The following is a 363,585-nucleotide window of genomic DNA, read 5'->3' as shown; positions in this document are numbered from 1 at the left end:
ACTGCTGCCATGGAATTGGCGCTCTGCCATCCGGAACGTTGATCAAGCCGCCTGAGCCGAAAATGACCCGCGCGCGGTCTTCGCCGGATGCTTACCAAGATACTGTGAAGGCAACACTTCTTGTCGGTTCAATGAAACAGCGCGCAAATAGCTACGGTAACTAGCTACAAAGCCAGGGGGCTGGGCTAGTTCTGTCGTTACGGATGTCGCCTCGGCGGCGCTCATCTCGCGGGCCTGACTCCCAATAACACCAATTATCGTAAGTCGGGTCGCTGGGTTGGCCAGTGGCTCGGCGACAACCGGCAGACGCCAAGTCGCGCCGTTTCTATCATCCCGTACTTCCACGCATCTGCTCTTCAACTTAAGGCTTTGGGGCGCGGCTTCGCGGGCGGTCACAGCCGCACGGGATATCTTCCATGGCTGGTAAGCATTCGCTGGAGCAGGCTCTGCTCGTCGTCCGCGACGAGCATGCAGCCGTTTATGGCGCCGAGCACGAGCCGACTGTCTGTTGTCTCCAAAAGATCGCGCCAGAGCTCGGTGCACCGGGTTGGGTTACGATCCCGCGACGAGCACCGGCAAGCTTACCCTAAGAAGTGCGACCTCAATCGCGGCGACCAAGCTAAGCGTCTTGAGCTGATAGCGTTCGGAGATCGGCGCGCTCAGCACGATCCCCAAATTGGCCTTTTGCATTCCTACGACATGAATCGTGCGGCGCTCGTTTTTGATCTGATGAAGTCGCTAAGGCCAAATTGGAAATCACGCCATTTAGAACCTCGAGCGCAACCAGACGTTTGAGGCGGCAATAATCTCCTATTTTTCCCTAGGTCGGATTGGTTTACCCGCCCGCACCGGCGTCAACTTCCTATAGTTTTCTTCGATCAGCTTGATGAATGTCTCTGTTGGATAAGCGCCCGGTATTGCGATCCCAGACAGCTTGCCGCCGGCGGCGCGGCCCAAAACGAAAGTGGGGGTGCCGGTCACGTTAATTGACGCAGCGTTCGCCATATCAGCCGCAATTTCTTTGTCAAAATTGGCCTCAGAAAAGCATTTCCGAAATTGGGCTTGGTCGATCGAGGCGTCTTTCGCTATTTGATCTAGCGCCTCTTCTCGGGAACGAGCTCGTCGAAATGGCTGAAGATATAGCGCAGCACTGACCTTCGCGAACGCCGATTGAGCATCACCGCATCGTGCCGCACGAGCCATTGGCAAGGCATCGGGGTGGTACTCTAGAGGTAGATCGCGTGCCACGAAGCGCAACATGCCTTTGTCAATAAAGCGAGCCTTGAGTTCCGGAAGCGTTTTCTCGTAAAACCCGGCGCAATATGGGCATTGATAATCGGTGAACTCCAAGAGAACGAGCGGAGCATTGGACTTTCCAAACGATCGGTTCCCATCTCCTGTGGACACCTCCACGACATCACCAATCTCAAGTACGTGTTTTGACGGCGGTTCTATTTGGTTCGTTGTTGGGGAGGCGCTCTCCTCGGCTAACAAATCTTTTGCGTAGACTTGGAGGGAAAGCAGAATAATCGAGAAAGTCGCCAGCTTTCGAAATGGTAACATCATGCTCCTCCTTTGATTAATTTTGCCCATCGAGATAGCGGGGGCGGAGGCGTAAGCAAAAACTCGCAAAGCTTGCTTTCGAGAGCGACCCCAACGGATCCTCGCGAGTTTGCGGTATCGAGAACAAAGCGATGCGCGGCTTGGGTGAAAACTTCACCTACCAGACTCTCGTCCGCCCACGGCGTGGACTGACCTGCCTTCAAAAACATGAAGACGGTATAGCCATTTTGTTCAAGCGCCTTTTTAACCTTCGCGGCAACCGCCAAGTCCATCTTGGTGAATGCGATAAAGATCCGACTGTTAGGGTCAGCATTCAGCCAGCCATTAACAAACGCGCAAGCGTCAACGTCAATATTTCCCGCGAGATCACAGTCTGCCTTCTTGTCCATTAATTTCGATGACTTGAACGCAACGAGAGCGCCAAACATTCCTTGCTGGAAACCGAGAGCCCACGAGCTAGGAAGGATCTCGTCCCAATTTCTCTTCTCCGCGTGGTACCCCTTCAAAGGGGCGAGCCGGGGTCGCCCAGATATTCCGAACTTCAGCGCGCTCCCGAGAACTGTGTCGACGCCATTCTGTAGAAGTGACGGAGCAAGCTGGCGCAAGATATCGGCGTCAGCCCCGCTTGCGTCTTGATCAAAAATCGTGGCTTTGGAGGAAACGGCAATTACCAAAAGACACGCACAAACAAAGAGCGCGGCCCATCGCTTCACCATGAGCAAATTCCTAATTCAGCTAAGAATTAAGGCTGCATCCGTAGCGAGTATTTGACTATATATACTCTCCAGATGGCATGGCGTCTAGCCGGAAAGCCGGCGACCGATGGAGCGAGCAAATGGCAGACAAGGTAATTTTCGTGGCCTTTGCGATCGAGGACGCAAAGATCCGCGACATGATTAAAGGTCAATCGTTGAACACGAAGACGCCCTTCGAATACACCGACATGTCGGTGAAGGAAGCTTACGACGAGGAATGGAAGAAAAAAGTCCGCACCCGTATCCTGCGGTCCGATGGAGTGCTCGTCATTGTTAGTAAGAACTCGTTGAGCTCCACTGGGCAGAAGTGGGAGATTCAGTGTGCCAAGGATGAAAAGAAAAAGCTGAAGGGTATCTGGGCATACAAAGAAGATCGGACCAATCTTAACGGCGTCAGCACCATGGTCTGGACGTGGGAAAACCTCGCCAACTGGATTAATACGTTATAGGCGGAAAGTTATGCGCAAAGCTCTGATCGTCGGCATTGACCACTACCAGCACATCAATCCCCTCAAGGGGGCGGTGAATGACGCGTACGAAGTAAAGGGCATGCTGGAACGGCACGCCGACTCTTCGGTAAATTTCGGCTGCAAGCTGATGGTCGGCACCGGACCGAGCGATGTCATCACGCGCGTCGAACTAAAGGACGCCGTGAAGGCGCTTTTTGAAGACGACACTGAAATCAGCTTGTTTTATTTTGCCGGTCACGGCTACATCGAGCCAAACGGCGGCTACTTATGTGCCGGCGACTGCAAAACCGGAGACGATGGTGTACCATTGTCGGACGTGATGTCGGCCGCTATCAACAGCCCGGCAAGCAATAAGATCATCATCCTCGATAGCTGCCACAGTGGCGCCCTTGGACAAAACTATCTGAACAATCAGGTATCTGAAATCGGCGAGGGGATGACGATCCTGACTGCGTCGACCAAAAGCCAATACGCGATGGAAAAGAACGGCGGTGGCCTGTTCACTGGTCTCCTTGTCGATGCGCTAGGGGGGGCTGCTTCCAATCTGGTCGGTGAGGTCACGCCGGGCAGCGTTTATGCGCACATCGATCAATCGCTCGGCAGTTGGAGCCAGCGCCCGGTTTTCAAAACGAACGTAAACAGGTTCGTTTCGTTGCGGAAGATCCAGCCGCCATTGCCGCCCGAAGACTTGCGGCGCATCAAGGAGTTTTTCCCCACAGCCGGCCACGAGTTCCAACTTGACCCGGGATATGAGCCTGAGCATCCAAACGCAGACTCGAAGAAGACCCCTATCTTCGAAATCTTGCAGAAGTATAATCGCGTTAACCTGGCCGTGCCGGTAGGCACGAAACACCCCTATCACGCGGCGATCGAAAGCAAAACGATGAGGCTGACTGCCTTGGGTGAACATTATCGACGTTTGGTCGAGGACGGCCTGTTGTGACGGCGGACGAAGCCGCGAAGTTCCTGGAGGGGCTTTTGGAGCGGCTTGCTTATATCGAGCACGACCGGTGGGCGCACTGGCAGCGCTACATGCACGCCAAAGCCCAGAAGCTTCCAAACGGGGCGCTCGTGGTACCACCCGAACTTGTCGCGCAATGGGAGCGGCAACTTATGACACCATACGATCAGCTTTCCGAGAAGGAAAAGGAGAGCGATCGGGAACAGGTCAGGAAATATCTACCCGTTATCGCCGAAGCCCTTTCCAAAAAGGTAGGCTCAGCAGGCTCGGATTTTCGTATAGGTGGCCTATAGCCGGTCTGCGCTCCCCGCGGGACGGCTGTAAACGGTCTGATTTCTCCTCTCCTCGTATCGTTGCGGTACGGCAACGTGCGAAGCTGCGCGTAGTCGAATCGCAATTGCCGCGAGCCTAACCAGCAGCGACTTTGGCACGAGGCGGAGGCGTCGGCGTGCTCTCGGCCATCACGGTTGTGACGAACCTGTGTCCGTAGTTCGCGGCCGCTTGCCGAACCGCGAAGAACTGCGCGATCATCGCAATCGCATACAGGAGCGCTGCTTCGGCGGAACTCAACTCAACGAATGCCGCGATGCCGAAGCCAATCGTGGCCAATACCACGAAGCAGGCGTAGTCGCGCATGAGCAAGAAGTCTCTCTGCACGTGCTCGATTGATGGTTGCTTCTCGAGCGGCTTGTACAGGCCGTACCAGACCTTGTTCTGCTCATCGGGGGAGTCCGGCAGCTTGTTGCCGCACGCCTTCTTCAAGCGGTCCATGTCGATGAGCGGGTCATTTGGCGCGAGATCAGAGAATGCCCGGTGTCCCGGTAAAGCGTGTCGCCAGCGCAAGAACACGATGCGCGCCTTTGCGTCCGAGCTCAGCAGGCCATTGACGACCGTGACGACGACGATCGCGAGCCACAGCTGCCAACGGTTCTGATCCTTAAGCGACTTCGCTTTTGCCATCGCCTTAACCCGGGTTATGATTTACGAACCAGCGCCAGATGCCGCTATCCTCGATCTCAAGCTTGATGTTGCCGTGGTAGGCTTGATGGCAGGCCGCAAGCCACGCTCGCGGCGTAAATCTACGGTTGATCTGTGCCGAGGCGACCGTTGCAAACACCGTAGCTATTATTCCGAGGCGTAAGAAAAAGTGAGTTAGATCAACGCGGTTGACAAGACACCCCTTCCGCCAGTCAAGGCCAAAAAGCTGATAATCTCAGCATTTGGCAGTTTTGACTCACCAATCGCGACTAACCACCGGTTTAGCCTCTGCATTCGGCTGCGAGACTAAGATCTATTCGACAAGTCCGGATATGGGTTCCAGACTCGTGCAACCGTTGGTATATTCAACGAATCATCCACACGTTTCATTGGGACTTCCGATGGCAGATCGTTGGCTAGGCGTCGTCGTGTCTGGCGACAAAGTAATACTCGTAGACGCCGAGGTGGACGGCGACAAACCACTTGTCCTGCAAAGCGATCAAACGTGGTCCCTTCAAACAGGTGACCGGAGTGAGGCCTACTCTACAATCTCCCAGCAAATCGCCGATTACGTCCGCGAAAATCTGATCAAAAAAGTGGTGATGAAAGAGAGCGCAGTTAGTGGTGGCGCCGCAACCAAAGCGCTTCTTCAGTCGGCGGAGTTGCGCGGTGCCGTTATGGGCGCTCTGGGCGGCATCGTTCCAATCGACTGCAAATCCAAGGCATCAATCAGTCGGACGTTTGGCGAGCGAAACGTTGATGAATACGTCAAAGATAGTGACTTCTGGAAAAAAGAGGTCGTAGGAGTTGACCTACGAATTGGCAGCCGTGAGGCGGCCATGATCATGCTCGCTGCCAGGAAAGATAAGTGACCCTTATTTCAAATTTGCAAACCGGTGCGGAGATTGGCAGCGGTTATTTCGGAAAAGTGCACGAAGGGACTGACGACGTGCATGGGAAAGTTGCAGTCAAAATTTTCACGAGGAAACCTAGTGAAGCTGACGCAGACTGGCAGGAGCGAAAACAGGGGCTGTTGGCCGAGGGGCAACGTCTGAGCCGCGCTGAGCATACAAACGTTCTCAAGGTTCATGGGTTGCTTGAAAGCCAAACGAGCGACGCTGTTCATCTCGTGATGGATTACTGTCCGGGTGGTTGCCTGCAAAAAAAGTTCGAAGTCGGCCCCATGCCGTTAGCTGATGCTAGGCGATACGCAACGCACGTCACGATGGGATTGGCTGCTTTGCATGCCCGCGGCATGATTCATCGCGATATCAAGCCGGGCAACATTCTCCTCAACAAGCATGGCGCAGCGCAACTCGGCGACTTTGGCCTTGTAACTGATAACATCATCGTCGGTTATGCCTCTGGGCAAGGATATAGCGATCACCTTGCACCCGAAGTGCTCAATGGTGGTGGCACAAGCGTGAAGAGCGACGTATGGGCGCTTGGCATGACGATCTATCGGTTACTTCATGGTGCCGAATGGTATTCTAGGCTTCCGAAGCCGCGTCACGTCGCAGGTAAGGGTGGTTTCGCGAAGCACCTTCCCTTCTTGCCACATATTCCAAAAGCCTGGCGCACTTTGCTCCGGACAATGATGAACGATGACACTAACGCCCGTTACCAGAGCGCCAATGCCGCGTTAGCCGCTTACTCAAAGCTCGATACCACGCCCCGGTGGGACTGTGTGGTCACATCCGATAAAGTCAGCTGGACCTGCCTGCACAAGAACCGAAAGTACTTCGTCGAGTGGGAAATGGTTGGCACCGATCTATACAACTGGTCCGCGTGGAGCGAGCCCACGGGGAGAGGCAACAGACGGAGCTTCGGTTCGTCAAACGGCGTCAGTTACGACACGGCCGACCGGGAGCTCGCGGCTACATTTGCAAAGATCGGATAGCGTTATCGTCCCCTACGGCGCAACAGAACATATGGTTCCTGCAAGTCCTCAGCCGTAAGAGGCCGAAGAGAAAACGCTTCCCTAGCGATCTTTCGCCGGTCTCCGCGACATCGGTAACAATATGCCTGAGTTGCGACCACGCCCGGCCGTGGCTTCCATAGGCGCTGGCAGTGCCTACATCTCGGAAGTTGGAGCATAGAATCTCGTCCTTATTCCGATATTTTCAAAGCGAACATAACAGGAACGATTGAGTCGGGCAACCTACCCTTAATGAAAACCACAGGTTTAGTTAACGAATGGCTGCAAGCTTCCACAGCCTCCCTGCAGTCAACTCCCCGAGAGCAGCGACCCACGACGAAAGGCCGCACCGGCACCCCAAGAGCAGTAGTACTCGCCGTCCGACGCAGTGCCTCGCTTCCGACCCAAAAAGCAATGGCCCCTGAGTTGGCGAGCTATTGGGTGAAGTCGACATTCATCACAAGGTTCGTCGTGAGTGATTTCCGGTGTTTAGGTGGAGAAGGTGGCGGATGACGTTTCCGCCGCTCGTCCGCTTCAGCGCGCTTTCCAGACATTGCCGCGCCACGCGCGAAAGTCGGCCACGGGCACATGAGCAGACTCATGTCCCAACCGCACAAGGCCAGGATGGTTTCGAAGGTTAGTCAAGAACGGATCGCAAGCAGGAATTTCGACGGTGGCGAACAACTGATCAAAACCAACTCGGCCCATTACAATTCTGTCCTTTGCATTCCAAAACTAAATATCTCCCACCCTGAGGAGTATTGGGTGGATCGCACTTCGCTTTATACTTATCCCAAGTGGCTGGATCGCTCTTCACGAACGACACAAAAAAGTTTGCATGCGCCCAATTACCACCTGCACCTAGGGCTCCCGGAGTAGGCACGACGGCATACCACGCCAAGCCACTGAAGTCGGGCCTTCGCCAGACCGCGACGTTAAGTGTTGACGGTCCGGTAATTGACGCTTCTCCATCCCTTTTTGCAGAACAGATTTGGTACCCTGCTGGCGAAGCAAGCATACCTCTATGCTCTTGACCGGCGGCGGTGTCTTGAAGCTGTCCCTTCCAGAACTGTTCTGTAGATAGGTTTACTACTTCAGGGGGGACGCCATAGTAGGATGCAACAGCCTTGGTGATGGCCACGCCTTCCGGCGACGTGCGCTGTTTTGCAAACCACTCAATGAAGTTGGGCCCCCGCTGGTCATAGGTGATATCGATGTACGTCGAAACAATGTCGGGAGACTCGGCGAAGCATGGCTGTGCGACCGCCGCCAATATGGCAGCAAACAAAAATTTCCGCATAGGTTTACTCCATCATGTGTAAGATCAATGCCGATCGTGCCGACGATCGAGCAGGGCAGGCATGACGGCGCGCGGCCACGTAGGCGACGAAAAGAAAAATGCGAAGGCCCGGCTGTGCGCGGTGTCAAAGCGGAAAGCCGCGCGTGCGTTGGGGGTATCTGCGGTGCCGGCTCGCGCGCACTACACGTTCGTTAACACGGTGTTAAAAAGCGCTCCGCCGTCTGCAGTCGCTCCTTCAGCTTATCCCCTAAACTGCACATAGTTGCCATAGTACGTGGGATCGTCCCCGCCGCCACCCCCAGAACAACTCTGGTGCAAACTGGCGATTAAATTGTCCCACTGGCCCAGACCATAATCGATCTGTTGTTTACCATCCGCTATCCGGCATTCTGCCAAAGCCACTCTTGCATCGCTGAGTGCTTTCACAGCCGCGTTACCGGGTTGCTGCCTGCCTGCCCAGTTCAGCGGGGGCACTCCTTGGCCGTTGTGGCAACCCTGGCTCATTGACGCCATAGTACTTTGGAGCTGAGGAGTTGCTTCGTCGAGGATCTGTTTAATAATGTCCTTCGCGTCGGCGGCGAACGCAACGTTGGCGACCGGAGTTAAAAAGAAAACCCCAAAAATGACTGAGGCAGTTCTAGACCGGAGCGAGCGAGCCACTGATTTTTGGGTGTGAGAGATCATCGAAGTGCCCTCCTTGGCAATGATTTCCTCATAAGCTCGCCAGCCGTGGCTAGAGCTTCGGAACGGAATTTTCTTATTGAAAATTAAAGACAGGCTGGCGGCGGCAATTGCCGAAGGAGAACAATATCATGAACACTACCTTGAGTGACATACTACCTTGAGTAGATATTTAACCTTTGTAGGTACTCCGAAGGAGCCAACCCCCGTCCACATCTGAACTGCCGACCAAGGCCACCGCGACGAACGATATGGGTCATGAGCGCCGGTCGAGAGCCGAGCGGCTAGTGTCCGGTCTACCGCATACAGCGGACCTATGTGGCCGCGTGGCGAGATGAAATCTCGCCGCAGTTTCCATGCCTGCCGCCTGCCTGCGGATGCGTAGGTCAGCGTGCCGCGTCCGTAATACGCGTTGAGGCTGTCGAGGGAATTCATCAGGGATTTGGAGCGCCAGTTCGGCGAGGCGGGCCTTTTCGGCAGTGCAACGCACGGAAAGCGGGCTGCTGCGGTCCTTTGGGGAGGCGCTCATGGCTGCGGCCCTCCGAAGTCGATTTTTGCGTGTTTAGGCTGGCGGCTCCTGTCTGTTAGGGTGTCGAAGAGATTCTCTAGATCTGGGTTCGAACTGTCAGATGGTGGCGGATTAGAGTTCGAACTTTCCCACCCCTTCCGCTATCCGTCTGTCGGTTGGGCTTTCCCCCGGGCAGGTGATCGGTGAATCAGACGTTCAATCCGGCCGCGCTCGACAAGCTGAAGCTTCGCATTCAGGCATTGCGCGCCAAGACGATCGCCAACGGCTGCACCGAGGACGAGGCGCTGTCGGCCGCCGCCAAGGTCGCCGAGCTGCTGGATCGCCACGATTTGTCGCTCTCCGACGTCGAGCTGCGCGCCTCGCCGTGCGAACGGAGGGTCTTCGAGACCCATCGCAAGAAGCGAATTCCTCTGGACGACTGCATCGGCGCGATCGCTCATTTCTGCGATTGTCGGGTCTGGCGCGAGAAGAACGCGGCCGGCGAGAGCAGCTATGTGTTCTTCGGTCTCGGCGCGGATGTCGAGGTCGCGCATTATCTGGCCGAGTTGATCGACGGCGCCGTGCGCACCGAGCTTGGCCGCTTCAAGACCTCGGTCGACTACAGCAGGTTCCGGCACCAGCAGCGGCATCTGGCCAATGCCTCCTTCGCGCTCGGGATGGTGGCGTCGATCGCGAACCGGCTGGTGGCGATCAAGGCCGGTCGCGATCAGGTCAACGAAAGCACCGGCCGCGGGCTGGTCGTTCTCAAGACCTCGGTGGTCGATGTAGAGTTCGACAAGCTCGACCTCAAGCTCCGGACCCAGCGCAGCGGCGGCCGGATGGTGTCGATGACGGCCTATGAAGCCGGCGGCGCTGCGGGAGCGTCGCTGGCTATCAACCCCGGCCTTGGCGGGGCGCAGTCAGGGACCGCATCCAAGGGAAGCTGATGGCATCGGGGAGGGGCGCGGCTTCAGCCGGGAGCTGAGAGCATGGCGATGTTATTCCGTTAATCAGCTGTCTTCTGTCGTCTATGCTGCCAGTGCTAGTAAAGTGCAGCGTCACCGTAATTACGTAATCGAGTCTTCCGCAGTTACGCTGCGCGACGAGTTGTTATAGGGGCCTCCCTCGTGGATGATTGGTCTGCAGCGTTCCACGACAGCGCCTAACTCTGGTATCGAAACAAAAACCCGCGGCGGATTTCTCCCCGCGGGTTCGAACCTTCTTAGGAAGGCGCCTTACAAGCCCCCGTGCGGCTTGGCGGGCGGCCCGCTCTTACTTCCCGGCAAGCCCGCAATCTCTGCCGTGTCCTGATTCTTGATGGCCGGGTTCGCCTGGTCCTTCGCCGCAGTGGAACCAACTGTCATCCCTCGATGCACAGCGGGACCATTCTTGTTTCCAGCAAAGCCTGGGATCCCGGCGCCCGAGTTCTGCGCACTCGGAACCGAAACCGAGAGGTCCAGCCGGCCGGTTTGTGGCGCCGCCATCGCAGACGACGTTGCGAGCGCGATGACGATTGCGCTTGCTATGAGCTTCATGTCTGTCTCCAGTAGCTGCGCCCCACAACGGTCGAACGTCAGCCGCCAGCTGCGGTTTCTGCATTGACGGAATTTAAGATATCACACGTGCTGCGTGAATCGATCTATGGGGCGTTGGAACACGGCCAGGCAGGGAGCGGCATGATGGCAGTTGAAGAGAGGGACCTCAATAACAGGGGGCACTAAGCTCGGGGCAAACTCGGCGTGTTGCAGAAGTCGCACGAGATCATCAAGTACGTTCTTATCACGCAGAAAGGACGGCACTGGCACCGGTCCGCCAACGTTTCGCGGCGCCGATGTTCGGCCCGACTTCGAGCGCGACAACAGCAGCTTGCATCAAGGCTATCGAAAGAGGAGGCGACCGAAGGATTTGAGCAGCTTTACTCCAACTCGATTGTGTCGACCCTGAAGCACGGCAGGCATCTGAAAGCATGTACTGCTGGCAGGTTTGCAATCTGTGGCAGTGTCGCAAGATAATCCATCGGCCGCCTGCACTTATTGCAGATGAGGATAGGTGGAATGTGCCTCGTTCGGCCGTCGTCCATCACCCAACGCTCACGCTTACAAGCGTGGCAGCATAGTTTTGGATGATGCTGATCACAGCCCCGGTGAACTACTGAGGATTATCGGAATTTGGCAAAGGCCCCGCCAGCGCGAACCGGCCGCCCAGCCTTTACCGCCTCAGCCGTCGGCGGTGCGTCATCCAGCCGTTGCGGGGCGCCCTTCTGTACAATTGGTGCGGGGGTACGCCTCAGTCGTCCCAGAGGCGCTTACCGCACGGGCATTCGAACATGTGAGTGATGTCTCCACTGTCAGAGTCCACCACCGTTCGTACAAGCTTCATTTTCTGGCCGCAGATTCGGCAGGGTTTGCTTGAGTTGTCCTCGACAACGCAAATCTTCTCGGCGCGAAATATTTCCATGAGTCTCGCCCCCATCCGAGGTGACCTAGTGGAGATTACAAACCTACTGAAGCGGGGAAATTGGAAGAAGTCGGTACGAAGCCGCGACGCATTTACGCCTGTACACGGACCAAATCAAGACGCGCCAGCTATCCTGACGACCTTTTTGGGTACCTCATTAGATGGGCCCAACAGTGGGACGGAGCGATGTTCATCCTTTTACAAGCTTGGGCTGATGTAGTCCCTGTGCAAAACGGTAGGTCGTTTGGCACCATCGAACAGAATGGTGATGCCGGTCGTCCGAGAGCTTGTGGCGACAACGATGCCAGCCTTGCCAGCCAATTCCGGGCAACGAATTGTTCCGAGGTCGCTGAGCTTGAAACGCGCGCCGACCGCAATCTCTGTTCTCAAATCCATGGTTGCGCCTCCAAAAAGAGACAGATCGCAATGAAATGGGATACCCCGAGTAGCAAACTTCTTCAGAAATACCGCTAATCATACGCGGCAATTGTTTCAGGACCGTTTCATGGTCCGAGATTTGCGTTGCGTGGGAGACGGGTTCGCCTGCGTTTCGCGGAGGACGCTCCGAACGTGGAAGAGTTGCCCTGGGCTCGGCTCATCTCGCGCCCGGCCTTGACGTACCCTCGTTGCCGCTTCCCGTGCCACGCATCGAAAGCGTCCTTGATCTCCGCGCCTCGGGCGACCAATTCTGCTGATGCTGTATCACCAGACGGACAAGCGATTTTTTGATTTCGGAATATTCGCATATTGTCACTGTTTTGCCCGACGCGTCAAATGGTTTTTGCGGGAATGCCAGGGGTCGGCGCGCAAGTCCTTGATCCAACAGGCATGGGCTACTGTGCATGGGGTTGTTTTCGATCTTTCGGCATGTCCGGCCGGCGCGCCACACGGAACTTTTTCCTCACCGTCGCGTTATCTTGGCATGACAGAAGATCTTTCCTTCCGACGCAAACCCCTGACCCCTGAGCAGCGCCAGGCGCGCGATGCGGCGCGCCGCGTCGAGGCAGAGAAGGCCATGCGCGACCACGAGGCCGCGCAGAAGGCGTTTTATGAGAATCGGGAACGGCTGAAGGCCGAGCGGCTGGCCCGAGAGGCGGCCGCGGCCAAGGTCTGACGGCCAACGGGACCGATCGGCCGGATTTCTCCAACCTGTTTCGCCCGAGCTAACCATGACCACGTTCGACAAGCGAGAGCAGGGCTTCGAGGCCAAATTCGCCCACGACGAGGAGCTGATGTTCAAGGCCGCGGCCCGGTCCAACAAGCTGCTCGGGCTTTGGGCCGCTGGTCAGCTCGGACTCAGCGCCGATGCGGCAGCAGCTTACGCGACGGCGCTGGTCACGGACAATCTGGCCAACCAGACGATGACCCTGAGCAAGGTATCGAGCGATCTCGCGCCGAAGGGGATTTCGCGCGAGCAGGTTGCGCAGAAGCTTCAGGAATGCCTGCACCAGGCGCTGGCGCAGGTCGCAGCCGCAGCGAGCAAAGCCGGCGATTGATCACTTCACTCGGCCTGCCTGCACTCGGCCTGCCTGAACGCGGTGGCGTCGCTGAACTTGTCGACGAAGACGATGCCGATGGCAGAGACTACGAAGGTTAAGTGGATTAGCCGAAGGCCAGGGCGACGAGGCTCGAGCAGAGCAGGACCAGACCGCCTGCGGTCAGTGCCAGAAAGCCGTCGGATACCAGGTCATGTTTGCGCATGGGACACCTGCCGCTCTCGTCTTTGATGCTCGATCGGATTGATTAAGATTGTCCGAACCTGCCGCCATGAAGAGGTGATGCAATGTCGCCCGCGCGTGCCGTCAGGCCCTCGTGCGGTAGCCTTCAAACGCGTGGGCCAAAAAGATCCCCGCGCTTACCAGACCCATCAGTGCCGAAACCGTCTCGATCATCGTTAAATTCCAATCCCGCCCCTGCAGCTGAGAAAACGCGGGCGGCCTTGCACAGTCAAAAGAATTCCAGTGAAGCCGGCGACAATGGGGGTGGAGTGAGCTTTTGGCGCAACAGCATGTGCGGGTCTGGCACAAAGGAGGCGGTGCCGAAGCCCTCGCGCTCCGTAGATCAGCGGAGAATGCCAAACGTCCTGTTTACCATCCCGGCGCGAACGCTGTGGGCTCCCCATTTCCGCCGTGTTCGAGTTGCGTTATCGTTACCGCCTCTGAGACGGTGGTGGGCCGCCTCGGAGCTTGAGGTCCGGAAGGCACTCCCTGCAGGCAAGCGGGTTGGGGCCGGCTCCGGCGAAATGGTATTTGGGGCGAATGGGAATCCGACGGTCAGATTCGGTGGTGCGGGCGGCGCGTAGCGTCGCGGCGGTCGCCACCTGCCTGGCGCTTGCCAATTGCGCCTCGTCCAACAAGTTCGCCAGCCGGGTCGATCCCAAATACGGCGTGTCCTCCAGCCCGCGAGTCGTGGCCTGGGGCGATCCCGTCCCCAAGGGCGGCGGCACCTATCGCGTCGGCAAGCCCTATATGGTTGCAGGCCGGACCTACGTGCCGGAGGAGGACGTCAACTACCGCGCCGAGGGCCTGGCGTCCTGGTACGGTGACGATTTCCATGGCCGCCAGACCGCTAATGGCGAAGTGTTCGACATGGGCTCGCTGACGGCGGCACATCCGACCCTGCCGATGCCGTCCTATGCGCGGGTCACCAACCTGTCGAACGGCAAGTCGCTGGTCGTCCGCGTCAATGACCGCGGGCCCTATCACGGCAACCGCCTCATCGACGTCTCGAACAAGGCCGCTGAACTGCTTGAATTCAAAGGCAATGGCGTTGCCAGGGTCCGCGTCGAATATGTCGGCCGGGCGCCGCTCGAAGGCTCCGACGACCGCCAGCTGATGGCGACCTTGCGCACCGGTGTTCCCGCGCCGTCGCCCTCGATGGTCCGGGTCGCCTCGGCGCGGCCGTTCGTGCCGGAACTGTCGTCGAGCCGCGGCGCCATCCGGGGCGATGTCCCGATGCCGGAGGGGCGGCCGTATTCGCTCGGCAACACCTCGGCCGACGTCGCCTCGATCAATGCGACCTCGGAGATGTCGGCCTCGAGCCGCAGCCGGGGCCGCGCGTTCCAGAATGCTCGCCAAGTGTCCTATGACGAGGACGGCCGCTATGCCGCCGGGAGCGATCCTGCGGCTTCCGGTGACGGCGCCGCCGAAGCCCGCAGCATCCTGACCGGCCGCGGCCTCTACTGATCCTGGAATACGAGGCGCTCCGCTAGCGCGACGCCGCGTCGCGCAGGAAGCTCACGAGCGCGGCGTTGACCTCGTTCGGCCGCTCCTGCTGCACCCAATGGCCGGCGCCCTCGATGATCAGTTTTCGCGTCAGGTTAGGCAGCACGCGCTCCAGCTCGTTGACGCGCTTGGCGCCGATCAGGCCGGTGATGACGGCGTCCTGCGCACCTGCGATGAAAAGCGAGGGCTGCTGGATCTGCGCGTCCTGCCAGGGCGCGGTCAGCTCCCAATTGCGATCGAGGTTGCGATACCAGTTCAGCCCGCCGCGGAATCCCGACTTGCGGAAGGCTTCGGTGAAATAGGCGAGATCGGCCTCGCTCAGCCACGCCGGCAGCGGCTCCTCGGTGCTGGCTTGGCCGAGAAAGCCCTTGCCCTCCTGCACGAACATCGCCGCGTTCGGATCGGCAAGTCCACGCCCGCCGAGCACGGTGCGCATGGTGCGGGCAACGTCATGCTCGAACTCGGTCTCGGCGACGCCGGGCGCCTGAAAGTACTGCCAGTAGAAATTGGTGATGCCGCCCTGGCGCAGCAGCTCGAGCGGCTTGCCGCGTCCGCGGAATGGCGGCGGCACGCTCAGGCCGGCAACGGCCGTAAAGATATCGGGGCGGAACAGCGCCGCATGCCAGGCGACCGGCGCACCCCAGTCGTGGCCGACCACCATCGCCTTGGTCGCGCCGAGCGCCTGGACCAGGCCGACGACGTCGCCGACCAGGTCGAAGATCGAATAGGCGGTCACGTCAGGCGGCGCCGCACTCTGGCCGTAGCCGCGCATGTCGGGGGCCACGACATGAAAGCCTGCAGCCGCGAGCGCGGCGATCTGGTGCCGCCAGGAATAGGATAGTTCCGGCCAGCCATGGCACAGCACCACCAGCGGCCCCTGGCCGGCCTCGCGGATGAAGAGATCGATTCCGTTGGCCTTGATCACGCGCGTGGTGCACATCGCTTTTCCGCCTTGTTTCAGGGGTTTGGTCGAGAAACATGAGATGTCACGATAGGGACGCGAGGAGAATCGTGCAATCTCGCAGGCAAGCACCGATCCTCATGTTGTTCGCACCGGTGCCAACTGTTAGAACGCCGCTCTCAGGGCTTCGCCATGGCATTTCGTCTCATCTCGCCCGGTCATACCGGATTGTCGGCCGGAGCACTGGCGCGCGGGCTGGTCGCGGCGGCGATTGCGGTGAGCCTTAGCTGGGGCGGGGTGGTCTACGCCGCCAACCAGAGCGTCCAGGGCGCCAAGAAAACCGAAGATGCAGGCTTTGACGGCGACGCCCCCACCGCGATCCTGATCGAGGCCTCCAGCGGCAGCGTGCTGTTCGAGAAGAACGCCGACGAGCTGCGCGCGCCCTCCAGCATGATGAAGCTCGTGACCGCGGAGGTCGTGTTCAACGCGATCAAGAAGGGCGACGTCAAGCTGACCGACGAATACCGGATCAGCGAGAACGCCTGGCGCAAAGGCGGCGCGCCCTCCGGTGGCTCGACCATGTTTGCGGCCATCAACAGCAAGGTTTCGGTCGATGACCTCCTGCACGGCGCGATCATCCAGAGCGGCAACGATGCCTGCATCGCGCTCGCCGAAGGCATCGCCGGCAACGAGCGGATCTTTGCATCCGACTTCATGACCAAGCGCGCTCGCGAGCTCGGCATAACCAAATCGACTTTCGCCAACTCCAACGGCTTGCCCGACCCCGGCAACAAGATGACGGTGCGCGAGCTAGGCATGCTCGCCCGCCACATCATCCTGGACTTCCCCGAATTCTACAAACTGTTCGGCGAGAAGGAGTTCACCTGGAACAAGATCCGCCAGCCCAACCGCAATCCGCTGCTCAATTCGATGGAAGGCGCTGACGGCCTGAAGACTGGCTACACCAAGGAAGGCGGCTACGGCATGGTCGGCTCGGCCGTGCAGAATGGCACGCGACTGATCGTCGTCGTCAACGGGCTTGAGGACAGCGAGGATCGCGCCACCGAAGCCAAGAAGATGCTGGAATGGGGCTTTCGCAATTTCGAGACCCGCACGCTGATCGCGGCCGACCAGCTGGTCGGCTATGCCAAGGTGTTTGGCGGCGAGAGCCGTTCGGTGAAGCTCGTTGCGAAAGAGCCGGTGAAGGTGATGGTGCACAAGAGCGGCGGCGACAAGCTGATCGCGCGCATCATCTATAGCGGTCCGGTCCGCGCGCCGGTTCAGGAGGGGCAGCGGGTAGGCGTGGTCAGGGTCTGGCGCGGCGGCAATATCGCGGTGGAGACGCCGGTCTATGCGGCCGAGGCAATCGGCACCGGGTCGACCGTGCGGCGCGCGATCGACGGGGCCAGCGAGCTCGTGATCGGCATGTTCCGCACAGGCGCCGAGAAGCTCTGATCATGAGTGAGAGCACGGGACAGCGGCCGTCCGGACGCGGACGCTTTATCACCTTTGAAGGAGGCGAGGGGACCGGCAAGTCGACCCAGATCAAGAAGCTCGCCGACCGGCTCAAAGCGGCCAAGTTGCGCACGCTCGTCACGCGCGAGCCGGGCGGCTCGCCCGGCGCCGAGATCATGCGCCATCTGGTGCTGTCGGGGATGGGCAAGCTGCTCGGGCCCGAAGCCGAGACGCTGCTGTTTGCCGCCGCACGCGACGACCATGTCCGCACATTGATCGAGCCCGCGCTCAAGCAGGGCATTTGGGTGCTGTGCGATCGTTTCGCAGACTCAACGCGGGCCTATCAGGGCAGCCTCGGCAGCGTGCCCGCCGGTTTGATCAACGCCATGCAGCGGGTCACGATCGGCGATCTCAAGCCGGACCTCACCTTCATCCTGGACCTGCCGGTCGAGATCGGCCTGGCACGCGCGGCGGCGCGGCGCGGCAGCGGCACGCCTGACAGGTTCGAGGGCGAGAAGCTCGCCTTCCACCAAGGCCTGCGCGAGGCCTACCGCAAGATCGCCGCGGATGATCCCGCACGCTGCGTGCTGATCGACTCCAATTCCGATCCTGATACGGTTGCCGAACGCGTCTGGACCGCGCTGCGCGACCGCCTCCTGCCGACGCCCGCATCGGTGATCTCGGCATGAGCCCGCGTCAGGTCGAGCGTGAATCCGCCATTCCGCATCCGCGCGAGACAAGCCTTCTGTTCGGCCATCGCGAGGCCGAGACCGCGCTGCTCACGGCCTACCGCAGCGGGCGCATTCCGCACGCCTGGCTGATCGGCGGGCCGCAGGGCATAGGCAAGGCGACGCTGGCCTATCGTATGGCGCGCTTCGTGCTAGCGCGCGGCCAGCCGCTGGCGCCCGCCGTGCAGGGCGCCGAGGATCTCGCGATCGATCCTGATGACGCCGTGGCGCGGCAGGTTGCGGCGAGCTCGCATGGCGGTCTCTTGACGCTGGAGCGCACCGCCAACGACCGTGGCGTGATGCGGACGGTCATCACCGTCGACGAGACGCGCGAGACCATCGCGTTCTTCGGCTCGACTGCGGCCGCGGAAGGCTGGCGCGTCTGCATCGTCGACACCGTTGACGAGCTCAATCCCAATGCGGCGAACGCGCTGCTGAAAATCCTCGAGGAACCACCCCAGCAATCGCTGTTCCTGCTGGTCAGCCACGCGCCCGCACGCGTGCTCGCCACGATCCAGTCGCGTTGCCGCAAGCTGCGCTTGCGCTCGCTCACGACCGACGAGGTGATTGCCGCAGCCGCGACGGCCGCCGACCTCGCTCCGACCGATCTCGCGTTGCGCGAGGCGGCGGAGGCCTCCGAAGGCAGCGTTGCACGGGCACTGACCCTCCTTGGCGGTGATGCGCTAAAACTCCAACAGCGGACGGCGGCACTGCTGGCACGTCTGCCGCAAGTGGATCCGCGCGAATTGCACACGCTCGGCGAATCCCTTGGCACCAGCGACCGCGTCGCCCTTGCGGCCTTCATCGACGGCATCGATCGCTGGATCGCCGAACGCCTCCATTCCGACGATGCCAATGCCAACCAAAACCTGCCGCGCCTTGCGCGCCTAGCTGAGGTATGGGAAAAGATCGTCCGCGCCGCGCGCGACACCGAAACCTACAATCTGGAGCGAAAGCCCTTGGTTTTCTCGGTGTTTGGCTGGCTCGCGGACGCAACGCGCTAGGCGCAGGTACGTTTCCAAATTTTGAGAAGCTGGTAAAGGAATTCGTGGTGGCAGCGCGAGCTAAGAAAATCGCCAAGGGCAAGAGCAGCAAGAAAAACGCTGCCAAGAAGGCCGCGGAGGCGCTCGCGCGCAAAGCGGCCAAGAAGGTCAAGACGACCAGGAAGGCTACCACCAAGAAGGGCACTGCGAAGACGGCCAAGAAGGCCGGCAAGAAAGCTGCGAAGAAGCAGGTCGTCGCCAAGAAAGCCGCGACAAAGAAAGCCGCGACAAAGAAGGCCGCCAAAAAACCCGCCAAGGCTCCGGCGAAGAAGGCGGCAAAGAGGGCGAGGGCGACCGCGCCCGCCGTGATCGCCGCGCCGACTCCAGTCGCCACCCCCCCGAAGGCCGTGAAGCCCAAAGCGACGAAACCAAAGGCGCCGCCTGCACCGAAGCCGGTGGCCGCCCCGAAGCCGGCAGCGCCGGTTGCCGCGCCCGTGCGCGACAACGTCTTCTACATCTCAACCGCGATCGCCTATCCGAACGGTAACCCGCATATCGGTCACGCCTATGAGGCGATCTCGGCCGACGTGCTGGCGCGCTTTGCGCGGCTCGACGGCAAGGACGTGTTCTTCCTGACCGGCACGGACGAGCACGGCCAGAAGATGGTTCAGACCGCGCAGAACGAGGGACTCACCCCGTCTGCGCTCGCAACCCGTAACGCCGACCGCTTCAGGGAGATGGACCAGCGCCTGAACGTGTCGTTCGACCGCTTCATCCGCACGACTGAAGAACAGCACCACCGCTCCAGCCAGGAGATCTGGCGGCGCATGGAAGCGAACGGCGACATTTATCTCGACAGCTATTCCGGCTGGTACTCGGTGCGCGATGAAGCCTATTACGCCGAGGACGAGACACGCCTGAACGACGACGGCATGCGCCTTGGCCCGCAAGGCACGCCGGTCGAATGGGTCGAGGAGGAGAGCTACTTCTTTCGTCTGTCGGCCTATCAGGACAAGCTGCTCAAGCTCTATGAGGAGCACCGGGAGTTCATCGGCCCGGACGCGCGCCGGAACGAGGTCGTCAGCTTCGTCAAGGGCGGCCTGCGGGATCTCTCGATCTCACGCACCACCTTCGACTGGGGCGTGAAAGTGCCCGGTGCCGAAGATCATGTGATGTATGTGTGGGTCGACGCGTTGACCAACTACATCACCGGTGTCGGCTTCCCCGACGAAAGCGACACGAACTGGCGCTACTGGCCGGCGGACGTGCATATCATTGGCAAGGACATCATCCGCTTCCACGCGGTGTACTGGCCGGCATTCCTGATGTCGGCTGGCATCTCGCTGCCGAAGCGGGTCTATGCCCACGGCTTCCTGTTCAGCAGGGGCGAGAAGATGTCGAAGTCGGTCGGCAATGTCGTCGATCCCTTCAACCTCGCCGACCAGTATGGCGTCGACCAGATGCGCTATTTTTTCCTGCGCGAGGTCTCTTACGGCCAGGACGGCAACTACAACCATGAAGCCATCGTCGCGCGCATCAATGCCGATCTCGCCAACGATCTCGGCAACCTTGCGCAACGCTCGCTGTCGATGATCGCCAAGCAATTCGACGGCGTGCTGCCGGAACCGGGCGAGTTCAGCGACAGCGACAAGGCGATTTTGGCGATGGCCGACGGCATGATCGCCGCGTCGCGTGAGGCGATGGCGACGCAGCAGATCCATCACTGGCTCAATGCCGTGTGGGCCGTGGTCGCCGAGGCCAACCGCTATTTCGCGGGCGAGGCGCCGTGGGCGCTGGCCAAGACCGATCCGGCGCGACAGAAGACGGTGCTCTACGTCACCGCCGAAGTCGTGCGCCAGATCGCGATCCTGGTCCAGCCGGCGATGCCGACCGCATCGGGCTTGCTGCTCGACAGCCTCGGCATCCCCGCGGGCGAGCGCGATTTTGCGATGCTCGGCGGTGACAAGCGGATCGCTGCTGGATCGACGCTGCCAGCGCCGACGCCGGCGTTCCCGCGCTACATCGAGCCGGCGGCCTGAGGCGTTCGAACGATGCTGGTCGACAGTCACTGCCATCTGGATTTTCCTGACTTTGCGGAGGATCTCGACGGGATCGTGTCGCGTGCCCGCGCGGCCGGGATCAGCCGCATGGTCACGATCTCGACGCGGGTGCGGAAGCTCGATCAGCTTCTCGCCATCGCCGGGCGTTACGACGACGTCTATTGCTCGGTCGGCACTCATCCGCACAATGCGGACGAGGAAGACGGCATTGCGCCGGACGAGTTGATCGCGCTGACGCGGCATCCGAAAGTGGTCGCGCTCGGCGAAGCCGGGCTCGACTATTTCTACGACGACGGCTCGCCGGAGGCGCAGGCGAGGGGCTTTCGTGCCCACATCGCGGCGGCCCGCGCCACCGGCCTGCCGCTGGTGATCCACACCCGCGAGGCGGATGAGGATTGTGCGCGCATCCTGGAAGAGGAGGCGGCACGCGGACCGTTTCGCGCCGTGCTGCATTGTTACACCGGCGGGCGCGAGCTGGCTCTGAAGGCGGTGTCGCTCGGGCTCTACATCGGCTTCACGGGCATTCTGACCTTCAAGAAGTCGGATGCCTTGCGCGCGCTCGCGGCCGAACTGCCGGCTGACCGTATTCTGGTTGAAACAGATTCGCCCTACCTTGCGCCGGGAAAGTTCCGGGGCAAGCGCAACGAGCCGGCCTATGTGGTCGAGGTCGCAAAAGTGCTCGCCGAGACGCGCGGCGTGTCGCTCGAAGAGATATCACGCCAGACCAGCGAAAACTTCTTCCGCTTGTTCTCCAAGGTGAAAGCTTGAGGTTCTGATCCGCATGACGCTGACGCTGACGATCCTGGGGTGCGGCTCTTCCGCCGGCGTACCGCGCCCGGCCCTCGGCTGGGGCGCCTGCGATCCCAACAATCCCAAGAACCGCCGCCGCCGCTGCTCGCTGCTGGTCGAACAGACCTCGAACCACGGCACCACACGCGTCGTGATCGACACCTCGCCGGACCTGCGCGAGCAGTTGATCTCGACCGATGTCGACCACATCGACGCAGTATTCCTGACGCACGAGCATGCCGACCAGACCCATGGCATGGACGATCTGCGCTCGGTTGTGATCCATATGCGCAGGCGCATCCCGGTCTATTTCAATCAATCGACCGCGAAAGATATCATGGCGCGGTTCTCCTATTGCTTCATCTCGCCAGAGGGCAGCGACTATCCGCCGATCCTGACGCGGCATTCGATCGAGGCAGGCGGGAGCCAGATCATCATTGGCAAGGGCGGGAACGTTACAATGACCGCCTTCCTGGTCCAGCACGGCAACATTCCCGCGCTCGGCTATCGCATCGGCAATGCCGCCTACACGCCCGACCTCAACGACATCCCGCCCGAGAGCTTTGGCGCCCTGGAAAATCTCGATCTCTGGATCGTCGATGGCCTGCGCTACACCCCGCATGTCAGCCATTTCAGCATCAACGACGCGCTGTCCTGGATCGAGCGCTTCAAGCCGAAGCGTGCCATCATCACCAACATGACCGCCGACGTCGATTACGAGGTGATCCGGCAATCGCTGCCATCAGGCGTAGTGCCGGCCTATGACGGGCTGCGGCTGGAGACTCACTGAGCCCATCCAGCGGAAATTTTTCCGCAGGCCGGCATGCTCCTTGCTTTCGCGAGCCCTGTCGTGTTGGTCTAACGTCTCAAAGACAGGCGTCGGATGGAGGCGATAATCAAGCGAGGCTGGCGATATCGCCGAGCTTGATTGAGCCGCAATATGAGGATGGGGGCCGGGTTGGCAGAGCACGGCGACGACGTAACAGCTGTTGGACCTGTCCGACGTATTCTGGATCTGCTCTACCTCGGTGCGGGTTACGCTGCCGGCGTCTTCCTGTTCGCGATCTTCGCCATCATGATGGTCATGTCGATCGGGCGGCAGTTTGCGCTTAACATCCCGGCCGGCGATGATTTTGCATCGTGGTGCATGGCCGCGATGGCGTTTCTGGGCCTCGCCCACACCTTCAAGCGCGGCGAGATGATCCGGGTCGGCCTGCTGCTCGAGCGCTTGCACGGGCGAAGCAAGCAGGTGGCGGAGATCGTGGCGCTCGGCATTGCAACGGCCTTCGTTCTCTACTTCACCCGACATGCCGTGCAGATGACTTACGATTCCTGGCGCTTCAACGACGTGGCGCAGGGCGTCGTTGCGCTTCCTCTCTGGATTCCCCAGCTCGGCTTTGCCGGCGGTCTTGCGATCCTGTCGATCGCGTTGATCGACGAAATGGTCAGTGTCGTCGGCGGCAACCGTCCAAGCTACGAGAAGAGTTCCCCGGACGAGACGCCGGACGAATTCATCGAACGTATCTCGCAAGGCGGCGGCGGTTGACCATGGCCAATCTTGGCATGATCGAGCTGTCGTTCATCCTCCTCGGGGTCATGATCCTGCTGCTGGGAAGCGGCATCTGGATCGCCGTTTCGCTTGGGCTCGTCGGCTTCGTGGCGATGGCGCTGACCACGAGCCTGCCGCTAGGGTCGGTGCTTGCGACCACCACCTGGAGCGCAAGCGCGTCCTGGACGCTGGCGGCATTGCCGCTGTTCATCTGGATGGGCGAGATATTATTCCGAACAAAACTGTCGGAGGAGATGTTCCGCGGACTTTCGCCCTGGGTTCAGTGGCTGCCGGGGCGCCTGACCCATGTCAATGTCATCGGCTGCGGCATCTTTGCAGCTGTGTCGGGCTCCTCTGCCGCGACCTGCGCAACCATTGGCAAGATCGCACTGCCGGAGCTCGACAAGCGCGGCTACGACAAGGGGCTCAGCCTTGGGTCGCTGGCCGGCTCCGGCACGCTCGGCTTGCTGATCCCGCCGTCGATCCCGATGGTCGTCTACGCGGTGACGGCGAACGTGTCCGTGCTTCAGGTGTTCCTTGGCGGCTTCCTGCCGGGCGTGCTCGTGATGGTGCTCTATTCCGGCTACATCATCATCTGGTCGCTACTCAATCCAAAAAAGATTCCGCCGCGCGACCCGCCGATGCCGTTTCGCCGGAAGCTGCAAGAGTCCGCCAAGCTCGTCCCGTGCCTGCTTCTGATCCTGGCCGTCTTCCTCTCGCTCGTGCTGGGTTTTGCGACCGCGACCGAATGTGCCGCCTGGGGCGTTACCGGCGCGCTGCTGCTGGCGTGGTGGAGCGGCACGCTCACGCGCAAGACCTTCTTCGAAAGCATCATGAGCGCGACGCGCCTGACCTGCATGATTATGCTGATCCTGGCAGGCGCTGCCTATACGACGGCCGCGATGGCCTATACCGGTATCCCGGCGGCGCTTGCCACCTGGGTCCAGGGACAGCAGCTCACGCCCGGCATGCTCGCGCTGTATCTGAGCATCATGTACATCATTCTCGGATGCCTGATTGACGGCATCTCGATGATCGTGCTGACCGCGGTCATCGTGCTGCCGATGGTCAAGCAGGCCGGACTCGATCTGGTCTGGTTCGGCGTCTACCTCATCATTCACGTGGAGATGGCGCAAATCACGCCGCCGGTCGGCTTCAACCTGTTCGTGCTCCAGAACATGAGCGGCCGCGATACGTTCACTGTGGCGCGTGCGGCGTTCCCCTTCTTCGTCCTGCTGCTGGCCGCCGTATTCATCATCACCGAATATCCGCAGATTGTGCTGTTCCTGCCCAAGCTCGCCTTTCCCGATTGATCGCACCCGGCTTTCGAAATTGACCGTGAGGAGAAGTACGATGACGCTTCATTTGCTCCGCGCAGGCCTGATTGCAGGCGCCGTGTTGGCCGCTGGGCCGGCCTTTTCCCAGACGAAATGGAATCTGCCGGCAGCATACCCGTCGGACAATCCGCACTCGGAAAATCTGGTTGCCTTCGCCAAGGACGTCGAAGCAGCCACGTCGGGAAAGCTCCTGATCACCGTTCATCCGAACGCTTCGCTGTTCAAGGCGCCCGACATCAAGCGCGCGGTCGTGACCGGGCAGGCGCAAATGGGTGAGCTGCTGCTATCAATCCACGAAAACGAGGATCCAGTCTTCGGGATCGACGTCGTGCCGTTTCTCGCGACCAGTTTCGCGGAGTCGATGAAGCTGTATCAGGCCTCGAAGCCGGCAATCGCGAAGAAACTCGATGCGCAGGGCATCAAGCTGCTCTTCGCCGTGCCGTGGGCGCCGCAAGGCGTCTATGTCAACAAGCCGCTCGCCACGATCGAGGATATGAAGGGACTGAAATGGCGCGCCTACAATGTCGGAACGGCGCGCATCGGCGAGCTGGTCGGCGCGCAGTCGGTCACGATCCAGGCGGCCGAGCTTCCACAAGCGCTTGCGACCGGCGTGGTGAATTCCTTCATGTCGTCTGGCGGCACGGGTTACGATTCCAAAGCCTGGGAATCCCTTAAGTATTTCTATGATGTGCAGGCCTGGATTCCGAAGGACTACACTTTCGTCAACAAGGCTGCGTTCGAGACGCTCGACAAGCCGACGCAGGACGCCATCTTCAAGGCCGCCGCCGCTGCGGAAACACGCGGCTGGAAGGCCTGGGAGGACAAGGCCAATTGGTACATCGATCAGCTCAAAGCCAAGGGTATGATCGTTGAGCCGCCCAGCCCGGCGTTGAAGGCCGGCTTCCAGAAAATCGGCGAGCAGCTCACCGCCGACTGGCTCAAGAAAACAGGCGCTGACGGCCAGGCATTGATCGACGCCTACAGGAAGATGTGAGGACGGGGAGGACTTTCGTCCGCCGCGTGCGAGCGGGCGGAAGTCTCCTGCACGTTCGCTTCCATCGACAAAATGGCGAGATCACCAAGTGTAACGCAGGACAGCCTTGCCGGTACAGGAGCGTACAAGGCTCGATAGCTCGCTGTCGACAGTTGCTGCGGCCGACCATCCGTTGAGCGCTCGCAGCTCGAGCGATACGCCCGTCAGCGCCGAGTTCGGCGCAATCGCGGTGCTGCCGATGACGAAGCCTTGAGGGGATACGGCCTGGAGCACCGCCGGCATCGATTGCGTCGCGCTGAAATCATGTGCCCAGGCAAGACGTCCACGCAAGTCGAGGAGGCCCCCAGCCAGCAGGAACGACGTGCCGGCGCGCAGGCCGAGCTCGCTGCGGCTGTCGGTGAAGCTGTTGCTGCCGGAGGTCGTCGCGGATGGGTCGGCCGCGTAGGCCGGCTGGCCGGGGTTGGTGGCCAGGCGAAACATGGTGATCTGGCCGGCCGCGTAAGGCGTGATGCCGAGCCATGGCGTCGCAATCCGGTAGCCGCTTTCGATACGACCGGAATAGGCATTGGCGTTGACGGCCGGGGAGAGCTGGTCGCCGCCGGCCGGCGTCACCTGATGATCGCTGGTGATGGCCTGCCAGCCATAGGCCAGCGCGGTCGCGACATAGGCCGCGCCGATCGTGTGCCTGACGAAGGTGCCGGCCTGGAACAGGTCGGAGCGGCCGCTGGACAAATTGCTGGCAAAGCCGGTGCCGCCGCCGGCGAGCGCAAAACCCACCCGCGTCTGCGGCGAGAGCGAGTAGTCGGCGCCAACCGCCGTGGCAAAGCTCCGGCTGACCGAGCCGTTGCCGCCAGTCGTCATCTGCGAGCCACCGATACCTGAGGCCCAGATGCTCCAGTGCGGAGCCGCGAGCGATGGTTTGCCGTAGATGGCCTCATAGGCTTCGCGCCCGATGCCGCCATGCGTGCGGTCGTTACCGGGATCGGCATAGGCCGAAAGCTCCGAGTCGAATTCGGGTCGGCCGATGCCGCGCCCGTCGATGGCTGGATCCAGCAGGGCCTGCGTGAATTGCGTCATCGCCAGGAACGTGGATTGCGCCGTCTCGGTCTGCGACGAAGCAGCAGCGGAGCCACCGCCAAACGCCCGCCGCATGCCAAACCTGCCTGCGGCGGCGAAACCTGGAGGCTCGGCGTTCCAGCCATAGTTCGGCTGCATCCCGGCGCCGCCACCATTTCCATTGCCGTGGGGCACGCCGCCAAGAGCCGAGGCCTGCGGCGGGGGGCCGAGCATCGGGCCACCCATGCCAACAAAATTATTGCCGCCGCCGAAATTGCCAAAGCCGCCGCCAGATGCGTTCGGACCGGGATAGCCAAAATTCTCGGAGCCTGCGAAAGCGCCGTACTCACGCAAGACTTGGGCATGTGCCGCGCGCGGCAGCAGCAATCCGGCCGTCAATAGCAGCAGCGCCAGACGCGCACGCACGTCTGTGCTCACGACACCAACCGCATGAAACGCCCCAACCGCGCCGGTCGCCGGCCGCGCTGCCTGCGCGGCGAATCAGGTGGAAACAGCGAATCCGACGGGAGAGAAACGTAAATGCGTCTCTAATGTTTTCCAATCTTTTCCTGTGATGTCCTGATGTCGTCGAACAGTCACAATCGTTTCGGGACGACGCGCGATCGTTGCGGCCCGTGTTTCTACATGTGTCTGAAACCGGAACGCACTCAGGCTGTAATCGCCTTGGCCGAGCCGACCTCGTTGCGCAGCAGGAATTTCTGGATCTTGCCCGTCGACGTCTTCGGGATCGGTCCGAACACGACGGCCTTCGGCGTCTTGAAGCCGCTCATATGCGAACGGCAGAAGGCGATGATGTCGGCCTCGCTCGCGCTCGCACCGTCCTTCAATTCGACGAAGGCGCAGGGCACTTCACCCCATTTCGGATCGGGCTTTGCGACCACGGCGGCGAACAGCACGGCCGGGTGCTTGTAGAGGATGTCCTCGACCTCGACCGACGAGATGTTCTCGCCGCCGGAGATGATGATGTCCTTGGAGCGGTCCTTGATGATGACGTAGCCGTGCTCGTCGAGCACGCCAAGATCGCCGGTATGAAACCAGCCGCCCTCGAAGGCTTCCTTCGTCGCCTTCTCGTTCTTGAGGTAGCCCTTCATCACGATATTGCCGCGGAACATGACCTCGCCGATTGTCTCGCCGTCACGCGGCACCTCCTGCATGGTCTGCGGATTGATGACCGTGACGCCTTCCTCGAGCGGGTAGGGCACACCCTGCCGCCGCTTCATGCGCGCCCGTTCGGGCGCTGGAAGCTCATCCCAGCCGGGCTGCTCGGCGCAGACGGAGGCGGGGCCGTAGACCTCGGTCAGGCCATAGACGTGCGTGAGCTTGATGCCGATGTTTTCCGCACCCTCCAGCACCGCGACTGGCGGCGCGGCGCCTGCGATCAGGCCGACGACGCGGCGGGCCGCGTTGGCTTTGGGTGCGTCGGGCGCATTGATCAGCGTGTTGTAGACGATCGGCGCGCCGCACATGTGGGTGACGCCGTGGGCCTTGATCAGCTCGAAGATTTTTGTCGGCTCGACCTTGCGCAGGCAGACATTGATGCCGGCAGCTGCCGCGATGGTCCACGGAAAGCACCAGCCGTTGCAGTGGAACATCGGCAGGGTCCAGAGATAGACCGGATGCTGGCCGAGTTGGCCCGCGAGGATGTTGCTGATGGCGTTCAGATAGGCGCCGCGATGATGGGTGACGACGCCCTTTGGATTACCTGTCGTGCCGGAGGTATAGCTCAGCGCGATCGCGTCCCATTCGTCCTCGGGCGGAATCGCCGTGAAGCCGGGATCGCCTTGCGCAACCGCCGCTTCATATTCGATCTCGCCGATGCGCTTGCCGCCCTTGAAGACGGCATCGTCGACGTCGATCACGAATGGCTTTGGCCCGCTCATCTGCGCCAGCGCATCGGTGATCACGCTCGAAAACTCGGGATCGACCAGAATGATCTTGGCGCCGCCATGGTCGAGCTGAAACGCGATCGAGGGCGCGTCGAGACGGATGTTGAGCGCATTGAGCACGGCGCCCGTCATGGGCACCGCGAAATGCGCCTCGTTCATCGCCGGGATGTTCGGCAGCATCGCCGCGACGGTGTCGCCAACGCCAATGCCCTTGCCGGCAAGATAAGAGGCAAAGCGCTTGCAGCGCTCGTAAGTCTGGGCCCACGTGAAGCTGCGGCCTTCGTAGACGGTGCTGACGTGATCGGGATAGACGGCGGCGCTGCGCGCGAGGAAGCTCAGCGGGCTCAGCGGCACATAGTTGGCAGGGGTCTTGTCCAGGCCGATATTGTACTGGCTCTCACGCATCGACACCCTCCTTCACACCGCCTTACAGGAATCCGATCGAAATCCACGGGAAGACCGCGACGATGATCAATCCCACCAGCAGCGCCAGCAGATAACCCCAGATCGGCCTGATGCCCTCGGCCGGATCGACGCGTCCGATGGCGCAGGCGGCATAATAGCCGACGCCGAAGGGCGGGGCGAATAATCCGATGCCCATGGCGAGAATGATCACCATCGCGTAGTGGACCTCGTGCACCCCGACGGCACGCGCAATCGGAAACAACAGCGGCCCGAACAGCACGATCGCCGGGATTCCCTCCAGCACGCTGCCGAGGATGGTGAAGGCCAGGATCGAGACGGCGATGAAGGCCGCCGGTCCCCCGGGCAATCCCGTCATGGCTGATGCCAGCGAGCGCGAGAACCCGGACTGGGTCAGACCCCAGGCCATGCCGGTGGCCGTGCCGATGATCAGGAGGATCGCACCCGACAGCGCCGCGGTCTCGACCAGCATCGGAAACAGCCGCCGCCAGTCGAAGCGGCGGTAGACGAGGAGGCCGACGAGGGCGCCATAGACGATGCCGATGGTGGAGACTTCGGTGGCGGTGGCGATGCCTTCGACCACGGCGTAGCGGATCACGAAGGGCAGTGCGAGCGCGGGCAGGGCGATGACGAAGGTCTTGCCGATCTCGCTGCCCGTGGCGCGGCGGACATGACTCATATCCTCGTGACGGTAGCGCCACCACACCAGCATGCAGAGCGTGACCGCAAGCACCACGCCGGGCAGGAGGCCGCCGGTGAACAGCGCCGCGATGGAGACGCCGGTGACCGAGCCGATCGTGATCAGCACGAGGCTCGGTGGGATGGTCTCGGTTTGGGCGCCAGTTGCCGCAAGGAGCGCTACGAGATCGCCGGGCTTGGCGCCGCGCTGCTTCATCTCCGGGAACAGCACGGGCGCGACCGCGGCCATGTCGGCGGCCTTGGCGCCGGAAATGCCTGAGACCAGATACATGGCGCCTACCAGCACGTAGTGCAGCCCGCCGCGGACATGGCCGAGCAGGCTCGCCAGGAACGCCACCATGGCCCGCGCCATGCCGGTCATCTCAATCAGGAGGCCCAGGAACACGAACAGCGGCACCGAGAGCAGGATGAGGTGGCTCATGCCCTCGTCCATCCGCCCGACCAGCACCATGACCGGCGTACGCGTGGTCAGCGCCAGATAGCCGAAGATCGCCAGCCCAAAGCCGAACGCAATGGGAACGCCGGCAAAGACGCAGAAGCCGGCGACGCCGACGAAAAAGATGACGAGGTTGAGATTGCCCAGCGGTCGCAACGACGGCTCCGCCAGCCAGAACAAACCGATCACGACGGCGACCGACAGCACGGCGGCCACGACCGTCCGGTAGTCCGCCGCGCGCAGCAGCCGCAGCAAGGCAAACGCCGCCATCAGGCAGATCCCGACCGGGAGCGCAGCGGCGCGCCACATGTTCGAGATCTGGAGCGCCGGCGTGGTGATGTAGCTCTCTTCGTAGGCGTAGTCGTAGGACGGCCAGACGATCAGCGCCAGGAACGCAAGCGCGGCACAGGTCGCGACGAGGTCGAGATAGGCCCGCATCGCCGGCCTGGCGCTCGCGACGATCGCTGTCATGCGCATGTGCTCGGAGCGGCGGAACGCCACCGCCGCGCCCAGCATAGCCAGCCACAGGAACAGGATCGAGGCGAGCTCGTCGGACCAGATCAGCGGCCGGTGGAGACCGTAGCGCGCCACCACGCCGGCAAACAGGATCACGATCTCGGCGACCACCAGGATGGCTGCCGGGATTTCGACGATGAGGCCGAGGATGCGCTCCAGCGAAGCCAGCAACGAAGGTCGGCGAGGGGACTGCACAGCCACCTCGCCCACCACTTCGGTCACCTCAACCTCGATATGAGCCATGACGGCCTGGATGGGTTACGATAGCTTGCCGACGGCCTTTTCCAGGAGCTCCCAGGGCTGCTCGCCGTATTTGCCTTTCCACTCGGCATAGAAGCCGGCGGCGCGCAGCTTGTCGCGGAACGGCGCGACCGTGGGCTGGTTGAAGGTCAGGCCCTTAGCCGCGAGCTCCTGCTGGAGATTGGCGTTCAGCTTGGCCGTGTCCACACGCTCGTTGACGGCGGCGGCATTGATGTTCTTGGCGACGACGGTGCGCACGTCCGCCGGCAGCTTTTCCCACGCGCGGCGGTTGGCCAGGAACCAGAAGCCGTCCCACATATGGTTGGTCAGCGAGCAGAACTTCTGCACCTCATAGAGCTTTGCGGTCGAGATGATGGCCAGCGGGTTCTCCTGGCCCTCGACGATCTTGGTCTGGAGCGCCGAATAGACCTCGCTGAAATTGATCGAGGCGGGCGCGGCATCGAACGCCTTGAACATCGAGGTCCATAGCGGCGACACCGGCACGCGAATCTTGAAGCCCTTGAGATCGTCCGGGCCCGTGATCGGCTTGCTCGACGACGTTGTCTGGCGGAAGCCGTTGTCCCAGATCTTGTCCATGACCTCGAGGCCGGCTTTCTTGATCTCGCCGCGGACATAGCCGCCGAGGTCGCCGTCCATGGCCTTCCAAACCGTGTCGTAGTCCGGGAATGCGAAGCCGATGCCGTTGATCGATGCCGCCGGCACCAGCGTTGCCAGGATCAGGCCCGACAACGTGAAGAACTCGACGCCGCCGGAACGGATCTGGCTCAGCATGTCGGTGTCGGACCCGAGCTGGTTGTTCGGAAAGATCTGGAGGTCGAACTTGCCATTGGTCTCACTCTTGATCGCGGCCGCCATCTCCTTGGCGCGCACGTTCAGCGGATGGGTGTCCGGCAGGTTATTGGCATATTTGTAGGAGAACTCGGCGGCCTGGGCACGGGCCACATAAGGCGCGCTGACGCCGCCGAAGACGGCGGTCGCGGCGGAGGCCTTGAGAAGCGTGCGGCGGGAAAAACGCGTTGAAAAGACCATGGGTCTGCTTCCTCGGAAGTTTGTTCTTGTTGTGAGACGCAAACCTATACAGACGTCTGGTCGGCAGTCATCTGCGATCTCGCGAAGCTCGCTTATTGCAGCCGGACAAGGTCGCGGCAATATCGGCTTTGGGCAGATGGGCTGGATTCAAAAACCGCAAAACAACCCCATGCACAGTAGCCGCCAAGAGCCGGGACGATGGTTGGTGGTCGACCGGAGAATCGACTGGAAGCGAAGGCGTGGTGGCAGGAACTCCACCTAAATAACTGATCTAATTGAATATAAATATATTCCATAATATACCTTATGCGAATTACGGGATAACCAAACCAAGCTGCCTGTAAATGCCCAAGTGGATGTCAAGTGAAGTCGCGCCCGCCCCGGCAAAACGCTGCACCTTCAGGCACCGGGCTGACTTGAACCGCAAAACGGCGCGCCGCGCAGCGGCTCACTGCAGTTTCATGACCTGCTCAAGGGCGACCCGGTGCTTCAGCACGGCAAATCTCTCCCGCGCGCTGAGGCTGGCTACGACCTCTTCGAAACTGTCGCTCTGCTCAATCTTGGCGCGGGCAATCGCAAGGTCCACGTCGATCCATCGCGATTTGCGCGGCGGCGGCTCCAGTGACTCCATATGCGCTCTCAACAGCCCACGGTTTTGCCAGAGCGCCAACAGGGCTCCGGGAATCTCGATCCGGGGCAAGCAGGCAAGCTCGCTCGCCCGCTTCAGCACTGTCGGCGAGAGATTATCCTCCGGCGTCGCAAACAGGCGCGCCATTCTCATTGGTGCCGACGTGACGAGTCCGATCGGAATGGCAAGAGCGAGGCCAATGATCACCGGCGACATCCAGAGCAGCAGCGGCAGCGAAACGGCGTAGGCACTTGCCGCCATCGCCATTCCGCACAAACTCGGGACGGCGAATTTGCGATAGACCTCCTCGCGCCTGATCCCGCCGTCGCCTCGCCGTTGCACCTGCCAGCCGGCATCACGCCCGAGCAGGATCTCCGCCACGGCAGTCGATTGAAAGATCATCATGGACGGAGCGATCAGGGCTGCAAGCAGGCTCTCGGCGATGACCGCTGCCAGGACACGAAATCCGCCACCAAAGGCCTGCCGTTCCGCACGCTTCGTGAGCAGAACAAGATATGCCAATAGCTTCGGCAGAATGAGGAGCCCCATGGTCGCGGCAAAGACCCAGGCGGCAAGCACGGGATCTTGTGCGGGCCACGTCGGAAACAACGCAAAACCTTTGGGAAAGTATTCTGGCTTGACGAAATAGGCCTGCAGAGAGATGAGAATTCCGAGCAATAGAAACAGCAGCCACAGCGGAGCGGTCAGGTAAGAGCCGATCCCGGTCAACAGGTGAAGCCTGGATATCCAGTGTAAACCGCGGGCCGGCAGAACGGCGAGATGCTGGAGATTGCCCTGACACCAGCGGCGGTCTCTTGCGGCAAAATCCAGCAATGACGGCGGCACCTCCTCGAAGCTGCCGCCCAGAGCGGGGGCCATGAAGATCCCCCACCCGGCCCGTCGCATCAGTGCCGCTTCGACAAAATCGTGACTAAGGATGTGCCCACCGAACGGCTTCCTCCCGCGCAGTTCGGGTAAGCCTGCCTCCTGCGCGAAAGCCTTCGTCCGGATGATGGCATTGTGTCCCCAATAGTTACCCTCGGAGACGTGCCACCAGGCGTTTCCGGCAGCGATCAACGGGCCGTACAGACGGCTGGAGAACTGCTGAAGCCGGCTAAACAGGGTGCGCGCATTTACGACGATGGGAAGCGTCTGAATCAGTGCGGCTTGTGGGTTTGCCTCCATCGCGTGCACCAGCCGAACGATGGTATCTCCGCTCATCAGGCTGTCCGCGTCGAGAATGATCATGCAGTCGTAAGCGCCGCCGAAGCGCCTCACCCATTCGGCGATGTTGCCGGACTTCCGAGCGGTGTTGTCGGACCGGTGCCGATAGTAGAGACGGCCGGAACCACAGCTCCGCTGCAGTTCCACAAATGCAAGCTCCTCACTGATCCAGATGTCCGGGTCCGTCGTGTCACTGAGAAGAAACCAATCGAACAACGCGGCATGTCCGGTCTCGCCGATCGACTCGTGCATGGCGCGGAGCCGGGCCGTGAGATGATGGGGATCCTCGTTATAAGTCGGCAACAGCATGGCCGTTCGGCCGGTGATCGCCGGCAGCGGACCGTGGCTGTCGATTGGCAGCACATCCTGTCGACGTCGCAGCAGCACAAAGAAGCCCGCCAGTGAAGACATGAATGAAAACGCGATCCAGGCGAGCAACACGAGGAATAGCGCAAGCACAATCCCTTCGAGTACCGTGACGCCGCCAACTTTGAGAACATCGTACATCTCAAAGGCGCCCCCAGCGGTAATCGCGATCGTTCCGAAAAAAATGAACAGGCGCCGCGCTGCAACCGCTCCGCTGGCCCGCTGTCGCGTCAGCTTTGCATCGGTGCTCCCGTCCAATCGACATGGCGGCATCGGGAGAGGCGTTTCATCCGGGAGATACCGAACGCTCAGGTCAGACCCGAGCGCAGGCGAAGTCGTCAGGGCGCCCATCGATAAATCCATACTTCGGATATTGGTTGATCGCCCTGCATCAAGACCGCCCTCAACTCGATCGGTGCATTCTTGACGATGCACTGAAAACTCAGGCGCCAGCCGCCGGTTTCTGGATTTGGCTGTGTGACGACATTGCTGATCTCGGATTTGTCCGCGCTGACGGCGCCCTTCACCCTGTCAGGATCGACCTCTTTCAGCCTGTCGCCGGCAAGTTCGAGCACGAACAGCTTGCTGCCCTCGCCCCGCGTGCCAACGCCGGTGCGGGTAAATCGGGCCAGCGAATTCGGTTTCGGCGTATCGGGACCCCAGTGCAGCCGATAGGTGTAATTGTTCTCGCTTTTGGCGGGAATGGCCGCTTTCGGACGCCAGAACGCAGCGATGTTGTCGTGAATTTCCTCCTTGGTCGGGATCTCGAAAAGGACCACGCTGCCCTCGCCCCAATCTCCTATCGGTTCGACCCAGAGGCTTGGCCGACGCTCAAAGCGCGATTCGATGTCCTCGTAAGCAAAAAAGTTCTTCTCTCGCTGCATCAGGCCAAAGCCGCGCGGGTTGAGATCATTGAACGTGCCGGTCTGCAGATCGCGAGGATTGTTGAGTGGACGCCAGAGCTGCTCGCCCTTTCCGTTGAATATCGCAAGGCCATCGGAGTCATGCACCGCGGGGCGGAAGTCATCGACATTCTGCCGATCGTTCGGACCGAAAAAGAACATGCTCGTCGTCGGCGCAAGTCCAGCATGTTGCAGTTCGACCCGCGGATAAAGCGCCATCTCGACGTCAAAGACCGTGCTTGCACCAGGCCTGATCGTGAATCGGTAGCTTGCGGTTGCGCTCTTGCTGTCGAGCAGCGCGTGAACCACGATGGATGTGGCACCCGATGCGGGCTTCTCCAGCCAGAAGGCCTTGAAGAAGGGAAACTCCTCTCCCTTGGCTTCGCCGGTGTCGATCGCAAGACCGCGCGCGGACAGCCCGTAGGTCTCGCCTTTGGCAACGGCGCGGAAGTAGCTGGCGCCGAGAAAAACGCAAACCTCATCATGGTAGTCGGCCCGGTTGATCGGGGCGTGAATGCGAAAGCCGGCAAATCCGAGATCGACATCCGGCACCGGGCCGATCTTGTCGCCGAACGCAAAATCGTCGCGCCGGTACCGGATCGGCGCGGCTCGTCCACCAGAGACCTCGTAAAAGTCGACCTTGTTCTTGTAGAAAAAACCGCGGTGGAAAAACTGGATCTCGAAGGGCAGTTTCTCGCTGCGCCAAAGCGCCCGCTCCGGCAGGAAGCGAATTGACCGATACTGATCGTAGTCGAGATCCTTGATCCCGTCCGGGAGCTTTTCCTCCGGTGCCTCAAACGGCTTACTCGCCATATTGCGGGCTAGGTCGCGCACATAGGAGGTCCCGAACGGGACCTCCTCCGCCAATGCCGCAGGGAATGCACCCGGTAGAGATGTCGCCAATGGCATCAATGCCGAGGCTTCCAAGAAGTGGCGGCGGTTCAATTGTTCTTCCCGTTCGGTTCCGGACCGCCAAGGCAACCGTCTCGACGTGTTCAAGTTCCACCGACACCGCCGAATCGGCGCGCGGGCGGCGATCAAGGTCCAGATGTCGCCTGGGTGCACGTTCGCCGGTCCAAAGCCGGAATGCGTTGGGATCTCGCCAGGCCGGCTGAATTCACGATGCCCAAACCCTTGCCTTCGACCTACAATCAATATCTCGTAGGGAGAACAGGCCGTTCAAACCGGCCGACAACGAGAAACGGAGGTTCGTCATGCAGGAGAACGTCGCCCGCGCCGGCAGCTCGCGCGCCATTCCATTCGATGCCGCCAAGCTCGATCGTCTCATGGAGGCCGCAGGGCTCGACGTCCTGATCGCGACCTCCAAGCACAATGTGCAGTACCTGCTTGGCGCCGAGCGCGCGATCTTCTTCGACTATATGGATGCCATGGGCGTCAGCCGCTATCTGCCGGTGCTGGTTTATCCCAAGGGCGCACCTGACAAGGCTGTCTATATCGGCCACCGGCTGGAGACCCATCAGCGCGCCGTCGCGCCGCCCTGGGTGCCGCAGGTCCGCACGGAGTCCAACGGCTCGGTCGACGCGATCACGCGCGCCGTGGCGCTGATCCGGGATGCCGGCGTGCCGCTGAAGCGGGTCGGCGTCGAGATGGCGTTCCTGCCGATGGACGCAGGGAAGGCGCTGGCCGACGCCCTGCCCGGCGCCGAGCTCAAGGACGCGCTGCTGGTGCTGGAGCGGCTGCGGGCGGTGAAGTCGGCGGATGAGCTGAGGCAGCTCAAGACAGCCTCGGAGCTCGTGATCGCATCGATGCTGGAGGTGATTGGCAAGCACGGCCCGGGCACCACCAAGCAGCAATTGTCGGACGCGTTGCGCGTCGCCGAAGCCAACCGCGGGCTGACCTTCGAGTACTGCCTGCTCGCCTGCGGCAGCAGCCACAACCGGGCGCCGTCGTCGCAGCGCTGGGAGCAGGGCGATGTGCTGTCGCTCGACTCCGGCGGCAATTATCACGGCTATATCGGCGATCTCGCGCGCATGGCCGTGCTCGGTGAGCCCGACACGGAGCTGAAGGACTATCTCGCCGAGATCGAGGCGGTGCAGCGCGCGGCCTTCGCCGCGGTCCAGCCGGGCACCATGGGCGGCGATATCTACGTCGCGGCCGAGCGGCAGCTCGCCCGAATCAGCCAGCGCGGCTGCACCGATTTCCTGGCCCACGGCATGGGCCTCGTCAGCCACGAGGCCCCTCACCTGACAGCCACGGGTCCGGTGCCCTACGACGACACCGATGCCCGGCTGCCGCTCGAGCCCGGCATGGTGGTGTCGATCGAGACCACCATGAAGCATCCGAAGCGCGGCTTCATCAAGCTCGAGGACACGGTCGTGGTGACGCCGACGGGGCACGAGATTTTCGGCGAGGGTGGCCGCGGGTGGAATCTCGGCGGCAGCCTAACGCGCTGACGGATTTCTCAGCCCGACTTCTTGTGAAGTGTCGCGAGCGACCCGAAGATTTGGAGCCACGCTTCAGGCGAGAAACCTGCGTAGCGTTCCCGCAGCATCCATTGCGGCGCACCAACCGAACACGATCGCCGGGCCGATCATTGTGCCAGGTCCCGGGTAAGTGCCGCGGAAGATCGAGGATGAATCAGTCCCGACCGCGTAAAGGCCGGACAGTATCTTTCCGTCGCGAGACAAGACCCGCCCGCACAAATCCGTGCGCACACCCGCACTGCTGGCAAGGTCTGACGGCCAGACGGCCACCGCATAGTACGGTCCTGGCCCGATCCGCCGCAGACAAGGATTCGGTTTGCCCCTGGGATCGCCATTGAACCGGTTCAGTTCGCTGGAGCCTCGGCCGAAGTCTTCGTCGATCCCGGTTTCTGCAAAGCCGTTGTATCGCTCGACCGTCTGCACAAGGTGGTCGGTATCCACGCCGATCTTGCGGGCCAACGCCTCGATGGTTTCGCCTTCCATCAGATATCCGGCATCGAGGAAGCCACTCAAATTCCTGGTCCCGGGATGAACCAGCCCGATACCAAAATCCCTGATGAAGCTGCGGTCGCAAATCAGGAAGGCCGGCGTAGCTGACGCTTCCGACGCATTCGAGCGCAGCATCGCTGCGACGAAGTCGTGGTAGGAATCGGCTTCATTCACGAAGCGGCGGCCGGATTTGTTCACGGCTAGCAGCCCCGGCTTGGCCCGATCCAGCATGATGTGCGGGAAGACCGAGACATGGCCATCGGCCTGCGCCATCACCGAGCTCGGCATCCACAAGGCCGGGCTTTCGAGGTCGCGCTCGATCACGGCGTTGACACGCTCGGCCGCGAGGATGCCGTCTCCGGTGTTGGATGATGGCGCAAGCGAAAAGCGCCGTGCGGTGTCCGGGAACAACCGCTCACGAAGGTCACGGCTCCAGCCGACACCGCCTGTCGCCAGCACCACGCCTTTGCGGGCACGTATAGCCACCTCTCCGCCCGGAGACGACAAGGCGGCACCGACGATGGCGTCGCCTTCGCAGATGATCTCGTGAAGTGCTGTCTCAAATCGCAAGCCGACGCCGGCGCGACGGACGCTGTCAAATAGTCTGGCAACAAGCGCATTGCCCATGAGCAGTCGCGTTCCGCGCCTGTGGTGGATTCGATCCAGCGCATGGCGCGTGAGAAGGCCGACGACGTGTCGAAAATTCGTCCAGTTGCGGAAGGGTGCCAGCAAAGGCGAAATGTCCGCCTTCCCGATCATCATGCCGCCGAGAGCCATGAACTCCCGGCGGGGCGGCCCGATGCGGGCAAAGTCGCTGCCGAGCTTGCGACCATCGAACGGCACCGCACCGAGCGCTCGACCGCCGATCGCGGCGCCCGGCAGGTTCTTGTAATCGGGATGGACCGGCGGTGCGGCGAACTGCACGCTCGTCTTCTGCTCGAGATAGTCGAGAACGATCGGGCCAACTTTCAGGAATGTGTCCAGGCGTTCGTCTGTCGCGTGCGCGCCGAGCATCGCGGCGAGATAGGTGCGCGCAGCCTCGATCGTGTCAGGGGTGCCTGCGCGTTGTCCCTGCCGATTGCCCGGGATCCAGACGGTACCGGCGGAAGTCGCGGTCGTGCCGCCCACCATGTCCGACTTTTCGCAAAGAATGACATCGAGCCCTTCGAGGGCACCGACCAACGCGGCCGTCATGCCGGCGGCACCGGCGCCTATGACCAGCAGATCGGTCTCAACGGCAAAGCAGCGATCGCCTTGCGGCATCCGGAGCACCCTTCCTTCAGGAATTCGCGCGCGCCCTCTCGACCACGGACTTGCCCGCCGCGAGCGCCCGGCGCGCTCGCGTTTCGGCATCAACGGTCTTCGCCAGTTGAACGGTCGGGACTTCAATGCTGATTGTGAGGTCGTCCGGCATCGCCTTCGTCAGTCCAATAAGATCGATGGCACCCTCGCCCGGAAACATGCGCTCCTCACGCGCGGCATGGATGAGCTGCTCCGTCGTGGCCGGACGTTCGGCCGGGCCGTCGCAGAGTTGCCAATAGTGAAGCCGACGCGCCGGGATGGTGCGGAGATCGACAAGGGAGCTCTGCGATCGATCGAAATGCAGCGCATCGACCAGAATGCCGGCAGCGGGATGATCGACATCGCCGACGATCCGCATCGCGGCCTTGAGGTCGGGAACACTGGTCCAGGGCATGAATTCGAGATCGGACGTCAGTCCATACGTTGCGGCCGCTTCGCAAAACTGCCGGTAGCGATCCGAAAACCGTGCCAGATCCGGATCGTAGGCGGCAACGAGGATATGCTTGGCGCCGAGGCGCGCACCCGCCTCGAAGAAGGGTGTGAAGGACGCAACGTCCGTCTCCGGCCGGAACGCAACGACTTCGAGATCGGCGACGGTCACGCCCGTCGACTGCAGCCGCGCCAGCGTCTCCCGCAGCAGCGGTGCATCGTCCATCAGGCGATAAGCAATTCCGCCCGGCGTTGCTGGCAGCAGCCTCAGCCCGACTGTCTCGTAGCCGCAGCGCGCCGCCAGCTCGATCATCTCGGGCGGCGCAAGCTCGAGCACGGTCAGGGCAGCGAGCGAGAAACTTGCCATCAGCCGAAATCCGCGATGCGGGCGTCGAGCGCGAACATGCCTTGATAGACCTCCGGCTCGCTCGCCCGGCCGAGAACGTCAGGCGCAATCGTGCGCGCCTGCTGCAAGGTGGCCTGCAGCGAGGTCAGGTCGAGCGCCTCGATCAACAGAAGGCCTGAGAAGAACCCCTCCTCCTTGCGCATGCCCTTCTCAGTGGTCGGCACCGATGTCCGTGCCTCGTCGCTCGCGCCGATCTGCACGGCCGCGACCCCGTCGCATGCAACGAGCGCCTCGGCCAACTTTTGCGGATTCCCGGGCAGCTTCTCGATCCGTAGCGCAGTGATCGTAGCCCCCTCGCCGCGCCCGGCCCGCGCCACCATGGTGCCGCCGCCCCGCATGAAATTGCCGAGCTTGGGCATGATGCGCTGCGACCACGGCGTCGGTGCGTTGAGGCGCGCCAGATAGGCGTCACCATCGAGGACCTCGGGCGTTTCCAGCTCGTACAGGATGAAGAAGCGATTGACGTCGTCCCGCATCGCGCGGAAGACGCGCGATGCCAGGAAACCCCTGGTCGTGACGCGCTCCGTGGTGTGCTCGCGCGTCAGCCAGTGCCGGTAATCGGTGAGGTCCTGCGCCGCGACGTCGCTCCAGATGGCGAGAAATCCCGATCCGCGCATTGCGTTCTCCTGGCTTACGCCTGACCCGCAGCCGCAAGCCCGTGCAGAGCCGGCGGGATTGTTGCAGGCAATTGTCCGAGCTTTTGGACGGCCGCGAGCATCGCGGCGAGATAGCCGTATGGGCCCAGCCCGCAAATGACGGCCGCGCAGGCGCCCGATGTGATCGAATGGCGGTGAAGCTCGTCGCGCGCGTGGATGTTGGAGATATGCAACTCGATCTTCACGCCCTCGAAAATCTTCAGCGCATCGATCAGCGCGATCGAGGTGAAGGAATAGCCGGCCGGGTTGATGATGATCGCATCCGCCTTGCCATGAGCGGACTGGATCAGGCCGACCAGCTCGCCCTCCATGTTGGACTGATGGAACGAGATCGAGGCGCCGAGCAGGTCGGCCAGCGCCTGGCAGCTCGCCTCGATCTCCTGCAGCGTCGTCCGGCCGTAGATATGCGGCTCCCGGATGCCGAGGAAATTGAGATTGGGCCCATTGAGGATCATGATTTTCGCGGCCATTGCCCTGCTCCGTTCCGTTATGTCCGATACACTAGCCGCCGAACCACTTGGCCGGGATCGTCACCAGCCCGGGGAATAAGACCATCGCGAACAGGACGATCAGTTGCGCGATCATGAAGGGCCAGACACCCTTGATGATGTCCTCCATGCTGATCCTGGAAACACCGCAAACGACGTTCAGCACCACACCGACCGGCGGCGTGATGAGGCCAATCGCATTGTTGATGATGAAGAGCACGCCGAAATAGACGGGATCGATATGCGCCGCCTTGATGATCGGCATCAGGATCGGCGTCAGGATCAGGATCGTCGGCGTCATGTCGAGCGCGGTGCCGACGATCACCACCACGACCATGATCGCGAGCATCAGCAATGTGTTATTGCCCATGAATGGCTTCAGGAGATCGACAACCTGTGCGGAAATCTCCGATACGGTGATGAGCCAGGAGGACACCAGCGCGGCCGCGACCAGGAACATCACGATGCTCGTCGTCACCGCGGAGGAAACGAACACGTCATAAAGCTGCGACAGCTTCAATTCACGATAGATGCAGGTCGCCACGAACAGCGCATAGACCGCGACGACGACCGCAGCTTCCGTGGGCGTGAAGATACCGAAACGCAGACCGACCACGATGATGACGGGCAGCATCAGCGCCCAGAATCCGTCGATGATGGCCTTCATCATCTCGGACAAGGAGGCCCGCGGAGGTGGCGTCAGGTTCTCCTGCCGCACCACCCAGGCCCAGGCGAGGCAAAGCCCTGCTCCGAGCAGCAACCCGGGCACGATGCCCGCCAGAAACAGTTTTGAGATCGAGACGCCGGCGGCGACGCCGAAAATGACGAATCCGATGCTGGGCGGAATCACGGGGGCGATGATGCCGCCGGCTGCCACAAGGCCCGCCGCATAGGACTTCTTGTGTCCAGCCGCCACCATCATCGGCACCAGAAGGGCCGCAAGCGCCGCGGCGTCGGCCGCGGCCGAGCCCGACAGCGAGGCGAGAATGCAGGACGCCAGGATCGTGACGTAACCCAGTCCGCCGCGAAAATGCCCGACTGCAACGAGAGCGACATTGACGATGCGCTTGGCCAGGCCACCCTTGTTCATGACCTCGCCTGCGAGCATGAAGAAGGGAATGGCCATCAGCGGAAAGCTGTCCGCGCCATTGATGACGTTCTGCGCCACGATCTGGGCGTCGAACATGTCGATCGTGCTCATCAGGGCTACGCCGCAAACGATCAGCGCAAAGGCGATCGGCATGCCGAGCGCCATGGCGCCAAGCAGCGAGAAGGTGAAGACGGCAATCGTCATGGCATGGTCCTGGTGGTTTGCAGGATGCGCGTGCCAAACGGCAAGATTCGGTGCGGCAACATCAGTGCTCTTCCGATTCCTTGATGGCCACCATGTCGGCTTCGCTGGCCTGCCCAGCGAGGACACGGAAGAGGTCGTAGAGAAGGATCACCGCTGCCGACGCGCCGAAGATCACGCCAACGGCGTAAAAGATACCGAGCGACAGGCCGGTCGCCGGCGCCCGGTCGTCGATGTTGATGATGGTCTGCCGCCAGCTGCCCGAGAGCAGCAGCCAATCGGCAAACAGCATCAGGCAGTAGTTGGCGACGAAGCAGATGCGCTTGCCGGAGGCTGGCAACATCCGGACCAGACTATCGACGCCCAGATGGGCGTGCTCGCGCAGCGCGACGATGGCGCCGAGGAAGGTCAGCCAGACCAAGAGCCAGCGCGACAGCTCCTCGGAAATCGCGATGCCGGAGTTGAAGCCGTAACGCAGAACGACGTTGCCGAACACCAGCACGACCATGACCGCAAGACACGCGGCAATGACGGCCTTCAGGAAGCTGCAATAGAGGTCAAGAGCTCGCGCCATGCGTGACGTCCGGGCAAATGAGGGGTGAGCAGGCCATTGGCCGGCTCCGCCGCCCGCGTGATGAAAGAAGTCGGCTACTTCACGTCCTTGCGGATGCGCTCGACTTCGTCGTTGAAGAGCTTCACCGTCTCGGGACGAAGACTGGCAGCAATCTTGTCCGCGACCGGCTGCGACGTCTTGCGCATGCGCTCGGTCTCCTCGGGAGCGATTGCGTTGTACTGCATGCCCTTGGCCTGCAACTCCGCCAGCGCTTTTTCGGTCTGAAGGCGCGTCTGTTCCTTCTGATAGCCGCGGCTCTCTTCATAGGCCTCCCGCATCAGGCGCTGCTCGGTCGGCGACAGCTTGTCCCAGAAGATCTTGCTCACCAGAATGATGTTCAGCGTGAAGGTGTGATTGGTGGCGGAGACGAATTTCTGCACTTCGTAGAATTTGTTGGAGAGAATGACCGTGTAGGGATTCTCCTCGCCGTCGACGGTGCGGGTCTCCAACGCCGAATAGAGCTCGCCGAAGGCCATCGGGACCGGATTGGCCTTAAAGGCGCCGAAGGTCTCGAGATAGACCGGGTTCGGAATCACGCGAAGCTTGAGGCCGCTGAAATCCTCGAGCTTGGTGATCGGGCGAGTGCTGTTGGTGACGTTGCGGAAGCCGAGGCCCCAATAGCCGAGGCCGATCAGCCCCTTCGACGGCAAGGTATCGAGCATTGCCGTGCCGAACTTGCCGGTCGCGAGCGCATCGGCCTGCTCGGTCGTGTTGAACAGGAATGGGAAATCGATAAGACCAAATTCCGGAATGACCGTCGCGAGCGATGTCGTCGAGGCCGACAGCATCTCCTGAGTGCCGCCGCGCAGCGCGGATTGCTGCTGCAACTCGTTTCCGAGCTGTGAGGCCGCGAACTCGCGGACCTTCATCTTGCCCCCGCTCTTCGCCAGCAGGATCTCGGCGAATTTCCGTACGCCAAAGCTGACGGGGTGGTCGGTGTTGTTCAGGTGCCCCCACCTGATCGTCCGCTCCTGGATGTCATCCGCGGCGGATGCGCCGACCGTCAGCGCCACGCAGATCGCCGTCGCCGACAGCGCCCGTACCAACAAGCTCATCGTTTCCTCCCTGTTCCCTCGGGCACGAACGGCGGCTTAAGCGCTCATTTTTCCGTACCCTCAGCTTATTCAGACATCATAGATATATTTTCATGTCAAACGACATTATCAATTTCATATGAGATTTCTATAGACGTTAGATGTTTTGAGTCTGCTATAGTGCTGGCAACATTGACGGTTCGCCTGCAGCAAGGGCGAACGGCGGTCCGGACAATCGGGATCAGAAGGCATGACGGCACTCGAGGAACGGCCTTTGTCGGCGGGCGACAGCGGCTATCAGCGCATCCGCTCCGACATCATTTTCGGCGTGCTGACGCCCTCCGGGCGTCTCAGGCTCGATGCGATGAAGGAAGACTACGGCGTCAGCATCTCGACGCTGCGTGAGATCCTCAATCGCCTCACGTCCGAGGGGTTCGTGGTGGCCGAAGGCCAGCGCGGATTCGAGGTGGCGCCGATCTCGATCCAGAACCTGCGTGAGCTCGCCGATCTGCGCATCCTGCTGGAGCACCATGCCATGGCCGAGTCGTTCCGCGCCGGCGATGTCGAGTGGGAAGGCCGCGTGGTCTCGGCGCATCACAAGTTGGCTGCGACCGAGCGCACCGTTCTGAGGGAGGGCGACGATCCCGAGCTGCGCAAGCGCTACGACGGTGAATTTCACCAGGCGCTGATTTCGAGCTGCGGCTCGCGCGAGTTGATGCATACCCACGCGGTCGTGTTCGACAAATACTTCCGCTATGCGCTGCGCTATCGCGGCACGGAGACGATCAACCAGCACAAGGCGCTGCTGGAATGCGCGTTGAAGCGCGACATCAAGAGCGCCCGGGCCGTGCTGAGCGAGCACATCGATGGCTGCGTCGCGCATGCCCTGTCCTCCTGGAAGGACGCCTGATCGCCCTCGCCTGCCCGCAAGATCAAATCGTCGACATGACCATGAATTCGATTTCCTCCGGCAAGGTCGAGACCGCAATCGCCAACACGGATATCCTTGGCGAGACGCCATTGTGGTGCGACCGTTCCCGCAAGCTGTGGTGGATCGACATCGACGGCAGGCTGCATCAGTCCTTCGACCCGGCGACGGGCGCCCATCACGTGACCTCCTACGATTGCCAATTCCTCGGCAGCCAGGCCCTGGCGGCAGACGGTTCGCATCTGCTCGCGCAGGATTTGACCCTCCGCCATCGGCAGACCGTCATCGACGTCGAACGCGGCCTCGACAACCGCCTCAATGACGGCCGCGTCGACGCCCGTGGCCGGCTGTGGATCGGCACCATGGACAACCAGCTGCATCGCCCGAATGGCGCGCTCTATCGCGTGACCGGAGACGGACAGGTGGCACGCATCTTCGGCGATGTCATCGTCACCAACGGGATTGCGTTCTCGCCTGATAATCGCACGCTCTATTTCACGGACACCCGGCGATACCGCACATGGGCGTTCGACTTCGATCTCGATGACGGCGTGATCCGCAACAGACGCCTGTTTGCGGATTACAGCGCCTCGCACGAGCGACCCGACGGCGCCTGCGTCGACGTTGCCGGCGGGCTCTGGACGGCATTCTTTTCGGGCGGCCGGGTGGCGCGCTATCGGCCGGACGGGACGATCGACACGGTCATTGCGCTGCCGGTCACCAATCCGACCTGCCTTTGCTTCGGAGGCAGCGACCTCAAAACGCTGTTTGTGACGACGGCGCGGAAATTCCTGGATCAGCGGCAGCTCAGCGTCGAGCCTCAGGCGGGCCATGTCCTTGCCATTCACGGCGTCGCGCAGGGTCTGCCGGAACACCGTTTCCTGGCCGGTTAGCGCAGCGGCAGCAGCTCGAGCTGGCTCTGCGCCTTCTTGACGGCCGCGGCGTACCAGCTCTGGCTCGGCGCCTCCCTGGCGAAGCATTTGGTGTAGGCATCCATCGCCTGGTCTTCCCTAGCCATGGAATCCTGAGGGACCTTTTTTGCCATCATCTGCTTCCAGACCTTCTCGCAGGCCGGGATCTCGGCCGTTTTCACGGCCTCGGTTGCGGCGAGGAAGAACACCTTCTCGCCCTGGATCGCGACGACGTCGATCTCGTGCGGCGGCCCTTTCAGGTCGCCATTGCCGCGCACGCCGAGCACGGCGACTGCGGCGCTCGCGGATGTGGGTTTGGTGATCGGCAGCTCGGCATATTTGGCGAAGGCAGAGTCCTGGATCGCTTGATAGTAGAAGCGATCCGACTTGAACGCCGCATCGATCTCCTGCGGCATGCCGTCCTCGCGGTGCTCGCGCAGCCAGCGCTTAAGCAAAGTGGTCGTGGTCACCACGGCCTGAAGCTTGTCGCCCTCTGAGGCGAAACCGAGCCCGTCGAGATGGCCGAAGCCCGAGTCTCCCTTGAACAGCGTGTCGGCGTTCGATTTGCCCTCTGCCGGCAGCCCCTTGATCGTGACGGGACCGACCAGGCCGCGCAGCACACCGGTCAGCTCGTCAAGCGCCGCGTCGTGCTGCTTGAAGGTCTCGTCACTCTCCTTGGCTTTGGAGAATTTTGCGATGTAGCGGTCGCGCAGATCGAGATAGTGCTGCTCGGGCGTGGCCGCATGTGCGGGCGCGGCGAAGGCGAGCAGGCAGAGCAAGGCAAGCGATCTCATTGCAAATTCCGGAAGGCTGGGAGCGATCTCCAGTCTTTGTGACCGTGCAGGGTCGGAAGGTTCATCCTGCTCGGCCCGAGAACGAATCCTTCACCATGCCTGCCGGGTTCGATTGAGCGCAGGGAACCCGAGAGGTAAAATCGGCTGCAGATTCTTCAGCAAGTGCCGGGCATCCGGGAGCGACGTCCATGAGCGAATTGCGCGCTGCGACCAGGCAATCCACGGCGAGGACCGGGATCATCGAATTTGACGGCGCCAGGGGCACCGTGAGCATTCCCTGCACCATCGCTGATGTCTCCGGCACCGGCGCACGGCTGAAGCTCGACTGGTCGCTGGCGTTCCCGAAAGAGGCCACGCTGGTCTTTGCCGACGGCTTGCGAAAGACCTGCCGCGTGGCCTGGCAGAAGCGCCGCCTGCTCGGCGTCGCGTTCGCCGATGGCGTCGCCAGCGCGGATGAGCAGGCGCTAATGATGACAGAGGAAGAGCAGGCCTTGCACAGGCAGCATATTGGCGCTCAGGTCAAAGGCGCGCGCGAGGCGCGTGGCTATACCGAGGCCCAGATTGCGAACCTCGTCGGCGTCTCGCCCGAGTTCGTCTCACGTGCCGAGAGCGGTGAGATCAGCATCCCTCTGCACCAGCTTACCCACATGGCCGATCTGCTGCTGGTCGATCTCGACAGTCTCGTGGCAGGCCCGGCGTCGATCGCAATGCCGCCGGCCGGGCTGGGCGCCAGCGACAAATTCGAGCCCCTCCTCCGCTAGCCCTTGTGGCAGCACGAGGCGCCGTCCGCGTTCTGCGGATCACCGGCCAGCACGCTGCGGCTGTTGCGCTCCGGCGGGATGTCGCCGGCGGCGTTGGCGGCGAAGAAGCCGGTCGGCTTCAGCGTGAAGCCGGCATACTCGACCGGCATGATCGGAAAATCCTCGGGCTTGCAGATATGGGTGTGACCGAAGGAGTGCCACACCACGATATCGGTGTTCTCGATGTTGCGGTTCTGCGCAGCGTAGCGCGGTAAGCCATCGCCGCCGGCATGGTTGTTGGGATAATCGCCGCTGGCGTATTTTTCGTCCCGATCGAACGCGGTGACCCAGACATGCCTGGTCGCGAAGCCGCCGCGCTTGCGCACGTAGCTGCCCTCCTGGGCCAGCATCAGCGGGCTCGGATTGACGACGAGCTTGTAGGCGGGCGCATTGCCGACCGAATTGGTCTCGTTGGGATTGCTGATCTTCCAGAACCGACCGGTCTCGCCATTGGCGATGGCCGCGGCATCGCGCTCGCGTGACAGCACGCGCGTCGTGGTGTCGAACGCGTTGCCGTGCGGATTATCATGGCCCCAGGGTCGGGGCACGAAATCGTGCTCGCTGACGGTGTTGCCGCCGCCGTCGAGGTCCATGTGCAGGCGCACGTTGAAGAAGTGCTGGTGCGTCGGCCCGCCGAGATTGTCGTCGACCATGCCGCCCCATTTGTACTTTTCGCCCGGCTGCACGGCGGCGGTCTGGATGATGCCGGTGAGTTTTGTCTCCAGCTGGATCGTGCCGTCCTGGTAGAGGTACCAGTAGAAGCCGTAATCGTAATTGCCGACGGTGGCGAAGAACGAGATCACGAGCCGGCGGGATCTGCGGACCTCGAACAGGCCGTTGCGGAATTCGTAGTGTTTCCAGGCAATTCCGTAGTCTTCTTCATGCATGCAAATGGCGTTCTGCATGACGAAGGGTTTTCCATTGTTGTCGGCGGCCGGCACGTCGAAATAATGGATGTTGCCGAGGCAGTCGCAGCCGAGCTCGAGCGCATTGGCGAGCGTGCCGAGCCCGTATTCGCCGGCATCGAACGCCGACTTCCAGAAATGGTTCGCGGTCGGATCGGCGTAAGGCACCACCATCTCGGTGACGCTGGCGCGATGGATCAGCGACCGCTTGCGCATCCCGTCCTGATAGCCGAGCTGATGCAGCACCAGCCCCTCGCGCGGCGTGAAGCCGACGCGAAAGCTCCATTTCTGCCAGTCCACCTTCCAGCCATCGACGCGAAAGCTCGCGCCCTCGGGCTGCTCGATATGCAGCGGCTTGATATCGGTGCGCGGATTGGTGGCTTCATGCGGGCCATAATTCCGCTTCTTGCGCGGGATCGGCACGATCGGGTCCGCATCGGTGAGATCGATGACCTTGCCGCCGATCAGGTCGACGACGGCGACCACGCCCTCGATCGGATGGGCGTATCCGTTGTCCTGGAGCTGCTCGCGGAAAAAACTGACGGCGCGAACGATGCGCGCGCCGCGCTCATACGCGAAATCGAAGAAGCCCGACGAGAACGGATCGACCTGGACCAGCTCGATATCCTTGTCGGTGAGGCCACGCCGAACCATCGCCTTGCGCCAGCCCGGATCGGCCTTGACCACGGCCTCGCACTTGAAGAATTCCTCGAGCATCACCGACGGCTGCCCATAGGGCGCCTCGCGGTTCGGAACGACCTTCCGCACGACGATCTCGCTGTGTACGAGATCGACGATATGCTCGATCGCCTCGCCCGTCACCACGTCGAGCGTCAGCGCGAAGGCGCGGCGCGGCGTCCCGCCTGCGGCCAGCTCCTGCTTGGTCGGCTCCTCCAGCCGAACCGTCGGAAAGCGGCAGTTTTCCGGCGAGGTCGCCGCGGCACGCACCAGCGTGCAGGCGGCGGTGATCTCGTCTGCCGTTAGCGGATCGAGTGGATGCGGTGCGGCGGTTTGCATCGACGATTTTTCTTTGACGGTATCGAGCATGTGATGTCCTGACGTCAGCGCGGAGCTAGATGTGTCGTGATGGCGCGGAAGGCCGCGAACCAGCGTTGGTCGATCGGGACGTCCATTGCCTTGGGCTGCGTCGCGAGCTTGACGATGACGATGTCCGAATCGAGATCGACATAGAGGTGCTGGCCGTGAATGCCGATCCCGGTCAGCGCGTTGCGCTGCGGATCGATCGTGAACCATTTGCTGCGATAGCGCGCGCCCGGGAAGAACTCGGCGAGGTCACCATCGGCCCACGCCTTGGTGTCGCCGTTCTCGCGGATGTCGTCGATCCACCAGCCCGGTACGATCTGCCGCCCCTCCACCACGCCGCGATTGCGCATCATCTCGCCGAAGCGCAGCAGGTCGCGCGCGGTGACGGAGATACCGCCGGCGAGGCGGCCCATGCCGTGGCTGTCCAGCGTCAGCGAGCCGTCCTCCTCGGCGCCCAAGGGCTGCCAGAGATACTCGGAGAGGATGCGATGGTAGGGCATGCCGCAGGCGCGCTCATAGACCCAGCCGAGCACCTCGGTGTTGGTGGAGACGTAGTGGAACACCTTGCCATGCGGCTTGCCGGTGCCGCGGAGCGTGGCGAGATAGGTCCGCTGATGGCCAGGCTCGACGCCGGGCGGTGGCACGTCCCAGCCTGACGAGAAGCGGTAGCGCGCGACGTCGCCGGCCGGGTCCTCGTAGTCTTCTTCGAATTGGATCGCGACCGTCATGTCGAGGAGATTGCGGACCGTGCAGGTGCCGTAGACCGAGGTCTCGAGCTCCGGCACATAGCGCACTACCCTCGCCTCCGGATCGACCAGGCCGCGCGCGGCCAGCACGCCGCCGAGCGTGCCGGCGACCGCCTTGCTGATCGAGCAGATCAGATGCGGCGTGGTCACGCTCATGCCGTCGCCGTACCATTCGTGGATCAGCGTGCCTCGGTGCATGACGAGTAGCGTATCGGCAAACGTCTCGCGCAACGTGGCTTCGATGGTGGTCGCCTTGCCGTCGGGCGCGGTGTAGCCGAGTTTTGCCAATTCGCGCGGCGCGCTCGCGATAGGCGTCGGATGTGCCGACCGGCGGATTTCGGCGGTCGGCAGCACTTCGCGGGTGTGGGTAAAGCCCCAGCGGATGGCTGGAGAGCTGCGCCAATTGGCGCGGGTCACCTGGGCTTCGGGCGCGGGCGGGCTGCCGCGCATGATCTCGGTCGGTCGCATCTCGATCCCTCCGCAGAACGCGATCCCGGCCCCGATGCCGGGAATGGCAATGGGAAGACTGCACGCCGGCCCCATCGGGCGTTATCGAGATCCGGCAATATTTTGCTGGACAGGCGCGATAGCCATGCCAGTCTGGCGTGGTTCTTGCTGGCTGCTCGGTTACCGGATTCCGACGTATTGTCATGGCCTTAAGCGCAACTCTTCCGATTCAAGACTCGGCTGCCAGCCTGTTTCAGGCGAGTAGCAACGATGTGGACGAGCATTGCGCGGCGCTCGGCCGCTGGCGGCTGAGCTACGACCAGATCAGTGCCGGCGCGTTCATGGGAAGCTTTACCCAGCTCTCCCTGCCGCGCGTCGAGGTGTTTCGCGAGATCACCAGCCAGCAGGTCCGCCAATACGGTCAGCTCGGTGCCGACAGCTTTGGCATCGGGCTGCGCTGGCACGGCGACGGCGAGATCAATTGCAACGGCGCCAGCGTCGCAGGCACCCAGGTGATCGCCTGCATCGACGCCGAGGTCGACATGTGCACGCCGAAAGCGTTCGAGTTTCGCGGCGTCGTCACCAGCGCGGCGCTGATCGAGGAGCTGGCTGCCAACCTCGACGTCGAGCTGCCACGCGCGGTCTGGCACCAGCTGCGGGCGATGGAGATGGCCGATGCGCCGGTCGCGCGGCTGCGCCAGCTTCTCACGGCGATCCAGGAGACCATCACAAAGGCGCCCGGGCGTTTCGACGATCCGGCCGCCCGGCAGGCGCTGGAAGATGCCCTCCTCGTCGAGATCATGGACATGCTGCCGACGGCGCGCTCTGCCGATCCCGGCCGCAGCGCTGCAGCGCGCAAGCGCACCGTCGACCGCGCCCGCGCGCTGATGCATGGCAGCGGCGACCGCTCCCTCTCCCTGCTTGAGGTCTGCAAGGCCGTCGGCGCCAGCCCACGCAAGCTCGGCTATTGCTTCCAGGAAGTTCTGGGCACGAGCCCGATGCATTATTGGCGCGCGATGCGGCTGAACCGCGTCCGTCGCGACCTCACGCGCGGCGCCGGGACGTCAGTCTATGACGTCGCCGTGCAGCATGGCTTCTGGCACTTCAGCCAGTTCTCGCTCGACTACAAGCGCCACTTCTCCGAGCTTCCCTCGGAGACGCTGCGGCGCGCGAAGCTTACCGCCTGACTCCTGTCAGCGGTGCCGCAGCCGGCGGTTGACCCGGCGCGCCAGATAATCGCCCGCGCTCTGAACCAGCTGCACCAGTGCGATCAGCACGACCACGACGGCCAGCATCATCTCCGGCATGAAGCGCTGGTAGCCGTAGCGGATGCCGAGATCGCCAAGCCCGCCGCCACCGACGGCGCCGACCATGGCGGAATAGCCGAGCAGGCTGACGACTGCGAGCGTCAGCGCCAGCAGCAGGCCGGGCAGCGCCTCGGGGATCAGCACCTTGAACACGATCTGGATCGGCGAGGCCCCGAACGAGGACGCAGTCTCGATCAGGCCGCCATCGACCTCGCGGATCGCGGCTTCCACAAGCCGCGCGATGAACGGCGCCGACGCAATGGTCAGCGGCACGATCGCCGCGGTCGAGCCGATCGAGGTGCCGGCAATCAGCCGCGTAAACGGGATGATGGCGACCACCAGGATGATGAAGGGCGTGGAGCGCGTCGCATTGACGACGATGCCGAGCACGCGATTGACGGCGGGAGCTGCGAACAGCTCGCCCTTCCGGCTGGTCGCAAGAAACACGCCGAGCGGCAGGCCGAAGGCGGTGCCGAGCAGCGCCGCGATGCCGACCATGTACAGGCTCTCTCCCGTGGCCTGGATAATCAGATTGATGAGTTCAGGCGACATAGCCGAGACGCTCCGCCGAGAATTGGTATTGAGACAGCCAGGCCAGCGTGCGCGTTGCTGCGCCCTCGCCGCCAGAAATGCCAATGGGTATGCCGAGCACCAGCGAGCCCACATGCTGCCCGCCGATCTCGTCGATGCGCGCCGACAGCAGCGAGACGTCGAGGCCGAGCTCGCGGGCGAGCCGCGCGATCAGCGTATCGCCCGCCCCTGCCCCGCGCACCTGGACGCGGATCACGGCGTGGCTGCCCGGCTCCTGCACGATCCGGCTGGCCAGCGAGACCGGCAGGCTGTCGCCGGTCACCTCGGCCAGGAAGGACTGCGTGATCGGATGCTTCGGGTGGGTGAAGATATCGGCGACGTGGCCGCTCTCGACGACATGGCCGGCATCGAGCACGACGACTTCCTTGGCGAGTTGGCGCACGACGGACATTTCATGGGTGATCAGCACGATCGTCACCCCGAGCTCGCGGTTGATGTTGGCGAGCAGGTCGAGGATGGCGCGCGTGGTCTGCGGATCGAGCGCCGAGGTCGCCTCGTCCGACAGCAGCACGCTCGGCCGCGTCGCCAGCGCCCGGGCAATGCCGACGCGCTGCTTCTGGCCGCCGGACAGTTCTGAGGGGTAGCGGTCGTGCTTGTCGGCGATGTCGACGAGGTCGAGCAACTCGGCCACGCGCGCGCGGATGTCGGCTTTTGACCAGCCGGCGATCTCCAGCGGCAGCGCAATGTTGTTGGCGGCGGTGCGCGACGACAGCAGGTTGAAATGCTGGAAGATCATGCCGATCGACCGCTGCGCCAGCCGCAACTCGCGGCCAGCGAGCACCGAGATGTCTCTGTTATCGACAACCACGCGTCCCGTGGTCGGCTTCTCCAGGCCGTTGATCAGCCGAACCAGGCTTGACTTGCCGGCGCCGGAGCGGCCGATCACGCCTGTGATGGAACCGCGCGCGATCTCGAAGTCGATGCCTTGCAGCGCGTTGACGCCGGGCTTGCCGCGATAGGCCGGATAGGTCTTCGAAATATTCTCGAACCGGACCATCGCCTCCGGCTGAGCCGCGGCGTCTTGGATCTCGACCGGCTCTCCGATCACCAGCGATGGGTGCGCATTCATGGAAGCGGCTTTCATGCACGATATTTAGCTCGGTCGCCCGGAAGGCGCACGAAAACAAGGTCTCTCGCTGTCCAAGCGACGGAGGGTGGAACAAGGCAGTCGCCCAACGGCGCCGCTGCGCTGCAACACACCATCGCCTTTTCCGGTCTTTCTTGCAATTTCAGATATTTGCGGGGAGTTGGGCGAAGTTTTCCCAATCCCCCGACTGGAAAGAAAATTCATCTGCCGGGGGTATCCGCCTGCGGCGGGCTTACCGGACCATTGCGAGCCAGGGCAGCACGATCAGCAGCAGCCCTGCGAAATAGAGCCCCCCGAAGATCAGGCCAAAACCCCAGAACTGGCCCTTCCCGATATAGCCGCTGCCGTAATACATCGGCGCCGGCCCGGTGGCGTAAGGCGAGATCACGCCCATCAGGCCGAGCGAATACATGCAGAGCGCGGCGAGTGTCGGGACCGGCAGATCGGGGATGCCGGAGCCGACAGCGAGCACCACCGGCAGCACGGCCGCCGCATGCGAGGTGATGCTCGAGAAGAAATAGTGGATCCAGAAGAACAGCGCGACCAAGAGGATCATCGCGGTCGATGGCGTGAGCCCTGTGAGCGGTTTGGCGAATTCATTGGCGAACCATTTGATGAAGCCGATCTCGTTCAGTCCCGAAGCCAGCGTCAACAGCGAGGTGAAATAGAAGAACACCTCCCAGGCGCTCTTCTCGCTGACGATGTCGGCGAACTCGATCACGCCGGTGACCAGCATCAGCGAGATAACGATGAAGACGACGGTCGTGGCATTGACGAAGTTCGAGCCGAGCAAGGGTACGTGGATGTCCGGGCTCGAGCCCGCGATCCACAGGAACATCGCGAGGATAATCAGCACCAGCATGATCCACTCGTTGCGCGACATCGGCCCCATCTCCGCGAGCTCCTTCGCCGCCCATTCGGAAATCTCGGGGCTGCGCTTCACCTCCGGCCGGCAGATCGCGTAGCTGAGCAGCGGCACGAGGATCATCAGGAGGATGCCGAGCGGCGCGAAGCCGATGAACCACTGGCCCCAACTGACATCGACGCCGACCGTCTTCTTGGCGATCGCGAGTGCTGCTGCGTTCGGTGCCAGCGCAGTGAAGAACAGCGAGCTCGTGATCGCGGTCGCCGCGAAGGCGGTCCACATCACGTAAGTGCCGATCTTGCCGGCGGTCGGTCCCGGTTCGGAGCCGTAGATGCGCGGGATGTTGCTGATGATGGGATAGACGATGCCGCCGCTGCGCGCGGTGTTGGACGGCGTTGCGGGTGCAAGCAGGAAGTCCGACATCGCGACCGCATAGCCGAGGCCGAGCGTGTTGGTGCCGAGGCGCCGCACCAGCACCAGCGCGATGCGCCGGCCAAGCTGGCTCTTGCGATAGCCGATCGAGAACACGAAGGCGCCGACGATCAGCCACACCGTGCTCTCGGCAAAGCCGGCGAGCATCCAGCGCAGCGATTTGCCGGGATCGGCATCGATATAGCCGCCGACGCCGGCGACCGTCAGCCCGATCAGGCCGACCGCGCCGACCGGCATCGATTCCAGGATCAGCCCGGTGATGACGGCCGCGAACACGGCAAAATAGTGCCACTGATTGACGTTGAGACCTGCCGGCACTGGCCACAGATAAATCGCCAGCCATACCACCAGCGGCGCGATCAGCTTCCAGCGATGCATTCTCGGTCCCTCCCGCGGCGCGCGCGGGATCGCTGACCGAGCCGCTGCCGCCAAAGCCTGTTACGGCACAGATCGGCGGGCGTTTCAATGCCTGCACGAAGCCGCCTAGCCCTCTGTACCCGTCTTGGCGAGCGGCGCCGGCGGTGCCATGAGAGAGCGGCGGTCGGATTCGACGACTCGGTTACGGCCCTGCCCCTTGGCCTGATACAGCGCAGCGTCGGCAGCCGCTACCAGCATGTCGCCCTTCGGCACATGGAGTGGCGTCACGGCCAGGCCGATCGACGCCGTGATGTGGCGCAGCGGCGCGCCGTTGGGGATTTCGACATGCATCGCCCTGACAGCATCGAGCACGGCATTGGCGCGCGCGAGCGCGGCATCGATATCGGCGCCCGGCATCAGCACCAAAAATTCCTCGCCGCCGAAGCGGCCGACGATATCGGTCTTGCGGATCGTCTTCTCGAGCACAGTGCCGAGCTCACGCAGCACCGCGTCGCCGGACTCGTGGCCAAAGGTGTCGTTGATCTTCTTGAAATGGTCGACGTCGATGATCAGCAGCGCCATCGTCTCGCCGGTGCGCATCGCACGGCCGGATTCACGCGCCAGCGCGTCCTCGAGGAAACGGCGGTTGTAGAGCCCGGTAAGCTGGTCGCGGATGGCCTGGCTGCGCAACTGCTCGCGAAGCTGCAGGTTGGCGAGCGCCAGCGAAATCTGCTCGGCCAGCATCGTTGCGAGCTGATCGGTATCGTCGGCAAACGACGTGCCGGCGGCCTCGCGATAGAGCACGCCGAGCAGCGTGTTCTGCGCGATCAGCGGCTGGCAGAGGTAAGTGCCGATTCCGGCCTCGCAGCAGGCGTGGCCGCATACGAGGCCCTGGCTCGCCTCCGAGACCGGGAACTTGGTGCCGCGGCGCAACGCCCAGCAATCGTCGAGAGCGAATGCCTGCGCGGTCGAGGTCACCTCGCCCCAGCGCGGCCCGCGGGTCACGCCGTCGCGGGCATCGTTCATCAGGTACAGCGCACCGGCCTCGTCGGGAAACAGGAAGCCGGCATAGGTTTCCACAGCCGCAAAGATCTCGTCCGGCTTCTGGCAGGACTGGAGCACGCCGGAGAGTTCGGTCAAAAGCGCGATTTCCTTGGTGCGGATCTCGGATGCCTTCAGCGATGACGTCAGCCGCGCGTTGGTGTCCTGCAATTGCCTGGCATGCTCGGCGCGTTCGGCTTCCGCCAGCATCACGTCGGTCTTGTCCTGGACGATCCAGAGGATCTCGCCCTCGCCGCCGCGCCCCGAGGGCAGCGGCTTGCCATGGGCGTCGATCAGGACCGTGGAGCCGTCCTTGCGGCGCAGGTGAAGCTGCGCGGCGCTCGCCATCGCGCTGTCGCGGATCTTGGTCAGCGTCGCGCCGAAGACCTGACTGTCGGCGTCGGATGCGAGCAGCGATTCCACCGTTTCGTTCTGGAGCTCGTCGGACGATCGTCCGCACAACTCGGCGACGCGCCGGTTGCTGCGCAGGATCTTGTGCCCGCGGGTGAACAGGATGCCGGCCAGGGGATTGTCGACCAGTGCGCGCTGCTCGGCGTCGAGCGCCATGAGGTTCCCAAACAGCCGGCGCGAGCGGAGGCCAATGCCCGCAATCAACGCGATCAGCAGCGTGATCACGGCTCCGCTGGCGAGCACCAGATCAGGCACGACATGGTCGACCGCATAGATCGATCCCGGCCGGGCATTGAACACGAGGCGCCAGACCCGCTCGCCGACGACCAGCGAACGATCGGCCGCGACGCCGCCGGGCTCGGCGACTTGCGAGACCAGGCTGACGTTCGGCTCGGTGCTGTTGTACATCAGCGTCGAGGCCGCGGTCGGGTCCTCCGCCTCGCCGCTGATGGTGCCGTCCCTGGCCTGCTTGGCATAGCCGCGATCGACGATCTGCACCTGCATCTGCTGCAGCGAGCGCGGATCGAGCACGCCGCGCATCAGATCGTTCATGCGATAGACCGAGGCGACGAAACCGCGCAATGCGGCAACACGCTGCGACGGGGTCTGGGCCGGCTCGCCCGCGCGATAGATCGGTGCGCGCAGGATGAAGCCGAGGCCGCCCGAGCGATCCTGCACCAGCTTGACCGGCGGTGTCGCGACGATGCGGCCCGTCTCGGCCGTACGCCGCAGGGAATCGAGTTGCGCCGGATTGGCTGCGGCGTCGAAGCCGAGCGCATCCTCATTGCCGCGTATCGGCTCGACGAATTCGACGATGTCGTAGACCGCGCGCTTGCCGGGCGGCTTCAGCGCGAAATCGGGCTGGCCTGCGGAATCCACGCTGCCGTCGGCGCGCACTTCGGCAAGGAATGCGTCGAGACCGTCTGGTGTGACATGACGGAGCGCTTGCAGCGCCTGGAAACCGGGATAGCGGCGGCCGAGGTCGAGCACGTCGATGTAGCGGCGGAACTGCGCCCGGTCGACGGTTCCGCCGATCGAGGCATAGAGCCCCTGCATGCTGACCAGCACCTCGGCATGGGTGCGCAGGCGTTCACCGACGGCTGCGGAGATATCGGCGGCGTCGGCGCTGAAGCGGCGCTGCATTTCGGCGGCAAGCATCCTTTCGGACAGCACGCGCGCCGCGAAGGTCAGCGAAAGCCCAACAACGAGAATGGCACCGGTCGCGGCGATGGTTCGCGTCCGCGCCGATCCCAACATGCCCCGCAATGCCATGGCTGCAATCCCTTAACCACAAGCGCCCACCCCTGGGCAGAAACATGCGGGGTGGATATCGCAGGCGGCATTGAGAATGGGTTTGCGGCGCGTCTCTCCTGTGCAAAGCGGTAAAGAAAGGGTTGGCTACCTTCCTCTAAACTTAGGTTTGCGCCGCGTCAGGAACGCTTCGACGCCCTCCTTGTGGTCTTCGCTGAGGCTCGCCAGCGCGAACTGGTCGATATCCATGTGGCTGGCGAGATCGTCGAGCGCATGCGCGAGCCGGTTGACGGTCAGCTTCGTCATCGCGACCGAGAGCGGCGGCTGTGCGGCGACCTTCCACGCGAGCTCCATCGCCGCGTCGAACGCCTTGCCGGGATCGACGACCTGCTCCACCAGGCCCCATTGATAGGCCTCGTCAGCCGAGATGCGCTCGTCGGCCAGGATCACCGCCTGCTTGGTGCGGGCCGGCCCCATCAGATGCAGCATGCGCGGGATGCTCTGCCAGCTCATGTTCATGCCGAGCCCGATCTCGGGCACGCGCAGATGCGCATCGCTGCCCATCACGCGAAAGTCGAGCGCGACCGCAAGCGCCACACCGCCGCCGACGCAAAAGCCTTCGATCGCAGCGATGGTGATCTGCTCCATCTCCTGCCAGGCATGGGTGAGCCGCGGTCCGAGCTTGAGATGCCGCCGCAGCGCACCAAGATCCATCTCCTTGCGCGAGCGCCCTTCGGCGTCCTTCAGGTCGAAGCCGGCGCTGAATGCGCCCGCATTGCCCGTCAACACCACGGCGGTCGTCGCCGCATCATCCTCGAAGCTGCGCGCCGCCGCCGTGAGCTGGCGCATCGCCTCCGGCGACAAGGCGTTGATGCCATCATGGCGGTCGAACCGCACCACCGCGATCCGCCCCTCGGGACCGAGGCCCTTCTCGATCTTGACGAAGTCTTTCATGGCGCTTCTCCGAAGCTGATTTTTGCCTGATCGTAGCGCACAAACGCCGTCACGAATACGTGGCTGGATTGCGCTGCAACGAACCCTCGACAGGCAGGGAAGGTTTCGCTTAATCTTTCGCCATGAGCCACGATCACGACCACCATCATCAGCACGACCACGATCATTCGGAACTGTCGGAGACCGAGCTGCGCGTGCGCGCGCTCGAGACGATTCTGACCGAAAAAGGCTATGTCGAGCCGGCCGCGCTCGACGCCATCATCCAAGCCTACGAGACCAAGATCGGTCCGCATAACGGCGCGCGCGTCGTCGCCAAGGCCTGGAGCGATCCGGCGTTCAAGAAGGCGCTGCTGGAGGACGGCAGCAAGGCGATCGGAACGCTCGGCCACGTCAGCCGCGTCGGCGACCATCTCGTCGTGGTCGAGAATACGCCCGAGCGTCACAACATGGTCGTGTGCACGCTGTGCTCCTGCTACCCCTGGGAAATGCTCGGGCTGCCGCCGGTCTGGTACAAGGCCTCGCCCTACCGCTCGCGCGCGGTTAGGGACCCGCGCGGCGTGCTCGCCGATTTCGACGTGACGCTGCCGAAGGACATGGAGATTCGGGTCTGGGATTCTACCGCGGAGACGCGCTTCCTGGTGCTGCCGATGCGCCCCGCGGGCACCGAAGGCTGGAGCGAGGAGCAACTCGCCGATCTCGTTACGCGAGACTCGATGATCGGTACGGGATTCCCCAGGACGCCCGGAGCCCCGTCGTGAACGGCGTCCACGACATGGGCGGCATGGACGGTTTTGGCAAGGTCGAGCCCGAGCCGAACGAGCCGATGTTTCACGAGGCGTGGGAGTCCCGCGTGCTGGCGATGGTGCGCGCGATGGGCGCGGCCGGCGCGTTCAACATCGACACCTCGCGCTTCTATCGCGAGACACTGCCGCCGCATGTCTACCTCTCCAGCTCCTACTACAAGAAGTGGTTTCTCGGTCTCGAGGAGATGCTGATCGAGAAGGGTTACCTCACCCGCGAGGAAGTCGCCGCCGGCCATGCGATGCAGCCCGGCAAGGCGCTCAAGCACGGCAAGTTCGACCTCGCCAATGTCGAGCGCATCATGGTGCGCGGCAAGTTTGCCCGCCCTGCGCCTGCGCCGGCCAGGTTCAACATCGGCGATCGCGTCCGTGCGAAAAACATCCATCCGACCACGCACACGCGGCTGCCGCGCTATGTGCGCGGGCATGTCGGCGTGGTCGAGCTGAACCACGGCTGCCACGTGTTTCCGGATTCGGCGGCGATGGAGCTCGGCGAGAACCCGCAATGGCTCTACACGGTCGTATTCGAAGGCCGCGATCTCTGGGGCGCGGATGGCGATCCGACGCTGAAAGTCTCGATCGACGCGTTCGAGCCCTATCTGGATCCGGCGTGATGAGCAGCAAGGCTGCTGCCGCCGCGACGGCGGCCATTCCGAGCATTCCGCGCGATGACGACGGCCCGGTGTTCCGCGCACCCTGGGAAGCGCATGCCTTTGCGATGGCACTGACGCTGCACGACCGCGGCGTGTTCACCTGGCCGGAATGGGCCGCAGCATTGGCCTCCGAAATCAAGCGCGCGCAGGCCGCCGGCGACCCCGACACCGGCGAGACCTACTATCTGCACTGGCTCGCGACGCTGGAAGGGCTGGTGGCGCGCAAAGGCGTCGCATCGACGGAAACCCTGCATCGTTACCGCGACGCCTGGGACCACGCGGCGGATCGCACGCCGCACGGCAAGCCGATCGAGCTGCGGGACGAGGATTTTCGGTAGGCCTCCGTCATTGCGAGCGGAGCGAAGCAATCCAGAATCTCTCCGTAGAGGCAGTCTAGATTGCTTCGTCGCAAGGGCTCCTCGCAATGACGGCGGAATTACCTTCCCACCACAAACTCCCGCCACCCCTTCGCCCGCAAGCTGCACGCCGGACACTCCCCGCAGCCATACCCCCACTCGTGCTGCGCGCCGCGTTCGCCGAGATAGCAGGTGTGAGACTGTTCCCGGATGAGATCGACGAGTCCCGCGCCGCCGAGGTCATGCGCCAGCTTCCACGTCGCCGCCTTGTCGATCCACATCAGCGGCGTATGAAGCTCGAACTTGCGGGCCATGCCGAGCGAGAGCGCAGCCTGCATCGCGCGAATGGTGTCGTCGCGGCAATCGGGGTAGCCGGAATAGTCGGTCTCGCACATGCCGCCGACGATGTGGACGATGCCGCGCCGGTAGGCCAACGCCGCGGCGAAGGTCAGGAACACGAGATTACGGCCGGGCACGAAGGTGTTGGGCAACCCATCGGCGCCCATCGCGATCGCGACATCGCGCGTCAGCGCGGTCTCGGAGACAGCCGCCAGCGTCGGGATCGACAGCGTATGGCTCTCGCCAAGCTTTGCGGCCCAATCCGCGCGAAGACCCTTGATGCCCTCGAGCAACTGGTCGCGGCAATCGAGCTCGACAGCGTGGCGTTGCCCGTAGGCGAACCCCAGCGTTTCCACGCGCGCAAATCGGCTCAGCGCCCAGGCGAGGCAGGTGGTGGAATCCTGGCCGCCGGAGAACAGCACCAGCGCGGTTTGTGATGAAAATGCGTCACTCATGGCCCGCGCTTTAGCACTGCGGAAGCGGCCCGCCAATCGGTGGAAATCGGCCTGTTCCGCATGCCGGTGCTGGGATCGGCGGCCCGCTTTTGGCATAAGGTTCTGGACCCAGGAGACTGCCCCGCAATGACCCCTTCCCGCGACATTTCCCGCCTGATCGAGATCATGGCCGCGCTGCGCACGCCGGTGACCGGCTGCCCCTGGGACCTCGAGCAGAATTTCGCGACCATCGCGCCCTACACGATCGAGGAAGCGCATGAGGTGGTGGACGCCATCGACCGCGGCGATCTCGACGATCTCAGGGAGGAGCTCGGCGACCTCCTGCTGCAGGTGGTGTTCCACGCCCAGATGGCCTCTGAGCAGAACGCGTTTGCGTTCGGCGATGTCGTCGAAGCCATCACCCGCAAGATGATCCGCCGTCATCCCCACGTCTTTGCCGACAAGGACGGCAATCTCGCCGCCTCCCACGTCAAGGAAGTCTGGGACCGCATCAAGTCCGAAGAAAAGGCCGAGCGCGCCGCGCGCCGGCCGCCGGAGGCGTCGCCGCCACACAACTCGCTGCTGTCGGGCGTCAAGGCCGGCCAGCCCGCGCTGACGCGCGCGATGGAGCTGCAGCGCAAGGCCTCGACCGTCGGCTTCGACTGGAACGATCCGCGCGCAGTGCTGCAAAAAATCCGCGAGGAAGCCGACGAGATCGAGGCGGCGCTGGATCGCAACGACAAGCAGGAGATCGCGGAAGAAACCGGCGACCTGATGTTCGCCCTCGTCAACCTCGCCCGCCATGTCGACGCCGATCCGGAAGCCGCGCTGCGCGCGACCAACGCGAAGTTCGAGCGGCGCTTTGCGTTCATCGAACGGGCGCTGGAGGCGCAGGGCCGGACATTGGAGCAGGCATCGCTGGCGGAGATGGATGCGCTGTGGAACGAGGCGAAGGGTGACGAGCAGAACGCTCCTGCTGCCCAGAGCAGCAATGGAGCGCGCGGCTAATTCCGCTGTTGTCGCGGCGAAGGCCGGGATCCATTACCCCGACCGTACATGTTGAAGCAGGCTGGAGCCACCAGCGTGCCAATTCCAGCCGTCCATGGTCATGGGTCCCGGATCTGCGCTTACGCTTGTCCGGGACGACGTGGGGAGAGATCACGCCACGCGCGGCACGGCGTCGAACCTGTTCACCACGATATCCCGCTTGGTCTCGTCCACCCGCACGGTCATGTCGAAGCGGCCGTCGTGCAGCTCCTTGGCCAGCACCTCGGAATTGCGGTGCAGCCAGGAGATGCCGGCGCCGTCGGCGGCGTCGATGGAGAGGTCGAGCGTGGTGCGCGTGGCCGCCAGCCGTTCCTCGATCGTGGCGAGCAGTGCGTCGATCCCCTCGCCTGATACAGCCGAGACCAGCATGGCCGGATGATCCTCCGGTCGGCGTGCGGCGATGTTGAGCAGCTCTTCGCGTTGCTCGGCATCGTAACGGTCGATCTTGTTCCAGACCTCGATGATGCGACCGGAATCGTCGGGGTTGATACCGAGCTGGCGCAGCACCGCGTCGACGTCGCTCTGCTGCGCTTCGGCATCCTCGTGCGAGATGTCGCGCACATGCAGGATGACGTCGGCCTCCAGCACCTCTTCCAGCGTGGCGCGGAAGGCGGCGACGAGCTGGGTCGGCAAATTGGAGATGAAGCCGACGGTGTCCGACAGCATCGCCTTGCCGCCATGCGGCAGCGTCAGCGCGCGTAAGGTGGGATCGAGGGTTGCAAACAGCATGTCGGCGGCCTGCACGTCGGCACGGGTCAGGCGGTTGAACAGCGTCGACTTGCCGGCATTGGTGTAACCGACCAGCGCGACGACGCGATACGGCACGCGCTGACGGCCGGCGCGATGCAGCCGCCGCGTCGCCTGCACCTTCTTCAGCTCGCCCTCGAGCTTGGAGATGCGCTCCTGGATCAGGCGGCGGTCGGCCTCGATCTGCGTCTCGCCGGGACCGCCCATGAAGCCGAAACCGCCGCGCTGGCGCTCGAGATGGGTCCACGATCGCACCAGGCGCGAGCGCTGGTAATTGAGATGCGCAAGCTCGACCTGGAGCGAGCCCTCCTTGGTCTTGGCGCGGCGGCCGAAGATTTCCAGAATGAGCCCGGTGCGGTCGAGCACCTTGGCGTGCAGCTCCTTCTCGAGATTACGCTGCTGGATCGGCGCCAGCGCGCAATCCATCACCACGAGCTCGGCGTCGAGGCTCTTGGCCAGCGCGGCGATCTCCTCGACCTTGCCCTTGCCGATATAGGTCGCGGGCCGGATCTGGCTGATCGGCGCGATGATGGCGTCGGCAACGACGAGATCAATGGCGCGCGCGAGGCCGGCGGCTTCGTCGAGCCGGGCCTCGGCGTCGCGCTGGATGTGACTCTCCGATTGCGCGTCGGCACCGCCTGCGCGCACTCGCAAATAGGGGCCGATGACAAGCACCCGCCCCGTCTGCTTAGCCCCTGCCGACCGCGGACGGTCGGCATCCCCGTCGAAATTCCGGGGTTCCAATCAGATCACTCTCAAGCCGGCTGATCCTCGCCGCCTTCGAACAGCTGGATCGGAGCGCCCGGCATGATGGTCGAGATCGCATGCTTGTAGACGAGCTGCGAATGACCGTCGCGCCGAAGCAGCAAACAGAAATTGTCGAACCAGGTCACGATGCCCTGGAGCTTCACTCCGTTGACCAGAAAGATCGTCAGTGGCGTTTTGGTTTTGCGAACGTGATTGAGGAAAGTGTCCTGTAGGTTTTGTGCGCGGTCTGCCGCCATTGTTTTTTTCTCGCTTTGAGTTTCTTTTTATTGCGCCGGTCGTGACCCTGTTTTCAAAAAAGAGGCCTTCTTCCGGTTGCCGTCCCTCATGAGATCCCCCTCGGAGGAACGGCACGTCAATTAGAGGACAGGTCGGCTTGTTAGGCAAGCCGCTTGACGCGGCAGGGCCTGCTCGATTGCCCCGAAAAACTACGGAAATCGATGATTTTTCTCGCTTATCCCTGCGGTCTGACCGGGGCGCCGGGGCCTCAGCCGACGCCCAGCGCCTTCAACTTCCGATGCAGCGCCGAACGTTCCATGCCAACAAACTCGGCCGTGCGAGAAATATTTCCTGAAAAACGGCTGATCTGGGCAATCAAATAGTCGCGCTCGAACACTTCGCGAGCCTCGCGCAACGGCAGGCCCATGATGTGCTCGCCATTGTTGCTGGTCGGCATCGCCGGCACCATCGAGCCGACATCCTGCGGCAGCATATCGGCGGTGATAATCACCTCCGGTCCGCCCGCGGCCAGAATCATGACTCTCTCAACGTTGTTGCGGAGCTGGCGCACATTGCCCGGCCAGACATGCGATTGCAGCACCGCCATCGCGTCCTGCCCGATCTGCCGCTTGGGCAGGCCGCTGCCGGCCGAGATCTGCTCCATGAAATAGTCGATCAGCTCCGGAATGTCCTCGCGCCGCTCCGAGAGCGCGGGCACGCGGATCGGCACCACCGAAAGCCGATGATAGAGATCCTCGCGGAAACGGCCGACCGCGATCTCCTCCTCGAGGTTGCGCGCGGTCGAGGAGATGATTCGGACGTCGACCTGAACCTTGCCGGTGCCGCCGACGCGCTGGAACGACTGCTCGACCAGCACGCGCAGGATCTTGTTCTGGGTCTCGCGCGGCATGTCCGCAATCTCGTCGATGAACAGCGTGCCGCCATGGGCTTCCTCGAGTGCACCCGCCTTGCGCGGCTGCTCGCCGTTGGACTGCTCGACGCCGAACAGCTCGTGCTCCATCCGCTCCGGCGTGATCGCGGCGGCATTGATGACGACGAAGGGGCCGTCGGCGCGGCCCGAGGCCGTGTGCAGCGTACGGGCGGCCAATTCCTTGCCCGCGCCGGCGGGGCCGACGATCAGGATACGGCTGTTGGCCTTGGCCGCGCGCTCGATGGTCTGGCGCAGCTGGTTCACGCTCGGGGAACGGCCGACGAGCTGGCTGGCGCTCGGCGCGAGCTGTTTCAGCTCCTTGACCTCGCGCTTGAGCCGCGAGTTTTCCAGCGCGCGGGTGGCGACCAGGATCAGCCGGTCCGCCTTGAACGGCTTCTCGATGAAGTCATAGGCCCCGCGCTTGATCGCGGCGACCGCGGTCTCGATGTTGCCGTGGCCGGAGATCATCACGACAGGCAGATCGGCATTGTCCTTCTTGACCTGCTCGAGCAGCTGCAAGCCGTCGAGCTTGGAGCCCTGCAGCCAGATGTCGAGGAACACCAGATGCGGCCGGCGATTGGCGATTTCGGCCAAGGCCGAGTCGCTGTCGCGTGCGGTTCGGGTGACGAAACCCTCGTCCTCGAGGATGCCCGCAACGAGATCCCGAATATCGGCCTCATCATCGACAATCAGAATTTCACTTGCCATGGGGTCGCGCCTATCTTGTCAGATGCCTGATGAGGCTTCGATTTTCGTTGAATCATTGGTCTTTTCAGCGGGCTCTTTGGTTTCGCCCGCCGGCTCTTTTGTTTCCTGCGCCTGCTCGGCTCCCTCGGCCTTCTTGGCCTCGCCGGAGATCGCAAAGCGCATCCGCATCCAGGCGCCGCGCTGGCCTTCGCGGAAGTCGGAGGCGTCCTTCAGCTCGATGCGGCCGCCATGGTCTTCCAGCACGCGGCCGACGATAGCGAGGCCAAGGCCGGTGCCCTTGGCGCGCGTCGTCACATAGGGCTCGAGCAGCCGCGAACGCGCGACCTTGGGCAGGCCGATGCCGTTGTCGACGACGTCGATCAGCACGTCCTCGTCCTCGCGCGACACCACGACGTCGATACGGCCTTTGCCGAGCTCCTCCGCCGGGACCTGCTCGATCGCCTCGGTGGCGTTCTTGATGATGTTGGTGACCGCCTGCGAGATCAGCCGCCGGTCGAACTGGGCGCGCAGCGGATCGTCCCTGAACTCGGCCTCAATCTCGATCTCGGGATGGGCAACCTTCATCAGGAACACCGCCTGCCGCACGGTGTCGGCGACGTCCTCGCCTTCCATCACGGGCTTCGGCATCCGCGCAAAGCGCGAGAACTCGTCGACCATGCGCCTGATATCGTCGACCTGGCGCACGATGGTGTCGGTGCACTGCTCGAAGATCTGCTTGTCCTTGGCCTCGGTAATGTCCTTGCCAAATTTGCGGCGGATGCGCTCGGCGGAGAGCTGGATCGGCGTCAGCGGGTTCTTGATCTCGTGGGCGATGCGGCGCGCGACATCGCCCCAGGCCGAGGTGCGCTGCGCCGACACCAGCTCGGTGATGTCATCGAGCGTGATGATGTAGCTGTCGTGCGGCTGGTTCTTCTCGGCGCTGACGCGCACTGAAAGATTTCGCTCGGTGCCGTCGCGCGTGATCGTGATCTGGCCCTGCACCAGGCGCTGGGTCCCTTCCCGCGACGTCTTCATCATCTCGTCGAGCTCGGGCAGCACGTCGGAGAGCGGATGGCCGAGCGTCTCGGCCTCGGAATGCCCGATCAGCTTCTCGGCGGAGCGGTTGAGGATGCCGACGCTGCCCGAGGTGTCGACGCCGATAATGCCGGCGCTTGCAGAGGACAGCACGGCCTCGATGAAGCGGCGGCGGCTGTCGATGAGGTCGCTGGCGTTGACGAGCTCGTCGCGCTGGCTGCGCAATTCCTGCGTCATCTTGTTGAAGGTCTCGCCGAGCTGGGCGAGATCGCCTTCCGATTGATGCACGGGCACCTTCACATGGAGGTCGCCGGTCGAGACGGTGTGGGCCGCGTTCATCAGCCGCCGGATCGGCGCCACCAACGAGTTGGCGAAGTTCAGGCCGATCAGCACAGAGGCCATCAGGATGGTCAGCGCGATCACCGCAAACATCAGCGCAAACGCCACCTGAATGCCGAGCCGGCGCGACTCGATCTGGGCGTATTCGGCGACGCTGATCTCGGTCTGCTTGAGCTGACTGACGACCTTCGGATCGAGTGGCCGTGCCACGTACAGGAAGGTGTCGCTGAAGGCGCGCAGGCGGATCACTGCCGCGACGTAGCTCGCATCAGGCAGCACCGCGATCTCGGGCTCGGATTCGTTGACGTTGCTGAGGAAGTCCGGCGCCGGGGGCGAATAGGCCAGTCGCATGCCGGTGTCAGCGGACTCCAGGATATTGGTGTTCTTGTCGATGATCATCGCGCCCGGCAGATTGCGGGAGCCGGCGCTGGCGGTCAGCAGCTCGCGGAACGACCGGCGATCCTGGTCGTAGAGTGGCCTTGCATGGGCGATGTCATTGGCCATGCCAATGATGTCGCCGCGGATCAATTGCGCATGGTCCTGCATGTAGGCCCGTGCGATATCCAGCGAGTTCTGGATGACTTCCTTGGTCGGCCCCGAGAACAGCCGGTCGAGACCGCGTTCGAGCGTGACGTTGGCGACGACGGAAACAAGCACCGCCGGCAGCACCGCGACGATCGAGAACAGGCTGACGATCTGGACATGCAGGCGCGCCGCCGCCCTGCCCCGCCGCCGCGCCAGGATCAGCTGCCAGAGCTCGCGCACGATGATGCCGACCAGCAGCAGGATCGTGCCCGCATTGATCAGGTAGAACGAGCGGACCACCTCCGGCGTCGGATCGATCCTGGTGAGGCCGGTGAGGACCAGGAAGGTCAGGAGGCCCGACAACAGCGCCAGCGCCACCGCAAACGGCACCAGCCAGCGCCGCACCGACCAACGCCGGGGCTCTTCCGCTGGGGCCGTGTCAAAGGATGCGGCCGAGGTGTCTGCGCTGGTCATTCCGGCAATGGGGTGCTGAAAACGGGTCCGCGATGGGCGGGTACTGATGTATTCGTACCACATTGTTGCCGAATTGTGACAATTCCACGGCGTCCGCGCCGCGACGGACGAGCGCATCCACAGGGGTGGCGGCCGGAACAGAATCAGGCCATCCCGGCTTGACCCGGCATGGACAGGATTTTTCTCGTGATCACGGTGACGGCGATGCTGCTGCTGATCGTGGCCACTGACCTCTTGGTCAATGGCCCCAGCAGGCAGGACCAGACGGCGGAGATGCCAATACGCAGCCGGTCGTGGCGCGCCTGGTCAGATCCGGCGGAACATTTCAGCCCGATGATGCGGACAGGCTCAGCTCACCTTTGGCAGGGGGAGCTGAGCCGCCGTTCCGAAATTAGCCCCCGCTCCGATACACCTGGATATCGAGATCCCGGATCTTCTTCCGCAGCGTGTTGCGGTTGAGGCCGAGCAGATCGGCGGCGCGGATCTGGTTGCCGCGGGTGGCGGCCAGCGCGGCAGTGAGCAGCGGCACCTCGATCTCCTTGAGGATGCGGTGATAGAGGCCCGGCGGCGGCACGCCGTTCGGGAAGCCCTGGAAGTGCGACGAGAGATAGGCCTCCACCGCACCGCCAAGATTGTCGACGCCCTGCTGGACCGCAGCACCTGGGCTGACCGAGGGCGGCGCGAGCTCGCCGTCGATGACGGAGGCCGTGATCACGTCCTGCGGATAGAGGGCAGCGAGGCGCCGGGCGAGGTTTTCGAGCTCGCGCACGTTGCCGGGCCAGCGATGCTGCTTCAGCCGCTCCAGCGCCAGCGAATCGAGCTTCTTCGGCGGCAGGCCGTCCTTCTCGGCCAGCGCGAAGAAGTGACGGATCAGATCGGGCAGGTCCTCGATACGTTCGCGCAAGGGCGGCAGCCGCAGCGGCACGACGTTGAGGCGGAAGAAAAGATCCTCGCGGAACAGACCCTGCTGGATCAGGACGCGCAGATCCTTGTTGGAGGCCGCGACGATGCGCACGTCCGTCTTGATCGGCGTACGGCCGCCGACCGTGGTGTATTCGCCCTGCTGCAGCACGCGCAGCAGGCGGGTCTGCGCCTCCATCGGCATGTCGCCGATTTCGTCGAGGAACAGCGTGCCGCCCTCGGCCTGCTCGAAGCGGCCCGACGCTCTGGTGTTGGCGCCGGTGAAGGCGCCGCGCTCATGGCCGAACAATTCGGACTCGATGAGGTCGCGCGGGATAGCCGCCATGTTGACCGCAACGAACGGGCCGTTGCGGCGCTTGCCGTAATCGTGCAGCGCGCGCGCCACCAGCTCCTTGCCGGTGCCGGACTCGCCCGTGATCATCACGGTGAGGTCGGTCTGCATGAGCCGCGCGAGCACGCGGTAGATTTCCTGCATCGCCGGCGAGCGGCCGACCAGCGGGATCGCCTCCATCTCGGCGTCGTCGTCAGGCGTCGCGACCCGCTCCTTCGGCTCGGCTAGTGCACGGCCGACGATGGCGATCAGCTCCTTCAGGTCGAAGGGCTTTGGCAGATATTCATAGGCGCCGCGCTCGGAGGCGCGAATCGCCGTCATGAAGGTGTTTTGCGCGCTCATGACGATGACCGGCAAATTTGGCCGCATCTTCTTGATCCGTGGCAGCAGGTCGAAGGCGTTTTCGTCCGGCATCACCACGTCGGTGATGACGAGATCGCCCTCCCCCTGGCTGACCCAGCGCCACAGCGTCGCGGCATTGCCGGTCAGCCTGACTTCATACCCGGCCCGGGAAAGCGCCTGGTTGAGAACCGTGCGGATGGCGGTGTCGTCATCAGCTACGAGAATGCTACCTGCGGGCATCGTTAATCCTCATTTTGCCCCCTGTGATGCAGACGACGACTTCCCGGCAGAGCCGTCGCGACTGCTGTGATCGGGATGTTTCACCGATGTGGAATACATCGGCATCAGGACGCGAAAGGTGGTCTTGCGCGGCTGAGACTCGCATTCGATGATGCCCCCGTGATCGCCAATGATCTTGGCGACCAGCGCGAGACCGAGGCCAGAGCCGGTCTGCTTGGTGGTCACGAAGGGATCGAACAGATTGGGCAGAAGATCGTCCGGCACGCCTGGTCCATTGTCCCTCACGCAGAATTCAAGCGGCAGGGATACCCGGGATTTTTGACCGGGGACCGACAGGCGCACGCCGGGCCGGAACGCGGTGGTGAGCTGGATCTCGGCGTCGGGGACGTCGATCAGCGCTTCGGCGGCATTTTTCACCAGATTGAGGAACACCTGGATCAGCTGGTCCTGGTTGGCCAGCACCGGCGGTAGCGACGGATCGTAATCCTCGATGAAGCGGATGTTGCGAGCAAAGCCCGACTGCGCCAGCCGCTTCACGTGGTCGAGCACCGAATGGATGTTGACGGGGCCGCGCACCACGGGCCGCTCGTCGCCAAATACCTCCATGCGGTCGACCAGCGTCACGATGCGGTCGGCTTCGTCGCAAATCAGGCGGGTCAGCATGCGGTCTTCGGACGAGGCCTGCTGCTCCAGCAGCTGTGCCGCGCCGCGGATGCCGGAGAGCGGGTTCTTGATCTCGTGTGCCAGCATGGCGGCCAGCGCAATCACCGAACGGGCGGCGCTGCGATGGGTGAGCTGCCGGTCCATCTTGTCGGCGATGGAGCGCTCCTGAAGCATCACCACGATGTGGCCGGGCCGTTCGGTGAGCGGCGCGACATGCAGATCGACCTGGCGGTCGCCGCCCATGCGCGGTGTGCCAAGATCGACCTTGTATTCATTGACCGGCGAGTTCGACGAGCGCACCTGGTCGATCAGCGCCAGCAAGGGACTGCCGAACGGCACCAGCTCTTTCAGCGACTGCCGCTTCAAGAACTGCGTCGAGATATCGAAGAACGCTTCGGTCGCAATATTGGCTGCGACGATCTTGCCGTCCGGTCCGATCATCAGCACGGGATTGGGCAAGGCATCCAGGATCGCGTCGCTCTCGGACAGAAGCGGCCGGCGATGGTCAGCAGCTGAGCTCATGCAGCGGCGCTCCATGCGAAATCGTCGAAGGCATCCTGAAGTGAGCGGTGGACGAGGCCCGGATCCTCAGACGTGAGGATGTTCCGGCGCCAGGCCTTCAGCGTCTCGACCGGCGCGCCGCTCGCACCGGCCGCGACATCAAGCGCCCAGCCGAGATGTTTTCGCGCGTGCTTCAGGCCCACGCGCAGGCCATAGAGCGCGCAGACGCCCTCATAGAGCGTGCGGACATAATGCAGCTGCGTTGCGAGCGACGGCGTCGCTTCCGCCGCCCCGCCGTTCAGGCGCCGGCCGATCTCGCCGGGCAGCCAGGGCTGGCCCTGTGCGCCGCGGCCGATCATCACGGCATCGGCGCCGGAAGCTTCGAGCGCCGCGAGCGCCTTCTCGAACGTGGTGATGTCGCCGTTGACGACGAGCGGAATGGAAATGGCGTCTCGCACCGCGCGGATCGCATCCCAATCGGCCTCGCCCTTGTAGAACTGGCAGCGGGTGCGGCCATGCACGGTGACGAGCTTGATGCCGGCGGCCTCCGCGCGACGCGCGAGCTCCGGCGCGTTGCGGGTGCGGTCGTCCCAGCCGAGCCGCATCTTCAGTGTCACCGGAACCTTCACAGCGGCAATTGTGGCCTCGATCAGGCTGACGGCATGATCGAGGTCGCGCATCAGGGCCGAGCCTGACTGGCCGCCGGTGACGTGGCGGGCGGGACAGCCCATGTTGATGTCGATGATGTCGGCGCCCTCGGCCTCGGCGATCCGGGCGCCTTCCGCCATCCAATGCGCCTCGCAGCCGGCGAGCTGGACCACATGCGGCCCGATCCCGGTCGCTTCGCAGCGCAACCGCGACATGCGGTGACCGTTGGCGAGCTCATCGCTGGCCGTCATTTCGGAGATGACCAGACCCGCCCCAAGCTCGGCGGCCAGCCGGCGGACGGGTGAATCCGTCACTCCCGACATCGGTGCCAGGAAGACCGGGGTAGCGATTTCAATATCGCCTATTTTCAACGGCTTAGAGCCTGATCTTGCCGGGCCGGTCACAGCGGTCTCATTGAGTGGACAGGGGCCTCATCGCGCCTGCCATGGCCTATCTTGCGCACAATTCTTGTGCAGTCAAGCGCCATGCCTACAGTTTAGACAGTTCTGCAAATCTTTCAAGTGCAGTGCAGCAAAATGCTGAATCCCACAATCCGGGGAAACCCTCTTTTTTTGCGGACCTGCCGTGCTAGAGGCATGCCGGCAATCACCCCATGCCGGGCGCCTCTCCTTAAACAGTCGAATATTTGAGTCCTATGGCGAAATCACAGCGCACCGCAGTCGTTCTTGTCGCGGCCGGTCGTGGCCTGCGCGCAGGCGCGGGCGGCCCGAAGCAATATCGTGAGATCGGCGGCGTGCCCGTGATCTACCGCGCCATGGAAGCCTTCAGCACCCACGCCGACGTGTTCGCCGTGCAACCGGTGGTGAACCCCGACGACAGCGCCATGTTCACGGCAACGGTCGCAGGGCTGCAGCACGAGGCGCCGACCAATGGTGGCGCGACGCGTCAGGCCTCGGTGCTCGCCGGTCTCGAAGCGCTCGCCAGGCACAAGCCCGACATCGTCCTGATCCACGACGCCGCGCGTCCCTTCGTCTCGGCGGGCGTTATCTCGCGGGCGATCGAAGCGGCAAGCCGGACGGGCGCGGCGATCCCCGTCGTTCCCGTCACCGACACCATCAAGATCACCAGCGCGGACGGCAATGTCGAGGACACGCCCGATCGGGCAAGTCTACGAATCGCGCAGACGCCGCAATCCTTTCGTTTCGACGTCATCCTCGAGGCGCATCGTCGCGCGGCAAAGGACGGACGAGGCGATTTCACCGATGATGCCGCGATCGCCGAATGGGCGGGATTGACGGTTGCGACCTTTGAAGGCGATGTTGCCAACATGAAGCTCACCACTCCCGAGGATTTCGTGCGCGAGGAAGCGCGCCTGGCCAGCCTGCTCGGCGACATCAGGACCGGCACGGGCTATGACGTGCACGCCTTCGGCGACGGCGACCATCTCATGCTCTGCGGCGTGCGCGTGCCGCACACCAAGGGTTTCCTCGCCCATTCCGACGGCGATGTCGGCCTGCATGCGCTGGTCGATGCGATCCTCGGTGCATTGGCCGACGGCGACATCGGCTCGCACTTCCCGCCGAGCGATGCCAAGTGGAAGGGCGCCTCCTCCGACCGGTTTCTGAAATACGCCATCGAGCGCGTCACGGCGCGCGGCGGCCGCGTCGCCAATCTCGAAGTCACCATGATCTGCGAGCGGCCGAAGATCGGTCCCTTACGCGACACCATGCGCGCGCGCATCGCCGAGATCTCCGGCGTCGACATCTCCCGCGTCGCGGTGAAGGCGACGACCAGCGAGCGGCTCGGCTTCACCGGCCGCGAGGAAGGCATCGCGGCCACCGCGAGCGCCACCATTCGCCTGCCGTTTAACGAGAAGATTTGGAGCGTCTAGGCCATGGGCGGCAGCGACGCACGCGCCCTCTCCCGCTCGCTGCTCGATTTGTGCCGGATGCGCAAGCTGACGATCGCGACCGCCGAGTCCTGCACCGGCGGTCTTGTTGCCGGCGCCCTGACCGACATCCCCGGCTCGTCTGACGTCATCGATCGCGGCTTCGTCACCTATTCCAACGACGCCAAGCGCGCGATGCTCGGGGTCGAGGCCAGCACGCTCACCAATTTCGGTGCCGTCAGCAAGGAGACCGCGACCGCGATGGCGGTCGGCGCGCTGGAGCGTGCTGGCGTCGATCTTGCGGTGGCCATCACCGGCATTGCCGGCCCCGGGGGGGCCACGCCCGGCAAGCCGGTCGGCCTCGTCCATTTTGCCGCTGCTGCGCGCGACGGCCGCATCATCCATCGCGAGCAGCGTTTTGGCGCGATCGGCCGCACCGCAGTCCGCCAGCGCTCCGTGGTCGAGGCGCTACGCATGCTGATGGAACTCGCCCGCGGCCCGCAGGCCGCGGCCAAGCCGCGCCGCACGGCCGCCGCAACGAGACTGCGTCCCCGCGTCACCCGCTCGCCACGCCGGCATGTGGTGAAGCGCCGGCCACCGCGGTCGCCGCGGGGCTGATGCACGCTACGCCGCCGCCAGCAGCGCGCTGGCGTGGTCCAGCACACGCTGCTTGACCGCATCGGTATCCGACGGCTTCACCGTCGCACTCACCGTCAATTCCACGACAGGCGCGGCCGGATCGGCGGCGATCACCTTGGACACGTTGACGGACGGCTCGGTCCGCGCATCAACGCGGGGATCGTCGCGCAACTCCTTCAAGATCTGGTCGGCGAGCGTATTGGCTGAACCTGCCCGGACCGGAAACGTCACCTTGACCTCGCCCGTACCGGGATAGGCGCTGTGATTGATGATCGCCGCGCCCCACACCTGCCCGTTCGGCAACAGAATCTGCGTGTTGTCGGCCGCGACCAGCTCGGTCATGAACAGCGACAGCGATCTCACCTTGCCGGCCTTGCCGCCGACCTCGACGTCATCGCCGATGTGGAAGGGCCGGAATAGCAGCAGCATCACGCCGGCCGCGAGATTGGACAGGGTGCCTTGTAGCGCCAGACCGATTGCGAGGGACGTCGCGCCCAACACCGCAACGAGGCTTGCGGTCTGGATGCCAAACAACTGGAGCACGGCGATGCCGACCACCGCCAGCACGCCGTAGCGCGTAACACTGGACACGAACAGAGTGACGAGCGGATCGACGCGATGGCCGACGGCGAGCATGCGCGTGACGACGCGCTGCATGGCGCCGGACAGGTACCAGCCTATTGCAAGCAGCAGGATCGCGTAGATCGCGTTGAGCCCATACAGGACAAGCGAGGCTTTCAGCGTGTCGAAATTGATGGTCATGATATCTCCAACCGGAACATTCGGTTGAGAACTCGCAGTTGCGTAGAACGATCCCTTTCGAGCCCGACCGACCGTCAGACGCCCGTTGCTGGATCGCATAGGTGAGGTCGACCTGAATTCCCCGGTATCTATCGGCGGGAATTCGACATTCAAGGCAGGTCCGATCCTTGCGAGGTTCGCTCGATCCGATGGATGACGGGAAGGTTTTGCTCGATCGCCTTCGCGAGCACAGTTCCCGTGGTCCGACCGAGCTCCTTCGCGATCATCGTGATTGGCTTGGTCCCTGCAAGTTTCCTGAGCCGATTGAGGTCGTCGTCGCTCCACGATTGCTTCCAGCGCGCCATGTCTCCTGGGTCCCGCTACACAAGCCCTGCGCCCGACTCAGACTGTAATTGTCCTCCTCACGAAAAGCAGCCGGTCCAGATGTGCCGCCCACGGCAAGGGGTGTTCCGTCACTCCCCAGCGTTTTGGCACAAACTGCACTTGTCACCGTCGCTCATCGAGGCGTGAGTGGCCTATTACGCCTCGCAGCCGCCGGATGTGGTGAAGGCGGTGGATTGATCAGGACGACGCCAGCTTCGGCCGGCCGTAGATCGCATCGGCCCGCTTCTCGAACGCGGCCGAGAAGCGCGCAAACGCAGCGTCGAACATCGAGCCCATCAGCATGGCCAGCATGCGGCTCTTGAATTCATAGGCGAGGAAGAAGCCTACATCGCAAACGTCATGGCCCTCCTGCTGGCTTTTGGGCTCGAACGTCCAGCGGTTCTCGAGATTGCTGAACGGACCTTGCAGATATTCGACCAGGATTTTCAGATTGGCGCGATCGAGCGTCACGCGGCTGGTGAAGGATTCCTTGACCAGCTTGAACGACACCGTCATGTCGGCGACGAGCACCTCGGTGCCGTCGGGTTTCGCCATGCGCTGACGGATCTTCAGCGCGCTGCACAACGGCACGAATTCCGGGTAGCGCTCGACGTCGGCGACCAGATCAAACATCTTGGATGCGCTGTGATTGACACGGCGCTTGCTCGAAAATTTGGGCATAGCGGTTCAGCGGGCCGTTGCGGCCCGCGCAGCCTTCAGTCTCGCAAAGTCCTCGCCGGCATGATGCGACGAACGGGTAAGCGGGCTCGCCGACACCATAAGGAAGCCCTTGGTGTAAGCCACCTTTTCGTAAGAATTGAACTCGTCCGGCGGCACGTAGCGCATCACGGCGTGATGCTTGCGCGTCGGCTGGAGGTACTGCCCGATGGTGAGGAAGTCGACGTCGGCGGAGCGCAGGTCGTCCATCACCTGCTGCACCTCGTGGCGCTCCTCGCCGAGGCCCACCATGATGCCGGACTTGGTGAAGATCGCGGGATCGAGCTCCTTGACCCGCTGCAACAACCGGATCGAATGGAAATAGCGCGCACCGGGCCGCACGGTGAGATAGCGCGACGGCACGGTCTCGAGATTGTGGTTGAAGACGTCGGGCTTGGCCGCGACGACGATGTCAAGCGCGCCTTCCTTGCGAAGAAAATCGGGCGTCAGTATCTCGATCGTGGTCGAGGGGCACGCGGCCCGGATCGCACGGATGGTCTGTGCAAAATGCTCGGCACCGCCATCGACGAGATCGTCGCGGTCGACCGAGGTGATGACGACGTGGGCGAGTCCCAGCTTGGCGACGGCCTCGGCGACGTTCTGCGGCTCGGCCGCATCCAGCGCATTTGGCATGCCGGTCTTGACGTTGCAGAAGGCGCAGGCACGGGTGCAGGTGTCACCCATGATCATGAAGGTCGCGTGCTTCTTGTCCCAGCACTCGCCGATATTCGGGCAGCCCGCCTCCTCGCACACCGTGTGCAGGCCATTGGCGCGCACGATGTTGCGCGTGTCGGCATAGCCGCGGGTATTAGGGGCGCGCACGCGGATCCAGTCCGGCTTCGGCGGCGAAGCGGAATCGGGGCGGTTCACCTTTTCGGGGTGGCGCGGGCGCAACGGGTTCGTGATGGTATCGACAATAACGACCATGGGGTGTCCGGTCTGTTCAGGTCCTACCTAGTCGGTCTGGTTGCCTGCTGCAACCCGGCTCGCCCTGCTTCAGGGAACATGGCAGATATGGGCAATATCCTGCTCTGTTCTCTGGCGATTCTCACGTCGAATGGCTCCAACCTCGAAGACTTCCACACCGCGGCTCGGCAAAGCCCTGAAGCGCGGCTTTTTCGACCGCAATGTCCGCGAGGTCGCGCCCGATTTGATCGGTGCGACCATGCTGGTCGATGGCGTCGGCGGGATCATCGTCGAGGTCGAGGCCTATCATCATACCGAGCCGGCGGCGCACTCCTACAACGGCCCGACGCCGCGGAACCGGATCATGTTCGGCCCGCCCGGCTTTGCCTATATCTACCGTTCCTACGGCATCCACTGGTGCGTCAACTTCGTCTGCGAGGCGGAAGGCTCGGCCGCCGCCGTGCTGATCCGCGCGCTGGAGCCGACGCATGGCCTCGCCGCGATGCGCCGCCGCCGCCACCTCCAGGATCTGCACGCGCTGTGCTCGGGCCCGGGCAAGCTCACCGAAGCGCTTGGGATCACCATCGCGCACAACACACTGCCGCTGGACCGGCCGCCGATCGCGCTGCATGCGCGGACAGAGGACGTCGAGGTCGCGACCGGCATCCGCATCGGCATCACCAAGGCCGTCGAGCTGCCCTGGCGCTATGGCGTCAGGGGCTCGAAATTCCTCAGCAAGCCGTTTCCGAAATAAGCTTACGACGCCTGCTTCAGCCGCTCGAGCGCTTCGAGCAGCTTGGCCTTGCGGGCCAGCGCCGCCTCGCGCTTTTCGCGCTCCTCCTCGACGACCTCTTCGGCCGCGTTGGCGACGAATTTCTCGTTCGCGAGCTTCGACTCGGCGCGCTTGATGTCGGCGTCGGCCTTGCCGATCTCCTTGTCGAGACGCGTGCTCTCGGCGGCGACGTCGATCACGCCCTTCAGCGGCAACGCGGCCACCTCGCCCCGGACGAGGAGCTGAACTGCACCATCGGGCGCGCGGTCGGCAAAGGAGATGTCGGAGAGCCGCGCCATGCGCTTGATGACGTCGATCCAGCGCGGTGCACGTTCCCTGGTCTCGGTTGAGGCACCCACGAGCACGAGCGCCGTCAGCGTCGCCGGCGGGATGTTCATCTCGGCGCGCACCGAGCGGATCTGCGTGACGAGGTCGATCACCCAACCGATTTCGGCTTCAGCCTTCGGATCGGCGAAGTCGGCATGGTCGAAGATCGGCATCACCAATGCCGGCGAGATCAGCGGATCGGTCGGACCGGCCGCAGCCGCAAGCATCGCAAGCTGCTCCGGCGTCGGACCGGACGGCTTCAGCGGCCATGGCGCCAGCGCGAGCAGGCCGTCGCGCTTGGCCGTCACCTCCCAAAGCTCTTCGGTGATGAAGGGCATGAAGGGATGCAGCAGCTTCAAGATCTCGTCGCGCGCCCAGGCAACCATGGCGCGGGTCTCGACCCTCAGCGGGCCGTCGGCGCCGAGCAGCGCAGGCTTTGCGAGCTCGACATACCAGTCGCAATAGACATTCAAGACGAACCGGTACATTGCACTCGCAGCTTCGTTGAAGCTATGAGCTTCAAGCGCCTCTGTAACCTCGCGAGTGGCCTGTGCAGTCTCGTGTGCGATCCAGCGATTCAGCGGTTCATTCGCCTTCGCCGGCTCAAAGCCTTCCGGCAAGACGCAATCGTTCATCTCCGCGAAGCGACATGCGTTCCAGAGCTTGGTCGCAAAATTGCGATTGATTTCGACAAGCTGCGACGAAAGCTTGATGTCATGCGTGTGGGCCGCCTCTCGCGCCAACGCAAAGCGGAGAGCATCGGCGCCGTACTCGTCGATGAGGTTGAGCGGGTCGATGACGTTGCCTTTCGACTTCGACATCTTCGCGCCCTTCTCGTCGCGAACGAGGCGATGAATATAGACGGTCGAGAACGGCGCCTCCTTCATAAAGTGAAGGCCCATCATCATCATGCGCGCGACCCAGAAGAAGATGATGTCCCAGCCCGTGACCAGCACGTTGGTCGGGTAGTAGCGCTTCACCTCGGGCGCGTCTTCGGGCCAGCCGAGCGTCGAGAACGGCCACAGCGCCGAGGAGAACCAGGTGTCGAGCACGTCCTCGTCGCGGGTGATGAAGCCTTCGCGCTTGTTGCGGTCGAGCGCCATCTCGCGGCCCTGCTCGGCCGTGATGACTTCCTGCTCGACGTAATAGCCGAGCGCGTGGCTGACGGCCTCCTCCTCGGTCTGGGCGACGAAGACCCTGCCGTCCGGCCCGTACCAGGCCGGGATCTGATGGCCCCACCAAAGCTGGCGCGAGATGCACCAGGGCTGGATGTTCTCCATCCACTCGAAATAGGTCTTTTCCCAGTTCTTCGGCACGAACGACGTCTCGCCCGAACGCACCGCCGCGATCGCGGGTTTTGCGAGTGTCTTGGCGTCGACATACCACTGATCGGTGAGATACGGCTCGATCACGCTGTTAGAGCGGTCGCCATGCGGCACCATGTGGGTGTGCGGCTCGATCCGTTCGACGAAGCCGAACGATTCCAGCCGCTCGACGATGCGCCTGCGCGCAGCGAAGCGGTCGACCTTGTTGAACTCCTCGGCGAATTGCGAGGCGCCTTCAGGCAGGCCCTTCAGATAATCCTCGTTGTCGAGGAGATCGAGGCAGCCTTCCTTGTCGAGCACGCTGATGCGGCGCAGGCCGTGGCGATTGCCGACCTCGAAATCGTTGAAGTCGTGCGCCGGCGTCACCTTGACCGCGCCCGAGCCCTTTTCCGGATCGGAATATTCGTCGGCGACGATCTTAATCTTGCGGCCGACCAGCGGCAGGATGACGTTCTTGCCAACCAGCTTCTGGTAGCGCTCATCCTCCGGATGCACAGCCACGCCGGTATCGCCGAGCATGGTCTCCGGGCGCGTCGTGGCGACCACGATAAAGGTCGTGGGATCCTCGGGATTGAAGGTTTTGCCTTCGATCGGATAGCGCAGATACCAGAGGTTGCCCCTGACCTCGGTCTGTTGCACTTCGAGGTCGGAGATCGCGGTCAAGAGCTTGGTGTCCCAGTTCACCAGCCGCTTGTCCTTGTAGATCAGGCCGTCGCGGTGCAGTTCGACGAACACCTTGACGACCGCCTTCGACAGGCCCTCGTCCATGGTGAAGCGCTCGCGCGACCAGTCGCAGGAGGCGCCGAGGCGCTTGAGCTGGTTGATGATGGTGTCGCCGCTCTCGGCTTTCCATTGCCAGACCCGCTCCAGAAACTTCTCGCGGCCCATCTCGCGACGGCCGGGCTGCTGGCGCTCCATCAGCTGGCGCTCCACCACCATCTGGGTGGCGATACCGGCATGGTCGGTACCGGGCTGCCACAGCACGTCGCGGCCCCGCATCCGCTCGAACCGGCACAGGATATCCTGCAGCGTGTTGTTGAGGGCGTGGCCCATGTGCAGCGAGCCCGTCACGTTCGGCGGCGGGATCACGATGGTAAAGGGCACGGCGTCGCGGCGGTCGGGGCGACCGGCCTTGAAGGCAAGGCTGTCCTCCCACACGACGGACATGCGGGCTTCAATATCGGCGGGTTGGTAGTTTTTCTCGATCATGGGGCGCTAGAAAGCCGCGCGCGGGGTTCAAGTCAACGGAAAGCTCAGCGGCAAAAGGGCTTTCCGGCCCGACCGGCAGGTCGATTATGACACAGGAGCAGGGTTTTATCGGGGTCGAGCGGCCTACTTCAGCGGCCGCCGCGAGAGACCCGCTCGATTTCGGCCTTCACGATGCGTTCGACGAGGCCCGGCAGATTGTCGTCGAGCCAGGATTTCAGCATCGGACGCAGCATCTCCTTGACCAGATCCTCCAGCGTCCGCGCATTGCTGCTGAGCACCGTGTGGGCCAGGGAATTGAAGGCGGATTCGACCGCCGAGACGGTCGACTGGGCCAGGATCGGCTGCTGCGGCGGCAGTGGCGGCGCATCGAAGTCGACCGATGCATAGGATGGCGGCGGCGATGTCGGACGGGGCGGCGGCGCTTCGGCGAATTCGAGATCGTCGCGCGGCTCGACCCTGTGGAAGCTCGGCGGCGGTGGCGCGGGCGTCGGCTCCGGGTCCATCGCCATCTCGTCGGTCAGCTCGAGCACGTCGGGTTCGGGCTCAGGCTCGGGTTCGGGGACCCGCACTTCTGGCGCAGGCGTAGCTTCGTCGAGGCCCGCCAGCAGCGCGTCGATGTCGTCCTGGTTGTTGGGGCCGACATCCGCTGCTGGCGCAGGGGGCGGCGCCGGCGCGGGCTTCGCGGCCGGCGGTGGCGCGGGCTTTTCAGCGGCAGGTTTTGCAGGCGCGACCTTGGATGGTGGAATGTCGGCCATCGCCTGGGGCTTTGGTGCGGGCGTGGCGGGTGCCGGCGCGGGCTTTGCAGCCTCTGCGGGCGGCGGCTTGGCCTCATCATCGGCAATGATGCGCCGGATCGAGGCCAGAATCTCCTCCATGGAGGGTTCTGTGACCTTTGCAGGCTGCGTCATCTCCGACTCCACATCATCAACGCCCTCGCATGCGTTGTTTTACACCAAGCACGACAGGATTGGCCGGTTCCGGATGTGCGCCCCGACATTTTCGTCGCGACAGCCAGACTTGTCCCCAGATCACGGCTCAACGTGAGGCGGCGCGCCCCAGCCCCGTCACTCAAGCATTACGCATGCAACATTGGATGCGGGGCGAATCGACCCGCAGCTTCTTGGCAAGGCTATGTCAGGGATTTTGGTGATTGCAAGCAAAGCACCGGTCGGCCATGGCAGTTTGCGAGGCCGACCGGAGGACTACGGGTCTTAGCGTCCGTCGGGCGTACGCACGCCGACCCAGCTATCGCGGACCTGCTGGTAGTGCACGCTCGGATCGTAGACCGTGGTGTTGAGTCCGAGCACCTGCGGTGCAAGGCGGCCAACCGCGTTGAGCACCGAATAGGACGCCACCACGCGGTCATGCTGGGCCGTGACGAGTGCAACGCGTGCGTTCACCAGGGCCTGCTGTGCATTGAGCACGTCGAGCGTGGTGCGCTGGCCGGCCTTGGCCTCTTCGCGGACGCCGTTCAGCGCGATCTCGGAAGCCGTGACCTGCGCCTGCGCGGACTGCACTTGCGCCTTGCCGGCTTCCAACTGGCCCCAGGCCTGCACGACGTTCGCGCGGGTCTGGTCGCGGGTGGTTTCAAGATTCAGGCGCTGCTGCGCCAAGTTCTCTTTCGATTGGCGGATCAGCGCATATTCAGCGCCGCCTTGAAAGATCGGCACCGAAGCAGTCGCGATGGCGGACGCGGTATTCGTTCGGAAAACCTGGAGGGTCTGCTGGTAGGCCGTACTCACGCCAGCTTGAACCGTGACCGTCGGCAGCAGTGCGCCTTCGTTGATCTTAACCTGAAGATAGTTGACGTCGATGCCGTACATCGACGCCGTGACGTTGGGATTCTCCACCAGGCTGAGACTGACCGCAGAGGCGATCGTCCCGGGCAGGAAGCGATCGACCGGCGAGCCGGGGGCAAGGTTGGTCGGCTCGTTTCCGATGATCCGGCGGAAAGTCGCGCGCGTCGTCGTGAGATTCGATTCGGCGGTCAGCGCTTGAGTCTTGCCGGCAGCCAGCTGCGCTTCGGATTGCGCCACGTCTGTGCGCGTGACCTCGCCGACGTTGAAGCGATCTCGCGTTTGCTTGAGCGTCTGCTCGAGCACGCGCACGTTGCTGCGCTGAACTTCGAGAGTTGCCGCGTCACGCAGGTAGTCCATGTAGCTCGTGGCAGCCTGCAGCAGGACCGTCTGCTCGAGCACACGCAACGCCTCGCGGGACCCCGAGACCTGGCTCTCCGCCGCGCGCGTCCTGTTGGCAGTCTGATTGCCGTTGTAGAGCGTCTGATTAACGGTCAGGCTCGCACTGTTGGACTGGAGGACGCCATTGAATGTCGCTCCCTTCTGCGCTTGCTGGGTATCCTGATATTGATACCCGGTGCCGAGGGTCACATTGACCTTGGGGCGATAGCCCGACAAGGCCTGCGGCACACCTTCGTCGGTCGAGCGCACCTGAGCGCGCTGTGCGTTGAGCTGCGGATTGTTCTGATAGGCGCGCACCAGCGCGGCCTCGATCGTATCCGCCAATGCAGGCGTCGGCCCGGCGAGCGCCGTCAGGAGGACCGAAACCGCTGCTCCGGTGAAGAACTTCACCCCATGCATCCTTGAAAATCCGTTCATTCTCACGTCAGGCTCGTGCCCGCGAGCCTGGTTACCGTATCCAAGTGGAGTCGTTGCCCCGGTGCAACATAGGACGCGACTGAGCGCAACGGAACTACCTCCGGGTAGTTCTCGGTGGAAACTCTTCACGTGCAGCATCCCGGCCACACTTCTGATTCAGAACGGGATTTTAACGGGGTTTCGGCCGTCAGAAGACGAAGGCGGCGGCCCGTTCCAGCCCCGGAAGCACCGGGGCGGCGGCGTCGAACAGCGACCGATGGCCGAATTCGCCGTGGGTACGGGTCACGATCATGGCCCGTGATGGCCGGGATTCGGCCGAGACCCCCACCAGGCGTCCCCCTTCCCTGAGCTGGCCGAACAGCCCGTCCGGCGTCACTTCGGTCGCGCCGTTGAGGATGATCACGTCATAGGGCGCGGCAGCCGGATCGCCCTCGGCACAGGCGGCGACCTTGGAGGTCACGTTGGTGAGCCCGAGCCCGGCGAAGGCGTCCTTGGCTTTCGCAGCCAGAGCCGAATCGCTCTCCGTTGCCGTGACCTGGCGCGCAAGCTTGGCGGCCAGCGCGGCGAGGTAGCCGGTGGCGCAGCCGACGACCAGCACGTTGTCGCTTTCGCCGATCTCGGCGGCCTGGAGCAGCTTGCCGATCAGCTGCGGCTTGATCAGGAAGCGCTTGGCGCCGCCCTCGCTCACATCGAGATCGAGGTCGAGATAGGCCAGCGCCTGCCGGTTCGCCGGCACAAAGGCCTCGCGGGGAACCGTGAGCATGGCATCGAGAATGCCGCGATCGGTGACGTCATTGGTGCGCACCTGGCCATCGACCATTTTTAGGCGCGCGGTCGAGAAACCGGACATTTGCGGACCCTGCAAGGCGGACAATAGCCGCGGACGAAACTTGGCGGCATATTTGGAGCAGGCTCCGCGAAAACGCAACACGTCCGTTGGCCGGTGAACCAACGGCGACGCCACGCAGGCATCGGAGGCGAGATGGCCTATTCGATCGCGACGGCAAGGCGGCCGATCAGGGCCGCCACTTCGTCCAGCCGCGCCGAATCGGGGGTCTCGACCGCGCGGGCCAGACAAGCCAGGCATTCATCGTCGCTCAGCTCGGGAATATCGGCCGGCAGAATCGAGGGGGCCAGGTGGGCGCGGTCGATCTGGATGTCGGGCATGGGAATCAGCTCCGTAAGAGTCCGGCCTCACCAAGCTCGATTCGAATTAAGTCGATTTGGTGCCGTCTGCGTAGTGGGGATGCCGCCGTCCCACACATCCGCTTGAGCGCGATTCTGCTGGACGCAAGCGTAACGACGCGGAGAAACTGATCGTGCGACATCGCGCGCCGCATCAGCGAACGCCAACAAATAATTGAAAACGAAGCGGAATTTGGCTCCCCGGGCTGGATTCGAACCAGCGACCATCCGATTAACAGTCGGATGCTCTACCGCTGAGCTACCGAGGAAAAGGCGAACCAGTCGTTCGCGCGCGGCTGCGTATAACAAAGCCGGTTGCGCTTGCAAAGGACGAATTCGTCATCCTTCGCAAAGCATTGAGGAAGGGCCCGCCGGGTCCCTCTTCGGGCCTGGGTCAAGTCAAGATTACTCAGCGGTGAAGGACGTGGTCTTGGTGCCGGGATCGTAGCGCAGCCGAAGCGCGGTCATCTTGCAGAGATTGACGTTCTTCCAGAGCACCGACTCGTCATAGTTCTGCCAGTCGACGCGGATGTTCCAGACGCAGCCCTCGTCGTCCTCGTCGAACTCGACATAGGTCGAGGCCTGGTTCTGCAAAACCTTGTCCAGCTCGTTGTCCCATTCGTCCAGGCCATCGTCCGGCGCGTTGAAGCCGAGGAATTTGATGGCATAACCGGTCTCGTTGACGACGGTGACGTTGCGGGCATCGGCGGCGAACGACGACGGAGTGGCTGCAATCGCAAGTCCGATCGCGATCAGTCCAGACAGAAAAAACTTCATGTGAAATTCTCCGGATCGTTGCGCGACGCGAGACGCGCAACGAGCCAGTTCATATCGTTTCGAATTCTCCGCAGCAATGAACCGGCATTCATAGATCGGCGGTGTTTGTCTTCTCCGGCCCAGGTACGGCCGGCGACGTTACCGCGGCACCATTGGCCTTGCCGGTAACAGCGCCGACCAGCGCCTTCACGGGATCATCGCCCGGCGCAAAGCCGCTCTGGCGCAGGATCTCGTCGATCATGGGGCGCAGCGCGTGGACCTTGAGGAGCTCGCCGGCGAGCCCCTCACCGAAGCCGACATTGCCACCACCGATGCCACTGCCGCCGAACGCGCCGCCGGTGTGCAGGATCCGAACATCCTTGAGGTTTCCGATCGGCCTGACCATCTCGGCCAGCGCCGACGGCATCGTCTCAATCCGCTTCTTGGCGAGCTCGAAGTCGATCACGTTGGCGCCGAGCTTGTTCTGCGCCTCGTTCTTGAGCGTGATGATTGCAGCCTCGGCCTCGCCGATGTTCCTGACACCGACCGCCTTGATCTTGTTCGACTCGGCTTCAGCCGTGGCCAGCGTCTTGACAGCCTCGGCGCGGTCCAGCGACGCCTTCTTCTCGGCTTCGGCCGCCACGATCAGCTCGGTCGATTTGCGCTCGGCCTCGGTGCGCGCGGCGAGCACCTGGGTCAGGCGGGAACGGTCGGCGACCTCGACGGCGCGCGCGGTCACGACCTTTTCCTCTGCCGAGACGGCGAGCGCTTCAGCGGCCTTGGCCTCTGCGACGGCTTCCGAGGTCTGCTTGCTCTTGGATGCGATCTGGATCTCGTTCTCCTGCGTTGCGATCTGGATTTCGCGCTGCGCGTCGGTTTTGCGCTTGTTGATCGCCAGATCGGACTCGATGACCGCGGTTTCCTTGACCTGCTTGGCGCCAGCCTCCTTCTCCGCGACCGCACGGTCGGTGTCGATGCGTGCGTTCTCCTCGGTCAGGCGCGCGGTCTGCGTCGCGGTTGCGACTTCAGCCCTCGTGCTCGCGGTCTTGTTGGCGATGTCGCGCTCCTGCGACAGCTCGGCCTCCTTCTTGGTCCGCTCGATCGTCAGCGTCTGCTGCCGCGCCTCGAGGTCCTTTTGCGCGATTGCTACTTCGTTGTCGCGCACGATCGAGTTACGGTCGCGCCTGCGCGTCTCGGTGACGGTTTTCAGCTGGGTCAGGCCTTCGGCGTCGAAAAAGTTTTCCGGATTGAAGAACTTCACATCGGTCTGGTCGAGCTTGGTCAGCGAAACCGACTCCAGCTCGAGACCGTTGGATTTCACGTCGGACTCCACGGTCGCCTGCACGTGCTTGACGAAATCGCTGCGCTTTTCCTGCAGCTCCAGGATGGTCATGGTGGCCGCCACCGAACGCAGGCCGTCGACAAATTTTGCCTCGACCTGGTTACGCAGGGCTTCGGCGTCATTCGTCAGCGCGCCCAGCGTCTGGCTCGCGAGCGCAATACTCTCATCGTCGGGCCGGACGCGGACGTAGAATTCGGCGACGATGTCGACGCGGAGGCGGTCCTTGGTGATCAGGGATTCCCGCTCCTTGCGCTCGACGGTCAGCCGCAGCGTCTTCAGATTGACGCTGGCGTAGGAGTGGAAGATCGGCAGGATCATGGCGCCGCCATCGAGCACGACCTTCTTGCCGCCGAGGCCGGTGCGCACGAAGGCCTCGTCGCGGGTGGCGCGCTTGTAGAGGATGGTGAAGACGATCCCGAGGACGACGATCAGCGCGACGCCGATCGTGGCCGGGACTGCGATGTCAAACATGACTTTCTCCAATAATGACTTGCTGGCTGCTTAGATTGATTAGAGTGGACTTGTTAGAGTGGGCCTGGACGGATTGAGTTCATCGTCGGCCTTGACCGCCACGAAGCGGGTGCCGGTGCGATCGACCAGAAGGACCAGGGTTCCCTGCGGCAATGGGCCCGATGCGGGCGCTGCAACCGCCCAGACGAAATGCCTGTTGCCGTGGATGTCGGCGACGCTGACGCGGCCGGGCGGCCCCTGATCGAGCGGGCCGATGACGACCTCGCCGACGCGGCCGACGAGATCGCCGAGGCCAACCACATAGCTTTCATCCCTGGGAATGATCCGCGCGATGGCCCCACTTGCGGCGCGGACCAGCGGCACCGACACCGCCACCGCCCCGACTGACGCGAGTGTCGCCGGCAAGGGACCGGCGATCATCCGCGCAATGTCCTGGATCAGGAAGCCGGTGATGGAAAAGGCGCCGAGCGCCAGCAGCAGGAAGATCAAGAGCGGCACGCCGCCGACATTGATCCAGGAGATGGCGTTGATCACCCCATTGTCGCTGGGATGACCGAAATCGATGTTGGTGCCGAGCATCTCGCTCAGCGACGCCCCGACCAGCATCGAGACGACCTCAATAGAGCCAACGATGAGGATCATGGCCGCCGCGATCGCGAACGGCCTGACCTCCGGCGAAATCACGTGCTCGAGCAGAGCGCTCATGACACATTACTCAAGAGCGCGATTTCAACCGCGCCAGCCTCGCTGCAATCTCCTTGTCGCGATGCAACGTGCTGAGCTCGTCGATGTCGCTCGAATACGGAATGCCTTGCGGCACGCCGGTGGCGCGCGCCACAGCCTTGCCCGCACGCAGTGCTTTCGCCGCGGCCGAGGCGCCGCCGTGCTTTTGGGGTGATGTCGAGGCCTGGTGGCTTGCGAGAGCCTCGCTCTTCTGGAGATCGGCGCGGCGCTGCTCGGCATCCTGGAGCGCCGACAGCACGGCACGCAGCGAGGTGACACTATTCTCGATCTTCTCATTGTTCTCGTCGATGGCGCGGGAGAGCACCTCAAACTGCGCCTCCAGATCCATCTGCCGCGCGATGCCGGCGCGGGCGAGATCGTCGCGGCTATCCGCGATCGCGCCCTCGATCTTTGCGGCGAGATCTGTCATCTCGCGCTCGATCTCGGTGCGCCGAGCATTGAGCCGGTATTCCTCGGCACGCGCGGCCGCGAGCGCATCGCGCGCTTCGCTCTCCGCGCGCTCGATCTCGCGGATGGCCTGTCCGACCACCCCAAGCTTGTTCTTGCCTTCCGCCTGCTCGATCGCGTCATAGGCGATGCCGGCGATCAGACGTCCGACCCGGGACAGGAAATTTTCGGGAGCGGCAGCGATGGTATCCATAGCGTTCTCCTCCTCTGGCAGACTGTTCGGCGTGACGCCGTAGTGAACCTCGAAACCGTCGTCGGTGCGGATCAGGTGCGCGGGCACGCTCTGCCCCCAGCCCTCCGCGTAGCCGACGTAGTCGAAGGGCACGCTGAAGCGGCCCTGCACGGTTGAAATCGAAATGGTCGCCGGGCCCTTGATCTTGGCGAGCTTGTCGTCGAGCGGCAGGCGGCGGCCTTGCGCTGCGCGATAGTCGGCGCGGTCGCGCAGGCCCAGCGTCACCAGCCGCGACGGCAGCGCGGTCTGCTTGCGGATCGGCTCATAGGCATGGGCATGCAGCAGGACGACGTTGGAGCCCACATTATGGGTCCGCGCGACCTCGTCGAGGATCTCCATCATGCGGTCATAAGCCCTAAACGTCGCCTCCATCGCGGCCCTGGCGGCCGGGTCAGGGGCTAGCCTGTAACGCAGCGCCGAGGGCGCATGTCGGGGCGACGGGCTCATGGAAAGCACTAAAGCACCATTTTAGTGCTTTACAAGAGGGAAGGTCGATCACGTTCCGCTGATCCTGATGCACTCTGAGGGTTAGTCGCTGTCACCCCGGGCCGCGTTCAAGGCGGGCCATCACCTCTAGATCACCGCCAATCAAAGACTTCTTGCACGCACGGGTTGCAATTTAAGCAAAGGCGCGAGCTGCGTCCGCGGCATGAGACCGAGGTTGAGACGCATGTCCTCTCAGCTCCGTCATTGCGCGGAGCCCGCGACAAAATTGCGAAGCAATTTTGCGCTGGTGCGACGAGGCAATCCAGAGTCTTTCCGCGGTGGGATTCTGGATTGCTTCGCTGCGCTCGCAAAAACGGAGCTGGATGCAACACCTCGCGCCACCAACTCGCACTGCAACCCGAATTCGGTAAAGTGGAATATTTCTGTGGAGGCGGGGTGACCGAGCCCCTGGCGTGTTTTGCCCGTCGGGCAGCACAAAGGCTTGTAGGTGGGTTAGCCGAAGGCGTAACCCACTCTGCGTAGCTTTCGAATTATTTAGTGAAGCGCTTTGACAGAGATATGACGCTCGAAAGACGCATCTGCTTTGAGGGTCCGCGGTACCGTCACGGCCTTCCACAGCCTGTCCGCAGCATATCCACAGGGCGACTATGCCGGATTCGTGAGCCCGCACGAGCCACTTGCTGCGCACAAATCCACAGGCCGCGCTCAGCCGCCGGCCTGGTCGAACATGGTGCGGCAAGCCTCGCTCAAGCTTGACCGGTTACGGCGCAGGCACGCCGTGATGGCGCGGACGTTGGGGATTTCGCCGGCGCAGAGCCGGTAGACGTCGGGGGTGCAGGCCCGGCGCTGCTCCGGCGTGCCCTGCTGCGCCTGGGCGGCGCTGGCAAACAGCGTCAGGAACAGCCCGACCGTCGAGGCACGACGCGCCCGGCTTCTCACACCCGCAAACCGCAAGAACCTCGCCTTCATGACCGGTCTCCTGTCTGCCCTGCTCGCGCCGGCCCGCGTTGGCCGGCATGTGCAAAGAGGTAGGAGGAATAAATCGCGCCGGATGTGATCTCTTTCACACTGGCGGGGCGGCGGAGGAACCTAGTGTCTCCGCGGGGATTTTCAGGAATCGCTAACCAAACCGATCTCGATCGCCCGATCGTTAAAATGCGAGCGATCGGGTCAATCGGGAAACAAGCCGGCTTTGCGACAGTGCGCCATCCGCGTTCGGGAGGGTGTGATGAGCGAAGCCGAATTCAACTTGCTGCTGGATACCGTCCGCGACGCCATGATCAACGAAGATTTCGCGCCCGCGCCGGAGCAGGAATTCGTGCCCCGCTCGTGGAGCTTTCACCCGACGCCCAAGAAAAATCCAATGGCCAGAACTCCAATGGCCGCGAATGATAATGAGGGTGCCTGGCCCCTCGTCCCCTTTCCAGACGGCTGGTACGCCGCCTGCTGAGGCGTTGTCGCTAAGACCGACGTCGTGCGACGGCCGCGGGGTTGCCTAAACCGCTGATCCCCTATATTGCTCCGCCCTCGTTGAGGCCACGTGGCGGAGTGGTTACGCAACGGTCTGCAAAACCGTGTACACCAGTTCAATTCTGGTCGTGGCCTCCATCACAACTCCCTGATATCCGAGCATAAAACCGCCCCCAAGCGCCGGTCGTGCCGCGCCTGCGGGCATCGCCCTCACCGGGTTTGCCCGGGGTGGTTGGAAACCCCGGATTCAGGTCGCTTGGCATAAAGTTCGCATCACCTGGGTGATGCAGTCCCAACAAGCGAGCGCTGGAGAGCACGTGGGCGAGATCGTCCGACTTATCCCGAAGTCCGAGCTGGAGCGAGCTCGCCTCATTCGTGAGGCGCGCGCGATCTATGACAGCATCTTCCCGCCTTCCGCGCCCGACCAAGGGACGCAGGACGACGAGGAGAGCGTCGAGAACTAGCAGGCTGAAGTCAGGACCGTTTGCCGCGGCGGAAATCGCGTCGCCGGCCTTTCGGCGCCGGCTTTGGCGCCAGTTCCGGCATCTCGGCCTGAACCTCGCGGTAGCGCGTCAACAGCCGTTCAAAGCTCGCGTTCAGCGTCTCGGCGATGTCGGGGCGCCGCTCGAGACCGGCCAGCAGCGTTGCGGCTGCCTCGATGGTCGACAGGCCGTCCTTGCGCGGCTCCCGGCGCAGCCGCCCGTAGCGCGAGGGCTGCGCGGGATTGAGGATCACGCGCTGGCATTTCAGCATCCAGGGATTGCGCCACCACAGCGCCTTGGCCTGGCTCCAGGTGCCGTCGAGCAGCACCACACCCTCGAGCTTGCCGAGGATGGCGCGCTGGCTCTCCGCGACCTCGCCCTTGCGGTTGAGTGCAACGATCTCACCCTCCACTTCGAGGTCGGCCGCGCGGGCCGAGCCGAGATAGAGCACGGCCCAGTGCGAGGCGTTTTCAACGGGGTGACCGAGCGCCTTGGACAGGCTCGGCCAGGACAGGCCGACCCGCAGCGTCGCCTTGGGGAAATGCTTCGCAGTCAGCCGCGCAGTGCCGAGCGCCCTGTCCTGCTCCTGCGGATGCTGGAGGATCAGGAGTCCGAGGCGGCTCTCGATCGGCGTGACACTGTCGCAGATGCAGAGCGGCATCGGCTTCTGGCAGTGCGGGCATTCGGGAACAGGCTCCGGCGCTGCGGCCGTGGTTTCAGCTGGGTTCGACATGCCGCCGCTATACGCTTGAAGCGGTGCTGCAACAACCTATTCCGCCGGCGCCGCGAGTGGCTGCGGCTCGGACCGCCGGCGCAGGCGGTCGATCAAGAGGTAAATCACGGGTGTCGTGTACAGCGTCAGAATCTGCGAGACGAACAGGCCGCCGATGATGGTGATGCCAAGCGGGCGGCGCAGCTCCGTGCCGGGACCGGTCGCGACCACCAGCGGAATGCCGGCGAACAGCGCCGCCATGGTCGTCATCAGGATCGGACGGAAGCGCGCCTGGCAGGCCTCGAAGATGGCTTCCGCCGATGACAGGCCGCGCTGGCGCTCGGCATCGAGCGCGAAGTCGACCATCATGATGCCGTTCTTCTTGACGATGCCGATCAAGAGGATGATGCCGACGAAGGCGATCACCGTCAGCGGCGTGTTGGTGATCTGGAGCGCGAGCAGCGCGCCGAGGCCGGCCGAGGGCAGCGTCGAGATGATCGTGAGCGGATGGGCGAGGCTCTCATAGAGCACGCCGAGCACGATATACATCGCGACCAGCGCGCCGAGGATCAAGAGTGGTTGACGCCCGCTGGTCTTGGCGAAATCGCCGGCATTGCCGTCAAAGCTGCCGCGAATGCCCTCGGGCATGTGCAGCTCGTCGACCGCACGCTGGATGTTTTGCGTAGCGGCCTGGAGCTCCACGTCCGGCAAGGTGTTGAACGACACCGTGGTCGAGGGCACCGACTGCGAATGATAGACCGCAAGCGCAGCGAGCCCGCGCGTCGCGTGCACCACGGCGGACAGCGGCACCTGCACGCCGCCAGCGCCGGCGACATAGATGCGATCGAGGTTGGACGGATCGACCTGGAATTTCGGATCGATCTCCAGCACGGTCATGTACTGGTTGCGCTGGGTGTAGATGATCGAGATCTGGCGCTGCGAGAAGGCGTTGTTCAGGGCATTGTCGATGTCCTGAACCTTGACGCCAAGCGCTGCTGCCTTCTGGCGGTCGATGTTCAATGTCAGCTGAAGCCCGCCGGGATCGCGGTCGCTGGAAATGTCGGTGATGCCCTCGACCGTCTCCATCCGCTTGGCCACGATCGGCGCCCACTTCTGGAGCAGGTCGAGGTCGGTGCTTGAGAGCGTGTATTGAAAGTTGGAATCGCTCTGCCGGCCGCCGGCGCGGACATCCTGGGCAGCAAACATGAAGAGACGGATGCCGGGCACGGCGAACAGTGCCTTCCGCAACCGGTCGATCACGACCTGCGTCGAGATGTGGTCGCGCTCCTCGGGCGGCTTCAGGCTGATGAACATGGTGCCGCGGTTGGAGGTCGCCGCGCCCGGCCCCCCGCCTCCGCTGCCCACGGTCGAGCCGATGCCGGCCACGGCCGGATCCTGCATCACGATGTCGGCGAGGCGCTGCTGCAGCGTCAGCATGGACTGAAACGAGATGTCGGCCGAGGCGCGCGTCGCGCCGATGACGAAGCCGGAATCATCCGTCGGGAAATAGCCCTTGGGCACCTTGACGTAGAGCATCACCGTCAGGCCGATGGTGGCGAAGAACACCAGCAGCGTCAGCAGCGGGAACTCCAGCACCGCGCGCAGGGTGCGGGTGTAGAACGAGACGATGCGCGACAGCGAGCCTTCGATCAGGCGGTCGAACAGCGTGGCGGACCCCGAAGTGGTCTGCCGGATGTAGTGGGCGCAGATCATCGGCGTGACCGTCAGCGACACCAGGGTCGAGACCACAATCGCGAAGGTCAGCGTTAGCGAGAATTCGCGCAGCAGGCGGCCGACGATGCCGTCCATGAAGATCAGCGGCGTGAACGCGGCGATCAGCGACAGGCTGATCGAGACCACGGTGAAGCCGATTTGCTTGGCACCCTCCAGCGCCGCCTGCATCGGCCGCATGCCGTGCTCGAGATTGCGGAACATGTTCTCGATCATGACGATGGCGTCGTCGACCACGAAGCCGACCGAGATCGCCAGCGCCATCAGCGACAGATTGTCGATCGAGAAGCCGGCGACCCACATCCCGGCGCAGGTGCCGGCCAGCGCCAGCGGCACCGAGATGCCGGCCGCGATCGTCGGCGTCACCCGGCGCAGGAACACAAACACCACGACCATGACCAGGATCGCGGTCGCCAGCAGCGTCCATTGCATGTCCATCACGCTGGCGCGGATCGTTGAGGTGCGGTCGACCAGGGTGGAGACGTCGACGCCGGCCGGGATCCATTGCTTCAGCGCGGGGATCAGCGCCTTGACCCGGTCGACCGTGTCGATGACGTTGGCGTCGCCCTGCTTGGTGATCTGGATCAACACCGCCGGCTGCTTGTTGAACCAGGCGATCGAGCGCGCGTTGCGGACGGAATCCTCGATGTCGGCGACGTCGGAGAGCCGGACGAAATTTCCGTTCGAGCTCTTGATGACGATGTCGCGGAATTCCTTGGCCGTGCGCATCTGCCTGTTCAGCGACAGCGTCTCGCTCTGGCGCTCGCCGTTGAAGATGCCGACGGGACCGAGGGGATTGGCGTTGATGATGGCGGTCCGGACGTTGTCGGTCGCGATCCCCGCATTCGACAGCGCGACCGGGTTGAGCTGGATCCGCACCGCCGGCTGGTCGGCGCCGCTCACGGTCACGTCGCCCACGCCCGGCACCTGCGAGATGCGCTGCGCCAGCACCGTGTCGGCGACGTCGTAGATGGCGCTGGCGGACAGCGTCTTGGAGGTCAGCGCGAGCACGAAGACGGGCGCGCCGGCCGTGTTCGCCTTGCGGAAGCGCGGCAGCGCCGGCAGATCGCTCGGCAGGTCGACCAGCGCGGCGTTGATGGCGGCCTGAACGTCGCGCGCGGCCTTGTCGATGTTGCGGCCGATGTCGAACTGGAGCTGGATGTTCGCCGTGCCGAGCGACGAGGTCGACGTGATCTGGTTGATGCCTGCGATTTCGCCGAGCCGCCGCTCCAGCGGCGCAGCCACGGTTGCAGCCATCACCGACGGATCGGCCCCGGGTCGGTTCGCCGAGACGAAGATGGCGGGGAAGTCGACATTCGGAACCGAGGCGACGGGCAGGAACTCGTAGGCGACGCCCCCCAGCAGGAACAGCCCGATCGACAGCAGCGTGGTCGCGACGGGGCGGCGGATGAAGGGCTCAGAGATCGATACCATCACTGCATCCCCTCGGTCGCGCCGGCCGTGGGCGGCGCGTCGGGCTCGGGCGGCGGCAGCGCCTGCTCGAGGCGGCGGTTGATGCGGTCGAGCGCGAGGTAGATCACGGGCGTGGTGTAGAGCGTCAGCAGCTGGCTCAGCAGCAGGCCGCCGATGATGGAGATGCCGAGCGGAAAGCGCAGCTCGGCGCCGGTGCCGCTCTCGATCGCCAGCGGCAGCGCGCCGAACAGCGCGGCCAGCGTCGTCATCATGATCGGGCGGAAGCGCAACAGACAGGCCTGCACGATCGCCTCATGCGCCGGCATGCCCTGCCCGCGCTCGGCCTCCAGCGCGAAGTCGATCATCATGATCGCGTTCTTCTTGACGATGCCCATCAGCAGGATGATGCCGATCAGGCCGATGACCGAGAGATCCTGTCCGCACAGGATCAGCGCCAGGATGGCGCCAACGCCGGCCGAGGGCAGTGTCGAGAGGATCGTGATCGGGTGGATGTAGCTCTCGTAGAGCACGCCCAGCACGATGTAGATCGTGATCACGGCGGCGAGCAACAGCCAGGGCTGGCCGGCGAGCGCCTTGGCGAACTCGGCGGCATCGCCGGCATAGACGCCGACGATGCTGTTGGGCATCTCGATCCGGGTCTCGATCGCCTTGACCGCCTCGACGGCGTCGCCGAGCGCGGCGCCCGGCGCGAGGTTGAAGCTGAGCGAGATCGCCGGGAATTGCGCCTGGTGCGAGATTGCAAGCGGCGCCGTGGTGCGCTTCAGCGTGGCTACCGCATCGAGCGGCACCTGGGCGTTTGGCGCGCCGACGAGGGCGCTGCTGGCGCCGCCCGGCAGGTACAGTTTTGACAGGATCGAGGGATCACGCTGGTACATCGGCAGCGCCTCCAGCACCACGCGGTACTGGTTGGCCTGGCCGTAGATGGTCGAGATCTGCCGCTGGGAAAAGGCGTCGTTCAGCGTGTCGGTGATGGCTTGCAGGCTGACACCGAGCTGGCCGGCGCGGGTGCGGTCGACGTCGAGCTGCGCGCGCAGGCCGCCTTCCTGGGCCTCCGAGGAGACGTCGCGGAACAGGGGATCGCGCCGCATCTCGTCGACGAGCTTCTTCGCCCATTCCGACACCAGCGTCGCGTCGGTCCCGGTCAACGTGTACTGGTATTGCGAGCGGCTCGACTGGGTCGATATCTGCACGTCCTGCACCGGCTGGAAGTAGACGGTCATGCCGGGGATACCGGAGACCTTGTCCTTCAACCGGGCAATGACCGCGCTGACATCGTCGCGCCGCTCGCCGCGCGGCTTCAGCGTCATGACGAGGCGCCCGACATTGGTGGTCGGGTTGACCGAGCCCGCGCCGATCACCGAGACCACGCCTGTCACGTCAGGATCGGCCTTGATGGCGTCGGCGGCGTCGGCCTGCCGCTTTTGCATCTCGCCGAACGACACATCGGGCCCGGCTTCCGTCACCGCCGTGATCGAGGCGCTGTCCTGCAGCGGCAGAAAACCCTTGGGCGCGACGACGTAGAGGACCAGGGTCGCGGCCAGCGTCGCAAAGGTCACGACCAGCGTGGTGCGCTGATGCCGCAACACCACGAGCAGCGTGCGGTGGTAGAACTCGACGGTACGGTCGATGAAGCGGCTGACGGCGACCAGCCCCGGCACCGCGAACTCCTCATGGGCGTGCTTAAGCAGCCGCGAGCACATCATCGGCGTCAGCGTCAGCGACACCACGGCCGAGGTCACCACCGCGATCGTCAAGGTCAGTGCGAATTCGCGGAACATGCGGCCCACGAGGCCCGACATGAACAGCAGCGGAATGAACACTGCGATCAGCGACACCGTCAGCGAGATCACGGTGAAGCCGATCTCGCTGGCGCCCTTCAGCGAGGCCTGCATCGCGCTGTCGCCGTTCTCCATGTGGCGGACGATGTTCTCGATCATGACGATGGCATCGTCGACGACGAAGCCGGTGCCGATCGTGAGCGCCATCAGCGACAGGTTGTCGAGGCTGAAGCCGGCAAAATACATGATGCCGAAGCTCGTGATCAGCGACAGCGGCAGCGCGACGCCCGCGATCAGCGTGGCGCGCAGCGAGCGCAGGAACAACAGCACCACCAGCGTCACCAGCACCACGCTGAGGACCAGCGTGAACTGCACGTCGTGGACCGAGGCGCGAATGGTGACGGTGCGGTCGGAGACGATGGTCAGGTTCACGCCGGCCGGAATCGCACGCTGGACTTTCGGGATCTCGGCGCGGATCTGGCTGACGACGTCGATGACGTTGGCGCCGGGCTGGCGCTGGATGTCGATGATGACGGCCGGCGTGCCCTGGTACCAGCCGCCGGTGCGGTCGTTCTCGAGCCCGTCGACGATCTGGGCGACGTCGGCGATCGTGACCGGCGAACCGTTGCGATAGGCGATGATGATGGGACGGTAGGCCTCCGCGGCGGCGATCTGGTCGTTGGCCGCGATGGTGTAGGCTTGCTGGGCGCCGTCGAGCGAGCCCTTCGGCCCGGAGACGTTGGCATTGGCGATGGCGGCACGCAGATCTTCCATCGCGATGCCGTAGGCCGCCAACCGCGCCAGATCCGCCTGGATACGCACGGCCGGCTTCAGCCCGCCTAGCACGGACACACGTCCAACGCCGGAGATCTGGCTCAGCCGCTGCGCCAGCAGCGTGTCGGCGATGTCGCTCATCGCCCGTAGCGAGATCGTGTCCGAGCGCAGCGCCAGCGTCATGACCGGCGCATCCGCCGGGTTCACCTTGGCGTAGGTCGGCGGATACGGCAGCGTCTTCGGCAAGACGCCCGCGGCCGCGTTGATCGCGGCCTGCACGTCCTGGGTCGCGCCGTCGATGTCGCGGTTGAGGTCGAACTGCAGCGAGATCTGGCTGACGCCGAACGAGCTCGTCGAGTTCATCGCCGTCAGCGACGGAATCTGCCCGAGCTGCCGCTCCAGGGGCGCAGTGATCAGCGAGGCGATCACGTCGGGGCTCGCGCCGGGCAACTGCGTCGAGACCTGCACGGTCGGGAAATCGACCTGCGGCAGCGCCGAGACCGGCAGCGCGAAATAGCCGAGCGCCCCGCCGATCAGCAGGGCAATGCCGAGCAGCGAGGTCGCGATCGGCCGGCGGATGAAGGGTTCGGAGACACCCATGAGATGCGCCTGCCGCTCAGGCGGCTGTTGCCGGGATCATGGCTGCTTGGCTCCAGGTCCCGATGATTGAGCCCCCGGCCCCGGCGCCGGGCCTGTCTGGCCCTTCTGGTCGCCCTCACTGCTGCTCCGCTTGGCGCGGTGCTCGCCGTCCTTGCCCTGTCCGTCCTTCTGGCCGTCCGGCGCACGCGTGCGCTTGCGCGGGGCGAGATCGGCCGACGGCGTCTGCTCGTCGCGGCCAATGATGACCTTGGAGCCGTCAGACAGATTGGCGAAGCCCGTGGTGACGACCTTGTCGTTCGCGGTGAGGCCGCTGGCAATGACCGCATCATGCTCGTTCTGCTGCGTCACCGTCACGGGCTTGGCCGAGACGATGTCGCCCTCGCCAATGACATAGCTGAACGTGCCGATCGGTCCGCGCTGTACCGCCGATGTCGGCACCACCAGCGCCTGCGACAGGGTTTCGACCTTGAGGCGGACGTTGACGAACTGGCCGGGCCAAAGCTGGTAGTTGGCGTTGGGGAATTCGGCCTTGAGCTTCAGCGTGCCGGTGGTCTGGTCGACCTGGTTGTCGATGCCGGTGAGCTTGCCGGTGTCGATCACGGTGACGCCGTCATTGCCGAACACGTCGACCGCCAGCGTGCCTTTGGCGGCGGCAGCATTGACGCGCATGATCTGCTGCTGCGGCAGGCTGAACCACACCGCGATCGGCTGCAATTGTGTGATGACGACGAGGCCGGTGGTGTCGGCGGCGTGGATGATGTTGCCCTGGTCGACCTGGCGCAGGCCGGCACGGCCTGACAGCGGCGCCACGATCTTGGTGTAGCTCAGCGTCGCCGCCGCATTGTCGATCGACGCCTGATCGGCCTTGACCAGCGCCTCGGTCTGCGCGACCGCCGCGCGCTGGGTGTCGGCCTGCTGCTTCGAGCCGGCATTGGACGCCGCGAGCTGCTCGTAGCGCGTCAGATCGATGCGCTGATTGGCGAGCTGGGCTTCGTCCTGGGCTTTCTTGGCGACGGCCTGGTCATAGGTCGCCTGGTAGAGCGCCGGGTCGATCTCGCCGAGCACGTCGCCCTTCTTGACGTCCTGGCCTTCCGTGAACTTCACCGCGATCAGCTTGCCGTCGACCTGCGAGCGCACGGTGACCGTGTTGAGCGCGCGGATCGCGCCGACGCCGTCGAGATAGACCGGCACGTCCTGGACCTTGGGCGTCGCCGCCAGCACCGGCACCGGCAGATCGGGCCGCTGCTGGTTGCGACCGTTCCCCGCCTGCTGCGGCTGCTGGTGCATCACGGTCCAGCCGAGATAGCCGAGGCCGCCGAGGATCGCGAGCGTGATCAGGGTCATGACGAAGCCGCGGCCGCGCGACTTTTTCGCCGTCCCCACTTTCGCGTTGTCCTTCGTATCCGGCTTAAAGAGCATTGACCGGTTTCTCCATTCGCGGCTCCCAGCCGCCGCCGAGCGCCTGATACAGGCTGACAATGGCAAGAAGGCGTGCGAGCTGCGCCTGCGCCAGCGTGTCTTCGGCCTGGAATAGCGTCAGTTGGGTGTTGAGCACGGTCACGATATCGGCGGTGCCGGCACGCAATTGCTGCTCGGCGAGGTCGAAGGCACGCTGCGAGGCGTTGACGACATCGCGCTGCAATTGCAGCTTGATCGTGGTCTGCTTGATCGAGAACAGCGCGTTGTCGACGTCGGTGAAGGCCTGGACGATGGTCTTGCGGTAGGTCTGGAGCAACTCCTCCTGCCGCGCCTTGGCGTACTCGAAATTGCCGAGGATCTTGCCGCCGTCGAAGATCGGCTGGGTTGCGCTGCCGACCAGCTGGAAGAACGCCGCATGCGGCTGAAATAGCGACACCAGTGCCGAGCTCTGATAACCGCCATTGCCGGTGAGCTGGATGGTCGGGAAAAACTGCGCGCGGGCGTTGCCGATATTGGCGGTCGCCGAGGCGAGCTGCGCTTCCTGCCGGCGGATGTCGGGCCGCTGCGTCAGCAGCTCCGACGGCAGCCCCGGGGTGACGCGCGGGATCGCGATCCGGTCCAGCGAGCCGCCCGCGACGCGCACGCTCTCCGGCGGACGCGACACCAGCACCGCCAGCGCATTGGTGTTCTGGTCGAGCGTCTGCCGCAGTGGCGGCACCAGCGCCTTCTGGTTGGCCAGCACGCTCTCCTGCTGGGCGACGTCGAGATCGGTGCCGGTGCCGGCCTTGCGGCGCTCGCGGATGGCATCGAGGATGCGCTGCGCGCTCGCAATATTGCGCTGGGCGGTGCGCAGGCGGTCCTGCGAGGACAGCACCTGGAAATAGGCATTAGCGACGGCTGCGAGCGTCGTCAGCGCGACGGTGTCGCGGTCGAACCGGCTGGCATTGGCGGTCTCCTCCGCCGTCTGCAGCGCGTCGCGGTTCTGGCCCCAGAAATCGAGCTGGTAGCTGGCGCTCAGCGACGCGGAGTAGTTGACAACCTCACGGCCGCCATTGGTCAGGCCCGATGCGCTCGAGCCGGATGTGCGCGAATAGGTCTCCGAACCGCCTCCCGACAGGCTCGGCAACAGCGCTGCGCCCGCCTGGCGCGCCTGGGCGTCAGCTTCGACAATCCGCGAGACCGCGGCGGCGATGTCGAGGTTGACGGTCTGCGCCTCCTCCATCAGCTGCGTCAGTTCAGTCGAGCGGAAGCCACGCCACCAATCCAGCGTCGGCGGCGCGTCCGCCTTCCCGGCGTACTTGTATTGCGTGGGGACATCGAGCGCGGGATCTGGAAGGTCCTGGGTCAGCACACAGGCGCCCGAGCTCGACGCCAGGCAGACCACGGCGAACGTACGCAGCGTTCGGGACGTAAGCTCGAGGAAGTGCCCCTTGGCGACGGCCGGAACCCGCTGTGTCACATCCACCCCCTGCCGGGCAGATCACACCGCCACCGCGCGGCCGGATTAGCCGATTCGCGGACGGACGGCCGGAGGCCTTTCTGTAACTCGTTCACGGCGTGATGCTTTCTGCGGGACCTGAGATTCATCCTAGCCGGGCGCGGAACTGCGGGACAGTCCCGCACCTGCGAAAAGCACACCTGATCGCCCCCGGCGTCTGGACGACGAAAATACAAAAAACCACTGTCTCGCAGCGGCTTTTTGATTTGTCGCGTCATTCCGAAGCGCGTTCAAGCTTACCAAGATTTCATGTGATATTGCGGCCACACTGGCCGCGAGACCAGCAAAGGCGGCCTTTGCTCCACTGAAACCTGCGCCGCAACGCACCGTAGCTTGTTTCACACAAGGCAGGACACTTTCAGGCATGCGCATCGCGGTCGTCCGCGGCGAAACCATCTTGGCGGCCGGCAAATCGCACAGCTATATTACCAGTCGCTGACCGCATGCAGGGCGCGCTCGGGTCTGGCGACATGGTGAGTTGGGCGCGGCTAGCTCGCGGTCGGATATTATCAGTTCAATTGATGGATTTTCCGATGTCGAATGCCATCTCGGTGACGCCCGAGACTGTGGAGACAACGCTCGCCGATCTGCCACGCATCGTCCGACTTGCGGTTGCCTTCGGCTCCCGGCTCAGGCGCGGAACGCTTGATGTCACCCTGCCCGACGGGCGCTTGATCCGGATGGGCGGACAGGAGCCGGGACCGAAGGCCGCGATGCGCCTGCACAATTACAGCTTTGCCGCGCGCCTGATCAATGGCGGCGATATCGGCATCGCGGAAGCCTATCTCGCCGGCGATTGGGATACGCCGGACCTGACGCAATTTCTCTACCTGTTCTGCGTCAACCACGATCTGATCCAGGCCATGCTGCGCGACAGGCCGCTGATGCGGTTCGTGCAGACGGTGCAGCACTGGTTCAACCGCAACACCCGTCGCCAGGCCAGGCGCAACATCCACGCCCATTACGACATCGGCAATGCGTTCTATTCGGCGTGGCTCGATCCGAGCATGACCTATTCGTCGGCGCTGTTCGAGGGCGCGAGCACAAACCTCGCGGCCGCGCAGACCAACAAATATCGCCGTCTCGCCGAGGCGCTCGACCTGAAGCCGGGCCAGAAGGTGCTCGAGATCGGCTGCGGCTGGGGCGGCTTCGCCGAATTCGCCGCCAAGACTTTTGGTGCACGCGTCGTTGGCCTCACCATCTCGACCGAGCAGCGCGACTTCGCGCGCAAGCGCATCCACGAGGCGGGCCTCGCCGAGAAGGTCGATATCCGACTGCAGGATTATCGCGACGAGCGGGATCGCTACGACCGGATCGCATCGATCGAGATGATCGAGGCTGTCGGCGAGCGGTTCTGGCCGCGCTATTTCGCCCAGCTGCGCGACCGGCTGCTGCCGGGCGGGCTTGTCGGCATCCAGGCCATCACGATCCAGGACCGGCTCTTCCAGGGCTACCGGCGCGAGGTCGACTTCATCCAGCGCTACGTCTTTCCCGGCGGCATGCTGCCCTCGCCCGCGGTGCTGAAGTCGCTCGGAGACCGATTCAACGTCCCTGTCATCGGCGAGCGCATCTTCGGGCAAGATTATGCCAAGACGCTTGCCACCTGGCGAAATAATTTTCGCGCGGCCTGGCCGGGCTTGGTGCCGCTCGGCTTTGACGACCGGTTCCGGCGGCTGTGGGAGTACTACCTCGCCTATTGCGAGGCCGGATTCCTGTCCGGCAATATCGACGTCCGGCAGGTCATCTTCGCAAAGCAGCAATAAGAGTTTGCCGGCCCGCCTTGCAAGGGTCGCTTGTAAGGCCGGTAGCCCTACTTTAGGGTCTCGATGACTTCACGCATCCAGCCGGTAATTGCCTGACATGACCACCAAAAACGACGTTGTCGAAGCCATCGGCAACACCCCGCTCATCAAGCTCAAGCGCGCCTCCGAGCTGACCGGCTGCACCATTCTCGGCAAGGCCGAGTTCATGAATCCCGGCCAGTCGGTCAAGGACCGCGCCGGCAAATGGATGATTCAGGAAGCCGAGAAACGCGGCGAGCTGAAGCCGGGCGGCCTCGTGGTGGAAGCGACCGCCGGCAACACCGGCATCGGGCTGGCGGTGGTCGCCAGCGCGCGCGGCTATCGCACGCTGATCGTGATCCCGGAGACGCAGAGCCAGGAGAAGAAGGATTTTCTGAAGCTGTGCGGCGCCGAGCTCTTGGAATCGCCGGCACTGCCCTATTCCAATCCGAACAACTACCAGCATGTCGGCCGCCGCCTTGCCGACGAGTTGCGCAAGACCGAGCCGAACGGCGTGTTGTTCGCCGACCAGTGGAACAACCTCGACAACGCCAAGGCGCATTACGACTCGACCGGCCCCGAGATCTGGGAACAGACCAGCGGCAAGGTTGACGGCTTCGTCTGCTCGGTCGGCAGCGGCGGCACGCTCGCCGGCGTCAGCCGCTACCTGAAAGAGAAGAACAAGGACATCCGGATCGCCTGCGCCGATCCGCACGGCGCCGGCATGTTTGAATACTTCAGGACCGGCGAAGCCAAGGCAACGCCAGGCGACTCCATCACGGAAGGCATCGGGCTCGGCCGGAAAACCGCGATCGTCGAGAGCGCCAAGGTCGATGACGCCTATCTCATTCCCGATGCCGAAGCGGTCACGGTGATCTACGAGCTGCTCCAGCACGAAGGCCTCTGCCTCGGCGGGTCCACCGGCATCAACATCGTCGGCGCGATGCGGCTCGCCAAGCAGCTCGGACCCGGCAAGACCATCGTCACCATTCTCTGCGATTCCGGCAGCCGCTATCAGTCAAAGCTGTTCAACGCCGACTTCATGCGCGCCAAGAACCTGCCGGTGCCGGAATGGCTGGAGAAGCGCAGCAACGTCAAGCTGCCGTTCGTCTAGCTCCAGGCTCTCAGCTCCAAGTTGGGCGCGCCGTGCCTTGCGACACGCGCGCAAGGCGCTGGTCCGATGCCGACGGCTTGCCGGCTGCGCGCGCGGGCGGCTCGAAGGGGTTGGTGTAAGAGCCCTCGTTGTCGGCGCCCGGCCAGAAGGTGAGCGCCAGCAGCAGAGCGAGATTGACCAGCCCGCCGAGCATCGTGCCCTGATGCTCCTGGCCGATCGCCCAGGCCGAAAACCGGCCTGCCGCCACATGATCCACGATCATGAGCGCGATCCAGGCCGGGATCACGCAGACCGGATCCCAGCCGATGTCGCGGATGCGCATCGATTGCAGCGTGAAGGTCACAACGCCGAAGAACACCACCGCCGCAATGATGGCCCAGTTTCGGGTGAGATCTTCGGGATGGACCATGCTCGGTGATGTCGTGCGCAACGCGGCCATTGCGATCGCAAAACAGATCGCGGTCATCACGATCGCCAGCACGACCGTGGCCAGAAAGAAATGCAGGCGCCCAAGGCGGGCATTGAGGCCGAACACGAAGCCGAGCATGCGACACATCCCCTTTTTGGGGCGTTATGCGCAGAAAGAGCTTTCGGACGCATGAAGCGGCGGGGTGTCGAAAGGTGTTATGGTTTTTAGCTGGCGATGAAATTGCGTAAAAGTTTACGCTTCGGCGCGGTCGTGCGGCGGTGCGGTAGGGTGGGCAAAGCGCAGCGTGCCCACCATTCCGCTGGCGATCGCGGAGAGATGGTGGGCACGGCGCAAGAGCGCCTTTGCCCACCCTACGAGATCAAACCTTGCCGGCCGATCGGCGGCCCCTCCGGGATGTCGCGGGAATCAGCGCAGGATCTGGCTCAGGAACAGTTTGGTGCGGGCATGCTGCGGGGTGGCGAAGAATTCGTTCGGCGTGTTGGCCTCGATGATCTGGCCGGCGTCCATGAACACCACGCGGTTGGCGACCTCACGGGCAAAGCCCATTTCGTGGGTCACGACCAGCATGGTCATGCCCTCCTTCGCCAGGTCGACCATGGTGTCGAGGACCTCCTTGACCATTTCGGGATCGAGCGCCGAGGTCGGCTCGTCGAACAGCATCACCTTCGGGTTCATGGTCAGGGCGCGCGCGATCGCGACGCGCTGCTGCTGGCCACCTGACATCTGGCCGGGGAACTTGCTGGCCTGGTGCGGGATCTTGACCCGCTCCAGGAATTTCATCGCGGTTTCCTCGGCGTCCTTCTTTGGGATGTTGCGCACCCAGATCGGCGCCAGCGTGCAATTGTCCAGCACCGTCAGATGCGGAAACAGATTAAAGCTCTGGAACACCATGCCGACTTCGCGGCGCACCGCGTCGACATGCTTGAGGTTCGGCCCGAGCTCGATGCCGTCGACGACGATCTTGCCCTCCTGGAATTCCTCGAGCGCATTGATGCAGCGGATCAGCGTCGATTTGCCCGAGCCCGAGGGCCCGCAGATCACGATGCGCTCGCCCTTGTTGACCTCGAGGTCGATGTCGCGCAGCACATGAAACTCGCCGTACCATTTGTTGAGGCCGGAAATGTTGACGATGGGATCAGCGGACATGATGACCTCGATCAGTTGCGGCGGTGGATGTTGAGGCGGCGCTCGACGAAGAGCGAGTAGCGCGACATTCCAAAGCAGAAGATGAAGTAGATGATACCGGCGAAGGCAAAGCCGGTGAACGCGGTCGACGGCGTCGACCATTTCGGATCCGAGAACGAAGCCCGGAGCGAGCCCAGCAAGTCAAACAGCGCCACGATCGAGACCAGCGAGGTGTCCTTGAACAGCGAGATGAAGCTGTTGACGAGGTTCGGAATGACGTGGCGGAGCGCCTGCGGCAGCACGATCAGCGAGGTCGTCTTCCACCAGGACAGCCCCAGCGCCGCCGCCGCCTCGTTCTGCCCGCGCGGGATCGCGGCGAGACCGCCACGGACGTTCTCGGCCTGGTAGGCGCCGGTGAACAGCGCGATGCCGATCAGCGCGCGCACCAGGCCGTCGACAGTGAAATTGCCCGGCAGGAACAACGGCAGCATGTAGGTGGCGAAGAACAGCACGGTGATCAGCGGCACGCCGCGCCAGAACTCGATGAAGGCGATCGAGAAGATCCGGATCAGGGGGATTGAGGCGCGCCGGCCGAGCGCCAGCGCAATGCCGATCGGCAGAGAGGTGACGATGCCTGTCACGGAGACCACCAGTGTCACCAGCAGCCCGCCCCAGAGATTTGTCGCGACGATCGGCAAGCCGCCGTGGTCGAGCCCCATCAGCTTGATAACCATCGCGATGGCGACGAAGGTGGCGATGCTCGACGCGAGCGCGCGCCACCCCGTGCGAATGCCGCCGCCGAGGACAAAGGCGATCAGCGAGACGAACGCCGTCGTGATGGCAAAATCGACCCAGACCGACTGGCCCGTCCCCTGGAGCTGGTCGCGCAGCCAGGTCAGCGGGTAGATCAGCCAACGGATCGCAATGCCGACCAGCACGATGAGATTGCCGACAACCCACAGCAGCGGCGCGATGGCCGATGTCTTGCTCAGGCTGAGCAGCACGTGCCCGGCGCTAACGATGCTGTCATCGAACAGTTCCAGCAGGCCGGCGGTCCAGCTCAAGCCGAAGCCGCTGATGCCGCCACCATGCAGGAGAAAGAACGCGACGACCGGAAAGGCGAAGAAGAACAGGCTGGCGTTGAGGCCCTTGGCAGGCAGGCGTGGAATCAGCAGCGGCAGGAGCAGTGCTGCCGCCAGGATCAGCGCGAGATTGACGCGCCAGCGCTCGGCCTCGGGATAGAAACCATAGATCAACTGCGGCAGCTTGGCCTGAATGTAGGGCCAGCAGGCGCCGACGGTAAATCCGGCGTTCTCGGCGAGGCAGGCGCCGCGGTCGTTGCCGCTCCAGACCGCATCGACGATCAGGAACCTGATGGACGGAATGATGGTGAACCAGAGCAGCAAGGCGCTGACGATCGTGAGCAGGATATTGGTCGGCGAATTGAACAGGCGGGTGCGCAGCAGGCCGACAAAGCCGGTGGTCTTGACCGGCGCGGGACGCTCGGCGACGAGGTCCCGACGGACGAAGGATGACGCCATGATGTCGGTCATGCGCCGAGGCTCCGGTTCAGGCGCCAGCCGTAGATGCTCATCACGCCGCTGGTGACGAGCGAGATCAGGAGGTAGACGCCCATCGTCATCGTGATGATCTCGATTGCCTGCCCGGTCTGGCTCAGCGACGTGCCGGCCCATACCGACACGAGGTCGGGATAGCCGATCGCGACCGCGAGCGAGGAATTCTTGGTAAGGTTGAGATACTGGTTGGTCAGGGGCGGCACGATCACGCGCATCGCCTGCGGCACCACGATCAACCGCAGCGTGGTGCCGCGACTCAGGCCCAGCGAGGATCCCGCCTCCATCTGCCCCTTGTGGACTGACTGGATGCCGGCGCGCACGATCTCCGCAATAAAGGCCGCGGTATAGGTCGACAGCGCCAGCGCCAGCGCCACGAATTCCGGAATGACGCGCGCGCCGCCGGCGAAATTGAACCCCTTGAGCTGCGGCAGCTGGACGGTGATGGGCAGACCAAACACCAGCATGGTGACAAGCGGCAGCCCGATGATGAGGCCCAGCACATATGGCCAGATGTGGATCATCTGTCCGCGCAAGAACAATGCCCGCCGCGCATGGATGCGCAAGCCCAGCGCGGCGACGACGCCGAATGCCAGCGCTGCCAGGAACGGCTCCAGACCGGCCTGGCCGATCGGCTGTGGAATGACGAGACCGCGATTGCTGATAAAGGCGATGCCGAGCAGCGAGATGCTCTGTCGCGGATTGGGCAGCGCCGCGAGCACCGCCAGGTACCAGAACAGGATCTGGAACAGGAGCGGCTGGTTGCGGATGAGCTCGACATAGATCTCGCCGATACGCGACACCAGCCAGTTCGGCGACAGCCGGCACAACGCGACGATGAAGCCGATCACTGTAGCGAACACGATGCCCACCGCAGAGACCACGAGCGTGTTCAACAGCCCGACCACGAACACCCGCAGGAACGTGTCAGAGCCGGTATAGGAAATCAGGGTCTGGTTGACGTCGAAGCCGGCATTGTTCGCGAGGAAGCCGAAGCCGGCGGCAATGTGCTGGTTTTCGAGATTGGCGCGGGCATTCGAGATGATCTCGTAGGCAATCCAGCCCAGCACCGCCGCGAAGGCAAACTGGACGGCGACGCCGTTCCAGCCTGCCTTGCCACCCAGAAGCCGCCTGATCTTCAGCGCGATCTGGAGCGGCGGTTTACGAGCTTCGGTGCTCATTGCCATGTGCCGGCTGATCGGGCCGGATCAGCGGATCGGCGGCGCGTACTGAAGACCACCCTTGTTCCAGAGATTGTTGAGACCGCGGTTGATCGCGAGCGGCGAGCCCGCGCCGACGTTGCGATCGAACACCTCGCCGTAATTGCCGACGGCCTTCACGATCCGGATCACCCAATCCTTGGTCAGGCCGAGCTGTTCGCCGAAATTGCCGTCGGTGCCGAGCACGCGTTTCAGCTCCGGATTCTCCATCTTGGCTTTCTCGTCGACGTTCTTCGAGGTCACGCCGAGCTCCTCGGCGGTGATCATGGCGAACAGCGTCCATTTCACGATGTCGAACCACTGGTCGTCACCGTGGCGCACCATCGGTCCGAGCGGCTCCTTCGAGATGATCTCGGGGAGAACCATGTGGTCGTTGGGATTGGCGAGCTTCAGACGGTTGGAGTAGAGGCCGGACTGGTCGGTGGTGAAGACGTCGCAGCGCCCGGCCTCATAGGCCTTGACGGTCTCGTCGTTGGTGCCGAACGCGATCACCTCGTACTTCATGTTGTTGGCCTTGAAGTAGTCGGCGAGGTTCTGCTCGGTGGTGGTGCCGGTCTGCACGCAGACCGAGGCGCTGTTCAGCTCCAGCGCCGAATTGACCTTGAGCGACTTCTTCACCATGAAGCCCTGCCCGTCATAATAGGTCACGCCGGTGAAGTTGGCGCCGAGCGAGGTATCGCGGGAGATGGTCCAGGTGGTGTTGCGCGAGAGCACGTCGATCTGGCCGGACTGCAGCGCGGTAAAGCGGTCCTTGGCGGAGGTCGGCACGAATGTGATTTTAGTCGGATCGTTGAAGATCGCGGCCGCGATGGCGCGGCAGACGTCGACGTCGAGCCCGGTCCAGTTGCCCTTGTCATCGGGCGAGGAGAAGCCCGGCAGGCCCTGGCTGACGCCGCAGGACAGCGTGCCCCGGTCCTTGATGGTCTTGAGCGTTTGTGCGTCGGCGGCCTGGGCAGAGAGGCCGACGGCGAGAGCAAGAGAGAAAGCCAGGGTCACGCGTTTCATGGGCTTCAAGCCTTTCAAAGTCATCTCAAGGTCGGGAACGGTGTCTCTGCCAAGACTTTCCCTACAAAAAGGGTAGCCTTGCAAGAGTCATGCTGGAAAACCTTGCCGAACACTCGCCCATCCCGGGAGGCCATACCTTAATCCTCGTCGCAGGCGCCCGCACTTGAGGCCGTGGCGCAAGGTCCGGTCAGGCGATGGATCGAAGGTCGCGGCAGGCCCCTCAACATGCAGCGACTGAATAGCACCCGCGCATCACAGAACGACTGGCGAGCCGGGTCAAGGGGTTGACGGGACTCTTCTGTGTTCTGTTATTAACGTCGGTGGCCCCCAGGCCGCCCCGACCGCGCGATCCGCGCCCGGCGGAAACGCTTTTTGAAAGCAGACGCATGGATTCCTCGCACCCCGCACAGCAGCACGCCGAAACCCGGCTGGTCACCTCCGGCCGCGACACCAAGGCGCAGAAGGGGTTCGTCAATCCGCCGGTGTTCCACGGCTCGACCGTGCTCTATCCGACCGCCGAGGACCTGCACGCCCATCGCGGCGAGTTCACCTATGGTCGTCACGGCACCCCGACCACGCGGGCGTTCCAGGACACGCTGATGGCGCTGGAGGGGCCACAATGCGCTGGCGTCGGCATCGTGCCGTCGGGCCTGTCGGCGATCTCGACCACCCTGCTCTCGGTCTTGAAGACCGGCGACCATCTGCTGGTCTGCGACAATGTCTATCGTCCCACGCGCAATTTCTGCAACGGCATGCTCGCCCGCCTTGGCATCGAGACCACCTATTTCGATCCGCTGATCGGCGCTACCATCGAGAAGCTGTTCAAGCCCAACACCCGCGCGGTGCTGGTCGAGGCGCCGGGCTCGCAATCGTTCGAGATGCCGGATATCCGCGCCATCGCTCAAATTGCGCATGCGCGCGACGCGCTCGTCATCGACGATAACACCTGGGCCACGCCGCTCTATCACCGCTCACTCGAGCAGGGCGTCGACATCAGCATGATGGCTGCCACCAAATATATCGGTGGCCATTCCGATATCATGTTCGGCACCATCTCGGCCAACGCCAAGACCTGGCCGCAGATCGCGGAAGGCATCCGCCTGCTCGGCGTCTGCGCAGGCCCCGACGACGTTTTCCTGGCGCTGCGCGGCCTGCGTACGCTGTCGGTCCGCCTCGCGCAGCATCATCGCTCCGGTCTCGACATGGCGCACTGGCTGGCCAGCCGGCCCGAGGTCGCGCGCGTCCTGCACCCGGGCCTCGAGACCGATCCGGGCCACGCCATCTGGAAGCGCGACTTCACCGGCGCCTCCGGCCTGTTCAGCATCGTGCTGAAGCCCGTGCCGCAGAAGGCCGTCGACACCATGCTCAACACGCTCAAGCTGTTCGGCATGGGTTTTTCCTGGGGCGGCTTCGAGAGCCTCGCGATTCCCTTCGATTGCACCGACTATCGCACGGCGACGAATTGGGCGCCGGACGGTCCGACACTGCGACTGCATATCGGGCTCGAGAGCACCGACGACCTCAAGGCCGATCTCGATCGCGGCTTTGCGGCCCTCAAAGCGGCAATGTGAGCCTGCTCACAAGGCATTGCGCCTGCGGACGCGCCAAGACACGCCGCGGGAACGTGCAAGCACCGAATGCGTTAACGCCGACGCGCCAACAAGGGGTTTGATCCGCTGGCGTTTGGCGTTAGCCTGCCCCTTCGACTCCAATCCGGACACGGAGCATGGGAACGTTGGTTCTGCTCGATCTGATGGGCGGCGTAGCGCTGTTGCTGTGGGGCCTCCATATGGTCCAGAGCGGCATCCTGCGCGCCTTTGGCCCCGACCTGCGACGCCTGCTCGGCAAGGCACTCGGCAACCGCTTCAGCGCGCTCGCTGCGGGCCTGGGCCTCACCGCGCTACTTCAGAGCAGCACGGCGACCGCACTGCTCACCAGCTCCTTTGCCGCCGAGGGTCTGCTCAGCCTCGTCGCCGCGCTCGCCATCATGCTGGGGGCCAATGTCGGCACGACGCTGATCGTGCAGGCGCTGTCGTTCAATATCGCGGCCGTAGCTCCCGTACTGTTCGTTCTCGGCCTCGTCGCCTTCCGCTCCGGCCCGCGCTCGCGGATCAAGGATATCGGCCGTATCGCGATCGGCCTTGGATTGATGCTGTTGTCGCTGCACATCCTGCTCGACACGCTGGCGCCGGCGGAGAACGCACCGGGCGTGCGCGTCGTGATGTCGGCGATCACTGGCGATCCGGTTCTGTGCATCATCGTCGCCGCGCTTCTGACCTGGGCCGTGCATTCAAGCGTCGCCAGCGTGCTGCTGATCATGTCGCTGGCCTATTCGCAGTTCATCACGCCCGATGCGGGGCTGGCGCTGGTGCTCGGGGCCAATCTCGGCAGCGCCGTCAACCCCGTGTTTGAAGGCGCAAAACGCGACGATCCCGCGAGCTATCGCCTGCCGGTCGGCAATCTCGTCAATCGCATCGTCGGCATTGCGCTGGTCCTGCCGTTCCTGGGCACGATCGCGGGCCACATGCACGCCTGGCAGCCCGATCTCGCCAAGATGATTGCGGCCTTCCACATCGCCTTCAACGTGGGCACGGCCGTCATCTTCATCGGCCTGCTCGACACCATGTCGCGCCTGCTGACAAAGCTTCTGCCGGATCGCGTGCAGGAAACCGACCCGGCCCGCCCCCGCTATCTCGACGAGACGGCGCTGGAGACGCCCTCGCTCGCGCTTGCGGACGCTGCCCGCGAGACGCTGCGCATGGGCGATCTGGTCGAGGTCATGCTGCGCAAGGTGATGGCCGCGATGATGACCGGCGACCGCTCGCTGGTCGACCAGGTCTCGAAGACGGACAATGTGGTCGACAGTCTCGACGAGGCCATCAAGCTCTATGTCACCAAGCTGACCCGCGGCAGCCTCGACGAGAGCGAGGGAAGGCGTGCGATGGAGATCATCTCCTTCGCCATCAACCTCGAGCATATCGGCGATATCATCGACAAGAATTTGAGCGAGCTCGCGACCAAGAAGATCAAGCGGCGCTTCCAGTTCTCGGCTGAGGGCGCAGACGAGCTCGCCGCGTTCCACAAGCGCACGATGGATTCGCTGCGGATCGCCTTCGGCGTCTTCATGTCGGGCGATGCCAACGAGGCCCGCAAGCTGCTGGTGGAAAAGACTGCGCTGAAGAACACCGAGCTCGCTGCCGTCGAACGCCATCTCGACCGCCTGCGCGAGGGCCGCCCCGAGACCATCGAGACCACGTCGCTGCATCTGGACGTGCTGCGCGATCTGCGCCGCATCCACTCGCATATCTGCTCGGTCGCCTATCCCGTGCTGGATGCGGCCGGCGAGCCCTATCGCCGGACCGAGGCGGAGACGAACGCCCTGCCCGCCTCGGGCGCCACGGCGCTGCCGCGCTAGGGCTGCGACGCGACGCGCGGCTTGACTTGCGTGATGGCGACGCCGGAGATCGCGAGCAGCCCGCCGACGATCAGCTTCGGCGTCATGCGCTCGCCCAGGAACAATACGCTCGAGATCAACGCAAACACCGGCAGCAGCAAGCCAAACGGTGCGACGCGCCCCATCGAGCAACGCCCGATCAGCCAGAACCAGAGGCTGAACCCGACAATGCCGCCGATGAAGATCGTGTAGGCGAGCGCCAGCCAGCCACGTCCATCCGCCGTGACAAGGCTCGCCAGCTGTCCATGTTCGAGGAGCAACGACATCAACATGACCTGCGGCACCGTGAGCAGCGACGCCCACCCCATCAACATCAGGGGATCAAAAGGGCCGTAGCGCTTCGTCAAGACGTTGGACACCGCGAACGCGAAGGCTGCCCCGACCACAAGCAGCAGCGGCAGTGCGTTTGCGGACAGGCCAGGCCCCGCCACCAACACGACCACGCCGACGAAAGCAAGCACCACTCCGGCGGACGTAGTTAGAGACGGCCTCTCCGCGAGCAGCGGCCAGGCCAGCAGGACGGTGAAAGGCGGCGCGAGTTGATATGCAACGGCCGACATGCTTCCCGAGCCGAGCCCAAGGCCAACATAGAACAGCCCGAAGTTCAGTCCACCAAGGAAAAACGAAATAGCTGCGATAGGGCCGAACTGTTGCCGCGTGGGGCTTTTGACAACGGGAACAAGCAGCAACGCGATGGCCAGAAAGCGTATCGCGAGGAAGAAGAGCGGCGGAAACTCCGTAACGCCCACCTTGATGGCCACGAACTGATAGCCCCAGAGCAAGGGAACGGCCACCGCGCAGACGATCTGGATGGCGGACATGGCACCTTTCCTTTCAAGACCGATCAGTCCAAATATCGACGCGCCAATAGCGGAGACGTCCATGGGTTGTTTATCTAATGAAACGGTCGAGAAGAGCGTCAACGGTGGCTTGCGACGTGTTTCGCGTCGGTGCCGTTTTGGCAACCACTCGCAGCCCCCAAAGGAAGCAGATGAGAATTCGGGCGGCACTTGAAGGCTCAACACCGTCGGCCAGCTGCCCCGCCGCCTTCGCGCGGGATAGTGCGTTCGCCACCCTGCCCTCCATCGCCTTAAAGTAGCCCGCGACGCGCCGGCCAACCTCGGCATCCTGGCCCGCCAGCTCCATGGCGGTAGCCACCAGCAGGCAACCGCGCCGCCCGTTGCCCCCGCTGGTGCGCTCGACGTAACCGGCCAGGTAGGCCTTGAGGCCGTCAATCGGATCCTTGCGCGGGTCGAATTCGAACTCCATCCGCGCCAGGGCATCGGCAATGTAGCGATCGAGCGCCCGCAGGAAGAGCGAGTGCTTGTCGCCAAAGGCGGCGTAAAGGCTGCCGCGCGAGAGCTTGGTTGCCCGCAGTAGGTCGGGCAGCGCCGTGCCGTGATAGCCGCGCGACCAGAACACATCCATCGCACGTTCGACCGCGGCCTCGATGTCGAAACCTCGGGGCCGCCCACGCGGCGAGTGCACAGGGGATTCGTGGCGCATGCCCAATATATGAACCGATCGGTCTTGAAATAGCAAGCGCGTTTTGGATCGGTTCCGAACAGCTTTTGGGAGGTTTGCGGCCTAGTCCCGGATCAGCGGTCCAATGTCTTCGACGTCCGGCCGCGGTTCCTGATGATCAGCATGATGTTGCGGACATAGATGATCGTTGCCAGCGCCTGTCCGAGAATGATGACGGGCTCGCGCTTGACGACGCCGTAGACCAGCGTCATCAACCCGCCGCCCATCGAGCAGAACCAGAACGCCATCGGCACCACGCTGTTGCCGGCGCGCTCGCTCGCAATCCACTGCACCAGGAAGCGCGCGGTGAAAAACAGTTGCGCGACCAGGCCGAAGGCGAGCCAGAAATCGAACTTGGCGACGAAGACGTCGTAGAGATAGTTGTTCAGCGCCTGGCCGTATTGGATGATCATGCCTTCACCTCAGTCACTTCTGGCGCCGGCTTCTTGCGGCGGATCAGCCACCACACGCCGGCGAGATCCATGATCCCGATCCACAGCCGGTCGAAGAAGCCGTAATTGGACACTCCGGAATGGCGCGGCCGGTCGATCACGTCGACATAGGCGATGTCAAAACCTTCGCGGCGGACCAGCGCCGGCAGAAACCGATGCAGCCCGTCGAAATAGGGCATCATCAAGAACACCTCGCGCCGGAATGCCTTCAGCCCGCAACCGGTGTCGCGCGTGCCGTCCTTCAGGATGCCGTTGCGGATGCCGTTTGCTACGCGCGACTGGAATTTCTTGAAGCCGGTGTCTTTGCGCCCGACCCGCTGTCCCGCGGCAAGCCCGACATTTGCGCCCTTCTCGACCGCGGCAATCAGATCCGGCAGGAAGACGGGATTGTTCTGGCCGTCGCCATCGAGCGTCGCCACGATCGCGCCGCGGGCCGCACGCACGCCGCTGCGCACCGCCGCCGACTGGCCGCCCGATTTGGCATGACGCAGCTGCCGCAGATTGTCCCGCTCCGCCATGATCGCCGCGAGCCGCTCGCCGGTCGCATCGGTCGAGCCGTCGTTGACATAGATGATCTCATAGGCCCAGCGGCCATCGAGCGCGGCCGTGATCTCCTCGATCAAAGGCGCAATGTTGTCGGCTTCGTTGCGCACGGGGACGACGATGGAAACCGAAGGCTGGGACGACGACAAATCGAAGCTCGTGGTTGGAATTGGCCTGCCTCCGGGGGGAACCGGCAGCCCCGGGAAGCAGCCGCTTTTATGGGGCGGATGCCCCGCGGGCAACCCTTTTGAGGCGCCCGGGAAGCGGTCCCGGCAGCGGCACGATGGTGCCGTCGGCCCGGATCGCAAAAGCGAGGCGGCGGGCCGCAAACCAGTAACGGACAGCCATGGCGCCGATCATGCCGACCAGCGCACCGGCCGTGACGTCGCTCGGGTGATGCGCCAGCAGCACCAGGCGCGTCAGAATGATCACGACCGCGTAGGTGAACATGAACACGCGCAGACGCGGCCATAGCGCTGAGACCGCAAAGGCGAGCGCGAACGCCGTGATTGCATGGCCTGAAGGCAGGCTCGCATAGGCTCCCGTTCCCTCGAACGGGATGAAGTTGAACGGATCGGCCTTGCCGCCGACGAAGGGCCGGCCCCGACCGATCAGATATTTCAGGATCTCTCCGGCGAACACCGACAGGGCAACAGACAGAAACAAGAATTGGAGCCGCGTGCCCAAGCCCAATAGCAGTACGCGGCGGGCGCCGTGGAGCCCCGCCGCAACGAGCGCCACGACAACCAGCGCAACTCCCAGCACCGAGAGCACATACTCGTCCTGGCCGAAATCGGTGAGGATGCGGATCGGCCAGAGCGCCGGCGTGCCGCGCGCCGGCATCAGCTGGATCTCGGTCCCGTCGAACGCGACCATCAGCACGATAATCAGAGCAGCGCCCGCCGCACTGAGCCACAGCGAATGCCGCGCCAGCTTTCGCGCGGCCTCGGCGCGGCGCGAATGCGAGGGCGTACGCACGAGCTGAGCCAACGCACCGCCAAAGATCGCGAGCAATTGCGCGGGGTAGCTCGCGCGCGGCGCAATATCGGTTGAGGCCGGCATCCTACTCGGTGCCCTCGGAGCGGAAGATCGAGATCGAGATCGCGCGTCCCTGTGAGAAATTATAGCCGTCGATGCGCGCCCCAACCTTGTAGCGCAGCCCGATCGCCTCGGCGCGCTGGACGAAGCTGCGCTCCGAGCGCTGCTCGATCAGCGCAAACCGGCAGCTTCCCTGCCTGAGGAAATCGGCGGCTCCCGATCCGTCGGTCAGCAGCGTCTGGGTGCCGGTCAGAAACACGAGGCTCGGCTCATGATAGCCGGCCGACGCCGCCTTCGGCCCGACACAGGTGACGTTGCGCAGCGCGCGCGCGACCTCGATGCTCGGAAACAGCGGCGTCAGCGACGGCAGCACGATGCCGTAGACCACGACCGCCAGCATCAGCGCCGCGACCAGCGCGTTGAGCACCGAGCGTTCGGCTCGGTTGCTGTCGAAGAGCCACCAGGCGAACAGGCCGAAAATCAGCGAGGCCGCGATGAACGGCCAGGCCGCGAAGGCCGGCTGCCGCGTCAGCACGACGGCGCCGACGACTGCGATGATCGAGCCGCCCGCGGGGATCGCGAACCACCAGGCCGAGCCGCGCGCCAGCCAGGAGCGCGACAGCACATTCCGCTCCAGCGCGCCGGCGGTGAGGATCGCAATCGCGGGATAGAGCGGCAGCACGTAATGCGGCAGCTTGGTCAGCACCGCCTCGAACACGATCCAGGACGGGATCAGCCAGGCCAGCAGGAACTGCGCGCCGGGCTCGCGCCGCGCCCGCCACACCGCAGGCGCCGCCATCGCCGCGAGCGGCGCGCCCGGCCAGAAGGTGATCCAGAACAGCGCCAGGTACAGTCCGGGCGGCGCGCCATGGGATTCCTGCGCGCCGATCTTGCTCAGCATGTCGCCGCCGACGGAGTCGGCGAAGAAGGCATCGCCCGCGCGCCAGAAGATCGCGATGAACCAGGGCAGCACCAGCACCAGCAGCCACATCAGGCCCCAGAGCGGACGCAGCTTCCACAGCCATGAAGCATCGCGGTCCTGGATCGCGAGCGCAACGATCGTCAGGCCCGCGAACATCAGGATCAGCGGGCCCTTGATCAGGATGCCGACGGCGAGCGCGGTCCAGAAGATCGCAGGCCAGCTCCAGGGCGGATGGGTTTCGTCCTCGGCGCGCTGCCAGGACAGATAGGCGCGTGCCATCGCGCCCATTGCGGCGACCACGCAGAACAACAGCATCGCGTCGGTCTTGGCGAGCCGCGCCTCGACGCCGAGCAGCACGGAGGAGCACATCAGAAGCCCGGCAAGGACCGCGGCGCGCCGCGTCACGAAGCCAAGCGCCGCCCAATAGGTCATCAGCACGGCGCCGATCGCCCCCAACAACGACGGCAGCCGGTAGACCCAGATCCGGAGTTCAGCCTTCGGCAGCTTTAGCGCCGTCGCGACTTCGACCGCGGCGGATTGCAACCAGTAGATGCCGACCGGCTTCTTGTAGCGCACGTCCTCCTGGAAGCGGATGTCGACATAGTCGCCGCTCTCGACCATCTGCTTGGTGGCCTGCGCAAAGCGCGCCTCATCGCGGTCGACCGGCGGAATCGTGAAGAAGCCGGGCAGGAAGAGCAGTAGCGCGCACAGCACGAGGAAGGCCACAGCGCGGGCGTGGCTGGCGGTGACAAGGTCGAGCATCAGCACGAGCCGGCTGCCCGGATTCACAGGCGTTTTCGGCTCTCGGGGCGCTCCAAAACGGGGAGTCGGATAGGTCTCGGCCATTGGTTCCGCTTACGCTGAAACCGCCATCGCCACAACCGCTTGAGCCACAGTCATTGAATTCGAATGACAACTGTGTCCGCGGCGCCAACGGCGTCGATCACGGTCAGCCGTGCAAAGCCCGGGCCGGGCGGATCGATCAGGCGCTGGCGCCGCCCGTCGATCTCGCCGAGCGCGGTACCGTTGACCATGACAGTCATCGGCAACACCCCGCCGGCGACCTTCACCGGCATGGCGGAAGCCTCGGCCCCGCCCGAGCGATCCACGTCGATCCGGGAGCCGTTGAGCGGGAACTGGATGTGGAGCGCCTGCTCGCCGCCGGTTCGGACGAGCTCCCCGACCGGACGAAACCGCTTCAGCGGCAACGGCAACTTCGCGTTGCTGGCGACCAGGGTTCCCTTGGGCGGCTTCGGCAGCGGCGTCAACGTCTTGCCGGTCCGCGCGAAGGCATCGAACAGAATGGGCGCAGCGGCGACACGGCCAATCAAGCCGGGAACCGGCGCGCCGTCGGGCCGGCCGACCCAGACGCCGATCGTCATGCGGCCGTCGAACCCGACCGACCACGCGTCGCGATAGCCATAGGAGGTGCCGGTCTTGAAGGCGATACGGTTGTGGGCGGCGTTCTCCGGCGGTGGGGTTCCGAGAAGCACGTTGCCGACCTGCCAGGCCGCGACCTGATCCAGCAGCCGCAGCGGCTCGCGGTCGTCCACGGCCGCCATGACCTCGCGCAGCGGCTTGGTGGTGCCGAGCCGGGCGAAGCCCGCATAGAGCTGGGCGAGATCCTGCAGCGTCACGCCGACGCCGCCGAGGCCCATCGCGAGCCCCGGTGCTTCGTCTTTGGGCAAAACCAGATTGCCGCCGGCCTGCCGCAGCCGCGAGGCCAGCCGGCTCGCGCCGACGCGGTCGAGCAGCACGATCGCCGGCACGTTCAGCGACAGCTGCAGCGCCTTCTTCACCGGCACCGTGCCCTGGAACCTCATGTCGAAATTTTCCGGCGCGTAGGAGCCGAAGCGGACCGGACGGTCGTCGATCAGGCTGTCGGGGTGGACAAAACCGTCCTCGAAGGCGAGCCCGTAGATGAACGGTTTCAGCGTCGAGCCCGGCGAGCGGATGGCGCGGGTCATGTCGACCTGCCCTGCCCGGCTCTCGTCGAAATAATCGGCAGACCCCACGCGTGCGAGCACGTCGCCGCTCTCATTGTCGACCACGATGATGCCGACCGAGATGTTCGGCCCCAGCGCAATCGCGCGGTCGCGCGCCAGGGGCTCGAGCACTTTCTGGAGATTGGAATCCAGCGTCAGCTTGATGACCGGCGCATCCTTGACGGTTGTCAGCGCGCTGTCGGACGCGTGCGGCGCCAGGATCGGCATCGGCTTGCGTAGCTTTGGCACCGGCACGGCTTGGGCCTGCTTCGCCTCGTCGGCGCTGACCACATGCTCCTCGACCATGCGGTCGAGCACGCGGTCGCGGGCGATGCGCGCGGCGTCCGGATAGCGGTCGAGCCTGCGCGTCTCCGGCGATTGCGGCAGCGCGACCAGTAGCGCTGCTTCCGCCAGCGACAGCCGCTTCGGCTCCTTGCCGAGATAGGCGATGGAGGCGGCACGGATACCTTCGAGATTGCCGCCATAGGGTGCGAGCGCGAGGTAGAGGTTGAGAATCTCGTCCTTGCTCAGCGTCCGCTCCAGCTCGATCGCGCGCACGATCTGGTGCAGTTTTGCGTAGAGCGAGCGCTGCCGCCTCGGCTCCATCAGCCGGGCGAACTGCATCGAGATGGTCGAGCCGCCGGACACGATGTGGCCGCGCGTGGTGAGCTGCACCGCGGCGCGGCCCAGCGCCAGCGGATCGATGCCATCATGGGCGTAGAAGCGCTGATCCTCATAGGCGAACAACAGCTTGAGATAGGTTGGATCGACATTGGCTTTCGCATCGACCGGCAGCCGCCAGCGCCCGTCGGCCATGGCATAGGCGCGCAGCAGTTTTCCATTGCGGTCGACGACCGTGGTCGAGACGCGGCGCGCCTCGTCGAGCGGCAGCGGACCGAGGGAATAGACCCAGCCGACGAAGGTGCCGATGGCAAGGATGAATGTGAACGCAGTTATTGAGAGGATACGAGCACCGTATCCCCGCACTCCGTCATGGCCGGGCTTGTCCCGGCCATCCACGTTCTGACTCGCGGCACCAAAGTCCGTGGATGCCCGGGACGTCCGCGCGAAGACGCGCTTCGCGCTTTTGCCCGGGCATGACGGCGGAGTTGCTGGCTCGTTCGGAGCATCAGTCATTCCAAACACTCACTTCGCCGCCCGCACCTCGACAGTGCCCGTGCCGGTGCGGCCGTAGCGCGAGGGGTTGTACATGTCCTCGACATAGGCCTGCGGCAGCACGTATTTGCCGGGCGAGACCACGCGCACGACATAGGCGACGGTGAAGACCGCCTTGGAGTCCGAGGCGCGATCCACGGCCGCCGTAAAGCGGTCGTCGCGGAACTCGGTATCCTCCGGCTCCTGGCCGTCCTCGATCCAGTCCAGCGTGCCACTGTCGCCCGACGACACCAGCTTGGGATTGTCGATCTCAAGACCTGCCGGGAGATAGTCGGACACCATGATGTGGCCGTACTCGGGCTTCGCCTCCGTAATGTTCAACACCACGGCGAAGCGATCGTTCTGCTTGACCTTGCTGATATCGGCGGGCTTGCCATCGAGCGTGAAGTAATTACGCTCGATCTTGAAGCCGTTCGATGCAGCCGGCTCCGGCGTGACCGGAGAGCCCGACACCGAGATCACCGCCTGCACCGGCGCGTCGCCGGTGTTGGTGATCTTCAGCGGCTTGCCGCTCAGCGTGTCCGCCTTGTAGCTGCGGTAGAGCGCGGTCTTGACGCTCTGGCCGTCGACCTCGATCGAGAGGTTTTCCTTGGCCAGCGCCCGCGCCGCCAGCACCAGCCAAGCATTCTCCTGCGTCGAGGTGTAGGGCGTGAGCCCGCGCGCGGTTTCGACCCGCATCACGGCTTGCGTCAGCGTCGCCTTGGGCGCGTTGCCTTCGCTTGCGAGCGAGACCAGTGCTGCGGCATCGCGCAGCTGCGAGCCGTAGTCGGTGCGACCGAACTCCAGCACCGGCTTTGGCGCGAGGCTATCGAGCGCCGCGCCATAGACCCGCTCCGCACGGTTGCGATCGCCTACCAAAGCGAGCGCCGCCGCGAGCTGCGACTTCGCAATCGGCGTCGCCAGGTTGTTCAGCTTGGTATCCGCGAGATAGCGGAGATCTCCGATCGGCGCCGCGCCGTTGCGGGCGAGCACATAGAGGCCGTAGGCGAGATCGCGCCCGCCATCCTTCTCCGGCTCATTGCCGTTGACGACCGAGTTGCGGATACGATCCAGCGCGTTCTTGAACAGCACGTCCGGCACCACAAAGCCCTTTTCGCGGGCGCGGGTGAGGAAGTCCGTCACATAGGCATCGAGCCAGGCATCATCGCCGCCCGCCGACCACAGGCCGAACGAGCCATTGGAGCCTTGACGGGCCAGGAGCCGCTCGATCGCATCGCGGATGCGCTGGTCGACTTCGGTGTCCATCGCGAGATGTGCCCCGGCCGCGAGATCGTTGACGTAGAGCAGCGGCATGGCGCGGCTCGTGATCTGCTCCGAGCAGCCATAGGGATAGCGGTCGAGCGCTTTGAGGATCGTCGCCGCGTCCAGCGCGGTCGACAGGCTCGCCGAGACAGAGACGCTGCCCGTGCCCGGCACGAGATCGGAGAACATGTCCGATGTCAGTGTCAGGCTCTCGCCCTTCGCCAGCGTCCGGATCGAGCGCCGCGCCAGCACCTGGGTTGCCGCCTTGACGTCGAGCGCATAGTGGCGCGCGAGCGCAAGGCCGTTCGGTCCCTTGATGTCGACGTCGAGCGTCGCCTGCCCCGCCGCGGTCGCGTCAATCGCAAGCGTGAACGAATTGCGCTGCTTGGCGGCGAGCTTGACGGTGGTTGCGGCATTGCCGGTCATCTTCACCGGACCGCCGGTCTTCACGTTGATGATGTAGTCGCCGCCCTCGCCCTCGACATTGTCAATCTCGAGATTGACCGTGCCATGGTCGCCATTGAGCAGGAAGCGCGGCAGGGTCGTGGTTAGCACCACGGGATCGCGGATCACCACGTCCGTGTTGGCGCGGCCGAGCTTGGTCGCGGTCCACGCCACCGCCATCACGCGCGCGGTGCCGGCGAACTCCGGAATATCGAAGCTCACTTCCGCACTGCCGTCGGCGCCGACGGTGACGATGCCCGAATAGAGGGCGAGCGGCTTCTGCGCGGGCGGCGAGCCCTGGAGCTCGGCAGCGCCGGCGTCGCCGCCTGACTTGATCTGGCCGCGCGTGCCCGACATGCCGTCGATCAGTTGCCCATAGAGATCGCGGATCTCCGCGCTCAGGCGGCGCTGGCCGAGATAATAATCATCCGGCGCCGGCGGCTTGTAATTGGTGAGGTTGAGAATGCCGACATCGACCGCAGCGATCACGATTTTGGCGTCCTCGCCCGGATTGAGCCCGTCGAGCTTGACCGGAATCTTCAGCGTCGCATTCGGCCGGATCAGCGCCGGCGGCGTCAGCTTGACCTGGAGCGTGCGCGTCTGCTTGTCGATGCCGAACCATTTCAGGCCGATGGCGCGGCCCGGCATGCGCTGGGCAGCCGCATCAAGCGGACGGCGCAACGTCGCCACCACATGGGCGCCTGTGCCCCAGTCCTTGCCGACCGGGAGCTTCACCTGCGCGGTGCCTTCGTTGACGTCGATGGTCTGCGTCGTCAGCAGGCGATCGCCGAGCACGTTGACGGTGAGCTTGCCGGCGGAGCGGACATTGACCGAGACGGTCATGATGTCGCCGGAAGCGTATTGCGGCTTGTCGATCGAGGTCTCCAGCAGGTCCGGCGTATCGGCGCTGCCGTCGGAATACCAGCCGACGTCGAACTGCACCGAGGTTACCGGGCCGTCGGCATCGTTCGACTTCACGTCGAGCCGGTAGCGACCGGGCTTGGGCGCCAGCGTGATCCGCGTTGGCTTGTCGGCGGCAATGGTGGCGTCGCCGTCGGCAACGCGCGAGGTCGACTTGACCGGCTCATACTCCCAGTAATTGTTCTGGCGGTACCATTGGTAGCGCGACTCCATCTTCAGGAGCTCGTAGCGCAACCCGTCGCGGGGAAGCGTCTTGCCCTCGGGCGAGACGAACACGATATCGAACTCGGCCTTGTCGCCTTCCGCGACGTTCTTGTCGCCAAAGAGCGGCTTGATGCCGATCAGCGCAGTCGCCGGCGCAACCGGGAGCACGAGCTTGCGCTCGACGGCACGGCCGCCGGTCTCGACCATGCGGACGAAGATCTGCGCCTCCTGCGGACGCGTCGAGGCCGGCTGCTTTTCCAGTGTCACCGGGAATGTAGCAACGCCATTGGCGTCGGCTTCCGGCAGGTTCTCCAGCGGCGTGCGCTCGTTCGAGGTGGTCTGCTCGTCGTCGACGCCGAACTGGAAGCCGGCATAGCCCGGGCGTTCGCTCGCGGGCGCGATCAGCATGTCGCCCTCGAGCTGAAGGCCGGATGCGGGCGCGCCATAGAGGAAATGACCGTCGGCCTTAAGCTCCACAGGAGCGTTAGCTTTGATCAGCTTGTCCTTGGCCGACAAGTCGAATTCGATCCGATCGGGGACGTAGTCCTCGACCATGAATGTGGTCTCGCCGACCGATGAGCCCTTCGGATCGGTGAAGGCGCGCACCCGCCAGGTGCCGGTCGGAACGGCCGAGTTCAGCGGCACGGCAAGCGTGCGGCCGCCGGCGCCCTGGTCGGACAGCACGGCGCGGCGGAATTCAACGCCGTCGGGGCGCTCGATCACCAGGGTCAGCGGTCCACCATTGACGGCATTGCCCTGCCCGTCGCGCAGCAGTGCGGTGAGATAGACCGTCTCGCTGGAGCGATAGACGCCGCGCTCGGCATAGACGAAAGCGTCGGCGCCCGCGGGCACCGCGCGGCCCGCAACGCCGCGGTCGGACAGGTCGAAGGCCGAGGTCTTCAGGCTGAGGAAGGCGTAGTCGGCCTTCTCGCTTGTGACGGTCAGCATCGCCGGCGACAGGCCGCCCTCGCCGCGCGCCAGCCCCGCCTCGAACAGCACGTGGCCGCTCTCGTCGGTCTTGCGCGTCGCCAAAATCTCGTTGTTGCGGGCGACCAGCCGTACCTCGGCTTTGCCGACCGGATCGGTCGAGGCCAGCGAGTTGACGAACACGTGGATGCCGTCATTGCCGGAATAGGCCGTGACGCCGAGATCGGAGACGATGAACCATTGGGTGGCGAGCTGGTAATCGTCGTCGCTGCCCGGGCCCTTGGCCGCTGCCGTCATCACATAGACGCCGGGCTGGAGCTCACCGAGCGCCTGGTCGACCGGAAAAGCGGTGATGACGTCCTGGTTCAGCGTCGTCGCAGTCGCGAGCTCACCGGACCAGACCTTTACGCCGCGCTCGCCGCCAAGATCGCTGAGCTGGTACTTTGACAGCGTCTTCTGGAAGTCGCTGTCGACCACCGTGTTGATCAAATTGCGATCGCCGATCCGGAACACGTTGACGGTAACCGCTGGCGTGTTGACGCTGACCACGGGAATGCCGCGCTGGCCCGTGCGCGGCAGCACATAGGCGCGGCTGGTGAAGCGCACGAACGGCTTGCGGTCGCGCACATAGATGTTGAACTCGGCCGATTTCGGCAGGCCTTCCTTCACGGTCGACGGCAGGCCGGCGCGCAGATTGATGTTGTAGCGCTCGCCGTGCTTCAGCCCGTCGACGCAGAGCTGCCTGCCCTCGGCCGACAGGGCCGGCTTGTCCTGGCCGGCAAGCGCAAGGAACGGCGCGAAGTCGGTGCGCTTGGCGAGCTCTTCCGAGAACTGGAAGCAGGCACGCGGGCTCGCCGAATCCGAGTCCACGGTATAATCGAGCAGCCGGAAGCCGTGCTCGTCGCGCAGCTTCTCGTAATTGCCGCGAACATCGGCGACCTCGCGCATATCGAGCGACAGCCGCAGCGCATCCAGCGCCGGCCGCCACAGTTTGCGTTCGGAGAGCGACTTGCCGAGCACGGCGAGCGCATCCGCCTCCTCACCCGGATTGCCGGCGCGCATGTAAGCGATGTAGGCAGCGGTCGAGGCGCGCTCCAGCAGGAAGGTCTGCTCGCTCGAGCTCTTCGGCGTGATCTGGAAGATGACTTTTGCGAGCCGCAGCCAGTTGCCGGCGTCCTCAGGCGTGACGGCGGCGATCTGGCCGAGCACCGAGAGCCCGGTGCGGTAATCGTTGCGCTTGAAGGCGGCATCCGCGTCGGTGCGCAAGGTTGCCCCGGTCTTGGCGACCGGCCCCGCCTCGCTCTTGATCTGCGCCTCCAGCTTGATGGCGGAATCGGCGAGATCGTCGCGCTTGAACGCCTTGTCCGTGGCTTGCGCGGCGCAAAGCCCAAGCGCCAGCGTTGCGCAGATGGTGACGGCGCGAACCAGACCGATCATGAAGGGACTCCCGGAAATCGCGGACGAACGCCGCGGCGGTGATAAAGTGCGCGGAAAGGTGACGGACTCAAGGCGATGGAACCAAAGGTGCAAATCGTCGCATTCACCATGGCAAGGCACGCCCAGAGGAGACCGATCGAGATATCGCCGCGCACGCCGTCCTGGGGCGCAGCAACATCGGACCAGTCGTCCGGCAGCCGTGTCCCGGAAGCTAGTCAGCGCCCCCGGCGATGTGATCCATCGTCCAGTACGCTGCCGCTCGACCCGGCACCCTGACACTCCGCCGTTCCGCTTTGTCGCCGCTCCCTGGAAAACGGTTCGGTTCAGGCTTGGCGAAGCACCAGATTTTTCCTATTGGCATGATATATGACGGCCAGCCCCCGAACCGGGGTGGCCAAGACGGTCCCGTAGCTCAACTGGATAGAGCATCAGATTTCTACTCTGAGGGTTGCAGGTTCGATTCCTGCCGGGATCGCCAGCCCTGATTTTATCGACCGGTGCCGGCGTTCATGATCGACGCCACGGCGTGACGCCCAATTGCAATTCGCGGCCTTTCACGAACGCGTGGGTGCCCTCGCCCCGGTCTTTGAACCGTGCGGGTGCGCCCTATCTATGCGGCGGGCAAACTGCGCCCGATAAGGACTGCCGATGCCGCGAACGGAATTGACGAGAATGGGGATCGCCGTTGCGGTGGCGATCGTCGCGATGTCGTTTCTGGCGCTCGACGCAATCGTGGACGTCAACTCCGGCGTGATCGCAAAGCGGATCGAGCTGGCGCAGGCGTCCATTGCCGACGTCGCGATGAGCCAGCATCAGCTCGCCTCCGCCGTTCAGGCGTGCGCGCATCGAGCGCAGCAGCCGACGGCGGTCGAGCGATTCTAACTTGGGCCCCGAGTGTTCCAGCATTCCGTTTGTTCACGGTCCGACTCTGCTTCGTTCCCAAAGCACGAATCGCGACCGCAAAACGTAGTGCCGCGCATGTCTTAACGGCGCGTTTCGCAAATCCCCCCGAGCAAGGGGCTTTCTCATGACTGGTGCTAAGACCCGAACCGGGTCGACTTGTCTGTCAGACGAAAATCGGCCCTTCGCTCGTCGTCGCGCCGATCGCGAGCGAGTTGATGCCACGCCAAGGCCAGTTCGATGAGGCGTTGCCGGTCGGGGCCTTCGGACGCCGCGGCGCGCTTCATTGCTGCCTCGGCTTCATGCTGAGGGTCGTACTTCGTACACATGCTGGCAACTTTAACCGGCCGATATGGACAAGGGCGTGGCAATTTCGTCCGTATGATTGCGGTGGACGAAGGTCGCACCGCGTGCGCGCTTCCGCACGATATTACCGCGACGAACTTGAGGTGCCGACGTCCCGACGCGACTGTTGTGAGCGCCGGGCTCTCATGACACAAAAGGCCGAAGCTGCGGCATCAGAACAGGCACGGCACCCCGTTTTTTCTTTGATCAAGGCGCGTTGCCGCAGGGAGCGCGAGAGAAAAGTCGGGACAGTTGTTGCGCGTCGCCGCAACGTTGTCAGACCACGTCTCCGCGCAGGCCCCAACGCAGATGAGGCGGGCACCAGGCCCGCCCCATTCATGCCGGATGTCGCCGTGAGCCGTTCAGTAGCAGGCGCGCGGATCGGCCTGCACATACTGACCGCTCGGATAGCGGTAATAGCAGTTACCTTGTGCGAAATAGTAGCCGGGGCGCGAAGCAGCGGTGGCACCGGCGATGGCGCCAGTCGCGCCGCCGATCACGGCGCCTGCGGCCGCCCCCGAGGCGTTGCCGGAAATCAGGCCGCCAAGGACGCCGCCGACGATGGCGCCGCCGAGCGCGCTCGCGCCCGGATCTGGTGCCGGCGGCGGCGGTTCGTAGGCGACCGGCGGACCCGGCGGTGCGTAGGCCACCGGCACGTCGTCGATATAGTCTTCGGAAATGTAGGCGGGCGGGCCGTCCATCGGCTGCGGATAATAGTACCAGACGCCGCCGACATCCCACCACCAGCCCGGACGGCCGTTGTGGACCTCGTGGCGCCAGCGTCCGCCGTCCCAGGCAAGATTGCCGCGATAGGCGTGGCCGCCCCAGTCGCGCGCCGGTGCCGGACCGCGTGCCATGTAGCGACCGGGTCCCGGCGGCGGGCCACCGGCATTACGCGGCCCGGGACCATGCGGGCCGGGAGCTGCTCCCGAACCTGGGCCTGGAGCCATGTGGGCCTGGCCGCCGGGCTGAGGCGCGGGGTGCACGGCCTGTTGCGGCGGAGGACCCTTGCGCATGTTCGGATTGGCGGGGGGTGGGCTACCTGCGCCCTGCCCTGGCGGCTGGCCGGCGCCCTTCGGCGGCGCTGCGTCCTGCGCTTGCGCTGACACTGCCAGCAACGCCATGGCCGAAACTATGGGAATGATGATCTTCATGCGGCTGGACGCACTCATGCGCGCTTACCCCCCTCAACTTTCGCAATTGCCGTAGTCCACGCGCGATAGGCGATTCGGATCGCGCCTGGGTGATGCCGACGGACATGACCGGCCTGTCAAATTGACCCCGACAGGTCGGCTATGTCCCGTTACAAATGATTAAGATCACGGCAATTTTTCGTTCGGGCGTGGTCCGGCGAGACCGGCCTAGCGGGCAGGCTCGATCACATTGCAATTGCTTCGCCCCGACATCAGGCAGTCCTGCATCTTGCTGGCGGCCGTGAGGTCGCGGGCGAGCCACAGCCCGACACCGAGGATGACAGCGGCGATGATCAGACCCGCGATTGCGCCGCGCCGACTGTCGCCGGATTGGGGTTTTGGCGGCGCGCCGGGCTTGTTGGCAGGATCAGGCTTGGACATGGCTACTTGGATTTGGGGACCTTGTCGCGCGGTGAGGCCCTTTATCACCTCTGCGACGTCGCGTCACATCCTGCCCTGTCCCTCGCCGCTTAGCCCCTGGTCGCCCTCAGCGCCTCCTTGCGCGAGGTCTCGACCGCCGGGATCGCCTGCTGCCGGCGCGGCGCGCAGCTGGTCAGGATGAAGGCGGTCTGGGTGCACTCCCATGCGGCCCCTAGAACGGTGCTCTCGATGGGCTGCGGGCGGGCAAGTAAAAGCACCGCACCTGTCACCGCCACTGCGGCGGCCGTGATTGCAAGGGCCTTCAGGCTCAGCCGGAAAAAGATCATGCCCGTGCTCCGTCTCGTGGCGGACGCTAGGCGCCGCCGTTGGGGTGCCCTTATGAGGGACATCACAATTCGGCAGTTTTTCCGGACTACGAAGGATCGGCTGGTCGAGCGATTTTCGTTGACCTGATCGGCTGCGATTATGGGTGGCTTCGCGGCGCGTGACGATGTACACGCTTCTGCGTCGCGTGGTGCCTGCTTGTGCCCAGCCGACGTACCAACAGTCACCGATGTAGGATTGAAAGCGAGGAAGGCAAGGCCCGTGAGTGGATTTAGGGAACCCGGGTTTTCAGACCGGCAAAAGGCGGCGCAGGAAGCGCGCAAGAATCTTTTGAACAAATTCAAGTCGCAGCCTGGGCCTGATGATCCCGCGGTTGTGGCGAAGCGTGCCGAGCGCGAGGCTCTAGCGGTCAAGCGCGCCCAAGCGAAGGCTGCGCGCGATGCGGAAAAGGCCGAGCAGAAGCGTCGCGAGGAAGAGGCCGCAGCGCTGGAAGCCGCGCGGATCGCCCGCGAAGCGGAAGAAGCGGCAGCAAAGGCGGCTGAGGTCGAGGCCGAGCAAAAGGCCAAGCGTGACGCGCGTTACGCCGCCCGCAAGTCCAAGCGGAAGTGACCTTCAACAAAATTTGACCTGAAGCGCACGTGCTTCAGGTCAAATCCTGACGGTACGGACCAGCCAAGTCCGCGCGAACGCGCGCGTACGTTGTCAGGCCCTCGACCGAAACCGGAGCAGCGCATGCCGGCTCGCCCCCTCGAGGCGCCCGGCACGACGGCGAGAGATCAGTTCTTCTTCATGCCGTCGTCTTTCTTCATGCCATCCTTCGACATCGTGTCTTTCTTCATGCCGTCGTCCTTGGACATGGTGTCCTTCTTCATGCCGTCCTTGGACATCGTCTCCTTCTTCATCATGCCGTCGTCCTTGCCCATCTTGTCCTGGGCGAACGCGGCCGGCGACAGCGCCAAGCCAAGCGAGAGAGCGGCAGCCGAGACGCCGAGCACGATGCGGGTGCGAATGGTCATGAGAAATAATCCCTTCAAGATGGTGTTTGCCAGCGACTTGTGCCGCTACACAATCTCGACGGATCGACGCGCATGCTTGTTACGCGACGTTGCGGACTTTTTTTCTGTCAGGCCGGCGCCCCTGCTCGCCAATCGTGCTAATGCCCGGAACAGGGCCAAGCCGCGTGTGCGTCGCAGCAACGACGCGACTTGCAGCCGCATTCGATCTCGAACTATCAGATGAGAGAATATCGGGTGGAAGACCGGCTAGGATGGGCCCTGGGCCGGCCTCAAAACCCGATCCTGCCAACAAGAAAACAGTCCAAGGGGATCACGTCATGCTTACCCGCCGCCATCTGCTCGCGACCGCCGTCGCCGCGCCCGCCATCCTCCGCTTCGGCATCGGTACTGCGCATGCCGCGACCACGCTGAAGATCTCGCATCAATTCCCCGGCGGCACCATCGACAAGGGCGATTTCCGCGACCGGCTCTGCCGCATGTTCGCCACCGAAGTCAGTAAGCGCAGCAACGGCGACATCGCCGCCGAAATCTATCCGAATTCCTCGCTGATCAAGACCAACGCGCAGTTCTCGGCGATGCGCAAGGGCGCACTCGACATCTCGCTGTATCCGATGCCCTACGCCGGCGGCGAATTGCCGGAGACCAATATCGGCCTGATGCCCGGCCTCGTCACCACCTACGACCAGGGCATGCGCTGGAAGAAGGAGCCGGTCGGCAAGGCGCTGACTGACTTCCTCGCCGACAAGGGCATCATTCTCCTGAGCTGGGTATGGCAGGCCGGCGGCGTCGCCAGCCGCTCCAAGCCGATCGTCGCTCCCGAGGATGCGAAGGGTATGAAGGTGCGCGGCGGCTCGCGCGAGATGGACATGGTGCTGCAGACCGCCGGCGCCTCGGTGCTGTCGGTGCCCTCGAACGAAATCTACGCGGCGATGCAGACCGGCGCCTGCGACGCCGGCATCACCTCCTCCACCAGCCTGATCTCGTTCCGGCTCGAAGAAGTAGCGAAGTCGCTGACCTCGGGCGCGGGCGCATCCTACTGGTTCATGCTGGAGCCTCTGATGATGTCGAAGGCGATCTTCGACAAGCTGCCGAAGAACCAGCAGGACGTTCTGGTCGCCGTCGGCGAGGAGCTCGAGGCGTTCGGCCGCAAGGGCGCGCAGGATGACGACGTCGAGGTCGCCAAGGTCTACGAGAAGGCCGGCGCAAAGGTCTCGGCGCTGGATGCCGCGACGGTCGGCAAGTGGCGCGACATCGCCCGCGACACCGCGTGGAAGGATTACGGCGCCAAGACCGCGACCGCTGCGAATCTGCTCAAGCTCGCCTCCGACGTCGCTGCATGAGCCACGGTCCGCTCCCGGATCGTGACGACACGGCGAATGCTGCCGCAAGGACCGGCCTTGCGGCGGCGCTCGATCGCGGCCTCGCCGTCCTCAATCGCATCATCGTCGCATTCGCCGCGCTGGCGCTGGTCGCCGCCTGCGCCATCCTGAGCTACAGCGTGCTGAGCCGTGCTTTGTTCAAGGCCGCCAATTACTGGCAGGACGAGGCCGCAGTGTTCCTCTTGGTCGGCGCGACCTTCATGACGGCGGCCTATGTACAGCAGAACCGCGGCCATATCGGCATCGAGGCCTTCGTCGGCCTGCTGTCGCCGCTGGCGAACCGGATCCGGCTCTGGATCGTCGACGCTGTGACGTTCCTGTTCTGCGTCTTCTTCGCCTGGAAGTCGTGGACGCTGGCGCAGGAAGCCTATGTCGACGGCCAGGTCTCGAACTCGATGTGGTCGCCGCCTCTGGCCATTCCCTATTCCCTGATGGCGCTCGGCATGAGCCTGCTCTGCGTCCAGATCCTTGTGCAGCTGGCGCTGCCGTTCGCGGGAGCCAAGCGTTCATGAGCGTATTCGGTATCGGTATCGCTTATGGGGTCGCGACGCTGCTCGTGATGTTTTCGGGCATGCCGATTGCGTTCGCGCTCGGCACGGTCGCGGTCGTGTTCATGGGCATCTACATGCCCGCGGCATCGCTGGATACGGTGACGCAGAACGTCTACGAGGAGATGGCCTCGATCACGCTGCTGTCGATCCCCCTCTTCATCCTGAAGGGTGCGGCGATCGGCAAATCGCGGGCCGGCCAGGATCTCTATTCGGCGCTGCACGCCTGGCTGCATCGGGTGCCCGGCGGCCTCGGCGTTGCCAACGTCTTCGCCTGCGCGCTGTTTGCGGCGATGGCGGGCTCCTCGCCCGCGACCTGCTCGGCGATCGGCTCGGCCGGCATCCCCGAGATGCGCAAGCGCGGCTATTCCGGCGGCTTCGCAGCCGGCATCATCGCCGCCGGCGGCACGCTCGGCATCCTGCTGCCGCCCTCGATCACCATGATCCTGTTCGCGGTCGCTGCGGAAAAGTCGCTGGGACGCCTGTTTCTCGCCGGCATCGGCCCCGGATTGCTGCTGGTCTCGCTGTTCGGCGGTTATGCCGTGATCCGCTTCCGTCAGGAATATGCCGCGGCCGAAGCAGCCTACAAGAACGGCGGCCCGGAAGCCGCGATCCTCGCCCGCGACGAATATACGCTTGCCGAGCGCTTCAACGTGCTGCCGCGCGTGCTCCCTTTCGTCCTGCTGCTGACCGGCGTCATGGCCGCACTCTATGGCGGCTATGCCACGCCGTCGGAGACCGCCGGCCTCGGTGGCCTGCTGGCGCTGGGATTGATCGCGGCGATCTACGGCGTGTGGCGGCCGAGCGATCTTGGCCCGATCATGAAGTCGACGATCCGGGAATCGACCATGCTGATGATGATCATCGGCATGTCGCTGCTCTATTCCTACGTGATGAGCTATCTCCATATCTCGCAATCGGCCGCCGAATCCGTCGTCGCCATGCATCTGCCGCGCTGGGGGCTGCTGTTTGCGATCCTCGTCATGGTGGTCGTGCTCGGCTTCTTCCTGCCGCCGGTCTCGATCATTCTCATGACCGCACCGATCATCCTGCCGCCGTTGCGCGCCGCCAATTTCGACATCATCTGGTTCGGCGTGGTCATGACCATCGTGATGGAGATGGGTCTGATCCATCCGCCCGTCGGCCTCAACATCTTCGTCATCCGCAACGTCGCGCCGGACATCTCGCTGAGCGAAGTGATCTGGGGCACGCTGCCCTTCGTGCTGCTGATGATGGGCGCCGTGCTGCTGCTCTGCCTCGTGCCTGATATGTCGACCTGGCTGCCGGACCTGGTGATGGGGCCGGACGGGAGCAGATGAAGGTCTCTCCGCCGTCTTTGCGAGCGCAGCGAAGCAATCCAGAGTCTTTCCGCGGTGGGATTCTGGATTGCTTCGCTGCGCTCGCAATGACGGAAAATTAGGAAGCAGCTCGCTTCTTCTTCGCATTCAGCGCCGACGCCACGCGGCTTACTGGCGGCTTGCCGAGCACGCCGCTCATCGTATTGGTCGCCGCCAGCAGCTTCTCCATATCGACGCCGGTCGTCACGCCCATGCCCTCGAGCATATAGACGACATCCTCGGTCGCGACATTGCCCGTCGCACCCGGCGCGTAGGGGCAGCCGCCGAGGCCGCCGGCGGCAGCGTCGATGACGCGGACGCCCTCCGCCAGGCCGGCATAGAGATTGGCCAGCGCCTGGCCGTAGGTGTCGTGGAAATGCATCGCGAGCTTTGCGGCGGGAATATTGGCGGCCACCGCGCGCAGCATCGCCTTGGCCTTATCAGGCGTGCCGACGCCGATGGTGTCGCCGAGCGAGACCTCGTAGCAGCCGAGATCCCACAGCGTGCTCGCAAGATCGGCAACCGCCGTCGGCTTGATCTCGCCGTCAAAGGGACAGCCGAGCACGCAGGAGATATAGCCGCGCACCTTCACGCCGTCGGCCCTGGCGCGCGCCAGCACCGGCTTGAACCGCTCGATGGACTCCGCAACCGTGCAGTTGATGTTGGCGCGCGAAAAGCCCTCGGAGGCCGCCGCGAACACGGAGACCACCTTTGCGCCGGCGGCACGCGCGGCGTCATAACCCTTCTCGTTCGGCACCAGCACGTGGAATTCCGCGCCGGTCACGTGGGCAAGGCCGCGCAGCACGGCATCCGAGCTCGCCATCTGCGGGATCGCCTTGGGCGAGACGAAGGCGCCGACCTCGATCGTGTCGAGACCGGCGACAACCAGCGCCTCGATGAAGGCGATGCGGGCCTCCACGCTGACGGGCGTCTTCTCGTTCTGGAGGCCGTCGCGCGGCCCCATCTCGATGATGCGGACGGGATCGCTCATGTCATTCCCCGGAAGCCTCGACCACGGCGAGCTCGGTGCCCTCCTGCACGATATCGCCGACCTTGCACTTGATCGACTTCAGCACGCCGGCATAGGGCGCGCGCAGCGTCTGCTCCATTTTCATCACTTCCAGCGTCAGGATCGGCGCGCCCTTCTCGAGCTTCGCCCCCTCCTCGGCCAGCACGGCAACGACGGTACCCGGCAAGGGCGCCGCGATCTTGTCCGCGCCGGCCTGCTCCTCGGTCTCGCCGCCGAACGGATCGACCCAGTGCAGGTCGAAGCGGCCGTTGCGCGTGCGCAAATACAGCTCATGGCCGTCGATCACAGCGGCGACGGAGGATTTGACACCGTCGAGCGTCAGGTCGAAGCCGCCCTCCTTCGGCGCAACCGTGAACGCCAGCTCGCGCTCGCCGATCAGCAGCGTCGACGGCCCGCTGCCGTAGTTCAGGCTGATCTCCTGCTCGGGCCCGTGGCCGACGCGGAACGCAAAGCTGCGCTGACGGCGGCCGACCGGCATCCAGCCAAAGGTCTGCCAAGGCGAAATCACAGACGAATTCGCGCCCGCTTGCGCGGCCTGCCGCTCGTCATTGACGATCGCGGCGGCTGCGGCACACAGCTCGAGCTCACCGGGCGCCGGCGCCGTTGAGGTCAGGGCTGCCAGCTCGCGCTCGATGAAGCCGGTGTCGATCGCATTCGTCCGCACCTTCGGGTGCGTGATCAGCGCCGACAGGAACGGAATGTTGGTGACGATGCCGCGGACGTCGGAGTCCTCCAGCCCACGGTTGAGCCGGTCGATCGCGACGTCGCGCGTCGGCGCCCAGGCAATCATCTTTGCCAGCATGGCGTCATAGTACGGCGAGACCGTATCGCCCTCGCGATAGCCGGCGTCGATGCGCAATCCGCCGGTCTCCTCGGGCAGACGCCAGGTCGAGAGCTTTCCGACCGACGGCATGAAGTTCTTGATCGGGTTCTCGGCATAGACACGCGCTTCGACGGCGTGGCCGTTGAGCCGGATCTCGTCCTGCTTCAGCGGCAGCGCCTCGCCGAAGGCGACGCGCAACTGCCATTCGACGAGATCGATCCCGGTGATCAGCTCGGTCACGGGATGCTCGACCTGAAGGCGCGTGTTCATCTCGATGAAGAACACGTCCTTGCCGTCGGAGACGAACTCGATGGTGCCGGCGCCGACATAGTTCACCGCGCCCGCCGCCTTGCGGGCAGCCGCGCAGACGGTCTCGCGCTGAGCAGCGTTGAGCGTCGGCGACGGCGCTTCCTCGATCACCTTCTGGTGGCGGCGCTGCAAGGTGCATTCGCGCTCGAACAGCGACAACAGATTGCCGTGGCTGTCGCCGATCACCTGCACCTCGATGTGGCGGGGATTGTCGACATACTTCTCGATCAGCATGCGGTCGTCGCCGAACGCCGCCTTGGCCTCACGCTTGGCGCTGACGATCGCGGGCCCGAGCTCGGCCGCCGAGCGTACAATGCGCATGCCGCGGCCGCCGCCGCCGGCGGAGGCCTTCACCAGGATGGGAAAGCCGATCTTGTCCGCGGCCTTCGACAACGTCGCATCGTCCTGGGCCTCGCCGTGATAGCCGGGGACCAGCGGCACGCCGGCCTTTTCCATCAGCGCTTTCGAGCCGGATTTTGAGCCCATCGCCGTCATCATCCCGGCGGTCGGGCCGACAAACACCAGGCCTGCATCGAAACAGGCCCGCGCGAATTCGGCATTTTCCGATAGGAAACCGTAGCCGGGATGCACGGCCTCCGCGCCGGTTTTCCGTGCGGCCTCGATCAACCGCTCCGCATTGAGATAGCTGTCGCGAGCCCGTGCAGGCCCCAGCAGCACGGCCTCGTCCGCGAGCGCGACATGCATCGCGTCGCGGTCGGCCTCGGAATAGACCGCGACGGTGCGCAGGCCCATGGCACGCGCGGTGCGGATGACACGGCAGGCGATCTCACCGCGATTGGCGATCAGGAGCGTGCGAAAACGGCGGTAGAGCTTTGAGCGGTCCATCGCATCACATCCTGAACAGGCCGAATTTCGTAAGTTCAATGGGCGCATTCGACGCCGCCGAGAGGCCGAGGCCGAGCACGAGCCGCGTGTCGGCCGGGTCGATCACGCCGTCGTCCCAGAGACGCGCGGTCGCGTAATACGGATGGCCCTGGCTCTCATATTGCGCGCGGATGGGCTCGCGGAATTTATCTTCCTCGTCCTTCGACCAGCTATCGCCCTTGGCCTCGATATTGTCACGGCGGACCTGGCTCAGCACCATCGAGGCCTGCTCGCCACCCATCACCGAGATGCGTGCATTCGGCCACATCCAGAGGAAGCGCGGTGAATAGGCACGGCCGCACATGCCGTAATTGCCGGCGCCGTAGGAGCCGCCGATCACCACAGTGAATTTCGGCACCGAGGCGGTCGCAACCGCCGTCACCAGCTTGGCGCCATCGCGCGCGATGCCGCCGGCCTCGTATTTCTTGCCAACCATGAATCCGGTGATGTTCTGCAGGAATACCAGCGGAATGCCGCGCTGGCAGCACAGCTCGATGAAATGCGCGCCCTTCAGCGAGCTCTCGCTGAACAGGATGCCGTTGTTGGCAATAATGCCGACCGGATAGCCCCAGATGTGCGCAAAGCCGCACACCAGCGTCGTGCCATAGAGCTTCTTGAACTCGTCGAACTCGGAGCCGTCGACGATGCGCGCGATGATGTCGCGGACGTCGAACGGCTTGCGGCCGTCGACGGGGACGACGCCGTAAATCTCCTCCGCCGCGAACAGCGGATCGCGCGGCGGGTGCATGTTGAGGTTCGGCCGGGTCGATGGCTTCAGCGTGCCGACGATGCGCCGTGCGATGCCGATCGCGTGCGCATCGTTCTGGGCGTAATGGTCGGTGACGCCGGATTGCCGCGAATGCACGTCGGCGCCGCCGAGCTCCTCCGCGGTCACCACCTCGCCGGTCGCGGCCTTCACCAGCGGAGGGCCGCCGAGGAAGATGGTGCCTTGATTGCGCACGATGATGCTCTCGTCCGACATCGCCGGCACATAGGCGCCGCCCGCGGTGCAGGATCCCATCACGATCGCGATCTGCGGAATGCCCTGCGACGACATCTGCGCCTGGTTGTAGAAGATGCGGCCAAAATGGCGCTCGTCGGGAAATATCTCGTCCTGCAGCGGCAGGAAGGCGCCGCCGGAATCGACCATATAGACGCAGGGCAGATTGTTCTGCCGCGCGATGTCCTGCGCCCGCAGATGCTTCTTCACGGTCATGGGGTAATAGGTGCCGCCCTTGATGGTGGCGTCGTTGGCGACAACCACGCATTCGCGGCCCGAGATGCGCCCGACGCCGGTGACGACGCTCGCCGAGTGCACGTCGCCGCCATAGAGGCCATGGGCCGCAAGCGGCGACAGCTCCAGGAATGAGGTCCCGGCATCGACCAGCAGATCGACGCGCTCGCGCGCCAGCATCTTGCCGCGCGATGTGTGGCGGTTGCGCGAGACCTCGCCGCCGCCGCCAGCCACCTGGCTGAGTTTCTCGCGCAAATCGGCGACGAGCGCGCGCATGGCGTCGGCATTGCGCGCAAAATCCGACGATGACGTGTCGATACTGGAATGGAGCGGCATGTGGTCCCGCGTTTCTGGTGACGTGGTTGCGTGGAGGGTTTAAGCTGTTTCCGCCATCAGCTCACGGCCGATCAGCATGCGGCGGACCTCCGAGGTGCCGGCACCGATCTCATAGAGCTTGGCGTCGCGCCAGAGACGGCCGACCGGAAACTCGGATGTATAGCCGACGCCGCCCAGCGCCTGGATCGCCTCGCCCGCCATCCACGTCGCCTTCTCCGCGGAATAGAGGATCGCGGCGGCAGCGTCCTTGCGCAAGCTGCGGGCGTGATTGGCGCGGTCGCAGGCCTTTCCCACGGCGTAGACGTAGGCGCGCGTCGCCTGCCAGGTCGAATACATGTCGGCTAGCTTGCCCTGCATCAGCTGGAAATCGCCGATCGGCTGGCCGAACTGTTTTCGTTCGTGCATGTAGGGCACCACCGCGTCCATGCAGGCCGCCATGATCCCGAGCGGGCCGCCGGAGAGCACCGCGCGCTCGTAGTCGAGGCCCGACATCAGCACGTTGACGCCCTCGCCCACGCCGGCGAGCACGTTCTCCTCCGGCACCTCGCAGTCGTCGAAGAACAGCGGATAGGTGTTGGAGCCGCGCATGCCGAGCTTGTCGAGATGCTGGCCATGGGTGAAGCCTTTAAAACCCTTCTCGATCAGGAAGGCCGTCATGCCACGCGGGCCGGCCTCCGGATCGGTCTTGGCGTAAACGACCAGCACGTCGGCATCGCCGCCATTGGTGATCCACATTTTCGAGCCGTTGAGCACATAGCGGTCGCCGCGCTTGTCGGCGCGCAGCTTCATCGACACCACGTCCGATCCGGCGTTGGACTCGGACATCGCGAGCGCGCCGACATACTCGCCGGAGATCAGCTTCGGCAGATAGCGCTGCCGCTGCGCGTCGTTGCCGTTGCGGCGGATCTGGTTGACGCAGAGGTTGGAGTGGGCGCCGTAGGACAGCCCGATTGCGGCCGAGCCGCGCGAAATCTCCTCCATGGCGACGATATGGGCGAGGTAGCCCATGTTGGAGCCGCCATATTGCTCCGGCGCGGTCATGCCGAGCAGGCCGAGGTCACCAAAACGCTTCCAGAGATCGGCCGGGAACAAATTGGCCTTCTCGACCTCCGCCGCGCGCGGCGCCACCTCAGCCTCGACAAAGGCGCGCACGGTGTCGCGCAGCATGCCGATGTCTTCGCCCAGATCGAAGTCGATGCTCGGGATGTTCAAGGCGATTCCTCCAGTTCCCTGCGAATTTCTTGTCGGCACCAAACCTACCCCCGCCCGGGCGCCGTGGCGGTCGAAAAGGTTGCATTTTCCGCCAAGTTTGGCGAGGGTTTTCCAAAGGACTATCGATGCCCTTTCAGGCCGCAACCGCCACGCCCCGTCGCGCCATGACGCCCGCCGCCTTCGTCCGCAGCGTGGTCGCGGCCTATGCCCGTTATGGGCGAGATCCGGCCGAGGCATTGAGCAAGGGGCAAGTTCTGTCCGACCTAGTCGGATCTGCCGACGGGCGTGTCACCGCGGCGCAGTTTGAGGCGCTGGCGGGTCACGCCATGCGCGAGCTCGATGACGAGGCGCTCGGCTGGTTCTCGCGCAGGCTGCCTTTCGGCACTTACGGGATGCTGTGCCGTGCCTCGATCACCGCGCCCACTCTCGAGGTCGCTCTGAAACGCTGGTGCCGGCATCATCGGCTGCTGACGGAAGACGTGCTGTTCGAGCTTGCGGTCAGCGGCGAGACCGCGACCATTTCCCTTCGCGAGCAGCGCGATCTCGGGCCGTTGCGCGAGTTCTGCCTCGTCACCCTGCTCCGCTATGTGCTCGGCTTCTCCTGCTGGGCGGTGGATTCCGCCATCGCACTCCGCGCGGCGGAGTTTCCCTACTCCGAGCCCGGACACGTCTCGGTCTATCCGACCATCTTCTGCAAGCACGTCCGCTTCGATGCTGACGCCGCCCGCATCGTCTTCGACAAGCATTATCTCTCGCTGCCGCTGACCCGCAGCGCCGCCGACCTCGACAGCATGCTCAAGGGCGCGTTGCGGCTGACCGTGCTACCCTATCGCCGCGATCGTTTGCTGGTGGAGCGTGTCCGACGGGTGCTCCGCGAGGCGCGCGGACGCATTCTCGGCGCGGAGGATGTCGCCAGCGAGCTTGCGCTCTCTACCCGCACCATGCATCGTCGGCTGCGCGAGGAAGCCACCTCGCTCCGCGACCTCAAGGAGGAAGCAAAGCTCGAGCTTGCCAAGCAGGAGCTGATGCGCGGCCGCACGCCGATCAAGCGGATTGCGGAACTCGCCGGCTTCCGCAACGAAAAGAGTTTTTCGCGGGCCTTCCGCAGCTGGACCGGCGCCAGCCCGCGCGAGTTTCGCGACAGATATCGTTGAGTCTCGCGCGGCCGCTATCCTGCCGGCGCCGCAGCCGCGATCTCCTGCACCGGCAGCGGCACGTCCTTCGCGACGCCCAGCACCGGAAAGCTGCGCACATTCTTCACGTTGGGCATCGCTGCGAAATGCAGGAGCTGCTGGCGCATGCTCTCGACGCTCGGCGCGACGCATCTCAGGAGATAGTCGGTGTCGCCGGAAATCCGCCAGCACTGCTGGATGCGCGGGATCACGGCGATCGATCCCTCGAACGCCTCCAGCACCGGCTGAGCCTGGCTGCCGAGCTGGATCGAGACGAACGACACCACCTCATAGCCGAGCAATCGCTCGTCGATGACGGCGCGCACCGCACGGATCACGCCGCGGCTGAACAGCGATTTGAGCCGCCGCAGGCAGTTCGGCGCGGACACGCCGACGCGCAGCGCCAGCTCGTTGTTGCGAACCCGCCCGTCCTGCTGCAGCTCGGATAAGATCTTCAGATCGACGCCGTCGAGCTGGTCACGCCCCGCCATCCCCCACCTCGTCATGGTCCCGTCACGTGGACCAGCGAAGCACGCGGCGGAATGGGTGCCAAGGGCTCCCCGCAGAGGACGGCCGAAGCGACGCCCCTCAGTGCGTCCAGGGCTCACCGCGGCGGAAGGAGAAGTTGTCGGCATACGCGACCTGGCGGTGCAGCGATTCCTTCGGCTCGATCACCTGGTAGGCGATGCCCTTGCGCTCGCAATAGGCGACCGCCTCGTCCTTGGTGTGGAAGCGCAGCGTGATCTGCTGCTTCATGTCACCGGACGAGGTCCAGCCCATCAGCGGCTCGACCGCGCGGGGCTGCTCCGGCTCGTAATCGAGCTGCCATTCCTTGGTCTTGGACCGGCCGGATTGCATCGCGTTCTTGGCGGGCTTGAAAATGCGTGCGGTCATTGGCGGTCCGGCCTCTCGGTCTTTTCGTTCGATTTTGATGCGTCACGGTAGCGATTGGTGGAAACCGCGGGCATAGTATAGAGACACCTTTCGGGAACTGATCGGTGATTCCGGGCCCCCGGGTCCCTCACCGGGGTATAGTCATTATGCTGCACTGTGACAATTGCGTACCCGCCGTCCGCCCGGGAATCATGCCCGGCGGTCCCGCCTCGCCGACCTCAGCGAAACCGTCCCCTTCGAGAGCTCCCGTCGCATGGCCTTCCTGAACATCAACGCCACGCTCCCCGAGAAGGGCCGTGACCTCAGGCTCGACCTGTTTCGCGGTGTCGCCAACTGGGCGATCTTCCTCGACCACATCCCCGACAACGTCGTGAACTGGATCACGACGCGTAATTACGGCTTCTCCGACGCGGCCGACCTGTTCGTCTTCATCTCCGGCTATACGGCCTCGTTCGTCTATGCCCGCATGATGCTGGAGCGCGGCTTCATCGTCGGCGCCACCCGCCTCACCAAGCGGGTCTGGCAGCTCTATGTCGCCCACATCATCCTGTTCGTGATCTACATCGCCTCGATCAGCTATCTGGCGCTGCGCTTCGGCGATTCCGAGATGATCAACGAGTTCAACGTCGCAGGCCTCGTCGACAATGCCACCGAGACGCTGCGCCAGGGCCTGTTCCTGCGCTTCAAGCCGCTCAATCTCGACGTGCTGCCGCTCTACATCGTGCTGATGGGCCTGTTTCCGCCGGTGCTGTGGTTCATGCTGCGCAAGCCCGATCTGACGATGGCGCTGTCCATCATCCTGTGGCTGTCCGCGCGCCATTTCGGCCTGAACCTGAACGCCTACCCGGCCGGCCAGTGGTACTTCAACCCCTATTGCTGGCAGGTGCTGTTCGTGTTCGGCGCCTGGTGCGCGATGGGCGGTGCGCGGCGCTCGATGACGCTGATCAACTCGCCGATCACGCTGTGGCTCTGCCTCGGCTATCTCCTGTTCGCGCTGGTCATGACCATGGCCGGCCGCTTCCCCACCCTCGGCGGCATGCTCCCGGAATGGCTGTTCTCGGCGTTCAATCCGAACGACAAGACCAACCTCGCGCCTTACCGCTTCATCCACTTCGTCGTGATCGTGATCCTGGTGATCCGCTTCGTGCCGAAGGACTGGCCGGGCCTGGAGTGGAAGGTCTTCGATCCGGTGATCGTCTGCGGCCAGCAATCGCTCGCCGTATTCTGCGTCGGCGTGTTCCTGTCCTTCGTCGGCCATTTCGAGCTGTCGATGAGCTCGGGCTCGCTGTTTGCGCAGCTCTTCGTCTCCATCGCGGGCATCGCGATCATGACGACGGTCGCCTATTACATCTCCTGGTCGAAGCGGCAGGACAAGCCGCTGAAGCCGCCGCCGGCGAAACCCGCGGCCGCTCCGGCGTCCAAAGCTGCTTGAAAACAAGCCTGCTTGAAAAGGCCGCCTGAGACCCGTGGCGGCGGAAGCCTCAGGCCGCCGCCTCGCCGTCGTACTCGGTGAACTTCTTGTAGATCCAGTCGCGGCCGTCGTGACGGCGCCAGACCTTGCCGTAGACGAGCTGCCCGTTGATCGAGCGGCGCGGCACGATCACGGTCCAGAGGTGCCAGATCTCGGTCCAGCTCGACCGTTGGCGGGGTGTTTTGGAGGTGAGATCGAAAGTCATGGCGGACAACTCGCGCGAAACGAAACGCCGCGACGAATGTGATCTCGTGTGAGCCGTTGATGCGGCGTCGTCGCGTGCCGGGACCAGCTTGATAGCAGCCGTCAAAACGGCCGCAACGACGGCCCGTGCTTAACCTAACCGATCAACCTTACTTGCCGGCAGACCGCCGCCTTGCCGGTTGAAACGCCTGCCTATCTTTCCTAAGATGCATGCGCGATTTGAGAATGCGTGCGCCGTTTCCGAAGCGCGCGTCCGGTTGATTTTCAAGCTCCATTTTTTCAAACGACTGACTGCGCAGGTCGATGATCATGAATTTGCAGTTTGCACATTTGCATCTGACGATGGTTTTATCGCCCCCGACACCGATCGCCAGGCCGCCCCACGAGAAGTCGGCGAGGGCTGCCAACGACAATTGTCGGGTCTGGCCGCTGATCCCGTTTCCGGTGGGCTGGTACGCTTCGGGCTGAGCCCTCAAAAGCGCAACGCCGCGCAAGCGGAATATCATCGCTCGGCGGCGTCCGTTAGGCATTGGGCGCTGAAATCCCCAACTCTGATATGTCCGTGGCGACGGCCAAAGGTTCGATAAAGCCCAGGTAATTCTGCGCCGGCTAGGCTGTATTAGTTCCAGCAAAAATCGCGCAGAGACAGCGGCCTTCGAACAACAAGCGCCATGCGTTCTGCGTCGCGCTCGACCGCGCTTTTTGGCCCCGCCGCGAAGCAGGCGCAGCAGGCGTGAAAAAAGCGGCGACGCTGCCCTATCTCCGCTTCCCATGCAGCAACCAATCGGCGTGCCACGAGTTGCAGGTTCTTCCCTCTGTCCGGATGGCCCGCGATCAGCCCGCAATCGGATCCCGCCCGCCATGAATGGACAGTTATCCCGCCTCACGTCCGTGTGAGTTGGAGCGCGGCCGGTGAATTTTCGCGAGCGAACAGAGACCAATGAACAGCAGGCCGTTGGCCAAGGGGATGCCGTGAGCCAGGTTGATACGACCGAGAAACTGTCCGAGGCAGAAGAGCCCCCGACGTCGCCGTTAGCACTGTGCGGGCTCGGAATCGCGACGATCGCGATGGTGGGCTGGATCTGCGCACTGGGCTGGCTGGCCTGGCGCCTGGCGGACTGGCTGCTGTTCTAGGTCCGAACGAGTCCGACGGGATCACGCCAGACGCCACGCCCACAGTCGCGGTGTGAATCGTATTCCTGAGTTGGTGGACGGTGACGCTGTTGACGGGACTGGTCAGCGGGAACGGCCGCGCCGCAGGCCGGCGATGACGGAGCGAGGCACGAACCGCGTGTCAGAGTCACGTCAGAATCACTTGGGAAAAGTGTAGGAAATTCAACGTCGGGACTGGTCGGGGCAGCTGGATTCGAACCAACGACCTGCAGTACCCAAAACTGCCGCGCTACCAGGCTGCGCTATACCCCGAATGTCCGGCGAGCCCCGTCGATACACGCTTCCCCAAGCGCCAGCAAGCTTCCGAAGCGCCAGCAAGCGTCCCAAACCGCCGAAACCGCGCCCCTTTGCTCAATTTGCGGATCTATTTGCTGCCGAACAAGGGGTGGCCGACGCGATCGCCGGGACGGATGCCGTATTTCTGCGCTGTTCCCGCCACCACCTCGAGGACGGCCCGGGCGGGACCTCTCGACGAAATGATCCTGGTCGAGAGCGGCTCGGTATTCTCGGCAATGCGCAGGATGCGACCGTCGGCACGAATGAAGATCATGTCGAGCGAGACATAGGTGTTCTTCATCCACATCGAGATTTCCTGCTCGGGGTTGAAGTCGAACAGCATGCCTTTGCCGTCGGCCAATTCCTTGCGGTACATCAGCCCGGTCTGCTTCTCCTCGTCCGTGGTCGCCATCTCCACCGAGAACACCTGCACGCCGTTCTTGGTGACGATCTCGAGCGGCTGGAAGCTGGCCGCGCGAACGGACCCGATTGCGACGGCAAAGCCGGCAACGACGAGGACGGCGGCAAGCCAGCTCCGGGCAGCGGACCGGGCGGCCATTCGATCAAAGCTCATGGAAATGGACTCATTGGGCTGACGGCGAGGGACTGGGCCTGACGGCGCGGGACTGCGGCATCCTTACGCGGCGATCATGACAAAAGCCAGAAGCGCCCGACCCCGGGGCCGCGCGCTTCTGCTCACGAATACGAAAACGGGAAGCCGCCAGCTAGTGCGACTGAAGACCCGGCGATCCGGTCTCGGGATGGATCTCGGCGGCCATCATGCCCTTGGAGCCCGGCCCAAAGCGGACCAGCACATACTGGCCCGGCCGCAGCTCGGTCATGCCGAAGCGGCGCAGCGTCTCCATGTGCACGAAGATGTCGGGGGTGCCTTCGCCGCAGGTCAGGAAGCCAAAGCCGCGCAGCCGGTTGAACCATTTGACTTGGGCCCGCTCGAGCCCGCTGGTCGCGGTCACCGTGACGTGGGTGCGGGGCGGCAGCATCTGCGCGGGATGGATGGCAGTCGACTCGTCCATCGAGACGACGCGGAAGGCCTGATAGCCCTTGGCGCGCTGGATGCACTCGACGACGATGCGGGCGCCCTCGTACGCGGTCTGGAAGCCGTCGCGCCTGAGCACGGTCACGTGCAGGAGCACGTCGGGCCATCCATTGTCGGGAACGATGAAGCCGTAGCCCTTTGAGGCGTCGAACCATTTGATGACGCCATGGACCTCGACGAGGTTGGCGGTGCTCTCACCCAACCCGGTGAAGGGACTGAGCGCGCTATCGCGACCGGCGCCGTGCTCGCCCGGCGCGGGAGCTCCCAGCTTCTTGGACTCAAATCCGTCCGACGACCCCATAACCCCGGACCCCACACATGCCATGCAACCCGCCTCAATGGCGGCGTCGAATTACGCGTCTCTAGAGAACCTTCAGAGAATCTTCTCAATCGACGCGACGCGAATCTTTCGAATCAAAAGATAACACTCCCGGTTGCGAGGCATAGACAAAAAAGAGATTCGCCGGAACCTATGAACAGCTTGCACAGGCGCGAATCAAATTGATGCCTCAATTTCCGACAAAGGGCCCGAGTGCTTCGCCGATGTCGTGATGGATGACGAGGTCGGCAATGTCGTCCTGCTCGGTCGGCTCGCGATTGATGATCACCAAACGTGCACCTGCGTTCTTCGCCATCATCGGAAAGCCCGCCGCCGGCCACACCACGAGCGAGGAACCGATCGCGATAAAGAGATCGCAAGCCTGCGACAGCTCGGTCGCGCGCTGCATTTGATCCTCGGGCATGGCCTGACCGAATGAGATCGTTGCGGTTTTGACCGGCTCGTCGCATGCGATGCAGTTGGGCGCGGCGCCGTCCTGGTCGAAGCGGCGCTTCACCCAATCGAGCTGATAGGCCTGCCCACATCCGATGCAGCGCGCGTAAGTGGTATTGCCGTGAAGTTCAATCACGCGATCGGCGGCGAAGCCCGAGGCCTGGTGCAGATTGTCGATGTTCTGGGTGATGACCGCGGGAATCTTGCCGGCGCGATGCAGCGAGGCGAGTGCGCGATGGCCGCGGCCGGGTTTCGCTGCGGCGAACACCTCCTCCATCGCAAAACGCCGGCGCCAGGATTCATCGCGCGCCTCCTGGCTGGCCACGAACTCTTCGAACTGGATCGGACGGTTGCGGGTCCAAATTCCACCCGGCGAACGGAAGTCGGGGATGCCGCATTCGGTTGAGATGCCGGCGCCGGTGAACGGCACGATGATCCCAGCACTCGCGATCATGTCGCCGAGCCGTTCGACACCGCTCTGAAGGTCCGATGCAATCACTCGCCGCCTCCTGATTTGCCGTCGCGCCAGCTGCAACATCTGCAAGCGACAAGATTGTTGACGCTGTTATCCACCGCCGCGCAAGTCGCGGGCGGCGATAGGGCGGCAATTTTTTCCGGCCTTCGCTTATCACAATCCTGCAATGCCTCCTCCCCATTGACGCCCCAATCAGAAGCGCCAATGCATGTGTTGACGCGACTCAACGTGATTGCGGCGGCAGTGCTTGAGTTCGGCAGGTGCACGTATACTCAGGTGTAGTGGGGGATTTGACATGACCGAAGACGAACAACGCAAGATCCGCGAACGCGAAGAGATCGCCGCCCGTGTCGCCGCTTTCCGTGCCACGCAGGAAAAATTCAAGCGCGAGCGCGAGGAGTATTTCGTCTCGACGCTCGAGAACGCCCGCAAGGTGGAACGGCCCTCGCTCTGGCCGTAAGACGTCGCGAAAGGACGCACACGAAACAAGACCCTGCGCCTACGAAAAAGCCCGGAGCATCGCTCCGGGCTTTTCGATTCTGCAGCCGTTACCAGTGACGGTAGTAACGGTGGTGTCGGTAGTACGGTCCACCATAATAGGCGTACGGGCCGGGGCCGTAGACGTAGGCCGGGCCGCCATAGTAGCCATAGCCCGGACCGTAATAGTCATAGCCATACGGATGCGACGCGGCGATGGCGCCTGCGGTGATCGCACCGGCGGCCAAGCCGAACGCCAGGCCCGGGCCAATGTGGCGCGCCTCGGCAGGCGCAGGGGCCGCGACAGCGGTTACGCCGACGGCTGCGACGGTGGCAAGGACTGCGAGTGTCTTCCTCATGATCTCCTCCTTCGCATCTCGCGGAGACAACGCGGACCATCGGGGATGGTTCGTCTTCGGTGGAACCGCGCCGCGCAGAAAAGTCTCGTGTGAAGAGGAACAATTTCGGGACGCGCGGATTGGACCTGCAAGTGCGGAAGCCTCCGCCATCCGGGTCGAGGCGACAGCACGACGACCCCGTCAGCATCTCCGCGGTGCTGGCGGGGTTTTTATCTGCATTGCTGACCCGTATTCGCAGGCTTGTTCCCAAATCCAACGCGCACATTACGACGAGCTCGCCCGCGCCATTGCCGAGTTCCTCAAGGATTCGCCTTCGGCGGAATCGGAAGTCGGGAACAAGCGCGCCGCGCACACGTTGAGGTAGTCTTCCCGCAAGAGGAGAGGCGCATCATGCCTGCCTGGCTCGAAGTATTGCTCAACCTGTCCGGCTATGCCGGGTTCGTGGCGCTTGCGACCCGCGGCGCCGCATGCCGGCAGGAGTCCGCCGACGATGAGGTCTATGGCAGCAAGCGCTAGTTCGCGTGCGGCGGCTGTCCTGCCGTGCGCACCAGCCGGTCGGCCTTGACCGCGGCGCGCGTGTCGTCGACCTCGGGCCGTAGCGAAAAGCTGATCACCACGAAGGCGAGACAGAACAGCGTGCCGACGACAGCGACACGGCGATAGGTCTGGCGGTCGCCGTGATAAAATGACGGTTCTAGAAATGGGGTCATTGGCAAAAATCGGTTTCTTGTTGTCTTTGCCGGACTCCTATCCCAAGGCGCGGCAAGCGCAACGCGATTGGGCTTTTAACCTAACCGAATAGGGTTATCGCGATCGCTGCAAGCTTTCGTTAGGAGACAGCCGAGCGTCTCAGGCCTCGGCCAGCCACTTCAGCGATGCGCGAAAGCCGAGGCTGCGATGGCCCGCGACCAGCACGGTGCCGTACACTTCGGCCCCCTCCTCGCTGAATGTGCCGGAGAAGCCGCTGGTCGCCTCGGCGCCGGCGAACAGCGGCCTGACAAGCGGATCGGCGAACGGCGAATGCTGGTTGGTGGCAAGGTCGCCCTTCCAGGTGCCGTTGCCGACTGTGTAGGAGCCGCGCGACCAGAAGTAGGGTCCGCCGCCGAGCAGCACGCCATCGCGCAGGATCAATACGCCGCTGTCGCGGCCCTTCACGCCGTCGAGCATGTGGATGTGGATGGAGTAGAGCCCGTTCTTCATGGCAGCGCCCACCGTGGCCTGCGACGATAGCGCGGCGCGCGGGGAGCGTCGAGCCGGCAGCCTCTCGTCCTTCGGTGACCGGCTTTGTTCGGGCTTCGCCGCCATTTCGTTCCCGGAGAACGAATCGGAATCGACGAAATCGGAACCAGGCAACTCCTAACAATCGGTTTGCGTCGCGCCAACCGATGCGCGGGTCACATCGCCGTTGCGGACGGCGCTCGCGACGGCGGCTCTTGCGGCACGGACGAGCACGCGCAGCTTGTTCTGCAAACGACTCCATTTCGTTCCCGAAGAACGAATCGGAGTCGCGAAAATCGGCGCGATGCGATTCCTAACGATCGATGAAGCGCCGTCACGTCTTCAGCCGCGTACGCTCAGGCCGCGCGCTTGTTGCCCTTCTCCGAGAAGCATTCCAGGATCTGGATGCGGAGCTCTTCCGCGGCCGGGCCCTCGAGCTTCCTGAGCTGGTTCCAGAGCCGGATCACTTCGCGCTGTTTCTCGACGGTCATGAGTCACCTCCAAGGCGGGTGACTCACTAGAACAAAATGAGAACAAAAAGTCCAGCCCTCACGCAAAATTTCACGGGCATGTCGCGCTGAACATTTTCGCCGCGCCGGAGACCCATGGACGCCAGGGATTTCAGCGCCCGGTCACATGGCAGCGCCGCGAAGGACGAACATAGTCCGTCACCGCGGCGCGGTTCCTTTTTGGATCTTCAACCTTAAGTGAAGCACGATCTCGAGTTTGAGATGGCTGACGGCCAGGCGCTGAAATCCCAACGCCGTCAGCGAGAGAGCCCCGTGCGCAAGCGCGGGGTTTTTCTTCTTGGAGATCGGACGATGACTTGTGGGGACGGGCGAGCACGATCTCTCTTTGCGCGATGAACTTTTTCAGTGCTGGCGCGTCTCATAAAGGAAGCTTTCCCCAGGCTTCACCCCCATCAGAAAACCCCGCTCCCCCCAAGGCGGGGTTTTCCCCTTTTATCGGCATCACGCCGGCGGTCCGCGCGCTCAAGGCTCACGCAGACGGTGCGCGATCGCCGTGGATCAGACCGAGTCCTTGGCCACCTTCAGCGGCGAGGCCTTGACCGATTTGCTCGCCGGCTTCGCAGCAAACTGCATCGGCTCCTTGGTGAAGGGATTGACGCCCATGCGGGCTTCGGTCGCAGGCTTGTTGACGACCGACATCTTCACGAAACCGGGAATGACGAACTCACCGGACTCGTTGAGCTCCTTGTAGCCAACCGTCGCCATGTATTCGATGACCGACTTCACGTCGTTCTTCGCAAGCTGCGTGCCTTCCGCAATTGCATCGATCAATTGGGTCTTGGTCATCTTCGCCATGTCTGGATTTCCTCTGAATTGGATGCGCGCGAGCGGCGACGGTGCTTGGTCCGGGAAGCGGTAAAACTACGCGGGCTACGCGTCAGTTCATGCCTGTCGGCCACGAAGCAGCCGGGCTTAGAACCCATTGAGGCCGAAAACGCAAGCAGCAGTTCGACCTGAGTTCCGTCATGTTTCCGCCGGATCGTGCTGTCTATGCCGACGACAAATCGAATTCCACAGCATCCCTAGAGAGTTCTGCCAACTTGCGAACGCATCCGCGCTCGCGCGCGACCAGGTCTCCCGAGACACACGGGCATGCGCGGCAGCATGCGATCAAGCGCGCCCGCCTCGCCGCGTCATGCTCACAGGCTCGGACCGAGGACCGGTCGAGACCGTTCCTCGCGATGACCGCAATCAAGGGTTCTCTTTTCGGACCATCTCCTGCATAATGCTGCATGGCAAAAATAAAAGTGACCTTCAGAACCGCCCGGATTGCAGACAACGAGTGGAAAATCCTGGCTGATTACCCCGACCACGAGCAGCGCCAGATTACCGGCTTCACCAGCAAGGCAGATGCCGACGACTGGATCAACGGCGACCGCAAGATCGCCTGGCTCCGTTCCCAGGGCTATGCCAAATAAGGCTATGCCAAATAAGGCTACGCCAAATAGGGCTACGGCAAGTGAGCTAGCCGAGTGAGGTAGCCGGGTGAACACGTGAGATTGCGTCACCTCGCCGTGAAACTTGTGACTCGACAGACATTGTTCAGACTCTGGTAACCCAACGCATCCACTCTCCATTCAGTATCGTTGCGTTGGAGTACCCCACAGTGCTGGATTTTGACGAGCTGCGTGAACTCGCGGCCGATGTTCGTGTGTTTGTCGATGTCGCCGAAGACAAGGCCGAAGCGCTCAGGGCGGTCATCGGCGCCTATGACGTGGTGCTGGCGATCTTCCCGTCCGGAGACGGCATGGGCCTCCACGTCATCAAGGGCAAAGAGATCCTGGACAAGATCACGACATCACGCACGCACGCGGCCTACAGCCACACGGCGATCGCGGTTCCCGACCTCGAGCATGCCGAAGTGCTGAAGCTGCTGACGACGGCGGCGCCGGACGTGCAGCGGATTGCAGCTTAAGCGCAGGCTTCTGCCAGCGACATCGACGCAGCCGTACGCGCTGGTTGTGACCTCCGGAACGAGGGCCGCCTCGAAGACGGCAAGCCGCCGAAAACGACGAAGCCGGCACCGGCCACTAAAGCCGCTTTTCGAAAACCGCTCCCGGCGATGTCGGGGGCAGTTTTTCGCATTTCGGATTGGCGCTGCCGGAACGTCTCGCTTCAGTGTCCCCACAACGCGACCGTCAGGCCGATCGCGATGAAGCCAAGACCGATGATCGCAGTCGCGATTTCGGCGGCGTTTTCCAGACTGAACAATTTGACGATGGCGGTCCCGACCGCACTGAGGACGATGTCGAACACCAGGCTGAGCAAGGCGTCAAGCATGGCCGCTCATCCTGCCTTGCCTTGGCGGACGTCATGCACCACGTCGCCGATGGTGCTGCCCACCACAATTGCGGCGACGACAGGCCAGCCGGCCGACGCCAGCAGGATGGCGCCGTAGCGCATCTCCTCGTCCGGGTGTTTGAAGCTATCGACGGCGGCAAACAACAGCACCGCGATCAGGCAGCCGACCACATATCGTTTGAACCAGCTCACGGCGAAAGACCTCGTTTCCAGGCATTCGTCGCGTCACACGCCACGCTGGTTCATCGAGGCGGGCCATCCCGCCCCTCGCCGGCAGGACAGTGCCGACGATAACGCATGCGTGGCCACGAATTTCGGTGACAGTGCACTCAATTCACTCGTCGTCGCCGCCCTGCTCGTCCTGCGGCTTCGGTCCGCGCTTGGCTGCTTTTAGAGGCCGCCCGGTCAGCCGCTCGAGGCGGGCGAGGAAACGATCATTTCCGAGCGGCCGGCCGATGCTTTCCGCAGCGCGCAGCCGGTCGAACAGGTCCGTCTCCGGCGTGCCGTGGAGCAGGTCGGCGAAACGCGGGAAACGCTCCCTGATCGGTGCAAGCGCAGTCACTCCGTCGTCCTTGCCGCGCAGATGCGCACGCGTGCTCGACCAGCGCCAATCCTGCGCCCGCTGCACCAGGCGGGCGCGCACCGGGTTGAGCGACACGTAGCGCAACGCCGCCGCGAGATGCTCTTCGTCCATGGCCACCGCGCCGAAGCGCCCCTGCCAGAAGTGCCCCGTGCGCTTGCGCCGCGCCTGGATCACGCCCGCATAGGACCGGTGCACGCGTGCAAGCGCCCGGCGCAGCCCGTCCATGTCGGACGGGACCAGAACGAGATGCACGTGATTCGGCATCAGGCACCACGCCCACACCTCGACCCCCGCCGCCCGGCAGTTCTCCGCGAGCAGGTCGCGATAGAGCGCATAGTCGTCATCGCCAAAGAACGTACGCGCCCGGCCATTGCCGCGCTGGGTGACATGGTGAGGATGACCTGGAATGACGACACGGGCAAGACGGGCCATACCCCATCATGACCCCAGAGCCGCGCGATGTCAATTTAGTGCACTGTCACCGTAATTTCGTAATTTGCCGCTGCGTGTCAAGCAACTCGCTGCTCCGAGACCTTGGCAATCGCATCCTTTAATACGTGACGTCGGCCCCTTACGTGTCCCGTGCTCAGCCAAATGTCGCCGGCTGGCTCGTGCGTCAGGCTGTCGATAGCGGGTTTCTACGGAAATCTCAAAGGTTCGTCCGGCCTCGCCGTCAGTACACCGCATCCGACCGGTGGCGGGTCAATGCCACCTTCTCCCGCTCGCCGGATCAGAACGCTCACGCCGTCAGCGTTCTGTATGTCGCCGGTGCAGCCGCGGCTCCTTTGCCCGTTCAACCGGCGCCAGCGCCGAACATTTCACCATCTCCGACGCCACGGGCGAAATGACAGGGCTTGGCACCTCGCCGCGCAAGTGTGGCCCCTCTGTCTCGCGACCAGCGTAGGCGGCGGCGTTGCCCAAATCGGACCGAAGTCAACCGAACGGTGGAGGCAGCGGCCGCTCGTTTCAGATTGAGTGTTTGTGCTTTGCCGGGGACGTCAACCATTGCGATGAAGGAGTTTAAATTCGATGGCGGACAAGCCGGTTTATTCGACGGACCAAATTATCGCTCAGCTTCAGACGCAGTGGGCGACAAATGATATCGCCTACCACGACTGGGACCAGTCGACTGTCAGCTACTTCATTGGCGACACCACCGCCGTAGGCGACGGCAAGACTGGCGAGAGCAAGGGCTGGACGGCCATGGCCGCGGATCAGACCGCGGCTGCGACCGAGGCCTTTTCGATCTGGAATGAGCTGATCGCGAATATCAACCTCGTCGCGGTGACAACGGTCGATACCGCGAACATAACGTTCGCTTACTCAACCACGACGACCAAGGATGGCACGTACACCGCGCCCACTCTCGGCAGCTCGACAGGCGATGTGAGAAGCATTCTCGGGACTTATTCCGATTTTTCGATCAAGCATCAAGCGATATGGATGGATGCCAATCCAACATGGCCGTCGCTGCAGACCGGTGCAATCGCGACTTTCTCGAGTTACGGGCTGGATACATTCGAGCATGAGATAGGGCATGCGCTGGGTCTGTCGCATCCTGATCCTTACGATGCCTCAGACGCCATCAAACCAACTTACGATGCGAATGCGACCTTTCTGGAGGATCAGCGCAAATATACGATCATGTCGTATTTCGGCTCTGAGAACACAGACGACTCGGGCTGGTCGAACACGGAAACTCTCACATCAAACTTCTTCTCGTCCACCCCGATGGTCTACGACATTGCGGCGATCCAGGAAAAATATGGCGCCGACTTCACCACCCGCGACGGCGACACCACCTATGGCTATAACTCAACCGCCGGGTGGGACTTCTTCGACTTCACTAAAAACGCGAATCCGGTGTTCACCATCTGGGATGGCGGCGGAAACGATACAATTGACGCCTCCGGCTACGACAAGGCCCAGACGATCGACTTGACGCCGGGCGGCTATTCGAGCGTGATGGGCCTGACCGATAACGTCGCGATCGCGTTCGATCCCGGCAATGGATACTCCGGCGGCGCCAACGATGCCCTGATAGAGAATGCGATCGGCGGCAGCGGCGACGATACGATCACCGGCAATTACGGCAACAACCACCTGGTCGGTAATAGCGGAGACGACCGGCTCTACGGTATGACCGGTGCCGACGTGTTGGAAGGCGGCGACGGCGACGATCTCCTGGATGGAGGCGGCACCGGCAACGGCATCTATGTCAGCTTGACCGACGTTCTGACGGGTGGCGCTGGCCGTGACGCCTTTGTCTACACCCCGGGTGATCACCACACCACCATCACCGATTTCTCGATCACCGACGACAAGCTCGACCTGACGCAGGTGACCCAGGTTCACGACATGACCAGCCTGATGGGCTACGCCCAGCAGGTCGGGAATGATCTGGTCTTCGATTTCGGAAACTCTGGTGACTCGCGCGACGTGCTGCGCCTGCAGAACACGACCCGCGCGCAGTTCGAGACCATCGATCCGCTGTCGCTTGAGGTGACAGCCTCGGCAAGCATCACGATCACACCGAATCCGGCCGACAATGTTTCGCCCATGTATGTCTCGGTGGCGCCGCTGTCCGGAGGCGGGTTTGTCGCCACGCGGTTTTCGGCCCTGGACTATCCCGCCCACCGGATCCTCGCCTTCCGCTACGACGCCACGGGCACGCTGGTGGATAGCGTCCAGGTCAACACCGGCCCGTCGGACGCCATCATGGTCCGCGCGATCGGGCTCGGCAGCGGCAAGACGCTCGTTGTCTGGGATTCCCCGAACGGGGGAGAGGGCAGGACCCACGCCATCCTCGCCCGTCTGCTGGACGACACCGGCACCCCGATCGGGGACGAATTCACCGTCAACCAGACGCACTTCGCACCGGGCGGCGACTCATATTATCTTTCGGTCTATGCGTCGAGCGGCGGCGGCGCCGACGTGGAGTACTACGCGCCCTCATCGCTGATAAGCCATGGCAGCCCGGTAAACCTCGCTTACCGCGCCGGTATCTCGGCAGACGGCGACGTGGTTGGCGAAACCAGTCTGGGCGATGACTATCGAGGAATGTTCAACTCGAACGTCAACTATACCTATGCCATCCCAGGGTATGACTACTACGCGCAGAGCGGCGAGGATGGCAAATATCACGCCTTCTACAAAAAGGTAGGCGAAGCCCCGGTACAGCTCGACGACGGTGACTTCTTCCCGGATAGCATCGGACTGGACCAACCTCCATTGCAGGCGATGCGACTCACCGATGGACGCATCCTGTTCTCGTATCTGAGCGGTTACTTTGCCGGCTTGTCGCAGTGGGTGGTCGCCGACAAGGTCACTATAGTGAACGCTGATGGGCATGGATTCACCAGGCCGGGCACGGATGGTGATGACTATCTGCAAGGCGGAGTGGGCAACGACCAACTCTACGGCTTTGGCGGTAACGACGTGCTGTTGGGTATGGGTGGCGGCGACCTGCTGGATGGCGGGGCCGGAACGGACACCGCGGCCTATTCGCGCTCGACGGTGGGTGTCACGATCGATCTGCACCTCACCGGGCCGCAAGGCGGGGCAGGCGACGGTACCGGCGACACGCTGGTGTCGATCGAGAACCTGATCGGCAGCGACTTCGGCGACAGTCTGGACGGCGATTCCGGACCAAACCGCATCGATGGCGGGAAAGGCGACGACATCATCCATGGCAATGGCGGCAGCGACATGCTGCTCGGCAGCGCCGGCAACGACACGATCGTCCTGACCGCGAATGTCCCGATCGGCGAACCGGCGCCGGAGGCCCATGGCGGCGATGGCGACGACAAGATCACGATCAATGGCGACAACGCCGTCGCCTATGGCGACGATGGTGACGACAAGATCACCGTCAACGGCAATCACAACACGGTCTACGGCGGCGCTGGCAACAATACCCTCACCGTGATCGCTGGAGAGGGGAATATTCTGTTTGGCGGAGACGGCGCCGACGCTCTCACCGGCGGGCCCGGCGACGATGTTCTTCGTGGCGGCGACGGCAACGATTTCTATGCCCCCTCTACAGGCCACGACATCTACGACGATACGGGCGGCGATCGGGATTACCTTATATATGATGGCGTCCTGGCGGATTTCGCCATCAGCTATGACCCGATCTCCGGCACCCTCACGATCAGAGACACCCGCCCTGGGGCGCCGGATGGCGTCGCGACCATCAACGGCATCGACGATTTCACTTTCCGGGACGGCGACCATACGCTGGCCGAAATGGTGAAGATTGCCGGCGGACCAAGTGGCCTCAGTCGGGTCGTGGACGGGTATATCGCCGGCGCGACGGTTTTTGCCGACGCCAACGATGATTTGTTGCTCAGCCCCGGCGAGGTCTCCACCCGCACCGGTGCGGACGGCGCTTTCACGCTCGTCGGCGGAACGGGGGTGTTGGTGGCGACCGGCGGGACCGATGTTTCGACCGGCCTGCCGTTCGGGGGGCTGCTTCTCGCTCCCGCAGGTTCGAGCGTGCTCACGCCGCTCACGACGCTCGCGACGCTGCTGAGCGTCGGGACGGTGCTGACGAAGCTTGGCTTGCCGACCGGTTTCGATCTCCTGCACGCCGACCCGGTCGCGCAGGCGGGCGCCGGCAACGCGGATGCAATCGCCGTGCTGATCGCCGGCGCACAGGTGCAGGACACGGTCTCGTTGATCGCGGCCGCGCTCGTCGGTTTGGGCCAGGACCCGAGCGAGACGGCGTTCAACGCGATCCGCGCCGTCGCGGGACAGTTGAGCACCCAGAGCGCCGTCGACCTCACGAGCGTCGCGCAACTGACCGCAATGGCCACTGCGGCGGGGCTCAGTGAGGCGGTCGCCGATGCTGTCGCGCATGTCGCGGCCGCGACCAATACGAGCCTGGCGCACCTCTCCACCTCTCCGACGGTGTTAGACGACGTGGCGTTCGTGGAAACGGCGGTCCAGGGAAGCGCGGTGGACGCCGTCACGCAGGCGGAGAGCGACCCCGTGCTGCTCAACGCCGTGGTCGCGGCCTTTGTGGATGGCGTCGAGACAGGGAATGGGTTGCCCACCGCGGGCGGTGATCACGTCACCGCACAGGAACATACGCCGCTCGTCATATCGACCGCCGCACTTCTCGCCAACGACACCGATCCCGACGGCGACACGCTGAGCCTGGTCAGTGTCGGTCACGCGACCCACGGCGACGTGGTGTTCGATGCCACCAATCAAACCGTCACCTTTACGCCGGATGCCGGCTACAGTGGCGCCGCGGCGTTCGACTACACGATTTCCGACGGCCATGGCGGCCTGGCCACGGCGACGGTCGGCGTCACCGTCGCCATCGCGACACCCGCGGCTCCGACGCTGACACTTGCCCACGATTCCGGCGCGTCCGGCACCGACCGCGTCACCAACGATGCAACCATTGCGGTCGCGGCGGTCCCCGGGGCGACACTCACCTATACGGTGGATGGAAGCGTCGTTGCTTCCTATGACCCCGCTGGCCTCACGCAGGGCGTCCACCACGTCAGCGTTACCCAGACCAATGCCGCCGGATCCGTCTCGGCCGCCGGCGAGATCGAGTTTACTTACGACACCGTGGCGCCGGATCTCGCATTCGCCGCGCCAACCGGACCCACCATCACGGACAGGCCAACCGAAATCTCCGGCACCGCCGGGCTTGAGGATTCCGGGCGGACCGTCCAGATCAGCGAAGGCGGATCGGTGCTCGGCACCGCGATTGTAGGCTCCGACGGCAGCTGGCACGCTGATGTCACGCTCCACGGTGTCGGCGATCACACGCTGGTCGCGTCGGCCACCGACCTCGCGGGCAACACGGATCAGATCTCGACCACGCTGTCGGCGGCCGCCAATGGGGTGCCCACCGCGGGCGGTGATCACGTCACCGCACAGGAACATACGCCGCTCGTCACATCGGCCGCCGCACTTCTCGCCAACGACACCGATCCCGACGGCGACACGCTGAGCCTGGTCAGTGTCGGTCACGCGACCCACGGCAACGTGGTGTTCGATGCCGCCCACGATACCGTCACCTTTACGCCGGATGCCGGCTACAGTGGCGTCGCGGCGTTCGACTACACGGTTTCCGACGGTCATGGCGGCCTGGCCACCGGGACCGTTGGCGTCACCGTCAAGTCAGGCACCACCGGGGGCGGCTGGGGCGACGTTCACTACACTTCGTTCGATGGATTCAAATTCAATCTGCAGTCGACTGGCGATTATGTCATCGCCCACGCGACGTCAGGCCCGGAATTCGAGATCGAGGGACGCGCTGAAAATCTGGGGCACACCGGGGTCAGTTATCTGACAGCCGTCGCTGTCGAGGCGGGCGACCACCTCATTGTGTTCGACGAGGCCAAGCCGAGCACGATGCTCGTCGACGGCCATGCCGTCACGTTCGCGGTCGGCGACCGCCTCGACCTCGGAGATGGTGTCGTCATCGGCAGGGCGACAGCGACGACGCATCAGATCGAGACATTGCTCGACTTCGTTCAGATGACCGATCACGGCAGCTATCTCGATCTTTCCGTGCATGCGGGAAGCGCCCGCGGGCCCGGCAGTTTCGAGGGATTGCTCGGCAATCTCGACGGCAACGCCAGGAACGATTTCGGCCTTGCCAATGGCTCGTGGCTGGTCAATCCAAGCACCAAGGTAATCGAAGGGCTGTTTGCGGATGCCTGGCGGGTTGGACCGCAGGACAACATGCTCGTGAGCCTCGGCAACGAAACTTTCGCGCAAAGGCTAAGCGATGCGACGCATGATCATGCGTCGGCGATCTCCGTACACGACTGGCACATGATCTGAGCGTTTGCCAAAGAGATCGCGGCCCGTTCAGATTGACCGGGCAAGCATTCCCGCAGCCGGATCGCGGCGGGGCCTGTGGCTCAACGGTTATAGCCGGCCGCTCATAACGGTCTGGTTGCAGGTTCGAGTCCTGCCGGGCCCACCACGCTTCCCAACCGCAAGGCCGACCACGGCTCGCGCCCGCAACTCAAATATCGAAGACACCCCCGTGCAAAGTAACAGGGGGCGCCGGCATGGATGCTTTTGGGCGGATCCTGCCCGGCCAGGAGTCGCGTCGCCGCTGTGTACCTCAAGGTGAGCGATGTGACGTCTCCAGCGTTAGGATCCAGCCCGGAAATTACGGTGACAGTGCTGGACTGCACTAAATTTGCTCGCCATCGTATTTCGGTGACAGTGCACTCAATTCACTCGTCGTCGCCACCCTGCTCGTCCTGCGGCTTCGGTCCGCGCTTGGCTGGTTTTAGAGACCGCCCGGTCAGCCGCTCGAGGCGGGCGAGGAAACGATCATTTCCGAGCGGCCGGCCGATGCTTTCCGCGGCACGCAGCCGGTCGAACAGGTCCGTCTCCGGCGTGCTGGCGAGCAGGTCGGCGAAACGCGGGAAGCGATCCCTGATCGGCGCGAGCGCAGTCACCCCGTCGGCCTTGCCGCGCAGATGCGCACGCGTGCTCGCCCAACGCCAATCCTGCGCCCGCTTCACCAGCCGGGCGCGCACCGGGTTGAGCGATACGTAGCGCAATGCCGCCGCCAGATGCTCTTCGTCCATGGCCACCGCGCCGAAGCGCCCCTGCCAGAAGTGCCCCGTGCGCTTGCGCCGCGCCTGGATCACGCCCGCATAGGACCGGTGCACGCGTGCAAGTGCGCGGCGCAGCCCGTCCGTATCGGACGGGACCAGAACGAGATGCACGTGGTTCGGCATCAGGCACCAGGCCCACACCTCGACCCCCGCCGCCCGGCAGCTCTCCGCGAGCAGGTCGCGATAGAGCGCATAGTCGTCATCGCCCAAGAACGTCCGCGCCCGGCCATTGCCGCGCTGGGTGACGTGGTGGGGATGACCGGGAATGACGACACGGGCGAGACGGGCCATGAACCATCATGACCGCAGAGCCGCGCGATGTCAATTTAGTGCACTGTCACCGTAATTCCGGCGAATGGCCCAACCTGCTCACTGTCGAGACAGTAGCGGCGTGGCTGTGGTCCAACATGCATATGCCGGTAAACGGTCACGCAATCCTGCGTGCTCTTCAAGAGCAATCAGTGAGAAGCTAATCATGTGCCAAACTGGTGCTCAAACGAACTGAGAGTTTCATTCGACCACGATACTGATGAAGCAAAGAAGCAGTACGCAGAATTTCGGCAATGTGTGACCGAAGCATGCACGCCCAATGCTGAAAAGGGATTATTCAATCTGACAATTCCCCGTCCGGCTATTCTTGACCAAACTATTTCAGGATGTGGGTCGCAGATGGAGACGCCGGAGTACAAGGAAATTCAAGCTAAAGCGATTGCGGAAACAGGCCATAAGGATTGGTACGAGTGGAGCTGCGCGATGTGGGGCACAAAGTGGGATGCCTGTGAAATCAATCTCGTCAACGAGAGTGACGACAATTTAGAGGTTCACTTTGAAACCGCATGGTCGCCGCCGAGCCAATGGCTTGAGGCTATTCGCATCAAATATCCTGACCTGACTTTTTGGATGTTTTATCGCGAGGACGGCTGTGAAGCCGTTGGCTACCTGTAAACCGATCAGAAGCCACCATAGATGACAACTGCGATTGAACGCTCCACCGATAAGGAAATCACAATCGAAGGCTTGCATGCGCTCATCACGAAAAATCAGATACGCATGGCTGAATTTAAGATGAGACCCATAGGGCTCAAAAGAAGCTAGAAACACTCCTGACTAATGATCGTGAAATAGTGCCGGGAACGTGCGGCCCGGCTAAACCGTCGGCTCCCTAAACTCGATTTTGGGACTAAACTTAAATTCTTTCGCGAAGAGTGCGTGAATGCGCTCAAGCAAACCTTTCGACTCGGCGCGATCATGCCGTGCGCGTTCGATCATCCCTTCGGCCAGGCTATTCAGTTCGTAAGCCCGCGGCTTAAGCCAAGCGACTTCCTCTGCCGAGAGCTTGTGCGTCCCCGTGCCGCCCTCCATTTCGTCGGTGCCAAACTTTGAAAGGGCCGATACTCTTCTCGTTCCGTACGACTGGTAGGTATCGATTAGGCTGTTGTGTATCTCGTCGTAAGGCCCGAGTTCGTTGAATAACTTGTCATCTAACGACAACACCAACGCCATTTCCTCGGGTGTGAACTTCACCCTATCCGGCAGGTTGCCGAGCGGAAGTACGGCCTGCCAGAGCGATGCAAATCCGCTTTTCTTGCCCCGCTCCACGAAGTCCGTCAGCGTCGCGTCGATGATTGCGATCGTTGAATGAATACGGATCATCTTGAAGAATAACGAGTACGCCTGCGCTTTCCGAACCTCGTACCTGTCCTTTTCCTTTTGCTTGCGCGCCTCGGCAAAAGAGGTTCGCTGGAGTGTATAAGAGACGGCAGCGCTTATGGCCGCGCCGAATAGAACGCCAGCAGCACTCGACCAAGAGATTTGATGGACGGCCTCGCTCAGCCAACTCATTGTTGCCGTACCCCATTACGGAATGTCCCCGGCCTTGCTACTACCACCAATTGAGTGGGGCTTGTTCAGGAAATACTCGCGATTCCCCGTCGCGGCTTCCGCGTACTGGTCGATCGAGACCATGATGGCCTCGACATGCGCCCGGCACCAACCTTCCCGTGTGGCCAGGTGGCGAGCCTCATTCAGGGCTTTGAGGAAAGGCGACAGCTCAGGTTCGTCGGAGAAGTACCGCTTCACCAGCTACGGCCTCCAAGAACCCGGCGCTTGTTGTGGTGCGGCTCCGCCTTCCTCAGTTCGTACCGCTGCCCACACAGGGTGTCGATCTTGGCCAGCATGCGCTCAAGCAGGGCTTCCGCCGAGGCCGAGGGTATCCCGGCCCGTTGGAGCTGGAGGATCTCCTTCCGCTGTCGCCCCACCTGGGCGCGCATGCGTTCGATTTCGCCCCGGATGTAGTCGATGTCCGGCATGGTCCGTCCCGTGATTTAAAGATGGCCGATGAGAACAAAAACAGAACTCTGAGTCGAGTCGGAACTTGTTCGTAAAAGATCGGATGCCGCCCCGCCGAGGCGCTATTCAGAAACCCCAACCCACCCGATGGCTGGGTCTCGACACCGGGCTTTCCGAACAGACACGGGCTCAAACAGGCTTTGTGCTTGTGGCCGTGACCCAGCGGCCCACGAAAAAGGGCGCCACACGGGGGCGCCCTTTTGGATTGGTGCGGGGATAGGGCTTTCGCCCCACTCACGGTCTTTCAAACCGAGGCATGTGCATCACTTCAAATCGACTACTTGGACGGCTGGCCGTTTAGGGCTCCCCGCAGCGCCGTGAGCAGTCCCAGAATTTCCACGTGTACCTGCATGTTAATCTCCATCATGCCTGAGAGGTTGAACCAAACAAACGATGCAAGGAGCCCAACGGCAATTGTCCACGAGGCCGAGATGAAGGCTTTGACGTACATGACCCAGCAAGAACTGGTCGCGAGAATGTAAGATCGATCGCGTTAGAATCAAGCTACCAATTCGTCGAGCGTACCGCCCAAAGCCAGGTGCCGTTTCACCCAGGCCGGTTGAGTGCCCCTACCTGACCAAGCGTTCTCGCCCTTCTGATACTTCGGCTTCGTGAGAGCGGCTTTAGGGGGCTTTTGTTTCTGCTGATGAGCAATGAGTGCGCCGAGCCGTTCAGCCTCACTGGAAAGCTCGCGCTGTCGGTCAGATACCCTTTCGGCGAGCAACGTATTCACTCTGTTACGGAGTTCGGCGAGTTGTTCGATGGAAAATGATTCGATTTGCATGGTGGCCTCCTGCAACCATGAAGCCATCTCAAACTTGAAAGCACCAAGGGCATAGCGGTGCGAACGGCTGCAGAACAGACCCGCACGTTATCCGCACTTTACCCGTGCCCTTTGGTGCATTTTGCTGCTATTCATCGCCCCGCCAAAAACCCTCCATCCATCCAAGGGAGCAACAACCATGCGATATCTCCACACCATGCTGCGCGTGCGCAATCTCGATGTCGCGCTGAAGTTTTACCAGGATGCGCTGGGGCTGAAGGAGGTGCGGCGGATCGAGAACGACAAGGGGCGCTTCACGCTGGTGTTCCTGTGCTCGTCGGACGATCTCGAGGCGCTGAAGAAGCAGCCGCAAACGCGCGGTGCGCCGCTGGTCGAGCTCACCTGGAATTGGGACGAGGAGACCTATGGCGAGGACCGCTTCTTCGGCCATCTCGCCTATGAGGTCGACGACATCTACTTAACCTGCGAGAAGCTGATGAAGGCCGGCGTCACCATCAACCGTCCGCCGCGCGACGGCAACATGGCCTTCGTGCGCTCGCCCGATCTGCACTCGATCGAGATCCTCCAGAAGGGCGACCCGAAGGCGCCGGCCGAGCCGTGGGCGTCGATGCCGAATACCGGTCACTGGTAAGGCTCTCGCCACAGGAACAAGGCCCTCGCCCGCCGCGTTCACTCCCCAACGATGCGATTGGAGGAGGAAACAATGGGACGCGGATTATTGTTGTGGCTGCTGGGTGTGCCGATCCCGGTGATCATTCTGCTGTGGCTGTTCTTCGGCCATTGATTGCCTGATCGACCCTGCCATGAAAGCTCCGCCGCGGGCGGAGCTTTTTGCATGAGGGGCTCGCGGCAATCGCGGCTCGCTGACTTCGCGAAATTCCGCTATCACCCGCGCGAAAACGAAACGCTGCGGGAGGAACGACATGCCAGAGACGAAGCTGACGATCTGGGGCCGCGCCAATTCGGTCAACGTGCAGAAGGTGCTGTGGTGCCTCGCCGAGCTCGCCCTGCCCTACCAGCGCATCGACGCCGGCATGGAATACGGCAAGACCCGCGAGGCCGGCTATCTCGCGATGAACCCCAATGCGCGGATCCCGACGCTGGTCGAGGGCGACTTCAGCTTGTGGGAATCCAACTCGATCATGCGCTATCTCTGCATGGCGCATGGGCGCGGCACGCCGATCTATCCGGAGGCGCCAAAGCTGCGCGCCGGCGTCGACCGCTGGCTCGACTGGACGCTGTCGATGGTGCAGCCGGTCGACCGCCCGGTGTTCTGGGGCATCGTGCGCACGCCGCCCGCCGAGCGCGACATGGTCAAGATCCAAAGGGATGCCGATGCGGCCGCCGAGGTCTGGGCGATCGCCGATCGCCTGCTCTCCACGCGGCCCTTCATGGAGGGCAACCAGTTCACGCTCGCCGACATCGCTGTTGGCGCCTATGCGCGACGCTGGCTCGGCGTCGAGGGCATCACCCGGCCGGCGCAGCCGAACCTGACGCGGTGGCTCGCCGAGCTCGGCAAGCGACCCGGATTTGCGCAGCACGTGGCCCCGCCGATGTCGTGACCCGCTGACGCGGCTTAAGCTGCGGTGAGCGCGCGCGAAATCGCTATGAGCGCGCAAACTGCCCGCGCCTGGCCTCTACTGTGCATGGGGTTGTTTTCGCGTTTTCTGTTCGGGCGGCCTAGTGCCGGCCGCGCTCGACCAGCACGACGACGACGATCAGCACCAGGGTGACGATCGCAATGGAGATCTTCGCGGTCCAGGACATCCCGCGTCCGACCCACCACAGCAGCGCGCAATACATCAGCGCGGGGACGAGGAGATCGAGCCGCAACAGGTCCGGCGACATGGGCCCCTCAGCGCCCGACCGTGGTGCCGACGCTGACCGCGCCGCCGATCTTGACGCAGGTCCCCTCGACCATGGTGAAGCCCCGGCCATAGGCGGCGCAGCCGTTGGGTCTCGCAGACCCGGCGGCGCCCTTCAGCGGCAGGGCCTTGCCCGACTGCGGCTGCTCGCTCGGCGGCAAGCGCAAGGTCTCGGCCCCGGCTGAGGAGGTAGTAGCGAGAGAGATCAGAAAGAGGACGGTCGCGCGCATCTGCGCCTTGTAGCCCGGACCCGCGCCCGGCGCCATCCGGGCCGCCGTCAGAGGAACTTGACGCCGGCCGACTTGCCGCGGCGCCACACCACCTGGCAGCTCCGCCCGGTCCGGGCATCGCGTGCAAATGCCATCCGGATCACGCCCGGCAGCTGGCTCGCGTCCTCGTCCAGCGTGATCCTGGCGCCCGAGGCCGAGATGTCCTCGACCAGGCAATGCCGCGCCGCGAATCCGCCCGCGAGCGTGATCCAGGCGTGCTGCGACAGCAGCTTGCGGCTTGCGCGCTTCTTGGGCTGTGGCATTGGCGAAAAATCTCTCCCGCTCCAGCGCTAGCCCAGGGAACCCTAAGAAACGGTTGAAATCGCCGCCCGAATGATCCCGGGGCGCGCTATCCACCGGGCCCAAAACAGCGTTCCGGAACGGCTTGCCCACGGGGCCAAAGGCCACTATACGTTCGCCCGCTGCAAGCCGCCGGGCACGACTCGCGCGGCCGGCAGGCCTGTCGCCAAATGCGGCCCGGCCTTGCGTTTGCTCCCTTCGTCTATCGGTTAGGACGCCACCCTTTCACGGTGGAGAGAGCGGTTCGATTCCGCTAGGGAGCGCCAGGCAGCCCCCATCCCTCACCGCTCGCCCAGGAAGCTCTCGCGCACCTTCGCGCAGGCGAGCCCGATCGTATAGACGTGGATCCCCTCGATCACGCAATGGTCCGGATTGAGCGCCAGCAGCCCGATCGACGTTTGCTCGTTGAGCTCCCACGGTGCGCGGACGATGATGCAGGGATAGTCCGCGGCGAGCTTGGCGTAGCTGGTGGTGCGAAAATTGCGCTTCAGGACGCGCGTGTAGGTGTTGTGGTCCAGCAGGGCGACCGTGAAGGCGCGCTCATAGGCAGCAGAGAACCTCTCCCGCATCGCCTGGTCGCCCCAGAGCTGCAAGGTCATGTCCCAGCCGTGGTTCATGTCGTTCTCCGGCGCGCGCACGAACATGCCGGAGACGTTGGCGCAAGCGGGACCGGCAGCGACCACGGCGTCCGAGAGCCTGGCCCCGATCGCATTCGCGCGCGAGGTTTGCAGCGCGACGGTTCTGGCGTCGATCAGCGTCACCGCGGTCGTAGCGGCACACAGGCTGCCCGCCAACAGGGATAGCGCCACCGCCGGGATGGCCGGAACCAGACGCCTGGTCTGCACCACGATCAGGACGAGGACGCCGCCCGTCAGCGCCCAAGATGCCATCATGTAATGCAGCGCAAAATGCTTCGACGTCGCCACGAGGTACGCCGCAAAGATCAGGACGGCGGCGCTAAGCGTGAGGCTGACCGGATCGCGCCACTCGCGCGTCTTGATGCACCAGGCGAGCACCACGGCCGCGGCTGCGATGTAGGTGCCCGCCGCGAACGGCACGGCCGCGATGATCTCGCGCATGTTGGACCAGAACGTCGCGAAGTCGATGAATCCGGTCTCGCCCTCGCCGTAATGGCCCTTGTGGGTTGCGACTTGCACAAGCCATCCGAACCCGCGCGTGATCGTTCCGGGATTGAAGATCAGACTGAAGCCAACGAAGCCGATCGCCCCGGTGATCAAGGCGGCGACGAACGCCCGCCGGCTTCTCAGCAGGCACACGGCGAACAGCGCCTGCGGCAAATAGAGATATTTGGTCGAGAAGCCGAGCGCGAAAATCAAACCGGACACGACGCCGAGGCTGGTCGCCGGCGGTCGCTCGTCGAGCACAGCCTTGAGCACGATCGCCATGCCGAACAGGGAGATCGCGACCATGAGGCTTTCCGGAGCGAGCACCGTCTGAAAGTGAAACGCATCGGGATGAACGAACGCGCCGGCCTGAAACAGCAAGCCGGCAATGGCGCTCCGCGTCGTCCGGCCGACGATGAGCCCGCCTGCCAGCAACGCGCCCGAGAGCACCAGCGCCTCGCAAGTCCGCGCCGCGGTGGTGATCGCATCGTAGTGCTTGAGCCCGAACGCGACGATATCATCGGGCCGGGCGACCAAGGCCCAACCCCTGATGACCAGCTCGACGAGCAAAGTCGTCGTCGTTCCCGGATGATCGAATTTCAGCGAGCCATATCCGGCCGCCGCCACCAGCCCGTTCATGGTGTAGGCCGATTCAGGATCGACCTGGACACCCCAGACCGCCTGCCAGGCCGAATAGAGCAACGTCGCCGCCAGATACAATGACGGCGCGATGAGGATCAGCGATGTTCGGCCCCTCCCGCTCAGGCGCGCGTCAGGAAAACTGCAATCGGCCGACATCATCGTCGTCGCACCGTGGTTTCCACGGGCTAGATCGCCTTGATCTTGAGAAAGGCGAAAGCCACCATCTTCAGCAGCATCCAGCCGTGGCGAAACCTGGAGATCTGGGTCTCGCCATAGGTGCGCGCGGCGTAGCGGATCGGAAGATCCACCGATTTCAGATTGAGCTTCGATGCGCCGAAGATCAGGTCGAAATCGCCGAACGGATCGAAATCGCCGAAATAGGCCTTTCCGGCTTTCAGGCGCTGATAGTCGCTGCGCCGCAGAACCTTGGTGCCGCAGAGCGTATCCGTATAGCGCTGATTGAGCAGCCAGGAGAACAGATAGGAAAAGATCTTGTTGGCGATCAGGTTGAGGAAGCGCATCGCGCCCTCGTCCATGGGATAGACCAGGCGCGAGCCGTTGACGAACTCGCCCTTGCCCGACAGCAGCGCCTCGACGAATTTCGGAATCTGCTCCGGCGGCATGGTCAGGTCGGCGTCAAGAATGATCAGCACGTCGCCGCGCGCCGCGTCGAACGCGGTGAAGACGGCGTCGGCCTTGCCCTTGCCCAGCTGGCGCATCACCTTGATGTCCCTGGAAGGATGCGCCTGCTTGACCCGCTCCATCTCCTCGAAGGTGCCGTCCTGGCTATGGCCCTCGATGAAGATAATCTCGATGTCGCCGCAGAAGTCGGGCATCCGCAGGACAGCCGGCTCGATGTTGCCGCGCTCGTTACGCGCCGGCACCACGACGGTGGCCGAGCCAAACTCCTCCCTCGCCCTGCGGCTCGAGCGCGCGACCATATAGTGCCGCAGCGCCACCTGGCGGATTCCCGGCAGCACGCTGACGAAACGATTGAGGAGGCGCCCGAGCCCGAATATCCGGACCGGCGAGAGCACGCGTTGCTCGGACTTGACCGGATCGAAATCCGCAAGCCTCGCCAGGCTGCGCAAGTCGGACGGCGACAGCACATTCTGATCCGGCTGCGGCATCCGCAGGCCGATGAGTTCGGCGAATTTCAGCGCGGGGTACCAGAGATGCGAGAAGTAACCGATCACCAGCCGCGTATCACGCGTGCAGAGCGGATGCAGCTGGGCGATGAACTTCTGACAATCTTCCAGCGAACCGATCGTATCGAGGACGAGAATATAGTCGAACGGGCCTTGCAGCGCTTCCAGTGTCGCGGGGTCTTCGGCATCGCCTTCGACGAACGTGAGATAGGGGTGGCGCTGTCGCGCGATCCCGATTTGCGTGCCGCAAAAATCTATTCCGACGCCATGTGATGGCGCGAGGCTCGCGAGCGTGTCGCCGACGCCGCATCCGATGTCGAGGACGCGACTTCCCGCCGGGATTAGGAACCGGAGATAGCGTTCGTCCTCGTCGTGAAAAAAGCTGTTCTTCTCACGCCATGCCACGCGGTCCGTGGCGACGCGGTCGGCGTGATCGAGGATGCCTGCTTTTCGCGGAGACAGGCCGCCAGACATGACGGTCATGTCCGTGACAAGACATAGGCCCCGTCGGGCCTGCTCGAACGACAATTTATCGCGACATCAGGCACCACGGCGCGAGGCGCCGCAGACATAAAACGACACATAAAAAGCAGTCCCCCCGAACCTGTTGCTACTCAAGCGCAACTGCAGCGGGACTTCAACAGGAACATCATCCGGCGCGCCAGAAATTCTGTCCCAGTCCAGCGACGATCCGATGCTGACCGAACGTGTCGTACCGGCGCGGCGAAGGCTAACGACCGCGCTGCGGACGTCTTCAGGTCGTCGTGAAGACCTCACGTCGCCGGTCGCGCCATTTTCGGCTTATCGCGATGAACGGCTCTTCGATGAACCGCCGGGATGTCCACGCCATCGGCGTGGTCAACAGCACGCCGATGACAATGCTCAACAGGATCGACAGCATGGGCCAGCCGTCGATGGCGCTGATGCGGACCGCAACGCTCAGGCCGATCATGTGGAAGAGATAGAAGCTGTAGGATATCCGGCCGTAGAAGCCGATCACCGGCTGATCCAGCAAACGAATGCCGCGCTGCAGCTCCCCAAACGCGATCAGCGCAACCAGCAGCCCGGATGAACAGGCTTCGAGCAAGATGATCGGCGCGGTTTGCTTTTGCAGGCCGCAATAGAGGAGCAGGACACCGGCCACGACAGCCACCACCATCTGCCGACCGCCGATAGCTTCCACGAGGCGGCGTCCCGAGAAGTGCAGCGCTACGCCAAGCACAAAAGCGTACAAAGGCGCGAGGTTCGTATAGCCGCCGAGCAGGTGCGCATATGGTCCGATGAACGACAGCCCGAACAACACCGAGATCGCCGCGATCAGGACGCGCGGGCCAAACCGCCGGCCGCCCAGGAAGGTCAGAACGATAACCGGTGTTGCGAAGCACTCCACCGTCATCGACCACATCGGCCCATTGATGTCGTGCCGGATCATCAGAGCGTTCAACATCACGTTGAAGGGCGAAAAATCAGACCCGAAGCCCAGATAGAATCCGAAGGCCTCGTGAAGCCCGGCCAGCAGCAGTACGACCGCAACCGCCGCCGGAAACAGCCGGAGAATCCTGTGACGCAGGAATACCGCGATGTCGTCGTTCCGAGCCAGCGAGCGCGACAGCACGAAGCCGCTCAGCACGAAGAAGAGCACCACCGGCGCCATGCCTGTGACATAGGTGTCGGTGAATCGTCCGAACGCATGGTAGCCGACGACGGAGACCGCAGCCAGGCCGCGCAACGACTCAAGTCTAGGCAGGAATTCGAGTTCTTGAACCACGATCGTCCTGACATCCGAGGTCTGGATTTTGGACGGCTTCTTGATCTTGCAGCATCCGCGTTCGCACTTAGCCACAACACGGCACGTCATGGCAATCTATGGAGATGAGATCGTCGGGGCGCCGGGCCCTGATCGCTCGGGAAGCCGGCCAGGCCGGCGATGCGCCGGCAGAATCGGTCATCCCGGCATGAACCTCCCGGCCCCTCACCTCCGACCAATGTCCGAAGGAAACTACCTCGCCCACTGCGATGGTGGCACGGCTTGAAGGATCGAGATTCGGCCCATGGAGCAGCGCAAATCGACCGCGGATGGCCAGTCCGGCGCGCCGCCGATTACGACCACGCCCCCGGCCTGGATACACCGCACCGCGCCCTATTTGCCGGACCGACGCGCCAAAATGCTGGAGCACATGGCGCGCGCCAGATCGGTGCCGCAGCCCCAAGCCGCCAAGGCAACCGGGCCGTCGGGCATGAGTGGCTGGCACATTCTCCGCGACGCCTATTGCTGCGCAATCCTGTCAGCGATCATCGCGCTCTTTTTGCAATCGCGCGTGCCATTTTACCTCGGGGCATTGATCTTCCTGTCCGATGGCGAGCGCATCGAACGCGCGCTCGCAACGATCGGGATCCGGTTCGAGCCGGAAGCGATCGGGCCCGAAATCGTCAAAGGCTTCGTCTCCCTGTTCGGATGGTTTGCGCTGCTCGTGTCGTTGCGGGACCTGGTCCCCGGCTGGCTCGCGGCATGGATGCCTCCGGCCGAGGCGTCGTGGTCAGTCATCGCCGGCATTGCCCTTGCGATCGTCATCGTCGAAGCGCTCGCGCACGCGCGATGCGGCCCGCATTGCCATGGCTCGGATTGGAGATCAGGTGGGACAGCCTGACCTGGAAGGTGATCAAGCTCGCCGTGGCCATTGGCGCGCTGGTTTTGCTGGCGCTGCACGGGCCTGCCTGAATGCCGCCGCTCAGCTCGGGCCAAGAAGCCCGCGTCAGGTCTCAGTAAGCCGGTCGAGAAGCGGCGAGATCCTCGACTGCACCGCTGGGTCGCAATGACGTGGTTGTGAATGAGCGCGCCCGATAACCGGGACGTTTTGCCGCTTACCCCGGCACACTACCGCCCCGGCCATTTACCGGAAATTTACCCTTGCTCCTGAGTGCCGGTATCATTTGCTTAGAATTTGATCGCTACCGTGGAATTACGGAAACAACCAGAAACACGATCGAGCGCCCATGTCCGTCGCAGAGTTCCTCAGGCAGCGTGCAGTCGAAGTAACCGTGAGCGGCAGCTATTCGCTGCATCGCTGGTACGATTGCGAGGGCAAGCTGCGAAACTTCGCCTGCCGCACCAAGCGCGTCTCGCCCTTCCGCATGATCGTCGACGTGCCGGTCGTCGGCAAGATCGGCGAGCGCGTAACCTCCTACTTCCAGGATTTCGGCGAATTCCAGTGCACCATCAGCGCGACGCTGAAATCGGGCTTCCTGATGGAGCTCGACATGACCCGGGCCCGCCGCGCCTGGATGTCGGAAAAGCTGACCTGGCTCGAAAAGAAGCAGAAGGACGACAGCGTCCTGGACCTGCGCCGTGACGCGCGCTTCGTTCCGCAAGCCTCGCACACATTCCTGACGGTTGCCGACGGCAGCACCCATTCCTGCTTCATCATCGACGTCTCCACGGCCGGCGCTGCGATCTCCTGCGAATACGACCCGCCGATCGGGACCCCGCTTGCCGTCGGCGCCTGCGTCGGACGCGTCGTCCGCAAGTTCGACAATGGCTTTGCGGTGAAGTTCGCCGAGAAACAGCAGCGGGACGACCTCGTCCGCCTGGTCGTGCGCCATGCCGTGCCGCAGCCAGCCTGAAGCCGGTCCAAACCAATCCGTATTGCTGCCCCATCGCGGCCCCATTGCGGGATCAGCTTTGGGGTGCGTGCCACGTGCCAGGCTTCATTTGCAGACTTTTGAGTTGCGGACTTGCGATCGGGGGACCGGATGGCAGTCGACAAGATCACGGTTGATAAGATCACCTGGGACAGGGTTGGCCGGGTCACCGAGCCCGGGCGCTACATATACACGTTCGGCTGGCTCACCATTACGGCCGACGATCTCGATATCTGGAAGCAGTATCCGCAAGCCGCCTTCACGCTGCTCGCCCACCATTCCCAGCCGGACGAGGCCGCCATCGGCGATGAATTCCACCTTGGGGCGTTCGACATCACGCCCGACGCTCCACCGCCGTTCACCACCCATTGAGAGCAGAAAGCACGGGCCCTGCTCGCCTTGCGAGCGCTGATGTGACGCGCCGTTGCGCAGTGCGCAGGCCTGCTCGGGAACGCATGGCATGCGCGTTGCTTAATCAACGCCATGATTCATATCCCTCCCGCCGACCAGGCCTTCGTGCTGCTGCTCATCGTCTCCTGCCTTGGCACATGCCTCATACGCGCCATCTGGGAGCTCGAGCAGGTGCGAACCCGCCTGGTGGCATCACCACTCCGCGGACGTGCAACGAAGCGTGACTAAGCGGTCCAGCTGGCCGCGCGGTGGCTTGTCCCGCCTCTGGACTCGCTGCCTGCCCACGTGCATCGTGGATTGAAGAAACCTGCACATTGCCTTGATCTGACTTATCAATCGCGATCCGCTGACAGGCGCGCAGCCGTTACGGTTGACGACGAGGTGGTTCTGTCATGCGATTGATTACGCTCGTATTCTACACGTTGCGGTCCTGATGAACGCCAGCTGTCGCGCTTGTTAAGCAACGGGACAGCTGGCGCATGACAGATGGTCGCATCGGGAAACGTAGATAAGCGGACCAAGGGAACCTATTTTCGGCGCCGATGTATCTGATTGAAGCGTTACCCACCGTGATCGGAACGGCCGCCATCGCCCCGGCGCTGCTGATGCTGTGGCTTGTCATTGCCGCCGAAGAGCGCCCCGGGCCGCCGGCCCAGGTCTGGACTGCGTTCCTGCTCGGCGCGGCCAGTATCTCCTTGCTGGGTCTCGCCCGGGCCCCCTTCGCCAAGATGGTCGCGGCGCCCGACAATCCCTGGACGGCGCTCGCCATGCATTCGGTTTTCGGCGTCGCGCTGCCCGAGGAGGCGGTGAAGGTGATCGCCATCGTGCTGGTCTCCTCGACCAAGCGAAGAACCTTCGCCAATCCCATGGACACCGTGGTCTATGGCGCCGCTGTCGGCCTCGGCTTCGCGGCTTACGAAAACCTCGCCTATCTGGTGCAGCACGCCGAGATGTGGCGGTCGCTGGCGGCCTTGCGCAGCGTTCTCACCGTGCCGTTCCACGGCGCGCTCGGCATCATCGCAGGCGCCTATCTCACGATCGCGCGCGCCGGCACGGCGCTGGGCGCAAACCGCCACCACCGCGACTGGGCCCGCCTGTCCAGCCGCCTGCTGATCTTCGCCGGTCCGCTGGCGCTGCATTCGGCCTTCGACTTCCCGCTCCTGACCTTGCAGAGAATGCCGGATCTCGATCCCGGCTTGCGGATGTGGCTGGGCGCCGCGAGCCTGCTGATCGGCTTCAGCTCGATCGCCTTCGCCATGCGCCTGGTGCGGCGCGTCGCGCGCCATCACGCGCCGCGAACCGACGTCGCGAGGGAGCGGCTCAGCCAGCTGCGCCGGATGTGGGCGCTGCTGCTCGCCGGCGGCGGTGTCGGCTTCCTCGGCCTCGCCTTCGTGCTGACCTCGATCCATCACTGGCTGATCAATCCCGAGCGCAATCTGACGTTGGCGCTGATCCCGATCGGCCTCACCTCGATCCTGCTCGGCCTTGCGCTTCTGGTCGTCACGACCGCGATCTACGTTCTTGGCCGCAACCGCATCCGCACCAGTGGCGAGGGTTTTTCGTCAGCGCACGGCAGCGGCTGATCCGCGGGATGGCAAGCGGGCTGCGCGCATACTAGATTGAGCCGCATCCGCTTCCCGTGACGTGAGAGGCCATCATGACTTCGCCCGAGGATTTTTCACGGCTGCAATCCGCGATGAGCCAGGCGGTCAAGGCGCATTGGAAGGCGTTTCTGTTTGAAGGCATTTTGCTTGCCGTTCTCGGCATCGCCGCGTTGATCCTGCCGCCGCTCGCGAGCCTTGCCATCACGATCTTTCTCGGCTGGATGTTCCTGGTCAGCGGCATCGGCGGATTGATCGTGACCTATTGGGCGCGCGCCACACCGGGCTTCTGGTGGTCGCTGATTTCGGCGGCCCTCGCCGTGCTCGCCGGCATGCTGCTGTTGGCCCGCCCGATGCAGGCCGTGCTGACGCTGACCATCGTGCTCGGTGCCTACTTCCTCGCCGAGGGTGTCGCCACCATCATGTACGCACTGGAGCACCGCCGCGAGTTGAGCGGCCGCTGGTCGTGGCTGCTGATCTCGGGCCTCTTCGACATCGCGATCGCGTTCATGGTGATCACGGGACTGCCGAGTTCGGCGGAATGGGCCATCGGCGTGCTGGTCGGCATCAACCTGTTGTTCGGCGGCGCCACCCTGATCGGCATGGCCCTGGCGGCACGCAAGAGCAACAGCTGAGGCGCCTCAAAGCCCCTGACGTCGATTGGGGGGTGACAGCCCGCCAACGGCGCGCTATATGACCGACCATGATCACCGTCGCCACCAGCTATTTTTGGTATTTTAGCTACGACAGCTCGCTGGCGGCAGGAGGATCGCGCTCAATCTGAAATATTGAAGCAAACGTCCGAACAGCCGCCAGACCTGGCGGCTTTTTTATTGGCCGGCAGGTTCTCAAAATGACAGGAGCCCGCCGTGCTGAGCACGACCGACGATCTTCGTATCCGCGAACTGAAAGAGCTGAGCACGCCCGAGGACGTGATGCGGGAGGTCCCGCGCACCCTCACGGCCACCCGTGTGGTCATGGCGGCCCGCAACGCGATCCATGCCATCCTTAACGGCCAGGACGACCGGCTTCTGGTCGTGGTTGGCCCCTGCTCGGTGCATGATCCCAAGGCTGCGCTCGAATACGCCGAGCGCCTTGCTGCGTTGCGCGAAGACCTCGCTGACCAGCTTGAGATCGTGATGCGGGTCTATTTCGAGAAGCCGCGCACCACCGTCGGCTGGAAGGGCCTGATCAACGATCCCAATCTCGACGGCAGCTTCGACATCAACAAGGGCCTGCGGCTCGCGCGCAACGTGCTGTCGGCCATCAACAATCTCGGCCTGCCCGCCGGCGCCGAATTTCTCGACATGACGACGCCGCAATACATCGCCGATCTCGTGTCCTGGGCTGCGATCGGCGCGCGCACGACCGAGAGCCAGATCCATCGCGAGCTGGCCTCGGGGCTGTCCTGCCCGGTCGGGTTCAAGAACGGGACCGACGGCAATGTGCGCATTGCCGCGGACGCCGTGAAGTCCGCCTCGCATCCGCATCATTTCATGGCGGTGACGAAGCTCGGCCGTTCGGCGATCGCCTCGACCGCAGGCAATGAGGACTGCCACATCATCCTGCGCGGCGGCAGCAAGCCGAACTACGATGCCGCAAGCGTCGCCGCGGCTTGCAACGATCTGGCGAAATCCGGCGTCGCGCCGCTGGTGATGGTGGATGCGAGCCACGCCAATTCGAGCAAGAAGCCGGAAAACCAGCCGCTGGTCACGGCCGATATCGCCGGCCAGATCTCGGGCGGCGAGAACCGCATCATGGGCGTGATGATCGAGAGCAATCTCGTCGCCGGCCGCCAGGACGTGGTGCCGGGCAATCCGCTGACTTACGGCCAGAGCATCACCGACGGATGCATTGATTGGGCGACGACGGCAACCGTACTCGAGCAGCTCGCCGATGCGGTCGAGATCCGGCGCAACACCGCGCGCGCCGGACTGCACGAACGTTCCGCTTAAGCGGGGCAACGGGTGGGCGGGGCGATGCTGTTCGCGTCCTGCCCACCGCGCAGCAGTTCCGGCTTAGCAGCCGCGGCAGATGCTCTTGATCTTCTTGTCGAGCAGAGCGTCTTCCTTGTTCACGGGATTGTTCGGGTCGGTCAGATTCTTCTCGTTCGGTACGTCGCCGGCACGCGGCTGGCGGTGACCGACCGGCGCCTGTGGCAACGTTCCAGACGCGGCGCCGCCGGATGTCGATCCCTTGGTGCCGGTCTGCGCAATCGCCGCACCGCCGAGCAAGACCGCGAGCGATGCTGCCACCATGATCTTCTTCATGTCCGTTCCTCCATTCCTCAAACCGGCGTTCTCTGACCGCTCAGATTTCGGGCGGATAGAGATGAACGTCGCCGCAATAGTCGACGATACGATAGCGCGTTTCCGAGGCTGCATCACGTGGATCGGCTGCGGTATTTTGCTCCGCCAACACATAATTCGGTCCGACCGGCGACTTGCCGGCACCGCCCGGTATGTCGATGACGTAGTCAGGCTGACACAGTCCTGACACCCGCCCCCGCAATTGCCGCATCAACTCCTGCCCCTGGGCCAGCGTCGTGCGCAGATGCGCCGTGCCTGGCGCGAGATCGCCGTGATGCAGGTAATAGGGCTTGATCCGGCACTCGACGAAAGCTCGCATCAAATCCGACAAGGTTGCGACGCTGTCATTGACGCCGCGCAACAGGACAGACTGGCTCACCATGGGAATCCCGGCATCGACCAGCCGCGCGCAGGCGGCGCGGGCCGGTCCCGCCAGCTCGCGCGCATGGTTGGCATGCAGTGCCACCCAAGTGGTCGCGCCCTCGACCTTCAGCGCTGCGACCATGTCGTCGCTGATCCGCGCGGGGTCGGCCACGGGCACGCGGGTATGAAGGCGGATGATCTTGACGTGATCGATGCCGGCGAGATCGGCCATGATCTCGCTCAGCCGGCGCGGCGACAGCATCAGCGGGTCGCCGCCGGTCAGGATCACCTCCCATATCTCGCCATGCGTGCGGATGTAATCGATCGCGGCGCGATAGGCGCTATCCGAGAGCGCGTTCTCCTTGCCGGGCCCGACCATCTCGCGGCGGAAGCAGAAGCGGCAATAGACCGCGCAGACGTGAACGAGCTTGAACAGCACGCGATCGGGGTAGCGATGCACGATGCCCGATACCGGCGAATGCGGGTGGTCGCCAATCGGATCGGCGTTTTCGCCCGGCTGCATCTCTAGCTCCGCGGCGGTCGGAACGAACTGCCGTGCGATCGGATCATCGGGATCCGATTTGTCGATCAGATCGACAAGCGCCGGCGTGATCGCGACCGCATAGCGCGCGGCAATGCGTTCGAGCGCCGGCAGCGCCGTAGCGGGCGCGAGGTCCGCGGCCACGAGTTCGGCTGGCTCACGCAATGTCCGTGCAAGACTGGTCTTCGTCATGTTTCACTTAACGTTTCATTTGCAGGCGGCGTCCACACCACCTGATCAATCCGTGTTGCGCCGCTCGCCAGCATCACCAGCCGGTCGAAGCCGAGCGCGACACCGCTCGCCTCGGGCATTTGGGCGACCGCCGCCAGGAAATCCTCGTCTAGCGGATAGGCCTCGCCGTAGCGGCGCTGCTTCTCCGCCATGGACTCCGTGAAGCGCTTGCGTTGTTCCTCGGCGTCGGTGAGTTCGCCAAAGCCGTTGGCGAGCTCGACGCCGCAGGCATAAACCTCGAACCGTTCCGCGACCCTGGGATCGTCGGCCTTCACCCGCGCCAGCGCCGCCTCTGGAGATGGGTACTCGAACAGAATGGTCAAACGTCCCTGCCCCAGATGCGGCTCGACATGCTCGACCAGGACCTTGCTGAAGATATCCGACCAGGTGTCGTCTTCGGCGATGCGGACCTTGCCGGCGGCCGCCTGGGCGAGTGCGGCACGGTTAGCCTCGTTGCCCGAGATTGTCGACAGCAGGTCGATGCTGGCGAAACGCTCAAAGGCACCCGCGACCGTCAGCAACTCCGGCTCGGCGAAGGGATCGGCGGTCCGGTCCCGGAAGGCAAAGGTCCCGATTCCGGTCGCCTGCGCAGCGCGGGCGATGACCACCACGGTATCGGCCATGATGGCGTCATAGGGGGTGCCCGCCCGGTACCATTCCAGCATGGTGAATTCGGGCAGATGCAGGTCGCCGCGCTCGCGGTCGCGGAACACCCGGGCGAACTCGAAAATCCGCTCCTCGCCGGCCGCCAGCAGCTTCTTGCAGGCGAATTCGGGCGAGGTCCGTAAGTAGCGGCCAGCCCGGCTGCCATCGGGCCGGATGAGCTCGGTCCGGGGGGCGTGCAAATGGGTCTCATTGCCCGGGGAGACCTGGAGGACGGCGGTTTCGACCTCGACGAAGCCCTGCTCGGCGAAAAAGCCCCTGAGAGACCCGGTGATGGCCCCCCTGGCCTGGAGGAACGGCCGCCGGTCGAGGTGCCGGCCGGCTGTCCAGAACGGCGAAATCGGCTTGTCCCCCGTCATTAGGCGATCGTCCCGCAGGCCAGCAAAATGCTGGCATTCAACGACAAAATGCGTATGTTGCGGCCCGAAACGGGCGCCGAGGTCTGATTTGAGGCCCCAAGTTCCCCATCCATTTGACCACGTCCTGGCCTGAGCCGGGCCAAGCAAGCAGGAAATATAGCTTTGAGAGTCATCGCCAGTTCTATTCGCAAGGGCAACGTGATCGAGCAAGACGGCAAGCTCTATGTCGTCGTGACCGCCGAGAACATCCATCCCGGCAAGGGCACTCCGGTCAGCCAGATCGAAATGCGCCGAATCTCGGACGGGGTAAAGATCTCCGAGCGCTACAAGACCACCGATCAGGTTGAAAAGGCCACGATCGAAGAGCGCAACTTCACCTACCTCTATGAAGATGGTGACGGCTACCACTTCATGAACCCGGAAACCTATGATCAGGTGCAGGTGTCCAAGGACGTGATCGGCGACGCGGCCGCCTATCTCCAGGAGAGTATGACGGTCAAGCTGTCGACGCACGACGTCAACGTGGTGTCGATCGCGTTGCCGCAGCGCGTGACGCTGGAAGTGGTCGAGACCGAGCCCGTGACCAAGGGCCAGACCGCCTCATCCTCCTACAAGCCGGCGGTGCTCTCCAACGGCCTGCGTACGACCGTGCCGCCGCACATCGCCGTCGGCACCCGTATCGTGGTGATGACCGAAGACGGCTCCTACTCCGAGCGCGCCAAGGACTAGGCAAGAGATCGAGGATCGGAACAGGTGCCGCCGGGGGGCGAGACAGTGGGTAGGAACGGTTTCCGCTTCGTCTCGCTTCTGCTGGCGTCGCTTTCGCTCCCCTTTGCGACGCCGCTCGCTGCGGACGAATTCCGCAGCCCCTCACTCACAGCGTTGCGCGTCGATTGGCGCACAGCGCTCGACCAGCTCCGTACCGAGATCAATAGCCACCCCCAGGTCGCCGGCGATTTCATCTTCGTGCCGCGCCGTTCGGTGCCGCGCTTCGATCCGCGCGCAATGCCGGCGCTGGTGCAGCTCAACGCGGTCTCCTCGCAATTCTTCACCGGCATTGCCCGCAGCCCCGTTCCCGTGCTGCTGCCGTTCGATGCCGCTGCCTATCTCGAGGCGCAACGCAGCGGCGCACGATCCCCGCTGGCTCTGCCGCGCTACCAGGCCGATTTCAATCCGGTCGACGTGTTCGACGCCGGTCCCGCCGGCTACAGCGCGACATTCTCGCTCGAGCCAGGCGCCGGCGACGGCATGCCTTCGCGCACCTTCGCAAAGCCGGTCGAGGTGCAGATCACCGGTTCGGCACTTGTCTACGACATCGCCGATCCCGCCGGCGGCAAGGGCGAGCCGGTGAAGCCGCTGGCGACAATCTACCCGGACCTGCGCAAATTCATCCGCGAAGGCTATGTCCGCTACGCCTTCAGTCGCTTCGGTGCCGCCTATGTGGTGTCGATCCAGTGCCTGGACAGCGTCGCGAAGCCGCGGCGGCTCGCCTGCAAGGAGGCCTACCCCGTTGCCGAGCGCTTCCTGAAGGCGCTGCATATCGCCGGCGGCCAGCGCGCGCGGCCACTGATGGACATTGCCTCTGATCTGATCGATCGCCCGGCCCCACGTTCGACGGATTTCAGCTACCGGCCGAGCGGCGACATCATCCCGAACTCCGGCTATCGCAAGCAGGGCGGCCATCCCGATCCGATGGCCTATTCGCAGATCCGCTTTCCGCTCGAGAAGGCGCCGGCCTTCGTGCATTCGCAATCCTACGCCAAGCGCGACAAGGACGATGGCCCGACCGCCTATCCCTGGCGTGACAATTTCTGCGAGTCACGCAGCTTCGAGGTCTGGCAGTGCGGCGGCGGCTATGGCCACCAGGGTGAGGACATCCGCGCCGCCGAATGCCCGTCGCCGGGCGATGGCCGCGAACCCTGCGATCCCAGGCAGCGCAGCGTCGTCGCCGCGCGCGACGCCATTGTGATCCGTGCTTCCAAGGACCAGGCTGCGACGCTCGAGGTCAACAGCCGCACCGAGCACATCCGCTTCCGCTACATGCATATGAATCCGCAGGCGTTGAACGCCGACGGAGTGCTCAATGGCCGCATCGTCACCGAAGGCGAGAAGATCGGCGTGATCTCCAACTACCTTGACCACCCCGCGGGTACGTCGATGCACCTGCATTTCGACGTCCAGGTATTCACGCGCGACGGCTGGATCTGGGTCAGCCCCTACGTCACGCTGGTCTCGGCCTATGAGCGCATGATCCGCGCCCGAGGCCGCGAGGTCGGCCCGGAGATCGCAAGCACCCCGCAGCCCGTCGCACACGCGCAGCCCGACGATGCGATCAAGCCCGATCAGCGCGAGGGATCGAGCGGCGAAGAGAACTGACGCGCGGCTCGCGCAGCCGACCGCATTTCGATGACACATCAATGACAGCGCGCCAGGCTCGGCCAGACCCGATTTCGGGCCCGCTCCGCCTGACCTTCTTTGGCCCCAGAATTGCTTGGCTCCCCGCAGCCAAACAGGATGAAGGGGAAGTTCATGCGTTGTCTCACCACGGCGGCCATTCTCGCAGTCGCCTTCGCCGTACCGGTTCATGCGGAGGAATTGAGCGGCACGCTGAAGAAGATCAAGGACACCGGCGCGATCACCCTCGGGATACGAGACAGCGCCGTGCCATTCAGCTACATCGACGACAAGCAAAAGATCGTCGGCTACGCGGTCGACATCTGCATGAAGATCATCGACGAAATCAAGGGTGAGCTCAAGCTCGATAAGCTCGAGGTCAATGAGAATATCGTTACCTCGTCCACCCGCATTCCGCTGATGGCGAACGGCACTGTCGATCTCGAATGCGGCTCGACCACCAACAATGCCGATCGCCAGAAGCAGGTGTGGTTCACCAACACGCATTTCCTTACGGCGAGCCGCTTCGTCTCGAAGAAAGCGCTGAAGCTCGATCAGGTCGATGACCTCAAGGGCAAGGCCGTCGTCTCGGTCTCCGGCACGACCAATATCACCCAGCTCAACAAGGCCAACGCTGCACGCTCGCTCGGCATCACCGTGATGAACGCAAAGGACGTCCCCGAAGCATTCCTGATGGTCGAGACCGACCGCGCCCTGGCCTTCGTCATGGACGACATCCAGCTTGCGGCGATGATCGCCTCGTCAAAGGATCCGTCGCTCTACGCCATCAGCACCGGCGCATTTTCCGATCCGGAGCCCTACGGCATCATGCTGCGCAAGGACGATGTGCCGTTCAAGACTGTCGTCGATCGGGCAACCGCCAAGCTCTACAAGAGCCCCGAAATCGAGACGATCTACAACCGATGGTTCATGGAGCCGGTACCGCCGCGCGGCCTCAACTTCCATGTCCCGCTGCCGGCCTCGCTGAAAAAATCGTTCGAGAACCCGTCAGACAATCCCGATCCTGCATCCTACGGAGGATGAGGACGGCTTGAGGCGTATCCCGGATTGGGCTTTGGTCAATCCGGGCTACAAGTCACTCCAGATACGTCGTCAGTTGCGCGCCCTCATCCGCCACGAACACGGCGATCAGTTCGGCCGGCTCCGTGGTGCTGGCGTTGGCAGAGACCAGATGCGTCGCGCCCGGCGGCTCGAAGAAGGACTGGCCGGCACCGAACGTCTCGACCGGGCCGCCGCCGAGCTGGGAGCGGATCTCGCCTTTGGTGATGTAAGCGGTCACCGAGCCGGCGTGCCGGTGCGGTCGCGAAAACCCACCTGGACCGTAGAACACGCGCACGATGGTGACGCGCTTGCCCGGTACGTTGGGCAATGCGTAGGAGCCGATCGGCTCGACCTTGTCGAGCGGCGAGCTTTCCGCGGCCGAGGCGCAGAGCGGCGCGAGTGCGCCTGATACGGTGTCCATCGTCACCGGCAGCACCTTGCCGATCGCAAGCGCGCAGACGAGTCCACCGACAACGGCCACCGTGGTCGAGCGCAATGGCACAGGGCGCGGCACGGTGACCAAATTCATCGCAGTCATGATAACCTCCCCTCGTTGCAATCAGGACGCCGCGGCACTCGCCGCGATCGGCCGCTTGGCCGGCGTCCAGCGATAGGCCGCACCAAACCGATTCCAGACGTTGATCGAGGCGATTGCCGAGGTCAGGTACATCAGCTCGGTCTCCGAGAATTCACGCTGCACCTCGGCGTAGACCTCGTCGCCGAAGCCGTCGGCAAGCAGGGTCAATGCCTCGGCCCAGGCCAGCGCGGCGCGCTCGCGCGCCGAGTAGATCGGTGCCTCGCGCCAGACCGCGACCAGATGGAGCTTGTCCGCGGGCACACCGAGCCGCTCCGAGAGAAGGATATGATGCTGCACACAGAAGGCGCAGCCGTTGATCTGCGAGGCACGCAGCTTGACCAGCTCGAGAAGCTGCTTGTCGAGGCCGGCCTTGGCCGCAACCTGGCCCAGCGCAAGCACCAGATCATAAGCGTCCGGCGCAATCTTCTTGAAATCCTCGTACTCGCTGCGGGCGTGTGACATTGCCGTTCACCTCGTGCTATTGTAAGAATGCTGATATATTATAAGAGCCATTACATGTCGCGCAAGACTGTCAACGTCACAAGGTCGCAACCGGGGCGGACGACGCCCGAGCCGGCCAAGCATAGCCGGGCGCACGTGCCCGCCCCCGGCGAAGGCAAGCGCGGCGAGCAAGGTTATCTCGGCTATCTGTTGCGTCAGGCCCACGCCGCTGTGCGGCTGAAGATGGAGCGCACGCTAGCTGATCTCGGTGTCACCTCGCCGCAGTTCGCCGTGCTGACCATGCTGAACGCCTATCCGGGACTATCAGGCGCCGATGTCGCCCGCCTCACCTTCCTGACGCCGCAGACAGTCGGGGTGATCATCCGCAACCTCGAGCGCGACGGCGCGATCCTGATGACGCCGCATCCAGTCCACGGCCGCATCCAGCAATGGACGCTGACGCCGCGCGGCGCGACGCTGCTCAAGGCGTGCCGGGACCGCGTGCTCGAATTGGAGAAGCGCCTGGTGACAGGGCTCGACGGCAAGGCTGAAGTCACTGTCCGCCGCTGGCTTGCGGGAGTCGCAGCCGATCTGCAGGAGGAGGCCTAGTCGCCTCCTCCGTCGCCGCCGTCACCATCTCCAATATCGCCGAAGCCGAAGTCGCCCTGGAAGCGAAGCGACCGTAAACGGACAGGCTTAAAGTTTGGGATTTGAGAGGCTGCCCTATCCGCGCTTCAACGCTTTCTTAACCTCGCCATCCGGCCATGCCCCGCCCGCCGCAATGACCCGCACGCGGCTTCGGTCGGCAGCGTTGACCAACACATGCGAACTCATCCGGTCACCGCTCGGCTCCAGATCCAAATCCGTTTCAGGCTTCCAGCTCAGCGTCGCCGCGAGATCGCCGGGAAAAATCTGCCAGCACGATCCGTCGTCGAGCTCGACGACATGGCTTTCCGCATGCGCGCGTATCTTCATCCCACCCCGAAGTCTCGTTGAAGAAGGCGAGCCCCGGCGACCGGCCGGGGCCCTGCCTCATCTCGTCCTCTTCCAATGTGTGTGGAAGAAATGCGGGGCTGCGACACTTTGTTCCGGGGAACATGGCGTCGAAAGCCTGTTCCTCCTGTTCCAGGAACCGGCTCACAGGCGCCGCGTTTCCAGCTACGATAGCCGCATGAAACACGCTGATTCCTCGGCCAATCGCATCACCCGCCGCGCCGTGCTCCAATCCACGCTGGGCGCAGCCGCTCTGCTCGCAGTCCCGACGAACGTCTTCGCGTCGCCTCCTGGCTTCGACGAATGGCGCGAGGGTTTTCGCGCACGCGCAATGGCCAAGGGCATTTCGGCGACGACCTGGCAGCGCGCGATGGCGCGGATCGAGCCGGACATGAGCGTGTTCAAGCAGATGCGCAACCAGCCGGAATTCCACGAGCAGGTCTGGCAATACATCAACCGTCGCGTCTCCGACTGGCGCATCATCAACGGCAAGATCGCGCTGAAGAAAAACGAGGCGCTGCTTGCGCGCATCGAACGCGATTTTGGTGTCGAGCGCGGCACGCTGCTGGCGCTGTGGGGCGTGGAGTCCGCCTACGGCGATCCGCTGGTGCAGCAGAACCACATGACGCCCGTTTTTCCCTCGCTCGCCGCGCTCGCCTGGAACGAGCCGCGCCGCAAGGCCTATTGGGAGGCCGAGCTGATCAATGCGCTGCGCATCGTCGACAAGGGTTGGAGCACACCGGAGGAGATGCAGGGATCCTGGGCCGGCGCCATGGGCCATTCGCAATGGATGCCGGAGGTCTGGCTCAATGTCGGCATCGACTACGACGGCGACGGCAAGGTTTCGCCGTTCGGCAAGCCCGATGACGCGCTGGGCTCGACGGCAAAGTATCTCGTCAATCGCGGCAAGTGGCATCGCGGCGAGCATTGGGGTTACGAGGTCCGCGCGTCCAGTGAGATGAGCGGCAGCCGCACTTATTCGGCGTGGCAGGCAGCCGGTGTCACTCGCGCCGACGGCCAGGCATTTCCGCAGCCGAACGCATCCGCACAGATGTGGACGCCGGTTGCGGGCGGGCCGACGTTCCTGCTGGGCCCGAATTTCTATTCGGTGAAGAGCTACAATCCCTCGATGAATTATGCGCTCGCGATCTGCCATCTCGGCGACCGCTGCCTGGGCGCGCCGCCGTTCATTCAGCCTTTCCCCGGCTCCGAGCGTGTGCTCACGCTCGCCGAGGTGCAGGAAATGCAGACGCGGCTGACCAAGGCCGGCTTTGATACCGGCGGCACCGACGGCCGCGTCGGCAATGACACCATGAAGGCAATTAAGGATTTTCAGCAGCGCGCCGGGATCACGCCCGCCGATGGTTATGGCGGGCTTAAGGTGCTGGCGAAGCTGCGGCAGGGATCGTAGACGGCCTCAGTGCCGATACTGGGGCCCCTCGGCGTCGAGCTGGCGCCGGATCGCGGCGAGATGCAGTCGCGCGGATTCTGAATCGCCTTCACGCATCTGCTTGTAGGTTGCAGCCGCAATCGCGGGATCGACCGGTTGCACCTTTCGCCCCGTGGACATCGCCAGCACCTGCACCTCGGCGGCGCGTTCCAGGTAGTAGAGATCGTCCCAGGCTTCCGCAATCGTCGGCGCCAGCACCATCACGCCGTGATGCTTCATGAAGATGATGTCGGCATCGCCCACGGCGGAAGCAATGCGTGCGCCTTCGCGGTTGTCGAGCGCGAGGCCGTTATAGTCGCGGTCGACCGCGGTGCGGCCGTAGAATTTCAGCGCGGTTTGTCCGGCCCAGATCAGCGGATCGCCCTCGGTCATCGACAACGCCGTGGCGTAGGGCATGTGGGTGTGGAAGGCGACTTTCGCGCGCGGCAGGCGCTTGTGCATCTCGGCGTGGATGTAGAACGCGGTCGCCTCGGGCTCGCCTTCGCCATCGAGCACGTGGCCGTGGAAGTCGCAGATCAGCAACTTTGACGCGGTGATCTCGCGGAAGGCGTAGCCATAGGGATTGACGAGGAACAGATCGTCATGGCCCGGCACGACGGCCGAAAAATGGTTGCAGATGCCCTCCTCAAAGCCATTCCGTGCGGCCATCCGGAAGCAGGCGGCGAGATCCTCGCGCGCGGTGCGGATTGCATCTGTCGCGAGGTCCGGCCGGTTCGAGCGAACGGCTGCGGGTGTGGAGGCATGAAGGCTGTGTGCCATGGCGAAGGAAACCTCTTTCAGGCAGGAGACGGCAGCGTTTTACAGGGCCCACGCCTGCGCGTCAGCCCCGCTGGCCGCCACCCTGCCCTGCGCGTCTCACGCCCGCCGCGGGACGCCGCCGGCATTCATGCCGCCGTCGATCACGAGCTCGCTGCCGGTGACGTAACGCGAGGCATCTGACGCCAGATACAGCACGCCGGAAGCAATCTCGCCAGCCTGGCCGGCGCGGCCGAGCGGGGTTGCGACCTTGGCGCGCTCCTCCGGATCGATCGGCGCGTTCTGACCTGCGCCAGTCGCGCCGGTCGGGATCTTGCCCCAGATCGGCGTGTCGATGATGCCTGGATGCACGGAGTTGACACGGATGCCGTCGCCGGCCGCCGCGCACTCCATCGCGATCGACTTGGCGAACAGCCGCACGCCGCCTTTGGTCAACGAATAGGCTGCGAGGCCCGGTGCGCCGCGCAGGCCTGCGAGCGAGGACATCATGACGATCGAGCCGCCGCCGGTCTTGCGCATCAAGGGCAGGCAATGCTTCACGGAAAGGAACACGCCATCGAGATTGATCGCATTCTGCTTGCGCCAGTCAGCGAGCGTCATGTCGACGATCGAGGGCACGGCAATGCCGATACCGGCATTGGAGACCAAGATGTCGAGCCGCCCGTAGCGCTTCGCGATCTCGTCGACGATCTCGATCCATCGTTCCTCGCTGGTGACGTCCTGCTCCAGAAAGATCGCCTTGCCGCCTGCCTGGATAATGCGCCTGGCGAGCTCGGGGCCGCGCAGCTCGTCGATGTCGGTGGCGATCACGGTGGCGCCCTCGCGCGCGAACAGGTCGACAATGGCCTCGCCAATACCGGACGCGCCGCCCGTCACCAATGCGACCTTGCCCTCAACCTGCCCCGCCATGTTCACTCCCTTTTTTGTTGTTTGAGGCCGTTATCTAATCACGGATGGTCCCTGGTCCGGTAGCGCGACGTCGATGACGCGAAACTGCACGCGCTCGGCGCCCTGATAGCGGTCGACCGACAAGGAGCCCGCGACATGCAGCTGCTGGCCACGATTGGCGAGCAGCGCATTGCCGAGCTTTTGCCCGACCGAGCGGAACGCGATGCCGTTGACGATGGCGCCGTCCCCCGACTTGAATCGCAAACGCAGATGCGCCTGTCCCACCTCGTCGGCAAAGACGAGCTGATGCGCCGGCAGCGCCAGCACGGCTTCCGGATTGCCGCTGCCGAAGGGACCTGCCCGATTGAGCGTGGTCGCAAGCTCCGTCGTCACCGCGCGCGCCGAGATCGCGCCGTCGATGTAGAGCTCGTTGACATGCCGCGCCTCGGCGACGTCCTGCGCCAGCGCGTTCTCCAGATAGGCGCGGAATTCGGCAAGCTTCTCTTTCCGCAGCGTCACGCCCGCGGCCATCGCGTGGCCGCCGCCCTTGAGCAGAATGCCATCAGTGACCGCCTGCCGCACCGCCTTGCCGAGATCGACGCCGGCGATCGAACGGCCTGAGCCGGTGCCGATACCGCCGGGCTCGAGCGCAATGGCAAACGCGGGCCGCGAGAACTTCTCCTTCAACCGGGAGGCGACGAGGCCGACCACGCCGGGATGCCAGCCTTCGGACGCGGTAACGATGACGCCGAGCTTGTCTTCCAGCCCGATCGAAGCAAGCGCCTCGGCTTCGGCCTGCGCTTCTGCCGCCTGCTCGATGACCCGGCGCTCGCTGTTGAGACGGTCGAGCTCGGCGGCGATCCGCGCGGCCTCGACGCCGTCGCTCTCGAGCAGAAGCCGAACGCCGAGATCGGCGCGGCCGATACGGCCGCCGGCATTGACGCGCGGTCCCAGCATGAAGCCGAGATGCCAGGCCTCGGGCGGGCCATTGAGCCGCGCCACGTCCATCAGCGCGGTGTGGCCGACATGGTCGCGCCGCCGCATCGCGATCAGCCCTTTGGCGACGAAGGCCCTGTTGAGGCCGATCAATGGGGCGACGTCGGCGACGGTCCCAAGCGCGACGTGATGGAGCATGCCGAGCAGATCGGGCTCGGGCATCTCCGCGTTCCAGAAGCCGCGCCGGCGCAGCTCGCGATTGACGGCGACGAGCGTGACCAGCACGAGGCCGACGGCGGCGAGATGGCCGAGCCCGGAGAGATCGTCGAGCCGGTTCGGATTGACCAGTGCATCGACCTCCGGCAGCTCCGTGCCGGCCTGGTGATGGTCGATCACGACGACGGACATGCCGAGGCGCCTGGCTTCGGCCAGCGGCTCGATGCTGGTGGTGCCGCAATCGACGGTGACGAGCAGCGTGGCGCCCTTGGCCGCCAGCCCGCGAACGGCTTCGACATTGGGACCGTAGCCTTCAAAGATGCGGTCGGGAATGTGGATCAGCGGATCGAGCCCGCAATGGCGCAGATGCCAGGCGAGCAGCGCCGCCGAGGTCGCGCCGTCGACGTCGTAGTCGCCGAAGATCGCGACCGTCTCGCCCTTCGCGGCCGCATCGGCGATCCGCCTCGACGCGGCCTCCATCTCCGTCACGGTGAACGGATCGGGCAACAATTTTCGGATGGTCGGATCGAGGAAGTCGGGCACCGCGTCGATGTCGATACCGCGGCCGGCCAGCACCCGCGCCAGCAGTTCCGGCAGCTGGTGACGCTGCACGATGGCAAGCGCCGTGGCCGCGCCCCGCGCATCCAGCCGGTTGCGCCAGAGCTTGTCCGTGAGCGAGCGTGCCACGCCCAGGAAAGCCTGAGGCATTTCGACGGGCAAGGCGGTGGCGGGCGGCGTCATGATTGAGAGGGTCTCGGGACTCTGGCCCCACGCGATTGCGCGGCGTCCAGCTGGCGAAGGGATTGGCCGGCAATCCCCCGGGAATTGCAACGGCAGCGGCGCACAAAGCGGTGGATGGCCCGGCCGGCGTGACTACCATTTAGGCACTCCGCCGAACAGCAAATTAAGCGGGCGTTAGGTTGAATCCTAGAAAAAGACTCGTATTCGATCTGTAATTTGTTGTCCCGGGTTCGTTGCAGATCAGGCCTCATTGCCAAGGGAAGTTCCCCGATGTCCGCTGCGCTGGGTCTGAAAACCAAGCCGACCACCACCGAACCGGACGACGACGATGATTCCGACATCTCCGCGCTGATCAATCGCCTGACCGCGGAGGTCAACCAGATCGCGGTCGACAAGACCAAGTCGATCCAGCAGATCACCAACCAGATGAAGATGCTGGCGCTGAACGCGCTGATCGAAAGCTCGCGGGCCGGCGCGCAAGGCGCGGGCTTCGCCGTGGTGGCGCAGGAGGTGCGCGGCGTCGGCCAGCAGGTCGAGACCATCGCGCGCGAGCTCGAGACGCAGCTGACGAAACGCACCGGCGATCTCGTCGCCTCGATCGACCGCATGAGCCAGCGCTCGCGCGGCGAGCGCATGATGGATCTGTCGCTCAACGCGGTCGAGCTGATCGACCGCAACCTCTATGAGCGCACCTGCGACGTGCGCTGGTGGGCGACCGATTCCGCCATGGTCGATTGCGCAGCCTCGCCTGCGCCGGCCGCGGTCACCTACGCCTCGCAGCGCCTCAGCGTCATCCTCGGCGCCTATACCGTCTATCTCGACCTCTGGCTCTGCGACCTCGACGGCAACGTCATCGCCAACGGCCGCGCCGACCGCTTTCGCGTCGTCGGCCAGAACGTCTCCCACACCAAATGGTTTCGCGAGGCGAAGACCTTGCGCTCCGGCGACGACTATGTCGCCGGCGACATCGAGAGCCAACCGCTGCTCGGCAATGCCCAGGTCGCGACCTACTGCGCCAGCGTCCGCGCCGGCGGCCAGGCCAACGGCGCGCCGGTCGGCGTGCTCGCGATCCATTTCGACTGGGAGCCGCAGGCGCGCGCCATCGTGCAAGGCGTGCGCGTCGGCGACAACGACAAGGCCCGCGTGCTGCTGGTCGACTCGCATTTTCGCGTCATCGCCGCCTCCGATGGCCAGGGCATTTTGAGCGAGCGCATCTCGCTGTCGCTCAACGGCCAGCGCTCCGGCTTCTACCAGGACCGCACCGGCACGATGATCGCCTTCCATGCGACGCCGGGCTACGAGACCTATCGCGGGCTCGGCTGGTACGGCGTGATCGTCTGCGGAGCGTGAGGCCGGAGCCGCCCAATCCCAAACCTTGAAAACAACCCCATGCACAGTAGCCGCGGGGTTGTTTTCATGACGTTTTCTCTTTCGATCTGGCGGGTCGAAACCAAGCCCTGGATTCAGTTTTGATCTCGCCGGGAGAGTCCTGTGAAGGCTCGCTCAAGGCTATCCGCTTCGCCGTCGCACGACTTGAATTTTCTCGTGATGCCGTTTGACACGTCGGGCAAAACACCGGCATTCTGCGATGATGGCAAAGCCTGCGAGGCTCGGAGCCGCTTCCGCGGCAAGGCAGCTGATCTGGCGCTCCTGCGATGCCTGGATCGCCTCCAGAGTGTCATCGGCGCTCTCGTCAAAACAAGTTCGATTAGTACCGGACGAACGACCTGACTTCGAGATTCGAAGCGCCGAACGAGTCCTCCAATTCGAAGCCACTGAAGCGGATATGGAGGGCCGCCGGCGTGGCGACGAGCCTGACGACGAAGGCTGGCAGCCTGATCCCGTCGAGGAGTGGCGGAAGAGATTTGACGCGATCCCAGCGGCCCTCGACCGTGTCGTAAGTAAGAAGCTCGGCAAAGATTATCCGCCGGGCACAGCTCTGGTCGTGTACGTCAATCTGGGATGCTACGGTGCATACCTAAAGGAAGGAATTCCAATTCTCCAAACCGGCACCGCAGCCGCCAAAGATAGATTCAGCGTTGTGTTCGCGATGTGGGAGGGCGTCCTCTACAAGTTTTGGGAGGACGGCGCTGCTGTCTCCGAGCAATGGCCGTACGCCCGCCCGGACGACATCTAGCGACACATCTAAGAGCCGAGCGCACTCGACCAACGCCAAATGACGAATGGCGAAGCGGACCCGGCAAACGCCAATTCTATTCCTAGCCCTTCTGCTCTTCTCCGGGAAGCGACCATGTCAAAGCCACCGCTTTCAGATCCTCACGCTCGCGCCGCCTCCGACAGCACGGGAAGCGCACCACGCGACGGCTTTGCCGATCTCGTGCCTGAGCTCAGCGTCTCGGACATTCAGGCCAGCCTGGCGTTCTGGCGAGACCTGCTCGGGTTCGAGATCGCCTATGACCGTCCTGACGCCCGGTTTGCCTATCTCGTCAGGGGCCGCTTGCAGGTGATGCTGTGCGAGCGGAACGGACGCTGGGAGACGGCCGAGATGCAGCGGCCACTTGGACGCGGCATCAATTTTCAGATGGTTGTCGACGGCATCGATACGATCCTGAGCGCGCTCGATGGAGCGAAATGGCAGCTCTACGAGCCGCCGAACGAGGTCTGGTATCGGGTCGGTGACCGGGACGTCGGGCAGCGTGAATTCCTGGTCCAGGATCCCGATGGCTATTTGATCCGCCTCGTCGAACGCTTAGGGACACGCGCGCCATCGTCATCCGCGCAGCGCTAGGCGCTAGCGGTATCGTTCCAGGCCGTGTGCAACGTTGCAACTCCGAGCGTCTGCGACGGACGTTCGCCGAACATCGCAAGATAGTATCGAGAGAACCGGCCGAGCTCGTAAAACCCCTGCTCCATCGCGACGGCCGCCACGGTGGTCGAGCCAGGTGCGCTCTGCTGCAGGATGGAATGAACGGCGCAGAGCCGCTTGTGCCTGAGGAAGCTGACCGGGCCGAGGCCAAATACTTCATGAAAAGCGCGATGCAGAGTACGCCGCGCGACGCCCAGCGCAGCGCAGACTTCCGACACGTGCACCGGGCGGGTGCCAGCCTCGTCGAGATATTCCTCGGCCCTGCGGATCAGCCGTCTTGCCGAAGGCAGCGAGCCATTGTCGTCGGTCGGCAGCGAGGACATGACGTTGGCGGCGATGCATTCGACGATCGATCGTTTCCAGAAATCGGCCGTCGATCGCGTCAGGCCGGACTTCTGGGTCCGCAGATGCGACATGATCCGAACAAGGCTGCGTGACGCTATTGCACCGGTCTCGAGGTCCGCGCGGAAATGGCCGCGGCTGCGCCAGGTATCGGGGTCGCTCAACCGCGGCTCGCCGCCAAATAGCGAAGCGACCTCGTTGATGTCGAAGCGCATCGCTGCGTAAGCGGACGCGCCGTGAAACACCCCGTCATGCTCCAGCAGCGGCGGAATCACGAGCACGTCGTTGAGCTGCATGTCGAACGACCAGTGCGCGACACGATCTTCGGCTGCGAGAAGCATCCCGATGATCAGCTTGTCATCGCTGGAAATGCGCTGCGTGCGCATGCCGACATTGAAGGTGCCGATGCTCAGCGAAAAATCGTCGATGCCGATATGCGACAACGTTCCGCGCAGCCGCCCGCGGCCGAGCTGCATCACATCGACATGCGAGCCGTGAACGGCCTGACGAAGTCCTTCGAAACCGTCCAGCTTTCTCGAATCAACCAGAAGGAATTGCCCCATGGTTGTACCCTGTTGCTGAAGCGCGACAATTCTGCGGCAGGTCGCAACAAAGTGCCACCACAACGCGAGGCGGGTGCGACAATCTGCCTTCGCGTTTTGAGACAAACGCTATCGAAATCCAGCAGGCAAATTTGACTGCATTTCGGCTTAATTTCAGTGGTTTGCGACGTGGGTCGTTTGGTCTCACCCAGTGCTCCTGCGTACTGGCACAAACTGCACATCACAGCCGTCCAATCTTCGGATACCGTTTGCAACCTCAGCGGTATCGACCCAAAGCGCTCTGCGGATGGCAGAGCGCACGCGGCAGGGTTTTGCCGCCTGCTCGAAAGCGTGCGCGCGAGGGGAAAAAGATGTCGACGCAATGAAGCGTCGTCCTCTCCTCCAAGCGCCAAGAAAGAGGGACCGGACAATGCGTCCAGCGTACCGGGCAATGGGCCGTCGACGACCTCTGCCAAGGTCTTCGCCGTAGCATCGGGTGGAATACGCGTATCGGAGTACCACCATGTTGCGCGCGGATCTCGATCACTGCGAGTGGTTGCCGGATGATGTGAAGACCGGCGAGATGGTCTTTATTCCCGGCGGAACCTTTCGCATGGGGTCCGACCATCATTATCCCGAGGAGGCGCCGAGCCATCGCGTCTTCGTCGACAGCTTCTGGATCGACCGTACGTCGGTCACCAACCGGCAGTTCAAGCAATTCGTCAACGCGACCGGCCATGTCACTGAGGCGCAGATCGTTCCTGATCCCAGGAACTATCCCGGCGCGCTGAAAGAGATGCTCTATGCGGGATCGCTGGTGTTCTCGCCCCTGCCCCGCATCACCGATCTCACCGACTGGAGCCAATGGTGGTCCCTCCTGCGGGGCGCCAACTGGCGCCATCCCTACGGCCCCGGCAGCAACATCAGGGGTCTCGACGACCATCCGGTCGTGCACATCTCCTACAGTGATGCAGCGGCCTATGCGCGCTGGGCCGGCAAGGATCTGCCGACCGAAGCCGAATGGGAGTTCGCCGCGCGCGGCGGCCTCGACGGCGAAGAGTTTGCATGGGGCGATGCGCTGATGCCGGGCGGCAAGCACATGGCCAACATCTGGCAGGGAAGCTTCCCCGCCCAGAATCTCGGCGAGGATGGTTACGAGCGTACCTCCCCGGTCATGGCCTTCCCGCCGAACGGCTACGGCCTCTACGACATGATCGGAAACGTCTGGGAATGGACCTCCGACTGGTGGACGGCAAAGCACGCCGCCGACGCCGCAAAACCCTGCTGCATCCCCAAAAATCCCCGCGGCGGCGGTGAGGACGCAAGTTACGACCCTCGCCTCCCCGACATCAGGATTCCCCGCAAGGTGTTGAAGGGCGGATCACATCTTTGTGCGCCGAATTACTGCCGCCGCTACCGCCCCGCCGCACGCCATGCGGAGCCGGTCGACACATCGACCAGTCACGTCGGATTCCGATGCGTGGTGCGAGCGGCTGATCCTGATTCAGCGAGATCACCGTCCGCAGGATAGGAGTGCCGGAAAGCTTCAGGAATTTCCCGCCATGTGCCAAGGCGGCGAGCTTCACCATCGGCGACGCCATGGACAAGATCTACGCGGCCACCCCCAACAAGTGAGGCACCGAGACCCGACATGAATGCCGCGCCATCATGCGTGGTCGTGAACAAGTCGACGTTCGCGGGATGCGAACGTCTCGCAAGGTGAGTGAGATTTCCATGCCGGACGGAAGCCCAAGCAAACGCATGGCGGCTCCAGTGTCTCAAGGTGCCGGGACGTCGTCGGCGCGCGAAGGCCTGCTGGATCTCAGGACACGGATCGGAAAGTCGGTGCTCGGTCAGGATCATCTGGTGGAGAGCATGCTGATCGGGCTGCTCGCCAACGGCAATCTTCTGATCGAGAGCCTGCCGGGCCTTGCCAAGACCCGCGCGGTCAAGACGCTCGCCAAGCATCTCGCGGCGGATCTGTCGCGCGTGCAATTCACGCCCGACCTGCTGCCGTCGGACGTGACCGGCGCGGAGATCTATGTCCAGACCGACAAGGGCGGGCAATTCGAGTTTCAGAAGGGACCGATCTTCGCCAACCTCTTGCTCGCCGACGAAATCAACCGCGCGCCGGCAAAGGTGCAATCCGCGCTGCTCGAAGCGATGGAAGAGCGTCAGGTTACCGTCGCCGGCAAGACCTACAAGATGCCCGACCTGTTCATGGTGCTTGCGACCGAGAACCCGATCGAACAGGAGGGCACGTATTCGCTGCCGGAGGCCCAGCTCGACCGCTTCCTGATGCATGTCGTCATCACGTATCCGGACGAGGCCGTCGAAGGCGAGATCATCAAGCTCAATCGCGCGGAGAACGCGCAGAAGCCGAAGGACCGCGCCGCGGAGCTGCCGCCGATCCCGCAACAAGCAATCCTGGACGCGCGCGGCGAAATCGATGGGATATTCGTCTCCGATCTTGCCCAGAAGTATGTGGTGGATGTGATCTACGCGACGCGGTTTCCGGACCGCTACGGCGATCCGCTCGCCAAATGGATCCAGGTCGGCGCCAGTCCGCGTGGCAGCCTCGCGCTCGATCGCTGTGCCCGTGCACGGGCCTGGCTCGATGAATACGAGTTCGTGACACCCGACCACGTACGCGCGGTGGTCCATGACTGCCTGCGGCATCGCTTGATCCTCAGCTACGAGGCAGTGTCGCAGGGCGTGACGCCCGACCAGGTGATCGACAAGATCACCGAACTTGTCGCTGCAGCGTGAGGCCGTCATGACATCAGCCAACTCGCCCGGTGTCTATGTCAGTCTCGACGACCTGATCGCGCTCGAATATCGCGGACGCAAGGTCTCGTTCCTGCCGCGCCAACCGGTGCACAGCCTGTTGTCCGGTCGCTTCGCGTCGCGCATGCGCGGACGCGGGCTAAATTTTGAGGAGATCCGGGACTATCGCGCCGGCGACGACGTCCGTTCGATCGACTGGAAGGTGACGGCACGGCTCCAGAAGCCACACATCAGGGTTTTCAACGAGGAGCGCGATCGGCAGACGATCCTCGTGGTCGACCAGCGCCTGTCGATGTTCTTCGGCAGCCGGCTCGCGATGAAATCGGTGACCGCGGCACAGGCTGCGGCGATCGGCGCGTGGCGGGTGCTTGGTGTCGGGGACCGGATCGGAGCAATCATCTTCGGTGACCGCGATCTCGTGGAGGTGAACCCACGGCGCAGCCGGGCCAACGTGCTCCAGATCTTCTCAGCCATCGTTGCGCAAAACCAGGCGTTGGGCGTCGGTCGCGGTCTCGTCTCCGCGCCGGCCATGCTCAACACGGCGCTGGAGCACGCTCTGCGCCGCGCGCTGCACGATACGGTCGTGGTCATCATCAGCGATTTCGACGGCGCCGACGATGCGACGCGCAAGAAGATCGGCGCGATGGCCCTTCACAACGACGTCGTCGCCCTGCTGGTTCACGATCCCCTGCAAAGCGACCTTCCGCCCTCGGCCAGCATGACGGTGACTGACGGCGAGTTGCAGATCAGGCTCGATGTCGGACGCGGCAGCGTGCGCAAGAACATCTCGCAGGCGACCGAGGAGCGCCTGAAGGGCGTCTTCGCCTGGACGCACGAGCTCGGCATTCCCGTGCTGCCGCTGAGCGCCGCGGAGGATACCGCCATGCAGCTCCGTCGCCTTCTTGGCGCGATGCCGGCCAGGCACGGTCGCGGCGGTAGCCACAGGACGGAGGCGACCCTTGGCTGAACACCTGGCTGAATCCTTGGCAAAAGTTCAACCCGCCATGCCCGATCCGGTCGCCGGCCTCATCGACATCCCGTTGCCGCGCGAGGTGAGCCTGTGGCCGCAGACCTGGGAAGCGCGGATCGCAATCATCCTGGTCCTGGCGGTCGTGACCGCTGCGGCGTGGCGCCTCGTGCACCATCGGCGCGGCAATCGTTATCGGCGCGAGGCGATCGCCGAGTTGACCGCGATCAGGCGCGCGAGCCCCTCGGCACGAGGAGAACTGCTGACACGGCTGGCCCTGCTGGTCCGGCGCACGGCGCTCGCGGCCTTTCCTCGGGAGCAGGTCGCGCCACTGATCGGCCCGGCCTGGCTTTCTTTCCTCGACCGGAGCTATGGCGGAGACGAGTTCTCGCAAGGAATCGGTCGTTTGCTTGTCAGCGCCCCCTATCGGCAAATCTCGCCGGATGATGCCGACCTGAAATCGCTCGTCGGTCTCGTCCGCAGCTGGATCGGGAGGCACCATGCTTGAATTCGCCTGGCCCTGGCTGTTCCTGCTGCTGCCGCTGCCGATCCTCGTATGGTGGCTGTTGCCGCCATATCGGGCGCGGCAGGCTTCGGTCCAGGTGCCGTTCTTCGAACGGCTGGCGGCCGCGACCGGACAGACGCCGCAGCGGGGCGCCGTGGTGCTGGAGCGTCGCGCCTTGCAGATGATCGTGGCGGCGGCGATCTGGATCCTGCTGGTCATAGCGCTCGCAAGGCCGCAATGGGTCGGTGATCCCGTGACGCGAGAGGTGTCCGCGCGCGATCTGATCCTGGCGATCGACATATCGGGATCGATGGACCAGCGCGACTTCAAGACGCCGGACGGTACGACGCTGACGCGGCTCGATGGCGTCAAGCGCGTCATCAAGGATTTCATCGCCCGCCGCAAGGGCGACCGCGTTGCGCTGATCCTGTTCGGCACCAGGGCCTACGTGCAGGTGCCGTTCACCCAGGACCTCCAGACCGCGCAGCAATTGCTCGACCAGACCGCAGTCGGAATGGCCGGCCAGCAGACCGCGATCGGCGACACCATCGGGCTTGCCATCAAGACCTTTGCGACCAGCACGGCGAAACAGAAGCTCCTGATCCTGCTGACCGACGGCAACGATACGGCGAGCCGGGTGCCGCCCGAACACGCTGCCGATATCGCGCATCAGAACGATGTCGCCGTCTACACGATCGGCGTCGGCGATCCCGCAGCTTCGGGCGAAAATCGCGTCGATCTCGGCGTCCTGCAATCCGTTGCAAGCACGACCGGCGGTCATTTCTTTCGCGCCGAGGACGGCGCGCAGTTGCAGGCAATCTATGCCGACATCGACCAGCTCGCCCCGGCAAAGCTCGATACGCTGTCATGGCGCCCGAAATTGCCGCTGTTTCAATGGCCGCTCGGCGCCGCCGTCGTCCTCGGCCTGTTGCTGTGGCTTACGCTTCTGCTCGGAAGCGAATGGCATCGCATGAAGATCGTCAGCCATGCATGATGCCGCCACCATATCCTTCCATCTGCTGCGCCCGCTGTGGCTCGTCGCGCTGATCCCGGTTGCGGCCGTGTTCGCGCTGTTGCTCCGGCGGCAGAACGCGCGGGCGCAATGGGGCGACGTCATTGCGCCGCACCTGCTTGACCATCTGATCGTGCAGCCCGGCCGGGGACGCAGCGTCAACGCGCTTTATCTCGTGGCCGCCGCAATGGTGCTCGGCACGATCGCGCTGTCCGGCCCCACCTGGCGGCGCGAATTGCCGCCCTTTGTCGAAGACAAGGCGCCGCTGATGATCGCGCTCGCGGCCGGGTCGTCGATGAGCGAGAGCGACGTCGCGCCTTCGCGCCTCGAACGCGCCAAGCAGAAGATCGGCGATCTCCTTGCGGCGCGCGCCGGCGCCAGGACCGGGCTCATCGCCTATGCCGGAACCGCGCATCTGGTCATGCCGCTGACCGACGACCGCTCCGTGATCGCGCCGTTTCTCGCCGCGCTGACGCCGGGATTGATGCCGTCGGACGGCAAGAACGTGACGAGTGCGGTTGCCCTGGCTGCACAATCCCTCGCAACGGAGCCAGTCGCCGGCACGATCCTGGTGGTCGCCGACGACCTCGGCGCTGCCGACGCCGCGCCGATCCGGCAGGCGGCCGGGCGAAACAATCTGGTGATGCTCGCCGTGACCGCGAGCGCAACGTCCGAGCCATTGGGAAGCGACGTCGTTCGGGTCAGTGTCGACGGTGAGGACATTCTGCGGCTTGAGCGCCGGATCGAGACGCGTTTCCGGGCTGCCGAGGGCGATGCGTTCGGTACGCGATGGCGGGACGAGGGCTTCTGGCTGCTGCTGCCGCTCGCGCTGCTGAGCCTGCTCTGGTTTCGGCGCGGCACGACGGTCGCGTGGGTTGTTGCCTTCGTCCTCCTGACCCAAGTGAGCCCGTCACGGGCCGGCGAGACGTCGCGCCTTGCTAATCTCTGGCTGACTCCGGATCAGCAGGGCCGGCTCGCGTTCGACCGGGGCGACTATCGTGCCGCGGCAAATCTGTTCGCCGACCCGATGTGGCGGGGCATCTCCGCATACCGCGCCTACGACTTCATCGTGGCCGCGCAGGAATTTTCGCGGATCGAGACGCTGGAGGGCACCTTCGCGCTCGGCAACGCGCAGGCCCAGAACCACGCCTTCGAGAAGGCGATCAAGGCCTATGACGATGTGCTGAAGGTCCAGCCGGGCCATCTCGCCGCCAAGACCAATCGCGCAATCGTGCAGGCCGCGCTGGACGCCCAGGAAGCGAAGCGTCGCAAGCAGGAGCAGGACGATAGCGCGGCGCCCGACCAAAAAGCCGACGAGATGCGCGTCGACCCCAAGCAGAAAGGCGGCAAGACGATCAAGGTCACGCCGCAGGACGTCACCACCGCAGGCGCGGCCGAAGCCTGGATGCGCCAGGTCCAGACCTCGCCCGCAGACTTCCTCAAGCTGAAATTCGCGATCCAGGCGGTCGCGCCGGCCCAAGAGGGAGCGTCGCGATGAGACATTGGCTCGCTGCCATCGCGTTGCTGCCCGCGGTCGCGCTGCCGCCGCAATCCGGGCGGGCGCAACAGCCCGTCACGCCCGCGCCGAGGGTGCAGGTGACCATCGATCCGCCGCGCGTGGTGGTCGGGCAGCAAGCGACGCTTCACGTCATTGTGCTGGCGCCGAACTACATGACGTCGCCGCCCGAATTGCCCGGCTTCCAGCTGCGTAACGCCGTGACCCGGCAGCTGCAGAGCGTCAACACCAACGAGCAGCGCGACGGTGCGTTCTATGCCGGCGTGCGCTTTGAATATGCCATCTACCCGCAGGAGCCGGGCTCCTATGCTGTTTCGGACCAGAAGGTCCACGTCAAGTATGCTGCCGAGCCTCCGGCGACGCGCGAAGTCGACATTGTGCTGCCGCGCGTTTCGTTTGAAGCCTTTATTCCGGATGCTGCGGCCGAGCTTCGGCCATTTCTATCGGCGACCCGGCTGAACGCCGAGCAAACGATCAAGCGCTCGTCGGATCAGCTCAAGCCAGGCGATGCCGTCACGCGGACTGTGACGATCGCGGCCGAAGGGACGCCCGCGATGCTGCTGCCCCCGCAGCCGTTCGCCGACGTCGATGGTCTCAAGCTCTATCCCGCGCAACCCGCCCTCGCGGACAAGACGGAGGGTCGCACCGACGTCATGAGCTCGACCCGCGTTGATTCCGCGACCTACATGCTGGAACGCCCCGGCGACTATTCCCTGCCCGCGATCGATATCGGCTGGTGGAACACCGGCGACGGCAAGGTCCAGCAGGTTCATCTCGATGCCGTGCCGCTGAAGGTCATTGCCGATCCGGCAGGAGGTACGGTGCCCATCGACGGGTCCGACGTGAGCCGGACGTGGAGCGGCCTTGTCGACCTCATTGCGGATCACTGGCCATCTGTGCTGGTCGCGACCCTCATTGCTGTCGCACTTGGCTGGTTCGCACCCGGCATGGCGCGGCGAGCTGCGGATTATCATCGTCGCCGGCGGGAGGCCTATCGGCAATCCGAAGCGTTTGCGTTCGACCGGCTTCGCCGCGCCGTTCGTCATCGAGACGCAAGCACCGCGTACTTCGCATTGCTTGACTGGCTGCCACGTCTTGAGGCCACCTCCTCCCGGACTACGATCAGCGCCTTCAGGTCCGTCGCATGCGATCCTGCCCTGGACGGTCAGATCGGCGCCATCGAGCACGAACTGTTCGCAAGACAGCACGATTCGCACCGCTGGTCGCCACGCCAGCTGCTGCGCCACGTCACCGTCGCCCGCCGCAGGCTGCGACTGCGAACCCACCGCCGCAAAAGCGCGCGTCTACCGCAAACCCTCAATCCAGTCGGGGCCTCGAAGGCTCCGGCCCATGGCGGCAGAAGGCCTGCCAGATGACTGAAGCCTACGGAGACTGATCAAGCAGAACGCAAGACTCGGAAGCCAGAGCGAACAACACTTGCAGACCAAAGGAGCGTCGAATGCGCAACGAGACAAATAAAGACGGCGTCGCCGGATCCCCTTGCAGCGATAACTCAGCCATGAATCGTCGGGCCATACTGCTCGGCTCGTCATCAATTGTCGCGGCGGCGACATTGACCTCGCAGGCATTCGCGCAAGCTCAGAAGGCCGCTCCCTCTGCGGCTCCGGCCGCGTCGCCTGCCCCGGGCCGCAAACCGAATATTCTCGTCATCTTCGGCGACGACATCGGCATCCCCCAGATCAGCGCCTACACGATGGGCATGATGGGATATCGCACACCCAACATCGACCGCATCGCACGTGAAGGCGCCATCTTCACGGACGCCTACGGCCAGCAAAGCTGCACCGCCGGCCGTGCCTCCTTCATTCTCGGTCAGGAGCCGTTCCGGACCGGCCTTCTCACCATCGGCATGCCCGGCGATCCCCACGGCATCCAGGACTGGATGCCGACGATCGCCGACGCCATGAAGACCCAGGGCTATGCCACCGGACAGTTCGGCAAGAACCATCTCGGCGACCGCGACGAGCATCTGCCGACCAAGCACGGCTTCGATGAGTTCTTCGGCAATCTCTACCATCTCAATGCCGAGGAGGAGCCGGAAGGCTACTTCTATCCGAAGGATCCGAACTTCCGGAAGCAGTACGGTCCGCGCGGTGTCATCAAGGCATCCGCGGACGGGAAGATCGAGGACACCGGTCCGCTGAACACGGCGCGGATGCCCACGGTCGACGAGGAATTTCTGGGAGCCGCCAAGGACTTTATTGGGCGACAAGCCAGAGCGGACAAGCCATTTTTCGTCTGGTTCAATTCCACCCGCATGCACATCTTCACGCATCTGAAGAAGGAGTCGCTCGGCAAGACCGGCAAAGGCATCCACGCCGACGGCATGGTCGAGCACGACGGCATGGTGGGAGAGTTGCTCAAACAGCTCGACGATCTCGGCATCGCCGACAATACCATCGTCCTCTACACCACCGACAACGGCGCCGAGATTGCGCTGTGGCCCGACGGAGCCATGACACCCTTCCACGGAGAGAAGGGCACCACATGGGAAGGCGGCATGCGCATTCCGATGATGGTCCGCTGGCCGGGCGTGGTGAAGCCGGGCACCCAGTACAACGAGATCATCTCGCTGATCGACTGGTTCCCGACGCTATGCGCAGCAGCCGGAATACCCGACGTCAAGGAGAAGATGAAGACCGGCTTTGCCGGTGCCGGCGGGAAGAATTTCAAGGTTCATCTCGACGGCTACAACTTCATGCCGTTCTTCAAGGGCGACGCCGCGCAGCCGCCGCGCGACGCGATCTACTACTTCGATCAGGGCGGCAACCTCAATGCCATCAGGTGGAACGACTGGAAGCTGAGCTTCGCATCGTCGAAGGGAAACATCGCGACCGGCACACGTGAGGTCACCGCCTGGTCGCTGATCACCAACCTTCGGATGGATCCGTACGAGAGAGGTCTGGAAGAGGGAGGAGGAGCCATGGAATTCCTTGGCCGGAATATATGGCTGCTTGTGCCGGTACAGGGAAAAATCAAGGAGTTCTTCTCCGATTTCGACCAGTTTCCGTATCAGGAAGGCGGTTCGCTGAACGCGGGCGGCATCAACTACGGACTGCTCCGGCAGCAGGCGGCGCTGAAGCGGCTCAACGAGCTTGAGTCGCTCAAACCGCAATAGCTAGGGAACAGGAGGACAAGTGCCCGTGATGGTCCGGTTCTACGCCGTGCTGCTTGCATGTCTCGCCACCGTCTCGATTGCGGTGGCGCAGCCGGCCGACCCCTTGCCGTCCTGGAACGGCGGTGCGACGAAGACGGCGATCGCCGATTTCGTCGCACGCGTCACATCGCAGGGCGGCGCGGACTTCGTGCCGTCCGCCGAGCGCATCGCCGTGTTCGACAATGACGGCACATTGTGGTGCGAGCAGCCGGTCTATTTCCAGCTCGCCTTTGCCCTCGACCAGGTCAAGGCGATGGCGCCGCAACATCCCGAATGGAAGCAGCAGCAGCCGTTCAAGGCGTTCCTGTCGCACGACAAGGAGACGCTGGCGGCGCAAGGCGAGAAAGGAATGCTGTTGCTGGCCGCCGCCGCCCATAGCGGCATGACGACGGACGTCTACGCGCAGTCGGTCGCCGATTGGCTCGCCCGGGCCCGGCACCCCAGATTCAACCGTCCCTACAACGAGCTCGTCTACCAGCCGATGGTGGAGCTGCTCGCCTATCTGCGCGCGAATGGATTCAAGACCTTCATCGTCTCCGGCGGCGGCGTTGAATTCATGCGGGTGTGGGCGGACAAAGCCTACGGCATCCCGCCGGAACAGGTGGTCGGCTCCTCCGGCGTCACGCAGTTCAGGATTGGCGCCGACGGCAAACCCGTCCTGATGAAGTTGCCGAAGGTCGAGTTCATCGACGATGGCCCCGGCAAGCCGTCCGGCATCAACCGCTTCATCGGCCGCCGCCCGATCCTCTCCTTCGGTAATTCGGACGGCGACCACCAGATGCTGCAGTGGGTGGCGGCCGGCCCCGGCGCGCGCTTCCTCGGGATCGTCCATCACACCGACGCGGCCCGCGAATATGCCTACGACCGGCAGTCCAGGATCGGAAAGCTCGACAAGGCCTGGGACGACGCCGTGCAGCACGGCTGGACCGTGGTCGATATGGCGAAGGACTGGAAGACGGTGTTCGCGTTCGAGCGCGGCGGCACGGGAGCGTCGCAATGACCGGGACAATTGCGGCGGGACATTTCATCAACGAAGCAAAAACTATGGAGGCACGAACATGTCTAGACACATCCGCACTTTTCGGCTGACGGGCTGCTTGCTGGCATTGGCAACCAGCGTTTCTCTCCCGATAGGGACGGTATCGGCGGCGCCGCTTCAGCCGGCGGCGATCCAGCAGGGCGCAACTGGACCATCCGACCTCGTCGAGGTGCGCGCTGCCGGCCGACGTGGCGGCGCGGCCGTGGGGCCGCGCGGCGGAGCCGTGGTCCATCGCGGCGGCGCGGCGGTCGGCCCGCGCGGCGCCGCCTATCGCGGCGGCACCGTCGTGCGAGGACCACGCGGCAACGTCGCGGTTCATCGCACCACGGCAGTGGCCGGACGCGGTGGATGGGCGCGGCCCGGCCGTTATTACTGGCCGCGAGGCGGTGCGATTGCCGCCGGTGCGGCGATCGGTTTCGTCTCAGCGGCCACGGCTGCTGCCTGGGCCGGCGCGGCACCCGCGCCGGGGATGTGCTGGTACTACACCGATCCGTCCCGGACCCAGGGGTTCTGGGATTACTGCCAGTGATTGCAAGCAGGACCGTGATGGTGACGAAGCATATCGCTGCCGCAGCCGTTGGCTCAGTGTTACTCCTGACGCCCGGCGCACCGGCTCAGGCCCAGACGGTCGCTCCGAGTGAGGCGCGTGCAATCGCCAGGGAGGCCACGATCTACGGCTTCCCGCTCGTGGACAATTACCGCGTCCAGTACGCCTATTTCGTCGACCACGGCAGCCCTGAATTCAAGGCGCCGTGGAATCATATCTTCAATAACGCGCGTGTCTACACGCCAGAAGACAAGGCTATCCAGACCCCCAATTCCGATACGCCGTATTCCTATGTCGGGGTCGATCTGCGCGCGGAGCCTGTCGTCCTCACAGTGCCGGAAGTTGAGAAAGGGCGTTACTACTCTTTGCAGTTCATCGACATGTACACGTTCAATTTTGCCTACGTGGGAAGCCGAGCCACAGGCAACGGTGCCGGCAGCTATCTGCTCGCCGGACCCAAATGGAAAGGCGAGAAGCCGAAAGGCATCAAGGCGGTGATCCCGTCCGAAACGGAATTCGCGTTCGTGCTCTACCGTACACAGCTTTTCAATCCCGGCGACATCGACAACGTCAAGAACATTCAAGCCGGCTACAAGATCGAACCGCTCTCGGCGTTCCTTGGCAAGCCTGCGCCGCCGGCCGCGCCGGCGATCGATTTCTTCAAGCCGATCGGGACCGACCAGGAGCGAACCTCGCTCCAATTCTTCTCGGAACTGAACTTCATTCTCCAGTTCTGCCCAACGCATCCGTCCGAGAAGGCTCTGATGGCGCGCTTTGCCCGGATCGGCGTCGGCGCGGGTAAACTCTTCGATTCCGACGCGTTGTCTCCGGACATGCAGAAGGCGTTGCAGGACGGCATGGCCGATGCCTGGGCCGCGTTCAAGGTCCACAAGGAAACGGAGGTGGACACGGGCAAGGTTTCAAGTGCGGACAGCTTTGGAACGCGTGCCTTTCTGAAGAACAATTACATGAGCCGCATGTCCGCCGCCGTGCTCGGCATCTACGGCAATTCGAAGCAGGAGGCCTACTATCCGGCCTATTTTGTCGATGCTGACAAGCAGAAGCTGGACGGCAGCCACAGCTATACGCTGCGCTTCGCGCCAAACCAGCTGCCGCCGGTCAATGCGTTCTGGTCGCTGACGATGTACGAACTGCCGGCGAGCCTGCTGTTTGCCAATCCGCTCAACCGCTACCTGATCAATTCGTCGATGCTGCCGTCGCTCAAGCGCGACGCCGACGGCGGCATCACGCTGTACGTCCAGAACGAGTCGCCGGGCGCGGACAAGGAATCAAACTGGCTGCCCGCGCCGAAGGGACCTTTCCTCGCGGTCATGCGGCTGTTTTGGCCCAAACCGGCTGCACTCGACGGGAAATGGAAGGCGCCGCCGCTGCAGCGGGTGAATTGAGGGAACGTCACATCATGAAAATGAAATCAACCCTGACCTTGTCATTCGTCTCGCTCGCCGTGACCGGTACGGTCGCGTTCGCAGCGACGCCCACGCCGGAAACGATCCCCATCACCGTCGACAATTTTGTCCGCGCCGAAAGCGATTTGTATTTCCGCGGGATATTGAAGGACAGCGGCGGAATCGGGAAGGTTCTGCACCGCCGCGAGCCGGCGGCGATCGACAAGCAGACTGTGATCCGGCTCAACCGCGATACTCTCTATTCGTCGGCCGTTTTCGATCTCGATGCAGGGCCTGTGACGATCACGCTGCCTGACACGGGCAAACGCTTCATGTCGATGCAGGTCATCAATGAGGATCACTATGTGCCGGAGGTCGTCTACGGCAAGGGCAGCTATACGCTCTCGAAAGACAAGGTCGGCACGCGCTATGTCGCCGTCGCGATCCGGACGCTGGTCGACCCGGCCGACCCGAAAGATATCGAAACGGTTCACCGACTCCAGGACGCCATCACGGTCACCCAGAAGGCTGCCGGCGCGTTCGAGGCGCCGGACTGGGACCAGGCCAGCCAGAAGAAAGTGCGCGATGCACTCCTGGTGCTCGGCTCGACCATTCCGGACTTCAAGAAAGCGTTCGGCACCAAGGCCGAAGTCGATCCCGTCCGGCACCTGATCGGATCAGCGGCGGCCTGGGGTGGCAATCCCGACAAGGATGCAATCTATCTCAACGTCACGCCGGCGAAGAACGACGGCACGACGGTCTACAAGCTCGACGTGAAGAATGTTCCGGTCGACGGGTTCTGGTCCGTCAGCCTCTACAATGCCGAGGGGTACTACGAGAAGAATTCGTACGACGCCTACTCGATCAACAGCATCACCGGCAAGAAAAGCGCCGATGGCTCGATCGCCGTTCAGTTCGGCGGCTGCGACGGCAAGGTTCAGAACTGTCTGCCTATCATGAAGGGCTGGAACTACACCGTGCGGCTCTATCGTCCGCGGACCGAAATCCTGAACGGCAAATGGAAATTCCCGGAGCCGCAGCCGGCCAGCTAGAGGATCAACCATGAGCGGCTATGATATCTTCGCCTGGATCGTGCTCGTGATCTTGCTCGTGAGCGCGATCGGCGTGGTCTGCATCGCCGGCTGGCTGCCCGGGCATATCGCGAAATCGCGCGGCCATCCCCATGCGCAGGCCGTGACGGTCGCCGGCTGGATCACGCTGTTCTTCGGCTTCGCGCTGTGGCCCCTCGCCTTCATCTGGGCCTATGTCGACGTGCCCTCGCGCAAGAGCGGAGACGCGTGATGGCCGTCGCGATCCTCAACATCTATCTCTTGCTGCTGTTCCTGCTGGTTCATTTCAAGGTGGTGCCTTTCAATCTGTTCTGGAAAGTTTCGCCGTTCATCGTTCTGGTGCTGGTGATGTTCGGCCTGCTGGTCCCGATGGGATGGGGCGCGCCGCAAGGCAGCGCACTGGTCGTGCGCAACGCGGTCTCGATCGTGCCAGACGTCGCGGGTGAAGTGACGGATGTTCCTGTGGTCGCCAACGCGCCGCTGAAGTCCGGCGACGTGTTGTTCAAGATCGACCCGACGCCCTATGCGGCGCAAGTCAAGGCAATCGACGCGCAGTTCAAGCTCGCCAAAACGCGCCTCGGCCAGATGACACAGCTTTACGAACGTGACGCTGGCCGCGGCTTCGACGTCGAGCAGCGCCAGTCGGAGGCGGACCAACTCTCGGGCCAGCTCGAGGCCGCGCAATGGAATCTCGACAAGACAATCGTGCGCGCGCCTGCCGACGGTTACGTCACCAACCTCGCGCTGCGCAAGGGCGCGCGCGTCGGCACCTTGCCGTTGTCGCCGGTGATGGCCTTCATCGATACCTCCTCGACCATCATCGGCGTCGAGATCAACCAGATCGACGCGCGCTACGTCGCGCCCGGCCAGCAGATCGAGGCGACGTTCAAGTTCGCGCCCGGCCAGATTTTTGCCGGCAAGGTCGAGAGCGTGCTCCAGGCGATCGCGCCCGGGCAAACGCAGACCTCGGGCTCCGCCGTGATGCCGAAGGCAATCGAGGCCGCGCCCTTCGTCGTCCGCGTCAGGCTCGACGACGCCGAATTCGCCCGGCGCCTGCCGGCCGGCAGTGCCGGGACAGCGGCGATCTACACCGATCACGTCAAGCCGACTCACGTCGTCCGCCGCGTGATCCTGCGGCAGCTTGCGATCCTGAACTACGTCAATCCGTTCTGAAGGCACAACGATGAAGACGATGGGGACATGCGACATGATGAAGAATTTTCGGAAAGGCGCGCTTGCGGTCGTGCTGGCGGTAACGGTTTTCGCGGCGCAGCCCGCGCTCGCCGATGAAGGCGGCATCAGCTTCTGGCTGCCGGGTAATTTCGGCAGCCTCGCCGCCGCGCCCGGCACGCCGGGATGGTCGTGGGCGACAGTCTACTATCATACCGACGTCAGCTCCGGCGCGGGCCAGCAGTTTCCGCGTGGCGGCCGCGTCGACGTCGGCATCAGCGGCAAGGGCGATATCGCCCTTTTCGGGCCGACCTACGTGTTCGCCACACCCGTCCTGGGCGCGCAGCTCTCCGTCAGCGTGCTGGGTGTCGGTGGCAGGAATGAAGCCTCGGCGGCGCTGTCGCTGACGGGACCGCTCGGCAACACCATCGGGATCAATCGCACCCAGGATCTCGTCGCCTTCGGCGATGTCATCCCGGAGGTCGCGCTGAAGTGGAACATGGGCGTCAACAATCTCATGGTCTACGGCATGGGCGACATTCCCATCGGCGCCTACAATTCGTCCCGGCTTGCCAATCTCGGCATCGGCCACGGCGCGATCGATTTCGGCGGCGGCTACACCTACTTCAATCCCCAGACCGGCAACGAATTCTCCTGGGTCGCGGGCCTCACCTACAATTTCAAGAACACCGACACGCAATACCAGAACGGAATGGACTTCCATCTCGACTGGGGCGCTTCGCATTTCGTCACCAAGCAAGTTCAGCTCGGGCTGGTCGGTTACTACTTCCAGCAGGTGACCGACGATTTTGGGGCACCGCCGGCGCTTGGCGGTTTCCGTTCGCGTGTCGCCGGCGTCGGGCCGCAGGCCGGCTTCCTGTTTCCGGTCGGCGACATGCAGGGCTACCTCAACCTGAAGGGCTATTGGGAGTTCGCTGCGGAGAACCGCCCATCGGGCTGGAACACCTGGGTGACGTTCGCGATCTCGCCCGCGGCGCCGGAGCCGGCCTCCGCAAAGCCGATCGTGCGCAAATACTAGAGGAGGCGTTCAGGACGCTCTGATGGAAGGAGATTGGATCAGAGGCACACTTCGCATCGGCTTCCGGACATCGATCATCACGGTGTTCGTTGGCGTCGTGCTGCTCGTGGGCCTGACGCTGGTCTATCTCAGCTTCGAGCGCGTGACCTCGATCACGCGGACGGCGGCGAGCGGCTTCATCGAGAAGGTGGCACAGTTGGGTGCCGATCACGTCGACGAGCAGTTCAAGCATGTCCGCGACAATCTCGACATTCTCTCCGCCCTGCCGTCGATCCAGGAAGCCGATATCGCGGACAATTCGCGGTTGTACAGCCTGATGGCGGCGATGCTGCGCAACAACCCGCAGCTCTTCAATCTCTATGTCGGCTACGAGGACGGCTCGTTCATCGAGATGGACGTGATCGATCGCGCCAGGCCGGAGTTCCGGACGAGCCTGAAGGTCGATCAGGATGCGGCGTTCCGGCTGGTCGTGATCTCGCGCACGGCCGGCAGCGCACCGGTCACGCAATATCTGTCGGAAAACATCATCCAGGTCGCGGAGGTCGCCGGGCCCACCGGCTACGACCCGCGGCAACGGCCCTGGTATGTCGAAGCGTTCAAGAACGACAAGACGCTGCTGACGGGGCCTTACGTCTTCTACGCCACGGGCGAGCCCGGCTACACGCTGCGGACGCCGCTGAAGGAGGGCCGCCGTGGCGTCGTCGCCGGCGACATCCTGCTGAACCGGTTCGAGGACATGCTGGCGCAGCAGAAGCTCGGCCGATCCGGGCTCGCCTTCCTGTTCAACGCTGCCGAGCGCATCGTCGGCCATCCCGAGATGAGCCGCCTGATGGCGGAGATCCCGGAGCGGCAGGATGGCCTGCCGCAAATCGGTGCGCTCAAGCTGCCCGCGCTGGTCCCGATCATGCGCTCCTGGCGCGATGGCGGGCCGGCGCAACAATTCTTCGACGACGACGCCGGCCGGACCTATATCGCGGCGGTCCACCGGCTCGATACCGCCGGCTCGGCCAATGTCCGGCTCGCGATGATCGCGCCGCTCGACGAATTCTACGCCCGGATCATCAACGAGCGCCGCACGCTGTTCGCGCTGGCGCTGGCCTTCGTCGGCGCCACGCTGCCGTTCGCATTCTGGCTGGGGTCGCTGATGGCGCGGCCGCTGCGCAAGCTGGCCGAGGAAACCGACGCGATCCAGCGCTTCGATATCGCGGAACGGCCGCGCATTCATTCCGCCATCGCCGAGATCGAGGAGCTCGGCCGCTCGGTCTTCACCATGCGCAGCGTGGTCAGCAGCTTTGCAAGCTTCATTCCGCGCCCGATCGTGCGGCAGCTGATCGAGACCGGCTCGTCGCTCCGCCTCGGCGGTAGCAGGCGTGAGGTCACCGTGCTGTTCACTGACGTCGCCGACTTCACCGCCAAGACGGAGCGGGCTGACCCGTCGCAGGTGATGATTTTCACCTCGCGCTATTTCGCCGCGCTCTCGGACGAGATCATGCGGCACCAGGGCACGGTCGACAAGTATATCGGCGACGCCGTGATGGCGCTCTGGAATGCGCCGGCGGACGATCCCGATCATACGGTCGACGCCTGTCGCGCCGTTCTCGCCTGCCTTGCGGCGAACGAGGCCCTCAACAAGGAGTTTCGACGGGAGGGCTGGCCGCCTTATGAGACGCGGTACGGCCTGCATGTCGGCGACGCCGTGGTTGGCAATGTCGGCTCCAGCGATCGGATGAACTACACCGCGCTCGGCGCCACCGTCAACCTGGCCTCGCGGCTGGAAGGCCTAAACAAGAACTACGGCACGCGCGTGCTGGTCAGCGCAGTGGTGCGTGCGCGAGCGGGCCATGCGTTCCTGTTCCGCAGCGTCGACAGCATCACGCCGAAGGGATTTGCCGAGCCGATCGCGGTCAGCGAGCTGCGCGGCGAATTGGCGCAGGCCAATGAGGCCGAGATCATCATGTGCCAGCGCTGGGACGAGGTTTTTGCAGCGATTGCGCAAGACGGTGCGGCCGACACCACGCTGGTCCGCCTCTCCGGCTTCCTGCTCGACTATCCCAAGGATGGCATCGCGCAGTTTCACGCCCAGCGTCTTCGCGCGGCGGCCGGGAATAAGGGAGCTGCGGCATGAGCGCTCGCCTAGTCAGCCGTCGGCAACTGCTGCGCCATGGCGCTGCGCTGACGGTGGCTGCGGCGCTCCGCGCGCCCGCCATCGCGCAGGCCCGCGCAAAAGTCCGGCTCGGTTATGTCCATGTCGTCGCCGTGGACGGGCACATCTGGACCGGCATCGATCGCGGCTCGTTCGCCAGGGAGGGCATCGATTTCGAGCTGCACGAATTCAACACCGGCCCCGAAGTGTTCGAGGCGATGATGCGGGACGAGCTCGACGTCGCCTCGGCTGGCGGCGTCATCTCCAACTACTTGGCGCTCGGCCGCGGCCGAGGCTTTCTCATCAATGACATCGAGGTCGCCACCGCGCAGCTCTGGGTCCGGCCGTCGCTGGGGGTGAACAAGCTGGCCGATCTCAGGGGCAAGCGGATCGCGACGACCATGAAGACCACGGCGCACATCTTTCTCGACCGCGCGCTGCGCGCCAACAACATCGCCCCGTCCGAGGTGAAGATCGTCAACGCCAGCATGCCGGATGCCGTCAAGGCGTTCATTGCCGGCGAGGTGCCGGCCATCGCACTGTGGGTGCCATTCAATGTCGCCGTCCGCGGGGCGCTGCCCGACGCCGTGAAGCTGGTCGATGCCTCCGCCTTTTATCCGCAATCCGCCGTGCTCGGCGGCTGGGCGGCGCGGACGGACTATTATGCCGGGAACAGGGACGTGCTGAGCCGGATCATCCGCGGCTGGATCGGTGCGAACGACCACATGGTGCGGAACCCTGCGGCGGCCGCGGAGGCGCTCCAGGCTCACTACAAGCCCTCGCGCCCTGCCGACATCGCAGAAGCCCTCAAGGCGCAAAAACTCTACTCCGCGCGCGAATGGCGGCGGCTCTATGCTGACGGCACCGTGGTAAAATGGTTGCAGGAGGTCAGCGATTTTTTCATGACGGACGCCGGCGTCACTGGCGCGCTGCACGCGTCCGATTACTTCGACACACAGCTTTACCTGGCGGCCGCCGGATAGAGGCGCGCTCAAGACAAGCCCGGCCACCACCGCCTCGACGTCGATCCATCCCTGTTGAAGCCGTCATGCTGATGCGCGGCAACGCGAATAGCGATATTCGGGCGCGGCGTACCATCATTCGTTCGAGCCAAACGGAATATTTTTCTCGGCATGCACGTTTCCTGAGCATTTTCCGGCGAGTTTGGGCCGCTACAGGGGGGAGCGTGCCCGACAACTCTGTTAGGATGCATCCCGCATCACATTCAGCAACGTGAGAGCGTGAGCATCCGCTGGATCGGTCAACTCGCGTTCCGAAATATCGAGGAGACACGTCATGAAGATTGTCGTGATCGGCGGAACCGGGCTGATCGGGTCCAAGCTCGTTGCGAAGCTCAAGCAGCAGGGCCACGAGACAGTCGCCGCCTCGCCAAGATCGGGTGTGAACGCCGTGACCGGCGAAGGCCTCGCGGCGGCGACGGCCGGCGCGGATGTTGTCGTCGACGTCGCCAATTCACCATCCTGGGAGCCTGCCGCCGTGCTCGAATTCTTCGAGCGCTCGAGCAAGAACCTCCTCGCTGCCGAGGCCAAAGCTGGCGTCAAGCATCATGTCGCGCTGTCGATCGTGGGGACCGACCGCTCGCCCGACATCGCCTATTTTCGTGCCAAGCTCGCACAGGAGACCATCGTCAAGGCCTCTTCGGTGCCCTACTCGATCGTTCGCGCCACCCAGTTCTTCGAATTCCTCGGCGCCATCGGCGAAGCGGGCGTGACTGGAGGCAAGATCGTCGTTCCATCGGCGCTGTTTCAGCCGATCGCATCCGACGATGTGGTCGATAGCCTTGCCGAGGTCGCAACGGGACGGCCGCTGAACGGCACGATCGATATCGCAGGCCCCGAGAAGGCCCCCTTCAATGAATTCGTCGCGCGACGTCTGAAGGCGTCCGGCGACAATCGTCCAGTGGTCGGAGACCCCAGCGCGCAGTATTACGGCGCCCCGATCGACGACACCTCGCTGAACCCGCTCGGCGAGGCGCGGCTCGGGAAGACGCCGCTCGCAACGTGGCTCGCAAAGCCGTGAGGACCCACAACGGAGAGTAACGCCGGATCAGCCGGCACCGCACCGGGTCGATGATCGGCTTCCACGCGACGCCGGGCTACGAGACCTATCGCGGGCTCGGCTGGTGCGGCGTAATCGTCTGCGCCGTATGACGAGCCGGCCGTCCGGCGCGCTGGGACCGGTGGGCCAGCCGGCCCCCGGTGGTTGCAGGCACAAGGTTTTTAGCCACGGTCGTTTGACACGTCGGGCAAAGCGAAGGCATCGACGATCGTCGCGCCGTTTGCGGGCGCAGTGCTCTTTGCGAGGCCGGGAAGGCCTGCTGCGCCGGACAACGGGCCGCGCGGGGCACGCGACGGCCCAGTATTGAAACCAAGCCTGCGGGCCCAGGTTATTCCCGATGGTCCGGCCGATGCCGGCGTCCGCTTTCGCCCCGTTCACCCGTCATACCGAGCTTTCGCATGACGACGAAGACCCGCTTCAATATCGCCTATGCCATTGCCGCCATCCTTGCGGTCTTTGTCCTTCAGCACCTGATTGCGACGGTCGGCCAGATCGCCGTTATCCCCTACAGCGAGTACCAGCAGCTCTTGCGCGACAACAAGGTCGAGAGCGTCGGAATCTCGGACCGCACCTTGCAGGGCACGCTCAAGGAGCCGCTGCCGGGCGGCCAGAAGCAATTCATCACGACGCGCGTCGATCAGGACATCGCCCAGGAGCTCGAGAAGCACAATGTCCGCTTCACGGGCCAGATCGAAAGCACCTTCTTCCGCGATCTGCTGTCGTGGGTCATGCCGGTGCTGCTGTTTTTCGGCCTGTGGTGGTACGTCGGCCGCCGCATCGCCGAAAGCGGCGGCCTTGGCGGCGGCTTGATGCAGATCGGCAAGAGCAAGGCGAAAATCTACGTCGAGTCCAACACTGGCGTCACCTTTGCCGACGCTGCAGGCGTCGACGAAGCCAAGGACGAGCTTCGCGAGGTCGTCGATTTTCTGAAATCTCCCGCCGACTATGGCCGGCTGGGCGGACGCATGCCGAAAGGCGTGCTGCTGGTCGGACCACCGGGGACAGGCAAGACCCTGCTGGCGAAGGCGGTAGCGGGCGAAGCGAAAGTGCCGTTCTTCTCGATTTCGGGATCCGAGTTCGTCGAGATGTTCGTTGGGGTCGGCGCCGCCCGTGTTCGTGATCTATTCCAGCAGGCACACGAGAAGGCGCCTGCCATCATCTTCATCGACGAGCTCGACGCGCTCGGACGCGCTCGCGGTATCGGCCCGTTCGCGGGCGGTCACGATGAGAAGGAGCAGACCCTGAACCAGCTCCTGGTCGAGCTTGATGGATTCGACTCGCGATCGGGCCTCGTCATCCTCGCTGCAACCAATCGGCCCGAAATCCTCGATCCCGCCCTGCTCCGAGCCGGTCGCTTCGATCGCCAGGTCCTCGTCGATCGCCCGGACAAGAAAGGCCGAGTCGACATTCTGAAGGTGCACATGACCAAGGTGCGGCTCGCCCCCGACGTTGAGGCGGAGGCGGTGGCCGCACTGACGCCGGGATTCACCGGAGCCGATCTCGCCAATCTCGTCAACGAGGCGGCGCTGCTGGCGACGCGCCGCGGGGCCAAAGCAGTCGGCATGAGCGACTTCAACAACGCAGTCGAGCGGATGGTCGCAGGACTTGAGAAGCGGAACCGCCTGCTCAACCCTCGCGAGCGCGACATCGTGGCCTACCATGAGATGGGTCACGCACTGGTCGCTCTGTCGCTGGCCGGGGTTGACCCGGTGCATAAGGTGTCGATCATCCCGCGCGGCGTTGGCGCGCTCGGCTACACCATTCAGCGGCCGATCGAGGACCGCTTCCTGATGACGAAGGAAGAGCTGGAAAACAAGATGGCGGTTCTGCTCGGCGGCCGCGCTGCCGAGTTGATTGTGTTCGGCCATCTGTCGACCGGAGCCGCCGACGATCTGCGCCGCGTTACCGATATCGCCCGCAGCATGGTGACGCGCTACGGCATGTCGGAGAAGCTCGGAAGCATCGCCTACGAGCGCGATCCCGGCAATTTCCTGGCGAGCACGGATCGTCCCTACCCGGTGCGCGAGCGCGAATATGCCGAGGAGACGGCAGCGGCCGTCGACCGGGAGGTCAGGGTGATCGTCGACAATGTGTTCCAGCGGACGCAGGGCCTGCTCACGATGCGCCGATCCATTCTCGACCGCGCCGCAAAGCAGCTGCTGGAGAAGGAGACGCTGGAGCAGAGCGATATCGACAAGCTGATCCGAGAGGTGCCCAAGGAAGGCTTGCGGGCGGTCTGAAGTCGGATGAGGTTTGGTCGAACCGATGCGAGCCGAACGGCCGAGCGAAGCATCCGTCACCGCTGCGCTCGACGCGTCAGGTCGGCCGCTTCCTGCCGGGATCCCGAACAGTATTACGGCGCTCCCATTGACGACACTTCGCTGATCCCGCTCGGCGAGGCGCGGCTTGGAAGAACGCCGCTCGCAACCTGGCTTACGAGCGTCTGAGGATCCGCCCTACGGCCGTCGCGGCGGGCGCTGGCATCAACCACCGCCCTCCACGAACGCGACCGGCGTGCCTTTCGCGACGCTGGTTGCGACGCGTTCGGCGTCCCAATTGGTGAGGCGCACACAACCATGCGATTGCGCCTTGGAGATATTTTGCGGCGACGGCGTGCCATGGATGCCATAGCCGTCGGCGGACAGGTTGATCCACATCGTGCCGACCGGATTGTTCGGACCGGGCCTGATCTTGAAGGGTTTTCGGGAATGAACACCCTTGAAGTGATAGGCGGGATTGTAGCGATAGGTTGGATTGGGATCGATCTCGGTGACCTTCAGCGTGCCCGAAGGTGACGGCTTCTCCTCGCTGCCGACAGTCGCCGGATAAAAGCCGATCAGCGCATTCGACTTGTCGAACAGTTTTACGGTTTGCCGCTTCTTGTCGATCTCGACCCTGCCTGCCTTCACGGGCGCAGCGCTTCCACCGTCGCTCGTGTCGACCACAGTGATGGTCTCACCGGCGCGGTCGAAGTGGCGCCCAGGGTTGAGCGCGGCCAGCAGCTGCTCGCTCATGTGAAACTTCTCGGCCAGCGCTTCGCGCGGACTGGTGTAACCGAGCCTCGGAATGTCCTTCATGTCCTCCATCTTCGACGGAAGCTTACGCAGGAACGGGCCGGCGACGTCCTTCTCGGTAATGGTGTAGGTCGCCGTCGGCGGCCGGTCGTCCGCCTTCAGGGCCTTCCAGACGTCATCCGTCAGCTCATCCGTACCAGGCAGTTGCCGTGCTTCCGCATAGGCGCGCAGCGCCTTCCTGGCGTTCTCGCCAAATTTGCCGTCGATCTCGCCCGGCGAGAAATGCGCCCTGTCCAGTAGCACCTGCAGACGCACGCCCGCCGGGGTCGGCTTCTCCTTCGACAGGGTTTTCTTCGAGGGCTCGGCGGCACCGATCGCGGCCGCGTCCATCCCGGCGGCGAACGCCGGTGCGGCCGCCAAGACCAAGACAAAGACCAAGAGCGTGAGGGCGAAAGCAATCTTCGCTGCCGCGCGTAGTGCCGCCTCCTCGATCATGTTCCAGCTCCGAGGCGGAGACATCCGTCGGATTGGCAACTCGACTCGATCGCGGAAGTTTCCAGTTTTTCCCGAAAAGCGCGCCGGCTCGGATCAACCGACCCGTCGCCCGGCCATCTCCGCCGCAAGCAGCACTGCGGCCCGGCTGGCACCGGTCGATGCGACGCCTTGCCCGGCGATATCGTAGGCGGTGCCGTGCGCGGGGGTGCAGATCGGAAACGGGAAGCCGCCGAGCAAGGTGACGCCGCGATCGAACCCCATCAGCTTCATCGCGATCTGGCCCTGGTCGTGATACATCGTCAGCACAGCATCGAAGGCGCCGGCCTTGGCGCGCAGGAACACGGTGTCGGCCGGAAACGGCCCCTCCACGGCAATGCCCTCGCGCTGGCCGGCTTCCACCACCGGCGCGATGATGTCGATCTCCTCGCGGCCGAAATTGCCGCCGTCGCCGGCGTGCGGGTTGAGGCCGGCCACCGCAATACGCGGGCGCGCAAAGCCGGCGTTGCGCATGCAGGCATCTGTCAGCTTCAGCGCACGCTGGATGCGTTCGGCGGAGAGCTTCGCCGCGACATCCCTGAGCGGAATGTGCGAGGTGACCCGCGCGTTCCAGAGCTCGCCCAGCACGTTGAACTCGCTGGCCGGCGTCTTGAGGCCCGCAACCTCCGCGGAGAACGCGATCTCGTCGTCATAGTCGGCGCGGGCATATCGCATCGCCTGCTTGTTGAAGGGCGTGAAGCAGACGGCATCGACGCGATTGTCGCGGGCGAGCTCGAGTGCGTAGCGGTAGTTCGCGAGGGCGAATTTTCCACCGGCCGGGGTCGCAGTCTTGGGCTCGACGTCCCTGGGATCGAGATGGCCGAGATCGACGAACAGCGCATCGCCCTTCGCGGCGCGAAAATCGCGCCCCTGCTCCACCGATGTCAGCTCCGGCGCAACGCTGCCGACGCGTGCACCTTCGTCGAAGATGCGGCGGTCGCCGATGACGACGAGGCGGGCGCGGGCCCGGATCTCGTCCAGCGCCGCGAGCTTTGCCGTCAGCTCCGGACTGATGCCGGCGGGGTCTCCCATCGCGAGAGCAATGAGCGGCTTTGCGGTCATATGATCACCTTCTCCTGGGCTGGCGTATCGGCGTCCGGAGACGCCGTCTTGCGAAACGGCCGCGCAAGCTGCAGCACGAGCGGAAGCAGCAACAGCGCGATGCCGGCCACCACGAGGCACGTCACCAGCTTGTTGGCAAAGAAGATTCCGAGCGATCCCTTGGACATCAGCATCGACTGCCGGAACGCATCCTCGGCCTTGTCGCCGATGACGATCGCGAGCACCAGCGGCGCCAGCGGATAAAACAGCTTCTTGAAGAGATAGCCGACAATGCCGAAGCCGAGCATCATGACGACGTCGAGATAGGAGTTCGACACCGAATAGGCGCCGACGACGCAGATGATCACGATCAGCGGCGCGATGATCACGAACGGAATCCGCATCAAGGCGGCGAACACGGGCACGGTCAGAAGCACCAGCGCGACCGCGACGATGTTGCCGACATACATCGAGGCGATCAGGCCCCAGACGAAGTCCTTCTGGTCGACGAACAGCATCGGTCCGGGATTGAGGCCCCAGATCATCAGCCCGCCCATCATGACGGCCGCGGTGGCCGAACCGGGAATGCCGAGCGAGAGCATCGGCAACAGCGCGCTGGTGCCGGCGGCATGGTCGGCGGTCTCGGGCGAGATGATGCCTTCGACCTCGCCGGTGCCGAAATAGCGGCCGCGCCGCGAGAAGCGCCGCGCGATGCCGTAGCTCATGAAGGACGCTGCGGTCGGGCCGCCCGGCGTGATCCCCATCCAGCAGCCGATGGCAGCACTCCGCAGCAGCGCAACGCCGTGCCGTGGCAGGCGGCCGACCGCGCGGAACACCTCGCGCCAGTCGATCCTGGAGGAGACGGCGCGGGCATGAAACTCCTCCTCGACCGCAACCAGCAGCTCGCCGATGCCAAACAGGCCCATCACCGCGACGACGAAGTTCACGCCCTTGACCAGCTCGTCGATGCCCATGGTGAGGCGGACGCTGCCGGAGACCGTGTCGATGCCGATCGCGGCGATGGCAAAGCCGATCGCGAGCGCCACCACCGTCTTGATCGGCGCCGCGCCGCCCATGCCGACGAAGCTCGCGAAGGCCAGGAAATAAACCGCAAAGTATTCCGGCGGGCCGAAGGCGAGCGCGACCTGCGCCACCCATGACGCCAGGAAGGTGATCAGGATGACACCGATCAGCGCGCCGAACGCTGCCGAGCCGAAGGCGGTGGCGAGCGCCGTGGTCGGCCGGCCGTCGCGCGCCATCGGATAGCCGTCGAAGGTGGTCGCGACCGAGGACGGCTCGCCGGGGATGTTGAACAGGATCGAGGTCACCGAGCCCCCGAACAGCGCGCCCCAATACATGCTGGAGAGCAGGATGATCGCTGACACCGGCTGCATGCCGAAGGTCAGCGGCAGCAGCAGCGACACCCCGTTCGGCGCGCCCAGCCCCGGCAGCACGCCGACGAGAATGCCGAGCAGCACGCCGACGACCATCAGCGCCAGATGCGGCACGGTGACCGCGATGGTGAAGCCGTGGAAGAGCTCCGAGAGATTGTCCATCACCCGCCCCCTCAGAACCCGAACGCGGCGGCGAACGCGCCGTGCGGCAGGCTGACCTGGAACATGCGCTCGAACACGACGTAGAGGGCGAGCGCCGTCGCTGCCGCCGCAATCGCCGAACGCAGCACGGATTGATGACGGGGGATCGCGAGCACCGCGAAGACGTAAATTGCCGACGCCAGATACATCCCGAGCAGCGGGATGGCGGCGACGAAGATCGCGGCCGGCACGAACAGGCCCGCCAGCCGCCGCAGCTCGATGGACGTGATCGCGATGGGCACGCTGGCCAGCCTCGCGCCGGGCACTACGCCGCGCGCCAGATTGTACAGGCTGCCGGCGACAATGATGACGCCGGTCAGGAACGGGAATGTGCCGGAATCCACACCCGCACTCGACCAGCCGATGCCGTTGTCCAGACTCTGGACCACCACCGCAACACCAAAACCGCCGGTGAGGATGGCGGTCGCAAGTTCGAGCGCGCGTCGTGAGATCATGGAAGGCTCCAGTCGAGCAATGGACAAGGGCATTTCACTTGCGCAAGCGCGCCCGGTCTTACTTGACCAGCCAGCCCTGCTCGCTTGCGACCTGCCTGAGGTGTTCGAGATCCTCCTTGATGAACTTGTCGAACTCGGCACCGGTGAGGAAGGTGTCGATCTGTGAGGATTTCTCGATGTAGTCCTTCCACTCCGGTGTCGCCTGCACCTTCTTCATGAGGTCGACATAGTATGCTGCCTGGTCCGGCGTGACCTTGCCAGGCAGCCAGACCGTCCGCGGCTGCTCATATTGCTTGATATCGAGGCCCTGCTCGACGCAGGTCGGCACGTCGCTCCAGCCCTCGGTTGCCGTGACCTTGGCGCCTTGCGGCAGCCGCTTCGGGCTGAAGACACACAGCGGGCGCTGCGTGCCGCCGCGCCATTGCCCGATGCTTTCGCTGGGATTGTTGACGTGGGAATCGAGGTGCCCGCCGGCGAGCTGTACCGCCGTTTCCGCACCGCTCTTGAAGGGGATGTAGGTCAGCTTCACATGACCGGCCTTCTCGATCATGCGCGTCAACACCTCGTCGGTGTCCTTGGACTGCGCGCCGCCCATCTTGAAGTCACCCGACGCGGCGGCCTTGAGATAGTCGCCCGCAGTCTTGTAGGGCGAGTCCTGCTTGACCCAGAGCAGGAACTCGTCCTGCGCCATCGCCGCGATCGGGGTCAGATCGGTGTAGTTGAAGGCGACCTTGGAGACGAGCGGCTGCTGCCAGGCGTTCGAGGTGCCGAAGATCACCTTGTAGGGATCGCCAGCCGAGGCCTTGCCGTAGACATAGCCTTCGGCGCCGCTGCCGCCGGCCTTGTTGACGACGACGATCGGCTGCTCCGTCAGCTTGTACTTGGTGATGATGTTCTGCACCGCGCGGGCGATGTTGTCGGTCCCGCCGCCGGGGCCGGCGGTCGCCACGAACTCGATCGGCTTCTGCGGCTGCCAGGCAGCACACGCCGGCGCGTTGCCTGCAAGCACGGCCGCACTGACGGACAACAAAAAGAGAGACGTCCCACGCATGATTTCCTCCAACTGATTTTTTCTGTTTTGTTTGACCAGTCGTCTCGACGTCCGTTCAGGCGACGCGTTCCCTGCGCTCCCTGGACGCCGAGACGATTGCGCCTTCTCGCTCGAGCGCTTCGATCTGCTTCTCGTCGAACCCGTGCTCGGCCAGCACCTCGCGCGTATGTTCGCCATAGATGGGCGCGCCGGACAGGACCTTGCCCGGCGTTTCCGAGAACTTGACCGGCAGCCCGATCGTCTTGACCGGGCCGAGTGTGGAATGCTCGACCTCGACGACCATCTCGCGCGCCAGCGTCTGCGGATCGCTCAGCGCCTCCAGCATGTCGTGCACGGGGCCGCAGGGCACGCCCTTCTCGTCGAGTGCCGCGAGCCAATGCGCGCGCGTTTGGGTGCGGAAGCGTTCGCTCAAGACGGCCTCGAGCTCCTTCAGATTCGCCATGCGGTCGGCGCCGTTGACGAAGCGCGGATCGGAGGCGAGCTCGCTCGCGCCGAGCGCTTCCAGCATCAGCAGCCAGTGCTTCTTGTTGGCACCGCCGACCACGAGCCAGCCGTCCGAGGCCTCAAACGCCTGGTACGGCGCGTTGAGCGGATGGGCCGAGCCCATCGCGCGCGGCGCCGTGCCGGCGGCGAGCGCGATGGTCGATTGCCAATAGGTCTGCACCAGCGCCGCCTCGTAAAGCGAGGTCTCGACCCACTGCCCCTCGCCGGTCTTGAGGCGGTGCGTGTAGGCGGCGAGGATACCCATGCTCGCGAGCAGGCCGGCGGTGATGTCCGATAGCGGCGGGCCGCATTTCACCGGCGGGCCATCGGGGCGTTCGCCGGTAAAGCTCATGATGCCGCTCATGGCCTGCGCGACCAGGTCGAAGCCGCGACGATCCTTATAGGGACCGGTGCGGCCAAATCCCGACAGCGAGCAATAGATCAGCGCCGGGAATTTTCCGTGCAGCTCTTCATAGCCGAACCCAAGGCGCTCCATCGCACCCGGCGCAAAGTTCTCGACCAGCACGTCGGCGTCCGCGATCAGCCGCCGCAGCACCGCCTTGCCGCCGTCGGTCTTCAGATCCAGCACGATGCCGCGCTTGTTGCGGTTCATCATCAGGAACGAGGCGGCCTCGTCTCCGATCCTGGGCGGGACCGAATGACGGGTGTCATCGCCGTTCGGCCATTTCTCGATCTTGATGACGTCGGCCCCCATGTCGGCGAGCATCAGGGTGCAGGTCGGCCCTGCCATGACATGAGTGAGATCGATGACCTTGAGGCCGGCGAGCGGGCCGGCGCGGCGTGAAGTGGATTGCGATCGATCGCTTTGCATCACGGGTGCGTCCTATTGACCGCGCCACTGCGGGGCGCGCTTGTTGAGGAAAGCATCGAGCCCTTCGCGAAAATCCTGGCTCGTGTAGCACATCAGGATGAGGTCTTCGCCCTCGTCCCGCGTCAGCCGCCGTTGCAGGCGGGCCACCGCCTGCTTGGTCGCGTTGAGCGTCAGCGGTGCATGGCTGGCAACAAGGCGCGCGAGCTCGTCGGCACGCTTGTCCAGGGCCGGGAGATCGTCGACGACCTCGCCGAGCAGCCCGACGTGGGCTGCCTCCGCCGCATCGACCAGGCGTGCGGTGAAGATCAAATCCTTGACCCGCGCAGCACCGATCAGCGCGGTGAGACGGCTGACATTGGACATCGACAGGCAATTGCCGAGCGTGCGGGCGATGGGAAAGCCGATCTTCGTGCTTCTCGTCCCGATGCGCAGGTCGCAGGCGGCGGCGATGCCCGCCCCACCGCCGGTGCAGAAGCCGTTGATCGCCGCGATCGTCGGCACCCGGCATTGCTCGAGGGTGGAGAGCACTCGGTCGATCCGGTTCTCGTAGTCGATGGAGTCCTGCGGCGTCTTGAATTCGCGGAACTGGTTGATGTCGGTGCCCGAGGCAAAGGCCTTGTCGCCGGCCCCGCGCAGCACCAGCACCTTGATGGACCGATCGTCGTTGGCCTGCCCGCAAATGGCGGCGAGCCGTTCGTACATGGCGAAGGTGAAGGCGTTGCGCGCCTGCGGGCGGTTGAAGGTGATCCGCCCGATGCCGTCGTTGCATTCAAAAACGAGGTCGTCCGCCTCTACGGTCTGGTCCATTTCCGCGATCCCCGCTGTTTTTTGTCTTTTTGAATGCAAAAATTCAGATTTACAAGATATAATTACCCTAACTTTCGTCTACCGGACCATTTTTGCATTCAAAAATAGAGATATCCCATGCTGCATGAGGAGGTCGTCGGCCGCATCCGCGACATTCTGCTCGACGGCGAGATTCCGCCGGGCGCGCGGATCCCCGAGCGCGAGCTGTGCGAACGGCTCGAGATTTCGCGCACGCCGCTCCGCGAGGCGCTCAAGGTGCTCGCTGCCGAGGGCCTCGTGCAGCTACTGCCCCATCGCGGCTCGCGCGCGGCAAAACTGACCGACAAGGACATGCGCGACCTCTTCGAGGTCTGCCAAGGCCTCGAAGCGCTGGCCGGCGAGCTCGCCTGCGAGCGCATCAGTGATCACGAGATCGCGGAGATCGCGGCTGCGCATGTAGCGATGGTGCAGCATTATCGTGAGGGCGATCTGATCCAGTACTATCGCGGCAACCGCGCCATCCACGAGGGGATCGTCAATGCGGCCGGCAATCCCGTGCTCACGGGGCTCTATGCGTCAGTGACCGCGCGCATCCGCCGCGCCCGCTACGTCACGCCGATGACGCCGCAGCGCTGGGCGTTTGCGGTCAGCGAGCACGAAGCCATCCTGAACGCGCTCCAGCGCCGCGACGGCGCCGGCCTCTCCCACATCTTGCGCGCCCATCTGCGCCACAAGCGGGAAGAGGTTTTGCAGGCGGGGTTTGCGGAGACGGAGGCGAATGAGCCCACGCTGAAGATCGCGTGAGACTTGTCGCTGGACCGCCCGTGCGCCCGGAATTCCTCTTCCTGGCAGCTCTTGCGCGCCCCTCCACGACAAGCAGGACGCTTGCCTCGCGCAAGCACCGGGAGCATGATCAGGCCAGTCGCGCCGGAGATCGAGACCCCTCGAGGTAAACTGTGAATCTTCCGCAGGGACCAGACCTTCTGATCGAACTCGATGCGCACCGGAACGTCCGGGAGCTGCGCCATTTGCAGACCCCTGCGAACGGCGAGTCCGGCCAATCCGCCAAGCAGGCCGCCCTCGCCTATCTGCAGGATGCTGGTGTGCATCGCCATCTGTTGCCTATCAGCGATGACGACTGGCAGCACCTGAACGACACCATCAACGACGACGGACCGACGAGAGCCGGTGGTTTCAGATTTCGATGGGTGGCCCCTCGCGAACTGAAACGGAATTCGACCATCGAGACCTCGATCGTCTGGGTCCAGCAGACGGCTCCACTGGCAGCCTCCGATTTTGTCCCCGATGTCCTGGGCGGCAGCATACGGCTGGTGGTCCATCACCGCGGCGCGATCCCACTGATCACCAGCGCGCGATCGACGACGATCGAGAACGCACAATTGTCGATCGCGCCTGAGTTCGTCGAGCGAACATTTCCTGGCCGGGTCTTGGAACCGGCATGGGCAGACTTCCTACCTCGCGATCTGACCGAGAGCCTTCTGGCTCCCTTGCTTGGCCTTTCCGACGACAAGACCGGCATCGGAGACGCGCTGCTTGTCGCCTATCGCCTGCGCAAGCGCAGTGCCGTCTATGGCGGCGCGCTGGGCATCGCGGTCAGTGCAACTGCATTCCTGTCCGTGGCAGGCGAGGAGATCGCGCATCGGGTTCTGCTCGATCCTTTCGAGAACGAACTCTTGCGCAAGGCGCCAATCGCGTCGGCATGCGCCGGATACGCCTTTCTCAGCGATCCCGACAGCAAGTCCGGAACTTTCGAGCTGCGTCCCGATACCGGAGCCGACTTGCTCGATCCCGAGCGCGATCCGGTCGCACTGCTCGACCTTGATCACGCCCCGGGCGGCCGCCGCAAGCTCTCCGGTCCGCGCGTTCAAGTGCTGACGCCGGCGGCGCTGGGTGCCGACTACGATCCACCTGTGCAGCGACCGCCTTTCGCGTTCTCGGCGCGGACCAACGCGTTCGCTGCGGTCAGCGCCTATTGTCATTGCGATTCCATGATGCTGCTGGTCGAGCAGTTCGGGTTCACGAACGCCGACTATTTCGCCAAGATCAGGCGGCCTTTGGTCGTCGAGCACAGGGCCAAGATGCTGGCGGGCTCCGGCGCGCGCGACGGCCGCGGCATCAATGCCTATGTGACACCGTTCCGCGCCGATCCGGTCGGGCCGCCCTGGGACGCCCGGATGCTGTTCGGGCTCGCCGATTTCGCCGACACCTGGAGAAATCCGCTCGGACTCGTCGCCGATGTGCGCTTCGTCTGGCACGAATTCTGCCACGTGATGATCCTTGCCGCGACCGGATCGACGGAATTCGATTTCGCCCATAGCGCCGGCGATGCGCTTGCGGCGATCATGGACGATCCTTCCTCCAGGCTGGTCAAGCTCGACGACGATGCATGTCGCGGCGTGACCTTCCCCTTCATTCAACTGCCGCTCCGGCGTCATGATCGCAAGGTCGAGGACGGCTGGGGATGGAACGGAACGCTCTATGAGCGCCCCAATCCCACCTACGGATTGCGCGATCCGGCCGGATACAATGCGGAGCAGATACTCTCGAGCACCCTGTTCCGTCTCTATTGCGCGCTGGGCGGGGATGCTCGCCGCACCAACGCGGCGGGTGTTGTCGAGCCGGACGTCGAACGCCGCCGGGCAGCGGCCTATTATTGCGCGTACCTCATCGTGAGCGCGATCGGCTCGCTCGGCTGCGTCCAGACAGAACCGACCAGCGAAGCAAGCCAATTCGCCACGGCGCTCATGGAGGCCGACGTCGGCACCTCAGAAGTCGACGACGACGGGACGCCCCGGCTCGGTGGAATGGTGCACAAGGTCGTGCGCTGGGCGTTCGAACAGCAGGGCCTGTACCAGATCGCATCGAACAGCCCACGCAACGAACCGGGACGCCCGCCGGCGGTCGATATCTATATCGACGACGGCCGCGCCGGGGGCTACGGCTACAGCAACAGCGGCTGGCACGCTCTGCCGGGGGCGGTGTGGGTCCGCCCCAATCCCGATGCCGACACCGCGGGCACACAGCCGACGCCGGGACAGCCCAACTACGTCTACGTCAGTCTGCGCAATCGAGGCGACGATGCGGCGATAGCGGCATCGGTAGATGTTTTTGCGGCCACCGGCCCTGCCGCCGATACCTGGGAGCCTGCAGCGAACTATTGGCAGAAGCTGCAGTGGAACAACGCGCCACACAACGTCCCAAGCGGGCAATCCTACACGTTCGGCCCGTTCGAGTGGACTCCACAAGTCGGCAGAAATGCGCTGCTGGTCCGCACCACCGTTGCCGGCGACCGCAGCAACATCGACGACGACTCGCCGCTGCGCTGCGCCACCGGCCCGACGCCGGTGGAAGATCTCGTCCGCAGCGACAACAACCTCGGTTATCGCGAATGGCAGCTTCCGTAGGCGTGGCTACGGCGGGGGGAAGTTCGGGAACGGCTCATTCGTAAGTTGCGCGACCGTATTTGGCGTGACCGATGCGGCCCACTCCGCCACCACAGCATCGAATAGATGACCGGTCTCTGGACATCGGGTCCGGTCCTTAATCAGGTCCACGCAAGCACGGGCAATGACTTTGCCGGCGGCGCTGTCGCTCGGATAGTGCACGCCCGCGCGCTCGCGGTTGAATGCGACCCGGCTGGCGAGCCATTCGAGCTGATCCGTCCAATGCGGCAGCACCTCGGCAAGCAGGTACGACATCAGCCAGCTCTGGAGCGAATGGCCGCTCGGGAACGAGGCATGGGCTGGCGGGCCAAACGCCGGCAGGAGACCGGGACATATGAACGAGGGCCGCGGCCGCTTGTACTTCTTCTTATAGTAGACCGCGACGACCTGACCGATGCGAACGGCAAGGTTCATGAGCACCAGCGTGTAATAGTGAGCGCGGTTGTTGACCGCCAGCATGCTCACCCAGTAGCCGGGCGCATTGTCGTGCTGAAAGACGATCTCGCCCATATACCGCTCGCGGTCGATCTGCATGAGCTGCTGGAGGTGATGAAGCTCGGCATTGATGAATGCGGTCGGGTTTGCACTGCCCTGCTGCCAGCCCAGCAAATCGGGGGTATGCCCGGCGAGATTGACCTGTTTCCAGCCGGGGCCGCAGTTCTCCATGAACTCGGTGAGGAAGAGCAAGCAGAGCACGTCGGGATCCCAGGGTCCGATCCTGCCCTGCCAGTCCCCCGATGGCAGTGTCTGCTGCGGGAAGCTTGGCGCGCAGTTCGGGCCGAGGTCGAATTGCAGGGTCAAGGGCCGGAAGCTGAGCTCGGCCGGGGTGGCTCCGAAGCCCATACCCATTCCCATACCCATTCCCATCCCCATACCCATTCCCATGCCCATACCCATACCCATTCCCATTCCCATGTCATCCTCCGGAGCTTGTTCAGCGGGAACTTGTTTGTTGACGGCTAGCAGACGTCGCGGCGCAATTCGTCTCGCTGTTAGCGAGGCAGCCCAGCTTCAATCAATCGTTCGGCAAGCAGAGCGAGACGCGCCGGCTGCTTGATCGGGTACCAGCTGCAATATTTTTCGACCGAGAATGAGGGATCAATCCGCATATGCGCGGCGCCCACCTCGCGCGCCCGCTCGAGCGAACCGGCGGCGACAAGGCTTGCCGCAAGAAGTCGCAAATTGGCGACAAACTGAGGAGCCCCCGCCATGACCTTCGTGCCCCAATGCACGGCCTCGTCGAAGGTCTCGTTGGTGTAGTGCGCGTTAGTGAGCGCCGATTGATAGAAGTAGGCATACGGATCGAGCGGCGACAACGATATCCCGTACGATGCGCGCGCCACCGCACGCGGCCCGTCACCGATATAGCAGTAGGTCGACGCACTCAACGACCAGGCGATTGCGGAATTCGGCGTTCCTCCGATCGCACGGTCAAAGGCATCGATGGCGCGGTCATACGCGGCGAAGAGAAAGGAATTGATATGGCCGAAGATGGCCAGCGCCATGGGATCCGACGGCTCGAATTCGAGCGCACGCGATGCAAGCCTGAGAGCTTCGTGGGAGTCGGCCTTGAAGTCGGTCGTATGCCCTTCGCCGATGTGCAGGATGTACCACTTTGCCATCAGCGCGTAGGCCGCCGCATAGTGGGGATCATGGTCGAGCGCTCGCTCGAACAGGGTTCGTGCCACCTGCATGTCGTCATGACCAAGACGATAGAGGCGGTACATGCCCTGCAAGACCAGGTCGTAGGCGTTCATGCTCTGCGGAATCTTGCGCTCGGCATGCTTCAGTTCGGATATGTGGATGTGCGGCAGGAGCGCATATGCGATGTTTGTCGCGATTTTCTCCTGCACGTCGAATAACTGGCTGATCGATGAATCATATTGGTTGGTCCACAGCATGGACTTCGTATCGACATCGATCAGCTGAACCCGCATCCGCAACAACTCGCCGCTGCGGGTGAGCGTCCCCGTGACAAGATATCGCACGCCCAGGTGATGGCAGACGCTGGCAGCGTCGATGGTCGGGTCGGTGAAACCCAGCGTCGACGTGCTGGATACGACGAACAGATCGCGGATTCCCGCCAGTGATGCCACGATATCGTGGACGATACCCTGCGCCAGATAGGCGTCCGCCGCTTCGAGACCGAGCATCTGCAACGGCAGGACCGCCACGGACGGCTTGAGCGCATGAGCCACCGAGATCGTCGGAGGCCGCAGCTCGTGATGCGCGATCTTGAATGCCCGGATGCGCCGCTCGATATTCTTGAGCGTCAGGAAGCCCAGCTCTGCGGCCTGATAGCGCAGATGATCCTTCACCTGATCGTGGATGGCCCCCGAAATCACGATCCCGCCGGGGCCAGCGAATTCCTGAAGTCGGGCCGCAATATTGATGCCGTCCCCGTAGATATCGTCGTGCTCGGCGATGATGTCGCCGACATTGGCGGACATCCGTATCTGCAGCGGGTTGCCCCCGTCCGATGACGATTTCTCCAAATGGAGCTGGGTGCCGAGCGCGAAGCTGATCGCGTCAAGCGGGCTCTTGAATTCCAGAAGCAGCCCATCGCCGGTGCTTTTGATGACCTCGCCGCCGCTCGAAGCGACGCGTGGCTCGATCACGTCCGTGCGCATCGACATCCATCGCCGATGCGTGCCTTCCTCGTCGCCTCCCATCAAGCGGGAATATCCGACGACATCGATGAAGACAGCGGCGGCAGTACGCCTTTTCGGCCGGCTCTGATCCGAGCCGTCGTCCGGGGACCTGTTGTCGACACTGATCATCATGACAGGCACAACAACTGCTGGGCGGCCACAGTCATTGTGGCGCCGAAAGATTGTAGCAGACAGGGGCTGCCGGGCAAATGTAAGGCCTGCACACCGACTGGGCAGAAATTGCGGTCACGCCAATTGACTTGCACAATCAAAGCGTGCGTTTCTATAAATCCTCGTTCAAAAAAGCGAATGGAGGCACTGAGCGCTCTCCAGAACGCGAAGGTGTGCCCATCGAAATATCGAGAGCCGTCGCAGACTGGTACCCCGCGACCTCAGAGGGCACCGCCGGTGGAGCCCTTGATCGCGCTAGGCGCGATTGCCGAACAGATCGAGCGTGATCGACCGCAGCCAGCGGTGAGCGGGATCGCGGTGGTAACGCTCGTGCCAATATTGCGCGATCTCGATCCGCGGTAGCGCCACCGGCGTCTTGAACACGGTCATGCCGAGCGGCTCGGCGACGATCGTGGCCAGATTGGCGGGCAAGGTCGCGACACCATCGGTCTGCGAGGCCACGATCGCGCCCGCGATGAAGCTCGGCACCTGCAACAGGATGTTCGTGCGCGCGATCGCGCGCGTCAGCACGCGCTGCGTCTCGAGGTGGGCCGCATGGCCGGTCTCGGACGCCGTGATCAGGATGTGCTTCTCCTCGAGAAATCCCCGACGCGTGCGCGCCGCCGCCGGCCTTGGATGGCCTCGTCTCACGACGCTTGCGTAGCCGTCCGAGTAGAGCCGCTGGGAGCGAAGATGCCCCGCCGCACGCGGCAAGGCGCCGAGCGCAAGATCAGCCTCACCCGACTCGAGCTTGAGGGCGAAGTGCCGGGAGTCCAGCGGGATTGCGCGCACCTGAACGCGCGGTGCGAGTTCGGAAAGGCGCGCGACCAGAGGCGGCAGGAACCGCACCATGCCGACATCGGTCAACAGCAGGCTGAAGGTCTTCTCGGATTTACGGGGATCGAACGGCAGCCGCTCCTGCCACAACCGGTCGGCCATTTCGAGCAAGGCGCGGATCTGGGCCGCCATCTCGAGCGCGCGCGCCGTCGGTTGCACGCCGCTGCCACGCCGCACGAACAGGGGATCGTCGAAGCGCAGCCGCAAGCGCGCCAGGAGCTTGCTGATCGCCGGCTGCGTGGTCTCGAGGCTCACGGCCGCGCGCGTGATGCTGCCCTCGCGGATCAGCGCGTCGAGCACGCGCAGATCGCGAAAGTCGATCCCGGAAGATTCCATTTTTGACATATGAAACATTCCCTCGCGGCCATGGCTCGAGCTTCCCCTTTTGTTATCCTGCAGTCAATCGAACGGCTGAAACGGCCACGCGGACACGGAGGACGCCATGACCAAATTCGTGATCGAGTCGCATTTCCGCCTGCAGGAATGGGTGGCCGAGGAGAAGGGCTACTTCCGCGACGAAGGGCTCGACTACGAATTCCGCGAGCTGATCCGCTCGACCGAGGGCCAACACCACAACAAGGTCAATGAAGGCGCCTTCCAGAGCATCGAGCAGGGCCGCAAGGCCGACGTCAGCTGCGCCTGCCACTGGACCGTCAACGTCGCCGCCTCAAACGGCCACGCCAAGCTCTACGCCGACGTCTATTCGGTCGCGCCTTCGGGCATTTTCGTCCCGGCGGATTCGAAGATCCGCACACCTGCCGATCTCGCCGGCGTGCCAATCTCGGTCGGATTCCAGTCAGGCAGCCATTATTCGACGATCCAGGCACTCGAGCCGTATCTGGCGCCCGGCCAGATCAACCTCACCTTCGAGGACGGCATGCTGTTCCGCCGGATGGAGCTGCTGTTCGAGGGCAAGAGCGAGGCGGCCTCGCTGTTCAACGGCCCCTATTATTTCGCCGAGCAGCTCGGCTATCGCAAGATCATCGACACCACGTTCATGATCGCGTCCATGATCAATGGCGATCCGGCGCCCGAGGACATCAAGCGCTACTTCCGGGCGCTGAAGAAGGCCCAGCGCGACATCGACCTGCGTCCGGAGCTATTCACCCGCTACTACAAGAACGAATTCCCGGACCGATTCCATGCCGCGATGGATACCAGGCGCTGGGGGCCCGGCGAGCGGATCGTGTTCGAACCCTATTCGCGCGAGATCTACGAGCAGTCGTTCGACTGGATCGAGAAGCACGGCATCTTCGAAGCCGGCACGATGGGCGACGGCGCCTACGACAAGGCGACGGTCGCGTTCGGAAGGATTTGAGGGTCGGCGAGGCCGTGCGCTAGCAGCCGAGCTGGTCGGCGACGCCGCCAAAATCCTTGGCGACGATGTCCCAGTTGCCGGTGGCCTCGAAATCGACCTTCTGCAACGGGCCGTACTCGGTCGGCCGCGCGACGAACGCGGTCTTCAGACCGTACTTCTGCGCGGCGGCGAGATCACCATTGTGGGCTGCGACCATCATCACCTGGTCCGGCTTGAGGCACAGCAGCTTTGCTGCGCCGAGATAGGTTTCGGGATCGGGCTTGTAGTGCTCGAACAGCTCGGCCGACATGATGAGGTCCCACGGCAGCTTTGCAAACTTCGCCATGTTGGTCAGCAGCGCGACGTTGCCGTTCGACAGCGGCGAGATCACGAATTTTGTCTTGAGCCGCGTCAGGCCGGCGACGCTGTCGGGCCAGGGGTGCAGGCGATGCCAGCCCTTGGTGAGATGATCGAGGTCGGCCTCGGTGAGGCCCTTGATCGCGAACTGCTCGACCAGCTTCTCCAGCGAGCGGCGGTGCAGATCGTCGAGCATGACATAGCCGCGCTCGGGGTGCTTGCGCACGTGGTCCATCGAGGCCGAGTACACGGCGCGCCAGCCGTCGACCAGAGCGGTCCAGTCGGTGCTGATGCCGCGGCCCTTCCCCCACCAGATGAAGTCGGTGATCAGGCTGGTGCGCCAGTCCACGACAGTGCCGAACACGTCGAAGACGAGGGCTTTGACGGCGGAGAGGTCGGACATGTGCGCTTCCCTTGTTCTTATTGTTGTCGTTCCGGGGCGCGCGGAGCGCGCGCGAACCCGGATTCTGGCGCCATCATCTCTGGATTCCGGGCTCGACGCTTTCGCGTCGCCCCGGAATGACGGAGAGCATCAATCCAGGTGGAACTTCGCGAGCTCGCGATGCTCGGCCTTGATGTAGCGCACGGTGCCGGTGACGGAGCGCATCACCACCGTCTCGGTCTCGATCACGCCGTCCTTGCGGAACTTGACGCCCGAGAGCAGCGAGCCCGTGGTGACGCCGGTCGCTGCGAACAAGCAGTCGCCGCGCGCCATGTCCTCGATGCCGTAGATCATCTTGGGATCGTTGACGCCCATCTTGGCGGCGCGTTCGCGCTTCTCGTCGGAATCGAGGATCAGGCGGCACTGCATCTGGCCGCCGATGCAACGCAGCGCCACCGCCGCAAGCACGCCTTCCGGCGCGCCGCCGGTGCCGAGATACATGTCGACGCCGGTGTTATCGGGGTCGGCGCAGTGGATCACGCCGGCGACGTCGCCGTCGGTGATCAGGCGCACGGCAGCTCCGGTCGAGCGCACGCTCTCGATGATGCTGGCATGGCGCGGACGGTCGAGCACCAGAACGGTGATGCCCTCCGGCTTGACGCCCTTGGCCTTGGCGAGACGGCGGACGTTTTCGGCCGGCGTCGCGTCGAGCTCGACGACACCCTTGTCGTAACCGGGGCCGATCGCGAGCTTCTGCATGTAGACGTCGGGAGCGTGCAGCAACGTGCCGCCGTCGGCCATCGCCATGGTGGCGATCGAGCCCGGCATGTTCTTGGCGCAGAGCGTGGTGCCTTCGAGCGGGTCGACCGCGATATCGACTTCCGGCCCGGCGTTCATGCCAACTTTCTCGCCGATGAAGAGCATCGGCGCCTCGTCGCGCTCGCCCTCGCCGATCACGATGGTGCCCTGGATCGGCAGCTTGTTGAGCTCGCGGCGCATGGCGTCGACGGCGGCCTGGTCGGCGGGCTTCTCCTGCCCGTGCCCGCGCAACCGCGCCGACGACACCGCCGCCCGCTCCGTCACGCGCACGATCTCCAGCGTGAGAATGCGCTCGAGCAATGCGTGCGGCGGCACTGAAATATGGGTCGACATCGGCTAACTCCTTCGAAACAGTTTTGGACAGGACTCCCTGCCCGCATCAACTCGCAACGCCCACAGTTCGTTCGAACGAACCGCCTCAATGTTTGAGCATGACCTGCTCGGAAAACCGCTTCACACCTTTCCGGGTCATGCTCTAGTTCTTCTCGATCCGGATCACCTGCGGCCGTCCGCTGATCACCTTGTCGTGCTGCACAGCGGCGAGCGCGCGGCGCACCGCGTCCTCATGCGTGGCGTAGGTGATCAGGATGACGGGCACGGGGACCGCCTTGTCGTCGCTAGGCGCAGCGCCGCCATTGGGATGGCGCTGCACGATCGACTCGATCGAAATCTTCTGTTCTGCAAGCCGGGTCGCGATCGCAGCCGCGGTGCCCGGGAAATCGCGTGCCAAGAGGCGGATGTAATAGCCGCCCTCGTGCCGCTCCATCGGCGCCTTCTTGGTGTCGCGCAGTTGCGCAATGGGACGGCCGAACGGATTGGCTCGGATGCCCCGCGCAACGTCGGCGATATCGGCCACGACGGCGGACGCGGTCGCGGCACCGCCGGCGCCGGGACCGACCAGCGTGATCGGCGGAATGCCCTCGCCATCGATCGTGACCGCATTGGTGACACCCATCACCTGCGCGATCGAAGAGATTTTTGGAACCATGGTCGGATGCACGCGCTGCTCGATGCCCTTGGCCGTGCGAACGGCAACACCGAGCAGCTTGACGCGGTAGCCAAGATCAGCGGCAGCGCGCAGATCTTCCGGCGCGATGGAGGAGATGCCTTCGACATACACCGCGCTTTGAGCAACTTTCGTGCCGAAAGCGAGGCTGGCGAGAATGGCGAGCTTTTGCGCGGTGTCGTGGCCGTCGACATCGAAGGACGGATTGGCTTCGGCATAGCCGAGCCGCTGCGCATCCTTGAGGCACTCGGCAAACGACAGGCCTTCCTGCTCCATCCGCGTCAGGATGTAATTGCAGGTGCCGTTGAGGATGCCGTAGACCCGGTTGATGCCGGTTCCCGCAAGACCTTCGCGTAACGTCTTGATGACGGGGATCGCGGCGCCAACGGCTGCCTCGAAATTCAGCGCACCGCCGTGCTTTTCAGCGGCCTTGGCGAGCTTCAGGCCGTGCTTGGCGAGCAGCGCCTTGTTGGCGGTGACGACCGACTTGCCGGTCGTCAGCGCCGCCTCGACTGCCGACAGCGCGGGATCTCCGGCGCCGCCCATCAGCTCGACGAAGCAATCGATGCCGGGATGCGTGGCAAGCGCCACCGGATCCTTCACCCATTCGACGCCGCGCAGATCGATGCTGCGCTTCTTGGCCTTCGAGCGCGCAGTGACGGCGACGACGCGGATGCCGCGGCCGCTGCGGCCCGCTAGCACGCGGGCCTGGGTTTCAATCAAACGGATAACTTCGGCGCCCACGGTGCCGAGCCCCGCTATGCCCACTTTCAGGGGTGCAACCATGATGCTTTAGTGAACCTGCAGAAGAGAATTAGCGCCGATTGGCGAGCGGAACGACGTTGTGCAACGTTTCGATGCCGCTTTCAAGGAAGCGGCGCACGCCGCGCGCGGCCTGCCTGATCCGTTGCTCGTTTTCCACCATGGCGATACGGACATATCCTTCACCATGCTCGCCGAAGCCGACACCGGGCGAGACCGCGACGCCGGATTTCTCCACCATCAGGGTCGCAAACTGCATGCTGCCGACGCTGCGGAACGCTTCCGGCAACGGCACCCAGGCGAACATCGAGGCCTCCGGCGGCGGAATCTCCCAGCCGGCGCGGCCGAACGATTCCACCAGCGCGTCGCGGCGCTTGCGATAAGTGTCGCGCATCTCCTTGATGCAATCGTCCGGGCCGTTCAGCGCGGCGGTCGCCGCGACCTGCACCGGCGTGAACGCGCCGTAGTCGAGATAGGATTTGACGCGGGCGAGCGCCGCAATCACGCGCTCATTGCCGACCGCAAAGCCCATGCGCCAGCCGGCCATCGAATAGGTCTTCGACATCGAGGTGAACTCGACGGTGACGTCGATGGCGCCGGGCACCTGGAGCACGGAAGGCGGCGGGTTGCTCTCGTCGAAATAGACCTCGGCATAGGCGAGATCGGACAGGATCAGGATCTCGTGCTTCTTCGCGAAGGCGACGAGGTCCTTGTAGAAATCGAGGCTCGCGACATAGGCGGTCGGGTTCGAGGGATAGCAGACCACGAGCGCGAGCGGCTTCGGGATCGAATGCACGATCGCTCGCTCCACCGCCTCGAAGAATTGCGGCGTCGGCTCCGACGGCACCGAGCGGATCACGCCGCCCGCCATCAAGAAGCCGAAGGCATGAATCGGGTAGCTCGGGTTCGGGCAGAGGATGACGTCGCCCGGCGCGGTGATCGCCTGAGCCACGTTGGCAAAGCCCTCCTTCGAGCCCAGCGTCGCCACCACCTGGGTATCAGGATCGAGCTTCACGCCGAAGCGGCGGGCGTAGTAGCCGGCCTGGGCCCGGCGCAGGCCGGGGATGCCGCGGGAAGCCGAATAGCGGTCGGTGCGCGGCTTGCCCAGGGTCTCCTTGAGCTTCTCCAGCACGTGTGGCGGGGCCGGCAGATCCGGGTTGCCCATGCCGAGATCGATGATGTCGGCGCCGGCATTCCGCGCGGCCGCCTTGGCCCGGTTGACCTGTTCGAACACGTAAGGCGGAAGGCGGCGGATGCGGTAAAACTCGTCCATGGCTCTCTGGGCTCCGGGCAACCGCTCAGGATAGAATCGATGGGCGATGACCACCCCTCGAGGAGATCTCGCCCTGCACACAAAAATCGCTTAAAATCAAATGCTTAGAGCGATTTTCGGTGACGAGGGCTGAACTCCTTCGCCCTGACTCTCGGCTGAATTGAAGTCTTTTTAGCACGGAGTGGCGGGGGCGCCAGCGATTACCTTGTGCCCCGCGATGGCGTCCCGTGCCTGATTGGCGGTCCTTACTTGGCGGTCTTACTTGGCGTCCTTGGCGGCAACGGCCTGGCGGTCGCGGGCGGCCGCAAGCTCGGCCTCGATCTTGGCGCGCTGGTCGGGCGGGATGATCGCCTGATCACGATCCGGCGGCAGATCGTGCACCGGCAGATAGGCACCGGGCTCCCTCGGATGAGCCGGCGTGTCGGCGGCCGACATGTCCGCGAGCTGGCTCGAACAGCCGCCCAGCGCAATCGCCGTCGTCAGCAGCGCGCAGCATGCAAGCCGCGACTTTTGCAGGTCCCAAAACGCAAACACCTGGGAATTCCCCTACTCGTCCCATGCGAGGCTGCGGGAGCTTAACCCAACAACCTGCCCAAGCCCAAACCATTGCTGCCCACAAATGGTACGAGCGAGAAATCATCCAAGGCCCACACCGCGAGAGGTGCACTGCGATTGTGACAAAAGCAAGAAGCCTTGTCGCAGTGCAGCACATCTTCGCGCGTGTTTGACGCGAAACCAGCGAGCTTCGCGGTGACGAATACGGAATGAATCGTTACTGTTGCCTTCATGAATAGTGCCACGACCGATACGCCCAAAGCTGGGACAAAATCTGAAACGAAGTTCGATGCGGAAGCCTTCGCGATGAATGTCGCGCGGGCCATGGAAAGCGGCGGCAAGGCGCTCGCCGCGTATCTCAAGCCGCGCGAAACCGGCGAGGTGCAGGACCGTCCGCCGGCCGAGATCGCCGAGGTCGTCAAGACGTTCACGTCGGTCGCGGAATACTGGCTGTCGGACCAGTCGCGTGCGTCCGACCTCCAGACCAAGCTCGCCAAGGACTATCTCGATCTCTGGGGTTCGGCGGCACGGCGGATGGCCGGCCAGGAGGCCCAACCCGCGATTGCGCCCTCGCCGCGCGACAAGCGCTTTGCCGATCCGGAATGGAAGTCGAACCAGTTCTTCGATTTCATGATGCAGCTCTATCTGCTCACGACCAAATGGGCGCAGGAGCTCGTGCGCGATGCCGAGGGGCTCGATCCGCAGACCCGGCGCAAGGCCGAGTTCTACATGCAGCAGCTCACCAACGCGATCTCGCCGTCGAACTTCGTGCTGACCAATCCGGAGGTGCTGCGCCAAACGGTTGCCAGCAGCGGCGAGAACCTCGCGCGCGGCCTGACGATGCTGGCGGAGGACATCGCCGCCGGCAAGGGCATGCTGAAGATCCGCCAGTCCGATCCTGACAACCTCGTCGTCGGCGTCAACATGGCGACGACACCGGGCAAGGTGATCTACCAGAACGAGATGATGCAGCTGATCCAGTATTCTCCGACCACGGAGAAGGTGCTGCGTACGCCGCTGCTGATCATCCCGCCCTGGATCAACAAGTTCTACATTCTCGATCTCAAGCCCGAGAAATCCTACATCAAGTGGTGCGTCGATCAGGGCATCACCGTGTTCGTGATCTCATGGGTCAATCCCGACAAGCGGCTCGGTGCCAAGAGCTGGGAAGACTACATGAAGGAAGGCCCGCTCACGGCGATGGACGTGATCGAGCGGGTCACCGGCGAGTTGAAGGTCCACACCGCCGGCTATTGCGTGGGCGGCACCATGCTCGCGACCACACTGGCCTGGCTCGCCGAGAAGCGGCGCCAGCGCGTGACCTCGGCGACGTTCTTTGCCGCCCAGGTCGACTTCACCCATGCCGGCGATCTCCTCGTGTTTGTCGACGAGGACCAGATCGCGGCGCTCGAGCAGGACATGAAGGCCTCCGGCGTGCTCGAAGGCTCCAAGATGGCGATGGCCTTCAACATGCTGCGCTCCAACGACCTGATCTGGTCCTATGTGGTCAGCAACTATCTCAAAGGCCAGCAACCGAGCGCGTTCGACCTGCTGCACTGGAATTCCGACGCGACGCGGATGACCCAGGCGAACCATTCCTATTACTTGCGCAACTGCTATCTGGAGAACCGGCTGTCGACCGGCACCATGGTGCTCGACAACACGCTGCTCGACCTCTCCACGGTCAAGGTGCCCGTCTACAACCTCGCCACGCGCGAGGACCACATCGCGCCGGCGGAATCGGTGCTGTACGGCTCGCAGTTCTTCGGCGGCCCCGTGAAATACGTACTGTCCGGCTCCGGCCACATCGCAGGCGTCGTCAATCCGCCGGCCTCGAACAAGTATCAGTACTGGACCAACGACAACATCAAGGACGTCAACGTCGCCCAGTGGATGAAGGGGGCGGTGGAGCACAAGGGCTCGTGGTGGCCGGACTGGCGCGAATGGCTGGGCGGGCTCGATCCGGAGGAAGTGCCTGCGCGCGGCGTCGGAAGCGAAGCGCTGCCGCCGATCGAGGACGCCCCGGGCAGCTATGTCAGGGTTCGCGCATAGCGCAACGGCGCGCACTTTCGTATAAGCTCACGACATCGATTTTGAAGGGGACCGGGTTATGACGCGTGAATTGTTCTGGCTGACCTGCACGGTGATCCTGACCGGGATCCTCTGGATTCCCTACACCATCAACCGCTGCCAGATTCGCGGGCTCAGCGGCGCGATGGCCAACCCCTCGCGCGGCGACAAGCCGCAGTCGGAGTGGGCGAACCGCCTGATGTTCGCGCACGACAACGCGGTCGAGAACCTCGTGCTGTTCGCCCCGCTGGTGCTGATCCTGAACGCGATCGACTATTCCTCGAAATGGACGGTGCTCGCCTGCGTCGTCTATTTCTGGTCCCGCGTCGCGCATCTGATCGTCTATGCGCTCGGCATTCCGGTATTCCGCACCCTCGCCTTCACCGTCGGCTTCCTCGCGCAGGCCGTGCTGGCGCTGGCGATCTTCAAGGTGGTTTGAGACCAACGTCCCGACCACGTGGCAACGCGTAGCGATGCATAGCGAATCCAGCCGGGATTTTCTCCAAAATTTGCAATGTAGCTTCGTCCACGGCGACACTCGTGTCGGCAGGCTGCCGACAAACTGCCTACTCCCAAGGCAGCCACGTGGGAACCGCAGGTGTTGCCGAGAGACGACACTTCCAGAGAATCAGCATCGCTCCGGTTTGCACATACAAGTTGTCGCCCATCCCCATGTATATTTGCGCATCGCAATTGATAGATTCGGGGAAGACATGAATTTGAAGGTTGTATCCGCGCTCGGCGCGCTCGCGCTCGCCGCCGTCGCGACCCAGGCCAACGCCGCCGATCTCGCCGCTCGCCCCTACACCAAGGCACCGCCGATGATCGCCGCGGTCTATGATTGGAGCGGCTTCTACATCGGCGCCAACGGCGGCTATGGCACGTCGCGGAATTGCTGGGACGGGACTGCCGGTTTCCCGGCCGGCATCGCCGAAGGCTGCCATGATGCGACCGGCGCCGTCGCCGGTGGCCAGATCGGCTATCGCTGGCAGAGCAGCGCCTTGGTGTTCGGTCTTGAGGCTCAGGGCGACTGGGCCGACCTCTCGGGCCGGAATGCCAGCACGGTGTTCGGCGTCGCGAACCGCACCCATATCGACGCCTTCGGACTGTTCACCGGCCAGGTCGGCTACGCCTGGAATAATGCGCTGCTTTATGTGAAGGGCGGCGCCGCGGTCACCAGCAATCAATACCGCGGGATCGGTACGGGCGGACTGGCCGGCGCCGAGTTCGATCGCGCGAACGACACCCGCTGGGGCGGTACGGTCGGCGTCGGCTTCGAATATGGCTTTGCCCAGAACTGGTCGGTCGGCCTCGAATACGACCACCTGTTCATGGGCCGGCACGACGTCACCCTCACGGCCAATGGCGTGCTGGCGCCGGCGGTGCCTGCCGGTGCGTTCTCGCGCACTGATAGCATCCGTCAGGATGTCGACCTGATCACCGCGCGCATCAACTACCGGTTCGGTGGCCCGGTCGTCGCGAAGTATTGAGGCTTGGTGTCCCGGACGCGCGAAGCGCGAGCCGGGACGCAGAAAGCAGACCAAGCAAGAAGATGGGCCCCGGCTCGGCAGCGCATCACTGAAGAAGTGCTGCGCTGCGTCCGGGGCACGGCCGTGACTTACACGTCCGCCATGCCCAGCATCAGCCGCATGTTCTGCACGGCTGCGCCCGAGGCGCCCTTGCCGAGATTGTCCAGCCGCGCGACCAGCACCGCCTGATGGTACTTGTCGCTGGCGAAGACGTAGAGCTCGAGCATGTTGGTCTCGTTGAGCGCTTCCGGCTCGAGCCGGCCGCCCTTCGACGCCTCGTTCTGAAGCGGCATCGCCGAGACGTATCTTGAGCCCGCGTAGTGCTTGGCGAGCGCGGCCTGAAGGTCGGCGCCGCTGGGCTTGCCCGGCAGCGTGTCGAGCTGGAGCGGGATCGAGACCAGCATGCCCTGCCGGTAATTGCCGACCGAGGGAATGAAGATCGGCCGCCGCGTCAGGTTCGAATAAAGCTGCAGCTCCGGCAGATGCTTGTGCTCGAAGCCGAGGCCATAGAGCTCGAACGACGGCGCGCTGCCGTCTTCGAAGCTCGCGATCATCGACTTGCCGCCGCCGGAATAGCCACTCACCGCGTTGACGCTGATGGGATAATCGGGCGGCAACAGGCCGGCATCGACGATCGGCCGCAGCAGCGCAATGCCGCCGGTCGGATAGCAGCCGGGATTGGAGACCTTCTTCGCGGCCTTGATCTTGCCGGCCTGGTCCGGTGCCAGTTCCGGAAAACCGTAGGCCCAGTCCGGCGCGACGCGGTAGGCGGTCGAGGCGTCCAGCACCTTCGGCCCCGCAGCGCCCATGCTGTCGATCAGCGCCACCGTCTCCTTGGCGGCATCATCAGGCAGGCAGAGGATGACGAGATCCACCTCCTCCATCAGCGCCTTCTTGGCCGCGGGATCCTTGCGCTTGTCGTCGGCGATGGTCTTCACCACGACATCGTTCTGAAGCTTGAGCCGCTCGTTGATGCCGAGGCCGGTGGTGCCGGAGCCGCCATCGACGAAGACGGTGGCGGGCCTGCTGGCGGCAGCTGACTTCGGGGCGTCCTTGGTGTCAACGAGGCTGGTTTCAGAAAGGCTCATGGCACGCTCCTTTCGAGCTTGTTCGTGTCGTCTGCAAAAGCTTGCGGCCTTGCCTGCCGCATCAACTGTGAAATCTGCTTCGCGTCGGCATCGCCCACGCCGAGCGCAGTCGCGATCGCCGCAAAGTCGGCGTCCGATTTGTGCTGGTTGAGCTTGAAGCTGCCTTCGACCTCTTCAACCGTCATGACCAGACCCACGATCGCCTTCTTCAACGTCTCGAACCGGCCTGCCGTCATCTTCGCCGAATTCCACGGCGTCTTCGGCAACAGCCAGCTCTCGAACTTGTCGCTCAGCGTGTCGATCTGCACCGCCAGCTCGTCGTCCGACAACAGCCGCACCGGGCCGCTCAGATGCACCGACTGGTAGAGCCAGGTCGGCACCTGATCCGGCGAGACGTACCAGTCGGGCGATACATAGGCATCGGGGCCATTGATCGCGAGCAGCCAGGACGTTGCGCCGTCCGCAAGCTTTACCAGCGGATTGTGACGTGCGGCATGAAAGGCGGCCTGCGGCGTGCCGTCGGCGGCGTAGGTCAAATAGAACGGCAGCGGCGAGGCGACCGGCTTGTGGCCGTCGAAGGCGCACATAGTACCGAAGCCGCGGTCGCCTGCGAATTTCAGGCTTGCGGCGCGATCCGGCTTGAAAAAGGGTGGCGTGTACATCGTGGTCTCCTGCTGGGCCTCCTTGGGGGCCGCCGGATCAGATCGCGCTGACAGGAGAGAGAATGCCGCGGATCCGATCCAGCGGCAAAGACGATGATCTCAAACGCGATCGACCGCCCAAACCGCTAAAGAGCGGCGGCGGCGACGGGCGAACAGGATGGTCGCGGCGTTGATCATGGCGCGGGGCTATAAGGCCAAACCGGCCTGGCGTCAAGGATTTGGAGCCATCATTCCGCACCGCCCGAGCCTTTCGGTCGCTACCATCTGGCCAGGCCCAGATGACTGAACAGTGTCCCCCAGAAGGAACCTCCGCGCGTCAGCTCATACAGATGAGCGCCCGCTTGCTCGTTTCCACGAGCCGACGCCTTGCTGTACCAATTGATCGCCTGCTGGGTATCCTTCGGCACACCCGTGCCACTCTCATAGGCCCACCCCAAATTGTATTGGGCCCAGCCGTCGTTCTGATCGGCGGCCTTGCGCAGCAGGGAAATGCCTTTGGCAAGGTCCTGCGGCACGCCCTCACCCTTGATGTGCAACAGGCCGAGGCCCGTCTGCGCGTACGTCGAGCCCTGCTCAGCCGCCTTCGAAAACAGATCGAAAGCGAGGGCAAAGTCCTGGGGAACGCCTCGTCCGTCCCTGTACATGGCGGCAAGGCGGGTCTGGCTGTAGGCATTGCCCTGATCCGCGGCCTTGCCGTACCACTCGGCCGCCTGCTTTTCGTCGCGAGCCGTCCCTGTGGCCGTCTCGTAGAGGTAGGCAAGTTGCTCCTGACTGTAGGTATCGCCCTGTTCGGCGGAGAGACGAAACCACTTGATCGCCTCCGCGCGATTACGCTTCGTTCCATTTCCGTCCCGGTACATCGCGCCCAAATAGGACTGCGCGCGTGCATTGCCGATTTCGGCCAGCGGCCTCAACCGCTCGATCGCGCGTTGAAAATCGTGAGCAAGATACGCGTTCGCACCGTCGGTGAAATCTGCGCTGACCTCGACAACCGAGGCTGCTCCCCTCGGGGTCAGGCCGATCAGCCCGTACTTGAACTCGTCGAGCTTATCGAACCCCTTCTCGATAGCCGGACCAAACTCCGCCGGGCAGACCGGTGCGTCGAGCGTCAGGCGAAGAAGCGCATTGGAGCGGATAGTTCGGCCATCGACAGCGATGGTGCCATTCACCTCGATCCGGCCGTGGATTTCAGCGTTGCCCGTTCTGCCTTCGAACGTCGCCGAATAGGCGATCGGTGCCGGTTTCTCGTAGAAGAATGTGTTTTCGGGAACCGTGAGTGAAGCGACCTCGCGGTATTCCATCGGTCGGCAAACAAAAGGCCGTCCATTCGTCTGGCGCGCAACCAACCGCAGGAGCGATTGTCTTGGATCGGTCAGAGGCAACATCCTGATGCGCGCGGGCCGGTCGAGATCGACAGGTTTGCTGATCTGGAACGTTGATGTGATCGCGTAGTCGTCTGTCAGTTCGCGCGGATTTGGATAGGTGTAATCGCCGGTGCCGGTCAGACCGGCCTGCTCGATCAGCTTTCTGGCGGCCATACGCCGGTCTTCATCATCCAATCCCTGCGCGAGCGTGCGTCCTATTTGCGCGCCAACGCCAGTGCCAGACAGGATCGAGCGGACTTCGCGTTTCCCATCATTGCCGAGGACGTAGTCCGTTTCCGCAGCCATCCGGAAGCGCTCCGGACCAGCCATGGGAATGCGGCTCAAAGTGCCCTTGTCGATGTTGAGAACCGGCTTGCCCGCGAGGTTCGGCGGCAGGGAGCCGAAAGCGAACAGCGGCGCGGTCGGATCGAGATATTGGTCGATCTCCGGGACATAAGCGATCGCGTGGTCGAAATTCGGCGTGGCAATTTCGGTGAGCGTGTATCTTGCGTCGGCGTTCACCGCGACCAGATTGGCTTCGATGCCCTGGGCGGCAAGCAGCGCCTTGAACAACGTCGCGTGCGCCTTGCAATCGCCGTAGCGCGAGGCCAGCACAGCCGAGGCAGGCTGCGACGTCCAGCCGCCGTCCTCGAGTCCAATCCCGACGTAGCGGATGTTTCGGGCCGCCCAATTGTAGAGGCGCTCGACCTTCGCGCGCGTGCCGACGGCGTCGCCGGCAATCTCCCGCGACAGTCGCGTCACCCTGTCGTCCGGTCGCGCCATCGGTGCGTTGCGTGCGTTCAGCATCGCCGCGAAAGCGGAATAGTCGGCAAACGTGCTGACCTCGAAACGCTCGGCAAATGCGAGCGTCTCGTCGTCGATCTGGCGGGGTCTGGGCGCGTCTTGCTGGAAGCGCACGTGATGGACGATCCGATCGTTCACCCTCTCTTCACGGTGCTCGACATTGCGCAACGCGACCCGCAAAGGCCTGGATGCCGGTCCATCAACGGTCACCTCGAGCAATTCGGGAGGCTGGCTCGCCGGCTCGCTCCAGGAGCGCGCAAACTCACCCGGAAATCTCGGCTGCTTCGCCTTGTAGACCAGACGCCCGCGGATGCTGTCGCCGGGAGCAACATGGGGATAGGCGATGATTCTGTTCCGAACCTCGTCGAAATAGGGCGACGAGGAATCTGTCGACGCCGGTTGATCGCGGATGGCGCGCTCGTCGACCTCGACCACGGTGCCATCGGCCTTGAGAGTGGCAAGCGCCATCGAGGACAAATCGTCAAAATAGCTGTTGTACTGAAAACTCTGCTGCGCGATCGCCTCGGCGCCCTTCTCGTCGAGCGCCTTGATTTCGAACTCAAAGACCTCCGTGCTCAGCCCCTTCTCGTCGAATGTCACGGCGTAGCGCGCCACCGTTCGCCGCCAGCCCGGATCGACCCAGCCGGGCCGATCAGCGGCGGATGATTCAGCGGCATACGATTTCATGCATGGCGACGCGAGGAGCAACGCCACCAGGAAAGCTGAACAAACGCGTACGATCATATGCTGAGCGCTCGGCCGTTAAGTCGGCAACTCAACTAGCAGGCGAAAATTACCAGCCGCACTCTCGAAAAGGACGACTTTTAAATTTCTTCCGCCCTGCGGGCATCAACCTGTCCCGGTCTCGCTCAGATCACGCGCCAGAGCCATTCCATGATCGTCGCGATCACATCGCCGAACAGCAGGAGCGCCGCCGACCAGACCAGCGCGGAGGCGAAATTGGCGGCCTGAAAGCTCCAGTAAGGCATCTCGAAAATGCCGGCCGCGAGCGGCACGGAGGCGCGCAAAGGTCCGAAGAAGCGGCCGATGAAGATGCTGGGCACGCCCCAGCTCCGCACGAACGCCTCGCCCCTGGGCAGGATTTCCGGATAGCGCGAGAGCGGCCACATCTGCGCGACCTGCTCCTTGTAGCGGTAGCCGAACCAGTAGGAGACCCAGTCGCCGAGGGCAGCACCGATCGCGCCGGCAATCCAGATTGGATAGAAGCTGATGCCGCTCGCCCCGATCAGCGCGCCGATGGCGACCAGCGCCCCCCAGGCCGGGATCAACAGCGAGATGAAGGCCAGCGATTCCCCGAACGCCAGCAGGAACACGATCGGCGCAGCCCAAGCCTGATGGAGGCGCACGAAATCGGCCAGTGCGTGCGCGTACTGCTCCATTCCAGAATAGCCTTCCCGCCCCGCCTTGAGGTGCTGCTGGTGAAAAGCACTGGTAAGCCAGGGACTTGTGTGACATCAAGTCACAAAGCCGGCTCCGGCCGGACCGAGGCCTCAAATTGCCGGGATTTGGTTAGCTTGCGGCGTAAATTCGCCGGCATTAGCTCCCACCCACAGCGCCCGGCCGGCGCTGCGATAACCTTTCGAAGCCAGAAGTGGCATAGTCGGGCCAACCGATTCGCCGCCTTCGCGGCCATCAAAACGCACCAAGATATATGTCCAAGCAGTTGAAAACAAAAGCCAAAGACGACCTATTCGACGGCAATGAGCCGAAGGGGCGCACAGCCGCCGCGAAGGCAGCGCCGCGCGGAACCGGCGGCGAGGCCGATTACACGGCCGCCGACATCGAGGTGCTCGAAGGCCTGGAGCCGGTGCGGCGCCGGCCCGGCATGTATATCGGCGGCACCGACGAGAAGGCACTGCATCACCTCTTCGCCGAAGTCATCGACAACTCGATGGACGAAGCACTGGCCGGACACGCGACCTTCATCGGCGTCGAGCTCTCCGCGGACGGCTTCCTCACCGTCACCGACAACGGCCGCGGCATCCCGATCGATCCGCATCCGAAGTTTCCGAAGAAGTCGGCGCTTGAAGTCATCATGTGCACGCTGCATTCGGGCGGCAAGTTCGACAGCAAGGTCTACGAGACCTCCGGCGGTCTGCACGGCGTCGGCATCTCCGTGGTGAACGCGCTCTCCTCGCTGCTCGAGGTCGAGGTCGCGCGCGGCCAGAAGCTGCATCGCATGACGTTCGAGCGCGGCCATCCCAAGGGCAAGCTCGAGGATCTCGGCAAGGTCAACAACCGCCGCGGCACGCGCGTGCGGTTCAAGCCCGACACCGACATCTTCGGCGCCAAGGCCGCGTTCAAGCCGCAGCGCCTGTTCAAGATGACGCGCTCGAAGGCCTATCTGTTCGGCGGCGTCGAGATCCGCTGGAACTGCGCGCCCGAGCTGCTCAAGGGCGTCGAGGATGTTCCGCCGGAAGCGACCTTCCACTTCCCCGGCGGCCTGAAGGACTATCTGGCGGCGGCGATCCACGCCGACACGCTGGTGCATCCCGACATCTTCTCCGGCAAGTCGGGCCGCAACGGCGCGCATGGCGCCTGCGAATGGGCCGTGGCCTGGACCGCGGATGCCGACGGCTTCCTCTCCTCCTACACCAACACCGTACCGACGCCCGATGGCGGCACGCACGAATCCGGCCTGCGCAGCGCGCTGTTGCGCGGCCTGAAGGATCACGCCGAACGCGTCGGTCAGGGCAAGCGCGCCTCGTCCATCACCTCGGAAGACGTGATGGTGGGCGCCGCCGTGATGCTGTCCGTGTTCGTGCGCGAGCCTGAATTCCAGGGCCAGACCAAGGATCGTCTCGCCACCGCCGAAGCGCAGCGCATCGTCGAGCAGGCGATGAAGGATCCGTTCGACCATTGGCTGTCGGGCAATCCGAACATGGCCAACCGGCTGCTCGATTTCGTCATCGACCGCGCCGAGGAGCGGCTGCGCCGGCGGCAAGAGAAAGAGACCGCGCGGAAAACCGCAGGCAAGAAGCTGCGCCTGCCCGGCAAGCTCGCCGACTGCAGCGATGCGGGCTTGGACGGCTCGGAACTCTTCATCGTCGAGGGCGACTCGGCCGGCGGCAGCGCCAAGCAGGCGCGCGACCGCAAGACCCAGGCCGTGCTGCCGCTGCGCGGCAAGATCCTCAACGTCGCCTCCGCCGGCAAGGACAAGCTGACGGCGAACACCCAACTCGCCGACCTGGTGCAGGCGATCGGCTGCGGCATGCTCGCGCAGTATCGTGAAGAGGATTTGCGCTATCAGCGCATCATCATCATGACCGACGCCGACGTCGACGGCGCCCACATCGCATCGCTGCTGATCACGTTCTTCTACCGGCAGATGCCGCGGCTGATCGACGAGGGGCATCTCTTCCTCGCAGTGCCGCCGCTCTACAAGCTGACGCATGGATCGAAGTCGGTCTACGCACGCGACGACGCGCACAAGGAAGCGCTGATCAAAAGCGAATTCAATGCCAACGCCAAGGTCGAGGTGAACCGCTTCAAAGGCCTCGGCGAGATGATGCCGGCGCAGCTCAAGGAGACCACCATGGATCCTGCCAAGCGGACCATGCTGAAAGTCGTCCTGCTCGCCGACGATCGCGACACCACGGCGGATTCCGTCGAGCGCCTGATGGGCACCAAGGCCGAAGCGCGCTTCGCCTTCATCTCCGACAAGGCCGAGTTCGCGAGCGAAGAGCTGCTCGACGTCTGATGCGGCGATTCCCGCTGAAAAGCCCCGGCCCGAGGCCGGGGTTTTTCAATTGGGATGGCGAAAGCGCGACTCGGCCAACGACTCACAGCGGCCGGTCGGCAAGCCAAGGCTGAGGCAGGATCGCCTCCGTTTCGGACAAAGGCGAATTCCTAACAGAACCCTACCCGGGCAGGCGATGCGGAGACCGACGTAATACATTGAAATTACGTCGCTTTTTTGAGACTTATTGACGGCACCTCAAAACCCGGATGGCGGGCGTTTTCCGGCGACTGTGCCTGCCCTGCAACAGCATTTCGGCGAGAACCGTCTATAGTCCGGGCATCAGATCACACGGACTTCAGAGCGCTCGCGCCTGCTACGGACCTAAGGTTGGGGATTTCATCATGAAGAAGATTGTACTCGCGCTGACCGCGGTTGCGGCGATGACCGGTTCGGCTTCGGCGGCTGACCTTGCGGCGCGTCCCTACGTGAAGGCCCCGATGGCGGCTCCGGTTGCCAACTGGACCGGCTTCTACATCTTCGGCGGTGGCGGCGGCGGTCTCTCGAACTCCGACCAGTCCGTCCAGTCGACCGTCGGCGCGGTTCCGCTGACCATCACCCAGCGTCAGGGTGGCTCGGGTTGGTTCGGCACCGTCGGTCTCGGCTACGACTGGCAGTTCAGCGGCACCTGGGTCGCCGGCGTGTTCGCTGACGGTCAGTTCGGCAGCATCCGCTCCACCGTGCAGGATCCGCTCATCGGTATCACCGGCAACCAGAAGCTGGAAGACTCCTGGGCCGCTGGTGTACGCCTCGGCTGGCTGGTCGCTCCGAACGTCCTCTCCTATGTCAACGGCGGTTACTCTGGCGCCCATTTCGGCAGCACCAACTTCGTGACCCTGGCAGGCGCTCCGGCTGGCACCCACCTCAACGGCTACAACCGCAACGGCTTCTTCGTCGGCGGCGGCGTCGAGAACAGCCTGAACATCTTCGGCATCTCCTCGCCCGGCTGGTTCATGAAGACCGAGTACCGTTCGGCCTTCTACAGCGCCAAGACGCGGGATGAGATCTCCAACGTCACCAACCTGCCGACCGGCATCGACAGCATCCGCGCCAACAGCTGGAACCAGACGATCTCGACCTCGCTGGTCTACCGCTTCAACTGGACCGGCCCGGTCGTCGCCAAGTACTGAGCTGAAAAGTACTGATCTGATCCGAATTCAACTTCAGACGCTAAAAGCCCCGGCATTGCCGGGGCTTTTTCGTGTTCGGAGACCTGAGCGATTGATGCTCGCGTTCAACGAGCTGCTCGCGCCGGCGATGCCCGGGGTGGTCTCGGCGAACATGCGTTCTCGCGCGGCCTTGCATCCCTGCCCATTGTATCCGAACAGAAGCTACGGCTAGTCTGGCCTCAAGCTCTCGCGAAGTGCGGCCGTCCTTTTGTGCCGCAGGCCACGACAGAATCAGACCGACAGGGAGGAATGCATGCGCAGATTTCTGCTGATCGCAGGCCTGTTTGCCCTCGCTGTCGGGCTGCTCTGGATCGGACAAGGCACGGGCACCGTCGCCTGGCCGCGATCGAGCTTCATGGTCAACCAGCTGCAATGGGCCGGCTATGGCGCCGCCATGGCAGGCTTCGGGCTGGTGCTGATCTGGCAAAGCAACCAATAGAAGAAACCAGGAAGTGAAAGCATGACATCCAACCGGTTCGATCTCCGCGGCAAGGTCGCGATCGTCACAGGAGGCAATGGCGGCATCGGACTCGGCCTCGCCCATGGGCTTGCGGACGCCGGCGCCGATATTGCCGTGGTCGGACGCAACGAAACCAAGTCGGCGGCTGCCGTTGCCGATCTCAAGGCGCGCGGCGTGAAGGCGATTTCCGTCACCACCGACGTCACCGACAAGGACGCGGTCGCGGCGATGATCGACCGCGTCGTTGGGGATCTCGGCCGCATCGACATCCTGATCAACAACGCCGGCATGAGCATCCGCAAGCCGCCGCACGAGCTCGAGCTCGACGAGTGGAACAAGGTGATCGACACCAACCTCACCAGCGCCTTCCTGTGCTCGAAGCTCGCCTATCCGGCGCTGAAGGCATCGGGCAACGGCAAGGTGATCAACATCGGCTCAATGATGTCGATCTTCGGCGCGAGCTTCGCGACCGCCTATGCGGCCAGCAAGGGCGGCATCGTGCAGTACACGCGCGCCTGCGCGAATGCCTGGGCGCCCGACAACATTCAGGTCAATGCGATCCTGCCGGGCTGGATCGACACCGATCTCACCCGCGGCGCGCGGCAGCAGGTGTCGGGTCTGCACGAGCGCGTGCTGGCGCGCACGCCTGCGGGGCGCTGGGGCGACATCGACGACTTCGCCGGCATCGCGGTCTTCTTGGCCTCGCCCGCCTCGAACTTCGTCACGGGCACAGCGATCCCCGTCGATGGCGGCTTCTCGGTGATGGCCTGAGGCGCCTTTCGCGTAAAAAAGAAGCCCCGGCGATGCCGGGGCTCTAAGTTTTTGGCAGTGATCTTTTTTGCTGATTGGTCGTTTGTTGCTCAGTAGCGGCCGGTGACCGGCGCATCGAACTTGTAGCTCGCGCGCACAACCGCCCACTGGATGTCGCGCGGCTTGGCATCGAAGGTGTAATTGCCCGAGGTGCCGCCGAGCTGATAGGTCTGGCTGCCGAAGGCCGCGTAATTGTACTCGAGGCCGACGATCCAGTTGCGGGTGATGCCGTATTCCCAGCCGGCGCCCACGGTCCAGCCGTTGGCCCAGTGGGTCTGACCGCCGTTGCCCGTCGCCGGGCCGACCGTGTCGGTTACCGACAGGCGGTTGTTGACGCCGGCATAGCCGCCCTTGATGTAGAACAGGTTGTTCTGCACGGCAAAGCCAGCGCGACCGACGACGGTGGCAAGAACGTTCGCACGCCAGGAGAATACGTCGTCGCCCGCGCCGAACGCGGTGTTCACGACGGTACCTTTGTTGTTGAGGCCGGAGATCGTGCCTTCCATGCCGAACACGTAGTTGTTGGCCTGCCAGTTGTAGCCGATCTGGGCGCCGCCCATGATGCCGCTACCACGCTGACGATAGCCCTGGCCCGGCGTCAGATCACCGAACGGCGCCCCGATTCCATTGTTGATGAACTGCTCGTTGGTCCATGCGCCACCGATGTGGCCGCCGACATAGAAGCCGGTCCAGTTGAACAGAGGCTCGATATAGGCCGGCGCCTTGGTGTAGGGCCGCGCGCCGAGATCGGCAGCGGAAGCAGCGCCGGTCGAAACCAGAGCGGTCGTGCAGGCGAAGGCGGCAATCAATTTGTTACGCATGATACTGGTACACCCCGTGTCCTTTGATGGGTGCACGCTCACAGACAGTTCTTACTCAAATTTGAATCAAGAGAGTTAAGGCGCCGGATTGGCGCATCGCGGTCTTTGAATCCGCGTGCGCTGTTGCGCGAACGCAACGCAAAGCGCGCGATTTAACGCGACATTATCCCTACTGAATCCCTGACGCCGGCGCGGCCTTTGAACGCACGTGCTCGGGCCGCACACCGAGCGCAACGAAGCGCGCCGCAATCCCCTGAAGCCATGGCGATGCGGAGATCAATCGCAGGAGCAGCGGCACCTTGAGCGGGTGATCGCCGCCCTGCAGCGCGCCCCTAATGATGTTGTTCTGCACGATCACCTGCATCGCCTGGGTCATCTTCACCGGGAACTCGCGGCGGCGCCGCACGGTATCGAGCTCGTCCTCGGATGGACAGCCGCGCTGAAGCTTCTCCGCGAGCAGGTTTGCAGTCGCGACCGCGTCCTGTACGGCGAGATTGACGCCGACGCCGCCGACCGGCGACATCGCGTGTGCGGCGTCGCCGATGCAGAGCAGGCCCGGCCGTGTCCAGCGTGGCAGGCGGTTGATCGCGACCGTCAGAAGCTTGATGTCGTCAAAACTCTTCACGTCGGCAATTCCGGATCGCAGGACCGGCGCCATGCGGACGACGTCGTCGAGCAGTGCCTGCAACCCCCTCGCCTTCACCGCATCGTATTGCCCTTTGGCGATGACATAGGCGCACTGCCAGTAGTCGCCGCGGTCGAAGGTGACCATCATCCTGCCGGGCTCGACACGCGCGAACAAATTCTCGGTCTCGTCTGGCGTTCGGCCGGCACGGAACCACAGCACATCCATCGGCGCGCCGATCTCCTGGACCTCAAGGCCGGCACGCTCGCGCACGGTCGAATGCCGGCCGTCGCAGGCGATGGTGAGATCGGCCTCGATGTCCACAGTGCCGTCCGGCGTTTCTGCGCGCACGCCGGCGATGGTATCGCCGCGGCGGATCAGGTCGACCGCCTCCGTGCTCATCATCACCTTGAACGAGGCGAAGCGCCCGCTTGCCTTGCGCAGGAAATTCAGGAAATCCCATTGGGGCATGAAGGCGATGAACGGGTACTTCGTATTCAGCCGGCTGAGATCGGCGATCCGCACCTTGGTGCCGCCGAACAGGCCATCCATCGTCTGCAAGCGCTGATGCGGCAGCTTGAGGAAGCCGTCGATCAGGCCGAGCTCGTCCATCAGCTGGAGCGTCGAGGGATGCACGGTATCACCGCGAAAATCGCGGAAGAAATCGGCGTGCTTCTCCAGCACCACGACATCGATGCCGGCGCGCCCGAGGAGATAGCCGAGCATCATTCCCGCGGGCCCACCGCCGACAATGCAACACCGGACTCTCACGGAGTGACCTACGGTGTGCTGAGGCGTATCTGTTTCATCCATCAGATCCTCGCTTGCGACTTTAGTCCGCTGTGCGGTGCAACAAGTCCGAATTGGTTTGCCGTGAGAGCAAATGGTCCGTAGCGTTGCTGACGAGTTCGATTGATTTCAGGATGATCTTGCTGTGCGCACCCTCCTCATAGTGCTTAGCATCTGGTTGTTGATCAACGTGCTTTTTGTCGTGATCATGCTTCCGGCGCGCAAACCGCGAAGACTGGATCCGCGGGCGACGGGTGCGCTTGCACCTGTGCGGATCGATCAGCATGGCTATCCGTTTGAGGAGCAGGAGAAGCTCCTGCTCAGCCATGTCATCATCTCGATCGCCATGGGAACTTTCTTCTCGCTGGCGCCACCCCTGATCGAGGCCATCGACTCTGCCAAGCGCCTCTTCAGGAAGCGCCGGCCTTAGCGGACCAGTCCCCGCCCGCTTCGGAGCCCCCGAGACAGCTCAATTGTTGCTGCGGTTGGCCGTACGAAAACTCTTGACCTCCGACACGCTGCCGTCGCGATAGGTCAATTCGACCGACATGAACTGCGTGGCCGGAGGCAGCTTCTCGTAGAGCAGCATGCCGGCCGTGATCGCCGAGGGATCGCGGAGGTCGCAAGGCGGCAGCTTCAGCACCCTGTCCGGCACCGCCGTGTCGATGCCGATCCGCGCCTCGCGGATCGCGCAACGATATGACACCAGATGGGAATAATACACCAGCAGCCCGTTAAACTGACGGAACGACAGCCAGCTCGTGGCGGTCATGTCGAGGATCTTGCGCTGGTCCCGGATCAGCGCCGCTTCGGGATCGAACTTGATCGGGAACGGGCCCTGCATGTCACCGGACGCGTCGACGTAGCGGACCTCGATGGTGCCGGCCTGCGCGTCCGGGGGCAGCTCGATCGACGGGTTCGGCATCCGCTTGCGCGTGCGCGGATCGAGCGCGTCGATGAAGCCGGTCTCGCGGAAATCACCATTGCCTGCCATGCGCCAGGACACCCCGAGGGTGGGATCAGCGAAGGAGAACGTCACGCTCCAGCCGCCATTGTGGCGCGAGAAGCTCGCGATCGGCGCGTTGGTCGTCTCTTCCTTCGGCACGCGCGGCACCGAGACCGGCGGCAGCGCCGCGAGCTTCTGCGGCGGCGGGTCGGCCGGACGCGCGGCCGCGGCATCCTTCGCGGCTCCGCTGAGGAAGACGTCGTCGACCATCTGGTCGAAATAGACCGGCACCTGCTTGTGCTTGACGGTATCGGCCATCTCGCTGACCAGGCGGCGCGTGTGCTGCGCGACCTGCACGAGGTTCTCGCCGGGCTGCAGCAGCTCCTTGGCGAAGGTGCGCGTGAACACCGAATTGGGATTGGCATCATCGTTGGAGAGGCGATCGAGCGCGGTCTGGCGCGGACCTGCCGAGAACACCGAGAACACGCCTTCGGGCAGCTGCGTCATCGGCGCAAGCCCACCACCGCCGGCGACTGCGCGCGTGCCGCTGCGCTCGAACGGATTGTTGCGGCAGGCGTCAAACACCAGGATCGAGGTGCGCGCCTTCTTGTTCTGGAGGCGCTCGACGACACGATCTGCGAGAATCGAAGCGTCGCGCACCAGCTCTTCCTGGCCTTCGGCCGCCGCCGGCACGTCGGTCGGCAGCAGATAGTTCTGGCCCGCAATCTCGAACCCGTGGCCGGCATAGAAGAAGAACGCGGTGTCGCCGGGCTCGATCGCCCGGTCGAAGGCGAGCAGCGTCTCGGAGAATTGCTGACGGTTCTGGTTTTCGGCGACCATCACGGTGAAGCCGAGTTGCTTCAGCGTATCGCCCATGGTGCGGGCGTCGTTGACGGCCTTCAGGAGCTTCGGAACGTTCTTGTAGTCATTGTTGCCGACGACGAGCGCGACACGCTTTTCGGCATGCGCGGCACTCGCGAAACTGCTGAGGCTCGCCGCCAGGCCAACCGCCGCCAGAATTCTGAAAAACCGACGCGTCATCGTGATATTCCCGCTGCAGAACGGCTCCCCGTTGGCTCCATGCGGAACCTTACGCCGTTGATGTGATAGTCGGTCCAGCCGTAACGGCGGTTCAACCGGTCCGTCCCCGCGGCGCCATGATTTGGCCTATAGAAGATTCTCGTGGAATCTGCTTCTTCTTGGGCGGAATTCCGTTCGAGACGAGGGCTGCCGTGTATCGCTGGTGCACCGACGAGGTCGAGCCGCACGATCGCTTCGATTTCTGGCGCGAGGTCCGCGCCAAGGGGCTGTTCGGGGTCACCGCCGAGCTCGAGCGCGAACGGCGCGGCGACTTCTACGGCGAATTCTCGCTGAGCCAGGTCGGCAATGGCGCCCTCGTGGAGCTGAAGGCGTCTTCCTACGCGGTCGAGCGCAGCCAGGCCGACATCGGCTACGCGCCGGGTGACAGCATCTGCGTCTACCAGCAGCTCGGCGGCGGCGGTTGGTTCGGCGGCATGCGCTCGAGCGATTTCGCGATCGCCAATGGCGGCTTTGCCACCAGCCATACCGACCTGCCCTACCACACGAGGCCGTTGGGCGATTCCGGTTTCCATCTGCGGATCCTGAAGATCCCCGTCAGCGGCCTCGCGACACAGGACAAGCGCACGCGCGAGCTTGCGCCCAAGGTTTTCAACGATCCCGCTCTCGCACCTCTGCTCGACGCCTGCTTTGCCGACCTCGGCGACGCCGCCGCGAATGATGGTTCGTCCGGCGCGGTCCCGCTTGTACAGGCCTTGCTTGTGCAGGCCTTGGGGCAGCTGGCGCTGATAGAGCGCGGCATCGTCAGGCCGGGCAGCCGGCGCGGACAGGCCGCGCTCCGGACCGGCCGCCTCTCGCTGGCGCGGCGTCTGATCGCGCGCCATCTGCAAGACCCCGATCTGGCGCCGACGCGTGTCGCCGACCTGCTCGGCGTCTCCGTGCGCCATTTGCACATGCTGTTCGAGGTCGCCGACCGCAGCTTCTCGCAGACCGTGACGGAAGAGCGGTTGAAGCAGAGCCGCCGCTTGATGTGCGAAGCGCCGGAGCGGCTGATCGCCGACATCGCCAGCGCCTGCGGCTTCGAGAGCCTGGCGACCTATTACCGGGTCTTCAACGCCGCCTATGGCATGGCGCCCGGCGATTTCCGGGCCCGGGCCGCAGGCGCGCGTTAACCACCGAGCTGGCTGCTGCGGCGAAAAGCCCAGCCGCGCCCGGTATTTGGGCAAAAACCTGAGGGTTTTTAGGGTCTTCCCGCGCCTGCTCCATTGACTTTGGCCGATTCCGCCCTATGTTCCGGGTCGACGCGGCTCGGTATCGAAGAGCGATTCCTGAGCTGGCGCTTTGTTCGCGTGAGTCAGCACCCCCAGCTTCTTTGAGAGCGCGCCGTTTCGGGGTGGAACGCGACAGCCTTATTACCCTCGATTCCGAACGGCGGTTTCGACCAGAGGCTCAATGTCCTTTTCCAATCTCGGACTATCCGAAAAAGTCCTCGCCGCAGTGGCGGCCACCGGTTACACCACCCCCACCCCCATTCAGGAACAGGCGATCCCCCACGTCCTCGCACGCAAGGATGTGCTCGGCATCGCCCAGACCGGCACCGGCAAGACCGCAGCCTTCGTGCTGCCGATGCTCACCATCCTCGAAAAGGGTCGCGCCCGCGCACGCATGCCGCGCACACTGATCCTGGAGCCGACCCGCGAGCTCGCAGCGCAAGTGAAGGAAAACTTCGACCGCTACGGCGCCGGCCAGAAACTCAACGTCGCCCTGCTGATAGGCGGCGTCTCCTTCGGCGACCAGGATGCCAAGCTGACCCGCGGCGTCGACGTGCTGATCGCCACCCCGGGCCGGCTGCTCGACCATACCGAGCGCGGCGGTCTGCTGCTCACCGGCGTCGAGCTGCTCGTCATCGACGAAGCCGACCGCATGCTGGACATGGGCTTCATTCCCGACATCGAGCGCGTCTGCAAGCTCGTCCCCTTCACGCGGCAGACCCTGTTCTTCACCGCGACCATGCCGCCGGAGATCCGGCGCATCACCGAAACTTTCCTGCACAATCCGCAGAAGGTCGAGGTTTCCAAGCCCGCCACTACCGCAGTCACCGTCACGCAGTGTCAGGTCCCGGCCGGGCGCGAGGCGCATGAAAAGCGCGAATTGCTTCGCCGCCTGCTGCGCGAGGCCAAGGATCTCCAGAACGCGATCATCTTCTGCAATCGCAAGCGCGAGGTCGCGGTCGTTCACAAATCGCTTCAGAAGCACGGCTTCAGCGTCGGCGCCCTGCACGGCGACATGGACCAGTCGGCCCGCACGGCGGCACTCGAACAGTTCCGCAAGGGTGAGTTGCCGCTGCTGGTCGCCTCCGACGTCGCCGCCCGCGGCCTCGACATTCCCGAGGTCAGCCACGTCTTCAATTTCGACGTCCCCCACCATCCCGACGATTACGTCCATCGTGTCGGCCGCACCGGCCGCGCAGGCCGGTCCGGCATGGCGATCTCGCTCGTGACGCCGCTCGACCAGAAGTCGATGGTCGCGATCGAGAAGCTGATCGGCCAGAGCATTCCCCGCGCGGAAGGCGATTACGAAGTACATGCGGGTTCGGGTGAGCAGGGCGACCGTCCGCGCGAATCGCGCGGACGCGATCGCGAACGTTCCCGCGGCGGACGCGGCAAGCCGCAGCGCGGTCGTGACCGTGAGCGCAGCCACGAGCCGCGCGAGGCGCGACACTCCTCGGAGGCAGCGCCTTCGACGGATGCAACGCCTGCCGCTGAAGCACGGTCTCCTCGCGAAGCGAGGCCTGTTCGCGAAGCAAGGCCTCCGCGCGAGGCAAGGCAGCCGTCCGAGCCGCGCGGAGGATCGCGCCAGCCGGCCAATCCGTCGCATGTCCCGTCGATCGGCCGTCCCGAGCCGCGCCGCCAGCGCGAAGCCGATACCGAGCCCGGCGATCACTCGCACCTCCCGGCCTTCCTGCTCCGACCGGTCCGCTCCCCCGCCGGGGCCTGAAACCACGATACACGCGTGAGTTGAGCGGTCGACCGTTTACCGACCGTTCATCATCGTCCGTTAGCCTACGAACATAATTTAAGCATTGCTGCGGTCGCGAGCGCATCGACCGTTGTGGGGTATGTTCTGTGGTCAAGGTTCTCGATGAACATGAACGCACGATGGCGTTTGCCGAGGTGGCGCTCGGTCAGATCCGGTCGCTGAAGCAAACCGCAATTCCCCGCAATTACGAGATCTGGTACGTCTACGCGACCGGCTACAATGCCCCGCTCAACAAGATCATCAACGAGACGCTGGCACGTAGCGGCAAGCTGACCGAAGCCGATCTCGAGCAGATCTACGACACCTATCTCTCCCACATCAAAACGACCGACCGCATCGACAAGGTCGGTGCGCGCGTCATCGGCGAGATCGACGACGTGATGACGGTCTTGAGCGACGCGCTCGGGATGACCGGCGCCTACGACACCAGCCTGTCGCGCGCGACCGAGCAACTGTCCTCGGCCAAGAGCCGCGAGCAGATCAAGGCGATCGTCGAGACGCTGCTGCGTTCGACCGACGAGATGCGCGAGACCAACAAGGCGCTGGAAGGCCGGCTGACACTGTCGAAGAACGAGATCAGCAATCTCCAGCACAGCCTGGAAGCGATCCGCGCCGAGAGCCTGACCGATCCGTTGACCGGGCTCGGCAACCGCAAATATTTTGACCGCATGATCGGCATGGCGGTGCAGAACGCACTCGCCTCGGGCGAGCCGCTGTCACTGCTGCTGTTCGACATCGACCATTTCAAGTCGTTCAACGATTCCTACGGCCATCTCACCGGCGACCAGGTGCTGCGCCTGGTCGGCCTGTCCATGAAACAGACCATCAAGGGCCAGGACATCACTGCGCGCTATGGCGGCGAGGAGTTCGCCGTGCTGCTGCCCAACACCGCGCTGCGCCAGGCTCTCACCGTCGCCGACCATATTCGCCGCGCCGTGATGGCGAAGGAGCTGAAGAAGAAATCGACCGGCGAGATCCTCGGCCGCGTCACCATCTCGGTCGGCGTCTCCATGCTGAAGCAGGGTGACGACACCGATGCCCTGATCGAGCGTGCGGATGCCTGTCTCTACGCCGCCAAGCGCAACGGCCGCAACCGCGTGATCTGCGAAGTCGACCCGGAATACGCGGTCGAGACACACAACCGGGTGGCGTGAGGTGGGACACTGCGGGCCGAGAGACGCGGGCCGCGCTTGACATTCCAACCTGACGGACGACATCTTCCTCGCCACCTGCAACGTCTGATCGCGCGTATCGAGGACTTGTTGTCGTGCCCAATCCTCATGATTTTCACAGGCCACAACCGTCTTACACCAGGGACGAGCTGCTGAGATCGAGCGAAGGCGGCTATTTCGGTCCGGGCAATGCGCAATTGCCGGCGCCGCCGATGCTCATGATGGACCGCATCACCGAACTCAGCCTGAACGGCGGCGAGTTCGGCAAGGGCCATATCGTCGGCGAGCTCGACATTGTGCCGGACCACTGGTTCTTCGATTGTCACTATCGCGGTGACGCGATGATGCCCGGAAGTCTCGGCCTGGATGCGATGTGGCAGATGGTCGGCTACTGGCTCGGCTGGTCGGGCTCACCGGGCAAGGGCCGCGCCATCGGCGTCGGCGAGGTCGAGGTCACGGGCGCCATCACGCCGACGACGCGATCCGTGCGCTACGAGGTCACCATGCGCTTGGTCCGCCGCGGCAAGCTGGTGCTCGGGATAGCCGACGGCCGCGTGCTTGCTGACGGCACCTGTGTGTTCGTGGCGAAGGATATGCGGGTTGGTTTGACCAAGGCCGCGGAGTGACGTGCCGTAGGGTCGGCAAAGGCGCGCTTGCGCCGTGCCCACCATCTCTCCACACCGGGACTTCAACGGTGGGCACGCTTCACTTTGCCAACCCTACGAACCGACTTCTTGGCTGGCCGTTTTTTCGCAACGGGCTTCTTCGGCTCCGCCTTCTTCGCGACCTTCTTCCCCTTCGGGCGCTTCTTCACCTTGGCGCGCTGGGCGGCGGCGAGCGCCGCCCTCGCCCATTGCGCCAGCTCCTCGGAATCGTCGAACAGGCGCGCCGGCAGCTCCCAATAGGAGTTCACCAGCACGGTCTTGGCGCGAGTCGAATACTGGAAGGGCTTTGAGCCTTCGGCTTCAAACTCGGGAATGGTCACCTCGTCGGCGCGGAAGAACAGGCCGGCGCGAAGGGCGAGTGCGAAGTTGATGCCGTCGGCGGAGATGCCGTAGCCGGAGAACATCTTTCGGATGGCGACGGGGCCGAAATCGGCGAACAGGTCGATCAGGAATTCGCGGTCCATAGGCATGCTCTCTCGTGCCCCGGATGCAGCGCAGCGTGAAACGGTGCGCTGCTGAGCCGGGGCCCAGCCGTCTTTGTACTGGTGACTATAGCGTGGGTCCCGGCTCTGCGCAGCAGCACAAGCGCGCTGCAGCGCGTCCGGGACACGAGAGCAACGACGGAGAAATCTACCCGTCGATCTGCGCCGGGCGCAGCTCGACCGATTCGCCGCAGCCGCAGGCGGAGATCTGGTTGGGATTGTTGAAGACGAACTGGGCCTGCATCTTGTCGGCCTTGTAGTCCATCTCGGTGCCGAGCAGGAACAGCACGGCCTTGGGGTCGACCAGGATCTTGACGCCCTTGTCCTCGACGACCTCGTCGGTCGGGCGGATATCATGGGCGTATTCGACCGTGTAGGACTGGCCGGCGCAGCCGCCATTCTTGACGCCGACACGCAGGCCGACGATCTCGGAATCGGCGCGCTGGGTCAGCTCGCTGATCCGCTGGGCAGCGGCATCGGTCAGCCGCATCACCTGCGGGCGCGGACGCCGCGGCTTCGGGGTGGATGCTGGTGTCGAGCCGGACGAGATCTGGGTCATGTTATTTATGTGGTCCGTTGCGGAGCGAATTCAATATCGAGGTTACGCGTCACCACATGTTGAGGACGAGGCGCGCCTCGTCGCTCATGCGTTCCGGCGACCAGGCCGGCTCCCAGACGACCTTGACGTCGACCACGCCGACGCCGGGAACGCTGGCGACCGCGTTCTCGACCATTGTCGGCAGCTCGCCGGCGGCCGGACAGTTCGGCGTCGTCAGCGTCATCTGCACGTCGACGGAGCGATCGTCCTTGATCTCGACCTTGTAGATCAGGCCCAGCTCGTAGATGTCGGCCGGGATCTCCGGATCGAACACGGTCTTGAGGCCGGCGATGATCTCGGTCGTGAGACGCTCGGTCTCCTCCGGCGGCAGCGCCGAATGAGTCTCCATCGGATTGGCTTTGATTTCGGCCGTGTCACTCATGCGAACAAATCCCGCGCCTTCAGCAGCGCCTGTGCCAGATGATCGACTTCTTCCCGCGTATTATACATGCCGAACGAGGCCCGGCATGTGGCCGTCACGTTGAACCGCTCTAAAAGCGGCATCACGCAATGGGTGCCCGCGCGCACCGCGATGCCCTGGCGGTCGATCACGGTGGCGACGTCATGGGCATGCGCACCCCTAAGCTCAAAGGAGATCACCGGGCCCTTGCCTCGTGCGGTGCCGATCAGCCGCAGCGAGTTGATCTCGCGCAAGCGATCCTGGGCGTAGGTGACGAGATCGTGCTCGTGGGCAGCGATGCGCTCCTTGCCGATCGAATTGACGTAGTCGATGGCCGCGCCAAGGCCGACGGCCTCGACGATCGCGGGCGTGCCCGCCTCGAACTTGTGCGGGGGGTCGCCATAGGTGACGACATCGCGCGAGACCTCGCGGATCATCTCGCCGCCGCCATTATACGGGCGCATCGCGACGAGGTGGTCATACCTGGCCCACAGCACGCCGATGCCGGTGGGACCGTACACCTTGTGGCCGGTGAAGACGTAGAAGTCGCAGCCGATGTCCTGGACGTCGACGGGCAGATGCACGGCGCCCTGGCTGCCGTCGACCAGCACGGGAATGCCGCGGGCATGGGCGATCTTCACGACGTCCTTGACCGGCACGATGGTGCCGAGCGCGTTCGACATCTGCGTGATCGCGACCAGCTTGGTCTTCGACGTCAACAGCTTCTCGAACTCGTCGATGAGGAAATTGCCCTCGTCGTCGACCGGCGCCCACTTGATCACGGCACCCTGGCGCTCCCTCAGGAAATGCCAGGGCACGATGTTGGAGTGGTGCTCCATGATCGAGATGACGATTTCGTCACCCTCTTTGATGTTCGGCCCGCCCCAGGACGAAGCGACCAGATTGATCGCTTCGGTCGCGTTGCGCGTGAAAATCACTTCCTCGGTCCGCGCAGCATTGATGAACTGCGCGGCCTTGGTGCGGCCGCCCTCATAGGCTTCGGTCGCGGCGTTGGCGAGATAATGCAGGCCGCGATGGACGTTGGCGTATTCGGATGTATAGGCCTGCGTCATGCGCTCGAGCACGGCGCTGGGCTTCTGGGCGGATGCCGCATTGTCGAGATAGACCAGCGGCTTGCCGTAGACCTGCATGGCGAGCGCCGGAAAGTCCTCGCGCACGCGCGCAACGTCATAAGCGCCGTTCTTGACTGCGGGATGCGTGCTCATGACCGACGCTCCAGCCAGCGCTCGGCAATGCCGATCACATGCTCGCGCAAGCCGTCATCAGCGATCTGCTCGATCGCTTCGCCCACAAAAGCCTGGATCAGCAGCGCCTGGGCCTGCTTCTCCGGCAAGCCGCGCGCCTTCAGATAGAACAGCAGGTTTTCGTCCAGCGCGCCGGCGGTGGCGCCGTGGCCGCAGGAGACGTCGTCGGCAAAGATTTCCAGCTCCGGCTTGTTGTCAGCCTCGGCTTCGTCAGAGAGCAGCAGCGCACGGGTCATCATCTTGCCGTCGGTCTTCTGCGCATCGGGGCGAACGATGATGCGGCCCTGGAACACCGAATGGGCGCGATCGTCAATCACCGCGCGAAAAACCTCGCGGCTGACGCAGTTGGGTACGGCATGATCGACGACCAGCGTGGTGTCGCCGTGCTCGGTCTTCTGCAACAGGTTCACGCCGTTGATCGAGAGCTCGCTGCCCTCGCCCGCCAGCGTGATGAAGCCTTGCAGGCGGCTGACGGCAGCACCGGTGGTCATGTTGAAGAAATTCAATTTGACGTTGGCGCCGACCGTCACGAAATGCGAGGTCACGTTCACCGCGTCGGGCGCGTCGTCCATCAGGCGGATATGCGCGACATCGGCATCGTCGCCGATCGTGACGAGCACGGCGTCGTTGATCTGGTAGGCCTTGGCGCCAGCCGCCACGAAACTCTCGACGATGGTGGCGCGAGCGCCCTTCCCGATCGCGACCTGCGAACGGGTGAAGGCCGACGCGGAAGCTGCGGTCGCGATGTGGATGATCTGGATCGGTGCGGACAGCTGGGCGCCGTCGGCAATCGACAGCACCACGCCATCGGTCGCCATCGCCGCGTTGAGCGCGATCACGGCATCGGTGGACGCGGTCTTCAGAAGACCCGCATCCTTCTCCAGCGTCTCCCGCAACGTCTTGAAACTCGCCTCGGTGGCGAGCGCCTTGACGTCTGACAGATCGGCGGCGAACACGCCGTCGACCAGCACCAGCTTGCGGGCACCCTCGATCGCATGCGCCTTGATGGCATCCGCGGCGCGTTTCAGAGCGGCCGCATCGGGCGCGGCCGAAAGCGGCAGCACCTCGCCGACCAGCGCGCGCAGGTCGGTGTATTTCCATTCCTCGATCCGGCGGTGCGGCAAGCCGAGACGCTCATAGGTCTCGAACGCCTCGCGGCGCGCCGCGATCACGGACGGCGAACCCGGCAGCCGGCCTTCGGCGCTGGTGAAGAGATCGCTCACCGCGCGGCCCTTTCCGGTCTTTGCCACAGCAACGTTCATTGCAAGATTCCTTACGCGGCATCCTCGAACTGGGTGTAGCCGGACGCTTCCAGCTCCAGCGCCAGTTCCTTGCCGCCGCTCTTCACAACGCGGCCCTTCGACATCACGTGCACCACGTCGGGCACGATGTAGTTCAGCAGCCGCTGATAGTGGGTGATCACGACCATCGCACGCTTGGGCGAGTGCAGCGCGTTGACGCCGTCGGCTGCGATACGCAGCGCATCGATGTCCAGGCCGGAATCCATCTCGTCGAGGATGCACAGGCTCGGCTCGAACAGCGCCATCTGGAGCACCTCGTTGCGCTTCTTCTCGCCGCCGGAGAAGCCAACATTGACGCCGCGCTTGAGCATGTCCTGGGGGATGTTCAGCGACTTCGAGACCTCGCGGACCTTCTTCAGAAAGTCCGGCACCATCAATTCGCTCTCGCCGCGGGCCTTGCGCTGGGCATTCAGTGCGGTTCGCAGGAAATTCATGGTGGTAACACCGGGAATCTCGACCGGATACTGGAATGCGAGGAACACGCCCCTGGCAGCCCGCTCCTCGGGAGCCATCTCCAGGAGGTCCTCGCCCTTGAACAGGATCTGGCCGCCAGTGACCTCATAGCCGGGCTTGCCGGCAATGACATGGGACAACGTCGACTTGCCGGAGCCGTTCGGCCCCATGATCGCATGGATCTGACCCTCGTTCACAGTCAGAGTGAGCCCATGGAGGATCTCACGCTCCTCGACACGAACCTGCAGGTCTTTCACTTCAAGCAAAGCCATCTTGGCATCCAGTTCATTCAATTGATGTTGGAGCGCCTGAGCGCACCGCGAGGGTCGGCAATTAGCCAACCGACCCTTCAAGCGAGATCGAGATCAGCTTCTGCGCTTCCACCGCGAACTCCATCGGGAGCTGCTGGAGCACGTCCTTGACGAAGCCGTTGACGACCAAGCCAACTGCTTCTTCCTGAGAGAGGCCGCGCTGGACGCAGTAGAACAGCACGTCTTCGGAGATCTTCGAGGTCGTCGCCTCGTGCTCGAACGTCGCCGAGGAGTTCTTGGCCTCGATGTAGGGCACGGTGTGCGCGCCGCATTTGTCGCCGATCAACAGCGAATCGCAGGCCGTGAAGTTGCGCGCGCCGGTGGCTTTCCGGTGCGCGGTGACGAGGCCGCGATAGGTGTTCTGCGACTTGCCGGCGGCGATGCCCTTGGAGATGATGCGGCTCGACGTATTCTTGCCGAGGTGGATCATCTTGGTGCCAGAGTCGACCTGCTGGTAACCGTTCGAGATTGCGATCGAGTAGAACTCGCCACGGGAATTATCACCGCGGAGAATGCAGCTCGGATACTTCCAGGTGATCGCCGAACCGGTCTCGACCTGGGTCCAGGAGATCTTGGAATGGTTGCCGCGGCAGTCGCCACGCTTGGTGACGAAATTGTAGATGCCGCCCTTACCTTCCGAATTGCCCGGGTACCAATTCTGCACCGTCGAATATTTGATCTCGGCGTCGTCATGCGCGACGAGCTCGACCACGGCGGCATGCAGCTGGTTCTCGTCGCGCTGCGGCGCGGTGCAGCCTTCGAGATAGGAGACGTACGAGCCCTTGTCCGCGATGATCAGCGTGCGCTCGAACTGGCCGGTGTTGCGCTCGTTGATGCGGAAATAGGTCGACAGCTCCATCGGGCAGCGCACGCCTGGCGGCACGTAGACGAACGAGCCGTCGGAGAACACCGCCGAGTTCAGCGTCGCGTAGAAATTGTCCGAGGTCGGAACCACCGAGCCCAGATATTTCTGCACCAGCTCGGGGTGCTCGCGGATCGCCTCCGAGATCGGCATGAAGATCACGCCGGCCTTCTTCAGCTCGGCCTTGAACGTGGTCGCCACCGAAACCGAATCGAACACGGCATCGACCGCGATCTTGCGGCGGGCCGGATCTTCCTCGCCCACCTTGGGCTCGACGCCCTCGAGCATGGCCACTTCCCGCAAGGGGATGCCGAGCTTCTCGTAGGTCTTCAGGATCTCCGGATCGATCTCGTCGAGCGAGGTGATCGTCTTCTTCGGCTTCGGCGCCGAATAGTAATAGAGGTCCTGGAAGTCGATCTTGGGATAGTCGACGCGTGCCCAGGTCGGCTCGGTCATGGTCAGCCAGCGCCGATAGGCCTCAAGCCGCCACTGGAGCATCCAGGCGGGTTCGTTCTTCTTCTCGGAGATGAACTTGACGGTCTCTTCCGACAGCCCCTTGGGGGCCTTGTCGGACTCGATCAGGGTCTCAAACCCATAACGATACTGGTCGACGTCGATGCGCTTGACGCGCTCGACCGTCTCTTGGACGGCTGGCATTCTATCCTCCGCTCGCGGTTTCAAGGACCGCGGTGGATCAAACTCGGACGAGTATTACGATGTTTCTTACGATGTTTTTTGGCGGAAAGCACGGGCTTAGAACCGTTCAAGCCGTGTTTCGTCGCTTAGCCTCTAAGTAGGGTATTACCGAGCTTTCGCCAAGCCTCCACGCACCGATTGATGTCCCCCGGCTGCGTGGACCAGCCCAGACTGAGGCGCACCGCTCCCTGGGCCACGCTGGCATTGTACCCCATCGCCGAGAGCACGTGGGACGGCTGGACCTTGCCGGAGGAACAGGCCGAACCGGAGGAGACGGCGATGCCTTCGAGGTCGAAGCCGATCACGGCAGTCTCGGCCTTGAGCCCCGACGCGGTGAACAGGACGGTATTTGGCAACCTCTTCACGTTTTCCGCGAAGATGCTCGCCCCGGCAATGCCCCGAATACCATTTTCCAAGCTATCTCTTAGACTTGTCATGCGCTCCGCCTCTTCCGGCAGAGCCTCAAGGGCGGCTCTCACCGCTGCCCCAAAGCCAGCGATACCGGCGACATTCTCGGTTCCCGCCCGTCGGCCGAGCTCCTGTCCGCCGCCACGCAGCACCGGCTCCAACCCGGCAAGCCCCTCGGCAACGACCAGCGCGCCGACGCCTTTGGGGCCGCCGATCTTGTGCCCAGAAAAGCTCGCAATATCCGCGCCTACCGCGTTAATATTGAAACCAATTTTGCCGAGCGCCTGGATCGCGTCGACATGCAGGAGGCCGCCCGCCTCGTGGACGATCCGCGCTGCTTCAGCCACCGGCTGGAGCGCGCCGGTCTCGTTGTTGGCCGCCATGATCGAGACCAGCGCCGGAGGGCCGGCGGCGACGAGCGCGCGGAGGTCATCGAGATCGACCACGCCGGAGCTTGTGACCCGGATCCGGCCGATGTCGTTGGCCGGGAATCGGCCGCCCGCCAGCACCGAGGCGTGCTCGACCGCGGAAACCAGGAGCCGCCGCACCGGCTCACCCGATCGGCTGCGCAAGCCGGGCGACAGCGCCAAGGCATTGGCCTCGGTTCCGGCGGAGGTGAACACCACGTTCCGCGGCAGCGCGCCGATGGCTGCCGCAAGCGAGCTACGTGCGTCCTCGACCAGCCGCCGCGCCTCCCGTCCCTCGGCGTGGACCGAGGACGGATTGCCGATCAGCTCGTAAGCGGCCAGCACCGCTGCACGCGCCTCGGCGCGAAGCGGCGTGGTCGCATTCCAGTCGAGATAGACGCGGCTTGGCATGCGTCCTCTTAGCACCTTTTCTCCTTGCGCCAATCAGCCGCCGCCGCACATCAGGCCGGCTGTTGCTGCGCAATTCCGCCAACGGAACGGGACTCCATCCGCAGCCCGAACGGGGACCGCAGCCAGGCGATCCGACGCGCGATCTCGTCGCTCTTGATGTGAAACCCCCAGGACACGTAGAGCATGCTGACGTGGTAGAAGATCAAGAGCCCGAAGGCTAAAATCCGCACCCAATCCAGATCGATGCGTCGTTCCGAAATCGAAACTTGCTGCGGTGTTGACATGGTTCTCTGCTCCTTGACGGGACGGCAAACGCGGTTTTCCGGCCATGACTGACAGCCAAGATGCCCCCGAAACGGAGCGCGTCGAAACGGTTTGGGATCAGGACCGGGCGCTAGGGGATGAGGCGTCGGCGTCCGGGACGAGCGGTTGGCGCGGCGGGATCAGTGGCGAATGGACGATGTTCGCTGCGATCGCAGCCGTCGCGCTCGCCATCGGTGTCGTCAATGCGCTCTCGGGCGCGCAGGACGCCGCCTGGCGCGGCGACAGCTATGACATTGGCCGGCGGCTGTTCTGGGAGCTGTCGAGCATCATCGTCATCCTGCTGCTGGTGCCGATCCTGACGCTGGCCGTGCGGCGCATGCGCCAGGCACAGGGGCTGGCGATACGGATCGGAATCGCTGCGGTCGCCGTGCTCGGCTTCTCGGCCCTCCACATCACCGGCATGGTGGGCTTGCGGAAATTCCTGCTTGGGCTCGCGGGAGGCGGCTACGACTTCCACTTCTCGCTAGCGGTGGCCCTGTACGAGTTCCGCAAAGATGCCGTCACCGCTCTGCTGCTGGGGGCAACGCTCTGGCTGATCGAAAGCCGGCGTGAGCTGAGGAAGGCCGCCCACGCGGCCGCGTCCCTGCCGGCCGCTGCGCATGAGCAACCATCATCCGATCTGATCTGGCTCCGGGATGGCACCAACCGCGTCCGCGTCGCGCCGCGTGACATCCTCTGGGTCGCCTCCGCCGGCAACTACATCGAATACATCCTCGCCAACGGCACCCAGCACCTGATCCGCGGCACGTTGGCCGCAACCGAAAGCGAGCTCGCCCGCTTCGCCATCGTGCGCGTGCACCGGACCAGGCTCGCCAATCTCGACCGCGTGAGCGGCGTCGACTTCAAGCCCTCAGGGGACTTCGAGCTCACGTTCGACAACGGGCAGACGCTCGGGGGCAGCCGCCGCTACCGGCCCGCGGTCGCCTCGCTTGGAGGGCGTACCGCACCTGTGTGAATCGCCACCGTCGGTCGCCCGACGGTCGATAAACGATCGTGATTCCAATCAGTTGCCGCCACAGATGCGAACCGGGCCATGACCCCGCTCCACCCCGGCTGCCATTGGCATGACACCGCGATGATGAGCCTAAGTTCTTGAGCACATTGGCAGATGTCGAAGATGCTTGCTTTTAGCCCCGCAGCCTATGTTAGAACGCGGCCGTCAAGTCACCGCGCGCCATTTGCGCATCACCGCGAGGCGCACGCCTTCTCGTCCTTCCATTCGCGCTCTCGCCGGCGTCGCTGCCGATGAGGCCACAATCGGTTGATTGCGGAGAACCGCCTCTCCAGGACATCAATCAAGAGATCACCCATGCCTGAAGTTATTTTCACTGGCCCCGCCGGCCGCCTCGAAGGCCGCTATCACCCGGCCAAGCAGAAGAACGCGCCGATTGCGATGGTCCTGCATCCGCATCCGCAGTTTCACGGCACGATGAATCATCAGATCATCTACCAGTGCTACTACGCCTTCGCGCATCGCGGCTTCTCGGTGCTGCGCTTCAATTTCCGCGGCGTCGGCCGCAGCCAGGGCTCGTTCGACCACGGCACCGGCGAATTGTCGGATGCCGCAGCAGCCCTCGACTGGGCGCAGACGATCAATCCCGAGGCGCGCGCCTGCTGGGTCGCCGGATTCTCGTTCGGCGCCTGGATCGGCATGCAGCTTTTGATGCGCCGTCCCGAGGTCGAAGGCTTCATCTCCATCGCGCCGCCGGCCAACCTCTACGACTTCTCGTTCCTCGCGCCCTGCCCGTCGTCGGGCCTGATCGTGCACGGCGAGAAGGATGCGGTGGTGCCGCCGAAGGACGTCAACACGCTGGTCGAGAAGCTGAAGACCCAGAAGGGCATCGTGATCGACCAGCAGGTCATCCCCGGCGCCAACCACTTCTTCGACGCCAAGCTCGAGCCGCTGATGGAAACCATCACGGCGTATCTGGATATGCGCCTCGCCAACGTGCGCTGAGGCTTTCCGTGGGCGCGTTCGTGGCATTGCTGCGCGCGGTCAATGTCGGAGGTACCGGCAAGCTGCCGATGACCGAACTCAAGACGATGTGCGAAGAGCTCGGTTTCGGTGCCGTGCGCACCTACATCGCCAGCGGCAATGTGGTCTTTACCAGCCGCAAATCGGAATCCGCGATCAAAGCCGCGCTGGAAAAGCGTTTGCACACCTACGCCGGCGTGCCGCTCGGTGTGCTCGTGCGCAGCGATAGCGAGATGGCAAAGGTTTTGGCCGACAATCCGTTTGCCAAAATGGCGCCCAACCGCACGGTCGCGATCTTCCTCGACAAGGCGCCGCCCGCGGACACGCTCGCCGAAATTCGCGGTCAGAAGGGCGAAGAGGTCAAGCTCGGCCGCCGCGAGATCTACGTGCATTACCGCGACGGCATGGGGACTTCAAAACTCGTGATCCCCGCCGCCAAGACCGGCACCGCGCGCAACATGAACACCATCGCGACCCTAGCGAAGATGGCCCTGGAGCTCTAGCTAGCTGACCGAGGATGACATCGCCCGGTTCGGGAGAGAAACATTGAAGGCGTATCTGGTGCTCGACCTGTCGGTGAACGACGTCGCCGGCTTCAAGACATATATCGCTGAAATTCCCGCCTTGATCGCCAAGCACTCCGGGCGCTACATCGTCCGCGGCGTGGAGCCGACCACGATCGAGGGTGATTGGGCGCCCGAGCGCCTCGTCATCATTGAATTTCCGGAGCGCAAGAAGGCGCAAGCTTTCCTGGACGATCCCGACATCCAGGACCTCTTCAAGCTGCGCCACGCCACGACGACGAGCAAGCTGCTGCTTGCCGACGGCTGCACCTGATCGCTGTGGCGCCGCCTAGGCCAGCTTCAGCGCGACGATCCCCATCAGCACCAGCGCGATGCCCGCAAGCTTCATCGCGCTCAAGGCCTCGCCGAACAGCACGACGCCCATGGCGAAGGTTCCGGCGGCGCCTATTCCGGTCCATACCGAATAGGCGACGCCGACCTCGAGCACCTTCAACGCACGCCCGAGCAGGAAGACAAAGGCGGCGAGCAGCACCAGCGAAACGATGCTCCAACCGATGCGCGTGTAGCCTTCGGCATATTTCATCGAGATTGCCCAGCCGACATCGAGTGCGCCGGCGATCACCAGCATCAGCCAGGCCAGAGACTGCGACATAGCTCAGGCCGCAAGCTTCAAGAGATGCGCGTCGTGGCGCACCAGGAAGGCGCGCAGCAATTGCGGATAGTCGGCGTCGACCGTAGTGCGCACGCTCGGACGTTTTGCGAGCTCGCTCCGCCACGCGCGCACCTTGGGGACATCGCTGAAGATGCCATGCTCGGTCAGTTCATCGAACAGGTCGAAATAGCGGAAGACCGGCGCGAACACCGCATCGACCATGCTGAACGCTTCGCCGGCGAAGAACGGGCCTGCGCCCAGCGCCGTCTCAACGCGCGCGAACTTCGTCACCAGCGCCTGACGCTTGCTTTCGAACGTCGCCGGATCGGTCGTGGTCTCCAGGCCCCAGAGATCGCCGAGGATCGCCGAGCCGAACTCCATCCAGGCGCGGTGCTCGGCACGCTTGAGGGCATCGGCCGGATGCAGCTTTGCGCCGGCTTGCGTCTCCTCGATGTACTCGCAGATCACGTTGCTCTCGAACAGCGCGACCTCGCCCTTGTCGGTCGTCACCACCAGCACCGGCACCTTGCCGAGCGGCGACAATTTCAGAAACCAGTCAGGCTTGTTGGCGAGATCGATATCGATCCGCTCGAACGGAACGCCCTTCTCCTTCAGCGCGATCACGGCGCGTTGAACGTAAGGGCAAAGCTTGTGGCTGATCAGTTTGAGCGAAGCGGTCATGACTAATCCCGACAGTTGGATGCAGTTGCATCAATATAGATGCATCTGCATTCATCCGTCAAGGTCGACCACCTCACTCAGGGCCGCGCGATCACCCCGCCCGTCATCGGCATCGGCACGCCTGTCGTGCTCGGATAGGACAGAGGCAGGCCCTTCAGGCCGCGCGCTGCGAGGAAGCCGAAGGCCTGCGCCTCGATCGCGTCGGAGGCCCAGCCGAGCGTCTCAGCTGCCTCGACGGTCGCCGTGCCGACCCGCTCCCGCAGCCTGCGCAGCATGGTCAGATTACGTGCGCCGCCACCGCAGACGATCCAGCTTCGCGGCCGCCGCGGCAGCAACGGAATGACGCGCGCGATCGCAGCCGCAGTGAAAGCGGTGAGCGTCGCGGCGCCATCGGCCGGCTGGACATCGCCGAGCTTCAGCGCGGCGAAGTCGTTGCGGTCGAGCGATTTCGGCGGCGGGCTTGCGAAGAACGGCAATTCCAGCGCGCGGGCGATCCAGGCCTCGTCGGCCTTGCCGAGCGCCGCAAACTTTCCTTCCGTATCGAACGCCTGGTTCATGGTGCGGTACATGAAATCGTCGAGCAGCGCGTTGCCGGGCCCGGTGTCGCAGGCGATCAGCGTGTCGTTGCCATCGATATAGGTGATGTTGGAGACGCCGCCGATATTGACCACGACGATCGGCCCTTCGCGCGCCAACGAATTGGCAAGCGCCCGGTGGTAAACTGGCACGAACGGCGCCCCCTGCCCGCCAGCCTCGACGTCGGCGGCGCGGAAGTCGTGCATCACGGGGATATGGATGGCTTTGGCCAGCGCCAGCGCATCGCCGATCTGCACCGTCAGCCGCCGCTCGGGCCGGTGCAGCACGGTCTGGCCGTGGAAGCCGACGATGTCGATGTCTTCGGGCTTCATCCGGTTCTGGGCGACAAAGGCGGCCACCGCCTCGGCATGCGCCAGCGTCACCGCGCGCTCGGCCTCGGCCAGGATTCCCGGCCGGGCATCGCGTTGCAGCAGGTGCACAGCTTCTGAGAGGGCCTGGCGCAGCAGGTTGCGCTCGGCTGGGCTATAAGGCCGGTAGCCGGACGGCCCGAACGCTTTCACCTGCTTTCCATCGGTTTCGATCAGCGCGATGTCCACCCCGTCCAGCGAGGTGCCGCTCATCAAACCGAGTGCCGTCAACATCATGGGATCAGCGTCCTCAAAACACCCCTCCGGCATGCCGATCTTGTGCCAGAGGGACACATCTTATAATGCCACAGCGCCAAGTGGCGGGCAGCAATCCAGTTCCAGCGGAAGTCTCCTAAATTGCTCCCAAAACAGTAAACCAAGAATTGTCAGGCATGCCGACAGATGACTGCATTTAAATCGGATTTCCTCAACACCCTGCAGGAACGTGGTTTCATCCACCAGTGCTCCGATTTCGAGGGGCTGGACGCGCTCGCCGCCAAGGGCGAGGCGATCGCCTATGTCGGCTACGATTGCACCGCTCCTTCGCTGCACATCGGCAACTACCTGACCATGATGCTGCTGCACTGGTTTCAGCAGTCCGGCAACAAGCCGATCACGCTGATGGGCGGCGGCACCACCATGGTCGGCGACCCCTCCGGAAAGGACGAGACGCGCGCGATCCGCACCGTCGCCGAGATCGAGGCCAACAAGGCTTCGATCCGGGGCGTGTTCGCAAAAGTGCTGCGCTACGGCGACGGCAAGAGCGACGCCATCATGCTCGACAATGCCGAGTGGCTGACCAAGCTCAACTACATCGACATGCTGCGCGACGTCGGCCGGCATTTCTCGGTCAACCGCATGCTGACGATGGATTCGGTCCGCCTGCGCCTCGAGCGCGAGCAGGAGATGAGCTTCATCGAGTTCAACTACATGATCTGCCAGGCCTACGACTTCGTCGAACTGGCCAAGCGGACCGGCTGCCATTTGCAGATGGGCGGCTCCGACCAATGGGGCAACATCATTATGGGCGTCGATCTCGGCCGCCGCATGGGTACACATCAGCTGTACGCGCTGACCACGCCGCTGCTGACGACCGCATCGGGCGCCAAGATGGGCAAGACCGCGCAAGGCGCGGTGTGGCTCAACGCCGACCAGTTTTCGCCGTATGATTTCTGGCAGTACTGGCGCAACACCGAGGACGCCGACGTCGCCAAGTTCCTGAAGCTGTTCACGACGCTGCCGATGAGCGAGATCAAGAAGCTCGAAGCGCTCGGCGGCTCGGAGATCAACGAGGCCAAGAAGGTGCTCGCCACGGAAGCGACCGCGCTGCTGCATGGCCGCGACGCAGCGAACGAAGCGGCCGAGACCGCACGCCGCACCTTTGAGGAAGGCGCACTCGCCGAGAGCCTGCCGACGGTGGAAATTCCGCGCGGCGAGCTGGAGGCCGGACTCGGCGTGCTCAACGCCTTCGTCAAGGCGGGCCTCGTCGCCTCCAATGGCGAGGCACGGCGCCAGATCAAAGGCGGCGGCCTGCGCGTCAACGACGGCCCCGTCACCGACGAGAAGATGGCGCTGTCGGCTGCCAATCTGACGCCGGAAGGCGTGATCAAGTTGTCCTTCGGCAAGAAGAAGCACATCCTGCTCAAGCCTGCATAGGCGTATGAGCTTTTGATGCTTGTCAGGGCGCGTCGATGCGCGCTCCCTGACGGCAATGGATCAGAACACGCCCCGGGAAACGTCGACGGAACAAGGAAGCACGCAGCAGGACGCGGTGCGCACCGCGCTTGTCGTGCTCGCGCTGTGCTTCACGCTGGCCGTGCTCGGGCGGGGCTTAAGCGAAAGCTTCACCGTCTTCCTCAAGCCGATCTCCGAAAATTTCGGCTGGGATCGCGCGCAGGTGGTTTCGATCTACTCGCTGACCTGGCTCATCAGCGGACTGACTGCGCCGCTGGTTGGCCGCCTGTTCGATCATTCCGGACCGCGCATCGTCTACGCGCTCGGCCTGCTGCTGCTCGGCTCGGCCTTCCTGATCGCAGGCCATGCGCAGGCGCTCTGGCAATTTCAGCTCTCGATCGGATTGTGCGTCGGCATTGGCGTCGCCTTTATCGGCAACGTGCCGAACTCGATCCTGCTCGGCCGCTGGTTCGGGCCAAAGCTGCCGACCGCGATGGCGGTGGTGTACTCGGCGATGGGCGGCGGCGTGCTGGCGCTGCTGCCGGCCTCGCAGCTGCTGATCGATCATCTCGGTTGGCGCGAGACCTATCAGGTCTACGGCTTCGCCGCGCTTGGTCTGCTGGTGCCGCTCATGCTGCTGCCGTGGCGCCTGTTCGCGTCGGGCTCGCCTCATGTCGTCAAGAAGACCGATCCGGATTTCATCGACAACGGCTGGACGCTTCTGAGCGCGATGCGCCACCATGCCTTCTGGGCGCTGTTCTCGACCTTCTTCTTCACCGCCGTCGGCATGTATGCGATCGCGGCCCAGATCGTGGCCTATCTGATCGATGCGGGCTTTCCCCCGCTCCAGGCCGCAACCGCCTGGGGTTTTTCCGGCGTGGTGCTGGTGTTCGGCATGATCGGGGTGTCCGCGCTCGACGGGCTGATCGGGCGCCGGCCGTCCGTGCTGCTGAGCTACGCGATCTCGATCCTCGGCATCGCCCTGCTCTGGCTGTTGCAATATTTGCCGAACCTCATCCTGCTGACCGGCTTCGTCGTCTGCTTCGGCAGCATGATGGGCTCGCGCGGACCGCTGATCACCGCAACTGCGATGAAGATTTTTCGGGGCAAGCGGGTCGGCACCATCTACGGCACGATCTCGATCGGCAGCGGTTCGGGCTCGGCCTTCGGCTCCTGGAGCGGCGGCCTGATCCATGACGCCACCCACGGCTATAACGCGCTGCTCGTGTTCGCACTTGCGAGCGTGGTGCTCGGAATGATCCCATTCCTGATCGTGCCCGCCTTGCGGCGCTAGGTTTCCCGGAGGTAACCTGAACTCATTCGTGTCACCGGGGAACTACGGGCGGGCACGACGCGTAGATGCTCAGAAAATGCGGATGGCGCGCGGCTAAAATCACAGCCTGCGGTGTTTTGACCGATATGACAAAAATGTCAGCGCAAATTGACCTGGCGCAGCTTGCAGGGCGGAACCGAATGCGGTCCTAGTCGCAGCATTGGATGGAGGGCACAAACCAATGAACTTTCCTTATCTCACTCGCTTTCAGCCGGTTCTCTTGAGCCTGTTTCGCTTCATCACGGGACTGCTGCTGTTCCAGTACGGTGTCGCCAAGCTGTTCAAGTTTCCTGCGCTGCCCTACTTCGCCGACATCCCGCCGCTGATCTACGCGGCCGGCACGCTCGAGCTGGTGCTCGGTGCGGCCCTGATGCTAGGCCTGTTCACCCGGCTATCAGCTTTCATCCTGTCGGGCGAAATGGCGTTCGCTTACTTCATGGGCCACATGCTCAAGACAGGCACGCCGGTGCTCCTGCCGCTGCTCAACGGCGGCACCGCCGCGATCCTGTTCTGCTTCGCCTGCCTCTACGTCTCGGCAGCGGGCGGTGGTCCGGTCAGCGTCGATGCGCTGATCGGCAAGGAGAGTGACGCACCGGGCGGCGCCTTCGCGCGGCGCTGAGGCGCGCGCAACCGATCCGCAGACCCGGCACTGGCATTTCACCGGTGCCGGTTCAGCGCGAGCCCAGCACGTTCCAGATGAGAACGAGGGCCGCCACAAGAAGCACGGACATGACGATGCGGTGAACGAATCGGTTCATTGCCCGTCCAGCCAGGCTCGATCACAACCAAAGTCTGAAATCTTTCTGTTCCCGCAAAAATACCGGCGCACGGCATCGCGTCGCGATTTGCCTGCACGATTGCGCATAGGGCTGCGAAGGATCACCCGCGCGGCGGCCGCGCGCACGCCTGTCTTCATGATTGGTAAGAACTTCATGTTAGCCATGAGAGCAATAACAAACATGTCGTAGGGGCTGTGATGAAGCTGCTGAGCCATTTGAAGATCCGCACCAAGCTTGCCAGCATGGTGTGCCTCGCAGCCCTCACAGTCACGGCCATCATCGCGGGATCGACCGTGCTCAGCAAGAGCCGCATGATGGACGACCGGGTCCAGCAGATGAAGGCCGCGGTCGACCTGCTCCACGGCCTCGCGCAGACTTTCCAGGATGACGCCGCCGCCGGCAAGATGACGGCGGACGAGGCCAAGCTGCAGTTTCGCCAGCGTGCCCGCAACATGAAGTTCGGCGGCGGCCAGGGCTATCCTGTCGTCTACAATCCCGACACGTCGATCCTGGTCAATGGCGCCAATCCGCAGCTCGAAGGCAAGATCACAGGCGCCAAGGATTCCAATGGCGTCCTGATTGCCGATGCTCAGCTCAACGCCGCCAGGCAGGCGCCGCAGGGCGGCGTCACATCCTATCTCTACCCGCGCCCCGGCCAGACCGAGCCCGTCCGCAAGACCGTGTTCGTCCGCCAGTTCACGCCCTGGAACGCCACGATCAGTTACGGCCTCTATGTCGACGATATCGATGCTGACGTGCGCGCGCTCACGCTCGAGCTCGCCGCGATCGGCGGCGGCTTGATGCTGCTGATGGCAGCGCTGTCCTGGCTGATCGCCCGCGACGTGCTCAGCGCACTCGACCGCCAGAAGACCCGCATGCAGGACATCGCCGACGGCGCCATCGACAAGCCGGTCGAGGAGACCGATCGCGGCGACGAGATCGGCCGCATGGCCGAGACGCTCGAAGTGCTCAGGCAGACCGCCTTGACGGCGCGCACGCTGGAAGCCGAACAGGTCGCGGCCAAGGCCCGCGGCGAGCAGGAAAAGCGCGACGCTTTGATTTCCCTCGCCGACCGCTTCGATGCGTCGGTCGGTCAGCTCGTCGGCCTGATGGCCTCGGGCTCCGGCGAGCTGGAGACCACGGCCAAGTCGATGTCGTCGACCGCCGAGGGCACCAACCGCCGCGCCGCCGTGGTCGGCTCGGCCGCGACCGAAGCCAGCCAGCGCGTCCAGACGGTGGCGGCCGCCGCCGAAGAGCTCTCCTCCTCCATCACTGAAATCAGCCGTCAGGTCGCGCAATCGGCCGAAGTCACCGGCCGCGCGGTCGAGAGCGCACGCCACACCGACACCATCGTGCGCGCGCTGTCCGACGGCGCCCAACAGATCGAGCACGTCGCCGAGCTGATCTCTAGCATCGCCGCGCAGACCAATCTGCTCGCGCTCAATGCCACCATCGAGGCCGCGCGCGCCGGTGAGGCCGGCCGCGGCTTCGCCGTCGTCGCCTCCGAAGTGAAATCGCTGGCGAGCCAGACCGCGGAAGCCACCCGCGAGATCGGCGACAAGATCGCCCAGATCCAGGGAGCGACCAAGGAGGCCGTGGACGCCATCGGCGGCATCACCGCGACCATCGAGGAGGTCAGCCGCATCGCCACCTCGATCGGCGCCGCGATCGAGGAGCAAGGCGCGGCCACCGCCGAGATCGCCCGCAGCGTCTCGCAAACGGCCGAAGCCACCAGGGAAGTCACCACGAATATCGGTGGCGTCAGCACGGCAGCCAACGAGACGGGCAATGCCGCGGGCATGGTCCTCACTGCCGCGTCAAACCTCTCCAAGCAGGCCGAGCAGCTCTCGGGCGAAGTTGGCACGTTCCTGGCGGGCGTGCGCGCGGCGTAGGACGAGCGAAACGCTCCCAGGAGATCGGCTCAGGCGCTCGCCCTAACGCCGCGCCAGGCTGCAACCGCTCGACAGCGGCCTTGCCGTTGCCGCCGGGCTGTCGCCGGACTGCGCCGACGGCAGTTCGTCGATCGGCGTGCTCTGTTTGCCGGTGTTGAACTCGAAGATCTTGCGGAACACGCCGGGCACCATCGCGGAGATCGGATTGACGCGCATCACGGGAGCCGCAGGCGTGCCGACGACCTCGTAGGTGACGCCGATCAGCCCCTCCTTGTCGCCGCCGCCGAGGAAGAGGCCAAATAACGGGATCTGGCCGAAGATGTTGTTCACGCCATACATCGGCACGAAGGTGCCGCTCATGCACACCTGGTTGCCGGGATAATCGATCGACCCCTCGATGGTGGCGCCGATCATCGGCCCCTTGACCAGGCCATCGCGGACCGTGAGCGCGCCGTTCTGCCGGGTGAACTCGGCACGCAAGGCGCTGAAGGAAACGCCGCTGCCCCCCGGAGTGCCGTTCGGCGCGCCCGCGGCGACGCGCTCCAGCTGCGCCTCGCCCTTCACCGTGAAGTCGCGCACGTTGATGAGACCTTCGCGCGCCGTGGTCGGCTCGGATGTCGGCGGCTCCATCGCCACCACCATCTGGCCGCCGATCGCCTTGGTATAGGTGTCGGTGAACTTCAGCAGCGATCCGGCATCATTGGTCTGGAGATAGATTACCTCGCGGCTGCCCTGCGCACGCCCGCCGCGCAAGTCCGCCGCTACCGGCGTGTTCTGGCCGATCCGGCCGCTCAGCGAGAACGCCTTGATCGCCCCGCTGCGTTTCGACACCTTGGCATCGACGCTGCGCATCGCCTCGCCGTTGAAGCCCGCGACCGTACCGAGTTTCACGTCGATGTCGAAATCGACGTTCTTCAGCTTGCTCTTGCCGTCGTCCTTGGAATTGCCTGAGATCGCCGACTTCAGGAAGCCGCGGCCGTCGAAGACGTCGCCGCGCATCGTGCCACGGACCACGCCGTCCTGACCGCGCTCCACCTTCAGCGACGTCTTGTCGCCATCGGACGGCGCGTAGATCGGGAAGTTCGCATTCACGAGGTCGCCGTTCGGGTCGACTTCCAGCGAGCCCTTGATCGAGGCGCCGCCGCCTTCGATGACGATGTCATCGAGCCGGGTCGACTGTGCTGTCGGCACCACCTTGAACGTCGCCTTGCTCGACTTGCCCGGCAACTTGACCCAGCCGGGCAGGATGTTGTCGAGCTTGACCGAGGTGAGGTCAGCCTCGATGCCGAGCTTCGTGGTCTGGTCAGGGCCACCGGCAATCCTGCCCGACACCTTGACCGGCACCGACCCGCTGACGGCAGGACTGAGGTCGAAGCCAAGGCGCGCACGGCCGGCGTCGTCCAGCGTCGTCTGCAGCTTGACGTCCGCATCGCCATCGGTCGCCTTGCGGTAGTCGAGCGAGGCCGCCTGCCCGTTGATCTTGACGTCGCCCTTGACCTGGTAGCCCTGGTTGTTGGCGACGATCTTGAGATTGTTGGCCTCGAGCTTCTGGTTCATCACCAGCTTGTCGGCAGCAAAGCCGTTGAGATCGGCAGTGACGGCGTAGACGGTGTCCGCCCTGGTCAGCTCGCCCTTGACCGGCAGGCCGAGCTGGATATTGGCCGTGAAGGTGCCCTTGGCCGTGTTGGGATCGACGACGGTCGACGACAGATCGCTCAGGCGATCGTTGGACAACATTTCGGCCGCCGCCGGCACTGGACCATCGACACGGAATCGGGTCCGCGACGGCGAGGGTTTCGGCGCCATGTCCGGCACCTCGAAGGTGAAGTCGGAGATGGTGATCTTGCGGCCCGCGGGCGTGTCGGCAATGCCCTGAGCGATATTCACGGTGGCGGTGCGTCCGGTCACGTGGGCCTTCAGATCGGCGTCGTGCACAATCGGCATGCCGTCAACGGGACGAACCGCGACGCCGCTTGCCACGATGTTGACCGACAGGCCGTCATCGGGAATGGGCGGTCCCTTGCGCGGAAGGTTCCGCGTCGGCGAGTTGATGCCGACCTCGATGCGTTGAAGCGTGCCGCGCTCGATCCGCTCGATCACCCATTGGCGCAACTCGGGCACCACCAGTGTCGGCCACATCCGCTTCAGCGCGGAGGCCGACATCGGCGTTCCCGCAAAGCCGAGCGTCAGGCGCGGCTCGCCGGAATAATCGATCGCACCGGTGCCGGCGACGCCGATCTCGCCGTTGGAGATGTCAGCCTGCGTCAGCAGCATGCGCTTGTGATCGGTGTCGAAGCGGAAGCCGATCGCGATACGGTTGAAGACGAGCGGCGGCTCGTTGTCGATGCCACCGAGCAGGATCGAACCGCCGCTGAAGCCGAGCTGCCAGTCGTTGGTGGTGCCGTTGGGCGGCTCGAGGTGGGCGAGCAGAGTCAGGCGATTGGCGCCGGAGATGATCTTGAACGGTGCGACCAGCACCCGCCGTCCCGCATCCCACTCGACGTTGATCTCGGCCGAGTCGATCGCCATCGGATAATCGGGCGTGTCGGTGTCGATGATATTGCCCGCGCCGATCGTGACCTTGCCGCGGAAGAACGTCGGCACGCCGTCGCGGCCGAGCTCACCCTTGAGCTCGCCGGTCAGAGGCAGGTCGGCCGTATAGGTGAGGTCCTTGACGCGCAGCGCGAGCAGGATGTTGGCGGTCGAGACCTTGTCGGCGCGGATATCGATCGAGCGTACGCCATTCTCGCTCGGTCCGATCGTGGCGCGCAATGACCACGGGCGCGCGCCCTCTTCGCCGAAGCTGAGCGCGACGCCGCCATGGGTCGGCCGGCGCAGGCTGAGCGTGATGTTCTCGAACGTCCATTTGCTGCCGCGCTGCTGATCGTCGACAATCAGATTGCCGTTCTTGAGACCGATCTCGTTGAGGTTCTGGCCGTCGAGGCCGGTCAAGCTCAGGCTGTCGAGCCAGTCGAGGCCCTGAAGGATTCCACTCTGCGCGACCGGCTGAGGTGCGGCCAGGGACGCGTCGGGGGTCGCAGGCGCCATCCCGAACGGCGGCGGCGGAACGCCATTGCGCGGGAATGTCGGCGGCAGGCCCGCTTCCTTCTTGGACGCGACGCCGGTTGCGAGCGGCTTCGCCGTGTCGCCGGCTGACACCGTGACGGTCCCGTCAGGTGCGATCCGGATCGCAAGCTCGGCATCGACGAGGTTGAGGCTTTCGGCGCGCAGATGCCCGGTGAGAAGTGCTGCCCCCGACAGCCGCACCTCGGCCTTCGGTGCGCTGGCGACGATGGCATGGTCGTGATCGCGGACGATGATGTCGCGGATACGCACGGCAATTCGGACCCGCCCGGCGCGCTCGATCTGGGTGCCGCCGACCTCCACGGTGTTACCGTGGCCGATATTGTCCTCGATGGCAGCGGCGAGCCAGGGCGTCGCCAGGTCGAGATTGATCGGACCGGCACCAAGGCGCCACCACAGCGCTCCAAAGCAGCCGACGAAGATGACGATCAGGGCGCCGAGGACGAGAGCCATCCAGCGCAGCCAGCGTCCGCTCGGCAGCACCCGCCGAAACGCTGAGAAACCGTCACCGACGGGGATGCGCGAACTGGAACGCGACAACAGGCGGCGTGCGCGATGACCCGCCTCCTCTTCCTGGTCTTGATCCCAGTCGGCCTCGTCCCATTCCGGCAGCGTGAGATGACCGCCGCGCCGATCGACGTCCCGATTGTGATCCTGGGGCGACGTATTCCTAGCCATTGCCTCTCGATACAGGCGCCCGTCATAGGATCGAGCGCCGCCGGGACCGCAGCCGTCGACGGGAATCGACGCTTCCCGCCCCGGCATTGGCGCCATACCTCGAATGTTCCTGCTGTTCGTCATTTCGCCCCGGGAGCGCGTTCAACGAGCAGTGGGGTGGTGCGTGGAATTCCTTGTAACCATACTCCGTCGCCGCCAAAATTGCCCAGCCGAGGGCGCGAATCCGGCATACCGGACGAGAGCTGCAATACCGCTTTGGTTGACCCGCCGAAAGCGACGAAAGGAAGGCGTATGTCCAAGAAATCCCGAAAGAAATCGTCCAAAACGCCCTCCGGCAGTCCGACCGCTAAAAAGAAGCCCCAGAAAACACGGGCGTCGACGCAAACACGTGGCGCGAAAACACAGCCGGCATCGGCAAGCAAATCAAGCAAAGCAGGCGACAAGGCAGCATCGCATAAGGCCGCATCGAAACGGTTAAAATCTTCTGAAAAGACCTCTAAGCCCGCCGCGTCGGCGTCGGCCGTTTCAGCAACGTCGTTGCCAGCAAGGTCCCTGTCAGCAAAGTCCCTGTCAGCAAAGTCCTTGGCCGAGGGCCAGAAGGCGCCGGCCTTCCGCCTGCCCCGCGATGGCGGCAACGTCGTCACCCTGTCGGACTATGCCGGCCAGAAGCTCGTCCTGTTCTTCTACCCTCGCGCCGACACACCGGGCTGCACCCGCGAGGCGATCGACTTCACCCGGCTCAAGGACGCCTTTACCGCTGCCGGCACCGCCGTTCTCGGCATTTCGGCCGATCCGTTAAAGGCCCAGGAGAAGTTCCGCGACAAGCACAGCCTCGGCATCCCCCTGATCTCGGACGAGCAGCATGAGATGCTGGAGGCGTATGGCGCGTGGGGCGAAAAATCCATGTACGGCAAGAGCTTCCTCGGGATCCTTCGCACCACGTTGCTGATCGGATCCGACGGCAAGGTGGCCAGGATCTGGCGCAATGTCCGGGTCGACGGCCATGCGGACGAGGTGCTGCTAGCTGCAAGAAGTCTTTAACCAGCCCGTTAAAATCGAGCGTTCCCGTTTCCGAAAAATTAACCATGACTGGCCCAGATTGCTGCGGCAATTGAGCCGCAAGGAACCGTTCCTATCGGCGCGGGAGTGCCGATGTCGAAAAGTTCTGCCCAATATTCGCAGTACCCTCATCATCACCCCCACGACCACGGACGCGCCTTCCATCGCCGTGCTGCCCCGGCGGCCGCTGCGATTCCCCTGCCCGATGCCGACGACGCCTACACGATCCTGCATCACGGCAAGCAGGTTCGCCTCGGACCTGTCGTGTTCTGGATCGTGGTCGGCACCGTCGTGCTGCTGGGGCTGTGGTCAGCGGCGACCGCCACCTATTTCGCCTTCCGCGACGACGTCCTGACCCGGCTGATCGCCCGTCAGGCCGAGATGCAATACGCCTATGAGGACCGCATCGCCGAGCTGCGCGCCAAGGTCGACCGTACCACCAGTCGGCAATTGCTCGACCAGGAGCAGTTCGACCAGAAGCTCGACCAGATCATGAAGCGCCAGACGGCGCTGGAGTCCAGGGCCACGGCGCTGGGCGCCATGCCTGATGTCACCGGGTCAATCCCGCGCGCGGCGTCGCAGCGTGGCGACGCGAACCAGACGACGACGCAAGGCACACCCAAACCGTCGCCAATCAGCGACACCGTGATCTTCGTGGCGCCGCCTGACCGCGAAGCCCGGCTCGAATCGCGTGCGCCGGCCGTGATCGCCCCGCCGATCAATCAATTCGCCAAGAATCAGGGCTTCGACAATGTCCTGGTCCGGCTGACGAACTCGCTCGATCAGGTCGAGCGCCGCCAGGTTGCGGCGCTCAGCGCCGTCGAGGAAGGCATGGATTCGCGGATGCGGCGGATGCGCGGCGTGGTCAGCGACCTCGGCCTGAACCTCGCCAATCTCGAGGCCGCCGTGCCGCGCGCCGCGATGGGCGGTCCGTTCGTGCCGGTGAAGCTCACCGCGAACGCAGGTCCCTTCGAGAAGCAGCTCTATCGCATCAACGTCACCCGCGCCGACATGGACCGGCTCAATCGCACCCTGGCGCAGGTGCCCTATCGCAAGCCGGTCGTCGGCGAGGTCGAATTCACCTCCGGCTTCGGCGTGCGCAGCGATCCCTTCCTCGGCCGGCCCGCAATGCATACCGGCCTCGATTTCCGTGCCGCGACCGGCGATCCGGCGCGCGTCACGGCCAACGGCAAGGTGGTCTCGGCCGGCTGGTCCGGCGGTTATGGCCGCATGGTCGAGGTCGATCACGGCAACGGGCTGTCGACCCGCTACGGCCATCTCTCCGAGATCAACGTCAAGGTCGGTGAGATCGTGAAGATCGGCCAGGTCATCGGCCTCGTCGGCTCGACGGGACGTTCCACCGGCCCGCATCTACACTACGAAACCCGCATCGATGGCGAAGCTGTCGATCCGCAGAAGTTTTTGCGCGCCGGCGTGCGTCTCAGCGCGGGCTAGGCCCCTCGGACACGCCGCGCCGACAAGCCTCGAAGCGAGAAGTCGCAGCATTCACGCGCAATCCGCGCGATCTGCCCGGCCAGCGGATCGACGGCGTCCGCACGCGTCACGGCAAAATATCTGATCTGCGGGATGGCCGGCGATGTCCTGATCGTGCGCAAGAGACCGATCTCGATCTCATGCCGGAAATACTGCTCGGTGAGAAAGGTGATGCCGAGCCCCGCCACGGCAAGCGCCGAGAGGACACTCAGGCTGTTGCACTTGACGACGCGATTGAGCTTGATGCCGCTCACGCCCAGCCAATCCAGAACGAGCTTCTGCAAGCCTGATCCTTCCCCCTGGGTGAGGATCGGGTAGCGGGCGATCTCCTCCAGCGCCGCCTCATCGGCCTTGGGGCCGACGCCGGGCGCCGACATCCATTGCAGCGTAACGCTGTCGAGCGGCAGTGCGTTGAAGTCGGCACTGGCCGGCGGATCAAGACCAATCACGAGATCCAGGCGACGATCGGCGAGCTTGTCGAGCAGCACAACGCTGGACTCCACTTCGGGCTCTGGAATGACCGCCGGATAGGCTTCCTTCATGGCCACAATCAGCTTGGGGAGCCAGGTCAGCGCCACGAGTTCGGTGACGCCGAATCGGAAAGCACCACTGAAAGCCAGCGGGCCTGCCGCGACCTGGCGCATTCGCGCCTCGAGCTCCAACAGCTCGGCGGCGAGCTCGATCAGATTTTCGCCGCTGCGCGTCAGGCTGATCTTTCGACTGTTGCGATCGAACAGCGCGCTCCCGACCGTTGCTTCCAATTCGGCGATGCGCTTGGAGATAGTCGATTGCGCCAGGTTCAGCCGCTCCGCGGCGCCAACCACCCCGCCCAATTCGGCGATCCAGTAAAACGCTTCGACCTGCTTCAGTGTCAGACTCACCATGGCATCAATGCCCATCAATCGAAAAAAGCGATCTCAGACGTAGAAAAATATTCACTTTTCTTCAAGCCCACCACAGGGCAGGCTTCAAGCGAAATCTGCGCTCCAGCGCACAGCCCATCGGTTTTGCCCATATGCTCCTGCCCGGTCATCGACAGCTTCCCTCACCGCCCTCGGTCCCGCCTGCAATCATCGCCGACTTTGCGGCGGCGCAGGTCGCGATCGTATCTGACAACATGAACCGGCTGCACGGCACCCGAACGCTCCGCCCGTTCCATGGCAACGGGCACCTGATCGGCACCGCGATCACCGTCAAGACTCGTGCCGGCGACAATTTCATGCTGCACAAGGCTTATGAGCTGCTCCGGCCAGGCGACGTGCTCGTGGTCGATGGCGGCGGCGATCTCAACCAGGCCCTGGTCGGTGAGATCATGATGACACGCGCGAAGGCGATGGGAGTCGCCGGCTTCGTCATCGACGGCGCCGTTCGCGATGTCGCCGCGTTCGCCGAAGCTGGCTTTCCCTGCTTCGCGCGCGGTGTCACACATCGCGGTCCCTACAAATCAGGCCCCGGAGAGATCAACGTGCCGGTCTCGATCGACGGCATGGTGGTGATGCCGGGCGATGTCATTCTCGGCGACGAGGATGGTGTCGTGGCCTTCGACCGATCCGTTGCCCCGGAGCTGCTCGACCGAGTCAGACAGCAGGAAGTGCGCGAGGCCGGCGCACTGGCGGCCATCAGAGAAGGCCGCGTCGACAATTCCTATATCGGCACCGGCAACGCTCCTGCCCAAGGCGCAACGTCATGAGCCGCGCTGGTGCCATCGCCCTCGCCCCGAGGGTTCAACGGATCAAACCATCGCCAAGCATGGTCGCGCGGGATCGGGTCCGCCAGCTCCAGGCCGAGGGACGCGACGTCATCGATCTCACGGCCGGCGAGCCTGATCTCGATACGCCGAAGCATATCCGCGAAGCGGCTGCGGCCGCGCTCGAAGCGGGAGAGACGCGCTACACGCCAGTCAACGGAACGCCGACACTGCGCAAGGCGATCATCGAAAAGCTCGCCCGCGAGAACGGCGTTCGCTATGCCATGAACGAGATCTCCGTCGGCGGCGGCGCCAAGCAAGTCATCTACAACGCACTCGCCGCCACCCTCGGAGCTGGAGATGAGGTGATCATCCCCGCACCCTATTGGGTCTCGTACCCCGACATGGTCGAGGCCTGCGACGGCACGCCGGTGACCGTGAGCTGCGGCGAGAACGCGGGCTTCAAGCTGTCGGCCGAGGCTCTGGAAACAGCGATCACGCCCAAAACGCGCTGGCTCATTCTGAACTCTCCGTGCAATCCCACGGGCGCGTTCTATTCCGCCGCCGAGATCGGCGCGCTCGCCGATGTGCTGCTGCGGCATCCCCATGTCGCGGTCATGACCGACGACATTTACGAGCACATCCGCTTCGACGGCGGGGCAACTCCATGCATCGTTGCCGCCGAGCCTCGGCTGAGGGTACGGACTCTGCTGGTCAACGGCGTCTCCAAGACCTATGCCATGACTGGCTTCCGGCTTGGCTACGGCGCGGGGCCCGCAGAGCTCATCGCCGCCATGAACACGATCCAGTCGCAGTCGACGTCCTGCACGTCCGCGATCAGCCAGGCGGCGGCGACCGCAGCGCTCGAAGGCGATCAGGGTTTTGTCACTGAGGCCCGCGAGATGTATCGCCTTCGCCGCGATCGTGCGGTCGCCTTGCTGAACGGCATTCCCGGCCTTTCTTGCCTTCCGCCCGACGGCGCCTTTTATGTGTTTCCGTCTTGCGCCGGCCTGATCGGGAAGACCACGTCCGAAGGCAAGACCCTGAAGACCGATCTGGACGTCGTCATGCACTTCCTCGATGCCGCCGGCGTCGCAGTGATCGATGGCACGGCCTATGGCATGTCATCCTATCTGCGCATGTCCATCGCAACCTCATTGCCGAAGATCGAGGAAGCCTGCACACGGCTGGCGCGAATCTGTGCGGCCTTGCGCTAGTTGCAGAAGGATGAAGGAAACAGCCATGAGATTGTTCCAGATCGCCACCGCCGGACTCCTGTTGATCACCGGGGTCGTCGGCGCCGCAAAGGCCGACGAGCTTGCCGATGTGAAGGCCCGCAGCAAGCTGGTCTGTGGAACGCTCGGCACGGCCGAGCCGTTCAGCTTCCAGGATCCGAAGACGCGTGAAATCGTCGGTTACGACATCGACATCTGCCGCAAGGTCGCGGAGTCGCTCGGTGTCGCGCTCGAGATCAAGCCGATGGCCGTTGAGGCACGTATCCCCGAGCTGATACAGGGCCGGGTCGACATCCTCGCGGCCAATCTCGGCTGGTCGAAGGAACGCGCGCAACAGATCGACTACAGCTATTCGTACTTTGTCAGCGAGCAGAAGGTGCTGGTGTCTGCCGATTCCGGCATCGCGACGCTCGATCAGCTCTCCGGCAAGCGGGTTAGCGCCCTCAAGGGATCGTCCTCGGAACAGGGCGTCAGGCGTGTCATACCAACGGCGGAAACTGTGACTTTTCAGGATTCATCCTCGGCCTTTCTTGCGGTCGTTCAGGGAAAGGTCGATGGCTTTTGCGCCTCGGAGCTGATCCTGGTGAAGCTCCGCAAACAGGCGCAGGCGTCCTCGCCGATGTCGATCGTCGAGAAATCGGTCTTCCTCGAACCTTGGGGGCTCGGCGTCCGCAAGGGCGAAGCGGCTTTCAAGGATCAGGTCAACAAGGTGCTGGCCGATCTGGATGCATCGGGAGAAGCCGGCAAGATTTTTGCTAAGTGGTTCGGGCCGGGAACCGTCTATGACATGAAGCGGGATTTCAAAATCGAGGAGATCAAGGGCTGATCCCCTCACATCGAGCGCGAAACTGAACATCCGGAGTGCATGATCTTACGATGGGCTATGTCTTCGACCCGGCCGCAGTCCTGACCGGCCAATATCTGGACTGGTTCATCTGGGGACTGGCGACGACGATCGCGCTGACCGTGGCGGCCTGGCTGCTCGGAATGACGATCGGGATCATCCTGACGCTGGTCCGCATGCTTCCGTTCAGGCCGCTCGAATGGCTGGTCGCGGGTTACGTCGAATATCATCGCAACGTTCCGCTGCTGGTTCAGATCCTGGTCTGGTATTTCGGCGTCCCTCAACTGTTGCCTCGCGCCATCCGCATGTGGGTCAACAGCCACCACAGCGAGTTTCTTCTCGCGATGGTGGCGCTGGGCCTCGCCAGCGCGGCCTATATCACCGAGGATTTGCGCAGTGGAATTCGCTCGATCCCGAAGACGCAATACGAGGCCGCGCGCTCGATCGGGTTCAACTACCTCCAGGCGATGAGCTACGTGATCCTGCCGCAGGCGCTGCGCATCGTGATCCCGCCGCTGATCAACCAGACCCTGCTTCTGTTCAAGAACACCAGCCTCGCCATGGCGATCGGCGTCGGCGAGCTGACCTATCGCACGCGTGAGGTCGACAGCTACACGTTCAAGACGTTCGAGGCGTTTGCTGTCGCAACCATCCTTTATCTAGCGATCTCCTTCGCGATCATGGCGCTCGGCAGCTTCGCTGATCGGCGGCTGAAACTCGAGATCCGCTGATGCTGGAGATCCTCGAGGACAACTGGCTTCTGTTTCTGATCGGGCAATATCCGCACGGCCCCGTCGGTGGCCTCGCCATGACGCTGCTCCTCGCCGCGGCTGGTTTATCTCTCAGCTTTCCCGTCGCGATTGCGCTCGCGCTGGCGCGTCTCAGTGCGCGTCGCTGGCTTCGCGGACCGGCCACCGCCGTGGTTTACATCGTGCGCGGCCTGCCGCTGATCATGTTCATCTTCTGGACCTATTTCGCGCTGCCGCTGTTGATTGGACACACGGTCGGAGGCGTCGAGACGCTGCTCTTCGCACTTATCGTCTACGAGGCGAGCTATCTGTCGGAAATTATCCGGGCCGGGATCGAAGGCCTGCCGAAAGGCCAGGTTGAGGCGGCAAAGGCCCTGGGCCTCGGCTACTTTCCGACCACCTTCAAGATCATCCTGCCGCAAGTCCTGCACAACATGATGCCAAGCCTGGTCAGCCAGTTCGTCTCCACGATCAAGGAGACCTCGCTCGGCTACGTCATCAGCGCCAACGAGGTGACCTTTGCGGCAAGCCAGGTCAACAACCAGCTCATGACGCAACCGTTCGAGGTGTATGGCTTGCTTGCGCTGACCTATTTCACGCTTTGCTTCACCCTGACATCGGCGGCCCGCTGGCTGGAACGGCGGCTGACCGCCGAACGCGGTGGGCTCGGCGCCCAGCCGGCATGAGGGCAGCCATGATCCGCTTCGAGTCCGTCGAAAAATGGTTTGGCCAGCACCAGGTCCTGGCCGGCGTGACGGGCGAGGTGAAACGCGGCGAGGTCGTCACACTGCTCGGTTCATCGGGCTCCGGCAAATCGACGCTCATTCGTGCGGTGACGCGCCTGGAAGCCATTCAAGGCGGACAAGTGCTGTTCGAGGGAGCGGACGTCGCCGGGCGTGGTGTCGATATCAACCGTTTGCGTCAGCGCGTCGGCTTCGTATTCCAGGCGTTCAACCTGTTTCCGCATCTCACTGTCCTCGGCAACATCACGCTGGGGCTGGAACGTCTCCGAAAGATGGGCAAGGCTGCGGCCAGAGACCGCGCCATGAGCGAGCTCGACCGCGTCGGCCTGGCAGACAAGGCCGACGCCTTGCCGTCGCGCCTGTCCGGCGGACAGCGGCAACGCGTCGCGATCGCGCGCGCGCTCGCGATGGATCCGGACGTCATGCTTTTCGACGAGCCGACCAGCGCGCTCGACCCGGAAATGGTCAACGAGGTGCTGCGGGTGATGAGGACGCTGGCGCAGGATGGCATGACGATGGTTGTCGTCACGCACGAGATCGGTTTTGCGCGCGAAGTCGCGGACACAGTCTGGTTTCTGGACAAGGGCCGGATCGTCGAAAGCGGTGCACCGGCCGAGGTCCTTGATGATCCGCGTCACGACCGTCTGCGCTCCTTTCTCTCGAGGGCGCGTTAGGGCCCTCCTATTTTCATCCCTAGCGCCGGCCGCCGCCCATCCCACCGCCGGGACCGCCTAAGCCGCCACCACCCATTCCGCCACCGGGGCCCATCGACCCACCGGGCGAGCCCATACCGCCGGGGCCTGACGGGCCGCTCGGTCCTGTTGGCGCGGGGCCTGGGTTTGCACCAGGATTAGATCCGGGCGCAGCTGGTCCGCCCGGCCGGCTGTTACCCGGGTTCGGCGTGCCGCGGTCCGGATGCATGATCGAGCCGCCGGGTGACCGGCCGGGACTGCCGCCGCCTGGCTGAGGCGTACCCGGTCCCGGGCCGATCGCTTGCGTCGATTCGACCTGCAAGCCGCGCGAGCGATCGAACACTCCATTGACGACCATGCGCGCTTCACCGGCGGCCGGCCCGAAGCGTGAGCTGTCGCGGGCCACCAAGCCGGAGCCGAGCTGCAGGCTGGAGCCCGAACGCTGCACATAGGCCTCGATCGAGAGCCGGCTTGCGCCGACGAGATCCGAGAAATCGTCGATGCGCATGCGCGCAGCCTGCATCGCGCCCTGGCTCGCGCTGCCCTCGATCTGGACGCGCTGGCCGACCAGCAAGGGATCGACGCCGCTCAGCTTCAACCCGCCAATTTGCAGCCCGTCGGGCCCGCGCTCGACCAGGCCCGTGACGCGTTCGGCTGCGTCCTTCCGAGGCTCGACCAGGCTTGCAACGATCACGCCGTCGGTCCGGCGCAGGCCGTAGACGGCGACCTGCGTGCCGGCGCGGAGCTTGCTCTCCTTGCTGCCCGCGACGACCTTCTGGCCCAACACCGTCAGCTCATTGCCCTTGACCTGCTCGATCGGCCCGGAGACCTCGCTTGCGATCGCGATGTTGCGCGTGACGAGGGTGCCGTCGGCCTGCCGCGTCGCCACCACGCGGGCGAGCTGGCCGATGCGCAGCGCCTTCGGGCTCGCCGCCTCGCCGTCGATGCGCACCGGCACGTCGCTCGCATAGGTGACCCGCTCGCCATTGACGTAGATGCTGCCGAAACGCTGGATCACGCCGACGATGCCGGTGCCGCCGATGCCATGATCGTCACCGCGCGTGATTCCGGTGCCGCCGATGCCTTGATCGGTGCCGCGCTTGACCTGCGCACGCGCGATCGCCGTTCCGGCGAGCCAGAATCCGGTCAGCAGCAATCGGCGCGAGATCAGCGGCGGCCGGCTCATCAGGAGCTGCCCTCTTTGCCATTATCCTTGCCGTTTTCCTTGCTGACGTCCTTGGCCTCGCCATCCTCGTCGGCGTCTTCGCTGTAGATGTAGATGCCGAAATTCCAGCGCGCGTCGCCGCCCTTGTCCTTGGCGAGCGCACGATTGGCCTCGCGGTTGGCGGTCTTGAGCGCATCCATCGCGAGCTCGCGCGAGCGTGCCTCGAGGCGCTTCGCAAGCTTCGGCGAGATGTTGTTGTAATGCACCGCGCGCTCGAGGAAGCGCGGCGCCGGCCCCGACACGTTCTCGGCGGCGGCCGCAATATGGTCGTGCAGATTGCGGCCGAGATAGTGCCATTTGCTGTCGTCCGCGCCACTCGGGACGAAAGCCGCCTCCACCAGCTCGATCTCGTCGGCCGCATTGATGGTGACGAGCTGGCGGTCGACCCATTCGTCGAGCACTGCGCGCGGGCGCACGTCCTTGGTGACGGAGGCGACGAGCTGCTCGAATGACGGCGCATCGCCCTCGGCCGTGCGCGGCAATGCCAGCGGCTCGCCTTTCGCATCGGTGAACTCAGGCGCGGCGAGCCAGCGCGCGATCACCGCGCTCGTCAGCGACAGCGCCGCCGGCGTCTCATGCACCGGCGCGCCGGCGCCGCGCAGCCGCGCCACCTCCTTGCGGTGGATGCCGGTGAGCAGGCTGACGCGGCTGTCGGTCTGCTCCTTGCCCTCGAGCGCGAAATCATGCTCGGCGACGTTGACGAAGAGCTCGCGGAGCAGCTGCGCCAGTGCCGGAAAGGTCATGCCAGTGCGGATACAGAGCCGCACGAGCGGGCGCAGCAGCCGCGCCAGCGGCGCGTGCAGCTTTGCTGCGGCATTCGGCTCTGGAGCCGCCGCTTTGGGCCCGGACCTGGCATTCATGTCTGAATTGTACCCGCGCCATACGTGGGACACAATCCCACATCTTCCGGTTTTGCAATTGACGTGGTAAATTTTCCCACATATACGGAACCTCACTGAGGGCGCGAGGTAAAGGGACAACACCATGGCTGACCGCTTGGTCCGCAATTCCAGTTCACTGCGTGCTGTGCCGTTTCCCGACCGGAGCCGGGCCGGCGCGATCGAGCCGATGCTGCCGGCGCTGCTGCGCGGCGTGATCTTCATCTCGGTGCTGGCCGCACCGTTCGTCGCAGCACTGCTCGCGGGCTGACGCCATCATGCATCACACAAGCGACACCCCGCGCCGTCCGTCGGTGCTGCACATCTTCAAGATCTACTATCCCGACCTGTTTGGCGGCACGCTCACGGTGATCCGTGACATCTGCGCCAGCCTGAAGGACACCTTCGCCTCCGCCGTGCTGACCTGCTCGCAATCGGCCGACCGGCGCGCGATCATCGTCAACGACGTGCCGGTCGAGCGTGTCCGCTCGTTCGGCAATGTGATGTCGCTGCCGGCCGCGCCCGCCTATCCCTGGCGGCTGTGGCAGAAGATCGCCGAGCACGATCTGCTGGCGCTGCATGCGCCCTTTCCGCTCGCCGACCTCGTTTTCGCCCTCGGCTTCGGGCGCAATCGGCCGCTGGTCGTGCATTGGCATGCCGACATTGTCACCCATTCGGGTCTGCGCTGGCTCATCGAGCCCCTGATGCGGCGGACGCTGCGCCGCGCCAAGGCGATCATCGTCTCCGACCGCGTCCTGGTCGACGAGACGCCGCTGCTGCGGGAATTCGAAGACAAATGCCATGTCGTGCCGTTCGGCATCGACACCAGTGTTTATGACTGGCCGAAGATCGAGCCACACCACGTCAACGATCGCGGCCGCCTCGTGCTCGCCTGTGGCCGGCTCGTGCCCTACAAGGGCTATGACGTGCTGATCCGCGCAGCCGTCAACCGTAAGTTCGAGGCCTGGATCATCGGCGAAGGTGCCGAGCGGCCCCGGCTCGAGCAGCTGATCGCCGAGCTTGGCCTCGGCGACCGCGTTCGCCTGCTCGGCTCCGTCAGTGACTGCGAGCGCATCAAGCTGATGTGCCTGGCCGACGTCTTCGTGATGCCGTCTGTCACCAATGCCGAGACCTTCGGACTCTCCCAGCTCGAAGCTATGGCCGCCGGCCGCCCCGTTGTGAACACCGCGCTCGACACGGCGGTGCCGCGTGTTGCCCGTCACGGCATGGAGGCGATCACCGTGCCGCCGGGCGACGTCGAGAAGCTCGGTGAAGCCATCGACGCACTGATCAGCGATCCCGAGCGCCGCCGCCGCATGGGGCTTTCGGCCCGGACCCGCGCCGTGAGCCGCTATTCCGCCACCGCCTTCAGGGAAGGCATGGAATCCGTCTACCGCGCGGCCGTCACCGCCCCCTGCGGCGATGCCGCGCCCGTCGCCGAGGCGCCGCAGCCAACGGGCTGGCTCGACAGCTTGCGGATCGCTGCAGCGCTGGCCTGGTCCGACATGCGCCACCGCTATGTGCGCTCGCTGCTCGGTCCGTTCTGGATGTCGCTGCAGATGGCGATCGTGGTCGCCGTGCTCGGCTCGGTGATCGGACAGATGTCGAACGCCGACATGCTGGCGCGGCTGCCGATGCTGGCCCTGTCGATGACGGCCTGGACCTTTCTCAACAGCGTGGTGCTCGATGCGACCACGGCGCTGCAGAACTCCGCGAGCCTGATCCGCGACCGGGCGCTGCCGCCGGTGATCTTCCTTCTGCAATGCACATTCCGCCAGGGGCTGTTCGCCCTGCACAATGCCTGCGTCCCGCTCCTGCTGTGGCTGCTGCTAACGCCGCACGATCTCTCCGGCGCGCTCGCAGCGCTCCCGGGCCTGTCGCTGTTCGTGATCTGCACCTTCGGCCTGAGCCTCGTCCTCGGCGCGCTGGCGACGCGGTATCGCGACCTCAAGCCGATCATCGAATCGACGCTGATGCTCGCCTTCCTCGCCTCGCCCGTGATCTGGTCCGCCGACATGATCAATCACCGCTCCACCGTGATGCGGCTCAATCCGCTGACCCATCTGTTCGCGGTGTGGCGCGAGCCGCTGGCCGGCGGCCATGTCGATGCGACCAGCATCATCTATGTCCTGGTGGCGCTGGCGCTGCTGCTCGGTGCGAGCGTGCTGACGCTGGTCCATCTGCGCAAAGCCGCGTTCTGGATCTGACCGATGGCCTCGATCAACCTGCACAATGTCTGTCTCGATTATCCCCTCTACGGTGCCTACGACTTCTCGCTGAAGCGGCGCCTGCTCGGCCACCTCATCCGCGAGAAGGGCGAGACGCGGATCATCCGCGCGGTCGACAATGTCACGATCGAAGCCGAGGCCGGCGCGCGCATCGGGCTTGCCGGCCCCAACGGCTCCGGCAAGTCGACGCTGCTGCGGCTGATCGCCGGGGTTTATCCGCCGAGCAGCGGCCGCGTCGCGGTCAGCGGCAATGTCGTGCCCCTGCTCGGCCTCAATGCCGGCGTGAACCTCGACTTCATCGCCGAGGACAACATCGCCCTGTTGCTGCGGATCAGCGGCCGCAAGCCGACACGCGCCGTGCTCGATGAGATCTGGGCCTTCACCGAGCTCGAAGAGCGCATGCAGCGGCTGCCGTTGCGGATGTTCTCCTCGGGCATGCTGATGCGCGTGCTGTTCGCGACCGCGACCGCCTTTCCGGCCGACATCCTCCTGCTCGACGAATGGCTGAGCGTGGTCGACGAGCATTTTGCCGAGAAGGCCGAGCGGCGGCTGCAGAACCTGGTCTCGCAGGCCGCGATCGTGATCATCGCCTCGCACGACCAGCCGCTGCTGCGCCGCACCTGCACCAGCATCATTAATCTCGACCACGGCCGCATCGCCTCGACCGTCGCGGTCGAGCCACCGTCGCCCTTTTCCTTCGAGCTCCGCGAGCAACGCGCATGAAACAGAACATCCTTGTCGTGTCCGAGGCGCTCGGCGAGCCCAACCACAAGCGCGGCATCTTCCATTTCACCCGCGAATTGATGCGCTCGCTCGCAGCCGAAGGCCATGATCTCACCCTGCTGGTCGAGACCACGCGGCGTTACCGCAAGCTGCGCCGGCGCGAGCGGCGCACAAAGCTGTTCCCGACGCAGTCGCGCAATATCGAGCTCCTGGCGCTCTATCGATTCCTCGACGAGATCAACATGAGCGAGCCGGCGACGCGCGGCGGCCTGCGGCGCACGCTCGACTGGGTCCGCCACAAGGCCACCATGTCGGTGTCGTTGGACTATATCGCCTGCTTCCAGCGTGCGATCGGCCTGCGCGGCCTGCACGCGCGGCTGATCGAGAACAGCACCGCGGCGCTCGAATACATCCCGCCGGATCTGCGCCACCTCGAGCTGTTCCGCGACTTCCAGCTCGAGCCCGGATTCTACAGCTATCAGGACTCCTCGGCCTTCTTCCTGCTGCCGCCGCCACGGATCGACGCGCGCGACTATGACGTCATCGTTATCGACACGCCGACACGGGTGTCGGTGAAACGCAGGCCGGATGCCAAGGTGATCTGCGTCGTGCACGATCTGCTGCCGCTCACCGATCTCAAGCTCAGCGACGTCGCAACGCGGCTGTTCCTGTCACGGCTGCTCACCAGCCTGCGTCAGGCCGACGAGCTCGCCTTCGTTTCAAACTATAGCATGATGCGGTTCAGGGATCTGTTACCGCAATTTGCGCACCTGCCGGCGCGGGTCGTGTATCCCCGCACCCGGTTCGACGCCCCGGATGTCCTGCACCTCCCAGCCCCGTCGGGGCGTCCGGGGCGGCCGAGCTTTGTCGTCATCGTCTCGAACGAGCCGCGCAAGAACGTCGCCACCGTCATTCGCGCGTTCCGCAACATCCCCCAGGCCGATCTGGTGGTGATCGGCCTGGCCGGCCAGATCAGCCGGATGCGCAACCTTCCGCCAAACATTCGTTTCGCCGGCTATGTCGACGAGCACGAGAAGGCCGCTTTGATCGCGGACGCGCATGGCCTGATCATGCCGAGTTTCGCCGAAGGTTTTGGCGTGCCGATCATCGAGGCGCTGGCTGCAAACACGCCGGTGCTCTGCTCCGACATCGCCGTGTTCCGCGAGGTCGCGGGCGAGCTCGCCGATTATTTCGATCCGTTCGCGACCGAGTCGATCGTGGCCTCCGTCACCCGCGTGCTGGCGCGGCAGGAGGAATGTCGTGGCCGAATCCGCGCGCGCCGCTCCGAGCTTGCCGAGCGTTTCGGCTACCAGACCCAGGCCCGCGATTTCCTCGGGCAACATTTGGCCCCGGAACGCCTCGTCGCGGCGCAATCGGCATGACCGTCGCCACGCTTCGACCGCGCAACGCCCGACCCTGACTACTGGCTGCGTTCGTGACCGACCTCGCCGGTGATGACGTCGCCGAACAGCTCCCAGGCTTGCCCGTTGAAGCGCATCAGCTGCATCTGCTCGATCGGGAAATAATCGTCCGGCGAGGTATTCACCATGATGCCGGGCAGCATCAGGTCGGTGTGGAAGTTCTTCAGGTTGGCCGCCTGCTTCATGACGTTGTCGCGCGTGAGCGTGTCGCCGCACTGTTTCAGGACCTGCGCCATCGCCTCGGCCTGCACGTATCCGTAGATGTTGTTGGAATTGGCCTTGTCGCCGTCAGGGTAATATTTGTCCATGAATTCGCGCCATTTGATCACGGCCGGATCCTTGTCCCAGGTCGGATCGGTCGGGTCCTTCAGATAGACGGTCGAGATGATGTCCTTGGCATAGTCGAGGCCGGCAGGCTTCAGGACCGAGGCGACCGAGGTCGCGGTGTTGGCCAGGAAGAACTTTGGCTTCCAGCCGAGCTCGCCGACCTTCCGGATCGCCTGCGCCGAGCCCTTTGGCGCTGCCCATGAGAAGAAGATATCTGCGCCGGAATCATGCAAGGCGACGATCTGCGAGTCGATCGAGGGATCGCTGACCTCATAGGATTTGTCGGCGATGATCATGCTGGCCTTGTCGCCGAGCCCGTCCTTCAGGCCCTTGAACTGGTCCTTGCCGGCGTCGTCGTTCTGCCAGAACACCGCGATCTTGCCGTTCGGGAAATTGTCGCGAATGTACTTTGCGTAAATCCGCCCCTCGCTCTGGTAGTTGGGCTGAAAGCCCATGGTCCACGGAAAGTTCTTCGGGTCCCCGAACTTGGTGCCGCCGGAGGCGACGAAGAGCTGCGGCACCTTCTTGGCGTTCATGTATTTCATAATCGCGGAATTCGAGGGCGTGCCGAGTGCTTGGAAGATCAGCAGCACCTCGTCGCTCTCGACCAGCTTGCGCGCCTGCTCGATCGCCTTCGGCGGCGAGTAGGCATCGTCATAGCTGACGAAGTTGATCTTGCGGCCGTTGATGCCACCCTGATCGTTGATCATTTTGAAGAACGCGGCCTCGGTCTTGCCGATCACGCCATAGGACGACGCCGGTCCGCTATAGGGCATGATGTTGCCGATCTTGATTTCGGTGTCGGTGGCGCCGGGATCGTATGTCTTCTGCGCCAAGGTCTGTGCCACGGCCGGTGTCGTGACGAGCACTCCGGCAGCAAGCATGGCGAGGGCAGCAAGGCTTTTGCGACGACCCGGCATCGTTCTCTCCCCTATGTAGTCTTGTTTTGAGGGGAGTGTCGCAAGGCGGCCGGCGACTGGCAAGCGGCAGGATTTTCCGCGGAGTGAAACGCTGGCTCAGGAACTTAACCCACGCGCTGCAGCATTCTCACAGCCCGTCCGTCGATCACGATCAATGCGCTGCCGATGACGACCGCGCCGGCGATCTCTCGCATGGAGATCGGCTCGCGCAGCACCAGCCATCCCAGAAGAATGGCAGTCACGGGAATGAGCAGCGTCACTAGCATCACATTGCTCGCGCCTGAGCGTCGTATGATCTGAAAGAAGACGATGTAGGCGAGCGCCGTCGAGAGCGCAGCGAGGCCCAGCACGGCAAGCCAGGTCGCAAGACCCGGAACAGGAAGACGCCACGGCTGCTCCACTGCACCGGCGACGATCGCCATCATCACCGTCGACGCCATCAGCTGAAACGTGGCCGTTCCCAGTGGCGGTGAGTCCTTCAGCAGCCGACGCGCGGCGAGCGCCGCAAAACCATAACTGAGCGCGCCGCCAAGGCAGAGCAGGATGCCGAGCCCCTGCCCGGCGCGCGACTCGACACCCCACCCACGCAGGATGACCACGCCGGCGAGGCCCAGCGCCACGCCGGCCACCCGCCGCGCTTGCAACGCCTCTTCACCCGCCGCCGCCATCACCAGCACAGTGAACAGCGGCGTGGTCGCGTTCAGGATCGACGCCAGTCCGCTTGGAATGAAAGTCTGGCCGGCCACGATCAGCGAGAACGGAATGACATTGTTGAACAGCCCGATCACGACAAAGGCTCGCCAGCCCCTCGCGCCCTTGGGAAAGCTGATCCCCTGCACACGCAGCAACGGCAGCAGAATGGCCGCGCCAAGGGCAACGCGCAAAAACACCAGCGTCAGCGGCGGCAACTCCCGCAACGCCGCGCCATTGAAGAAGAACGACCCGCCCCAGAGGATCGAGAGCACAGCAAGCAGCGACCAGTCTCGCGCGTCGATCCGATTGTCGTTCGGCGGCATCCATTTCACCTCGGCGGACGGACTAGTTCGGGCTGACGGATGGCGCCACCCGATTTCCGACTAGATGTGGACTCGGAACCAAGGCTCGGCTCAATCGGTGCACAGTTTGCGGATCAGAGCATTGTCCGGTGCAGGTTCGAAGGCCCATTCGGCGGCGATGCACTCAAATGTCTCATCGCGAAAATAGAAGAGGAAGTGACGGGACGAAGTTGAAGCTCCACCCGTCATCCTCCAATCCGTCGGGTCCATCGAATGCGGATCAGGACCTACGATCTCGTAGAATTCGCCCCAGCTTGGCGCCAACTTACTGTAGCGGCACCGCCCGCGAGACCACCCCTCATCGTTCGTTGCTCCCAAGCGATAACGGGCGCAATTCACGAAACGAAGGACGCCTTCATCTCCCTCCGCAAAGGAGGTGAACTGAAACGGATTCAGCACGAAGCGTAGAAGCACATCATGACCTGATACGGCCACGTGAGGATACGGGGCGTTTGGCTCCGCATTCCACCCTTCGTTCAGTTTTCGAAATGACAACCGCATCAACATGCCGCCTCAGACAGTGGCGAGTGAGACATCATTCATCGGATCTGTAATCAAGCCGAAGACGGGCTAAAACGGCTTCTTCGGCCGCGAGACCAGCTCGATCATCTTGCCTTCGTCATCGTCGGGCATCGCGGCCCTGGCCTGCGCGTAGGACTCGACGGCGGCGCGCGAGACCAGCAGCTTGTCGGCCAGCAGGCTCTCCGCGAGCTTAACGGCGTAGGCGGCATCCTTGTGCCGGAGCGCGGCCGTGAACGTGGCACCGCTGAAGTCGCGGGCGACCATGCGCTTGGAATGGCGCTGCACCTGCGGGCTGGCGGCGACGCCCGCCTGGATCGACTCCAGCACCAGCTTCATGTCGAGCCCGGCCTGCTCGGCGATCGCGAGGCCCTCGGCGAGGCCCGCGATCTGGATCGCGCCCAGGAGATTGTTGATGAGCTTGTAGACCGTGCCGGATCCGACCGCGCCGAAATGGCGGATGGTCGAGCCGATCGGTTCGAGGAACGGGCGCGCCCGCTCGAGGTCGGCCGCGTCAGCGCCGGCAAGCAACGTCAGCTTTCCGGCCGCGGCCGCATCCGGCAATCCCGTCACGGGGCAGTCGATGTAGATCAGCCCGCGCGCATTGAGCTCGCGGCCCATCTCGCGCGCATGATCATAGGAAACGGTGGAGCACTCGATCGCAATGGTGCCGGCCTTGGCCGTCTTGGCCGCGCCGTTGAGCCCGAGCCAGACGGCGCGCGAGGCCTCGTCATCGGCGACCATGGTCACGACCGCGTCGGCATCGATCGCGGCATCCTCGGGCGAAGTCGCCCAATGCGCGCCGCGCGCGATCAGGTCTTCTGCTTTTGCCCTGCTGCGATTCCACAGCGTCACCGTAAAACCGGCATCGAGATAGCGGCCGGCCATGCCATGGCCCATCCGCCCCAATCCGATGAAGGCAACGCGGGGCATGATCAGTCCACGTCCTCGATGTCGGCGCCGGTGGTGCCGAAGGCGCGCTGCGCCAGGGTCGCGGCCATGAAGTCGTCGAGCTCGCCGTTGAGCACGCCGGAGGTGTCGGAGGTCTGCACGCCGGTGCGCAGATCCTTCACCATCTGATAGGGCTGCAGCACGTAGGAGCGGATCTGGTGGCCCCAGCCGATTTCGGTCCTGGCGGCCTGGTCGGCGGCGGCCTTCTCCTCGCGCTTCTTCAGCTCGATCTCGTAAAGCCGCGCGCGCAGCATGTCCCAGGCCTGCGCACGGTTCTTGTGCTGGGAGCGGCCGGCCTGGCAGACCACCGCGACGCCGGTCGGAATATGCGTCAGGCGCACCGCGGATTCGGTCTTGTTGACGTGCTGGCCGCCGGCGCCGCCCGACCGCATGGTGTCGACGCGGACGTCGGCTTCCTTGATGTCGATCTTGATGCTGTCGTCGATGACAGGGAATACCTGCACGCTGGAGAAAGACGTATGCCGCCGCGCATTGGAATCGAACGGCGAGATGCGCACCAGCCGGTGCACGCCGGCCTCCGTCTTCAGCCAGCCATAGGCATTGTGGCCGGAGACCTGGATGGTCGCGGACTTGATGCCGGCCTCTTCGCCCTCGGACTCTTCGAGGAATTCGACCTTGAAGCCGTGCGTCTCGGCCCAGCGCGTGTACATGCGCAACAGCATCTGCGCCCAGTCCTGGCTCTCGGTGCCGCCGGCGCCGGCATGGACCTCGAGATAGGAGTCGAAGCGATCGGCCTCGCCCGACAGCAGCGCCTCAAGCTCGCGCCGGGCGACTTCCTTCTTGAGATTCTTGAGTGCAGCTTCAGCTTCGGCCACGACGCCGGCGTCGCCTTCGGCCTCGCCGAGCTCGATCATGCCGATATCGTCTTCGAGCTCCTGCTCGACCTTGCCGATGCCCGAGAGCGAATCCTCCAGCGAGGTTCGCTCCTGCATCAGCCTCTGGGCTTTCTGGGGATCGTTCCAGAGATTGGGATCTTCTGCGAGCTTGTTCAGCTCAGCGAGGCGCGCCGTCGATTTCTCGACGTCAAAGATGCCTCCTCAGCAGCCCGACAGACTGCTTGATCTCTTCTACAAGGCGTTCGACTTCGGCGCGCATGGTCTCTCTGATCTGCGGTGCGAACCGCTGCTGGCTGGCGTGCGAGGGATGTAGCGGCGGACGCCGCAAAGCGCAATCGGCTCGCGGGCTTTCATGTGCGGGACGGCCGGCTCTTCGGCGGCGTGCTTCGCGATGAAGTTGTATCTAAAAAGTGACACAGCGTGAATTTGTGGACTATCGCGCCCGGCTGGATTGACGGGCATGGACCCCATATGGAACCTTCTGATCTCTTGGATGAAATGACCTTTGCGGGGCGGCATATCCGGCACGCTCTCACGGCGGCGTGTGTGCCGGACTGCAACAGGGGCTTGTTGGGAATGTCACACGTCACGGCGACTCCGGCCCGCGGATGCGACCGGAACCAAGCCGTGTTGCGTCGCCGCCTGCTCGGCACCACAATGGCCGCGCTCGCACTGGTCCTGCTGGCGACATCGACGCCATCGCGCGCCGACGACAACTGGACCGGCACGACCTCAACCGACTGGTTCACCACCACCAACTGGTCGGCCGGCGTTCTTCCAACCGCTGCGGACACCGTGAATATCGACACGGTAGCGCCTAATGCCACAGTGGTCGGAGCGGCCGGCGCGCAGGCGCATTTTCTCTTTGTCGGCGCTTCCGGCGCTGGCACGCTGACGATCCAGAACGGCGGCGCGGTGAGCAACGTCGTCGGCTATCTCGGCTTCAACGCCCTCTCGACCGGCACCGCGACGGTTGACGGCGCCGGCTCGACCTGGACCAATTCCGGCAACCTCACTGTCGGCAATTCCGGCACCGGCACGCTAACGATCCAGAACGGCGGCGCGGTGAGCAATGTCCGTGGCTATCTCGGCCTCAATCTCGGCTCGACCGGTACCGTGACGGTTGACGGCGCCGGATCGTCCTGGACCAATTCCAGCGAACTTGATATCGGCTATGCCGGCGCCGGCACGCTGACGATCCGGAACGGTGGCAACGTGAGCGCCTCGGACGGTGTTCTCGGCGCCAATGCGACCGGCACCGCGACGGTTGACGGCGCCGGCTCGACCTGGACCAATTCCGGCGTCCTTTGGGTCGGCGCTTCCGGTATCGGTCAGCTGACGATCCAGAACGGCGGCAACGTGAGCAACGCCTTCGCCGATATCGGCGTCAATGTCGGTTCGACCGGGACCGTGACGGTTGATGGCGCGGGTTCGTCCTGGACCAATTCCGGCTTGCTCTATGTCGGCGATTCCGGCGCCGGCATGCTGACGATCCGGAACGGTGGCAACGTGAGCGCCTCGGACGGTGTTCTCGGCGTCAATGCGACCGGCACCGCGACGGTTGACGGCGCCGGCTCGACCTGGACCAATTCCGGCGTCCTTTGGGTCGGCGCTTCCGGTATCGGTCAGCTGACGATCCAGAACGGCGGCAACGTGAGCAACGTCACCGGCTATCTCGGCTTCGATCTCGGCTCGAGCGGGACCGTAACGGTTGAGGACGCCGGCTCGGCCTGGACCAATTCCAGCTCGCTCGTTGTCGGCGATTCCGGCACCGGCACGCTGACGATCCGGAACGGCGGCAAGGTGAGCAACGTCGTCGGCTATCTCGGCGTCAATGCGACCGGCACCGTGACGGTTGACGGCGCCGGCTCGTCCTGGACCAATTCCGACACGCTCTATGTCGGCTTTGGCGGCGTCGGCACGCTGACGATCCGGAACGGCGGCTCCGTCTCGGTGGCTGCGGGCATGACCATCGCCAATCAGCCCGCCTCGACCGGCACGCTCAACATCGGTGCCGCCTCCGGCCAGGCCGCGGCCGCACCCGGCACGCTGACCACACCCTCGGTCGCGTTCGGGGCAGGCACCGGCCGCATCGTCTTCAACCACACCGCCTCGAACTACACATTCGCCCCGATCATTTCCGGCGCGGGGTCGGTGACGGCGGAGAACGGCACCACCATCCTGACCGCGACCAGCACCTATAGCGGGCCGACCACGGTCAATGGCGGCGCGCTGGCGGTCAACGGCTCCATCGCCAGTTCGGCGGTGACGGTGAACAATAGCGGCGTGCTCGGCGGCAACGGCACCGTCGGCAATACCACCATCAACTCCGGCGGCGTGCTCGCGCCGGGCAATTCGATCGGCACGCTGACGGTCGGCGGCAATCTGGCGTTCGGCGCCGGCAGCATCTACCGCGTCGAGGTCTCGCCATCGGCCGCCGACCGCGCCAATGTCACGGGCATCGCGAGCCTGAGCGGCGGCACCGTGCAGGCGAGCTTCCTGCCCGGAGCCTATGTCGGCAAGAGTTACACCATCCTGTCGGCGGCCGGCCTCGGCGGCACCACCTTCAGCGGCGTGAGCGGCGGCCTGCCCGGTTTCAACGTCGGCCTGAGCTACACGCCGTCCGATGTGCTGCTGAACCTCACGGCCTCGCTCGGCGCCGGCACCTCGCTGCCGGGCAATCCGCAGGCCGTCGCGGCCACGCTCAACACCTTCTTCAACAATGGCGGCGCGCTGCCGCCGGGCTTTGTCGCGCTGTTTGGTCTCAGCGGCAGCAATCTTTCAGCCGCGCTGTCGCAAACCTCCGGCGAGACCGCGACCGGCTCGCAGCAGACCACCTTCAATGCGATGAACCAGTTCATGGGATTGCTGACCGATCCCTTCATCGACGGTCGCGGCGATCCGGTCTCGGCGGGGTCATCGGCGGGAGCATCGGCCTACGCCTCGCCGGACAAGCCGCGCTCCGGTGCGGCGCGCGACGCCAATGCGATGTTCACCAAGGCGCCCGCCATGGCCGATCCGTTCGCGCAGCGCTGGAGCGTGTGGGCGGCGGGCTATGGCGGCTCGCAGACCACCGACGGCAATGCGGCACTCGGCTCCAACAACACCACCAGCCGCATCGCCGGCACCGCGGTCGGCGCCGATTATCGACTCTCGCCGTACACGCTGGCAGGCTTTGCGCTCGCGGGCGGCGGAACCAACTTCAGCGTCGTCAATGGAGGCTCGGGCCGCTCCGACCTGTTCCAGGCCGGCGCCTTCATCCGGCACAATGCGGGTGCGGCTTATTTCTCCGGCGCGCTGGCCTATGGCTGGCAGGACATCACCACCAACCGCACCGTGACGGTCGCCGGCATCGACCAGTTGCGCGCGCAGTTCAACGCCAATGCGTGGTCCGGTCGCGTCGAAGGCGGCTATCGTTTTGTCAGCCCATGGATGGGCGGGGTGGGCATCACGCCCTACGCCGCGGGCCAGTTCACCACGTTCGATCTGCCAGCCTATGCCGAGCAGGCCGTCGTCGGCACCAACATCTTTGCGCTCGCCTACGCTTCGAAGAGTGTCACCGATACGCGCAGCGAACTCGGCCTTCGCGCCGACAAATCATATGCGATGGCGGACGGCATCCTCACCTTGCGCGGTCGCCTGGCATGGGCGCATGATTTCAACCCTGACCGCAACATCGGTGCCACGTTCCAGACGCTGCCGGGCGCATCCTTTGTCGTTGGCGGCGCCGCGCAGGCCAGCGACTCCGCGCTCGTCACCGCCTCCGTCGAGAAGAAATGGCTGAACGGCTGGTCCGCCGCCGGCACCTTCGAAGGCGAGTTCTCTCAGCTCACCAGGAGCTACGCCGGCAAGGGCGTCGTACGGTATGCGTGGTGAGATGAAGACGGTCCGCTCACGCTCAGTGCAGCCCACCGGTCCTAGTACAGCCCGCCGGTGCCCGGCCGCATGAAGAAGCCGGAATCCGGCTGCTGCTGCGGCGCCCCCGGCGCGCCGCGGCCGTCAGCATCAGCGACGCCAATGACGGAGTAGTTATCCGGCGGCGCCGTACCCGGCTTGAAGGCTTCCAGAATGGTTCCGCCGGTCTCGCCGGGGCCGGCGCGCATGCCGGTCTTGGAGACGACGCGAACCAGCTTAATGCCGGCCGGCACCTTGAACGGGACCGCGGGCTTGTCGGCAAGCGCAAGCTTGAGGAAATCGCGCGCGATCGGGGCAGAGAGATGGCCGCCGGTTGCGGCATTGCCTCTGCCGAGCGAGCGCGGCTTGTCGTAGCCCATGTAGATGGCAACTGCGATGTCCGGCGAGAAGCCGACGAACCACGCGTCCTTGGCCTCGTTGGTGGTGCCGGTCTTGCCGGCGATCGGCTTGCCGACTTCCTTCACGACGGTCGCGGTACCGGCCTGGACCACGCCCTCCAGCAGCTCGGTGATCTGATAGGCGGTCATCGAGTCCAGCACCTGCTCGCGACGATCGATCAGCTGCGGCTCGGCCTGGTTCTTCCAGCCGCCGGGCGCGTCGCAGCCGCGGCATTCGCGCTGGTCATGCTTGAAGATGGTGCGGCCGTAGCGATCCTGGATACGGTCGATCAAGGTCGGCTTCACGCGGCGGCCGCCATTGGCGAGCATCGAATAGGCCGTGACCATGCGCATTGCCGTGGTTTCGCCGGCGCCGAGTGCATAGGAGAGATAGTTCGGCAGCTCATCGTAGACACCGAAGCGGCGCGCATATTCGCCGATCAGGGGCATGCCGATGTCTTGCGCAAGCCGCACCGTCACCGTGTTGCGCGACAGCCGCAGCGCATTGCGCAAGGTCATCGGACCCATATACTTGCCGGCATCAAAGTTTTCCGGCCGCCACACACCGGCGCCCTGGCCCTGATCGATTTCGATCGGCGCGTCGAGCACGACGGTCGAGGGCGTGTAGCCGTTGTCGAGTGCGGCCGAATAGACGATCGGCTTGAACGACGATCCCGGCTGCCGGTAGGCCTGGGTGGCGCGATTGAATTGGCTCTGGTCGAACGAGAAGCCGCCGACCATTGCGAGCACGCGACCGGTCCAGGGGTCCATCACTACCATCGCGCCCGATACTTCGGGTATCTGGCGCAGGCGGTATTGGCCTTCGACCGGTTGTCCTTCCTTGGTGTAGAGCGGATCGGCATAGATCACGTCGCCGGGTTGGAGCACCTGCGACACACCCGTGGCAGCCCTGCCCTTCCCGGCTCCCGAAGCCGCCTTCGCCCATTTGACGCCGTCAAGCGTGATCAGGCCGGTCTCGCGCTGCTTGCTGACGGCGCCGCCTAGCTCGCGGTTCGGCTGGAAGCCGATCCGCGCCGACTGGTCGCTGGTTTCCAGCACCACCGCCATGCGCCACGGCGAGATGTCGGAGAGCGACTTGATCTCGGCGAGCTTCACGCCCCAGTCGCCCGAAATATCGAGCTTGCTCATGGCGCCGCGATAACCCTGCTGCTCATCATAGTTGACGAGGCCGGCAACCATGGTCTTGCGCGCCATGACCTGGATCTTCGGATCGAGCGTGGTGCGCACCGAGAGGCCACCCTCATACAGCTTCTTCTCGCCATAGCGCTCGAAGATGTCGCGGCGGACCTCTTCGGCGAAATATTCGCCGGCGAATGTGTGGGCACCGTTGGAGCGGTTGGTGACGGCCAGCGGCTCCTTGCGCGCCTTGTCGGCGTCGGCCTGCTTGATCCAGCCGTTCTCCTGGAGGCGGTCGATCACGTAATTGCGGCGCTCGATGGCGCGGTCGCGGTTACGCACCGGATGCAGCGTCGCCGGCATCTTCGGCAGCGCCGCGAGGTATGAGGCTTCCGCCACGGTGAGCTCGTTCACCGACTTGTCGAAATAGACCAGCGAGGCGGCTGCGATGCCGTAGGCGCCGAGGCCGAGATAAATTTCGTTGAGATACAGCTCGAGAATCTTGTCCTTCGAATAGGTCTTCTCGATCCGCATCGCGAGCAAGGCTTCCTTGATCTTGCGCGCGAACGAGACCTCGTTGGTCAGAAGGAAGTTCTTGGCGACCTGCTGGGTGATCGTGGAAGCGCCCTGCGGACGGCGGTTTGAGCCGTAGTTCTGCAGATAGACCAGGCCGGCGCGGGCCATGCCGGTGTAGTCGATGCCGCCATGCTCGTAGAAATTCTTGTCTTCGGCGGCGAGGAACGCGTTGATCACGAGTTTCGGCACCGCCTGGATCGGGAGGTACAGCCGCCGCTCCTTGGCGTATTCGCCGAGCAGCGAGCCGTCGACCGCGTGCACGCGGGTCATCACCGGCGGCTCGTAATCCTGAAGCTGAGAGTAGTCGGGCAAATCCTTGGAGAAATGCCAGATCAGGCCTGCCACGGCACCGACACCGACAAGGAACACCACCGTTCCCGCGGCGAACAGGAAGCCCATGAACCGCACAAGCAAGCGCATTATGTGTTTATCCGTTTAATCCCTGGATCGGCCCAAGAGCAGACCAAGATCAGCCTCAAGGCGCCCCAAACGGACGCCATCCTCACGTCGCGAACTCCCCGGCCTACTCAATACCATCGATGCCGGACCGAAAGACGCTTGCCGAAACGGGATTCTCGTCGATTCCGGAACCCCCTGCGCCGGTTTTATAAAGCGTCCGCTGTGGCCAAACTAGGGCTTAACATCGGAACCGGCGTTTCCTGTTTAATTGCTGGCCCCCGCCGTCGCCATCCGCTTGGCCAGGAACGTGTCGATCGCCTGGGCCATCGAACCCACCGCGCGCGACCGCCAGCCCTCGGACACGAGGTGCTCGAGGTCGCCCTTGTTGGAGACGTAGCCGATCTCGACCAGCACCGAGGGCACGTCGGGGGCTTTCAGCACCCGGAAACCGGCCGACTTCAGTGGATGCTTGTGCATCCGCACGGTCGACTTCATTTCGCCCATCAGCAAATGCGCAAAACGGTTTGAAAAGGTGCGGGTTTCCCGCTGCGTTAGATCGATCAGGATGTCGGCGACGTCGGTCGGCTCTTCCGCGAGATTGAAGCCGGCAATCGCGTCCGCGCGATTTTCGGCATCGGCCAGGCGCTGGGCCTCGGCGTCGGAGGCCTTGTCCGAGAGCGTGTAGATGGTGGCGCCCTGCGCGTCGCCCTCGGCTTTCGGCAGCGCATCGGCGTGGATCGAGACGAACAGCGCGGCGTTCAGATTGCGGGCGACTTTGGACCGGTCATTGAGCGGAATGAAGGTGTCGTCGTCCCGCGTCATCACCACCCGGTATTTGCCGGCCTTTTCCAGCCGGTCGCGCAGCGCCAGGCCAAAGGCGAGCACCAGGTTCTTCTCGCTCTCGCCGTTCGACTGGGTGCCGTTGTCGATGCCGCCATGGCCGGGGTCAATCACAACGACCGGACGGCCGTCGGACGGTGCCCCTGGCTTTTGCGGCGCCGATTCGGGCGCGGCAGCAATCGTTGCCGGAGGCGCGGCGGCAATCGCTGGCCGCAGCTCGGGCCGATTCTCCGGTGCAGGCGTCTGCACGAAAGCCGCGCGGTCGACCTCCTCCAGCTCGACCACCAGCCGGGCCGGCTGGCCGTTGGCCGCCTCGAGCACATAGGAATTGGCGATCTTGGCGGGCCCAGTCAGGTCGAACACGATTCGGGAGCCGCCGGGCATCACGAGCCCGTAGCGGAAGGCCCGGACCAGCCCTCGCCCGGTCCCGGTGCCCGGGCCCAGCCGAAAATTGACCTGGGGAACGTCGACCACGACCCGGTAGGGATCGGCGAGCGTCGTGGCGCGGAAGCTGACGGTCTGGTCGAGGTCGAGAATGAAGCGGGTCTGCTTGCCGTCACCGGCCAGGCGCGCAGCGGTGGCAATCGGAAAATTCGTCGTCACAACAGAGGGTTGCGATGGGGTTTCGGCCGCGTTCAGACGCGAGGAATCGGCGCACGGCGACGCCGCGGCACACAGCAGCGCAACCCCCAGCAAAACCCTTTGATTTGTGCGGCTCGCCACCGAATCCGTGCCTCCGAGCAGCCCTCTTTAACGCAATAGAACCACAGGGTTAAACGATCCTTAATGACGGAAACGCGAAACTGTCCGACTGTGACCGGCGTGCGACGCTCCCTTGCACGGATGGCCCATTCCTCGTATGTACGGATTGCTGACGGCCAATAATTTCCGGTTGTGTCGCATTCAGCCTCCCGGTGCAGCGCCGGAACTCCCAACGTTTGGGAATTCCAGCGTTTTTCTGTTCCCCTCTAAGACCAGCGCGGTGCGCGGCAGCGAGGTGGAACGGGGCAAGCCCCGGCGGCGGACGGTTTCCGGTTACCAACTGTTTCCGGAGCAGTTTTGACAGCGACGCGGCCAGTTACCCGATCCCTTAATCCCAAGGGGGCGGTTCTTGATCCAAGGCGAGCGCGCACGCGCCATGCCCGGCCAGCAGCAACTGATTAGGGGCGGCCCCGCCGCCCGATGTTTCATACGGGCCGACGCTTGATGCGCCAGACTGTGCCGACGAATTCTGAAGGACCTTTCGCGACGCTGCGGAGTGACGCTCCCGCGCGCCGTTTCGGTCCTGAAGCTTCCGGTTCGGCAAGGCGCGAGAGACGGCGTTTCGGCCTTCCCCTCACCCCCGAATCAGGTGGACCGTCGCGTCACCCGGCAGCGCTCTTCGCGCCCACGGTCGATCGCGCCCGCCGCCGCCAAGAGTTAAGACATGCCCAACAAGATGTTGATCGATGCCACCCACCCGGAAGAGACCCGGGTCGTCGTGGTCCGCGGCAATCGCGTCGAAGAGTTTGACTTCGAGACCGCGCAACGCAAGCAACTGCGCGGGAATATCTACCTCGCCAAGGTCACAAGGGTCGAACCCTCGCTCCAGGCCGCTTTCGTTGAATATGGCGGCAACCGCCACGGCTTCCTCGCCTTCAGCGAAATCCATCCCGACTACTACCAGATCCCGGTCGCCGACCGGCAGGCGCTGATCGAGGCCGAAGAGCAGGCCCATCGCGAAGCCGAGGAAGAGAGCGAGAACCGCTCCCATGGCCGCCGCCGCTCGCGCCACCGCAACGCCCGCCGCCGCGGTCAAGGCGAACGTGTCCGCAGCGAGATCGTCGAGGGTCTCGCCGATCCGGCCGGCCAGCCGGTCGAGGGCCAGGCCCTGCCGGAGCACGCCGAGGGCGCTCTGCATGGGGGCGAGCATCTGCACGCCGATGCAGAGCATCACGGCGAGCATGAAGGTCACGACCACGATCATCATGAACATGATCACGACGATCACGGGCATGACGATCATGAGCACGATGATCACCATCACGCTCACGATCATGACGACCATGGCCATGACGACGCGCACGATCATCACGACCATGATCATGCCGACGAGACGCCCGCGCCTGTCGCGGCGATCGGCGCCGAGCCCGCCGTCGTTGCCGAGCCTCAGGAAGCTCCCGCCTTCGAAACGCATGACGAGGAAACGCATGACGAGGAAGCGCATGACGAGGAAGCGCATGGCGAGGCTTTTGCCGAAGCCGTGACCTCCGTCACCGAGCCGGCCGATGCCGTCTACGCCGCCGGCGAGAGCACTGAAGCGCCGCATCAGGACGCCGAAGCGAGGGCCGACGAAGACGACGAGGACGATGACGACGGTGAGGAAGCCGAGGAGGAGCACGTCGAATCCGTCGGCGGTGACGACGTGCTCGAGGAAGTGCCGGAGCGCACGTTCCGCCCGCGCCGCCAGTACAAGATCCAGGAAGTCATCAAGCGCCGCCAGGTGATGCTGGTGCAGGTGGTCAAGGAAGAGCGCGGCAACAAGGGCGCGGCGCTGACGACCTACCTCTCGCTCGCCGGCCGCTATGCCGTTCTGATGCCGAACACCGCCCGTGGTGGCGGCATCAGCCGCAAGATCACCTCGGCCCAGGACCGTTCGCGCCTGAAGGAAGTGGTGCAGGATCTCGACGTGCCCGAGGGCATGGGCATCATCCTGCGCACCGCGGGTGCCGCCCGCACCAAGCCCGAGATCAAGCGCGACTTCGAGTACCTGATCCGGATGTGGGAGACGGTACGCGACCTGACGCTGAAGTCGCAGGCCCCGACGCTGGTCTACGAGGAAGGCTCGCTGATCAAGCGCTCGCTGCGCGACCTCTACAACAAGGAGATCGACGAGATCTCGGTGGCCGGTGAATCCGGCTACCGCGAAGCCCGCGACTTCATGAAGATGCTGATGCCCGCCAATGTCAGCGCGGTGAAGCAGTATCGCGACGGCCAGCCGCTGTTCTCGCGCATGGGCGTCGAGAGCCAGCTCGATGCGATGTTCTCGCCGACCGTACAGTTGCGCTCTGGCGGTTACATCGTCATCAACCAGACCGAGGCGCTGGTCTCGATCGACGTCAACTCCGGACGATCGACGCGCGAGCACCATATCGAGGACACCGCGCTCAAGACCAATCTGGAGGCGTCCGAAGAGGTCGCCCGCCAGCTCCGCCTGCGCGATCTCGCCGGCCTGATCGTCATCGACTTCATCGATATGGACGAGAAGCGCAACAACCGTGCGGTCGAGCGCAAGCTGTCCGACTGCCTGCGGCAGGATCGTGCACGCATCCAGGTCGGGCGCATCTCGCATTTCGGCCTGCTCGAGATGTCGCGCCAGCGCATCCGCGCCAGCGTGCTGGAATCCTCGACCGATCCCTGCCCGCATTGCGGCGGCACCGGCCATGTCCGCTCGGTGTCCTCGGTGGCGCTGCAGCTGCTGCGCGGCCTCGAAGAGATCCTGATGAAGGGCGCGACCCACAACCTCGTGGTCCGCACCCGCACCGACGTCGCGCTCTATGTGCTGAACCACAAGCGTGGTCATCTGCGCGATCTCGAAAACGGCTTCAAGGTCTCGCTGTCTGTCATCGCCGACCCCAGCGTCAGCGGACCGCAGGCCTATGTCATCGACCGCGGCGAGCAGGTGCATACGCTCGAAGCCGCCAAGGCGCTGCTGGCGGCACAGGCGGCCGCAAGCCCGCCGCCGCTGGCCGAAGAGGCCTATGACGACGAGGAGCTCGATACGGAGCTGGAATCCGAGGTCGAGACCGAGGAAACCGAAGGTCTCTCCGAAGAGCAGGCCGCAGGCGATGCTTCGCCCGAGCAGGACGGCCAGCGCCGCAAGCGCCGCCGCCGCCGGCGTGGCCGCGGCGGTCAGCGCGACGGCGAGGCGCGCGAGGATGGTGCTCCCGCTTCTCCTGAAGGGGCCGTAGCGGTCGCAGGCGAAGGTGAAGAGGACGCCGAGGCCGAACAGGACGGCGAGGAAGGCGAAGAACAGGCCGCCCGTGGCGAGCAGCAGGGTAGCGGCGACCGCCGTCGCCGGCGTGGTCGCAGGGGTGGACGTCGTCGGCGCGGTACCGGCGAGGAGGGTCTCGCCGGCTCCATCGGCGACGAGCTCACGGGCAATCCGCCGTCGGAAGCAACCGAAGCGGTCGCTGATTTCGATAGCTCCGGCAGCGAGACAGCTCCCTCGATTGCGCATTCGGAGCATATCGCGCCGGTCGAAACGTCCCAGCCCGAGTTTCGGTTGCAGGCGCCGGTTGAAACGCCGGTGCAGCCCGCGCCCTCTGAGGAAGAGCCCGCATCCGACGACAAGGCGGCACGACGCCGCTCCACCGTCCGGGAGAAGGTGAGCTTCCTGTCGAGCAACTCGAGCGAGCCGGCAACCCCGGTTGCAGCAGCGCCGGAGCCGGTTGCTCCGCCCGCGCCTGAGCCTGCGCCGGAAGCGGCAAGCGAGACGCCGGCCGCGCCGCGTCGCGCCGGCTGGTGGTCGCGCCGTTTCGGCGGCGGCGAATAGAGCCAGCGTCCGAATAAAAAACGCCCGGCCTGGCCGGGCGTTTTTCATTTCACGCCTCGCCTGAAGGTTACGGCGGCGGCAGTTCGTCGTCACCGAGCGGCGCCACCTCGCGCGAAGCGATCTGGCGAAGCTGGTCGTAGAGATCAGGCGCCTCGCTGGTGCAGAGACAGACGCCCTTGGCGGACGGTGCCTCGCCGGCGTTGAGATAGGCGTGGCCCATGGTGCTATCGAGATAGATGCCGTCGCCCTCGCCAAGGATCTCCGGCGCGTAGAACTCGGTGTGAACCGCGACGCGTCCGCTCGTCACCAGAAAATACTCTTCGCCGGCATGGCGCAGCAGCGGACCGAATTCGTCCAGCGAGCGCGCGCGGACCTCGGCCACGATCGGCACCATGCGTTTGCCGATCAGGTCGGTGCATTGATAGGTGTAGGTGTAGAATTTCGTGGCGATCAGCTGCCCCTGCCCGGCCCGGCTGATGCTCCGCCGCGCGGTGACCGGCCTGCCTTGCGTAGGCGCTGCGACCGCCGGATTGAACAGCTCCGCGATCTCCATCTTCAAGCCGGAGGTAAGCTGGAGCAGCTTGTCGTAGGTCAGCGACATCAGGCCATTCTCGACCTTCGACAGGGTCGACAGCGCCATGCCCGTTCGCTCCGCCACCTGCTTGAGCGTCAGGCCGCGCGCCTGGCGCGCCGCCTTGAGGCATTGGCCGAGCTGGGAGTTGGCACCTTCGGGCGTCGTGATCTCGCTCATGCGGTATGTCTATCACGCTGCGGGGAAAAAATATTGGCCGATCGGCCTAATCTTTTCGGTGTGATCCGCCGCACAATACCTCTCCAGGGTGCCTCCCGGGCACACACGCCAAGATTTGTGCATGAATTGCCCCGATTTGGCGAATATTGGTGCGCTGAACGCGGTTTCCGATATGCTAAATCGTTTTCACAATTTGAAAGGGCCTGGCGTTGTCCGAACTTTGCGACACGAGTGCCGTCGAGCTGCGCCGTCTGCTGACCGCACGGGCGATCTCGCCCGTCGAGCTGCTCGACGCCTGCCTGTCCCGCATCGGCGCCATCAATGCCGCCGTCAATGCGGTCGTGACGCTCGACGAGCCGGCTGCACGTGCCGCCGCGAAGAAGGCTGAGGCCGCGATCCTGCGCGGCGAGGATCATGGCGCGCTGCACGGGCTCCCCGTCCTGATCAAGGATACGCAAGACACCGCCGGAATGCGCTCGACCTACGGCAGTCCCCTGTTGCGCGACAATGTCCCTGCCGCCGACCAGGGCTCGATCGCGCGGCTGCGTGCGGCGGGCGCCATCATCTTCGGCAAGACCAATACGCCGGAATGGGCGGCGGGCGGCAACACCCGCAATCCCGTCTTCGGTGCGACCGGCAATCCCTTCGATCCCATGCGCTCGGCGGCCGGCTCCTCCGGCGGATCGGCGGTCGCGCTCGCCTGCGGCATGGCACCGCTCGCCTCGGGCTCCGACACCGGGGGATCCCTGCGCAATCCCGCGGGCTATGCCGGTATCGTCGGCATGCGTCCCTCCTACGGCCTCGTGGCGAGCGAAAAGCGCGCCTTCGGCTGGTCCAATCTGTCGACCGACGGACCGATGGCCCGCAGCGTCGCCGATACCGCGCTGATGCTATCGGCGATGGCGAGCGACGATGCCCGCGATCCACTCGCCTACACGCTTCCCGGCGAGCCCCTGCGCGGGCGCGCCGAGCGCTGGTCCGCGCCGCGCCCCGCGGAGCTTGGCAAGCTGCGCCTTGCCTTCACCGAAGACTTCGGCTTTGCGCCGACCGAACAGGCCATCCGCCGCGTCTTCCGCGATCGCGTGAAGAGGCTTGCGCCACTGTTCGCCGAAAGCCGCGAGGCGACGCCCGACTGCACCGGCGCAGACGACGCCTTCGCCGTGCTGCGCGCCGGCCTGTTCCTGGCGATGCACGGCAAGAACTACAAAGAGCGGCCCGAGATGCTCGGCCCCAATGTCCGCGCCAATGTCGAGGAAGGCCTGAGCTACACGCTCGAGGATCACGGGCGTGCCGCGACGGCGCAGACGCGGATCTATCGTGCCTATCAAACTTTCTTCGAAACGTGCGACGTACTGATCAGCCCGACGATCACGCTCAGTCCGCGGCCATGGTCGGAGCTTTATCCGGCCGAGATCGACGGCGCGCCGACGAAATCCTACTTCCACTGGCTCGCGCTCGCCTATGCCGTCACGCTTCCCGGCCATCCCGCGATCAGCATTCCGCTCGGCGTCGATGAAGCCGGCTTGCCCTTCGGCCTGCAGATCGTCGGCCCGCGCGGTGGCGATGCCATCGTGCTCGCCATTGCCGCAAGCCTGGAGGCTGCATTTGCGGGCGATGCGCAATTGTGCCGGCCGGTGCCTGACCTGGCGCGACTTGCGACGGCGCCGCCGCTGGCGTCCGCGCCCGGCTTCCTCACCTGGGAATAGACCAAGCAAACAGGCAAGCCCGCCGGGTCGCCGGCAAAGCGGAGATCAGCATGGCCGAATTGTCGAACCGAAAGACCGGCATCGTCGCCTTCGTCCTGCTCTATGCGGCCTACTGCATCTCCTACATCGACCGCGCCGCGATCTCGCTGGCGCTGGCGCAGATCGGCAAGGACTTCAATCTCCAGGCTGCCGATCTCGGCATCGTCATCAGCGCGTTCTTCTTAGGGTACGCCGCGATGCAGGTGCCGGGCGGATGGCTCTCCGACCGCTTCGGCTCGAAATATGTGGTGATCGTCACCATCGTGATGTGGTCGCTGTTCACGGCCTTCACCAGCCTCGCCTGGTCGCTGACCTCGCTGATCGCGATCCGCTTCGTCTTCGGCATCGCCGAGGGTGGCTTTCCGCCGGCCAGCATTCGCGCCATCGCCGAGGTGTTCAAGAGGGACAGCCGGCCCAAAATGTCGGCGCTGCTGCTGTCGTCGAACTATGCCGGCAGCATGGTCGCACCGCTGATCATGGCGCCGCTGATCGTCTGGCTCGGCTGGCGCCACGCCTTCAACACGATCGGCATCGCCGGCATCGTGTTCGCGGTGATCTATTTCGTCTTCGTCCCGTATCTCGGACGCCCGGACAAAGCGGCTACGGGCCCATCGGCAAAGGCCGTAGAGCGCGCGCCGATGCGCGAGCTCATGAAGAATCCGCTGCTGTGGCAGCTGATGGTGGTGTGGTTTGGTCTTAGCTGCGTCAACAAGGGCCTGGATTCCTGGATGCCGCTCTATCTGCTGCAGCAACGCGGACTCGACCTCAAGACCGTCGGCGTGGTGGCTCCGATCCCGTTTGTGATGGCGACGTTCGCGACGGCGATCGGCGGCTGGGTCATGACCACGTTCTTCGCCGAGCGGGAAAAATATCTGCTGATCGGCAGCTCCGCGTTGACCGGCATCTTCCTCTACGCCATGTACAAGGCGGAGACGATCACGGTGCTGATCGCCTATCAGTCGCTGGTCTACTTCTTCAAATCCTTCGTGCTGGCCGCTGTGATTGCGCTCCCGACCAAATTGCTCCGCGACGACCAGATCGGATCGGGCGTCGGCATGGTCAATCTCGGCGGCCAGAGTGCAGGCTTCGTCGCACCGGCGGCGATAGGCTTCATCGTGACCGGAACCGGATCGTTCGATGCTGCCTTCGGCTTCCTGGTGGCAATGACGGCGCTGTCGGTCGTCGTCGCGACGACCATCAACACGGCGCAGCCCAAGCTTGCGCCGAAGCCGGCCTGACGGGAGAATTCTGCCATGCAAAGCGCAATCATTCTCGGCGGCGGCATGGTGGGCGTCGGTGCCGCCCTGCATCTGAGGCAACGCGGTTGGACTGTCACGCTGGTCGACCGCAGGGAGCCCGGCCGCGAGACCAGCTACGGCAATGCCGGCATGATCCAGGCGGAAGCGGTACGGCCCTATCCGATGCCGCGCGATCTCGCCTCGCTCGTGAAGATCGCGACCGGCCGCACCAACGACGTACGCTACAGCTTGTCCTCGCTGCATCGCCACGTCGAGCCCCTGCTCCGCTATTGGTGGCATTCGGCTCCGAAGCGGCATCGCGAAGCGATCGCGGCCTGGGCGCAGCTGATCGCCTATGCGACGCCCGAGCACGACATCCTCATCCGCGAGGCCCATGCCGACAATCTGATCCGCCGCGCCGGTTATCGCGCGCTGTTTCGCGACGCCGCCGCGCTCGACCATTCAATCAAGGCCGCGGAAGAAGACCGCCGCGAGTTCGGCGTCAATTTTCGTGTGCTCTCGGGCAGCGAATTGACCAAGGCCGAGCCGATCTTGCGCGACGATCTCCCCGGCGCGATCCATTGGCTCGACACCTGGACCGTGTCCGACCCCGGCGCCCTGGTCACCGCCTATGCCAATCTGTTCGAGCGGCTCGGCGGCACCATCGTGCTCGGCAATGCGCAGTCGCTGCAGCAGACCGCGATCGGATGGTCGGTCGACACCGACAATGGCCGCATCGATGCCGCCAACGCCGTCGTGACGCTGGGGCCGTGGTCGCCGGATCTCCTGCACAAGTTCGGCTACCGGATTCCGCTGGTGCGCAAGCGCGGCTACCACATGCATTACAGCGGCGGCGCCTCGCTCGATCTGCCGCTGGTCGACAAAGGCAGCGGCTATGCCATGGGGCCGATGGCCAAGGGCATCCGCATCACCACCGGTGCTGAGTTGACCGGCCCGGATGCACTGGCAACGCCGGTGCAGCTCGCCAGCGCCGAAGCCTCGGCGCGCGAGCTGATCGATCTCGGCAAGCGCGCCGAACCGGAGCCGTGGTTCGGCACCCGCCCCTGCACACCGGACATGGTGCCGGTGCTCGGTCGCGCCCCGCGCCACCCCGGCCTCTGGATGAATTTCGGCCACGGCCACCAGGGCTTTACGCTCGGCCCCGCCACCGGACGCCTGCTCGCGGAGATGATGAACGGCGAGACGCCCTCGATCGATCCGACGCCGTATCGGCCGGAGCGGTTCTAGCTCTCGGCTTTCGCGGCGAGGACTGAGAGCGCGGCCGTCAGACGCATTAGCGGATCATCCCATTCGCGCGGCTTGCGCTGGCGGAACAGCCGCATGGTCGGATACCACGGGCTGTCCTCGCGATCGCGCAGCCAGCGCCAGTCGAGCGCGTATGGCGTGAGCATCCAGACCGGGCGGCCGAGCGCGCCGGCCAGATGCGCAACCGAGGTGTCGACGGCGATGACGAGATCGAGCGCTGCCACGGCCGCCGCCGTGTCGGCAAAATCCCCGAGCGCAGGCGCGAGATCGATCACGTCGTCGCCGAGCGCCGCCAGCACCGCACCGTCTTCCGCGCGCGGCTCCTTTTGCAGGCTGTAGAGCTGCAAGCCCGGCATCACGAGCCGCGGCAACACCGCCGCGGCCGACAGCGAGCGCTGCCCGTCGCCCTTGTGCCCGGGATTGCCGGCCCAGACCACGCCGACCTTCAGTCGCCTCTCGCGACCAAGGACGGCTCGCCAGCGCGAAAGCTTCCCGGGGTCGGGGTGCAGATACGGAACGTCCGCGGGCAGATTGTCGAGCGTGGTGCCGAACAGGCGCGGCAGGCTCATCAGCGGCAATTGCAGATCGAATGGCGGCAGCGCCTCGCCGCGCGGAATCACGGTGACATCAGGCAATTGCCGCAGCAGCGAGGCGAGTGCGGGCTGCACCTGCAGGATGATCTTGCCGCCCTTCCCCGTCACCATCGACAGATAGCGCACAAAATGCACGGCATCGCCGAGGCCGTATTCGGCGAATACCAGCAAGGTACGGCCTGCGAGCGGCTCGCCCCGCCATTCCGGCTCATTGAAAGTCGGATAGCCGTCCGACAGCGTCTTGCATTTGCGGCGCCACCGATAGGCGTCGAACCCCTCGGCGAAATGGCCGTTCATCAGCAGGAAATGCGCGTGGTTGTATTGCGCGAGCGGCTGCTCCGGATCGAGCGCGACCGCGCGGGCCGAGACCGTGAGCGCCTCGTCGATCTCGCCGGCGTTGCGCAGCGCGACCGCGAGGTTGGCGTGGCCCTTGGCATAGGAGGGATCGACCGCAACCGCGCAGCGATGCGCGGCGACAGCATCGGTGACGCGCTGCTGCTTCTCGAAGATGATGCCGAGATTGGTGTAGGCCGGCGCGTGATCGGACTTGAGCAGCAGCGCGTGTTCACAGGCCGCAATGGCGTCGTCGAGCGCGCCGAGATCGGAGAGGCAGGCGCCGAGATTGGTGGCGATGATGTGATCGGCGGGATCGCGCGCGAATGTTTGCCGGTAGATCTCGGCGGCCTCCTGCAAATGGCGGGCTTCATGCAGGACAAGGCCAAGCAGGCGCAGCGCCGCGACATCGTCGGGCGCGAGCGCGATGGCACGGCGATACTGGACGATGGCCTCTTCGAGCAATCCTTGCCGATAGAGCGCCGCGCCAAGATTGCAGATCAGGCCGACATCGTCGGGATCGAGCTGGAGCGCGCGGCGATAGGCGGCCACGGCATCGCCCAACCTGTTCTGGTCCGCAAGGACGTTGCCGACATTGAGCCAGACGCCGCGAAAAGCAGGCTCGCGCGCGATCACGGCGCGATAGGCCTCCTCCGCCTCGATCAGCCGTCCCTGCTCGGCGAGCGCGACGGCGAGATTGAAGCACGCGCGCGTCAGATGCGCATCGAGCGCGATTGCGCGGCGATAGGAGGTCTCGGCCTCGCCGAAGCGCGACAGGTCGCCCAATGCCACGCCGAGCTTGTCGTGCAAGCCGGCGTCATCGGGCCGTCCGCGCAACGCACGCTGGAACGCAGCCACGGCGCCGGCGTGCTCGCCTTTCACCGCGAGCGCATCGCCGAGCGTGGCCAGCGCCGGCGCATGGTCGGGATCGATATTGAAGACCCGGTTGAGCAGCGCGGCGCCGTCGGCGGCGCGGTCGGTGACGAAGGCGGCAACGGCGGCCAGGTGCAGCGCCGGCACATGATCCGGCTGAACCTTGAGCACCTCCGCGCAGAGCACGTCCGTCTGATCCGGCCGTCCCGCCACAAAATGCTCTGTCGCCTCCAGCACAATCCGATTCACAGCCACGTTGCCCACGATACCGCCCACCCCTTCGGCGTCAGAGATGCCAGTTAAACGGGCGAGATCGCGAAATCCGTCAGTCGGATTGCTTGGCGAGAACAGCCCTGATGCGCGCGGCATCGTCCGGCGTTGCCGGATTGTAGACGACCATGCCGAGATCGGGCCGGCCGTCGACGGCGAAGGCCGAATATTCGAACGAGATCGGGCCGAGCACGGGATGGCGCAGATGCTTGATGCCCTCGCCATAGCTGCGGACGTCGTTGTCGCGCCACAGCCTCGCGAAGTCGGGGCTGAGACCGCACATTTCGTCGACGAAGTCGGCGACATGCGAGACCGCGCCGGCGCGGGCCGCGTCCGCCCGGAACGCTGCGACCACGAAACGGGCCACGCTCTCCCAGTCGTACTGCGCGGCGCGCACGCGAGGCACGGAGAAGATCAGCCGCAGGATGTTGCGTTGCTCCGGCGGAAGCTTGGCGTAATCGGTTAGCACCAATGTTGCCGCGCGATTCCAGGCAACGACATCCCAGATCAAGGTCCTGATAATCGCCGGGCTGGTCTCGAGCGCATCGAGCACCCGTTGAAGCCGCGGCGAGACGCCTTCAGATGCCTGGTAGCGGACCTCGGGCGGGCGGCCGAGCCCGATCAGGAACAGATGCTCGCGCTCGACGTCGGTGAGCATCAGCGCCCGGGCGATCCGGTCGAGCACATCGGCCGACGGCGCGCCGCCGCGGCCCTGCTCCAGCCAGGTGTACCAGGTCGGGCTGATATTGGCCCGCTGCGCCACTTCCTCGCGCCGCAGCCCCGGCGTGCGCCTGCGGCCGCCGCCAAACCCGAAGGCGGTCGCGTCGAGCCGGGTGCGACGGTCCTTCAAATAGGTCCCGAGCAGGTTCTCGCTGGAGGTCTCGCTCATCCTGTTAGCTATTATACCCTGATAATGTCCCTACTTTACCCGGATAATCCTAGCGCAGATGCTGCCTCCTACCAACCTTTTTGCCGATCTTTGGAGAACTGCTCATGCGTGTATTCGTCACTGGCGCCACCGGCTTCGTCGGCTCCGCCGTCGTTGCCGACCTGATCGCCGCCGGCCATAGCGTCACCGGCCTCGCCCGTTCCGATGCGGGGGCCGTATCGCTCGCCGCGATGGGGGCAAAGGTCCACCGCGGCTCGCTGGAGGACCATGCCTCCCTGCGCAGCGGCCCGGCCGCGTCAGACGGCGTGCTGCACCTCGGATTCAACCACGACTTCTCGAAATTTTTGGACAATTGCGAGCTCGACCGCCGCGCCATCCTCGCGCTCGGCGAGGAGCTCAAGAACACTGACCGTCCGCTCATTGTCACCTCCGGCGTGGCGCTGCTGGCGCCCGGACGGCTTGCGACCGAGGACGATGAGACGGCACACCGCTTTCCACGCGTGTCGGAATCAACGGCGCTGTCGCTGGCCGGCGTCCGCACCGCCGTGGTCCGGCTGCCGCCGACCACCCATGGCGAAGGCGACCACGGTTTCGTGCCGATCCTGATCAACCTCGCACGCCAGAGGGGCCTGGCGGCCTATATCGGCGACGGGATGAATCGCTGGCCGGCCGGCCATCGCTTCGACGCCGCGCGCGTCTATCGGCTTGCACTCGAGCAAGGCGCGACCGCACCGCGCTATCATGCGATCGCCGAGGAAGGCATCCCGTTCAAGGTGATTGCCGAGGTGATCGGCAAAAGGCTCGGCGTGCCCGTCGTCTCGAAATCGCCTGACGAAGCCGAAGCGCATTTCGGCTGGTTCGCGCAATTCGCAGGCGTCGACGTGCCGACATCGAGCGCGAAGACCCGCGCGTTGCTCGGCTGGGCACCAAAAGAAATAGGGCTGATCGAGGATCTCGACCAGCCCTACTACTTCAAGGTCTGACGGCGCGCCGCCGCCGGATGCAGCTTGCAGATCAGTCCGTCGTGACGGCGGTTTCCATGTCCGTCGGATCGATCTGCTGGTTCAGCCGCGCGTTGAGCTTGTCGCGATCGAGCTCGCCCTCCCACCAGGCGACGATCACGCAGGCGACGCCGTTGCCGCAGAGATTGGTCAGCGCGCGGCACTCGCTCATGAACTTGTCGATGCCGAGCACGATCGCCATGCCCGGCACGAGCCGCGGATCGACCACCGCGAGCGTCGCGGCCAGCGTGATGAAGCCCGCACCGGTGATGCCGGAGGCGCCCTTCGAGGTCAGCATCGCCACCACCAGGATCGTGAGCTGCTGGCCGAAGGTGAGATCGAAGCCGAGCGCCTGCGCGATGAACAGGGTCGCCAGCGTCATGTAGATGTTGGTGCCGTCGAGATTGAACGAATAACCGGTGGGCACCACCAGGCCGACCACCGACTTCGAGCAGCCGAGCCGTTCCAGCTTCTCCATCAAGGACGGCAGCGCGCTTTCCGACGACGAGGTGCCGAGCACGATCAGCAGCTCGTCCTTGATATAGGCCAGGAACTTGAAGATCGAGAAGCCCGCAAAGCGCGCGATGGTGCCGAGCACCACGATCACGAACAGTGCCGCGGTCAAATAGAACGTCGCGATCAGGCCCATCAGATTGAGGATCGCGCCGGTGCCGAACTTGCCGATGGTGTAGGCCATCGCACCGAACGCACCGAGCGGCGCCGCGCGCATCACGATGGAGATGACGCCGAACACCGCATGCGCGGCATCGTCGATGAAGCCGCGGATGGCGTGGCCGCGCTCGCCGAGCCCCATGATGGCGAAGCCGAACAGCACCGAGAACAACAGGACCTGGAGGATCTCGCCTTGCGCGAAGGCGCCGACCACGGTGTCGGGAATGATGTGCAGGATGAAGTCGACCGACCTCTGGCCCTCGGCCTGCTTGGCGTAATTTGCGACGGCCTGCGCGTTGGCGGCCGCGTTGCCGAAGCCTGCGCCCGGCTTCACGATGTTGCCGATGATGAGGCCGATGACGAGCGCGAAGGTGGAGACGATCTCGAAATAGACCAGCGCCTTGACGCCGATGCGTCCGACCTTCTTGGCATCCTGGATGTGGGCGATGCCGGAGACCACGGTGCAGAAGATGATCGGGGCGATCACCATCTTGATCAGCTTGATGAAGCCGTCGCCGAGCGCCTTGATCCAGTCGTTGGTGGCAATCGTCGGCCAGAGCCAGCCGACGATTGCGCCGAGGACGATCGCGATCAGCACCTGGACATAGAGAATTTTATACCACGGCTTGGCCGCGCTCGGTGCGGCCGGCGCGCCGGCCATCGTTGTCGTTGTCATTGTTCGCTCCCCCCTCAAAATTTAGAGCCAGCCAAGATCAACTCGGCCGGCTCTGTCAATTGGAACCATTCCGTATGGTGAGTTCTAGACGCGGCTGTCGACGATCCGGCGTACCGCCGGCATCAGCGCGGCGCCCAGCGCGTTCTTGACCACCGAGGCCGCAATGAACGGCGCGACGCCGACCGCCCAGGCCTTGGTTGCACCAAGGCCGATGCCGTAGGCCAGCCAGCCGAAACCGGCGATGAAAATGACGACATGGCCGACCGCCATTGCCGCAAACAGCAGCACGACGTTGCGATCCCAGCCCCGTTCGGCGAACCAGCCGATGACGAAGGCAGCCAGCACGAAGCCGTAGAGATAACCGGCAGTCGGGCCGAGCAGCGGTGCAATTCCACCGACCGGACCTGCGAACACCGGCAGCCCCATCGCGCCTTCGGCGAGGTAAGCGATCATGGTTGCGCTGCCAAGGCGCCAGCCATAGGCCGAGCCAATCATCAGCACGACCAGGGTCTGCAACGTCATCGGCACATAAGGCAGCGGCAGGTTCACCTTGGCCGACAACGCCATCAGTGCGGAGCCGAGCGCGACCAAGACGACGGCGCGCAAGGCGCCGACGGTCTCACCCGGTCGGGTCGGCCACATCACTGCGGCAAGAGGAGAATGCGACGTGGCGGCGGACTGTACGGTTCGGTCAGACAAGATGCACTCCGGAAGGCTGTTTGAAACTGGCGGCTATTTAAGCCAGTGAGCGATCCGGTCAACTGCCTCCCGCATCTCCGCGGCCGAGCGCGCATAGGAGAATCGGATGAACGAGCGGCCATGGATCGGATCGAAATCGACGCCGGGCGTTGCCGCAACCTGGGCCTTCTCCAGCATCTGCTTGGCGAAATCGAAACTGTCGGAGGTGAAATCCGAGACGTCGGCATAAAGGTAGAACGCGCCGTCCGCAGGCAGGAATTTGCTGAGGCCCGCCTTGGGCAATCCCTCGATCAGGATGCGCCGGTTTTCCTGATAGCCGTGCTTGATCTCCTCCATCTCGGCCGCGCCGTCGAAGGCGGCCTCTGCCGCAATCTGCGACAGCGACGGCACCGAGATCGAGAGGTTCTGCTGCAGCCGTTCGATCGGGCGCACCAGGATCTCGGGCACGACCATCCAGCCGACGCGCCAGCCCGTCATGCAAAAATACTTCGAGAACGAGTTGATCACGAGTGCGTGCGGCGACAGCTCTGCCGCCGTCACTGCCGGAAAGGCATAGTCAAGCCCGTGATAGATCTCGTCGGAGATGAAGCGGATGCCGGCATCCTCGGACGCCGCGATCAGGCCAGCGAGCGCCTCGCGGGACATCATCGTTCCCGTCGGATTGGCGGGGCTGCCGACCAGCACGCCCTTCAGCGGCGCCTTGCGATGGGCGGCGAGCAGCGCCTCGCCGGTCAGCGCGTGACGCGTCTCATTGGTGGTCTCGATCAGCACCGGCTCACAGCCCAGCGCAGTGAGGATGTGCCGGTACGGCGGATAGCCGGGCACTGTCACCGCGACGCGATCGCCGGGCTCGAACATCGACAGGAAGGCCAGGATGAACCCGCCGGAGGAGCCCGTGGTCACCACGATTCGCTCCGGGCTGATGTTGCAGCCATAGGCATCGCGGTAATGCCGCGAGATACGCTCGCGCAACGAGGGGATGCCGAGTGCTGACGTATAGTCGATCCGCCCCGCCTCAAGCGCGGCCTGTGCGGCCGCGATCGCGGTCTTCGGCGCGCCGGCCGCGGGCTGGCCGACCTCCATGTGAATGACATGGCCGCCGGCCGCCTCGATCCTGGCCGCCGCGGCCATCACGTCCATCACCATGAACGGGGGAACATCACTGCGGCGGGAGGGCTCGAGCCACTGCGCCACCCGGTTCCTCAATGTCGCATCGTGCATCGATTTCTGCTATTTCGCTGGCGGAACGGTCCGTTCGGTCCGGAAAACAGGGCGCTTGCGCCCCAGACTAGCCGCATTATACGGCTCATAAGGGCATATCGCGTATCCGGTCCGCCGCCAATCGCCAAAACCAATCACAAAAACTGCAGTCCAAGTCCCTTGCCAAGTCCGCTTGCAAAGCCCGTTTGACCCAGACCGTTTGATGTTGCTCCAGATCGCATTGCGCAAGAAGGCCTCCGCCCTCACCGCCCTCGTCACGGCTGCTGCGATCGCGCTGCTGCCGGTCCCGGCGACGCAGGCGCAGGAAGGCCGCGGACCGCCGGTCCTGCGCGACACCGAAACCGAGCAGCTGTTGCGCGAATATACCCGCCCGATCCTGCGGGTTGCCGGTCTGGAGAAGCAGAACATCCAGATGGTGATCATCAACGACAACTCGTTCAACGCGTTCGTCGCCGATGGTCGCCGCATCTTCGTCAATTTCGGCGCGATCCTGCAGTCGGAGACGCCGAACCAGTTGATCGGCGTGCTCGCGCACGAGACCGGGCATCTGGCCGGCGGCCATCTATCGAAGCTGCGCGAGCAGCTCGCCAATGCCCAGACCCAGATGATCATCGCCATGCTGCTCGGCGCGGGCGCGCTGGTCGCGGGCGCCAGCCGCGGCTCGGGCAGCTCCGGCAATAACGGGCTCGCCAATGCCGGCGCGGCTGCGATCGCCGGACCGCAGGAGATGATCCGCCGCTCGCTGCTGTCCTACCAGCGCCAGCAGGAAGAGAACGCCGACCGCGCCGGCGTGAAATTCCTGACCGCGACCCAGCAGTCGCCGAAGGGCATGTACGAGACCTTCAAGCGCTTCACCAGCGAAAGCCTGTTCGCGGCACGCGGCGCCGATCCCTATCTGCAGTCGCACCCGATGCCCGCCGAGCGCGTCGCGGCGCTCCAGGAATTCGCGAGCACCAGCCCTTATTGGGACAAGAAGGACGATCCGGCGCTGCAGCTCCGCCATGACATGGTGCGCGCCAAAATCTCCGCCTTCATGGAGCGGCCGGAACTGGTGTACCGCCGCTATCCCCTGACCAATGACAGCATGCCGGCGCGCTATGCCCGCGCCATCAGCACCTATCTGCACGGCGATTTGCGCAGCGCGCTGACCCAGATCGACGCGCTGATCGCGGTGCAGCCGAACAACCCGTACTTCTACGAGGTCCGCGGCCAGGCCCTGCTGGAAAGCGGCAAGCCGGCCGACGCGATCGCCCCCCTGCGCAAGGCTGTCGCACTCTCGAACAATGCGCCCCTCATCGAGATGTTACTTGGGCAGGCTCTGGTTGGAACCGATAATAAGGCCTACACGGACGACGCCGTTCGGATTCTCCGTGCCGCAGTGGCGCGGGAGCCCGAGGCCCCTCTCGGCTACATGCAGCTCGCGATGGCCTATGGCCGGAAGGGAGACTATGCCGAGGCTGATCTCGCCTCCGCCCAGGCCGCCTACCTGCGCGGCGACAACAAGACCGCTCGCGAGCTCGCCACGCGTGCGAAAACCCGTTTCGCCGTCGGCACGCCCGGATGGGTCAAGGCCGACGACATCGTGGCGTCGAAACCGCCGCGCAACTAGCCTGATCACGACATCCGCCACCTTGACGTCACGACACTCCGATTAAGTCCGCCGGGACGTTTATTCGAAACCTGCTCTGGATAAGAGGATTTGCCAATGCCTTCGTTGCGCCTGCTTGCTTCCGCGCTGTTTGCGCTCGCCATCTTCGGCGCAACGGGACCGGCTTCTGCCGAAAGCTTCTCGGATTCCCAGCGCACCGACATCGAGGCGATCATCAAGAGCTACCTCGTCAGCCATCCCGAGGTGCTCGAGGAGGCCATGACCGAGCTCAGCAAGCGCCAGGCTGATGCCGAAACGAAGAAGCACGAAGCCAGCATCGCGCAGAACTCGAATGCGATCTTCAATTCGCCGCGCCAGGTCGTGCTCGGCAACAAGGACGGCGACGTCACCTTCGTCGAGTTCTTCGATTACAATTGCGGCTACTGCAAGCGCGCGATGAGCGACATGCTCGACCTGATGAAGGCCGATCCCAAGCTGAAGGTGGTGCTGAAGGAGTTTCCGGTGCTGAGCCAGGGCTCGGTCGAAGCCGCGCAGGTTGCAGTCGCCGTGCGCATGCAGGATCCCTCCGGCAAGAAATATCTCGACTTCCACCAGAAGCTGCTGGGCGGCCGCGGCGCCGCCGACAAGGCGCGCGCGCTCCAGGCGGCCAAGGAAGCCGGCCTCGACACCGCGAAGATCGAGAAGGACATCGCGAGCCCCGAGGTGCGCGCCACCATCGAGGAGAACTTCAAGCTCGCCGAAGCGATGGGCATGAACGGCACGCCGAGCTACGTGATCGGCAAGCAGATCGTGGTCGGCGCCGTCGGCCTCGACGGCCTCAAGGAAAAGATCGGCGTCGCCCGCTGCGGCAAGGCGACCTGCTGACAAGGCGACTTGCTGGTCAAGCGTGTCTGGCCAAGCGTCTTACAACTTCACGCATGTAACCAGGCCGGCTGAAAAGCCGGCCTTTTTCGTTGGCCAAAGCCCTACACAAATCCTGGCGTGGATCCGGCACGGACGTTCATCCCGTGTTTAGGAAACAAATGCCGCGGAACAGCAGATGTTCCGGAACAACTCAAATCTCCTTTCGTTGGTGGCGCGGGCAATGACGCAAGGAAACACGTGAGGAGAATACGATGTTGAACCGCTTTATGATCTCGGTTGCCGCACTCGCGCTCATCGCAGGCACCGGTCTGGCGAACGCACAGGGCACGATGAAGAACGACAGCGGCGGCGCCGGCGCACAGCCGATGCAGCACTCGCAGTCTTCGGGCGGCGCAGCCGAACATGGCGCGACTGGCAAGGAATCCGCGAGTCCGCAGAAGGGCACAGTCGGCCAGGCCGGCGGCTCCATGAAGCCGGGCGAAGAGAAGTCCTCTGGCGCGATGGAGAAATCCGGCGGAGCGGAGAAGTCCGGCGGGATGGAAAAGTCCGGCGCGATGAACAAGAACGCGGCTGACGAGAAGGCCGGCGCGGCGAAGGGTGAGCACGCCCAGAGTGCGCAGGACAAGGGCGCCCAGGACAAGTCGAAGAGCATGAGCACGGATTCGACGACCAAGTCCGGCGGCAAGGACATGAAGGCCGAGGACAACAAGTCCGGCGGCGCCGCCAAGAGCAATAATGCCGAGAACCGTCCGGCTGCGACCGACAGCAAGTCGCAGACCACGACCGGCAATGCCGCGACCTCGGCGACCGCTGCTCCGCCGCCGGAGAAGCGGACCCAGATCGTGTCGGCGATCAAGTCCGAGAAGATCGAGGAAACGACCAACGTCAACTTCAACGTTTCGGTTGGCGCGGCCGTCCCGGCAAATGTCCGTTTCCATCCGCTCCCGGCACGGATTGTCGAAATCTACCCGGAATGGCGCGGCTATGACGTGATCTTCGTGCACGGCCAGTACATCATCGTCCGTCCCCAGACGCGCGAGATTGTCTACATCATCGAAGGCTAAGTCGCTTCGCTGATGCCCGAATGAGCCCTTGCCGAGCGATCGGCAGGGGCTTTTGGCCTATTGGGCGGCCTCCCCGCCGGTCCGGGCCGGCAGCCACGCTTCGGACTGGTTAACAAGCAATTTCCGTGGTTTCCGCACAGGTTTTTGCACACCGGATGAGGTGCCTGAAGCGGTCCCGGAGGCCCTTCAAGGCTTCCCCTGGCTCATTTTGTTACCTATAACCCCCGCCACGCCAAAACACGCGCCGGGACAGGAATGGCCGAACCAGCAACCGACACGATCCTCGTTCTCAACGGGCCGAACCTCAACATGCTGGGGACGCGTGAGCCTGAGAAGTATGGTCATGCGACGCTGGCCGACGTCGAGGCGCTGTGCCGGGAGACTGCGGCGACGTTCGGCCTCAAGGCCGACTGCCGGCAGTCCAATCGCGAAGGCGAGCTGATCGACTTCATCCACGAGGCGCATGCCCGCGGGATGAAGGGCATCATCATCAACGCCGGCGGCTATTCGCACACCTCGATCGCGCTGCACGACGCGCTGCTTGCGGTGCAGATTCCGACAGTCGAAGTGCACGTGACCAACATCCACGCCCGCGAGAGCTTCCGTCACCACTCCTACACCGCGCGCGCAGCCTTCGCCTCGCTCTGCGGCTTCGGCATCGAGGGCTACCGCCTCGCCATCCAAGGCCTTGCCGCCAAAGTCGGCATCAAGCCCAAAGCCTGACGCTCCCTCATCACTCAGAACATTCGGATCAAAGGACATGGCGCGCCAGCCAGACGACAAAGCAGCCGCAAAGTTTTCCAGCGAGGATTCCGCACTCGTCCGCGAGCTCGCTCTGCTGCTCGATGAGACCAGCCTCACCGAGATCGAGATCGAGCGCGCGGGCCTGCGCCTGCGCGTCGCCCGCAACATCAGCGTCGCCGCGACCATGCCCGTTCCGGTGGCGCATACGGCCCCCCTGCCGGTTGCGGCTGCCGCACCCGCGGCCGCTGCGGCCGACATGTCGAAGCATCCGGGCGCCGTGTCCTCGCCGATGGTCGGCACCGCCTATTGGGCGCCCGAGCCCGGCGCCAAGCCGTTCGTCGAGGTCGGCTCGAAAGTCTCGGTCGGCCAGACCCTGCTGATCATCGAAGCGATGAAGACCATGAACCAGATCCCCTCGACGCGCGCCGGTACGGTGACCCAGATCCTCGTCGAGGACGGCCAGCCGGTCGAGTTCGGCGAACCGCTGGTGATCATTGAATGAGCGAGTGGCGAATGGCGAATAGCGAATGGTCGCCGCATCGCCATTCGCTATTCGCTACTCCCTATTCGCCAGTTGAGGCACCATGTTCGACAAGATCCTCATAGCCAATCGCGGCGAGATCGCCCTTCGCATCCTGCGGGCCTGCAAGGAACTCGGGATTGCGACCGTCGCCGTGCACTCCACCGCCGACGCCGACGCCATGCATGTGCGCCTGTCGGACGAAAGCGTCTGCATCGGGCCGCCGCCGTCGAAGGACAGCTACCTCAACGTGCCAGCGCTGCTCGCGGCCTGCGAGATCACCGGCGCCGACGCCGTGCATCCCGGCTACGGCTTCCTCTCGGAGAATGCGCGCTTCGCCGAGATCCTCGGCGAGCACAATCTGCAATTCATCGGCCCCAAGGCCGAGCACATCCGCCTGATGGGCGACAAGATCGAGGCCAAGAAAACCGCCAGGAAGCTCGGCATCCCCGTGGTGCCCGGCTCCGACGGTGCGGTTGGTCCCAACGACGATGCGATAGCGATCGCCAGGAAGATCGGTTTTCCCGTGCTGGTGAAGGCGGCTGCCGGCGGCGGTGGCCGCGGCATGAAGGTCGCGCAGACCGAGGCGGATCTCCAGGTGGCGCTGTCGACGGCGGCCAACGAGGCCAAGTCCGCCTTCGGCGACGCCTCCGTCTATCTGGAGAAATATCTCCAGAAGCCGCGCCACATCGAGATCCAGATTCTCGGCGACGGCCGTGGCGGCGCGATCCATCTCGGCGAGCGCGACTGCTCGCTGCAGCGCCGCCACCAGAAGGTCTGGGAAGAAGGCCCCTCGCCCGTGCTGGCCGCGGCTGCGCGCGCCAAAATCGGCGAGACCTGCGCGAAGGCGATGCGCGAGATGAAATATCTCGGCGTCGGCACCATCGAGTTCCTGTTCGAGGACGGCGAGTTCTACTTCATCGAGATGAACACGCGCATCCAGGTCGAGCATCCCGTCACTGAGAGCATCACCGACATCGATCTCGTGCTGGAGCAGATCCGCATTGCCGCAGGCGGCGAGCTGCCGGCCAAGCAGAGCGAGATTCAGATCATCGGCCATGCGATCGAGTGCCGCATCAACGCCGAGAACCCGCAGACTTTCCGCCCCTCGCCGGGCCGCATCACGCAATATCATCCGCCTGGCGGGCTCGGCGTCCGCATCGATTCCGCGGTCTATCAGGGCTACACGATCCCGCCCTATTACGATTCCCTCGTCGGCAAGCTGATCGTTCACGGCAAGACCCGCGCCGAATGCCTGATGCGGCTGCGCCGGGCACTGGATGAGATGGTGGTGGAAGGCATCGAGACCACCCTGCCGCTGTTCCGTGACCTCGTGCGCCAGGACGACATCATCAACGGCGATTACCACATCCACTGGCTCGAGCAGTACCTCGCCGGCAAGCCGGAACCGGCCGCGCAGTAATCCGTCCGTGGAACCCTTTGGCCCCAATCGCATTATGGACGGTTGGGGGCAGTTCCAAGGGGGCGTTTTGAACTCCGCTACACCTAACAAGGCGAGACCGTCGTGACGGCTGGGGAACAGCGGCGGCGTGCATTTTGGCAGATCCTGCTGTTCGCTGCAGGACTTCTGGTGCTGACCGTGATCAGCGCCGGCTCCGTCTATCTCGTCAATCAGGCCCGAGACGACAGCAAATGGTTGGTTCATACCCTCGAGGCAGAGAACCAGATCAATGCTCTGCTGCTCGAAGTCCGGCGCGCGGAGAGCGCCCTGCGCGGCTATGTCCTGACGTTGGGACCGGAATTCCAGGACGACCACGAGAAGGCCGTCGCCGCAATCATTCCTGCGCTTGACCGGGTCACACGCCTCACGGGCGACAATCCCGCGCAGCGCGACAGCATCGAGAAACTGAGTGCGGCGATCGAGACCCGCCTCGGCCAATTCGCGCGCGAGATCAAACTGATCGGGCAGGGCCAGCAAGCCCAGGCCGCAGCGCTGGCTCGCGAGGCGGCCGCCGGCAACACCACCGCCACGATCGGCAGTGTCGCGGGCGCAATGATGGCCGAGGAGGAGCGACTGTACCGGCTCCGCTCGGCGAATGCCGACCGCAGCCAGACGCTCGCTGCCTCGATGACCGGCATCGGCTCGGGCCTCGTTGTGCTGCTGGCCCTGATCGCGGTCTGGCTGGTGCGGCGCTCTGCCCGCGCCCGCGACGACGCCGAGACACGCCTGCGCGATGCCAACCTCAATCTGGAGGCCACCGTCGACGAGCGCACGGCAGACCTGCGCGAAGCCAACGATGAGATCCAGCGCTTTGCCTATATCGTCAGCCACGACCTGCGGTCGCCGCTGGTCAACATCATGGGCTTCACCAGCGAGCTCGAGGAATTGGGCAAGGACATCTTTCGACGGATCGGAGCGCTTACGGGCGTGCCGGCAGGCGGGCCGTCTGTCGACGTTGCGGAGATCGCGCTCGACGGCCCCGACAAGCAGCTTTCTGCGGATTTTTCCGAAGCGCTCGGCTTCATCAAATCCTCGATCGCCCGGATGGACCGGCTGATCACGGCGATCCTCGACCTCACCCGCGAGGGCCGGCGCGAGTTCCAGCCTGAGAGGATCGATACGCGCGCGTTTATCGAGACCATCGTCTCGTCGCTGGCGCATCAGGCGGTCGAGGCGCAGGCCGAGTTCCACATCGAGCCGCTGCCGAATATCGTTAGCGACCGGCTTGCGCTGGAGCAGATCTTCTCCAATCTGATCGACAACGCGATCAAGTATCTGAAGAGCGGGGTGCCCGGCGAGATCAGAATTCGCGGGCGCACCAAGCTCGGCTACGCTATTTTCGAAATCAGCGATAACGGCCGCGGTATCGATCCGAAGGATCACCAGCGGATTTTCGACCTGTTCCGCCGGGCGGGAACCCAGGACAAGCCCGGCCAGGGCATCGGTCTCGCCCATGTGCGTGCACTTGTGCGCCGCCTCGGCGGCACGATGTCGGTATCGTCGGAACTGAATGCGGGCAGCACTTTCACAATCACGCTGCCCATCTCGTGGAAGGCCAGCAACCGGAACGCTGACAAATGACATTGCCCGTCACCATCATCATGATCGAGGACGACGAGGGCCACGCCCGGCTGATCGAGCGCAACATCCGCCGCTCCGGGGTCAACAACGAGATCGTGTCGTTCGCCAACGGCACCGCGGCGATGAAGCATCTGTTCGGCGCCGACGGCACCGGGCTGAACCAGAAGGGCAACGCGCTTCTGATCCTGCTCGACCTCAACCTGCCCGACATGAGCGGGATCGATATCCTGAAGCAGATCAAGGAAAACAAATATCTCAAGGCTTCGCCCGTGGTGGTGCTGACCACGACCGACGACAGCCAGGAGATCAAGCGCTGCTACGAGCTCGGCTGCAACGTCTACATCACAAAACCCGTCAATTACGAGAATTTCGCCAATGCCATCCGGCAGCTCGGCCTGTTCTTCTCGGTTATCCAGGTCCCGCCCGCCGCCTCATGACCCAGCGCATGCCAACCCTGCTTTACATCGATGACGACGGCGCGCTGGCGCGCCTGGTCGAACGCGGCCTGACGCGGCGCGGCTACAAGGTCATCCACGCCGCGAGCGGCGAGGAAGGCCTCGAACGCATCCGCCGTGCGGGAGCCCAGGAAAGCATCGAGGACTGCATCGATGTCGTGGCGCTCGACCAGTACATGCCGGGTCTCGACGGGCTTGAGACGCTCGAGCAGATCATGGCGATCCCGGACGCCCCGCCGGTGGTGTTCGTCACGGCCTCGCAGGATTCCAGCATCGCCGTCACCGCGCTGAAGGCGGGCGCGGCTGATTATCTGGTCAAGGACGTCAAAGGCGACTTCATCCCGTTGCTGCATGTCGCGGCCGAAGGCGCGCTGCGCCAAGCCGAGTTGCAGCGGGCGCGCGAGGAAGCCGAGGCCGAGATCCATGCCTCGCGCGACCGCTACGCAGCGCTTGCCGCCGAGCGCGAGCTGTTGCTGCGCGAGGTCAATCACCGCGTCGGCAATTCGCTCCAGATCATCGCCTCGCTGCTGCATCTGCAGGCGAGCTCAGCAGCACAGGAGGAGGTCAAGGCCGCGCTGACCAACGCGATGGGCCGCGTCGCCGCCGTCGCCCAGGTGCACCGCCGGCTCTACACCTCGCAGGATTTGAAGAGCGTCGTGCTCAATCAGTATCTGGATTCCCTGCTCGAGGATCTCCGCCGCTCCGCCGAAGGCGACCGGATGTCGCGTCTGACGCTGAAGGCCGAACCGATCGAGATCGACCCGGACCGCGCGGTCGCCGTCGGCATCATCGTCAACGAGCTGGTGATGAACGCAGTGAAATACGCCTATCCCGACGGCGCCGGCCCGATTCACGTCGAGCTGACTTCACAGGGCGACGATCTCCTGCTGTCGATCAGCGACGACGGCGTCGGCGACAACGTCAAGGCCGATCCGCGCTCCACCGGCATGGGCCAGCGCATTGTCGCGGCGATGGCGACCAAGCTCGATGCCACCGTCGAGCGCGATCCCGCACATTCCGGAACCCGCATCATCCTCAGGTTCCGCCGCACCCCCGCGGCACCCGGCAACGCGAACAGCGCTGCGACAGGTTGATCCTCGCATCCGGTATCGCCCCCATCGCACGCGCAGCGCGATCCTGCTATGATCAGGTGCTATGACTTCGCGCGACTCCGCCTCGTCTGAAATCACGCCGGCCGTGCTGCTGCGTGCCTATGCCTGCGGCATCTTTCCGATGGCCGAGAGCGCCGACGACCCGACCCTGTTCTGGGTCGAGCCGGAAATGCGCGGCGTGATCCCGCTCGGCGGCTTTCGCGTTGCCTCGCGCCTTGCGCGCACCGTGCGCTCGGATGCATTTCGCGTCACCGTCAACACCGCGTTCAAGGCGACTATCGCCGGCTGCGCCGCGCCGCAGGCCGGACGCGAGGACACCTGGATCAACAAGCGCATCCGCGACCTCTATGGCGGCCTCCACGAGCTCGGCCATTGCCACAGCGTCGAGGCCTGGCAGGGCGACGACCTCGTCGGCGGCCTGTACGGCGTGAGCCTGGGGCGCGCCTTCTTCGGCGAGAGCATGTTTCACGCCGCGCGCGACGCATCGAAGGTTGCGCTGGTGCATCTGGTCGCGCGGCTGATCCATGGCGGCTTCGAGCTGCTCGACACCCAATATGTCACCGAGCATCTCAAGAGCTTTGGCGCGGCCGAGATCTCGCGGCGGCGCTACACCGCGCTGCTCGACAAGGCGCTCGCCGGCGAGCCCGGTGATTTCCTGCGATTGTCTTCGGGGGATGCGATCCCGGGCACCCGCGCGCTCGAGATCATCGCCTCGCGGCAATAAATCAGATTACCGGCCGAACCCGGGGATACCGAACAGGCCCGGCCGCTGCTCCGGCGGCGGCGGTGGTGGCGCCGGCTGCTGCGGCTGGATCGGCGGCAGAGGCTGCGGCGGACGCTGCTGCACCTGCTTGGGTGCGGCCTTCTTCTGCGCGGCAGGCGGCGGTGGCGGCGCAGGCTTGGTCGCGGGATCGGGCGCGGCGGTCGCAATGGTCTGCTGCGGCTCTTTGCAGTCGGTGAGCCAGATGTCGTAGATCGGGTGCTCGACGCCGTGCAAGCCGGGGCTTGCGGCATACATCCAGCCGGAGAAGATCCGCTTCACCTCGCCCTGCAAGGTGATCTCGTCGACCTCGACGAAGGCGTCGGTGTTGGTCGCTTCCGTGGCGGGCCGCGTGTAGCAGGCGTCGGTCTTCACCCGCAGCGCGCCGAACTGCACGGTCTCGCCGATATCCTCGTCGAAATTGATGATGCGCCCGGTGATCTTGTCGAGGCCGGAGAAGGTCGCCTTCTTGTTCACGATCTTCTGGGCCGGCGGCTCGGTGACGACCTCGTCGCCCGGCTGGAGGGTCGCAGGCGCCTGCGGCACGGCGCCCTGCTGGGTTCCGCCCTTCTGCGGCGGCTGACGCTGGCCGGGAGTTCCGCCCGGCTGAGCAGGCGCGCCCGGCGGCGCCACGGCGACGGGGGGCGGCTGGTTCGGCGGCGCGATGGTGGTGCCCGGCGGCGGCGCCAGCGGCTGGCTCTCGACCGGGCCGGGCATGGCATTGCCCTGTCGGCTCGACGGCGGCATCGGGCGCGACGGCAGCACGCGACCCTGCGGCGGCAGCTCGGGCACCTCTTCGTCGTCCTCGGGGGTCGGCTGCGGTTGCGGCTGCCCGCCACGGGGAATGCTCCCCGGCGGCCGCAACGGCGGCGGATCGGAGAAGATCGTGCCGATCTGCGCCTGCGCGGGCGTCGCCACCGTCAAAGCGGTAGCGGCCAAAAGCGCCGCAAGACCTGTCAGGGTAAGGGTTCGAAACATAATCTCGCGCGGCTTCAACAGCGAATCGGGCTTGCTGGACATTCTACAGGGGATACCGCCGCTCGCAGGCCATCCGGTTAACACGCCGAATACGGCGGGGAAAGGGCGGCATCCCTGCCCGCCCCGCCTCCGGCGTGACAGGCCGGCGCCCGGATGGGATAGTTGTAGGCCCCGTACCGGGGCCGAAGCGGGCATCGCCTCCCGAAAATGACGTCCAACGATAACCAGAACCTCTGGGGTACCTGCCCATGCCCGTGAAGGCACTGGACTGAGAACGCCATCATCCGAATGTCGTCTGCGCTCAAACCTGTCTTCGCCTTTCCCCTCCGCGGCCTGACCTGGCTTGGCGGCCAGGGTACGCGCGCGGTGGCCGCCGTGGTGTTCATCGCCGCCGCAGTGCCGCCGCTCGGCGCGCTGCTGCGTCCCTACGTCACCGAAGCGATCCTCGTTCTGCTCTGCATCTCCTTCTTGCGGGTGGACCTGGCGGCGCTGTACGGACATCTGCGCCGGCCGGCGCTGGTGGCGACCGCCACGGCCTGGACCACGATCGGCGTGCCGCTGATCGTCGGACTGATCGCGCATGCGACCGGGCTCACCGACCGCGCGCCCGGCCTGTCGCTGGCGCTGATGCTCCAGAGCATGGCCTCGCCGATGATGGCCTCTCCGGCGCTCGCAGCCCTGATGGGCCTCGATGCGACGCTGGTGCTGGTCACGCTGGTGACCGCGACCGCAATCGTGCCGTTCACCGCGTCGCTGTTTGCGAGCCTCTTCCTCGGCGGCATGCTGAGCATTTCGCCGCTCACGCTCGGCCTGAAGCTGCTCGGCATCCTCGCAGCGTCGCTGCTTGCGGCAACCGCCATCCGCTGGATTTTCGGCGCCGATGCGATCCGGCGCCACAAGCAGCCGATCGACGGCTTCAACATCATCATCCTCGTGATCTTCGCGTCCGCGGTCATGGGCGATGTCGTGAGCGATCTGGTGGCGCAGCCGGTCTTCACGATCAGCCTCGCAGCTCTGTCCTTCGCGATCTATTTCACGCTGCTCGCCGTCACGACCTTGCTGTTCCGCCGCATCGGCTATGAGCGCGCGCTGGCGCTCGGGCTGATGGTCTCACAACGCAATCTCGGGCTGATGCTGGCCGCCACCGCCGGCGCGCTGCCGCCAACGACCTGGCTCTATTTCGCGATGACGCAGTTTCCGATCCACCTCGCGCCCTACATGCTGATGCCGATCGCGCGGCGGTTGGCGGCAAGGGCGGATACATCCAGCACGGCGGCTGCAGGCGAGACGGCCGCATCGAGCTGACAGGCCCCCGCAAGGCCCGAGAACGTCAACAAGGGTAGCTCAACTCAGATGGCAGCTCCGGCCAGCAAGGACGCAGCGCCAAGCGCGACCAGTGAAAGTCCAGGCCAATTCGATTTGATCCCAAAGCCCGTAGCCGGTCTTTCAGGTTCAAGGCTGTCACTGGGTCGCCCGGAGCGAAGCCGCCTTCCGCCACTTAGGCGGCCTCGCCAGATCGGCTGATAGGCCATCTGGAGCACGCCGCCGAAAACGAGGAGCACACCGAGCCAAATAAGTGTCATGTTCGTCTCCCGCACCAACGAATGCCCGAGAAGTTGTCTTCCACGGAAGACCCTCGTCCATTTCGATTGACTGTTTTTCAACGTCTGACCCGTGCTTTCGGTCCATTCGTGTCATCTGCTTGGATCCCACTTGGCCTGGCGGGCAGGCCTTTTGGGCGGAGGATGATCGGCTGGTCGTCAAAGCGAACCCTCCCCAGATTGATGAGTCCGCTTTAACCGGCCCGTGCGGCGCGGCGCAGCGCCTGCGGCGGCTGGCCGAAGGCGCGGATGAAGGCGCGGCGCATGCGCTCGGGATCGCGGAAGCCGGTCGCCTCTGCCACGAGCTCGATGGCCTCGCGCGAGGACTGCACACGCTCGCGGGCGACCTCGATCCGCAACCGCTCGATCGCTTTCGATGGCGTCGTGCCGGTCTCGGCGGCAAAGGCGCGGGCGAAATGCCGCGCGCTCATGCCGGCGCGATCGGCGAGGTTCTCCACCGTCAGCGGCGCGTCGAGATTTTCCCGCGCCCATGACAACAGCGCGCCGAAGCGTCCGTTCGGTGTCTTCAATTCCAGCAGCGATGAGAACTGCGACTGGCCGCCGCTGCGGCGATGGTAGAGCACGAGCTGGCGCGCGGTCGCCTGCGCGATCTCCTCGCCATGGTCCTCGGTGACCATCGCGAGCGCGAGGTCGATCCCGGCGCTGATGCCCGCCGACGTCCAGACATTGCCATCCCGGGTAAAGATCTGGTCCGGCTCGAACTTCACCTGCGGATAACGCGCGACGAAATCGCGGGTGCGGCCCCAATGCGTGGTGGCGCGGCGGCCGTCGAGCAGGCCGGCCTCCGCCAGCACATAGGCGCCCGAGCAGACGCTGGCGACGCGCACGCCGCGTTTGGCCAGCCGCTGCACGAAGGCGAGCGTGGCCGGACATCGCGCCGCGGCGTCAACGCCCGCACCACCCGCAACGACCAGCGTCGTGATCGTGTTCGCCGATTTGAAATCGCGCGCCATCATCTCGACGCCGGAGGACGAGCGCACCGCGCCGGCGTTCACCGCCAGCACGCGGAGCGCGAGCGGCTTGCCGCTGGCGCGTGCCGCGATCTCGAACACCGAGATCGGGCCGGCCGCATCGAGCAGCTGAAAATCCGGGAAGATCAGGATGCCGATCATGCTCATGTCCGAAAGTGAGGGAAATATGCCATTTTGGACAGGATGGCATCATGCCAATCTGCGGGCGTCAAGCACTTCATTGGAGGCTCTCATGTCGGCACCGCTCCAGATCGGACTTCTGGTGTTTCCGCGCGTCACGCAGCTCGACTTCACCGGTCCGTTGCAGGTGTTTTCATCTGTGCCCGGCGCGAAGCTGCACCTGGTCTGGAAGCGCATCGAGCCGGTGCCGAGCGATTCCGTTCTCACGCTGACGCCGACCACGACGTTTGCCGACTGCCCGCAGCTCGACGTGATCTGCGTGCCCGGCGGCGGCGGCACCGACGACCTGCTCAACGACGAAGAGGTGCTCGATTTCCTGCGCCGGCAGGCCGAGGGCGCAAAGTACGTCACCTCAGTCTGCACGGGATCGCTGGCGCTCGGCGCCGCGGGCCTGTTGAAGGGCTATCGGGCCGCGACCCATTGGAGTGCGATGGAGATGCTCGGCCAGTTCGGCGCGACGCCGACCAGGACACGCGTCTGCGTCGACCGCAACCGCATCACCGGCGGCGGCGTCACCGCAGGCATCGATTTCGCGCTGACGCTGGTCTCGATCCTGGTCGACCGCGCCACGGCGGAAGCGATCCAGCTTCAGCTCGAATACAATCCGGCGCCGCCGTTCAATTCAGGCTCGCCCGACACGGCATCCGCGGAGGTGCTCGCCTTGCTCCGGGAGCGCGGCGCGCCAAGGCAGGCCCGCCGCCTCGAAGCGGTCGCGCGTGCGTCAGCGCGGGTGATGTAGCGCACCCCACAACAGAAAAAGGCCGCCCGGTTTCCCAAGCGGCCTTTCCTGTCTTACGACGGCGCACATTCTCATCGGGCGATTTCGGAACTTGCAGACCGGGGGCCTATCTCCCGATCGAGTCCTGGTCGGCGGCCGCTGCATTTCGGGACAGTCGCGAACTGTTGCCCGAACCGAACGCGATGGTTTCCCATCTCCGTAAGATGGGTTGATTGAGCCGCATCGCACGCGCAGGCGCAATGGCCACGCAGCCAACATCCCCGCTGTTCCCATTGTCCACAGCGATGTGAGGCGGATGCGTGTGCATCCAATCCAGTGATGGAAGAGCGCGCGGCCTAGCCGGGCGTCCAGGGCTGGTAGTCGCCGGTCGCCTTGGGGCGCTTGCCGCTGGCCAAGGTCGAGCCCGAGGGCCGATAGGCCTTCGCCGTGCCGGTGAGATTCGGCAAATGCGGCTTCTCCCACTCGCGCGGCTGGTAGTTCTCCTCGGTCGGCGGCACGTCAACGGTGTGATGCATCCAGCCATGCCAGGACGGCGGAATACGGCTCGCTTCGGCATAGCCGTTATAGATCACCCAACGCCGCTCGAAGCCGAGCGTGGGGTCGATCTTGCCGCCGTTCGTGCGGTAGTAGCGGTTGCCCTGCTCGTCCTGGCCGACCAGCTCCCCGAACCGACGGGTCCAGAGTTGGGTGCCAAAGGTCTGGCCGTTCCACCAGGTGAAGAGCTTCAGGAAGAATTGTTTCATGCGGCAAGGGCCCTGCTTCGTGGAGTCCTGATGCCATCCGGACGGCCAAATGTCCAGTTCGCCCCGTGCGGCCGTGCCCCACGCCAAGGGGACGCCAAGGGGACGTCAAGCGCGGCGCCTCGGCCCGAGCGCCGCCGCAAAGCGAGCACGGTCCGTTCATGCCGGGTACAGCGGCCGCGTGGAAATCTAGCCCTTCACGCGCACACCGGCGTGAACCCAGGAACAACGGCCGTTTCGGTGGGTTTGATCCCGGGAAAAAGGAGTTTGACCATGAACAGTCTGAGAGTTTTGAGTGCCGCCGCGGCGCTGGCACTGGTGCTTCCGATGGCCACCCCAAGCTTCGCCCAGGGCCCTGGCGGTCGCGGCGGTGGCGGGGGCGGCCATTTCGGCGGCGGTGGCGGTGCTCACATCGGTGGGGGCGGCGGTGGTGCTCACTTCGGTGGCGGCGGCGGTGGTGCTCACTTCGGCGGCGGCGGCTTTAGTGGCGGCGCCCGGATGGGTGGTGGCGGCGGCAATTTCGCGGCCGGCGCGGCGGCGCGCCCGAGCGCCGGACCTGCCGCCGGACCTGCCTTTAACGGCGGTGGTCGCAACTTCGCAGCGGCCGGAGGCCACTGGAATGGTGGCGGAGGGAACTGGCACGGCGGCGGCTGGCATCGCCGCGGTGGCGGCTTCTGGCCCGGCGTTGCAGCCGGTGCCGCAATCGGCGCGATAGGCTCGTCCTACGCCTATTACGGCGGCGGCCCGTATTACGGCGATTCCTATTACGACGACAGCTATTATGACGACGGCGCATCCGTCGCCGTGGTGCCCGACACAGGCGGCGACTCGTCTGGCTATTGCGCTCAGCGCTATCGGTCCTACGACCCGGCGTCCGGCACCTATCTCGGCTATGACGGGCTGCGCCATCCCTGCCCGTAATACGGCCTGAAGGGAATCAATCTGTGAGCGGCGCCGAGCAACGGCGCCGCTCATTTATGTGGGCCGCCGCGCTGAGCTCTTGCACGCCTCGTCGCGAACGCAGTCCATGACGCGCGGCGCAGCAGCTTTCGTTGGACCGCACGGATTTGTCTCAACCTGTCATAGAAATCCGAGGGAATTCACCTGCCACCGGAACCTGCAGAGGCGCTATGCATTCCGCCGTGCATATGTACTTCGGTCCAATCCAAAATTGACCCGGCGCACGATTCGCCTATATCACCAATCACTGTGGGGACTTCGATCTACTAGGGAAGGTCATGCCGCGTATTCTCGTGGTCGATGACGATCCGATGGTCGGCGCGACCATCGAGGTCCTCCTCCTGCGCCAGGGCTTCGACGTCACGCTCACCGACGGCGGCGAAACGGGGTTGGCTGCGCTGGAGGCGCAGACGTTTGATGTCATGCTGGTTGATATCTTCATGCCGCATATGCGCGGCTTCGAATCCATCCGCATCTTTCACGAGCGTGCGCCGGCGATTCCGTTGATCGCCATGTCGGGCTATGCCTTCGCCTCATCCGCCTCGCCCTCCCCGGACTTCCTTCGCATGGCGCTGGAGCTCGGCGCCTCGCGGTGCCTGCGCAAGCCGTTCACGCCCGAGACGCTGTTGGTGACAATCCGGGAATGCCTCGGCGAGAGCGCGCCGCCGAAGGACCAGAAAGAGGCCCCTTGATTCCCTCGCAGCGCGTCATTCTCGGTGCCGGACTCGCCATCCTCCTGCTCATCACAGCCGCCTCGATCGGGCTCGACGTCAAGTCGCGCTCGGACGCGGCCTGGGTCAATCACACCGTCCAGGTCCTGAAGAAGATCTCCGATCTGCAGGTTCTGATCCGGCGCGCCGAGAGCGCCGCGCGCGGTTACGAGATCTACCGAAATCCCAGCTTCAGCGACGAGTTCCAGGAGGTGCACGCCCGGATCGCGCCGGCCCTCGCCGACCTCAAGCGCAGCGTGAACGACAATCCCGACCAGATCGCGCTGCTCGAGGGCATGGAGCCGCTGGCGCTCCGCCGGCTCGATATTGCCGCCGAGGCGATGCGCCTGCGCGCCACCAACGACGGGGCCGGCATTGCCGCGCTCCAGGGCAAGGGCGAGGGTCGCGGCCTGATGGACACGGTGATGGGCAATCTCGACCATCTGAGCGCAGAAGAGGAACGGTTGCTCACCGCGCGCTCCCAGGATTCGCGCCGCACCGGCATCGTGCTGCTCGGTATCGACGTCGCCGGCGCGCTGGTGATCCTGCTGCTGGTCGTGATGGTGATGCGCGAGAGCCAGCGCACCACGGTCGCGCTGAAGAGCACACTGCTGGAGACCACGGCAGCCAACCAGCAACTCGAGGCGGCCGTGGCCGAGCGCACCGAGCATCTCGTCAACGCCCATGACGAGCTTCGCGTGTCGATCAACGTGCTCCAGAGCACGTTCCACAGCATGGCGGAGGCCGTGCTGGTCATCGACGCCGAGGGCAATGTCCTTTTGTCCAATCCGGCCGCGGAGCGCATGCTCCTGCATCGCGCCGGCATGAACCTGCGCAATCTGCGCGCCCTGTCCGACGTCTTCCACGGCGACGGCGTCACGCCGCTCAAGTCCGACGAGCTGCCGTCCGTGCGCGTGCTACGTGGCGACGAGTTCGAAGATCTGGAGATGATCGTCCGCCCGCACAGCGGCAACAGCGCGCGCCATCTGATGATCAGCGGCCGGCCGATGCGCGACGGGCAAGGCAACATCTCGGGCGGCGTGCTGGTCTATCACGACGCGACATCGTCGCGCGAAACCGAGCGGCAGTTGCACCAGTCGCAGAAGCTCGACGCCATCGGCAAGCTGACCGGCGGCGTCGCGCACGATTTCAACAACATGCTGACCGTGATCTCAGGCAACACCGAAACGCTGGTGGCGAGCCTGAAGGAGCAGCCCGAGCTGCAGCGCGCCGCGCGCCTGATCGACGATGCCGCCGGGCGCTGCGCCGAGCTGATCCAGCACCTTCTCTCGTTTGCGCGCAGGCAGCCGCTGCAGCCGCGCAATGTCGACATCAACGCAGCGATCGCCGATATCGCAAAACTGTTGCGCCCCACCCTCGGCGAGCAGATCCAGATCGAGACCGTGCTGGAACAGGAACCGATGACGGCGCATATCGACCCGTCCCGCCTCACCAATGCCGTGCTCAACATGGCCATCAACGCCCGCGACGCCATGGCCAACGGCGGCAAGCTGCTGCTCGAGACCCACCGTGTCGTGCTGGACGAGGCCTATGCGAAGGCCAATGCCGACGTGCGGCCCGGCCCTTACGTAATGCTCGCGGTCAGCGACACCGGCACCGGCATGCCGCTAGATGTCCAGGAGAAGGCGTTCGAGCCCTTCTTCACCACCAAGGAGGTCGGCAAAGGCTCAGGTCTCGGCCTCTCCATGGTCTACGGCTTCGTCAAGCAGTCCGGCGGCCACATCAAGATCTACAGCGAGCAAGGCCACGGCACCACGATCAAGCTCTATCTGCCGCCGGGCGAAGGCGCGGCGGAAGCCACGGCCGCGATCGCACCACAGGCCGAAGGCGGCGCCGAGACCATTTTCGTGGTCGAGGACGACACGCTGGTGCGCAACTTCGTCACGGCGCAGCTGCAGAGCCTCGGCTACAAGACGATCGCCGCCGGCGACAGCCGGGCCGCGCTGCAATTGATAGAGGCCGGCCAGGCCTTCGACCTGCTTTTCACCGACGTCGTCATCCCCGGCGGCATGAGCGGCCGCGAGCTCGCCGACGAGGTGGCGAAGCGCCGGCCGGGGCTCAAAGTGCTCTACACCTCCGGCTACACCGACAACGCCATCGTCCACCACGGCAAGCTCGACGACGGCGTGATGCTGCTGACAAAACCCTATCGAAGAAACCAGCTCGCGGAGATGATCCGGAAGGCGCTGAATGGCGGGGGAATGGCGGCGTCTTAAACAGGCGTGTGCCCGTGCGGACTCAATCCGGCACGAGAACCCGGCCGTGATCGACGAGGATCCTGTCGCCCTCGGACGGGGCAGCGGATATTGAGGGCACGTTGACGGACTCAAGCATGAGAGCCTTCCCAGGCTCGCCTCCGCGCGGTGTTGTCCGAACGACCTGGCTCGGAGGCAGCGGCGTCTTTCGGGTCAAGTGGGCCCACATCAGGTCGAGGGCACGCAGATGATAGAGGACGAGCGGAATCATTCTCGTGTCGAAGCCTGGCAGGTCGGTACCGAAATGCTCCGCATTCGTGACCTCGATATAGCGCAGGTTCGCACTTTCCCCGTCAACGATATTGTTCAAGCCCAGATACGGACGCGACGAGAAGCTGACGGGAACACGGTCGTCATTGCGGCCATGCACGATAATCGTCGGCAACCCGTGCAATTGACCTGATGCCAAAAATTCGTCGATACCGGTCTTCACGCGCTCCGATCCGGAGGAATTTCCGGTCACGAGCTCACGAATACAGACGGCTCCATCCAGGTTGAAATCCTGCCGCCCCGTGCTGGGCGATACCGAGAGCCAGCTTCGCCGTGCCCCCGTCGGATCGTTGTCGTTGACCACATCGATCGTTCCGGCCGGAGCACCTCCAGGCGCAACGGAGAAGATCGTCGCAGCCAGATCGGGAGGAACCGCAACCGGCCTTCCATCAGCATCCGTTGCAGCGTAGCTGTAACCGCAAACACGGTCGCGAACGTCGAAGCGGCCGTGATCATTGACGTACTTGGTTGCGGTTGCGTCCGGTGCGACGAAATATCCGAATGCGTGACCGACGTCGGTCTCGTCGTCCCAACCGTAAGCATGCATGCGATCGAGCGCTTCGCGCGCCTGGGCGTCCAGGGTCGCAGACGTCAACAAGCCCTTGTCGTGAAGGGACTGGCATCGGTTCGCCGCGAATGGCACACGGTCCCGCAATGGAATATCGGTCACCGCGAGCACCGCGCATGGCTGATAAAGGTTCCCGAAGCTGAAATAATCGAGCAAGCTACGGCCTGTGCCTCGCCGCTCAAGAGTCCCCCGCTTCACGACCACCCTGTCGTCGGGCTTGAGCTGGACTTGCGGCTCGCGCGCGACGACACCGTCCAACAGGTGCGCTGCGTCTTTTTCCGCGCCATAGAGGACGGCCCCTCCGCCATTCGAGCTTCCCGTTGCAATAACGATCGTATTCTCACGGGTGAAGCCCGGGTCCCGCTTCGCCAACTCGACGAATGCGAATTGCACCGACCGGAGCAGATCGGTGCCCCAATCCTTCTCGGGGTTCTGCTTCGAATGTGCAGCCTTGAATGCAACGCGATGAGGCCATGCAGCGAGGAACGAGGTGCGCGCCGCTTCATCAAGATCGGCGCGGAAGTGCGCTTTCGATCCCGCCGCTTGTGCCGGCACTTGTGGGCCGTCGATCAGATTGACCGTATCGTTCTCCAGAAGATGGAAGCCGTTGCCATGTCCTTTATCGTTGTAGACGACGGCGCAACGATGACGCAGTCCCCAATAGCCGAAATCGACGATGTCGCGAAACAAGCTCGCTGAGCCCGCGACCGGAATTGCGATGAGGCATCGCCGCTCCGTCGAGAGGTCTGACGGAATCTGCAAGAGCATCGCGATGTTCTGCCTGCCGTCCCCATCGTCCGCATAGGCAAGAATTTCGTCGCCGGCAATCCTGCCCGCATCGTCGAATGATTGACCCGTCTCCTGATCGACATGGGGGCCAAATAGCCGGCCATAACCCTGCCCTTTGCTCGCGCGGTAGAAGACCGAAGCGCGGCGCAGCTCTTGTGCTGTGGGATGCAAGGGATCCGCGAAACGCGGAGCGGCCCCGGTCATTGCCTCGGCACCCATTCCCGCGGTGACAAGGTCGTCTGACGTGCCGTTATAGTGGGTTACTTGTTCTTCGTGCAGCCAAACCGGAAGCTCGCCCGCGCGAGCCACTCCGATCGACATCAGGGCGAGAGAAACGGCGCAGAAGGTTTTCATCATGGCTTACTCGTTCGAACCGGGGCGGAGGTCATCGGGAAGGTCCATGTTCAGCAGCGCCGAACTGAGCGACTTTCCATGCGCATCGATGGCCAGGGATCGCGTCACGCCGCCGCCAAGCGCCTCGGTCATGACGAAGTTCAGCGCTCCGATGCCGGGCAATTCGTATCGCGTCACCTCGCCATTGACGATGCCATCGAACAATTGCTTGACCCGATCGGTTGTCACGTACGTGCAGAGCACGTCGTAATCGTTCGGGTCGTACGCGATCACGGAGACGTTTGACGTATTGCCCTTGTCCCCTGTGCGCGAGTGCGCGATGTCCCGTAGTTTCATGGAGTCATTCTCCCCTGTGGCAGGCGTGCGGCGTTCCCGGGCGTCTTCTGCTTGGGCTCACGCTTCGAAGTATTGGACGGCCGTCCTCACGTCAGCCTCTGGAATCAGCGTGGATGCCACTGCGACGACCTCGCGGGCCGACTTCCAGGCTCCGCCGCCTCCGGCTGGGCCATTGGTGTAGAGGGTCTCCACCTCCTCACCGATGCGTCTGGCTTCGGCCAGCGTTTCGGTGCGTCCAATCACACGAACCCGCACTTCATAGGGTTGACATCCTAGCGATAGATTTTCGCCGTGGAGCGCGTTCGATCCGATGAGATCGCTCCTTAACTCGCTCGTCTCCACGCCTGAGAGCGCAAGCCGTTCCCGAACGATCTCGATCGCCAGCCGTCCACGCTCATGGGCGCCCGGCCCGGCATAGGAAATTTGGCCTTCGCCAACATAGCTGTCGATGTAGCCGACCGAGACTTTCAGTTCGCCTGTCTTCGGCGTGCCGCTCGCGCCGATGACGTGGACGCGATCCTCACCGATTTCTTCCACCTGGACACGAGAGAAGTCAGCGACCACATCCGGTTGGAAATAGCGGGCGGGATCGTGGATCTCATAGAGCAATTGCTCCTTGACCGTCGCGGCCGTCACCTGCCCCCCGGAGCCCGCCACCTTGGTGACGATCAAATCCCCGTCTTCCCGAACTTCGCCGATCGGAAAGCCGAGACGGGCAAGGTCTTTAACGTCCTTGTATCCGGGATCGGCGAAATATCCGCCGGTGACCTGACCCGCGCACTCCAGAAGATGGCCGACCAGAATGCCTCTTCCCAGCAACGGCCAATCGTCCATCGCCCAGTCGAACTCGTGGATCAACGGACCGAGGAAAAGCGAGGGATCGGCGGCCCGCCCGGTGATGACGACATCGGCCCCATCGCGCAAGGCTTGGGCGATCGAAGCGCCACCGAGATACGCGTTGGCGGAAGCTATTCGATTGCCGAGACCCTCGACGGTACAGCCGATATCGAGGTGGCGATCGGAGTTTTTCAGATCGCCGAGGACATCATCGCCCGTGACGGCAGCGATTTTGAGCCCACGAAGTCCCAACTGCCGCGCAATCGCCGTAGTAGCCCGCGCGGCGGATACCGGATTGGCGGCTCCCATATTCGTGACGATGCGGACACCGTTCGCACGACAGGCCGGCAGCACAGCCTTCATCCGGGCTTCCAGCAACGGATCGAACCCCGCGCTCGGATCCTTCAGCCTTGCGGCTTGCGCAAGCGCGATCGTGCGCTCGGCAAGACATTCGAACACCAGGTAGTCGAGCTTGCCTTTTTCCGCGAGCTCGACGGCCGGTTCGATCCGGTCACCCGAATATCCGGCGCCTGCTCCTATTCTGATCGTGCGCATTCGTCACCTCGCTACAGCGGGAAAATGCCGAGACAAACGCAGGCTATGGTCATCACCACCGAGGCCGCAAAGAGGAACGGTATCGTGAACCTCTGATGATCGGCCAGATCGATGCCGGTCAAGCCGACGACGAGAAACGTCGCAGGCGTCAATGGGCTCACGGGAAAACCGGTGGTCATCTGTCCCAGCAAGGCCGCCTGCGCGAGCTGAACTTTGGGAACGCCAAGCTGCCCCCCAACTTCGGCCAGGACCGGAAGAACCCCGAAATAGAACGAGTCCGGATCGAACAAAAGGCTTAGTGGCATTGCAACGATACCAAGCGCGATCGGCATGAATTTCGCCGCGCCCGGCGGCACGAATCCGACGGCATCCTGCGCCATCGCCTTCAACATCCCCGACCCCTGCATGATGCCGGTGAACACGCCCGCCGCGAGCAGGATCGAGGCCATCAACAGTGCGGCCCTCGCGTGCGCGTCCACACGCTGCCGTTGATCGTCGACATTGGGATAGTTGATGAGCAGCGCCAGACAAGTGCCGATCATGAACACGATGGCAGGCGTCAGCCTGTCGCCCAGAGCGACCATGGTCCCGAGCACGATCACTGTCAGAACGATGTTGATCCAGAAGTTCCGCGGCCGCCGCAGCTTGAGCTCGGCTTCGCTCAAGGTTCGCTGAGCCTCGACATCGACGGATGCCCCGGCTTCCAGGCCGAGCCGTTTCTCTTCCCTGCGACCCAGCCAATAGGAGACGGCAAAGATGAAGACGATGCCGGCCAACTGAACCGGCACCAGCGGGTTGAATATCTCCGGAATCGGCAGCTTGAGCGAAGCGGCGGCCCGTATCATGGGGCCGGTCCAGGGCAGGAAATTCACACCGGCAGCCAGGGACGCCGCGCAGGCGAGAATGCGGCGATCGATGCCGAGGCGATCGTACAAGGGAAGCATCGCCGGAATCGTGATGAGAAAGGTGACAGCGCCCGATCCATCGAGGTGGATGAGCAGAGCCAATAGGGTGGTGCCCATGACGATCCGCGTAGGCCGTGTACCGACGGTGCGCAGGATGCGGTCGATGATCGGGTCCAGCATGCCCGCATCCGTCACCACGCCAAAGAAGAGGATCGCGAACACGAACATGCCGACGACGGGTGCGAGGCTCTGGAGCCCGCTGACGATGAACTTGCTCGTATCCCAGCCGAAACCGCCGATCAGACAGGCGATCAGCGGTATAAGAATGAGAGCGATCAGCGGCGACATCCGCTTCGTCATGATGACCAGAAGCAGCACCGCAATGGTGGCAACGCCAAGCAACGCCAGATTGTGCATTTCCCCGCCTGATTGTTCTTTTCGGGGATCTCTCCCGAACACTTGTCGCAAATTGAACGTGGCCCGCGCCATTAGGCAATTGAAATGATTCAATCGCAGCGATAGAGAAACTCTATGGATATAAACGTGAGGCAACTCCGTTCCTTCGTCGCAGTCGCGAAGTTGGGCAGCTTCACCCAGGCGGCGGCGGCGCTGCATGTGTCGCAGCCGACCCTTTCGGTCCAGATCCGACGGCTGGAGGAATCGCTCGGGCTTCGGCTGTTCGATCGCAACCCGCGTTCGGTCGCGTTGACCCGCATGGGACGTGAGCTGCTACCCGCGCTCGAACGGACCTTGCAGGATCTCGAATCCCTTCTCAGCGATGCCCGGGATGTCGCGAGTGAGCGACGAGGCGTCGTCCGCATCGCGGCCCTGCCCTCCTTTGCTGCTGGAATACTCCCCGACGTGATCGGCGGATTCCGGGGGCAAAACCCCGGAGCTTCCTTCGCATTGAAGGACGTCATTGCCAGTCGCGTGCTGGCGCTTATTCGCTCGGAAGAGGTGGATCTCGGTCTGACGGGCGGAGACGTGTCGTTCCCCGATATCGAGACCATCTTCACGGCGCGCGACGAGATGAGCGTGGTCTACCCCGAATCCCATCCGATCGGAACTCAGCGTCGCATCACGGCGTGCGTGCTGGCCAAGTATCCGCTGGTCATGATGGACCAGGGCACCAGCGTGAGGGCAGTCACCGATCTCGCCTTCAACCGCGCGGGGCTGCTGCCGGCGCCGGCGTCGGAAGCGACCTATATGATGACGGCTATCGGCATGGTCCGCGCCGGCATCGGCCTCACCATCCTGCCGACGTCAGCGCGGGAAATCTTTGCCGAACCTTCGCTGCGAAGCCGCAAAATCAGCGACAACAACTTCGCGCGGCCCGTCGCGCTGATCAAGAAGGCGCATCGAACCCTTCCGCCACTCAGTCGATTGTTCGCGGAGTTCCTGCAAGCCAACAGGCGCGGCCTGTTCGCGGGAAACCGACCCTGACGCCATGGCGGGAATTCGATGCGGGCCGAGCGCTCGATCGGCGCACTAACGCGTCGCCAGCACCACCGCCGCCAGCGTAAAGATCAGCCCTGCGATCTGCCCCGGCCCGAGCGGCTCTCCCAGCGCAAGTGCGGATGCGACGACGCCGATCACCGGCACCGCCATCGTCCCGATCGCTGCGACCGAGGCCGGCAGGCGCGAAAGCGCCGCGAACCAGCTGACATAGGCGATGCAGAACTGCACCACGGTCGAATAGAGCAGCAGCCACCAGCCGACCGGCGTCACCCTGTCCAGATGCGAGGTCTCGATCAGGAGGCCTGCGATCGAGACCGGCAGGCAGCCGATCCCGATCTGCCAGGCGGCGGCCGTGATCGGCGGCAGATGGATCGGGTACTTCTTCGAGAACACCGTGCCGACGGCAAAGCCGATCGCGCCGCACAGCGCCATGATGATGCCCGGCAGCTTCTCCGCGCTGGCGGCAATGCCGTTGCCGCCCATGATCGAGGCGAGGCCGGCAAAGGCCATCACCAGCCCGAGCGTGCGTAGCACGGTCGGCCGCTCCCCGAGCACGGGCCAGGCGATCAGCGAGGCCCAGACCGGCATGGTGTAGGCGATCAGCGCCGCCTCGCTCGCCGGCAGCCAGAGCAGCGCCAGCCCCATCAGCACCATCCAGCCGGTGACGTTGAGGACGGCGGCGGTCGCCAGCCGCGGCCAGATCCCGGGCGCGACCTTCAGACTGTCGCCACGGACCAGCGCGAGCGCGGCCAGCAGCACCGCGCCGAGCACGCCGGTCACCCCGCGCAGCGTCAGCGGCGGCAGCTCGCCGAGCAGGAATTTCGTGACCGGCCAATTGAAGCCCCAGCCGATCGACGTGATCGCGAGGAACATCAGGCCGGCCGGGGCGATGCGCGGTCGCGCATCCCGGCGGGTCGAATCAAGCATGTGGGCAATCCGGCAAGATCGAGCGTCAGCTTGGCGCGGATTCGCGCACCTTTCCACCACTCCGGCGGGCATGCCTGCCCTCAGCTTCCGTACCGCTACGTGAGTCCCAACGGTGCAACCCCGGACCTCAAAAATATACCTGCCCTGTGAACAGCGGGATGAAGGGTCCGTATCGGCACCGAATGCAAATTTTTTCGGTTGGGAATCCCTGAGGACTCACTGATACTTGGCTCAACAACAGGTGAGGCCTCGCCCCCTGTTATCCCCGGCAATCCACCATATTTAGTGTTTGATTCAGGAACTCGCACTAGTTCTTGACGGGCGCAACGGAGAGTCCTAGCTTTCGGTCCGTTCGGCGCGAGTGTGTTTGCGTCCCGCCGGCACTCCCCCAAAGGGTCCGCAAAACTGCACTCCGCCAGGCCAGACGAAGGCAGCGGGATGAGGGCTTGTCTGCCCGCGGACAGCGGACTTTTCGGGCGCCAGAACGGGCCGGCAACAGGCTCGGATGGCATCGGTAGACGTTGTGACGGTGTGGGGCGTTTGAACGCATGTCGGGCTCATCGCTTTGGGGCGGATGGGCCTGGACATGCCGGCGGATGATCGGTGCGCGCATCGACCAATCGCGTCGGGAGAAACTGGGCCGGGATCCACCGGCTGAACTGCGGTGCCCAAGGGCCGATCGGGCCCGGGTGGAAACGCGAAACGTAATGTCGACCCGGATGCCTGAACGGAGGCAGTCCGGTCAAAGAATAGGACGGGGCAAGACCATGCGGATTGAGCGGCGCCACACCACTTCGGGACAGTCACCTTACGCCGGGATCGATTTCCGGCTGACCACGTCGGAGATCAGGAATCCCGACGGCTCGGTCGTGTTTAAAATGGACGGCGTCGAGGTTCCGGCCGAATGGTCGCAGGTCGCCTCCGACGTGCTCGCCCAGAAGTATTTCCGGAAAGCCGGCGTCGCCGCGCACCTGAAGAAGGTCGAGGAAGAATCCGTCCCCTCGTTCCTGTGGCGCTCCGTGCCCGACACTGATGCGCTCGCCGCGTTGCCCGAGAAAGAGCGCTATGTCAGCGAGCTCTCGGCAAAGCAGGTGTTCGACCGCCTCGCCGGCTGCTGGACCTATTGGGGCTGGAAGGGCAACTATTTCTCCTCCGACGAGGACGCCCAGACCTTCTACGACGAGCTCCGCTACATGCTCGCCATGCAGATGGTCGCGCCGAACTCGCCGCAATGGTTCAACACCGGCCTGCACTGGGCCTATGGCATCGACGGTCCTGGCCAGGGCCACTATTACGTCGACCCCTTCACCGGCAAGCTGACCAAGTCCAGGTCGGCCTACGAGCATCCGCAGCCGCACGCCTGCTTCATCCAGGGCGTCGGTGACGACCTCGTCAACGAGGGCGGCATCATGGACCTCTGGGTCCGCGAAGCCCGCCTGTTCAAGTACGGCTCCGGCACCGGCTCCAACTTCTCGCGCCTGCGCGGTGAGGGTGAAAAACTGTCCGGCGGCGGCCGCTCGTCCGGCCTGATGAGCTTCCTCAAGATCGGCGACCGCGCCGCCGGCGCGATCAAGTCGGGCGGCACCACGCGCCGCGCCGCCAAGATGGTCGTCGTCGACGTCGATCACCCCGATATCGAGACCTATATCGACTGGAAGGTGAAGGAGGAGCAGAAGGTCGCCGCCCTCGTCACGGGATCGAAGATCAACCAGAAGCATCTCAAGCTGGTGCTGAAGGCCTGCGTGAACTGCGAAGGCTCGGGCGACGATTGTTTCGACCCGGAGAAGAACCCGGCGCTGCGTCGCGAGATCAAGCTCGCGCGCCGCAGCCTCGTGCCTGACAATTACATCAAGCGCGTCATCCAGTTTGCCAAGCAGGGCTACAAGGACATCCAGTTCGACGTCTACGACACCGACTGGGATTCGGAAGCCTACCTCACGGTCTCCGGCCAGAACTCCAACAACTCGGTCTCGCTGCGGGACGACTTCCTCCGCGCCGTCGAGACCGACGGCGACTGGAACCTCAACGCCCGCACCTCCAAGAAGGTGACGAAGACGCTGAAGGCGCGCGACCTCTGGGAAAAAATCGGCTACGCCGCCTGGGCGTCGGCCGACCCGGGCCTGCACTTCAACACCACCATGAACGACTGGCACACGTGCAAGGCGTCCGGCGACATCCGCGCGTCCAATCCCTGCTCGGAATACATGTTCCTGGACGACACCGCGTGCAATCTCGCCTCGGCGAACCTGCTGACGTTCTACGACACCACGACCAAGCAGTTCGACGTCGCCGGCTACGAGCACCTCTGCCGGCTCTGGACCATCGTGCTCGAAATCTCGGTGATGATGGCGCAGTTCCCGTCGAAGGCGATCGCCGAGCTCTCCTACGAGTTCCGCACGCTCGGCCTCGGCTACGCCAATATCGGCGGCCTGCTGATGACCATGGGTCTGTCCTATGACAGCAAGGAAGGCCGTGCGCTCTGCGGCGCGCTGACCGCTGTGATGACCGGCATCACCTACAAGACCTCGGCGGAGATGGCGGCCGAGCTCGGCACCTTCCCGGGCTACAAGAAGAACGCCGCGCACATGCTGCGCGTCATCCGCAACCACCGCCGCGCCGCCCACGGCCAGTCCAATGGCTACGAGGCGCTCAGCGTCAACCCGGTGCCGCTCGACCTCGTCTCCTGCCCGCAAGGCGACCTGGTCGCGCGTGCGCAGGCGGCCTGGGATGGGGCGCTCGAGCTCGGCGAGAAGCACGGCTATCGCAACGCCCAGACCACTGTCATCGCGCCCACGGGCACGATCGGCCTGGTGATGGACTGCGATACGACGGGCATCGAGCCGGACTTCGCGCTGGTCAAGTTCAAGAAGCTCGCCGGCGGCGGCTACTTCAAGATCATCAACCGCGCGGTCCCCGCAGCGCTGCGCGCGCTCGGCTATCGCGAGAGCGAGATCGCGGAGATCGAGGCCTACGCCGTCGGCCACGGCTCGCTCTCCAACGCCCCCGGCATCAACGCCTCGACGCTGAAGGCCAAGGGCTTCACCGATGAGGCCATCGCCAAGGTCGAAAAGGCGCTGCCGACGGCCTTCGATATCAAGTTCGCCTTCAACAAGTGGACCTTTGGCGAGGACTTCATTCGCGACCAGCTCGGCATCGGCGCGGAAGCCATTGCGGCTCCCGGCTTCGACCTGCTGCAGGCCGTGGGCTTCACCAAGCGCGAGATCGAGGCGGCCAACGTCCACATCTGCGGCGCGATGACGGTGGAAGGTGCTCCGCACCTCAAGGCCGAGCACTATGCGGTGTTCGACTGCGCCAACCCCTGCGGCAAGGTCGGCAAGCGTTATCTCTCGGTCGAGAGCCACATCCGCATGATGGCGGCGGCCCAGCCCTTCATCTCGGGTGCGATCTCCAAGACCATCAACATGCCGAACGACGCCACCGTGGAGGACTGCAAGTCCGCCTACATGCTGTCGTGGAAGCTGGCATTGAAAGCCAACGCGCTCTATCGCGATGGCTCCAAGCTCAGCCAGCCGCTCAACTCGCAGCTCATCAGCGATGACGAGGACGAGGATGATGCGGTCGAGAGCCTCTACGAGAAGCCAATGGCGGCGCGCGCCACGCAGGTCTCGGAGAAGATCGTCGAGAAGCTGGTCGAGCGCATCATCGTGATGCGCGAGCGCGAGAAGATGCCGGACCGCCGCAAGGGCTACACCCAGAAGGCGGTCGTCGGCGGCCACAAGGTCTACTTGCGCACCGGCGAGTATGACGACGGCCGTCTCGGCGAGATCTTCATCGACATGCACAAGGAAGGCGCAGCGCTCCGCTCCTTCATCAACAATTTTGCGATCGCGGTGTCCCTCGGTCTGCAATACGGCGTGCCGCTCGACGAATATGTCGACGCCTTCACCTTCACCCGCTTCGAGCCGGCGGGCCCCGTGCAGGGCAACGACAGCATCAAGTACGCGACCTCGATCCTCGACTACGTCTTCCGCGAGCTCGCGGTGAGCTACATGTCGCGCTTTGATCTCGCCCATGTCGATCCGACCGAGTCGAATTTTGACGCGCTCGGCAAAGGCGTGGAAGAAGGCAAGGAGCCGGACGCCCACCAAGCGACCAAGCTGGTCTCGCGCGGCCTCACCCGCTCTCGCACCGACAATCTGGTGGTGATGCGCGGCGGCTCGGCCGCGGTCGTCTCCGGCAGCGACAACGCGCCCGCCGGCGGCAGCAAGGTCACCTCGCTCGCCTCCCACGGCGCCACCGCTCGCGGCGCGGGCGATGCCCTGGAAGGCGCGGTCGCGCTGAAGCAGGAAGCCAGCCACGACCTCTCGCCCACCGAGAAGCTCGAAGCCCTCCAGTGGAGCAAGGCCGGCAGCGCCGCAACCGTCGCCGCCCCCAGCAAGGCCGAGCGCCGCGCGGAAGCGAAAGCAAAAGGCTACGAAGGCGAGATGTGCAGCGAGTGCGGCAACTTCACGCTGGTGCGGAATGGCACCTGCATGAAGTGCGATACGTGTGGCTCAACGACGGGGTGCAGCTGATCCCGATAGCGCAAGCCGTCCGGCGGAGGCATCGATGCCAGTTGCATTACGCCAAGGCGGCTTGCGCTACTACTTCATCTCAAACGAGGGGCAGCCGCCCGAACCGCCACATATTCATGTCAAAGGTGGCGGCAGCGACGCTAAGATCTGGCTTGAACGGGCCATATCGATTGCGGATAGTTACGGCTTCAATCCGCGGGAACTTTCGAATATCCTGCGCGTCGTCGAAGACAACCGCCGACCTGCTCCTGAAGGCTTGGCATGACCATTTCGGCAACTAGCGTTCGCTTTGACGAACATACGATGTGGGTCGAATTGTCGGACGGCCGGACGCTTGGTGTCCCGCTCGCCTGGTTTCCGCGGTTGCTGCACGCAACGTCGGCCGAACGCGACCAGGTCGAACTGAGCCGGGTCGGGTTGCACTGGGAAGCGCTTGACGAGGATATTTCCGTCGCCGGCCTCCTCGCAGGACGGGGCGATGTAACGCGATCTACAGAACACGCTGCGTAGACAGCCGAGGCGCCGAGGCCATGCCACGTGCTATTAAGGCGACACGCGCCCTTGCGAAACCCATCATTTCGCGAAGGCCGTCGTTGGGCATTACAGTGACAGCTCGTAGGATGGGTAGAGCACTTGCGAAACCCATCGCTTTTTCTACTGGCTATCATGGGCTTCGCTATAGCCATCCTACGAGCTTTAGTCTTTCCGCGCACGGAAATGCTTGGTATGCTCAACTCATGCTTGCATAAGCTGTTTGGGGCGCAGAGGCGATGACACGTGGATGGGGTTGGCCTGCGTGGGCCACTTAGTTGTACAATAAATTTCTCAAGTCGATTTTTGCATGGGGCACGCTTCTGCTGCTGCAAGCCTACGCTGCAGAGACCTCCGCTCGCGACGCTCAAAACCAGACATTGGAGGCGCGGCAGGGCCACATTTATTTCATCCGGCATCCCAGCATTTTGAGCCGGCTTGGCAAACCTGACATCAGAGTCGATGGCAAAGTGGTGGGCGAGCTCGCCGTTGCCACCTACATCCTCGTGGATCAGCCGGCGGGGCCACACACGATCACCGTCGTTGGCGCAATGGACTCAGTGGGGTGCGAGGCCGAGATTCGCGTGCAGCCCGGCATGTCCTACTATTTCGAAATGGGGCCGATCGTGAATACTAACATGGACTCGTTTAATCTCGCATCGATGGGCGTAAGCGGACGGCCTGTCCCCTGCCGCAACCGGCATAACACGCCCTACATGTTCTACTCGCTCGATGCGACTGCTGGAGCAGCCGCGGTCGCTAGGATAAAGGCCCGAAATTAGACAGCTCGTAGGGTGGATCAGCCGAAGGCGTAATCCACCTCTTTTCGTGGCGAAGAAAATGGTGGGTTATGCTTCGCTGACCCACCCTACACGCTGCGAGCCGAAATTGCCTTTGTGGCCAAGCGTTTCCCTCCTAAACTCCTGAGTCCACCGGCATGTGTTCTGACGGGCCCGGTAGAAGCGGAGTCGAGTTATGCCCAAACCGGAAAGCTTCCAGATCGAGAAGATTTTCGTTCCCACGAAAATCAAGAAGGCCCTCAAGCCGGAGATCGTCGGGGAGATCGCGGAAAGCATTCTGGACATCGGACAGCAGGCCCCCATTTCCGTTCGGCTCGACGGAGACCGCCTCGTTCTGGTCGAGGGATTGCATCGGCTCGAAGCCTGCAAGGCGCTCGGCGAGACAACCATTCTCGGTGTCCTGGTCCCGACTGAGCTTGCTCAGCACAAGCCGCTGCTGTCCGACCGACCCGAAGTCGACGCAGAACGCATCAAGATGGCGCGGTTGAAGCAGTTGCGCCTGGAGAAGGAAGCCGCGGAGGCATCGATGGCTGCCTTCAGGGGCGTCCACGCAACGGAAGCGCCGCGCACCCGCTCGACGACGGGCCGCGACAATCCAAAGGCATCACCGGGCCGGACCGTGGGATCGACACCGAAAACATTGTCGGACTGGATCACGCAGCAAAAGGGCAACGGCGGCCGCTATTGATGGCCGGCTGCAGGTCTTGAGATCACAGCTCGAATTGCAGTGACAGTGCACGAAACCATCACGATCAATCGGCCTTCCGCCCGTCTCCTCGCGCCGGAGTGATAGCCGCAATCGACTTGCCCGCCGTCGGCTCAACGCGTGAAGGTGGAAGCGATACCCATCAATCCGGCAGAGCCGGAATTAGCCGCGGGCGTAACCCGCCAATCGGGTCTCGCGAATGGCGGGTTACTGTTGTGCCCGTTAGTACTTTGGCGCTGTGCTCGTGCCCGACTTTGGCATTGTGCTCGTGCCCGTGGTTTGAGACCTGGTGCTCGCGCCGGTGGTTTGGCCGGGCGCGGAATTGGACGCGCCGGCGCTGGTCTTGTTCGAGGCCTTGGCGTGGTGCGTCGCATGGTGCATCGCATGGTGCTTCTTGTGTCCCGGAGCGTAGCTGGAAGCGCCCGGCTCACCCGTCTTGGAGCCCATCTGCTGCGTCTCTTGGCCCGGCGTCTGGCTCGATACGCCCTGAGCAAACACGGCTGGTGCCGTTGCCATGAGAATAGTAGCAGAGAGCGCGATGATCTTCGATTTCATGTCGTCCTCCTCCCGATAAGCCCCTCAATGCAACGAAATGAGACCGGCCCCGTTCCCCTGAACGAATGTTCATAATGGGCCGGGCGACTGATGGGGCGAAGCCCGTAGGATGGGTGGATTGGAGCGAAGCGAGGCCCCATCATCAGCCGATCGGCAAGGCGATGGGCTTCGCAAGGGCTCAACCCGTCCTACGAACTCGATCCGCCCCGCCCCCGAGCCCGCCATAATTTCTCCCTCGCACGCGCGTTGTGTTGGACAGCGGCGAGACCTATTCTTCCAGCGATCGGATTGCCGCACGCCCAGTGACGCCCGACTGGATGGAGAGCGCATCGGTGCCTGAAGCGGACGACCCCAAGACCGATACCCAAAAGACTGATACCCAAAAGGCTGATTCCCAAAAGGCTGATTCCCAAAAGCCTGGTATCCAAATGCCTGATACCCAAAAGCCGGACGAGATGCGTGCCGATGGCGGGCTGGCGCGGGCCTTTGACCAGATCAAGAGCGCAGAGGACGACCTTGCGCGGCTGGACCGGCTGGTTTCCGCAATGGAACGCGGCAGCGAAAGCCCGCGGGCTTCGCAAGCAAGCGCCGCTGCGGCGGCAGCCGAGGACAAGGCGCCGGATAGCAAGCTTCGCGATCAAGGCCTGAAGGGAGATCGGCCCATGCTGCGCGCTTTGGTTGGCCTCGTGCTGGCGATCGGCATTCTCGGTGCTGCCTTCGCTTCGCAATATCGCGATGAGGCCAAGTCGATCAGCAAGTCGATCATGGCGCGCTGGGCCCCGCCGGCCACGAATGAGCCCCCGCAAGCGTCCGCGGTTGCAAGTCCGGCGCAGCCGCCGGCACTGCAATTGGCTGCTGTGGATCAGCCTGGTCCGCTGCCCCCGCCGCCGGTCGGCAAGGAAACGGAAGGCGCTCCAAAACCTGACGTTTCAAGACCGGACGCTCCAAGCACTGGCACCACAGCGCCTGACCAGCCCTCGTCTGATCTCGCGCAATCGCTCAAGACCATCACCAACGAGCTTGCGAGCATCAACGGAAAGCTCGAGCAACTGAAGAGCCGCAACGAGCAGACGCTGCGCGAGCAGGCCGACACCATTCAACAGCTCAAGGCGGCGCAGGAGAAGGATGCGGCGGACAATGCGCGCCTCGCCGCGCAGGTCCAGGCGCTGCAAACGCAACTGACGGCTTCATCCGCATCTGCATCTGTGAAACCCGCCGTGCGGAGCGTGCTCAACAACGATACGGCTGCGGCTGCACGGCCGCACGTGCAAGCGGCCGCACCCCGGCGACCCAGGCCACCACGAGGACCATGGATGCCCCCGCCCTATATGGTCGACCCCTACGGCGATCCGGATTGGTAGGCGCGCAAGGGCGGATGAGCCGACGGGGTGGAACGCCGCTCGTGCGCCTGACAGGATGCGGATCTACCGTGTCGGCCCATCCGCCCCGCGCCTCTACCCTCGCGCCCGACGAACCGCCTCCTCCAGCTTGATCCTCTGCTTGTGCCAACGCGCGTCCTCCGCCCCGGCACGTTCGTCCAGCACAGCCCGCTCCGCGTCGATCTCATCCACCCGCGCCTGGTGGTCGCGCTTCGCCTTGTCCAGCGCCGCCTGGGCGGCCGCGACCGCCTTGTCACGGCGCGCGCGGGCGGCCTCTTCCTTGCGGCGCGCGCTGTCGCGGCGCTGCTCTTCCCGGGCGAAGGCGGCGGCGGCCTTGCGCGCGTCCTGATCGTCGATCTTGCGGGAGGACTTCGCCGCACGCCTGGCGGGACGCTTCTTTGTCCCAGACCTGGATTTTGTCTTGCCCTCGCCGCCGGCGAGATCGGTCGGCAGCTTGGCGTGCTCGGTGAACGGGCCGTCCGATCCGACCGGGCGCCTGAGCACCACGCCCGGGCTCGCCATGGTCGCGGCGACGATATCGGGGTCGTCGGTCTCCTTCGCGATGCCCTGATGGAATAGGTTGGACCTGGCGCCCCAGGCGTCCAGCGCCGCCTTCATCGAGGGAGCGGCGACCGCCTGATCGTAAAAGCCGAGCGAGGTCTGATACGTCTTCAGTTTTCTTTTCAGTGTCCTTGGCATGACGCCTCTCGGCTTGGTATTCCCGGTGCGGAGGGGCCGCGGATCGTCGCGCAGCCCCGAAGCGATATAGATCAACCCGTCGGACCACGGCTTCCGCAACGGCTCGGCCCATCCTACCGGCTCCCACAAGCCCCATGCCAAGGAAAAGCAAGCGCCTGCTCACTCGCCTTCGCAGCATCCGCCAGGGCGCTCGGTGTTTACGAAAAAAGTTCGTGCGCGCACCGCGGCTGGTTCGGATCGCGGCCGGCTTGGCGATGCTGCTTGCGCTCGCGGCGCTTGCAAACATCCTCTATCAAATGGTCCGCAAGCCGACCGAGCTGTTCGTCTTTCTCGGCAATTCCCTCGACAAGGAGCCTGCCGAGAACTGGCGGCAATACGGCCCGCTCTTCCGCACCTACTCCACTGCGACGATCTCGCCCGAATTGCTGGCAGCACTTGCGCAGGTCGAGAGCTCGGGCAATCCGGTGGCGCGCACCTACTGGCGCTGGCGATGGAGCTTTAATCCGCTGGCGATCTACCGGCCCGCCTCGTCTGCCGTCGGGCTCTACCAGATGACCGATCCGGCCCTCAGCGAGGCCGCGCGGTTCTGTATCCGCGGCAACGTCGTGACTGATACCGGCTGCGGTTCGACCTTCCTCTACACCCGCGCGATCCCGAGCCACGCCATCGAGCTGGCATCGGTATATCTCGACCGCAATGTCGCCGACGTTCTCGCCCGCGCCGGCGACGTGAAGGCCAATGCGCAGCAAAAGCAGGATCTCGCCGCCTTCATCCATCTCTGCGGCGGAGGTCCGGCCACCGCCTATGCGCGGCGGCACTTTCAGATGGTGGCCACCGAACGCTGCGGCGATCACCTCGTCGCGAGCTATGTCGCCAGGGTCAACGCGATGAAGCGGCAGTTTCAGCGCCTTGGGGCGGGTGACGGCAATTAGCGGCTACTTCGCCACGCCGACCATCGCCGTCGCCATCTTCTTGTTGCCCTCGACGCTCAGATGACGCCCGTCGGGACCGACGCTGCCCGGTTGCCGCCAAACTGTCATGTAGGTCCCCCAGACGTCGACGACCCGGATGCCCCGCGCCTTCAACTGGCTCTTGATGGCCGCGATGTTCTCCATGGCTTTGACCGGGCTCATATTGTGCCTGACGTCATTGGCCGGATTGTCGCAGAGAATGACGAGCTTCGTCCCAGCCGGAACGACGCTCGGCGTACGTGCAAGCGTCGCATCGGTGGTCTCACCCCACACGCCGGCATTGGCGACATGGACCTGAGACCCCTTGGCGCGCAGCAATCCCTCCAGCACGGCCGGCCACATCTCGGATTCCGCGACGTTGCCGTGGACCGCGCTATGGCCGAGCGCCACGATCTGCGCGGACGAAGGATTGACCGAGGCAACAACCACGGCCGCAACAGCAAGGAGAAGAATTCGGAAATTCGAACAATCCATGGCGCCCTCCAAAATATTTTCAAAATCGACTCAGACGGGGCCGAATGAATGCCCCGTCGAGATCCGCAGCCAATGTTCGCTATTCCGTCTGCGTTTGGCAACTCTCCATCCGGATATCCGTAGTCCGTAGGATGGGTAGAGCTCTTGCGAAACCCATCATTCCGCGAGGGATTCTTTGATGGGTTTCGCTTTCGCTCTACCCATCCTACGGCTTCAGACCGTCGCTTCGGTATCCGGCATTGAACTCTTGCCGCCGTCCGAACCTCGCTGCCGGCTTCCGGCCGAGAAAATGTCGTGCACGAGGCCAAGCTTCCCGAGTCCCAAAATAATCAGGCCGTTGATGTCGATCTCGTACCAGGCGTGCGACAGATAGGCGTCGCGCGGAAACCGGTGATGGTTGTTGTGCAGGCCTTCGCCGAAGGTGAGGATCGTGGTCACCAGCTCGTTGGTGGTGCCGTCGTTGAGCTCATAGCGGCGGTAGCCGTAGCGACCGTCGCTATGGCAGACCGAATTGACCAGCGAGGTGGCCATGGTCATGAGGTAGCTGCGGAACAGGCCGGCGAACAGCACGCAGCCGATCATCGTGTGCACGCCGCCGAACGCATAGCCGATAGCGCCCGGAATGACGATCGCCGACAGCGCGTACCAGTACCAGCGCGTCCTGGTGAAGAACATCGCGATCGGGTCGGCCAGAATATCCCTGGCGTAATATTCGGAATCGGTGGTCGCGAGGTCCCACACCCAGTTGCCTTGCGCGTGCCCCATCCCCTTGGCGAAGGAGGCAATGCGGTTGCCGAAGCCGTCATAATAGGGGCTGTGGACGTCGCCGGGCTTGTCGGAGTGAAGATGGTGCCGGCGATGGTTGCTCACCCATTTCAGGATCGAGCCCTGCACCGCCATCGTGGCGATGGCGGCGAGTATCGTCCGCATCACCGGACCGCAGCGGTAGCTGCGGTGCACGAAGTAGCGGTGCATGAAGCCGATCCCGATCGTGGTCATCGCAAACAGGCCGACGAAGACCGAGATCTCGACACGCCCGATGCCTTGCGTGAAGGCCCAGACCAGCGCCCCGATCGAGCCCAAGATCATCATGGCGAACGAGATGTAGGAATCGCGAAATTTTGCGTCGACCACCGGGCCTTCGACCAGCACGCCCGGCGGCATTTTTGGCGGCAGTTCCCGATCGGAATCCTGCTCCGGAAGCACGCCCTCGATTGCAGTCATTTCAGTCCGTCCGTTGATGGAAAGCCAACCCTTCTGCAACGCAGGGTACAGACGCCGGTTATGTTGAGCAAGCCGTGCAAAGCGCGGGGGTTAACGCGAGGGAGCGGCGGGTTCGGTGCGGTAGGGTGGGCAAAGCGGAAGCGTGCCCACCATGTCTGTCGCATTCGTGGAGAGATGGTGGGCACGGCGCGCTGCGCCTTTGCCCACCCTACGAGACTCTACAACTCGGCAACGCCCCGCTGCCCTTCACCACCAATACGGCCAGCGCCACCCCTCATAACGAACATAGGACGGCACCAGCGGCGGGCCGTACGGATCGACCCGGTCGTCTTCAGGGCGATAACGATAACGCGGAACGACATTGTAGTCCCACGGCGTTGGCCTCAGCACCGGCGCCGTGACGATGAGCCTCTCCTGTGGTGCGCGAACGACAACGGCCTTCCGCGCCCTAGCCTCGGCACCCGACATCCCGAGGCCGCACAGCACCGCGGCCGTTCCGAGCGCACACGCGACAGTCATGATCTTCATGCGATGGTCTCCTTCCCGACGAAGAGTGCAAAAGGACGCCAAGCAAGGCAAGCCCATTTCGATCACGACTTGCATGAACGACGGACGTCGGCTCCGGCGACTTGGCCCTGGGCGCAGGGCTATCGCATGTGGGAGCGATTCCCATGTGGCCATCCTTCGAGACGCCCGCCGTTGGCGGGCCCTCAGAGGGTGTGAATCTTTTGACTGCTTGCAAGCAAGTATAGCGGATCGCCGGTACATATGATTCTCTTCGCGATGGATTGGCGGGAGGCGG

General features: G+C 64.0%; 329 protein-coding genes, 6 tRNA genes and 1 pseudogene. 154 read left to right on the top strand and 182 right to left on the bottom strand.

Going from position 1 to position 363,585, the window contains the following annotated elements; translation table 11 throughout:
• Positions 1-810 precede the first annotated feature (810 nt).
• On the bottom strand, positions 811-1,566 hold the full coding sequence (locus ABIC09_RS11450) for a DsbA family protein (protein ID WP_354109314.1): 756 nt from the start codon (positions 1,564-1,566) through the stop codon (positions 811-813).
• A complete protein-coding gene (locus tag ABIC09_RS11445; protein WP_354109313.1) occupies positions 1,563-2,279 on the bottom strand; it encodes a hypothetical protein in 717 nt (238 codons plus the stop codon). Before ABIC09_RS11445 ends, ABIC09_RS11450 begins: the two co-directional genes overlap by 4 nt.
• A 119-nt stretch (positions 2,280-2,398) precedes the next feature.
• Here ABIC09_RS11445 and ABIC09_RS11440 point away from each other — a divergent pair, with 119 nt between their 5' ends.
• From ABIC09_RS11440 to ABIC09_RS11430, 3 genes are read left to right on the top strand one after another with little or no spacing between them, the layout of a single operon-like run.
• Complete coding sequence (locus ABIC09_RS11440) at positions 2,399-2,767, top strand: TIR domain-containing protein (RefSeq protein WP_354109312.1); 369 nt, start codon at positions 2,399-2,401, stop codon at positions 2,765-2,767.
• Between the two features lie 10 nt (positions 2,768-2,777).
• Complete coding sequence (locus ABIC09_RS11435) at positions 2,778-3,731, top strand: caspase family protein (RefSeq protein ID WP_354109311.1); 954 nt, start codon at positions 2,778-2,780, stop codon at positions 3,729-3,731.
• Positions 3,728-4,042, top strand: a complete 315-nt coding sequence (locus ABIC09_RS11430) for a hypothetical protein (RefSeq protein WP_354109310.1) — start codon at positions 3,728-3,730, stop codon at positions 4,040-4,042. The genes ABIC09_RS11435 and ABIC09_RS11430 overlap by 4 nt, the downstream gene beginning before the upstream one ends.
• 115 nt (positions 4,043-4,157) lie before the next feature.
• On the opposite strand, the gene ABIC09_RS11425 is transcribed toward ABIC09_RS11430, so the two are convergent.
• The gene (locus ABIC09_RS11425; protein ID WP_354109309.1) at positions 4,158-4,709 is read right to left on the bottom strand and encodes a hypothetical protein; all 552 of its coding nucleotides are present in this window, start codon (positions 4,707-4,709) and stop codon (positions 4,158-4,160) included.
• Between the two features lie 419 nt (positions 4,710-5,128).
• Here ABIC09_RS11425 and ABIC09_RS11420 point away from each other — a divergent pair, with 419 nt between their 5' ends.
• Positions 5,129-5,599, top strand: a complete 471-nt coding sequence (locus ABIC09_RS11420; protein ID WP_354109308.1) for a hypothetical protein — start codon at positions 5,129-5,131, stop codon at positions 5,597-5,599.
• Positions 5,596-6,627 (top strand): serine/threonine-protein kinase, encoded by a 1,032-nt coding sequence (locus ABIC09_RS11415; protein WP_354109307.1) that lies wholly within the window; start codon positions 5,596-5,598, stop codon positions 6,625-6,627. Before ABIC09_RS11420 ends, ABIC09_RS11415 begins: the two co-directional genes overlap by 4 nt.
• Positions 6,628-7,333: 706 nt before the next feature.
• On the opposite strand, the gene ABIC09_RS11410 is transcribed toward ABIC09_RS11415, so the two are convergent.
• The 3 genes from ABIC09_RS11410 to ABIC09_RS11400 all read right to left on the bottom strand — a co-directional run bounded on the left by ABIC09_RS11410 (position 7,334) and on the right by ABIC09_RS11400 (position 9,061).
• Entirely contained in the window at positions 7,334-7,945 is a 612-nt protein-coding gene (locus ABIC09_RS11410) for a hypothetical protein (protein WP_354109306.1), read from the bottom strand.
• A 240-nt stretch (positions 7,946-8,185) separates the two neighbouring features.
• Positions 8,186-8,629 (bottom strand): hypothetical protein, encoded by a 444-nt coding sequence (locus tag ABIC09_RS11405; protein WP_354109305.1) that lies wholly within the window; start codon positions 8,627-8,629, stop codon positions 8,186-8,188.
• Positions 8,630-8,764: 135 nt separating this feature from the next.
• Positions 8,765-9,061: a DUF4113 domain-containing protein gene (locus ABIC09_RS11400; protein WP_354109304.1), complete on the bottom strand. Its 297-nt coding sequence runs from the start codon at positions 9,059-9,061 to the stop codon at positions 8,765-8,767.
• A gap of 276 nt (positions 9,062-9,337) precedes the next feature.
• On the opposite strand from ABIC09_RS11400, the gene ABIC09_RS11395 reads away from it, so the two are divergent.
• Complete coding sequence (locus tag ABIC09_RS11395) at positions 9,338-10,081, top strand: DUF7168 domain-containing protein (RefSeq protein WP_354109303.1); 744 nt, start codon at positions 9,338-9,340, stop codon at positions 10,079-10,081.
• 288 nt (positions 10,082-10,369) lie between these two features.
• On the opposite strand, the gene ABIC09_RS11390 is transcribed toward ABIC09_RS11395, so the two are convergent.
• Positions 10,370-10,669 (bottom strand): hypothetical protein, encoded by a 300-nt coding sequence (locus tag ABIC09_RS11390; RefSeq protein WP_148749245.1) that lies wholly within the window; start codon positions 10,667-10,669, stop codon positions 10,370-10,372.
• A gap of 1,120 nt (positions 10,670-11,789) precedes the next feature.
• Positions 11,790-11,987, bottom strand: a complete 198-nt coding sequence (locus ABIC09_RS11385; RefSeq protein WP_148749244.1) for a hypothetical protein — start codon at positions 11,985-11,987, stop codon at positions 11,790-11,792.
• Positions 11,988-12,513: 526 nt separating this feature from the next.
• Here ABIC09_RS11385 and ABIC09_RS11380 point away from each other — a divergent pair.
• The 3 genes from ABIC09_RS11380 to ABIC09_RS11370 all read left to right on the top strand — a co-directional run bounded on the left by ABIC09_RS11380 (position 12,514) and on the right by ABIC09_RS11370 (position 14,776).
• A complete protein-coding gene (locus ABIC09_RS11380; RefSeq protein WP_148749352.1) occupies positions 12,514-12,705 on the top strand; it encodes a hypothetical protein in 192 nt (63 codons plus the stop codon).
• Positions 12,706-12,760: 55 nt separating this feature from the next.
• Positions 12,761-13,087: a DUF1476 domain-containing protein gene (locus tag ABIC09_RS11375; RefSeq protein WP_354109302.1), complete on the top strand. Its 327-nt coding sequence runs from the start codon at positions 12,761-12,763 to the stop codon at positions 13,085-13,087.
• A 762-nt stretch (positions 13,088-13,849) separates the two neighbouring features.
• The gene (locus ABIC09_RS11370; protein ID WP_354109301.1) at positions 13,850-14,776 is read left to right on the top strand and encodes a septal ring lytic transglycosylase RlpA family protein; all 927 of its coding nucleotides are present in this window, start codon (positions 13,850-13,852) and stop codon (positions 14,774-14,776) included.
• A 22-nt stretch (positions 14,777-14,798) separates the two neighbouring features.
• On the opposite strand, the gene ABIC09_RS11365 is transcribed toward ABIC09_RS11370, so the two are convergent.
• Positions 14,799-15,755: an alpha/beta fold hydrolase gene (locus ABIC09_RS11365; protein ID WP_354109300.1), complete on the bottom strand. Its 957-nt coding sequence runs from the start codon at positions 15,753-15,755 to the stop codon at positions 14,799-14,801.
• Between the two features lie 153 nt (positions 15,756-15,908).
• On the opposite strand from ABIC09_RS11365, the gene ABIC09_RS11360 reads away from it, so the two are divergent.
• From ABIC09_RS11360 to ABIC09_RS11320, 9 genes are all read left to right on the top strand, one after another.
• Complete coding sequence (locus ABIC09_RS11360; RefSeq protein ID WP_354109299.1) at positions 15,909-17,171, top strand: D-alanyl-D-alanine carboxypeptidase family protein; 1,263 nt, start codon at positions 15,909-15,911, stop codon at positions 17,169-17,171.
• 2 nt (positions 17,172-17,173) lie between these two features.
• Positions 17,174-17,860: a dTMP kinase gene (gene tmk / locus ABIC09_RS11355; protein WP_354109298.1), complete on the top strand. Its 687-nt coding sequence runs from the start codon at positions 17,174-17,176 to the stop codon at positions 17,858-17,860.
• Entirely contained in the window at positions 17,857-18,903 is a 1,047-nt protein-coding gene (locus ABIC09_RS11350; protein ID WP_148749238.1) for a DNA polymerase III subunit delta', read from the top strand. Before tmk ends, ABIC09_RS11350 begins: the two co-directional genes overlap by 4 nt.
• Before the next feature lie 47 nt (positions 18,904-18,950).
• Positions 18,951-20,921 carry a methionine--tRNA ligase gene (gene metG, locus ABIC09_RS11345; RefSeq protein WP_354109297.1) on the top strand — a complete coding sequence of 657 codons (1,971 nt, stop codon included), beginning with the start codon at positions 18,951-18,953 and terminating at the stop codon, positions 20,919-20,921.
• 12 nt (positions 20,922-20,933) lie between these two features.
• Positions 20,934-21,710: a TatD family hydrolase gene (locus tag ABIC09_RS11340; protein WP_354109296.1), complete on the top strand. Its 777-nt coding sequence runs from the start codon at positions 20,934-20,936 to the stop codon at positions 21,708-21,710.
• Between the two features lie 13 nt (positions 21,711-21,723).
• Positions 21,724-22,521: an MBL fold metallo-hydrolase gene (locus ABIC09_RS11335; RefSeq protein ID WP_148749235.1), complete on the top strand. Its 798-nt coding sequence runs from the start codon at positions 21,724-21,726 to the stop codon at positions 22,519-22,521.
• A 150-nt stretch (positions 22,522-22,671) separates the two neighbouring features.
• Positions 22,672-23,277 (top strand): TRAP transporter small permease, encoded by a 606-nt coding sequence (locus tag ABIC09_RS11330; protein ID WP_148749234.1) that lies wholly within the window; start codon positions 22,672-22,674, stop codon positions 23,275-23,277.
• Positions 23,278-23,279: 2 nt separating this feature from the next.
• Positions 23,280-24,593 (top strand): TRAP transporter large permease, encoded by a 1,314-nt coding sequence (locus tag ABIC09_RS11325; RefSeq protein ID WP_148749233.1) that lies wholly within the window; start codon positions 23,280-23,282, stop codon positions 24,591-24,593.
• A gap of 40 nt (positions 24,594-24,633) precedes the next feature.
• Positions 24,634-25,611, top strand: a complete 978-nt coding sequence (locus tag ABIC09_RS11320; RefSeq protein ID WP_354109295.1) for a TRAP transporter substrate-binding protein — start codon at positions 24,634-24,636, stop codon at positions 25,609-25,611.
• A gap of 81 nt (positions 25,612-25,692) precedes the next feature.
• Here ABIC09_RS11320 and ABIC09_RS11315 read toward each other — a convergent pair whose 3' ends face one another.
• The 6 genes from ABIC09_RS11315 to ABIC09_RS11290 form a co-directional block, all read right to left on the bottom strand.
• On the bottom strand, positions 25,693-27,093 hold the full coding sequence (locus ABIC09_RS11315) for an autotransporter outer membrane beta-barrel domain-containing protein (RefSeq protein WP_354109294.1): 1,401 nt from the start codon (positions 27,091-27,093) through the stop codon (positions 25,693-25,695).
• A gap of 242 nt (positions 27,094-27,335) precedes the next feature.
• The gene (locus tag ABIC09_RS11310; RefSeq protein WP_354109293.1) at positions 27,336-28,979 is read right to left on the bottom strand and encodes an acyl-CoA synthetase; all 1,644 of its coding nucleotides are present in this window, start codon (positions 28,977-28,979) and stop codon (positions 27,336-27,338) included.
• A 22-nt stretch (positions 28,980-29,001) separates the two neighbouring features.
• Positions 29,002-30,891 (bottom strand): TRAP transporter large permease, encoded by a 1,890-nt coding sequence (locus ABIC09_RS11305; RefSeq protein WP_148749229.1) that lies wholly within the window; start codon positions 30,889-30,891, stop codon positions 29,002-29,004.
• 15 nt (positions 30,892-30,906) lie between these two features.
• Positions 30,907-31,938: a TRAP transporter substrate-binding protein gene (locus tag ABIC09_RS11300; RefSeq protein ID WP_148749228.1), complete on the bottom strand. Its 1,032-nt coding sequence runs from the start codon at positions 31,936-31,938 to the stop codon at positions 30,907-30,909.
• A gap of 448 nt (positions 31,939-32,386) precedes the next feature.
• Positions 32,387-34,507, bottom strand: coding sequence for a glucans biosynthesis glucosyltransferase MdoH (mdoH, locus tag ABIC09_RS11295; protein ID WP_354109292.1), 2,121 nt, complete (start codon positions 34,505-34,507; stop codon positions 32,387-32,389).
• The gene (locus ABIC09_RS11290; RefSeq protein ID WP_354109291.1) at positions 34,495-36,003 is read right to left on the bottom strand and encodes a glucan biosynthesis protein G; all 1,509 of its coding nucleotides are present in this window, start codon (positions 36,001-36,003) and stop codon (positions 34,495-34,497) included. The genes mdoH and ABIC09_RS11290 overlap by 13 nt, the downstream gene beginning before the upstream one ends.
• A gap of 269 nt (positions 36,004-36,272) precedes the next feature.
• Between ABIC09_RS11290 and ABIC09_RS11285 the strand changes: the two genes are divergently transcribed.
• Positions 36,273-37,472 carry a M24 family metallopeptidase gene (locus ABIC09_RS11285; RefSeq protein WP_354109290.1) on the top strand — a complete coding sequence of 400 codons (1,200 nt, stop codon included), beginning with the start codon at positions 36,273-36,275 and terminating at the stop codon, positions 37,470-37,472.
• 63 nt (positions 37,473-37,535) lie between these two features.
• Here the strand turns inward: ABIC09_RS11285 and ABIC09_RS11280 are convergent, their stop codons facing one another.
• The 7 genes from ABIC09_RS11280 to ABIC09_RS11250 all read right to left on the bottom strand — a co-directional run bounded on the left by ABIC09_RS11280 (position 37,536) and on the right by ABIC09_RS11250 (position 44,231).
• Complete coding sequence (locus ABIC09_RS11280) at positions 37,536-39,254, bottom strand: FAD-dependent oxidoreductase (protein WP_354109289.1); 1,719 nt, start codon at positions 39,252-39,254, stop codon at positions 37,536-37,538.
• Between the two features lie 16 nt (positions 39,255-39,270).
• Positions 39,271-40,089, bottom strand: coding sequence for a sugar phosphate isomerase/epimerase family protein (locus ABIC09_RS11275; protein ID WP_148752217.1), 819 nt, complete (start codon positions 40,087-40,089; stop codon positions 39,271-39,273).
• Positions 40,089-40,745: a hypothetical protein gene (locus ABIC09_RS11270; protein ID WP_354109288.1), complete on the bottom strand. Its 657-nt coding sequence runs from the start codon at positions 40,743-40,745 to the stop codon at positions 40,089-40,091. Before ABIC09_RS11270 ends, ABIC09_RS11275 begins: the two co-directional genes overlap by 1 nt.
• Before the next feature lie 14 nt (positions 40,746-40,759).
• Positions 40,760-41,254 (bottom strand): type II 3-dehydroquinate dehydratase, encoded by a 495-nt coding sequence (locus ABIC09_RS11265; protein WP_148752220.1) that lies wholly within the window; start codon positions 41,252-41,254, stop codon positions 40,760-40,762.
• A gap of 31 nt (positions 41,255-41,285) precedes the next feature.
• A complete protein-coding gene (locus tag ABIC09_RS11260; RefSeq protein WP_354109287.1) occupies positions 41,286-42,566 on the bottom strand; it encodes a TRAP transporter large permease subunit in 1,281 nt (426 codons plus the stop codon).
• A 61-nt stretch (positions 42,567-42,627) separates the two neighbouring features.
• Entirely contained in the window at positions 42,628-43,137 is a 510-nt protein-coding gene (locus tag ABIC09_RS11255; protein ID WP_354034544.1) for a TRAP transporter small permease, read from the bottom strand.
• 74 nt (positions 43,138-43,211) lie between these two features.
• On the bottom strand, positions 43,212-44,231 hold the full coding sequence (locus ABIC09_RS11250; RefSeq protein ID WP_354109286.1) for a TRAP transporter substrate-binding protein: 1,020 nt from the start codon (positions 44,229-44,231) through the stop codon (positions 43,212-43,214).
• A gap of 229 nt (positions 44,232-44,460) precedes the next feature.
• On the opposite strand from ABIC09_RS11250, the gene ABIC09_RS11245 reads away from it, so the two are divergent.
• Both ABIC09_RS11245 and ABIC09_RS11240 read left to right on the top strand, forming a co-directional pair.
• A complete protein-coding gene (locus tag ABIC09_RS11245) occupies positions 44,461-45,120 on the top strand; it encodes a GntR family transcriptional regulator (RefSeq protein ID WP_148752228.1) in 660 nt (219 codons plus the stop codon).
• Positions 45,121-45,155: 35 nt separating this feature from the next.
• Positions 45,156-46,031: an SMP-30/gluconolactonase/LRE family protein gene (locus ABIC09_RS11240; protein ID WP_354109285.1), complete on the top strand. Its 876-nt coding sequence runs from the start codon at positions 45,156-45,158 to the stop codon at positions 46,029-46,031.
• On the opposite strand, the gene ABIC09_RS11235 is transcribed toward ABIC09_RS11240, so the two are convergent.
• Positions 46,028-46,843 (bottom strand): hypothetical protein, encoded by an 816-nt coding sequence (locus ABIC09_RS11235; RefSeq protein WP_354109284.1) that lies wholly within the window; start codon positions 46,841-46,843, stop codon positions 46,028-46,030. The genes ABIC09_RS11240 and ABIC09_RS11235 overlap by 4 nt on opposite strands.
• Before the next feature lie 188 nt (positions 46,844-47,031).
• On the opposite strand from ABIC09_RS11235, the gene ABIC09_RS11230 reads away from it, so the two are divergent.
• Positions 47,032-47,604: a helix-turn-helix domain-containing protein gene (locus ABIC09_RS11230; RefSeq protein WP_148752232.1), complete on the top strand. Its 573-nt coding sequence runs from the start codon at positions 47,032-47,034 to the stop codon at positions 47,602-47,604.
• On the opposite strand, the gene ABIC09_RS11225 is transcribed toward ABIC09_RS11230, so the two are convergent.
• A complete protein-coding gene (locus tag ABIC09_RS11225; RefSeq protein ID WP_354109283.1) occupies positions 47,601-49,595 on the bottom strand; it encodes a primary-amine oxidase in 1,995 nt (664 codons plus the stop codon). The two genes, ABIC09_RS11230 and ABIC09_RS11225, sit on opposite strands and share 4 nt — an antisense overlap.
• A gap of 14 nt (positions 49,596-49,609) precedes the next feature.
• Positions 49,610-50,806, bottom strand: coding sequence for a serine hydrolase domain-containing protein (locus tag ABIC09_RS11220; RefSeq protein WP_354034551.1), 1,197 nt, complete (start codon positions 50,804-50,806; stop codon positions 49,610-49,612).
• 182 nt (positions 50,807-50,988) lie between these two features.
• On the opposite strand from ABIC09_RS11220, the gene ABIC09_RS11215 reads away from it, so the two are divergent.
• Entirely contained in the window at positions 50,989-51,972 is a 984-nt protein-coding gene (locus ABIC09_RS11215; RefSeq protein WP_354109282.1) for a helix-turn-helix domain-containing protein, read from the top strand.
• 6 nt (positions 51,973-51,978) lie between these two features.
• On the opposite strand, the gene ABIC09_RS11210 is transcribed toward ABIC09_RS11215, so the two are convergent.
• From ABIC09_RS11210 to ABIC09_RS11190, 5 genes are all read right to left on the bottom strand, one after another.
• Complete coding sequence (locus tag ABIC09_RS11210) at positions 51,979-52,644, bottom strand: methionine ABC transporter permease (protein ID WP_148752239.1); 666 nt, start codon at positions 52,642-52,644, stop codon at positions 51,979-51,981.
• A complete protein-coding gene (locus ABIC09_RS11205; protein ID WP_354109281.1) occupies positions 52,634-53,752 on the bottom strand; it encodes a methionine ABC transporter ATP-binding protein in 1,119 nt (372 codons plus the stop codon). The genes ABIC09_RS11210 and ABIC09_RS11205 overlap by 11 nt, the downstream gene beginning before the upstream one ends.
• Positions 53,753-54,002: 250 nt before the next feature.
• The gene (locus tag ABIC09_RS11200; RefSeq protein ID WP_354109280.1) at positions 54,003-55,445 is read right to left on the bottom strand and encodes a DASS family sodium-coupled anion symporter; all 1,443 of its coding nucleotides are present in this window, start codon (positions 55,443-55,445) and stop codon (positions 54,003-54,005) included.
• A gap of 105 nt (positions 55,446-55,550) precedes the next feature.
• A complete protein-coding gene (locus tag ABIC09_RS11195; RefSeq protein ID WP_354109279.1) occupies positions 55,551-58,148 on the bottom strand; it encodes a diguanylate cyclase in 2,598 nt (865 codons plus the stop codon).
• 126 nt (positions 58,149-58,274) lie between these two features.
• Positions 58,275-59,081, bottom strand: coding sequence for an enoyl-CoA hydratase/isomerase family protein (locus tag ABIC09_RS11190; RefSeq protein ID WP_354109278.1), 807 nt, complete (start codon positions 59,079-59,081; stop codon positions 58,275-58,277).
• A gap of 122 nt (positions 59,082-59,203) precedes the next feature.
• Between ABIC09_RS11190 and nthA the strand changes: the two genes are divergently transcribed.
• The 3 genes from nthA to ABIC09_RS11175 are packed head-to-tail and all read left to right on the top strand — an operon-like array spanning position 59,204 to position 60,872.
• On the top strand, positions 59,204-59,839 hold the full coding sequence (gene nthA, locus ABIC09_RS11185; RefSeq protein WP_354109277.1) for a nitrile hydratase subunit alpha: 636 nt from the start codon (positions 59,204-59,206) through the stop codon (positions 59,837-59,839).
• Positions 59,836-60,495 carry a nitrile hydratase subunit beta gene (nthB, locus tag ABIC09_RS11180; protein WP_148752248.1) on the top strand — a complete coding sequence of 220 codons (660 nt, stop codon included), beginning with the start codon at positions 59,836-59,838 and terminating at the stop codon, positions 60,493-60,495. The genes nthA and nthB overlap by 4 nt, the downstream gene beginning before the upstream one ends.
• A complete protein-coding gene (locus ABIC09_RS11175; protein ID WP_354109276.1) occupies positions 60,495-60,872 on the top strand; it encodes a nitrile hydratase accessory protein in 378 nt (125 codons plus the stop codon). Before nthB ends, ABIC09_RS11175 begins: the two co-directional genes overlap by 1 nt.
• Before the next feature lie 98 nt (positions 60,873-60,970).
• Here the strand turns inward: ABIC09_RS11175 and queC are convergent, their stop codons facing one another.
• A complete protein-coding gene (gene queC, locus ABIC09_RS11170) occupies positions 60,971-61,684 on the bottom strand; it encodes a 7-cyano-7-deazaguanine synthase QueC (protein ID WP_354109275.1) in 714 nt (237 codons plus the stop codon).
• 126 nt (positions 61,685-61,810) lie between these two features.
• Here queC and mazG point away from each other — a divergent pair, with 126 nt between their 5' ends.
• Positions 61,811-62,671: a nucleoside triphosphate pyrophosphohydrolase gene (gene mazG, locus ABIC09_RS11165; RefSeq protein ID WP_354109274.1), complete on the top strand. Its 861-nt coding sequence runs from the start codon at positions 61,811-61,813 to the stop codon at positions 62,669-62,671.
• A 150-nt stretch (positions 62,672-62,821) separates the two neighbouring features.
• Here the strand turns inward: mazG and hflX are convergent, their stop codons facing one another.
• The 7 genes from hflX to dusB all read right to left on the bottom strand — a co-directional run bounded on the left by hflX (position 62,822) and on the right by dusB (position 72,449).
• The gene (hflX, locus tag ABIC09_RS11160; protein ID WP_187434958.1) at positions 62,822-64,201 is read right to left on the bottom strand and encodes a GTPase HflX; all 1,380 of its coding nucleotides are present in this window, start codon (positions 64,199-64,201) and stop codon (positions 62,822-62,824) included.
• 11 nt (positions 64,202-64,212) lie between these two features.
• The gene (gene hfq, locus ABIC09_RS11155; protein ID WP_007591126.1) at positions 64,213-64,461 is read right to left on the bottom strand and encodes an RNA chaperone Hfq; all 249 of its coding nucleotides are present in this window, start codon (positions 64,459-64,461) and stop codon (positions 64,213-64,215) included.
• Between the two features lie 248 nt (positions 64,462-64,709).
• Positions 64,710-66,080: a nitrogen assimilation response regulator NtrX gene (ntrX, locus tag ABIC09_RS11150; protein ID WP_148752256.1), complete on the bottom strand. Its 1,371-nt coding sequence runs from the start codon at positions 66,078-66,080 to the stop codon at positions 64,710-64,712.
• Positions 66,081-66,098: 18 nt separating this feature from the next.
• Complete coding sequence (locus tag ABIC09_RS11145; protein ID WP_354036821.1) at positions 66,099-68,432, bottom strand: sensor histidine kinase NtrY-like; 2,334 nt, start codon at positions 68,430-68,432, stop codon at positions 66,099-66,101.
• A 391-nt stretch (positions 68,433-68,823) separates the two neighbouring features.
• A complete protein-coding gene (ntrC, locus tag ABIC09_RS11140; protein WP_148752259.1) occupies positions 68,824-70,266 on the bottom strand; it encodes a nitrogen regulation protein NR(I) in 1,443 nt (480 codons plus the stop codon).
• A 9-nt stretch (positions 70,267-70,275) separates the two neighbouring features.
• Positions 70,276-71,451, bottom strand: coding sequence for a two-component system sensor histidine kinase NtrB (locus ABIC09_RS11135; protein WP_148752261.1), 1,176 nt, complete (start codon positions 71,449-71,451; stop codon positions 70,276-70,278).
• Positions 71,448-72,449, bottom strand: coding sequence for a tRNA dihydrouridine synthase DusB (gene dusB, locus ABIC09_RS11130; RefSeq protein WP_354109273.1), 1,002 nt, complete (start codon positions 72,447-72,449; stop codon positions 71,448-71,450). Before dusB ends, ABIC09_RS11135 begins: the two co-directional genes overlap by 4 nt.
• Positions 72,450-72,733: 284 nt before the next feature.
• On the opposite strand from dusB, the gene ABIC09_RS11125 reads away from it, so the two are divergent.
• Both ABIC09_RS11125 and ABIC09_RS11120 read left to right on the top strand, forming a co-directional pair.
• Entirely contained in the window at positions 72,734-73,930 is a 1,197-nt protein-coding gene (locus ABIC09_RS11125) for a bifunctional 2-C-methyl-D-erythritol 4-phosphate cytidylyltransferase/2-C-methyl-D-erythritol 2,4-cyclodiphosphate synthase (protein WP_148752265.1), read from the top strand.
• Positions 73,931-73,933: 3 nt separating this feature from the next.
• Positions 73,934-74,545 (top strand): CinA family protein, encoded by a 612-nt coding sequence (locus ABIC09_RS11120; RefSeq protein WP_354109272.1) that lies wholly within the window; start codon positions 73,934-73,936, stop codon positions 74,543-74,545.
• A gap of 6 nt (positions 74,546-74,551) precedes the next feature.
• On the opposite strand, the gene ABIC09_RS11115 is transcribed toward ABIC09_RS11120, so the two are convergent.
• From ABIC09_RS11115 to lipA, 4 genes are all read right to left on the bottom strand, one after another.
• Complete coding sequence (locus ABIC09_RS11115; RefSeq protein WP_354109271.1) at positions 74,552-75,328, bottom strand: mechanosensitive ion channel family protein; 777 nt, start codon at positions 75,326-75,328, stop codon at positions 74,552-74,554.
• A 149-nt stretch (positions 75,329-75,477) separates the two neighbouring features.
• Positions 75,478-75,672 (bottom strand): hypothetical protein, encoded by a 195-nt coding sequence (locus ABIC09_RS11110; RefSeq protein WP_148752270.1) that lies wholly within the window; start codon positions 75,670-75,672, stop codon positions 75,478-75,480.
• A 217-nt stretch (positions 75,673-75,889) separates the two neighbouring features.
• Complete coding sequence (locus tag ABIC09_RS11105; protein ID WP_148752272.1) at positions 75,890-76,372, bottom strand: type II toxin-antitoxin system RatA family toxin; 483 nt, start codon at positions 76,370-76,372, stop codon at positions 75,890-75,892.
• 6 nt (positions 76,373-76,378) lie between these two features.
• Positions 76,379-77,335 (bottom strand): lipoyl synthase, encoded by a 957-nt coding sequence (gene lipA, locus ABIC09_RS11100; protein ID WP_354109270.1) that lies wholly within the window; start codon positions 77,333-77,335, stop codon positions 76,379-76,381.
• 130 nt (positions 77,336-77,465) lie between these two features.
• Here lipA and ABIC09_RS11095 point away from each other — a divergent pair, with 130 nt between their 5' ends.
• Positions 77,466-78,068, top strand: a complete 603-nt coding sequence (locus ABIC09_RS11095; RefSeq protein ID WP_148752276.1) for a DNA-3-methyladenine glycosylase — start codon at positions 77,466-77,468, stop codon at positions 78,066-78,068.
• Between the two features lie 2 nt (positions 78,069-78,070).
• On the opposite strand, the gene ABIC09_RS11090 is transcribed toward ABIC09_RS11095, so the two are convergent.
• From ABIC09_RS11090 to ABIC09_RS11040, 11 genes are all read right to left on the bottom strand, one after another.
• Complete coding sequence (locus tag ABIC09_RS11090; RefSeq protein ID WP_354109269.1) at positions 78,071-80,947, bottom strand: valine--tRNA ligase; 2,877 nt, start codon at positions 80,945-80,947, stop codon at positions 78,071-78,073.
• A gap of 128 nt (positions 80,948-81,075) precedes the next feature.
• The gene (locus ABIC09_RS11085; RefSeq protein ID WP_187434960.1) at positions 81,076-81,855 is read right to left on the bottom strand and encodes a PopZ family protein; all 780 of its coding nucleotides are present in this window, start codon (positions 81,853-81,855) and stop codon (positions 81,076-81,078) included.
• A 303-nt stretch (positions 81,856-82,158) separates the two neighbouring features.
• Positions 82,159-83,544, bottom strand: a complete 1,386-nt coding sequence (locus ABIC09_RS11080) for a TolC family outer membrane protein (protein WP_148752347.1) — start codon at positions 83,542-83,544, stop codon at positions 82,159-82,161.
• Between the two features lie 205 nt (positions 83,545-83,749).
• Positions 83,750-84,412, bottom strand: a complete 663-nt coding sequence (locus ABIC09_RS11075; protein WP_148752281.1) for a protein-L-isoaspartate O-methyltransferase family protein — start codon at positions 84,410-84,412, stop codon at positions 83,750-83,752.
• Positions 84,413-84,549: 137 nt separating this feature from the next.
• Positions 84,550-84,729, bottom strand: coding sequence for a hypothetical protein (locus ABIC09_RS11070; protein WP_148752283.1), 180 nt, complete (start codon positions 84,727-84,729; stop codon positions 84,550-84,552).
• Between the two features lie 212 nt (positions 84,730-84,941).
• Positions 84,942-85,016 (bottom strand) — tRNA-Asn (locus ABIC09_RS11065).
• A 136-nt stretch (positions 85,017-85,152) separates the two neighbouring features.
• On the bottom strand, positions 85,153-85,524 hold the full coding sequence (locus ABIC09_RS11060; protein WP_354109268.1) for a hypothetical protein: 372 nt from the start codon (positions 85,522-85,524) through the stop codon (positions 85,153-85,155).
• Between the two features lie 88 nt (positions 85,525-85,612).
• Entirely contained in the window at positions 85,613-87,316 is a 1,704-nt protein-coding gene (locus ABIC09_RS11055; protein WP_354109267.1) for a flotillin family protein, read from the bottom strand.
• Between the two features lie 39 nt (positions 87,317-87,355).
• Positions 87,356-88,021, bottom strand: coding sequence for an OB-fold-containig protein (locus ABIC09_RS11050; RefSeq protein ID WP_354109266.1), 666 nt, complete (start codon positions 88,019-88,021; stop codon positions 87,356-87,358).
• 10 nt (positions 88,022-88,031) lie between these two features.
• Positions 88,032-89,195, bottom strand: coding sequence for a PspA/IM30 family protein (locus ABIC09_RS11045; protein ID WP_354109265.1), 1,164 nt, complete (start codon positions 89,193-89,195; stop codon positions 88,032-88,034).
• 696 nt (positions 89,196-89,891) lie between these two features.
• The gene (locus tag ABIC09_RS11040; RefSeq protein ID WP_148752321.1) at positions 89,892-90,155 is read right to left on the bottom strand and encodes a hypothetical protein; all 264 of its coding nucleotides are present in this window, start codon (positions 90,153-90,155) and stop codon (positions 89,892-89,894) included.
• Positions 90,156-90,414: 259 nt separating this feature from the next.
• On the opposite strand from ABIC09_RS11040, the gene ABIC09_RS11035 reads away from it, so the two are divergent.
• The 3 genes from ABIC09_RS11035 (at position 90,415) to ABIC09_RS11025 (ending at position 91,120) form a co-directional block, all read left to right on the top strand.
• Positions 90,415-90,636 carry a hypothetical protein gene (locus ABIC09_RS11035; protein ID WP_354109264.1) on the top strand — a complete coding sequence of 74 codons (222 nt, stop codon included), beginning with the start codon at positions 90,415-90,417 and terminating at the stop codon, positions 90,634-90,636.
• Between the two features lie 84 nt (positions 90,637-90,720).
• Positions 90,721-90,794 (top strand) — tRNA-Cys (locus tag ABIC09_RS11030).
• Positions 90,795-90,973: 179 nt separating this feature from the next.
• Entirely contained in the window at positions 90,974-91,120 is a 147-nt protein-coding gene (locus ABIC09_RS11025; protein ID WP_354036832.1) for a hypothetical protein, read from the top strand.
• Positions 91,121-91,130: 10 nt separating this feature from the next.
• On the opposite strand, the gene ABIC09_RS11020 is transcribed toward ABIC09_RS11025, so the two are convergent.
• From ABIC09_RS11020 to ABIC09_RS11000, 5 genes are read right to left on the bottom strand one after another with little or no spacing between them, the layout of a single operon-like run.
• Positions 91,131-91,871 carry a tRNA-uridine aminocarboxypropyltransferase gene (locus tag ABIC09_RS11020; protein WP_354082840.1) on the bottom strand — a complete coding sequence of 247 codons (741 nt, stop codon included), beginning with the start codon at positions 91,869-91,871 and terminating at the stop codon, positions 91,131-91,133.
• A 36-nt stretch (positions 91,872-91,907) separates the two neighbouring features.
• Positions 91,908-95,015: an efflux RND transporter permease subunit gene (locus tag ABIC09_RS11015; RefSeq protein WP_354082839.1), complete on the bottom strand. Its 3,108-nt coding sequence runs from the start codon at positions 95,013-95,015 to the stop codon at positions 91,908-91,910.
• Positions 95,015-98,167: an efflux RND transporter permease subunit gene (locus ABIC09_RS11010; protein WP_354109263.1), complete on the bottom strand. Its 3,153-nt coding sequence runs from the start codon at positions 98,165-98,167 to the stop codon at positions 95,015-95,017. The genes ABIC09_RS11015 and ABIC09_RS11010 overlap by 1 nt, the downstream gene beginning before the upstream one ends.
• A gap of 36 nt (positions 98,168-98,203) precedes the next feature.
• Positions 98,204-99,586: an efflux RND transporter periplasmic adaptor subunit gene (locus ABIC09_RS11005; RefSeq protein ID WP_354109262.1), complete on the bottom strand. Its 1,383-nt coding sequence runs from the start codon at positions 99,584-99,586 to the stop codon at positions 98,204-98,206.
• Positions 99,576-101,051 (bottom strand): efflux transporter outer membrane subunit, encoded by a 1,476-nt coding sequence (locus tag ABIC09_RS11000; protein WP_502917661.1) that lies wholly within the window; start codon positions 101,049-101,051, stop codon positions 99,576-99,578. The genes ABIC09_RS11005 and ABIC09_RS11000 overlap by 11 nt, the downstream gene beginning before the upstream one ends.
• Positions 101,052-101,617: 566 nt before the next feature.
• Here ABIC09_RS11000 and ABIC09_RS10995 point away from each other — a divergent pair.
• The gene (locus ABIC09_RS10995; protein ID WP_354109261.1) at positions 101,618-102,847 is read left to right on the top strand and encodes a class I SAM-dependent methyltransferase; all 1,230 of its coding nucleotides are present in this window, start codon (positions 101,618-101,620) and stop codon (positions 102,845-102,847) included.
• Between the two features lie 97 nt (positions 102,848-102,944).
• Positions 102,945-103,979, top strand: coding sequence for a cysteine synthase A (locus ABIC09_RS10990; RefSeq protein ID WP_148752336.1), 1,035 nt, complete (start codon positions 102,945-102,947; stop codon positions 103,977-103,979).
• Between the two features lie 10 nt (positions 103,980-103,989).
• Here ABIC09_RS10990 and ABIC09_RS10985 read toward each other — a convergent pair whose 3' ends face one another.
• The 5 genes from ABIC09_RS10985 to ABIC09_RS10965 all read right to left on the bottom strand — a co-directional run bounded on the left by ABIC09_RS10985 (position 103,990) and on the right by ABIC09_RS10965 (position 109,333).
• The gene (locus tag ABIC09_RS10985) at positions 103,990-104,526 is read right to left on the bottom strand and encodes a DUF805 domain-containing protein (RefSeq protein ID WP_354109260.1); all 537 of its coding nucleotides are present in this window, start codon (positions 104,524-104,526) and stop codon (positions 103,990-103,992) included.
• Positions 104,527-104,814: 288 nt separating this feature from the next.
• Positions 104,815-105,555: an amino acid ABC transporter ATP-binding protein gene (locus tag ABIC09_RS10980; RefSeq protein WP_354036838.1), complete on the bottom strand. Its 741-nt coding sequence runs from the start codon at positions 105,553-105,555 to the stop codon at positions 104,815-104,817.
• Between the two features lie 11 nt (positions 105,556-105,566).
• Positions 105,567-107,087 (bottom strand): amino acid ABC transporter permease, encoded by a 1,521-nt coding sequence (locus ABIC09_RS10975; protein WP_354109259.1) that lies wholly within the window; start codon positions 107,085-107,087, stop codon positions 105,567-105,569.
• On the bottom strand, positions 107,084-108,289 hold the full coding sequence (locus tag ABIC09_RS10970; RefSeq protein WP_354109258.1) for an amino acid ABC transporter permease: 1,206 nt from the start codon (positions 108,287-108,289) through the stop codon (positions 107,084-107,086). The genes ABIC09_RS10975 and ABIC09_RS10970 overlap by 4 nt, the downstream gene beginning before the upstream one ends.
• A 27-nt stretch (positions 108,290-108,316) precedes the next feature.
• Positions 108,317-109,333 carry an amino acid ABC transporter substrate-binding protein gene (locus tag ABIC09_RS10965; protein WP_148753932.1) on the bottom strand — a complete coding sequence of 339 codons (1,017 nt, stop codon included), beginning with the start codon at positions 109,331-109,333 and terminating at the stop codon, positions 108,317-108,319.
• Between the two features lie 386 nt (positions 109,334-109,719).
• Here ABIC09_RS10965 and metC point away from each other — a divergent pair, with 386 nt between their 5' ends.
• Positions 109,720-110,904, top strand: a complete 1,185-nt coding sequence (gene metC / locus ABIC09_RS10960) for a cystathionine beta-lyase (RefSeq protein WP_354109257.1) — start codon at positions 109,720-109,722, stop codon at positions 110,902-110,904.
• Between the two features lie 155 nt (positions 110,905-111,059).
• On the top strand, positions 111,060-112,748 hold the full coding sequence (locus tag ABIC09_RS10955; RefSeq protein ID WP_354109256.1) for a Na/Pi cotransporter family protein: 1,689 nt from the start codon (positions 111,060-111,062) through the stop codon (positions 112,746-112,748).
• Here the strand turns inward: ABIC09_RS10955 and ABIC09_RS10950 are convergent.
• From ABIC09_RS10950 to ABIC09_RS10915, 8 genes are all read right to left on the bottom strand, one after another.
• Entirely contained in the window at positions 112,745-113,608 is an 864-nt protein-coding gene (locus ABIC09_RS10950; RefSeq protein WP_354109255.1) for a DMT family transporter, read from the bottom strand. The two genes, ABIC09_RS10955 and ABIC09_RS10950, sit on opposite strands and share 4 nt — an antisense overlap.
• 70 nt (positions 113,609-113,678) lie before the next feature.
• Positions 113,679-114,215, bottom strand: coding sequence for a TetR/AcrR family transcriptional regulator (locus tag ABIC09_RS10945; protein WP_246230163.1), 537 nt, complete (start codon positions 114,213-114,215; stop codon positions 113,679-113,681).
• A gap of 170 nt (positions 114,216-114,385) precedes the next feature.
• A complete protein-coding gene (locus ABIC09_RS10940) occupies positions 114,386-114,724 on the bottom strand; it encodes a lipid-A-disaccharide synthase N-terminal domain-containing protein (RefSeq protein ID WP_148753928.1) in 339 nt (112 codons plus the stop codon).
• Positions 114,721-115,455, bottom strand: coding sequence for a glycosyltransferase family 2 protein (locus tag ABIC09_RS10935; protein WP_148753927.1), 735 nt, complete (start codon positions 115,453-115,455; stop codon positions 114,721-114,723). The genes ABIC09_RS10940 and ABIC09_RS10935 overlap by 4 nt, the downstream gene beginning before the upstream one ends.
• Positions 115,456-115,522: 67 nt before the next feature.
• The gene (locus tag ABIC09_RS10930; protein WP_354082827.1) at positions 115,523-116,368 is read right to left on the bottom strand and encodes a phosphatase PAP2 family protein; all 846 of its coding nucleotides are present in this window, start codon (positions 116,366-116,368) and stop codon (positions 115,523-115,525) included.
• A gap of 1 nt (position 116,369) precedes the next feature.
• A complete protein-coding gene (locus ABIC09_RS10925; RefSeq protein WP_354109254.1) occupies positions 116,370-118,112 on the bottom strand; it encodes an ArnT family glycosyltransferase in 1,743 nt (580 codons plus the stop codon).
• 50 nt (positions 118,113-118,162) lie between these two features.
• On the bottom strand, positions 118,163-120,271 hold the full coding sequence (gene pbpC / locus ABIC09_RS10920) for a penicillin-binding protein 1C (protein WP_354109253.1): 2,109 nt from the start codon (positions 120,269-120,271) through the stop codon (positions 118,163-118,165).
• A gap of 126 nt (positions 120,272-120,397) precedes the next feature.
• A complete protein-coding gene (locus ABIC09_RS10915; protein WP_354109252.1) occupies positions 120,398-125,602 on the bottom strand; it encodes an alpha-2-macroglobulin family protein in 5,205 nt (1,734 codons plus the stop codon).
• Positions 125,603-126,003: 401 nt separating this feature from the next.
• Between ABIC09_RS10915 and ABIC09_RS10910 the strand changes: the two genes are divergently transcribed.
• Both ABIC09_RS10910 and ABIC09_RS10905 read left to right on the top strand, forming a co-directional pair.
• Positions 126,004-126,080: transfer RNA gene (locus ABIC09_RS10910), tRNA-Arg, on the top strand.
• A 194-nt stretch (positions 126,081-126,274) separates the two neighbouring features.
• A complete protein-coding gene (locus tag ABIC09_RS10905) occupies positions 126,275-126,484 on the top strand; it encodes a hypothetical protein (protein WP_354109251.1) in 210 nt (69 codons plus the stop codon).
• A 725-nt stretch (positions 126,485-127,209) separates the two neighbouring features.
• Here the strand turns inward: ABIC09_RS10905 and ABIC09_RS10900 are convergent.
• From ABIC09_RS10900 to ABIC09_RS10890, 3 genes are all read right to left on the bottom strand, one after another.
• Positions 127,210-128,019: a hypothetical protein gene (locus tag ABIC09_RS10900; RefSeq protein WP_354109250.1), complete on the bottom strand. Its 810-nt coding sequence runs from the start codon at positions 128,017-128,019 to the stop codon at positions 127,210-127,212.
• Positions 128,020-128,208: 189 nt separating this feature from the next.
• Positions 128,209-128,421, bottom strand: coding sequence for a hypothetical protein (locus ABIC09_RS10895; protein ID WP_354082821.1), 213 nt, complete (start codon positions 128,419-128,421; stop codon positions 128,209-128,211).
• 89 nt (positions 128,422-128,510) lie between these two features.
• Complete coding sequence (locus ABIC09_RS10890; protein WP_187435166.1) at positions 128,511-128,747, bottom strand: hypothetical protein; 237 nt, start codon at positions 128,745-128,747, stop codon at positions 128,511-128,513.
• Positions 128,748-129,006: 259 nt separating this feature from the next.
• On the opposite strand from ABIC09_RS10890, the gene ABIC09_RS10885 reads away from it, so the two are divergent.
• Entirely contained in the window at positions 129,007-129,354 is a 348-nt protein-coding gene (locus ABIC09_RS10885) for a DUF6481 family protein (RefSeq protein WP_354109323.1), read from the top strand.
• A gap of 167 nt (positions 129,355-129,521) precedes the next feature.
• Here ABIC09_RS10885 and ABIC09_RS10880 read toward each other — a convergent pair whose 3' ends face one another.
• Positions 129,522-129,761: a pentapeptide MXKDX repeat protein gene (locus ABIC09_RS10880; protein ID WP_354036852.1), complete on the bottom strand. Its 240-nt coding sequence runs from the start codon at positions 129,759-129,761 to the stop codon at positions 129,522-129,524.
• Positions 129,762-130,078: 317 nt separating this feature from the next.
• On the opposite strand from ABIC09_RS10880, the gene ABIC09_RS10875 reads away from it, so the two are divergent.
• From ABIC09_RS10875 to ABIC09_RS10865, 3 genes are read left to right on the top strand one after another with little or no spacing between them, the layout of a single operon-like run.
• Positions 130,079-131,101, top strand: coding sequence for a TRAP transporter substrate-binding protein (locus ABIC09_RS10875; protein WP_354109249.1), 1,023 nt, complete (start codon positions 130,079-130,081; stop codon positions 131,099-131,101).
• Entirely contained in the window at positions 131,098-131,652 is a 555-nt protein-coding gene (locus ABIC09_RS10870) for a TRAP transporter small permease (protein WP_354109248.1), read from the top strand. The genes ABIC09_RS10875 and ABIC09_RS10870 overlap by 4 nt, the downstream gene beginning before the upstream one ends.
• The gene (locus ABIC09_RS10865; RefSeq protein WP_354109247.1) at positions 131,649-133,007 is read left to right on the top strand and encodes a TRAP transporter large permease; all 1,359 of its coding nucleotides are present in this window, start codon (positions 131,649-131,651) and stop codon (positions 133,005-133,007) included. The genes ABIC09_RS10870 and ABIC09_RS10865 overlap by 4 nt, the downstream gene beginning before the upstream one ends.
• 97 nt (positions 133,008-133,104) lie before the next feature.
• Here ABIC09_RS10865 and ABIC09_RS10860 read toward each other — a convergent pair whose 3' ends face one another.
• From ABIC09_RS10860 to ABIC09_RS10845, 4 genes are read right to left on the bottom strand one after another with little or no spacing between them, the layout of a single operon-like run.
• The gene (locus ABIC09_RS10860; RefSeq protein WP_354109246.1) at positions 133,105-134,016 is read right to left on the bottom strand and encodes a hydroxymethylglutaryl-CoA lyase; all 912 of its coding nucleotides are present in this window, start codon (positions 134,014-134,016) and stop codon (positions 133,105-133,107) included.
• Position 134,017: 1 nt separating this feature from the next.
• A complete protein-coding gene (locus tag ABIC09_RS10855) occupies positions 134,018-136,033 on the bottom strand; it encodes an acetyl-CoA carboxylase biotin carboxylase subunit (protein WP_354109245.1) in 2,016 nt (671 codons plus the stop codon).
• Between the two features lie 4 nt (positions 136,034-136,037).
• The gene (locus ABIC09_RS10850; RefSeq protein WP_354109244.1) at positions 136,038-137,642 is read right to left on the bottom strand and encodes a carboxyl transferase domain-containing protein; all 1,605 of its coding nucleotides are present in this window, start codon (positions 137,640-137,642) and stop codon (positions 136,038-136,040) included.
• Between the two features lie 39 nt (positions 137,643-137,681).
• Positions 137,682-138,809: an isovaleryl-CoA dehydrogenase gene (locus ABIC09_RS10845; protein WP_502917663.1), complete on the bottom strand. Its 1,128-nt coding sequence runs from the start codon at positions 138,807-138,809 to the stop codon at positions 137,682-137,684.
• A gap of 170 nt (positions 138,810-138,979) precedes the next feature.
• Here ABIC09_RS10845 and ABIC09_RS10840 point away from each other — a divergent pair, with 170 nt between their 5' ends.
• The gene (locus ABIC09_RS10840) at positions 138,980-140,008 is read left to right on the top strand and encodes an AraC family transcriptional regulator (protein WP_354109242.1); all 1,029 of its coding nucleotides are present in this window, start codon (positions 138,980-138,982) and stop codon (positions 140,006-140,008) included.
• 14 nt (positions 140,009-140,022) lie between these two features.
• Here ABIC09_RS10840 and ABIC09_RS10835 read toward each other — a convergent pair whose 3' ends face one another.
• Positions 140,023-140,517, bottom strand: coding sequence for an Lrp/AsnC family transcriptional regulator (locus ABIC09_RS10835; RefSeq protein WP_354082814.1), 495 nt, complete (start codon positions 140,515-140,517; stop codon positions 140,023-140,025).
• A 97-nt stretch (positions 140,518-140,614) separates the two neighbouring features.
• Complete coding sequence (locus ABIC09_RS10830; protein WP_057754809.1) at positions 140,615-140,920, bottom strand: ETC complex I subunit; 306 nt, start codon at positions 140,918-140,920, stop codon at positions 140,615-140,617.
• A gap of 253 nt (positions 140,921-141,173) precedes the next feature.
• Between ABIC09_RS10830 and ABIC09_RS10825 the strand changes: the two genes are divergently transcribed.
• Positions 141,174-142,352, top strand: a complete 1,179-nt coding sequence (locus ABIC09_RS10825; RefSeq protein WP_354082813.1) for an OpgC domain-containing protein — start codon at positions 141,174-141,176, stop codon at positions 142,350-142,352.
• 49 nt (positions 142,353-142,401) lie between these two features.
• Here ABIC09_RS10825 and ABIC09_RS10820 read toward each other — a convergent pair whose 3' ends face one another.
• Both ABIC09_RS10820 and ABIC09_RS10815 read right to left on the bottom strand, forming a co-directional pair.
• Positions 142,402-142,596, bottom strand: a complete 195-nt coding sequence (locus ABIC09_RS10820) for a hypothetical protein (protein ID WP_148753906.1) — start codon at positions 142,594-142,596, stop codon at positions 142,402-142,404.
• Between the two features lie 148 nt (positions 142,597-142,744).
• Entirely contained in the window at positions 142,745-143,089 is a 345-nt protein-coding gene (locus ABIC09_RS10815) for a hypothetical protein (RefSeq protein WP_148753905.1), read from the bottom strand.
• A gap of 418 nt (positions 143,090-143,507) precedes the next feature.
• On the opposite strand from ABIC09_RS10815, the gene ABIC09_RS10810 reads away from it, so the two are divergent.
• Positions 143,508-143,729: an RNA-binding protein gene (locus ABIC09_RS10810; RefSeq protein WP_354082811.1), complete on the top strand. Its 222-nt coding sequence runs from the start codon at positions 143,508-143,510 to the stop codon at positions 143,727-143,729.
• A gap of 214 nt (positions 143,730-143,943) precedes the next feature.
• Here the strand turns inward: ABIC09_RS10810 and ABIC09_RS10805 are convergent.
• The 4 genes from ABIC09_RS10805 to ABIC09_RS10790 form a co-directional block, all read right to left on the bottom strand.
• Positions 143,944-144,020, bottom strand: a tRNA-Pro gene (locus tag ABIC09_RS10805).
• Positions 144,021-144,132: 112 nt separating this feature from the next.
• Positions 144,133-144,618, bottom strand: coding sequence for a DUF192 domain-containing protein (locus tag ABIC09_RS10800; protein ID WP_354109241.1), 486 nt, complete (start codon positions 144,616-144,618; stop codon positions 144,133-144,135).
• Between the two features lie 151 nt (positions 144,619-144,769).
• Positions 144,770-145,402, bottom strand: a complete 633-nt coding sequence (locus tag ABIC09_RS10795) for a cold-shock protein (RefSeq protein ID WP_187435163.1) — start codon at positions 145,400-145,402, stop codon at positions 144,770-144,772.
• Positions 145,403-145,610: 208 nt separating this feature from the next.
• The gene (locus ABIC09_RS10790) at positions 145,611-146,372 is read right to left on the bottom strand and encodes an SIR2 family NAD-dependent protein deacylase (RefSeq protein ID WP_354109240.1); all 762 of its coding nucleotides are present in this window, start codon (positions 146,370-146,372) and stop codon (positions 145,611-145,613) included.
• A gap of 271 nt (positions 146,373-146,643) precedes the next feature.
• On the opposite strand from ABIC09_RS10790, the gene ABIC09_RS10785 reads away from it, so the two are divergent.
• Complete coding sequence (locus ABIC09_RS10785) at positions 146,644-146,808, top strand: hypothetical protein (RefSeq protein ID WP_164933808.1); 165 nt, start codon at positions 146,644-146,646, stop codon at positions 146,806-146,808.
• Between the two features lie 88 nt (positions 146,809-146,896).
• On the opposite strand, the gene ABIC09_RS10780 is transcribed toward ABIC09_RS10785, so the two are convergent.
• Positions 146,897-147,184, bottom strand: a complete 288-nt coding sequence (locus tag ABIC09_RS10780) for a hypothetical protein (protein ID WP_354109239.1) — start codon at positions 147,182-147,184, stop codon at positions 146,897-146,899.
• A gap of 390 nt (positions 147,185-147,574) precedes the next feature.
• On the opposite strand from ABIC09_RS10780, the gene ABIC09_RS10775 reads away from it, so the two are divergent.
• On the top strand, positions 147,575-147,700 hold the full coding sequence (locus ABIC09_RS10775) for a hypothetical protein (RefSeq protein WP_283812769.1): 126 nt from the start codon (positions 147,575-147,577) through the stop codon (positions 147,698-147,700).
• Here ABIC09_RS10775 and ABIC09_RS10770 read toward each other — a convergent pair.
• The 4 genes from ABIC09_RS10770 to ABIC09_RS10755 all read right to left on the bottom strand — a co-directional run bounded on the left by ABIC09_RS10770 (position 147,697) and on the right by ABIC09_RS10755 (position 149,727).
• The gene (locus ABIC09_RS10770; RefSeq protein ID WP_354109238.1) at positions 147,697-147,894 is read right to left on the bottom strand and encodes a hypothetical protein; all 198 of its coding nucleotides are present in this window, start codon (positions 147,892-147,894) and stop codon (positions 147,697-147,699) included. The genes ABIC09_RS10775 and ABIC09_RS10770 overlap by 4 nt on opposite strands.
• 139 nt (positions 147,895-148,033) lie before the next feature.
• On the bottom strand, positions 148,034-148,384 hold the full coding sequence (locus ABIC09_RS10765) for a GrlR family regulatory protein (protein WP_354109322.1): 351 nt from the start codon (positions 148,382-148,384) through the stop codon (positions 148,034-148,036).
• A 374-nt stretch (positions 148,385-148,758) separates the two neighbouring features.
• A complete protein-coding gene (locus ABIC09_RS10760; protein ID WP_354082803.1) occupies positions 148,759-148,893 on the bottom strand; it encodes a hypothetical protein in 135 nt (44 codons plus the stop codon).
• A 537-nt stretch (positions 148,894-149,430) separates the two neighbouring features.
• Entirely contained in the window at positions 149,431-149,727 is a 297-nt protein-coding gene (locus tag ABIC09_RS10755) for an HU family DNA-binding protein (protein WP_027531020.1), read from the bottom strand.
• 437 nt (positions 149,728-150,164) lie between these two features.
• Here ABIC09_RS10755 and ABIC09_RS10750 point away from each other — a divergent pair, with 437 nt between their 5' ends.
• Positions 150,165-150,350, top strand: a complete 186-nt coding sequence (locus tag ABIC09_RS10750) for a hypothetical protein (protein ID WP_148753900.1) — start codon at positions 150,165-150,167, stop codon at positions 150,348-150,350.
• A 188-nt stretch (positions 150,351-150,538) separates the two neighbouring features.
• Positions 150,539-150,847, top strand: a complete 309-nt coding sequence (locus ABIC09_RS10745) for a hypothetical protein (RefSeq protein WP_354036877.1) — start codon at positions 150,539-150,541, stop codon at positions 150,845-150,847.
• A 200-nt stretch (positions 150,848-151,047) separates the two neighbouring features.
• Here ABIC09_RS10745 and ABIC09_RS10740 read toward each other — a convergent pair whose 3' ends face one another.
• From ABIC09_RS10740 to ABIC09_RS10730, 3 genes are all read right to left on the bottom strand, one after another.
• The gene (locus tag ABIC09_RS10740; protein ID WP_354109237.1) at positions 151,048-151,212 is read right to left on the bottom strand and encodes a hypothetical protein; all 165 of its coding nucleotides are present in this window, start codon (positions 151,210-151,212) and stop codon (positions 151,048-151,050) included.
• 6 nt (positions 151,213-151,218) lie between these two features.
• Positions 151,219-151,425 (bottom strand): hypothetical protein, encoded by a 207-nt coding sequence (locus ABIC09_RS10735; RefSeq protein WP_354036879.1) that lies wholly within the window; start codon positions 151,423-151,425, stop codon positions 151,219-151,221.
• A gap of 142 nt (positions 151,426-151,567) precedes the next feature.
• Complete coding sequence (locus tag ABIC09_RS10730) at positions 151,568-152,248, bottom strand: transposase (RefSeq protein ID WP_354109236.1); 681 nt, start codon at positions 152,246-152,248, stop codon at positions 151,568-151,570.
• A 597-nt stretch (positions 152,249-152,845) separates the two neighbouring features.
• Between ABIC09_RS10730 and ABIC09_RS10725 the strand changes: the two genes are divergently transcribed.
• Together ABIC09_RS10725 and ABIC09_RS10720 are read left to right on the top strand one after the other, a co-directional pair.
• Complete coding sequence (locus ABIC09_RS10725; RefSeq protein ID WP_354109235.1) at positions 152,846-158,629, top strand: cadherin-like domain-containing protein; 5,784 nt, start codon at positions 152,846-152,848, stop codon at positions 158,627-158,629.
• 69 nt (positions 158,630-158,698) lie between these two features.
• Positions 158,699-158,774 (top strand) — tRNA-Ile (locus ABIC09_RS10720).
• Positions 158,775-159,033: 259 nt separating this feature from the next.
• Here the strand turns inward: ABIC09_RS10720 and ABIC09_RS10715 are convergent.
• Positions 159,034-159,714 carry a transposase gene (locus ABIC09_RS10715; protein ID WP_354109234.1) on the bottom strand — a complete coding sequence of 227 codons (681 nt, stop codon included), beginning with the start codon at positions 159,712-159,714 and terminating at the stop codon, positions 159,034-159,036.
• 186 nt (positions 159,715-159,900) lie between these two features.
• Here ABIC09_RS10715 and ABIC09_RS10710 point away from each other — a divergent pair, with 186 nt between their 5' ends.
• Entirely contained in the window at positions 159,901-160,368 is a 468-nt protein-coding gene (locus ABIC09_RS10710; RefSeq protein WP_354109233.1) for a DUF1281 family ferredoxin-like fold protein, read from the top strand.
• A 201-nt stretch (positions 160,369-160,569) separates the two neighbouring features.
• Here ABIC09_RS10710 and ABIC09_RS10705 read toward each other — a convergent pair whose 3' ends face one another.
• The 4 genes from ABIC09_RS10705 to ABIC09_RS10690 all read right to left on the bottom strand — a co-directional run bounded on the left by ABIC09_RS10705 (position 160,570) and on the right by ABIC09_RS10690 (position 162,556).
• Positions 160,570-161,265 carry a hypothetical protein gene (locus tag ABIC09_RS10705; protein ID WP_354109232.1) on the bottom strand — a complete coding sequence of 232 codons (696 nt, stop codon included), beginning with the start codon at positions 161,263-161,265 and terminating at the stop codon, positions 160,570-160,572.
• Between the two features lie 15 nt (positions 161,266-161,280).
• Complete coding sequence (locus ABIC09_RS10700; protein ID WP_354109321.1) at positions 161,281-161,505, bottom strand: hypothetical protein; 225 nt, start codon at positions 161,503-161,505, stop codon at positions 161,281-161,283.
• The gene (locus ABIC09_RS10695) at positions 161,499-161,732 is read right to left on the bottom strand and encodes a hypothetical protein (RefSeq protein ID WP_354109231.1); all 234 of its coding nucleotides are present in this window, start codon (positions 161,730-161,732) and stop codon (positions 161,499-161,501) included. Before ABIC09_RS10695 ends, ABIC09_RS10700 begins: the two co-directional genes overlap by 7 nt.
• Positions 161,733-162,271: 539 nt before the next feature.
• Positions 162,272-162,556 carry an H-NS family nucleoid-associated regulatory protein gene (locus tag ABIC09_RS10690; protein WP_354109230.1) on the bottom strand — a complete coding sequence of 95 codons (285 nt, stop codon included), beginning with the start codon at positions 162,554-162,556 and terminating at the stop codon, positions 162,272-162,274.
• Between the two features lie 178 nt (positions 162,557-162,734).
• Between ABIC09_RS10690 and ABIC09_RS10685 the strand changes: the two genes are divergently transcribed.
• Together ABIC09_RS10685 and ABIC09_RS10680 are read left to right on the top strand one after the other, a co-directional pair.
• Positions 162,735-163,187: a VOC family protein gene (locus tag ABIC09_RS10685; protein WP_148753895.1), complete on the top strand. Its 453-nt coding sequence runs from the start codon at positions 162,735-162,737 to the stop codon at positions 163,185-163,187.
• Positions 163,188-163,479: 292 nt separating this feature from the next.
• Positions 163,480-164,118 (top strand): glutathione S-transferase family protein, encoded by a 639-nt coding sequence (locus tag ABIC09_RS10680; RefSeq protein ID WP_354082791.1) that lies wholly within the window; start codon positions 163,480-163,482, stop codon positions 164,116-164,118.
• Between the two features lie 118 nt (positions 164,119-164,236).
• On the opposite strand, the gene ABIC09_RS10675 is transcribed toward ABIC09_RS10680, so the two are convergent.
• From ABIC09_RS10675 to ABIC09_RS10665, 3 genes are all read right to left on the bottom strand, one after another.
• A complete protein-coding gene (locus ABIC09_RS10675) occupies positions 164,237-164,404 on the bottom strand; it encodes a hypothetical protein (RefSeq protein WP_187435159.1) in 168 nt (55 codons plus the stop codon).
• Positions 164,405-164,411: 7 nt separating this feature from the next.
• On the bottom strand, positions 164,412-164,588 hold the full coding sequence (locus ABIC09_RS10670; RefSeq protein WP_502916463.1) for a hypothetical protein: 177 nt from the start codon (positions 164,586-164,588) through the stop codon (positions 164,412-164,414).
• 110 nt (positions 164,589-164,698) lie between these two features.
• Entirely contained in the window at positions 164,699-164,953 is a 255-nt protein-coding gene (locus tag ABIC09_RS10665) for a PilZ domain-containing protein (protein WP_148753893.1), read from the bottom strand.
• 228 nt (positions 164,954-165,181) lie between these two features.
• Here ABIC09_RS10665 and ABIC09_RS10660 point away from each other — a divergent pair.
• A tRNA-Glu gene (locus ABIC09_RS10660) sits at positions 165,182-165,256 on the top strand.
• Between the two features lie 15 nt (positions 165,257-165,271).
• Here ABIC09_RS10660 and ABIC09_RS10655 read toward each other — a convergent pair.
• The 3 genes from ABIC09_RS10655 to ABIC09_RS10645 all read right to left on the bottom strand — a co-directional run bounded on the left by ABIC09_RS10655 (position 165,272) and on the right by ABIC09_RS10645 (position 169,762).
• Positions 165,272-166,915 (bottom strand): hypothetical protein, encoded by a 1,644-nt coding sequence (locus ABIC09_RS10655; RefSeq protein ID WP_354109229.1) that lies wholly within the window; start codon positions 166,913-166,915, stop codon positions 165,272-165,274.
• A 26-nt stretch (positions 166,916-166,941) separates the two neighbouring features.
• Positions 166,942-168,387, bottom strand: coding sequence for a glycosyltransferase (locus ABIC09_RS10650; RefSeq protein ID WP_148753891.1), 1,446 nt, complete (start codon positions 168,385-168,387; stop codon positions 166,942-166,944).
• 271 nt (positions 168,388-168,658) lie between these two features.
• The gene (locus ABIC09_RS10645; RefSeq protein WP_354109228.1) at positions 168,659-169,762 is read right to left on the bottom strand and encodes an acyltransferase family protein; all 1,104 of its coding nucleotides are present in this window, start codon (positions 169,760-169,762) and stop codon (positions 168,659-168,661) included.
• Between the two features lie 193 nt (positions 169,763-169,955).
• Between ABIC09_RS10645 and ABIC09_RS10640 the strand changes: the two genes are divergently transcribed.
• From ABIC09_RS10640 to ABIC09_RS10615, 6 genes are all read left to right on the top strand, one after another.
• Positions 169,956-170,552: a hypothetical protein gene (locus ABIC09_RS10640; protein ID WP_354109227.1), complete on the top strand. Its 597-nt coding sequence runs from the start codon at positions 169,956-169,958 to the stop codon at positions 170,550-170,552.
• Positions 170,553-170,898: 346 nt separating this feature from the next.
• Positions 170,899-171,525 carry a PilZ domain-containing protein gene (locus ABIC09_RS10635; RefSeq protein ID WP_354109226.1) on the top strand — a complete coding sequence of 209 codons (627 nt, stop codon included), beginning with the start codon at positions 170,899-170,901 and terminating at the stop codon, positions 171,523-171,525.
• Positions 171,526-171,654: 129 nt separating this feature from the next.
• Positions 171,655-171,915, top strand: a complete 261-nt coding sequence (locus tag ABIC09_RS10630) for a hypothetical protein (protein WP_354109225.1) — start codon at positions 171,655-171,657, stop codon at positions 171,913-171,915.
• 581 nt (positions 171,916-172,496) lie between these two features.
• On the top strand, positions 172,497-173,537 hold the full coding sequence (locus ABIC09_RS10625; protein ID WP_354033553.1) for a PrsW family glutamic-type intramembrane protease: 1,041 nt from the start codon (positions 172,497-172,499) through the stop codon (positions 173,535-173,537).
• A 74-nt stretch (positions 173,538-173,611) separates the two neighbouring features.
• Positions 173,612-174,190: an HdeD family acid-resistance protein gene (locus ABIC09_RS10620; RefSeq protein WP_354109224.1), complete on the top strand. Its 579-nt coding sequence runs from the start codon at positions 173,612-173,614 to the stop codon at positions 174,188-174,190.
• A 234-nt stretch (positions 174,191-174,424) separates the two neighbouring features.
• Positions 174,425-175,510: a 3-deoxy-7-phosphoheptulonate synthase gene (locus ABIC09_RS10615; protein ID WP_354109223.1), complete on the top strand. Its 1,086-nt coding sequence runs from the start codon at positions 174,425-174,427 to the stop codon at positions 175,508-175,510.
• Between the two features lie 63 nt (positions 175,511-175,573).
• Here ABIC09_RS10615 and ABIC09_RS10610 read toward each other — a convergent pair whose 3' ends face one another.
• Genes ABIC09_RS10610 through epmA form a run of 3 tightly spaced genes read right to left on the bottom strand, consistent with a single transcriptional unit; the run spans position 175,574 to position 178,021 of the window.
• A complete protein-coding gene (locus ABIC09_RS10610; protein ID WP_148753884.1) occupies positions 175,574-175,825 on the bottom strand; it encodes a hypothetical protein in 252 nt (83 codons plus the stop codon).
• A gap of 40 nt (positions 175,826-175,865) precedes the next feature.
• Entirely contained in the window at positions 175,866-176,960 is a 1,095-nt protein-coding gene (locus ABIC09_RS10605) for a lysine-2,3-aminomutase-like protein (RefSeq protein WP_354109222.1), read from the bottom strand.
• The gene (epmA, locus tag ABIC09_RS10600) at positions 176,957-178,021 is read right to left on the bottom strand and encodes an EF-P lysine aminoacylase EpmA (RefSeq protein ID WP_354109221.1); all 1,065 of its coding nucleotides are present in this window, start codon (positions 178,019-178,021) and stop codon (positions 176,957-176,959) included. Before epmA ends, ABIC09_RS10605 begins: the two co-directional genes overlap by 4 nt.
• 162 nt (positions 178,022-178,183) lie before the next feature.
• Here epmA and efp point away from each other — a divergent pair, with 162 nt between their 5' ends.
• The 3 genes from efp (at position 178,184) to ABIC09_RS10585 (ending at position 181,459) form a co-directional block, all read left to right on the top strand.
• Positions 178,184-178,750 carry an elongation factor P gene (gene efp / locus ABIC09_RS10595; RefSeq protein WP_148753881.1) on the top strand — a complete coding sequence of 189 codons (567 nt, stop codon included), beginning with the start codon at positions 178,184-178,186 and terminating at the stop codon, positions 178,748-178,750.
• A 24-nt stretch (positions 178,751-178,774) separates the two neighbouring features.
• Complete coding sequence (locus tag ABIC09_RS10590; RefSeq protein ID WP_354109220.1) at positions 178,775-180,397, top strand: M23 family metallopeptidase; 1,623 nt, start codon at positions 178,775-178,777, stop codon at positions 180,395-180,397.
• A 153-nt stretch (positions 180,398-180,550) separates the two neighbouring features.
• Positions 180,551-181,459 carry an amino acid ABC transporter substrate-binding protein gene (locus ABIC09_RS10585; protein ID WP_354109219.1) on the top strand — a complete coding sequence of 303 codons (909 nt, stop codon included), beginning with the start codon at positions 180,551-180,553 and terminating at the stop codon, positions 181,457-181,459.
• A 52-nt stretch (positions 181,460-181,511) separates the two neighbouring features.
• Here the strand turns inward: ABIC09_RS10585 and ABIC09_RS10580 are convergent, their stop codons facing one another.
• On the bottom strand, positions 181,512-182,015 hold the full coding sequence (locus tag ABIC09_RS10580; protein ID WP_354033547.1) for a cupin domain-containing protein: 504 nt from the start codon (positions 182,013-182,015) through the stop codon (positions 181,512-181,514).
• A 21-nt stretch (positions 182,016-182,036) separates the two neighbouring features.
• On the bottom strand, positions 182,037-182,516 hold the full coding sequence (locus tag ABIC09_RS10575) for a carboxymuconolactone decarboxylase family protein (RefSeq protein WP_354109218.1): 480 nt from the start codon (positions 182,514-182,516) through the stop codon (positions 182,037-182,039).
• A 54-nt stretch (positions 182,517-182,570) separates the two neighbouring features.
• Between ABIC09_RS10575 and ABIC09_RS10570 the strand changes: the two genes are divergently transcribed.
• Complete coding sequence (locus ABIC09_RS10570; RefSeq protein WP_354109217.1) at positions 182,571-183,104, top strand: MarR family winged helix-turn-helix transcriptional regulator; 534 nt, start codon at positions 182,571-182,573, stop codon at positions 183,102-183,104.
• Between the two features lie 114 nt (positions 183,105-183,218).
• On the opposite strand, the gene ABIC09_RS10565 is transcribed toward ABIC09_RS10570, so the two are convergent.
• Positions 183,219-183,470: a hypothetical protein gene (locus ABIC09_RS10565; RefSeq protein WP_354109216.1), complete on the bottom strand. Its 252-nt coding sequence runs from the start codon at positions 183,468-183,470 to the stop codon at positions 183,219-183,221.
• Positions 183,471-183,666: 196 nt separating this feature from the next.
• On the opposite strand from ABIC09_RS10565, the gene ABIC09_RS10560 reads away from it, so the two are divergent.
• Complete coding sequence (locus ABIC09_RS10560) at positions 183,667-184,899, top strand: lytic murein transglycosylase (protein WP_354109215.1); 1,233 nt, start codon at positions 183,667-183,669, stop codon at positions 184,897-184,899.
• A 6-nt stretch (positions 184,900-184,905) separates the two neighbouring features.
• Here ABIC09_RS10560 and ABIC09_RS10555 read toward each other — a convergent pair whose 3' ends face one another.
• From ABIC09_RS10555 to recJ, 3 genes are all read right to left on the bottom strand, one after another.
• A complete protein-coding gene (locus ABIC09_RS10555; RefSeq protein WP_354109214.1) occupies positions 184,906-185,697 on the bottom strand; it encodes an aldolase in 792 nt (263 codons plus the stop codon).
• Between the two features lie 96 nt (positions 185,698-185,793).
• Positions 185,794-186,603: an SDR family NAD(P)-dependent oxidoreductase gene (locus ABIC09_RS10550; protein WP_354109213.1), complete on the bottom strand. Its 810-nt coding sequence runs from the start codon at positions 186,601-186,603 to the stop codon at positions 185,794-185,796.
• Between the two features lie 30 nt (positions 186,604-186,633).
• Positions 186,634-188,475, bottom strand: a complete 1,842-nt coding sequence (gene recJ, locus ABIC09_RS10545) for a single-stranded-DNA-specific exonuclease RecJ (protein ID WP_354082776.1) — start codon at positions 188,473-188,475, stop codon at positions 186,634-186,636.
• 270 nt (positions 188,476-188,745) lie between these two features.
• On the opposite strand from recJ, the gene ABIC09_RS10540 reads away from it, so the two are divergent.
• From ABIC09_RS10540 to ABIC09_RS10530, 3 genes are all read left to right on the top strand, one after another.
• Complete coding sequence (locus ABIC09_RS10540) at positions 188,746-189,825, top strand: methyl-accepting chemotaxis protein (RefSeq protein WP_354109212.1); 1,080 nt, start codon at positions 188,746-188,748, stop codon at positions 189,823-189,825.
• A 238-nt stretch (positions 189,826-190,063) separates the two neighbouring features.
• Positions 190,064-190,612, top strand: a complete 549-nt coding sequence (locus ABIC09_RS10535; RefSeq protein ID WP_354109211.1) for a hypothetical protein — start codon at positions 190,064-190,066, stop codon at positions 190,610-190,612.
• A 114-nt stretch (positions 190,613-190,726) separates the two neighbouring features.
• Positions 190,727-191,224, top strand: coding sequence for a bleomycin resistance protein (locus ABIC09_RS10530; RefSeq protein ID WP_354109210.1), 498 nt, complete (start codon positions 190,727-190,729; stop codon positions 191,222-191,224).
• On the opposite strand, the gene ABIC09_RS10525 is transcribed toward ABIC09_RS10530, so the two are convergent.
• Positions 191,221-192,207 (bottom strand): helix-turn-helix domain-containing protein, encoded by a 987-nt coding sequence (locus ABIC09_RS10525; protein WP_354109209.1) that lies wholly within the window; start codon positions 192,205-192,207, stop codon positions 191,221-191,223. The genes ABIC09_RS10530 and ABIC09_RS10525 overlap by 4 nt on opposite strands.
• A gap of 502 nt (positions 192,208-192,709) precedes the next feature.
• Between ABIC09_RS10525 and ABIC09_RS10520 the strand changes: the two genes are divergently transcribed.
• The 20 genes and pseudogenes from ABIC09_RS10520 to ABIC09_RS10425 form a co-directional block, all read left to right on the top strand.
• Positions 192,710-193,717: a formylglycine-generating enzyme family protein gene (locus ABIC09_RS10520; RefSeq protein WP_354109208.1), complete on the top strand. Its 1,008-nt coding sequence runs from the start codon at positions 192,710-192,712 to the stop codon at positions 193,715-193,717.
• 242 nt (positions 193,718-193,959) lie between these two features.
• Positions 193,960-194,955: an AAA family ATPase gene (locus ABIC09_RS10515; protein WP_246230153.1), complete on the top strand. Its 996-nt coding sequence runs from the start codon at positions 193,960-193,962 to the stop codon at positions 194,953-194,955.
• A 7-nt stretch (positions 194,956-194,962) separates the two neighbouring features.
• Entirely contained in the window at positions 194,963-195,940 is a 978-nt protein-coding gene (locus tag ABIC09_RS10510) for a DUF58 domain-containing protein (protein WP_354109207.1), read from the top strand.
• Positions 195,933-196,448 carry a DUF4381 domain-containing protein gene (locus ABIC09_RS10505; RefSeq protein WP_354109206.1) on the top strand — a complete coding sequence of 172 codons (516 nt, stop codon included), beginning with the start codon at positions 195,933-195,935 and terminating at the stop codon, positions 196,446-196,448. Before ABIC09_RS10510 ends, ABIC09_RS10505 begins: the two co-directional genes overlap by 8 nt.
• A complete protein-coding gene (locus tag ABIC09_RS10500; RefSeq protein ID WP_354033533.1) occupies positions 196,441-197,439 on the top strand; it encodes a VWA domain-containing protein in 999 nt (332 codons plus the stop codon). The genes ABIC09_RS10505 and ABIC09_RS10500 overlap by 8 nt, the downstream gene beginning before the upstream one ends.
• Positions 197,432-198,955 (top strand): VWA domain-containing protein, encoded by a 1,524-nt coding sequence (locus ABIC09_RS10495; protein WP_354109205.1) that lies wholly within the window; start codon positions 197,432-197,434, stop codon positions 198,953-198,955. Before ABIC09_RS10500 ends, ABIC09_RS10495 begins: the two co-directional genes overlap by 8 nt.
• The gene (locus ABIC09_RS10490) at positions 198,952-200,349 is read left to right on the top strand and encodes a BatD family protein (protein WP_354109204.1); all 1,398 of its coding nucleotides are present in this window, start codon (positions 198,952-198,954) and stop codon (positions 200,347-200,349) included. The genes ABIC09_RS10495 and ABIC09_RS10490 overlap by 4 nt, the downstream gene beginning before the upstream one ends.
• A gap of 143 nt (positions 200,350-200,492) precedes the next feature.
• On the top strand, positions 200,493-202,112 hold the full coding sequence (locus ABIC09_RS10485) for an arylsulfatase (protein WP_502916777.1): 1,620 nt from the start codon (positions 200,493-200,495) through the stop codon (positions 202,110-202,112).
• A 28-nt stretch (positions 202,113-202,140) separates the two neighbouring features.
• On the top strand, positions 202,141-203,151 hold the full coding sequence (locus ABIC09_RS10480) for an HAD family hydrolase (protein ID WP_354109320.1): 1,011 nt from the start codon (positions 202,141-202,143) through the stop codon (positions 203,149-203,151).
• A 58-nt stretch (positions 203,152-203,209) separates the two neighbouring features.
• Positions 203,210-203,719 carry a hypothetical protein gene (locus tag ABIC09_RS10475; RefSeq protein ID WP_354082766.1) on the top strand — a complete coding sequence of 170 codons (510 nt, stop codon included), beginning with the start codon at positions 203,210-203,212 and terminating at the stop codon, positions 203,717-203,719.
• Positions 203,720-203,736: 17 nt separating this feature from the next.
• Positions 203,737-205,143 carry a DUF1254 domain-containing protein gene (locus tag ABIC09_RS10470; protein WP_354109319.1) on the top strand — a complete coding sequence of 469 codons (1,407 nt, stop codon included), beginning with the start codon at positions 203,737-203,739 and terminating at the stop codon, positions 205,141-205,143.
• 20 nt (positions 205,144-205,163) lie between these two features.
• Entirely contained in the window at positions 205,164-206,195 is a 1,032-nt protein-coding gene (locus tag ABIC09_RS10465) for a DUF1254 domain-containing protein (RefSeq protein WP_502917662.1), read from the top strand.
• Positions 206,196-206,205: 10 nt separating this feature from the next.
• Complete coding sequence (locus tag ABIC09_RS10460; protein ID WP_148748847.1) at positions 206,206-206,445, top strand: DUF3302 domain-containing protein; 240 nt, start codon at positions 206,206-206,208, stop codon at positions 206,443-206,445.
• A complete protein-coding gene (locus tag ABIC09_RS10455) occupies positions 206,445-207,386 on the top strand; it encodes an HlyD family secretion protein (RefSeq protein WP_354109202.1) in 942 nt (313 codons plus the stop codon). The genes ABIC09_RS10460 and ABIC09_RS10455 overlap by 1 nt, the downstream gene beginning before the upstream one ends.
• Positions 207,387-207,423: 37 nt before the next feature.
• Entirely contained in the window at positions 207,424-208,422 is a 999-nt protein-coding gene (locus ABIC09_RS10450; protein WP_502916417.1) for a SphA family protein, read from the top strand.
• A gap of 22 nt (positions 208,423-208,444) precedes the next feature.
• Positions 208,445-210,547 carry an adenylate/guanylate cyclase domain-containing protein gene (locus ABIC09_RS10445; protein ID WP_354109201.1) on the top strand — a complete coding sequence of 701 codons (2,103 nt, stop codon included), beginning with the start codon at positions 208,445-208,447 and terminating at the stop codon, positions 210,545-210,547.
• Complete coding sequence (locus tag ABIC09_RS10440; protein ID WP_354109200.1) at positions 210,544-211,548, top strand: ABC transporter substrate-binding protein; 1,005 nt, start codon at positions 210,544-210,546, stop codon at positions 211,546-211,548. Before ABIC09_RS10445 ends, ABIC09_RS10440 begins: the two co-directional genes overlap by 4 nt.
• Positions 211,549-211,861: 313 nt before the next feature.
• Positions 211,862-212,605 (top strand): SDR family oxidoreductase, encoded by a 744-nt coding sequence (locus ABIC09_RS10435; protein WP_354033524.1) that lies wholly within the window; start codon positions 211,862-211,864, stop codon positions 212,603-212,605.
• 437 nt (positions 212,606-213,042) lie between these two features.
• Complete coding sequence (gene ftsH, locus ABIC09_RS10430) at positions 213,043-214,884, top strand: ATP-dependent zinc metalloprotease FtsH (protein ID WP_354033523.1); 1,842 nt, start codon at positions 213,043-213,045, stop codon at positions 214,882-214,884.
• A gap of 99 nt (positions 214,885-214,983) precedes the next feature.
• A pseudogene (locus ABIC09_RS10425) lies at positions 214,984-215,091 on the top strand (NmrA family transcriptional regulator); the annotation flags it as partial.
• A 36-nt stretch (positions 215,092-215,127) separates the two neighbouring features.
• Here ABIC09_RS10425 and ABIC09_RS10420 read toward each other — a convergent pair.
• From ABIC09_RS10420 to ABIC09_RS10390, 7 genes are all read right to left on the bottom strand, one after another.
• Entirely contained in the window at positions 215,128-216,048 is a 921-nt protein-coding gene (locus ABIC09_RS10420; RefSeq protein WP_354083111.1) for a L,D-transpeptidase family protein, read from the bottom strand.
• A 198-nt stretch (positions 216,049-216,246) separates the two neighbouring features.
• Positions 216,247-217,251 (bottom strand): 4-hydroxythreonine-4-phosphate dehydrogenase PdxA, encoded by a 1,005-nt coding sequence (locus tag ABIC09_RS10415; RefSeq protein ID WP_354109199.1) that lies wholly within the window; start codon positions 217,249-217,251, stop codon positions 216,247-216,249.
• Positions 217,248-218,786 (bottom strand): tripartite tricarboxylate transporter permease, encoded by a 1,539-nt coding sequence (locus tag ABIC09_RS10410; protein ID WP_148748840.1) that lies wholly within the window; start codon positions 218,784-218,786, stop codon positions 217,248-217,250. The genes ABIC09_RS10415 and ABIC09_RS10410 overlap by 4 nt, the downstream gene beginning before the upstream one ends.
• Before the next feature lie 11 nt (positions 218,787-218,797).
• Positions 218,798-219,280, bottom strand: coding sequence for a tripartite tricarboxylate transporter TctB family protein (locus ABIC09_RS10405; protein WP_148748839.1), 483 nt, complete (start codon positions 219,278-219,280; stop codon positions 218,798-218,800).
• 58 nt (positions 219,281-219,338) lie between these two features.
• Positions 219,339-220,331: a Bug family tripartite tricarboxylate transporter substrate binding protein gene (locus ABIC09_RS10400; RefSeq protein ID WP_354109198.1), complete on the bottom strand. Its 993-nt coding sequence runs from the start codon at positions 220,329-220,331 to the stop codon at positions 219,339-219,341.
• 55 nt (positions 220,332-220,386) lie between these two features.
• Positions 220,387-221,646: a CaiB/BaiF CoA transferase family protein gene (locus tag ABIC09_RS10395; RefSeq protein ID WP_354109197.1), complete on the bottom strand. Its 1,260-nt coding sequence runs from the start codon at positions 221,644-221,646 to the stop codon at positions 220,387-220,389.
• Between the two features lie 12 nt (positions 221,647-221,658).
• Positions 221,659-222,453, bottom strand: a complete 795-nt coding sequence (locus tag ABIC09_RS10390; RefSeq protein ID WP_148748836.1) for an enoyl-CoA hydratase/isomerase family protein — start codon at positions 222,451-222,453, stop codon at positions 221,659-221,661.
• 117 nt (positions 222,454-222,570) lie between these two features.
• Here ABIC09_RS10390 and ABIC09_RS10385 point away from each other — a divergent pair, with 117 nt between their 5' ends.
• Both ABIC09_RS10385 and ABIC09_RS10380 read left to right on the top strand, forming a co-directional pair.
• Positions 222,571-223,236: a GntR family transcriptional regulator gene (locus ABIC09_RS10385; RefSeq protein ID WP_148748835.1), complete on the top strand. Its 666-nt coding sequence runs from the start codon at positions 222,571-222,573 to the stop codon at positions 223,234-223,236.
• Positions 223,237-223,460: 224 nt separating this feature from the next.
• Positions 223,461-225,857 (top strand): hypothetical protein, encoded by a 2,397-nt coding sequence (locus ABIC09_RS10380; RefSeq protein ID WP_354109196.1) that lies wholly within the window; start codon positions 223,461-223,463, stop codon positions 225,855-225,857.
• Positions 225,858-225,863: 6 nt separating this feature from the next.
• Here ABIC09_RS10380 and ABIC09_RS10375 read toward each other — a convergent pair whose 3' ends face one another.
• The 3 genes from ABIC09_RS10375 to ABIC09_RS10365 form a co-directional block, all read right to left on the bottom strand.
• Complete coding sequence (locus ABIC09_RS10375) at positions 225,864-226,799, bottom strand: phosphatase PAP2 family protein (protein ID WP_354109195.1); 936 nt, start codon at positions 226,797-226,799, stop codon at positions 225,864-225,866.
• Between the two features lie 89 nt (positions 226,800-226,888).
• The gene (locus tag ABIC09_RS10370; protein ID WP_354033514.1) at positions 226,889-228,679 is read right to left on the bottom strand and encodes an adenylate/guanylate cyclase domain-containing protein; all 1,791 of its coding nucleotides are present in this window, start codon (positions 228,677-228,679) and stop codon (positions 226,889-226,891) included.
• Positions 228,680-228,973: 294 nt separating this feature from the next.
• Complete coding sequence (locus tag ABIC09_RS10365; protein WP_187434580.1) at positions 228,974-229,900, bottom strand: LysR family transcriptional regulator; 927 nt, start codon at positions 229,898-229,900, stop codon at positions 228,974-228,976.
• A gap of 97 nt (positions 229,901-229,997) precedes the next feature.
• Here ABIC09_RS10365 and ABIC09_RS10360 point away from each other — a divergent pair, with 97 nt between their 5' ends.
• Positions 229,998-230,873 (top strand): ABC transporter substrate-binding protein, encoded by an 876-nt coding sequence (locus ABIC09_RS10360; protein ID WP_148748830.1) that lies wholly within the window; start codon positions 229,998-230,000, stop codon positions 230,871-230,873.
• A 19-nt stretch (positions 230,874-230,892) separates the two neighbouring features.
• On the opposite strand, the gene ABIC09_RS10355 is transcribed toward ABIC09_RS10360, so the two are convergent.
• The 5 genes from ABIC09_RS10355 to ABIC09_RS10335 form a co-directional block, all read right to left on the bottom strand.
• The gene (locus ABIC09_RS10355; protein ID WP_354109194.1) at positions 230,893-231,612 is read right to left on the bottom strand and encodes a haloacid dehalogenase type II; all 720 of its coding nucleotides are present in this window, start codon (positions 231,610-231,612) and stop codon (positions 230,893-230,895) included.
• A 129-nt stretch (positions 231,613-231,741) separates the two neighbouring features.
• Positions 231,742-232,743: a class II fructose-bisphosphatase gene (gene glpX, locus ABIC09_RS10350; protein WP_148748828.1), complete on the bottom strand. Its 1,002-nt coding sequence runs from the start codon at positions 232,741-232,743 to the stop codon at positions 231,742-231,744.
• Positions 232,744-232,885: 142 nt separating this feature from the next.
• Positions 232,886-234,202, bottom strand: coding sequence for a homoserine dehydrogenase (locus ABIC09_RS10345; protein WP_354109193.1), 1,317 nt, complete (start codon positions 234,200-234,202; stop codon positions 232,886-232,888).
• A gap of 28 nt (positions 234,203-234,230) precedes the next feature.
• Positions 234,231-235,451, bottom strand: a complete 1,221-nt coding sequence (locus ABIC09_RS10340) for an LL-diaminopimelate aminotransferase (RefSeq protein WP_148748826.1) — start codon at positions 235,449-235,451, stop codon at positions 234,231-234,233.
• 258 nt (positions 235,452-235,709) lie between these two features.
• Positions 235,710-235,985 (bottom strand): hypothetical protein, encoded by a 276-nt coding sequence (locus ABIC09_RS10335; protein ID WP_148748825.1) that lies wholly within the window; start codon positions 235,983-235,985, stop codon positions 235,710-235,712.
• Positions 235,986-236,237: 252 nt separating this feature from the next.
• Between ABIC09_RS10335 and ABIC09_RS10330 the strand changes: the two genes are divergently transcribed.
• The 3 genes from ABIC09_RS10330 to ABIC09_RS10320 all read left to right on the top strand — a co-directional run bounded on the left by ABIC09_RS10330 (position 236,238) and on the right by ABIC09_RS10320 (position 239,566).
• Complete coding sequence (locus tag ABIC09_RS10330; RefSeq protein WP_354033511.1) at positions 236,238-238,058, top strand: PHA/PHB synthase family protein; 1,821 nt, start codon at positions 236,238-236,240, stop codon at positions 238,056-238,058.
• 58 nt (positions 238,059-238,116) lie between these two features.
• Positions 238,117-238,515, top strand: a complete 399-nt coding sequence (locus tag ABIC09_RS10325; protein WP_354082750.1) for an MAPEG family protein — start codon at positions 238,117-238,119, stop codon at positions 238,513-238,515.
• 274 nt (positions 238,516-238,789) lie between these two features.
• Positions 238,790-239,566 (top strand): outer membrane protein, encoded by a 777-nt coding sequence (locus ABIC09_RS10320; protein WP_148748822.1) that lies wholly within the window; start codon positions 238,790-238,792, stop codon positions 239,564-239,566.
• 128 nt (positions 239,567-239,694) lie between these two features.
• On the opposite strand, the gene argC is transcribed toward ABIC09_RS10320, so the two are convergent.
• The 4 genes from argC to ABIC09_RS10300 form a co-directional block, all read right to left on the bottom strand.
• Positions 239,695-240,693, bottom strand: a complete 999-nt coding sequence (gene argC / locus ABIC09_RS10315; RefSeq protein WP_354109192.1) for an N-acetyl-gamma-glutamyl-phosphate reductase — start codon at positions 240,691-240,693, stop codon at positions 239,695-239,697.
• Positions 240,690-241,355, bottom strand: a complete 666-nt coding sequence (locus tag ABIC09_RS10310; RefSeq protein ID WP_354109191.1) for an FMN-binding negative transcriptional regulator — start codon at positions 241,353-241,355, stop codon at positions 240,690-240,692. Before ABIC09_RS10310 ends, argC begins: the two co-directional genes overlap by 4 nt.
• A gap of 257 nt (positions 241,356-241,612) precedes the next feature.
• Positions 241,613-244,210 carry a DUF3857 domain-containing protein gene (locus ABIC09_RS10305; RefSeq protein WP_354109190.1) on the bottom strand — a complete coding sequence of 866 codons (2,598 nt, stop codon included), beginning with the start codon at positions 244,208-244,210 and terminating at the stop codon, positions 241,613-241,615.
• Positions 244,211-244,392: 182 nt separating this feature from the next.
• A complete protein-coding gene (locus tag ABIC09_RS10300) occupies positions 244,393-244,923 on the bottom strand; it encodes a DedA family protein (protein WP_148748819.1) in 531 nt (176 codons plus the stop codon).
• 272 nt (positions 244,924-245,195) lie between these two features.
• Between ABIC09_RS10300 and parE the strand changes: the two genes are divergently transcribed.
• From parE to ABIC09_RS10280, 4 genes are all read left to right on the top strand, one after another.
• Positions 245,196-247,244 carry a DNA topoisomerase IV subunit B gene (gene parE / locus ABIC09_RS10295; protein WP_354109189.1) on the top strand — a complete coding sequence of 683 codons (2,049 nt, stop codon included), beginning with the start codon at positions 245,196-245,198 and terminating at the stop codon, positions 247,242-247,244.
• 383 nt (positions 247,245-247,627) lie between these two features.
• Entirely contained in the window at positions 247,628-248,413 is a 786-nt protein-coding gene (locus ABIC09_RS10290; protein WP_354109188.1) for an outer membrane protein, read from the top strand.
• A 292-nt stretch (positions 248,414-248,705) separates the two neighbouring features.
• Positions 248,706-248,891 (top strand): hypothetical protein, encoded by a 186-nt coding sequence (locus ABIC09_RS10285; protein ID WP_007609848.1) that lies wholly within the window; start codon positions 248,706-248,708, stop codon positions 248,889-248,891.
• A gap of 21 nt (positions 248,892-248,912) precedes the next feature.
• Complete coding sequence (locus tag ABIC09_RS10280) at positions 248,913-249,683, top strand: SDR family NAD(P)-dependent oxidoreductase (protein WP_148748816.1); 771 nt, start codon at positions 248,913-248,915, stop codon at positions 249,681-249,683.
• Positions 249,684-249,772: 89 nt separating this feature from the next.
• On the opposite strand, the gene ABIC09_RS10275 is transcribed toward ABIC09_RS10280, so the two are convergent.
• Positions 249,773-250,543, bottom strand: a complete 771-nt coding sequence (locus ABIC09_RS10275; RefSeq protein WP_354109187.1) for an outer membrane protein — start codon at positions 250,541-250,543, stop codon at positions 249,773-249,775.
• 169 nt (positions 250,544-250,712) lie between these two features.
• Positions 250,713-251,981 (bottom strand): FAD-dependent oxidoreductase, encoded by a 1,269-nt coding sequence (locus ABIC09_RS10270; RefSeq protein ID WP_354109186.1) that lies wholly within the window; start codon positions 251,979-251,981, stop codon positions 250,713-250,715.
• 121 nt (positions 251,982-252,102) lie between these two features.
• Between ABIC09_RS10270 and ABIC09_RS10265 the strand changes: the two genes are divergently transcribed.
• Complete coding sequence (locus ABIC09_RS10265; protein WP_148748813.1) at positions 252,103-252,387, top strand: hypothetical protein; 285 nt, start codon at positions 252,103-252,105, stop codon at positions 252,385-252,387.
• Positions 252,388-252,426: 39 nt separating this feature from the next.
• On the opposite strand, the gene ABIC09_RS10260 is transcribed toward ABIC09_RS10265, so the two are convergent.
• Positions 252,427-253,944 carry a caspase family protein gene (locus ABIC09_RS10260; RefSeq protein WP_354109185.1) on the bottom strand — a complete coding sequence of 506 codons (1,518 nt, stop codon included), beginning with the start codon at positions 253,942-253,944 and terminating at the stop codon, positions 252,427-252,429.
• Positions 253,945-254,135: 191 nt separating this feature from the next.
• On the opposite strand from ABIC09_RS10260, the gene ABIC09_RS10255 reads away from it, so the two are divergent.
• From ABIC09_RS10255 to fabA, 4 genes are all read left to right on the top strand, one after another.
• The gene (locus tag ABIC09_RS10255) at positions 254,136-255,113 is read left to right on the top strand and encodes a helix-turn-helix transcriptional regulator (RefSeq protein ID WP_148748811.1); all 978 of its coding nucleotides are present in this window, start codon (positions 254,136-254,138) and stop codon (positions 255,111-255,113) included.
• Positions 255,114-255,393: 280 nt separating this feature from the next.
• A complete protein-coding gene (locus ABIC09_RS10250; protein WP_354082744.1) occupies positions 255,394-256,938 on the top strand; it encodes a DEAD/DEAH box helicase in 1,545 nt (514 codons plus the stop codon).
• Positions 256,939-257,066: 128 nt separating this feature from the next.
• Complete coding sequence (locus ABIC09_RS10245; RefSeq protein ID WP_354033503.1) at positions 257,067-258,134, top strand: GGDEF domain-containing protein; 1,068 nt, start codon at positions 257,067-257,069, stop codon at positions 258,132-258,134.
• Between the two features lie 113 nt (positions 258,135-258,247).
• The gene (gene fabA, locus ABIC09_RS10240; protein ID WP_354109184.1) at positions 258,248-258,778 is read left to right on the top strand and encodes a bifunctional 3-hydroxydecanoyl-ACP dehydratase/trans-2-decenoyl-ACP isomerase; all 531 of its coding nucleotides are present in this window, start codon (positions 258,248-258,250) and stop codon (positions 258,776-258,778) included.
• A 62-nt stretch (positions 258,779-258,840) separates the two neighbouring features.
• Here the strand turns inward: fabA and ABIC09_RS10235 are convergent, their stop codons facing one another.
• The 9 genes from ABIC09_RS10235 to ABIC09_RS10195 form a co-directional block, all read right to left on the bottom strand.
• Positions 258,841-259,281 carry a TfoX/Sxy family protein gene (locus tag ABIC09_RS10235; RefSeq protein ID WP_354109318.1) on the bottom strand — a complete coding sequence of 147 codons (441 nt, stop codon included), beginning with the start codon at positions 259,279-259,281 and terminating at the stop codon, positions 258,841-258,843.
• A 166-nt stretch (positions 259,282-259,447) separates the two neighbouring features.
• On the bottom strand, positions 259,448-259,858 hold the full coding sequence (locus ABIC09_RS10230; protein WP_148748807.1) for a HesB/IscA family protein: 411 nt from the start codon (positions 259,856-259,858) through the stop codon (positions 259,448-259,450).
• 49 nt (positions 259,859-259,907) lie between these two features.
• Positions 259,908-260,279, bottom strand: coding sequence for an SUF system Fe-S cluster assembly protein (locus ABIC09_RS10225; RefSeq protein WP_148748806.1), 372 nt, complete (start codon positions 260,277-260,279; stop codon positions 259,908-259,910).
• Complete coding sequence (locus ABIC09_RS10220; RefSeq protein WP_354109183.1) at positions 260,276-261,523, bottom strand: cysteine desulfurase; 1,248 nt, start codon at positions 261,521-261,523, stop codon at positions 260,276-260,278. Before ABIC09_RS10220 ends, ABIC09_RS10225 begins: the two co-directional genes overlap by 4 nt.
• Positions 261,520-262,824: a Fe-S cluster assembly protein SufD gene (gene sufD, locus ABIC09_RS10215; RefSeq protein ID WP_354109182.1), complete on the bottom strand. Its 1,305-nt coding sequence runs from the start codon at positions 262,822-262,824 to the stop codon at positions 261,520-261,522. Before sufD ends, ABIC09_RS10220 begins: the two co-directional genes overlap by 4 nt.
• Positions 262,825-262,835: 11 nt before the next feature.
• Complete coding sequence (sufC, locus tag ABIC09_RS10210; protein WP_148748803.1) at positions 262,836-263,588, bottom strand: Fe-S cluster assembly ATPase SufC; 753 nt, start codon at positions 263,586-263,588, stop codon at positions 262,836-262,838.
• 61 nt (positions 263,589-263,649) lie between these two features.
• Entirely contained in the window at positions 263,650-265,146 is a 1,497-nt protein-coding gene (gene sufB / locus ABIC09_RS10205) for a Fe-S cluster assembly protein SufB (protein ID WP_148748802.1), read from the bottom strand.
• 125 nt (positions 265,147-265,271) lie between these two features.
• On the bottom strand, positions 265,272-266,411 hold the full coding sequence (locus ABIC09_RS10200; protein ID WP_354109181.1) for a cysteine desulfurase family protein: 1,140 nt from the start codon (positions 266,409-266,411) through the stop codon (positions 265,272-265,274).
• 50 nt (positions 266,412-266,461) lie between these two features.
• Positions 266,462-266,695, bottom strand: coding sequence for a hypothetical protein (locus ABIC09_RS10195; protein WP_502917660.1), 234 nt, complete (start codon positions 266,693-266,695; stop codon positions 266,462-266,464).
• Between the two features lie 176 nt (positions 266,696-266,871).
• On the opposite strand from ABIC09_RS10195, the gene ABIC09_RS10190 reads away from it, so the two are divergent.
• The 4 genes from ABIC09_RS10190 to ABIC09_RS10175 all read left to right on the top strand — a co-directional run bounded on the left by ABIC09_RS10190 (position 266,872) and on the right by ABIC09_RS10175 (position 269,547).
• Positions 266,872-267,690: a LytTR family DNA-binding domain-containing protein gene (locus ABIC09_RS10190; protein ID WP_354109180.1), complete on the top strand. Its 819-nt coding sequence runs from the start codon at positions 266,872-266,874 to the stop codon at positions 267,688-267,690.
• A gap of 354 nt (positions 267,691-268,044) precedes the next feature.
• Positions 268,045-268,692 (top strand): alpha/beta hydrolase, encoded by a 648-nt coding sequence (locus tag ABIC09_RS10185; RefSeq protein WP_007591562.1) that lies wholly within the window; start codon positions 268,045-268,047, stop codon positions 268,690-268,692.
• Positions 268,693-268,700: 8 nt separating this feature from the next.
• Complete coding sequence (locus tag ABIC09_RS10180; RefSeq protein ID WP_354109179.1) at positions 268,701-269,213, top strand: DUF1697 domain-containing protein; 513 nt, start codon at positions 268,701-268,703, stop codon at positions 269,211-269,213.
• Positions 269,214-269,256: 43 nt separating this feature from the next.
• A complete protein-coding gene (locus tag ABIC09_RS10175) occupies positions 269,257-269,547 on the top strand; it encodes a DUF1330 domain-containing protein (protein WP_148748798.1) in 291 nt (96 codons plus the stop codon).
• Positions 269,548-269,562: 15 nt separating this feature from the next.
• On the opposite strand, the gene ABIC09_RS10170 is transcribed toward ABIC09_RS10175, so the two are convergent.
• From ABIC09_RS10170 to ABIC09_RS10160, 3 genes are all read right to left on the bottom strand, one after another.
• Entirely contained in the window at positions 269,563-269,886 is a 324-nt protein-coding gene (locus ABIC09_RS10170) for a DMT family transporter (RefSeq protein ID WP_148748797.1), read from the bottom strand.
• Between the two features lie 3 nt (positions 269,887-269,889).
• The gene (locus ABIC09_RS10165; protein WP_354109178.1) at positions 269,890-270,567 is read right to left on the bottom strand and encodes a glutathione S-transferase family protein; all 678 of its coding nucleotides are present in this window, start codon (positions 270,565-270,567) and stop codon (positions 269,890-269,892) included.
• A 77-nt stretch (positions 270,568-270,644) separates the two neighbouring features.
• Positions 270,645-271,748, bottom strand: a complete 1,104-nt coding sequence (locus tag ABIC09_RS10160) for an anhydro-N-acetylmuramic acid kinase (RefSeq protein WP_354109177.1) — start codon at positions 271,746-271,748, stop codon at positions 270,645-270,647.
• A gap of 165 nt (positions 271,749-271,913) precedes the next feature.
• Here ABIC09_RS10160 and tyrS point away from each other — a divergent pair, with 165 nt between their 5' ends.
• The 3 genes from tyrS to ABIC09_RS10145 all read left to right on the top strand — a co-directional run bounded on the left by tyrS (position 271,914) and on the right by ABIC09_RS10145 (position 275,137).
• Entirely contained in the window at positions 271,914-273,167 is a 1,254-nt protein-coding gene (gene tyrS, locus ABIC09_RS10155) for a tyrosine--tRNA ligase (RefSeq protein ID WP_148748794.1), read from the top strand.
• Between the two features lie 55 nt (positions 273,168-273,222).
• Positions 273,223-274,479 (top strand): MFS transporter, encoded by a 1,257-nt coding sequence (locus ABIC09_RS10150; RefSeq protein ID WP_354109176.1) that lies wholly within the window; start codon positions 273,223-273,225, stop codon positions 274,477-274,479.
• A 220-nt stretch (positions 274,480-274,699) separates the two neighbouring features.
• Positions 274,700-275,137, top strand: a complete 438-nt coding sequence (locus ABIC09_RS10145) for a DoxX family protein (RefSeq protein WP_148748792.1) — start codon at positions 274,700-274,702, stop codon at positions 275,135-275,137.
• Positions 275,138-275,272: 135 nt separating this feature from the next.
• On the opposite strand, the gene ABIC09_RS10140 is transcribed toward ABIC09_RS10145, so the two are convergent.
• Positions 275,273-275,512, bottom strand: a complete 240-nt coding sequence (locus ABIC09_RS10140; protein WP_354109175.1) for a hypothetical protein — start codon at positions 275,510-275,512, stop codon at positions 275,273-275,275.
• Between ABIC09_RS10140 and ABIC09_RS10135 the strand changes: the two genes are divergently transcribed.
• Complete coding sequence (locus ABIC09_RS10135) at positions 275,495-277,189, top strand: methyl-accepting chemotaxis protein (RefSeq protein WP_354109174.1); 1,695 nt, start codon at positions 275,495-275,497, stop codon at positions 277,187-277,189. The two genes, ABIC09_RS10140 and ABIC09_RS10135, sit on opposite strands and share 18 nt — an antisense overlap.
• 42 nt (positions 277,190-277,231) lie before the next feature.
• Here ABIC09_RS10135 and ABIC09_RS10130 read toward each other — a convergent pair whose 3' ends face one another.
• Positions 277,232-281,038 (bottom strand): YhdP family protein, encoded by a 3,807-nt coding sequence (locus tag ABIC09_RS10130; protein ID WP_354109317.1) that lies wholly within the window; start codon positions 281,036-281,038, stop codon positions 277,232-277,234.
• A 204-nt stretch (positions 281,039-281,242) separates the two neighbouring features.
• Here ABIC09_RS10130 and ABIC09_RS10125 point away from each other — a divergent pair, with 204 nt between their 5' ends.
• Complete coding sequence (locus ABIC09_RS10125; RefSeq protein ID WP_354109173.1) at positions 281,243-281,992, top strand: peroxiredoxin; 750 nt, start codon at positions 281,243-281,245, stop codon at positions 281,990-281,992.
• Between the two features lie 111 nt (positions 281,993-282,103).
• Positions 282,104-283,465 (top strand): M23 family metallopeptidase, encoded by a 1,362-nt coding sequence (locus tag ABIC09_RS10120; RefSeq protein WP_187434579.1) that lies wholly within the window; start codon positions 282,104-282,106, stop codon positions 283,463-283,465.
• Here ABIC09_RS10120 and ABIC09_RS10115 read toward each other — a convergent pair.
• Entirely contained in the window at positions 283,462-284,388 is a 927-nt protein-coding gene (locus tag ABIC09_RS10115; protein WP_187434578.1) for a LysR family transcriptional regulator, read from the bottom strand. The genes ABIC09_RS10120 and ABIC09_RS10115 overlap by 4 nt on opposite strands.
• A 14-nt stretch (positions 284,389-284,402) precedes the next feature.
• Positions 284,403-284,537 (bottom strand): hypothetical protein, encoded by a 135-nt coding sequence (locus tag ABIC09_RS10110; RefSeq protein ID WP_283812696.1) that lies wholly within the window; start codon positions 284,535-284,537, stop codon positions 284,403-284,405.
• On the opposite strand from ABIC09_RS10110, the gene ABIC09_RS10105 reads away from it, so the two are divergent.
• The 6 genes from ABIC09_RS10105 to ABIC09_RS10080 are packed head-to-tail and all read left to right on the top strand — an operon-like array spanning position 284,520 to position 289,436.
• A complete protein-coding gene (locus ABIC09_RS10105; protein ID WP_148748785.1) occupies positions 284,520-285,194 on the top strand; it encodes an RraA family protein in 675 nt (224 codons plus the stop codon). The two genes, ABIC09_RS10110 and ABIC09_RS10105, sit on opposite strands and share 18 nt — an antisense overlap.
• Complete coding sequence (locus ABIC09_RS10100) at positions 285,191-286,408, top strand: aspartate transaminase (protein ID WP_148748784.1); 1,218 nt, start codon at positions 285,191-285,193, stop codon at positions 286,406-286,408. Before ABIC09_RS10105 ends, ABIC09_RS10100 begins: the two co-directional genes overlap by 4 nt.
• A 25-nt stretch (positions 286,409-286,433) precedes the next feature.
• Complete coding sequence (locus ABIC09_RS10095) at positions 286,434-287,252, top strand: ABC transporter substrate-binding protein (protein ID WP_148748783.1); 819 nt, start codon at positions 286,434-286,436, stop codon at positions 287,250-287,252.
• 35 nt (positions 287,253-287,287) lie between these two features.
• A complete protein-coding gene (locus ABIC09_RS10090; RefSeq protein ID WP_246229562.1) occupies positions 287,288-288,001 on the top strand; it encodes an amino acid ABC transporter permease in 714 nt (237 codons plus the stop codon).
• The gene (locus tag ABIC09_RS10085; protein ID WP_354082727.1) at positions 288,001-288,705 is read left to right on the top strand and encodes an amino acid ABC transporter permease; all 705 of its coding nucleotides are present in this window, start codon (positions 288,001-288,003) and stop codon (positions 288,703-288,705) included. Before ABIC09_RS10090 ends, ABIC09_RS10085 begins: the two co-directional genes overlap by 1 nt.
• An 8-nt stretch (positions 288,706-288,713) precedes the next feature.
• The gene (locus tag ABIC09_RS10080) at positions 288,714-289,436 is read left to right on the top strand and encodes an amino acid ABC transporter ATP-binding protein (protein WP_354033484.1); all 723 of its coding nucleotides are present in this window, start codon (positions 288,714-288,716) and stop codon (positions 289,434-289,436) included.
• Positions 289,437-289,455: 19 nt separating this feature from the next.
• Here ABIC09_RS10080 and ABIC09_RS10075 read toward each other — a convergent pair whose 3' ends face one another.
• Together ABIC09_RS10075 and ABIC09_RS10070 are read right to left on the bottom strand one after the other, a co-directional pair.
• Positions 289,456-290,640: a DUF5666 domain-containing protein gene (locus tag ABIC09_RS10075; RefSeq protein WP_354109172.1), complete on the bottom strand. Its 1,185-nt coding sequence runs from the start codon at positions 290,638-290,640 to the stop codon at positions 289,456-289,458.
• Complete coding sequence (locus ABIC09_RS10070; protein ID WP_354109171.1) at positions 290,640-291,539, bottom strand: DUF6502 family protein; 900 nt, start codon at positions 291,537-291,539, stop codon at positions 290,640-290,642. The genes ABIC09_RS10075 and ABIC09_RS10070 overlap by 1 nt, the downstream gene beginning before the upstream one ends.
• A 124-nt stretch (positions 291,540-291,663) precedes the next feature.
• On the opposite strand from ABIC09_RS10070, the gene ABIC09_RS10065 reads away from it, so the two are divergent.
• The 4 genes from ABIC09_RS10065 to ABIC09_RS10050 are packed head-to-tail and all read left to right on the top strand — an operon-like array spanning position 291,664 to position 295,890.
• Entirely contained in the window at positions 291,664-291,828 is a 165-nt protein-coding gene (locus ABIC09_RS10065; RefSeq protein ID WP_187434576.1) for a hypothetical protein, read from the top strand.
• A 7-nt stretch (positions 291,829-291,835) separates the two neighbouring features.
• On the top strand, positions 291,836-293,764 hold the full coding sequence (locus ABIC09_RS10060; protein ID WP_354109170.1) for a glycosyltransferase: 1,929 nt from the start codon (positions 291,836-291,838) through the stop codon (positions 293,762-293,764).
• Between the two features lie 3 nt (positions 293,765-293,767).
• The gene (locus ABIC09_RS10055; protein ID WP_354109169.1) at positions 293,768-294,508 is read left to right on the top strand and encodes an ABC transporter ATP-binding protein; all 741 of its coding nucleotides are present in this window, start codon (positions 293,768-293,770) and stop codon (positions 294,506-294,508) included.
• The gene (locus ABIC09_RS10050; protein ID WP_354109168.1) at positions 294,505-295,890 is read left to right on the top strand and encodes a glycosyltransferase family 4 protein; all 1,386 of its coding nucleotides are present in this window, start codon (positions 294,505-294,507) and stop codon (positions 295,888-295,890) included. The genes ABIC09_RS10055 and ABIC09_RS10050 overlap by 4 nt, the downstream gene beginning before the upstream one ends.
• A 38-nt stretch (positions 295,891-295,928) precedes the next feature.
• Here ABIC09_RS10050 and ABIC09_RS10045 read toward each other — a convergent pair whose 3' ends face one another.
• The 5 genes from ABIC09_RS10045 to prfB all read right to left on the bottom strand — a co-directional run bounded on the left by ABIC09_RS10045 (position 295,929) and on the right by prfB (position 300,817).
• Positions 295,929-297,176: an ABC transporter substrate-binding protein gene (locus tag ABIC09_RS10045; RefSeq protein WP_354109167.1), complete on the bottom strand. Its 1,248-nt coding sequence runs from the start codon at positions 297,174-297,176 to the stop codon at positions 295,929-295,931.
• A 104-nt stretch (positions 297,177-297,280) separates the two neighbouring features.
• Positions 297,281-298,192 carry a DMT family transporter gene (locus tag ABIC09_RS10040; RefSeq protein ID WP_354109166.1) on the bottom strand — a complete coding sequence of 304 codons (912 nt, stop codon included), beginning with the start codon at positions 298,190-298,192 and terminating at the stop codon, positions 297,281-297,283.
• Positions 298,193-298,282: 90 nt separating this feature from the next.
• Entirely contained in the window at positions 298,283-298,738 is a 456-nt protein-coding gene (locus tag ABIC09_RS10035; protein ID WP_354033475.1) for a hypothetical protein, read from the bottom strand.
• A 63-nt stretch (positions 298,739-298,801) separates the two neighbouring features.
• On the bottom strand, positions 298,802-299,683 hold the full coding sequence (locus ABIC09_RS10030; RefSeq protein ID WP_354109165.1) for an NAD(P)-dependent oxidoreductase: 882 nt from the start codon (positions 299,681-299,683) through the stop codon (positions 298,802-298,804).
• A 2-nt stretch (positions 299,684-299,685) separates the two neighbouring features.
• Positions 299,686-300,817 (bottom strand): peptide chain release factor 2 gene (gene prfB, locus ABIC09_RS10025; RefSeq protein WP_354109164.1). Its coding sequence is split into 2 segments (ribosomal slippage): positions 299,686-300,747 and positions 300,749-300,817, totalling 1,131 coding nucleotides; the frame shifts between segments, so codons are not numbered across the junction.
• A 368-nt stretch (positions 300,818-301,185) separates the two neighbouring features.
• Here prfB and ABIC09_RS10020 point away from each other — a divergent pair.
• Positions 301,186-304,434: an autotransporter outer membrane beta-barrel domain-containing protein gene (locus ABIC09_RS10020; RefSeq protein WP_354109163.1), complete on the top strand. Its 3,249-nt coding sequence runs from the start codon at positions 301,186-301,188 to the stop codon at positions 304,432-304,434.
• A 41-nt stretch (positions 304,435-304,475) separates the two neighbouring features.
• Here ABIC09_RS10020 and ABIC09_RS10015 read toward each other — a convergent pair whose 3' ends face one another.
• Both ABIC09_RS10015 and ABIC09_RS10010 read right to left on the bottom strand, forming a co-directional pair.
• Positions 304,476-306,983, bottom strand: coding sequence for a penicillin-binding protein 1A (locus tag ABIC09_RS10015; RefSeq protein ID WP_148748771.1), 2,508 nt, complete (start codon positions 306,981-306,983; stop codon positions 304,476-304,478).
• A 243-nt stretch (positions 306,984-307,226) separates the two neighbouring features.
• Positions 307,227-308,525: an N-acetylmuramoyl-L-alanine amidase gene (locus tag ABIC09_RS10010; RefSeq protein WP_354109162.1), complete on the bottom strand. Its 1,299-nt coding sequence runs from the start codon at positions 308,523-308,525 to the stop codon at positions 307,227-307,229.
• Positions 308,526-309,228: 703 nt separating this feature from the next.
• Here ABIC09_RS10010 and ABIC09_RS10000 point away from each other — a divergent pair.
• A complete protein-coding gene (locus ABIC09_RS10000) occupies positions 309,229-312,336 on the top strand; it encodes an Rne/Rng family ribonuclease (protein ID WP_502917659.1) in 3,108 nt (1,035 codons plus the stop codon).
• Between the two features lie 67 nt (positions 312,337-312,403).
• Here the strand turns inward: ABIC09_RS10000 and ABIC09_RS09995 are convergent, their stop codons facing one another.
• The gene (locus ABIC09_RS09995) at positions 312,404-313,087 is read right to left on the bottom strand and encodes a helix-turn-helix domain-containing protein (RefSeq protein ID WP_148748768.1); all 684 of its coding nucleotides are present in this window, start codon (positions 313,085-313,087) and stop codon (positions 312,404-312,406) included.
• 209 nt (positions 313,088-313,296) lie between these two features.
• Here ABIC09_RS09995 and ABIC09_RS09990 point away from each other — a divergent pair, with 209 nt between their 5' ends.
• Genes ABIC09_RS09990 through ABIC09_RS09980 form a run of 3 tightly spaced genes read left to right on the top strand, consistent with a single transcriptional unit; the run spans position 313,297 to position 317,318 of the window.
• On the top strand, positions 313,297-314,793 hold the full coding sequence (locus ABIC09_RS09990) for an amidase (RefSeq protein ID WP_354109160.1): 1,497 nt from the start codon (positions 313,297-313,299) through the stop codon (positions 314,791-314,793).
• Between the two features lie 50 nt (positions 314,794-314,843).
• The gene (locus tag ABIC09_RS09985; protein WP_354109159.1) at positions 314,844-316,070 is read left to right on the top strand and encodes an MFS transporter; all 1,227 of its coding nucleotides are present in this window, start codon (positions 314,844-314,846) and stop codon (positions 316,068-316,070) included.
• 15 nt (positions 316,071-316,085) lie between these two features.
• Positions 316,086-317,318, top strand: coding sequence for an NAD(P)/FAD-dependent oxidoreductase (locus ABIC09_RS09980; RefSeq protein WP_354109158.1), 1,233 nt, complete (start codon positions 316,086-316,088; stop codon positions 317,316-317,318).
• Here ABIC09_RS09980 and ABIC09_RS09975 read toward each other — a convergent pair.
• Complete coding sequence (locus tag ABIC09_RS09975; protein ID WP_354109157.1) at positions 317,315-319,372, bottom strand: tetratricopeptide repeat protein; 2,058 nt, start codon at positions 319,370-319,372, stop codon at positions 317,315-317,317. The genes ABIC09_RS09980 and ABIC09_RS09975 overlap by 4 nt on opposite strands.
• An 88-nt stretch (positions 319,373-319,460) precedes the next feature.
• Complete coding sequence (locus tag ABIC09_RS09970; protein WP_354109156.1) at positions 319,461-320,294, bottom strand: helix-turn-helix transcriptional regulator; 834 nt, start codon at positions 320,292-320,294, stop codon at positions 319,461-319,463.
• A 104-nt stretch (positions 320,295-320,398) separates the two neighbouring features.
• Here ABIC09_RS09970 and ABIC09_RS09965 point away from each other — a divergent pair, with 104 nt between their 5' ends.
• A complete protein-coding gene (locus ABIC09_RS09965; protein WP_354109155.1) occupies positions 320,399-321,277 on the top strand; it encodes an SDR family oxidoreductase in 879 nt (292 codons plus the stop codon).
• 31 nt (positions 321,278-321,308) lie between these two features.
• Here ABIC09_RS09965 and ABIC09_RS09960 read toward each other — a convergent pair whose 3' ends face one another.
• From ABIC09_RS09960 to ABIC09_RS09950, 3 genes are all read right to left on the bottom strand, one after another.
• Complete coding sequence (locus ABIC09_RS09960; protein WP_354109154.1) at positions 321,309-322,643, bottom strand: dicarboxylate/amino acid:cation symporter; 1,335 nt, start codon at positions 322,641-322,643, stop codon at positions 321,309-321,311.
• An 84-nt stretch (positions 322,644-322,727) separates the two neighbouring features.
• Complete coding sequence (locus ABIC09_RS09955; RefSeq protein ID WP_354109316.1) at positions 322,728-323,285, bottom strand: biotin transporter BioY; 558 nt, start codon at positions 323,283-323,285, stop codon at positions 322,728-322,730.
• Positions 323,286-323,375: 90 nt separating this feature from the next.
• Complete coding sequence (locus ABIC09_RS09950) at positions 323,376-324,563, bottom strand: pyridoxal phosphate-dependent aminotransferase (protein WP_354109153.1); 1,188 nt, start codon at positions 324,561-324,563, stop codon at positions 323,376-323,378.
• Positions 324,564-324,765: 202 nt separating this feature from the next.
• Between ABIC09_RS09950 and ABIC09_RS09945 the strand changes: the two genes are divergently transcribed.
• The 10 genes from ABIC09_RS09945 to aat all read left to right on the top strand — a co-directional run bounded on the left by ABIC09_RS09945 (position 324,766) and on the right by aat (position 334,698).
• Positions 324,766-326,172 carry a M48 family metalloprotease gene (locus ABIC09_RS09945; RefSeq protein ID WP_354033464.1) on the top strand — a complete coding sequence of 469 codons (1,407 nt, stop codon included), beginning with the start codon at positions 324,766-324,768 and terminating at the stop codon, positions 326,170-326,172.
• A gap of 96 nt (positions 326,173-326,268) precedes the next feature.
• Entirely contained in the window at positions 326,269-327,036 is a 768-nt protein-coding gene (locus ABIC09_RS09940) for a DsbA family protein (RefSeq protein ID WP_148748759.1), read from the top strand.
• 251 nt (positions 327,037-327,287) lie between these two features.
• Entirely contained in the window at positions 327,288-328,100 is an 813-nt protein-coding gene (locus tag ABIC09_RS09935) for a DUF1236 domain-containing protein (protein ID WP_148748758.1), read from the top strand.
• Between the two features lie 255 nt (positions 328,101-328,355).
• On the top strand, positions 328,356-328,823 hold the full coding sequence (gene aroQ, locus ABIC09_RS09930; RefSeq protein WP_148748757.1) for a type II 3-dehydroquinate dehydratase: 468 nt from the start codon (positions 328,356-328,358) through the stop codon (positions 328,821-328,823).
• A gap of 37 nt (positions 328,824-328,860) precedes the next feature.
• Positions 328,861-329,346 (top strand): acetyl-CoA carboxylase biotin carboxyl carrier protein, encoded by a 486-nt coding sequence (gene accB / locus ABIC09_RS09925; RefSeq protein WP_148748756.1) that lies wholly within the window; start codon positions 328,861-328,863, stop codon positions 329,344-329,346.
• A gap of 82 nt (positions 329,347-329,428) precedes the next feature.
• Positions 329,429-330,787 (top strand): acetyl-CoA carboxylase biotin carboxylase subunit, encoded by a 1,359-nt coding sequence (gene accC, locus ABIC09_RS09920; protein WP_354033462.1) that lies wholly within the window; start codon positions 329,429-329,431, stop codon positions 330,785-330,787.
• A 102-nt stretch (positions 330,788-330,889) separates the two neighbouring features.
• Positions 330,890-332,407: a sensor histidine kinase gene (locus tag ABIC09_RS09915; protein WP_354082700.1), complete on the top strand. Its 1,518-nt coding sequence runs from the start codon at positions 330,890-330,892 to the stop codon at positions 332,405-332,407.
• A complete protein-coding gene (locus ABIC09_RS09910; RefSeq protein WP_148748753.1) occupies positions 332,404-332,844 on the top strand; it encodes a response regulator in 441 nt (146 codons plus the stop codon). The genes ABIC09_RS09915 and ABIC09_RS09910 overlap by 4 nt, the downstream gene beginning before the upstream one ends.
• Complete coding sequence (locus ABIC09_RS09905; RefSeq protein WP_354109152.1) at positions 332,841-333,956, top strand: sensor histidine kinase; 1,116 nt, start codon at positions 332,841-332,843, stop codon at positions 333,954-333,956. Before ABIC09_RS09910 ends, ABIC09_RS09905 begins: the two co-directional genes overlap by 4 nt.
• 61 nt (positions 333,957-334,017) lie before the next feature.
• Positions 334,018-334,698 carry a leucyl/phenylalanyl-tRNA--protein transferase gene (gene aat, locus ABIC09_RS09900; RefSeq protein WP_354033459.1) on the top strand — a complete coding sequence of 227 codons (681 nt, stop codon included), beginning with the start codon at positions 334,018-334,020 and terminating at the stop codon, positions 334,696-334,698.
• A gap of 6 nt (positions 334,699-334,704) precedes the next feature.
• Here the strand turns inward: aat and ABIC09_RS09895 are convergent, their stop codons facing one another.
• Positions 334,705-335,754: a DUF2155 domain-containing protein gene (locus ABIC09_RS09895; RefSeq protein WP_354033458.1), complete on the bottom strand. Its 1,050-nt coding sequence runs from the start codon at positions 335,752-335,754 to the stop codon at positions 334,705-334,707.
• 246 nt (positions 335,755-336,000) lie between these two features.
• Here ABIC09_RS09895 and ABIC09_RS09890 point away from each other — a divergent pair, with 246 nt between their 5' ends.
• Positions 336,001-337,017 (top strand): Na+-dependent transporter, encoded by a 1,017-nt coding sequence (locus ABIC09_RS09890; RefSeq protein ID WP_354109151.1) that lies wholly within the window; start codon positions 336,001-336,003, stop codon positions 337,015-337,017.
• A 490-nt stretch (positions 337,018-337,507) separates the two neighbouring features.
• On the opposite strand, the gene ABIC09_RS09885 is transcribed toward ABIC09_RS09890, so the two are convergent.
• Positions 337,508-338,446 carry a GlxA family transcriptional regulator gene (locus ABIC09_RS09885; RefSeq protein ID WP_354109150.1) on the bottom strand — a complete coding sequence of 313 codons (939 nt, stop codon included), beginning with the start codon at positions 338,444-338,446 and terminating at the stop codon, positions 337,508-337,510.
• A 91-nt stretch (positions 338,447-338,537) separates the two neighbouring features.
• Between ABIC09_RS09885 and ABIC09_RS09880 the strand changes: the two genes are divergently transcribed.
• Positions 338,538-339,224, top strand: coding sequence for a DJ-1/PfpI family protein (locus ABIC09_RS09880; RefSeq protein ID WP_354109149.1), 687 nt, complete (start codon positions 338,538-338,540; stop codon positions 339,222-339,224).
• 335 nt (positions 339,225-339,559) lie between these two features.
• Here the strand turns inward: ABIC09_RS09880 and ABIC09_RS09875 are convergent, their stop codons facing one another.
• A complete protein-coding gene (locus ABIC09_RS09875) occupies positions 339,560-339,967 on the bottom strand; it encodes an NADH:ubiquinone oxidoreductase subunit NDUFA12 (RefSeq protein ID WP_148748745.1) in 408 nt (135 codons plus the stop codon).
• A 270-nt stretch (positions 339,968-340,237) separates the two neighbouring features.
• On the opposite strand from ABIC09_RS09875, the gene ABIC09_RS09870 reads away from it, so the two are divergent.
• The 3 genes from ABIC09_RS09870 to ABIC09_RS09860 all read left to right on the top strand — a co-directional run bounded on the left by ABIC09_RS09870 (position 340,238) and on the right by ABIC09_RS09860 (position 343,871).
• A complete protein-coding gene (locus ABIC09_RS09870; protein ID WP_354109148.1) occupies positions 340,238-340,885 on the top strand; it encodes a BA14K family protein in 648 nt (215 codons plus the stop codon).
• Between the two features lie 317 nt (positions 340,886-341,202).
• Entirely contained in the window at positions 341,203-341,616 is a 414-nt protein-coding gene (locus tag ABIC09_RS09865; protein ID WP_148748743.1) for a response regulator, read from the top strand.
• Positions 341,613-343,871, top strand: a complete 2,259-nt coding sequence (locus ABIC09_RS09860; RefSeq protein WP_354109147.1) for a CHASE3 domain-containing protein — start codon at positions 341,613-341,615, stop codon at positions 343,869-343,871. The genes ABIC09_RS09865 and ABIC09_RS09860 overlap by 4 nt, the downstream gene beginning before the upstream one ends.
• Before the next feature lie 22 nt (positions 343,872-343,893).
• Here ABIC09_RS09860 and ABIC09_RS09855 read toward each other — a convergent pair whose 3' ends face one another.
• Genes ABIC09_RS09855 through ABIC09_RS09840 form a run of 4 tightly spaced genes read right to left on the bottom strand, consistent with a single transcriptional unit; the run spans position 343,894 to position 348,941 of the window.
• The gene (locus tag ABIC09_RS09855; protein ID WP_354109146.1) at positions 343,894-345,894 is read right to left on the bottom strand and encodes a 3-hydroxybutyrate oligomer hydrolase family protein; all 2,001 of its coding nucleotides are present in this window, start codon (positions 345,892-345,894) and stop codon (positions 343,894-343,896) included.
• A 3-nt stretch (positions 345,895-345,897) separates the two neighbouring features.
• Positions 345,898-346,227, bottom strand: coding sequence for an AtuA-related protein (locus tag ABIC09_RS09850; RefSeq protein ID WP_354109145.1), 330 nt, complete (start codon positions 346,225-346,227; stop codon positions 345,898-345,900).
• Positions 346,228-346,284: 57 nt separating this feature from the next.
• Entirely contained in the window at positions 346,285-347,619 is a 1,335-nt protein-coding gene (locus tag ABIC09_RS09845; RefSeq protein WP_354109144.1) for an acyclic terpene utilization AtuA family protein, read from the bottom strand.
• Between the two features lie 11 nt (positions 347,620-347,630).
• Positions 347,631-348,941, bottom strand: coding sequence for a CitMHS family transporter (locus tag ABIC09_RS09840; protein ID WP_354033567.1), 1,311 nt, complete (start codon positions 348,939-348,941; stop codon positions 347,631-347,633).
• Positions 348,942-349,103: 162 nt separating this feature from the next.
• Between ABIC09_RS09840 and ABIC09_RS09835 the strand changes: the two genes are divergently transcribed.
• Positions 349,104-349,967: a LysR family transcriptional regulator gene (locus tag ABIC09_RS09835; protein ID WP_354109143.1), complete on the top strand. Its 864-nt coding sequence runs from the start codon at positions 349,104-349,106 to the stop codon at positions 349,965-349,967.
• A gap of 45 nt (positions 349,968-350,012) precedes the next feature.
• On the opposite strand, the gene ABIC09_RS09830 is transcribed toward ABIC09_RS09835, so the two are convergent.
• Positions 350,013-350,909, bottom strand: coding sequence for a DMT family transporter (locus ABIC09_RS09830; protein ID WP_354109142.1), 897 nt, complete (start codon positions 350,907-350,909; stop codon positions 350,013-350,015).
• 767 nt (positions 350,910-351,676) lie between these two features.
• On the opposite strand from ABIC09_RS09830, the gene ABIC09_RS09825 reads away from it, so the two are divergent.
• From ABIC09_RS09825 to ABIC09_RS09805, 5 genes are all read left to right on the top strand, one after another.
• Positions 351,677-355,444, top strand: a complete 3,768-nt coding sequence (locus ABIC09_RS09825; protein WP_354109141.1) for a vitamin B12-dependent ribonucleotide reductase — start codon at positions 351,677-351,679, stop codon at positions 355,442-355,444.
• 34 nt (positions 355,445-355,478) lie between these two features.
• Positions 355,479-355,709 (top strand): DUF4160 domain-containing protein, encoded by a 231-nt coding sequence (locus ABIC09_RS09820; protein ID WP_354109140.1) that lies wholly within the window; start codon positions 355,479-355,481, stop codon positions 355,707-355,709.
• Complete coding sequence (locus tag ABIC09_RS09815; protein ID WP_354109139.1) at positions 355,706-355,954, top strand: DUF2442 domain-containing protein; 249 nt, start codon at positions 355,706-355,708, stop codon at positions 355,952-355,954. Before ABIC09_RS09820 ends, ABIC09_RS09815 begins: the two co-directional genes overlap by 4 nt.
• Before the next feature lie 299 nt (positions 355,955-356,253).
• Entirely contained in the window at positions 356,254-356,757 is a 504-nt protein-coding gene (locus tag ABIC09_RS09810) for a DUF2846 domain-containing protein (protein WP_354109138.1), read from the top strand.
• Between the two features lie 193 nt (positions 356,758-356,950).
• Positions 356,951-357,463, top strand: coding sequence for a ParB N-terminal domain-containing protein (locus ABIC09_RS09805; RefSeq protein WP_354109137.1), 513 nt, complete (start codon positions 356,951-356,953; stop codon positions 357,461-357,463).
• Positions 357,464-357,703: 240 nt separating this feature from the next.
• Here ABIC09_RS09805 and ABIC09_RS09800 read toward each other — a convergent pair whose 3' ends face one another.
• Positions 357,704-358,036: a hypothetical protein gene (locus tag ABIC09_RS09800; protein WP_354082687.1), complete on the bottom strand. Its 333-nt coding sequence runs from the start codon at positions 358,034-358,036 to the stop codon at positions 357,704-357,706.
• Between the two features lie 317 nt (positions 358,037-358,353).
• Here ABIC09_RS09800 and ABIC09_RS09795 point away from each other — a divergent pair, with 317 nt between their 5' ends.
• Entirely contained in the window at positions 358,354-359,397 is a 1,044-nt protein-coding gene (locus ABIC09_RS09795; RefSeq protein WP_354109315.1) for a hypothetical protein, read from the top strand.
• 93 nt (positions 359,398-359,490) lie between these two features.
• Here the strand turns inward: ABIC09_RS09795 and ABIC09_RS09790 are convergent, their stop codons facing one another.
• Positions 359,491-360,114, bottom strand: coding sequence for a cell envelope biogenesis protein TolA (locus tag ABIC09_RS09790; protein WP_354109136.1), 624 nt, complete (start codon positions 360,112-360,114; stop codon positions 359,491-359,493).
• Positions 360,115-360,248: 134 nt separating this feature from the next.
• On the opposite strand from ABIC09_RS09790, the gene ABIC09_RS09785 reads away from it, so the two are divergent.
• Positions 360,249-361,046, top strand: coding sequence for a transglycosylase SLT domain-containing protein (locus tag ABIC09_RS09785; RefSeq protein WP_354033440.1), 798 nt, complete (start codon positions 360,249-360,251; stop codon positions 361,044-361,046).
• Positions 361,047-361,049: 3 nt separating this feature from the next.
• On the opposite strand, the gene ABIC09_RS09780 is transcribed toward ABIC09_RS09785, so the two are convergent.
• The 3 genes from ABIC09_RS09780 to ABIC09_RS09770 form a co-directional block, all read right to left on the bottom strand.
• Positions 361,050-361,559: a GDSL-type esterase/lipase family protein gene (locus ABIC09_RS09780; RefSeq protein ID WP_354109135.1), complete on the bottom strand. Its 510-nt coding sequence runs from the start codon at positions 361,557-361,559 to the stop codon at positions 361,050-361,052.
• Positions 361,560-361,772: 213 nt separating this feature from the next.
• Positions 361,773-362,783, bottom strand: coding sequence for an acyl-CoA desaturase (locus ABIC09_RS09775; protein WP_354109134.1), 1,011 nt, complete (start codon positions 362,781-362,783; stop codon positions 361,773-361,775).
• A 246-nt stretch (positions 362,784-363,029) separates the two neighbouring features.
• Positions 363,030-363,311 (bottom strand): hypothetical protein, encoded by a 282-nt coding sequence (locus tag ABIC09_RS09770; protein ID WP_354109133.1) that lies wholly within the window; start codon positions 363,309-363,311, stop codon positions 363,030-363,032.
• Between the last annotated feature and the right edge of the window lie 274 nt (positions 363,312-363,585).

It is taken from the genome of Bradyrhizobium sp. S3.12.5, from assembly GCF_040548225.1.
In the GTDB taxonomy this organism is placed as follows: Bacteria; Pseudomonadota; Alphaproteobacteria; order Rhizobiales; family Xanthobacteraceae; genus Bradyrhizobium; species Bradyrhizobium cytisi.
Note: the sequence above shows the minus strand (reverse complement) of the source record. Positions and strands in the feature narration are given on the sequence as shown.

Coding starts and splice junctions, on each gene's coding strand:
- ABIC09_RS11450 (WP_354109314.1), bottom strand. CDS start 1,566: ATGATGTTACCATTTCGAAAGCTGGCGACTTTCTCGATTATTCTGCTT.
- ABIC09_RS11445 (WP_354109313.1), bottom strand. CDS start 2,279: ATGGTGAAGCGATGGGCCGCGCTCTTTGTTTGTGCGTGTCTTTTGGTA.
- ABIC09_RS11440 (WP_354109312.1), top strand. CDS start 2,399: ATGGCAGACAAGGTAATTTTCGTGGCCTTTGCGATCGAGGACGCAAAG.
- ABIC09_RS11435 (WP_354109311.1), top strand. CDS start 2,778: ATGCGCAAAGCTCTGATCGTCGGCATTGACCACTACCAGCACATCAAT.
- ABIC09_RS11425 (WP_354109309.1), bottom strand. CDS start 4,709: ATGGCAAAAGCGAAGTCGCTTAAGGATCAGAACCGTTGGCAGCTGTGG.
- ABIC09_RS11420 (WP_354109308.1), top strand. CDS start 5,129: ATGGCAGATCGTTGGCTAGGCGTCGTCGTGTCTGGCGACAAAGTAATA.
- ABIC09_RS11410 (WP_354109306.1), bottom strand. CDS start 7,945: ATGCGGAAATTTTTGTTTGCTGCCATATTGGCGGCGGTCGCACAGCCA.
- ABIC09_RS11405 (WP_354109305.1), bottom strand. CDS start 8,629: ATGATCTCTCACACCCAAAAATCAGTGGCTCGCTCGCTCCGGTCTAGA.
- ABIC09_RS11400 (WP_354109304.1), bottom strand. CDS start 9,061: ATGAATTCCCTCGACAGCCTCAACGCGTATTACGGACGCGGCACGCTG.
- ABIC09_RS11390 (WP_148749245.1), bottom strand. CDS start 10,669: ATGAAGCTCATAGCAAGCGCAATCGTCATCGCGCTCGCAACGTCGTCT.
- ABIC09_RS11385 (WP_148749244.1), bottom strand. CDS start 11,987: ATGGATTTGAGAACAGAGATTGCGGTCGGCGCGCGTTTCAAGCTCAGC.
- ABIC09_RS11380 (WP_148749352.1), top strand. CDS start 12,514: ATGACAGAAGATCTTTCCTTCCGACGCAAACCCCTGACCCCTGAGCAG.
- ABIC09_RS11375 (WP_354109302.1), top strand. CDS start 12,761: ATGACCACGTTCGACAAGCGAGAGCAGGGCTTCGAGGCCAAATTCGCC.
- ABIC09_RS11370 (WP_354109301.1), top strand. CDS start 13,850: ATGGGAATCCGACGGTCAGATTCGGTGGTGCGGGCGGCGCGTAGCGTC.
- ABIC09_RS11365 (WP_354109300.1), bottom strand. CDS start 15,755: ATGTGCACCACGCGCGTGATCAAGGCCAACGGAATCGATCTCTTCATC.
- ABIC09_RS11360 (WP_354109299.1), top strand. CDS start 15,909: ATGGCATTTCGTCTCATCTCGCCCGGTCATACCGGATTGTCGGCCGGA.
- tmk (WP_354109298.1), top strand. CDS start 17,174: ATGAGTGAGAGCACGGGACAGCGGCCGTCCGGACGCGGACGCTTTATC.
- ABIC09_RS11350 (WP_148749238.1), top strand. CDS start 17,857: ATGAGCCCGCGTCAGGTCGAGCGTGAATCCGCCATTCCGCATCCGCGC.
- ABIC09_RS11340 (WP_354109296.1), top strand. CDS start 20,934: ATGCTGGTCGACAGTCACTGCCATCTGGATTTTCCTGACTTTGCGGAG.
- ABIC09_RS11335 (WP_148749235.1), top strand. CDS start 21,724: ATGACGCTGACGCTGACGATCCTGGGGTGCGGCTCTTCCGCCGGCGTA.
- ABIC09_RS11330 (WP_148749234.1), top strand. CDS start 22,672: ATGAGGATGGGGGCCGGGTTGGCAGAGCACGGCGACGACGTAACAGCT.
- ABIC09_RS11325 (WP_148749233.1), top strand. CDS start 23,280: ATGGCCAATCTTGGCATGATCGAGCTGTCGTTCATCCTCCTCGGGGTC.
- ABIC09_RS11320 (WP_354109295.1), top strand. CDS start 24,634: ATGACGCTTCATTTGCTCCGCGCAGGCCTGATTGCAGGCGCCGTGTTG.
- ABIC09_RS11310 (WP_354109293.1), bottom strand. CDS start 28,979: ATGCGTGAGAGCCAGTACAATATCGGCCTGGACAAGACCCCTGCCAAC.
- ABIC09_RS11305 (WP_148749229.1), bottom strand. CDS start 30,891: ATGGCTCATATCGAGGTTGAGGTGACCGAAGTGGTGGGCGAGGTGGCT.
- ABIC09_RS11300 (WP_148749228.1), bottom strand. CDS start 31,938: ATGGTCTTTTCAACGCGTTTTTCCCGCCGCACGCTTCTCAAGGCCTCC.
- mdoH (WP_354109292.1), bottom strand. CDS start 34,507: ATGGGCGCCCTGACGACTTCGCCTGCGCTCGGGTCTGACCTGAGCGTT.
- ABIC09_RS11285 (WP_354109290.1), top strand. CDS start 36,273: ATGCAGGAGAACGTCGCCCGCGCCGGCAGCTCGCGCGCCATTCCATTC.
- ABIC09_RS11280 (WP_354109289.1), bottom strand. CDS start 39,254: ATGCCGCAAGGCGATCGCTGCTTTGCCGTTGAGACCGATCTGCTGGTC.
- ABIC09_RS11275 (WP_148752217.1), bottom strand. CDS start 40,089: ATGGCAAGTTTCTCGCTCGCTGCCCTGACCGTGCTCGAGCTTGCGCCG.
- ABIC09_RS11270 (WP_354109288.1), bottom strand. CDS start 40,745: ATGCGCGGATCGGGATTTCTCGCCATCTGGAGCGACGTCGCGGCGCAG.
- ABIC09_RS11265 (WP_148752220.1), bottom strand. CDS start 41,254: ATGGCCGCGAAAATCATGATCCTCAATGGGCCCAATCTCAATTTCCTC.
- ABIC09_RS11260 (WP_354109287.1), bottom strand. CDS start 42,566: ATGACGATTGCCGTCTTCACCTTCTCGCTGCTTGGCGCCATGGCGCTC.
- ABIC09_RS11255 (WP_354034544.1), bottom strand. CDS start 43,137: ATGGCGCGAGCTCTTGACCTCTATTGCAGCTTCCTGAAGGCCGTCATT.
- ABIC09_RS11250 (WP_354109286.1), bottom strand. CDS start 44,231: ATGAGCTTGTTGGTACGGGCGCTGTCGGCGACGGCGATCTGCGTGGCG.
- ABIC09_RS11245 (WP_148752228.1), top strand. CDS start 44,461: ATGACGGCACTCGAGGAACGGCCTTTGTCGGCGGGCGACAGCGGCTAT.
- ABIC09_RS11240 (WP_354109285.1), top strand. CDS start 45,156: ATGACCATGAATTCGATTTCCTCCGGCAAGGTCGAGACCGCAATCGCC.
- ABIC09_RS11235 (WP_354109284.1), bottom strand. CDS start 46,843: ATGAGATCGCTTGCCTTGCTCTGCCTGCTCGCCTTCGCCGCGCCCGCA.
- ABIC09_RS11230 (WP_148752232.1), top strand. CDS start 47,032: ATGAGCGAATTGCGCGCTGCGACCAGGCAATCCACGGCGAGGACCGGG.
- ABIC09_RS11225 (WP_354109283.1), bottom strand. CDS start 49,595: ATGCTCGATACCGTCAAAGAAAAATCGTCGATGCAAACCGCCGCACCG.
- ABIC09_RS11220 (WP_354034551.1), bottom strand. CDS start 50,806: ATGCGACCGACCGAGATCATGCGCGGCAGCCCGCCCGCGCCCGAAGCC.
- ABIC09_RS11215 (WP_354109282.1), top strand. CDS start 50,989: ATGGCCTTAAGCGCAACTCTTCCGATTCAAGACTCGGCTGCCAGCCTG.
- ABIC09_RS11210 (WP_148752239.1), bottom strand. CDS start 52,644: ATGTCGCCTGAACTCATCAATCTGATTATCCAGGCCACGGGAGAGAGC.
- ABIC09_RS11205 (WP_354109281.1), bottom strand. CDS start 53,752: ATGAATGCGCACCCATCGCTGGTGATCGGAGAGCCGGTCGAGATCCAA.
- ABIC09_RS11200 (WP_354109280.1), bottom strand. CDS start 55,445: ATGCATCGCTGGAAGCTGATCGCGCCGCTGGTGGTATGGCTGGCGATT.
- ABIC09_RS11195 (WP_354109279.1), bottom strand. CDS start 58,148: ATGGCATTGCGGGGCATGTTGGGATCGGCGCGGACGCGAACCATCGCC.
- ABIC09_RS11190 (WP_354109278.1), bottom strand. CDS start 59,081: ATGAAAGACTTCGTCAAGATCGAGAAGGGCCTCGGTCCCGAGGGGCGG.
- nthA (WP_354109277.1), top strand. CDS start 59,204: ATGAGCCACGATCACGACCACCATCATCAGCACGACCACGATCATTCG.
- ABIC09_RS11175 (WP_354109276.1), top strand. CDS start 60,495: ATGAGCAGCAAGGCTGCTGCCGCCGCGACGGCGGCCATTCCGAGCATT.
- queC (WP_354109275.1), bottom strand. CDS start 61,684: ATGAGTGACGCATTTTCATCACAAACCGCGCTGGTGCTGTTCTCCGGC.
- mazG (WP_354109274.1), top strand. CDS start 61,811: ATGACCCCTTCCCGCGACATTTCCCGCCTGATCGAGATCATGGCCGCG.
- hfq (WP_007591126.1), bottom strand. CDS start 64,461: ATGGCGGCAGACCGCGCACAAAACCTACAGGACACTTTCCTCAATCAC.
- ntrX (WP_148752256.1), bottom strand. CDS start 66,080: ATGGCAAGTGAAATTCTGATTGTCGATGATGAGGCCGATATTCGGGAT.
- ABIC09_RS11145 (WP_354036821.1), bottom strand. CDS start 68,432: ATGACCAGCGCAGACACCTCGGCCGCATCCTTTGACACGGCCCCAGCG.
- ntrC (WP_148752259.1), bottom strand. CDS start 70,266: ATGCCCGCAGGTAGCATTCTCGTAGCTGATGACGACACCGCCATCCGC.
- ABIC09_RS11135 (WP_148752261.1), bottom strand. CDS start 71,451: ATGAGCTCAGCTGCTGACCATCGCCGGCCGCTTCTGTCCGAGAGCGAC.
- ABIC09_RS11125 (WP_148752265.1), top strand. CDS start 72,734: ATGGCGAAATCACAGCGCACCGCAGTCGTTCTTGTCGCGGCCGGTCGT.
- ABIC09_RS11120 (WP_354109272.1), top strand. CDS start 73,934: ATGGGCGGCAGCGACGCACGCGCCCTCTCCCGCTCGCTGCTCGATTTG.
- ABIC09_RS11115 (WP_354109271.1), bottom strand. CDS start 75,328: ATGACCATCAATTTCGACACGCTGAAAGCCTCGCTTGTCCTGTATGGG.
- ABIC09_RS11110 (WP_148752270.1), bottom strand. CDS start 75,672: ATGGCGCGCTGGAAGCAATCGTGGAGCGACGACGACCTCAATCGGCTC.
- ABIC09_RS11105 (WP_148752272.1), bottom strand. CDS start 76,372: ATGCCCAAATTTTCGAGCAAGCGCCGTGTCAATCACAGCGCATCCAAG.
- lipA (WP_354109270.1), bottom strand. CDS start 77,335: ATGGTCGTTATTGTCGATACCATCACGAACCCGTTGCGCCCGCGCCAC.
- ABIC09_RS11095 (WP_148752276.1), top strand. CDS start 77,466: ATGGCTCCAACCTCGAAGACTTCCACACCGCGGCTCGGCAAAGCCCTG.
- ABIC09_RS11090 (WP_354109269.1), bottom strand. CDS start 80,947: ATGATCGAGAAAAACTACCAACCCGCCGATATTGAAGCCCGCATGTCC.
- ABIC09_RS11085 (WP_187434960.1), bottom strand. CDS start 81,855: ATGACGCAGCCTGCAAAGGTCACAGAACCCTCCATGGAGGAGATTCTG.
- ABIC09_RS11080 (WP_148752347.1), bottom strand. CDS start 83,544: ATGCATGGGGTGAAGTTCTTCACCGGAGCAGCGGTTTCGGTCCTCCTG.
- ABIC09_RS11075 (WP_148752281.1), bottom strand. CDS start 84,412: ATGTCCGGTTTCTCGACCGCGCGCCTAAAAATGGTCGATGGCCAGGTG.
- ABIC09_RS11070 (WP_148752283.1), bottom strand. CDS start 84,729: ATGCCCGACATCCAGATCGACCGCGCCCACCTGGCCCCCTCGATTCTG.
- ABIC09_RS11060 (WP_354109268.1), bottom strand. CDS start 85,524: ATGAAGTTTTTTCTGTCTGGACTGATCGCGATCGGACTTGCGATTGCA.
- ABIC09_RS11055 (WP_354109267.1), bottom strand. CDS start 87,316: ATGTTTGACATCGCAGTCCCGGCCACGATCGGCGTCGCGCTGATCGTC.
- ABIC09_RS11050 (WP_354109266.1), bottom strand. CDS start 88,021: ATGAGCGCTCTGCTCGAGCACGTGATTTCGCCGGAGGTCAGGCCGTTC.
- ABIC09_RS11040 (WP_148752321.1), bottom strand. CDS start 90,155: ATGAAGGCGAGGTTCTTGCGGTTTGCGGGTGTGAGAAGCCGGGCGCGT.
- ABIC09_RS11035 (WP_354109264.1), top strand. CDS start 90,415: ATGAGCGAAGCCGAATTCAACTTGCTGCTGGATACCGTCCGCGACGCC.
- ABIC09_RS11020 (WP_354082840.1), bottom strand. CDS start 91,871: ATGTCGAACCCAGCTGAAACCACGGCCGCAGCGCCGGAGCCTGTTCCC.
- ABIC09_RS11015 (WP_354082839.1), bottom strand. CDS start 95,015: ATGGTATCGATCTCTGAGCCCTTCATCCGCCGCCCCGTCGCGACCACG.
- ABIC09_RS11010 (WP_354109263.1), bottom strand. CDS start 98,167: ATGGGTGTCTCCGAACCCTTCATCCGCCGGCCGATCGCGACCTCGCTG.
- ABIC09_RS11005 (WP_354109262.1), bottom strand. CDS start 99,586: ATGCTCTTTAAGCCGGATACGAAGGACAACGCGAAAGTGGGGACGGCG.
- ABIC09_RS10995 (WP_354109261.1), top strand. CDS start 101,618: ATGTCGAATGCCATCTCGGTGACGCCCGAGACTGTGGAGACAACGCTC.
- ABIC09_RS10990 (WP_148752336.1), top strand. CDS start 102,945: ATGACCACCAAAAACGACGTTGTCGAAGCCATCGGCAACACCCCGCTC.
- ABIC09_RS10985 (WP_354109260.1), bottom strand. CDS start 104,526: ATGCTCGGCTTCGTGTTCGGCCTCAATGCCCGCCTTGGGCGCCTGCAT.
- ABIC09_RS10980 (WP_354036838.1), bottom strand. CDS start 105,555: ATGTCCGCTGATCCCATCGTCAACATTTCCGGCCTCAACAAATGGTAC.
- ABIC09_RS10975 (WP_354109259.1), bottom strand. CDS start 107,087: ATGACCGACATCATGGCGTCATCCTTCGTCCGTCGGGACCTCGTCGCC.
- ABIC09_RS10970 (WP_354109258.1), bottom strand. CDS start 108,289: ATGAGCACCGAAGCTCGTAAACCGCCGCTCCAGATCGCGCTGAAGATC.
- ABIC09_RS10965 (WP_148753932.1), bottom strand. CDS start 109,333: ATGAAACGCGTGACCCTGGCTTTCTCTCTTGCTCTCGCCGTCGGCCTC.
- metC (WP_354109257.1), top strand. CDS start 109,720: ATGGATTCCTCGCACCCCGCACAGCAGCACGCCGAAACCCGGCTGGTC.
- ABIC09_RS10955 (WP_354109256.1), top strand. CDS start 111,060: ATGGGAACGTTGGTTCTGCTCGATCTGATGGGCGGCGTAGCGCTGTTG.
- ABIC09_RS10950 (WP_354109255.1), bottom strand. CDS start 113,608: ATGTCCGCCATCCAGATCGTCTGCGCGGTGGCCGTTCCCTTGCTCTGG.
- ABIC09_RS10945 (WP_246230163.1), bottom strand. CDS start 114,215: ATGGATGTGTTCTGGTCGCGCGGCTATCACGGCACGGCGCTGCCCGAC.
- ABIC09_RS10940 (WP_148753928.1), bottom strand. CDS start 114,724: ATGATCATCCAATACGGCCAGGCGCTGAACAACTATCTCTACGACGTC.
- ABIC09_RS10930 (WP_354082827.1), bottom strand. CDS start 116,368: ATGCCGGCCTCAACCGATATTGCGCCGCGCGCGAGCTACCCCGCGCAA.
- ABIC09_RS10925 (WP_354109254.1), bottom strand. CDS start 118,112: ATGGCCGAGACCTATCCGACTCCCCGTTTTGGAGCGCCCCGAGAGCCG.
- ABIC09_RS10915 (WP_354109252.1), bottom strand. CDS start 125,602: ATGATCGGTCTGGTTCGCGCCGTCACCATCTGCGCAACGCTGGCGCTT.
- ABIC09_RS10905 (WP_354109251.1), top strand. CDS start 126,275: ATGGGGATCGCCGTTGCGGTGGCGATCGTCGCGATGTCGTTTCTGGCG.
- ABIC09_RS10900 (WP_354109250.1), bottom strand. CDS start 128,019: ATGAGTGCGTCCAGCCGCATGAAGATCATCATTCCCATAGTTTCGGCC.
- ABIC09_RS10895 (WP_354082821.1), bottom strand. CDS start 128,421: ATGTCCAAGCCTGATCCTGCCAACAAGCCCGGCGCGCCGCCAAAACCC.
- ABIC09_RS10890 (WP_187435166.1), bottom strand. CDS start 128,747: ATGATCTTTTTCCGGCTGAGCCTGAAGGCCCTTGCAATCACGGCCGCC.
- ABIC09_RS10880 (WP_354036852.1), bottom strand. CDS start 129,761: ATGACCATTCGCACCCGCATCGTGCTCGGCGTCTCGGCTGCCGCTCTC.
- ABIC09_RS10875 (WP_354109249.1), top strand. CDS start 130,079: ATGCTTACCCGCCGCCATCTGCTCGCGACCGCCGTCGCCGCGCCCGCC.
- ABIC09_RS10870 (WP_354109248.1), top strand. CDS start 131,098: ATGAGCCACGGTCCGCTCCCGGATCGTGACGACACGGCGAATGCTGCC.
- ABIC09_RS10865 (WP_354109247.1), top strand. CDS start 131,649: ATGAGCGTATTCGGTATCGGTATCGCTTATGGGGTCGCGACGCTGCTC.
- ABIC09_RS10860 (WP_354109246.1), bottom strand. CDS start 134,016: ATGAGCGATCCCGTCCGCATCATCGAGATGGGGCCGCGCGACGGCCTC.
- ABIC09_RS10855 (WP_354109245.1), bottom strand. CDS start 136,033: ATGGACCGCTCAAAGCTCTACCGCCGTTTTCGCACGCTCCTGATCGCC.
- ABIC09_RS10850 (WP_354109244.1), bottom strand. CDS start 137,642: ATGCCGCTCCATTCCAGTATCGACACGTCATCGTCGGATTTTGCGCGC.
- ABIC09_RS10845 (WP_502917663.1), bottom strand. CDS start 138,809: ATGCTGCGCGACACCGTGCGCGCCTTTGTCGAGGCTGAGGTGGCGCCG.
- ABIC09_RS10840 (WP_354109242.1), top strand. CDS start 138,980: ATGCCCTTTCAGGCCGCAACCGCCACGCCCCGTCGCGCCATGACGCCC.
- ABIC09_RS10835 (WP_354082814.1), bottom strand. CDS start 140,517: ATGGCGGGGCGTGACCAGCTCGACGGCGTCGATCTGAAGATCTTATCC.
- ABIC09_RS10830 (WP_057754809.1), bottom strand. CDS start 140,920: ATGACCGCACGCATTTTCAAGCCCGCCAAGAACGCGATGCAATCCGGC.
- ABIC09_RS10825 (WP_354082813.1), top strand. CDS start 141,174: ATGGCCTTCCTGAACATCAACGCCACGCTCCCCGAGAAGGGCCGTGAC.
- ABIC09_RS10820 (WP_148753906.1), bottom strand. CDS start 142,596: ATGACTTTCGATCTCACCTCCAAAACACCCCGCCAACGGTCGAGCTGG.
- ABIC09_RS10800 (WP_354109241.1), bottom strand. CDS start 144,618: ATGAGCTTTGATCGAATGGCCGCCCGGTCCGCTGCCCGGAGCTGGCTT.
- ABIC09_RS10795 (WP_187435163.1), bottom strand. CDS start 145,402: ATGGGGTCGTCGGACGGATTTGAGTCCAAGAAGCTGGGAGCTCCCGCG.
- ABIC09_RS10785 (WP_164933808.1), top strand. CDS start 146,644: ATGACCGAAGACGAACAACGCAAGATCCGCGAACGCGAAGAGATCGCC.
- ABIC09_RS10780 (WP_354109239.1), bottom strand. CDS start 147,184: ATGAGGAAGACACTCGCAGTCCTTGCCACCGTCGCAGCCGTCGGCGTA.
- ABIC09_RS10775 (WP_283812769.1), top strand. CDS start 147,575: ATGCCTGCCTGGCTCGAAGTATTGCTCAACCTGTCCGGCTATGCCGGG.
- ABIC09_RS10770 (WP_354109238.1), bottom strand. CDS start 147,894: ATGACCCCATTTCTAGAACCGTCATTTTATCACGGCGACCGCCAGACC.
- ABIC09_RS10765 (WP_354109322.1), bottom strand. CDS start 148,384: ATGAAGAACGGGCTCTACTCCATCCACATCCACATGCTCGACGGCGTG.
- ABIC09_RS10760 (WP_354082803.1), bottom strand. CDS start 148,893: ATGACCGTCGAGAAACAGCGCGAAGTGATCCGGCTCTGGAACCAGCTC.
- ABIC09_RS10755 (WP_027531020.1), bottom strand. CDS start 149,727: ATGGCGAAGATGACCAAGACCCAATTGATCGATGCAATTGCGGAAGGC.
- ABIC09_RS10750 (WP_148753900.1), top strand. CDS start 150,165: ATGGCAAAAATAAAAGTGACCTTCAGAACCGCCCGGATTGCAGACAAC.
- ABIC09_RS10740 (WP_354109237.1), bottom strand. CDS start 151,212: ATGCTTGACGCCTTGCTCAGCCTGGTGTTCGACATCGTCCTCAGTGCG.
- ABIC09_RS10730 (WP_354109236.1), bottom strand. CDS start 152,248: ATGGCCCGTCTTGCCCGTGTCGTCATTCCAGGTCATCCTCACCATGTC.
- ABIC09_RS10725 (WP_354109235.1), top strand. CDS start 152,846: ATGGCGGACAAGCCGGTTTATTCGACGGACCAAATTATCGCTCAGCTT.
- ABIC09_RS10715 (WP_354109234.1), bottom strand. CDS start 159,714: ATGGCCCGTCTCGCCCGTGTCGTCATTCCCGGTCATCCCCACCACGTC.
- ABIC09_RS10705 (WP_354109232.1), bottom strand. CDS start 161,265: ATGAGTTGGCTGAGCGAGGCCGTCCATCAAATCTCTTGGTCGAGTGCT.
- ABIC09_RS10695 (WP_354109231.1), bottom strand. CDS start 161,732: ATGCCGGACATCGACTACATCCGGGGCGAAATCGAACGCATGCGCGCC.
- ABIC09_RS10690 (WP_354109230.1), bottom strand. CDS start 162,556: ATGCAAATCGAATCATTTTCCATCGAACAACTCGCCGAACTCCGTAAC.
- ABIC09_RS10685 (WP_148753895.1), top strand. CDS start 162,735: ATGCGATATCTCCACACCATGCTGCGCGTGCGCAATCTCGATGTCGCG.
- ABIC09_RS10680 (WP_354082791.1), top strand. CDS start 163,480: ATGCCAGAGACGAAGCTGACGATCTGGGGCCGCGCCAATTCGGTCAAC.
- ABIC09_RS10675 (WP_187435159.1), bottom strand. CDS start 164,404: ATGTCGCCGGACCTGTTGCGGCTCGATCTCCTCGTCCCCGCGCTGATG.
- ABIC09_RS10665 (WP_148753893.1), bottom strand. CDS start 164,953: ATGCCACAGCCCAAGAAGCGCGCAAGCCGCAAGCTGCTGTCGCAGCAC.
- ABIC09_RS10655 (WP_354109229.1), bottom strand. CDS start 166,915: ATGATGTCGGCCGATTGCAGTTTTCCTGACGCGCGCCTGAGCGGGAGG.
- ABIC09_RS10650 (WP_148753891.1), bottom strand. CDS start 168,387: ATGACCGTCATGTCTGGCGGCCTGTCTCCGCGAAAAGCAGGCATCCTC.
- ABIC09_RS10645 (WP_354109228.1), bottom strand. CDS start 169,762: ATGACGTGCCGTGTTGTGGCTAAGTGCGAACGCGGATGCTGCAAGATC.
- ABIC09_RS10640 (WP_354109227.1), top strand. CDS start 169,956: ATGGAGCAGCGCAAATCGACCGCGGATGGCCAGTCCGGCGCGCCGCCG.
- ABIC09_RS10635 (WP_354109226.1), top strand. CDS start 170,899: ATGTCCGTCGCAGAGTTCCTCAGGCAGCGTGCAGTCGAAGTAACCGTG.
- ABIC09_RS10630 (WP_354109225.1), top strand. CDS start 171,655: ATGGCAGTCGACAAGATCACGGTTGATAAGATCACCTGGGACAGGGTT.
- ABIC09_RS10625 (WP_354033553.1), top strand. CDS start 172,497: ATGTATCTGATTGAAGCGTTACCCACCGTGATCGGAACGGCCGCCATC.
- ABIC09_RS10620 (WP_354109224.1), top strand. CDS start 173,612: ATGACTTCGCCCGAGGATTTTTCACGGCTGCAATCCGCGATGAGCCAG.
- ABIC09_RS10610 (WP_148753884.1), bottom strand. CDS start 175,825: ATGAAGAAGATCATGGTGGCAGCATCGCTCGCGGTCTTGCTCGGCGGT.
- ABIC09_RS10605 (WP_354109222.1), bottom strand. CDS start 176,960: ATGACGAAGACCAGTCTTGCACGGACATTGCGTGAGCCAGCCGAACTC.
- epmA (WP_354109221.1), bottom strand. CDS start 178,021: ATGACGGGGGACAAGCCGATTTCGCCGTTCTGGACAGCCGGCCGGCAC.
- ABIC09_RS10585 (WP_354109219.1), top strand. CDS start 180,551: ATGCGTTGTCTCACCACGGCGGCCATTCTCGCAGTCGCCTTCGCCGTA.
- ABIC09_RS10580 (WP_354033547.1), bottom strand. CDS start 182,015: ATGACTGCGATGAATTTGGTCACCGTGCCGCGCCCTGTGCCATTGCGC.
- ABIC09_RS10575 (WP_354109218.1), bottom strand. CDS start 182,516: ATGTCACACGCCCGCAGCGAGTACGAGGATTTCAAGAAGATTGCGCCG.
- ABIC09_RS10570 (WP_354109217.1), top strand. CDS start 182,571: ATGTCGCGCAAGACTGTCAACGTCACAAGGTCGCAACCGGGGCGGACG.
- ABIC09_RS10565 (WP_354109216.1), bottom strand. CDS start 183,470: ATGAAGATACGCGCGCATGCGGAAAGCCATGTCGTCGAGCTCGACGAC.
- ABIC09_RS10560 (WP_354109215.1), top strand. CDS start 183,667: ATGAAACACGCTGATTCCTCGGCCAATCGCATCACCCGCCGCGCCGTG.
- ABIC09_RS10555 (WP_354109214.1), bottom strand. CDS start 185,697: ATGGCACACAGCCTTCATGCCTCCACACCCGCAGCCGTTCGCTCGAAC.
- ABIC09_RS10550 (WP_354109213.1), bottom strand. CDS start 186,603: ATGGCGGGGCAGGTTGAGGGCAAGGTCGCATTGGTGACGGGCGGCGCG.
- recJ (WP_354082776.1), bottom strand. CDS start 188,475: ATGACGCCGCCCGCCACCGCCTTGCCCGTCGAAATGCCTCAGGCTTTC.
- ABIC09_RS10540 (WP_354109212.1), top strand. CDS start 188,746: ATGTCCGCTGCGCTGGGTCTGAAAACCAAGCCGACCACCACCGAACCG.
- ABIC09_RS10535 (WP_354109211.1), top strand. CDS start 190,064: ATGATGGCAAAGCCTGCGAGGCTCGGAGCCGCTTCCGCGGCAAGGCAG.
- ABIC09_RS10530 (WP_354109210.1), top strand. CDS start 190,727: ATGTCAAAGCCACCGCTTTCAGATCCTCACGCTCGCGCCGCCTCCGAC.
- ABIC09_RS10525 (WP_354109209.1), bottom strand. CDS start 192,207: ATGGGGCAATTCCTTCTGGTTGATTCGAGAAAGCTGGACGGTTTCGAA.
- ABIC09_RS10520 (WP_354109208.1), top strand. CDS start 192,710: ATGTTGCGCGCGGATCTCGATCACTGCGAGTGGTTGCCGGATGATGTG.
- ABIC09_RS10510 (WP_354109207.1), top strand. CDS start 194,963: ATGACATCAGCCAACTCGCCCGGTGTCTATGTCAGTCTCGACGACCTG.
- ABIC09_RS10500 (WP_354033533.1), top strand. CDS start 196,441: ATGCTTGAATTCGCCTGGCCCTGGCTGTTCCTGCTGCTGCCGCTGCCG.
- ABIC09_RS10495 (WP_354109205.1), top strand. CDS start 197,432: ATGCATGATGCCGCCACCATATCCTTCCATCTGCTGCGCCCGCTGTGG.
- ABIC09_RS10490 (WP_354109204.1), top strand. CDS start 198,952: ATGAGACATTGGCTCGCTGCCATCGCGTTGCTGCCCGCGGTCGCGCTG.
- ABIC09_RS10485 (WP_502916777.1), top strand. CDS start 200,493: ATGAATCGTCGGGCCATACTGCTCGGCTCGTCATCAATTGTCGCGGCG.
- ABIC09_RS10480 (WP_354109320.1), top strand. CDS start 202,141: ATGGTCCGGTTCTACGCCGTGCTGCTTGCATGTCTCGCCACCGTCTCG.
- ABIC09_RS10475 (WP_354082766.1), top strand. CDS start 203,210: ATGTCTAGACACATCCGCACTTTTCGGCTGACGGGCTGCTTGCTGGCA.
- ABIC09_RS10470 (WP_354109319.1), top strand. CDS start 203,737: ATGGTGACGAAGCATATCGCTGCCGCAGCCGTTGGCTCAGTGTTACTC.
- ABIC09_RS10465 (WP_502917662.1), top strand. CDS start 205,164: ATGAAATCAACCCTGACCTTGTCATTCGTCTCGCTCGCCGTGACCGGT.
- ABIC09_RS10460 (WP_148748847.1), top strand. CDS start 206,206: ATGAGCGGCTATGATATCTTCGCCTGGATCGTGCTCGTGATCTTGCTC.
- ABIC09_RS10455 (WP_354109202.1), top strand. CDS start 206,445: ATGGCCGTCGCGATCCTCAACATCTATCTCTTGCTGCTGTTCCTGCTG.
- ABIC09_RS10450 (WP_502916417.1), top strand. CDS start 207,424: ATGAAGAATTTTCGGAAAGGCGCGCTTGCGGTCGTGCTGGCGGTAACG.
- ABIC09_RS10445 (WP_354109201.1), top strand. CDS start 208,445: ATGGAAGGAGATTGGATCAGAGGCACACTTCGCATCGGCTTCCGGACA.
- ABIC09_RS10440 (WP_354109200.1), top strand. CDS start 210,544: ATGAGCGCTCGCCTAGTCAGCCGTCGGCAACTGCTGCGCCATGGCGCT.
- ABIC09_RS10435 (WP_354033524.1), top strand. CDS start 211,862: ATGAAGATTGTCGTGATCGGCGGAACCGGGCTGATCGGGTCCAAGCTC.
- ftsH (WP_354033523.1), top strand. CDS start 213,043: ATGACGACGAAGACCCGCTTCAATATCGCCTATGCCATTGCCGCCATC.
- ABIC09_RS10420 (WP_354083111.1), bottom strand. CDS start 216,048: ATGGACGCGGCCGCGATCGGTGCCGCCGAGCCCTCGAAGAAAACCCTG.
- ABIC09_RS10415 (WP_354109199.1), bottom strand. CDS start 217,251: ATGACCGCAAAGCCGCTCATTGCTCTCGCGATGGGAGACCCCGCCGGC.
- ABIC09_RS10410 (WP_148748840.1), bottom strand. CDS start 218,786: ATGGACAATCTCTCGGAGCTCTTCCACGGCTTCACCATCGCGGTCACC.
- ABIC09_RS10405 (WP_148748839.1), bottom strand. CDS start 219,280: ATGATCTCACGACGCGCGCTCGAACTTGCGACCGCCATCCTCACCGGC.
- ABIC09_RS10400 (WP_354109198.1), bottom strand. CDS start 220,331: ATGCGTGGGACGTCTCTCTTTTTGTTGTCCGTCAGTGCGGCCGTGCTT.
- ABIC09_RS10395 (WP_354109197.1), bottom strand. CDS start 221,646: ATGCAAAGCGATCGATCGCAATCCACTTCACGCCGCGCCGGCCCGCTC.
- ABIC09_RS10390 (WP_148748836.1), bottom strand. CDS start 222,453: ATGGACCAGACCGTAGAGGCGGACGACCTCGTTTTTGAATGCAACGAC.
- ABIC09_RS10385 (WP_148748835.1), top strand. CDS start 222,571: ATGCTGCATGAGGAGGTCGTCGGCCGCATCCGCGACATTCTGCTCGAC.
- ABIC09_RS10375 (WP_354109195.1), bottom strand. CDS start 226,799: ATGGGTATGGGTATGGGCATGGGAATGGGTATGGGGATGGGAATGGGT.
- ABIC09_RS10370 (WP_354033514.1), bottom strand. CDS start 228,679: ATGATGATCAGTGTCGACAACAGGTCCCCGGACGACGGCTCGGATCAG.
- ABIC09_RS10365 (WP_187434580.1), bottom strand. CDS start 229,900: ATGTCAAAAATGGAATCTTCCGGGATCGACTTTCGCGATCTGCGCGTG.
- ABIC09_RS10360 (WP_148748830.1), top strand. CDS start 229,998: ATGACCAAATTCGTGATCGAGTCGCATTTCCGCCTGCAGGAATGGGTG.
- ABIC09_RS10355 (WP_354109194.1), bottom strand. CDS start 231,612: ATGTCCGACCTCTCCGCCGTCAAAGCCCTCGTCTTCGACGTGTTCGGC.
- glpX (WP_148748828.1), bottom strand. CDS start 232,743: ATGTCGACCCATATTTCAGTGCCGCCGCACGCATTGCTCGAGCGCATT.
- ABIC09_RS10345 (WP_354109193.1), bottom strand. CDS start 234,202: ATGGTTGCACCCCTGAAAGTGGGCATAGCGGGGCTCGGCACCGTGGGC.
- ABIC09_RS10340 (WP_148748826.1), bottom strand. CDS start 235,451: ATGGACGAGTTTTACCGCATCCGCCGCCTTCCGCCTTACGTGTTCGAA.
- ABIC09_RS10330 (WP_354033511.1), top strand. CDS start 236,238: ATGAATAGTGCCACGACCGATACGCCCAAAGCTGGGACAAAATCTGAA.
- ABIC09_RS10325 (WP_354082750.1), top strand. CDS start 238,117: ATGACGCGTGAATTGTTCTGGCTGACCTGCACGGTGATCCTGACCGGG.
- ABIC09_RS10320 (WP_148748822.1), top strand. CDS start 238,790: ATGAATTTGAAGGTTGTATCCGCGCTCGGCGCGCTCGCGCTCGCCGCC.
- argC (WP_354109192.1), bottom strand. CDS start 240,693: ATGAGCCTTTCTGAAACCAGCCTCGTTGACACCAAGGACGCCCCGAAG.
- ABIC09_RS10310 (WP_354109191.1), bottom strand. CDS start 241,355: ATGTACACGCCACCCTTTTTCAAGCCGGATCGCGCCGCAAGCCTGAAA.
- ABIC09_RS10305 (WP_354109190.1), bottom strand. CDS start 244,210: ATGAAATCGTATGCCGCTGAATCATCCGCCGCTGATCGGCCCGGCTGG.
- ABIC09_RS10300 (WP_148748819.1), bottom strand. CDS start 244,923: ATGGAGCAGTACGCGCACGCACTGGCCGATTTCGTGCGCCTCCATCAG.
- parE (WP_354109189.1), top strand. CDS start 245,196: ATGTCCAAGCAGTTGAAAACAAAAGCCAAAGACGACCTATTCGACGGC.
- ABIC09_RS10290 (WP_354109188.1), top strand. CDS start 247,628: ATGAAGAAGATTGTACTCGCGCTGACCGCGGTTGCGGCGATGACCGGT.
- ABIC09_RS10285 (WP_007609848.1), top strand. CDS start 248,706: ATGCGCAGATTTCTGCTGATCGCAGGCCTGTTTGCCCTCGCTGTCGGG.
- ABIC09_RS10280 (WP_148748816.1), top strand. CDS start 248,913: ATGACATCCAACCGGTTCGATCTCCGCGGCAAGGTCGCGATCGTCACA.
- ABIC09_RS10275 (WP_354109187.1), bottom strand. CDS start 250,543: ATGCGTAACAAATTGATTGCCGCCTTCGCCTGCACGACCGCTCTGGTT.
- ABIC09_RS10270 (WP_354109186.1), bottom strand. CDS start 251,981: ATGGATGAAACAGATACGCCTCAGCACACCGTAGGTCACTCCGTGAGA.
- ABIC09_RS10260 (WP_354109185.1), bottom strand. CDS start 253,944: ATGACGCGTCGGTTTTTCAGAATTCTGGCGGCGGTTGGCCTGGCGGCG.
- ABIC09_RS10250 (WP_354082744.1), top strand. CDS start 255,394: ATGTCCTTTTCCAATCTCGGACTATCCGAAAAAGTCCTCGCCGCAGTG.
- ABIC09_RS10235 (WP_354109318.1), bottom strand. CDS start 259,281: ATGGACCGCGAATTCCTGATCGACCTGTTCGCCGATTTCGGCCCCGTC.
- ABIC09_RS10230 (WP_148748807.1), bottom strand. CDS start 259,858: ATGACCCAGATCTCGTCCGGCTCGACACCAGCATCCACCCCGAAGCCG.
- ABIC09_RS10225 (WP_148748806.1), bottom strand. CDS start 260,279: ATGAGTGACACGGCCGAAATCAAAGCCAATCCGATGGAGACTCATTCG.
- ABIC09_RS10220 (WP_354109183.1), bottom strand. CDS start 261,523: ATGAGCACGCATCCCGCAGTCAAGAACGGCGCTTATGACGTTGCGCGC.
- sufD (WP_354109182.1), bottom strand. CDS start 262,824: ATGAACGTTGCTGTGGCAAAGACCGGAAAGGGCCGCGCGGTGAGCGAT.
- sufC (WP_148748803.1), bottom strand. CDS start 263,588: ATGGCTTTGCTTGAAGTGAAAGACCTGCAGGTTCGTGTCGAGGAGCGT.
- sufB (WP_148748802.1), bottom strand. CDS start 265,146: ATGCCAGCCGTCCAAGAGACGGTCGAGCGCGTCAAGCGCATCGACGTC.
- ABIC09_RS10200 (WP_354109181.1), bottom strand. CDS start 266,411: ATGCCAAGCCGCGTCTATCTCGACTGGAATGCGACCACGCCGCTTCGC.
- ABIC09_RS10195 (WP_502917660.1), bottom strand. CDS start 266,695: ATGTCAACACCGCAGCAAGTTTCGATTTCGGAACGACGCATCGATCTG.
- ABIC09_RS10190 (WP_354109180.1), top strand. CDS start 266,872: ATGTTCGCTGCGATCGCAGCCGTCGCGCTCGCCATCGGTGTCGTCAAT.
- ABIC09_RS10185 (WP_007591562.1), top strand. CDS start 268,045: ATGCCTGAAGTTATTTTCACTGGCCCCGCCGGCCGCCTCGAAGGCCGC.
- ABIC09_RS10170 (WP_148748797.1), bottom strand. CDS start 269,886: ATGTCGCAGTCTCTGGCCTGGCTGATGCTGGTGATCGCCGGCGCACTC.
- ABIC09_RS10165 (WP_354109178.1), bottom strand. CDS start 270,567: ATGACCGCTTCGCTCAAACTGATCAGCCACAAGCTTTGCCCTTACGTT.
- ABIC09_RS10160 (WP_354109177.1), bottom strand. CDS start 271,748: ATGATGTTGACGGCACTCGGTTTGATGAGCGGCACCTCGCTGGACGGG.
- tyrS (WP_148748794.1), top strand. CDS start 271,914: ATGACTGCATTTAAATCGGATTTCCTCAACACCCTGCAGGAACGTGGT.
- ABIC09_RS10150 (WP_354109176.1), top strand. CDS start 273,223: ATGGATCAGAACACGCCCCGGGAAACGTCGACGGAACAAGGAAGCACG.
- ABIC09_RS10145 (WP_148748792.1), top strand. CDS start 274,700: ATGAACTTTCCTTATCTCACTCGCTTTCAGCCGGTTCTCTTGAGCCTG.
- ABIC09_RS10135 (WP_354109174.1), top strand. CDS start 275,495: ATGAAGCTGCTGAGCCATTTGAAGATCCGCACCAAGCTTGCCAGCATG.
- ABIC09_RS10140 (WP_354109175.1), bottom strand. CDS start 275,512: ATGGCTCAGCAGCTTCATCACAGCCCCTACGACATGTTTGTTATTGCT.
- ABIC09_RS10130 (WP_354109317.1), bottom strand. CDS start 281,038: ATGCCGGGGCGGGAAGCGTCGATTCCCGTCGACGGCTGCGGTCCCGGC.
- ABIC09_RS10125 (WP_354109173.1), top strand. CDS start 281,243: ATGTCCAAGAAATCCCGAAAGAAATCGTCCAAAACGCCCTCCGGCAGT.
- ABIC09_RS10120 (WP_187434579.1), top strand. CDS start 282,104: ATGTCGAAAAGTTCTGCCCAATATTCGCAGTACCCTCATCATCACCCC.
- ABIC09_RS10115 (WP_187434578.1), bottom strand. CDS start 284,388: ATGGTGAGTCTGACACTGAAGCAGGTCGAAGCGTTTTACTGGATCGCC.
- ABIC09_RS10105 (WP_148748785.1), top strand. CDS start 284,520: ATGCTCCTGCCCGGTCATCGACAGCTTCCCTCACCGCCCTCGGTCCCG.
- ABIC09_RS10110 (WP_283812696.1), bottom strand. CDS start 284,537: ATGACCGGGCAGGAGCATATGGGCAAAACCGATGGGCTGTGCGCTGGA.
- ABIC09_RS10100 (WP_148748784.1), top strand. CDS start 285,191: ATGAGCCGCGCTGGTGCCATCGCCCTCGCCCCGAGGGTTCAACGGATC.
- ABIC09_RS10095 (WP_148748783.1), top strand. CDS start 286,434: ATGAGATTGTTCCAGATCGCCACCGCCGGACTCCTGTTGATCACCGGG.
- ABIC09_RS10085 (WP_354082727.1), top strand. CDS start 288,001: ATGCTGGAGATCCTCGAGGACAACTGGCTTCTGTTTCTGATCGGGCAA.
- ABIC09_RS10080 (WP_354033484.1), top strand. CDS start 288,714: ATGATCCGCTTCGAGTCCGTCGAAAAATGGTTTGGCCAGCACCAGGTC.
- ABIC09_RS10075 (WP_354109172.1), bottom strand. CDS start 290,640: ATGAGCCGGCCGCCGCTGATCTCGCGCCGATTGCTGCTGACCGGATTC.
- ABIC09_RS10070 (WP_354109171.1), bottom strand. CDS start 291,539: ATGAATGCCAGGTCCGGGCCCAAAGCGGCGGCTCCAGAGCCGAATGCC.
- ABIC09_RS10065 (WP_187434576.1), top strand. CDS start 291,664: ATGGCTGACCGCTTGGTCCGCAATTCCAGTTCACTGCGTGCTGTGCCG.
- ABIC09_RS10060 (WP_354109170.1), top strand. CDS start 291,836: ATGCATCACACAAGCGACACCCCGCGCCGTCCGTCGGTGCTGCACATC.
- ABIC09_RS10055 (WP_354109169.1), top strand. CDS start 293,768: ATGGCCTCGATCAACCTGCACAATGTCTGTCTCGATTATCCCCTCTAC.
- ABIC09_RS10050 (WP_354109168.1), top strand. CDS start 294,505: ATGAAACAGAACATCCTTGTCGTGTCCGAGGCGCTCGGCGAGCCCAAC.
- ABIC09_RS10045 (WP_354109167.1), bottom strand. CDS start 297,176: ATGCCGGGTCGTCGCAAAAGCCTTGCTGCCCTCGCCATGCTTGCTGCC.
- ABIC09_RS10040 (WP_354109166.1), bottom strand. CDS start 298,192: ATGCCGCCGAACGACAATCGGATCGACGCGCGAGACTGGTCGCTGCTT.
- ABIC09_RS10035 (WP_354033475.1), bottom strand. CDS start 298,738: ATGTTGATGCGGTTGTCATTTCGAAAACTGAACGAAGGGTGGAATGCG.
- ABIC09_RS10030 (WP_354109165.1), bottom strand. CDS start 299,683: ATGCCCCGCGTTGCCTTCATCGGATTGGGGCGGATGGGCCATGGCATG.
- ABIC09_RS10015 (WP_148748771.1), bottom strand. CDS start 306,983: ATGCGCTTGCTTGTGCGGTTCATGGGCTTCCTGTTCGCCGCGGGAACG.
- ABIC09_RS10000 (WP_502917659.1), top strand. CDS start 309,229: ATGCCCAACAAGATGTTGATCGATGCCACCCACCCGGAAGAGACCCGG.
- ABIC09_RS09995 (WP_148748768.1), bottom strand. CDS start 313,087: ATGAGCGAGATCACGACGCCCGAAGGTGCCAACTCCCAGCTCGGCCAA.
- ABIC09_RS09985 (WP_354109159.1), top strand. CDS start 314,844: ATGGCCGAATTGTCGAACCGAAAGACCGGCATCGTCGCCTTCGTCCTG.
- ABIC09_RS09980 (WP_354109158.1), top strand. CDS start 316,086: ATGCAAAGCGCAATCATTCTCGGCGGCGGCATGGTGGGCGTCGGTGCC.
- ABIC09_RS09970 (WP_354109156.1), bottom strand. CDS start 320,294: ATGAGCGAGACCTCCAGCGAGAACCTGCTCGGGACCTATTTGAAGGAC.
- ABIC09_RS09965 (WP_354109155.1), top strand. CDS start 320,399: ATGCGTGTATTCGTCACTGGCGCCACCGGCTTCGTCGGCTCCGCCGTC.
- ABIC09_RS09960 (WP_354109154.1), bottom strand. CDS start 322,643: ATGACAACGACAACGATGGCCGGCGCGCCGGCCGCACCGAGCGCGGCC.
- ABIC09_RS09955 (WP_354109316.1), bottom strand. CDS start 323,285: ATGTGGCCGACCCGACCGGGTGAGACCGTCGGCGCCTTGCGCGCCGTC.
- ABIC09_RS09950 (WP_354109153.1), bottom strand. CDS start 324,563: ATGCACGATGCGACATTGAGGAACCGGGTGGCGCAGTGGCTCGAGCCC.
- ABIC09_RS09945 (WP_354033464.1), top strand. CDS start 324,766: ATGTTGCTCCAGATCGCATTGCGCAAGAAGGCCTCCGCCCTCACCGCC.
- ABIC09_RS09940 (WP_148748759.1), top strand. CDS start 326,269: ATGCCTTCGTTGCGCCTGCTTGCTTCCGCGCTGTTTGCGCTCGCCATC.
- ABIC09_RS09935 (WP_148748758.1), top strand. CDS start 327,288: ATGTTGAACCGCTTTATGATCTCGGTTGCCGCACTCGCGCTCATCGCA.
- aroQ (WP_148748757.1), top strand. CDS start 328,356: ATGGCCGAACCAGCAACCGACACGATCCTCGTTCTCAACGGGCCGAAC.
- accB (WP_148748756.1), top strand. CDS start 328,861: ATGGCGCGCCAGCCAGACGACAAAGCAGCCGCAAAGTTTTCCAGCGAG.
- accC (WP_354033462.1), top strand. CDS start 329,429: ATGTTCGACAAGATCCTCATAGCCAATCGCGGCGAGATCGCCCTTCGC.
- ABIC09_RS09910 (WP_148748753.1), top strand. CDS start 332,404: ATGACATTGCCCGTCACCATCATCATGATCGAGGACGACGAGGGCCAC.
- ABIC09_RS09905 (WP_354109152.1), top strand. CDS start 332,841: ATGACCCAGCGCATGCCAACCCTGCTTTACATCGATGACGACGGCGCG.
- aat (WP_354033459.1), top strand. CDS start 334,018: ATGACTTCGCGCGACTCCGCCTCGTCTGAAATCACGCCGGCCGTGCTG.
- ABIC09_RS09895 (WP_354033458.1), bottom strand. CDS start 335,754: ATGTCCAGCAAGCCCGATTCGCTGTTGAAGCCGCGCGAGATTATGTTT.
- ABIC09_RS09890 (WP_354109151.1), top strand. CDS start 336,001: ATGTCGTCTGCGCTCAAACCTGTCTTCGCCTTTCCCCTCCGCGGCCTG.
- ABIC09_RS09885 (WP_354109150.1), bottom strand. CDS start 338,446: ATGATCGGCATCCTGATCTTCCCGGATTTTCAGCTGCTCGATGCGGCC.
- ABIC09_RS09880 (WP_354109149.1), top strand. CDS start 338,538: ATGTCGGCACCGCTCCAGATCGGACTTCTGGTGTTTCCGCGCGTCACG.
- ABIC09_RS09875 (WP_148748745.1), bottom strand. CDS start 339,967: ATGAAACAATTCTTCCTGAAGCTCTTCACCTGGTGGAACGGCCAGACC.
- ABIC09_RS09870 (WP_354109148.1), top strand. CDS start 340,238: ATGAACAGTCTGAGAGTTTTGAGTGCCGCCGCGGCGCTGGCACTGGTG.
- ABIC09_RS09865 (WP_148748743.1), top strand. CDS start 341,203: ATGCCGCGTATTCTCGTGGTCGATGACGATCCGATGGTCGGCGCGACC.
- ABIC09_RS09855 (WP_354109146.1), bottom strand. CDS start 345,894: ATGATGAAAACCTTCTGCGCCGTTTCTCTCGCCCTGATGTCGATCGGA.
- ABIC09_RS09850 (WP_354109145.1), bottom strand. CDS start 346,227: ATGAAACTACGGGACATCGCGCACTCGCGCACAGGGGACAAGGGCAAT.
- ABIC09_RS09845 (WP_354109144.1), bottom strand. CDS start 347,619: ATGCGCACGATCAGAATAGGAGCAGGCGCCGGATATTCGGGTGACCGG.
- ABIC09_RS09840 (WP_354033567.1), bottom strand. CDS start 348,941: ATGCACAATCTGGCGTTGCTTGGCGTTGCCACCATTGCGGTGCTGCTT.
- ABIC09_RS09830 (WP_354109142.1), bottom strand. CDS start 350,909: ATGCTTGATTCGACCCGCCGGGATGCGCGACCGCGCATCGCCCCGGCC.
- ABIC09_RS09825 (WP_354109141.1), top strand. CDS start 351,677: ATGCGGATTGAGCGGCGCCACACCACTTCGGGACAGTCACCTTACGCC.
- ABIC09_RS09820 (WP_354109140.1), top strand. CDS start 355,479: ATGCCAGTTGCATTACGCCAAGGCGGCTTGCGCTACTACTTCATCTCA.
- ABIC09_RS09815 (WP_354109139.1), top strand. CDS start 355,706: ATGACCATTTCGGCAACTAGCGTTCGCTTTGACGAACATACGATGTGG.
- ABIC09_RS09805 (WP_354109137.1), top strand. CDS start 356,951: ATGCCCAAACCGGAAAGCTTCCAGATCGAGAAGATTTTCGTTCCCACG.
- ABIC09_RS09800 (WP_354082687.1), bottom strand. CDS start 358,036: ATGAAATCGAAGATCATCGCGCTCTCTGCTACTATTCTCATGGCAACG.
- ABIC09_RS09795 (WP_354109315.1), top strand. CDS start 358,354: ATGGAGAGCGCATCGGTGCCTGAAGCGGACGACCCCAAGACCGATACC.
- ABIC09_RS09790 (WP_354109136.1), bottom strand. CDS start 360,114: ATGCCAAGGACACTGAAAAGAAAACTGAAGACGTATCAGACCTCGCTC.
- ABIC09_RS09785 (WP_354033440.1), top strand. CDS start 360,249: ATGCCAAGGAAAAGCAAGCGCCTGCTCACTCGCCTTCGCAGCATCCGC.
- ABIC09_RS09780 (WP_354109135.1), bottom strand. CDS start 361,559: ATGGATTGTTCGAATTTCCGAATTCTTCTCCTTGCTGTTGCGGCCGTG.
- ABIC09_RS09775 (WP_354109134.1), bottom strand. CDS start 362,783: ATGACTGCAATCGAGGGCGTGCTTCCGGAGCAGGATTCCGATCGGGAA.
- ABIC09_RS09770 (WP_354109133.1), bottom strand. CDS start 363,311: ATGAAGATCATGACTGTCGCGTGTGCGCTCGGAACGGCCGCGGTGCTG.